The sequence below is a fragment of the Agromyces cucurbitae genome (assembly GCF_058349945.1).
In genome coordinates, this window is record NZ_JBYRES010000004.1 from 56,782 (window position 1) to 515,932 (window position 459,151).

Sequence of the window (459,151 nt, forward strand, 5' to 3'; positions counted from 1 at the left end):
GCTTGGGTCGCCCCGGCGTCGTCGCCGCGCAGCCCGATGCCTGCGGACTGCGGGTCGCCCGCGAAGTTCGCGACCGCGGACTCCGCCCGCTCGAGGTCGCCGAGCAACTCCGTGCCGTACGCGTCGGCGCCGCCGGCGCCCTCGATGGGGCTGTCGAAGCTGCCCGCCGCGGAGCCCGCGCCGAACACCTCGGTGAGGCCGTCGACACCCGAGGCCTCGAAGTCGGGGTCCTCTTCACGCCCGTTCGCGTTGCGACGCCACCACGGCACGAGGCCGGGCGACGCGTCGTCGTCGGACTCGCCGTCGAGGCCGTCGAGCTCGGTCGGGACGCTCTTCTCCTTCTTGCGGCGCGACGGTTTCGCCGCGGCATCGGGCTCGGGCTCGGGCTCGACCTCGTCGGGGGCGCCGAACAGCCAGGCGTACAGTTCGCGGAATCGCGCCGGAATGCGGTTCGGCGGGGTCTTCGTGATGATGAGCACCGAGAGCACGACGAGCAGGATCACGACGATCGCCGCGCCCACCTCGGTGATCAGCAGGATGAGCGGGGCCGCGAGCATCCACCCGAGGATGCCGCCGGCCCGTGCCAGCACGGCCATGCCGTCGCTCGGCTCGGGCTGGCCGCCGAAGATGTGGCACAGGGCCGAGACGCTCACGAGCAGCAGGCCGAGACCGATGCCGATGCGCGTGTTGTCGTGCACCGAGCTCGGGTGCCGGAAGAGCCAGATCGCGAACAGCAGCATGATGATCGGCAGGGCGAACGCGACGCGCCCGAACAGCATGCCGAACGTCCACGAGTCGAGCGTCTGCGCCACGGGCTCGTTGATGAAGAACCACTCGACGACGGCGCCCGCGACCGCGAGCAGCACGAGGAAGAACGGCAGCCCGTCGCGGCGCTCGTCTTTCTGCAGGGTCTCGGGCCCGAGCGCGCGGGCTGCGCCGCCGGTCAGGTGGGCGAGCCCCATCCAGGCCTTGACGACGACGTTGGGACCGGTCGACGCCGGTGCCGGCTTCTTCGCCGACGTGGCGCGCGTCGACGCCGCCGGCAGTTTCTTCGTCGGTGCCGTCTTCGACGCCGAGGTGCGCGAGCTGCCGCCGCGGGACGAGGTGCCCGAGGCGCGCCCGTTCGACTTGGTGCCCGTAGCCATGCTCACAAGGCTACGGCCGCAGGCCGACACGGCCCGGTAGGTCGCCGGGGGTGTTCGCGATCGGGGCGGGAGCGAGCATCAGAACCGGATCGCATCGATCACCCGGACCCGCACGGCGGCGAGGGCGGGCACGAGCCCCGCGAGCGCGCCGACGGCGACCGCCGCCGCGATGCCGATGACCGCGGCCTCGACCGGGAAGCCCGGCATGTCCTCGATCTGCGCACCACCGAGCGCCATGCCCATGAGGGGGCTGCGCACGAGCGCGATCGAGATGCCGACGCCGACGACGCCCGCGACGAAGGTGCCGACGACCGATTCCATGAGCACCGCGAAGAACACGCGCCCCGCAGACGCCCCGAACGACCGGCGGATGCCGATCTCCCGGATCCGGGTGCGGACCGTGACGAGCGACACCGTGACGAGTCCGAGCGCACCGAGCAGCAGGATCACGACCGCGACCCCGGCGACGGTGAGCTTGAGCGGCAGGTAGGGATCGTCGCCCATCGCGGCGTAGTCGCTTCGCCAGCCGTCGACGTTCGCCCCGTCGCCGAGGCCCTCGCGGAACGCCGCCCGCATCGACTCGGTCAGCTCATCGGAGACGCCGTCGGGCACCCACATCTCGTACGAGGGCATGAACGCGCCCATCACGGGGTCGGGGGTGTCGGGCTGCAGCGCGAGGTACGCGTCGGTCAGCACGAACATCGTCGGCTGCGTGTCCCACTCGCTCTGGGCCGGGGTCACCCCGACGACGACCGCGTCGACGCGATCCGAGCCGACGAGTTCGACGACCGGGTGCGTCGCGAGCGGCGGCCGACCGATCTTCGACCAGAACGCCTCGTTGACGACGAGCGCCGGCGCGAGCCGGTCGGCGTCGCGATCGGTGAACCAGCGGCCCTCCGACACCGCGACGCGGTGGATCACCCCGTAGTCGGGATCGACGACCTGCGCCTGCACCTGCAGCGCGCCGTCGGCGAAGGGCACGGAGAGCCCGCCCCAGCCGACGCGGCTCGCGAAGTCGATGCCGTGGCGGTCGAGGGCGTCCTGCCAGGCGACGTCGGCCTGCGCGGGGTCGATGGTGCCCGTCATGCTGTACGCGTTGAGGCTGACCGTCGCCGGCCGGCCGCCGCTGCGCTCCTGCAGCTCGCGTCCGGCCTGCTCGGCTATCGCCCCGGCGCCGACGACCGTCGCGAGCGCGCAGACGGCCGCGGCGACGCCGATCAGGGAGAGGAGCACGCGCCCCTTGTGCACGCGGAGCTCCTCGAAGGCCTCGACCACGGTCGCGACCACCGACGTCGCGAACCCGACGATCGCGCGCCTCACGCCGCGGCCTCGTCGGACGTGCCCGGCGCGATCGCCGATGCGGCCAGGGCCGTCTCGTGCGCCTCGAGGTGCCCGCTCACGAGCCGGAAGTGCCGGTTCGCACGAGCCGCGATCGACGGATCATGGGTGATCGTGACGAGTGCGGCGCCCGTCTCGTCGGCCACCGACTCGATGAGCGACATGACCTCGGCGCCGGTCTCGAGATCGAGCGCACCCGTCGGTTCGTCGGCGAGGATGAGTCGGGGTCGTCGCACGAGCGCCCGCGCGATCGCGACGCGCTGCTGCTCGCCGCCCGAGAGCCGTTCGGGCTTGGCATCGAGCCGGGCGCCGAGCCCCACGCGCTCGAGCATCTCCGTCGCGAGCCGTTCGCGGCGCCAGAACGAGCGACCGCCCGCGTAGAGCAGCGGCGTCTGCACGTTCTCGAGGGCCGTGCGCCCGGGCAGCAGGTTGAACTGCTGGAACACGAAGCCGATGCCGTCACCGCGGAGCCGGTCGCGCGTGCCGCTGCGGGTGCGGCGCACGTCGACGCCGAGGCAGTGCAGCTCCCCCGCCGTGGGCAGGTCGAGGAGGCCCAGCAGGTTGAGCAGCGTCGACTTGCCCGACCCGCTGCGCCCGACGATCGAGACCCGGTCGCCCTCGGCGATCTCGAGGTCGACATCGGTGAGGATCTCGAGCGGCGAGCCGTCGGCCAGCTCCACCGTCCGTCCGACGCCCTGCGCGACGACGAGGCTCACTTGACCGGTGTCCCGCACATCATGGCGCCGTCGGACGTCGCCACGCACGCCTCGCCCTCGCCGGCCTCGGCGCCCGGCACGAACTGCAGCACCAGGTCGCCCTCGCCGAGGCCCTCGATGACCTCGACCTTCGAGCCGTCCGAGAGACCGAGCTTGACCTCTTGCTCCACGGGTTCGCCGTCGTCGCCGACGAGCCAGACGACGCCCGTCTCGGCGCCGCCCTCGACGGCCGTCGTGGGCACGGTGAGCACGTCCTCGGCGCTGCCCGCCGAGATCTTCACCTGCGCCGTCAGTCCCGCGAACACCTGCACGTCGGCGGGCACGGCGCACCGCACGGTCGTCGTCGACCCGCCCTCGGGCGCCGACCCGCCGCTGTCACCTGCCTGCTGGCCGCTCCCGGCGAGCGGGGTGGAGATCTTCAGGCCCGTGCACGTGAACGGGGCGGGCCCGCCGGCGATCGTCACGACCGCCTCCGTCGGAGCGCTCGTCAGCCGGTACTGCTGCTCGGGACTCAACGTCGCGGTCACGCTGAAGCTCGGCGGCGCCACCTGGCCGGCGACCTCCCCGGTCGAGACCGGCTGCCCCGGGATGACATCGAGCGACGAGAGCACGCCCGCGACCGGGGCGAGCACCTTCTCGTAGTGGAACGTCGGCTGCGGCGGGGACGCGACCGGGGCGGCGCCACCCGCGGGCGGCGTCTCGGGCTCGGCGACCGCGACGGCGTCGAGCTCGTCCTCCACCTTGATGTCGAACAGCTTCTGCCCGGCGTCGACTCGCTGGCCGACCTTCGCGAACACCTCGTCGACCGGCCCCGTGGCCGCGGCCTTCACCGGCACCGAGGCATCCGCATCGACCGTGCCGGTGAGCAGCACGTCGTTCGCGATCACGCCGCGCTCGACCGGGACCTGCGGCTCGGTCACCGAGCCCGTCGGCGTGAGCGCCTCGGCCTCGGGCTCCGAGCGATCGGGGAAGAACGCCAGCTTCGTGAGGGCCACCGCGATGACCGCGATGACCACGATGCGAACGATCGGGAAGATCCACTTGCGCCAGACGCCCACGGCACTCCTTCGTCGGGTCGCCCGGGATGAAGGGCCGCGGGCATCTCCCCCACCCTATGGAGTCGGCGAGCGAGAAGGAATCCTTCTCAGGGAGGAATCGGGGCGAACCCCGACCGGCGGCTACGCCTCGATGACGAGCGGCACGAGCATGGGGCGACGGCGCAGGCGCCGGTTCACCCACGTACCGAGCGTGCGGCGCACGAGCTGCTGCAGTGCGTGCGAATCGCGCACGCCGTTCTGCGCGGCGTCGGCGAGGGCGGCCACGATCTTCGGCTTGACGTCCTCGAACACGGCGTCGTCCTCGGCGAAGCCGCGGGCGTGGATCTCGGGGCCCGAGATGACGCGCCCGGTCGTGGCGTCGACCACGACGATCACCGAGATGAAGCCCTCCTCACCCAGGATGCGGCGGTCCTTCAGGTCGGCGTCGGTGATCTCGCCGACCGTCGACCCGTCGACGTAGACGAAGCCGAGGTCGAGCTGGCCGACCTCGCGCACGACGCCGTCGGTCATGTCGTAGACCGTGCCGTTCTCACCGATGAAGGTGTTCTCGGCGGGGATGCCGGTGTCGCGGGCGAGCTTCGCGTTCGCCTGCAGGTGACGGTACTCGCCGTGGATCGGGAGCACGTTCGCCGGCTTGAGGATGTTGTAGCAGTAGAGCAGCTCGCCCGCGGCCGCGTGGCCCGAGACGTGCACCTTCGCATTCGCCTTGTGCACGACGTTCGCGCCGAGCTTCGTCAGGCCGTCGATCACCCGGTAGACCGCGTTCTCGTTGCCCGGGATGAGGCTCGAGGCGAGGATCACCGTGTCGCCCTCGCCGATCTCGATCTGATGGTCGCGGTTCGCCATGCGGCTCAGCACCGCCATCGGCTCGCCCTGCGAGCCCGTCGACATGTAGACGATCTTGTCGTCGGGGATGTCGCCGGCCTTCTTGTAGTCGACGAGCACGCCCTCGGGCACGTTGAGGTAGCCGAGGTCGGCGGCGATCGTCATGTTGCGCACCATGCTGCGACCGAGGAGCGCGACACGGCGACCGTTCGCGTGCGCCGCGTCGAGCACCTGCTGCACGCGGTGCACGTGGCTCGAGAAGCTCGCGACGACGACCTTCTTCGGCGCGCGCGAGATCACCTGGTCGAGCACGGGGCCGATCTCGCGTTCGAGCGGCGTGAACCCCGGGACATCCGCGTTCGTGGAATCGACCATGAACAGGTCGACGCCCTCTTCGCCGAGGCGGGCGAACTCGCGCAGGTCGGTGAGCCGGCCGTCGAGCGGCAGCTGGTCCATCTTGAAGTCGCCCGTCGCGAGCACCGTGCCCGCGTCGGTGATGATCGCGACGGCGAGCGCGTCGGGGATCGAGTGGTTGACCGCGATGAACTCGAGGTCGAACGGGCCGATCTCCTCGTGCTGCCCCTCCTTCACCGTGAGTGTGTAGGGCGCGATGCGGTGCTCCTTGAGCTTCGCCTCGACGAGCGCGAGGGTGAGCTGCGAGCCGATGAGCGGGATGTCGCCGCGGAGCTTCAGCAGGTACGGCACCGCGCCGATGTGGTCCTCGTGACCGTGCGTGAGCACGACGCCCACGATGTCGTCGAGGCGCTCGCGGAGGAAGCCGAAGTCGGGCAGGATCAGGTCGACGCCCGGCTGGTGCTCCTCGGGGAAGAGCACGCCGCAGTCGACGATGAGGATCTTGCCGTCGATCTCGTAGCTCGTCATGTTGCGGCCGACCTCTCCCAGGCCGCCGATCGGGATGATGCGGAGCGTCCCTGCCTCGAGCGGAGCGGGATCGATGACGGTGTCGGGCACAGTGCCCTCCTTACGTTCGCGGTGTTCAGTTCGGTGCGACGCGCTCGGGCGCCGCGGATGTCTCGTGGTGGGCGCGGCCGCTCAGCGGGTCGTGCCCGCGACCTTCGGCAGGGCGCCGCCGGCGGCGGCGTTGCGGTCGGGTCGGAAGTTGTGGAAGTCGACGCCCTCGACGCCGCGCACGAGGTCGATCTCGTCTTCGATGAGCGCGGCCTCCCACTCTTCGGGGCCGACGAGCGGCAGTCGCACCCGAGGACTCGAGATGCGGCCGAGGCCGTGCAGGATGTACTTCGCCGCGACGGTGCCCGGCACGTGGGTCATCGTCGCGCGCACGAGCGGCTCGAGCTGCTTGTGCGCGTCGGTCGCGGCCTTCAGGTCGCCGCGGTTCACGGCGTCGACGATCGTGCGGTACGGCGCGGGCGCGATGTTCGCGGTGACCCCGATGAGGCCCGTCGCACCGATCGAGAGGTGCGGCAGCACGTTGGCGTCGTCGCCCGAGAAGTACATGAGGTCGGTCTGGTTGAGCACCCGGCTCACCTCGGAGAAGTCGCCCTTGGCGTCTTTCACCGCGAGGATGTTCGGGTGCTTCGCGAGCCGCAGGATCGTCTCGTACTTGATCGGCACGCCCGTGCGACCGGGGATGTCGTAGAGGATGACCGGCAGGTCGGTCGCGTCGGCGACCATCCGGAAGTGGGTGAGGATGCCCGCCTGGGTCGGCTTGTTGTAGTACGGCGTGACGATCATGATGCCGTCGGCGCCGGCCTGCTCGGAATGCTTGTACAGCTCGATCGCGTGCGCGGTCTCGTTGGAGCCGCCGCCCGTGATGATCTTGGCCCGGCCGGCCGCCACGTCTTTGCCGACCTCGACGAGCCGCAGCTTCTCGGGGTCGGTGAGGGTGGAGGTCTCGCCGGTGGTGCCCGTGACGACGATGCCGTCGGCCCCGCCGCGGATGACGTCGTCGATGTGCTTCTCGACCCCGGGCCAATCGACCTCGCCGTCCGCCGTCATCGGCGTGACGAGCGCGACGAGCACTTGTCCGAAGGGGTTCTCTTGAGTCACGCCCACCAGCGTATCGGGTCGGGGGGATGCCGCGTGGCCGCCGTGACTCGATCGGTCATGCCCCGCCGGGCCGGTGGGATCACACCGCTTCGCGAGTCGCAGGAGCAGAAGCACCGATCGCCCTTGCCGCTGCCCTGCGAGCCGGTTCGGTCCTGCGACTCGTCAATGCACGCGGCCTGTCCGCGCCGAGCGCGCGCGAGCCCGGTCGAGTGCTGCGAGGATCGCTGCCTCGACGAGCGGCCAGTCATGCACCACGAGCGCGTAGTCGAACCGCAACGCCTCGTATCCTCTCGTCGACGCGACGGCGTCGCGCACGAGATCTTTGTGACGCGACTGCTTCGTGTCGGCATGGCCGGGAACGCCGTCGACCTCGAGCACGATGCACCCGTCGATCGTGAAGTCGACCCACCCGACTCCCGGAATCGGCACCTGCGCCTCGAGGTCGATGCCGAGGCGCTTCAGTCGTAGACGCAGCAGGGATTCGAGGCCGCTGTCGGCGTTCCAGTGGGCGAGGTCGATGAGGTGCAGATGCATCTTCGGGATGAGCGAGCGCAGGCGCTGCACCGCCGATCGGGTGAGGAGGCGCTTGCGCATGGCCGACTCGAGTGCGACGAAGAAGTCCTCCGGCCCGAAGCACGTGAGCACTTGCGCGAGCGCCTCGACGATCGGCGCGAGTCCGCCCGACGCCGGCCCGCCGTTCCAGTGGAGCACGCATTCGCAGTTCTCATGAGTGCGACGACGGCCGGTGCGCGGCATCGAGACATGCACCCGCCGATCGTCACGATCGAGCAGCCACAAGCCCGCTTCCACCAACCGGTTCCGACAGCCGAGCGTGCCACCATGGGCGACCGCGGCGATGAGGTCGGCCGCAGCGTCAGGCGTCGCATAGACGCCCTCGCGCACCCGCCGGACTTCGCCCGACCGTACGGCCGCACGCAGGGAGTGGGCATCGACGCCGACCTGCGCGAGCTCGGCCGTGCGCGCGACACCGCCGATAGTCTCGCACCGGCGGCGGACGTCGAAGGGCTGCACGCGCATCTTCCGAGACTGCGCCCGCGTACGCCCCCTCGACCGGCCGTGTCGCGGTCCGGGAAGAGCTGACCGGGCGAGTCACCTGTCGAGGACGAGTCGCGAGCGCACGATGTCGGGCGTGCGGTCGAGTCGCAGGAGGATTTGTCCGATCCGGACGCCTTGGCCGCCGAAACGCCTGACTGATCCTTCGACTGGTCGGCGCTCGCCGCTGCGACGCCACGAGCGGTCGTGAGTCGCAGGATCAGATCAGCCGTTGAAGCCCGTGAGGCGACGAATGGCGCGGATCCTCCTGCGAACCGATGAACTGCGAAGCGCGCCGGGTCAGGCGCGGCGGTAGGTGAGGAACCGGTAGCGGATGCCGCTGCGCGACACGTGCGCGCCGTCGACGGGGTCCGCGGCGACGAGCTCGAAGCCGGCCGGCAGGGCCGGGGCGAGCACGTCGCCCGGTTCGGGGGCGAATCCATCGGGATGCACGAGCTCGGTGACCTCGACGAGGTCGACGACACCGGCGAGGTCGGATCGCTCGAGCGCCTCGGCGAAGAGCTGCCCGCCGCCGATCAGCCACGCGCGTTCGACGGCGGCGGCGAGCGCGAGCGCCTCGTCGAGCGAGCCCGCGCGCTCGGCGCCGTCGGCCGCCCAGCCGGCCTGCCGGGTCACGACGATGTTGCGCCGGCCGGGCAGGGGCCGGTACCGCGGGTCGAGCGAGTCCCAGGTCTTGCGGCCCATCACGACCGGCTCGCCCATGGTCACGGCCTTGAAGTGCGCCAGGTCCTCGGGCACGTGCCACGGCATTCCGCCGTCGCGGCCGATGACGCCGCCGTCGGCCTGCGCCCAGACGAGACCGATGCGCGGCGAAGCCGCCGAGTCCGACGTCGGCGCCGCGGCATCCTCGCTCATACGGCGACGGCGGCGCGGATCGCCGGGTGGTGCCGGTACCCCTCGACCACGAAGTCGTCGTACTCGTAGTCGAAGATCGACTCGGGCACCCGGGCGAGCCGGAGCGTCGGGTACGGGTAGGGCTCGCGGGTGAGCTGCTCGGTCACCTGCTCGACGTGGTTGTCGTAGATGTGGCAGTCGCCGCCCGTCCACACGAAGTCGCCGACCTCGAGGCCGGTCTGCGCGGCGACCATGTGCGTGAGCAGCGCGTACGACGCGATGTTGAAGGGCACGCCGAGGAAGAGGTCGGCGCTGCGCTGGTAGAGCTGGCACGACAGCCGGCCGTCGGCGACGTAGAACTGGAACAGCGCGTGGCACGGCGCCAACGCCATCGAGGGGATGTCGGCCGGGTTCCACGCCGAGACGATGAGCCGGCGCGAGTCGGGGTTCTCGCGGATCTGCGCGACGACGTCGGCGATCTGGTCGATGACCTCGCCCGAGGGCGTCGGCCACGAGCGCCACTGCACGCCGTATACGGGGCCGAGCTCGCCGTCGGCGTCGGCCCACTCGTCCCAGATGGTGACGCCGTGCTCCTGCAGCCAGCCGACGTTCGACGAGCCCTGCAGGAACCACAGCAACTCGTACGCGATCGACTTGAAGTGCACGCGCTTCGTCGTGATGAGCGGGAACCCCTTCGAGAGGTCGAACCGCAACTGACGGCCGAACACGCTGCGCGTGCCCGTTCCGGTGCGGTCGGTCTTCGCCTCGCCGTGCTCGAGCACGTCGCGGAGGAGGTCTTCGTACGGGGTGGCGATCGTCTCGGACATCCCGTCAAGGCTAACCCCCGGATGCCCCGGGGCGGGCGTCATTCGTCGTCACAGTCGCCGTGGCGTTCACGAGCCGCCGTACGGTCGGACCATGGATCTCGTGCTCGCCCTCGCCGTCGGCGCCGCGCTCGTCGCCGCGGCCACGGTCGTCGGGCTCGTGTGGCGCTCCGGCCAGGGCCGCGCGGCGACCGGTTCGGGTGCCCGGGTGGTCCCGGCCGACCTCGGCGTCGACCCCGAGGAGTTCGGCGACCGTGCGACGCTCGTGCAGTTCTCGACCGAGTTCTGCAGCCGCTGCCCCGGGGCCGCACGTCTGCTCGCCGGCATCGCCGGCGAGACGACGGGCGTCGGGCACGTCGAGGTCGACCTGACGCATCGTGCCGGCCTGGCCGACCGCTTCCACGTGACCCAGACCCCGACGACGCTCGTCGTCGATGCCGACGGCATCGTGCGCGTGCGCATCGGCGGGGCGCCGCGCGCCGACGTGGTGCGCGCAGAACTCGACCAGGTGCTCGGGAGGCAGCATGTCGACGTCCGCTGACCGACCGGCGGCGACCACCGCCCCGCGCGGCATCGATCCGCGCGGGCCCCGCTTCGGCGCGGGCATCACGGCGGTGCTGCTGCTCGTGACCGTCGTGCTCGCCGTGGCGGGCGCCGAGGCGGCCGCGTTCTGGCTGCTCGTCGCGATCGCCGCGCTCTTCGCGTGGGGCGCGTTCGCCGGAATCGCCAGGCATCCCTACGGGCTGCTCTTCAAGCGGCTCGTCCGGCCCCGGCTCGCGCCGCCGCCCGAGCTCGAGGACCCGCGGCCGCCGACCTTCGCCCAGGGCGTCGGCTTCGCCGTGACGCTCGCGGGCATCGTGCTCGCCCTGGTCGGCGTCCCGCTCGCGGTGCCGATCGCGGCAGCGATCGCGTTCTTCGCCGCCTTCCTCAACGCCGTGTTCGGGTTCTGCCTGGGCTGCTGGCTGTACCTGTGGCTCGTGCGCGCCCGGGTGATCCGCACGGCGTGAGGCGGCGGCATCCGACCGGTCACGAGCCCTGCCTGCGACGCACGCTCCCCCGCTAGGCTGAGAGCCCGGCTCGAAGTGGAGGAACCCGATGGCACTCACCAGTGAAGCGACCACCGTCTGGAAGGGCACCCTGTTCGAGGGATCGGGCGACGTCGCCCTCGACTCGTCGGGGCTCGCGAACTTCCCCGTGAACTGGAAGGCGCGCGCCGAGGGCGTCGCGAACACGACCAACCCCGAAGAGCTCCTCGCGGCGGCGCACTCGTCGTGCTTCTCGATGGCGCTCTCGCTCGCGCTCGCCGAGGCCGGCAACCCCGCCGAGAGCATCCAGACGACCGCGGCCGTGACCTTCGAGCCGGGCAAGGGCGTGCTCGGCAGCCACCTGCTCGTGAGCGCACGCGTGCCGGGCCTCAGCGAGGCCGAGTTCGAGGCGTTCGCGAACGACGCGAAGGCGGGCTGCCCGATCTCGCAGGCGCTCGCCGGCATCCCGATCACGATCGAAGCCGAACTCGCCTGATCGATGCGGGTCCTGATCGCCGGTGCCTCGGGCTACATCGGCACCTCGCTCGGGGCCCGGCTCCGCGCCGACGGCCACGAGGTCGTGCGACTCGTGCGCCGTCGTGCGCACGAGTCCGACGAGGTCTCGTGGTCGCCGGCCGCGGGCATCATCGACTTCACCGTGATGGATCGCGTCGACGCGGTCGTGAACCTCGCCGGTGCCTCGCTCGCACGGCTGCCGTGGACGAAGCGGTACCGCGACGAGATACTCGAGTCGCGGATCACCGCGACCCGCACCCTCGCCGACGCGATGCGCAAGGCGCGCACGCCGCCGACGGTGTTCCTCAGCGCGTCGGCCGTCGGCTACTACGGCGACCGGCCGGGCGAGCTGTTGACCGAGTACTCGAGCGCCGGCGGCGGATTCCTCTCTGAGGTCGTCGGACGGTGGGAGGCGGCCGCGTCGCTCGCCCCTGAGGAGACCCGCACCGTGCTCGTGCGCACGGGGCTCGTGGTGGGTGCGGGCGGCGGCGCGATCCAGCGCGTCGCGACCCTGACGAAGTTCGGCCTGTCGAGCAGGCTGGGCACGGGCGGCCAGCACTGGCCGTGGATCGCCCTCGACGACGAGGTCGGGGCGCTCGTGCACCTGCTCGACTCGAAGGTGGCGGGCCCGGTCAACTTCGTCGGGCCCACCCCGGCCACGGCCGATCGGGTGATGCGGGCGATGGCGGAGCGGATGCGGCGCCCGCACGTGTTCGGTGTTCCCGAGAAGATGCTCGAGCTCGCGCTCGGCAGCGCCGCCGACGAGCTGCTGCTCGCGAGCCAGAAGGTGCGGCCGCAGCGCCTCATCGACGACGGCTACCGGTTCACGCACTCGACCGTCGAGTCGGCGATCGACGCGATGGTCAGAGCTGCCGCCGATCGAGCTCGATAGCCCGGCGCACGGCCTGACGCGCGCGACGGCGGTCGCCCGCCGCGTCGTAGGCGAGGCCGAGTCGCAGCCAGGCGCGCCACGAGTCCTCGTCGGCCTCGACCTCGGCCTTGAACCGGCCGAACTCGGCGTCGGCCGCCGCCCGATCGCCGCGTCCGCTCGGGCGCAGCGGCAGTCCGAGGTCGGTGCCGCCCTCGTCGTTCAGGCGCCTGATGAGCTCCTGCGAGCGGATGCCGAACGCGAGTTCGCGCCAGAGCGCCCACACGGCGATGACGGGCAGCACGATGAGCGCGACGCCCATCACGACGGCGACGGGCTCGCCCGTGCCGATGAACTGCACGGCGCGCCATCCGATGAGCACGAGGTACAGCGCGAGCAGCGCCGCCATGATGAGCGCGCCCGTCTTGGCCGTGAGCCCGCGGCGACGGCCGGCAGCGGTCATCGTGCGGCGCCCGGCAGGCCGAGGTCGAGCAGGGCGTCGAGGCCCACGCTGACCCCGGATGCCTCGGGCGCGCGCCGGAGCGCGAGCAGGATGCCGGCCTCGTACGAGCTCGGCGAGAGCGTCGAGTGCGTGAACGTCAGGGTCTCGCCGTCACCGCCCATGATGACGCGCTGCTCGGCGAGCGTCCCCGCCATGCGCAGGCTGTGCACGGGGACCCCTGAGACGAGCTGGCCGCGGGCGCGCTGGTCGGCGTGGGGCGCCGAGACCGGACCGGCCGCGCCGCGGGCCTCGCCGATGAGCTCGGCGGTGCGCACGGCCGTGCCCGACGGCGAGTCGACCTTGCCGGCGTGGTGCGCCTCGATGATCTCGATCGAGTCGAAGTAGGGGGCGGCGAGCGACGCGAACGCCGTGGCGAGCACGCTGCCGATCGAGAAGTTCGGCACGAACAGCACCGCACCGGCGTCGTCGTGACCGCGCACGAACTTCGTGATCTCGGCGATGCGGTCGCGCGACCAGCCCGAGGTGCCGACCACGATCGGGATGCCGGCGCCCGCCGCGAACTCGACGATGGCGGGGCTCGCCGCGGGGTGCGTGACGTCGAGCGCGACGTCGGCGCCGAGCATGTCGTCGAGGCTCGAGCCCGAGCCGAGCGCCGAGTGCAGCTCGAGATCGTCGGCCGCCTCGATGAGTCGGATCGCCAGCTGCCCCATCTTGCCCGTGGCTCCGGCCACGGCGACCTTGATCGTCACCCGTCGAGTCTACCGAGGCGCACCGGCGGACCTCCGCCGCGGCATCCTGCGCACCGCGCCCGCGCCGCCGGCCACGGCGGGCGGCCGCCGTCGCCGCCTGCCGGCCGAATATGCTCGACGCATGCTGCGATACCGCGAGGCCGCCGTGACCGATGCCGATGCCCACGCACTGCTCGAGGCGTACTTCGCCGAGCGCGCGGCGGGCTTCCCCGTCGAGCAGGGCGCGTACCGCCCGACCTGGCCCGATGCCGCGCAGTTCACGCCGCCTGCGGGCGTGTTCCTCGTCGTCGTCGATGACGACCGCGGCGGCGAGCTCGTCGGATGCGGCGGCGTGCGGCGCATCCAGCGCCGCCCCGAGACGTACGAGATCAGGTTCGAGGTCAAGCACCTCTGGCTCGCCCCCGCCGGTCGCGGCCGCGGCGAGGGCAAGCGCCTCCTCGCGGAGCTCGAGCGCCGGGCGGTCGAGTTCGGCGCCCAGGAGCTCGTGCTCGACACGAACGCGTCGCTCGAGGCGGCCGGCGGGCTCTACCGCTCGGCGGGCTACGTCGACATCGAGCCCTACAACGCCAACCCGAACGCGACGAACTGGTACGGCAAGCGGGTCTGAGCGATCAGATCGAGAACGGCTCGGGCAGGCCCGTCCGCAGCTCGGGCGGCAGGTGCGAGAGGTCGTTGTGCACGACGAGGCTCCACGGTCGCCCCGGCTTCTGCGTGAGCACGGTGAGCCCGGCGTTGGCCTGGTTGATCGACACCCAGCGCCAGTCGGGGGCGCCGAGCACCTCGCGCACGAACCAGCCGATCACGAAGTTGTGGGTGATGAGCAGCTCGTGGCGGTCGTCGCGGTGCGAACGCAGGAACTCGGCGACGGCGTCGGCCATCTGCGCGCTGCCGGCCTCGATCTCCTCCTCGGTGACCGAGCCGAAGAACGGGTCGTAGAACTTCGGGGTCTCGGGCGCCGGTCCCGACGGGATGCAGTCGAACAGGAGCGCCGACGGCTCGGGGTTCAGCGCCGGCATCTTCGCGGCGATGATCTCGGCGGTCTCGGTGGCTCGCTGGAGCGGCGAGTGCCACGCGTGGTCGAACGGGATGCCGCCGAGCCGCTCGGCCAGGAGCTCGGCCTGGCGGCGACCTCTCGGTGAGAGCGGGCCGTCGGGCAGCCCGTGTTCGGCGTCGAGCTGCTCGCCATGCCGCACGAGATAGAGGTGGTGTGCCACGGATATCGTTCCTGTACTGCTCGTAGGGTCGCGATCAGGCGACGTCGGTGCTCGGCGCGAGCTGGTCGACCGCGCCGGTGAAGGCCGCCTCGTCGATCGCACCCACGGCGACCACCGAGAACGGCCGGGAGACGAGTTCGTCTGCGAGCGCGCGCACGTCGTCGACGGTGACGCGTGCGATGCGCCGCAGCGCCTCGTCGAGGTCTGCGAACTCCCCGAGCGTGAGCTCGGCGCGGCCGAGCCTCGACATGCGGGTGTCGGAGTCTTCGAGCGCGAGCGCCGAGGCGCCCGCGAGCTGGCCGGCGGCCCGCTGCAGCTCGTCGGCGGTGACCCCGTCGCGTGCGAGGCGCTCGAGCTCGTCGCGCATGAGCTCGGCGACGGTTCCGGCCTTCGCCGGAGCGCACCCCGCGTACATGCCGAAGAGCCCCGCGTCGGAGTAGGCGGGCGCGAACGAGTAGACGGCGTAGGCGAGGCCCCGGCGCTCGCGCACCTGCTGGAAGAGGCGCGACGACATGCCGGAGCCGAAGATCGCGTTGAGCATGCTCATGGTCGACCGGCGCTCGTCGGTCGCGACGAGGCCGGGCACGCCGACGAGCAGGTTCACCTGCTCGGTCGGCCGCTCGACGACCGTGAGCGGATGCCCCGTGGCGAGCACCGCCTGGTCGGTCGAGCGGCGCGCGACGGGGTCGCCGGCCTCGTCGAGGCGCCAGCCCGCATCGCCGAGGGCGCGCACGAGATCGGTGACGAGCGCGTCGTGGTCGACCGCGCCCGCAACCGTGACGACCAGGTCTTGCGGGCGGTAGTTGGCGCGGTAGTGCTCGTGCACGGCCGAGCGGGTCGCCGCTCGGATCGTCGCCGGGTCGCCGCCGATCGGGCGCCCGAGCGGGTGGTCGCCGAGCACGGTGCGGAAGAAGCGCTCGTTCGCGACATCGGCCGGGTCGTCGCCCGCCATCGACAGCTCTTCGAGGATGACGCCGCGCTCGGTCTCGAACTCGTCGGCGTCGAGGAGCGACGAGGTGAACATGTCGGCGAGCACCTCGACGGCCATCGGCAGGTCCCGGTCCTGCACCTTCGCGTAGTAGCAGGTGTACTCCTTGGCGGTGAGCGCGTTGTGCTCGCCGCCGACGGAGTCGAACGAGATCGCGATGTCGAGTGCCGTGCGCTTCGCCGTGCCCTTGAACAGCAGGTGCTCGAGGAAGTGGGTCGACCCGAGGCTCGCCGGCCCCGCGGCATCCGCCGCCTGCTCGTCGCGCGAGCCGACCGCGACCCAGAAGCCGATCGTCACGCTCCGGCTGCCCGGAACCTGCTCGCTCAGCACCCGGACGCCCGAGGGGAGCACCGAACGCCGCACGCGCGAGCCGCCCGTCGCCTCGAACGAGAGCTCGGCCTGGCCGAGTGGGAGGTCGACGGCGCCGTTCATCCCGAACAGCCTATGCCACCCGGGCGCGGAAAGCAGGTCGGCGGCGAAGCCGCCGCCCTCACGCCGACGCGCGGTCGAGTTCGACGAGTTCGGAGCGCGTGAGCTCCACCGCCGTGGCGGCGAGGAGCGCATCGACCTGCTCGGGTCGCGTCGCGCTCGCGACGGGAGCGGCGACCGTCGGCTTCGCCAGCAGCCACGCGAGCGCGATCGTCGCGGGCTGCACGCCGTGCGCGAAGGCGACCTCGTCGACGGCGGCGAGCACGCGGTGACCGCGGCGCCCGAGGTGCTTCGCCTGGCGTGCACCGCGCGCATCATGCCGCACATCGGCGCGACGGCGCACCTGCCCGCCGAGGAATCCGTTCGCGAGCGCGAAGTACGGCAGCACCGCGAGTCCCTGGGCGTGCGCGACGAGTTCGGGTGCGCCCTCGAAGGGGCGTCGCTCCATGAGGTTGTACCGGGTGGTGAACGTGTGGAACCGCGGCAGTCCGTTGGCTGCGAGCACGCGGGCCTCGATGAGCCGGTCGGTGCCGAAGTCGCTGGCACCGATCGCGCCGACCTTGCCGGCCGCGATGAGCGCGTCGATCGCGCCGAGGCTCTCCTCGAGCGGCACGTCGGGATCTTCGCCGTGGAAGTGCACGAGGTCGAGGCGCTCGACGCCGAGTCGGGCGAGCGACGCCTCCACCGAGGCGTTGATCTGCTTCGGCGAGAGGCCCGGGTGGTCGGGGTGTCGGCCGATCTTCGTCATGACCGCGACCCGTCCGCGGGTGCGACGGGACTCGAGCCACATGCCGACGATCGATTCGCTGCGGCCCGCGGCGTAGCTGTCCGCCGTGTCGATGAGCGAACCGCCGATGCCCGCGAACCGGTCGAGCACGGCGAAGGCCTGGTCGGCGCCGAGGGTCCACCCGAAGGTCGACGCCCCGAGCGCGAAGGGCTGCGCCGTGATGCCGGTGTCGCCGATCGCGACCCGCGCGGGTACCGTGATCGGGCCGGAGAGCGGGTTGGACGCGACCGTCTCGACGCGCAGCCGGCCCGTCGCGGGCTCGGTGCGCCCGAATTCGCCGGCCGCCGCGGGCGCGTCGTCGAACTCGGCGACCGCCGCCCCCGCAGCGCTCGCCGCGTCACCGCGGTAGACGTGTCGAGCCACTCGTCTCCTCCTCCCCAGGATTGGCTCCGAGAATAGGCAGATCGAGCGCGTATTCGGCGCCGATTCGATGGAGATCGGGTGAACCGTTATCGAATCGTTTGCTGGGAGGCCCCCGTTGTCCCCCGTTCGCGGGAGAGTGAGGGTCGCTCAGCGAATGCCGACGCCGCGTCAGTCGCGGACGCGTCGCAGCAGGGCCTCGGCCTGCGCGAGCACGGGTGCGTCGACCATCGTCCCCCGGAACGAGAACACCCCGTGCTCCCCCTCGGCCGCTGCCAGCACCGCGCGCGCCCACTCGAGCCGCTCCGCGTCGGGCCGGTACGCCGACCGCACGACCTCGGCCTGCGAAGGGTGGATGCACGCGGTCGCCGCGAACCCGACCGCCGCCGCGTCCTCGGCCTCGAGGCGCAGCCCGTCGAGGTCGGCGATGTCGAGGTGCACGGCGTCGATCGCGGCGACGCCGTGCGCGCCGGCGGCGAGCAGCACCTGGGACCTGGCGTGCCGCGCCACCGCTCGATAGCCGCCGTCGGGGGCCCGGCTCGAGGAGCCGCCGAGCGAGGCGACGAGGTCTTCGGCCCCCCACATGAGCGCCGACACGTTCGGGATGGCCGCGATCTCGGCGGCGGCCATGACCCCGCGCGCCGTCTCGCAGAGCGCGAGGACCTCGAGCTCGGCGAGGTCGACGAGGTCGGCGGTGCCCTCGCACTTGGCGAGCATCACCGTGCGGTAGCCGGTCTCGGCGAGCGCGGCGAGGTCGGCCGCGAACGCCTCGGTGCCGGCCGGGTTGACGCGCACGATCACCCGCTCGGGGTCGAGCGGGGTCTCGACCAGGGCCGCCCGTGCGTCGGGCTTCGCATCGGGCGAGACGGCGTCCTCCAGGTCGAGGATCACGGCGTCGGCGCGGTCGAGCGCCTTCGCGTAGCGCTCCGGCCGGTCGGCCGGGCAGAAGAGGATCGCGGGGCCGAATCGGAAGACGGGGCGCTCGGTCATCATTCCTCCTCGTCGGCGACGCGACGCAAACGGTCACCGGCGACCGCGGGACCGCCCGCATCACGGGCCTCGGCCGCCTGCCGCTCGCCCGCCTCGCGCATCCACATGAGCACCGAGCGGGTCGCGCGCGCGACCTCCACCCCGTGCTGGTTGCGCCCGACGTGGTGCAGCGTCACGATGCCCTGGCCCGGCCGCGAGGCCGACTCGCGCGTCGCCACGACGAGCGTCTCGCTGTAGAGCGTATCGCCGTGGTACATCGGCGCCGGGAAGGCGACCTCGGTGAATCCGAGGTTCGCGACGATCGTGCCCTGCGTGAGCTGCGCGACCGAGGCCCCGACGATCGTCGCGAGCGTGAACATCGAGTTCACGAGCCGCTCGCCGAACGGCTGCCCTTCGGCCCACGCGGCATCGAGGTGCAACGACTGGGTGTTCATCGTGAGCGTCGTGAACAGCACGTTGTCGGCCTCGGTCACGGTGCGACCCGGCCGGTGCAGGTAGCGGGTGCCCGGCTCGAACTCCTCGAACCAGAGCCCGCGCTGCAGCACCTCGCGGCGCACCTCGGGCAACTCGGTCGACTCGCCGGGCATCGCCCGCTCCCTTCCGCCGCGGGTCGGCCCGCGGCATCCCTCTCGATTCGAACGCTACCCCGCGAGACCCAGCTCGCGCGCGATGACCATGAGCTGCACCTCGTTCGTGCCCTCGCCGATCTCGAGGATCTTCGAGTCGCGGTAGTGCCGCGCGACGAGCGTCTCGTTCATGAAGCCCATGCCGCCGAAGATCTGCGTCGCGTCGCGCGAGTTCGCCATCGCGGCGTCGCTCGCGACGAGCTTCGCGATCGCGGCCTCCTTCTTGAACGGGACCCCGGCGTCGGCGCGGCGCGCGGCGTCGTGCCAGGCGAGACGCGCCGTGTGCGCGCGCGCCTGCATCTGCGCGATCGTGAACGCGATGTACTGGTGCGACGCGATCGGCACGCCGAAGACGTTGCGGGTCTTCGCGTAGGCGATCGCCTCGTCGAGGCAGCCCTGCGCCGCGCCGGTCGCGAGCGCGGCGATCGCGATGCGGCCCTCGTCGAGCGTCTGCAGGAAGTTCGCGAAGCCGCGGCCGCGCTCGCCGAGCAGGTTCGCTGCGGGCACGCGCACGTCGTCGAACATGAGCGCGTGCGTGTCGCTCGCGCGCCAGCCCACCTTGTCGTAGCCGGGGGCGACCGTGAAGCCGGGTGTGCCGTTCGGCACGATGATCGTCGAGAGCTCCTTCGAGACCGAGCCGTCGGGGCGGGTTCGCTCGCCGGTCACCGCCGTGATGGTGACGAAGCTCGTGATCGGCGTGCCCGAGTTGGTGATGAACTGCTTCGAGCCGTTGATGACCCACTCGTCGCCGTCGAGCACGGCGGTCGTGCGGGTGGCGCCGGCATCGGACCCGGCCTCGGGCTCGGTCAGGCCGAAGCCGGCGAGCGCTCGCCCGGCCACGAGGTCGGGCAGCAGCTCGGCCTTCTGCTCGTCGGTGCCGTGGCGGAAGATCGGCATCGCGCCGAGGCCGACCGCGGCCTCGAGGGTGATCGCGATCGACTGGTCGACCCGTGCGAGGGCCTCGATCGCGAGGCACAGCGCGAGGTAGTCGCCGCCTTGGCCGCCGACCTCCTCGGGGAAGGGCAGGCCGAAGAGCCCGAGCTCGCCCATCTGCGCGACGACGTCCATCGAGAGCGTGTGGGTGCGGTCGGCCTCGTACGACTGCGGGGCGACGACGGTGTCGGCGAACTCGCAGACCATGTCGTACAGCTGCTGTTCTTCGCTGGTCAGCTCGGTGCTCACGGTCGTGCTCCTCATTCCTGGTGGGGTGCTCACGGGCGGGCACCCTCGTGGGGTGCGCCCGTCGGTTCGGTGGTGGCGGTGGCGGCTGCGGCGACCGGCTGACGGTCGGCCTCGCCGTCGGGATCGTCGGATGCCTCGGCGTCGACATGCACGCGCGCGACCGCCTGGTCTCGCGACACCTGCTCGCCCATGGCGACCGACAGGCGCACGAGGCCGCCGACCGTGGCCGTCACCCGGTGCTCCATCTTCATCGCCTCGATGGCGACGACGGCGTCGCCGGGCTCGACACGGTCGCCGTCGGCGACGAGCACCGCGGTCACGGTGCCCGGCATGGGCGCGCGGAGCTCGGGGTCGGTGAGACCGCCGCGCTCGATCAGCGCGAGCCGCTCGTCGAGCGCGGCACGACGGTCGATCGCGGGCACTCGCCAGGTGCCGAGCGGCGTGTGCAGCCAGATCGCGCCGTCGTCGGCGGTCGCGACGGCGGTGACCGAGGCGACGCCGGGCGCGGCGGCGCCCGCCTCGGCATGCGCTCGGCCGGGCCGCCAGTCGCGGGCGAGCTGCCACGTGCGACCGCCGGCCACGCGCGCGGCGTCGACGGCCGCGGCGGCGCGCACCGCCTGGGCGGCGGCGAGCACGTCGGCGGGCACGCCGTCGGATTCGGGCTCGGGCATGCGGTCGATGAGGCCCGTGTCGAGGTCGCCGCGCTGCACGGCGGGTTCGGCGATCAGCCGGCGGAGGAACCCGACGTTGGTGTCGACGCCGAGCACGACCGTGTCGGCGAGGGCGGCGTCGAGCCGCTCGAGCGCCTCGGCCCGGTCGGCGCCGGACGCGATGACCTTCGCGAGCATGGGGTCGTAGTCGGCCGTGATCACCTGACCCGACCGGATGCCGGCGTCGACGCGCACCCCGGCGCCGGCCGGCGCGCGCCACTCGAGCAGGTCGCCCGTCGACGGCAGGAATCCGCGCTCGGGGCTCTCGGCGTAGACGCGCGCCTCGACGGCGTGACCGGTCAGCCGCACCTCGGCCTGGGTGACGCCGAGCGGCTGGCCCGCGGCGATGCGCAGCTGCTGCTCGACGAGGTCGATGCCCGTGACGAGTTCGGTGACCGGGTGCTCGACCTGGAGTCGGGTGTTCATCTCGATGAAGAAGAACTCGTCGGGCGAGACGTCGGACACGAGGAACTCGACGGTGCCGGCGCCGCGGTAGTCGACGCTGCGGGCGGCGTCGCACGCGGCCGCGCCGATTCGCGCCCGCGTCGCCTCGTCGAGCAGGGGCGACGGCGCCTCCTCGATGACCTTCTGGTGACGGCGCTGCAGCGAGCACTCGCGCTCACCGAGGTGGATGACGTCGCCGTGGTCGTCGGCGAGGACCTGCACCTCGATGTGGCGGGGACGCTCGATGAGTCGCTCGAGCAGGAGCGTGTCGTCGCCGAACGCGGCTCGCGCGATGCGTCGGGCCGCGGGCAGGGCCGCCGCGAGTTCCCCGGCGTCGCGCGCGATCTGCATGCCCTTGCCGCCGCCGCCGGCGCTCGGCTTCACGAGCAGCGGGTAGCCGACGGATGCCGCCGCCGCCAGGAGCGCGGCATCGTCGAGCTCGGGGTCGGCGACCCCGGGCACGGTCGGCACGCCCGAGGCCGCGACGTGCAGTTTCGCCCGGATCTTGTCGCCCATGATCTCGAGGGCCGAGGCGCCCGGGCCGACGAAGACGATGCCCGCCTCGGCGCAGGCGGCGGCGAACCCGGCGTCCTCCGAGAGGAATCCGTAGCCCGGGTGCACCGCCTGGGCGCCCGTCGCGAGCGCGGCCGACACGAGGCGAGCGGGGTCGAGGTAGCTCTCGGCGGCCGCCGCCGGTCCGATGCGCACGGCGTCGTCGGCGAGCCGGACGTGCGGCGCGTCGGCGTCGGCGTCGGAGTACACGGCGATCGAGTGGATGCCGAGCCGCCGCAGCGTGCGGATCACCCGCACCGCGATCTCGCCGCGGTTGGCCACGAGCACGCGCTCGAACGGACGGGGGTCGGAGGCGGCGGGAAGTCGGGACCCGGTGTCACCGGTCCAGCCCTCGAACGTGACCATTCGCGCCTCTCTGCAACAGTGCAGCGCGCCGTCCAGTTAGCGCGCACTAACTGGATTCGATGTTAGTGGTCGCTAACTGAAATGGCAAGCGCCTCGGCGAGACGCTCGACGCCGTACTCGAAGGCCGCATCGACGTCGCCGCCGAGGCGGAAGGCGCCGGCGAGCTCCATCGTGACGAACCCGTTCGCCCAGGCGGTCACGGTGCGCGCGGCCGCGAGCGCGTCGCCCTCGCCCACGAGTGCTCGCGCGACGCGCAGCACGGGCGCGCTCGCCTCGGCGAGCACCGCCTGCGACACTCCCCCGCCGCCGGGTGAGAACACCAGCCCGAACGCCACGGGCCGCTCGTGCGCGAACGCGCGCAGCCCGCGGGCGAGCTCCACGAGGCCGAGGCGCGCGTCCCCGGCCGACGCGACGGCCGCCTCGAGTCGCGCGGCGAGGTCGCGCACGGTCGCCTCGCCGACGAGCCCGACCAGGGCGCCGCGGTTGCGCACGCGCTTGTAGAGCGACGGCGCGCGTACGCCGACGCGCTCGGCGACCGCCTGCATCGTCAGGCCGTCGAGACCGGCGGACTCGATGACGGAACGGCCGGCGGCGATGATCTCCTCGAGCGACGTGCGATCGGGTGCGGGCATCTCTGGCTCCCTTCGTGCGGGTGTCGGACTCGAGCTTAGGCTATTGCGCATAGCCATGATGGCTATGTAGCATAGCCATCATCACCCAGCCCCATGACCCAGAGGATCGCCGACCATGCAGCTCGCACCGTCCCTCCACCGCATCGGCAACGACATCGTCGCCGTCTACCTCGTCGACGCCCCCGAGGGTGTGACGGTCATCGATGCCGGGCTCTCCGGGCAGTGGGCCGAGCTCGTCGCCGAGCTCACGGCGATGGGCCGCACCGTCGACGACGTCCGCGGCGTCGTGCTGACCCACGGCGACACCGACCACATCGGGTTCGCCGAGCGCCTGCGCCGCGACCACGGCGTCCCGGTCCACGTGCACGAGGCCGACGCGGCACGTGCCCGCGGCGAGGAGTCGACGAAGCCCGAATGGGGCCGCATGAAGCTCGCGGCGACCGCCGGGTTCCTCTGGTACGCGGCCCGCAAGGGCGGCTTGAAGACCGAGCACCTCACCGAGGTCGTGCCGATGCGCGACGGCGACGTGCTCGACCTGCCGGGCTCGCCGCGGATCATCGGCCTGCCGGGCCACTCCGCGGGCAGTGTCGCGATCCACGTTCCCGCCGTCGACGCGGTGTTCGTCGGCGACGCCCTCACCACGCGCCACGTGCTGACCGGCGAGAACGGCCCGCAGCCGGCCCCGTTCACCGACGATCCCGCCGAGGCGCTCGCGTCACTGCACCGGCTCGACGGCATCGAGGCGAGCTGGGTGCTCCCCGGCCACGGCACCCCCTGGCACGAGGGGGTCCCGGCCATCGTCTCCGCGATCGAGCACGCCGCCGAGGCATCCGGTCGCTGAGGGGCGCTACATGCGGAACAGCCCGAACGCCGGCTCGGGCAGCGGGGTGCGGCTCGCGAGCTCGAGCGCGAGGGCGAGCACCGTGCGCGTGTCCTCGGGCGCGATGATGCCGTCGTCCCAGAGCCGCGCGGTCGAGTGGTACGGGCTGCCCTGGTCTTCGTACTGGGCGCGGATCGGCGCGCGGAACGCCTCCTCCGCATCATCCGGCCAGGTCTCGCCCCGCACCGCGAGCTGGTCGCGCTTGACCGTCGCGAGCACCGAGGCGGCCTGCTCGCCGCCCATGACCGAGATGCGCGCGTTCGGCCACATCCAGAGGAACCGGGGCGAGTACGCGCGGCCGCACATCGAGTAGTTGCCGGCGCCGAACGAGCCGCCGATCACGACCGTGAACTTCGGCACGCGCGTCGTCGCGACCGCGGTCACCATCTTCGCGCCGTGCTTCGCGATGCCGCCCGACTCGGCGTCGCGGCCGACCATGAAGCCCGAGATGTTCTGCAGGAACACGAGCGGGATGCCGCGCTGGTCGCACAGCTCGATGAAGTGCGCGCCCTTCATGGCCGATTCGCTGAACAGCACGCCGTTGTTGGCGACGATGCCGACCGGGTGCCCGTCGAGGTGGGCGAATCCCGTCACGAGCGTGTCGCCGTACTCGGGCTTGAACTCGCTGAACTCGCTGCCGTCGACGAGCCGGGCGATGACCTCGCGCACGTCGTACGGCTGCTGCACGTCGACCGGCACCGCGGCGGTGAGGCCGGCGGGGTCGACGGCCGGGGGCCGCGGGTCGCGCACGGCCCACGCGCGCGCCGACGGCTCGGGCAGCGTCGCGACCATGTCGCGCACGAGCTCGAGCGCGTGCTCGTCGTCCTCGGCGAGGTGGTCGGTGACCCCCGAGATGCGCGAGTGCAGGTCTCCCCCGCCGAGCTCCTCGGGCGTCACGACCTCGCCGATCGCCGCCTTCACGAGCGGTGGGCCGCCGAGGAAGATCGTGCCCTGATTGCGCACGATCACCGTCTCGTCGCTCATGGCCGGCACGTACGCGCCGCCGGCCGTGCACGAGCCGAGCACGGCCGCGAGCTGCGGGATGCGCATGGACGAGAGCTGCGCCTGGTTGTAGAAGATGCGGCCGAAGTGCTCGCGGTCGGGGAACACCTCGTCCTGCAGGGGCAGGAATGCGCCGCCCGAGTCGACGAGGTAGACGCACGGCAGGCGCTGCTCCTTCGCGATCTCCTGCGCGCGCAGGTGCTTCTTGACCGTCATCGGGTAATAGGTGCCGCCCTTGACGGTGGCGTCGTTGCAGACGACCATCACCGGGCGGCCGTGCACGAGGCCGATGCCCGTGATGATGCCGGCACCCGGCGAGTCGCCGTCGTAGAGGCCGTCGGCCGCGAGCGGCGCGACCTCGAGGAACGGGCTGCCCTCGTCGAGCAGCCGGTCGACCCGGTCGCGGGGCAGCAGCTTGCCGCGCGCCACGTGGCGTTCGCGGGATGCCTCGGGGCCGCCCAGCGCGGCGGCGGCGAGTCGTTCGCGCAGCTCGCCCACGAGCTCGGCGTGCGCGGCGGCGTTCGCGCGGCCGGCTTCGCCCTCGACGTCGATGTGCGTGTGCAGCGTGACCATGTCGCCCCGTCTCACTCGGTCCGTCGTCGCCCTGTCGTCGTCGACGGCGCGCCCCCTTGTGGACGGCACGTGATTTCGGTTAGTGTGCACTAACTCGATTCCCGATGTTAGCGAGCGTTAACCGAGATGGCAAGCAGCCCCGCCCCCGTGCCCGATGCACCGAACGAGCCGGTCACCCTGACCGAGCGCGGCCGGCAGAAGGCCGACCGGCGCGCCGCCATCCTGGCCGCCGCGGCGACCCTCTTCGCCGAGCGGGGCTACGCGGGCGTCACGATCGAAGACCTGGGCACGGCGGTCGGCGTCTCCGGCCCCGCCGTGTACCGGCACTTCCCCGGCAAGGCCGCCGTGCTCGCGGCCATCCTCGAGGGCGCGAGCCGGGCACTGCTCGACGGGGCCGAACGGGTGCTCGACGAGGCATCCGACCCCGACGAGGCGCTGCACGCGCTCATCGCGCACCACGTCGACTTCGCGCTGGGCGACGCCGACGTCATCCTCGTGCAGGACCGCGAGCTCGAGCAGCTCGACCTCGGCGCCCGCCACGAGGTTCGCCTCCTCCAACGCCGGTACGTCGAGCTCTGGGTCGACGTACTCTCCCGACTCCGGCCCGATCGGGCCGAGGCGGAGCTCAGGGTCCGGGCACACGCCGCCTTCGGACTCCTGAACTCCACTCCGCACAGCGCCCGCATCCCCGGGCGCCGACCTGCCGAGGGCACCGTCCGCGGCATCCTGGAGGAGATGGCATGGGCGAGCCTCATGTCGTGACGCTGCGCGCGACCCGCGTCGGCGATCTCGATGCACTGTTCCTGATCGAGCAAGACCCCGTCGCGGTCGAGATGGCCGCGTTCACACCGCCCGACCCGGGCGATCGGGCCATGTTCGACGCCCATTGGCGCCGCCTCTTCGACGACCCCGGGGTCGACGCCCGTACCGTGCGCGCCGACGGCGACATCGTGGGCAGCGTCGCCCGCTGGTTCGACGAGGGCACCGCCGAGGTCACCTACTGGATCGACCGCGCCTACTGGGGGCGGGGCATCGCCACGCGCGCGATGCGCCTCTTCCTCGGCACGCTCGGCGACCGCCCGGTGCGCGCCCGCGTCGCCGCCGACAACGCCGGCTCCATCGCGGTGCTCGAGAAGCTCGGCTTCGAGCAGGTGGGCACCGAGACCGGGTACGCGAACGCGCGCGGCACCGAGATCGAAGAGCGCGTCTACCTGCTCGGCTGATCCGGCCGCCGGGCCGGCCGCACGGCCGGTTCGACCCGTCAGTTGCCGGGTCGCGCACCGAGCCCGTCGGCGAGCGCATCGATGCGCCGCGCGAGCTCGACGTCGCGCGACGTCACGCCGCCGACGTCGTGCGAGCTCAGCTCGAACGCGATGCGCCCCCAGCCGAGCTGCACGTCGGGGTGGTGATTCAGGTCGTCGGCGACCGCGGCGACCTCGTCGAGCAGCTCGACCGCGCTCGCGAAGTCGTCGGTGCGATACGCGCCGTCGAGATGCTCGCCGGTGTGCACGAACGCCGTGCCCCCGAGGTCGTCGGCGGTCTCGGCCGGGGTGAGGATGCGCCGTGGGTCGTTCATACCGCCATCATCCTCCGGGCGCGGGCGCGCCGATAGGGGCGCGGGCGCGGCCCGGGGTGCCGAACTCAGGAGACCGCCGGCCACGCCGCGCCTCGCACGGCGCGAACGGCGGTTCGCCGGCGGTCTCCTGGGTTCGGCCCCGCCGTCACATCATCGTCAGCGCACGCCCCGGCTCGCGGAGGATCGCCCCGATGTCGGCGAGGAACCGCGAACCCTGCTCGCCGTCGACGAGCCGGTGGTCGAACGACAGGCTGAGCGTCATCACCTCTCGCAGCGCGATCTCGCCGCGGTGCTCCCACGGCTGGCGTCGCACCGCGCCCATCGCGAGGATCGCCGCCTCGCCGGGGTTGAGGATGGGCGTGCCCGCGTCGATGCCGAACACGCCGATGTTCGTGATCGAGATCGTGCCGCCCGCGAGGTCGGCCGGGCTCGTGCGCCCCGCGCGAGCGGTCTCGGCGAGCGCCGTGATGGCGTCGGCGAGCGCCAGCAGCGTCATGCCGTCGGCGCCCTTGATGTTCGGCACGACGAGCCCGCGCTCGGTCGCGGCCGCGATACCGAGGTTGACACTGCCGAACTGCACGATCTCCTGCGCCTCGTCGTCCCAGCGGGCGTTGACGTCGGGCGTGCGGCGCGCCGCGATGCAGAGCGCCTTCGCGACGACGGCCAGCGGGGTGACCCGGTGCGCGGCGAGCGCGCGGTCGTCCTTGAGGCTCCGCACGAGATCCATCGTCTCGGTCACGTCGACCGTGAGGAACTCGGTCACGTGCGGCGCCGTGAACGCGCTGCGCACCATCGCCGCCGCCGTGTGCTTGCGCACGCCGCGGATCGGGATGCGCGTCTCGGCGGCCCGGTCGGCGGTCACTGGCGCCGCGGTGCCGTCGGCCGGAGCGGCGGCCAGTGGCGCCGCGTCCGTCGGTGCACCGATCGAGGATGCCGCGAGCTCGACGTCCTCGCGCGTGATGAGCCCTCGCGGGCCGGTGCCGGCGAGCTGCTCGAGGTCGATGCCGAGGTCGCGCGCGAGCTTGCGCACGGGCGGCGTCGAGCGTGGCCGCTCGCCGCGCTGCCCCGGCTGCGCACCCGCCACGGCGGAAGCCGCCATCGCGACCGGTCGGGCCGCCGCGGGCGGCTCCCCGACCGGCGCCGGTGCAGCGGCGCCGGGCGCTCGCCGCGCGCGACGCTTCGGTCCGCCCTCGTCTCGGGCGCCGTAGCCCACGAGCGTCGGCTCGGGGGCGTCGCCTGCCGGGGCGGCCTCCGCCGCCGCATCCCCGCCGACGACTGGGGCGCCGCCCTCGACCGGCTCCCCCGTGTCGCACGAGAAGAGCGGCGCACCCACGTTCACCGTCTCGCCCTCGGCGGCGTGCAGCGCCGTGATGACGCCCGCGTACGGGGTCGGCAGTTCGACGACGGCCTTCGCGGTCTCGACGTCGGCGACGATCTGGTTGAGCTCGACCCGGTCGCCGACGGCGACGCGCCAGGCGACGATCTCGCTCTCGGTGAGACCCTCACCGAGGTCGGGCAGGGGGAAGTCGCGGATCATCGTCGTCATGCCTCCACTCCGCTCAGCGAGTTCGGCCGGCCGAGCACCCGGTCGACGCCGTCGAGGATGCGGTCGAGGTCGGGCAGGTGGTGCCTCTCGAGCTTCGCCGGCGGATACGGGATGTCGTGGCCCGTGACCCGAACGGGCGCGGCCTCGAGGAAGTCGAAGCAGCGCTCGGTGATCGACGCCGCGATCTCGGCGCCCATGCCGCCCTGCTGGCCGGCCTCGTGGGCGATCACGAGCCGGCCGGTGCGGCGAACCGACGCCTCGACGGGGGCGTAGTCGACCGGCGCGAGCGAGCGCAGGTCGATGACCTCGATCGAGATGCCGTCTTCGGCGGCCGCGGTCGCCGCGTCCCGGGCGGTCTGCACGAGCGCGCCGTAGGTGACGAGGGTGACGTCGTCGCCCCGGGTGAGCGTCGAGGCGACGCCCATGGGCGGCGCGTCCGCGAGGCTCGCCTCGAGGTCGACCTCGCCCTTCACGTGGTAGCGGCGCTTCGGCTCGAAGAAGAGCACGGGGTCGTCGCTCGCGATCGCCTGCCGGATCATGAGGTGCGCATCGGCGGGGTTCGAGCACGCGACGACGCGGAGGCCGGCCGTGTGCGCGAAGTACGCCTCGGGCGACTCGGAGTGGTGCTCGGCCGCCCCGATGCCGCCGCCGAAGGGCACGCGGATCGTGATCGGCAGTTTCACCGTGCCGCGCGAGCGGTAGTGGAGCTTCGCGACCTGGGCGACGATCTGGTCGAAGCCCGGGTAGATGAACCCGTCGAACTGGATCTCGACGACGGGGCGGAACCCGCGGTACGCGAGGCCCACGGCGGTGCCGACGATGCCGGCCTCCGAGAGCGGCGAGTCGACGACGCGGTGCGCGCCGAACTCGGCCTTCAGCCCGTCGGTGACGCGGAACACGCCGCCGAGCGTGCCGATGTCCTCGCCCATCAGCACGACCTTCTCGTCGTCGGCGAGGGCGCGGCGGAGTCCGGCGTTGAGGGCCTTCGCAAGGGTCAGCTGGGTCATCGCGCGCTCCCCTCCGCAGCGTCGTCGAACATGGCGAGGTAGCGCGCGTAGTGGTCGCGCTGGCGGTCGAGGTGGCTGTTCGGCTCGGCGTAGACGTGGTCGAACACCGTCATCGGCTCGGGGTCGGCGAGCGTCGTGATCGCCGCACGCAGGTCGGCGGCGACGCGGTCGGCCTCGGCCTGCGTCTCGCGCTGCAGGCCCTCGATGTCGACGCCCGACGCCTCGAGGTACGACAGCACGCGCGCGATCGGGTCGCGCTCGCGCCACTCGGCGACCTCGGGCTCGGTGCGGTACCGGGTCGGGTCGTCGGCGGTCGTGTGCGGACCGAGCCGGTAGGTCACGGCCTCGATGAAGGTCGGGCCCTCGCCGCGGCGCGCACGGTCGAGCGCGATGCGGGTCGCCGCGAGCACCGCGAGCACGTCGTTGCCGTCGACGCGGATGCCGGGCATGCCGAAGCCGTCGGCGCGGCGGGCGATCGGCTGCTTCGACTGCAGGCCCACGGGCTCGGAGATCGCCCACTGGTTGTTCTGGCAGAAGAACACGACGGGGGCGTCGAAGCTCGCGGCGAACACGAGCGCCTCGTTGACGTCGCCCTCGCTCGTCGCACCGTCGCCGAAGTAGGCGATCGCGGCGGTGTCGGTGCCCTCCCAACGGGCGCCCATGGCGTAGCCCGTGGCGTGCAGCGCCTGCGCGCCGATGATGATCTGCGGCACGGCCATGTTGTGCTCGTAGGGGTTCCACCCGCTCGCCGCGGTGCCGCGCCAGACGCTCAGGAGCTCGGCCGGCTGCACGTCGCGCACCCAGGCGACGGCGTGCTCGCGGTAGCTCGAGAACACGAAGTCGTCGTCGCGCAGCGCGCGCGCCGAGCCGATCTGCGCGGCCTCCTGGCCCGCGAGCGGCGGCCACAGGCCCAGCTCGCCCTGCCGCTGCAGCGCGGTCGCCTCGGTGTCGAGCCGGCGCACCACGACCATGTCGCGATAGAGCTTCGCGAGCACGTCGAGGTCGATGTCGCGCACCCACGGGTCGTAGGCATCGTCGCGCACGCGCTCGCCCGTCGGGGTGATCAGCTGGACGAACGGATCGGGGCGCGTCAAGAGCCCCGTGGCGTCTCGGTCGGATGGGGTCATCGTCGATCCTCGCTTTCGGCGGGCCCGCTTCGTGGGCAGCCCGCACCGGCCGCTCTGCCGGATACCGTGAGCATACGTCGATCGATCACACCGCTCAAGCATGCACGGGACGGTTGAGCATGTTGCCAAGCCGGCGACGGTGAAGCAGTGCTATCGTCTGGCGTTATGACCGGTTATGATGCCGTCGACCGAGCCCTGCTCGCGGCCCTCGCTCCCGACCCGCGAGCGACCGTGGTCGCCCTGGCCGACCGCCTCGGCCTCTCGCGCAACACCGTGCAGGCGAGGATGGCCCGGCTCGAGGCATCCGGCGCCTTCCTCTCGTTCGAGCGGAGCATGGATCCCACCCCCCTCGGCTATCCGCTCGAGGCGTTCATCGCAGTGCACGTGCGGCAGAAACTGCTCGGCGAGGTGGTCGACCGCATCGCGGAGATCCCCGAGGTGATCCAGGCGCACGGACTCTCGGGCTCGATCGACCTGCTCGTGCGGGTCGTGTGCCGCGACGCGCACGACCTGTTCCGCATCGACGGCGAGATTCTGGCCGTCGACGGCGTCGAGCGCACCGAGACCTCCCTCGCGATGGGCGAGCTCATCCCCTACCGACTGGGCCCGCTGCTCGGCCGCTGAGGCCCTCGGCAGCCGTGCAAAGCATTGGTTGCAAAGAAACCCTTGCAAAGATGCTTTTGCAGCGATATCTTTGCAACATGACCGAGACGCCTGAGAACTTCGAAGACCAGCCGAGCAGCACCCGCCACCCCGGCATCGACCACGTGCTGTCGACGACCGCGCTGAAATCGCTCGCCCATCCGCTGCGCGTGCGCATCTACGACGAGCTGTCGGCGTTCGGCCCGCTCACCTCGAGCGGCCTCGCCGAACGGCTCGGCGAGTCGAGCGGCTCGATGAGCTATCACCTCCGCCAGCTCGAGGGCGCAGGCCTCATCCGCGAGAACACCACGCGCGGAAAGGGTCGTGAGCGCTGGTGGGAGCGGGTGCCCGGTTCGGTCGCCATCCCCGACGCCCGATCGCTGCCGGCCGGCAGCGCCGAGCGCCTCGCCGCGAAGCTCGTGGAGGACGAGTGGATGCACGCCCGCGAGCAGAACTACCGCCACTTCGTCGCCGACGGCGACCAGGTGTTCGGGTCCGAGTGGCTCGACGTCGCGACCGCCGACACGATCAACCTGCGGCTCACGCCCGAGCAGTTGGCGGCGCTCGTCGCCGAGATCGACGCCGTCTTCCTGAAGTACGGCGACCTCTACAAGTTCACCCCGTCGCCGGGCTCGCGCCCGGTGCAGATCCACCTCAACGCCTTCCCGCTCGTGCGCGGGGAGGTCACCGACGACACGAAGAAGGAGCGATCATGACGAACGCCACCCTCTCGCCCCTCGCCCCCGGCGCCGGCCCCCTCGCCGCGCTCGCCGTTCGCGGCGGCCTCGGCCTCGCGGGTTGGGGCCTCCGCCTCGCGAGCCGGCGCAACGACCGCGAGCGCCAGCTCGACCGGCTCGAGGCCCGCGCCGCCGCCCGGCAGGCGCTCGCCGAGCGCGACGCGCTCACGGGCCGGGCGACGACCAGGCTGCTCTGAACCGGGGACTCGCGGTGGAACGACGGATGCCCCGCCCGATCGGATCGGGCGGGGCATCCGCATGCGTGCCGAACGCGATTACGCGTCGGCGCCCTCGGCGGGAGCCTCGGCGTGCTCGCCGGTCGCACCGCGACCCTCGGAGTCCGCATCCTCCTGCAGCACCGGAGCGAGCGAGAGCTTGCCGCGGTCGTCGATCTTCGTGATCTCGACGAGGATCTTCTGGCCGACGCCCAGAACGTCTTCGACGTTCTCGACGCGCTTGCCGCCGGCGAGCTTGCGCACCTCCGAGATGTGGAGGAGGCCGTCCTTGCCGGGCAGCAGCGAGACGAACGCGCCGAAGGCGGCGATCTTCACGACCGTGCCGAGGAACTGCTCGCCGACCTCGGGGTTGGTCGGGTTGGCGATCGCGTTGACCTGGGCGCGGGCGGCCTCGGCCGAGGGGCCGTCGGTCGCGCCGATGTAGACGGTGCCGTCCTCCTCGATGGAGATCTCGGCGCCGGTCTCGTCCTGGATCGCGTTGATCGTCTTGCCCTTCGGGCCGATCAGCTCGCCGATCTTGTCGACGGGGATCTGCACGCTGATGACGCGGGGCGCGGTCGGCGCCATCTCGTCGGGCGCGTCGATCGCGGCGTTGAGCACGGCGAGGATCGTCGTGCGGGCGTCCTTCGCCTGCGTCAGCGCGCCGGCGAGCACCGAGGCGGGGATGCCGTCGAGCTTCGTGTCGAGCTGGATCGCGGTGACGAACTCGCTGGTGCCGGCGACCTTGAAGTCCATGTCGCCGAGCGCGTCTTCCGCGCCGAGGATGTCGGTGAGCGCCGCGTAGCGGGTCTCACCGTCGACGGTGTCGGAGATGAGGCCCATCGCGATGCCCGCGACGGGGGCCTTCAGCGGCACACCGGCGTTGAGGAGCGACAGGGTCGACGCGCAGACCGAGCCCATCGAGGTCGAGCCGTTCGAGCCGAGCGCCTCCGAGACCTGGCGGATCGCGTAGGGGAACTCGTCGCGCGAGGGCAGCACCGGCACGAGGGCGCGCTCGGCGAGGGCGCCGTGGCCGATCTCGCGACGCTTCGGCGAACCCACACGACCCGTCTCACCCGTCGAGTACGGCGGGAAGTTGTAGTTGTGCATGTAGCGCTTCTTCGTCACCGGCGAGAGCGAGTCGATCTGCTGCTCCATCTTGAGCATGTTCAGCGTGGTGACGCCCAGGATCTGGGTCTCGCCGCGCTGGAAGATCGCCGAGCCGTGCACGCGGGGCACGACCTGGACCTCGGCGTCGAGCGGCCGGATGTCGGCGAGCCCGCGGCCGTCGATGCGGACGCCCTCTTCGAGGACGCGCGTGCGCATGACCTTCTTCGTGACCGACTTGTACGCGGCCGACACCTCGGCGATGGCCGACTCGGGCAGCTCGCCCGCCTCGACCTTGGCCGCGATGTGCTCCTTGGTGCGCGCCTTGAGCGCGTCGTCGGCGTCCTGGCGCTCGACCTTGCCGGCGATCTGGTAGACGTCCTTGAGCTCGGCGCCGGCGAAGGCCGCGACGGCCTCCTTGACCTCGGGCTGGTAGGGCGGGAACGTCGGGTAGTCGGCGACCGGCTTCGCCGCCGTCTTCGCGACCTGGAGCTGCGCCTCGACGAGCTGCTTGATGAAGGGCTTCGACGACTCGATGCCCTGCGCGATGACCTCTTCGTTCGGCTTGACGGCGCCGCCCTGGATGAGGTTCCACGCGTTGTCGGTCGCCTCGGCCTCGATCATCATGATCGCGACGTCCTGCGAGCCGTCGGCCTCGGTCACGACACGGCCGGCGACGACCATGCTGAACACGGCCTCGTCGAGCTGCGAGTGCTTCGGGAACGCGACCCACTGGCCGTCGATGAGCGCGACGCGCACGCCCGCGACGGGGCCCGAGAAGGGCAGGCCCGAGAGCTGGGTCGAGAGCGAGGCGGCGTTGATGGCGAGCACGTCGTAGAGCTCGTCGGGCTCGATCGCGAGCACCGTGACGACGACCTGCACCTCGTTGCGGAGGCCCTCGACGAACGAGGGGCGCAGGGGGCGGTCGATGAGGCGGCAGGTGAGGATCGCCTCGGTCGAGGGGCGGCCCTCGCGACGGAAGAACGAGCCCGGGATGCGGCCCGCGGCGTACATGCGCTCTTCGACGTCGATCGTCAGCGGGAAGAAGTCGAAGTGCTCCTTCGGCTGCTTCGAGACGGAGGTCGCCGAGAGCAGCATGGTCTCTTCGTCGATGTAGGCGACCGCCGAGCCCTGCGCCTGCTGGGCGAGGCGGCCGGTCTCGAAGCGGATGGTACGCGTGCCGAAACGGCCGTTGTCGATGACGGTCTCGGCGAACGTGATTTCAGGACCTTCCAAGAGGCCTCTCCTTTGTTTAACGTCGCACCCCGTGTGGGCGCGACTCGTACGAAGGAGCAGGAACAGGCATTACGAATCGCAAGAGCTTGCGTTCACGCTGGCCACCAGTAGAAGTCCACCGATGCGTGCTCGGTGATCCACCACAGGGGACCAGCTTCCTGCCGGCCTGCTCCAGACGGCCACCCGTGCGAAGTGCACGGGTCACCGCCTGCCATGCTAGCAGAGCGCCGGTTTTCGGGCCGTGAACTGCGGATGGCGCGTGGTCGACGCGCGCCGTGGCCGGCGAGCTCAACGGGGCAGCGAACCGCCCGAGCACCGCTCGAGTCGCTCGACCCCGGCGCCGAGCACGCCGGACCCGCCGAGCAGGACGAACTTCCGCGACCCGAGGTCGCGCGCGTAGTCGATGTCGATCGGGAGGCAGTCCCGCGGTGAGAGGTACAGCGGCGCGTCGGAGATCGCGGCGAGCGCACCGCCCGCGATGGCGTCGGCGAAGCCGGTCCCGCTCGCGACGAGGAGGTCGTCGCTGTTCCAGAACACTGCGCGATTCACCGCCGCGGAGACCTCGTAGCGGTCCATACCGCCGTACCGGGTGACCGCGCCTGCGCCGCCCATGACGTTCGCGAGGGCCGCCGCGACCTTGCCGTTCACCGCGCCCGGCCCGCCGACGACGCGGACGTCCCTCACGCCGAGCGTTGACAGCAAGCGGCGGGTGCCGGCATCGACACCCCCGCCGAGCCCGTCGAGGAGGATGACCGGGGCACCGAGCTCGGCGGCGGCCGGGGTCGCCGTGAGCGCGTCGGGGAAGTTGCGCCCGGATGCGATGAAGGCGGTACGGCTGCCCGTCGACCCGAACGCCGACGCGATGAGCTTGCGCGCGGTCTCGTAGCGGTCGGCACCGCCCGCCCTGCTCACGTGCGACGGGTCGTCGACGTAGCCGCGCAGCGCTCGCGCGACCGACTCGCCGACGACGCCCGTTCCGCCCGCGATGACGATCCGCTTCGGATCCAGCCGGACGAGTTCGTTGCGGACGACCGTCGGGATCGAGTCCTTCGCCACCGGCAGCACGACGCCCCCGGCCGCGCTCGCTGCCGAACTCGCGGCCAACGCATCCGCGAAGCCGAAGGCGTTCGCGACGTACACGACCGGCGCCCGACCGGTCGGAATCGCCGCCTGCGAGATCTTCACCGCCGTGCCGAACCGGTCGAGACCCGCGAGCCGGCTCGTACTGAACCGCAGCGGGCCCAGCACGATGTCGCCCAAGTTCGTCACCCCGGGTGAGAGCGTCAGCTCGGTCGCCCCCGCGAGGGTGGCGGAGTCGCGCCAGAACTCGGTTCCGACGTCGCTGGTGACGTAGCTCCACCCGATCCGCAAGCGATACCGGCCGGGCTCGAGCCGTGCGACCTGGAAGCTGCCATCGGGCCTCACCACCGGGTCGAGATCCACGTGCACGTACCGCGATGTCCGAGGATCCCACTTGACGAGATCGATCTGCGCGCCCTGCAGCGGCAGCGGCTGAGCGGCCGATGTTCGGTACACGACGCGGCCCCGCAGGATCGTGTCGAGCTCGAGGTCGGCGTCGATCCCGCCGACCACTCCCGTCTGGTCGGCGATCTCGATGAGCGCCGCGCCACCGCGCGTCGGACTGTCCTTCCAGTACTCCGGCACGGTCGGAACCGCAGCCGATGCGGGGAACCCGATTCGGTAGCGCCCCGCTGTGAGGCCGACGAACGAGTAGTTCCCGGAGGCATCCGGCACGACCACATCACCCCAGCCGTCGACCCCGTCGCCACTCACGCGCGTGATCGAAACCGGGTTCTTCGACGGGAGGAGCGTGCGACCGTCGTCCACGCGAACGGTGCCCTCGATCGCGTTCGATCGCACGAGGTGGCCGTCGCGAACGACCGTTCCGCCACTCTCGACGACGGTCTCGTCGAAGCCGAAGTAGTTCCACCTCGGCGCGCCCATCACCTCGACCCGGTACTTTCCGGGCGGCAGCGCGATCGCCGTCTCGTAGCGCCCGTCGGTCGTGGTGGTCGCGATGGTCTGGAAGCGCGATTCCACATCATTCGACGGACGAGTGACGTGCACCTTCGCGCCGGCGGCGGGGCCGTCGTCGTCGACGAGCAGCCCGGTGATCCGACCGCCGGCGGCCAGTTCGACGTCGAACCTGGGTTCGACGCCCTCGGCGAAGCGCACGACCTCCGCGTCGGCCTGCGAGTACGCGTCGCCCCACCACTCGCTCACGAGGCCGCCGGGCCCCGAGTACCGGAACCGCAGGTACGCGTCGCCGACCGGGATGCCGGTCAGCCGATACGCGCCGGTTCCCGGCGCGGCCGTCGTCGTCGCGAGGGTTCGGCCCGAGGCATCCATGGCGAGCACCTCGACCGTCGCCGCTGCCGCGAGCGCAGCGCCGCCGGGCCCGGACACCGCTCCGACGGCGGTCACGGCGGGTGCGGCCCAGCTCGGCGCGGCGGGCACGAGGGCGACGATCATCGAGACGGCGGTCGCGGCGAGCAGTGCCCGCCGCCGACGGGATCCCGGCACAGCGCCTCCATCGGAGCAACCGGCGCAGACAGTCCGGGCTGTGCTGCAGCGTACTGGCTGGACGGGCCGATTGTGAAGATCCCTCTCACGCGTGCGAACAGCATCCATGCCAGACTCGAACGCATGGCAGCCGACGAGACGAACCCCACCGGCCCCTCCGACGAGACGAAGCGCAAGTTCCGCGAGGCGCTCGAACGCAAGAACCAGGCCTCGAAGAAGCGCGAGGGCGAGGCGCACCTCGACGGCGGCGGCCAGGCGCACGACGCGCACGGACCCGCGTCGCACAAGCGCGAGTTCCGCCGCAAGAGCGGCTGAGCGGCAGCGGCGGTCAACCCCTCGCGGTCTCGGCCGCGAAGGCGGAAGATGGGGGCCGTACGCCGATCGTTTCGAGGAGGAACGCCATGGCTACCGTCGCACGAGTCACCACCATCACCGTCCGCTCCGAGGTGAGCTTCGAGGACGCCGTCGCCGCCGGGGTCGCCCGCGCGGCCGAGACGCTGCGCAACGTCAGCGGCGCCTGGGTCAAGGAGCAGAAGGTCGAGGCGACCGACGGGCGCATCACGGCCTGGTCGGTGACCCTCGAGGTCACCTTCGTGCTCGACGACTGAGCGTCGGGCACCGAGCACCCACGGCACGACCCGGCGGAGGCGCGATCGCTCCCCCGCCGGGTTCGTGCGCGCCGATCAGACCGGGGAGCCCGAGCTGAACGTGCCCTTCAGCATGATCGAGGCCCCGCTCGTGAGGTCGTCGACCCTGACGTTCGACCACGTGACCGCGGTCAGCGTCGAGACCTGGCCGTTCGGGCAGTCGAGCACGTCGGCGGCCGCGGGCGGCGAGAGCGTCAACGTGCCGACGAGGTTGCCGTTCTTGCCTGCCGTGAAGACCCCGCTCTCCGAGACGTCCTGCGAGATGGTCGTCTTCTTCGGGTCGCTCGGGTTGTTTCCGCCGCCGTTGATGCACTGGTACGTGGCGTCGAGGTGCGCCGTCGCCTGGACGGTCTCGACGGAGCCCGACGAGAGGCCGGCCTCCTTGAACTGGACGACGAGGCTCGTGCCATCGGCCGAGGCGCTCGTCGCGCTCTTGATGAAGTGGGGGCTGCCGCCCGCCATGGCCGGGCCCGCGCCGACGAGCACGAGCGCCGCGGCCGCGGCGAGCGCGACCAAGGCCTTGCGAATGGACATGGTGGATCCTTCCGATCGGGTTTCGACATCGGCGACTCGGCCGCCCCCGGCCCGCGAGACCTCGTGACCCGCCCCGATCGGAATGCGCGCGGTGATCGCGGCCCTGCGGCCGCGCCTCGATTGCGAGCGTACGCCGGTCGCCCCACCCCCTCCAGCATTTACTGACGATTCCTCAGCAATACCCCCAGAACTGGGGAACGGGCGCACCGCTCCCGTCATCGTGGCGAACGACGACGGCCGGCCGACGCCACTGGCGCCGGCCGGCCGGAGGGCTGCTCGGTCACTCCCCCGCGAGGCCTCCGATGAGGTGGCCGAACGGCCGATCGAGCTGGAACGGGTCGTTCACGAGCTGCGAGCGGTCGGTGCGCTCGACGAGGTCGGCGAACTCCTTCGCTCCGCGGAAGATGCGGTCGGGCAGCGAACGCACGCCGTCGCCCTCCGAGCCGCCCCAGTCGCTCGTCGCCGCGAAGACGCCCGTCGTCACCGGCACCGCGTGCAGGTACGTGAACAGCGGGCGGATCGCGTAGTCGATCGCGAGCGAGTGCCGCGGCGTTCCGCCCGTCGCTCCGATGAGCACGGGGAGGTCGGTGAGCGCCTGCGGGTCGATCACGTCGATGAACGACTTGAACAGGCCCGCGTAGCTCGTCGTGAAGATCGGCGTCACGGCGATGAGGCCGTCGGCCGAGGCGACGGCCTCGAGCGCCTCCTCGAGCTTCGGCGGGGCGAAGCCGAGCAGCAGGTGGTTCGTGATGTCGTGGGCGAGCTCGCGGAGCTCGAACGTGCGCACCTCGGCTTCGACGCCGCGCTCGGCGAGCGCCGAGACCGCGTCGGCGGCGAGCCGGTCGGCGAGCTGGCGGGTCGAGCTCGGGGTCGAGAGACCCGCCGAGACGACGACGATCTGCTTGGCGGTCATCGGGTCGCCCCCTGTCGGGTCGCGGCGGGGCCGAACGCCGAGCCCGCCTGCTGCTTCGCCTCGGCCTCGACCGCAGCAGTGTCCTGGTAGGGCGAGCCGACGGTCAGATTGTCGCCGCGGTTGGCGTTCGGGGTCGCCTGCCGGGGCGCCTCGTCGCCGTACTTGGCCGACACGAGCGAGGCATGGGTCGGGGCATCCGGCACGTCGGCCGGGCGGTTCTTCGCGAACTCCTCCCGCAGCACCGGCACCACCTCGCCGCCCAGCAGGTCGAGCTGTTCGAGCACCGTCTTGAGGGGCAGGCCGGCGTGATCCATGAGCCAGAGCTGGCGCTGGTAGTCGCCGACGTAGTCGCGGAACGAGAGCGTCCGGTCGATGACCTCCTGCGGGCTGCCCACGGTCAGGGGCGTCTGCTGCGAGAACTCCTCGAGGCTCGGCCCGTGCCCGTAGACGGGCGCGTTGTCGAAGTAGGGGCGGAAGTCGCGCACCGCGTCCTGCGAGTTCTTGCGCATGAACACCTGGCCGCCGAGGCCGACGATCGCCTGCGCGGCCGTGCCGTGACCGTGGTGCTCGAAGCGCTGGCGGTACAGGGCGACCATGCGCTGGGTGTGCGAGGCCGGCCAGAAGATGTGGTTCGAGAAGAAGCCGTCGCCGTAGAACGCGGCCTGCTCGGCGACCTCGGGCGTGCGGATCGAGCCGTGCCAGACGAACGGCGGCACGCCGTCGAGCGGGCGCGGGGTCGAGGTGAAGCCCTGCAACGGCGTGCGGAACTTGCCCGACCAGTCGACGACGTCCTCGCGCCACAGCCGGTGCAGCAGCTCGTAGTTCTCGACGGCGAGCGGCAGGCCCTGGCGGATGTCCTTGCCGAACCACGGGTAGACCGGGCCGGTGTTGCCGCGGCCGAGCATGAGGTCGGCGCGTCCGCCCGAGACGTGCTGCAGCATCGCGTAGTCCTCGGCGATCTTGACCGGGTCGTTCGTCGTGATGAGCGTGGTCGCGGTCGACAGCTGGAGCGTCGAGGTCTGCCCGGCGATGTACGCGAGGGTCGTGGTCGGCGACGACGACCAGAACGGCGGGTTGTGGTGCTCGCCGAGGGCGAAGACGTCGAGGCCGACCTCTTCGGCGTGCTTGGCGATCGTCAGGGTCGCCTGGATGCGCTCGGCCTCGGTCGGCGTACGACCGGTCGTCGGGTCCTGCGTGATGTCGCTGACGGTGAAGATACCGAACTGCATGATGCTGCTCCTGAGCTCATCTGGTGATGCGTCGATTCTATGCGTTTGCATACATCGGGTGCAACGGAGGCCGTAGCCACGGTATTCCCGATCCGCCCCGAAGCGTGAACGCGGCGTTACACTCGGCCTGATGAGCACGATCTCGGTCGTCATTCCGTGCCTCGACGATGCGGAGTTCCTCACCGCATGCCTGCGCGCCCTCGCCGCCCAAACCCGCCCCGCCGACGAGGTGATCGTCGTCGACAACGGCTCCGCCGACGACAGCGCGGCGGTCGGACGAGCCGCGGGCGCACGAGTGATCGTCGAGCCGGTGCAGGGCATCTGGCCCGCGACCGCGACGGGGTTCGACGCCGCCGGCGGCGAGATCATCGCCCGGCTCGACGCCGATTCCGTGCCCGCGCCCGACTGGCTCGCCGAAGTCGAACGACGCATGTCGGCGCGCGACCGGCCCGCCGTCGTCACGAACGGCGGCACGTTCTACGGGCGCAGCGCCCTCGTGCGCTGGATCGCGCGCAACATCTACATCGGCGGCTACTTCACGGTGATCGGCGCCCTGCTCGGGCACCCGCCGATCTTCGGCTCGAACTACGCGATCCGCGCCGACGCCTGGCTGCGCCTGCGCGATGTCGTGCATCGCGACCGGGCCGACGTGCACGACGACCTCGACCTCGCCTGGTGGATGCAGCCCGGCATGACGGTCGTCCGCGACCGCCGCCTCAAGGTCGAGGTCTCGGCGCGACCGTTCGACACGCCGTCCGGGCTCTGGCGCCGCGTGCGCATGGCGTTCCACACGATGTCGGTCGAGTCGCGCGAGTGGCCGCCGTTGCGCCGGCGTCGCGAACGACGCCTGGCCTCCGCCTGGGTGTGGGAGGCACCGGGAGTCGACGAAGCCGCACCCGAGCGCGACGCCGACGGCGACGAGGCTCTGCCCGCCTGAGTCCGGTTCAGCCGCCGCGGGCCGAGTCGGTCGCCTCGAACAGGGCGAGCATGTCGCGGACGAGCTGGTGCGGCGCGGTCTCGCAGGGACTGTGACCGGTCGGGTACGCCGCGAACCGCGCCCCGAGCTCGCGCGCCGAGCGCTCGTGCAGCTCGCGCGGCCAGAGGTCGTGCTCGCCGACGGCGACGAGCTTCGGCACGGTGGTCGCCGCGAGCTCGGCGCGCACGTCGGGGGTCGCCATCATGAGCGCGATGATGTCGTCGACGCTGTCGCGTCGCGTGAGCGCGAACCGCTCGCGCACGAACGCCAGCCGGCCGGGCGGCACCTTGTTGAGGTTGTTGCGGATGCCCCAGAGCATCAGCGAAGCGCCCTGCCGAGGCGTCGTGAACCCGCTCAGCGCCCCGATGCGCTTCACGCCGCGGAACGCCTGCCCGGGCTCGGGCGGCGAGCTCAGCAGCGTGAGGCTCGCGAACCGGTCTGGCCGTTCGAGCAGCGCGAGGCCCGCAAGCGTGCCCGCGAAGCTGTAGCCGAGCACGTGGGCCGCACCCGCCCCGTCGTCGAGCACGGCGAGCAGGTCGTCGAGGAACAGCCGCTCGTCGTAGTGCGCACGAGGCGGATCGAGGTTCCACGGGCCCGCCTCGAACGACTCGTACTGCCCGGCGAGGTCGAACGACTCGACCCGGTAGCCCGCGTCTGCGAACAGCGGCAGCATGATGACGAAGTCCTCTTTCGAGCCCGTCGCGCCGGGCACGAGCACGACGCGCGGCCCATCGGCAGGGCCGAGCGCGATGCGCGCGAGCGGGCCGCTCGGCGCGGCGAATCGGCTGCGCTCGGTGCCGGGCGGCAGCGCGTGCCAGTCGAGGTCGGGCAGCGCCTCGTCGAGCCTCCGAGCCTCGTCGATAGCCGCCACGACCATCACGATAGCGGCTGGGCGGTCGAGGCTGGGCGATCGCCCAGACTCGTCGCCTACGCTGGAACGATGGCTACCGTCGCGCTCACCCTGGACACCTTCGAGAAGACCATCCTCGAGGGCGGCACCGTCTTCGTCGACTTCTGGGCGGCGTGGTGCGGTCCGTGCCGCCAGTTCGCGCCCAACTACGAGGCGGCGTCCGAGGCGAACCCCGACCTCGTGTTCGCGAAGGTCGACACGGAGGACCAGCAGCAGCTCGCGGCCGCGATGAACATCACGTCGATCCCGACGATCATGGCCTTCAAGGACGGCATCGGCGTGTTCGCCCAGGCCGGCGCGCTGCCGCGTCCGATGCTCGACGAGCTCGTGTCGCAGGTGCGCGCGCTCGACATGGACCAGGTGCGCGCCCAGCTGGCGTCGCAGGAGGCCGGCGAGGCGACGGGCACCGACGGCGCCTGAGGCTCCGCCGCGGTCAGGCCTCGCCGCGAGGCTCGCGCCCCGGCTCGGCCGAACCGGCACCCGACCCGAGCGCGTGCTCGAGCCCCGACAGGTCGAGCTCGACGCCGAACGGTCGCGCCGCACCCGTGATGCGCGCGGGAACGCGCGCGTAGCGCCCCGACTGCGCGAGCAGGTCGAGCCGGTCGCGCCAGTGCTCGTCGGCGGCCGCGCCCAGGAAGCCGGCGTGGCGCGGGCGGTCACCGCCGACGAGCTGCACGCCGACGCGGTAACGGCGCGACAGCCAGCGGTTCGCGCGGGGCACGAGCACGGCGGGCTGGTCGGCACCGCCGTGCAGGCGGGCGAGCTCGATCGCAGCCTGGTGCCGGTGCACCTCGCCCACGGGGGCGATCGCCCGCACGTCGCGCTCGACGTGCGGCGCCTCGACGACCTCGAGGCCGTCGAGCGTCGTCAGGTCGCCCCACTGGTCGGGGTTCGCACGACGGCGTCGCACGAGCCCGGCCACGACCCAGGCGATGGCCGCGAGGAGCAGCACCGTGAACGGCCAGAACAGCCAGGCCGGCGATTCGGGGCGGATGGCGCTCGTCGCGACGAGCAGCACGACGACGACGAGGTACGGCAGCGGCTCCCAGGCGAGCAGGGGCTTCCGGCGGGGCGCAGACACGCACATCAGGCTATCGTGCGGATGCCCCGTGGCCGGCGTCAGCGGAGGGCGTCGAGCCGACCGGCGACCTCGTCGAGCACGCGCTCGGCGCCGGCGTAGATGCCTGCGGGGCGCGGCCAGTGCGAGACGACGTCGGTGAACCCGAGCTCGCGGGCGCGGTCGACCGCGTCGTCGAAGGCGCCGACGCTCGCCAGGCTGAACCGCGCCTCGGAGTCGAGCGAGAGCGTGCGCGCGACCGTGCCGGGATCGCGGCCGGCGGCCGCGCACGCCGCGTCGAGCCGCTCGACGAGCCGGGCGACGCCGCGCCACCAGGCATCCGTGCCGTCGTCGTCGCCGCCCGTCGTGATCCAGCCGTCGGCGACCGACGCCACGAGCCCGAGCCCGCGCGGGCCGTTCGCGGCGAGATGCAGCGGCATCCTGGGGCGCTGGGCGGGTTCGCCGACCATCCGCGCGCCGTCGGCGGTGAACCACTCGCCCGCGAACGAGATCCCGTCACCGCCCGGCTCCTCGAACCGGAGCAGTGCGTCGAGGCCGTGCACGAACTCCTCGAAGCGGTCGGCGCGCTGCCGCGGCGTCAGCTCGGGCTGGCCGAGCACGTGGGCGTCGAAGCCGGTGCCGCCGGAGCCGACCCCGAGCAGCACGCGCCCGCCGGCGATCTGGTCGACGGTCGCGATGTCCTTCGCGAACGTGACCGGGTGCCGGTAGTTCGGGTGCGAGACGAACGTGCCGAGGCCGATGCGCTCGGTGACCGTCGCCGCCGCGGTGAGCGTCGGGATCGTCGCGTGCCAGCGCTCGCCCGCGAGGCTGCGCCACGCGAGGTGGTCGTACGTCCAGGCGTGGTCGAAGCCGTAGGCCTCGGCCGCACGCCAGTACCGCGCGGCGTCGGGCCAGTCGGACTGGGGCAGGATGACGATGCCGAAGCGCATGGCGCCAGCCTAGGCCGCCGCGTGCGGATGCGGTGACGGCTCGGCGGCCTCCCCCGGAGCGCGGTGCCGGTCGCCCCCCGTCCGCGCGTCCGACGACGCCGGTGCGCCCGTCGGCACGGAGTCCGTCGCGGGAACCGGTTCTGCGCCGAGCTCGACCGCGGGCGAGCCGGGCGCGTCGGGCCGCTCGAGCTTCACGCAGACGATGCCCGCGAGGATGAGCACGCCGCCGAGGATCTGCAGCGGGCCGAGCGCCTCGCCGAGCAGCATCCAGCCCGCGATCGCCGCGAAGACGACCTCGGAGAGCCCGAGGAACGCGGCCAGGCGGGAGCCCAGCATGCCGATCGAGGCGATGCCGGCCGTGTAGGCGAACGCGGTCGAGACGAGCCCGACGGCGATGAGGGGCACGAACCACGGCACCGGAGTGCCGAGGAACGGCACGTCGGCGGTCGACGCCTGCATCGGCAGGAGGCCCGTGAGCCCGGCGACACCGAGCGCGACCGCCGCGACGACGAAGCCCGCGGCGATGAGCCCGAGGGGCGGCAGCTGCTCGGCGGCCGACTCGCCGACCGCGTAGTAGACGCACACGCCGATCATGGCGAGCGCCGCGAACGCGATGCCGAGCGGGTCGAGTCCGCCGCCGCCCGGGCCGATGACGAGCACGAGACCGGCGAGGGCGAGCACGGAACCCGCGAGCACGACGCGCTGGGGCGTGCGCCGCGAGCGCAGCCAGGCGAACAGCACGAGCGCGATCGGGGCGAGGTACTCGATGAGCAGCGTCATCGACACGGGGATGCGCTCGAGCGAGGCGTAGAAGAAGAACTGCACGCCCGCGACCGCGACGAGCCCGTAGAGGAGCACCGTCCACTTCGCGCGCCACAGGGGGCGCAGGTCGCCGCGGAGGGCGATGAGGCCGGGCACGGCGAGCAGGATCGCCGCGATCGTGATGCGGGCGAGCACCGCGGCGCCGGGCGACCAGCCGCCCTCGATGAGCGGCTTCACGAAGACGCCGCCGACGCCGAATCCGAGACTCGCGCCGAGCCCGAGCACGATGCCGAGCACTCCGCGCCGCCGTGACGTCATGTCGCCTCCCCGCCGAACCGAACCGCTGCCGGCGCTCGCCCGACGCGCTGGCCGATTCCGGCCGCGTCAGGAGTGAACACCGTTATGCTCGTGACAGTACCCCTCGACGAGGTCAGGAGTCAAATGCTTTTCACCGATGACACGGTCGCGGCCCTCGAGTTCATGGCCGCGCTCGCCGACACGGTGCCCGGCGCGTCCGAGTCGGGCGACGACGAGCTCGCGTCGCCCGCCCAGCTCACCGCGCTCATCGCGTCCTGGCAGTACTCCGGACGCCACGACGGCGACGAGCGCGAGCTCGCCGAGGTGCGCGAGGCGCGCGAGCGGCTGCGCGGCATCTGGGGCCGCCCTCGCGACGAGGTCGTCGACGAGGTGAACGCCATCCTCGCCGAAGCGCGGGCGCTCCCCCGGCTCGTGCGCCACGACGGGTCCGACTGGCACATCCACGCGACCTCGCCCGACGCGCCGCTCGCCGAGCGCATGCTCGTCGAGGCGGCGATGGCACTCGTCGACGTCGTGCGCGCCGATGAGACCGCGCGCCTCCGCGAGTGCGCGGCCGACGACTGCACGGGACTGTTCGCCGACCTCTCGAAGAACGCGTCGCGCCGCTACTGCAGCACGCGGTGCGGCAACCGCATGGCGGCCCGGGCGCACCGCGCGCGCAGCGCCGACTGAGGGGCGACGCCGCCCACGCGGCATCCGGGAATGACGAAGGCCCCCGCCGGATCGGCGGGGGCCTTCGCAAGAAGTTCGCGGTGTCTTCGAGAGCCGCGCGGACTGCCGTGCTTAGCGGCGCAGCCCGAGACGCTCGATGAGCGAGCGGTAGCGGTTGATGTCGACATCGGCGAGGTAGCCGAGGAGACGACGGCGCTGACCGACGAGGAGCAGCAGGCCACGACGCGAGTGGTGGTCGTGCTTGTGCTCCTTCAGGTGCTCGGTGAGGTCCTTGATGCGCTTCGTGAGCAGCGCGATCTGGACCTCGGGGGATCCAGTGTCACCGGGGTGCGTCGCGTACTCTTCGATGATCGCCTTCTTGACGTCTGCTTCGAGTGCCATAGATGGGATCCCCTTTCTTCTCGTTGCGCGCTGCCCGGGGCCGAATGCCTGGGCTCTCTTGATGCGCGGCCGATTTCACGGCAACCTCAATACTCTAGCAGAACGGATGCCTCGGGGCGGACCGCTCCCCGGCCCGAGCCGCGGGCACCTCAGTCGAGCGGCCCCTCGAGCAGGGTGAGGGCGGCGTCGACCGCCTCGGCCGGGGTGCCGGTTCCGCTGCGCGCCCACCAGCGCATCGCGCTGAACCCCGTCGTGACGTAGAGGTCGGCGAGCAGGTGCGCCCGCAGGGACGCCGGCTCCCCGAGATGCGGCTCGAGCAGCTCGTGCACGGCACCGAACTTCGCGAGGCCGTGCGCGAGCACCGACGGATGCGCGTCGATGATCCGGAGGCGCTGCCGGGTGACTTCGAGCAGGTCGGCGGGGAACTCGGCCATCGCCACGTAGGCGCGGTGGAGGCCCGCGACCGGCGGGGCGGCCGCGTCGCCGGGCTGCGAGCCGCCGTTCGCGAGCGCCGCCTCGAAGCGTGCGATCGCCTCGTCGAAGCCGCCCCACACGAGGTCGGGCTTCGACGGGAAGTAGCGGAACAGCGTGCGACGGCTCACGCCGGCGGCCTCGGCGACGTCGGCCATCGTGACCTCGTCGAAGCCCCGCTCGGTGAACAGGGCGAGCGCCCGCGCCGCGAGCCCCTCGGGGTCGACCTCGACGGGGCGACCCCTGGCCGCTCGCGGTGCGGCGCCGTCGCCGGTCGCAGGGCCCACGCCCGAGGCATCCATCGTCACACCGCCATTCTCTCGGGAACATTTTATGACACTCAGTGTTATAACTGGTGGACCGGCCGTGAACCCGACCGGCGAACCCCGCGACGCCGCGCATCCCACGACGCCGCACTCACCGCTGAGGAGCAGCAATGAATACCGCCATCACCCCCGGACGCTTCGACGGCAAGGTCGCGATCGTGACCGGCGCCGGATCGGGCATCGGCCTCGCGACGACCGTGCGGCTCGCCTCCGAGGGCGCCCGCGTGATCGCCGCCGACGTCTCGAAGGAGCGCCTCGACGCGCTCGTCGCCGAGCACCCCTCGCTCGACATCGTCGCCGCCCCCGGCGACATCACGGTCGAGGAGAACGTGCAGGCGCTCGTCGCCGCCGCGGGCGACAAGGTCGACGTGCTCGCGAACGTCGCCGGCATCATGGACGCCTTCCTGCCGGCCGCCGAGGTCGACGACGCGACCTGGGAGCGCGTCATGAACGTCAACGTCACCGCGGTCATGCGCCTCACGCGCGCCGTGCTGCCCAAGATGCTCGAGCAGGGCTCGGGGTCGATCGTCAACGTCACGAGCGAGGCCGGCCTCCGCGGTGCCTCGGCCGGCGCCGCCTACACGACGTCGAAGCACGCCGTCGTCGGCTTCACCAAGAACACCTCGGTGATGTACTCGGGCTCGGGCATCCGCGTCAACGCGGTTGCACCGGGCGGGGTCAAGACGAACATCGAGGCGCCGTTCCACTCGGAGCACGCGGGCAAGGTGCTCGGCCCGGTGCTCGGCGCCCTCGCCCTCGTGCCGGCCGAGCCCGAGCAGCTCGCCGCCGCGATCACCTGGCTGCTCTCCGACGACTCGGCGAACGTGTCGGGCGTCGTGCTCGCCTCGGACGGCGGCTGGTCGGCGATCTGACCGCCCCGCCTCGATGCACCGGATGCCCCGTGCCGCCCGTCGGCGCGGGGCATCCGTTGCTTCTCCGCACCGCCCGGGCGAGACTGGGGCCATGGCCTTCGTGATCAAGCGCGTGTACGAGCCCGCCGCGGCGGGCGACGGCTTCCGGGTGCTCGTCGACCGGCTGTGGCCCCGCGGCGTGAGCAAGGAGCGCGCCGAGCTCGACCTCTGGGACAAGGAGGTCGCCCCCTCCCCCGAGTTGCGCACGGAGTGGCATCACGCCGCCGACCGCGCCCGGGACTTCGAGCACTTCGCGACGCGCTACCGCACCGAGCTCGACGAGAACCCCGCGGCCGAGGCGCTCGTGCGGCTCGGCCGCGACCACGATCGCGTGACCCTGCTCTACGGCGCGCGCGACACGCAGGCCAACCACGCCGAGGTGCTGCTCGAGTGGCTCGCCGGCCACGGTGCCGCCGTCGAGCGGGGCTGAGGCCGACGGCCGGTCGCGCCGGACCACCGGCGGCCCTTGAGGCGTCGCGCGCCCTGGCGTAGCGTGCGACGTGACCCGAAGAAAGCGAGCATTCATCATGATTGCGAAGCATCGGACCCGCACCGCCGCCATCGCACTCGCCGCCATCGCCGGACTCTCGTTCGCCGGTGCCGGCGCCGCACAGGCGAAGCCGCCGGGCATGCCCGCCATTCCGCTGAACAACGAGCAGGAGACGACCGGGGCGACCGGCGGCGGGCACGGCTTCATCGCCTACGAGATCGTGGACGGGCAGTTCTGCTACACCCTCGAGGTCGAAGGACTCACGGCCGCCGCGGTCGCCGCGCACATCCACTTCGCGCCGCGGAACGTCGCCGGCGGCATCGTCGTGCCGCTCTCCGTGCCGGGCACGACGTCGTTCACCGTCGAGGACTGCGCCGACGCGAGTTCGACGGTGCTCGACGCCATCGCCGCGAACCCCGGCGCGTACTACGTCAACGTGCACACGCCGACGTATCCGGGCGGCGAAGTGCGGGGGCAGCTGAAGTAGCCGCCGCGGCACGGTGCGAACGCGATCAGGGAGTGAACGGGAAGATCGCGGGGGTCCCCGTGTGCGCGTACACGATCACGAGGAACACGACGAGGTCGAACAGGAGGTGCACGACGAGCACGTACGTGAGCGACTTCGTGAGCTTGAACGTGTAGCCCTGCACGAGGGCGAACGGGATCGTGAGCAGCGGCCCCCAGCTCTGGTAGCCGAGCTCCCAGAGGAAGGAGACGAACACGGTCGCCTGCAGCAGGTTCGCCTGCCAGCCCGGGAAGTGCCGGAGGAGCAGCGCGAACACCGTGCAGATGAAGAACAGCTCGTCCCACGTGCCGACCGCCGTCACGCCGACCGCGAGCCGCCCGATCTCGTTCGCATCGTCGACCGACGGCCAGTTCTCGTAGACCCCCGACCCGATGAAGTAGGCGGGCAGGATGAGCCAGCCGGCGAACGTGACGCCCGCGAGGTACGCCCACTGCGTGCGCGTCCAGCGCCGTCCGGTGCGCCACGGGAAGCGGATCGTGCGCTCGCGGTAGACGAGCCGCGACACGAGGAACGGCACGGCCACCGCGAGCCCGAGCACGACTGCGAACCGGAGCATGCCGGCGTCGCTGAGGTCGGCATGGAGCGACATCGTGGAGATGATCGCCTGCCCGATCGCGATGAGTGCGAGGTCGGGCGCCAGGCGCTCGGTGCGGCCGGCACGGTCGCAGGCCCACGCGATGAGCACGCCCACGACGAGCGCGGCCCAGCCCGCCCACTGCCAGCGGAGGCCGAACAGCAGCACGGCGGCGCCGCAGACGAGGATCGCCGGCACGAGCGCGACCGGATGCGTGCGAACCACCGCAGACGGGCGGGCTGGCGGGTCGGCGGTGTCGGCGGGCACGACCCCAGCATGGCATGCGCGGGCACCCGGAGCGGCGCCCCCGATTGTCGCCGGGCGGTGCGACGATCGACTCATGCAGCAGACGATCGTCCCGCCCTACCTGCTCGACCGCATCGCCGACGCGGGCCACCGATTCCCGCTCGCTGCCGAGGCGGCCCGGCGTTCGCTGTTGCGCGACGCGCCCCGCCGCGAGCTCCGCGGCGCTCCGCCGCTGCTGCCGCCCGAGCATGCCGAGCCGCGGCTGCCCGCCGCCCTGCCCGACGCCCCGTCGCACCCCGACCGGCGCATCTCCGACGCCGAGCACACCGAGAAGCTGCCGGGCCGGCTCGTGCGCCGCGAGGGCGAGCACGCGACGGGCGACGAGTCGGTCGACGACGCCTACAACGGCCTCGGCGACACGCACCGCCTCTTCGATCGCGTGTTCGGCCGGGACTCCATCGACGGGGCCGGCATGCCGCTCGAGGCGACCGTGCACTTCGGCGACCGCTACGACAACGCCTTCTGGGACGGCGAGCGCATGGTCTTCGGCGACGGCGACGGCGAGGTCTTCCGCGGGTTCACCGACTCGCTGAGCGTGATCGGCCACGAGCTCGCGCACGGGGTCACCGAGCACACCGCGGGACTGCGCTACCAGGGCCAGCCGGGGGCGCTCAACGAGCACGTCTCCGATGCGTTCGGGGCCCTCGTCGAGCAGTACGCCCTCGGCCAGGACGCCGAGGCAGCGACGTGGCTCATCGGCGAGGGCATCTTCACCGACGAGGTGCAGGGGCGCGCGCTGCGGTCGATGCTCGAGCCGGGCACGGCGTACGACGACGACGTGCTCGGCCGCGACCCGCAGCCCGCGCACATGCGCGACTACGTCGAGACGAGCGACGACAACGGCGGCGTGCACCTCAACTCGGGTATCCCGAACCGGGCGTTCGCACTCGCCGCGCGCGAGCTCGGCGGCTTCGCGTGGGAGCACGTCGGGCGCGTCTGGTACGACACCCTCACGTCGGGGCGGCTCGGCCGCGACGCCACCTTCGCCGAGTTCGCCGCCGAGACCGTGCATCAGGCCGAGCAGCGATTCGGAGCCGACTCGCGCGAGGCGAAGGCCGTTCGCTCGGGCTGGCAGACGGTCGGCGTGCTGCCGGCCGCCGACGCGGCGCCGAGCTCCGGCGGCGCGGCCGAGGCAGACGCCGGCCGGCGGGGCGGCGAACCCGCGCACGACGGCTGATCGAGGAGTAGCATCCAGCACGATGGAGGTCATCGTGCAGCGCACCGGAGGTCTGGCCGGCCTCCGCATCACGTGGCGCGTCGACGTCGACGAGCAGCCCGACGCCGACGCGTGGGTCGTGCTCCTCGACGAGCTTCCGTGGCGCGAGGTTCCACCCGCGCCGCCCGAGCCCGATCGCTACGTCTACCGCATCGAGTGCGAGCCGCACGAGGCGCTGCTCGCCGAGCGGCAGGTCACCGGTCCGTGGCGAGAACTGGTCGACCGGGTTCGCGAGACGGCGCCCCCGCGGCGCGAGCCGCCAGCAGCACCCCGAACGCGATGAGCCCCTGCGCCGCGAGGTAGGTCGACATCACGGCGAAGTCGTGCGCGGCGAACTCGTACCCGGGCAGGAACCGGCCCATCGCGAGCACCGAGTCGGAGACGACGAAGAGCGCGCCGCCGAGCGCGATCCAGCGGCCGTGCAGCGACGCCGTGACCGCCATGGTGCCGATCACGAGCGCGTAGGCGACCACCGGCACGGCGAGCCCACCGGCTCCGGGCAGGAGCACCGCCAGCATGCCGACCACCCACAGCGGATAGACGAGCGCCCACAGGGGCGGACGGCGACGAGCACGGGGCATCCGGAGGAAGAGCACGATGTACGCGACGTGCGCCGCCAGGAACGACGCGAGCCCCGCGACGAACCAGAGGTCGCCCGGGAAGCTCAGCAGCACGTCGCCGCCCCACGACAGCCCGATGCCGGCCAGCAGCAGCGCGGGCAGCGGCAGCGAGGAGCGCCGCGCGACGATGACGACGGCGAGCGCGAGCAGCGGCATCAGGAGCGCCTTGGTCGCCGTCACGCTCCACGCGGGGCCGACGTACTGCAGCACGAGGTGCGCGATCGAGACGACGAGGTAGGGGGCGAAGGCGGGGAGCACGCTCGAATCGTAGCCGAACCGACGACGAAGGCCGGCGGGCGTTCGCCCACCGGCCTTCGCGCTGGTCTCGGAGCTCAGCTGACGCCGAGCAGGTCGATCACGAAGATCAGGGTCTTGCCCGACAGCGGGTGACCGCCGCCGGCCGGGCCGTAGGCCTTGTGCGGGGGCACGATGAGCTGGCGACGGCCGCCCACCTTCATGCCGGGGATGCCCTCCTTCCAGCCCGTGATGAGGGCGGAGAGGGGGAAGTTGATCGACTGGCCGCGACCCCACGAGGAGTCGAACTCCTCACCGGAGTCGAACTCGACGCCGAGGTAGTGCACGTCGACCGTCGAGCCGGGCTGGGCCTCGGGGCCGTCGCCCACGACGATGTCCTCGATCACGAGCTCGACGGGCGCGGGCCCCTCGGGAGCGTCGATTTCGGGCTTGCTGTTCGTATCGGTCATGCCTCAATCAAAACGGATTCGACGTGCCCGTGTCCATCGCGGACGGATGTCCACCGGGGTCTTGCGCTACTGGCGAACACCATGCACGCTGGAACCCTAAGAGATCCGTCGCCCCGTAGAGATGTCGGCAGTGCCACACCACAGGGCGGCGGATTTCTCCGTCTCGGCGGCACGTGCGCCGGGCCGCCGAGCGGAGACGGAGCAGGCGGTTCCGCCGCCCTGCGATGGCCTCATTCCTGCATCAGCCGGGACCTGATGAGGAAGCGAACCCCCTCGGGCGCCTCGATCGAGAAGCCGCTCCCGCGCCCCGCGACGACGTCGACGGTGAGGTGGGTGTGCCGCCAGTACGCGAACTGCTCGGCCGACATCCAGAAGCCGACGACGCGCGCCGACCCCGAGGCATCCGCGCCGATCTCGAGCTCGCCGAGCAGCACGTCGGCGTCACCCGTGAGGAACTCCCCCGCCGGATAGCACATCGGTGAGCTGCCGTCGCAGCAGCCGCCCGACTGGTGGAACATGAGCGGCCCGTGGGCCGCCCAGAGTCGGTCGACGAGCGCCGCCGCCGCGGGTGAGAGCTCCACCCGAGGCGACGACTCCCCGGCGATCACGACCCGGCCGACGACGCCTGCGGCGAAGCGATCGAGCGACATCGCGGACCGCCGCTCAGAAGAACCCGAGCGGGTTCTCGCTGTAGCTGACGAGCAGGTTCTTCGTCTGCTGGTAGTGGTCGAGCGCGAGCTTGTTGTTCTCGCGTCCGATGCCCGACGACTTGTATCCGCCGAACGCGGCGCCCGCAGGGTACGCGTGGTAGTTGTTCACCCAGACGCGACCGGCCTGGATGTCGCGACCGGCGCGGTACGCCTCGTTGCCGTTGCGGCTCCAGACGCCCGCGCCGAGTCCGTAGAGGGTGTCGTTCGCGATCGCGATCGCGTCGTCGTAGTCGGTGAAGCTCGTGACGGCCACCACCGGGCCGAAGATCTCCTCCTGGAACAGGCGCATGCGGTTCTGCCCCTCGAAGATGGTCGGCTGCACGTAGTAGCCCTCGCTGAGGTCGCCCCCGAGGTCGGCCCGCTCGCCGCCGAGCAGCAGCTTCGCCCCCTCCTGCTTGCCGATGTCGATGTAGCTCAGGATCTTCTCGAGCTGGTCGTTAGACGCCTGCGCGCCGACCTGGGTGTCGGTGTCGAGCGGGTTGCCCTGCTTCGCCTGCTTCGTGCGCTCGATCGCGTCGTCGAGGAAGGTGTCGTAGATCGACTTCTGGATGAGCGAACGGCTCGGGCACGTGCACACCTCGCCCTGGTTGAACGCGAAGAGGCTGAAGCCCTCGAGCGCCTTGTCGTAGAACGAGTCGCGCCGGTCGGCGACCGACTCGAAGACGATGTTCGGGCTCTTGCCGCCGAGCTCGACCGTCGAGGGGATGATGTTGTTCGACGCGTACTGCAGGATGAGCCGGCCCGTCGTCGTCTCGCCCGTGAACGCGATCTTGCGGATGCGGTTCGACGAGGCGAGCGGCTTGCCGGCCTCGACGCCGAAGCCGTTCACGACGTTGAGCACGCCCGCGGGCAGCAGGTCGGCGATGAGCTCGACGAGCACGAGGATCGAGGTCGGGGTCTGCTCGGCGGGCTTCAGCACGACCGCGTTGCCCGCGGCGAGCGCGGGTGCGAGCTTCCACACGGCCATGAGCAGCGGGAAGTTCCAGGGGATGATCTGCCCGACGACGCCGAGCGGTTCCTGGAAGTGGTACGCGACGGTGTCGTCGTCGAGCTGGGTGAAGCTGCCCTCCTGGGCACGGATGAGGCTCGCGAAGTAGCGGAAGTGGTCGCTCGCGAGCGGGAGGTCGGCGTTGAGCGGCTCGCGGATGGACTTGCCGTTGTCCCACGTCTCGGCGACCGCGAGCAGCTCGCGGTGCTCGTCGATGCGATCGGCGATCGCATTCAGGATGCCGGCGCGATGGGCGGCGCTCGTGCGGCCCCACGCGGGTGCCGCCTTGTGCGCGGCGTCGAGGGCGGCGTCGATGTCGGCGGCGGTGCCGCGTGCGACCTCGGTGAAGGGCCTGCCGTTCACAGGCGAGATGTTCTCGAAGTAGGCGCCACCGGCGGGCCTCACCCACTCGCCGCCGATGAAGTGCTCGTAGCGCGGCTTGAACTCGATGAGCGCGCCGGGGGTGCCGGGCGCGGCGTACACGGTCATCGTGTCTCCTTGACGTCGTTGTCGGATGCCCCGGTCGGGACGACGTCACGGTACGACGGCGAGGGTTGCAGCCCCGTTGCCCGCACGTTGCACCTGCGTTGCATCGGCTCGCGGGCGATCCGCGGGCGATGCGCGATGATCCGCGGGCGATGCGCGGAGGGCGGAGGTCGGCTGCTTCAGCCGAGGGCGTCGTCGAGACGCTCGAGGTGCGCCACGACCGATGCTCGCCGCGGTGATCGCGGCGGGAGGAGACGGAGCGCGGCCCGCCAGAGGTCGACGTCGTCACGCCCCTCCTCGCGTTCCGCGTAGTCGAGGAGCAGGTCGGGAGACGCATCGGCGATGAGCGACTCGCGAAGGCGGCTCGCCACCTCCGCGCGGATCTCGATGATGCCGGGGGCGGACGAGTCGGGCAGCAGCGGGCCCCGGTAGGCGTCGAGCGCGGCGCGGCGCGCGCCGCGGTGCAGGCGCGCGAGCACCTCGTACGCATCGAGCACGAGCGGTCGGGCGAGGCGGTAGGGTCGCGCTTCGATCGCCGGTTCGCCGGCGACGTCGAGGACGCGCCGGAGTCGCACGAGCTCGGCGCGAAGCGTCGCAGTGGCGGTCGATTCGCCGTAGACGAGCGCGGCGAGCCGCTCGGCCGTGAGTCCGCGCGGGTTCCAGGCGAGCAGCACGAGGATCTCGGCGTGTCGCAGCCCGAGCTCGCGCCCGCCGAGACGGGGGCGCTGCAGCCCGAGGACGTCGAGCGCGCCGCGCGGCGGGTCGACCGGTCGCATCCGGGTTCGCCGCAGCGTCGACCGGACGGTCGACTCGAGTTGCGCGAGCTTGAGCTCGGCCTCGACCGCGGCGACCGTCGCCGTGACGAGCGCGAGCGTGTGCGGGGCGACCGCGTGGTCGGTGCCCGTGATGTCGAGGACGCCGAGCACGGTGCCCGTCTGCGGGTCATGCACCGGAGCGGCGGTGCAGCTCCACGGATGCACGATCCGATTGAAGTGCTCCGCACCTCGGATCTGCACGCCGCGGTCGAGCTCGATGGCGGTGCCGGGCGCATTCGTCCCGACTCGGGACTCCGACCAGTCGGCGCCCGCGACGAACAGCATGTCCTCTGCGCGGTGCCGCAGCGCGGGATCGCCCTCGACCCACAGCAGCCGGCCGTGCTCGTCGCCGACGGCGACCACGAGCCCGGCCTCGTTCGCGTCGTCGACCAGCAGCCGCCGGATCACCGGCATCACCGGGGCGAGCGCGTGGGCCTCGCGGTACGCGAGGAAGTCGTCCTCGTCGAGTTCGATGCCGGGCAGCGCGTGCACCGGGTCGATCGCCTCGCGAAGCGCTCGTTCCCAGGAGGCCCGGACGACCGGGCGGAGCGTGGGCGGCACCGTTCCGGAGGCGAGTGCCTCCTCCTGCGCGCGCACGAGTCGATCGCGCAGGTCGTGGGTGTCGAGCTCCTGCGAGGGTCGCTGCGGCACGGGCATGCCGTCTCCGATCGCGTCGTTGCGGATGCCGACATCATATCCGGCGCGGGCCGGCACGCCCGGGGTTACCGCATGAGCGCCGCGCGCTCCGAGACGATGGACGAGAGCAGCGCCTGCTCGTCGGCGACGCTCTTCGCCCCGCCCACGCCGGAGACGATGCGCTGGCGTGCGAACGCCAGGTGCGTCGCATCCGTGATGAGCCGGCGCATGGCGCCGGTGCGCGGCGGATGCTGCGACCGTGCCCACGCCTTCGCCTGGCGCCGGCCGGCGGGCGTCGCGAGCAGGTCGACCTCGCCCGCGCTGAACCATCCGGCGGCGGCGTACTCGGCGAGGCGCCGTCTCGTCGTGCGCACCTCCTCGCGTCGCAGGAGCACGACGAGCACGATCGCGGCGACGAAGATCGGCACCTGCACCGTGATGTAGAGGCCGATCCAGTCGTCGGCGAAGCCGAGCGAGCCGTTCCAGAGGGCGTGCAGGGCGACCGCGCCCGCGAGGCCGAGGAGGAACCAGCCGATCACTCCCCCGCCGCCCGCGCCGCGCCGCGCCGCGATGCCGATCGCGAGCCCGGTGCACGCGGTGAAGAGCACGTGCGCGAACGGCGAGAAGATGCCGCGCACGACGAACGTCGCCCCGAGCGAGGCCGCTCCGCCCTCGATGAGCGCCGAGCCGAAGTAGATGATGTTCTCGGTGAACGCGAAGCCCGCCGCGACCGTCGCGGCGTAGACGAGCCCGTCGACGGGACCGTCGAACTGCCATCGCGCGAAGGCGAAGACGAGCAGCACACCGAGGCCCTTCGCGACCTCTTCGACGAGGGGTGCCTGCACGACGGCGGCGACCGCCTCGTCCGCGGTGCCTCCCGGTGCCACGTACGCCATCGCGAGCTGCACGCCGAGGTCGACGACGAGCGCGATCGCGACCGATACCGCCGCGCCCCAGAGGAAGGCGAACCACAGCGCACCCCTCGGCTCGGGTTCCCAGCGGTCGACCCAGCGGATCGCGAGCAGCACGCCGGCGAGGGGCACGAGTGCGAGCAGCGACCCGATCACGAGCGTCGAGGCGCCCAGCGCGATCGCCAGGTAGGCGATCACGAGGAGCGCGGCGAATCCGCCGACGACGATGCCGATGACGGCGAAGACGGTGCCGCCGCTCCGGGCACGCACTGGCGCGACCCAAGCGGGCGTGCCGGCGGGCTGCGGCGCAGGACCGGGGGCGAGGTGGCTCACCGGGGCAGCCTACCGAACGGCCTCGAACATGACGCCGGGATTCAGGATGCCGGTGGGGTCGAACACGGCCTTGACGGCGCGCTGCAGCTCGAAGACGTCGTCGCCGAGCTCCTCGGCGAGCCAGCGGCGCTTCAGTACTCCGACGCCGTGCTCGCCGGTCAGCGTGCCGCCGAGCGCGACCGCCGCACGGAACATCTCGTCGGCCGCCTCCCAGATGTGCTCGGGCACGTCGTCGCCCGTGAAGACGAAGTTCGGGTGCAGGTTGCCGTCTCCCGCGTGCGCGATCGTCGGGATCTCGACGCCCCGGCGGTCGGCGATCTCCTCGATGGCGCGGAACATCGCGGGCAGAGCGCTGCGCGGCACCGCGACATCCTCGATGAGCACCTGGCCGCTCGCCGCGAGCGCCGGGTGCATGGCCCGACGGATGTCGAGCAGCCGCTCGCCCGTCTCGGCGTCGTGCGAGAGCGTGACGCGGCCGCCGGCGGCCGCGAAGAGCTCGGCGATGCGCGCGGCCTCCACGCCCGCCGAGCCGTCGTCGGCCTGCGCGATGAGGAAGGTCTCGCCCGGTGCCGTCGTCTCGAGCGGAGTGCCGGCGAGCGCGTCGGCGCCGAGGTACGCGGCGACCCGGGCGACCACCCCCGCGTCCATGAGCTCGAGCACGGCGGGGCGGATGCGGGCGGCCGTGACCGCGGCGCATGCGCCGGCGGCGGCCTCGACGTCGGCGAACGCCGCCGCGACCGTGACGGGCGTGCCCGGCGTCTGGGGCCGCACGCGCACGGTCGCCTCGACGATGACGCCGAGCGTGCCCTCGGAGCCGGTGAACAGCGCCGTGAGGTCGTAGCCCGTGACGCCCTTGACGGTGCGGTGGCCGAGGCGCACGAGCCGGCCGTCGGCGAGCACGACGGCGAGGCCCAGCACGGCCTCGCGCGTGACCCCGTACTTCGCGCACAGCAGGCCGCCCGCGTTCGTCGCGATGTTGCCGCCGATCGACGAGATCGCGCGGCTCGCCGGGTCGGGCGCGAACCAGAGGCCGAGGGGCGCGAGCGCGTCGTTGAGGTCGCCGTTGAGCACGCCCGGTTCGACGACCGCGAGCTCGTCGGCCTCCGAGATCTCGAGGATCCGGTCCATGCGCGAGAGGTCGAGCACGATCGCGCCCGGGCTCGCGATGGCTCCGCCCGCGAGCCCCGTGCCCGCTCCGCGGACGACGACCGGCGTCGACGAGGCGTGGGCGACGCGCATGACCCGCTGCACGTCGTCGATCGAGCCGGCGTGCACGACCGCGAGCGGACGGCTCTCGCTCCGCCAGCCCGATCGGTCTTCGCGCGTCGCCTCGAGCACGGCGGGGTCGACGGAGACGGCGGCGCCGAGGGCACCGGTGAGCTGGGCGAGGACGTGCGGCATCCCTCCACCCTAGCCACGCGGCAAGCGGCCTCGTGGCCCGCCGTGCCCGCGTCTGATTTCCGCTAGTCGATGTCGGCCGTGCGTGCGAGGCTTGAGGGCATGACGATCACCGCTCTCCGCCGCGCACGCGTCGCCGACCCGCTCGACGACCCCGTCTTCGCCGAACGCTACCGGGCGATGCAGGCGCGCGACGCGCGGTTCGACGGGCAGTTCATCACCGGGGTCCACTCGACGGGCATCTACTGCCGGCCGAGCTGCCCGGCGGTCGCACCGAAGCCCGGCAACGTGAGCTTCTACCTGACGGCCGCGGCCGCGCACGACGCCGGACTGCGCGCGTGCAAGCGCTGCCTGCCCGATGCCGTGCCGGGCTCGCCCGAGTGGGACCTGCGCGACGACCTCGCGGCACGCGCGATGCGGCTCATCGCCGACGGCGTCGTCGAGCGCGAGGGCGTTCCCGGCCTCGCCGCCCACCTCGGCTACACGCCGCGGCACCTCACCCGGGTCGTCACGGCCGAGCTCGGCGTCGGCCCCCTCGCACTCGCCCGGGCCCACCGCGCCCAGACCGCGCGCGCCCTGCTGACCTCGACCGACCTGCCGGCCGCCGACGTCGCGTTCGCCGCCGGCTTCGGCAGCGTGCGCCAGTTCAACGACACGATCCGCGAGGTCTACGAGCGCACGCCGAGCGAACTCCGGCTCACGGCGCGCGCGTCCGACCGTCGCGAGCCGAGCGGCGACGGGATCGTGCGTCTCCGCCTGCCCGCGCGGCCGCCGTTCGATGCGGCGGGGGTCTTCGCGTGGCTCGCCGCGCGCGCGCTCGACGGGGTCGAGTCGGCCTCCGACGAGCGGTACGTGCGGACGCTGCGCCTGCCGGGCGGGCCGGCGGTCATCGCGCTCGAGCCGCTGGGCGACGAACGCGCACCCGCGATCGAGGTCGAGGCGCGGCTCGCTTCGCTCACCGACCTGGCGCCGCTCGTCGCCCGCGTCCGGCGGCTGTTCGACCTCGACGCCGACGCGATCGCCATCGACGCCGTCCTCGGCGCCGACCCCGCCCTGGCGGCCTCGGTCGCGGCGCACCCCGGCATGCGCGTGCCGGGATGCCTCGACCCGCACGAGCTCGTCTTCCGCGCGCTCGTCGGGCAGCAGATCTCCGTCAAGGCCGCCCGCACGACGCTCGCCCGGCTCGCCGCCGAGCTCGGCGAGCCGCTCGCGCCCGGCGACCGGCCGGGCCCCGCGGGCGCCGAGGGCCTCCTGCGCCTCTTCCCCACCGCGAGCGCGATCGCCGAGCGCGGCGCCGACGTGCTGCGCGGCCCGGCCGCGCGCATCCGCACGATCGTCGACGTCGCGACCCGTCTCACGACCGGCGAGCTCGCGGTCTCCGCCGACCGCGACCGCGACGAGCTCGTGCGCGACCTGCTGGCCGTTCCCGGCATCGGGCGCTGGACCGCCGGGTACGTGGCGATGCGGGTGACGAGGGCTCCCGATGTGCTGCTCACGAGCGACCTGGCCCTGCGCGCGGGCGCCGAGCGACTGGGACTGCCCGGCACCGTGGGCGGGCTCGACGCGCTCGGGGCGGCGTGGGCGCCGTGGCGCAGCTACGCCTCGATGCACCTGTGGCGCGCCGCGGCCGCAGAGATCTGATGTCTCGTGCCCGACGCGCTACGATTCGGGCATGGCCGTCACCGACGAAGCGATCCTGCGCATCAAAGAGATGATCATCACGGGCGAGCTCGCCCCCGGTGATCGTCTCCCGCCCGAGAAGGAGCTGAGCGAGCGGCTCGGCCTCTCCCGCTCATCGCTGCGCGAGGCGGTGAAGGCGCTCGAGGTGATCCGCGTGCTCGACGTGCGCCGCGGTGACGGCACGTACGTCACGAGCCTCGAGCCGCGCCTCCTCCTCGAGGCGATGTCGTTCGTCGTCGACCTGCACGACGACCACTCGGTGCTCGAGATCTTCGCCGTGCGCCGCATCCTCGAGCCGGCCGCGGCCTCGCTCGCGGCGCGCAACGCGACCGAGCCCGACCTCGAGCGGCTGCGCGAGACGGTCGAGGGGGTCGACCACGCCGCCGACGTCGAGGGGCTCGTCGCCCACGACCTCGAGTTCCACCGCGGCATCGCCGACGCCGGGGGCAACGGCTACCTCGCGAGCCTCATCGACTCGCTCTCGAGCCACACGGTGCGCGCCCGTATCTGGCGCGGCATCACGCAGGAGAGCGCGGTCGAGCGCACGCTGCAGGAGCACCACGCGATCCTCGACGCGATCGCCGCGGGTGACGCCGAGCTCGCCTCGGCGCTCACCGTCGTGCACGTGTCGGGCGTCGAGCAGTGGCTGCGCTCCGCGCTCTGAGCCCCTGAGGGCCGGGCACGACGAAGGGCGCCGGCCGAAGCCGGCGCCCGGATGGGTTGCTCAGCCGGTCACTCGTAGAGGACGGCCTGGATCTCCTCGTCGTCGATGTTCGACGCGTCGTACCAGTAGAACCCGGTGTCGATCGTCTTCGGCAGCTCCTCGCCGTCGATCGCCTCGACCGCGGCCTTCACCGTCTCGTAGCCGATGCCGATCGGGTTCTGCGTGATCGCACCGAGCATGAGCCCGTCGCGGATGGCGTCCATCTGCGCCTTGCCCGAGTCGAAGCCGACGACCGCGAGGGTCGCGGGGTCGATGCCGAGCTCCTTCACGGCCTGCACGACGCCGATCGCCGAGCCCTCGTTCGAGCCGTAGATGCCCTTGAGATCGGGGTGCGCCGCGATGATCGCCTTCGCGAGGTCGGCCGACTTGGCCTGGTCGCCGCCGCCGTACTGGATGTCGACGATCTCGATGTCGGGCTCGTTCTCCTCCATGTACGAGACGAAGCCGTCGCGGCGCTGCTGGCCGGTGACCGACGTCTGGTCGTGCACGACGAGCGCGACCTTGCCCGTGTGGTCGATCGCGTCGGCCATGTGCTTCGCGGCCTCGGCGGCGGCGGCGAGGTTGTCGGTCGCGGCCGTCGTGAGCGGGATGTCGCTCTCGACGCCCGAGTCGAACGCGATGACCGGGATGTTCGAGTCCTTCGCCTGCTGCAGCAGCGGGCCTGCGGCCTGGCTGTCGAGGGCGGCGAAGCCGATCGCGGCGGGGTTCTTGTCGAGGGCGGTCTGCAGCATCTGGATCTGCTGGTCGACGTCGGCCTCGGTGTCGGGGCCCTCGAACGTGATCTCGACGTCGTACTCGTCGGCCGCCTGCTCGGCGCCCTGCTTCACGGCCTGCCAGAACTGGTGCTGGAAGCCCTTCGAGACGAGGGCGACGTACGGCTTCTCGCCGCTGCCGCCGTCGCCGGAGCCCGAGTCGCCTCCGTCGCTCGCGCAGCCGGCGAGGATCAGGGCCGCGGCGACGGCGCCGACGACGGCGCCCATGGCGCGCTTCTTGAACATGCTCACTCCTTGGTGTCGGTGGTGCAGGTGGTACTGGTTGGGGGTTGGGATGCGGGTGGGGCGCCGCGGGGCTCCGGTGTCGGGCGGATGCCTCGGCGGCGTGCTGCTCAGGCGCGCCTGCGCCGGAGCATGTCGAGGTAGACGGCGACGAGGATGACGATGCCGACCGCGACCGACTGCCACTCCTGCGGCACCGAGATGATGCGCAGGCCGTTCGTCAGCACGGCCATGATGAGGGCGCCGATCACGGTGCCGACGATCGAGCCCTTGCCGCCCTGGAGGGACGTGCCGCCGATCACGACCGCGGCGATGGCCTCGAGCTCGAGCCCCATTCCGCCCGTCGGCTGCGCCGACGAGAGGCGCGAGGCGCTGAGCACGCCGGCGAGTCCGACGAAGAGGCCGGCGAGCGTGTAGATGATGATCTTCCACCGCCGCACGTTCACGCCCGAGAGCGCGGTCGCCGCCTCGTTCGAGCCGATCGAGAAGGTGTAGCGGCCGAGGATCGTCTTCGACAGCAGCACCGCCGCGATGATGATCATGACGATGAAGATCGCGACGCCGAGCGGGAACCGCATGCCCGGGATGATCGACAGGTTCATGATCGACTGGAACTCGGGGGTCTCCGAGAAGTAGATCGGCTTCGTGCCCGAGATCACGAGCGACAGTCCCGCGGCGATGAGCATCATGCCGAGCGTCGCGATGAACGGCGGGATGCCGAGCACGGAGACGTTCACACCGTTCACGAGCCCGATGAGCGCGCCGAACAGGATCGTCGCGGTCACGCCGGCCCAGAGCGGCCAGCCCAGGTAGGTGAGGAAGACGCCGGCCATGACGCCGCACAAGACCATGCCCGTGCCGATCGAGAGGTCGATGCCGCCCGTGATGATGACGAACGTCGTACCGAGGGCCAGGATGCCCGTGACGGTGGCGGCCGTGAGGATCGAGACGAGGTTGTTGGCGGTGAAGAAGTGCGGGCTCGCGAACGAGAACACCGCGACGATGACGATGAGGCTCGCGAAGGCGAGCAGCTGCTGCAGCGACCCCCGCAGCCACGCCATGCGGGGCTTGCCGGCGTCGATCGCGGCGTAGGCGCTCGTCGACGGCGTGGCCGCGTCGGCGCGGCCGGATTCCGGTTTCGTCGTGGTCGGGCTCATCGTGCGATCGTTCCTTCGCTTGAGAATCGGGTTGCGTAGTCCATGAGGTTCTCCTGGGTGGCCTCGGCGTTGTCGAGCACGGCGGTGAGCCGGCCTTCGGCCATGACGGCGATGCGGTCGGAGAGCCGCAGCACCTCGGGCAGCTCGGACGAGATCATGACGATGGCCTTGCCCTCGTCGGCGAGCCGCCGGAGCAGCGCGTAGATCTCCTCCTTCGCCCCGACGTCGATGCCGCGCGTCGGCTCGTCGAAGATGAGCACGTCGCAGTCCTTCACGAGCCACTTCGCGATGACGACCTTCTGCTGGTTGCCGCCCGAGAGGTTCTGCACGAGCTGCGCGGTCGAGGGGGTCTTGATGCGGAGCTTCTCGACGTACTCGCGCCCCGTCGCCTCGATGCGCCGGTCGCGGACGAACCCGAGCCCGGAGGCGTACTCGCGCAGCGACGAGAGCACGATGTTCTCGCGCACGCTGCGCTCGAGGAGCACGCCGAGCTGCTTGCGGTCCTCCGAGAGGTACCCGATGCCGAGACGCGCCGCCTCGGCGGGGTTGGCGATGTCGACCGGCCTGCCGTGGAGGCGGATCTCCCCGGACTCCCGACGATCGGCCCCGACGACCGCGCGGGCGACCTCGGTGCGCCCGGCGCCCATGAGCCCGGCGAAGCCGAGGATCTCGCCCGGGTACACGTCGAACCCGACGTCGCGCAGCAGGTGCTTGGTCGAGAGCCCGCGGACCGAGAGGACGGGCTCGCCCGAGGGCTGCCGCGGGGCCGGCCGTTGCTCGCCCTTGATCTCGCGCCCGACCATGAGCGAGATGACCTCGCGCGGTTCGGTCTCGGCCGTGACGCGGGTGCCGACGTAGCGGCCGTCGCGCAGCACGCTGATGCGGTCGGAGATGCGGGCGAGCTCCTCCATGCGGTGGGAGATGTAGATGACGCCCGTCTCGGGCGTGCGAAACCGCTCGATGAGCCCGAACAGCACGTCGACCTCGGCGTCGTTGAGCGCCGCCGTCGGCTCGTCCATGATGAGCACCTTGGCGTCGAACGAGAGCGCCTTGGCGATCTCGACCATCTGCTGGCGGGCGACGGTCAGGCGTTCGACGCGCTCGGCCGGGTCGAGCGCGAGGCCGAGCCGGTCGAACAGCTGCTGCGCGCGGCGGTTGAGGGCCCGGTCGTCGAGGAACAGCCCCGCCTGGCGCTCTTCGCGGCCGATGAAGATGTTCTGCGCGACCGTGAGGTCGGGCATGAGGTTGAACTCCTGGTGGATGATCGAGATGCCGAGCTCCTGCGCGTGACGCGGCCCCTCGATCGCGAGCTCCTCGCCGTTGAGCCGGAACGTGCCCGAGTCGGGGGTGTAGATGCCGGCGAGCAGCTTCATGAGCGTCGACTTGCCGGCGCCGTTCTCGCCGACCAGGGCGAGCACCTCGCCGTGGCGCAGCTCGAGCTGCACGTCGGCGAGCGCCTGCACGCCGGGGAAGCCCTTGCTGACGCCCTCGACCTCGAGGAGCGCGCCGGTGGCCGCGGTCATCGCGCCGCCCCCTTCGGCTCGTACGCGTTCACGACGCCCTTGCGCAGGATGACGTTGCCGTACGGGCGCAGCTCGCCCGTGCGGACGATGAGGCGTGCGCCGGCCGCCCGCTCGTAGAAGGCGAACCGCTCGAGCTCGCCGACGCGGTCGGCCGGGGCGGCCGCGGCGGTCACGAGCTCGTGCTGCACGTCGAGCCGCTCGCCGCCGGCCGCCGTCATGAGCAGCACCGATGCGCCCTCGTGGCCGTCGAGCGGCACGACCGTGCGGATCGCCTCGACGACCCGCGGCGCCGCGGAGCCGGGCGCCTCGACGACGGTCGTACCCACCCGGTGCGCCGGGAAGTTCGCATCGGCGACGACGAGCTCGTCGCCGTGGCCGAGCCGATCGAGCTCGGCGAGCAGGTCGCCGGCGAGGATCGGGTCAATACCACTCAGCACGTGAGCCTCTCTTCCTTGAGATGTGGGATGAGTGTATCCACTCATCCGATGTTTCAGAACCGTTCAGCGCGGATCGTTGTGATTCCGTGGTGAAAACCGCACAGAGATCTGATTATTCATCGGCGATACACCCGCTCTGCGGTGCCGCCCAGCACCGCCGCCGCCTCGGCGGGCGCCAGTTCGTCGATGCATCCGCGCATCACGCGCCACGTCGGCTGGTAGCCGCCGTGCGGGACCGACATCGGCCAGTCGCCACCGTACATGAGCCGGTCGGCGCCGAACTCGTCGAGCGCGAGCTCCAGCAGCGGTCGCACCGAGGCCTCGCCGAACGCGACGCCCGGCAGGTGCAGGCCCGAGAACTTCGCGACCGTGTTGGGCAGCTCGGCGACCGCGGCGAGCGCGCGCCGCCACGCGTCGTAGTCGTCACGCCCGAGCGGCGGCTTCGCGAGGTGGTCGATCACGACGGTGAGCTCGGGCAGGGCGGCGGCGACGCGGCGAGCGCCGCCGAGGTGCCGCGGCCACGCATCGGGCACGTCGAAGGCCAGGCCGCGGGCCGCGACCTCGGCGAGCGATGCGCGCACGGCCGGCAGGTCGAGGAAGTCGTCGCGCGGGTCGTCGTGCACGAGGTGCCGGATGCCTCGGAGCCGGGGTTCCGCCGCGAGCGCGTCGAGCGCGGCGACCGCTGCGCGCGTGTCGTCGAGCGGCACCCAGCCGACCACGCCCGCCACCCAGTCGTTCGCGGCCGCCACGTCGAGCATGAAGCGCGTGTCGACCGCCGAGTCCTCGGCCTGGACGAGGATCGCACGGTCGATGCCCGCCGCGTCGAGCTCCGCGCGCGCCCGATCGGGGCCGAAGTCGTCGTCGAGCGGACCGAGCTCGGGTGTGATCCACGAGTAGTCGCTCACCGCGCGGTTCCAGAGGTGCAGATGGGCGTCGATCGTGCCCGGCCGGCCGGTCATGGGATGAGCCCCTGTTCGGCGAGCCGCGCCCAGAAGCCGTCGGGCACCGGCGACGCGAACCGCGCCACGTTCTCCTCGACGCTCGCGGCACGGGCGGACCCGACCACGACGGTGCGCACCGCCGGATGGCGGAGCGGGTACCGGATGGCCGCGACGGGAAGCTCGACGCCCTCGGCCGCGCACGCCTCGGCGAGGCGCCGCGCGCGGGCGAGCACGTCGTCGGGCACGGCCCCGTAGTCGTAGCGGGCGCCGGCGTCGGGCGAGGCGGTCGCGAGCAGGCCCGAGTTGAACACGGCCGCGGCGACCACGCCGACGCCGCGCTCCACGCAGAGCGGCAGCAGGTCGGCGAGCGCGGGCTGCTCGAGCAGCGTGTAGCGCCCCGCGATCATGACGAGGTCGAGGTCGCCCTCGCGGACGGCGCGCGCCGCGGCATCCGCGCTGTTCGTGCCGATGCCGATCGCGCCGACCAGCCCCTCGTCGCGCAGGCGGGCGAGCGCGGGCAGGCCCTCGGCGAGTCCGCGGTCGAGGTCGTAGACATCGGGGTCGTGGAGGTAGGCGATGTCGATGCGATCGAGGCCGAGCCGTTCGAGCGACTCCTCGAGGCTGCGGCGCACGCCCGCCTCGCTCGGATCGAAGCGGCGCACGAGTCGATCGGGCACCGCGAACTCGTGGGCGAGGTCGTCGCCGCCCGCGTAGTCGGGGTTCGGCTCGAGCACGCGGCCGACCTTCGTCGACACGACGAACTCGTCGCGCGGCCGGTCGCGCAGGAACGCGCCGAGCCGGCGCTCGGAGAGCCCGAGCCCGTAATGCGGCGCCGTGTCGTAGTACCGGATGCCGCCCGCCCAGGCCGCGTCGAGCGCCGCCTCGGCGTCGGCGTCGGCCACCGCGCGGTACAGGTTGCCGATCGGGGCCGCCCCGTAGCCGAGCGGGCCGAGTCGGTCGAGGACGGGCGCGGGGCTCATACCGGCACCCCGCTGGCGTCGTCGACGACGTGCGATCCGCGCCACGTGTACCGGTCGATCGACGCGGCGCGCATCTCGGTGCCGGCACCGGGTGCGGTGGGCGTGCGGTACCTGCCGCGTTCGACGACGGCGGGCACCACGAAGTGCTCGTGGAGGTGGTCGACGAATTCGATCATGCGCCCCTCCATGCTGCCCGAGAGGGCGACGTAGTCGAACATCGAGAGGTGCTGCACGGCCTCGCAGAGTCCGACGCCGCCGGCGTGGGGGCAGACCGGCACGCCGAACTTGGCGGCGAGCACGAGGTTCGCGAGGTTCTCGTTGACCCCGCCGACCCGTGCCGCGTCGATCTGCATGACGTGCATGCCCTCGGCCTGCAGCAGCTGCTTGAACACGATGCGGTTCTGCACGTGCTCGCCCGTCGCGACGCGCACGGGCGCGACGCCGCGGGCGATGGCGGCGTGGCCGAGGATGTCGTCGGGGCTCGTGGGCTCCTCGATCCAGGCGAGGTCGAACGGGGCGAGCGCGCGGACCCATTCGATCGCCTCGTCGACGCCCCAGCGCTGGTTCGCGTCGATCGCGATCGGGAAGTGCTCGCCGACCGCCGCGCGGGCGATGCCGAGCCGACGCACGTCGTCGTCGAGCGAGGCGCCGACCTTGAGCTTGATCTGCGGGTAGCCGTCGGCGACCGCCTCGCGGCAGAGCCGCTCGAGCTTCTCGTCGGAGTAGCCGAGCCAGCCGGGCGTCGTGGTGTAGGCCGGGTACCCCGCCTCGAGCAGCTTCGCGGTGCGCTCGGCCCGGCCGGGCTCGGCTGCGCGGAACAGCTCGAGCGCCTCGGCCGGGGTGACGGCGTCGGAGATGTAGCGGAAGTCGATGAGCGCGACGAGCTCTTCGGGGCTGAGCCCGGCGAGCAGCTGCCAGAGCGGCAGGCCGGCGCGCTTGGCCTTGAGGTCCCACAGGGCGTTGAGGGCGGCGCCGATCGCCATGTGCATGACGCCCTTCTCGGGGCCGAGCCAGCGCAGCTGCGAGTCGTGCGCGAGGAGGCGCCACGCACCGCCCATGTCGTCGAGGAGCGCCTCGACGTCGCGGCCGACGAGGTGGCCGCGCAGCGCATCGAGCGCAGCGACCTGCACGTCGTTGCCGCGGCCGATCGTGAAGACGAAGGCGTGACCGGCGAGCCCGTCGGCCGCATCGGTGCGGATGACGAGGTAGGCGGCCGAGTAGTCGGGGTCGGGGTTCATCGCATCCGACCCGTCGAGTTCGAGTGAGGTCGGGAACCGGATATCCCGGGTGTCGACACTGACGATCCTGCTCATGGCGTCCTTTCGTGGGCGGTCTGAGCATAAACATCGGATGTCTCGGATGTCAACTGTCCCGGAGTGTGCGAGAATCGCCATGATTCACCACAGGCTTTCGCGAATACTTCAGATGTTCGCGCACCGTGACCGGAAGGACCACCCGCATGAGATTCGCCCGCCTCGGCCCCGCCGGCTCCGAGATCCCCGCGCTGCTCGACGGCGACCGCGTGCTCGACCTGCGCCCCGTCACCGATGACGTCGACGGTGCGTTCTTCGAGGGGTCGGGTCCCGAACGCGCCACGGCGGCCCTCGCGGCGGGCGAGCTGCGCGAGCTGCCGGGTGCCGAGGCGCTGCGCATCGGTTCGCCGATCGCCCGGCCGAGCGCCGTGTACTGCATCGGCATGAACTACGCGGCGCACGCCGCGGAGTCGGGCTCCGAGCCGCCGAAGCAGCTCGTGATGTTCATGAAGTCGCCGAACACCGTCATCGGACCGCACGACGACGTGACGATCCCCCCGGGGAGCGAGAAGACCGACTGGGAGGTCGAGCTCGGCATCGTCATCGGGCGGCGCGCGAGCCGACTGGCGTCGCCCGCCGAGGCCCGCGGGCACATCGCGGGGTTCGTGACCGTCAACGACCTCTCGGAGCGCGACTGGCAGCTCGCGGTCTCGGGCGGGCAGTGGTCGAAGGGCAAGAGCGCGCCGGGGTTCTGCCCGACCGGCCCGTGGCTCGCGACCCCCGACGAGCTCGACGCCGACGACGTGCGCCTGCGCAGCTTCGTGAACGGCGAGCCGCGCCAGGACTCGCGCACGGCCGACCTCATCTTCGGCATCGACACGATCGTGCACGAGCTCAGCCAGTACCTCGCGCTCGAGCCCGGCGACCTCGTGCTCACGGGCACCCCCGAGGGCGTCGCGCTCTCGGGGCGGTTCCCCTACCTCCGCGCGGGCGACGTCGTCGAGCTCGAGATCGACGGGCTCGGCCGGCAGCGCCAACGGTACGTCGCCGCCTGATCGCGAACCACTCCTCCACCACTGAAACGACCTCCAAGGAGCGAACATGAGCCAGCAGCCGATCGGGCCCGATGAGTTCGACGGCCTCGTCGCCGTCGTGACGGGCGGTGCGTCGGGCATCGGCGCCGCGATCACCGACCGCCTCCGCCGCGGCGGCGCTCGCGTCGCGGTGTTCGACCTGCGCCCCGAGGGCGCCGACGCCGACCTCGCCGTCGCCGTCGACATCGCCGACGACGCGAGCGTGCGCGCCGGGGTCGACCGCGTCGTCGCCGAGCTCGGCCGGCTCGACATCGTCGTGAACAACGCCGGCATCGGTGCGCAGGGAACGATCGAGTCGAACGCCGACGACGAGTGGCACCGCGTGCTCGACGTCAACGTGCTCGGCATGATGCGCGTCGCCAGGGCCGCGCTCCCGCACCTGCGCCGGTCACCCGCGGCCGCGATCGTGAACACCTCGTCGATCGCGGCGACCGCCGGCCTTCCCGAGCGCGCACTCTACAGCGCGAGCAAGGGGGCCGTCTCCGCCCTCACACGCGCGATGGCCGCCGACCACCTCCGCGAGGGCATCCGCGTGAACGCCGTCAACCCGGGCACGGCCGACACGCCCTGGGTGGGCCGACTGCTCGCGCAGGCACCCGACCCCGCCGCCGAGCGCGCCGCCCTCGAGGCGCGCCAGCCGCACGGCCGACTCGTCGCCGCCGACGAGGTCGCCGCTGCGGTCGCCTACCTCGCGAGCCCCGCCTCGGGTTCGACGACCGGGGTCGAGCTCGCCGTCGACGGCGGCATGCAGCAGCTGCGGCTGCGGCCGGCCTGATCCGCGCCGCCGCGCTCGTCACCCGGGCGCGCCCTCGGTGCACGCCGCACCCGGTCTCACCGTCGGCCCCGGTCCGGAGGTGTGCTTCTCGTCATCGGGATGCCCCGGAGCATCCCGATCGGGTCGGAAACGCACCCCGGGAAGGGTCGAAGCGGCCGCTCGCAGGCGCGATCCTTTCGCCAGGCGGAATTCGACTGTCGCCTTCGTGGAAGGTCGACACCGTCGACTTGTACATCTCGACAAACGATCCCGCCGACCAGCGCGATAGCGTGGACGGGTGAAGTTCGCGCACCTGAGAGCTGAAGGCCAATCGACCCCTCGGCTCGCGGTGGTGGTCGCCGAAGCGGCACTCTTCCTCGACGAGGTGCTCGAGCGCTCCCCCCGCGACCTGCAAGACCTCATCGAGCGCGGGCCCGAGGGCCTCGCCGAGGTGCGCGTCGCCGTCGACGCGGCACTCGAGGCGGGCGCTGCGCTGACCCCCGTGAGCGAGCTCCGCCACTCCTCCGCGGTGCTGCGACCGCCGCACATCCTCGCGATCGGCGCCAACTACGCGGCGCACTCGCAGGAGCTGAAGCTCCGGCACGAGACGGCGCCGACCATCTTCGCCCTCTGGCCGAACTCGCTCACCGCCCACGGCGCGACGACGACCTGGCCCGAGGACCTCACGCACCAGGTCGACTACGAGGCCGAGCTCGGCGTCATCATCGGCCGCCCCGCACGGGGCGTGCACGAGCGCGACGCCCTCGACTACGTGTGGGGCTACACCGTGGTCAACGACATCACGGCCCGCGACATCCAGTTCTCCGAGGCGCAGTGGTCGCGCTGCAAGTCGTTCGACGGCTTCACGCCCACCGGGCCCGTCGTCGTCACCGCCGACGAGGTCGCCGACCCGCAGGACCTGTGGCTCACCACGAACCTCGACGGACGCATCCTGCAGGACGCGTCGACGGGCGACATGGTCCGCAGCGTCGCCGAGATCATCGCGTACCTCTCGCGCTCGGCGACCATTCCGGCCGGCACGCTCATCTCGACCGGCAGCCCGGGCGGCGCGGGCTACTCGCGCAACCCGCAGGTCTTCCTGCAGGACGGCTCGACCGTCACCGTGTCGATCGGCGGCATCGGGTCGCTCACGACGCACTGCCGCGTGATCTGACCCCGTCGCCGCGGCCGGCCTCAGGCCGCGGCCGCGCCCGACCGATGCGCACGGAGCCGGCGCCCGAGGAACTCCCCCGCGCGGTCGAGCGCGGCAGCGGCGGCCTCGAGCGCATCGAGCGACGTCTGGTAGTTGTGCGGCGCCCTGGCCGCCGCCTCGAAGACGACCTCGACGTCGTCGCGCGCCGCGTTCGCGGCGAGCCGCACGGCGTCGTCGAGCAGGAGCTCCCGGGTGCCCGCCTGCACGAGCATGGGCGGCAGACCGCGCAGGCTCGCGAAGACCGGGCTCGCGAGCGGCGAGACGGCGGCCTCGGCCGCACCCGACTCGGGCAGGTACCGGCGCGCGTAGCCGCGCACGTCGTCCTGGCTGAACAGCGGGTCGTCGCCCGCCCGATCGGCGAACGAGTCGCCGCTCAGGCTGAGGTCGGCCCACGGCGAGAACACCGCCACCGCCGCCGGCAGCTCGAGCCCCTCGTCACGAGCGGCGACGAGCATCGCGATCGCGAGGCCGCCGCCCGCCGAGTCGCCCGCGACGACGAGTCCTCGGGCGTCGACCCGGTCGAGCAGCTGCCGGTAGGCGGCGACGGCGTCGTCGACGGGCGTCGGAAAGCGATGCTCGGGCGCGAGCCGGTAGTCGAGGGAGTAGGCGGTCGTGCCCGTACGCGCGGCGAGCGCCGCAGCCATGCCGACGCCGGTCGTGGCCGACCCGATCACATAACCCCCGCCGTGGAGGTAGAGCAGCGCGCCGGCTCCCCCGCCGCCGGGCACGAGCTCGATCGCGGGGCGTCCGCCGAGCACGATGTCGCGGGTGGCGAACCCCGACGGCGGCGGCACGGCGCCCGCGGCGAACGCGGCGCGCATCTCGGCGACGCTCGCGTCGGGCGCGAAGCGCGACGCCGCATAGGACTCGCTCAGTCGGTCGAACTCGATGCGTGACATCCCCGGCCTCCTGCCGTAGATTGATTACTTGGAATCAATAGTACGTGTAATTTAATTCCTGTCAATCTATTTCTTGGGAATGCATCATGTCTGACGGTCTCGCCCTGTTCTTCGACCTCGTACGCGCCGAGACGCGCTGGTTCGAGCAGCTCGACGGCGACCTCTTCGCCGAGCACGGCGTGCACATGGCGAGCTACGACGTGCTGCAGGTGATCGACTCGGTCGACGGCTGCCGAGTGCAGGACATCGTGCGCGAGATCGGCATCACGGTCGGCGCGGTCAGCAAGTCGGTCGATCGACTCGAGCGCGACGGCTGGGCTCGCCGGGTGGCCAACCCCGCTGACCGACGATCGTCGATCATCACCCTGACGGATGCGGGCGACGAACTGCTCGCCCGGGCGACGCCGTTCGTCCGCGCCGCGGTCGACGGCCGGCTCGGCTCGATCGACGCGGGCGGGCGACGCGCGCTCGCGACCGGGCTCACCGCGCTGCGCGGCACGTTCGACTGACCGGGCCCGCCGCGCCGCGCGGCCCGTTCGACCGACCGGGGATGCCTCGGGGCCGACGTCCGCTCGACGCCGGCCCCGAGGCATCCGCATCACTCGTGCGGTTCGCCCTGCAGGTGCTGCACGGGGATGACCGTCGTGATCGGCCGGATGCCCGACAGCTTCGACGGCTGCAGCTGCGCGACGACCTCGTCGCGGCTCATGAGCCCCGCCTCGACGACGAGGTCGGCGACGGGCCGGCCCGTCGCGAGCGCGAGCTTCGCGAGCTTCGCCGCCTCGCTGTAGCCGATGAACGGGATGAGCGCGGTGATGACGCCGACGCTCGACGCGACCATCTGCTCGAGACGGTCGGTGTTGGCGGTGATGCCGTCGACGCAGTTGACCCGGAGCGTCCAGCAGGCCTGGCGCATCCACGTGATCGACTGCAGCAGCGAGTGCGCGATGACCGGCTCGAAGGCGTTGAGCTGCAGCTGTCCGCTCTCGGCCGCCATCATGACGGTCACGTCGGCGCCGGCGACCGAGTAGGCGACCTGGCTGACGGCCTCGGGGATGACCGGGTTGACTTTGCCCGGCATGATCGACGATCCGGCCTGCATCGGCGGCAGGTTGATCTCGCCGAGGCCGGCCTGCGGGCCCGACGACAGGAGGCGCAGGTCGTTGCAGATCTTCGAGAGCTTGATGGCACTGCGCTTGAGGGCGCTCGAGAACGTCATGAACACGCCCGTGTCGCTCGTCGCCTCGATGAGGTCGGGCGCGGTCTCGAGACGCAGCTCGGTGATCGCGCTCAGGTGCTCGACGACGGATGCCGCGTAGCCGGGATCGGCCGTGATGCCGGTGCCGATCGCGGTGGCGCCGAGGTTGACCTCGCCGAGCAGCTTGATCGTCTCGCGGAGGCGGTCGATGTCTTCGCCGAGGGTCGTCGCGAATCCGTGGAACTCCTGGCCGAGGGTCATCGGCACGGCGTCCTGCAGCTGGGTGCGTCCGACCTTCAGGACCTCGTGGAACTCGCGGCCCTTCTTGCTGAAGGCGATGCGCAGCAGGTCGAGCTCGACGAGCATCGTGCGCAGCGAGAACGCCATGGCGATCTTGACCGCCGTCGGGTACGTGTCGTTCGTCGACTGGCTGCGGTTGACGTCGTCGATCGGGTGGATCACGTCGTAGCGACCCTTGGCGTAGCCGGCGATCTCGAGCGCGAGGTTCGCGATGACCTCGTTCGCGTTCATGTTCGTCGAGGTGCCCGCGCCGCCCTGGATGACGCCGACGATGAACTGGTCGTGCAGCTCGCCGTCGATGATGCGCTGGCACGCCTCGTCGATCCACGCCGCCTTCTGCGGCGTGAGCACGCCCACCTGCCGGTTCGCGCGGGCAGCCGCCTGCTTCACCGAGGCGAGCGCCACGACGAGTTCGGGATAGACCGAGATGGGGCGCTTGGAGATCGGGAAGTTCTCGAGCGCGCGCTTCGTGTGCACCCCCCAGTAGGCGTCGGCCGGAACCTCGACCGAGCCGAGCGAATCGGTCTCGGTGCGGGTCGCCTCGGTCGGAGCGGGCTCGTGCATCTCGTTTCCTCCACGGAGCCGTGCCGCACGCCGGGGATCGACGCGCCGGGCCGGCTCCCTTGCCTCTGGTGAGCGCGGGATCGCCGCGCAATCGTCCCCTCGAGCCTACCGTTCGGGCCATGCCGCTTCCGGCATCGAGGCGTCCGGACCGCGGCCGCCGTCGGGACGCTCTGCCCGGACCGCGGGGTGGCGCCCGACGCACGGACGCACGGAGCGGCGGCGGGCGCCCCCACGCCCGCCGCCGCTCCGTCGGCGCCGCTAGGCGCGATCGGGCTCGTCGACCGCGTCGGTCGCGAGCCGCCCCGGCTCGTCGACGCCGTCGGTCGCCAGCAGCTCCTCCTCGACGGCGCCGCCGTAGCCCTCGGCCTGCGGGTCGCCGTGCAGCCCGCCGGAGACGGCGTACTCCTCCTCGGGCGAGAGGATCAGCCGGTGCCGGCCCCACACCCCGAAGCCGATGAGCATGACGACGTAGACGACCGCGATCGCGATGATCGCGGGCACGAACGTCGGGTTGAGCAGGAACCCGAGGAAGATGAGCGCGGCGATGCCCGCGGCCACGACGGCGCCGGTGACGCCCCAGGGGCTGACGTACGGGCGCTTCGCGTTCGGGAACTTGCGGCGCAGGATCACGAACGCGACCATCTGCAGGAGGTACGCGAGCACCGCGCCCCACACCGCGATGTTGAGCACGATCGCACCGGCGACCGCGCCCGCGCCCTTCTCGTCGATCCGCGCGAGGACGTCGAGCACGACGAGGGCCGCGAAGCCGATCACCGCACCGGCCACGAGCGCGACCCACGGGGTCTGCCGCTTGCCGGTGAGCGAGAGGAACTTCGGGTAGTAGCCCGCCCGCGAGAGCGAGTACATGTTGCGCCCGTAGGCGAACATGATGCCCTGGAGCGAGGCGAGCAGGCCGATGAGCGCGAAGAGCGCGAGCACGGCTGCGGCGCCGTCGCCGACGATCGCCCGGAACCCGTCGAGCAGCGGCTCCCCGGCCGTGCCGGTCGCCTCGGCACCGATGACGCCCGTGTTGAGGAACAGCACGAGCAGGCCCGTGATGATGAGCGTCGCCCGGGCGATGAGCCCGGCGCGCGGGATGTCGCGGACGGGGTCGTGCGACTCCTCCGCCGCGAGCGGCAGCTCCTCGATGCCGAGGAAGAACCACATCGCGAACGGCAGCGCGAACAGGATCGGCAGCACCCCGTGCGGCAGGAACGCGGTCTGCCCGGGGTCGGGCGCGATGTCCCACAGCGCGTCCCACGAGAAGGCGCCCGAGAAGATCGCCATGGCGCTGAACACGAGGATGATCGCGATCGAGATGATCGACACGACGATCGCGAACTTGAACGAGATGTTCGCGCCGGCCGCGTTGAGCGCGATGAACGCGACGTAGAGGATCACCCACCAGATCCACGCGGGCATCGAGAAGCCGAGCAGCTCGCTCGTGATGCCGTCGGCGTAGGCGGCCGAGAAGTACACGATCACCGCCGTCGTCGCGACGTACTCGATCGTCTCGGCGAGGCCCGTGATGAATCCGCCCCACGGGCCCATCGCCGCCCGCGCGAACGAATAGGCGCCGCCCGTGTGCGGCATCGCCGAGCTCATCTCCCCGATCGAGAAGATGAGGCCGTAGTACATGACGATGAGGATCGCGAAGGCGATGAGCATGCCGCCGAATCCGGCGAAGTCGATGCCGAAGTTCCAGCCCGAGAAGTCGCCCGATATGACGGCGGCGACGGCGAGGCCCCAGAGCCCCCAGACGCCCGCCGAGCGCTTCAACCGCCGCTTCTCGAAATAGCCCTCGTCGGCGGTCGCGTACGTGACGCCCGAGACCTTGAGCGTGTCCTTGGCCATGCTGCTCCCTTGCAGGTCATCGCGCGGGCCGGTCGGCGGCGCGCGGGGGTGCGATGTGGTGGGCACGATGATAGGGCGCCCAATGGTCGCTTGTACAGACCATTTTTCGGGGGCCAGCCGGACGATCCTTCGCGATGTAGGCTGAACGGCGTTCACTCGTGGCGACATCCTGTGATGTAATGGTCGCCAGAACCGACCATTCCAAACTCAAGGAGGAGCCCGGATGTCGGCACCCACCGGTCACCTGACGCTCGAACAGCTGCGCAGCGCGGTCGCCGACGATCACGTCGACACCGTGATCGTCGCGTTCACCGACATGCAGGGACGCCTCGTCGGCAAACGCGTCTCGGCCCGGCTGTTCCTCGAGGACGTCGGCGCCCACGGGGCCGAGGCGTGCAACTACCTCCTCGCGGTCGACGTCGAGATGAACACGGTCGACGGCTACGCGATGTCGAGCTGGGAGCGGGGCTACGGCGACATGGCGCTCATCCCCGACTTCGCGACGCTCCGCATGACGCCGTGGCTCGAGCGCACGGCCCTCGTGACCGCCGACCTGCGGTGGCTCGACGGCGCCCCGGTCGAACCCTCGCCCCGGCGCATCCTGCAGCGGCAGCTCGAGCGCCTCGCCGAGCGCGGCCTCACCGCCTTCGTCGGCACCGAGCTCGAGTTCATCGTCTTCGACGACTCGTACCGCGAGGCCTGGCGCAAGGGCTACCGCGACCTCACCCCCGCGAGCGACTACAACATCGACTACGCGTTGCTCGCATCGACCCGCATGGAGCCGCTGCTGCAGGACATCCGCCGGTCGATGGACGCCGCCGGCATGTACTGCGAGGGCGTGAAGGGCGAGTGCAACCTCGGCCAGCAGGAGATCGCGTTCCGCTACGCCGATGCGCTCACGACGTGCGACAACCACTCGCTCTACAAGAACGGCGCCAAGGAGATCGCCGACCGCCACGGCAAGGCGATCACGTTCATGGCGAAGTTCAACGAGCGCGAGGGCAACAGCTGCCACATCCACATCTCGCTGCGCGGGGCCGGCGGCGAGGCCGTCTTCAGCGACCCCGATGCACCGCACGGCATGTCGAAGCTGTTCCGGCACTTCCTCGCCGGCCAGCTCGCCGCGATGCGCGAGCTCACCCTCTTCTCCGCGCCCAACATCAACTCGTACAAGCGCTACGTCGCCGGCAGCTTCGCGCCGACCGCGATCGCCTGGGGCCTCGACAACCGCACGTGCGCGCTGCGGGTGGTCGGCCACGGCCACGGCATGCGGGTCGAGAACCGGGTGCCGGGCGGCGACGTCAACCAGTACCTCGCGGTGGCCGCGCTCATCGCGGCGGGGCTCCATGGCATCGAGCACGAGCTCGAGCCCGACGAGCTCTTCGCCGGCAACGCCTACGAGTCCGACGTGGCCCGGGTGCCCGCGACACTCCGCGACGCCGCCGAGCTCTTCGCGTCGTCGGCCGTCGCGCGCGAGGCGTTCGGCGACGAGGTGGTCGAGCACTACCTCAACAACGCGCGCATCGAGCTCGCCGCGTACGACGCGGCCGTCACGGACTGGGAGCGGGTGCGTGGCTTCGAACGGCTCTGACTTCGACGACTCAGTGGTCGGGCCGGGGGGCGACGGCGTGACCACCTACCTCGAGCAGGCGCAGACGGGCGTCTGGGACGTGCCCGCCTCGTTCCTGCCGAAGGTGTACCTCGACGCGGTGACGGACGCGGGCGGCATCGCCGTGCTGCTGCCGCCGCAGCCCGTCTCGGCCGCGATCGCACGAAGGGTGCTCGCCACGCTCGACGGCCTCATCGTCGCGGGCGGCGCCGACGTCGATCCCGCCCGCTACGGGCAGGCGCCGCACGACCGTACGGGCGCGCCCCGGGTCGACCGCGACGACTGGGAGGACGCCCTGCTCACGGCGGCCATCGACGCCGACCTGCCGTTCCTCGGCATCTGCCGCGGCGCCCAGATGCTCAACGTCGCCCTCGGCGGCACCCTGCACCAGCACCTGCCCGACGTCGTCGGCAGCGAGGCGTACCAGCCCGGCCCCGCCGTCTTCGGCGAGACGACCGTCGAGGTGGAGCCGGGCTCCCGGCTGGCCGGCCTCGTCGGAGCGTCCGACGACCTGCCGGTGCACGTGTACCACCACCAGGCGCTCGACGAGGTCGCCGACGGGCTCGTCGTCACGGCACGCACGGCCGAGGGCGTCATCGAGGCCGTCGAGCTGCCCGGCGCGGCGTTCGGCGTCGGCGTGCAGTGGCACCCCGAGGAGAACGCCGCCGACCGTCGCCTGTTCGCGGGACTCGTCGAGGCCGCCCGCGAGCACCGTGCCGCCCGGACCCACCGCGAGAGGACCCGACCATGACCCACACGATCGTCAATCCCGCCGACGAGCAGGTCGTCGCGACCGTCGAGCCCGCCACCGTCGAGCAGGCCGACGACGCGATCGCACGGGCCGCCCGTGCACAGCGCGACTGGGCCGCGGTCGCACCCGTCGACCGGGCGCGCGCCCTGCGCCGGTTCGCCACGGCCGTCGACGGCGCGATCGAGGAGCTCGCCGCGCTCGAGGTGCGGAACTCGGGGCATCCGATCGGCCAGGCGCGCTGGGAGGCGGGCCACGTGCGCGACGTGCTCGAGTACTACTCGGCCGCTCCCGAGCGGCTCTTCGGCCGCCAGATCCCCGTGGCCGGCGGTCTCGACGTGACCTTCCAGGAGCCGCTCGGCGTCGTCGGCGTCATCACGCCGTGGAACTTCCCGATGACGATCGCCTCCTGGGGATTCGCACCGGCCCTCGCCGCCGGCAACGCCGTCGTGCTGAAGCCCGCCGAATGGACCCCCCTCACGAGCCTGCGGCTCGCCGAGCTCGCCGTCGAGTCGGGCCTGCCCGAAGGGCTGTTCCAGGTCGTCCCCGGCAAGGGCTCGGTCGTCGGCGAGCGGTTCGTCACGAACGAGACGGTGCGCAAGGTCGTCTTCACGGGCTCGACCGAGGTGGGCACGCGCATCATGGCCGGCTGCGCCGAGCAGGTGAAGCGCGTCACCCTCGAGCTCGGCGGCAAGAGCGCGAACATCGTGTTCGCCGACGCCGACCTCGAGCGCGCCGCGGCGACGGCGCCGTACGGCGTCTTCGAGAACGCCGGCCAGGACTGCTGCGCCCGCAGCCGCATCCTCGTCGAGCGCAGCGTGTACGAGCGGTTCATGGAACTGCTCGAGCCCGCCGTCGCGGGCGTCGTCGTCGGCGACCCGGCCGACGAGGCGACCGAGATGGGCCCCCTCGTCGCCGCCGCCCACCGCGACCGGGTGCGCTCGTTCGTGCCCGACGACACCGACGTCGCCTTCCGCGGCACGGCACCCGACGGCCCCGGCTACTGGTTCCCGCCCACCGTGCTCACGCCCTCGCGCACGGCGCCGGCTGCGACCGAGGAGATCTTCGGGCCCGTCGTGAGCGTGTTCCCCTTCGACGACGAGGCCGACGCCGTCGGATTCGCGAACGCCTCGCGCTACGGGCTGTCGGGCTCGATCTGGACGCGCGACATCGGTCGCGGCATCCGAGCCGCCAGAGGGGTCGAATCGGGCAACCTCTCCGTCAACTCGCACTCCTCGGTGCGCTACGCGACGCCGTTCGGCGGGTTCAAGCAGTCGGGCCTCGGCCGCGAGCTCGGGCCCGACGCTCCGCTCGCCTTCACCGAGACCAAGAACGTCTTCATCGCCGTCGACTGACGACGCCACCGAGAACCGCAAGGAGCACCATGACCGTCACCCAGATCGATCTCACCCAGCGCCTCGCCGGCCGGGTCGCCGTCATCACCGGCGGTGCCTCCGGCATCGGCCTCGCGACCGCGAAGCGCCTCGCGGGCGAGGGCGCGAAGGTCGTCATCGGCGACCTCGACCCCGTGACCGGCGCCGCCGCGGCGGCCGAGGTCGACGGCCTGTTCGTGCAGGTCGACGTCACCGACGAGGAGCAGGTGAACCACCTCTTCGACGAGGCGGCCCGCGTGTACGGCTCGGTCGACGTCGCGTTCAACAACGCCGGCATCTCCCCGCCCGACGACGACTCCATCGAGACGACCGAACTGCCCGCCTGGCAGAAGGTGCAGGACGTCAACCTCAAGAGCGTCTACCTGTGCTCGCGCGCCGCGCTGCGTCACATGGTCGCGCAGGGTCGCGGCTCGATCATCAACACCGCCTCGTTCGTCGCGGTGCTCGGCTCGGCGACCTCGCAGATCTCGTACACGGCCTCGAAGGGCGGCGTGCTCGCGATGAGCCGCGAGCTCGGCGTGCAGTTCGCGCGCCAGGGCATCCGCGTGAACGCCCTCTGCCCCGGGCCGGTGAACACGCCGCTCCTCCAGGAGCTGTTCGCGAAGGACCCCGAGCGCGCCCAGCGACGCCTCGTGCACGTGCCAGTCGGCCGCTTCGCCAAGCCCGAGGAGCTCGCCGCCGCCGTCGCGTTCCTCGCGAGCGACGACGCGTCGTTCATCACCGGGTCGACCTTCCTCGTCGACGGCGGCATCAGCGCCGCCTACGTGACCCCGCTCTAAGCTCGAAGCCATGGAGCACGCACCGCAGGAGAGCCCCGACGTCCTCGACGCCGGGCTCCTCCTGCGGCCCGCACGGCCCGCGAACGCCTTCGAGGAGACGGTGCAGCGGCTGCTGCAGACGATCCGGCTGGGGCTCATCCCGCCGGGCGAGCGACTGCCCGCCGAGCGCGAGCTCGCGGTCACGCTCGAGGTCAGTCGCGACACCCTGCGCGAGGCGATCGGCTCGCTCGCCGACGCCGGCTGGGTCGTCTCCCGTCGAGGCCGGTACGGCGGCACCTTCGTGTCCGACCCGCTGCCCGAGCGCACGACCCCCAGCACCCGCATCGTCGACCGCGTGCAGCTCGAGGACACGCTCGCCCTGCGCGCCGTCGTCGAGGTCGGGGTGGCGCGCCGGGCCGCCGAGAGCGAGCTCACCGCGGGCGACCGCGATCGGCTCTGGCAGGCGTGCGAGGAATGCGCCACGGCCGAACCGGTGCAGTACCGCGTCGCCGACTCGCGACTGCACCTCGTGATCGCCGAGGTCATCGGCGCCGAGTCGGTGACACCGCTCGTCGCCGAGGTGCGCATGCGCATCAACGAGCTGCTCGACGGCATCCCGCTGCTCGCACCGAACATCGTGCACTCCGACGAGCAGCACCGCGCGATCGTCGCCGCCATCCTGCGCGGCTCCGCCGACGAGGCCGGCGCGGCGATGGCCGAGCACCTCACCGGCACCGAGGCGCTGCTGCGCGGGTTCTACGGCTGACCCGGGCGCCGTCCGAGCGCCCGCTGCGGCGGCACGGCCGCGCCCCACGCCCTCCCGGCGGGCGGCCGGGGCGCCGCCCGCTCCTGCGAACGACGAGCGGGGCCCGAGCTCGGCTCGGACCCCGCTGACCGCCTCGGCGTGCGGCTCAGAGGAACGCGAACGGCAGCATCACGAGTCCGAAGATCGCGGCACCGAGCCCGACGAGCAGGGCGCCCGCGAGCATCACCGAGTTGAGCACGATGCCCCAGACGGCCATGGTCCGGGTCGCGGGCTCGCGCTTGAGCGCCATGATGCCGAGCACGAGGCCGACGGCCGGCACGACGAACGTGTAGCTCGCGACGATGGAGACGATGCCGAGCACGAGGCTCGCGATGCTGAAGCCCCGCGACTCCACGACGGACGCGGCGGGCTGCCCCTGGTACGGCGCCTGGGCTGCGGTGTCGGTGACGGTGGTCATGGTGTCTGCTCCTGTTCTCGACCGGGTGTTCCGGTATCTGCTTCAACGCTACGAACGCGATGGGGCTGGCGGTATGGGGGTATCCCCCCGATACGATCTGAGGACTTCCGCCCCAAGACCTGATCGGAGCCCCATGAACCTTCCCTGGACGCTGCACGGCGACGGCAAGCACGTCGCGCCCGGCGACGTCGTCGCGCCCGGCGAACGACTCAGCTGGCCGCGCACGATCGGCATCGGCGCGCAGCACGTCGTCGCCATGTTCGGCGCGACGTTCCTCGTTCCGCTGCTCACCGGGTTCCCGCCGGCGACGACGGTGTTCTTCTCGGGCATCGGCACGCTGCTCTTCCTCGTGATCACGCAGAACAAGCTGCCGAGCTACCTCGGGTCGTCGTTCGCATTCCTGGCCCCGATGGCCGCGGCGCTCGGGTCGAAGCTCGTCGCCGACCCGATGGGCGCGGCCCTGTTCGGCATCGTCTCGGTCGGCATCATGCTCGCCCTCGTCGGCGCGCTCGTGCTGTGGACCGGCACCGGATGGATCGACGCGCTCATGCCGCCCGTCGTCGCCGGTGCGATCGTCGCACTGATCGGTCTCAACCTCGCGCCCGCGGCGAAGTCGAACTTCGACCAGGCGCCGCTCACGGCGCTCATCACGCTCACCGCGATCCTGCTCACGACGGTGCTCTTCAGGGGCATCCTCGGCCGCATCTCGATCCTCGTCGGCGTCGTCGTCGGCTACGTCGCGGCGGTGCTCCAGGGCCAGGTGAACTGGGCGCCGGTCGAGGCGGCCGCGTGGGTCGGCCTGCCGACGTTCCACCTCGCGACGAACCCCTTCGCCGATCCCGCCGTCTGGGGTCTCCTGCCGGCGTTCCTGCCGGTCGTGCTCGTGCTCATCGCCGAGAACGTCGGGCACGTGCGCGGCGTCGCGCAGATGACCGACCCCTCGGTCAACAAGCAGACCGGGCGGGCGCTCTTCGCCGACGGCATCGCGACGACGATCGCGGGCATGTTCGGCGGCTCGGGCACCACGACGTACGGCGAGAACATCGGCGTCATGGCCGCGACTCGTGTCTACTCGACGGCCGCGTACTGGATCGCCGGCATCGTCGCGGTGCTGCTCGGCCTCTCCCCCAAGTTCGGCGCGCTCGTCGCGACGATCCCCCCGGGCGTGCTCGGCGGTGCGACCGTCGCGCTCTACGGCCTCATCGGCATCATCGGCGTCAAGATCTGGGTCGACAACAAGGTCGACTTCTCGCGTCCGGTGAACCAGTTCACCGCCGCGGTCGCCCTCATCATCGGCATCGCGAACTTCACGATCGAGTTCGGCTCGGTGGTGTTCGGCGGCATCGCGCTCGGCACGGTCGCCGCGCTCGTCGTCTACCACGGCATGAACGCGATCGCGAAGGTGCGCGGCACGAACTGACGCCGCCACGACGCACGGGATGCCTCGGGCCGCACGTGCGGCCCGAGGCATCCGTCGTTCAGGGAGTCGCCGGCCCGTCGCTCGGCCGGCACGTCGCTCAGCCGGCGAAGAGCGCCTCGATCGGTCCGCGGGCGAAGTACAGCACGAAGCCGCCGGCGACGACCCACAGCAGCGGGTGGACGGACTTCGCCCTGCCCGAGAGCGCGTTCACGACGACCCAGCTCACGAAACCGGCGCCGATGCCGTTGGCGATCGAGTAGGTCATCGGCATCACCGTGATGGTGAGGAACACGGGCAGCAGCACGCGGTAGTCGCTGAAGTCGATGTTCTTGATCTGCGCGAGCATCATCGCGCCGACGAGCACCAGGGCCGCCCCGGCGATCGCGCCGGGCACGAGCGAGGTGAGCGGCGTGAAGAACATCGCCAGCAGGAACAGGCCGCCGGTGATGAGCGTCGCGAAGCCCGTGCGGGCGCCCTCGCCGATGCCGGCGCCCGACTCCACGAACACCGTCGCCGACGACGACGACGTACTGCCGCCGACGATCGCGCCGACGCCCTCGACGACGAGCGCCGACTTGATGCGCGGGAAGTCGCCCTTCGCGTCGGCGAGGCCGGACTCCTCGGCGAGACCCGTCATGGTGCCCATGGCGTCGAAGAAGTTCGAGAACACGAGGGTGAAGACGATCATCACGAGCGCGAGCACGCCGACCTTGGCGAGGTCGAACGAGAAGTCGACGGCGCCGATGAGGCTGAGGTCGGGCAGGCTCACGATGCCGCCCGCGAACCCGAAGTCGAGGCCGAACGGCCAGATGGCGTTGGCGATGGCGGCGAGCACCGTGCCGCCCACGAGGGCGATGAGGATCGCACCCTTCACGCGCAGCGAGATCAGCACGCCGCCCGCGAGCACCGTGATGACGAAGAGCACGGTGGGCAGGGTCCCGACCGAGCCGTCGACCCCGAGCCCGACCGGCGGGGACGGGTTGCCCGTCGCCGTGACGAAGCCGGCGTTCACGAGTCCGATGAACGCGATGAACACGCCGATTCCGACGGTGATCGCGAGCTTCAGCTGCACCGGGACGGCGTCGAAGATCATCTTGCGCAGTCCGGTGGCCGCGAGCAGCACGATGACGACGCCGTTGATCACGACGAGCGCCATCGCCTCGGGCCAGGTGACCTGGCCGACGACCGAGAACGCGATGTAGGCGTTGATGCCGAGTCCGGCCGCGAAGGCGAACGGCAGGCGGGTGACGAGGCCGAACAGGATCGTCATGACCCCGGCGGTCAGCGCGGTCGCCGCGGCGACCGCTGCGCCGTTCAGGGTGTTGCCGTCGACGTCGGGCGTCGACAGGATGATCGGGTTGAGGATCACGATGTAGGCCATCGTCACGAAGGTGACGATGCCGCCGCGCACCTCGGTGAGGAGGTTCGAGCCGCGGGCGGAGATCTCGAAGAAGCGGTCGAGCGCGCCGACGGGCTTCTCGTCGGTCGGCTCGGTCGTGGGCGGGGTTGCAGTGGTCATCCGGGAACCTTCGATGAGGGACGTGCGCGCAGGGTCGCACGACGGGTGGACTGTCGTGTCGCCGGGACGGATCGTGCGTGTGGACGCGCGGTGCAGCCCGGATTCAGCCGGTGAACGCGATTCAGCCGGTGAACAGCTTGATGATGTGGTCGCCGACGATCAGGTAGATGCCGTAGACCACCGCAAGTGCGCTCACCGCGAAGCATACCCATGCACCGACGAATGCGGCGCGCTTCTGCCCCTCGGTGAGCGGGCTCTTCTTCGCCGCCTTCTTCGCGCGCTTCTCTGCGGCCTTGATCTCGGCCGGCGTGACGATCGTGATGGCGTCGGTGAACTCGGCCGGGGTGACGATGGGCGTTCGGCCCGAGATCGTGAGCAGGCGGATGCCGAGCGAGTACGCCGAGACGACGACGACCGTGGCGACCATCGCGGTCACGAGGACGAGGACGAACGCGAGCCAGTCGATCACTTCTTGACCTTCTTCTTCGGCTTCGGGTTGCGCTTGATCTTGACGGCACGGCCCGAGTCGGCGACCTCGCTGACGACGTTGCCCGCGGTGACCTCGCTGCGACGCGACCAGAGGAAGATACCCGCGATGACGCCGACGCCGACCACCGTGTCGACGATGATGCCGACGACGCCGAACTGGAGGGCGACGAACGCGGCGAGGGCACCCACTGCGCCCGCGGCCGGCAGCGTCATGAGCCAGCCGACGCCGATGCGCCCTGCGGTGCGCCAGCGCACCTTGGAGCCGCGGCGACCGAGCCCGGACCCGATCACCGAGCCCGACGCGACCTGGGTGGTCGAGAGCGCGAAGCCGACGTGGCTCGAGGCGAGGATCGTCGCGGCGGTCGCGGTCTCCGCGGCGAAGCCCTGGGCGGGCTTGACGTCGGTGAGGCCGGTGCCGAGGGTCTTGATGATGCGCCAGCCGCCCATGTAGGTGCCGAGCGCGATCGCGACGGCGCAGGTCACGATGACCCACGGCTGCACCTCGCTGCCGACCGACTGCATGCCCGCGGCGACGAGGGTGAGCGTGATGATGCCCATCGTCTTCTGGGCGTCGTTGGTGCCGTGGGCGAGTGCGACGAGCGAGGAGGAGAAGATCTGTCCGTGGCGGAAGCGGTCGCGGCCGTCGGGCTTGCCGTCGTGCCTGCGGGTGATCGCGTAGGCGAGCTTCGTGGCGAGGTACGCGATGAGGCCGGCCGTGAGCGGGGCGAGGACGGCGGGGAGGATCACCTTCGACAGCACGACCGAGAAGTCGATCGCGCCGACGCCGAAGCCGACGAGCGCGGCGCCGATGAGGCCGCCAAACAGCGCGTGGCTCGACGACGACGGGAGCCCGAGCAGCCACGTGATCATGTTCCACACGATCGCGCCGATGAGGCCGGCGAAGATGAGCTCGGGCGTGATGAGCACGCCGCCCGGCCCCTCCTTGATGATGCCGCCCGAGATCGTCATGGCGACCTCGGTCGACAGGAACGCGCCCACGAGGTTCAGGACGGCCGCGAGGCCGACGGCGACCTTCGGGCGGAGCGCGCCCGTCGCGATCGGCGTGGCCATGGCGTTCGCCGTGTCGTGGAAGCCGTTCGTGAAGTCGAAGAACAGCGCCAGTGCGATGACCAGCACGACGATGAGGGTCGAATCCACCGGCGTCTTTCTTCCGAGAGTGTGCGGTTCACCTGGAGTTCAGGCGCCCCGACGATACTACGCGACCGTCGGTCGCTCTGACACCACCGTCGCGAGATCCTCGCCGAACACGAAGGTGCGATGGGCGCGTCCGCCCGCGAGGACGCCGGGCAGCCAGCGCCGGGCGTCGTCCCACATGCGCTCGTACGGCACGGCGTCGAGCGCGAACCATTCGGGGTCGAGCTCGTCGGATGCCTCGGGCTCGCCGGTCCACGTATGCGCGACGAACACGTGCGATCGCTGGCTCCACCGCTCGCGGTGCGGGAAGTGGTAGGTCATCACGCCGCGCGGCTCGAGGTCGGCGGCGGCCACCACGAGGCCGACCTCCTCGAGGACCTCGCGCACGGAGGCGTCCACGGCCGTCTCACCGGGCTCGAGCTTGCCGCCGGGCGCCACGATGCGCCCCTCGCCGAGGCCCTCCCGCTTGCGACCGAGGAGCACCTCGGTGCGGCCCCCGCGCTCGCGCAGGAGGTAGCAGACGCAGACGTCGTACACGGTCAGCCGAAGAGGATGCGCGCCTCGTCGTACCGCGACTGCGGCACGCGGTTGAGCGTGCCGACGGCCTCGGCGATGGAGACGGTCTCGATGTCGGTGCCGCGCAGCGTCACCATCGACCCCCACGCGTGCGCGTAGACGGCGTCGATGGCGGCCATGCCGAGGCGGGTGGCGAGCACCCGGTCGTAGGCCGAGGGCGCGCCGCCGCGCTGGATGTGGCCGAGCACGGTCGCGCGCGACTCGATGCCCGTGCGCTCCTCGATCATGGGGGCGATCACGTCGGCGATGCCGCCGAGGCGGGGCCGGTTGAACGCGTCGAGGCCCTTGTGCGAGTGCGCCTCGTCCATGCCCTCGAGCGTGAAGCCCTCGGCGACGACGACGAGCGGCGAGCGGCCGCGGTCGCGCACCGACTCGACCCATTCGCAGATCTGCTCGATCGACTGCGGCTGCTCGGGGATGAGGATGGCGTGCGCTCCCCCGGCCATGCCGGAGTGCAGCGCGATCCAGCCGACGTGGCGGCCCATCACCTCGAGCACCATGCACCGGCCGTGCGAGTCGGCCGTCGTGCGCAGGCGATCGATCGCCTCGGTCGCGATCTCGACGGCGGTGTCGAAGCCGAACGAGTAGTCGGTCGCGGCGAGGTCGTTGTCGATCGTCTTCGGCACGCCGACGACCTTGATGCCGCCCTCGTCGTGGAGGCGCCGCGCCGCCGTGAGCGTGCCCTCGCCGCCGATGGCGATGATCGCGTCGATGCCGTGCTCGTCGAGCATGCGCTGGATGTTCTCGGGCCCGCCGCCCTCACCCTCGAACGGGTTGGTGCGGCTCGAGCCCAGGATCGTGCCGCCCTGCTTCGAGAGGCCGCGGACGTCGTGGCGGGTGATCGGCACGATGTCGGCCTCGACGACGCCCCTCCAGCCCCACTTGAAGCCGACGAACTCGGTGTCGTGCGAGATCACGCCGTTGAGCACCGCGCCGCGGATGACCGCGTTGAGGCCGGGGCAGTCGCCGCCCGAGGTGAGGATGCCGATCTTCATGCTCGTTGGACTCCTTGAGCTGGGGGGAATCGTCGCTGGAGCCGCTTCATCGGGGCACGACGCTCGGAAGTCTAGCGAACCTCGACTCTCGAACCGCGGTTCCACGGGCCCTGCGTGGCAGATTCGCCACGACGCGAAAGCATCGCGCCAAATGCGGTGCCGCGGCCGACCGCGATGCCGTCGAGCGTCGGCCGCTGCCCCGCTACAGCGCCCCGTCGAGTGCCTGCCGCAGCAGGTGCTGCAGGGCGTCGAGCTGCACCGAGTCGGCCGAGCCGGGCTCGACGTCCTGACCGTCGAGCGCACGCGCCGCGAGGCCCTGCTTCGAGTCGATGAGCTCGGCGATGCGCGCGTCGACCGTGTGCGCGGCGATGATGCGCCACGCGGTCACGGGCTCCTCCTGGCCGATGCGGTGCACGCGGTCGATCGCCTGCGTCTGCTCGGCCGCCGTCCAGCTGAGCTCGGCGAGCACGACGTTCGACGCGGCCTGCAGGTTGACGCCGACGCCGGCCGCGGTGAGCGAGCAGACGGCGACGTGCACCTCGGGATCCTTGTTGAACGCGTCGATCGCGGCCTGCCGCTGCAGGGCGGTCTGGTCGCCGCGCAGCGACACGGTGCGCAGCTCACGCGAGGCGAACGCGGCCTCGGCCTGGTCCATGACGTCGATGTGCTTCGCGAAGAAGACCACCTTGCCGACCGAGCGGGCGAGCTGGGCGGCGTAGTCGGCGGCGAGGCCGGCCTTCGCCTGGCCGATGCGGCGCACCATCGTGAAGACGTTCTCGCCCGACTTCGCCGACTTGGACTCCTCGAACTCGGCGCTCGCGACCGCGCGGATGAACTGGTCGCGGGTGTCCTCGTCGAGGTCGCCGACGCGCAGGTGGCGCGCCTCGACGAGCGCCCGGAATCGCGAGGCGAGGCGGTTGCCCAGCTCGCGCTCGGCGGCGCGCACGGAGCGGCCGAGCTCGTCGTCGAGTTCGACGGGGAGGTCGGCGATGCGCTTGGCCGGCAGGTCGGCCGCGACGTCGACCTTGCGCCGGCGCACGATGCCGAGGTCGATGACCGTGCGACGCGCTTCGGCGTAGAAGCCGGGCTCGGCGGGGGTGAGCCCCGTCTCCTCGAGCTTGCCGAGCAGCTCGGGCGAGGGCTTGTCGCCCTCGATCCAGCCGAGGAACTGCCAGATCGCGCGGAAGTCGTCGACGTCGTTGATGAGCGGCGTGCCCGTGAGGGCGAGCAGCAGCGGGTCGCCGCCCGGCGTGGCCTTGCGGATGCGGTCGGCCAGGGCGAGCACGTTGCGCGAGCGCTGCGACTGCAGGTTCTTGATGAAGTGCGCCTCGTCGACGACCATGCCGCGGAACCCGAGCGTCGACAGCCACGCCATGTGACGGTCGAGCACGTCGTAGTTCACGACGACGACGTCGGCGAACGCGTCGAGGGTGTCGCCGTCGCCGTGGATGACGGTCGCGCGCCGGTGCGGGGTCCACCGCTCGACCTCGCGCGCCCAGTTCATCTTCACGACGTTGGGCACGACCGCGAGCAGCGGGTAGGCGTCGGACACCGAGGCCGCGAGCACCGACTGGGCGGTCTTGCCGAGGCCCGGCTCGTCGGCGAGCAGGAAGGTGCGGTGGCCGTTGCGGGCGCTCTCGATGAAACGCGCCTGGTGCTTCATGAGCTCGAGGCCGCGCGGGGCGAGCCGGTCGATCTTCGGCGCCTCGGGCAGCTCCATCGTGGCGGCCTGGCCGCCCGAGCCCTGCTCGAACGCCTTGAACAGCGGCCCGAGGAGCTCCCAGTTCGCGAGGCGCCGCACGGGCACCACGGGGGCGGCGGGCTTCGAGAAGTCGGGCGCGAGGAACGGGTTCGCGAGCTGGCGCGACTTCACCGAGCGCGGCACGACCTGGTTCTCGGAGAGCACGACGGGTGCCGGTTCGGGCTCGCGCGTGATGATGAGCTCGTCGGGGCTCAGCTCGGCGCCCGACTCGAGCAGCCAGTCGCGGCGGAAGCGCTGCGCGACCGTCGAGATCGAGGCGTCGGGCTCGAGCAACTGGATGAGGCTCGTGTCGCGGGCGGCGGTCTTCGCGAGGATCTGCGCGATGCCGTCGAGGCGCTTCAGCAGCTCGGCGCGGGCGGCGTCGGCGATGTCGGCGTCGCCCTTGACCCGGGCGCGCTCCTCGCGCATGAGGAGTGCGATCACCTGGAACTTCTGCCGGTTCGTCGGGCCGAGCTTGCCCTTCTGCGCCTTCTGCTCGACCTCTCGCACCTTGCGGGCGAGGATCGGGATGATGGGCGCGTCGTCGTCACGCGAACGCGTGCGCTGCCGCTGCCTCTGCTGGGCCATTGTTCTCCCGTTCATTCGTGCCGTGCCGGCACGCCGTCCCCTGCACGCCCCCTCGGCACCGACGGGTGATCGGGCCGGCTGCGACGGCGCGGAGGCCGTGCGGCGCGGTACGCCGGATCCCGAACCGAGCAGCGGCGAGCGGGGCTCGCACGGTCGGCCGAAGAACGGATTCGACGGGCGCGGTGCCCATTCTAGCGGGCTGCGGCGCCTGAGCGGGAAACCATGACGGCCCGGCGCTCGGCGCGCGTGGTTCACGGGGCCCGGGATGCCGCGGCCTGCGTCGCGCTCGATGCGGGCGCAGGTCTCTCGGGGGCTACCCCCGTCGCCACGACGCGCCTACCCTTGGAGTATGGACGAGCTCGCGGGGGCGGGCGCGGAGTTCGCGCCCGAGGACGACGATTTCACGGTGTCGCAGGACACGGAGTTCGATGAGGACGACGAGGTCCACGACGACGACGAGCGCTCGCTCGACGACGCACTCGACGACGAGGTGCCCGGGGTCGACGCCGAACGGCGGGTCGACCTGCGCGACGAGCGGGCTCCCGCCGACGACGACTGAGCCGGCGGGCCGGGCTCACACGCCGCCGCCTCCGCCGCCACCTCCTCCTCCGCCCGACGAGCCGCCGCCGCCCGAGCCGCTCGACGACGAACTCGAGCTCGAGCCCGACCACGAGCTCGACGAGGCCTGGGAGAACGACGAGACGCCGGCGGCGAACCAGGCCGCGTTGAATCCGTCGCGGCCCGCGTACCAGTCGGGCGACGTGCCGTCCTGCTCGTACAGCGCGGCGAGCTCGCGGCTCCAGTCTCGTTCGAGCCCGAAGAGCACCGCGTAGGGCAGCAGACGCTCGTTGAGCTTCAGCACCGCCCGCCGGTCGGTCGTGTCGACGCGGAGCGCACCGGTCGGGCTCTGCAGCACCCGGAGGCGGTCGGCTTCGGCGAGCCGGATGTAGAGGCGCAGCCCTTCGAGATGGTCGCGCAGCTCGCGCCCGCGCTCGGTGAGCGGGCGCACATCAGCGACGAGGCCGAGCGCGGCGAGCGACGCGAGGAGCGCGACGACGAAGGCGATCATCGGCCAGGCGCCGCCCATCACGCCCTCGAGCGCGAAGATGCCGAGCACGACGCTCGCGGTGGAGGCGACGACCGCGACAAGGCCGATTCCGACGCGGAGGCCGCGGTCGGGGCGGCGCCGGAGGCCGGCGGCGACGACGCCCTTCGTGACCCGCTGGCGGATCGCGAGCAGCCGCTTGCCGAGTGCGGTGTCGCGCGACCTGAGATCGCGGGCGGCGCCGCGCGCGGGCGGCGAGCCGAAGAGCGCCGCGGTGACGGCGCGGGCATGCTCATCGGCCGTCGCGCCGGCGCCGACGTACTCGACGGCGTACGTGCGGTGTCCGGTCTCGACGATCCGCAGGTCGCCCGCGACGGCGCGCTCGAGGATCGTCGCGGTCACGCCCTTGCCCGGCTTGCCCACGAGATCGGCCGCGACGAAGGCCGAGACCCCTTCGGGCGGCTCGTACTGGGCGATGATCGTGCCGCGGCCGGGATGGTCGCGCCAGCGTGCGAGCCGTGCGACGAGGGCGGCGATCGCCGCACCCACGGCGACGAGGGCGGCGACCCCGCCGCCGACGGCCGCCGGTGACGACCAGAACGCGTCGTCGCGCGGCGTCACCGTGCCCGCGCGGAAGCCCGCGGCGATCGTGAGGTTCTCGTACGGGCCGATGGCCGACGCCTGCGCGACGACGACGGTCTCTCCGTCGGCGCCCTCGTCGGTCGTGATGCCGTCGCAGGGCGTGCTCGACCCGCTCCAGCCCCGGTAGCAGGCGACCGCCCCCGTGAAGCCCTCGGCGAGCGCGCCGCCGAACCGGAGCTCCGCGCGGACCACGCCGAACGGCTGCGCCCATCCGGTGCCGTTGACGTCCCAGTAGAACTCGTCGATCGCGGCGTCGTCGGGCACGTGCATGACGTTGCGCTGGCGGTAGGTGATGACGTACGTCTGCTCGCCGTGCACGTAGTCGTCGGCGCGGATCGTGACGAGCAGGAACTCGTCGTCCTCGTCGGTCTCGGTCTCGAAGGGGCGCGGCGCCCCCGTCTCGTCGGTCACCGACTCGATCACGAGGTCGGTCGGGTGGCCGTCGTAGTCGAGCGGGATGGCACGGCGGATGCCGCGGTTCTGGTCGAACTCGGGGAACTCGGCGACGAGGGTCTCGGTCGTCTCGAGCACCGACCGGCCGTCGGCGTCGAGCGAGAGCTCGTACACCGCGTCGAACGAGTCGAAGGCGAAGTCGTCGACGCCGGCGGCCACCCCGATCGCCGAGACGCGGGCAGTCGGGGCCGCTCCCCCGTCGGCGAGGGCGGCGTCACCGACGAGCACGGGCACCGCGAGTGCGGCGACCGCGAGCACGGCGGACGCGGCGCGACGGAGGAGTCGGGCGAGCGGCATCCCCCCACGGTAGCGGCCCGTGCCGCCGTGGCTCACCAGCCGCCACCGCCCCCGCCGCCGCCTCCGCCCGAGGAGCCGCCGCCGCTCGACCCGGAGAAGGACGAGGAGCTCGACGAACTCGACCACGACGTCGAGCTCGACCACGCGGGCGACGCGCTCGCCCACGACGACGCGCTCGTCGCCTGCCCGAAGCCGCCCATCGACGACGACACGTCGCCGCCGGCGTACCAGGCGGCGGCCGAACCGGCTGCGGCGTACTCGGTCGCGAGCACGGCGACCCACTCCCGTTCGAGCCCGAAGAGCGCCGCGTACGGCAGCATGCGCTCGTCGAGTCGCAGGATCTCACCGGGGCCGCGCAGGGCCCCCGTCGGGCTCTGCAGCATCGCGAGCCGGTCGGCCTCGGCCAGCCGGATGTAGAGCCGCAGCCCCTCCAGGTGGTCGCGCAGGCGGCGGCCCTCGAGGGTCGGCCGTACGGCGCCGCGTCCGATGGACGGGATGGTGACGACCCCGAGCACGCCGACGACCGCGGCGGCGATGAGCCACGGCACGACGGGCGAACCCGGCACGGTGAAGATCGCGAAGAACGCCGTGATCGTGCCCAGCAGGCAGACCGCGAAGAGCACACGGCCGACCCGTGTCGTCGAGGCCGTGAGGCCCGAGGCGAGCGCCCGCGAGCGCGCCTGCCGGAACGTCTCGCCGAACGCGACGGCCATCGTCGAGTCCCGGCTCGGCAGGTCTCGCCCTGCGCCGGCCTCCCGATGCGGGAACAGCGCCCCGAGCACCGCCTTCGCCTCGGTGCCGTCGACCTCGCCGCCCCGGTACTCGAGCCGGTACCTCTTCGCCCCGCGCTCGTGCACGCGCACGACCCCGTCGACCGCGAACTGCAGGATCGACGCCGTGATCGCCCGTCGTTCGGTGCGCAGCAGGTGGGCCGCGGTGATGAGCCCGACCCCCTCGGGCGGCTCGTACTGGGCGATGACCGTGCCGGCACGTCGGTACCGCCACACGCCGAAGCGCAGCACGAGCGTCGTGACGAACGAGCCGACGGCGCCCACCGCCCCGGCGAGGCCGAGCCACGCCTCAGGCGGCATCGGTGCCGCCGCGAACGTGCCGGCCTCGAAGCCGACCGCGATCGTGAGCGTCTCGTGCGGACCCAGCTGCGACGCGGTCGCGACGATCGAGCCGTCGGGGCGCTGCTCGACCCCGTCGCACGGCGTCGTCGCGCCCTCGGGGCCGCGGTAGCAGGCGCGGTTCCCGTCGGCGGCGGCCTCGACGTCGGGGGTCGCGGTGAGCGTGGCCGTGACACGGCCGAACGGCTGGGCGAATCCGGTGCCGTTGACGTCCCAGTAGAACTCGTCGATCGCGGCGTCGTCGGGCCGGTGGGTCACGTCGTGCAGCCGGTACGTGACCACGTACGTCTGGCGCCCGTGCACGAACGCGTCGGCGTCGCCGATCCGCAGCACCTCGAAGCCGTCCTCGTTCGCGAGGTCGTAGCGGCGGGCCGCGCCCGTCTCGTCGGTCACGGCGAGCACGGTCACGTCGAGCGAGTGGCCGTCGTAGTGATCGGGCACGGCGCGGAGGATGCCGTGGTTCTGGTCGACGTCGGGGAACTCGGCGACGAGCGTCTCGGTGACGTCGAGCACCGACCGTCCGGCCTCGTCGCGCGACAGGGCGTACTGCGCGTCGAGCGAGTCGAAGGCGAAGTCGTCGACGCCGGCCGGCACGATCGCGCCGGGCGCAGCGGCGCCGACCGCGGCGGGCCGGTCGGGGGGCGCGATGCGCTCGGCACGGGCGGATGCCGCGGGGCCGAGCGCATCCGCTCCGAGCACGGCGCCGACGCCCGCGAGCACCGCCACCGCGAACAGGAGCGCCGCGGCACCGGGTCGCCGCGCAAGTCGGGTCATGGTGCCACGGTAGCCGCCCGCCGCGCCCGGGGTGACCCCCAGAACGCGGCGGGCGCAGCGGGCGCGCGACCGGTCAGGCGCGGCGCAGCCGAAGGCTGTTGAGCACGACGAACACGCTCGAGAACGCCATCGCGGCGCCCGCGATCATCGGGTTGAGGAAGCCCGCGGCGGCGAGCGGGATCGCCGCGACGTTGTACGCGAACGCCCAGAACAGGTTGCCGCGGATCGTGCCGAGGGTGGCACGTGCGAGCGAGATCGCGTCGGGGATGGCGCCGGGCTCGTCGCGTGTGAGCGCGAGGTCGCTCGCGCTCGCCGCCGCGTCGGTGCCGCCGCCCATCGCGATGCCGAGGTCGGCCGCGGCGAGCGCGGCCGCGTCGTTCACGCCGTCGCCGACCATCGCGGTCTTGTGCCCGGCCGACTGCAGCCCGGTGACGACCGCGAGCTTGCCCTCGGGGCTCGTGCCCGCGTGCACCTCGTCGATGCCGAGCTCCGCGGCGACGCGGCGGGCGGGGCGTTCGGCGTCGCCCGTGACGAGCACCGGCGTGAGCCCCTGGCCGCGCAGGCGCTCGATCGCCTCGCGGGCGCCCGGGCGGGTCGTGTCGCCCACCTCGAGCACGGCTCGCACCTCGCCGTCCCAGCCGACGGCCACGGCGGTCGCGTCGGAGTCGGCGATGCGGCGGGCGAGGTCGTCGGGCAGTCGCAGGCCGAGCTCCTGCAGGAACGCGGGGCGGCCGACCGCGGCGTCCACACCGTCGACGACGCCCGTCACGCCGAGCCCGGCGTGCGCGCGGAACTCGCGCACCTCGGGCACGGCCGCTCCGCGCTCGGCGGCCCCGGCGACGACGGCGCGAGCGATCGGATGCTCCGACCGCCCCTCGAGCGCGGCGGCGACCCCGAGCGCGGCGTCGGCTGCGGCATCCGCGGCCCGGCTCGCGCCGGCACCGGTCGTGATGACCTCGCCGAGTCGCATGCGGCCGGTCGTGAGCGTGCCGGTCTTGTCGAGCAGGACGGTGTCGATGCCGGCGATGCGATCGAGCGTCTCGGGTCCGGTGATGAGGATGCCGCGCTCGGCGCCGCGTCCCGTGCCGACGAGGATCGCCATGGGCGTCGCGAGACCGAGGGCGCAGGGGCAGGCGATCACGAGCACGGCGACGGCGGCCGTGATGGCCAGCTCGACGGGGCTGCCCGTCGCGATCCAGACGATCGCGGTGCCGAGCGCGATCGCGATGACGATGGGCACGAACCCGGCCGAGATGCGATCGGCGAGCCGCTGCGCACGGGACTTGCCGAGCTGCGCGTCTTCGACGAGCCGCGCGATCTGGGCGAGCCGGGTGTCGGCGCCGACCCGCGAAGCCGTGATCACGAGGCTGCCGCCGTGCACGATCGTCGCCGCGGTCACCTCGCTGCCGGGGGCGGCGTCGACCGGTGCCGGCTCGCCCGTGAGCATCGACTCGTCGACGCTCGCCTCGCCGTCGACGACCGTGCCGTCGGCGGCGATGCGCTCGCCGGGACGCACCACGAACCGGTCGCCGGGCCGCAGTTCGGCGATGGGCACGCGAGTCTCGACGGTCGCTCCCGGGGTGCCGCGCACCACGGTCACCTCGCGCGGTGCGAGCTCGAGGAGGGTGCGCAGCGCCTTGCCGGCCCGGCGCTTCGAGCGGGCCTCGATGTACCGCCCGAGCAGGATGATCGTGATGACGCCGGCGGCGACCTCGAGGTACACGTCGCCGCCCGGCGTGCCGCGAACCCCGAACGTCCATTCGTGGGTCATGCCCGGCATGCCGGCGTGCCCGAGGAAGAGGGCCCACAACGACCACGCGAACGCCGTCAGCGTGCCGAGCGAGACGAGCGTGTCCATCGTGAGCGAGCCGTGCCGCAGGTTCACCCAGGCCGCGCGGTGGAACGGCCAGCCGCCCCAGACGACGACGGGTGCGGCGAGGGCGAGCGAGAGCCACTGCCAGTACGTGAACTGCAGCGCGGGGATCATCGCGATCGCGACGACCGGCACCGTGAGCACGGCGGAGACGATGAGGCGGGTGCGCAGCGGGTCGTCGGTGCGGGATGCCTCGGGGCGGGCGCCCGCACGTGACGCCCCCTCGATGCCCGTGGCCGGCGCGGGCCCGGCGTTCGTGGCCGGCGCGCCGTCGGCGGCGACCGCCGGTGCGACGGGTCGCACGGGGGTGCCGACGACCGGGAGGCCCAGGTCGACGCGCTGCACGCCGCCGGCCTCGCCGCGCCGCTCCCCCGCGAGCAACGACTCGGCCGCGGTGGGCACTGACGCCGCGGCATCCCGCCCCGCCTCGCGCTCGACCGGGGTCGCGGTGTAACCGGCCTGCCGGACCGCCTCGACGAGCGCGTCGATCGACGTCGACGACGGGAACCGCACCCGTGCCCGCTCGGTCGCGAGGTTGACGGCGGCCTCGACGCCGTCGAGCCGGCCGAGCCGTTTCTCGACGCGGCCGACGCAGCTCGCACAGGTCATGCCCTCGATGTCGAGGTCGATCGTGCGCAGCCGGGAGTCGTCGAGCGTGGTCATGGCGTCGAATATACCCCCTAGGGGTATCGGGTGCAAACGCGGTATCCTGTACTCGTGATCGAGGACATCAAGAAGCGCGCCCTGCACCGCACGAAGATCATCGAGGGCCAGCTGCGCGGCATCGAGAAGATGATCGAGAACGACGACTACTGCGTCGACATCATCACGCTGTCGCTCGCCGTGCAGAAGTCGCTCGGCTCGCTCAACAAGCTGCTCGTCGAGAACCACCTGCGCACGCACGTCACCCACCAGTACGAGGCGGGCGGCGACGAGCGCGAGGCGGCCGTCGCCGAGCTCGTGCGCATCTTCGAGCTCTCCAACCGCGGCTGAGCCGACCCGCCACGAACCGCGGAGCCGGCGGCCGCCGCGCGCCCGCGGCGACCCCGATCACGTGCCGGGCGCGGTCTCCGCGAGCCAGGCGTCGAGCTCGCTCGGCTCATCGGTGATGATGCCGTCGACGCCGAGCGCGTTGACCGTCTCCCAGTGCTCGAGCGTGTTGAGCGTGTAGCAGAGCACCGCGATGCCCGCCTCGTGCGCGCGTTCGAGGGCGCCGGGCACGGCGGTCACGGAGTCGACCGTGGTGCCGAATCCGATGAGGCCGAGCTGCTCGGCCAGCGGCACCGGGTCGGCCGGAAGCTCGCGGATGAGCATGATGCGCGGCAGCGTCGGGGCGACCGCCTGGAGCGAGCTCAGCGTCTCGATGCTGAAGCTCTGCAGCACGATCCGCCCCCGGAGCCCGTGCCGCTCGATGAGATCGGTCACGACCCGCACCTCGGCGGGCGTCCAGTCGGCCTTGAGCTCCACGAGGGCGCGGGCGTCGTCGCGATCGGCGAGCTCCGTGAGGAAGCGTTCGAGGGTCGGGATCTTCACGCCCTCGTACTCGGGCCCGTACCACGCGCCCGCGTCGAGGCGCGCGAGCTCGGCGAGGTCGAGCTCACCGACCGTGCGATCGTCGCCCGTGATCCGTTCGAGCGACGTGTCGTGGAAGAGCACCGGCACTCCGTCGCGGCTGAGCTGCACGTCGGTCTCGACGAACTCGAGCTCGTCCATCGCGAGCTCGAGCGACGGCATGGTGTTCTCGGGCGCCGTCGCCCGGTCGCCGCGGTGCCCGACCGTGAACGCCGGCTCCCCCGGCGCGCGGAGTGCTCCGAACACGTCGATGGCGTAGACGGTCGGCGGCGACTGGGCGATGAAGAGCACGGTCGCGACGATCGCGACGGCGAGGGCTGCGAGGGTCGCCCGCACGGCTCGTCGGGGCGGGCGCGTGAACGGGGCGAACGATCGGGATCGGGCGGGGGTCGTCGGTGCGGCGGCACTCGGCCGCCGACGTGCGGTCGTCGGGGCGACCGCACGCGAGGCGTGCGTCACGGGTTCGGGCCTTTCCACCGATCACGCTCCGTCGCGCGACCGGTGCAGGAAACCTTAGCACCAGCGTTACCGTTTCGTTACCATTCTCGGCCGATCCGCCGACGCGCCGTCACCGCCGCTCGTTCCCCCGGCGGTAGTTGCCCGTGACCCGGGCCAGCAGGTGCTGGGCCGCGAGCTCGTCGCCGGACTCCTCGGCACGTTCGAGCCCGGCGACGAGCCGCGCGGCGGCCGCGCCGCCGACGGTCGTCACGACGCGGCCGCCGCGCGAGACGAGCACCACCCCGTCTTTCGCGACGCGGTAGTCGAACGGGTCGGAGACGAGGCGACCGCGTTCATCCGATGCGCCGTTGCGGCCCGCCACCGTGCGCCCGCCTACCGCAGGCTCTTCGTGTGCCAGACCGTCTTCGTCTCGGTGAACGCCGTGATGCGGCCGAGCGCGGGCGCCGCGGTATCGGGCCCGTTCTCGGGGCGCAGCACGCGCTTCAGCGTGTCGGCGGCATCGATCTCGAGCGAGACCCAGTCGAGCCCGCCCGCGCCGACGAGGTCGATGGCGTTGACGTCGGCGTGGCTCGCGAGCCACGGCGCGATCTCGGCGGGCGACCCCGTGAGCACGTTCACGACGCCCTTCGGCACGTCGCTCGTCGCGAGCACCTCGGCGAGCGAGATCGCCGACCGCGGGAATCGCTCGCTCGCGACGATCACGACCGAGTTGCCGGCCACGAGGGCGGGGGCGAGCGCCGACACGAAGCCGAGGAGCGACGAGTCCTGGGGCGCGACGATCGCGACGACGCCCGTCGGCTCGGGCACCGAGATGTTGAAGTACGGACCTGCGACCGGGTTCGCGTTGCCCGCGACCTGGGCGAACTTGTCGGCCCAGCCGGCGTACCAGACCCACCGGTCGATGGCCTCGTCGACCTGGGCGGTCGCGACGGCGCGCGAGACGCCCTCGGCCTCCTCGATCTCGGCGACGAACTGGGCTCGACGACCCTCGAGCACCTCGGCGATGCGGTACAGCACCTGGCCGCGGTTGTACGCGGTCGCACCGGCCCAGCCGGCGACGCCGCCGCGTGCCGCGACGACCGCGTCGCGCGCGTCCTTCCGCGAGGCCTTCGCGGCGTTGGCGAGGAAGCTCCCGTCGGCCGCGAGCACCTCGTAGGTGCGCCCCGACTCGCTGCGCGGGAACGCGCCGCCGATGTAGAGCTTGTACGTCTTCGGCACGGCGAGGCGGCTCACTTCGCGGCTCCCTTCTTCGCGGCGCCCGCTCGTCGGGCGCGGGGCTTCTTCGATGCGGATGCCTCGGCCGAGGCATCCGCGCGCTCGATGCGGCGCTGCGCACCCTGGCGGCCCGTCGTGACCTGCCCGGCCGAGCGGCCGATGGGCGCCGGCGACAGGTAGGCGGCGAGGCCGTGGCGGCCGCCCTCGCGACCGTAGCCCGACTCCTTGTAGCCGCCGAAGGGCGAGCTCGGGTCGAAGCGGTTGAACGTGTTCGCCCAGATCACGCCGGCGCGCAGCTGGTCGGCGACGGCGAGGATGCGGCTGCCCTTGTCGGTCCAGATGCCGGCCGAGAGGCCGTAGGGGGTGTTGTTCGCCTTCGCGATCGCCTCCTGCGGCGTGCGGAACGTGAGCACCGAAAGCACCGGGCCGAAGATCTCCTCACGGGCGATGCGGCTCGAGGTCTGCACGTTCGTGAAGATCGTCGGCGCGTACCAGAACCCGTTCTCGGGGATCTCGCACGGGGCGCTCCAGCGCTCGGCACCCTCGGCGACTCCCGCGTCGCTCAGCGTGCGGATGCGCTCGAGCTGCTCGCGGGAGTTGATCGCGCCGATGTCGGTGTTCTTGTCGAGGGGGTCGCCGAGGCGCAGCGTCGAGAGGCGCGTCTTCAGGCGCTCGACGACCTCGTCGTGGATGTTCTCCTGCACGAGCAGGCGGCTGCCGGCGCAGCAGACGTGGCCCTGGTTGAAGAAGATGCCGTTGACGATGCCCTCGATCGCCTGGTCGATCGGCGCGTCGTCGAAGACGATGTTCGCGGCCTTGCCGCCGAGCTCGAGGGTCGCCTTCTTGTCGGTGCCCGCGATCTGCTTCGCGATCGCGCGGCCGACCGCGGTCGAGCCCGTGAACGCGACCTTGTCGACGCCCTCGTGCGCGACGAGTGCAGCGCCCGTGTCGCCGGCACCCGTGACGATGTTGACGACGCCCGGGGGCAGGTCGGCCTGCTGCAGGATCTCGGCGAAGATGAGCGCCGTGAGCGGCGTGGTCTCGGCGGGCTTCAGCACGACCGTGTTGCCGGCGGCGAGCGCGGGCGCGATCTTCCACGCGAGCATGAGCAGCGGGAAGTTCCACGGGATCACCTGGGCGGCGACGCCGAGCGAGCGCGGGTCGGCGCCGAGGCCGGCGTGGTCGAGCTTGTCGGCCCAGCCCGCGTAGTAGAAGAACCACGCGGCCACGAGCGGCACGTCGACGTCGCGCGACTCCTTGATGGGCTTGCCGTTGTCGAGGGACTCGGCGACGGCGAGCTCGCGGGCGCGCTCCTGCACGAGGCGGGCGATGCGGAAGAGGTACTTGCCGCGGTCGCGGCCGCTCATCTTCGACCAGACGCGGTCGTACGCGCGCCGGGCGGCGGCGACCGCGTCGTCGATGTCGGCCTCGTTCGCGTTCGCGATCATCGCGATGCGCTCTTCGCTCGCGGGCGAGATGGTCTGGAAGGGGGTGCCGCGACCGTCGACGAACTCGCCGTCGATGAAGAGCCCGTAGGCGTCGCGGAGGTCGAGGATGGCACGCGACTCGGGGGCCGGCGCGTAATCGAGGAAGCTCATGTTCAATCCAGTCAGTCGATCGTCACGTAGTCGGCGCCCGAGTAGTGCCCGGTCGTCATCTTCTGCCGCTGCAGCAGCACGTCGTTGAGGAGGCTCGACGCGCCGAAGCGGAACAGGTGGGGCACGAGCCACTCCTCGCCGACGGTCTCGGCGACCGTGACGAGGTACTTGATCGCGTCCTTCGAGGAGCGGATGCCGCCGGCCGGCTTGACGCCCACGCGGTGGCCGGTGAGGCGATACCAGTCGCGCACGACCTCGAGCATGAGCAGCGTGACGGGCAGGGTCGCCGCCGGCTGCACCTTGCCGGTGGAGGTCTTGATGAAGTCGCCGCCCGCGAGGATCGCGAGCCACGAGGCGCGGCGCACGTTGTCGTAGGTGACGAGCTCGCCCGTCTCGAGGATCACCTTGAGGCTCGCGCTCGTGCCGTCGGCACGGCGGCACGCCTCTTTCACGGCCGCGATCTGGTCGAACACCTCGCCGTAGCGCCCGGCGAGGAACGCGCCGCGGTCGATCACCATGTCGATCTCGTCGGCACCCGCCGCGACGGCCTCGGCCGTGTCGGCGAGCTTGATCTCGAGCGACGAGCGACCCGACGGGAAGGCGGTCGCGACCGCGGCCACCGAGATGAGCCCGTCGTCGGGGTCGCCGTGCGCGGCACCGAGGGCATCGATCGCGGACGGCACCATGTCGCCGTAGACGCAGACCGCGGCGACGCGCGGCACCGTCGGGTCGGCCGGGTCGGGGTTCATGGCCTTCGCGACGAGCGAGCGCACCTTGCCGGGGGTGTCGGCGCCCTCGAGGGTCGTGAGGTCGATGAGCGAGATGATCTTGTCGAGCGCCCAGCGCTTCGAGGTGGTCTTGATCGAACGCGTGCCGAGGGCCGCGGCGCGCTGCTCGAGACCGACGGCGTCGACGCCCGGGATGCCGTGGAGGTAGCGACCGAGGGTCTGATCGTCGGGTTCGCCGCCGAGCACGGCGAGCGCGCGCTCGCGCGCGGTGACGAGCGCGGTGCCGGTGTTGACCGGTGCTGACATGGGGTGACCTGGCTTTCGTTGCGAGATGCGGGACGGCGTCAGCCGTCGAGGAGATGGAGGGCGGTCGCCTCGTCGGTGACGAGCACCGAGCAGAGGCCGCTGCGCACGACCGCGTCGGCCACGGCGTGCTTCGCGGGGCCGGCGACGACCGCGACGGCGAGGCGCGCCGCACGCAGCTCGTCGAGCGTGAGCCCGACCGTGCGCGCGTCGAGCGCGGGGTCGACGATGTTGCCGTCGGAGTCGATGTAGCGGCCCACGACGTCGCCGACGGCGCCCTTCGCGACGAGCAGGTCGACGTCGGTCGGCGACAGGTAGCCGCTCTCGACGTGCACCGAGTTGTGGTCGGCGGCGCCCGCGCTGAAGAGGTAGGCGTCGGCGGACCGGGCGAGCTCGATCACGCCCGCGACGACGCGATCGGACTCGATCGCCTCTTTCGTCTCGAGCCGCTCGAGGATGGCGGGGCTCGGCAGCAGGGTCGCCTGGCCGCCGCCCTTCTGCGCGATCGACACGGCGGTCGCGGCTGCCGTGCCCGCGCGACGGTTGAGGCTCACGCCGCCGTTGATCTGCACGACGTTGACGCCGGTCGCCCAGCCGTTGCGCAGGTGCTGCGAGATCTCGAACAGGGTGCGCCCCCAGCTCACGCCGAGGGTGCGCGGCACGGGACGCAGGGCCGTGAGGTAGTCGGCGGCCGCCTGCGCGGTGCGCGCCTGCAGCTCTTCGAACGATGCGACGCCGGCCGACGACACGACGATGGCGTCGTCGAGGCCGCGCTCCTCGCGGAGCCGACGCTCGATCGGGAGCCTGCGTGCACGCGGATGCACGATCTCGATGCGGATGAACCCGCGATGCTTCGCCTGCGCGAGGAGGCGACCGACCTTCCACCGGGTGAGGTTCAGCGCCTGCCCGATCTCGTCCTGGGTCTTGTTCTCCTCGTAGTAGAGCTCAGCCGCCCTGATCGAGAGGAGTTCGTCGATCTCGTCCATGCGCCTCCGTCCGCCTCGCCTTCCAGCGTAGGCAGCCCGATGCGCAGCGGCAACACTCGCGGGCATTCCTGCTCATATGAGCATTCCGGCGACGGATGCTGCGCGCCTATGCTGGTGCAATGCCCACGCCCCTCGCGCTCGCCGTGGACTTCGGCGGCACCAAGGTCGAAGCCGCCCTCGTCGACGAACTCGGCCGCCTCGTCCCCGACTCCCGCCACCGCCGCCCGACCGGCCCGACCGCGTCCGCGACCGAGCTCGACGACGCCGTCCGCGGCGTCGTCGCCGAGGCCGTCGCCGCGCTGCCCGCCGACGCCGAACTCATCGGGGTCGGCGCCGGTTCCGCCGGCCCCATCGACGTCGCGACGGGGCGCGTCTCACCGCTCAACGTGCCCGCCTGGCGCATGCACCCGCTGCGCGACGTCCTCGTCGAGGCCGCGCCCGGGGTGCCCGTGACGCTCCGCATCGACGGGCTGTGCATCGCCCTCGCCGAGCACTGGGTCGGTGCAGGGCGCGAGGCCGAGAACCTGCTCGGCATGGTCGTGTCGACCGGCGTCGGCGGCGGCATCGTCATCGGCGGCCGCGCCGTCGCCAGCCCGACCGGCAACGGCGGGCACATCGGCCATATCGAGGTCGGCGGTTTCGACGACCGCTGCGCGTGCGGCGGTCGCGGGTGCCTCGAAGCGGTCGCCTCCGGGCCGCGCACCGTCGCCTGGGCACGGTCGCAGGGCTTCGCGGGCACGACCGGAGAAGACCTCGCCCGTGCGCACGCGGCGGGCGACGAGATCGCGATCGCCGCCGTCGAACGCGCCGGTCGCGCGATCGGTCAGGCGATCGCGTCGGCCACGAACCTGCTCGACCTCGACCTCGTGGCGATCGGCGGAGGCTTCTCGCGCGTCTCCCCCGTGCTCTTCGACCATGCTCGGGCCGCGGTCGCCGAGCGCACCGCGTTCGCGTTCGCCACCCGGGTCGAGATCGTGCCGTCGGGCCTCTCCGACGAGGGCCCCCTCATCGGCGCCGCCACCCTCGTGCATCGCCCCGACCTCGTCGTCTGACCCACCGGCGCCGACCCGGTGCGCGGGGCCGGAACGGCGCTGCGGGACGCACGCGTGGTACGGGGGGCCCCGCGCGATTCAGGCCCCGTCGAGTCCGGCCGCAGGGGCTCCCGTGCCGACGGCGGCGAACTCCGGTGCGAGCGAGCGCACGTGCGCTCGCTGCCGCACGAGCACGATCGCACCGAGGCCGACGAGCACGACGAACGCGATCGTCAGCGTGGTGAACGCGAACCAGTTCGCGTCGAGCGCGAGCACGATGCCCGCCGACACGACGGTGATGCCCGCGGCGGCCACCTTCGAGCCCGCCTTCAGCCGGACCGCGGGACTCGGACGGCCGGCGACGTCGCCGCGGCCGATCAGCAGGTCGGCGAAGGCGTCGACGGTCGCGAACAACGCCCCCGAGTACGCGAGCGCGCAGCCGAGCGCTCCCCACAGGTTCGGCGACTTCGCCGCGGCGACCGTCTCGGCGGCGAGTGACAGGAACTCCATGGCACCCGGATGCTAGCCGCACCCCGTCGAGGTCGCGAGTCGCCCGTCTGCGGGGTACGTCAGCGGCCGGCGTCCTCCACGTACCGGGGGCGCGCGGCGACGACGCCCGCGACCGCACCGGGCACGACCGAGGCGAGCAGCAGCATGATCGGCACCGTCCACCCCCCGGTCGCCGCGTGCACGAACCCGACCAGCAGCGGCCCCGCGGCGGCGACGAGGTACCCGATCGACTGCACGAACCCCGACAACGCGACGGCGCCGGCGTGCGTGCGCGAGCGGAGGTTGATGAGCACGAGCGCGAGCGGGAACATCAGCGGCCCGGTGCCCGCGAGCGCCACCCAGAGCCAGGTCGCCGTCGCCGGCATGAGCAGCAGTCCGGCGTAGCCGAGCACGAAGGCCGCCATCGACACCGCGACGAGCGCACGCACGTGCCCGTACCGGGCCGCGACGATCGGCACGACGATGCCCGCGGGCAGGCCCATCGCGGCGTAGAGCGACAGCAGCGCCCCGGCCTGCGCCGGACCGACCCCGGCGATGTCGACGAGGATGCGCGGCAGCCACGCGAACGCCGAGTACGCGTTGAACGAGCTGACGATGAAGATGACGACGAGCGCCCAGGCGACGGGCGATCGCACGACCCGGCCGAAGGCGCCGGCACCCGGCTCCTCGGGCAGCGACTCGACGGCGTCGCGCTTCGGGTGCAGGAGCAGCGCGACCCACGGGATCACCGAGACGACGGCCATCACGGCCCAGGCCCCGATCGAGACGCGCCAGCCCGCGGCATCCGCGACCGGAACCGCGACGAGCGGCGGGATGAACGTGCTGACCGACATCGCCGTGACGTAGATCGTCGTCACGAGCCCGATGCGATCGGGGAAGTATCGCTTGACGAGCGGCGGCAGCAGCACGTTGCCGATGCCCGTGGTCGCGAAGATCACCGCGCCGGCCGCGACGAGGGCGAGCGCCGAGTCGGCGAGGCCGCGCCAGGCGAGTCCGGCCGTGAGCGCGACGAGTGCGCCGACGAGCAGCGGCTCGAGGCCGAATCGCTTCGCGAGCGGCGGCGTCGCGATGCCGAACACGGCGAAGCAGAGCGGGGGCAGCATGCCGAGCAGGCCGACGACCGCCGGGTCGAGCGCGATCTCGTGCTCGACGCGCGCGATGATCGGCGACAGCGAGGCCACGCCCGTGCGCAGGTTGAACGCGACGAGCGCGATGCCGACGAGCGCGAGGGTGCGGCCGGCCCACAGGGGCCGCGCGGCGCCCGTCACAGGCCGAGGATGACGCGCGTGCGCTCGACGTCGTCGCGAATGGTGTCGATGAGCGCCGGGATGGTCGTGAACGCGATCATCCCGCGGATGCGGTCGACGAACTCCACGTCGACGACGTGGTCGTAGAGGTCGAGCTCGCGGTCGAGCACGTACGCCTCGACCTGCTTCTTCGGCACGCCCTCGAAGGTGGGGTTGTCGCCGACCGAGATCGCCGCGGGGTACCGGGTTCCGGCGTCGGTGAGCCAGCCCGCGTACACGCCGTCGGCGGGGATGAGGCCCTCGGACTCGGGCGTGAGGTTCGCGGTCGGATAGCCGAGTTCGCGGCCACGGGCGGCACCGTGCACGACGATGCCCGAGACGGTGGGCGTGTGCCCGAGCAGCTCGGTGGCGTGCCGCACGTCGCCCTCGGCGAGGAGCTCGCGCACCCAGCTCGACGACACGCGCCGCTCGCCCTCGGGGGCGACGTCGTCGACGACCTCGACCGTGAACCCGAAGGTCGCGCCGAGGTCGGCGAGCAGTGCGACGTCGCCGGCGCCGCGTGCGCCGTAGCGGAAGTCGCGCCCGACGAGCACGGCCTTCGCGTGCAGCGTGTCGACGAGCACGCGCTCGACGAACTCGGTCGCCGGCACCGACGCGAGAGCGCGGTCGAACGGCAGCAGCACGGTGGCGTCGATGCCGGTCGTCGCGAGCAGCTCGAGCTTCTGCCGGTTGCTCACGAGCGACTCGGGGCACTTGTCGGGCGCGAGCAGCGCGAGCGGATTGCGGTCGAAGGTGACGACCGTCGTCGTGAGGCCGTCGGCCTCGGCGATGCCGCGCAGGCGCGAGATGATCTCGCGATGCCCGCGGTGCACGCCGTCGAACTTGCCGATCGTCACGGCGGTCGGCCCGAAGCCGTGCGGCACCGCCTCGAGCCCCTTGTAGGTCTTCACTCGGCGCCCGCCTCGCCCTGCGCCGCGGCCGACCGGGGGCCGGGCCGATCGCCGGCGTCGGGGGCCGGCCGGTGCTTCGCGAGCCACCACATGCCGAGCACGGGCAGCACGAGCGGGATGAAGAGGTACCCGCGACCGAACCACGACCACACGGTGTCGTGCGGGAACAGCGCCGGGTCGACGACGCTCAGCGCGCCGACCACGAGCACGCCCGTGAGCTCGAAGACCAGCGTCACCCAGGCGACGCGATACCACGCCCGCCCCGGCCGCACGAGGGCGATCGTCGCGACGACGTAGACGACCGCGGCGAGCGCCGACAGCGCGTACGCCAACGGCGCCTCGTCGAACTTCGAGACGATCTGCACGAACGACCGGCCGAGCGCGGCGAGCGCGAGCACGCCGTAGACCGCGACCAGCACGCGACCGACGCCGCTCATGCGGGTGGCGCGGGGGCCGGTCGCGCTGGTCGGGGCGGGGGCGCTCTGCAGTCGTTCCATGACGTTCGATTCTCTCAGACGCTGGCAGCCTCAGATGCCCTGCACGGTCCAGATCTGGAACATGCGGTACACCATCACTCCGACCGCGAGCGCGGCGACGCCGAGCACGACCGTCGACCAGCGGTTGGGCTCGAGCAGCGCCCAGAACGCCGCGGCGGGCGGCACGAGCGCGGCCGCGACGAGGTACACCCAGAACTCGAGCAGGCTGCCCGTCGGCGCGTTGCCGACGGCGGGGGCGACGATCGCGACGACGATCTGCGCGAGCAGCAGCACCTCGACGACCGCGAGCGAGCCGAGGGTGAGGTCGCTCGGCGTACGACCGGCGAGGCCGAGCACGAGGCACAGCAGCCCGGCCACGACGGCGACGGCCAGCTGCACCCAGGTGAACCACTCGATCATGCGCGCTGCTCCTGCGGGAATCCGGTGACGACCTTCCACTGGCCGCCGCGGCGCTCGACGATCGCGACCAGGCGGTCTCGGGGCGCGATCGCGGCGACGGCACCCGTCGCGGCGGCAGTACCCGGGGATGCCTCGACGCCGGCGTCGCCCGCGACGATGCGCTTGCCGTGGCCGAGATCGACCGCCTCGGCCTCGGACACCTCGATGACGGGCAGTGTGCGCCGGGCGGCGTCGGCGGGTGCGATGAGGCGCGCGGCGACGTCGAAGCCCTCGAGCTCGCCGGCCTCGTCGACGGCGAAGCGCCCGATGCGGCTGCGCCGCAGCGCGGTCAGGTGCGCGGCGGTGCCGAGGGAGGCGCCGAGGTCGCGGGCGAGCGCGCGCACGTAGGTGCCCGACGAGCACTCGACGCGCACGTCGAGGTCGAGGCATCCGTCGTCGCCCGGACGGACGCCGAGCAGCTCGTAGGCCGACACGGTCACCCGGCGCGGCGTGATCTCGACGGTCTCGCCGTCGCGCACGCGCTGGTAGGCGCGCTTGCCGTCGATCTTGACCGCACTCACCGAGCTCGGCACCTGGTCGATCTCGCCCGTGAACGCGCGCATGGCCTCCCGGAGGACCGCGTCGTCGGCCGACGCGGCGAGCGCCGCGACGGCGGCGTCGCCCTCGGGAGTACGGGGCAGGGCGTCGCCCTCGGCGTCGTCGGTGGTCGTGCCGACGCCCAGCCGCACCGTCGCGAAGTACTCCTTGTCGAGGCCGACGAGGTAGTGCAGCAGGCGGGTCGCACTCTCGACGCCCAGCACGAGCAGGCCCGTCGCCATGGGGTCGAGGGTGCCGGCGTGCCCGATCTTGCGGGTGCCGGCGAGACGACGCATGCGCGCGACGACGTCGTGGCTCGTGATTCCCTGCGGCTTGTCGACGAGGAGGATGCCGCTGTTCACGCCGTACAGGCTAACAGTCGGGCGGGCCGCACCGGCGCCGCCCGGCCCGCGACCGCGCCCCGCGAGCGGCCGCCCCGTCGTGCGGCCCTACGCTGGATGCCGTGAGGATCGGCATCATCGGCGCAGGCGCGCTCGGCGGGACGTTCGCGGCACTGCTCGCACGGGCGGGGCACGAGGTCGAGGTCACCGCGCGAGGCGCGGGGCTCGCGGCGATCCGCGAGCACGGCATCCGGCTGAGCGGCGGCTACGGCGACGCGCACGCACGCGTCGCGGCCGGCGAGACCCTGTCGGTGCGACCCGAGCTCGTGCTCGTGTGCACGAAGGCGCAGGATGCGGCCGCCGCGATCGAGGCGAACGCCGCCCTCGTCGACGGCGTTCCCGTGGTCGTCGTGCAGAACGGCCTCGACGGCGTCGCCACGGCCGAGCGTCTGCTGCCCGCCTCGACGTGCGTCGGCCTGCTGTCGATCATCGCCGCGAACTACACCCAGCCCGGCGCGGTGCGGGTGACGACCCCGGCGACGAGCTACCTCGGCCGCGGCGACGGCGAGCCCGACGCCGAGTCGGTGCGCCTCGCCCGGGTCCTCTCCGACGCCGTGCCGGTCGTCGCGATCCCGGGCTTCCGCGGCGCGCAGTGGACGAAGCTCGTCGTCAACATGGTCAACGCGGTGCCGGCGATCGTCGGGCGCAGCGTGCAGGAGGTGATCGACGACCGCCGCCTCCGACGCGTCGTCGCCGCCTCGATGCGCGAGACGGTTCGGGTCGGCATCGCCCGCGGGGTGCGGTTCGGTTCGCTCCAGGGGCTCGGCGACCGACGCCTGCGTCTCTTCGCCAGGATGCCGCTCGTCATCGGCCAGGTGCTCCCCTGGCTCATGCGCGTTCGCATGGGCCGGGTGCCGAACCTCGGGTCGACCCAGCAGAGCGTTCGACGCGGCCAGCCGACCGAGATCGACTTCCTCAACGGCGCCGTCGTGCGCGAGGCTGCGGCCGCGGGCCTCGACGCGCCCGTCAGCCGCGCGCTCACGGCGCTCGTGCACGAGGTCGAGGCCGCCGGCGAGCCGCTGCCCGACGAGCGGGTGCTCACCGCCGTTCCGCTCTGACCCCTGGCGCGGCGGGCGGACGCCGCGCGTACCGTGCCGGCCGGGTCGGCTCCGATCGACGACGAAGGGGGCCCGGCGAACCGGACCCCCTTCATTCAGCGTGCTGCCTCAGCGCCGCCTCGGCCTCAGGCCTTCTTGCGACGCAGGCGTGCGACGACCACGAAGGCGGCGCCCGCGAGCACGATCACGCCGGCGACGATCGCGATCGAGGTGCCGGCGAAGCCGGTCTCGGCGAGGTCCTGGCTGCCCGAGGCGGCCGGCGTGGCGGGGCTGTCGCCGTCGCCGTCACCGGGCTCGGTCGGCTCGCCCGGAGTCTCGGTCACGGGCGGTGCCGCGATGCAGTCGGGCGTGGCCGGCGGGTAGGCCAGCGCGACCTTGAGCTCGGGGTTGACGACGAGCTCGGCGCTCGTGAGGTCGCGGGTCCAGGCGAAGTTGCCGTCGGTCTCGACCCACGTGCCGTCCTCGAGCTGCTCCCAGCCCGGCCAGCCGTTCGCGTTGCCCTCGTCGTCGACCGAGGCACCGGGCCAGAGCACCTTGCCCTCGAGCTTGCCCGAGTCGTCGAGCGTGCCGAGCGCGAGGGTCTCGGTGTTCACGCCGTCGCTCAGCACGAGCGAGACGTCGTGGCTCGTGGCCTCGCCGTCGGGGTCGGTGAGGGTGACGTCGAAGAAGATCCACGGCGAGTCGGCGAGGCACACGCCGGTCGCGACCGAGCCCTCGAGCGTGGGGTCGGTGGGCTGCTCGGGCTCCTCGCCGCACGGCTGGTTCGTGAAGGTGAACGGCCACGCCGTCTGGGCGCCCTCGGCGAACTCGTAGCCCTCGTTGGCGGTCGCCGTGATGACGACCTGGCCCGCCTCGACCGAGCCGGCGTGGGCCCACGTGATCGCGTCGGTGTTCTCGGGCTGGGTGAACGCGTCGTTCTCGGTGCCGCACAGGTCGACCGCCGTCGGGACGTCGGTGATGGTGACGGGCTCGGGGCCCTCCTCGCACGGCACGTTCGTGAAGACGTGCTTGAACGTGTAGGACTTCGATCCGTCGGGGAACGTCTTGTCGGTCTTGATCGTCACCGTGACGGTCTGGTTGCCGTTCTCGTCGATCTCGCTCAGCGTCCACGCGAGGTCGTCGGTGTCCTTCGGGAGGGTGAAGCCGTCGCGGTCGACGCCGCAGACGTCGAGGAGGTCGGGCGTCGCGGGAATCGTGAGCTTGCCCGGCTCGGGCTGCTCGGGCTTCGTGCAGTCGTCGGTCAGGAGCAGGTCCTGATCGCCGTTGCCCTCGACGGTGTAGGTCTTGCCCTTCTTGACGTAGCTGAACGTCGGGTAGATGTCCTCGAGGTCCTGGTGCTTGTCGTGGCCCGAGCGGAAGAAGGCGTTGACCGACGTCGTGATCCGCACGAACGGGTTCGTCTCGCTGTGCGTCGCGTGGCAGAAGGTGATCTTCTTGACCGTCTCCACGTTGTCGCACTGGTCGTCGGTGATGGTGATCGAACCGGTGTTCTCCTGCGAGACGTCCGCCGTGTCCTTCGCGGTCCACGTGCCGGTGAGCGTGAGCGTGTACGTGCCGGGCTCGACATCGGCCTGCACGAAGGACTCGCTCTTGCCCTTCTTGATCTCCGCACCGACCGGAACGATGTCGGGGTTGCTCGAGGCGGTGATCGTCTCGGCCTTGTTCGACTCCGAGTTCTTCACCGTCCAGGTGATCGACGGCGTACCGTCGGTGTCGCAGACGGTCGAGGCCGTGATCGTGTTGTGGTGCGCCGACGCAGGGGCCGCCACGCCGACGAGGGCGAGGCCCGCGCCGAGCGCGAGCGCGGCCACGGCCGCGGCGAGGCGCCGCACCGGGTTGTGAGTGGGGCGATTCCGCATGCGGATGTCGCCGTGGGCATCGTGCGTCGGACCGACGCCGAGCTTGCTCATTCGGGATATCTCCTGGGTTCGGCCCAGCGGGGGCGGCGAAAACCGGGTGGAGTGAACGAGCGGAGAGCGCGTCGAAGCGCGGTCGCTGGGCGATCGACCCGACCGCCACCACGTGCGGCGCACGCGTGGCTCGGGTCGATCGCGCAGCGACGATCGGCGCGGACGGGTGGTCGCGCCGATCTCTGCGGGATGTTCGGGTGATTCGGGTGTTGCTCGGGTGGTGCGTCGGGTTTCGCTGCCTGCCGGGGGCTTGGGCAATCAGTTCATTATGTCCTCAAAGTGGGGGACGCGCTACCGTTTCGAGCGGGTGCGTGCGCAGATGTCCCCCGAAGACGGGGTACTCCGATCGGGGTACAGCCCCGATCACGTCCGGGGCGTCGGGATCAGCGCCTGACCGGCCGTTCCTGGTCGGTCAGGTCGACGACCGCGTCGGCGACGCTGCGCGGGTCGCGGTCGGCGTACGCGAGCCGATCGGCCGGATCGACCGGGTCGCCGTCGACCGCGATCCGGTAGTCCCAGAGCTCGTCGAGCCGATCGCGCAGCACGAACCGGCCGTCGAGCACGAGGATCGCGTCGGCCGGGCCGGTGATCCACTTCGGCTCGACCCAGGCGTCGCGCGCCGGGTCGAGCACGCGCGTCACGAACGCGGTCGAGCCCGCCATGCGGAAGGGTTCGACGAGCACCCGGCGAAGCGCCGACTCGTCGAAGCCGTATCGGTAGTAGCGCTCGGCCGTGTCGTCGCCGTACGCGTCCTGCGCCGCCCGCGAGCGGTGGAACCCCTCCATGCGGGCACGGAAGACGGCGTGCCCGGCCTCGTCGAGCACGGCGCCGAGGTCGTCGGCCAGTGCGGTCTTGCCGCTCTGCACCGGCCCGTCGACGGCGACGATCATGCGGCCGCGACCGTACCTGCCCGAGATCTCGGTCGCGAGCTCTCGCAGGAACGCGATCCTGGGCGTCGTGGCGATCCGCATACGAGCGAGCATAGCTCCGCGGCATCCCGGGCCGGGCGCCCGCCGTCGTACGCTGGTCGGATGCCACGACCCCCAGCCGCCCCGATCGCCGACGTGCTCGTGGACTGGTTCGCCGGCGCCGCACGCCCGCTGCCGTGGCGGGCTGCCGACGTGTCGCCGTGGGCGGTGCTCGTGAGCGAGTTCATGCTGCAGCAGACCCAGGTCGACCGCGTCGCCCCGCGCTGGGAGGCCTGGATCGCCCGATGGCCCACCCCGGCGGCCCTCGCCGCCGAGCCCGCCGCCGAGGCGGTGCGCGCGTGGGACCGGCTGGGGTACCCGCGCCGGGCGCTGTGGCTGCACCGCGCAGCGGTCGAGATCGTCGAACGGCACGGTGGTGAGGTGCCCCGCGACCTCGACGCCCTGCTCGCGCTGCAGGGCGTCGGCCCGTACACGGCACGGGCGGTCGCGGCGTTCGCGTTCGGCGTCCGCGTTCCCGTCGTCGACACGAACACGCGGCGGGTGATCGCGCGGGCGATCGACGGCCAGGCCGAGCCCGCTCCCCCGTCGGCCGCGCGCGACCTGCCCGCCATGTCGGCCCTGCTGCCCGAATCGGATGCCGCGGCGCGCGCGTTCAACGCGGCCGCCATGGAGCTCGGGGCGACGGTGTGCGTGGCACGCGCGCCCCGGTGCGAGGCGTGCCCGATCCGCGACCTCTGCGCGTGGCGCTCTGCCGGGTACCCGGCCTACGACGGCCCCCGCAAGGCGAAGCAGGCACGGTTCGAGGGCTCCGACCGGCAAGTGCGCGGCCTCGTCATGCGCGAGCTGCGGGCCGCCCATCGTCCGGTCGCGCGTGCCGAGCTCGCCGCGGTGTGGGGCGACGCGGTCCAGCTCGACCGGGCGATCGCGGGCCTCGTGGCCGACGGGCTCGCGGTGGCGGCCGACGAGGGCCTCGTGCTCCCCGACGCCTGAGACCGGCTGCGGTCCGGCTTCGCCGACGCCCGGCCGGTGGTCCGGCCCGCGGCCGCCACGGGCGCCGACGGACTGTGCGAGCATGCTGGGATGACGCTCGCCTCCGACCCGCGACCCGCACCGAGCCCCGACGACCTGCTCGTGCTGCTCGCGGTCGCGCGGGCCGGCCGCTACACCATCGCCGCGGCCGAGCTCGGCCTCAACCACACGACCGTGGCCCGGCGCATCGACGCGCTCGAGAACGCGCTCGGCGGCCGGGTGCTCGCGCGCAGCGCATCGGGCTGGGTGCTCACGCCGCTCGGCGAGCACGCCGTCGCCTCGGCCGAGGCCGTCGAGCGGGCGATGCACGGCCTGCAGCCGGGCGGCACGACGCTCACGGGAGTGGTGCGGCTCTCGGCGACCGACGGCTTCAGCGGGTTCATCGCCGCACCCGCCATCGTGGCCGTGCGCCGCGAGCATCCGGACGTCACGCTCGAGATCGTCGCCGCGCAGCGTCGCGCCGCCCAGCAACGCGTCGGCATCGACCTCGAAGTCGTCGTCGGAAGGCCGCACGTGCACAAGGCGGAGGCGATCCACCTCGCCGACTACGTGCTCGGGCTCTATGCGAGCCGCGACTTCCTGGCCGCGAACGGCTCCCCCGCCTCGCCGCACGACCTCGCCGGCGAGCCGCTCGTCTACTTCATCGAGTCGATGCTGCAGGTCGACGCGCTCGACGAGGCCCGCCGCCCGACTCGCGGCATGGTCGACACCGTGTCGAGCACGAACGTGTACGTGCAGGTCGACGCGACCCGCGCCGGCGCGGGCTACGGGCTGCTGCCGGCCTTCCTCGCCGACCGCCACGACGACCTCGTGCGGCTGTTCCCCGACGAGATCGAGGAGCGGCTGCCGTACTGGCTCGTCTGCCGGCCCGAGGCGCTGCGCCAGCCCACCGTGCTCGCGTTCATCGCCGCGCTCCGGGCGCGGGTCGCCGAGGTGCAGGGGGCGCTGCTCGGCGTCGACGGCCGCGAACGCTGAACCGCCCGTCGGGGTCGACGGGCGGTTCGGGCAGTGCGGCGGCGGAGGCGCCGGGACTCAGCGCGCGTCGGCCTCGTCGAACTCGTCGTCCGCCTCGTCGTCGAGCTCGCGGGGCTTGACGTACGGGTCGGCCTCGCCCGCGTACTCGGCAGTCGCCGCGAGCGCGGTCGTCGCCTCGTCGCGGGTGCGCGCCTCGCGCAGCAGCTCCTCGATGTGCTCGGCGTTCTCGGGGATCGCGTCGGCGATGAACTCGAGCGACGGCGTGAGCCGCGCCGTGATGTTGCGACCGACCTCGCTGCGCAGCATCCCGGTGGCCGCCTTCAGCGCGAGCGCCGAGTCGCGGCGCTCCTCGTCGGTGCCGTACACCGTGTAGAAGATGCTCGCGTGCTGGAGGTCGCCCGTGACGCGGACGTCGGTGATCGTGACGAATCCCAGGCGGGGGTCGCGCAGGCCCTTGTCGAGACGACGGGCGACGATCTCCTTGATGCGGTCGGCCATCTTCCTGGCGCGTGCCGGATCAGCCATGATGGTGTCTCCTTCCGAAAGAAGCCCGGGGCGGCGAGCCGCCCCGGGCCGATCGGTCTAGACGCGAGGCTTCTCGCGCATCTCGATGGTCTCGATCTCGTCGCCGACCTGGATGTCGTTGTACTTGCCGAGGCCGATGCCCGCCTCGAAGTCCGTGCGGACCTCGGTGACGTCGTCCTTGAACCGACGCAGCGACTCGATGGCGAGGTTGTCGCCGACCACGACGCCGTCGCGGATGACGCGGGCCTTCGCGTTGCGCGTGATGGTGCCGCTGCGAACGATGACACCGGCGATGTTGCCGAACTTCGAGGAGCGGAACACCTCGCGGATCTCGGCGACACCCGACTGGACCTCTTCGTACTCGGGCTTGAGCATGCCCTTGAGCGAGTTCTCGATGTCGTCGATCGCGTTGTAGATGACCGAGTAGAAGCGCACGTCGACGCCCTCACGGGCGGCGCGCTCGCGCGCCTTCACGTCGGGACGCACGTTGAACCCGATCACGATCGCGTTGTCGATCGTGGCGAGGTCGATGTCGCTCTCGGTGATGGCACCCACACCGCGGTGGAGGATGCGCAGCTGCACCGAGTCGTCGACCTCGATCTTCATGAGCGACTCCTCGAGCGCCTCGACGGCACCCGACACGTCGCCCTTGATGATGAGGTTGAGCGCCTCGACCTTGCCCTCTTCGAGCGCACGCGTGAAGTCCTCCAGCGAGATGCGCTTGCGGGCCTTCGCGAGCTGCGCGTTGCGCTCGGCGGCCTCGCGCTTCTCGGCGATCTGGCGGGCGGTGCGGTCCTCGTCGGTGACGAGGAACGTGTCGCCGGCGCGCGGAACGCTCGAGAGGCCCTGCACCTGCACCGGACGCGACGGGGTCGCCGCGGTCACCGGGTCGCCGTTCTCGTCGGCCATGGCGCGGACGCGACCGTAGGCCGTGCCCGCGACGATCGCGTCGCCGACCTTGAGCGTGCCCGACTGGATGAGCACGGTCGCCACGGCGCCGCGGCCCTTGTCGAGCTTCGCCTCGATCGCGACACCGCGTGCCGCCTTGTCGGGGTTCGCACGCAGGTCGAGCCCGGCGTCGGCCGTCAGCAGGACCGCGTCGAGCAGTTCCTGGATGCCGGTGCCCTCGCGAGCCGACACGTCGACGAACATGACGTCGCCGCCGTACTCCTCGGCCACGAGGCCGAACTCGGTGAGCTGCTGGCGCACCTTCGCCGGGTTGGCGTCGGGCTTGTCGATCTTGTTGACCGCGACCACGATCGGCACGTTCGCCGACTGCGCGTGGTTCAGCGCCTCGATCGTCTGCGGCATGATGCCGTCGTCGGCCGCGACCACGAGGATCGCGATGTCGGTGACCTGCGCACCACGGGCACGCATGGCGGTGAACGCCTCGTGACCCGGGGTGTCGATGAAGGTGATCGCGCGGTCGCTGCCCTCGTGCTCGGTGTGCACCTGGTACGCACCGATGTGCTGGGTGATGCCGCCGGCCTCGCCCGCGACGACGTTCGCGTTGCGGATCGCGTCGAGGAGTCGGGTCTTACCGTGGTCGACGTGGCCCATGACCGTGACCACCGGCGGGCGGGGCTGCAGGTCTTCGTCGGTCTCCTCGGCCTCTTCGGCGTCGAGGTCGATGTCGAAGCCCTCGAGGAGCTCCTTGTCCTCGTCCTCGGGAGAGACGACCTGGATCTTGTAGCCGAGCTCGGCGCCGAGTACCTCGAAGGTGGCCTCGTCGAGCGACTCGGTCGCGGTCGCCATCTCACCGAGGTGGAACAGCACCGTGACGAGCGAACCGGGGTTCGCGTCGATCTTGTCGGCGAAGTCGGAGATCGAGGCGCCGCGGCGCAGGCGGATGACGGTGTTGCCGTCACCGCGGGGAACGCTCACGCCGCCGAGCGACGGAGCCTCCCGCATCTCGAATTCCTGCCGCTTCGTGCGCTTCGACTTGCGAGCCTTCGACTTGCCGCCGCCACGACCGAACGCGCCGGCCGTGCCGCCGCCGGGACCACGACCACGACCGCCGCCGCCCGCGGGGCGCGGGCCGCCGAAGCCGCCGCCGGGACGCTGGAAGCCGCCGCCGCCTGCACCGGCGCCGGCGCCGCCCGGGCGTGCGCCCGCGCCGCCGGGACGCTGGAAGCCGCCCGGACGACCGGCACCCGCCGGACGCGGCGCGCCGATGCGGGGCGAGCCGGGACGAGGGGCCTGCGGCCGCGGGATGTTGCCCGGAGTCGGGCGCTGGCCCATGCCCTGCGAGCTCGAGAACGGGTTGTTGCCCGGGCGCGGCTGGGCGGGACGCTGGCCCATGCCCTGCGAGCTCGAGAACGGGTTGTTGCCGGGGCGCGGCGCACCGGGCTTGGGCGCCGGGCGCGGGACCGCGCCGGGCTTCGGGGCGGCAGCGCCGGGCTTCACCGCGTCACCGGACTTCGCCGGGGCGGGTGCGTTCTCCGCGGCGGCCTGCTCGGCCGCGGCCTTCTCGGCGGCGGCCTGCGCCGCCTTCTCCTCGGCCTGGGCCTGACGCTCGGCGACCGTGAGGGGCGCGTCGCCCTGGGCGGGCGCCGGCGCCGGCGCAGCGGCCGGCTTGGGGCCGGGCTTCGGGCCCGGCTTCGCCGCGGCCTTGGCGGGCGCGGCCGGGGTCGCCGCGGGCGCAGCGGCCTTCGCGGCGCCGTCGGCCTCGAGCGCCGCCTTCAGGCGACGTGCGACGGGGGGTTCGATCGACGAGGACGGTCCCTTGACGTACTCGCCCATCTCCTTGAGCTTCTCAAGGGCGATCTTGCTGTCGACACCGAGTTCGGATGCGATCTCGTGTACGCGTGGTTTGGCAGCCACTTCTCTCCTGTTCCGGGCCTGCACCCGGACAGGGGCAGACCATCAATGGCGGACGGGACTCATTTCGAGCCGCTCATTACTTGTCACTCATTGGTGATCACTAGCCGTTCAGCCTGTTCTCTACGTTGGCGGTGCTCACCTCGCCGCGGGCGCGGAGCGCTCGTGCGAAGGCACGGCGCCGGACCGCGAGGCGGTAGCACTCGAGCGTCGGATGCAACCACGCACCCCTCCCCGGAAGCACGGCCGCATCATCTGCGGTCACCTGGGAATCTTGGAGAACGACCCTCATGAGTGAGGATCGCGGGGCGCGCGAACGGCATCCGATGCACGTTCTGACGGGTTCCATCTTACACTCTGCGCTCATGCCCCGCCGACGCGACGCCGGCCGGGCTCCGAACCGGTTCGCGGCGGGTCAGCCCTGCTCGAGGATCGAGTCGGGCTGGATGTCGATCTTCGCGCCCGTGAGCTTCGCGGCGAGGCGGGCGTTCTGCCCCTCCTTGCCGATCGCGAGCGAGAGCTGGTAGTCGGGCACGAGCGCACGCACGGCGCGCGTCTGCTCGTCGATCACATAGGCGCTCGTCACCTTCGCGGGCGAGAGCGCCGACGCGACGAACGTCGCGAGGTCGTCGGACCAGTCGACGATGTCGATCTTCTCGGCGCCGAGCTCGGCGGTCACGGCGCGCACGCGCTGGCCGAGCTCGCCGATCGCGGCGCCCTTCGCGTTGACGCCCGGCTGGTTCGCGCGGACGGCGATCTTCGTGCGGTGCCCCGCCTCACGGGCGAGCGAGACGATCTCGACGACGCCCGACGCGATCTCGGGCACCTCGAGCGCGAAGAGCTTGCGCACGAGCGCGGGGTGGGTGCGCGACACGGTGATCGACGGGCCCTTGGCCCCCTTCGCGACGCTCGTCACGTAGACGCGGATGCGCTGGCCGTGGGGGTACTCCTCGCCCGGCACCTGCTCTTCGGGCGGCAGGATCGCCTCGACCGTGCCGAGGTCGATGTGCACCATCTTCGGGTTCGGGCCCTGCTGGATGACGCCCGCGACGATGTCGCCCTCGCGCCCGCGGAACTCGCCGAGCACGGCGTCGTCGGCGATGTCGCGCAGCCGCTGCATGATGACCTGCTTCGCCGCGAAGGCGGCGATGCGTCCGAAGTCGTTCGGGGTGTCGTCGGCCTCGCCGATGACGTTGCCCTCGTCGTCGACCTCGGGCACGTAGATCGTGACGTGCCCGGTCTTGCGGTCGAGCTCGGCGCGGGCGCCGTTCGGGTTCGAATGCCCGTGCTGGTTCGGGTTCTGGTGCTTGAGGTAGGCCATCAGGATCGCCTGCTCGATGATCTGCACCAGTTCGTCGAACGGGATCTCTTTCTCGCGCTCCACCATGCGAAGCATGCTGAGGTCGATATCCATCGCCGGCCTCCTCTATTCAGCTCTCAGGCCGCTTCCCCTCGGAGCGGACATTCAAGCGTATCGGATGCCGCGAGCGGACGTCACGCGCGGGCGCCCGACATTTTCGCGTGAATGCCTATTGACATCGAATACCGATTCGGCGTTAATGAGGGGTGAGATGAAAGAGAAGCGCAGCTACACCATGCGGGCGCGCGCCGACCAGGCGGCGCAGACCCGGCTCCGCATCCTCGAGGCCACGATCGCCCTCGCCGACGAGGTGCCGATCGCCGCATGCACGCTGCCCGCGGTCGCCGATCGGGCCGGCGTGTCGGTGCAGACCGTGCTGCGCTGCTTCGGCTCGCGCGACGGCCTGTTCGACGCCGCGATCGAGCACGGCAGGGCGATCGTGCTCGCCGAGCGCCCCGCCGACCCCGACGACCTCGAGGGCACAGTCGACCTGCTGCTCGACCACTACGAACGACGCGGCGACGGCACCCTGCTGCTGCTCGGCCAGGAGGGCTGGGAGCCGGTGGCGCTCCAGGTCACGGCGACGGGTCGCACCCTGCACCGCGACTGGGTCGAGCGCGCCTTCGCCCCCGCGCTCGACCGCCTCGACGCCGACGCACGCACGGAGGTCGTCGACCTCCTCGTCGCCGCGACCGACGTCTACACCTGGAAGCTCTGGCGCCGGGACCGCGGCCTCGACCGCGCACACGTGCGCGACCGCATGCTGCGGCTCGTCGGCGCCGTGCTCGAGCAGGCCACCCCCGCTCGACGCTGACCCCGCCTCGAATCGAGAAGACACCATGGGCACCTTCGCCGTCATCACCGTCGACGCCGGCGGCAACCTGCCGCCCACGCTCGCCATCGCCGACGAGCTCGCCGGGCGCGGTCACGCCGTGCACGTGCTCGGCCCCGAGTCGGTCCGCGACCGCGCCGACGCCCGCGGCTTCGCGTTCACCCGGCTCGACTCGCTCGGCGGCTGGGACTCGGGCCGACGACGCAGCGTTCCGCGCGTGATCGACGACGTCGTGCGGCTCGCCGCCGATCCCGCGGTCGAGCGCGAGGTCGGTGAGCGGCTCGCCGGTCTCGACGCCGACGCCTCGCTCGTCGACTGCATGATGGCGGGGTCGGGCCGCGCCTCGCGCACGGCCGGCGTGGCGGAGACCGTGCTCTTCCACAGCTTCCACCGGTTCTTCCGCCGCAGCTACGTCCGTGGGCCGGTGGGCACGATCGCGCGGCTTCGCGGCACCGACCCCGCCCGCGAGTGGCGGGCGGCGGCGGCGCGACTCGTCATCAGCGACGCCCGGCTCGACCCCGACGGCGACGAGCAGCACGCGGCATCCGCACAGGTCGAGTGGGCGGGTTCGCTCGAGCGCGGCGTGCCCGCCGGGCGCGGCACCGACCGCCCGCTCGTCGTGCTGAGCCTCAGCACGACGTGGTTCCCCGGCCAGAGCGACGTGTACCAGCGCGCCGTCGCCGCGCTCGGCGGGCTGCCCGTGCGCGGACTCGTCACGCTCGGCGGCCTCGCGCCCGACCGGCCGCTCGAGGTGCCGCCGAACGTCGAGGTCGTCGATCGCGCCGACCATGCGGCCGTGCTCCCGGCGGCGTCGCTCGTCATCGGGCACGGCGGGCACTCGACGACGTTCCGGGCCCTCGCGCACGACGTGCCCGTGATCGCGCTGCCGATGCACCCGCTCATGGACCAGCCGATGGTGGCCGGGGCCGTCGAGGCCGCCGGGGCCGGGCTGCGGCTGCCGAAGCGCTCGAGCGCCGACCGCATCGCGGAGGCCGTCGTCGCGGCCCTCGCCGACGATCGCATGCGGGCGGCCGCGGCCGCGATCGGGCGACGCCTCCGCGCGACCGACGCGGCCGCGGCCTCGGCCGACGTGCTCGAGCGCGTCGGCGGAGTCCGGCAGCGAGCACCTCGGCCGAGCGGCGAGGCGTGAACGGCATCCCGGCCGTGCGCATCGCGCGCCCGTCGCGGCGTTGATCGCACCGCGGCGTCCCGCGAACCGCTCCGACGGGCGCCCGGTGCGAGCGGCGCTGCGCCCCCGCACCGATCAGGACGGACAGCAGGATGCCGCGCGGCCCCCACCACGCGGCATCCGCCCCTGCCGCCGCGCCCCCACGCGGCGGAACCGGCGCGCCCTACGCGCGCCAGACCTGCACGACCGACGGCCGCGGCGCGGCGACCGCGCCCGGCGCCGTCGAGCCGTAGTCGGGGAACAGCGAGCTCGGCGAGGCGAACGAACCCTCCTCGCCCGGGTGCTGCACGGCGACGAACACGACGCCCTCCGCTGCGCGGATCACCGGACCACAGGTCTCCGCCTCGCGCGGCACCGACAGGAACTGCTGCACGCGGCCCCGCTCGGGCCCCTCGAGCGGCACCTTGAAGAGCCCGTCGTTCCTGCGGATCGTCGAGGGCGCGCCGTCGGTCGAGATCCAGAGGTTGCCCTCGCTGTCGAACGCGACATTGTCGGGGCACGAGATCGGCGACACCTGGTCCTTCGGATAGCCCGCGAAGTAGGTCTGCGTGATCGACGCGGGGTCGCCGCAGAGCAGCAGGATGCTCCAGGCGAACCGCTCGCCCGACTGGCCCGCGAGCTCGGTCAGCTCGATGACGTGGCCGTCGCGGTTCGTCGCGCGCGGGTTCGGCTCGTCGACCGGCGGCTTGCCCGCCGTGCCGCGCTGCGTGTTGTTCGTGCACGCGATGTAGACCCGGCCGCTCGTGGGGTGCGGCTCGACGTCCTCGCAGCGATCCATCTTCGTCGCGCCGACGAGGTCGGCCGCGAGGCGCGTGTTGACGAGCACCTCCTCGACCGACATGCCCGGCACGACGCTCTCGCCCTTGCGGGTGAGCGCGATCCACTGCCCCGAACCGTCGAAGGCGCCGTCGCTCGGCAGCTTGCCGGTGCCGTCGATCTCGGCCGCCGGCGAGTTGCCGCTGAAGCGGGCGACGTAGAGGTCGCCCTCGCTCAGCAGGCGGCGGTTCTGCTTGCGGGCGCCCGGGTTGTCCTTCGGGTTGAACGTGTGCTTCGAGACGAACTTGTAGAGGTAATCGCCGCGCTCGTCGTCGCCCATGTAGGCGACGGCGCGGCCGTCCTCGGCGATGCGCACGTTCGCCCCCTCGTGCTTGAAGCGGCCCATCGCGGTGTGCTTGACGGGCGTCGAGGTCGGGTCCTGCGGGTCGATCTCCACGATGTATCCGAACCGGTTCGACTCGTTCTCGTAGCCCGGCGCCGCCCCGTCGAAGCGGGGGTCCCAGGTCTCCCAGCCGGTCGAGGTCGCGGCATCGGCGAACCCGTAGCGCTTGCGGGCCGCGGTGTCGGGCGCCGCCCGGAAGTAGCCGTTGAAGTTCTCCTCGCCGCTCAGCACCGTGCCCCACGGGGTCGTACCTCCGGCGCAGTTGCCGAGCGTGCCGTGCACGACGGTGCCGGTCGGGTCGCCCGCCGTCTTCACGAGCTCCGAGCCCGCGGCCGGGCCGGTGAGGGCGAACTCCGTCTCGACCGTGACGCGGCGGTTGCGCGCGCCGCCCGTGACGATGCGCCACGGCCCGCCCACCCGGTCGCGCTCGACTTCGACGACCGACATGCCCTGCGCGGCCTTGTAGAGCTCGCTGCGCCGACGCAGCTCGGCGGGGTCGCTCGACGGCGGGAACATGATGCCCGGGTTCACGTACTCGTGGTTCGCGACGAGCAGGCCCGTGAGCCCGCCGCGGTCGGCGATCACGTCGAGGTAGTCGTTGTTGTAGCCGAACTGTCGCGCCTGCGCGGCCGCGGTCTGGCCGTGGAGGTCGAAGCCGGGAGCATCCGGGAAGATCGGGTCGCCCCAGCGCACGAGCGCCCGCCAGCGGTAGCCGGCCGGCACGGTGAACTCGTCGACGAGGTGCGAGACCGGCTCGATGGGCTCGAAGGGCAGACCGGATGCCGCGGCGGCAGGCCCGCTCGCGAGCGCCGCTGCCTGCGCCGAGTCGGGACGGAAGGCGCTGCCCGCGGCGAGCGCGAGGGCTCCGGCCGCGCCGAGGCCGAGGAGCGCCCGGCGGCTGAGGGCGGCCGAGGCGAGCGAGCGGAACTCGGGGTTGCCCGAGGTGTTGCACTCGGGACCGAGGCACGCGTCGGCGCACTTCAGCCGGCAGGTCACGGGCGAGCGCTTGCCGCGCGCGTGGTCGGCCATGGGCAGGTCGACGATCGGCAGCGATCGGCGGGTCGGGTCGGCCAGGGTCACGGTGGGTCCTCACTCTCGGCGGTCGCGTCGAGCGTCCCGCCGCAGGGCGACCGTGAGCGGTCCGCTCGGTGAACGCGCGGTGACGAGCCGGGCAACGCTCGGTTCGGGCGGCCGCCGCCGGGGCGCGGCTACTCCCCCGCGACCGTGGGCGGCGTCGCGGTGTCGGGTGCCGAGTCGAAGGCGTTGATCGCCCGGATCACGCGGTGCAGCTCGCCCACCTTGCGGGGGTCGAGCGTCAGCACGAGCCGCGGGTGGTCGAGCTCGTCGTCGTCGGAGCGCTCGGGGCCGAGCGGGGCGGTGCGCTCGATGCGACCCGATGCGCACAGCGACCCGAACCGCTCGTTGAGCTCGTCGATCTCGGCGTCGGTCGGCTCGGCGTTCAGGCGAAGCACGAGCCGGTCGCCGACCCAGCGCAGCGAGTCGTAGTTGCGCCAGAACCGCGTGATCTCCGCGACGGCGGCGTCGACCGTGTCGGTGATGAGCACGCGGTCGAGGTCATCGGGGGCGATCATGCCGAGCGGCACCAGCTGCTCCTCGACGTACCGGCGGAGGCCCTGCCAGTAGCCGCCGCCGGGCGCGTCGAGCAGCACGATCGGCACCGGCTCGGCCTTGCCGGTCTGCTGGAGGGTGAGCAGCTCGAAGGTCTCGTCGAGGGTGCCGAAGCCGCCCGGCAGGCACACGAAGCCGCGCGACTCCTTCATGAGCATGAGCTTGCGGGTGAAGAAGTACTTCATCGACACGAGGTTCGGGTCGACGTCGAACACGGCGTTCGGGCGCTCCTCGAAGGGCAGCCGGATCGAGATGCCGATCGCGCGCTCCGGTCCGGCGCCGTGCGCGGCCGCCTGCATGATGCCGGGCCCCGCGCCCGTCACGACCATCCAACCGTCCCCAGCGAGCGAGGCGGCGACCGCCTCGGCCCGCCGGTACAGCGGGTCGCGCGGCTGGGTGCGCGCCGAACCGAACACGGTGACCTTCGGCACGCCGTCGAACGGCGCGAACAGCCGGAACGCGCTCCGCATCTCCTCGAGCGCGGCGGCCGAGATCTTGAGGTCGAGCCGGTCGGTGCCGTCGAGCCCGAGACCGAGTCCGCTCGCCACGATCCGCCGCACGAGGCTGCGGTTGCCGCGCACGCCCGCCTCGTCGAGCAGCGCCTCGATCTTCGCGGCGAGGTCGTCGGACTGCGGCGTCTCCCCCGTGGCGGGCGTTCGATCGGCGATGCTCATGTGCCAAGCCTCGCATGCCGCGCCACGACCGAGCCCGAGGCATCCTGCAGAATCATGAGCAGACGGCCGATCGGGCCGCACGAGCCGAAGGAACCGAGATGGCCAGGACACGCAATCGGGTGCGATCAGAGCTCAAGAACACCGCGTACGAGATCTTCATCGGCATCCTGTCGGTCCTCTCGATCCTGAACCTCGTGCTCGTGTACGTCATGCGCGACGATCGGGCTCTGCAGGTCGTGCTCTCGGCGATGAACGCCCTGTTCAGCCTCATCTTCCTGTGCGACTTCATCTACCGCATCACGACGGCGCCGTCCGCGTCGAAGTACTTCTTCCGCGGCTTCGGCTGGGCGGACCTGCTCGCGAGCCTGCCCTTCCCGCAGCTGAAGATCCTGCGCATCTTCCGGCTGCTCCGCGTCTTCCGGCTCCTGCGTGAGGTCGGGCCCCGCAAGATCTGGAACACGCTCATCCACGATCGTGCGAACAGCACGCTGATGACGCTGCTGCTCCTCGGCGTGCTCGTGCTGCAGTTCGGCAGCATCACGATCCTCGCCGTCGAGGAGGACGCCGAGGGCGCGAACATCACGACCGCCTCCGACGCGCTCTGGTACACGATCGTGACGATCTCGACGGTCGGGTACGGCGACCAATACCCCGTCACGAACCTCGGGCGCCTGATCGGCGCGATGATCATCGTGGTCGGGGTCGGCATCTTCGGCACGTTCACGGGCTACCTCGCGAACCTGTTCCTCGGACCGCAGAAGGAAGAGGAGGCCGCTGCCCCGTCGCCGGAGGGTGCGGCGTCGGCGACGGGCGCGGACACCGTCGCGTCCGCGGACACCGCCGCGAGCGCGGATGCGGCAGCCGGCTCGGCCGAGGGCGCCCCGGTGACGTCAGCGGCGACGGGCTCGTCGAACGCTCGCAACGGCGTCGCGGATGCCGCTGCGGCCGGCGTCGCAGCCGGGGCGGTGTCGGGCGCGGTCCAGGCCGGCGCGAACGGCGAGCGCGATGCCGGGCCGGTCGACGGCGGCATGTCCGCGGGCCTCGACGCGACGACGGGCACGGGCGCCGCTTCGCCGGCCGAACTCAGCGCGAGGCTGGAGGCCCTGATCGCCCAGTCCGAGGCGACCGCGGCAGAGCTTCGCAGCCTCCTCGCGGACGCGTCGCCCGGACGCTGATCACGCTCGCCTTCGCATCCGGGGTCCGGCATTCGGGGGCTCGACCCCTTGCGTCCCCCTCTCCGCCGCCGTTCTCCTCGAGTGGGCGGATATCGCCCTCTCCGACACGTCTCAAGGGCGATACGCGCCCACTCACACCCTGTCGTCCCCGTCTCCGACACGTCTGAAGGGCGACCCGCGCCCACCACTTCAGCGACGCGCTGACGAGCGCGCGGGAGGCAATCGGTCGTTGCGCCGCCCCTATGCCTCCTCGGCGCGCGCCCTGAGTACGGCGGCGAGATCCGCGAGAAACGCTCGCGGATCGCGGAGGTCGTCGATGGTGACCCTCATGACCACCCAGCCGGCAGCTTCGAGCGCGCGACGACGGGCGATGTCATCGCGCCATCGACGGACATCGCGGCGGTGTTCCTCGCCCTCGTACTCGATCGCGACCCTCCGAGCCGGATATCCGAGGTCGGGGTGAAGCGCTTTCCCGCCCGCGACGATCACCGTCGGTGCGATCGTGGGCTCGGCGAAGCCGGCGGCGACGATCAACAGCCGCGTATGGGTCTCCCGGCGCGAATCGACACCGGTACGCACGAACGCGAGCGCCTCGAGCAGTCGGTTCGTGCCTCGGGCCGGGCGGTGCCGCTCGATCGCGGCGCGCAGTTCTTCGATCGAGCACAGCGGCGCCCTGCGCACTCCACGAGCGAGTCGTTCGCCTGAGACGAGCGCATCACCGACGGCGACGAGATCGGGGAGGTCGAGCATTCCCTCCAGCATTCGCCACGTTTCCGCTGGCGAGCTCACGGGCAGACCCTCGAACCACGCGGAATGCATCCTGCGAATACGATGGCCCTGAACGTTGGGGCGGCGCGGGCGCGTCCCATCACCCGACGCGATGTGCAGCATCGATTCCCCCTCGAAGCGGCGCGGCAGGGGCAGTCGATAGATCAGGGCGGCAGTGGTGTGGCTGAACACCTCGCCCTCGCGGAGCCGCGGGACGTACGCCCGGCAACGTCCGAGAAGCGTCTCGAGATCGATGCCGATGCTGCGGACTCCGTGAAATGGTCGATCGATGTCGCTCCCGCGCAGCCGCTTCGGGCTCAGCCCGGCACCCCCATCGGCGGTCGCCCGGAACGCGCGTCGATGCAGATGCGAGGGTATCGGGGTGCGCCGGGCCATTCCGAGAGCATGCCCTGCTCGCCGCCATCACCGGCGGAGTCATCCACAGGCCGATCGCGCGCAGACGCGCGACTCGTCCGAGTGGGCAGCTATCGCCCTCTCAAGCCGCTCCGAAGGGCCATATGCGCCCACTCGATCCCGGCGAACACGCGCGACGCCAACGAGCGGGCAGAAATCGCGCTCTCAACCCCCTCCGAAGGGCCATATGCGCCCACTCGATCCCGGCGAACACGCGCGACGCCAACGAGCGGGCAGAAATCGCCCTCTCAACCCCCTCCGAAGGGCCAAATGCGCCCACTCGATCCCGGCGAACACGCGCGACGCCAACGAGCGGGCAGAAATCGCCCTCTCAGCCCCATCCGAAGGGCAATATGCGCCCACTCGCGAAACGCAGATGCGAACGCGAGCGCGAACCGACTCGGCGCGAACGCGAACGCGAACCGACTCGGCGCGAACGCGAACGCGAACCGACTCGGCGAGAACGCGCGACGCCCGAGCGCGGGCGCCGCGCGGACTTCGTCAGGCGCCGAGCGCGGGGCGCCGCGCGGACTTCGTCAGGCGCCGAGCGCGGGGCGCCGCGCGGACTTCGTCAGGCGCCGAGCGCCGCGACGACTCCGTCGATCGGCACCTGGGTGCGCTCGCCCGACTCGCGGTCCCAGACCTCGACGACACCGTCGGCCACGCCGCGGCCGGCGATCACGATCGTCGGCACGCCGATGAGCTCGGCGTCGGCGAACTTCACGCCGGGCGAGAGCTTGGGACGGTCGTCGTAGAGCACGTCGCGTCCCGAGGCCTCGAGGTCGGCCACGATGCGCTCGGCGGCGTCGAACGCGGCCTGGTCCTTGCCGGTCGCGAGCACGTGCACGTCGAACGGGGCGACCGAGGCCGGCCAGACGAGGCCCTTGTCGTCGTTGTGCAGCTCGGCGATGATCGCGAGGATGCGGGTGATGCCGATGCCGTACGAGCCCATCGTCACGGTCGCGAGCTTGCCGTTCTCGTCGAGCACCTTGAGCCCGAGCGCCTCGGCGTACTTGCGGCCGAGCTGGAAGACGTGGCCGATCTCCATGCCGCGGGCGAGCTCGACGGGGCCCGAGCCGTCGGGCGCGGGGTCGCCGGCGCGCACGTCGGCGATGTCGACCACGCCGTCGGCGGTGAAGTCGCGCCCGGCGACGAGCGAGAGCACGTGCTGCTCGTGCTGGTTCGCACCGGTCACCCAGGCGGTGCCGTCGACGACGCGCGGGTCGACGAGGAACCGGATGCCGGTCGCCGACTCCTCGCCGAGCACGGGACCCTCGGGCGACCACGGGCCGATGTAGCCCTTCACGAGCGCGGGATGCTTCGCGAAGTCCGACTCGGTGGCGGCCTCGACCTCGGCCGGGGCGAAGGCGACCTCGGCGCGCTTCATCTCGACCTCGCGGTCGCCGGGCATGCCGACGACGACGAGCTCGCGGGTGCCGTCGAGGTGGGTCAGCGCGAGCACGACGCACTTGAGCGTGTCGGCCGCGTGCCACGAGCGGTCGGTGCGCGACTCGTGGTCGTTGACGTGGTCGACGAGGCTCAGAATCGTCGGCGTGTTCGGCGAGTCGAAGATGCGCGCCTCGGGCTGTCCGTCGATCGGCAGCGGCTCGGGTGCGAGCGTCTGGAACGCCTCGACGTTCGCGGCGTAGCCGCCGGCCGAGCGCACGAACGTGTCCTCGCCGACGGGCGTCGGGTGCAGGAACTCCTCGCTCTTCGAGCCGCCCATCGCGCCGGCGTCGGCCTGCACGATGACGTACTCGAGGCCCAGGCGCGTGAAGATGCGCTCGTAGGCGTCGCGCTGCGCCTGGTATGAGGCATCCAACCCCTCGTCGGCGACGTCGAACGAGTAGGCGTCCTTCATGGTGAACTCGCGGCCGCGCAGGAGCCCCGCGCGCGGACGCGCCTCGTCGCGGTACTTGTCCTGGATCTGGTAGATCGTGAGCGGCAGGTCCTTGTACGAGGTGTACAGGTCTTTCACGAGCAGCGTGAAGACCTCTTCGTGGGTGGGGGCCAGCAGCATGTCGGCCTCCTTGCGGTCCTGCAACCGGAAGAGCGCGTCGCCGTACTCGGTCCACCGGCCGGTGACCTCGTAGGGCTCGCGCGGCAGCAGCGCCGGGAAGTGCACCTCGTGCGCACCCGCCGCCTCCATCTCCTCGCGGACGATGCGCTCGATCTTCGCCTTCACGCGCAGGCCCAGCGGCAACCACGCGAAGATGCCCGGCGCCTGGCGCCGGATGTAGCCGGCGCGCACGAGCAGCTTGTGGCTCACGACCTCGGCGTCGGCCGGGTCTTCGCGAAGGGTGCGGAGGAAGAAGTTCGAAAGGCGTGTGGGCACCCGACGATTGTACTGACGACACCGGGATGCCTCGTGCCCTAGGGTGCACGTCATGGATGAGTCGAGCACGCCCTTCTCCGTCGAGGTCTCCTCCGCGGGGTGGCGCACCGAGGCCGAGCGGTGGATCGGCGACGCCCTCGCGGCCCGCGGGGCCGCCGTCGTCCGCACCCGGCAGCCGCGGGTGCGGCCGTGGTCCACGCAGCTCGTCGTCGAGGCGGAGGGGCCGGCCGGCCCCGAACGGTTCTGGTTCAAGGCGAACTGCCGGGCGCAGTCGTTCGAGCCGGCGCTCCAGTCGGCGCTCGCGGCCCTCCTGCCCGACGACGTCGACGCCCCCGTCGCGGCGGACCGCGCCCGTGGCTGGATGCTCACCGCCGACCGCGGGCCGACGCTCGCGGATCGGCACGACCCCGACGCGCGCGACTGGTCGCGCGTCGTCGCCGAATGGGCGCGACTGCAGCGGGCCGTCGCGGGCCGCTCGACCGAGCTGCTCGCCGCCGGGGTGCCCGACTGCTCCCCCGCGACCGTGCCGGCGCGGTACGCCGAGATGCTCGAACTGGTGCTCGCGCTGCCGCCGGGCCACCCCTCGTCGCCCGATGCCGCGACGGCCGACGCCCTCACGGGCGCAGCCGACCGAGTCGAGCGGGCCGCCGAGACGCTCCACGCGAGCGGGCTGCCGGCCACGCTGCAGCACGGCGACCTGCACCCCGGCAACGTGTTCGACCCGGGCGATGCGGCGGGCGGGCTCCGGCTCTTCGACTTCGGCGACGCGCAGTGGGCGCACCCGATCGAAGCCGTGCTCGTGCCGTATGCGGTGATGGAGCACGGCGGCATCGACCCGGCTCCCGTCGTCGCGGGCTTCCGCGACTCGTGGGCCGCGGTCGCGCGGTTCGACGACGAGGAGTGGGCCGCGCTCGTCGCCGCGGCCGAGACGACGCAGGCGGTCAACCGCGCGCAGACCTGGTCGGGCTGCCTCGCCCAGGCCACCGACGACGAGACGGCCGACTGGGGCGAGGCCGTGCTGCGGCACCTCTCGCGAGTGCTCGGGCCGGCCGGCGACTCGTAGGCTGGGCGCATGCCCGCCCGCCGACCGCATCTCGCCCCGTCCGTCGCGCAGAGCGAGCTCGCCGCCTCGCTCGCCGAGCTCCGGGCGTCGATGGGGCTGCCCGACGGGTTCCCGCCCGACGTCGTCGCCGAGGCCGAGGCCGCTCGCCCCGACGCACCCGGCCGGGACCTGCGCGACCTGCCGTTCGCGACGATCGACCCGGCGGACTCGACCGACCTCGACCAGGCGATGCACCTCGAGCGCCACGGCGACGGCTATCTCGTGCACTACGCGATCGCCGACGTGCCGGCGTTCGTGCGACCCGACGGCGCGGTCGACCGCGCCGCGCGCGAGCGCGGGCAGACGCTCTACGCCCCCGACGGGCGCGTGCCGCTGCATCCGCCCGTCATCGGCGACGATCGCGCGTCGCTGCTGCCGGGGGTCGACCGGAGCGCGTTCGTCTGGCGGTTCGAGCTCGCCGCCGACGGCGCGCTCGAGGCCACCGGGCTCGAGCGCGCGCTCGTCCGCTCACGGGCGCGCCTCGACTACCCGGCGGCGCAGGCCCTCATCGACGGCGGCGACCGCGAGTCGCCCGCAGCGCTGCTCGGCGAGATCGGGCGCGCGCGCATCGACCAGGAGCGCCGTCGCGGCGGGGCGAGCCTCAACACCCCCGACGAGGAGATCGTGCGCAGCGACGGCGGCTACGGCCTCGAGCGCCGCACGCCGCTGCCGGTCGAGGACTGGAACGCCCAGCTCTCGCTGCTCGCCGGAATGGCCGCCGCCGCCATCATGCTCGAGGCACGGGTCGGCATCCTCCGCACGATGCCGAGCCCCGACGAGGAGCGGCTCGCCGCGTTCCGGCGGCAGACGGAGGCGCTCGGGCGCCCCTGGCCCGCGGGCGAGTCGTACGGCGAGTACCTCCGCAGCCTCGACCGTGCCGACCCCGTCGTGCTCGCGGTGCTGCAGGCCGCGAGCGGACTGTTCCGCGGTGCCGGCTACGCGGCCTTCGACGGCGAGCCGCCCGCCGACACGATGCAGGCCGCGCTCGCGTCGCCGTACGCGCACGTGACCGCGCCGATCCGCCGGCTCGTCGACCGATGGGGCCTCGTCGTGTGCGAGGCGATCGTCGCCGGACGCGAGGTCCCGGCATGGGCGCGCTCCTCGCTCGTCGAGCTGCCCGCGATCATGGCGGCGTCCGAGCAGCGCGCGGGGCGGCTCGGCGCCGAGGCGATCGCCAGGGTCGAGGCGGCGCTCCTGCGCGACCGCGTCGGCGAGCGTTTCACCGCGACGGTGCTCGAGCTGCGCGGCGAACGAGCGGTCTTCCAGCTCGAGACGCCCGCGGTCACCGCGAGCTGCCCCGCGCCGGCGACCGCCGCTCCCGGCGGCGCGATCGAGGTCGTGCTCGAAGCCGCCGACATCGGCACGGGAGCGGTGCGGTTCGACGCGGTCTGAGGCGCGCGCACCGCGGTGCGCCCTGCGGGCCCCGGGCGCTCAGACGCCCTCGGCGTCCGCTTCGTCGTCGAGGGCGAAGCGTTCGAGGTCGCCCTCGGCCGCCGTCGCCGCGTCGTCGTCGGTCTCGTCGTCGTCGGTCTCGTCGTCGTCGTCGGTCTCGTCGTCGTCGTCGGTCTCGTCGTCGTCATCGACACCCTCGTGGAGGGTGCCCATGCCGTCGGGGTAGCCCGCCGTATCGGGATACTCGAACCGGCCGTCGTCGCCACGCATCGCGGGTCTCCTCTCGCCGACGGATGCCGGCGGGGCATCCGTGTGCGCACACCCTACTCGTGCGCGGCGGGCGCGGCTACGGCGTGACGACGGTCGGGGCGCCGACCGGCGCGTCCGTGCCCATCTCGTCGGCGATGCGCTGCGCCTCGGCGATGAGGGTCTCGACGATCTCGGCTTCGGGCACGGTCTTGATGACCTCGCCCTTGACGAAGATCTGGCCCTTGCCGTTGCCGCTCGCGACGCCGAGATCGGCCTCGCGGGCCTCGCCCGGGCCGTTCACGACGCAGCCCATGACCGCGACGCGCAGCGGCACCGTGACGTGCTTGAGGCCCTCGGTCACGTCGTTCGCGAGCGTGTAGACGTCGACCTGCGCCCGTCCGCACGACGGGCACGAGACGATCTCGAGCTTGCGCTCGCGGAGGTTCAGCGACTGCAGGATCTGCAGGCCGACCTTGACCTCCTCGACGGGCGGGGCCGACAGCGAGACGCGGATCGTGTCGCCGATGCCCTCGCCCAGCAGGATGCCGAACGCCGTCGCCGACTTGATCGTGCCCTGGAACGCCGGCCCGGCCTCGGTCACGCCCAGGTGCAGGGGCCAGTCGCCGCGCTCGGCGAGCATGCGGTACGCCTTCACCATGACGATGGGGTCGTTGTGCTTGACCGAGATCTTGAAGTCGTGGAAGTCGTGCTCCTCGAAGAGCGACGCCTCCCACACGGCCGACTCGACGAGCGCCTCGGGCGTCGCCTTGCCGTACTTCTCGAGCAGTCGCGGGTCGAGGGACCCCGCGTTCACGCCGATTCGGAGCGAGACTCCCGCGGCCTTCGCCCGGGCGGCGATCTCGCCGACGCGGTCGTCGAACTTGCGGATGTTGCCCGGATTCACGCGCACCGCCGCGCAGCCGGCGTCGATCGCGGCGAACACGTAGTTCGGCTGGAAGTGGATGTCGGCGATGACCGGGATCTGGCTCTTCTTCGCGATGATCGGCAGCGCCTCGGCGTCGTCGCGGCTCGGCACGGCGACGCGCACGATGTCGCAGCCCGAGGCGGTGAGCTCGGCGATCTGCTGCAGCGTCGCGTTGATGTTCGTCGTCGGGGTCGTGGTCATCGACTGGACGCTCACCGGGGCGTTGCCGCCGACGAGCACCTTGCCCACCTTGATCTGGCGCGACTTGCGTCGAGGGGCCAGGACTTCGGGGACCTTCGGCATTCCGAGATTCACAGCAGGCACGTCCCCAAGTCTAGTTGCGCCCGGGCGGGTGCCGGCTGCGAGCGGGATGCCCGGGCGGATGCCGCGGATCGAGACGGCCTGCGGCATCCGCCGACGTCAGACGTCGACGAGCGCGACGAGCGCCGCGAGGAACTCCGCCGGCCGCTCGAGGTGCGGCGAGTGGCCGCACCCCGCGAGCTCGACCTCGGTGACCGCGCCCCCGCGCTCCGCGTAGCGGGCGAGCACCGCCCGCGTCTGGGCCACCATCGGCTGCGGCGGCGCGAGCTCGTCGCCGGGCCAGCCCGGGATGACGCCGGCCTTGCCGAGCTGGTTGAGGTCGAAGAACGACGCGTCGCCGACGATCGCGTCGTCGGCGCCGTGGATCCAGAGCACGGGCGGCTTCGAGGCGACGTCGACGATGCCCGACGTGTCGAAATGCACCGGCGCCATCGTGTTGAGCACCCCGCGCCCGCCGGGCGCGAAGCCGGGCCAGTTCGTCGACCCCGAGGCATCCCCCGGATAGTTGTCGACGCCGGCGGAGGTCGTGAGCATCGAGGCGACCCAGATCGCCTCGTGCTCCGAGGCGAAGCCGGGTGCGACGTAGCTCGACCGGTACACCGCGAGGGGCGAGGTCGGCGCCTCTTCGCTGCGGTCGCCCGCGGCGAGGCGGGCGACGAAGTCGGGGTTCGCTCCCCCGCCGCCGGTGCCGGCGCCGTCGGCGGCGAGCAGCGAGCCGTCGAGCCGGGTGCCGCCGAAGCCGTACGGCGACACGGTCGACTGCAGCGTGAGGCTCGCGACGAGCTCGGGCCGGTCGATGAGCAGCTGCATCGCGACGCCGCCGCCCATGCTCCAGCCGACGAGGTGCACGGCGCCGAGGCCGAGCTCGTCGATGACCGAGGCGACGTCGTCGGAGAAGTCGCGCACCCCGCGCGTGGCATCGACGGGCAGCGTCTCGCTGTCGCCGAATCCGCGCAGGTCGATCGCGATCGCACGGACCGAGGCCGGCAGCGCGAGCATGACCGGCTGCCAGAAGAGCGACGACGAGACGTTGCCGTGCACGAGGACGACCGTCGCCGTCGGCTCGCCCGGCGCCGCAGGACGCTCGAGCACCCCCGCCCGAAGGCGCGACGTGGCCACCTGCCGGGACCGGATGCCCGGCAGGATCGTGTCGACCACGGCCTACCCGACCGCGGCGGTGTCGAGGGGCGGCTCCGTCGCGGCGACGACCTCGTCGACCGTGACCCCGGGTGCGCACTCGACGAGCACGAGCCCGTCGGCCGTGACGTCGATGACGGCGAGGTCGGTGATGATGCGGTCGACGACGCCCTTGCCGGTGAGCGGCAGCGAGCACTCGTTCACGATCTTCGGCGAGCCGTCCTTCGCGACGTGCTCCATGAGCACGATGCGGCGGCGGGCGCCGTGCACGAGGTCCATCGCGCCGCCCGGTCCCTTCACCATCTTGCCGGGGATCATCCAGTTCGCGAGGTCGCCGCGAGCCGAGACCTGCATGGCGCCGAGGATGGCTGCGTCGATCTTGCCGCCGCGGATCATGCCGAAGCTGAGCGCCGAGTCGAAGTACGCGGCGCCGGGCAGCACCGTCACGGTCTCCTTGCCGGCGTTGATGAGGTCGGGGTCGACCGCGTCCTCGGTCGGGTACGGCCCGACGCCGAGGATGCCGTTCTCCGACTGCAGCAGGATGGTCGTGCCCTCGGGCACGTAGTTCGGCACGAGCGTGGGCAGGCCGATGCCGAGGTTGACGTACGATCCGTCGCTGAGTTCACGGGCGGCGCGGGCCGCCATCTCGAGGCGGGTGAGTGCCATGGCTCAGGCTCCTTCCGGCATCTCGCGCGACGCCGCCTTCTCGACCGAGACCGTCCGGCGCTCGATCCGCTTCTCGATGTCGGGGCCGACGACGACCACGCGGTCGACGTACACGCCGGGCAGGTGCACGGCGTCGGGGTCGAGGTCGCCGGGCTCGACGAGCTCCTCGACCTGGGCGATGCAGACGCGGCCCGCCATCGCCGCGAGCGGCGAGAAGTTGCGGGCCGACTTGTCGAACACGAGGTTGCCGAAGCGGTCGGCCCTGAGCGCGTGCACGAGCGAGAAGTCGGTCGTGATCGCCTCCTCCAGCACGAACTCGCGCGGCTCGCCCGCGACCTCGAAGGTCTGCACGGGCTTCGGCGGGCTCGCCACGGCGATCGTGCCGTCGGCGTGGTAGCGGCGCGGCAGTCCCCCCTCGGCGACCTGCGTGCCGACGCCCGTCTGCGTGAAGAACGCGGCGATGCCGCTGCCGCCGGCCCGCAGCTTCTCGGCGAGCGTGCCCTGCGGGGTGAGCTCGAGCTCGAGCTCGCCCGAGAGGTACTGCCGCTCGAACTCCTTGTTCTCGCCGACGTACGAGGAGGTCATCTTGGCGATGCGCTGCTTCGCGAGCAGCACGCCGAGCCCCCAATCGTCGACGCCGCAGTTGTTCGAGACGACGGAGAGCCCGTCGACCCCTGCATCGAGCAGGGCCTGGATCAGCACCATCGGGATGCCGCAGAGCCCGAACCCGCCGACGGCGAGACTGGCTCCTGAGGGGATGTCGGCGACCGCTTCTTGGGCGGACCCGACGACTTTGTCGAGTGTCACGATGCACCTTCCTGTGTCTCCGCGGCCTGGATGCGGGTGCGGATCACATCGATCACGCTACCGGTGCCGGAGGCCGACATGAGGATCGTGTAGTGGTTGACGTCGTCGACCTCGTGGACGACGAGCTGCGGAAGCCTCGCCGCCGAGGCGGCGACGAGCGGTTCCGAGTAGAGCGGCGCGCCGTCCTGCAGCCCCCGCGGCGCCCGGAAGAAGTCGACCGGGCCGGGCAGCGCGGCGAGCGCCTCGGCGTAGCCCGCCGAACCGTCGAGCTCGAGCGCGTTCACCGCGACCGCGTCGGCGTTCGCCGAGCTGCGCAGCTCGGGCGCCTCACCCTCGAGGTCGTAGTCGACGTACGCCTCGATCGCGTCGCTCCAGTACGGCCCGAGCGCCGGATGCCTCCGCCAGAAGGCGGTGTACGCCGCCCGGTCGGGGAACGTCATGGCGAGCCGCTCGAGCGCCGGGCCGAGCAGCAGCGCCGGCAGGTCCTCCGGCGCCACGCCCTCGGGCGCCGGGATCGGCAGGCCGCCGTCGACGAGGGCGACGCCCGCGACGCGATCGGAATGCCGCTCGGCCAGCCGAACGGTGACGAAGGCGCCCATCGAATGCCCGACGACGTACGCCCGCTCGACGCCGTGCGCGTCGAGCACGCGGGCGAGGTCGTCGGCGTGCTGCTCGAGCCCGTACGGCGCCGGCAGCCGGTTGCTGCGTCCCCGTCCGCGCAGGTCGGGCGCGATCACCCGCCGCTCGGGCAGCCCGTCGGCGAGCTGGTCCCACGCGCGATGGCTCGCCGTGATGCCGTGCACCGCGAGGATCGGCGGCCCCGCGGCATCCGCATGCCAGACGCCGCCCGCGATGGCGCCGCCCACGACCGGGGCGGTGAAGGCCGTGCCGGTCATCGCGCGCTCCATCCGCCGTCCATCGTGCAGCTCGCGCCCGTCACCATGCCCGCGTCGGGTCCCGCGAGCCACAGTGCGAGGCTCGCGACCTCGGCGGGCTCGACGAGGCGCTTGATCGCCGACTCGGTGAGCATGATCCGCGGCAGCACCTCTTCCTCGGTGATGCCGTGCAGGCGCGCCTGGTCGGCGATCTGCTTCTCGACGAGCGGGGTGCGCACGTAGCCCGGATCGATGCAGTTCGAGGTCACGCCGTGCGGGCCGCCCTCGAGCGCGGTCACCTTCGAGAGCCCCTCGAGGCCGTGCTTCGCGGCGACGTACGCCGCCTTGTACGGCGAGGCGCGCAGGCCGTGCACGCTCGACAGGTTGATGATGCGCCCGAAGCCGCGCTCGTACATGCCGGGCAGCGCCGCCCGGATCAGCAGGAACGGCGACTCGAGCATGAGCCGGAGGATGAACGAGAACCGCTCGGGCTCGAACTCCTCGATCGGGCGCACGTGCTGGATGCCGGCGTTGTTCACGAGGATGTCGGCGTCGAGCGAGAGGCCCGCCAGCGCCGACGTGTCGGCGAGGTCGACGGCCCACGACTCGCCGCCGAGCTCGTCGGCGAGCGCGGCCGCGGCGGCGCCGTCGAGGTCGGCGATGACGACGTGCGCGCCGGCGTTCGCGAACGCCCGGGCGCACGCCGCGCCGATGCCGCTCGCTCCCCCGGTGACGACGGCGCGCCGTCCGGTCAGATCGGTCACGTTTCCTCCTTGCTGGCCGCGCCCCCGCGCGGCGTGGTGGGTGGGGCGGGATGTCCCGGGCTCATGCATCGGTCGTCGCCTCCGGCTCCATGGGGTGGCTCCTGCGCCCCGATCGGATGCGCTGCGGGAGGCCGGCGATGCCGCCCGGCAGGAAGAGCACGACGAGGATGAAGAGCGTGCCGAGGATGAACAGCGGCTCGCTGAGCGGCACCCGGAGCAGGGCCGGGAGCCCGGCGATGAAATCGGAGCCGGCGAGCGCGGTGAGCCGCTGGTCGAGCAGCGTGTAGACGAGCCCGCCGACGATCGCGCCCCAGCGGTAGCCAACCCCGCCGAGCACCACGATGACGAGCAGCGTGAGCGTGAAGTCGGCGGTCGCGATGCGCGGCGACGCACCCGACTGCAGCAGCAGGTAGGCCATGCCCGTGACGACGGCGAGCACCGAGGCCACGACGAAGACGAGGAGCTTCACGGTGTACGGGCGCAGGCCGAGCACCCGCACGCGCAGCTCGTTCTCACGGGTCGCAGCGGCGACGTGCCCGGCGCGGCTCTGCTCGACCCACAGCACGACGAGGTACACCACCACGAGCACGCCGAGCGCGAGCCAGTAGAGGTTGCGGGTGTCGACGACCCCCACGAGGGCGTCGGGCACGTGCTCGATGTCGAGCGAGAGCCCCTCGTCGCCGCCCGTCGCACCGCCGGGGTTGCGGCGGATGAGCACCGAGCCGGCCTGGGCGAAGGCGAGCGTCACCATCGCGAACGAGATGCCCGTCACCCGCAGGGCGAGGGCGCCGACCGTCATCGCGAGCACGAGTCCGCCGATGAGCGTCACGAGGATGGCGACGACGAAGACGAGGTCGCTCGGCCACTCGGGCGGCGCGAAGGCGTCGAGCGTCATGCCGAGCCCGTACGCGCCGGCGGCGAAGAAGAGCGCGTGCCCGAACGAGAGCAGTCCGGCCAGGCCGAACATCATGCGGTAGCCGAGGGCGAGCGCGGCGATGAGCATCGCGTAGGCGAGCAGCTGCAGCGTGCCCGGCGTGTACGTCGGCCCCGGCAGGACGCCGGGGAGGTCGATCGCGAGGAGCGGCAGCACGGCGAGCACCGCGACGGCGGCCACGCCGCCGATCACCGGACGGAGGGCCCTGGCCTGCGAACGGTTCAGCCTCGACATCATGCGACCTTCCCCATGAGCCCCGTGGGGCGGACGAGCAGCACGGCGGCGAGCGCGACGACGACCACGAGGTCGCCGGTGCCGCCGAGGTAGAAGTTGGCGAACTGCTGCAGCACCGCGACGAGCACCGAGGCGACGGCCGCGCCCGTGAGCGAGCCGAGCCCGCCGATCACGGTGACGATGAAGGCGAAGATGAGCAGCACGCTGCCGAGGTGCGCCGAGACGTAGCCGTAGTAGACCGAGGCGAGCACGCCCCCGAGCCCCGCGGCGGCACCGCCGATCGCGAAGACGATCGTGAACGAACGACGCACGTCGATGCCGAGGGCCGACACCATCTGCCGGTTCTCGACCCCGGCGCGGATGATGAGCCCGTACCGCGTGCGGTGCAGGAAGAGCACGATGCCGCCGAGTACCACGAGCGCGCACGCGATGAGCAGGAACCGGTCGTTCGGGATCTTCGCCCCGAGGATCTCGGTCGTCTGCGTGAGCCATTCGGGCTTCGCCGTGTAGATCGGGTCGGTGCCCCAGATGCCCTCGAACAGGGCGACGGCGGCGAGCGAGAGCCCGACGGTCACGAGTGCCTGCTCGATGTGCCGTTCGTAGAGCCGCCGGATCAGGAGGTACTCGGTGAGGGCCGCGACGATCGCGCCGACGGCCATGCCGACGAGCGCCGAGACCGCGAGCCCGAGCCATGTGCCGTCGGACACCCGGCGGCCGACCTCCCAGCCGAGGAACGCCGAGACGGTGAGGAACGCGCCGTGGGCGAAGTTCAGCACGCCCATCAGTCCGTAGATGAGCGAGAGCCCGCTCGCGACGAGGAAGTAGAGGGCCCCGAGGCCGAGGCCCGTGATGAGCAGCAGGACGACGGTGCTCATCAGGCGGCCTCGCTCGCGTCGTGCACGCCGAGGTGGCGCTGCACGAGCGCCTCGTCGTCGAGGAACGCGGATGCGGTGCCGGTGAACACGACGCGCCCGCCCGAGAGCACGACGACCCGTTCGGCGAGCCGTCGGATGACGTGCAGGTTCTGCTCGACGAGGAGGATCGGCACGGTCGCGGCCGCGGCGGCGAGGGCCGTCGCGACCTCGTCGACGATGCGCGGCGCGAGCCCCTTCGTCGGCTCGTCGACGAGCAGCAGGCGGTTGTCGTTCACGAGTGCCCTGGCGAGCGACACCATCTGCTGCTGTCCGCCCGAGAGGGTGCCCGCGCGCTGCGCCCGACGCTCCACGAGGTCGGGGAAGAGCCGTTCGACGAGCTCGCGCCGCGGTGCGGCGTCGCGCTCGGCGAGCCGGAGGTTCTCGGCGACCGTCAGGCCGCCGAACACCTCGCGGTCCTCGGGCACGTAGCCGACGCCGCGTTGCACGATGCGGTGCGTCGGCAGGGCGTCGATCCGCTCACCGGCGAGGCGCACGTCGCCCGTGCGCTCGATGAGCCCGAGGATCGACTTCACGGTCGACGTCTTCCCGACGCCGTTGCGGCCGAGGAGGGCGGTGACCCCCGTGGCCGGCACCTCGAACGCCACGTCCTCGACGACCTGCTGTCCGGCGATGCGCCCGGTGAGGCCGCGAACGGCCAGGATGGGCTCGCTCACATCGCCTCCCCGAGGTACGCGGACTGCACGGTGGGGTTCGCCATGACGGCCTCCGGGGTGTCGACGGCGAGCAGTTCGCCGTGGTGCATGACCGCGACGCGGTCGACGAGGCCGAGCACGACCTCCATGTGGTGCTCGACCATGAGCACGGTGCGCCCGCCGCGATGCAGCCGGCGGATGACCTCGGTGAGAGCGGGCACGTCGCCGGAGGCGACGCCCGCCATCGGCTCGTCGAGCAGGATGACCTTCGGGTCCTGGGCGATGAGCATCGCGATCTCGACCTTGCGCTTCTCGCCGTGCGCGAGACCGGATGCCTCGGCGTCGACGCGGTGCCCGAGCCCGACCTCCTCGAGGCTCTCGAGGGCCCGGCTCGTGGCCGCGTCGCCCGCCCGCGGAATGCGCACGAGGCTCGTGGCGCCGCCCAGGCGCGCCTGCGCGGCGAGCCGCACGTTCTCGAGCACGGTGAGTGCCGGGAACAGGCTCGAGGTCTGGAAGGTCCGGCCGAGCCCGGCGGTCGCGCGGCGGTGGACGGGCTCCCGCGTGACCTCGACGCCGTCGAGCAGCACTCGGCCGGCGGTGGGGCGCACGACCCCCGAGACGACGTTGAAGAGCGTCGTCTTGCCGGCGCCGTTCGGACCGATCACGCCGAGCATCTCCCCGGCGCGGACCTCGAGCGAGACGCCCTCGAGGATGCGGGCCCCGCCGATGCGGAGCCCGATCCCCTCGAGAGCGAGCATCGCGTGATCGCTCGTCATGCGGTCACTCGCCCGCGACGGGCGGGGCGACCGTCTCGGCGTCGACGGTGTCGACGAGCTCGGGCACCCAGGCGTCGCCGTCCTGCACGAGCTTCGCCTGGTACATCGGCTGGATCATCGCGTGGTCCTCCTCGCGGACCGTGATCTCGCCCTTGACCGAGTCGAACGTCCAGCCCTCGAGCGCGTCGACCATGCCGTCGACGGTGTCGCCGCCCTCGCGTACCGCCTGCACGAGCATCTGCGCAGCGACGAAGCCGTCGGGCGAGAACAGGTCGGGCGTCGCCCCGGCCTCGTCGAGGTGCTCGATCATGGCGGCCTCGACGTCGGTGCCCGCGGCGCCCGCGAAGTAGTGGTTGAGGAAGGAGATGTCGCTCGAGGCGTCGCCGTAGGCGCCGTACGTCGCGACGTCGCCGAGGCCGGTCACGACGGGCGCGGCGTCGAACACGCCCTGCTGGGCGAGCGCCGTCCACATGGCTCCCGACGAGGCGCCGGCCCAGGCGACGAACACGAGGTCGGGCGAGGCGGCGACGAGCTGCTGCGCGAAGGGCGTGAACTCCGTCGCGTCCTCCGCGACGAGCACGCCCTCGACCGTCGCGCCCTGGCCGCCGAGGACGGCCTGCACGCCCGCGAGGTTGCCCTGGCCGAAGGCGTTGTCCTGCGCGAACACGACGACCTTCTTGCCGGCCGGGTCGCCGATGAACGTGCCGGCGGTCGCGACGTCCTGGTAGGTCTGGCGGCCCGAGCGGAACGTGTAGTCGTTCGCGCCGGTGATCGCGTCGGCCGCGGCCGGGCCCGAGATGTAGAGGATCTCGTTCTGCTCGGCCTGCTCGGCGAGCGCGGTCGCGATGCCCGAGACCACCGTGCCGGCGATGATCTGCGTGCCCTGGCCGATGACGTCCTTCGCGAGCGAGACGGCCGTGTCGGGGTTGCCCTGGTCGTCGAGCCATTCGATGTCGAGCTCGCGCCCGTCGACGGCACCCGTGCCGTCGGTCGCGTAGTCGAGGCCGGCCTCGAAGCCCGCGGTGTAGGCCTCGCCGTAGGCGGCGAGCGGGCCCGTCTGGCTCGTGATCATCGCGACCTTCACGGGGGCGGCCGCGTCGCCCGACGCATCGCCCCCGCCTCCGGTCGTGGTCGGTGCGCAACCGACCAGGGCGATGGACGCGGCGGCGATGACGGCCGTCGCGAGATACGTCTTCGTAACCCGCATGGTGTGTGTGCCTCTCAACGGTGAACGGCTGTGTGACGGGCGCCGCGATCTGCGACGCCCGGTGTGCGCTCACCAGTATTCGATGCGCATGCCTGCAGCGTCGATGTCGAGAATCGCAGTCTCGATGTGCAGTTCTGCACATCGCGTGCGCGGCGATCGTCGCCCCGGGGGAACCTAGACTGGAAGCACACCCCACCTGCTGACGAAGGAGTCACCCCACCATGAGCACGCCCGACGTCGTCATCATCGCCGGCGCCCGCACCCCGTTCGCCCGCATCAACGGCAACCTCGCCTCGCAGTCGGCGGTCGAGCTCGGCACCGCCGCCATCCGCGGCGCGCTCGAGCGGGCCGGCGTCTCACCCGACGACGTCGACGCCGTCATCATGGGCCAGGTGCTGCAGGCCGGAGCCGGCCAGAACCCCGCGAAGCAGTCGGCCGTCGCCGCGGGCATCCCGTGGCGCGTTCCCGCGACGACCGTCAACAAGGTGTGCCTCTCGGGCCTCGTGGCGATCACCGACGCCGCGCGCCTCATCCGCCTGGGCGAGGCCGACGTCGTCGTCGCCGGCGGCCAGGAGTCGATGACGAACGCACCGCACCTGCTGCCGGGCTCCCGCACCGGCAAGACCTACGGCGACTGGACGATGGTCGACCACGCCGCGCACGACGGCCTCACCGACGCATTCGACCACGAGTCGATGGGCGCCTCGACCGAGCGCGTCAACACCCGCTACGGCATCGGCCGCCCCGAGCAGGACGAGATCGCGGCAGCGTCGCACGTGCGCGCCGGCGCGGCGCAGGCCGCCGGCCTCTTCGACGACGAGATCGTCGCGGTCGAGATCCCGCAGCGCAAGGGCGACCCGGTCGTCGTCGCCGAAGACCAGGGCGTGCGCCCCGACTCGACGGTCGAGGTGCTCGCGAAGCTCCGCCCGGCGTTCGCCGCCGAGGGTACGATCACGGCGGGCAACTCGTCGCCGCTCTCCGACGGTGCGGCGGCCGTCGTCGTCGCGAGCCGCGAGTGGGCCGAGTCGAAGGGGCTCCCGTGGCTCGCGCTCGTCGGTTCGGCCGGACAGGTCGCGGGCCCCGACAACTCGCTGCACTCGCAGCCGTCGAACGCCATCGCAGCCGCGCTCGAGAAGGGCGGCGTCGCCGCGTCCGACCTCGATCTCGTCGAGATCAACGAGGCGTTCGCCGCGGTCTCGCTGCAGTCGGCCCGAGACCTCGACCTCGACCTCGAGCGCGTCAACGTCCATGGCGGCGCGATCGCGCTCGGCCACCCGATCGGCGCGTCCGGCGCCCGTCTCGCACTGCACGCCGCGCTCGAGCTCTCGCGCCGCGGCGGCGGGAACGCGGCGGTCGCCCTCTGCGGCGGCGGCGGCCAGGGCGAGGCGCTCCTGCTCAGCCGCTGACGGATCGGCTCTCGTTGGTCGGGTAGCGAGCGACGAGGAGCACGCGTATCGAGACCCGGTGATCAGGTCTCGATACGATGCTGCGTCGCTACTCGACCATCGGAGGCCGTGCGACGATAAGCGCATGACGACGCCAGCGCACCCCCCGCTCGACCACCGGCTGCGCCGCATGGTCGGGCGCGACCCGTCCGAATCGCACCGCGCAGCGACTCCCCTCGAGCTGCTCTTCGACCTCACGTTCGTCGTCGCATTCAGCCAGGCCGGCACGCAGGCGGCGCACCTGCTCGAGATCGGGCACTTCTCCTCCGCGATCATCGCGTTCTCGCTCGCCGTCTTCGCGATCTGCTGGGCGTGGATCAACTACACGTGGCTCGCGAGCGCCTACGACAACGACGACGTGTATATGCGCGTCGCGACCATGGTGCAGATGGTCGGGGTGCTCGTGATGGCGCTCGGCATGCCCGCGTTCTTCCACTCGGTCGACGGCGGCGAGCACGTCGACAACGCCGTCATCATCGCGGGCTACGTGATCATGCGCCTCTCGACGATCGCGCTCTGGCTGCGCATCGCCCGGCACGATCCGTCGTCGCGACGCACGGCGCTGCGCTATGCGGGCTACCTCGCCGTCGTGCAGGTCGCCTGGATCGTGCTCATCGTCGTCAACCTCCCGTTCGCGCTCACGCTGTGGATCTGGCTGCTGCTCGGCATCTGCGAGATGGCGATCCCACCGCTCGCCGAGCGCGGCGGCGGCTCGACGCCGTGGCATCCCCACCACATCGCCGAGCGGTACGGCCTGCTCGTCATCATCACGCTCGGCGAGGTCGTGCTCGGCACGATCCTCGCGATCTCGGCCTCCGTCGAGGCGGAGGGATGGTCGGTCGATGCCGGCCTCGTGGCGTTCGGCGGCACGATGCTCGCGTTCGGGTTGTGGTGGACCTACTTCACCATGCCCTCGGGCAAGCTGCTCGCGCGGTTCCGCCGCCGCTCGTACATCTGGGGTTACGGCCACATGGTCGTGTTCGGCTCGCTCGCGGCGACCGGTGCCGGACTGCACGTGGCGGCGAACGCGATCGCGGGCCACGTCCCCATCGACGACGTCCAGGTGCTCGGCACGGTCGTCGTGCCCGTCGCGATCTTCCTCACCGCGCTGTTCACGCTCTACAGCTTCCTGATGGGCCGGTTCGACCCGTTCCACATCGGGCTCTTCGTCGGCAGCATCGCGGTGCTCGCGGTCGCGGTGGTCGCGGTCGCGGCCGGCGCGAGCCTGCCGGTCGGCATCGTCGTCGCCGCCTGTTCGCCGATCGTCGTCGTGGTCGGGTACGAGACGGTCGGCCACCGGCACCAGCGCGCGGCCCTCGAGGACATCCTGCGCTGAGCCGGGCACGACGACGCGGATGCCCCGGCGCTCGGCCGGCGCATCCGCGTCGTTCGCCGGGTCAGGCGTTCGGCCGGTTCGCGCGCAGCACCTCGAGGCGTGCGCGGTACTCGGTCTCGTCGATGTCGCCCTGGGCGAAGCGCTCGGCGAGCGTCTGCTCGGCCGTGCGGCCGCCGCGCGCCCACGGCGGGCCGTAGCCCGAGGCCTGCGCCTCGGCCCAGTAGCGCCGGCGGTTGCGGCTGACGAGGAAGATGATGAGCCCGATGACGAGGATCCAGAAGATCGGGATGAGGAAGAACATCCACCCGAAGCCGGCGCCCCAAGGGCCGACGTGGGTGGCCGCCGTGGCGGCGAGGGTCGTGAACATGAGGTGCTCCCGGTTGATTCGTGCGGTCGCGTCTCGACCGTCGATTCGAGTCTCGCGACGCTGGACTCCGCGCGAATCCGCCGTGCGGAGTCACTTCGCGTGCTCCCCGGGGAGCATGCGCGGCCGAGCCGGCTACCGCGGACGGACGGCCTACTCCTGCCAGCCGGGCGCGACGAGGCCCGACTCGTAGGCGACGACGACGAGCTGCACCCGGTCGCGCGCGTGCAGCTTCTGCATGATGCGCGAGACGTGCGTCTTCGCCGTGAGCGGGCTCAGCACGAGCCGCTCGGCGATCTCGTCGTTCGTGAGGCCCTGGCCGACGAGGCGCAGCACCTCGCGCTCGCGGTCGGTGAGCACCGAGAGGGATGCCTCGTCGGCATCCCGCAGCCCGGTCGCGAATCGCTCGAGGAGCCGTTTGGTGACGCCCGGCGACAGCAGCGCCTCACCACCCGCGACGACGCGCACGGCCCGGATGAGGTCGGCGGGCTCGGTGTCCTTCACGAGGAAGCCGCTCGCACCCGCGCGCACGGCCCGGGCGACGTACTCGTCGAGCTCGAACGTCGTCACGATCACGACGTGCACGCCGGCCAGGGCCGGGTCGGCCGCGATCTGCTCCGTCGCCCACAGCCCGTCGCCGCCCGGCATGCGGATGTCCATGAGCACCACGTCGGCGGGCGTACGGCGCACGAGCGCGAGCAGCTCCTCGCCCGTCGAGGCCTCGCCGACGACCTCGAGGTCGGGCTCGGAGTCGAGCAGGGCGCGGAACCCGGCGCGCACGAGCACCTGGTCGTCGGCCAGCGCGACGCGGATCATGCGGTGCCTCCCCACGGCAGGACGGCGCGCACCCGAGTGCCGCCCAACGGGGCGCGGCCGAGCTCGACGGTGCCGCCGAGGAGGGCCGCCCGCTCGCGCATGCCGAGGATGCCGCGACCCGCGGTCGTCGGATCGTCGGCATCGCCCGGCCCGACGCCGTCGTCGTCGACCGTCGCGACGAGCCCGTCGGCGGTGCGCTCGAGCACGACGACGGCACGGCGGGCGCCGGCGTGGCGGACGACGTTCGTGAGCGCCTCCTGCACGATGCGGTAGGCCGCGAACTGCACGGCTCGCCCGGGCGGTTCGGCGAGCCGGTCGACGAGCTCGACCGAGAACTCGGGCGTTGCGAGGCCGTGGACGAGCCGAGGGAGCTCGGCGAGCTCGGCCTGCGGGACGAGCGGAGCATCCCCGTCGCGGATGACGCCGAGCACGCTGCGCACCTCGTCGAGCGCCGTCTTCGACGTCTCCTTGATGTTCGCGAGCGCCGCGCGGGCCTGCTCGGCGTCGCGATCCATGAGATGGAGCCCGACGCTCGCCTGCACGTTGATCTGCGAGAGCGCGTGCCCGATGACGTCGTGCAGCTCGCGGGCGATGCGCACTCGCTCGCGCTCTTCGGCGGTCTGCCGCCGCCGGGCCGCCTCGGCCCGATAGGCCGCCGCCCGCGTGCGGCGCGAGCGCACGAACCAGCCGATGCCGAAGCAGGCGGCGAGCGCGAGCGTCGTCGCGGCGATGCGGAAGGGATGCCACGAGAGCCCGAGCAGCGATCCCAGTGCGAGGGCGGCCGCCCAGCCGGTCACGACCGAGGCGACGGCCCAGACGACCGCACCGCGCACGACGGCGAGCACGATCGCGAATGCGAGCGCGAGGTACGGCGGGCCCGCGTCGGGGGTGAAGAGCAGGTCGGCGATCGCGACGAGCGTCACGAACGCGACGGTCGGCCCGGGCATCCGTCGCGAGGCGAGCAGCGCGAGCGGGCCGACGACGGCGAGCGCGACCTGCACGATCGCCGCCCACGGCTCGAGCCGCAGCCAGAACGCGATGCCGATCGCGGCGGGCAGCTGCACGACGAGGCTCACGACGACGGGCGCCCACAGCACGACGGCGGCGGGCGGGCGCCGCTCGGGTCCCGCCCACGGCGGTCCGCCGCCGGCCCACGGCGGTCGGCCGCTCCAGGTCTCGGCGCTGCGTACTTCGGGCACGGCCCGATCGTATCGCCGTGTCCGTTCGCGGGCGTCGGCCCCGCGGCGGCTCATCGGCTACTCCCCCGGGAGTACGCGGCTCCGCGCACGGCGCTCGGGTCGACGGTCGGGGTCGGCGCGCCGTCGCTCAGAACAGCGAGACGGGCTTCACGATGTCGGCGTAGATGAGCAGCGCGCTCATCGCGCCGAACACGACGACGACCGCGAGGGTCACGGGCATGAGCTTCGCGAGGTCGACGGGGCCGGGGTCGGGACGCTTGAAGAGCTTCGCGAAGCCGCGGCGGATCCCCTCCCAGAGGGCGCCCGCGATGTGGCCGCCGTCGAGCGGCAGCAACGGGATCATGTTGAACACGAAGAGCATGACGTTGAGGGCCGCGAGGATGCCGACCATCCAGGCCGCCTTGTCGACGACGGCCACGTCGTCGAGGGCGGCGACCTCGCCCGCGACGCGACCGACGCCGACGACCGACATCGGCCCGTTCGGGTCGCGCTCCTCGGGGCCGAACGCCGCCTGCGCGACGTCGACCATGCGCTGCGGCAGGTTGAAGATCACGCCGGCGACCGCGTTCATCTGGTCGCCCACGGCCGGCAGCACCGCTGTGATCGGCTGCTGCACGGTCTCGGATGCCGCGCCGATGCCGACGAACCCGACGTCGACCGTGACCGGCTCGCCCGAGGCATCCTTCACGATCTGGCCGTTGTCGCCGATCGCGTACTGGGTGCTGAGCATGGGCGTGACCGTCAGCGCGACCTCGTCGCCGTCGCGCACGACGACGACTGGGATGGCGTCGCCGGGGTGCTCCCGGATGATCGCCGTCGACTGCGCCCACGAGTCGATGGGCTCCCCCGCGACCTCGACGATGCGGTCGCCGGGCTCGATGCCCGCGGCGGCGCCGGGCGCCGTCGGGTCGCCCGGCTCGCAGGTCTGGCGTTCGCTCGTCGCAGGCAGCGCGCAGGCCGAGACGGTGCCGACCGTCGTGGAGGCCTGCGTGACGCCGAACCCCATGAGCAGCACGCCGAACAGCACGGTCGCGAGCACGAGGTTCATGAACGGGCCGCCGAACATGATGACGATGCGCTTCCACACGGGAAGCCGGTAGAAGGCGCGGTCCTCGTCACCCGGGGTGATCGACTCGGCGCTCGAGTCGCGCGCGTCCTGCACGAGCCCGCGGAAGAAGCCCGTCGAGTCGGACCCGACCGCGCCCTTCTTGCCGGGCGGGAACATGCCGATCATCGAGATGTACCCGCCGAGCGGGATGGCCTTCACGCCGTACTCGGTCTCGCCCTTGCGGCGCGACCAGATCGTCGGGCCGAACCCGATCATGTACTGCGTGACCTTGACGCCGAAGAGCTTCGCAGGCACGAGGTGCCCGATCTCGTGCAGGCCGATCGACAGGGCGAGGCCGACGACGATGATGGCGACGCCGATGACGAACGCGAGCACGGAATCCACGGTCGACAGCGTACTGCCGACGGCTCGGAGCGTGCTGGGCGCCGGCTATCGATCCGCTGAGCGCGCGATGCGTGCGTCGGCCGCGCGTCGGGCGGCCGACTCGGCGGCCGCGAGCGACTCGAGGGTGACCTGGCCGGATGCCTCGTGGTGCTCGACGACCTCGCGCACGGTGTCGACGATCTCGAGGAAGCCGATGCGCCCGGCGTGGAACGCGGCGACGGCCTGTTCGTTGGCGGCGTTGAAGACGGCCGGGTACTCGCCGCCCGCTCGGCCGACCTGCTTCGCGAGCCGGATCGCGGGGAACGCCTCGTCGTCGAGCGGCTCGAACGTCCAGGTCTGCGCCTGCGTCCAGTCGATCGGCCGCCCCGCGGCGGCGACCCGGTTCGGCCAGTCGAGGCCGAGCGAGATCGGCAGTCGCATGTCGGGCGGCGACGCCTGCGCGATCGTGGAGCCGTCGACGAACTCGACCATGGAGTGGATCATCGACTGCGGGTGCACGACGACGTCGATGCGGTCGTAGTCGACGTCGAAGAGCAGGTGCGCCTCGATGACCTCGAGTCCCTTGTTGACGAGCGTCGCCGAGTTCGTCGTGATCACGAGCCCCATGTCCCAGGTCGGGTGGGCGAGCGCCTCAGCCGGGGTCACGTCGACGAGCGACTCGCGGCTGCGCCCCCGGAACGGGCCGCCCGACGCCGTGAGGACGAGGCGTCGGACCTCGTCGTCGGTGCCGGAGCGCAGCGCCTGCGCGATCGCCGAGTGCTCGGAGTCGACGGGCACGATCTGCCCGGGCTTCGCGAGCCGCGTGACGAGGTCGCCGCCGACGATGAGCGACTCCTTGTTCGCGAGCGCGAGGGTGGCCCCGCGTTCGAGCGTCGCGACCGTCGGGCCGAGCCCGACCGACCCCGTGATGCCGTTGAGCACGACATCGGCGTCGACGTCGCGAACGAGCTGCACCGCCTCGTCGATGCCCACGGCGGTGTGTTCGACCCCGAACTCCGCCGCCTGCTGCGCGAGCAGGGACCGATTCGAGCCGACCCCGAGTCCGACGAGCTCGAACCGCTGCGGGTTCGCCCTGATGACGTCGAGGGCCTGCACGCCGATGGAGCCGGAGGAACCGAGGATGATGACGCTGCGCACGTGTCCACCCTAGGGCGCCGGGCCGTCGACCCGCAGGGACGATGCCGAGCCGACCGCCCGGTCAGACGAGCACGGCGACCGAGGCGACGACCGGATCGGGGACGCTCAGGTCGTGGAACCTGACGCCACGCCAGCCCGGCCCGAACTCGGGCACGGTGTGCTCGATGCGGCCGAGTCCGCCGTCGTCGCCCGGCATCGTCAGCGCGAGCGTCGACGGCTCGACGAATCCCGTGTGACCCATCGCGCGCAGCAGCGCCGATTTGCGCGCCCAGAGCACGGCTCGCGCGCGGGCGCGCGCATCGGGCTCGAGGAGCGCGAGCGCGGCGCGTTCGCTCGCGTGCAGCGCCGCCTCGTCGACGGACTCGCGCAGGCGATCGCCCGCGGGTTCGATCCCGACGCCCACGCGCCGGCTCGTCGCGGCCGCCGCGACCACCACGTCGTCGGCGGCGCCGACGTCGACGAACCACGGCGCGCCCATCGGTGTCGTCGGGTACCCGACCGAGGGCCTGCCGTGGCGGCTGCCGCAGACCTCGCATGTGTGGACGAGCTCGACGTCGTCGGCGGGAACCCCCGAACCGCGCGCGACGAGCCGGCGCAGCACGGCGTCGGGCCCGGGCCCGCGACGGCCCCGGGCCGCGACGAGCACCCGGGTGTCGCCGCCCGCGAGCTCGATGAGCTCGCCGTCGCCGATCGGTTCCATGCCCCGATTCTCGCGCATGAGCCGCCGGGGACGCGCAGCCGCAATATGCCGCTCGTCGCATATCGCCGCTCGTATGGTCGGATGGTGAGTGCGCCGTCGGTCAAGCAGGTCAGACAAGGTCCCGTGTACCGGATCTTCCGCGGCATCCTGAAGCCCCTCGTCCGGCTCGTCTACCGCCCGACGATCACCGGAGCCGAGCACGTTCCGGCGTCCGGACCGGTGATCCTGGCCTCGAACCACCTCTCCTTCGTCGACAGCATCGTGATCCCGCTCGCGTCGCCGCGGCCCGTGCAGTTCCTCGCGAAGTCGAGCTACTTCACCGGCACCGGGTTCTCGGGCTGGCTCTCGCGAACCTTCTTCGGTGCCATCGGCGCCGTGCCCGTCGAACGCGGTGCGGGGTCGCAGGCGCAGGAGGCGCTCGACGCCGGTCGCGGCATCCTCGAGGGCGGCAACGCCTTCGCGCTCTACCCCGAGGGCACGCGCTCCCTCGACGGGCGCCTCTACCGCGGTCGCACGGGCGTCGCGTGGCTCGCGCTCATGACCGGGGCGACGGTCGTGCCCGTCGGGCTCGTCGGCACCCAGGAGATCCAGCCCGTCGGTGCGAAGTTCCCCCGGGTGCGACCCGTCACGGTCCGCTTCGGCGAGCCGATCGACGTCTCGCGCCACGGCGCCGCGACGAGCGGCCGCGCGCGCCGCCAGGCGACCGACGAGATCATGGCCGCCATCCACGCCCTCAGCGGCCAGGAGCTCGCCGGCGTCTACAACGAGGCGCCGCCGCAGGGCACTCTCGCCAAGCTCGCCGACAAGGTCGTTCCGCGCGAGCGCATCTGACGCCGGCAGGGCGACGCGTCCACCGGCCACCCCGCACCGGGCGATCTCACAGCCAGTGCGGGCACTCTTCCAGCCTCGCGCCGCCCGCACCCGGTATCGTCGCTCCGGTGACCCCACCGAAGCCCGTCGCCCGCATCGCGCGAACCGCGCGACTCGTCGCCGTGGCCGCGGTCGCCGTGCTCGCACTCGCCGCATGTGCGCCGGCCGGCCCCGCGGGGCCGGCATGGGACGGCGGTGCGGCGAACCGTGCGGCCCCGACCCCCGAGTACGAGATCCCCGAGGCGACGACCGCGTTCGACCCCGGCTTCATCGTGAGCGACGACGCGTTCTACGACAGCGGGGCGATGTCGGTCGGCGAGATCCAGACGTTCCTCGACGGCATCGACTGCCGCCCCGAGGACGACTCGCCGTGCCTCGCCGACTACCGCCAGTCGACGACGTCGCAGCCGGCGGTCGGCGGTGCGCACTGCGCGGCCTACGACGGCGAGTACCGCGAACGGGCCTCGGCGATCATCGCCAAGGTCGCGACGGCGTGCGGCATCAGCCCGCGCACGCTGCTCGTGCTCCTGCAGAAGGAGCAGTCGCTGCTCACCCGTCCGAGCGCCGACGGCTACCTGCGCGCGACGGGATACGGCTGCCCCGACACGGCCGACTGCGAGCAGAAGTACTTCGGGTTCTTCAACCAGGTGTACAACGCCGCATGGCAGTTCCGGCAGTACACCGAGCAGCCGAAGCGGCAGTACCGCATCGGCGAGGTGCGGGTCGCCTTCAACCCCGATTCGGCGTGCGGCGGCACCAAGGTCGCGATCCGCAACCAGGCGACCGCGAACCTCTACAACTACACGCCGTACCAGCCGAGCGACGCGACCCTCGCGGACCCCGAGACGGGCGACGACTGCTCGGCGTTCGGCAACCTCAACTTCTGGCGGCTGTGGCACCGCTGGTTCGGCGACCCCGAGGCCGAGCGCTACCCCGGGTTCCTGCCCGAGTGCTCGCGCCTCGTCGGCGGACACCCCTGCCCGCCCGGGCCGGCGCTGCCGACCCGCCCGGCACCGCCCGTCGAGTAGTCCACCGGGCCCGACCCGCGGGCCCCCGGCGCTCGCGGCTCAGCCGGCGACGACGACGGTCGGCTCGTGGCGCACCGGGAAGGCGACCGAGGCCGCGATGAAGCACTTCTCGGAGGCCTCCGCGTGCAGCCGTTCCGCGAGACCCAGCATCGAGGCATCCGCGACGGTCACCCGCGGGCGCAGGACGACCTCGGTGAACGCGCCGCCCCCGCGGCCGTCCTCCTGCATCGTGCCGACCGCGTTGTCGGCGTAGGCGCACACGACGACGCCGTGGTTCGTCGCGACATGCAGGTACGAGAGCATGTGGCACTGGCTGAGCGACGCGATGAGCAGGTCCTCGGGGTTCCAGCGCTCGGCGTCGCCGTGGAAGACGCGGTCGCTCGACCCGGCGATCTCGTGCGCCTTGCCCGCGGCCCGCACCACGTGCCGCCTGCTGTAGTCGCGGTACCCGCTCGTGCCGGTACCGCGATCGCCCAGCCACTCGACCTCGACCTCGTACTCGTGCCGCCCAAGCATGCCGACTCCTCTCCGTCGTCGATTCTCCCGCGTCCGCTCCGGTGTCGCGGCGATATGGTGGAGGCACCATGACCGACTCGCCAATCGAAGCCCAGCACGCTCCCGCACAGACCGCCGCCGCACCGGTGTACACCGTGCCGCAGGAGCGAAAGATCGTCACCGCCGTTCCCGGCCCCAAGTCGCAGGAGCTCCAGGCCCGTCGCGCGAGCGTCGTCTCGGCCGGCGTCTCGAGCGCCCTGCCCGTCTTCATCGAGCGTGCGAACGGCGCGATCCTCGTCGACGTCGACGGCAACCAGTTCGTCGACTTCGGCGCCGGCATCGGCGTCACGACGGTCGGGCACACCGAGACCTCCGTCGTCGCGGCGGCCGCCTCGCAGCTGCAGGACGTCATCCACACCCTCTTCACGGTCACGCCGTACGAGGAGTACGTGCGAGTCGCCGAGCTGCTCGCCGAGCACACGCCCGGCAACTGGGCCAAGAAGACCGTGCTCGTCAACTCGGGCGCCGAGGCCGTCGAGAACGGCGTCAAGATCGCGCGCAAGCACACCGGCCGCCGCGCCGTCGCCGTGCTCGACCACGCGTACCACGGACGCACGAACCTCACGATGGCCATGAACTACAAGGCGATGCCCTACGGCACCGGCTTCGGCCCGTTCGCGGGCGACGTCTACCACGCCCCGAGCTCGTACCCGTACCGCGACGGCCTCTCGGGCGCCGACGCGGCCGCGCGCACGATCGCGTACCTCGAGAAGGTCGTCGGCGCGTCCGACCTCGCCTGCCTCGTCGTCGAGCCCATCCAGGGCGAGGGCGGGTTCATGGTGCCGGCCGACGGCTTCCTGCCGATGCTGCAGGCCTGGTGCACCGAGCACGGCGTCGTCATGATCGCCGACGAGATCCAGTCGGGCATGGCCCGCACCGGCCGCTACTACGCGAGCGAGCACTTCGGGTGGGAGCCCGACCTCGTGCTGAGCGCGAAGGGCATCGCCGGCGGCCTCCCCCTCGCCGCGGTCACCGGCCGCGCCGAGATCATGGACGCCTCGCACCCCGGCGGCCTCGGCGGCACGTTCGGCGGCAACCCCGTGGCGTGCGCCGCCGCGATCGCCGTGTTCGAGGCGATCGAGCAGAACGACCTCCTCGCGGAGGGCCGCCGCATCGAGGCGACCCTCACCGCCGGCCTCGAACGGCTGCGTCAGCGCTACGACGTGATCGGCGACATCCGCGGCAAGGGTGCGATGATCGCGATCGAGCTCGTGCAGCCCGGCACGCGCGAGACGACGAAGGCTCCGAACGCCGAGGCGGTCGGCTCGCTCGTCGCGTACGCCGCGCAGCAGGGCGTGCTCTTCCTCAGCGCGGGCACGTACGGCAACGTGCTGCGGTTCCTCCCGAGCCTCGCCATGAGCGACGCCCTCATCGAGGACGCCCTCCGAGTGCTCGACGACGGCCTCGCGGCCCTCGGCTGAGCCCGTGTCCGGCACGTTCTCCGTCTCCGATTCCGTCCAGCTCGCCGTGGTCGAACGCAGTGGTTTCATCGAGTCCAGGCACGCCGGCTCAGCCGTCGTGCTCTCCCCCGAGGGCGAGGTCGTGCGTTCGCTCGGCGACGTCGCGACCCCGGTCTTCCCCCGCTCGGCGCTGAAGCCGTTCCAGGCCGTCGCCGTGATGACCTCGGGCGTGACCCTCCGCGGCGAGGACGCGGCGATCGCGATGGCGAGCCACTCCGGCACCGCCGCGCACGTCGCCCTCGTCGAGGGACTGCTCGCCCGCGCGGGCATTCCCGAGTCGTCGCTCGGGTGCCCGCCCGCGCTGCCGGGCGACCGGGTCGCCCGCGACGAGCTCATCCGGCGCGACGCCCCGAAGCGCCGCGCCTACATGACGTGCTCGGGCAAGCACGCCGCCATGCTGCTCGCGTGCGCGGCCAACGAGTGGCCGCTCGACGGCTACCTCGACCCCGAGCATCCGCTGCAGAAGCGCATCCTCGACGTGCTCGAACGCCTCACCGGCGAACGGCCCGCGGCGACCGCGATCGACGGCTGCGGCGCGCCCGTGCACGCCGTGAGCCTCACCGCGCTCGCCCGCGGCGTGCACAAGATCACGACCGCGCAAGCCGGATCGCCCTTCGCCCTCTACCGCGAGTCGGCGGCGCTCACCGCCGGCGCGCGCGAGCACGGCTGGGCCGTCGCCGGCCCGGGCCAGCCCGACACCGTCGCGATCGAGCGGCTCGGGGTCTTCGCGAAGTTTGGTGCCGAGGGCGTCATGATCATGTCGGCACCCGACGGCGCGACCACCGCCGTCAAGGTGCTCGACGGCTCGAACCGGGCGTCGACGATCATCGGCCTGCGACTGCTCGCGGCCGCCGGCGCCGTCGACGACGCGGCGATCGACGAGGCGCAGACCGAGCTCGACCTCTGGGTCATGGGCGGCGACCGCCGCGTCGGCGAGATCCGCGCGACCGTCTGACCCGCTGCTCGGCGCCGACGAGGGATGCCTCGGTGGGAGGCTCTCCGCCGAGGCATCCCTCGTGCATCGGCGCCGGCGGGCGACGCCCGCGGCTGGGCGCCTCGCCCGACCATGCGGCGAGCCGGCACGAGAACGAGGATGCCCCGGCGAGAGCGATCTCGCCGGGGCATCCTGGTTCGTGCGGGATGAACCGGGGTCAGCCCAGCTTCGCGAGCCGCTTCTGGCGCGCCGCCCGCGAGACCTGCGCGCCGACGACGAGCACGAGCGCGATGATGAACACCGCGGACGCGATCACGTTCGCCTCGGCGGGGATGCCGCGCGCGGCCGAGATGTAGATGTACTTCGGGAACGTCGACACCGAACCGGAGTTGAAGTTCGTGATGATGAAGTCATCGAAGCTCAGCGCGAACGACAGCAGCGCCGCCGCGGCGATGCCCGGCATGAGCAGCGGGAAGGTGACCCGCCAGAACACCTGCGCGGGCGACCCGTACAGGTCGCGCCCCGCCTCCTCGAGCGCCGGGTCGAGGCTCGCGACGCGGGCCTTCACCGTCACCACGACGAAGCTGATGCAGAACATCGTGTGCGCCAGGATGATCGTCGTCATGTCCTTCGCGACGCCGGCCGCGAGGAACTGCGCCGCGAGGCCGGCACCGAGCACGACCTCGGGGGTCGCCATCGGCAGGAACAGCAGCAGGCTGATCGCCGAGCGCGCCCGGAACCGGTACCGCACGATCGCGATCGCGATCATCGTGCCGAGCACCGTCGCGGCGACCGTGGCGACGAGGCCGATGATGATGCTGTTCGCGAACGCCTCGCACACGGCGCCGCCTTCGACGTTGCAGACGTTGATCCACTTGTCGAAGGTGAAGCCGCGCCACGAGATGTTCGACTTGATCGAGTCGTTGAAGCTGAACACGAACGTGTACGCGATCGGGATCAGCAGGAACACGAAGGCGATGACGGTGTAGACCGGCAGCAGCCAGTCGCCGAGCCCGAGGCGGCGCGGGCGCACCCGCCCGCCGGCCGGCTTCTGCGCGTCGAGCTGCTCGTTCTCGCTGAGACCGCCGAGGACGGCGGCCGCCTGGACTTCTCCGCTCACAGCAGGTCCTCCGTTCCCGAGCGCTTCACGTAGATGCCGACGAGCACGAGGATCGCCGCCATGAGGATGATCGACAGCGCCGCCGCGGCCGGGTAGTTGAGCAGCACGAGGAAGTTCGCCTCGATCACGTTGCCCATCATCTGGGTGTCGGGCCCGCCGAGGAAGTCGCGGCTCGCGTTCACGTAGTCGCCCGCAGCGGGGATGAACGTGAGCAGCGTGCCGGCGACGATGCCGGGCATCGACAGCGGGATGGTGACCTTGCGGAACACGTGGAACGGGCTGGCGTAGAGGTCGCTGCCCGCTTCGAGGTACCGCACGTCGAGCCGCTCGAGCGTCGTGTAGAGCGGGAGCGTCATGAACGGGATGAAGTTGTACGTCAGACCGAAGATGACCGCGAACGGGGTGCCCGTGAAGTGCGCATCGGGTGCCATCAGCGACAGCGCCTTGAGCGACGTGATGATGAACGACTCGTCCGACAGGATCTGCTTCCACGCGAGCGTGCGCAGCAGGAAGCTGATGAAGAACGGGGCGATCACGAGCACGAGCATGAGGCTCTGCAGGAGCGGCCAGCGGCGTGCCTTGACGCCGATGAAGTACGCCAGCGGGTAGCTGATCACGAGCGCCGCGATCGTGGCGACGAGCGCGTAGCCGAACGAACGCAGGATGTGCGGCCAGTACTGGTTGACGACGTCGACGTAGTTCTGCCAGTTGAACGCGTAGTCGTACACGCCGATGTCGCCGAACTCGCTCGGTGCCTGCAGCGACGTGAGGATGAGCGAGACCAGCGGTGTCAGGAAGAACAGGACCAGGTAGGCGATACCGGGCAGCAGCAGGAACAGCGCGATGGGGCTGCGCTTTCGCTGTGCCTGCGGCTGCGCCTCGGCGGTCGAGAACGCTGCGAAGGCCATGTCAGTGCTCCTCGAGCTCCGAGACGAGTGCCTCGCGGTGCAGCGCGGCGAGCGACGTGGTCGACGCGTCGTCCTGGAAGCGGGCCTCGTCGGGGTTGTCCTCGAGCCCGAAGCCGTGCTCGACGGCCCAGCTCACCCACACCTCGGTGCCGAGGCCGGCGACCGGACCGAAGCCGATGTTCTGCGCGAACACCATGACCGTGCCGTGCCCGGGGATCTCGATGAGGTACTGCGTGCTCACGCCGGAGAACGACACGTCGACGACGCGGCCGGCACCGAGCACGTTGCGGCGCGCGTCGGCGACGGGTGCATCGGTGTGCAGCGACACCTTCTCGGGGCGGACGCCGACGGTGACCTCGCCCTGGTGCCGTTGGGCGCGGGCCGTGGGCACGATGATGCGGGCCCCGGCCGACTCCACGGTGATCGCGTCGGCGGTCGTCGACACGACCTGGCCGGTGAACAGGTTCGACTGGCCGAGGAAGTTCGCGACGAACGCCGTGCGGGGCAGCTCGTAGAGGTCTTCGGGCGCACCCATCTGCTCGATCGCGCCCTTGTTCATGACCGCGACGGTGTCGGCCATGGTCATGGCCTCCTCCTGGTCGTGGGTCACGTGGAGGAACGTGAGGCCGACCTCCTCCTGGATCGACTTGAGCTCGAGCTGCATCTGGCGGCGCAGCTTCAGGTCGAGCGCGCCGAGCGGCTCGTCGAGGAGCAGCAGTGCCGGACGGTTGACGATCGCGCGGGCGAGGGCGACGCGCTGCTGCTGGCCGCCCGAGAGCTGCTGCGGCTTGCGCTGGGCGACGTGGTCGAGCTCGACGAGCTTGAGCGCCTCGTGCGCCTTCGCCATCGCGTCGCCGATCTTGCGGCGCTTGAGGCCGAACGCGACGTTCTCGATGATCGTCATGTGCGGGAAGAGGGCGTAGCTCTGGAACACCGTGTTCACGGGTCGTTCGTGCGCCCGGGTGCTCGTGACGTCGTTGCCGCCGATGAGGATGCGGCCCTGCGTGGGCTCCTCGAGCCCGGCGACGAGCCGCAGCGTCGTCGTCTTGCCGCAGCCCGACGGGCCGAGCAGCGCGAAGAACGACCCCGCGGGGATCTTCAGGTCGAGGTCCTCGATGGCGGTGAAGCCGGGGAACCGCTTCTGGATGCCGACGAGTTCGAGGTCGGCGCCGCGCTCGGCGAATTCTCGGATCGCCATCGTCACGAGCCCAGCAGGATGCTCTGGAACTGCGCCTGGTACTTCTGCTCCTCGGCACCCGAGAGCGAGCGGAAGATGTGCGCCTGCTGCAGGGTCTCCTCGTTGGGGAAGATGAGCTGGTTCTCGGCGAGCTCGGGGTCGATCTCGATGGCGGCCTCCTTCGCGCCGACGACGGGGGTGATGTAGTTCACCCACGCGGCGACCTCGGCGGCGACCTCGGGCTCGTAGTAGTAGTTGATGAGCGTCTCGGCGTTGGTCTTGCGCGGCGAGCCGATCGGCACGAGGAAGTTGTCGTTCCACAGCGTGCCGCCCGCCGAGGGCAGGGCGAACTCCCACTTGTCGCCGGCCTCGGCGTTGATGACGGTGATGTCGCCCGACCACACGATCGCGGCGAGCGTGTCTTCGCTCTTGAGGTCTTCGAGGTACGAGTTGCCCTTGATGTTGCGGACCTGGCCGTTCTCGACCTGCTCGCGCAGGATGTCGATGGCGGCGGTGTACTCTTCGTCGCCCCAGTCGCCGGCGATGTCGGTGCCGTTCTCGAGCATGATGCAGCCCATGGTGTCGCGCATCTCGCTGAGCACGCCGACGCGGCCCTTGAGGGACGAGTCCCACAGGTCGGAGACGCTCGTCAGGCCGCCGGGGATGGCCTCCTTGTTCCAGGCGATGCCGGCGAAGCCGCCCTGCCACGGCACCGAGTACTCGCGGCCCTTGTCGAAGTCGGGGTCGCGGAGCGCGGGGTTGAGGTTGGCGAGGTTCGGCAGGTTGTCGTGGTTGAGCTTCTGCGCGTAGCCGAGGCGGATCCAGCGGGCGATCATCCAGTCGGTGAGCACCGCGGTGTCGGCGCCGATGTCCTGGCCGAGGGCGAGCTGGTCCTTCACCTTGCCGTAGTAGGTGTTGTTGTCGTCGACCGCGACGTCGTAGTTGACCTCGATGCCGGTCTGCTCGGTGAAGGCCTGGAGCGTGGGGTAGTTGCCCGCGTCGTCTTCGTCGATGTACGCGGCCCAGTTCGCCCAGTTGAGCGTCTTGTCGGTCGCCGACTGGTCGGCGGCCGCGGTCGGCTTGGGCTTGCCGCCGCCGGTCGAACAGGCTGCGAGTGCGAGGGCGGTCGCGCCGGCACCGGCGCCGGCGAGGAGGGTGCGACGATTCAGCTGCGAGTTGCGCGCCTGGGCGATCAGCGAACGGATCATCGGGTCTTGAGGCAGGGGCCGAGGGCTCACGGGGGACTCCATTTCGGTTGCAAGCGCATACGGGGTGGGATGATCCTGACACAGCAGAACCCCGATCGGCAGTACATGGTGTCCGAATCGTTAATATCTGAGAACGATCTGCACGGAATCAGTGCCGGTTCACGATTTCGGCAGCGGATTCGGTTGCACCGACTCCTCGAACCAGGTGATCCGGTAGGCCGCGCGGCCCGGTTCCTTCGCCCAGCCCTGCCGACAGCCCTCGTCGAGGAGCGGCGGCAGCGACCGATCGCCCACGAGCGCGCGGTACTCGGGGGGCCCGCCGCGCACGAGCACGGTCGCGCCGTCCCGGACGGCGGCCGCGAGCGACCAGTTCGCGGTCCACCCGTCGACTCCGCCGACGAAGGCGCGGGCCGGAGCCGGTGTCGGCGACGGCGACGCATCGACGGCCGCGGGCGCCGTCGCCGGTGCACCCGGCATCGCGGGCACGACCGGCACGACCTCGACGCCGAGCCCGGCGAGCACCTCGGCGTCCCCGGCCGGATCGACGGTCACGACCGCGTAGCTGCGGCCCTGGGCGAGCTGGAACCGCGGGGCCCCGTGGAGAGGTCGGGGCCCGAACCGCTCGACGTCGTCAGTCGGCGCCGGTGGCGGGGCGAACTCCTCCACGTGCGCACCCCGTGCGGCCGGTGCCGCGGACGAGCCGGGCGAGTCGGGTACGGCGGGTGCGGCGCACTGCACCCGGTGGCCGCGCCACTGCCCCGAGCCCGGCGGGTCCTCGGCGCGCCAGAGCTCACCGACTCCCCCGGCCTGCAGCAGGTCGGGCCGGGTCGGATGCCGCAGCAGGAGTCGCGCACCGAACGCGTCGCGCAACTCATGCGGAACCCCGAGCCACTGCACCGCCGAGGCGGCGACCGCCACCCCCTGCGCCCGCCCCTCGCGCAGCAGCCGGCCGAGCCGTTCGATCGCGGCCGCCCGGTGGTCGTCGGGCCAGTCGCGGAACCTTCGGTCGAGGTCGTCGATCAGCACGAGGCGCGGGAGCCGCGAACGTTCGGCGCGCGCCGCGAGCCCGTCGGTGAGCGTTTCGAGCACGTCCCAGACGCGGCTGCGTGCTCCGCCCAGTTGCACGACGGCGCCGGCACCGTGCCGCCGCGCAGCCGCCCGGCCGATCGCGGCGAGCGCTCCGGACCGACCGCTGCCCGGCATGCCGGCGACGAGGAGGTGCCCGTCGGCACTCGCCCGCCAGGCGGCGACTCCACGACGCTGCCGCTCGGGTTCGTCGACGAGCCCGAAGGCGAGTGCCGCGCCGGCCGGGCCGTCGGCGGACTCGCCGTTCGCCGAGGTCGCGATGAACAGGTCGAGCTCCTCGGCCGTGAGCGTCGTCGGCAGCGGGTCGAGCCACGGGCGACGGGCGCGCCCGCGTCCGGCGGCGGCGACCTTCGCGCCGAGCACGGCGGCCTGGTCGGCGACCGCCGACTGGAAGAGCAACGGTTCGCCGTCGCCGCGGTCGATCACACCGCGACCCGGCGCATCGGGCGGGATCGCGGCGGCGGCCTCGGTGCCGACGACGGCGAGGCTGTCGGAGCGCTGCATCACCCTGAGCGACACGCGGATCGCGCAGTTGGCCGCGACCTGTTCGCGCACGACGCCGTTGGGACGCTGCGAGGCCAGCACGAGGTGCACTCCGAGCGAACGCCCGCGCGCGGCGATGTCGGCGATCACCGCGCCGAGCTCGGCGAACTGCTCGATCATCGCCTGGAACTCGTCGACGACGATCACGAGCCGGGAGAGCTCGACGCCGTCCGCGAGTTCGCGCACGTCGCGCGCCCCGGCCGCCGCGAGCGCCGATTCCCGGTGGCGCAGTTCGGCGCGAAGGCTCTCGACGGCCCGGCGCGACTCGGCGCCGTCGAGGTCGGTGACGATGCCGGTCACGTGCGGAAGCTCCCGGATGGGCTCGAACGCGGCACCGCCCTTGAAGTCGACGAGCAGGAACGACACCTCCGCCGGCGCATACGCACGCGCCATCGCGGTGAGCCAGGCGAGCAGGAACTCGCTCTTGCCGCTGCCGGTCGTTCCGCCGACGAGCGCGTGGGGGCCGTGACGCACGAGGTCGAGCTCGAGCGGACCCGCGGCGGTGCGGCCGACCGGTACGACGAGGCTGCCCCGTTCGACGCCGCGGCGATCGGCGGCCGGGGCGGGCAGCTCGGCGAGCGCGACCCGCGCTGGCAGCTGCGAGGCCCCCGGCGCCGAGAGTCGCTCGGCGACCTCCGCGGCCGACTCGCACCACGCGCGTGCGGCCGCACGCGACACGAGCACGGGTTCGACCGTCGCGGGCGATGCTCCCGCGCCCTCGACGAGCGCACGCCCCGGCCCGAGCAGTCGCACCACGGCGCCGACACCCGGCGGGACCACCCGGGCCTCCGTCGCGACGAGGATGCGCGCCGCTGCGGGTGCCGCGGCCTCGCGCGCCTGGTCGGGGTCGGCCTCCGCGTCGATCACCCGGATCGGTGGCGCGAACGGACGCCCGCCTCGGGCATCCTGGCGTCGTCGCGACCCCGGGTCGTCTCGGCCGCCCGGCGCCGCGGCGTGCGGCAGTCGCGCGGCCCACGCCCACTCGGGTGATCGCGGGAGTTCGAGCCCGACCGCCAGCGGATCGGCCCGGTGCGTGCACGCCACGAGCGCGGCCCTCGCCGCGGCCCGCGCGAGCTCGATCGGCCCCACGAACGCGACGCCGTGCGAGGCGTCGACGACGACGGGCGCGCCCGTGAGACGGGCGGCGGCTTCGAGCAGGCCGCGGTCGCGGGCATCGGCGACCACGCCGTCGACCCGTACCCGGCTGCGGACGCTGCCGGTGCCGACGACCACCCGTCCCGGCCCGTCGCCCGTCCACGCGGGTCGCACCGCACCGGCGACGAGACCTGCCGGCGACGGGTCGGCGCGCCATGCCGCGCGCCGCTCCTCATCGTGACGGGCGTCGACCTCGGCCTCGAGCTCGGCGAACCGGGCGGCGCGCTCGCCCTCGGCGCGACGTCGACGTCGTCGGGACTGCCGTCGTGCGTCGAGCACCGAGGCGACGGCCACGAGGGGCCCGAGCGCGGCGAAGGCGAGCGAGTACATCGACCCCGTGATCGCCCACAGCGCGAGCGCCCCGGCAACCGGAGCCGCCACGGCGAGCATCGGGAAGCCCGGCCGCTCGGGTTCGGGGGGCGCTGCCGGCAGGCGCAGCGGCAGGTGCGCGGCGGGCGCGTCGGGCAGGGCGGGAAGATCGGTCGGGTCCACCCGGCCATCCGACCACCGGCCCGGGTACCGGACTTCGCGTTCGCCGCACGCTGTGCACGCGCGCGCGTGCTGCGCGCCTGTGGAGGACGGGTCGGCCGATCAGTCGACGGAGAAGTACTGCTCCGCCATCTCGACCCGGCTCCCGCGGGGCACGAGATACCGTCGGCCCGGCTCGCAGCGAACCGCCCCGTCATCTGGGCGCCGCACGACCGTGCCGTTGCTCGAGAACCGGTCGGCGACCCAGAGCGCGCCGTCGTGCTCGCCGAACTCGAGATGGGTCTTCGACACCGAGAGGGTGTGGTCGGCGATCTGCACGAGGTGGTCGAACCGTTCGCCCGGCTGCGGCATGGGCTTGCGCCCGATGAGGCCCGACCCGAACACCGTGCGCGTCTCACCCGTGCTGAACCGCAGCGAGAAGTGCGGGCGACCGGGCTCGCCGGTCGCGGGGACGGCCTCGGACTCCGCGTCGCCCGCCGTGCCGTCGGCGGGCCGGCCCGCATCGCCCTCGGGCGCCCCGTCGGACCGGTCGGCGACCGGCGGCTCGGCGATCGGCTCGGCCGCGCGGAAGCCCTCGACCGGAACGCTGATCACCCCGCTGTTGCGCTGGGACTGCCGCGGCAGTCGCTCGACCCGCGTGGTGTCGCCGGGACGGGGGTCGGGGCGGCGGCGCGACTCGGGGGTCGCGCTCGTCGAGCTGCCGCACTCGCCGCAGAACATCGCGTCGGCAGGCAGCTCGGCACCGCAGATCCGGCAGTTCACGTACGGGCTCCTCTCCGGCTCACAGCGTACCCGCCGAGGGAGTTGAGCGAGATCGCCGCCCGCAACCGGTCGCGGGCGCTGCGGGAGACCCCGAGGCGCCGGCGGAGCTCGTCGACCGTCTCCCACACGCGATGGTCGTCGCCGTCGCCCGGGCCGCCGGGCGCGTAGACGGCCCGGTCGACGACCGAGGCCAGCACGAGCGGCGCGAGGCCGCCGACGGTCGCCGCCTGCTCGGCACGGGTCGCGGTCGGCACGATCGCGTATCCGTAGTCGGCCGCCGAGTCGGCGAACTCGAGCCACCCGCCCTCGATGCGCTCGACCGCCGTCGGCGCACGGCGGCGAACACGACGCCGACGCTGCTTCGCGACGACGATCGCGACGAACGGGCTGCACACGGCGGCGACGCCGACGAGCGCGATCCCGGCGACCTCGAGGCCGGCGAGGAGCGCCTGCAGCCAGTCGTCGCCGTCGTCGCCCTCGTCGGGCGTCGACCCCTGCGCGGACTCGTCGTCGAGGAGCGGCGTGCGGTCAGCAGGCGGGGGCAGCACCGACTCGGGACGGGCGACGACCTTCGGCCGCTCGGGCTCGCGCGGCGGAATCGGTCGCGGTTCGGGGTTCGGGTCGACCGGCAGCCACGACCCGTCGGAGGCCTGAACCTCGATCCATGCCTGCCGATCGGCGCTCGTGAAGCGCACGGCCCCCGTCGCGGCATCCCGTTCGGTGCCCGGGCCGGGGAGGTAGCCGACGACGACCCGCGCCGGGAAGCCGATCTGCCGGGCCATGAGCGCGGCGGCCACGGCGTACTGCTCGCCGTCGCCGATCATGGGCTGCTCGGTCATGAGCTCGTCGATCCGGTCGAGGGCGTGCCCCGACCGGCTCGGCGCCTCGCCGTCGAGCCCGTGGCTCACGTAGCCGTCGTGCCGGAATCCGGCGATGACGCCCGCGAGCCGCTCACCGGGCGTTCCGCCGGTCGGCGCCCACGCGTCGAGCACGTCGCCGAGGCGCGCCGGGAGCTCGGGCAGCGGGGGCAGCACGCTCGTGCCCGGCTCGATCGACGAGAGGTCCTCCGGCGACGTCGGCACGACCGAGACCGCGACGTAGCGATCGCCCTCGCGGAGCCCGCCGACGACCGCGCCCGTGCCGGTCACGTCGTTGTAGAAGTACGACTCGCCGAGCCGGTCGGCGCGGGGCCCCCCGAACTCGATCCGCTCGAGCCGGCCGATGCCCGGCACCCAGACGTCGCGATACCCCTCGACGACGACGTCGATGCGCTCCGTCGTCCCGCCGTCGGCGGGCTGGTCGAGCCGGTACGGCACACGGCTGAACCGGCCCGACGGACCGTCGCCGTCCGATCCGCCGACCGAGTAGACGATGCCGTCGTAGGTGTCGAGCACCGCCACGGAGAGCCCCGCCCCGTCGGGGAGTCCGCGCACCTCGAGCATCGGGTCGTCGTCGACCTCGGGGGCGAACGCCGTACGGAATCCCGCGAGCGGGCTGTCGTGGTCGTTCGGCTCGAAGGGCGGCTGCAGTTCGGCCCGAACGACGTTGCGCGGCGGGGTCGGCAGCGCGACGGCCGCCGCCGTCGCACCGACGAGGGCGACGGCGACGATGGCGGATGCCCCGAGCACGCGCCGCGCGTCGGCGAGCGTCACCTCGAGCGGGCGGCCGCCCGCGATCGCGCGCCGCTCGGCGATCGCGATGCGCACGAACCAGGCGACGGCGGTCGCGAAGAACGCGAGCCCGGCCTCGAGGGCGAAGTCGTCGTGCACGACGCCGAGCCCGATGCCGGCGAGCAGGAGGGCCGCCGGCGGCAGCACGGCCGCGGCGGGGCGCACCGTGCGCAGCGCGATCGTCGTCGCGAGCGTCGCCGCGACGAGGCCGCTGAGGAACGGCGGCACGAGGAGCGCCTGGTACGAACCGACGGGAACCGCGATCGTGACGAGCTGCTTCCACGACAACGCGGCGCCCGTGACGAGCTCGGCGAGTCCGTCGGGGGTCGGCAGCACGCCGAAGAGCGCTCGGTCGGGCACCGCGGCGGGCACGCCGAGCACGAGGTAGGCGGCGACGACGCTCGAGGCGACGAGCCAGCTCGGCCACGACCAGCGCGCCCCGGCCAGACCGATGCCGCAGCCGGCGAGGATCGCGGTCCCGGCGGCGACGAAGAACGCCGGGCTCTCGTAGACGGGCCACCACGGGATCATCGCGGCGACGAGCATGGCCGCGACGAGCGCGACGCTGAGGGCCACCGACCAGCCTCGGCCCGGCCCGAACCCCAGACGCCCGCTCATGCGATCGAAGCCGATCTCGCGAGCATGGCGCGCAGGTCCTCGAGGTAGCCGATGCCGAAGACCGTGAGGCCGCTGACGGTGCGCGCGGTCGGCTGGGACTCGGGCGAGCACTGCACCGCGACGACCTCGACGCCGAACGGCACGCGGCTCGCGGCCGAGCGGAGGGGCGCGACGCCGCGCGCCGACCCGGTCACGAGGAAGACGAGCGACAGCCCGTGGAGGGTCTCGGCGGCGCTCCGCGCGACGTCGGGCAGGAGCGCGGCACGTTCGTCGCGCTCGACGAGGCAGAGCGCGTCGACGAGCCGATCGCGCGACACCGTCGGCAGCTCGCGCATCGCGCCCGTCCGGCCGGCGCCGTTCCCCGAGACGACGAACGCGACGCTGCGCGCGTCGCGGATGGCGCGCGCCCCGACGGACGCGGCCGCGCCGACCGCGAGCTCGAACTCGGCGTCGTCGGCGTAGGCGCCCGGATCGAGGTCGAGCAGCACCATGAGCCGGCTGCGCCGCGACTCCTCGAACTGGCGCACCATGAACGTCCCGGTCTTCGCGCTCGACCGCCAGTGGATGTAGCGACGGTCGTCGCCGGGCACGTACTCGCGGAGCGCGTGGAACGCGATGTCGCTCGTCGTGAGATCGCGCGTCGGCGACCCCTCGAGATCGCGGATGAAGCCCGTGCTGAGGGCCGACACGGCGACCGTGCGCGGATGCACCCGCAGCTCGACGGTCTCCGACCAGACGATCTCCCGGCGCATGAGGCCGATCGGATCGGCACGCACCGTGCGCGCGGGCCCGATCGGCACGACGCCGCGACGGTCGGTCGGGATGCGGAGCTCGGCATCGACCGTGCCGCCGCGGGGCAGTCCGGGCAGGACGCGCTCGATCACGCGCGACCCGACGGGCACCTCGAGCTGCACGCCGCCGAACCGACGCGCGCCGCGGTTGCTCGCGACGAGTCGCGCCTCCGCGTGATCGCCGACGACGACGCGCGGCGTCGGGAGCGACAGGTGCACCTCGCCGGCTCCGCGCCCGACGAGCCACAGCGCCGCCGCCGCGATGAGGACGACGAACGCCCAGCCGAGCACGATGACCTCGACGAGGCCCCAGCCGTAGCCGACGGCGAGCGAGACCGCCGCCGCCGCGGCGACCGACCAGCCGAGCGGTGTGACCACGCCCCGCACGGTGCCCGTCCACCGCGTCGCCGCGAGCGCGACCGCTCCGGCGGCGCGCACCGCGCGCGCGATGACGACCGCGAGCAGGCCCTGCTGCCTGGCCTCCTCGGGGATCGTCGTGCGCGTTGCGGAAAGGCTCACACGGCCTGCTTCGTCGATGGCGGGGGCGTCTCGATGAGCACCTGCGCGACGAGGTTCGAGGCGGTCACGCCGTCGAACTCCGCCTCGGGGTCGAGGATGAGCCGGTGCGCGAGCACCGGCTCGGCGAGCGCCTTGACGTCGTCGGGCACGACGTAGTGGCGCCCGCGGCCGGCAGCATGCGTCTTCGCCGTGCGGATGAGCGCGAGCGCGCCCCGCACGCTCACGCCGAGCCTGACCTCGCGGGCCGTGCGACTCGCGTCGACGAGGCGCGAGACGTAGTCGTGGATGGTCGGATCGACGTAGACGGTGCGGGCCAGGGCGGCCAGCTGCACGACCTCGTCGGCGTCGACGACCGACTCGACCCGGTGGGCGTGCGCACGCTGGTCGGCGCCCTCGAGGATGCGGATCGTCGACGCGTGGTCGGGATACCCGATCGACGTGCGCATGAGGAACCGGTCGAGCTGCGCCTCGGGCAGGCGATACGTGCCGGCCTGCTCGACGGGGTTCTGGGTCGCGATGACCATGAACGGGTGGCCGACGGGGTGGGTCTGGCCGTCGACCGTGACCTGTCCCTCCTCCATGACCTCGAGGAGCGCGGACTGCGTCTTCGGGCTCGCGCGGTTGATCTCGTCGGCGAGCACGATGCTGGCGAAGACGGGTCCCGGGTGGAACTCGAAGGTCCCCTCGCGCTGGTCGTAGACCGTGACGCCGGTGATGTCGCCGGGCAGCAGGTCGGGCGTGAACTGCACCCGGTTGCTCGTGCCCGAGACCGACTGGGCCATCGCACGGGCGAGCGAGGTCTTGCCCGTGCCGGGGACGTCGTCGAGCAGCAGGTGCCCCTCGCTGAGCAGGGCGGTGAACGCGAGCCGCACGACGCGGTTCTTGCCGAGCAGCACCTCCTCGACGGCGCCGACGAGTCGGTCGAGCGTGGCCGCGAATCCGGCGGCCTCATCGGGGGTCATCGTCATCGCTACTCCTCAGTTCTTCGCCTCGTACCGGGCGCTCACGCCGGCGATCCTGACATCCAACCAGACCTGGTCGCCCCGCTCGGCGCCCGTGACCTCGCAGCTCGTGGGGGTCTGCGCGGGGCGCCCCGTCGGGTCGCCGTCGACGCCGCAGCTGAACTCGACCGGCAGGCCCGAGTTGTCGGGCGCATCGGTCCACGACCACACCGAGCGCCGGGCGTCCCACTGGCGGCTCGGCAGGGCGAACGTGAGCGTCGGCGACTCCCCGCCCGGCAGCACGTCGGACCAGCGTCCGCAACTGCCCCACACGGTGCAGCCGCGCACCTGGAAGCGACCCGTCTCGCCGTAGTCGAAGCGCTCGCTGAGGAGCTCTCTGAGCCAGCCCGAGCCGCGGAACTCGCGCTTCGTGCCGGGGATCTGGGTGCCCTGCTCGTCGACGCCGACGATCTCGACCCGCGACGCGGAGACGTCGACGTCGGAGATGTAGCGGTCCCAGATCTCGGGGCCGTTCCACGCCATCTCGCTGTCGACGCCGTCGACGGCGCCGGGCCCGGGTCGCACCACGGTTCCCGCCACCTCGGTGTGGGCGCATCCGGCGCGGTTGTACCCCCACACCACGAACGAGTACCGGGTCGAATCGGCCCCCGTACCCGTGAATCGCAGGCTGGATGTCTCGGGGCCGACGCGGATCGTCTCGGCGACGGTGCCCCCGGCCGACGGCGCGACGACGGTGCCCGGGGCGGGCGAGGTCACCTGGCACGCCTGCGCACCGGTCGGCACCCCCGTGGCCCCGTCCACGAGCCGCTGCACGAAGTAGCCGGCGATGGGGTCGCCGTTCGGCGAGAACGGCGCCCAGGTGACGGTGGCCGCGCCGGCCGCCGCGTCGCCCGCCACGTCGATGGCTCCCGCGACCGGCGGCCCGAAGGGGGTGCCGGCGGTCGTGGCCTCGGTCCACACGGCGAGCGCCGGGTACGCCTCGTTGCGGGCGCTCACGCTCACCGGCACGCGGCTGCCGTTCGCGAGCGCCTGCGAGTCGACGCGGCACTCGCCGGGCGTGCACGCGGCCGCGGCCGTCACCTCGGTCGCGACCCCGCCGACGGTGACGACGTACGAGTGCACGGCGCTGCCCGACCCCGTGCCCACGGGCTTCCAGACGATGCCGAGCCGGCCGTCGAGCGGCAGCGCGACGAGACCGGCGGGCGGCGGCGGGATGACGTCGGACCAGACGGGGCCGGGCGCGACCTGCGGGTCGGAGAAGCCGATGCCGTTGCGTGCGCGGATGCGCACGTCGACCGCGTTGCCCTGGCCGTTGCCCGGCGTCGCGACGGTGCACGTCGTCGCCGCGCACATCGTCGTCGAGAGCGCGTCGCCCGTGGCGGGGTCGACGAGTGCGATCTCGTAGCCGGTGATCGGCGAGTTGTTGAACGCGCCGGCGCCGAACGCGAGGTCGAGGGTGCCGTCGCCGAAGCCCGTCACGCTGGGCCCGATGACCGGTTCGGGGCGATCCTGCACCGAGATCGTCACGGCGCCCCATGCCCGTCGGGACACCTCCCCCGTGGCGTCCTCGACCTGGTATCTCACCGTCGTGTTGATCGGCGGCGCGTCGGCGGCGGCCGTCACCGTGAGGGTCGAACGGTCGTCGCTCGGGGTGACCCGGATGCCCTCGCCGAGGCCGTCGAGGTCGACGGCCACGACCCGGAGGGGGGTCTCGGGGAACGGATTCGTCGCCTCGTCGTTGGCGAGCACGTCGATCCGCGACGTCTGCCCCCGCTTCGCGATCGCGCGGTCGTCGATCGGCCGTGCGAGGGGCTTGGTCGACGGCACGACCTGCAGCTCGATACGACCGCCCGACCCCTCGCCCGACGCGTCCGCGACGCCGACGACGACCGCCGACCGCGATCCGATGGGCGTGTCGGCGCGGGCCGTGATCGTGAGCTCGTCGTCGTCGAGCCGGACGTCGAATCCCTCGGCCTCGGGCGGGAGCACCCGGTACTCGAAGTCCGACCTGCCCGACGCGGTCGTCGGGATCGTGAGCCGGCGCAGGTCGATGGCCTTGGTCTGGCCGGGTTCGAAGGCGATCACCGTGCCGGTGAACGCGGGCGGCTCGTCCTCGTTGGCACGCACCTCGATCGGGATGACGATCGTGCCGGTCCGAGCGTCGGGATCGTCGGGCCCGCCGTCGGTCGCGGTGAACGAGATCGACGCCGGGCCGTCATAGCCGGGCTCGCTGCGGAACCGCAGCGTGTCGCGGTCGACGACGAGCGAGCTGCCGTCGCTGTGCGAGGCGAGCACGCTCGCCTCGTCGGTGATGTGCACGGGCCGGCCGGAGGCGGCGATCACGAAGTCGTCGAGCTCGAGCTCGACCGCCTCGCCGCTCGCGACCTCGACGTCGGGGGCGTCGGCGCGCAGCTGCGGCAGGGCGTCGTCGCGGCCGGGCACCCAGATGAAGGCGTACGCGGTCAGGTCGGGATCTTCGGGGTGGCTCACGACGAACGGCACGACGCGCCGGCGGTCCTCGACGTCGACCCTGATCGAGCCGTCGCGCAGCACCTCGGCTCCGTCGCGGTACCGGCTGACGAGGTCGACGCCCACGTCGTCGACGTCGCCGTCGGCGAGGAAGACGTTGTCGAGCACGGGCACGACGACGGACGTCTCGCCGACGATGTCGGTGAGGCCGAGCACCGTGTCGGATGCCTCGGGGCGAGCGAGCGGCGCGTCCGTCTTCGTGTCGACGTACACCCAGGCCGTGTCCCGGCCGTACGCCTCGTTCTCGATCGAGTAGAACACGCCGAACCTGCCCTCGCCGTCGGGCACCTCGATCTCGATCAGGTCGTCGACGACCCGCGCCTCGACGCCGTCGGGCGGCGTCACCGAGGTGATCGTCAGGTCGCCGCCCGTCGGATCGGAGTCGTTCGCGAGCGCCCGGACCGTGATCGTCCGGCCCGGACGCACGGTCACGAGGTCGTCGACCGCGAGGGGCGGCTCCGGGCGCACCACGCGCGGGGCGATGCCGATGCGGACCGTGCCCTCGGCCCGTTCGCCGAGGGCGTCGATGACCGAGTACGCGAACTCGTCGGTGCCCGCGGCGTAGTCGGTCGCGTGGTAGTCGAGCCAGTCGGGTCCGGTCGCCTCCACGGTGCCGCGCTCGGGGTTCGACTGCTGGCCGAGGAGCTGCACCGAGTCGCCGTCGGGATCGACGCCCGTCAGCGGGATGGGGATGCGGACGGTCTCGCCGGCGATCACGCGCGCGGTCACGGTCTCGGGCACGGGCGGCGTGTTCGTGTCGGGGTCGGCCTCGGCGACCGAGATCGTGACGTCGCCTTCGGCGCGCTGGCCGCCCTCGGTGCTCACTCCGTACCGGGCCCGGTACTCCCCCGCCTGCTCGGGGGCGAAGAAGCGCAGGCGGTCGCCCGAGGCGAAGAGCAGTCCGTCGCCGGGCTTCTCGACGAGGTCGGGTTCGAGCTCGATCGGCAGTCCGTCGGGCTGCTCGTCGTTCGCAAGCACGGGGATGTCGATGACGTCGCCCGTACGCATCGTGATCGCATCGGGCACCGCGACCGGCGCCTGCACCCGCTCGGGATCGGGCACCTCGACGACCGTGACCTCGCCGAGGGCGTCGGCGAGTCCGTTGCTCACGCGATACGCGAGCGTCGTGGATCCGGACTCGAGCGGCGCCGTGAGCGTCACGCGCAGCAGCCGGTGATCGACGACCTCGACCTCGAGCCGCCCGCGGTCCTCGTCGCTCACCTCGGCATCGGTCACGACGAGCACGCCGCCCGTCGGGTCGATGTCGGTCGCGAGCACGTCGACGTCGGCGGGCTGCCCGACGCGCAGAAACGCGGTGTGCGGCACCGTGATCGGCGTGGTGTCCCGATCGGGCGGTGCCTGCACGTCGACGCGGACGAAGCTCGTCACCGGTGTCGATCCGTCGGTGACGGTGTACTCCAGGTAGTGGGTGCCGATCGTCTCGCTCGTGAATCGGAACGTGCCGCCGTCGTAGTCGGCGGTGATGTCCACGTCGGCCTTGGCCGGCACCGCGCTCAACCGCACCCGCCCGCTCCCGCCGCGGACATGGCGCAGCGGGTCGACGACGATCTCGCGGCCGGCGGTCGCGAGCGCGATGAAGGGCTCCGCCTCGAGCGGGACGGCGTCGGCGGGATGCACGTCGACCTCGAGCGAGCCCTCGGTGTCCTGGCGCCCGTCGGAGACGGCGAGACGGACCGTGCGTTCGTCGTCGGCGCTGCCGTCCTCGACGAACACGACTGTGCCGTCGGCCGTCGACGAGACCCGGTCGGGTTCCGCGACGTCGGCGCGGCGCAGGAAGATCGGGTCGCCGTCGGGGTCGACCCAGTCGCCGAGCACGGGGGTCGACACCCGGCCGCGTTCGGCGACGTCGGCGCTGATCGACCGCCGCTGCTCGGGCGGCGCGTTCTCGTCGGGTGCGCGCACCCCGACCTCCACGACGGCCCGGCTCGAGCCCCCGTGACCGTCGTCGACGGCATAGGCGAACCGAACGTCGCCCGCCGCATCGTCGTCGAGCGTGAGCTGGAGCTGCTGCGCGTCGGAGATGACGTCGAGTCGCGCCCAGTCGGGCAGTTCGCCGTCGACGCCGGCGATCGCGAGCACGTCGCCGTTCGGGTCGTAATCGTTGAGCAGCACCGGCAGCACCGTCGTGCGCCCCGGACGGGCGCCGAACGAGTCGTCCTTCGCGACGGGCGGTGTGCGGCGCTTCTCGATCTCGGGGTCGCGGTCGGGATCGTTGCGCTCGACCTCCTCGTCGTCGCGCTCGGTCTTCATGAGACGCTGCCAGTCGTCGATGCGCCGGAACCCGTCGTCGGCGGCCCAGGTGCGCCCGGTCGCGGGATCGTTGAGCACGATCGCCCGGCCGTTCTCGGCGAATCGGAGCTCGTCGCCCGCCGCCCCGAGCTCGACCGTCGCCGCCGATCCGCCGCACGAGCGCCACCCCGATCCGCCCGACCACGCGGCGTACACGCAGCCGCCATGCGTGACCGGCGCGGCCGGACGGCCGTCCGTGCCGGGCACGACGCTGCGCACCGCCCCGCTGTCGAGGTCGACGGCGAGCAGGCCGCCGCGGTGGGCGATCCAGACCTCGTGCCCGTCGTCGGCGGGCGATTGCAGCCGCGGTGCACCCGTCGCATCGATCTCGCCCGACAGGTCGACGGACCGGCCGTCGAGCTCGAGGCGGCGTTCGTCCGCGTCGAACACCGCCCAGCGTCCGCCGACCGAGGTGACCTGCACCTCGTCGCCCGCGGGGAACGGCTCGAGCGACCAGCTCGCGACGACCTGGTCGCCCTCCGTGGCCGCGACCTCTGTGAGATCGCCCGTCAACGGGGCGTAGGCGAACACGAGCCCCGACGGGGCCGCCGAGATGACCGCCCCCGCACCGAAGCTGAGCGCCGGGTCCTCCGCGGCCTCGAAGTCGGCGAACTCGGCGATCGGGCTCGTCCAGAGCTCGCCGCCGGCCGCGACGACGACCCGGTCGCCGGCGAGCGCGAGCAACGAGGCGTTCGGCGGCATGGGCACCGTGTCGGTGAGCGTCGAATCGGCCGCGTCGACGATGCCGACGCTCGACCGGTCGGGGTCGAACACGAGCACGGTCGCCCCGCGCTGCACGATCGACGAACCTCCGCCGGTCTCCACGATCGAGTTGAGCTCGAGCGCCGCGGTCGACGCACGGCCGACCGACTGCAGCCGCTCGTTCGCGACCCAGACGGCGGCGTCGCCGAGTTCGACCCGCTGCGCCGCATACCCGCCGCTCGTCACGGCGATCGTGGCGACGACGCCGACGACGGCCGTGATCGCGCCCGCGGTGATCAGCGCGGACCGATGTCGGCGAGGGATCGCGAAGCGCATCACCCGACCCCTTCGACGTCGACGCACCGCTCGGTGCTCGGCGTGCCCGACCGGCCGTCACGGGTGACGGTCACGCTCGCGCACACGCGATCCCGGCCGCCGGCGTCGACCGACAGGCTCGTCCCGCGCTGGATCGGGGACGCCTCGCCGTCGACCCGCACGAGGTAGGCGTCGCCCGGCCGCAGCCCCGGATCGCTCCAGTCGAAGGTGACCTCGGTGCCGGCGGCAGCACCGCGCAGGTCGGTGACGACGGGAATCGTGCGGGTGTTCTGGAGCACCGTGACGATGCCCGCTCCGACGAGCGCGACGAGCAGCACCGCTGCTATCGAGATGCCCCATGCGAGGCGGCGAGCGGTCGGCGGGGCCGACCGGGCGCGCGAGGCCGTCGTCTCGGCCGATGACGGGTCGGCGGGAAGCCGGGACTGCGACCGTCGCCGCCGGCGCCCGGGATCGATGCCCGAGCGCGCCGGGCTCACCCGGGTGCGCTCGTCGAGGTCGACGGCCGTCGCGAGCGCCCAGTCGTCCATCGCCACCTCGATCGGGGTCTGCGGCAGGCCCAGCTCCTCTTCGACCGATTGCAGGTCGCGGATGAACTCGAGCGCCCCCGACTGGCGCGCCTTCGGCTGCTTGGACATCGACCGCGCGAGCACCGCCTCGAGGCTCGCGGGGACGTCGATGCGCCCGGTGGGGGCGAGCTTCGCCTTGCCGATCCGAGCCGTGATCGCCTGCGGGGAGTTGTCGCCGCCGGGCACTTCGAAGGGACTCCGGCCGGCGAGGAGCGAGTACACCGTCGCACCCAGCGCCCACACCTCGCTCGCGACGGTGCCGCTCGTCTCGTCGCGCAGCACCTCGGGCGCCGACCACGGCACGGAGAGCCCGACCGCCTCGGTGCGCTCCGCCTGCCCGAGGGTCGCCGCGATGCCGAAGTCGCTGAGCACCGGGTGCCCGTACGCGGTCGTGAGGATGTTGGACGGCTTGATGTCGCGGTGGAGCACGCCGGAGCGATGCGCCGTCTCGACCGCGCTCGCGATGCGCACGCCGATCGAGAGCACCTCGCCGAGCGGGAGCTGCACGGCGCGGTAGCGCTGGCCGATCGAGGCCGAGCAGTACTCCATCACGAGATAGGGCCGTCCGTCCGCGGCCACGCTCGCCTGGTACACCGTGAGGATCGACGGGTGCGAGCTGAGCTGGGCCATGAGGTTCGCCTCGGCCTGGAACATCTGCCGGAGGTCGTCGTTGACGACCCCCGCGAGCAGCACCTTCACGGCGACGAGCCGGCGCGGCATGTTCTGCTCGTAGAGGAACACGTCGGCGAACCCGCCCGAACCGAGCACGCGGATGAACTCGAACCCGGGGAGGGTCGGCGGGGTGGACGGCAGTCGTCGCGACACGTTCCTCCCAGGGCTCATCGGCCAGTGCTCTTCGGGACGGCTCGGCAGGGTCTCGGTGCCGACGTGGGCCCGCTGACCCCCATTGTAGGTCGCGCCGGCGGCGCCGACGCGGGGCCTCAGGCCCGCGCGATCTCGCCGTTCTCGTCGTCGTGGTCGTCGGGCTCCGGCTCGGCCGGCACGACCTTCACGACGTCGATCACGACGACCGTCACGTTGTCGCGGCCGCCGTTGCCGAGCGCGGCGTCGACGAGCTGGTTCGCCGCCCGGTCGGCCTTCGGGTTCGCGACGAGGAAGTGGCGGATGCCGTACGACGTCAGCTCCTTCGTGAGGCCGTCGGAGCAGACGAGCAGCCGCATGCCCTCTTCGACGGCGATCGCACGGTAGTCGGGGATCGGCGCCTCGTGGAAGCCGACCGCACGCGTGATGACGTTCGAGTGCGGGTGGGTGTCGGCCTCTTCGCGCGTGATCTGGCCGGCGTCGACGAGCTCCTGCACGATCGAGTGGTCGACCGTGAGCTGCTCGAGCACGCCGCCGACGAGCCGGTAGACCCGCGAGTCGCCGATGTTGAACACGATCCAGGCGGGCTCGCCCGAGATCATGCCGAGCGCGGCGCCCGTCACGGTCGTTCCGCTGCCCTCGTCGGTGACCCCGGCACCCCGCCCCATGTCCTGCACGGCGCGGTGCAGCGACGCGTCGATCTCGGCCGTGCCGATGACGGGCTTGCCGCCGTGCTCGGCGAGCCGGGTCACGACGGCGGCGCTCGCGAAGTCGCCCGCTGCGTGCCCGCCCATGCCGTCGGCGACCGCGAAGACGGGAGCCTGGGCGACGAAGCTGTCTTCGTTGACCTCGCGCCGCAGGCCGGTGTCGGTGATGGCGGCCCACGCGAGCGTGATCTCGGTGCCGTCGGGCAGCGAGACCCGATGGCGCGCGTTGCCGTTGCCTATCTGCGTCACGTGTCCGGCCTGTCTCGCGTCGGGTGATCGGCTCCTGGGGGTGGGAGGATCTCGATGATCGTATCGTCTCCGAGATCGAGGCTCATGCCCGGCACGACGACGATCGACTCCCCCGCACGCAGGCGCCGCGGCGCCCGGGCCCCGATGACGGTCGTGCCGTTCGTCGAGCGCAGGTCGCTCGCGACGAGCCGTGCCCCCTCGACCCGGAGCTCGAGGTGGGTCGAGGAGACGATCCGGCCGGGCGAGTCGACGGCGATGAGGCGCGGGGCGCCGTTCGCACCTGGGATGCGCGGCGCCCCCGGCCTCCGGCCGATGAGCACCGACCCCTCGGGCACGAACGGCTCGCCTCCGGCGATGCGGACGAGCGGCAGCGGCGAGGTCGTGGCGGGGCTCTCGAGGTCGGGTTCGTCCGTCGCACCGCCCGGAGCCGCGAGCACCGTGTCGTCGTCGAGCGCCGGGCCGACGTCCCCCGGTTCCGTGCCGCCCTCGCCGGCGGCCACGGGCAGCCATTCGACGGCCGATGCGCGCAGGCTCGCCCTCGCATGCACGATGCGCGTACCGCCCGTCACGGGCGCGAGGGGGGATGCCTCGCCCGTGAGCCGCACGCCCGACACGTCGTGGAACTCCGCCAGGTGCCACGGCCTGATGCCGCGCGCGTCGAAACGCCGGCTGCCCCCCGGCGACTCGAGGTCGACGACCGCGCGTCCGCGCGCGACCGCGGTCACCTCGCCGGGCTCGTCGTCGGGCCACCAGACGAGCGCGAAATCGCGATCGTCGGCGTCGAGGCGGGCGGGGATCTTCGCGACGAGCTGCTCGAGCCCGAGCGCGCGATCGCCCGCGACGGACGCGAGCCCCGCGAGCACCTCGTCGGGTGCGGGCGCCGCGAGGATCACGATGAAGCGCTCGCCGACGATCGCGTCCCAGGCATCGGCGCCCGGGATCGCGTGGCTCGACACCGTCCCTCGTGGCATGTCGTCCAGTCTTCCACGAGCAGCCCGAACCCGAAATGCTCAGCGAAGACGCAACTTGACCATGGAATCAGTTGTGAATGGCACCACATCCTACGGAATCACTTGCCAGCGGCATTCTTCACTGTCACAATCGAGCCATGACGAACGCAGGTCGTTCCAACGGGCATCGACCCGTGCAGCTCGACGAGGTGTCGAAGGCGATCATCGAGCAGCTGCAGGCCGATGGCCGCCGGTCGTACGCCGACATCGGCAAGGCGGTGGGCCTCTCCGAGGCCGCCGTGCGCCAGCGCGTGCAGCGACTGACCGAGTCCGGCGTGATGCAGATCGTCGCGGTCACCGACCCGATGCAGCTCGGTTTCACCCGGCAGGCGATGATCGGCATCCGCGCCTCCGGCGACACGCGGGTGCTGGCCGAGCAGTTGGCCGACATCCCCGAGATCGACTACGTCGTGCTCACCGCGGGCAGCTTCGACCTGCTCGCCGAGGTGGTCTGCGAGAACGACGAGGAGCTCATCTCCCTGTTGAACGCGCGCATCCGCAGCCTCGACGGCGTGCACGCGACCGAGACGTTCGTCTACCTCAAGCTCCAGAAGCAGTTCTACAACTGGGGCACTCGCTAAGAAGGGAAGATCATGACCGACACGGTCTACGACAACGCTGCACTGCAGCAACAGGCGAAGGACCATCTCTGGATGCACTTCGCCCGGCAGTCCACGATGGAGACCTCGGGCGTGCCGATCATCACCCGTGGCGAGGGCCACCGCGTCTTCGACATCAACGGCAAGAGCTACATCGACGGGCTCGCCGGCCTCTTCGTCGTGAACGCCGGCCACGGCCGCAAGCGGCTCGCCCAGGCCGGTGCCAAGCAGGCCGAGGAGCTCGCGTTCTTCCCGATCTGGTCGTACGCCCACCCGAAGGCGATCGAGCTCGCCGACCGCCTCGCCGACTACGCGCCCGGCGACCTCAACCACGTGTTCTTCTCCACCGGCGGCGGCGAGGCGGTCGAGACCGCCTACAAGCTCGCGAAGAACTACTGGAAGCTCATGGGCAAGCCGACCAAGTACAAGGTCATCTCGCGCGCCCTCGCCTACCACGGCACCCCCCAGGGCGCGCTCGCCGTGACCGGCCTGCCGATCAAGGCGCCGTTCGAGCCGATCACGCCCGGCGGCCTCCGCGTACCGAACACGAACTTCTACCGCGCCGCCGACATGGGCGCACCGACCGAGAGCGAAGAGGCGTTCGGCATCTGGGCGGCGAACCGCATCGAGGAGCAGATCCTCATGGAGGACCCCGACACCGTCGCGGCCGTCTTCCTCGAGCCGGTGCAGAACTCGGGCGGCTGCTTCCCGCCGCCCCCCGGCTACTTCCAGCGCGTCCGCGAGATCTGCGACAAGTACGACGTGCTGCTCGTCTCCGACGAGGTCATCTGCGCGTTCGGCCGCATCGGCCACATGTTCGCGTGCGACGAGTACGGCTACGTGCCCGACATGATCACCTGTGCGAAGGCCATGACCTCGGGCTACGCCCCGATGGGCGCGACGATCATCAACGAGCGCGTCTACGAGCCGTTCTCGAAGGGCGACACGACCTTCTACCACGGCTACACCTGGGCGGGCCACCCCGTCTCGGCAGCCGTCGCGCTCGAGAACCTCGACATCTTCGAGGAGGAGCACCTGCTCGAGCACGTGCGCGAGAACTCGCCGCTCTTCCGCGCCGAGCTCGAGAAGCTCAGCGACCTGCCGATCGTCGGCGACGTGCGCGGTGCGGGCTACTTCTTCGCCGTGGAACTCGTGAAGGACAAGGCGACGCGCGAGACGTTCAACGAGGACGAGTCGGAGCGCCTGCTCCGCGGCTTCCTCTCGACGGCGCTGTTCGATGCGGGGCTGTACTGCCGCGCCGACGACCGCGGCGACCCCGTGATCCAGCTCTCGCCGCCGCTCACGATCGGCGTGCCCGAGTTCCAGGAGATCGAGCAGATCCTGCGGAGCGTGCTCACCGAGGCATCCAACCGCCTCTGATCGCACCGCGGTTCCCCGAACCCGGTGCCGGCTCGTCACGAGCCGGCACCGGGTTCGTCGTCTCCGGCACTCACCGCTCGCCCACGCCGTCGGGGCGGTGGAACGCCCAGTCGGGAAGCGCGCCGCTGCCGAGGTACTGCTCGAGCAGGCTCGCCATCGTGCAGCCCGCGTCGTCGGCGAGCGCCAGGTCGAGCAGGGCCCCCGCCGCCGAGCCTCGACCGAGGGCCCAGCAGAGCCAGGCGCTGATGCAGAGCGGTCCCGAGCGACGGCCGGGCGGCGCATCGGCGACCGCCGCGCGCACCACGTCGAGGCCTCGCTCGAGGCGGTCTCGATCGGGGCGCAGGCTCGTGCGGCCGAGCATGAGCCGCGAGAGGAACTCGCTCACGCCGAGGCCCGCAGCGTCGGCCGCGAGCTCGCGTCGTACGAGCGCGTCGACCGACTCGCCCTGCGACTCGGCGCGCTCGGCCAGGTCGACGGCGTCGTCGTGGGCGGCTGCGCCGACGACCGGGCCGAAGCCGAACTGCAGCATCATGCCGTCGCGGAACACCGGGCGCGAGGCGAGGTGCAGGAACCAGGCCCGCCGGAGCGCCGACGGCTCCTCCGCCGAGAGCAGTCGTTCGACGAGCTCGACCGGGTCGACGTCGTCGCCCAGCGCCCGGAAGACGGCGTCGCCCGCGTCGGCCCGCTCGATCCGCCGCAGCTCCCGCCGGATCGCCCGGGCACGCCGCTCGTCGGACTCGGGGATCCGGGCCGAGGCCGTCGGCGAATCGGCCGGTTCGTCGAGACCCGGGCCGGGCAGCCGGGGCCCGACCAGGTCGTCGAGCGGCCGGCCGCCGGGCGGGAGCTCGGCGTCGAGGTACGACCCCCAGCCGTCGCGCGCGACGCACAGGGCGTCGCGGAGGTCGAAGCCCGCCTCGCCCGCGCGGCGACGGAGCAGGTCGACGAGTCGACGTTCGGGCGCATCGCCCCGCTCGGCGAACGTCGCGTCGCAGTACACGACCGGCGCGATCGCGTCGACGCCGGGCATCCGGCAGAGCGTCGAGACGATCGCGGCGACGAGCGCGCTCCGGTCTCGAGCGCGCCGCGGCAGGTCGTGCCGGAGCACGCCGACCGTTCGCCGGCCGTCGAACGCGACGCAGACGATCGAGCGCGTGGGGTGGAATCCCGCGATGGACGGCACGAGGGCGAGGAACTCTTGCGCCGAACCGGCGCGGATGATCGTGGTCATGACCCGACCCTGGCCGCCCGGGAGGGCCGAATCCGCCCGTGCGACGTTCGGTGCGATGCGGTTCGCCTGTGGAGAGCGGCCGGCCCACTCCTCCTCGACAGGCGACGTCATCGGAGGATGCTCCCACGTGTCCGAATCCCGCGAGCCGATGACGGAGGCCGCGGCTACGCTCGACGCATGACCAACGACCATCTCATCCGCCTCGACAGCCCGATCGGCCGACTCGAGGTCGTCGCCGACGATGACGCCGTCACCGCGCTCTCGATCGAGCACGACGGCGCACTCCCCCACGACGGCGAGCCCGAGCGCAGCAACGCCGTGCTCGAACAGGCGCGGGTCGAGCTCGGCGAGTACTTCGCCGGTACCCGCACGGGCTTCGACGTGCCCGTCCGCTGGCACGGCACGCCGTTCCAGGAGTCGGTGTGGCGAGAGCTCTCCCGACTCGGCTGGGGCGAGGCGACCTCGTACGCGTCGCTCGCCGCCGCCGTCGGCCGCCCGAAGGCCTCCCGTGCGATCGGTGGCGCGGTCGGCGCGAACCCCGTCCCGATCCTCGTGGGCTGCCACCGCGTGCTCGCCTCCGACGGCCGCATCACAGGATATTCAGCCGGCCAGGGCATCCCCACCAAGCTCTGGCTGCTCGGCCACGAGCAGATCGGCTTCGCCGCGTGAGCGTGGTCCCCCGGCCCGACGTCGTCATCGGCGACGACGGCCGCGCACGTTGCGCCTGGGGTGCGAGCGACCCCGAGTACCGGCGCTACCACGACGAGGAGTGGGGTACGCCCCAGCACGACCCAGTGCGCCTCTACGAGAAGGTCTGCCTCGAGGGCTTCCAGGCCGGACTCTCGTGGATCACGATCCTGCGCCGCCGCGAGGCGTTCCGCGAGGTCTTCCACGGGTTCGACCCGGTACGCGTGGCCGAGATGACCGACGACGACGTGGAGCGCCTCCTCGGGGACGCCCGCATCATCCGTCACCGCGGCAAGATCCGCGCGACGATCACGAACGCGCGCGCCGCTCTCGCGCTCGAGCGCCCGCTCGACGAGTTGCTCTGGGGGTTCGCACCGCCTCCCCGAGCGACGCCGCCGGCCTCGTTCGCCGAGGTCCCGGCGACGACGTCCGAGTCGGTCGCGATGAGCCGCGAACTCCGTCGCCGCGGCTTCGCCTTCGTCGGACCGACGACGATGTACGCACTCATGCAGGCCGCCGGAATGGTCGACGACCACGTCGCCGGTTGCCACCGCGCGAGGCATCATAGCGACACCTGAATCAGGTGTACAGAGCGCAGAATGCGCCTCCGGATCTGCTTGACACCGCCAATTCGCACAGGCTACGTTGAGCCCACTTCGGGGGACGACGGGACGGGCAACGACGCCCGTCCCGCGGATCCGAGTCCGCTCGCCGATCCGGTGGGCGGTGATCGCTCATTCAGAAGGAGCACTGCATGCGATTCACGAGAACACTCGCGCTCGCCGCCACCGCGGCAGCCGCGCTCACCGTCGGCACGGTCATCCCGGCTGCCGGCGCGACCCCGGTCGATGACTCCGCCGTTCCCTCCTACCAGGAGTTCGCGGCTTCGACCTATCGCGACGTGGACGGCGGCTACGTCGTCAACGGCGACGAGCTGATCTCGAACCAGGGCGGCCTCCAGTCGTTCTACGACGTGCTCGTCGGTCCCGAGACGCCGACCGACGGACTCATCGTCAACACCGTCAACGGCGCCGACGACAAGTGGTCGGCCTCGCAGGTCGGCAACCTCACGTACTGCGTCAGCACGAAGTTCGGCACGCGTCACGACGACGTCGTCGCGGCGATGGCCGGCGGGGCCGGCCTCTGGGAGGCCGCGTCGTCGAAGGTGAACTTCGTGTACGTGCCCAGCGCCGACGGCCAGTGCACGACGCGCAACAAGGCGGTCCTCTTCTCGGTCGAGCCGGTGCAGACCTCGCAGTACATCGCGCGCGCGTTCTTCCCGAGTTCACCCGACCGCCAGCAGAACGTGCTCATCGACGACTCGATCTGGAGCTCGGGCTCGTGGACGCCGACCAACATCCTGGGCCACGAGCTCGGTCACACCCTCGGCTTCCGGCACGAGCACACGCGCCCCGAGTCGGGCACGTGCTTCGAGGACAACAACTGGCGCCCGCTGACGCCGTACGACTCGGCCTCGATCATGCACTACCCGCAGTGCAACGGCTCGTCCGACGACCTGTCGATGACGAGCAGCGACCGTGCGGGCGTCGTCGCCCTCTACGGCAACTGAGACGCCGTCGGTCTGAGCTCTCCCTCAGAACCCGCTGGGCCCGGTCGGCTTCGACCGGGCCCAGCGGTCCGTCCACGAGACGACGCTGGCGTCGCGTCTCCCGGCCGGCGACTCAGGCGACGAGCTCGACCTCCCGCGGCGACGCCCCGCTGCGCTGCTCGCCGAGTCGCATCGAGAAGCCGGCGGTGCCGGCCCAGTCGACGAGGTCGTCGACCGTCTCGAGTTCGGGTCGCCGCTCGAGCACCGCCCGCGTGAAGCGGCCCTTGGCCTGCTTGTTGAAGTGGTTGAGGGCGCGCTTGCGGCCATCGCCGTCGATCGAGACGACGCGCACGTACACGCTGTCAGCGCGGCCCGGCGCCGGACCGAGCTCTGCGTAGCCCTCCGACCGGAGATCGACGATCAGGCCGGGCTCGCGGTCGAGCACGTCCGCGAGGTGATCGCGCCAGAACGCCTTGAGTCGTACGCCGGGCACCCGCGAGTCGTGCGAGAGCCGGTAGGCGGGGATCGGGTCGAGCGCACCGACGAGCCCGAAGAGCGCGGAGTGCACGAGCACCGTCCGGCCGGCGAACTCCCGGGCCGCGTCGTCGAGCGAGGGCGCGTCGAGGGCGTCGAAGAGCACGCCCGTGTAGCGGTCGATCGCCGCCATCGTGGGTGCCGTGGTGAGTTCGCGATTGCGCGCGACCTCGGCGGCCTGGCGCGGACCGAGCTTGAGGGCCCGCATCATCGCGTCGTGATCGCCCGCGAGGTCGACGACCGCACCGGTCAGCTGCTCGCGCGGTGCGCGAAGACCGTCGAACGAGAGCGCGTCGATCGACAACGGCCCGCCTGAGCCGCCGTCGCGCTTGGTCTCGGACGGCGGGAGGAGCAGCAGCACTACGAGCCGATGAAGGCGAGCGCGGCGTCGACGTTCGTGCCGAGCGACTCGACGCTGTCGATCGTGACGCGGGGCAGCGCCGACGAGGGTCCGGTCCACGCCGCGTAGCCCTCGAGGCTCTGCTCGACGGCACGCCAAGTCGTCTCCTCGAGGTGCGGCAGGCCGCGCTCGCGCTTCTCGAGTCGGGCCCGATGCAGCGCCTCGTCGGAGCAGACGACCTCGATCACCCGGAGCCGGGCATCGGTGCGCGCGGCGAGATCGCGCCACTGCAGGCGCGCGGCCTCGGCGGCGTTCACCGCGTCGACGATGACCGTGCGGCCGGAGTCGAGCTCCTTCTCGGCGATCTCCTCGGCGACGAGATACGCGGCCAGGCCGGTCGGCTGGTCGGCGTCGATGCCCGCCTTGAGGATGGCCGACTCGATCGGGTCGACCGACACGACCGTGGCGCCGAGGCGGGCGCCGACGATCTGCGCGATCGTCGACTTGCCCGCGCCCGGCAGCCCGGCCATGACGATGAGCTGGGTGACGCTCAGGTCACCGAACTGGCGGTCGAACGGCTGCTCCCCCGGCATCCGTTCCCCCTCAGGCGAGGTCGGCGCGGGACGCGACGACCTGCACCTGATCGGACTGGACCGAGAGGAAGCCGTCCTCGGCGGAGGCGGTGATCTTCTCACCGCCCGGCAGGGTGACGCGCACCTCGCCGCTCGCGAGGATCGCGAGCATCGGCTCGTGCCCCGGGAGGATGCCGATCTCGCCTTCGACGGTCTTCGCGACCACCATGGCGGCCTCGCCCGACCACACTTCGCGGTCGGCCGAGACGACGCTCACATTGAGGGCGGCCATGCTCAGCCGTTCTCCTTCTGGATCTGCGCCCACTTCTCCTCCACGTCGGAGATCGGGCCGACGTTGAAGAACGCCTGCTCCGCGACGTGGTCGAAGTCACCGCGGGCGATCGCGTCGAACGACTCGATCGTGTCCTTGAGCGGCACGGTCGAACCCTCGACACCCGTGAACTTCTTCGCCATGTAGGTGTTCTGCGAGAGGAACTGCTGGATGCGGCGCGCGCGGGCCACGGTGATCTTGTCCTCTTCGGAGAGCTCGTCGACACCGAGGATCGCGATGATCTCCTGCAGCTCCTTGTTCTTCTGGAGGATCTGCTTGACCGTGGTCGCGACGCGGTAGTGGTCGGCGCCCAGGTACCGCGGGTCCATGATGCGCGACGTCGAGGTCAGCGGGTCGATCGCGGGGTACAGACCCTTCGAGGCGATCTCACGCGAGAGCTCGGTCGTCGCGTCGAGGTGGGCGAACGTGGTGGCCGGCGCCGGGTCGGTGTAGTCGTCGGCGGGCACGTAGATCGCCTGCAGCGAGGTGATCGAGTGACCACGGGTCGAGGTGATGCGCTCCTGCAGGATGCCCATCTCGTCCGCGAGGTTCGGCTGGTAGCCCACGGCGGACGGCATGCGGCCGAGCAGGGTCGACACCTCGGAGCCCGCCTGCGTGAAGCGGAAGATGTTGTCGATGAAGAGGAGCACGTCCTGCTTCTGGACGTCGCGGAAGTACTCGGCCATGGTGAGGGCCGAGAGGGCGACGCGCAGACGCGTCCCCGGCGGCTCGTCCATCTGGCCGAAGACGAGGGCGGTCTTGTCGAAGACGCCCGCCTCCTCCATCTCGTGGATGAGGTCGTTGCCCTCACGCGTGCGCTCGCCGACGCCGGCGAACACCGACACACCGCCGTGGTCCTGCGCGACGCGCTGGATCATCTCCTGAATGAGGACGGTCTTGCCGACGCCCGCGCCACCGAAGAGGCCGATCTTTCCACCCTGCACGTACGGGGTGAGGAGGTCGATCGACTTGATGCCGGTCTCGAAGAGCTGCGTCTTCGACTCGAGCTGGTCGAAGGCCGGGGGCTTGCGGTGGATCGGCCAGCGCTCGGTGACCTCGATGGTCTCGCCGGGCTCGAGGTTCAGCACCTCGCCGATCACGTTGAAGACCTTGCCCTTGGTGACGTCGCCGACGGGCACCGAGATCGGGGCTCCGGTGTCGCGCACCTCCTGGCCGCGGACGAGGCCGTCGGTCGGCTTGAGGGCGATGGCGCGCACGACGTCGTCGCCGAGGTGCTGGGCGACCTCGAGCGTCAGCGTCGAAGTCTCACCGCCGATGGTGACCTCGGTCTGGAGGGCGTTGTAGATGTCGGGGATCGAGTCGTGCGGGAACTCGATGTCGACGACGGGGCCGGTCACTCGGGCGATGCGGCCGACGGCGACGGCCTGGTCAGCGACCATGTCGATGGTGTCAGTCATTCTGCTCACTCTTTCTGGATTGCTACTTGGCGGCGACGAGCGCGTCCGCGCCGCCCACGATCTCGGAGATCTGCTGCGTGATCTCGGCCTGGCGCGCGTTGTTCGCCAGGCGGGTGTAGTCGGTGATGAGCTTGTCGGCGTTGTCGGAGGCCGACTTCATCGCCTTCTGCGTCGCCGCGTGCTTGGCGGCGGCCGACTGCAGGAGTGCGTTGAAGATGCGGCTCTCGATGTACACCGGAAGCAGGCCGTCGAGCACGGTCTCGACGTCGGGCTCGAACTCGTACAGCGGCTGCACGGTCGAGTCGGGCTCTTCGACGCCTTCGACGACCTCGAGCGGCAGGAGGCGCACGACCGTGGGGGTCTGCGTCATCATGCTGACGAAGGTGTTGTAGACGACGTGGATCTCGTCGACGCCGCCGTCCGCCGCGTCACGCAGGAACGACTCGAGCACCGCGTCGGCGATCTCCTTCGCGAGCTCGAACTCGGGGTTCTCGCTCTGGCCGACCCAGTCCTGCTCGAACTCGCGGTGGCGGAACTGGAAGTACCCGACCGCCTTGCGTCCGACGAGGAAGTACACGACCTCCTTGCCCTGCGAGCGGAGGAGCTCGGCGAGCTCCTCCGCCTCGCGCAGGACCTGCGAGTTGAACGCACCGGCGAGGCCGCGGTCGCTCGTGAGGATCACGATCGCCGCGCGCTCGATCTTCTCGGGCTCGGTCGTCAGCACGTGGTCGACGTTCGAGTACGTCGCCACGGCCGAGACGGCACGCGTGATCGCCCGCGAGTACGGCGTCGAAGCCGCCACCCTCGCCTGCGCCTTCTGGATGCGCGAGGCGGCGATGAGCTCCATCGCCTTGGTGATCTTCTTCGTCGTCTGGGCAGACTTGATCTTCTGCCGGTAGACCCGAAGTTGCGCTCCCATGTCTCTCCTGTATCCCTACGTCAGTGGTTCAGTTCGCCCGGATCGCCTCAGCGACGACCCTTGACGATCTTCTCCTGGTTGACGTCTTCGGCGGCGATGGCCTCGAACTGCTCGGACCCGACCGAGGCGAGCGGCTTGCCCTCGCCGGTCTGGAACTCGCTCTTGAAGGTCCCGACCGACGACTCGAGCTTCGAGATGGTCTCGTCCTCGAGCTTGTTGGTCTCGCGCAGCACGTCGAGCACGTCGGTGTTGCGGCGCAGGTAGTCGAGGAACTCCGCCTCGAAGCGCAGGATGTCCTCGACCGGGACCTCGTCGAGGTGTCCCTTCGTGCCGGCCCAGATCGAGACGACCTGGTCCTCGACGGGGTACGGCGAGTACTGCGGCTGCTTGAGCAGCTCGGTCAGGCGCGCGCCGCGGGCGAGCTGGCGACGGCTCGCGGCGTCGAGGTCGGACGCGAACATCGCGAACGCCTCGAGCGACCGGTACTGGGCCAGCTCGAGCTTCAGCGTGCCCGACACCGACTTGATCGACTTGACCTGCGCGTCACCGCCGACTCGCGAGACCGAGATGCCGACGTCGACGGCCGGGCGCTGGTTCGCGTTGAAGAGGTCGGACTGGAGGAAGATCTGGCCGTCGGTGATCGAGATCACGTTGGTCGGGATGTACGCCGAGACGTCGTTCGCCTTCGTCTCGATGATCGGGAGACCCGTCATCGAGCCCGCGCCGAGCTCGTCGGAGAGCTTCGCGCAACGCTCGAGGAGGCGCGAGTGCAGGTAGAAGACGTCGCCGGGGTACGCCTCGCGGCCCGGCGGGCGGCGGAGGAGGAGCGAAACGGCACGGTAGGCCTCGGCCTGCTTCGACAGGTCGTCGAAGATGATGAGGACGTGCTTGGAGTCGTACATCCAGTGCTGGCCGATGGCCGAGCCGGTGTACGGCGCGAGGTACTTGAAGCCGGCCGGGTCGGAGGCCGGAGCGGCGACGATGGTGGTGTACTCCATCGCGCCGGCGTCTTCGAGGGCGCCCTTCACCGAGGCGATGGTCGAACCCTTCTGGCCGATCGCGACGTAGATGCAGCGGACCTGCTTGTTCGGGTCGCCCGAGTCCCAGTTCGCCTTCTGGTTGATGATCGTGTCGATCGCGATCGCGGTCTTGCCGGTCTGGCGGTCGCCGATGATGAGCTGGCGCTGGCCGCGGCCGACGGGGATCATGGCGTCGATCGCCTTGATGCCGGTCTGGAGCGGCTCGTGCACGCTCTTGCGCTGCATGACGCCGGGCGCCTGGAGCTCGAGCGCACGACGACCCTCGATGCCGGTGATCTCGCCGAGGCCGTCGATCGGGTTGCCGAGCGGGTCGACGACGCGGCCGAGGTAGCCCTCGCCGACGGGCACCGAGAGGACCTCGCCCGTGCGGGTCACCTCCATGCCCTCTTCGATGCCGGTGAACTCGCCGAGCACGACGACGCCGATCTCGTCTTCCTCGAGGTTCAGCGCGAGGCCGAGCGTGCCGTCCGCGAAGCGGACGAGCTCGTTCGCCATGACCGACGGGAGCCCGCCGACGTGGGCGATGCCGTCGGCGGCGTCGGTGACGTATCCGACCTCGGTCTTCTGCGCCTGGCCCGGCTCGTACGACGAGACGAACTCCGAGAGAGCCGAACGGATCTCGTCGGGGCTGATGGAGAGTTCTGCCATTGCCATTTCCTTTTCTGGGCCGGGCGTCAGGTGCCCCGGTTGCAGCTTCTATGTGTGGCGGCGCTGAACGCCGGTCGTGGTGTCAACCGGCGTCAGCCGGCAAGCTTCTGCCTCAGCGAGCCGAGGCGGCTGGCGACGCTGCCGTCGATGACGTCGTCGCCGATCTGGATGCGGACTCCGCCGATGAGGGCGGGGTCGACGATCGTGTCGAAGCGGATGGGCCGCCCGGCCTGCGCCGCGAGGCCCTGCTCGAGCCGGCCGAGCTGGTCGGCCGAGAGCGGGATCGCGCTCGTCACGGTCGCGACGTCGAAGCCGCGCTGGTCGGCCACGACGGATGCCGCGTGCCGCAGCGCCTCGCCGATGCGACGGCCGCGGGGCTGTTCGACGATGTGGCGCACGATCGCGACGGTCTGCGGCGCAGCCTTGCCGCCGAGCAGGCGGTCGACGAGCTTCACCTTCGCCTCGGTCGCGCTGAGCTTCGAGCCGAGCGCGAGCTCGAGCTCGGAGTCGCTCGCGACCGTGCGGTCGAATGCGAAGAGCTCGGCGTCGATGTCGACGCCCTTCGCGGCGGAGTCGGCCGCGACGCGGTAACCGAGGTCTTCGATGCCGGCGAGGAAGTCCTCGCCCGACGACCAGCGACGCGTCGCGGCGGTGACGAGCAGCGCGACCGACTCGGCCGGCAGCTGCTGCCCGAAGACGCGCTCGACGAGCGTGCGCTTCTGCGCGACGTCGGCCTCGGCGTCGGTGAGCGCCGTTCGCAGCTGCGCAGACGCACCGATCACCCGGCCGGCGGCGAGGAGGCCCTCGGCGACGGGAAGTTCGGCCCGGCCGAGCTCGGCGAGCGCAGCCCGCGACCCGGCCAGGGCCTCTCTCGTAGCGCTACCCATGGGTTACTTCTTCCCTCCGGCGGCGGCCTCGGAGGCCTCCAGGTCGGCGAGGAAGCGATCGACGACGGCCGTCGCCTTCGCGTCGTCGGAGAGCGACTCGCCGATGACGCCCGATGCCAGGTCGATCGCCAGCGTGCCGACCTCGGAGCGGAGCGAGACGAGCGCGCTCTGGCGCTCGGCCTCGATCTGCGCCTGGGCGCTCGCGGTGACCCGCGCGGCCTCGGCCACGGCGGTGTCCTTCGCCTCGGCGACGATCTTCTTGCCGTCCTCGCGGGCGGTCTCGCGGATGCGACCCGCCTCGGTGCGCGCGTCGGCGAGCTGGGCGGTGTACTCCTCGAGGGCCGCCTCGGCCTTGCGCTGGGCCTCGTCGGCCTTCGCGATGTTGCCTTCGATCGCCTCAGCACGCTCGTCGAGCAGCTTCTGGACGCGCGGCAGCACGTACTTCCAGAAGAAGAAGAGGATGATGACGAAGCAGACCGTCGACCAGAGGATGTCGTACAGCTCCGGGATGACCGGGCTGTGCGTCTCGCCACCCTCGGTTGCAGCGCTCAGTACTGCATGAAGCACATTGGCCTCCTCAGTTGCGGCGGTTGGATCAGACGAAGATGAAGTAGGTCGCGATACCGATGAAGGCGAGCGCCTCGGTGAAGGCGATACCGATCCACATCAGAACCTGCAGGCGGCCGGCGAGCTCGGGCTGGCGGGCCACGCCCTCGATCGTCTTGCCGACGACGATGCCGACGCCGATGGCCGGGCCGATCGCCGCGAGGCCGTAGCCGACCGTCGCGATGTTGCCGTTGATCTCGGCGAGAACGGTGGTTGCGTCCACGTTGGGTTTCCTTTCCTAGGGATGTTTCGGGCGGGCGCCCGGCTCAGTGCTCTTCTGCGACCGCGAGCTGGATGTAGACCGCGGTGAGAAGTGCGAAGACGTAGGCCTGCAGGACGGCGACGAGGACTTCGAACAGCGTGAACGCGAGTCCGAAGGCCAGGGTGCCGGCGCCGAGGAGGGTCCACCAGCCGCTGAGCTGGAAGACGAAGAACTGCGTGGCCGCGAAGAAGAGCACGAGCAGCAGGTGGCCGACGATCATGTTCATCATGAGTCGGAGCGTCAGCGTGATCGGGCGGATGATGAAGGTCGAGATGAACTCGATCGGCGTGACGATGATGTACACCGGCCACGGCACGCCCGCGGGGAAGAGCGAGTTCTTGAAGAAGTTCTTGGGGCTCTTCTTGACGCCTGCGTAGATGAACGTGATGTACGCGACGATCGCGAGCACGAGCGGAACGCCGATGACCGAGGTGCCCGCGATGTTGAGGCCCGGGATGACGCCTGTCAGGTTCATGAACAGGATCATGAAGAACATGGTCGTGAGGATCGGCAGGAACCGCTTGCCGTCCTTCTTGCCGAGCAGGTCGTCCGCGATGTTCACGCGCACCATGTCGAGGCCCATCTCGACGAGGCTCTGGAAGCGACCCGGGACGATCTTCATGCGGCGGGTGCCGAGCCAGAAGACGAGGAAGAGGGCGATGACCGCGACCCAGCGAACCAGGATGATGCGGTTGATCTCGAAGGCCGTGTCCTCGAACAGGAGCGGACCGGGGAAGAACTCCTCGATCGACGGACCGTGGAACTCACCGTCTTCGGTGGCAGTCGGAACCAGCAGGTTCAGAGCGTGTGCTAGCAGCGCTATCTCCTGTTTCGGGGCGTGGAGCAGGGCTCTCGCGACGACGAACATCGGAAACGGATTTCACACAGGCCTGAACCCGGCGAAAACCGTGGGGGATCGGGAATACTCTAGCAAGACTTCTACGAGCAGACGAATTCGCGATCGAAGGTTATTCGTCGTCGGGCGCCTTGGGCAGTTCGACGTCGCTCGCGTAGGGCAGGCGGGACTTCGCGACGACGAGCACGTCGACCACGAGCGAGGCCAGCACACCGGCCACGAGGCTGAGGAACAGCACGGTCGTATCGAGCCATTCGGCGTCGCGCAGCACGACGACGAGCACGATGAAGACGATGAACTTCAGGAGCCAGCCGCCGAGCACGATCCCGAAGAACGCGCCCACGAAGAGGTCGCTGCCGGCGAAGCGGTTCGCGAGCAGGATGCTCGCCGCGGTGATGCCCATGAACACCACGGCCATGACCGTTCCGATGAGCGCGCCCCAGAGCCCGGGCAAGCCCGCGAAGACGAGGCCGAGTACGGCGCTCACGACGAGGATGACGGCCGCGAGCACCCCTCCCCACGCGAGAGCGCGCTTCAGGACGGGGTTCGAGGTGGGGGTGCGGTCGGCCGATTCGCGGCGTTCGTCGGTCATCATGCTCCAGTGCCCGGGTCGGGGCTGCGGTCGGCCGATTCGCGGCGTGCGCCGGTCATCATGCTCCAGTCGAGGGGTCGCCCGATTCTACCGAGGGCGAAGCTGCGAGTTCGTCGGCGCCGGCGGCCTCGGCCGGCGCGCCGACGGGCGCCGCGGCCGACGGGCGCTCCTCCGCTGCGACGGTGAGGCGCTTGCGCCGGCCGAGCGGGGCGAGCGTGATGATCGTGCACGCCAGGAATCCGACGCCGAGGAACACGAAGGCCCACCACGTGCTGAGGTGGAAGTACACCGGCAGCACGTAGGTGAGGAGGCATCCGACCGACGCGACCGCCGTCCAGCCGTACAGGATGAGCACGGCGTTGAGGTGCGAGTGGCCCATGTCGAGCAGTCGGTGGTGCAGGTGCTTGCGGTCGGCGGCGAAGGGCGACTTGCCCGCGCGCAGGCGCCGGATCACCGCCATGCCGAAGTCGAGCAGCGGGATGATGAGCACGACGAACGGCAGGATGATCGGCATGAACGCGGCGAACAGCTCGCTGAAGCCGACGCCGACCGGGTTGATCTGGCCGGTCACGGCGATCGCCGAGGTCGCCATGAGCAGGCCGATGAGCAGCGCGCCGGCGTCGCCCATGAAGAGCTTCGCGGGGTGCCAGTTGAGCGGCAGGAAGCCGGCGCACGCACCCACGATCACGACGGCGAGCAACGAAGCGAGGTTGAAGTAGTTGAGGGGCGAGGTCTGCTGCACGAGCAGGTACGTGTAGAGGAAGAACACGCCGTTGGCGATGAGCGAGACGCCGGCGACGAGGCCGTCGAGGCCGTCGATGAAGTTGACGGCGTTCATCACGAGCACGATCGTGAAGACCGTGAGCGTCGCGCTCACCCACGACGGGATGAGCGTGATGCCTGCGATCGGCAGCGACACGATCGACACGCCCTGCCAGGCGATGAGGCCGGCGGCGATGAACTGGCCGGCGAGCTTCGTGGTCCAGTCGAGGTCCCAGATGTCGTCGGCGACGCCGATCAGCACGATGAGCAGCGCCGCGCCGAGGATCGCGAGCATCTGCGCCGGGCTCTGGAAGATGATCGCGACGTTCGCGAAGCGCTGGATGCCGAGGGTCGACACGAACGCCGCTGCGCCGATCGCCACGAGGATGCCGATGAACATCGCGATGCCGCCGAGCCGGGGCGTCGGCCGGGTGTGCACGTCGCGCTCGCGGATCTTCGGGTAGAGCCGGTACTTGTGGCTCAGCTTCCAGACGAGGATCGACCCGCCGAACGTGACGAGCGCGGCGAGCAGCGCGAGCGACAGGAAGAGGGTCATGAGGCGGCGGGACCCGCTTCGTCGGCCGCCGTCGCGGTCGTCTCCGCACTGTCGGTCGACTCGTCGCCGGTGGGCTCGCCTGCGGCGGTCGCCTCGCCTGCGGCGGTCGCCTCGCCTGCGGCGGTCGCCTCCTCGACGGCCGGGTCGGATGCCTCGCCCGGGTCGGATGCCTCGGGTGCGAGCAGCTCCTCCCCCACGACCGCGGCGATGCGCTCGCGCGAGATGACGCCGGCGCGCACGATGCGCAGCACGCCCCCCGACTCCGTGAGGCCCGTCGCGTCGACGATCGTCGACGAGGTGTCGCCGGGCCGTTCGCCGATGGCCTCGTAGCCGGTGCCCGCCTCGCCGCCGTCGAGGTACACCGCCACCGACTCGCCGAGCATCTCGAGCGCGCTCGCGGCCGTCTTCGCCGAGGGCATGCCCGAGAGGTTCGCCGACGAGACCGCGAGGGGGCCCGTCTCGGCGAGGAGCTCGAGCGCGATCGGGTTCGCGGGCATGCGCAGGGCGACCGTGCCGCGGGTCTCGCCGAGATCCCACTGCAGCGACGGCTGCGCGCGCAGGATCACGGTGAGCCCGCCGGGCCAGAACTCGGCGACGAGGTCGCGCACGGCCGAGGGTACGTCGGTCGCGAGGGCGTCGAGCGTCGGCAGGCCCGGGATGAGCACGGGCGGCGGCGACGTGCGCTCGCGGCCCTTCGCCTCGAGCAGCCGGCCGACGGCGTTCGCGTTGAACGCGTCGGCGGCGACGCCGTAGACCGTGTCGGTCGGCAGCACGACGAGTTCGCCGCGACCGACGGCCGCCCGCGCGAGTCGCATGCCGGTGAGCAGCTGGGAGTCGACCGAGCAGTCGTAGGTGGCAGTCATGACCTGCCGATTCTAGACCAGCGGCCGTGTGCGCTCGGATGCCGCGGGCGGCGTTCGCCCGCGGCATCCGAGCGTCGTGCCGAACCCTTCGGCCGGCCGACGACCGCCGGGATCAGCGTCGCCCCGCCTTGCGGCGGAACAGCCAGGCGCCCCACACGAGCGCGACGACCACGATCGCCGCGCACCAGGCGACGGCGAGCCAGGCCGAGTCGCCCATCGGCGTGCCGACGAGGAGCGACCGGAGCGATTCGATCACGGGCGTGATCGGCTGGTTCTCGGCGAACCACTGGAGCCACTCGGGCATGGTGTCGACGGGCACGAAGGCGCTCGAGACGTACGGCAGGAACAGCAGGATGAACCCGTACCCGCTCGCGGCCTCGGGCGTGCGGGCGGCGAGCCCGATCACCGCGAACAGCGACGTGATCGCGAGGATGTACAGCCCCACGATCGCGACGGCGCCGAGCCAGTCGAGCGCCGTCGCATCGGGGCTGAACCCGACGAGGAACGCGACGGCGATGACGACCCCCGTCGCGATGAGGTTGCGCGCGAGGCTCGCGACGATGTGGCCGCTGAGCACGGCGCCGCTGCGGAGCGGCATGGTGCGGAACCGGTCGATGATGCCGGTCGTCATGTCGCGCGAGACCGAGATGGCGGTCGACGACGCGCCGAACCCCGCGCACAGCAGGATGATGCCGGGCACGACGTAGTCGACGTAGCCGCCCGACGGGTCGATCGCGTTGCCGAAGATGAAGGTGAACATCAGCATGAGCATCACCGGCAGCATGATCGCCATGCTGAGCGCCTCGACGTCGCGGGTCGAGTGGATGATGCTGCGGCCGATGAAGACGCGGTCGGCCGCGAATCCGCGCAGGCGCGGACGGAGGCGGGGCGCGGTGCCGGCCGCGGCGGAGGCACGGCCCGAAGGGGTCGCGGTGAGCGTGGTCATGGTGCGGGCTCCGTTTCGTTCGATGGGTTCGGTGCGGTCAGTCGGCGGCGACGAGGTCGAGATCGGATGCCCCGGCCACGACGGCACCGTGATCGCCGTCGGTGATGGCGAGGAACACGTCGTCGAGGCTCGGCCGGCGGATCGTGACGTGCGCACCCGTCGGGGCGGCCTCGCGGTCGAGTTCGTCGATCGCCGCGCGCAGTCCGTGCACGCTGCCGTCGGTCGGCAGCTCGCGCAGGACCAGGCCGTCGGCGTCGCGCAGTTCGACGACCTCGCCGCCGACGCGCGCCTTGAGCTCGTCGGCCGTGCCGACCGCCGCGATGCGGCCCCGGTCGAGCACCGCGATGCAGTCGGCGAGCCGATCGGCCTCCTCGAGGTACTGCGTGGTGAGGAAGACGGTCGTGCCGGCATCGGCGAGCGACGTGATGACGTTCCAGAGCTCCTGGCGACTCCGCGTGTCGAGCCCGGTCGTCGGCTCGTCGAGGAAGAGCACCGGCACCTCGACCACGAGGCTCAGCGCGAGGTCGAGACGGCGGCGCATGCCGCCGGAGTACGTGGAGACCCTGCGCCCCGCCGCCTGCGCGAGGCCGAAGCGCTCGATGAGCTCGGCCGCACGCGCGGCGGCGGCACGCCGGCCGAGGCCCGAGAGCCGGCCCATCATGACGAGGTTCTCGGTCGCGGTGAGCACTTCGTCGACCGCAGCGGACTGACCCGTCACGGCGATGCGCTGCTGCACGTCGACGGGGTGCCCGACGACGTCGTACCCGGCGACGGTCGCCGAGCCGGCGTCGGGACGCACGAGCGTCGTCAGGATGTTGATGGTCGTCGTCTTGCCTGCGCCGTTCGGGCCGAGCAGCGCGAAGACGCTGCACGAGGGGACGGCGAGATCGAGGCCCGCGAGGACCTCGGTGCGACCGAACGCCTTGCGGAGGCCGCGTGCGTCGATGGCGAGCTGCATGTCGTGCTCCTGTCGATCGGGGTTCGCGCCAACCGTTGCGTATGGCGCAAACTGTTTATGTCATGCACTGTTGTTTAAGTAATACACAGTTCTAGACTGAGGTCAACCCGCCGAACGGAACGGAGCCGAATGAGCGACGAGCGAGCCGACCCCGAACTCCCCCGCGCCGTCGCGCTCGCGTGGGGCGTCGCCGCCCACCCCCAGCGCGGCCCGAAGCGCGAGCTCTCGATCGAGCGCATCGTCGACGCGGCGATCGAGATCGCCGATGCGGAGGGCCTCGCGGCGGTGTCGATGAGCCGGGTGGCGAGCTCGCTCGGGTTCACGACGATGTCGCTCTACCGCTACGTGACGAGCAAGGACGACCTGATCCTGCTCATGCAGGAAGGCGCCGTCGAGCCGCCCGTTCCCGACGAGACGCTCGACCGCGGCTGGCGCGAGGGCGTCACCGCGTGGGTGCTCTCGATGCGCGCCGTCTACCGCGAGCACCCGTGGCTCGTCGACATCCCGATCTCGGGCGCGCCGATCACGCCGAACAGCCTGCTCCTCGTCGACTGGTTCCTGCGCGAGGTGCGCGACCTGCCCCTGAGCGACGGCGAGAAGATGTCGGCGCTGCTGCTGCTCACGAGCTACGCGCGGGCCACGAGCGCCCAGGAGCGCGACCTCCGCGTCGCCGCCGAGATGGCCGCGGACCCGGGCGAGGTCACGGGCGAGAGCGCGTTCGCCGCCCTGAACGAGCTCGTGACGCCCGAGCGGTTCCCGTACCTCAGTCCCCTGCTCGCCGCGGGCGGCTACGTCGCCGAGCCCGGCACCCACCCCGGCGAGACCGACGACGACTTCTCGTTCGGGCTCCTCCGCATCCTCGACGGCATCGAGCACCACGTCGACCGCCAGGCCGGTGGTTCGCCGGCCGCCGAGCCCGACGCCGAGCCCGACGCCGTGCCCGAGCTGCCGCCCCAGCTCGAGCTTCCCCGCGACCAGCGGGTGCGCGACGCGGCCAAGGCCCGGCGAGAGGCCGAGAAGGCCGTGCGCGAGGCGCAGAAGGCGCTGCGCGAGGCGCAGAAGCGCGAGCGCGAGGCGATCAAGCACGCGCTCGAGCGCGAGCGGAACGCCCGCGAGAGGGCCGAGCGCGCGAAGTAGGTCAGCGCAGGGCCGTCGTCGCCCGGTCGCGCCCAGTGAGGTCGCGGTGGTGCGCGATCGCCCGCCAGCCGTCGGCCGTGAGCAGTGCCCCGATCTCGGCGGACTGCGCCTCGCCGTGCTCGATCACGAGCACGCCGCCGTCTCGCAGCAGCGCGAGCGCCCGCTGCGAGAGCACCCGCACGACGTCGAGCCCGTCGGCGCCGCCGTAGAGCGCCGCCTCGGGGTCGTGCAGCCGCACCTCGGGGTCGCGCGGAATCGCGCCGAGCGGAATGTACGGCGGGTTCGAGACGACGACCGAGACCCGTCCGTCGAGCTCGGGCAGCGCGGTCGCGAGGTCGCCGAAGACGAGCTCGAGGTTCGGGGCGGCGACCTCCTCGACGTTGCGCCGGGTCCACACGAACGCCTCGGGCGACTTCTCGACGGCCCACACGCGCGCATGCGGCACCTCGGTCGCGAGCGCGAGCGCGATCGCCCCCGAGCCCGAACCGAGGTCGATGCCGATGGGCTCGGGGTCGGCCGCAGCGCGCAGCGCGTCGATCGCGAGCTGCGCGACGCCCTCGGTCTCGGGTCGCGGCACGAACACGCCGGGCCCGACCGAGAGCTCGAGCGAGCGGAACGCCGCACGACCCGTCAGGTGCTGCAGTGGCTCGCGGCGGGCGCGTCGCGCGACGAGCGACGCCAGCTCCGCGGCATCCGCCCCATCGATCGTGCCGCCGACCACGAGGCGCGCCTGCACGCCGCCTCGACTCAGCCCGAGCACGTGCCCGATGAGCAGCTCGGCGTCGACGTCGGGGTCGGGAACGCCCGCCGCCGCCAGCGTCGCCGCGATCTCGTCGCGCATCTCGCGCAGGGGTCGGGCAGGCTGTTCGACGGGTGCATCCACGCAATGGAATGTAACGCACACCCACGGCGCGGGCGGCACCCATAGGCTGGGCACGCCCGCAACGCCCCTCGAGAAAGGCCCGACTATGGCTCAGATCTACGACAACATCACGCAGGCGTTCGGCCGCACCCCGCTCGTCCGGCTCAACCGCCTCACCGACGGCGCCGGCGCGACGGTGCTCGCGAAGCTCGAGTTCTACAACCCGTCCGCGAGCGTCAAGGACCGCCTCGGCGTCGGCATCGTCGACGCGGCCGAGGCCTCGGGCGAGCTGCAGCCCGGCGGCACGATCGTCGAGGGCACGAGCGGCAACACGGGCATCGCCCTCGCCGCGATCGGCGCCGCGCGCGGCTACAAGGTCATCCTCGCGATGCCCGAGACGATGTCGAAGGAGCGCAAGTCGCTGCTCAAGGCCTACGGGGCCGAGCTCGTGCTCACGCCGGGCTCCGAGGGCATGAAGGGCGCTGTCGCGAAGGCCGAGGAGATCGCCGCGTCGACCCCCGGCGCGATCCTCGCCCGGCAGTTCGAGAACCAGGCCAACGTTGAGATCCACCGCCGCACCACGGCCGAGGAGGTCTGGGAAGACACCGACGGCGGCGTCGACATCTTCGTCGCGGGCATCGGCACGGGCGGCACCATCTCGGGCGTCGGCCAGGTGCTCAAGGAGCGCAAGCCCGAGGTGCAGGTCGTCGCCGTCGAGCCCGCCGAGTCGCCGATCCTCAACGGCGGCCAGCCCGGCCCGCACAAGATCCAGGGCATCGGCGCGAACTTCGTGCCCGACGTGCTCGACCGCACCGTCTACGACGAGGTGCTCGACGTCAACATCGACCAGGCCGTCGAGACCGCCCGCCGGCTCGGCCAGGAGGAGGGCATCCTCGGCGGCATCTCGTCGGGCGCCACGGTCTACGCCGCCCTCGAGCTCGCGAAGCGCCCCGAGAACGCCGGCAAGACGATCGTCGTGATCGTCGCGAGCTACGGCGAGCGGTATCTCTCGACCGTCCTGTACGAGGGTCTGCTTGACTGATCGCGTGACGATCCGCTCGCGCCTGAAGGAAGACCTCGCGACCGCCCGTGCCCACGACCCTGCGGCACGGAGCGGGCTCGAGGTCTTCCTCGTGTACTCCGGCCTGCACGCCATCTGGACCTATCGGCTCACGCACCGCATGTGGGTCGCCGGCTGGCGGTTCCCGGCCCGGCTCATCTCGCAGTTCGCGCGGTTCCTCACGGGCATCGAGATCCACCCCGGTGCGACCATCGGCCGCCGCTTCTTCATCGACCACGGCATGGGCGTCGTGATCGGCGAGACCGCGATCGTCGGCGACGACGTCATGCTCTACCACGGGGTCACCCTGGGCGGAAAGGCTCCGCGCCACACCCCGCCCGGCACGAAACGCCACCCCACGCTCGACGACGGCGTCACGGTCGGCGCGGGTGCGAAGATCCTCGGCGACATCACGATCGGGGCCTGGAGCGCGGTCGGCGCGAACGCCGTCGTGACCCGGGGCGCTCCCCCGCACTCACTCGTCGTCGGCGTGCCCGCGACCGTGCGGCCGCTCTCGCACGCGACGGCCGACGCGGCCCGCGGCGTGCACGACTGGCACATCTAGCCCCGAACACGACGGATGCCCCGTGGCCGGCCGGCCACGGGGCATCCGCGTTCGAGCGCGCCGTCGGCGCTGCGCGCGCAGCGAACGGTGCTGCGGCTACTCCCCGCCGAGGTCGGCGAGACGAGCCTCCTCGTCGGCGTGGATCGCCGACTCGATGAGCGGCTCGAGTGCGCCGTTCATGACCTGGTCGAGGTTGTAGGCCTTGTAGCCCGTGCGGTGGTCGGCGATGCGGTTCTCGGGGAAGTTGTACGTGCGGATGCGCTCGGAGCGGTCCATCGACCGGATCTGCGACTTGCGCGCGTCGGACGCCGCGGCCGCGAGCTCCTCCTGCTGGCGGGCGAGCAGGCGCGCGCGCAGCACGCGCATGGCCGCCTCGCGGTTCTGCAGCTGCGACTTCTCGTTCTGCATCGACACGACGATGCCGGTCGGCAGGTGGGTGATGCGCACCGCCGAGTCGGTCGTGTTGACCGACTGGCCGCCGGGGCCGCTCGAGCGGTACACGTCGATCTTGAGGTCGTTCTGGTTGATGTCGACCTCTTCGGGCTCGTCGACCTCGGGGAAGACGAGCACGCCCGTCGTCGAGGTGTGGATGCGCCCCTGGGTCTCGGTGACGGGCACCCGCTGCACGCGGTGCACGCCGCCCTCGTACTTGAGGTGCGCCCAGACGCCCTGGGAGGGGTCGGTCGCGTTCGACTTGATCGCGACCTGCACGTCCTTGTAGCCGCCGAGGTCGGACTCGTTGCGCTCGAGGAGCTCGGTCTTCCAGCCCTTCGACTGCGCGTACTGGATGTACATGCGCAGGAGGTCGGCCGCGAAGAGGGCGCTCTCCGCGCCCCCTTCGCCGCCCTTGATCTCCATGATGACGTCGCGACCGTCGTCGGGGTCGCGCGGGATCAGCAGGCGCCGGAGCTTCTCCTGCGCCTGCGCGAGGCCCTCCTCGAGCGCCGGCACCTCCTCGGCGAAGGCGTCATCCTCTTTCGCCAGCTCGCGCGCCGCGTCGAGGTCCTCCTGCGCCTGGTGCCAGGCCTGGTTCGCCGCGACGATCCGGCTCAGCTCGGCGTAGCGCCGATTGACCTTCTTCGCCCGCGCAGCGTCGGCGTGCAGCGCCGGGTCGGCGAGCTCCTCCTGCAGCTGCGCGTGCTCGTCGAGCAGCGGCTGAACCGATTCGAACACGGATGCCTCAGCGGTGGTCGGTCTCGTGCCCGTGCGAGTTGCCGTGGCCGGCGACCGGCATCGACTTCTGCATGAGCAGCAGGAACTCGGCGTTCGACTGGGTCTCCTTCAGGCGGCCCAGCACGGCCTCGAGCGCGGGCTGCTGGTCGAGGCCCGCGAGGGCGCGACGCAGCTTCCACGTGATCTTGACCTCGTCGGGGCTCAGCAGCATCTCCTCGCGACGGGTCGACGACGCGTTGACGTCGACGGCCGGGAAGATGCGCTTGTCGGCGAGCTGGCGCGAGAGGCGCAGCTCGCTGTTGCCGGTGCCCTTGAACTCCTCGAAGATGACCTCGTCCATCTTCGAGCCGGTCTCGACGAGCGCGGTCGCGAGGATGGTGAGCGAGCCGCCGTTCTCGATGTTGCGCGCGGCGCCGAAGAAGCGCTTCGGCGGGTACAGCGCCGACGCGTCGACGCCGCCCGAGAGGATGCGGCCCGAGGCGGGCGCCGCCAGGTTGTAGGCGCGGCCGAGGCGGGTGATCGAGTCGAGCAGCACGACGACGTCGTGGCCGAGCTCGACGAGGCGCTTCGCACGCTCGATGGCGAGCTCGGCGACCGTCGTGTGGTCTTCGGCCGGACGGTCGAACGTCGAGGCGATGACCTCGCCCTTGACCGTGCGCTGCATGTCGGTGACCTCTTCGGGGCGCTCGTCGACGAGCACGACCATGAGGTGCACCTCGGGGTTGTTCTGCGAGATCGCGTTCGCGATCTGCTGCAGCACGATCGTCTTGCCGGCCTTCGGCGGCGCGACGATGAGGCCGCGCTGGCCCTTGCCGATCGGCGCGACGAGGTCGATGATGCGCTGGGTCAGCTTCGTCGGCTCGGTCTCGAGGCGCAGGCGCTCCTGCGGGTAGAGCGGGGTCAGCTTCTGGAAGTCGACGCGAGCGGCGGCCTCGTCGACCGACTGGCCGTTGACCGAGTCGACCTTGACGAGCGCGTTGTACTTCTGGCGGCTCGACTGCTCGCCGTCGCGCGGCTGCTTGATCGCGCCGACGACGGCGTCGCCCTTGCGCAGGTGGTACTTCTTGACCTGGCCGAGCGAGACGTAGACGTCGCTCGGGCCGGGCAGGTAGCCGGTCGTGCGCACGAAGGCGTAGTTGTCGAGGACGTCGAGGATGCCCGCGATCGGGATCAGCACGTCGTCGTCGAGGATCTCGGGCTCGAGCTCGTCGCCGGCACCGCCCTGGCCGCGGCGCTTGCGGTCGCGGTAGCGGCTGCGACGGCCGCCCTCGCCCTCCTGCTTGTCGCCCTGGCCCTTGTCGGCCTGGTTCTGGCCCTGGCCGCCCTGCCCCTTCTCGCCCTGCTTGGCCTTCTCGGCGTCGCCCTGGCGGTCGGCCTGCTTCTGGTCGTCGCCCTTGCGCGACTCGCCGTTCTGGCCCTGGTTCTGGCCGTTGCCGTTCTGGCGGCCGCCCTTCTGGGCGTCGTCGCCGCGCTCGCCGCGCTCGGCGCGCTCGCTGCGGTCGCCGCCGCCGCGACGACCGCGGTTGCGACGGCCGCCCTGGCGCGGCTCCTCCGCGGGCTGCTCGCCCTCGGCGCCCTCGGTGCGGGCACCCTCGCGGGCGCTCTCGCCGGTCGCCGCCGCGAGCTCCTCGCGCACGGCGGCGCGGGCGGCCTCGCGGGCCTCGTCGTCGTTCGTCGCGGGCACGAGGCCCACGCCGGCGCCGCCGCCGTTGACGTGCTGTGCGGCCGCGGTGGTCGCGCTCGTCGCACGACGCGGCTGGCGACCACGACGCGGGGCGGATGCCTCGGCCGGGGCTTCGGCCCCGGGGGCCTCGACGGCCGGTGCCTGGGCGGGCTCGTCGGCCGGAGCCGCATCGGCGACGGGGGCCGCGTCGGCGGCGGGAGCCGCGTCTGCGGGGGCCTCGGCGGCCGGTGCGGGGGCCTCGGCGGCCGGTGCGGCGGCCTCGACGCCGTCGACGTCGAGCGTGGGGGCGACGTCGCCCTCGGCCCGACGGGCGGTGATCGCCTCGACGAGTTCGCCCTTGCGGAGCTTGGAGGCGCCCACGATGCCGAGCGAGGCCGCGAGCTCCTGGAGCTCGGCGACCTTGAGGCCGGTGAGAGGGGCGCCGTTCGCCACGCCTGCAGCGTGGTCGGATGCGTTGGTCACTGGGTGTTTTCCTTTCCCCTGGCGCAGAGTGCTGCGCGGCAGGAGAGTTGATCGCAGCCTCGAGCGAGGTCGGCGCGCGCGGCGCAGACTGCGCAAGTGCGAAAGCAAGAGATTGCCGGGAAGTGCACGATGCGGCTCGTGAGCGGTGTCGGGTCTGACGTATCAGCCGCTTCACCCGCCGGGTGCGGTGTCAGTCTAGCACCGTGCGGCCCTGCAGCCCGCCACGCGACGCTCCGTTGTGGAGAACCCCCGGCCGCGACATCCCGTTCGCAGTTCAGGAGCGGCGCGGCGCGTCGCGGCGAGTCGGGCGCCGACACGCCGGGCGACACGCCTCCGCTCCTGAATCGGGCACCGCACGAATGCGGCGTCGTGGGCGAAGGTCAGCCCGCGGCGACCGTCGCGCCCTTGAAATCGACCGCGAGCGGCAGCGACTGCCACGCCGTCTCGGCCTCGCGCTCGACGAGCGCGATCGCCTCGGCCCGCGCGCTCGGGTCGTTCGCGAGCACGAGGATCGACGGGCCGGCGCCCGACACGACGGCGGGATGCCCCGCCTCGCGCAGCGCCCGGATGAGCCGGTCGGTCTCGGGCATGGCCGCTGCGCGGTAGTGCTGGTGCAGCTTGTCCTCGGTCGCCTGGAAGAGCAGCTCGGGGCTCTGGATGAGCGCCGCGACGAGCAGGGCCGAGCGCGACACGTTGAACACCGCGTCCTCGTGCGGCACCTGCTCGGGCTGCAGCGACCGCGCGAGCGCCGTCGACATCTCGTGCTCGGGCACGAGCACGAGCGGCGACACGCCGCGGTGCACGATGAGCTTCTTGTGCCGCGGGCCCTCGGGCGTGACCCACGCGATCGTGAGCCCGCCGAACAGCGCGGGCGCGACGTTGTCGGGGTGGCCTTCGAGCTCGGTCGCGAGCTCGAGCAGGTCGTCGGCCGAGAAGTCGACGACGCCCTCGAGCAGGCCCTTCGCGGCCATGACGCCCGCGACGATGGCCGCCCCCGACGAGCCCAGCCCGCGGCCATGCGGGATCGCGTTGTGCGCGACGAGCCGGACGCCGGGCAGCGGCACACCGGCGCGCTCGAACGTGTGCGCGATCGAGCGCACGACGAGGTGCGACGCGTCGAGCGGCACCTCGCCCTCGCCGACGCCGTGCACCTCGACCTCGACGCCCGCGGGCGTCGCCTGCACCTCGAGCTCGTCGTAGACGGCGAGCGCGAGCCCGAGCGTGTCGAAACCGGGGCCGAGGTTCGCCGAGGTGGCGGGCACCTTGACGTGGACGGTGCGGCCGGCGAGCGGGGTGGTCGCCTCGGCGACGAGCGTGCCGGTCATGACGCGAGTCCCAGCGCCGCGGCGACCTGGGTGGTGTCGACGGGCACGACCGTGGGCTCGACGTCGGAGCCGTCTGCCGTGCGGAGCGCCCACTGCGGGTCCTTCAGGCCGTGGCCGGTCACCGTGAGCACGACTCGCGCACCCTGCGGGACGGCGCCCGCTGCCGAGCGCTCGAGGAGGCCCGCGACCGAGATCGCCGATGCCGGCTCGACGAAGATGCCGACCTCGGCCGAGAGGATGCGCTGCGCCTCGAGGATCGCCGCGTCCTCGATCGCGCCGAAGTAGCCGTCGGTCTCGTCGCGCGCCTGGAGCGCGAGCTCCCACGACGCGGGGTTGCCGATGCGGATGGCGCTCGCGATCGTGTCGGGGTCGCGCACGGGCTCACCGCGCACGATGGGCGCGGAGCCCGCCGCCTGGAAGCCGAACATGCGCGGCATCCGGGTCGCGTTGCCGGCCGCGATGTCCTCGCGATAACCGCGCGTGTAGGCCGTGTAGTTGCCGGCGTTGCCGACGGGCACGATGTGGAGGTCGGGGGCGTCGCCGAGCACCTCGACGACCTCGAACGCCGCCGTCTTCTGGCCCTCGATGCGGTCGTTGTTGACCGAGTTCACGAGGTGCACCGGATAGTTCGCCGAGAGCTCCCGGGCGATGTCGAGGCAGTCGTCGAAGGTGCCCTGCACCTGGATGAGCTTCGCGTCGTGCGCGATCGCCTGGCTCAGCTTGCCCATCGCCACCTTGCCCTCGGGCAGCAGCACGGCCGCGCCGATGCCGGCGTGCGTCGCGTAGGCGGCGGCCGAAGCGCTCGTGTTGCCGGTCGAGGCGCAGATGACGACCTTCGCGCCGTGCTCGACCGCCTTCGTGACGGCCATGGTCATGCCCCGGTCCTTGAAGGAGCCAGTCGGGTTCATGCCCTCGAACTTCACCCACACGTCGGCACCCGTGCGGCGCGAGAGCGCGGGCGCCGGGAGGAGCGGCGTGCCGCCCTCGCCGAGGGTCACGACCGGGGTCGCGTCGGTCACGTCGAGGCGATCGGCGTACTCTCGGATGACGCCGCGCCACTGGCGCGATCCGGGCTTCGGCGTGGGCGTCGGGTTGGGGGTGTTCACTGGGCTCCTTCGACTCGGAGGACGGATGCGACGGAGGCGACGACCGGGCTCGCGGCGAGCGCCGCGACCGTGTCGGCGAGCGACGACTCGGTCGCCTCGTGGGTGCCGATGACGAGGGTCGCGCTGCGCGAGCCCTCGCTCACCGTCTGCTGCAGCTGCTCGACCGAGACTCCGTGCTCGGCGAAGATGTGCGCGACCCGCTCGAGCACGCCCGGCTCGTCGGTCACCTCGAGCGTGATCGCGTAGCGCGTCGTGATGCGGCCGATGGGCAGGATCGGCAGCTCGGCCTGGGTCGACTCGGCCGTGCCCGGCCCGCCCGAGACCCGGCGGCGGGCGATCGCGACGAGGTCGCCGAGCACGGCGGAGGCGGTCTGCACTCCCCCGGCTCCGGCGCCGTAGAACATGAGCGGCCCCGCGGCCGAGGCCTCGACGAAGACCGCGTTGTTCGCGCCGTGCACCGCGGCGAGCGGGTGGCTGCGCGGAACGAGCGCCGGGTAGACGCGCGCGGAGACGCCCTCGTCGCCGGTCTCGGCGTCGATGAGTCGCTCGCAGATCGCGAGGAGCTTCACGACGTAGCCGGCACGGCGCGCCGACTCGACCTGGGCCGCCGAGACGCCCGTGATGCCCTCGCGGTGCACGGCCTCGACGGGCACGCTCGTGTGGAACGCGAGGCTCGCGAGGATCGTCGCCTTCTGCGCCGCGTCGTAGCCGCCGATGTCGGCCGTCGGGTCGGCCTCGGCGTAGCCGAGCTCGGTCGCCGTCGCGAGCGCGTCCTCCAGGGAGGCGCCGGTCTGGTCCATGCGGTCGAGGATGAAGTTCGTCGTGCCGTTCACGATGCCGAGGATGCGCTCGACGCGGTCGCCGGCGAGCGACTCGCGCAGCGGGCGGATGATCGGGATCGCCCCCGCGACGGCGGCCTCGTACGAGAGCTGCGCGCCGACCTGCTCGGCGGCGGCGAAGAGCTCGGGTCCGTGCGAGGCGAGCAGCGCCTTGTTGCCCGTGACGACGTCGGCACCCGACGCGATCGCCTGGTGCACGAGCGTGCGCGCCGGCTCGATGCCGCCCATGAGCTCGATGACGACGTCGGAGCCCAGGATGAGCGCCTCGGCGTCGGTCGTCAGCAGCTCGGCGGGCAGGTCGGTGTCGCGTCGCGCGTCGAGGTTGCGCACCGCGATGCCGACGAGCTCGAGGCGCGCACCGACCCGCTGCGCGAGCTCGTCGGCGTGGTCGAGCAGCAGCCGGGCGACCTGCGAGCCGACCGAGCCGGCTCCGAGCAGTCCGACTCGGATGGACCGGTACTCGATCATGCGGGGTTCCCTTCGGTGGCGGTGTCGGCGACGGATGCCGCGTCGGCGGTGGTCTCGGCGCGGGTGGTCCCGGCGCCGGCGGCACCGGTGCCGGCGGCCGGCAGCCCGAGGTCGCGGGCGAGCAGGTCGTCGATGGACTCGCCGCGGACGATGACGCGGGCCTCGCCGTCGCGAACGGCGACGACGGGCGGGCGCGGCACGTGGTTGTAGTTCGAGGCGAGCGACCAGCAGTAGGCGCCGGTCGCGGCGACGGCGACGAGGTCGCCGGGCGTCGTGTCGGCCGGGAGGAACTCGGCGTCGACGACGATGTCGCCGGACTCGCAGTGCTTGCCGACGACTCTGCTGAGCGCGGGCGCCGCCCCGGACGCGCGATTCGCGACCCTCGCCGTGTAGGCCGCGCCGTAGAGGGCCGTGCGCGCGTTGTCGCTCATGCCGCCGTCGACGCTCACGTAGCGCCGGGAGCCGCCCTCGATCGGCACGGGCTTCACGGTGCCGACGGTGTACAGCGTGATGCCGGCCGGCCCGATGATCGAGCGGCCGGGCTCGAACGCGAGCCTCGGCACCGGGATGCCCCGGTCGCGGCATCCCCCGACGACCGCGGCGAGGATGCCGTCGGCGATCTCCTCGATCGGCTGCGGGGTGTCGGCCGCCGTGTAGGCGATGCCGAACCCGCCGCCGAGGTTGAGCTCGGGCAGCGGCTCGGCGGTGCTCAGCTCGGCGTGCGCGGCGAGCAGCCGAGCGGCCGACTCGGCGAAGCCCTCGGCGTCGAAGATCTGCGAACCGATGTGGCAGTGCAGGCCGAGGAACTCGAGCGACGCGTGCGCCCGGATGCGCGTGCCGAGCTCGACGGCGCGCTCGAGCGGCACGCCGAACTTCTGGTCCTCGTGGGAGGTGGCGAGGAACTCGTGCGTCGAGGCGTGCACGCCGCTGTTCACCCGCAGTCGCACCCGCTGCCGCCGGCCGGCGCGCGCGGCGGCCTCGGCGACGCGGTCGATCTCGACCTCGCTGTCGATGATGAGTGCACCGACGCCGACCTCGACCGCGCGGTCGATCTCGGCGGGCGACTTGTTGTTGCCGTGGAAGCCGAGGCGGGCGGGCTCGGCGCCGGCCGCGAGGGCCACCGCGAGCTCGCCGCCCGTGCAGACGTCGACCGCGAGCCCCTCCTCCGTGACCCAGCGCACGACCTCGCCCGACAGGAACGCCTTGCCCGCGTAATAGACGGTCACATCGGTGCCGGCCCGGTGCGCCGCGGTCTCGAACGCGAGGCGCGTGCGACGGGCCCGTGCGCGGGCGTCGGCCTCGTCGACGACGTAGAGCGGGGTGCCGAAGCGTGCGGCGAGCGACACCGCGTCGAGTCCGCCGACCTCGATGCGCCCGGCTGCGTCGCGGCGGGCGCCGGCGGGCCAGACCTGCGGAGCGAGCGCGTCGGCGTCGGCCGGCGCGGCCTGCGCGCCCGGGTCTGCGGAGACGGATGCCACGGGAACCTCACTGAGGGAACGAATCGACGGTCGCTCTCGGCGAGCGAACCCGGATCGGTCCCTGAAGCCTGATGCGTGCCGACCTTGTGGGTCGGACTACCCGCGAGTCTACCGAGGCGCGTCGGCGCAGCCGAATCGACCGATCAGCCGCAGCTGCCCGTGCGGTTCATCGCGTCACCGCCGAGCACGACGTCGTCGCCCGCGAGCTCGGCCCGCACGGTGCCCGGTGCGACCGCGACCGCGGTCACCTCGATGCCCTCGGGCAGGTGCTCGGCGACGCACACCGGCACGGGGTCGTCGCCGAGCAGGCGGTCGACGATCCCCGAGACGTCGATCGAGCCGCCGCCGGCGCCGACCTCGACGCCGACCGGTTCGAGCAGGATGCGGTCGCCCGCAGCCGTGGGCTTCGCGGTCACCTGGTAGCCGACCGGGAATCCGAACACCTCGACGCTGCCCTCGTAGCCGACGGTGCCGTCGCCGAGGGTCACCGTCCCGGTCGCGCCGGGCACGTCGATGAGCTGGTTGAGGGATGCCTCGTCGGCCGACACCGTCGCAGCGAGGTGCCCGATCGGCTGCTCGAGATCGACGGGCACCTGCCGGAGCGCGACGTGCACGTCGATCGGGGCGCCGTCGACCTCGAGGTCGGGCGCGCTGAGCACGACCTCGTCCATCGTCCCGGAGAGGTACTGCGTGATCACCGAGAAGCCGCCGATCGTCACGTCGACGTCGCCCTGCACCTGCTCGGGCAGGTTCGCGGCGATCTCCTCGGCGACGCGCTGTTCGGCCACCCCGCGTGCGACGACGTCGGCCGTGATCGCGATCGCGGCGAGCCCGACGACGACGGCCCCGACGATGATGCCGGCCTTCGCGCCCCGGCCGAGGCGCTTGCGCGGCGCCGGAGCACCGGTCGCGGCATCCGTGCCGGCAGCGGGCCGCCCGTCGACGTCCAGCGGGACGGTCGGCTGCCCATCGGCGTTCAGCGGGACGGTCGGTTGCTCGTCGCTCATCGGTGCCCCCTCGATTCGGTGCGGAGTGCTACATGCGCTCGGGCGCCGAGACGCCGAGCAGGTCGAGCCCGTTGCGGATGACCTGGCCGGTCGCGTCGTTCAGCCAGAGGCGCGTGCGGTGCAGGTCGCCGACCGGCTCGTCGCCGAGCGGCAGTACGCGGCAGTTGTCGTACCAGCGGTGGAAGAGCCCCGCGAGCTCCTCGAGGTACCGCGCGACGCGGTGCGGCTCGCGCAGCTCGGCCGACTGCGCGACGATCCGCGGGAACTCCTGCAGCGCGCCGAGCAGCGCCGACTCGGTCTCGTGCTCGAGCAGCTCGGGCGCGAAGGTCGAGCGGTCGACGCCGGAGTCGGCGGCGTTGCGTGCGACGGCCGACGTGCGGGCGTGCGCGTACTGCACGTAGAACACGGGATTGTCGTTGCCGCGGCGCTGCAGGATCTCGGGGTCGATCGTGAGCGGCGAGTCGGCCGGGTAGCGGGCGAGCGTGTACCGCAGCGCGTCGGTGCCGAGCCAGGCCTGCAGGTCGTCGAGCTCGATGATGTTGCCCGCGCGCTTGGAGAGGCGGGCGCCGTTGACGCTCACGAGCTGGCCGATGAGCACCTCGACGTCGCGCTCGGGGTCGTCGCCCGCTGCGCCGGCGAGCGCCCGCAGCCGGTGCACGTAGCCGTGGTGGTCGGCGCCGAGCAGGTAGATCTTGTGCTTGAAGCCGCGGTCGCCCTTGTCGAGGTACAGCGCGGAGTCGGCCGCGAAGTAGGTCGGCACGCCGTTGCCGCGCACGAAGACCCGGTCCTTGTCGTCGCCGAAATCGGTCGTCTTGACCCAGACCGCGTCGTCGGCGTCGTAGACGTGACCCTGCGCACGGAGCCGCGCGAGCGCCGTGTCGATGTCGCTGAGCCCGTCGTCGCCCTTCGCGTGCAGGCGGCGCTCGCTCGTCCAGATGTCGAAGTGCACGTTGAAGCGCTCGAGGGAGGCCTTGATCTCGGCGAGCTGCAGCTCGTACGCGATCTCGGTCGCGGTGTGCAGCGCGACCTCGTCGTCGAGTTCGGCGAGCTTCGGCTCCCGCTCGAGCACGCGGCCGGCGAGGTCGGCGATGTAACTGCCGGGGTAGCCGCCCTCGGGGGTCGGCTCGCCCTTGGCCGCTGCGAGCACCGAGGCGCCGAAGATCTGCATCTGGTTGCCGGCGTCGTTGATGTAGTACTCGTTCGCCACCTCGGCGCCGGCGGCGCGCAGCACGCGGCTGATCGAGTCACCGAGCGCGGCCCAGCGGGTGTGCCCGATGTGCAGCGGCCCGGTCGGGTTGGCGGAGACGAACTCGAGGTTGATGACGGCCCCGGCGAGCGCGTCGCTGCGGCCGTAGTCGGCCCCCCGCTCGACGATCGTCTTCGCGAGCGCGCCGGCGGCGGCGGCGTCGAGCCGGATGTTGATGAAGCCGGGACCGGCGATCTCGGCGCTCGCGACGCCGTCGATGCCGGCGAGCGCGGGAGCGAGTTCGGACGCGACCTCGCGGGGGTTCATGCCGAGGGGCTTCGCGATGCGCAGGGCGATCGACGAGGCCCAGTCGCCGTGCTCCCGGAGCTTCGGGCGCTCGAGCACGACATCGCCCGGTTCGAGCCGCAGGTCGACCTCGACGCCGGCCGCACGACGTCGCTCGACGAGTGCGAGGACGAGGTCGTACAGGGCGTTGGCGAGATCGGCTGGAGTCACCCGCAAATCCTATCCGCCTCATTGATAAGGTTCGTCACATGCCGCGCTCCCCCCACCTGCTCCGCCACCGCCCGACGGGCCTCGCAGTCGCCATCGCGGCGGTCGCGCTCGCGCTGACCGGCTGCGCCTCCGAGACGCCGGAGCCGACGGGCCCGGCGACCGCCCCGTCCACGACGGACGGCGCCGGGCCGGGCTCGAGCGAGTCGCCGGCACCGACGCCGACCGAGGAGCCCTCGACCCCCTTCGAGATCGCGTGCGACGTGCTGGTCACGCCCGACCAGGTGTACGCCTTCAACCCGAACTACAGCGCAGCGCCCGGCTACGAGCCGCAGGCCGACGGCATCGTCGCGGTGGCCGACGAGGCGGGCACCGCGTGCGGCCTCGTCAACCAGACCAACGGCGCGATCATCGAGTACGGCGTCGCCACGCCGTCCGAGGCGGCGCTCGAGGCGCACAAGAACGACGCCGCGCTCGCCTCCAATCCGGTTCCGACCTACGGAACGCCGCCCGACGTCGAGGGTTACTTCGAGCGGTCGGGCGAGATCGGCGAGGCCCAGGTCTTCACGGGCGAGTACTGGATCGTGCTCGCCTCGACCGAGCTCGTCGAACCGGGCGACGCCCAGGCGCTCGTGAGCGCGATCGTCGCGAACCTCGAGGCCGCCTGATGGCCGGGCCGACGCGGCAGACGCAGGGCACGCCCTCCTGGCTCGGAGCGGTGAACGACCGGGTCGGCCTGTCGGCCCTGCTCGACCACGGCCCGCTGACGCGCAACCGCATCTGCGAGCTCGTCGGCGTCTCGAAGCCGACCGCGTCGATGATGATGACGCGCCTCATCGCGGCCGGTGTCGTCGAGGAGCGCGGCCAGGTCGCCGGCAGCCCGGGCCGCAACGCCGTGCTCTACGCGGCCCGCATCGACCGGCCCCTCGGCCTCGCGATCGCGATCGACGCGTTCGAACTGCACGCCCGCGTCGTCGACGCCGCCGGCAGCGATCGACCGCTCATCACGATCCAGCTGCCGCGCGACGTCGCCGAGCGGTCGGCCGTCGACGAGGTGCGCCGCGCCATCACCGAGGCGAGCGCCGCCGCGGGCACCGACCCCTCCGCGGTGCGCACCGTGGGCATCGGCACCGCCGGATACGTCGACCCGGGCGGCGAGGGGGCGCTCTTCAGCGAGACCCTGCCGGGCTGGCCCACGACCGGCCTGCGGGCGACGCTCGAAGCAGCGCTCGGCGTCACCGTCTACATCGAGAACGACGTGAACCTCGCCGCCGTCGCGGAGCGCGAGACGGGGGCCGGCGAGGGCCGCGACGTGTTCGTGCTGCTCTGGCTCGGCAACGGCGTCGGCGCCTCGTTCGACATCGCGGGCGACCTGTACCGGGGCACGTTCGGCGGCGCGGGCGAGATCGGGTTCCTGCCCCTCTCGTCCGAGGCGCGTGAGCTCGACGAGCGGGCGACCACGAGCGGCGACCTCGTCGGCGCGATCGGCCTGCGACGGGTGGCGGCGGCGCACGGCGTCGAGGACGACGACTTCCACGGCCTGCTCGCGGCGATCGCCGAGAGCGACGCGCTCGACGCGATCGTCGACGAGCTCGGCGAGCGCATCGCGCACATCGCCCTGCCCGTGCTCGCGATGCTCGACCCCGGGCTCGTCGTGCTCGCCGGCCCGACGGCGGCCGTCGGCGGCGCCCGCCTCGCCCAGGTGGTGGAGCGCGACATCCGCCGCCTGAGCCGTTGGTACCCCGAGGTCGTGGCGACCCACGTCGAGGGCGACGCGGTGCTCGAGGGCACGACCGCGTTCGTCACGGCGAAGGTGCGCGAAGAGCTGCTCGGAACGGTCGCACGGCTCGCCCTCCCCTGAGACACCCGACCGGTGTCGCGGGGCCCCGGCGCGGAGCACCGGAACCGGCCGCGCCGCCCGCTCCCGGTATGCGCGATGCGACATCCGGAGCCCCGGGAGATGATAGGGTTTTCAACTGTGCGCCTCCGTAGCTCAGGGGATAGAGCGCCGGTTTCCGGTACCGTAGGTCGGGGGTTCGAATCCCTCCGGGGGCACGTGTGATCGAGCGGGTCGAGCCGAGTACGGCTCCCCGCTCGACGGCGTTCGGGGCCCCGTGACGGGGATGGCTCCCCGTGCCCCGTCCGTGTCCCCGCGCAGGTCCCATCCGCGTGGACGCCCCGCCTCCGCCCGCCATAGACTCGGACTCGTCCGGTTTCGGAGTGGGGAAGGCGCTGGTGCATGCGTTCGGAGCGCACATGGTCCGTGATCGTCGCGATGATCGCGGGAGCGCTGGTCGCCCTCTCGGGCGCCGGCCCCGCCTGGGCTGACGACCCGGTCGCGTTCGGCTCGTCCCCGGTGGTCGACGCGGCCGGGGTGCTCGGCGGCCGGCAGGACGAGGTCGCGAGCGCGCTCGACGACATCGCCGATCGGAGCGGCCGCCAGCTGTTCGTCGCCTACGTGGGCCAGTTCACGAACCCCGACTCCGCCGAGGCGTGGGCCGAGCAGACGGCGATCGACAACGGGCTCGGCGCCGAGGACTACCTGCTCGCGGTCGCCGTCGACGGCCGGCAGTACTACCTCTCCGCCTCGAGCGACGCCGCCCTGAGCGATGCCGAGCTGCAGCGCATCTCGACGCAGGTGATCGAGCCCGAGCTCCGCGACGAGGACTGGGCCGGCGCGGCGATCGCAGGGGCCTCCGCGATCGCCGATGCCGACGTCGGCGGCGCGGTTCCCGGAACCGACGACGGCGTCGTCGACGAGTCGGGCGGCCGCGGCACGGGTGCGATCTGGCTCCTCGTGATCGCCGGCGCCGCGGTGCTCGTCGTCTGGTTCATCCTCTCGCGCCGCAAGCGGCGCGCGACCGGCGCCCAGGCGCCCGCGACACCGCCCGCGCCGCCGGCGCCGTCGATCGAGGAGCTGCGCCGCCAGGCCGGAAGCGCGCTCGTGCAGGCCGACGACGCCGTCAAGTCGAGCGAGGAGGAGCTCGGCTTCGCCACGGCGTCGTTCGGCGACGAAGCCACCGCCGACTTCCGCACCGCGCTCGACGCGGCCAAGGCGAAGCTCGGCGAGGCCTTCGCCGTGCAGCAGCGGCTCGATGACGTCGACCCCGACAGCGACGACGAGCGCCGCGCCTGGTACGCGGACATCGCCCGCCTCGCGAGCGAGGCCGACGCCCTGCTCGACGCCCAGGTCGAGCGGTTCGACGCGCTGCGCGACCTCGAGCGCAACGCACCCGAAGCCGTCGCCCGCGTCGAGGCGGACGCGACGACCGCCCAGGCCGCGATCGATCCCTCGGCCCAACGGCTCGGCGAGCTCGCAGGGGTCTACGCCCGTTCGGCCGTCGCGGCCGTCGCCGACAACCCGGAGCAGGCGCGAGCGCGCCTGGTCTTCGCCGCAGAGAGCATCGCCGCCGCGAAGGGCGCGCTCGAACGCGGCGAATCGGGCCCCGCCGCGCTCGACATCCGCGCCGCCGAGGTCGCGATCGACCAGGCGAAGCTGCTCGCCGCCTCCGTCGACCGGCTGGCGGCCGAGCTCGCCGCGGCCGACCGGGTGGTCGCCGAGGGCGTCGCGGAGCTCGACACCGACGTCGCGGCCGCCAGGTCGCTCGGACCCGAGGCGTCCGCGGTCGCCGATCGCGTCGCCGCGGCGGCGATCGCGCTCCGTGCGGAGGCCGCGGCAGCCGGGCGCGACCCGCTCGCGCTCCAAGAGCGGTTCACGAAGGCCGACGCCGAGATCGACGCCGCCATCCGGGGAGCTCGCGACGCCGCGGCCGCCGCCGCGAAGCTCGAGGCGGCGCTCCAGCGGACACTGCACTCGGCCAAGGCCCAGGCCCAGTCGGCCGAGGACTACATGATCGCCCGGCGCGGGGTCATCGGTGCCGACGCCCGTACCCGCCTCGCCGAGGCGCGCCGACTCATCGTCGTGGCCGAGCAGACCGCACCGACCGACCCGGCCGCGGCACTCACGTCCGCCGAGCAGGCGGCTCGACTGGCCGCGGCCGCGATGACCCTCGCCCAGCAGGACGTCGGCGACTCGAACGCGGGCGTCGGCGACTTCGGCGTCGACGGCGGCGAACTGCTCGCCGCCGTCATCGGCGGCATCATCGGCGGTTCGATGCGAGGCGGCTCGCACCGTTCGGGCTCCGGCTGGTCCGGCGGCTCCGGCTCATCCGGCGGGTTCGGCGGCTTCGGCGGGTTCGGCGGCGGGTCCGGACGCTCGCGCGGCTTCGGCGGCGGCTTCGGCGGCTCCGGCTCGAGCGGTCGCCGAGGAAGCGGGGGTCGCTTCTGAGCCGATGCACCTCGCCGATCCCGGCGCACCATCCCGGCGGCCGACGCCGCCCATCGACCGATTCCAGCCCATCAACGAGGGAGTAACCATGGCAAAGCAGTCCATCTTCGGGCGCATCTCGCAGCTCGTGCGAGCCAACATCAACGCGCTCATCGACCAGGCGGAAGACCCGCAGCTCATGCTCGACCAGATGGTGCGCGACTACACCAACTCGATCGCCGACGCCGAGGCCGCCATCGCCGAGACGATCGGCAACCTGCGCCTCCTCGAGGACGACCACCGCGAGGACGTCGAGGCGGCCCGCGAGTGGGGCGAGAAGGCGCTCGCCGCGAGCCGCAAGGGCGACGAGCTCCGCGCGGCGGGCGACGCCGCCGACGCCGACAAGTTCGACAACCTCGCGAAGGTGGCCCTCAGCCGGCAGATCTCCGCCGAGAACGAGGCGAAGGCCGCCGAGCCGCAGATCGCGGCGCAGACCGAGGTCGTCGACAAGCTCAAGGCCGGCCTCAACGGCATGAAGGAGAAGCTCGTCCAGCTGCAGAACAAGCGCTCCGAACTCGTCGCGCGTGCCAAGACGGCGCAGGCCCAGAAGCAGGTGCAGGACGCGGTCAAGTCGATCGACATCCTCGACCCGACGAGCGAGATCGGCCGCTTCGAAGACAAGATCCGCCGCGAGGAGGCGGTCGTGCGCGGCCAGGCCGAGCTCGCCGCGTCGAGCCTCGACGCGCAGTTCAACGAGCTCGACGACCTCGGCGAGCTCACCGAGGTCGACGCGCGACTCGCCGCGCTGAAGGCCGGCGGTTCGCAGGGCGCCATCGGCGGCTGACGCCGATCCACGTCGAAGCGGATGCCTCGGGGCCGACCCCGGGGCATCCGCTTCGCCGTTCTCGTCCGCCCACCGCGACGATCGCGGCGGCGCTCCCCCGCGGTTCGCCGACGGCGAGCACGAGTTGCCGCCCCGCCGTGCCGCCGTCCGCCGGGGCGCGCGATACTGGGAAGCATGCCAGCCACCTTCGTCGTCGTCCCGCTGTGGCAGGGCTCGGTGTCCGCACGCGCGATGAGCCTCGCCGACGGCGCCGCCGCCATCCTCGGCGACCTGCCCAGTTCAGCCACCCTCACCGTCGACGTGCCCGTCGAGGCGGGCGAGTCGCTCGGCACCGGCGTGCGGCGCTACAGCACGATCGTCCGGGTGCGCGAGGCGGCCGCCGAGGCGCTCGAGCGGGTACCCGACTGGGCACTCACGATCGGCGGCGACTGCGGTGCCTCGGTGGCGGCCGTCGCCCACGCCGCACGCCGGGCCGACGGCGACCTCGCCGTGCTCTGGCTCGACGCGCATCCCGATCTCAACACCCCCGAGACCTCGCCGTCGGGCGGATTCGGCGGCATGACGCTGCGGGCGATCACCGGCGAGGGCGCACCGGGGCTCGTGCTCGACGACGAGACCCGAATCGCCCCCGGACGCCTCGTGCTCGGCGGCATCCGTGCCATCGACGACGAGGAGCGCCGCTTCATCGACGAGCACGATGTCTCGGTGCTGACCGTCGAGGACCTCTCCGACCCGACCGCCGTCATCGCCGAGCTCGAGGCGACGGGCGCGTCGCGGGTGTTCGTGCACATCGACCTCGACGTGCTCGACCCCGCCGCCCTCTCGGGTCTCTCCTACCCGATGCCGTTCGGCATCGGGGCCGCCGAGCTCGTGAGCCTGCTGCGTGCGGTCGCCGCGCGGTTCCCCCTCGCGGGCGCGGCGATCGCCGGGTTCACGCCGGCCAGCCCCGAGGCGGCGGTCGACGACCTGCCGACCATCCTGCGACTCGTCGGTGCGCTGACGTCGGGCGATCGCTCGTGAGCGCGGCGAACGGCACGGGCGCCGGGCGACGCCCGCCGGACATCGATCGCGCCGCCGCGAGCACGGGGCCGACGGTGCGCATCCGGCTGACCGATTCGCCGATCAGCCGCGTCGGCTACGCCTGGGCGACGCTCGTGGGCTTCGTCTGGGGCTTCCTCTGGAGCACGGGGCCCGTGACCTACCGCCGGGGGCTCATCGTGTTCACGGGCATGCCCGAGTGGACGTACGGCCGGGGCGGCTCGTGCGTCGGCGGGTGCTACCTCACGGGCTCGAACGACGGCGATCGGGTGCTCGGGCACGAGGCCGTGCACAAGCAGCAGTGGCTGAAGTACGGCATGCTGCTGCCCGTGCTCTACCTCATCGCCGGACGCGACCCGCTGCGCAACCGCTTCGAGATCGAGGCCGGGCTCGAGGCCGGCGGGTACGCGCCGCCGGCCGGCGGGCGGGTCAGTTCTCGGCGCGGCCGAGCTTCCAGTACCCCATGAACGCGACCCGCCGCCGGTCGACGCCGAGGCCCTTCACGAGGTGCCGGCGGAGCGTCGTGATCGCCGTCGCCTCGCCGGCGAGCCAGGCGTAGACGCCGTCGTCGGCGGTCGTGTCGGGCACCTCCCACAGGATCTCGTCGTCGTCGAGCGCCGGCAGCTCCGCGTCGGCCGCCCCCGGGGCGCCCGTGGCGGCGCGGCCGCCGATCTCGACGTCGGCCCAGTCGCGCACCGCCTCGACGAGTCGCGCACCGTACGCCTCGGCGCCGGGTTCGTCGTCGCCGCGGTGCAGCCAGTGCACGGCCACGCCGGCCGGCGCCCGGATCTCGAGCACGTCGCCCGCTGCGGGCACCTCGAGGAAGGCGGCGCCCCGCGCGGTCGCCGGAAGCTGCGCGAGGATGGCGCTCACCGCCGGAACCGCCGTCTCGTCGCCCGCGACGAGCAGCGTGCCGGCCGCGCCCGGGTGCCACTCCCAGCCGCCCGCCGGCTCGTCGCTCGTCGCGTCGGGGGCGATGAGCAGCATCCGCTCCCCCGGTTCTGCGCGCGCGATCCAGCGCGACGCCGGACCGGAGTCGCCGTGCGCCACGAAGTCGACATCGAGCTCGCCGGCCTCGGGACGGGCCTCGCGGATCGTGTACGTGCGGATCGGGTTGCGCCGGTCGTCGGGCAGGGCGCGCCAGTCGCCGAACCAGTCGTCGCCCGTCGGGAAGTGCGTCAGCCCGTCGGCGGCCGCCGGGGTGCCCTCGAGCGGCAGGACGATCTTGATCCGCTGGTCCGGTCCGTCCCAGCCGACGTGCGCGAGGTCATCGCCGCTGAACGTCACCCGCACGAAATGGGGCGACAGCCGGCGGACCTCGCCGACGACGGTCTCGAAGACGCGGTATCCGGGCTTGGCCATGCGGTGACTCCTGTCGTGGTTCGGGTCGTGTGCGGTGCGGGTCGGGGGGATGCCGCGGGCGGACGTGACGTCAGGCCGATCGGCGCGAGCGCCAGAGCAGCCACACGAAGTACGGTGCGCCGACGACGGCGGTCACGAGCCCGGCGGGCAGCTGGCCTGGCGCGATGACCGTGCGGCCGATCGTGTCGGCGACGGTCACGAGCAGGGCGCCGAGGAGCGCCGCGAGCGGCAGCACGAGCGCGTGGCGGGCACCGACGAGCGCGCGGGCCGCGTGCGGTGCGACGAGCCCGACGAAGCCGATCACGCCGACCGCCGAGACAGCGGTCGCGGTGAGGGCGACCGCGATCGCGAGGAGGCCGAGCCGCGCGGAGCCGAGGCGCACGCCGAGCACGCGGGGCGTGTCGTCGTCGAAGGCGAGCAGGTCGAGCTCGCGACGCGTCGCGGCCAGGAGCGGCAGCGAGATCGCGAGCACCGCGACGAGCGGGATCAGCTGCGGGAACGTCCGGCCGTAGGTCGAGCCCGAGAGCCAGGTGAGCGCCTTCGCCGCGTTGTACGGGTCGGTCGCGATGATGAGCATCGCGACCATGGCCGACGCCGCGGCCGACACGCCGAGCCCGACGAGGATGAGCCGGCTCGTCGCGAGGCCGCCCCGCAGCGAGAGGCCGAACACGACGAGTGCCGCCGCGGCGGCGCCGACGAATCCGCCGGTCGTGACCGCGACGAAGCCCGCGAGCGGCCAGAACGTGATCACGAGCACCGCACCGACGCCGGCACCGCCCGTCACGCCCAGGATGGCCGGCTCGGCGAGCGGGTTGCGCGTCACCGCCTGGACGACGGTGCCCGCGACGGCGAGCGCGGCGCCCGCGAGGATCGCCGCGGCGACGCGCGGGGCCCGGGTGTTCATGACGAACTCGACGAGCGGGCCCGCCCGGCCCGTCATCCAGTTGAGCACGTCGCCGCCGAGCAGCTTCGCGTCGCCGAGCAGCAACGACACGAACGCGAGCACGACGAGCAGCGCGGCGGCTCCGGCGATCACGATCGCGCGCCCGCGGCGCGAGAGGCCGGTGCCGATCACGAACCCGCTCGCGGCCTCGCTCGTGGCGCGGGACCGCAGTGCCAGCGCGACGAGGAAGACGGCGCCGAAGATCGTCGTCACGACGCCGGTCGGCACCTCGACGGACTTCTCGCCGCCGAAGGCGAGCCGCAACAGCACGTCGGCGCCGAGCACGACGATGACGCCCATGAGCGCGGCCGCCGGGATGAGCAGCACGTGCCGCTGCATGCCGGGCACGCGGACCGCGATCAGCCGGACGATCGCGGGCGCCGCGAGCCCGACGAAGCCGATCGGCCCGACGAGGGCGACGGCCGCGGCCGAGAGCAGCACGGCGATGACGACGCCGACGAGCCTGGTGCGCCGCACGTCGACGCCGAGCACTGTCGCGGTATCGTCGCCGAGGGCCACGAGGTCGAGCTGGCGCGCGAAGACGAAGAGCACCGCCACGGCGATCGCGACCACGGGCGCGAGCTGCGCGGCCGGGCCGATGCCGGTCTGGGCGAGGGTGCCCTGGCTCCACGCGTACAGTCCCGTCGTGCGCTCGGGGAAGAGCAGGAGCAGCATCGTCGTGAGGGCGGTGAGCGCGAGCGCGATGGCGGAGCCGGCGAGCACGAGTCGTACGGTGCCGCCCGAGCCGCCCGCAGCGCCCGAGCCCCGGGAACCGCTCGCCGAGAGCGCGAGCACGAGCCCCGCGGCGGCGAGGCCGCCGATGAAGGCGACCGCACCGCCGCCGATCACGGGGAGCGTGATGCCGAAGGCGGCGACGACGACGACCGCGAGGTAGGAGCCCGCGTTGACGGCGAGCGTGTCGGGCGACGCGAGCACGTTGCGCGAGACCGACTGCAGGATGAGGCCGGCCACGCCGAGCGCGATGCCGACGACCACGCCCGCCGCGAGCCGCGGCATGCGGGACGCGAGGAAGATCGCCGCGGACTGGTCGTCGGCGCCTGCGCCGGTCAGGAGGCCCACGAGCTCGGGCAGTCCGACGTCGGCCGACCCCTGGGTGACGTGCACCGCGGCGAGGAGCGTCGCGACGACGACCCCGACGGCGATGAGCAGCACCGGGCCGAGCCGGGGGCGGTCACGGCCCCCGGCCGGCACCGGCGACGACACCGTCGTCTCAGGCCGTGAGGGTGTCGACGACCGCATCGATGTAGTCGTTCATCGACGACGGGCCGCCGAACATCCAGATGCCGTCGGGCAGTCGGTGCACGTTGCCCGACTGCACGAAGGGCAGCGACTTCCAGACCGCGTTGTCGGCGAGGTCGACCGCGTAGGCGTCGGCTTCGCCGTTGGTGATGTAGAGGAACTCGAGGTCGCCGAGCCCGGTCAGGCCCTCGACGTCGGTCGATCCGAGGCCGTAGTCGGCGTCGCCCTCGCCCGTCCAGGCGTTCTCGAGGCCGAGCTCCTCGGTGACGGCGGTGAGCAGTGCGCCCTCGGCGAACGGACGGATCGACACCTGCCCGCCCGAGGCCCACGAGTCGCTCATCATGAAGGGCGTGCCGGCGAGGCCCGCCTCCTCGAGCGCGGCCGCCCCCTCGTCGACCTTGGCGTGGAACCCGTCGAGGAGCGCCTCGCCCTCGTCCTCGGTGCCGGTCGCCGTGGCGATGCGCTCGAGGTTCGACTCCATCTGGCCGATCGGGTTCGAGGCGTCGGCACCGCGCACGACGAGCACCGGTGCGAACTCCTCGATCTGCGACACCACGGTCTCGGGCAGGTCGCTCGTGGTCACCACGAGGTCGGGCGCCAGGCCCGCGATCGCGTCGACCGAGGGCTCGCCGCGCATGCCCACGTCGGTGACGCCCTCGTCGAGCGGCTCCGACTGCACCCATGCCGTGTACCCGGCGACGTCGGCCACGCCCACGGGCATGACGCCGAGCGCGACGAGGTTCTCGGCCGTGTTCCACTCGAGTGCGACGACGTCCTCGGCGGGCGCGTCGAGCGCGATCTCCTCGCCGCGGTCGTCGGTCACGGTGATCGCCGCGTCACCGTCGGCGGCCGCTTCGGGGGCCTCGGTGGTGCCGCAGCCGGTGAGCAGCAGCAGGGAGGCCGCCGCGGCGGCGCTGAGGGCGATGGCACGAGTTCTCATCTGAGAGGTTTCCTCACGGATCGGCGCGCGGGCATGGTGCACCCGCGCAAGGGTGGTGGGGGGACGCCGCCGCTAGGCGACGACGAGTCGTTCGGCGCGCTGCCGGGTGTTGTATCGCCCGATGGGGCAGGTCGTGATGCAGCCGCGTTCGTCGACGTCGACGTCGACGCGGATGCCGTAGGCCGAGCTCAGCACGTCGCTCACGAGCACCTCGGCCGGGGTGCCGACGGCGCGCACGCGGCCGGACTCGAGCAGCACGATGCGGTCGGCGATCGCGGCGGCCTGGTCGAGGTCGTGCAGCACGACCCCGATCGTCACGCCGTGCTCGTCGGCGAGCTCGCGGATGAGGTCGAGCAGCTCGACCTGGTAGCGCAGGTCGAGGTAGGTGGTGGGCTCGTCGAGGAGCAGCACGCCCGTGTCCTGCGCGAGGCACGCGGCGAGCCAGACGCGCTGCAGCTGCCCGCCGGAGAGCTCGTCGACGGCGTTGGCGGCGAGGCCCTGCACGCCCGTGAGCGACATCGCCCGGTCGACGATGGCGGCGCCGCCCGCATCGCCCGCGATGAATCGGCCGCGGTGCGGATGCCGGCCGAACTCGACGAGCTCGCGCACGGTGAGGCCGCCGGGCGTCGGACGGCTCTGGGCCAGCAGCGTGACGCGGCGGGCGAACTCCCGGGCGCTCAACGACGCCGCGTCGACACCGCGTTCGCGGAGGTCGTCGGCGGCGGGCACGGCGCCGTCGGAGACGGTGTGCGCGTCGCCGCCGGCCAGCAGCACGCGGCCCGAGTCGGGCTGGTGCAGCCGGGCGAGCGCGCGCAGCAGGGTCGACTTGCCGCTGCCGTTGGGGCCGACGAGAGCGGTGACCTTGCCCGGTTCGAGGTGGAGCTCCGCGCCGTGCACGACGGGCGTGCCGTTGTAGGAGATCGTGAGGTCGAGACCGAGCATGCCTCCACTATAGGTGAGGCTTACCTAACCTCGTCAAATCCACCCGCTCGCCCGGGTCACCAGACCTCGGGATGCCGCGAGCCGCGACCGCTCCGCCGCTCGAGCTGCGCGGCGATCGCGAAGAGCACGGCCTCCCCGCCGGGCCGCCCGATGAGCTGCACGCCGAGCGGCACCCCGTCGTCGGTCTCGGCGACCGGCACGGTGATCGCCGGCAGGCCGGAGACGTTGACGAACGAGGTGAACGGCGTGAACTGCACCTGCTGGGCGAAGTTGCGCTCGCCGTCGTCGGCGTCGTACCAGCCGACCGGTCGCGGGGTGAGCGCGAGTGCCGGGCTGATGATCGCGTCGTACGACGCGAAGCGACGGATCACGCGCTCCTCGAATCCCGCGAGCCACGCGAGCGCCTCGGCGAGCTGCCGCGCGGGAACCGTGCGGCCCCGCTCGACCAGCCAGCGCGTGAGCGGCTCGAGCAGCGCCTCCCGATCGCCGTCGACGGGAACCGTCGCGGCACCCGCCTGCCAGACCGTGCGGAACGCCTCCGCGTAGCCGGGCTCGGGCGCCCGCGGCACGGCCTCGATGCCGTGGCCCATGCCGTCGAGCAGCGCGACGGCCCCGTCGAGCGCGGCGAGCGCCGACGGCTCGATCGAGATCTCGTACGCGTCGTCCCACGGCGAATCGGTGAGGACCCCGAGTTGGTAGCGGCCCTCGCCACGGATCGCCGCCCCGAGGAAGGGCCCGTCGTCGCCGGGCGCGCGGAGCGCGTACCGATGGGCCGCCGGGTAGCCGACGGGCGCGATCAGTCCGTCGAGCAGGAGCGCCGCGTCGGCGACGTTCCTCGCGATCGGGCCGGCCACGCCGAGCCCGGCGAGGCTCGCGATGCCCGGCCCCGCCGGCACGCGGCCGCGCGAGGGCTTCACACCCACGAGCCCGCACGACGCGGCCGGGATGCGGATCGACCCGCCGCCGTCGGACCCGGGCGCGAACGGCACGAGCCCGGCGGCCACCGCGGCCGCCGCTCCCCCGCTCGATCCGCCGGCCCCGAGGTCGAGGTCCCAGGGGTTGCGCGCCGGCGGGAACGCGAGCCCCTCGGTGTAGGACGGCAGGCCGAACTCGGGCGTCGCCGTCTTGCCGAGGCTCACGGCGCCGGCCGCGTCGACGGCGCGCACGAGTTCGTCGGACTCGTCGGGCACGAACCCGGCGAAGGCCCGGGACCCGAACGCCGCCGGCACGCCCGCGCGCAGCTGCAGGTCCTTGTCGGCGAGCGGCAGCCCCCAGAGCGGCCGAGCCCGCGGCACATCGCGCTCGACGAGGCGGGCCCGCTCGACGGCGAGCTCGGGCGTCACCGTCGCGAACGCGCCGACCAGCGGGTTCAGCCGCTCGATGCGGTCGAGGTAGTGCTCGGCCAGCTCCGTCGGCGACACCTCCCCCGCCTGCAGCAGCCGGTACTGGTCGAGTGCGGTGTGCTCGTGGAGCTCGGTCATCCCCCGAGCCTACGGCTCCGACGCGGTCGGCACCGTCCGGGGCATCCGGCCTATTTCAGCGATCGCTGCATGAGGATCGTGCCGAGCCACCGGTCGAACTTGAAGCCGACCCGCCCCATCCGCCCGATCTCGGTGAAGCCGTACCGCTCGTGCAGCACGAGCGACCCCTCGGCGCCCTGGTCGGCGATGACCGCGATGATCTCCTTGATGCCCGCGGCCTTCGACCGCTCGATGAGCTCGCCGAGCAGCACCCGGCCGAGACCCTTGCCGGTCGCCGCCGGGCCGAGATAGATCGAGTCCTCGACCGTGAAGCGGTAGGCGCGCTTGGGCTTCCACGGCGCGACGAGCGCGTAGCCGAGCAGCTGCCCCGACGGCGACTCGGCGACGAGGAACGGCATGCCCAGCTCGGTGAGCTGCGCGAACTTGGCACGCCATTCCGCGAGCGTCATCGGGTCCTCGTCGAAGGTCACGGTCGAGTTGGCGACGTAGTGGTTGTAGATCTCGCGCACGCTCGGCAGGTCGGCCGGCACGGCGTCGCGCAGCTCGTAGTCGAACGGCGCCTCGGCGGGCGCGGGCTTGCGCAGGTGCCGCGGCAGCACGCGGCGCTCCTGGTATTCCTCCTCGAGCATGCGGCCAGCCTACGTCGGCGAGATTGCGGGCAGGTTTCGGGATGCCTCGTGCCGGGGGGGGCGACGACGGGCGAGCCCCTCGACGCGGCGGGTCAGGCGGGCAGGCTCCAGTCGACCGGCGCGGCGCCCTGCGCCTCGAGCAGCGCGTTCGCCCGGCTGAACGGGCGCGACCCGAAGAACCCTCGCGACGCCGACAGCGGGCTCGGATGCACCGACTCGATCACGGGGGTGTCGCCGAGCATGGGCTTCAGGCTCTGCGCGTCGCGCCCCCACAGGATCGCGACGAGGGGCGTGCCGCGCTCGACGAGCGAGCGGATGGCGTGGTCCGTGACCTCCTCCCAGCCCTTTCCGCGGTGCGACGCCGCCTCACCCGGCCGCACCGTCAGCACGCGGTTGAGCAGCATGACGCCGTTGCGGCTCCAGTGCGTGAGGTCGCCGTGGGCCGGCGGCGCGACGCCGAGGTCGTCGTGGAGCTCGCGGTAGATGTTCTGCAGGCTCCGCGGCACGGGGCGCACGTGCGGGTCGACCGCGAACGACAGCCCGATCGGATGCCCCGGCGTCGGGTACGGGTCCTGTCCGACGATGAGCACGCGCACGTCGTCGAGTGGGGCGCCGAACGCGCGCAGCACGCGGTCGCCCGCGGGCAGGTAGCCGCGGCCGGCCGCCGTCTCGGCGCGCAGGAACTCCCCCATGGCTGCGATGCGCGGGCCGACGGGCGCAAGGGCACCTGCCCACGTCGGGTCGATGAGTCCGGCCGCAGCGAGTTCGTCGAGGCTCTTCGCGGGCATCATGCGCCGATCGTCGAGACGACGGCCCCGCGGTCGGCGGGCAGCACCCGCCAGACGCTGCCGCGGCCGTGCACCTCGAGGCCGCCCGCGCCCACGATGAGCACCGTGCGCTCGTCGATGCCGAGCGCACCCCCGATGAGCCCCGACTCCACGGCCGCGACGAGACGGGAGAGCGTGCCGCGCTGCGCCACGTGCGCCTCGACGGCGACGTCGACGAGCCCGATGCCCGCCCCGATCGCGAGCTCCCGGCCCGGCTCGTCGGGGTCCTCGGGCGACACGACGACGCCGTCGATGCTCGATCCGCCGCCGAGCGAGCCCTCGGCGGCGACCATCGCCCCGGCCGAGACGCCGAGATACGGCACGCCGTCGGCGACCTGGCGTCGCAGTTCGTCGAACAACGGCTCGAGCCCCGCGCGCACCTCTTCGACGATGCCGCCGCCGACGGCGATGCCGTCGACCTCGGCGAGCGCGGCGAGCCCGATCTCGTCGCCGCCGCGCACGGCGGTCACGTGCGGATCGAACTCGCCGGCGGCGGCGATGACGTCGACGAGCACGCTCGCCCGCGGCGGACCGTCGGGGTGCACGGAGATCACGGCGATGCGCGGCCGGGCGCGACCCGCCGACCGGCCCCGGGCGGCGGCCTCGGCGACGAACGGCGCGTACAACGGGGCATCCCCGGCGGTGAGCGCACCGCCGCCCACCAGGTGGACGCTCGCGGCTCCGCCGGGGCGGGACTCGGGATCGATGGGTCCGCGGTCGGCGGGGTCGTGGTCGGGCGTCGCCGGCATCACGCGCCGATCGTCGAGACGACGACGCCGTGCTCGGCGGGCAGCACCCGCCAGACGCTGCCGCGCCCCTGCACCTCGAGGCCGCCTTCGCCGACGATGAGCACGGTCTCCTCGTCGATGCCGAGACCGCCCTCGGCGATGCCGGCCTCGACCGCCGCGACGAGCCGCGAGAGGGCTCCCCACTGCGCGACGTGCACGTCGATCGCGACGTCGACGAGCCCGATGCCGGGCGCGATCGTGACCTCGTCGAGGCCCTGGTCGCCCGATTCGGGCGACACGGTCACGCCCCCGATCGCGCGGCCGCCGATCACGGCGCGTTCGGCGGCGATCATCGCGCCGGCCGAGAAGCCGAGGTAGGGGGTGCCCGCGGCGACGAGTCGTCGCAGCTCGCCGAACCGCGGCTCGAGCGCCTCGCGGTAGGCGGGCGTGTTGCCGCCGCCCACGATCACGCCGTCGACGTCCGCGAACGCGGACTGCGGCACGGCGGCGCCGTGCTCGACCGCGGTGACGACCGCCTCGATCGCGCCCGCGGCCGAGGCGACCTCGACGAGCTTCGCGGCGTGGGCCGCCGCGTCGGCGTCGCGCATGGCGACGACCGCGATGCGGGGCTCGGGGCGCCCGGCCGCCGCGGCCCGGCGCGCGGCCTCGTCGACGAAGCGCCCGAACACGGCGGTGTCGCCGGCGGCCGGCCAGCCGCCGCCCACGAGGTGCACGCTCACGCGGTGCCCTCGGCGTCGTCTCGGGCGGGCACGGCGACGGGCGGCAGCGCCGACCAGGGGAAGACGATCCAATCGTCGGTGTCGCGATAGCTGTAGTCGGGCACGAGGATGGTGCGGGACTTCGTGTAGAGGGTGGCCGTGCGCACCTCGGCGCCGACCTCGGTGAGGAGCTCCAGCACCTTCGCGAGGGTGCGCCCCGAGTCGGAGACGTCGTCGACGAGCAGCACCGTGAGCCCCGCGAGCGCGGGCGCGTCGAGCATCGGCGGGTGCACGATCGGCTCGGGCAGCACCTGCTCGATGTCGGTGTAGAACTCGACGTTGATCGACCCGCACTGCTTGGTGCCGAGCGCGTACGAGATCGCCCCGGCGAGCAGCAGTCCGCCGCGCGCGATCGCGATCACGACATCGGGCTTGAAGCCCGACTCGAGGACCTCCGCGGCGAGTCCGCGGGCCGCCTCTCCGAACTGGTCCCAGCTGAGGATCTCGCGGCGGATCTCGGGCTTGCCGAGACCGGCGTCATTCGCATCGAACGTCATCTGGAAAGCGTAACGGGCCGGGCCCGTCAGCGGGTCGGCGCGTCGCCGCCGTCGGATGGCAGATCGCCGGGCTGGGGCCGGTTCAGCCCCTCCTCGATCTCGTCGTCGATCTCGGAGTCGACGTCGAGCGGGTCGAGGTCGAGCGCGGGCTGCCGGGCCATCGTGCTCATCTCCCCCGTCGTCTCGGCCTCGTGCCGCATGCGGCCGAGCCGGTCGTTGAAGAGGGAGACGACGGTCGCCGACGCCGTGCCGATGATCGCGATGCCGCCGATCATGAGCAGCACGCCGTAGCAACGGCCGAGCCCGGTCACGGGGTAGGTATCGCCGTACCCGACGGTCGCCACCGTGACGCAGGCCCACCAGATCGCGTCACCGAAGCTCGTGATGTTCGCGCCGGGGGCGTCGCGTTCGACGTGCAGCGTCGCGAGCGCGATGAAGAAGACGAACACGACCGCGTATGCGAGCGCCGAGATGACGACCCTCGCCCGGAACGCCTCGCCACTGTGCCCGCGGAAGAACGCGACGTTGTGCAGCAGGTTGACGACGCGCAGCGCGCGGAAGACCGGCAGGAACACCGACAGCAGGTCGAGCGGCCGCGTGAACACGAACCGCACCCGCCGCCCCTTCGGGGTCAGCAGGACGCGGACGACGAAGTCGAGGACGAACGCGGCCCAGGTCGCGATCATGAGGCACGCGAGCACGACGTTCAGCCAGTGCGGCGTGCGCTCGTCGAGCACGAGCACGGCGTAGACGAACAGGAACACGACGCCGAGCACCATGAGCGGTGTCGACGTGCGCGCCTCCCAGCGGTCGCGTCGTCCGGTCGAGGCATCCGCCCCGGTCTTCGGCTTCGTCGCCGACGTGCTCACGGCCCGTCCGTCCCGCGAACGGCGAGCGGCCCCTTCGTCAGCCGGTACGGCGCGGCCTGGGCGACGGGTTTCACGACGATGAGGTCGAGGTCGACGTGCCGGGGCTTCTGCACGGCGTCGACGACGACGCCGGCGATGTCCTCGGCGACGAGCGGCTCGGGCACGTTCTCGTACACCGCGTCGGCACGGGCGCGATCGCCGCCGAAGCGCACGAGCGCGAACTCGTCGGTCTTGACGAGACCGGGCGCGACCTCGATGACGCGCAGCGGCTCGCCGTTGAGCTCGAGCCGCAGCACCTCGGTGAGTGCGTGCGCGGCGAACTTCGCGGCGTTGTACCCGCCGCCGCCGACGTACGCGGTGTGCCCCGCGATCGACGTCACGTTGACGATGTCGGCGACGCCGCGCTCGACGGCCCCCGTGCGCAGCAGCGGCAGCAACGCGCTCGTCACGCGCTTGAGCGCGAGCACGTTGACCTCGAACATCCACGCCCAGTCGTCGATCTCGGAGTCCTCGACCGTGTCGAGGCCCTTCGCGCCTCCCGCGTTGTTGACGAGCGCATGCACCGGACCCGTCGCCGCGAGGTGGTCGCGCAGGGCGTCGACGTCGGCCTGCTGCGTGAGGTCGGCGACGAAGACCGACGCCCCGGTCTCGGCCTCCAGCGCGCGCAGCCGCTCCTCGCGGCGGGCGACGCCCACGACGTCCCATCCGGCCGCCCGGAGGGCGCGCACGGTGGCCGCGCCGATGCCCGAGCTCGCACCCGTCACGACCGCACGAAGTCTCACCATGCGCCCATTCTGCCCGCTCCGGCCCGTCGTGCACGCGCACCGTGCGGTTGAATGGAGTGATGCACACGAGGATCGACCACCCCCGGCCGACCCGCAAGCGGGTGCCGCTGTGGGACAACGCCCGCTGGATCGCGATCACGCTCGTCGTCGTCGGGCACGGCATCCTGCCGCTGATCGCTGAGTCCGACACCGCGTACAGCGTCTACCTGTTCATCTACTCGTTCCACGTCGCCGTCTTCGTCGTCGTGAGCGGCTACTTCGCGAAGTCGGGGCCGCCGAACGCGCGGGCCCTGCGCCAGATCCTCACCGACATCGTCTTCCCGTACTTCATCTTCGAGACCATCTGGACCGTCGTCCGCTGGGTGCTCGGCGGCGAGTTCAACCTCGACTTCACGACGGCGTCGTGGACGCTCTGGTTCCTTATCGCCCTCGCGGTGTGGCGCATCGTGCTGCCGTATCTCGTGCTGCTGCGCTACCCGCTGCTGATCGCGATCGTCATCTCGATCGGCGCGGGCTACTCCGAGGCGATCGACTCGACGTTCGCACTCACCCGCACCTTCGGCATGCTGCCGTTCTTCGTGTTCGGCTGGAAGCTCCGGCAGTGGCAGGTCACCGGGCGGTGGCTCGAGCTCCGCACCGCGGTCGCCTGGCGCTGGCGCGCCGGCGCGATCGCCCTGTTCGCGGCGGTGCTCGCGGTCATGCCGATGACGATCGAGACGCTGCGCGACCTGAAGCTCCGCCGCTTCATGCTCTACGACGAGTCGTACGAGGCGATCGGGTACGACGAGCCCTGGTCGGGCGCGATCCGGCTCGTGCTGCTCCTCTCGGCGATGGTGCTCGCCGTCGCCTTCCTCGTGCTCATGCCGCGCGGCACCCACTGGTTCACGCCGTTCGGCCGGGCGACGATGTACATCTACCTGCTGCACCCGTTCGTGCTGTTCCCCTTCCGGGAGTCGGGCGTCCTCGCGGGCGACCAGCCCTTCTGGGTGCTGCCCGCGATGATCGTCTTCTGCGTCGGCATCTCGGTCGTGCTCTCGCTGAGACCGGTTCGCCGCGTCTTCCGGCCGCTCGTCGAGCCGCGCGCGCGGTGGCTCTTCCGACCCGAGCCCTCGACGGCGACGGGCACGATCGTGCTGCCTCCCGACCCCGATCACCGCTGACCGGTTCCGCGAGGCGCCGCCTCCCCTCCCCGCGCGGCGCCGTCGGCCCGTGACGCCGTGTTGCGGCATCCGTTGCCCGTGCCCGCACGCCCGCCTAACGTGACTCGACAACGCCATCGCGGCTGGCGCGACGCAGGCCGCGCACCCGACTTTCCGAGGAGACACCCATGAGCAGCAACGCCGACTGGCGCTTCGAGACCAAGCAGGTCCACTCGGGCGCCGCACCCGACCCCGTCACGAAGGCCCGCGCGACGCCGATCTACCAGACGACGTCGTACGTGTTCGACAACGCCGAGCACGCGCAGAACCTCTTCGCGCTCGCCGAGTTCGGCAACATCTACACGCGCATCCAGAACCCGACGCAGGACGTGCTCGAGCAGCGCCTCGCGGCGCTCGAGGGCGGCACGGCGGCGCTCGTGCTGTCGAGCGGCCAGGCCGCGTCGACGTTCGCGGTGCTCAACATCGCCGAGGCCGGCGACCACATCGTCTCGTCGTCGTCGATCTACGGCGGCACGTACAACCTCTTCAAGTACACGCTCGCGAAGCTCGGCATCGAGGTCACCTTCGTCGAGAACCAGGACGACGCCGACGAGTGGCGCCGCGCGGTGCGCCCGAACACGAAGCTCTTCTTCGCCGAGACGATCGGCAACCCGAAGATCAACATCCTCGACATCGAGCTCGTCTCGGGCGTCGCGCACGAGGCGGGCCTCCCCCTCATCGTCGACAACACGATCGCGACGCCGTACCTCATCCGTCCGTTCGAGCACGGCGCCGACATCGTGATCCACTCGGTCACGAAGTTCCTCGGCGGCCACGGCACGACGATCGGCGGCGTGATCGTCGACGGCGGCCGGTTCGAGTGGTCGAAGAACGTCGAGAAGTTCCCGGGCCTCACCGAGCCCGACCCCTCGTACCACGGCGCGAGCTACACGACCGCGGTCGGCGACGGCCTCGCCTACATCATCAAGGCGCGCGTGCAGCTGCTGCGCGACCTCGGCTCGGCCATCGCGCCGCAGAGCGCGTGGAACCTGCTGCAGGGCGTCGAGACCCTGTCGCTGCGCATCGAGCGCCACGTGCAGAACGCGCAGGAGATCGCGGAGTGGCTCGACAACCACCCCGAGGTCGCGAACGTGAACTACTCGGGGCTGCCCTCGAGCCCCTGGTACGCGGCGGCGAACCGGTACGCCCCCAAGGGCGTCGGCGCCGTGCTCTCGTTCGAGCTCAAGGGCGGCGTCGACGCCGGCCGCGCGCTCGTCGACAGCCTCTCGCTGTTCAGCCACCTCGCGAACATCGGCGACGTGCGCTCGCTCGTCATCCACCCCGCGTCGACCACGCACTCGCAGCTCACGCCCGAGCAGCAGCTCACGAGCGGCGTGACGCCGGGCCTCGTGCGACTCTCGGTCGGCATCGAGAACATCGACGACCTCAAGGCCGATCTCGAGGCCGGCCTCCAGGCCGCCCGCGCGGCGACCGACGCGCTGCGCGTCTGAGGTTCGCCCCGACGACGGCGGATGCCTCGGGCCCACGTGGGCCCGAGGCATCCGCCGTCGTCGTAACAAAGGACGGCGCACGCGGCGGGCACGGGAGAATCGAAGGCATGGACTGGCAGACGACGGCCGACGCGGTTCCCGCGGGATTCGTGCCCGAGGCGGGCGCGCTGGCGCTGCTCGGGCGGGCTCCCGCGACGGGTGCCTGGCGCGAGGGCGACCCGGTCGGCGACCGCAGGTTCGCCGCCATCGGCGACCTCCCGCTCGAGTCGGGCCGTGTGCTGCCCGGGGTGCGCGTCGCCTACGAGCAGTGGGGCACCCTGTCGCCCGACCGCGACAACGCCGTGCTCGTGCTGCACGCGCTGACCGGCGACAGCCACGTCATCGGCGACGCCGGCCCGGGTCACGCGAGCGCCGGCTGGTGGCACGGCGTGGTGGGGCCCGGACTCGCCGTCGACACCGACCGCTGGTTCGTCGTCGCCCCGAACGTCGTCGGCGGCTGCCAGGGATCGACCGGGCCCGCGTCGCTGGCGCCCGACCGCGTCGAGTGGGGCGCGCGATTCCCCTTCCTCACCATCCGCGACCAGGTGCATGCGCAGGTCGCCTTCGCCCGCGCCATCGGCATCGAGCGCTTCGCGGCCGTCATCGGCGGGTCGATGGGCGCCATGCACGTGCTCGAATGGGCGATCGAGGCGCCCCGAGCGGTCGAGCGCATCGCCGTGCTCGCGGCGCCCGCTGCGACCACGGCCGACCAGATCGCGCTCAACTCGGTGCAGATCGAGGCGATCCGCACCGACCCGGCCTTCCGCTCCGGCGCGTTCTACGACGCACCCGACGGCGAGGGCCCGACGCGCGGCCTCGCCCTCGCCCGGCGCATGGCGATGCTCAACTACCGCACGGCCGCGGAGCTCAACGACCGCTTCGAACGCAGCTGGCAGTCGGAGCTCGACCCGCTCGGCGGCGACGGACGCTTCGCGGTCGAGTCCTACCTCGACTTCCACGGCAACAAGTTCACGCGGCGGTTCGACGCGAACAGCTACATCGTGCTCACCGAGTCGATGAACTCGCACGACATCGGGCGGGGTCGCGGCGGCGTCGCCGCCGCGCTCGCCCGGGTGCGGGCGAAGAGCCTCGTGCTCGGCATCGACAGCGACCGCTACTTCCCGCTCGCCGGGCAGGTCGAGGTCGCCGCCGGACTCCCCCGCAGCGTGCACGGGTCCGCCCCGGTCGTGGTCGAGAGCGACTACGGCCACGACGCGTTCCTCATCGAACGCGACGTCGTCGGCGCGGAGCTCGCCCGGCTGCTCGCCGCGTGAGATCGCGCCCGCCCCGCGGCCCCGCGAGTCCGTGCCCGCCGTGACGAGGCGCGTCGGCGCCGGTGGCGCGCACCGATGCCGACGGGCGCCGATGTGGCGATGAACGGCCCGATCCGGCCGCCACTGGGCTAATGTTCGAACTGACGGGTGCCCGCTCCGGCCCGTCCGCCATGCCGAGGGGGTGACATGAAGCGCATCCACAAGGAGCGCGACCGGCTCCTCCGCCGCATCGCGAGGATCGCCGGGCTCTCCGGCGCCATCGGCGCCCTCGCGTGCATGCTCATCCCCGGCAGCGCCGGCGCCCTCGAACTCGCCGTCGTGGTGATCCTCGGGCTCGCGACCGCCGTCCTCGTCGTCGTCCACACGACGCACGGCAGCATCCCCGCCGCCCTCGGCGTGGTCGCGACGGCACTCGCCACGATGCTCGTGCTCGGATCGGCCGAGGTGATCGACCCCGTCGCCCTCGCCGCGATGTCGCTCACGACCGCGTCGGCGGCCCCGTCGGTCGCGGTGACCCTCATCGTGCGGCCGAACGGCGTGCCGCTCGTCGGCTCGCTCGCGGCGATCTCGCTCTTCGTCGCCGTGTTCATCGTGGCCAGCGGCCACCCGACGCCGACCGTCATCGTCGCGACGATCGCCGGCTGGTCGGTGGCGGCCTCCATCGGACTCGCCCTCGACCACGGCATCGCCGGCGCGGCGGCGCGCATCGACGAGGTCGGGCGGGCGCACCAGGCCGAACGCATCGCGAGCGAGACCGAGGCCCGGCAGCGGCAGGACGCTCGGGTGCTGCACGACACGGTGCTCGCGACGCTGAGCCTGCTCGCGCACTCGGGCGTCGGCGTCGGGGCCGCGGCGCTCCGCCAGCAGGCGGGCGACGACGCGCGGCTGCTCAAGCAGCTGCGACTCGGGGCCCCCCTCGACAACGCCTCGAATGCGATCTTCTCGCCCGACTCCGACGAGGACCTGCTGTCGACCACGTTCGAGTCGGTCAGGCAGCGCTTCGCGCGCATGGGGCTCGACGTCAACTGGCACGGCGTCGGGCAGCTCGCACTGCCGCGCGAGACCCTCGACGCCCTGCTCGGCGCACTCGGCGAGTGTCTCGAGAACGTGCGCCGGCACTCCGGGGTCAACGAGGCCGACGTCACGGTCAGCGACGACGACCGCACGGTGCGTGCGATGGTCACCGACGCCGGCCACGGCTTCGAGCCCGAGGGCGTCGACCCGGCGCGGCTCGGCTACGCCGAGTCGGTGGTCGGCCGCCTGCAGACCGTCGGCGGTCGGGCCCGCGTCTTCTCGTCGCCCGGATCGGGCACGACCGTGATGCTCGAGGTGCCGAAGCCATGAGCACCGGGACCATCGAGCAGACCGGCGCGAACGGCTTCCGCCGCCCCTCCCGCACGGCGCGGACCGTACGGGCCGCCGCCGACGTGCGCGACCGCCACGGCGGTCGACGCCTCGCGACCGGCATCACGGTCGCCGGGGGCGTCGTCATCCTGTGGTTCCTCGCGCGCGCGGTCATCATCGCTCCCCTCTTCCCGCCCGGCCCCGGCCCGTGGCCCGCATGGGTGGCGATCGCCGTGATCATCGGCATCGGGGTCGTCTCCCGCATCTTCTCCAGCGCCCAGCCGCTGCCCGACGTGCTCTACGCGGTGCTGCTCGTCGCACTCGCCGTTCCCGTCTGGCTCGACGTCTCGGCGACGTGGGGGCTCCTGCACCTCGGCGTCACCCCGACCGCCGCGGCGGCGATCGGGGCCGTGCTGATGCCGGTCGCCGCGATCCGCGGCACGCGGATCCCGCTCGCCGTCGCGATCCTGACGGGCACCGTGCTCGCGGTGACGACGCTGCTGCAGGCCGCCTCGGCGGGCCCCTACACGGCCACCGGCCTCGCCGTCGCGGCGGCCGCCGTGCTCCCGCTCGTGCTCGCGGTCGTCACGATCCGCGGCTTCCGCCGGCTCGTCGTCCGCGAGCTCGACCTCTCGCTCGTGCAGAGCACGGTCGCGACCCAGCCGTCGCCGGTGGGCATGCGCGCCTCCGAGGAGCTCGCCCAGCTCGACTTCGACGCCGAGACGCTCCTCGACGACGTGGGCTCGGGGCGCATCGCGATCCCGCTGCCGGCAGAGGCCGCCGAGCGCGCCGGCCGGCTCGCGGCGGCCCTGCGCGCGAGGCTCATCGAGGGCCGCACCGACACGTGGCTGCGACACGCCGTGACCGAGTCGGCGTACCTCAGCGAACGGGTCGTCGTCGTCGACCCCGAGGGTGCGGCCGGCAACCTCGGCAAGTCGCAGCGCGACAACCTGCTGCTCGCGCTCTGGCTGCTCGGCGGCGAACGCCGCAAGGGCCAGACCACGCCGATATCGGTCACCGTCGCGTCGGGCGAGCCCGATGACGACGACGCCGATGCCGGCACCGACGGTGCGGCGCCCGAGGGCGCCGAGTCGTCACGACCGGCACCGGTGGTGCACATCGGCATCGAGGTCGACGGCGTCGCACGCCGACGTCTCGACGCCGCAACGTGGGACGCTATCGGTAAGGTCGGAACACACGATGTCATCGGGGGGCCCGATGCCTTCCGCATCGACATCGAATGCCGGACGGACCCGACCGTCCCGGCGAGTGCGTCGGCCGCGACCGCGGCCCGTCCGAGGGGAAGCTGAATGCCCGACACTGCTCCGCCGATCCGACTCGCGATCGTCGACGATCATCGAATGCTCCTCGGTGCGCTCACCGAGTGGCTGCGCGGCGCCTCGGCCGAGATCGAGCTCGTCGCGGCCGTCCCCTCGTGGTCCGAGCTGCTCGCCCATCCCGACTTCCCCGTCGACGTGGTGCTGCTCGACCTCGACCTGCGCGACAACATCCCGATCTCGCTCAAGCTCTCGATGCTGAAGTCCGCCGAGGTGCAGACGATGCTCATGAGCAACTACTCCGAACCGTCCGTCGTGCGCGAGGCGCTGAGCGCCGGGGCGATGGGCTACCTCGTGAAGTCCGAGCCGGTCGAATCGATCATCGAGGCGATCCGTTCGGCCATGCTCGGCCAGTCGTACCTCACGCCCGAGCTCGAGGCGGCACTGCTCGACGACGGCACCGTGCCGAAGCTCTCCGCGCAGGAGCGGCGGGTCATGGCGCTCTACGGCGCCGGCCAGCCCGTGAAGGCCGTCGCCTTCCAGCTCGGCATCTCCGAAGAGACGGCGAAGAGCTACCTCAAGCGCATCCGCGAGAAGTACCGCGCCGCGGGCTACGACGTGGGCACGAAGGTCGCACTGCGCAAGCGGGCGATCGCCGACGGCATCCTGCTGCAGTCCGACTGACGACACCCGTCCTGCGACGACCTCCGGCTGCACCGCGGCGCGCCCGACGACGGCGGCGCCGCTCGGCTCAGCCGTCGACGGCCGGCACGGCGCCCGTCGCGTACGGAACGTGCGCGCCGCGGTTGCGCGCCACCCGGTCGAGCGCGAAGCTGCACAGCGCGAGCGCGATGCCGGCGATCGTGAGCGTGAGCCCGACCCAGATCGGTGCGACGTAGCCGAGCCCGGCGGCGATGACGGTGCCGCCGAGCAGCGCCCCCAGGCTGTTGCCGATGTTGAGCGCCGAGTGGTTCAGCGCCGCCGCGATCGACTGGCTGTCGCGCGCGACGTCCATGAGCCGGGTCTGGATGGTCGGGGCGAGCGCCGACGACGTCGCCCCGATGAGGAACGCGCCGACGAAGAGCCCGACCGCGAACTGCGCGGTGAGCGCGAGCAGCGCGAGCGACGCCGCGAGCGCGGCGAACGCCAGGTACATGGTGCGTCGCACGCTCCAGTCGGCGAGCCGCCCGCCGACGAGGTTGCCGACGGTCATCCCGAGGCCCGTCGCGACGAGTACGAGCGGCACGGCCGCGGCGGCGAGACCGGTGACCTCGGTCGCGAGGGGGGCGATGTAGCTGTACATGGCGAAGAACCCGCCGAAGCCGATCGCGCCGATCGCGATCGCGAACCAGACCTGCGGCCGGCTGAACGCGCCGAGCTCTCGACGCACGCTCGCCGCGGGGTCGCCGGGCTGCCACGGCACGGCGACCGCGACGGCGACGAAGGTGAGGGCGAAGATGACGGCGACCGCGAGGTAGGCGACGCGCCAGCTCGTCGCCTGTCCGAGCCACGTGATCGCGGGAACGCCGACGACGTTCGCAATCGTGAGCCCCGACAGCACGAGCGCGACGCCCCGCGCCCGCTTGCCCGGACCCATGAGGCTCGCGGCGACGAGCGAGGCGATGCCGAAGTAGGCGCCGTGCGGCAGCGCCGAGAGGAAGCGGGCGACGAGCACGAGCCCGAACGACGGCAGCACCGCCGAGGCGATCGTGCCGATCGTGAAGGCGGCGACGAGGGCGAGCAGCAGTCGCTTGCGCGGCCAGCGCGCGGCGACCGCCGCGATGGTCGGCGCCCCCACGACGACCCCGAGCGCGTAGGCCGAGATGATCCAGCCCGCGGTCGCGTTCGCCGCGTCGGCCGATTCGGCGTGCACGCCGGGCAGCAGGTCGAGGGCGAGGTCGGGCAGCAGGCCCATCGCGACGAACTCGGTCGTGCCGATGCCGAATCCGCCGAGGGCGAGCGCCAGGAGCGCGAAACGAGTGCGGGCCGGCGACAGCGTCGTCGGCCCGGGGAGATCAGGGGTCACCGACCGATTCTCGCACGTATCGAATCGATTCGACAACCGGTCGTCGCCGAGCGCGCCGCCGGCCGTCGTCCGATGAGGATCGCCGGCGCGTCGTCGGGACGACGGCCCGCCCCCGGCCGCCTACTCGGTCGCGTCGATCGCGTTCTCGAGCCGCTCGATCTTCGCGTCGAGCTCGCCGGCGTAACCCGGCCGGATGTCGGCCTTGAGCACGAGGGACACGCGCGATCCGTACGCGCCGACGGCCTCGGTGGCGCGGCGCACGACGTCGAAGACCTCGTCCCACTCACCCTCGATCTCGGTGAACATCGAGGTCGTGCGGTTCGGCAGGCCCGACTCGCGGACGATCGTGACCGCGGCCGCGACGGCGTCGTGCACCGACCCGTCGGCGCGGCCGGTGCCGCTCGGCGCGACCGAGAATGCGACCAGCATCTTCACCCATCCCTCCGGCGGCGACGGCCGGCGCTCACCCGGTCGGCAACGCCTCGTCCCGCCGCGAACCAGCCTGCCACACGGCGCGGAGCGCCCAGGCGAGCAGCGCGACGAGCAGCACGACCTTCACGGTCAGGAGGAACACGAACGCGGGATTCGCGATGAGCAGCCACCCGTACCAGTACGGGTAGATGATCTGCGTGAACAGCGCGACGGCCGCGGCGAGCGCCGCGGGGACGAGGAATCGCGCCGGCCGCAGCACGAGGCCGAGCACGACCGGCGCGGCGAGCCACGTCACGAACTGCGGGGATCCGACCTTGTTCGCGAGCATGAGCACGACGACGAACGCGAGCGAGAGCGGCGCGAGGAGCCGGCCGAGGGGGGCTCCCCGCCGCGCCGCGCGCACGCCGAGCACGACGACGACGAGCACCCCGACCACCATGAGCGGGGTCGTGACCGCGGCCGCGGCATCCGCACCGGGCCCCGAGATCTGGAAGGTCAGGATGTCGCGGTCGTAGACGATCCTGACCGCCTTCGAGCCCGCGACGATCTGCCAGAGCCAGAACACCGCCGCGGGCGCCTCGATCTGCAGCCCGCGACCCGCCTGCTCGGCGATGAAGCCGATCGCGTTCATGCCCGCCCCCGCGAGCAGGCTGACGCCGAGGATGCCGACGCTGAGCACGACCGCGACCGTCACGACCTCGAACCGGCGCCGGGCCGCGATCACGAGTGCGGCGATGAGCGCGGCCGGCCAGACCTTGACCCAGGCGCCGATCGTGAGCAGCGTCGCTGCGACGCGCGGCCGGCCGGCCGCCCAGAGCAGTCCGGTGATCGCGAACGGCACGGTGATCGCGTCGATGCGGCCGAGCGCGATCGGCCCGAGCAGGGCGATGAACGCGAGCCACCACCACGCGGCCAGTCGTCGCCGCCGCGACAGCGCCGCCCGGCCGATCAGGATCGAGAACGCGACGGCGTCGAGGAGCACGACGATCGCGAGCCAGGTCTGCGCGACGTACGCCTCGCCGAACGCGAGGGCCGCGGCCATCGGCGCGAACGCGAGGATCGGGTACACCCACGGCGCGTCGATGCCCATGCGCAGCCAGCCGTGCGCGGCGTTCTCGGCCCAGATGCGGTAGACGCCGGTGACGTCGCCCATCGGCAGCCCGGGCGCCTGGAGGTTCAGCCAGACCACGAGGCCGTGCACGACGACGAAGCCGGCCCAGAGCGCACCACGGCCGCCGAGCCGGCGGCGGACGGACGCCCAGCGCGGGCGGGCGGCGGGGGCGGTCGCCTCGCGCTCGTCTCCCCCGGTCACGTCGACGAGCCTAGCCGAGCGTCACAATGCGCCACGCCCGTATACGACGTCGTCGGTTTGGAGGATGCTTGGACGAGCGACCACCCGGAGGTTCATCCCATGACTCGACGCACGCACGCACCGCGTACGCAGGCCCGCCGCACCCCCGACCGCACGATCACGCGTTCGTTCGCGGCGATCGCCCTCGCCGGGGCGGCCGCCCTCGTGCTCGCAGGCTGCGCCTCGACGGGCTCGGGCGATGACGCCGCCGACGACGGCCACGTCACGCCCGGCAAGCTCACGATCGGCACGGGAGAGCCGGCCTACTACCCGTGGGTGCTCGACGACGCGCCCGAGAGCGGCAAGGGCTTCGAGGCGGCGGTCGCCTACGCCGTCGCCGATGAGCTCGGCTACGCGAAAGACGACGTGGTCTGGGTGCGCACGACGTTCGACCAGGCGATCGCGCCGGGCCCGAAGGACTTCGACCTCAACCTGCAGCAGTTCTCGATCACCGAGGAGCGCGCCCAGAACGTCGACTTCTCGTCGCCCTACTACGCGACGACGCAGGTCGTCATCACGGTCGAGGGGTCACCCGCCTCGGGCGCGTCGTCGATCGCCGACCTCAAGCCGCTGCGCATCGGCGCCCAGACGGGCACGACGAGCTTCGACGCCGTCGAGCAGATCATCGACCCGAGTCTCGGCGCCCAGGTCTTCAACACGAACGACGACGCCAAGCTCGCGCTCCAGAGCGGCACGGTCGACGCGATCGTCGTCGACCTGCCGACCGCCTTCTACCTGACGGGCGCCGAGCTCGACGGCGGCGAGATCATCGGCCAGCTGCCCGAGACCTCGTCGGGCGGCGACGAGTTCGGCATCGTGCTCGCGAAGGACTCGCCGCTCACGGCCGACGTGACCGCCGCGGTCGACGCGCTCCGCGCCGACGGTACGCTCGACGACCTTGCCGCAGAATGGCTCGGCGGCGACGACACCGCGCCCGTGCTCGAGTGACGTCGATCGGGAGTCCGAATCGATGACGCGCGTCGCCGCGCGCACGTGCCGATAGCGTTGCTGACGTGATCACCCCCAGCCCCGCCCGCGGCGGCGCTCCGGCCCCCGCGCCGGCAGCCGCCGCCTGGCAGCCGAGCGAGCTCGAGCTCGGCCGACGACGCTTCCGTCGACGTCAGACCCGGCGGTCGGTGCTCATCAGCGCGCTGTCGACGGTCGTGTTCGCGATCCTCGTCGCGTGGGCGCTCATCGGCTCTCCCGGCTGGGAGGCGGTGCGCAGCTCGTTCTTCGACCTGGATGTCGCGGTCGCGTCGTTCCCCCGCATCCTCGAGGGGCTCTGGCTCAACATCCAGGTGCTCGTCGCCGCGTCGATCGGCGTCGTCCTGTTCGCCCTGCTGCTCGCGACGATGCGCACGCTCCGCGGCCCGGTGTTCTTCCCGCTTCGGGCGCTCGCGGCCGGCTACACCGACCTGTTCCGCGGCGTGCCGCTGCTCATCGTGCTCTACCTCGTGGGCTTCGGCGTGCCGGGCCTCGACTTCTTCCCGCGGGTGCCGGTCGCGGTCTGGGGCACGATCGCGCTCATCCTCACCTACTCGGCGTACGTGGCCGAGGTCTTCCGCGCGGGCATCGAGGCGGTGCATCCCTCGCAGCGGCTCGCCGCACGCGCGCTCGGCCTCAGCCACGGCCAGACCATGCGCCGCGTCGTGCTGCCGCAGGCGCTGCGCAAGGTGACGCCGGCGCTCATGAACGACTTCGTCGCCATGCAGAAGGACGTGGGGCTCATCTCGGTGCTCGGCGCGATCGACGCGGTGCGCGCCGCGCAGATCGAGACGGCGCACTACTTCAACTACACGCCCTACGTCGTCGCGGGCCTGCTGTTCGTGCTGCTGGCGTGGCCGACGATCCGGCTCACCGACTGGGTGACGGCGCGCATGCGCTCGCGAGAGCAGATCGGCAGCATCGTATGAGCGGGTCGACGATCGACGCCGGCACGACCGGCCCGGCGGCCCGGAGCGCCGGGCCCGAGACCGTGCTGAGCCTGCGCGGCGTACGCCGCGCGTACGACGACAAGGTCGTGCTCGACGGCATCGACCTCGACGTCGCCCCGCACGAGGTGGTCGCACTCCTCGGCGCGAGCGGCTCGGGCAAGTCGACCCTGCTGCGCACGGTGAACCTGCTCGAACCGATCGACGACGGCGTGATCCGCCTCCGCGGCGACGACGTGAGCGATCCGCGGGTCGACGCCGACGCGGTGCGGGCCCGCATCGGCGTGGTGTTCCAGCACTACAACCTGTTCCCGCACCTCAGCGTGCTCGACAACGTGGCGCTCGCCTCGCGGCTCGTGCACCGGATGCCGCGGCGCGAGGCCGAACGCCGTGCACTCGAGCTGCTCGCCTCGATCGGCCTGGCCGAGCACGCCCGGTCGTTCCCCGACCGGCTGTCGGGCGGCCAGCAGCAGCGGGCGGCGATCGTGCGGGCGATCGCGACCGGGCCCGAGCTGCTCCTGCTCGACGAGGTGACGAGCGCGCTCGACCCCGAGCTCGTCGGCGAGGTGCTCTCGCTCGTGCGCTCGCTCGCCGAGGGAGGTACGACGATCGTGATGGCGACGCACGAGATGGCGTTCGCGCGCGAGGTCGCCGACCGCGTCGTGTTCCTCGACGGCGGGCGCATCATCGAGTCCGCACCGCCGGCCGAGTTCTTCGGCGCCCCGCGCGAGGCGCGCACCCGCGAGTTCCTCGCGCGGTTCCTCGCCTGAGGGCGCCGCCGGCGGGTTACCCCGCCCCGAGCAGGCTGCCGACGACGGCGGGGATCGCGGCCGCCACGTCGAGCGCGGCCACCGGTCCCCCGCCGGCCGCCCCGCTCGCGCGCCGGGCCGCCTCGCCGTGGATCCACGCGGCCGTCGCCGCGAGCTTGGTGATGGCGCCCGCATCGACCGCGAGCTCGGCGTGATGGGTCGCGGCGAGCGCGCCGAGTATGCCGCCGAGCACGTCTCCCGTGCCGGCCGACGCGAGCCAGTGGCTGGGTGCCGTCACGGTGAACCGCGCCCCGGCGGGGTCGGCGATGCGGGTCACGGCGCCCTTCAGCAGCACGGCGACGCCGAGCTCGTGCGCGGCGCGCTCGGCCCACGCGGCGGGGTCGGACCGCACCTCCTCGAGCGTCGTGTCGATCTCGCGCGACGTCAGCAGGTTCGCGAGCTCTCGCGCATGCGGCGTGATCACGGTCGGCGCGGTGTGCGTGCCGACGAGGTCGAGTGCCCCGGCGTCGAGCACGACCGGCACCCGCGACGCGAGCGCGTGCTGCAGGTCGCCCTGCAGCACGAACGAACGACGGCCGGGGTCGATGCCCGAACCGACGAGCCATGCCTGCACCCGACCGGAGACGGTGACCGTCTCGGGGCGGCGCAGCAGCACGGCGGCCCGCACGCCGCGCGGCCCCGTGTAGCGCACCATGCCGACGCCCGCGCGCGTCGCCGCCTCGACGCCGAGCACCGCGGCCCCGGGATAGTCGGTCGAGCCCGTGTACACGCCCAGCACGCCGCGCGTGTACTTGTCGTCGTCGACGCCGGGCGCGCGCACCCAGCGGGCCGCGTCGGCGGCCGTCCATTCCTGCCAGTCGGTGCCCATGCTCCAACGATAGGTTGGACGATCATGCCTCCGACAGCCCTCGCCCCGATCAGCCTGTCCCCCCGCGTCGTCGTGTTCGACTACGGCGAGGTCATCTCGCGCGAGCCGGGCGAGGACGATCGGGCCGCACTGCTCGCCCGGGCGGGCATCGGCGGCGACCGCGGAGGCGCGACCGCCGACGGCGGTCGCGCCACCGCGTTCTGGGCCGCGTACTGGGCGCACCGCGAGGGCCTCGACCGGGGCACGACGTCGATCGCCGAGTACTGGCAGGCCGTGGCGCGCGACCTCGACGTCGAGTGGTCGCCCATCGACGTGCACGAGCTGTGGGCGATCGACCACCGCGGCTGGCTGTCGGTCGACCCGGGCACGCTCGCCGTGGTGCACGCCCTCGCGGCCGGCGGTACGCGGCTCGCCCTGCTGTCGAACGCGGGCGCCGACTACGCCGGCTGGCTCCGGCACGGCTCGTTCGCCCCGTTGTTCGAGCGGGTGTTCGTGAGCGGCGAGCTGCGGCTCGTGAAGCCCGATCCGGCGATCTACGAGCACGTCATCGGAGAACTCGGCATCGAGGCATCCGAGCTGCTGTTCGTCGACAACCGGGCCGAGAACGTCGACGGCGCCCGCGCCGTCGGCGGCGAGGGCCATGTCTTCACGGATGCCTCGGGGCTCGAGCGCTGGCTCCGGAGCCTCGCGTGACGCGCCACGAGGCACCGGCGCTGTTCCGCCCGATCACCATCCGCGGGCTCGAGATCCGCAACCGGGTGTGGGTGCCCCCGCTCTGCCAGTACTCGGTCACGGCGCGCGACGGCGTGCCGGGCGACTGGCACCTCGTGCATCTCGGCGCGATGGCCGCCGGCGGCGCGGGGCTCGTCATGGCCGAGGCGACCGCCGTGAGTCCCGAAGGACGCATCTCCGACCACGACACCGGCATCTGGGGCGACGAGCACGTCGAGGCATGGGCCCGTATCACCCGGTTCATCCGCTCGCAGGGCGCCGCGGCGGGACTGCAGCTCGCGCACGCCGGACGCAAGGCGTCGGTCTGGCCCGAGCCCCTGCGCCGGCCGGGTTCGCAGCCGCTCGACGAGGGGGGCTGGACGACCGTGTCGGCGTCGCCGCTCGCCTTCGACGGGCTGCGCGAGCCGGTGGCGCTCGACGAGGCGGGCATCGCCCGGGTGGTGGAGGACTTCCGCCGAGGCGCCGCGCGAGCGGTGCGGGCGGGATTCGACCTGGTCGAGGTGCACGCCGCGCACGGCTACCTCGTGCACCAGTTCCTCTCGCCGCTCTCGAACCTCCGCGACGACCGCTGGGGCGGCAGCCTCGAGAACCGGGCGCGGCTCCTCCTCGAGATCGTGCGTGCGGTGCGGGCCGAGGTCGGCGAGCAGATGCCGGTGTTCGTGCGGTTCTCGGCGACGGACTGGTCGCCCGGCGGGTGGGACGAGGAGCAGACCGCGACCGTCACGGCGTGGGCCGTCGACGCGGGCGCCGACTTCTTCGACATCTCGACGGGCGGGCTCGTCGCCGCCGCCGACATCCCGGTCGCTCCGGGATACCAGGCGCACTTCGCCGAATACGTCGGCGAGCGGGCGGATGCTCCGGTGTCGGCGGTCGGCCGCATCACCGACGCCCGTCACGCCGAGGCGCTGGTGGCCGAGGGGCGCGCCGACGCGGTGATGTTCGGCAAGGCGATGATGCGCGACCCGCATTTCGCAATGCGGGCCGCGCACGAACTCGGCGCGGGCACGGCGATGTGGCCGCCGCAGTACCTGCGGGCGAGGCCCGAGCACAACGACGGCGAGTGGTGACGGTCGGGCGGGCGGCTAGCCCATCGAGCCCGACCGCATGCGCGCCATCCGCTCCGTCGACTCGGCCGACATCTGCCCGATCGCCCAGATGTTGCCCTCGCTGTCACTGAACCAGGCGCTGCGCTCGTCGCCGAGCTCGGCCACGCCGTCGACCGTCGTGAGCCCGGGCAGGTCGTAGTCGTGGAACACGACCCCGTGCGTGCGGAGCGCCGTCATGTCGCGGTCCAGGTCGTCGGTGAACAGGTTGAACGCCGTGTTCTGCGCGGTGCCGGCGTAGTCGGTGCGGTACACCATGACGCCCGTCCCGCCGACGTCGTAGAACAGCATGCCGCCCTCGGTCTCCTCGTACACCGGGTCGCGGCCGAGCACGTCGTGCCACCAGCCGCGCGCGCGATCGATGTCGGCGGCGGGGAGGACGGCGCACGCCATGAGCTTCTCGAACATGATGATCCCTCGAGTTCCTCGGGTCGACAGAATTCTACGCCGCCGCCCCCCGGACCGCCGTCCCCCGATCGCGGCTACCCGCGCCGGGTCGCGTCCTGCACCTCGCCGACGAGCTCCTCGATGATGTCCTCGAGGAAGATCACGCCGCTCGTCGCGCCGTCCTCCTCGAAGGTGCGGGCCACGTGCGTCCCGAGCCGGCGCATCGTGGCGAGCGCGTCCTCGAGGTCGGTGCCGTCGAAGATCGACACGAGCCGGCGCACGCGCTTCGCGGGGATCGGATCGTCGAACTCGTCGTCGTCGAGGTCGATCACGTCTTTCAGGTGCACGTAGCCGTCGGGCTCACCCGCCTCGTCGAGGATCGGGTACCGCGAGAAGCCCCGTCGGGCGACCGCCCGCTCGACGTCGCCCGGCGTCGCCCCGGGCGGCAGGCTCACGAGCCCCGAGACCGGCACCGCGACGTCCTTCACGCGCTTCGCGGTGAACTCGAACGCCGCCGTCAGCGTGCCGCTCGCGTCGTCGAGCACGCCCTCGCGGCGCGACTGGTCGACGATCGTCTGCACCTCCTCGAGCGTGAAGGTCGAGTTGGCCTCGTTCTTCGGCTCGACGCGGAACAGCCGCAGCACGCCGTTCGCCGTCGCGTTCAGGGCGACGATGATCGGCTTGAAGATGCGTGCGAGGAACACGAGCGGGGGTGCGAGCAGCAGCACCGCCTTGTCGGGCACCGAGAACGAGAGGTTCTTCGGCACCATCTCCCCGAACACGACGTGCAGGTACGAGACGAGCACGAGCGTGACGACGAACGCGACCGTCGCGACGACCTCCTCGGACCAGCCGGTGAGGTGCAGCGGCACCTCGAGGAGGTGGTGGATCGCGGGCTCGGGGACGTTGAGGATGAGCAGCGAGCACACGGTGATGCCGAGCTGGCTCATCGCGAGCATGAGCGTCGCGTGCTCCATGGCCCAGAGCGCGGTCTTCGCGCTGCGCCGGCCCGCCTCGGCGAGCGGCTCGATCTGCGAGCGGCGCGCCGAGATGACGGCGAACTCGGCGCCCACGAAGAAGGCGTTCGCGATGAGCAGCACCACGAGCCACGCGATTCCGGCCCAGTCGTTCATCGGCCGACCTCCTCGTCGTGGGCGGGCGCGGGCGTCGGCACGAACCGCAGCCGGTCGATGCGGCGGCCGTCGAGCCTCTGCACGAACAGCGAGCCCTCGTCGATCGACACCTCGTCGCCGACGACCGGCAGGCGCCCGAGCTCGGACATGACGAACCCGGCGACGGTCTCGTAGTCGCCGTTCTCGGGTACGCGGATGCCGGTGCGCTCCTCGAGCTCGTCGGGCCGCAGGATGCCGGGGAAGCTCACGACGTCGCCTCGCCGGACGATGCCGGCGCGGGTGCGGTCGTGCTCGTCGGCGACCTCGCCCACGAGCTCCTCGACCAGGTCTTCGAGCGTCGCGACGCCCGCGGTCCCGCCGTACTCGTCGACGACGACCGCCATCTGGAAGCCGCGACCGCGCAGCTCGCCGAGCAGCGCGTCGAGCTTGATCGTCTCGGGCACGCGCAGCGCGTCGGACTGGAGTGCCGAGGCGGGCACCTCGCTGCGTCGCTCGCGGGGCACGGCGACCGCCTGCTTGACGTGCACGACCCCGACGACGTCGTCGAGGTTCTCGTCGTACACGGGGAACCGCGAGAATCCGGTCTGCCGGGCGAGCTCGAGCACCGCCTCGGCCGGCTCGAGCCGCTGCACCGCGGCCACGCGCGGGCGGGGGGTCATGACATCGGAGGCGTCGTGGTCGGCGAACCGCAGCGTGCGGCCGAGCAGCGTCGCGGTGTCGGCCTCGAGGAGGCCCGCGCTCGCCGACCGGCGCACGAGCGACGAGAGCTCCTCGGCAGAACGTGCACCCGAGAGCTCCTCCTTCGGCTCGATGCCGACCGCCCGCAGCAGGGCGTTCGCGCTGCCGTTGAGGAGCGCGATCGCCGGCCGGAACACCCACGTGAACGCCGTCTGGAACGGCATCACGAGCTTCGCCGTCGCGAGCGGGAGGGCGAGCGCGAAGTTCTTCGGCACGAGCTCGCCGAGCACCATCGACAGCAGGGTCGCGACGACGACCGCGGTGGTCGCCCCGACGGGGCGGACGAGCGCCTCGGGCAGGCCGGCGGCGGTCAGCGGTCCGGCGAGCAGCGACGAGATCGCGGGCTCCATCGTGTAGCCCGTGAGCAGCGTCGTGAGCGTGATGCCGAGCTGCGCGCTCGACAGGTGCGTCGACGTGATCTTGAGCGCGGCGATCGTCATGCCGAGCCGGGTCTCACCCCGCTCGCGACGCGCCTCGAGATCGGCGCGATCGAGATTGACGAGCGCGAACTCGCTCGCGACGAACAAGCCCGTGCCGATCGTGAGGAGGAGTCCGAATCCGAGCAGGATCCACTCAGACATCACTGCCTCCCCGAGCGGTCACGGGCGAGGGTCTATGGCCGGGCGTAGTCGCAGAGGGAGGATCGTCCATGGTCGATCCAGTATATCGGCGGCGACTACCAGCTGACCGGGAGCGCCTTGCCCTCTTCGTAACCGGCCGCCGACTGGATGCCGACGAGCGCGCGCTCGCGGAACTCGTCGAGCGAGCGCGCACCGGCGTACGTGAACGAGCTGCGCACGCCCGAGGTGATCATGTCGAGCAGGTCCTCGAGCGACGGACGCAGCGGGTCGAGGTAGATCGACGACGACGAGATGCCCTCCGCGAAGAGCTCCTTGCGGGCGCGCTCGTACGGCGACAGCCGGTCGAACCGCTCGCGCACGGCCTTCGTCGACGCCATCCCCCAGCTCTCCTTGAAGAGTCGGCCGGACGTGTCTCGCCGGAGCGTGCCGGGTGCCTCGATCGTGCCGGCGAACCACGAGCCGATCATCACCGACGACGCACCCGCGGCGAGCGCGAGCGCGACGTCGCGCGGGTAGCGCACGCCGCCGTCGGCCCACACCCGGGCGCCGAGCTCGCGCGCGGCCTCTGCCGTCTCGAGCACGGCCGAGAACTGGGGGCGACCGACGGCCGTCATCATGCGGGTCGTGCACATGGCGCCGGGGCCGACGCCCACCTTGAGCACGTCGGCGCCCGCGTCGACGAGGTCGGCGACGGCGGCCGCGGTGACGATGTTGCCCGCGACGATCGGCAGCCCGAGGTCGAGGTCGCGCACGATCGAGACGGCGCGCACCATGCCCTCCTGGTGGCCGTGCGCGGTGTCGACGACGAGCATGTCGACGCCGGCCGCAGCGAGTGCGGTCGCCTTGGCGGCGACGTCGCCGTTGATGCCCACGGCGGCGGCGACCCGCAGCCGACCGTCGGCGTCGACGTTCGGTGCGTAGACCGTGCCGCGCAGCGCGCTGCGGCGGCTGAGGGTGCCGACCACCCGGCCGTGCTGCATGACGGGCGCGAACTCGAGGTCGGCGTCGACCATGAGGTCGAACGCGCGGCGCGGCGAGTCGACGTCCTCGGCGTCGAGCGACGGGATGCCCCCGTGCACGAGGTCGCCGAGCCGGGCGTCGGGCAGCGCGCTCGCGAGGCGGGTCGCAACGAGGCATCCGGCATACCCGCCCTTCGCGTCGTGCAGGACGATGCCATGCCCCTCGACGGGCGGGAGCTGCTCGAGCGCCTCGGCCACGGTCGTCTCGGGCGCGAACGAGTGCGGCGTGTCGAAGGCCGGCGACTGCGCCTTCACCCAGCGGATCGACTCGGCGAGGTCCTGCAGGTGGAGGTCCTGCGGCAGCACGCCGATGCCGCCGCGCCGGGCGAGGGTCGCGGCCAGCCGCGGCCCCGTGATCGAGTTCATGTTCGCCGAGACGATCGGCACGGATGCCCCCGAGCCGTCGTCGGGCGCGAGCGACACGTCGAGCCGGCTCGTGACCCCCGAGCGGCTCGGAACGAGGAACACGTCGGAGTAGGTGAGGTCGTGCGTCGGCGCCGTGCGGTAGAACTCCATGCTCACAGCGTAGGCGGCGTGCGCAAGGGTGCGCCGGGCGCCGCGCGCGGGGTTTAGGCTTGTGTGGGTGATCGGCCACGTCCGCGTGCGCGGCCGGGTCGATCTCCGCTAACCAGGCATCAACGGAGAGAGTGGGCGAGAGGCTGTGTCGAGCCAATTGACCGGGGCGGGAGCCGACGAGACGGCGTCGGGCGAATTCGGAGCCAACGAATGGCTCGTCGACGAGATGTACGAGAAGTACCTCGCCGACCCCGATTCGGTCGACCAGACCTGGCGGGCGGTGCTCGAGCAGTACCACCGCGTGCAGACCGACGGCGGCGCCGCGGCGAACGGGGCGGCGGCGGGTGCGACCGCACCGGCAGCACCGGCCCAGCAGGCCGCTCCCACGCAGGAGGCGGCCGCACAGCAGGCCGCTCCCGCGCAGCCGGCCGCTCCCGCGCAGCAGCCCGCCGACGCGCCGGCCCAGCCCGCGCCCGCGACGGCGCCGATCCCCGTGATCGGCCAGACGCCCGCCGCCCGCACGACCTCGGTCGCGCCGCGCACCCAGCCGGTGCCGGCCGACGTGCCCGTGACGAGCCCGCAGCCGGTCGTCGCCGAGGCCCCGCAGGAAGACGAGGTCGTCACCCTCAAGGGCATGCCGAAGACCCTCGCCGCGAACATGGACGCGTCGCTCACCGTGCCGACCGCGACGAGCGTGCGCACCGTGCCGGCGAAGCTCATGATCGACAACCGCATCGTGATCAACAACCACCTGCGGCGCACCCGCGGCGGCAAGATCAGCTTCACCCACCTCATCGGCTGGGCGCTCATCCAGGCGCTCAAGGAGTTCCCGAGCCAGAACGTCTTCTACTCCGAGGTCGACGGCAAGCCGAGCCTCGTGAAGCCCGCGCACATCGGCCTCGGCATCGCGATCGACCTCCCGAAGCCCGACGGCACCCGGGCCCTGCTCGTGCCCGCGATCAAGCGGGCCGAGACGATGACGTTCAACGAGTACCTGAGCGCCTATGAAGACCTCGTCTCGCGAGCCCGCGGCAACAAGCTCAAGGCCGACGACTTCTCTGGTGCGACGATCTCGCTCACGAACCCGGGCGGCATCGGCACGGTGCACTCCGTGCCGCGCCTGATGAAGGGCCAGGGCTGCATCATCGGCGCCGGCGCGCTCGAGTACCCGGCCGAGTTCCAGGGCGCGAGCGAGAAGACGCTCGCGAACCTCGCGATCGGCAAGACGATCACGCTCACCTCGACCTACGACCACCGCGTCATCCAGGGCGCCGGGTCGGGCGAGTTCCTGAAGAAGGTCCACGAGCTGCTCATCGGCCAGCGCAACTTCTACGAGGACATCTTCGCCGCCCTCCGCCTGCCCTACGAGCCGATCCGCTGGGCGCCCGACATCGCCGTCGACGTCGCGAGCGCGATCGACAAGACCGCCCGCGTGCAGGAGCTGATCAACTCGTTCCGCGTGCGCGGCCACATGATGGCCGACACCGACCCGCTCGAGTACGTGCAGCGCTCGCACCCCGACCTCGACATCGCGACCCACGGGCTCACCTTCTGGGACCTCGACCGCGAGTTCGTGACGGGCGGCTTCGGCGACAAGCGCAAGGCGCTGCTGCGCGACATCCTCGGGGTGCTGCGCGACTCGTACTGCCGCACCATCGGCATCGAGTACATGCACATCCAGGACCCGGTGCAGCGGCAGTGGATCCAGAACGAGGTCGAGCGCCCCTACGAGAAGCCGACCCACGACGAGCAGATGCGCATCCTGCGCAAGCTCAACGAGGCCGAGGCGTTCGAGACCTTCCTGCAGACGAAGTACGTCGGGCAGAAGCGCTTCAGCCTCGAGGGCGGCGAGTCCGTCATCGCCCTCCTCGACGAGATCCTGCAGGGCGCCGCGAAGGAGGGTCTCGACGAGGTCGCCATCGGCATGGCGCACCGCGGCCGCCTCAACGTGCTCACGAACATCGCCGGCAAGACGTACGGCCAGGTGTTCCGCGAGTTCGAGGGCACCGCGTCGGGACACGGCTCCGGCGACGTGAAGTACCACCTCGGCACCGAGGGCACGTTCACCGCCGACGACGGTCACCAGGTGCCCGTCTCGCTCGCGGCGAACCCGTCGCACCTCGAGGCCGTCGACGGCGTGCTCGAGGGCATCGTCCGCGCCAAGCAAGACAGAAAGCCGATCGGCACGTTCTCGACCCTCCCGATCCTCGTCCACGGCGACGCGGCGATGTCGGGCCAGGGCGTCGTCGTCGAGACGATGCAGATGTCCCAGCTGCGCGGCTACCGCACGGGCGGCACGATCCACATCAACATCAACAACCAGGTCGGCTTCACGACCGTGCCGGGCGACGCCCGGTCGTCGATCTACTCGACCGACGTCGCGAAGACGATCCAGGCGCCGATCTTCCACGTGAACGGCGACGACCCCGAGGCCGTCGTGCGGGTGGCCGAGCTCGCGTTCCGCTACCGCCAGGAGTTCAAGCGCGACGTCGTCATCGACCTCGTCTGCTATCGACGCCGCGGCCACAACGAGGGCGACGACCCGTCGATGACGCAGCCGCTCATGTACAACCTCATCGAGGCCAAGCGCAGCGTCCGCAAGCTCTACACGGAGGCGCTCGTCGGCCGCGGCGACATCACCGAGGCGGAGTACGAAGAGGCGCACCGCGACTTCCAGGACCGCCTCGAGCGGGCCTTCGCCGAGACGCACGCGGTGCAGACCGGCGCGATCGACGTCGTCGGCGCGACGGCGCAGGTGCACGCCCCCGAGCCCGCCACGGGCGAGCTCGAGACCACGGGCGTCTCGCTCGAGGTCGTGCACGCGATCGGCGACGCGTTCAACAACAAGCCCGCCGGCTTCACGGTGCACCCGAAGATCCAGCAGCTGCTGCAGAAGCGCTACGACATGAGCCGCAACGGCGGCATCGACTGGGGCTTCGGCGAGCTGCTCGCCCTCGGTTCGCTGCTCGTCGAGGGCACCCCGGTGCGCTTCGCCGGACAGGACGCCCGCCGCGGCACGTTCGTGCAGCGCCACGCGGTGCTGCACGACCGGGTCAACGGCCAGGAGTGGCTGCCGCTGCAGAACCTCGCCGAGAACCAGGCCCGCTTCTGGATCTACGACTCGCTGCTCAGCGAGTACGCGGCGATGGGCTTCGAGTACGGCTACTCGGTCGAGCGCGCCGACGCGCTCGTGCTGTGGGAGGCGCAGTTCGGCGACTTCGCGAACGGCGCCCAGACGATCATCGACGAGTTCATCTCGTCGGCCGAGCAGAAGTGGGGCCAGCGCTCGAGCGTCGTGCTGCTGCTCCCCCACGGCTACGAGGGCCAGGGCCCCGACCACTCGAGCGCCCGCATCGAGCGGTACCTGCAGCTCTGCGCCGAGAACAACATGACCGTCGCACGCCCGTCGACGCCGGCCTCGTACTTCCACCTGCTGCGTCGCCAGGCGTACGCCCGCCCGCGGAAGCCCCTCGTGGTCTTCACCCCGAAGGCGATGCTGCGACTGCGCGGCGCGACGAGCTCGGTCGAGGACTTCACGCAGGGCAGGTTCGAGCCCGTGATCGACGACGCGCGCATCACCGACCGCGGTGCGGTCAAGCGGGTCGTGTTCGTGTCGGGCAAGATCTACTACGACCTGATCGCCGAGCTCGACAAGCAGCAGAACACCGAGGTCGCGGTCGTGCGCGTCGAGCAGCTCTACCCGCTGCCCGCCGTCGAGCTGAAGGCCGTCGTCGACGCCTACCCCGACGCCGAGCTCATGTGGGCGCAGGACGAGCCCGAGAACCAGGGCGCGTGGCCGTACTTCATCATCGAGACGAACAAGCTCGGGCCGCGCCCGGTGGCGGTCGTCGCCCGTCAGGCCGCCGCGTCGCCCGCGACCGGCTCGGCGAAGCGGCACGCGACCGAGCAGGCCGAGCTCGTGCGCCGGGCCACGACGCTCTAGCCGCACGTCACCGACGACGAAGCGGGATGCCTCCTCTGGGGCATCCCGCTTCGTCGTTCCCGTCCGCCTACTCGGGCTGCGCCGCCCGCGCGAGCCGGCTCGGCCACCAGATCGCGCGCCCGAGGTCGTACGCGAGCGCCGGCACGAGCAGCGTCCGCACGAGGAACGTGTCGAGCAGCACCCCGAACGCGACGATGAACGAGATCTGCACGAGGAACAGGATCGGCAGCACCCCGAGCGCCGCGAACGTCGCGGCGAGCACGAGCCCGGCCGACGTGATGACCCCGCCCGTGAGCCTGAGCCCGCGGATGATGCCGGGCCGTGTGCCGAATCGCAGCGACTCCTCGCGCACGCGCGTCATCAGGAAGATGTTGTAGTCGACCCCGAGGGCGACGAGGAACACGAACCCGAACAGCGGCACCGACGGGTCGGCACCCGGGAAGTGGAAGACGTGCTCGAACACGAGCGCCGAGACGCCGAGCGCGGCCGCGAACGACAGCACGACGCTGCCGATCAGGATGAGCGGCGCCACGATCGAGCGCAGCAGCAGCATGAGGATCACGAGGATCGCCGCGAGCACGAGCGGGATGACGAGGGTGCGGTCGGCGATCGCCGCATCGTTCGTGTCGAGCGCGACCGCCGTCTGGCCGCCGACGAGCACGTCGGTGCCGACCTCGTCGAGCGCGGTGCGGAGCTCGGCGACGGTCGCCTCGGCCTCGAGCGAGTCCGACGCATCCGACAGGGTGGCCTGCAGCAGCACCTCGCCGTCGACGACCGTCGGCTCCGGCGCCGGCGTTCCGGGCGGGCCGAACGCCTGCACGCCGTCCTCGGTGACCGGCGCCGAGCCCGACGGCGAATCGGCCGAGACGACCGACACCGAGTCGACGCCCGGCGTGGCGAGCGCGACGTCGGCCATCGCCTGCAGCTCGTCCTCGGGCCCGACGATGACCGCGGGGGTGCCCGAGCCTGCCGCGAAGTGCTCGCCGATCATCGCCTGCCCGTCGCGCGCCTGCGATTCGCCGAGCACGAACTCGCTCGAGGGCACGCCGTCGGCGTCGAGCTGCGCGAGTCCGAGCGACATGCCCGCGAGGGCGAGCACCGACACGATCCAGACCGTGCGGGGTCGGCGCGAGACGAGACGGCCGACACCCGCCCACAGGCCGCGGTCGGGCAGGTCGCGCTCGTCTGGGGCGGATGCCTCGTGCACGACGCCGGCCGCGTGCCTCGCGTGCGCGAGCTCGGCGTCGGAGTCGCCGACGTGCGCGACCTTGCGGGGCCAGAACGCCGCGCGGCCGGCCCAGAGGAGGAGGGCGGGCAGCAGCGTGAGCGCCGACAGGAGGGCGAACACGATGCCGATCGCGGCGATGGGGCCGAGCGTCTTGTTCGAGTTCAGCTCGCTCACGAGCAGGATGAGCAGTCCGACGATGACCGTGCCGCCGCTCGCCACGATCGGCTCCCACGAGCCGCGCAGCGCCGCCCACGTGGCATCCCACTTGCGCTCGTACCGGGCGAGCGTCTCGCGGTACCGGGCGATGTACAGCAGGGCGTAGTCGGTGGCCGCGCCGATCACGAGGATGAACAGGATGCCCTGCGTCTGCCCCGAGAGCACGATGACGTCGGCCTTCGCCAGGGTGACGACGGTGAGCACGGCCGCGCAGAGCGCCGACATGCTCGTGAACAGCACGATGAACGGCAGGAGCGGCGAGCGGTACACGACGACGAGGATGACGAACACCGCGGCGAGCGCGACCGCGAGCAGCAGGCCGTCGATGCCGCTGAAGGCGCCCGCGATATCGGCGCTGAAGCCGGCAGGCCCGGCGACGGCGACGGTCGCCCCCTCGATCGGCGCCTCGTCGACGGCGGCGCGGAGCTCGCCGACGACGACCGACGCCCGCTCGGCACCGTCGCCCGACTCGATCGGCACGACGATCTCGACGGCCTCGCCGTCGTCGGAGGCGATCGTGGGCGACACCTCGTCGTCGACGACGCCCGGCACCTCGGCGAACGCCGTGCGCAGGTCGTCGACGGCGGCGAGCTGCGCGTCGTCGAGGTCGGTGCCGTCGTCGGTCGCGACGACCACGATCGCCGGGATCGTCTCGGTGTCGCGGAACTCCTCCTGCAGGGCGTTCACCTCGGTCGCCTCGGCCGAGGACGGGAGGAACTGGCTCTGGTCGTTGACCGACAGCTTGCTCAGCGAGCCGAACGACGAGCCGCCCGCCCCGAACGCGGCGAACCAGACGAGGATGAGGACGACGGGGATGAGGACGCGCAGCCACGTGGGCACGCGACGGCGGGCACGAGTTTCGATCACACCCCGACGCTACGAGCGGCGGGGCCGGTCGCACATCGAACGAACGGTTGAACCGGGACTACTCGGCGACGGTCACCGTGTGGGTCGACTGGTACAGCCGGATCTTCGTGAGCACCTGCACGCGCAGCTCGTCAGGCGCGCTCTCGCGGCACGCACGCTGCACGACCTCGGTGATCGCGACGCCGACCCGCAGCTCGGCCTGGCAGTCGGCGCAGTTCTCGACGTGCTCGCGGATGTCGACCGCATCGGCGGCCTGCAGTTCGTTGTGCAGGAACTCCTCGAGTTCGGCGCGGGCCTTCTCGCAGCCGCAGTCGGTCATTTCTTGCTCCTCGCGGGTTTCGGTGCCTTCTCGGCCGCGGCGAATCCCTGTTCGCGGGCGTAGTCGGCGAGGGACTCGCGCAGCAGTCGCCGGCCACGGTGCAGGCGGCTCATCACGGTCCCGATGGGGGTGTTCATCATGTCGGCGATCTCTTGATACGAGAATCCCTCGACGTCGGCGAAGTAGACGGCCAGCCGGAAGTCCTCGGGCAGGGCCTGCAGCGCGTCCTTCACGGCGCTGTCGGGCAGGTGGTCGATCGCCTCGGCCTCGGCCGACCGGCTCGACCGGGCGGTCGTCGACTCGGCGCCGCCGAGCTGCCAGTCCTCCAGCTCGTCGATCGTGCCCTGGTAGGGCTCGCGCTGCTTCTTGCGGTAGCTGTTGATGAAGGTGTTCGTGAGGATGCGGTAGAGCCACGCCTTGAGGTTCGTGCCCTGCTTGAACTGGGCGAAGGCGGCGTAGGCCTTCACGAACGTCTCCTGCACGAGGTCCTGCGCGTCGGCGGGGTTCTTCGTCATGCGCAGCGCGGCCGCGTACAGCTGGTCGAGGAACGGCAGCGCCTGCTCTTCGAAGAGTTCGCCGAGCGGGCGGTGCTCTTCAGCGGTCTCGTCGGTCGGCGCCTGGTCGATCTCGTCGGCAGTCATCACCAGCAATCCTAGATCGTCGGCGACTGCCGCAGCCGTGATGCCCTCCACGGCCGGGCGCTCGAGTACCGCAAGCGACACGCGCACCATCTCCTTCCGCGTCGCACTCGCTCGGTCGGGCGACGCTACTGTTGATAACCGATGCAGATTTCGAGGTATTCCGAACCCGAGTTCGACCCGTACGGCGACATGAAACAGACCGAGACGGATGCCTCGTGGCGCGCGCCGCGCGCGACCGCCCCGCTGGCGGCCTCGCTCTCGCTGCCCGGGTCGAAATCGCTCACGAATCGCGAGCTCGTGCTCGCCGCCCTCGCCGACGGCCCCTCGACCCTCCGCGCACCACTCTGGTCGCGCGACAGCGAGCTCATGATCGAGGGCCTGCGGGCGCTCGGCACGGGCTTCGAGCGGGTGCCGGGCCACGGCGGCTTCGGCGACGACCTGCGTGTGACGCCCGCCGACGAGCTCGTCGGCTCGACCACGATCGACTGCGGCCTCGCCGGCACGGTCATGCGGTTCCTGCCCGCGGTCGCCGCGCTCGCGCTCGGCCCCACGACGTTCGACGGCGACGAGTACGCCCGCAAGCGCCCGATGTCCGGCGTGATCGCTGGCCTCACGGGCCTCGGCGTCGACCTCGACGACGACCGGCGCGGCACGCTGCCGTTCACGGTGCACGGCACGGGCCGGGTCGCCGGGGGCGCGCTCGAGATCGACGCGTCGGCATCGAGCCAGTTCGTGTCGGGACTGCTGCTCTCGGCCGCCCGCTTCGACGACGGGCTCGACCTCCGGCATGTCGGCGAACGCCTGCCGAGCATTCCGCACATCGAGATGACGATCGCGACCCTCGCGGCCCGCGGCGTCGTCGTCGAGAGCCCCGAGACCGGCCGCTGGACCGTCGCCCCCGGCCCGATCCGCGCGATCGACGTCGACATCGAACCCGACCTCTCGAACGCCGCCCCGTTCCTCGTCGCGGCGCTCGTCGCCGGCGGCTCGGTCACGATCACGGGCTGGCCCGCCGAGACGACCCAGGTCGGCGCCCAGCTCGCCGAGCTGCTCCCCCGCTTCGGCGCGCGCGTCGAGCGCGACGGCGATCGTCTCACGGTGCACGCACCCGCCACGGCCGGCGGCGGTCGCGGCATCCGCGGCGCCGACCTCGACCTCTCGGAGGCCGGCGAGCTCGTGCCCAACCTCGTCGCCCTGGCCGCCTTCGCCGACGGACCGTCGACCTTCACCGGCATCGGGCACATCCGCCACCACGAGACCGACCGACTCGCGGCGCTCGCGAACGAGCTCAACGCGCTCGGCGGGCGGGTGACCGAGCTCGACGACGGCCTGCGCATCGAACCGGCCGAGCTGCACGGCGGCGTGTGGCACGCCTACGCCGACCACCGCATGGCCACGACGGGCGCCATCGTCGGCCTCGCGGTCGCCGACGTCGTCGTCGACGACATCGGCTCGACCTCGAAGACCCTGCCCCAGTTCACCGAGCTCTGGGGGCGGCTGCTGGCATGACCTGGTGGAGCACCGACGACGAGGACGACGACGAGCCCGAGTTCGACGAGTCCGACGTCCGCGTGCGCCCCAACCGTCGCGGCTCGCGCCCCCGCACGAAGGTACGGCCCGAGCACGCCGACGCCGTGACCGGCACCGTGCTCGGCGTCGACCGCGGCCGCTACACCGTGCTCGTCGACGACGGCGGCCCCGGCGAACGCGCGCTCACCTCCGCCAGGGCGTCGGAGCTCCGTCGCAAGTCGGTCGTCACGGGCGACCGGGTCGACCTCGTCGGCGACGTGTCGGGCGACGAGGGCACGCTCGCACGCATCGTCCGGGTGCAGGAGCGCACCACCCTGCTGCGACGCAGCGCCGACGACACCGACGAGGTCGAGCGGGTGATCGTCGCGAACGCCGACCAGATGCTCATCGTGGTCGCCGCGGCGAACCCCGAGCCGCGCATCCGGCTCATCGACCGCTACCTCGTCGCGGCGTTCGACGCCGGCATCCGGCCGCTGCTCTGCATGACGAAGACCGACCTCGCCGACCCGGCCGAGTTCCTCGCGAACTTCGCAGGACTCGACCTGCCGGTGTTCCGCTCGCGCACCGATGCGATGCCGCTCGACGAGATCTCCGACGCCCTCGTCGGGCACCGCACGGTGTTCGTCGGCCACTCGGGCGTCGGCAAGTCGACGCTCGTCAACGCACTCGTGCCCGGCGCCGACCGCGCGACCGGGCACGTCAACGTCGTGACCGGCCGCGGCCGCCACACCTCGTCGTCGACCGTCTCGCTGCGGATCGAGCACGACGGCCGGCACGGGTGGGTCATCGACACGCCCGGTGTGCGGTCGTTCGGGCTCGGTCACGTGGACCCCGCGAACATCCTCGGGGCGTTCACCGACCTCGCCCGCATCGCGGAGGACTGCCCGCGCGGCTGTACCCACCTGCCCGACGCACCCGACTGCGCGATCGTCGAGGCCGTCGACGCCGGCGAGCTCGGCGACACAGGCCGTGCCCGCCTAGACTCGCTGCAACGCCTGCTCGAGACCTTCGCCTGACACGCCCGGCCGTCGCCGAATCCGGGACGAGCGGCGCCCGCACCGCGGCATCCCGCCGACGAAGCCTGCCTACGATGGAATGCATGACCGATGCACGACTCAGCCCCGGCGACCTCGCCCCCGACTTCACGCTCGACGACCAGAACGGCTCCCCTGTCACGCTCTCGTCGCTGCGCGGATCGAAGGTCGTCCTCTACTTCTACCCCGAGGCAATGACCCCGGGCTGCACCACCGAGGCGTGCGACTTCCGCGACAGCCTCAACTCGTTCAAGAGCGCCGGCATCCGCGTGCTGGGCGTCTCGAAGGACGAGGCCCCGAAGCTCGCCCGCTTCGCCGAGCGCGACCGCCTGAACTTCACGCTGCTCGCCGACCCCGACCTCGCCGTGCAGCAGCGGTACGGCGTCTGGGGCGAGAAGTCGCTCTACGGCAAGATCGTGGTCGGCTCGATCCGCTCGACCTTCATCATCGACGAGGCGGGCCGCATCGAGCGTGCGATGTACAACGTGAAGGCGACGGGCCACGTCGCACGCGTGCGCCGCGAGCTCGGCCTCGACGCCTGAGCACCGAACCATCCGCCTGAGCCCGGTCGCGCACGCGGCCGGGCTCTCGCGCGCTCAGGCGCCCGGCGGGGCCTCTTCGAGCGGGCGGTCCTCGGGCCGCGAGTAGGCGATGCGGACGGGCGTCCACAGCAGCAGCCCGATGACCGTGACCGCGGGCACGAGCAGCAGCCAGCCGACGTCGGGGCGCGCGAAGAGCCCCTGGAACGCTCCCACGGCGACCGAGAGCTGCAGGATCTGCCAGACGATCGCGGCCGCGCGCGACCACGGTGCACGCCGCAGCGAGGCGAGCGCGACGGCCCACACCCAGATCGCACCGACCGCGACGAGCACCGTGAGTGCGATCGCCGTCGCCATCGACGACGGCTCGAGCGAGAACAGGTCGATCACGAGCCAGCCGAGCAGGATCGTGACGAGCACCGCCTCAGCGAAGAGCACCGCGCTGACGACGATGAGGGCGCCGCGCGCGCCGCCCGCCTGCGCGACCCCGGAGGCCTCGGACCGCCGCTCGTCGGGGGCTTCGGGTCGGTCGTCGCGTCGATTCACAGGGTTATCCCATACATGGCTATTGATTCGGACTCGGGGCTATGCGACCATTTACAAGGTCGAATTGATGCTCACAGGGTGGTGAGCCGATCAGTCATGATCCTACTTCCCGAGATTCGGCTTTCCCCCTGCAGCAGCCCGAATGGGCACGCGCAATCACGCGCGTCTGCGAACGAACACCCGCAAGGAGCATCTCCATGGATTGGCGCGACAAGGCCGCCTGCCTCACCGCAGACCCGGAACTCTTCTTCCCGGTCGGCAACACCGGTCCCGCCGTCGATCAGATCGAGAAGGCCAAGGCGGTCTGCGCCCGTTGCACCGTCACCGAGATCTGCCTGCAGTATGCCCTCGAGACCGGCCAGGACTCGGGCGTCTGGGGCGGCCTGAGCGAAGACGAGCGCCGCGCCCTCAAGCGCCGCGCCGCTCGCGCCCGCCGCGCGGGCTGACCCCGCGCCGCCGCCGCGCGGTGCCGCTCGGGCACGCGCGCGGCGCAACCGCCGCTACGCCTGCGTGATCCAGCGCAGCGGCACGTCGATCGTCACCTCGGTGCCGCGACCCACGACCGTGTGCCAGTCGATCGTGCCGCCGAGTTCGCCCTGGATGAGCGTGCGCACGATCTGCGTGCCGAGACCCTCGCCGACCTTGCCCTCGGGCAGTCCGGCGCCGGTGTCGCGCACCTGCACGGTGAGCATCGTCTCGGAGCGGTTCGCGATGATCTCGACGTCGCCCTCCTGCCCGGCGAGTCCGTGCTCGACCGCGTTCGTGACGAGCTCGGTGAGCGCGAGCGCGAGCGGCGTCGCATATTCACTCGGCAGCACGCCGAACGAGCCCTGGCGCTTGGGGTGCGCCGTCGTGTTGTGCGCCGAGGCGACCTCGGCGACGAGCAGCAGCGCTCGGTCGAACACCTCGTCGAAGTCGACGTTCTGGCTGAGCCCCGTCGACAGCGTGTCGTGCACGACCGCGATGGCGCCGACGCGGCGCATCGCCTGCGTGAGCGCGTCGCGCGCCTCGTCGGAGTGCGTGCGGCGCGCCTGGATGCGCAGCAGCGAGGCGACGGTCTGCAGGTTGTTCTTGACGCGGTGGTGGATCTCCCGGATCGTCGCGTCCTTCGTGATGAGCTCCTGCTCCTGGTGGCGCAGCTCGGTCACGTCGCGGGTCAGCACGATCGCGCCGATGCGTTCCCCGCGGCGGCGGATCGGGATCGCCCGCAGCGACACCGTCACGCCGCGCGACTCGACGTCGGTGCGCCACGGCGCACGGCCCGTCACGACGAGCGGCAGCGACTCGTCGACGACGAGTTTGCCGCCGAGGAGGCCCGTGGTCACCTCGGCGAGCGACTCGCCCTCGAGCTCGTCGTCGAAGCCCATGCGGTTGAAGGCCGAGAGCGCGTTCGGGCTCGCGAAGGTCGTCACGCCGTCGACGTCGAGCCGGATGAGCCCGTCGGAGGCGCGGGGAGCCCCCCGACGCGGGCCCGTGGGCGCGCCGAGGTCGGGGAAGTCGCCCGACGCGATCATCTGGAAGAGCTCTTCGGCGCACTCGTTGAAGGTCAGCTCCTGCCGGCTCGGCGTGCGGGTGGCACCGAGGTTGGTGTGCCTCGTGATCACGGCGACGGGCTCGGGCGCGAGGGCGGTGCCGCTCTCGGTGAGGCGCCGCATGACGGGCACGGCCCGCACCCGGGTCGGCATCTCCTCGTACCAGTCGGGAGCCGACGAGTCGGCGATCGTCGCCGTCGAGAACGCCGCGGTCACCAGGTCGCGCCACTGCGGCTTGATCTCCTGGCCGACGAAGTCGCGGTAGAACAGGGTCGCCGCGCTCGACGGGCGCGAGTGCGCGACGGCGACGAAGCCGTCGTCGCCCGAGGGCACCCAGAGCACGATGTCGGCGAAGGCGAGATCGGCGAGCAGCTGCAGGTCGCCGACGAGCATGTGCAGCCAGTCGACGTCGGCCTGACTGCTGCGGCCCTGGGCGAGGACGAGATCACTGAGGGTCGACACAGACCCAGCGTAGTGCGCCGACGCCGCGCCGCCACGCAGCCCGCGGGTACGACGAATCGGTCGCCGTGCGGTCGAACGCGTGCCCGACCGAGCTGTCGACCGGCCGGGCGGGCCGCCCGAGCATGGCGCGGGGCGGTTCTGCGCCGTCGCCGCCTCAGGCCTCCGCGCGGCGGAGCACCGGCAGCGCGAACCCTCGGCGGCGGGGCACGGATTCGGGAAGGATCGCGCGCAGGACGTAGTCGCGGAGCGCTGCGCGGAGCGGTGCACGGCCTGCGGCATCCCGGAGGGTGCGCGCGCCGAGGATGGCGGCGTCGGCGGCGCGGCCGTCGTGCGGCAGCAGGGCGGCGGCCTCGATGCCCGCGAAGCGCTGCAGCGTCTGGCGCACCTGCGCGTGGGCGTCGATGCCGAGCGCGCTCTGGCGGACCCGATTCACGATCACGTCGATGCGCTCGGGGTCGACGAGCGTCGCGAGGTCGGCGTGCCCGCGCAGCAGCCGCGAGAGGCCGACCGGGTCGGCGAGCCCCACCGCGACGACGCGATCGGCCGACTCGAGCGCGGCGAACGTCGCCGCGTTGCGCCTCGGGGCGAACTGGTCGCTCGTGAGTTCCTCGTCGCGCTCGAGGTTGAACCCCGTGTCGATCACGAGGTACTCGAACCGGGCGCGCATCGACTCCAGCGCCGACGTGACCCGGTCGTGCGCGAGCTCGGGCCACCGGTTCGGCCCGACGAGGCCCGAGAAGACGTCGAACGACGCTCGCGGCGAGCTGTAGCGCTGGGCGATCCGCTCGAGCTCGGCGCGATCGAGCGAACCGGCGCCCGCGAGCCTGCACGCCGCGGCGAAGCCCGGCGTCTCGTCGAGCAGGCCGAGCGCCGGGGCGACCGCGCCGCCGTACGGGTCGGCATCGATGAGCGCGACGCGGTGCCCGGCCGCGGCGAGCTCGGCCGCGACGTTGACGGCGAGGGTCGTGCGGCCCGGCGCACCGGCCGGCCCCCACACGGCGATCACGGCCGCCTCCGGCCGGATCGGCGGTTCAGTGTCGAGCCGCGACGGCAGCACCGCGACGCCCGCGACGAGCGCCTCGATCTCGGCCCAGCCGGCGCCGCGGCCGGCGATCTCGTGCACGCCCAGGGCGGCCGCGGTGGCGCGTTCGGCGTCGTCGCCCGCGACGGCGACGAGGCGGATGCCGCGCTGGTCGCACGCGCTCAGGAGCTCGGCGCTCAGCGTGCCGCGCCCGGCGCCGACCACGACGACCTCGGGCGCGAGCACGTCGAGACTGTCGACGAGGTCGCGCCAGCCGACGAGCCGGGCGACGACCGTGTGGCCGTGCTCGACGAGGTCGGCGAGGAGACGGTCTTCGGTCGCAGCGTCGAGTGCGAGCGCGATCCGCGCCATCTCAGTCGCCCGCCCCGGCCGAGACGAGGTCGATCGCGTCGCCGGTCGCGAGCGCTTCGAGGACGGCGGCGACGCGGTCGCTCGGCACGAGCACCTCGACCGAGGCCCCGCTCGACGACACCATGCCCTCGTCCTCGACGACGGCGGCGATCTCGGCATCGGCGACGAGCACCTTGGGCGCTTCGAAGCCGCCCCGCTCGGTCGCTCGCGCAGCCCAGAGGTCGACCCGCGAGCCGGCCGCGAGCCCGCTTGCGAGCGCGCCCCGGCTCGGCACCACGACGACCGAGAGGCCGGTGTCGTCGGACTCGCCGACGGCGGACGCCGGCACGAGCTCGCCCTCGTGAACGGTGCCGGTGACGACGAGACCGTCGGCGGTCGCGTCGACGCGGAGGTAGCCCGCCTCGGCCGCACCCAGCCGTACCGACGCGACGTCGAGTCGATCGAGCTCGAGCGGGGTGCCCGGCGTGAGGGTCTCGCGCGCCACGTACACGTCGACGGAGTCGTCGAGCCCGTCGACGAGCGCCCACACGCCGATCGTCGACCCGGCGACGAGCACGATGCCGATGAGCAGCCTCGGATCGAGTCGGACGGCGCCGCGTTCGCGTCGGTTTCGACCGGTCATGGGTCTCGTCTCCTCTCGTGGGCGCGTGCACGCCGGACTCCATCGTCGCCCGATCCGCGACGGACGTCCCGAAGTTATCCACAGCGGCCCCGGTGCTGCCCGGCGCCGTCGCGACGGGTCGATAATCGAGACATGACCCCTCCAGGTTCGGGCGGCGAGATCGGCCGCTTCCTCACCATCGCCGACGCGGCCGAGATCCTCGCCGTCGACGTGGCGGCGGTCGACGCGCTCATCCGCAGCGGCGAGCTCCCCGCGATCCGCGTGGGCAGCTCGGGCCCGTGGCGCATCGAGCGCTCGCAGCTCGAGGTGTGGATCGAACTGCAGTACGAAGAGACGCGCGTCGACGTCGCGTGGAACGAGGGCGAGTACGCGAACATCACCGAGCTCTCGGGGGTGCGCACGGGCCCCATCCGACCGGTCGACTGACGCTTCCGACCGACGATCGCCTCCGCGCTCGTCCCTCCGCGCCCCGCCGGGCCGCGCACCCCGGGGCCGGCGGTTCGGCGGCGTCGGGTCGTGCGACCGCGCGAGTGCGCTCGCCCCGCCCTCGACCTCAGCCGAAGCGAACGAGCAGCAGGCGCGCCAGCGGCACGATCCGATAGCCGTGCACCTCGTGCTCACGACGGGGCGTGCCCGCGTCGTGCAGGGCGAGGTCGAGGTGATCGCGGGCCACGCGGTCGATCGTGCCGTGGGCGATGCCGTCGACCGTCGTCAGCTGCACGGGCGTCCGGCGGCGCGAGAGGTCGCGCAGCACGAACGGCAGCCCGATCCGTTCGGCCAGGCGCACGGAGGCCTCGGGAACGGCGGCGAGGCTCGGCTCGAGCTGCTCGCGGCCCGGCAGGATCGCCGCGATCGCCGCGAACGGCACCACGACCTGCTCGGGCCGGCGTCCGTGGTGCCGGGTCTCGGCGCTCAGCCAGTCGCGGCCGAAGGCGAGCGGGCGCACGCCGATGAGTCCCCCGCCCTGCAGCTCGATGCGCACGACCGACTCGGTCGCCGAATCCCCCGACCGGGCGAGTGCCGCGAGGCGGTCGCGCAGGGTGAGCCGGCCCAGGCGCAGCCGCTCCTCTTCGAGCTCGAGGGCGCGCTGCTCGTCGAGCTGCTCGCGATCGAGCTGCCCTTCGAGGTCGGCGAACAGCTGATCCCAGCGCATACCGGCGACGGTACCCCAACCGATCCGGGACGGCCGGAGTTGTCCACAACCGGAGAATTCCCTTGACACCTTCGGCAGGCGTGCTTACATTCGCTTCAGGAATCTCCGATACCCCCCGTGCGGGGGTGATTCCCGTCGCGATGCTGCGAGGCTCGCGACCGCCAGCCCTACTGGAGCGAAGATGACCGTACGCGATGCCGCCGCCCGAACGACGGCAGTGCAGGGCGCTGCCGCCCGCCACCTCGACGACGAAGACGAGTATTTCGCGCGACAGCCCGCGCGGCGCGACGAACTCCCCGATCCCGAGCAGCTGTTGCGCAATCTCACGCATTGCGTGATCGAGTCGCTCGCCGGGGCGCGCGACCTCGAGCAGCTGGCGCGGTGGGTCACCGACGACGTCTACCGCAACCTGTCGAAGCGGGTCGTGCTGGCCGCCCGGGCGCGCCGCGTGAAGGGCCAGTCGGCGCAGCGCCCCGCCTTCTCGGTCGGCCGCGTGCACCTCTGCGAGCCCGCCGACGGAGTCGTCGAGGCGGTCGTGATGGTGCACCAGCGCGCACGATCGCGTGCGGTGGCGATCCGCCTCGAGGGGCTCGACCAGCGCTGGCGCGCGAGCGCCATCGGCGTGCTCTAGCCCGCCGTCAGTCCCACGACGCGCGTTCGTCCTCGCGCGGCGCGAACACGGTGCGGGTGTCCGCGTCGAACGTACGCACCGGCCGTTCGCGACTCCACGGCTCCCAGCCGGGGTCGCCGGCGCGGCAGAACTCGACCCATGCTCCGTGCATCTCCGCCGCGAGCGACGTCGGGGCCTCTCCCCCGGTCAGGGCGAGCGCATCGCGGGCGTCGAGCCGATCGAACACCGCGGGCAGCTCCATGCAGTGCGCCGCGCCGAGGCCCAGCCTCGGGCTCCGCCAGGCGAACTCGTACACCCACGTCGCGGCGCCCCGGCCGAGTCGTGCGTCGGCCAGCCGGTTGATCGGCAGGCGCAGCAGCAGGTCGGTGGCGAGCACGCCGAAGAGCTCGCCCCGACCGATGCCGGGCCGGTTGTCACGATAGCGGCGCATCGTGCGAGAACGGATCCGGAACGCCATCCGCGCGGCCAGGAGATGGCTGCGACCGATCCGATCGACGAGCCCGGTGGGCTCGAGCCACAATCGCGCCTCTTCCGCCGTGCAGCCGATGAGCATCGGTACGGCGTCGGCCGCACCGTCGTCGAGCGCGCGTTCGGGGTCGGGCAGCCCCTCGCCGATCGCGAGCGCGAAGCCCGGCCCGCCCGTCACCGGCGTGGTGCCCGCGGTCACGCGCTGCTGGGCCGCGATGAGGTCGTCGGGTGCGACGGCCGAGAACGCATCGCGAGTCGGCGCGATGCCGAGGTCCTTCGCGATCAGGCGTGTGATGCGCGCGGCTTTCTCGCGCGGCCGGGCGGCGAGCGGCCCGCTCTGCAGGACTGCGCGATCGACGAGGCCGGATGCCTCGGGGTGGGCGAGTGCCGCGGCGATGAGCGACGCGCCCGCCGACTGCCCGGCGACGGTCACGCGGGCGGGGTCGCCGCCGAACGCGGCGATCTCGCGCCGCACCCAGCGGAGCGCGGCGATGACGTCGAGGAGGCCGAGGTTCTGCGGTGCACCATCGAGCACCGAGAATCCCTCCGACCCGAGTCGGTAGTTCACCGCGACGAAGACCACTCCGTCTCGGGCGAACGGCGTGCCGTCGTAGCTGTCGAGGGCGTTCGCCCCGCGCGAGAGCGCGCCGCCGTGCACCCACACCATCACGGGCAGCAGCGGGCGGTACCCGGAGCCGGGGTCGTCGTCGGGGGCCCAGACGTTGAGGTTGAGGATCTCGTCGCCGGGCACCTCGACCGTCGGCAGCACCTGCTCGAGGCCGCCGCCGTAGGGCGCCTGAGGTGCCGTCGGACCCGGCGCCGAGGCATCCCGCTCACCCGCCCAGCCCTCGTGCGGAGCCGGAGCGGCGAACCGACGCGCGCCGAACGGGGCGGCGGCGTAGGGCACGCCGAGGAAGCGCGCGACCCCGCCCGAGCGGGTGCCGCGCAGCCTCCCCGTCGAGACGACCGCGACCGGATCGGTCATGCCGTGCTCAGCGGCCCTTGCGCTCCTGCGCGCGGCGCTCGGCGCGGTTCTGCGGCGCTTCGCCGTCCGCACGCTGGCCGAACGCACCGCGCTCGCCGCCCTCGACGGCCTGCTGCGGCGCCTGGCTCTCGGCCACCGCACGACGGGCGCGCTGGGTCGCCGCCTGCTGGACCTGGCCGCGCTGGTTGCGCACCTCGACGCCGCCCGAGTCGCTCGGGGCCGTGTAGCTGAGCTTGTCGTCGGGCGTCGACGACCGCGTGAGACCCTTCGCCTCGATCGTCGTCGCCTCGCCGGCGCCGGCCTGCGGAGCGACCTCGACCTCGAGGTTGAACAGGAAGCCGACCGTCTCTTCGCGAATGGACCCCATCATCTGCTGGAACATCGCGTAGCCCTCGCGCTGGTACTCGACCAGCGGGTCGCGCTGCGCCATGGCGCGCAGGCCGATGCCGTCCTTCAGGTAGTCCATCTCGTAGAGGTGGTCGCGCCAGCGGCGGTCGATCACCGACAGCACGACGCGGCGCTCGAGCTCGCGCATCGCGGGGCTGCCGAGCTGCTGCTCGCGGCGCTGGTAGGCGAGCTTGGCGTCGGAGACGATCTCGCGGCGCACGAACTCGCGGTTCACGCGGCCCTTCTCGCCGGCCTCGGCCACCACCTCGTCGATCGTGATGCCGATCGGGTACAGGGTCTTGAGCTCGGCCCAGAGCGCGTCGAAGTCCCACTCGTCGGGGTTGCCCTCGGCGGTGTGCTGGTCGAGCACCTCGTCGATCACGTCGTCGAGGAACTTCTGGGTGCGCTCGTGCAGGTCGTCGCCCTCGAGGATGTGACGGCGGTCGGAGTAGATCGCCTCGCGCTGGCGGTTCAGCACGTCGTCGTACTTGAGCACGTTCTTGCGGATCTCGGCATTGCGGGCCTCGACCTGCGACTGCGCCGACCGGATCGCCCGGGTGACGACCTTCGACTCGATCGCGACGTCGTCGGGCACGCCGCGCGACATGAGGCTCTCGGCGGCACCCGCGTTGAACAGGCGCATGAGGTCGTCGGTGAGCGACAGGTAGAAGCGGCTCTCACCCGGGTCGCCCTGACGGCCGGAGCGACCGCGCAGCTGGTTGTCGATGCGGCGCGACTCGTGGCGCTCGGTGCCGAGCACGTAGAGGCCGCCGGCGGCGAGCACCTTCTCGCCCTCGACCGAGACCTCGGACTTGACGGCCTCGAACACCTCGTCCCATGCGGCCTCGTACTCGTCGGGCGTCTCGGCCGGCGAGAGCCCGCGCTCGTGGAGCTGCTGCACCGCGATGAACTCGGCGTTGCCGCCGAGCATGATGTCGGTACCGCGGCCGGCCATGTTCGTCGCGACGGTCACGGCGCCGTAGCGGCCGGCCTGGGCGACGATCGCCGCCTCGCGAGCGTGGTTCTTCGCGTTCAGCACCTCGTGGCGCACGCCCTTCTTCGCGAGCAGGCGCGACAGGTATTCGCTCTTCTCGACGCTCGTCGTGCCGACGAGGACGGGCTGGCCCTTCTTGTGGCGCTCGACGATGTCTTCGACGACCTGGGCGAACTTCGCCTCCTCGTTCTTGTACACGAGGTCGGGCTGGTCGATGCGCTGCATCGGCTTGTTCGTCGGGATCGGAACGACGCCGAGCTTGTAGGTCGACATGAACTCGGCCGCCTCGGTCTCGGCGGTACCGGTCATGCCCGACAGCTTGTCGTAGAGGCGGAAGTAGTTCTGCAGCGTGACGGTCGCGAGGGTCTGATTCTCGGCCTTGACCTGCACGCCCTCCTTCGCCTCGATCGCCTGGTGGATGCCCTCGTTGTAGCGGCGGCCCACGAGGATGCGGCCGGTGTGCTCGTCGACGATGAGCACCTCGCCGTTCATCACGACGTAGTCCTTGTCACGCTTGAACAGGGCGTTGGCCTTGATCGAGTTGTTGAGGAACGAGATGAGCGGGGTGTTCGCCGACTCGTAGAGGTTGTCGATGCCCAGATAGTCTTCGACCTTCTCGATGCCGGGCTCGAGCACGCCGACCGTGCGCTTCTTCTCGTCGACCTCGTAGTCCTCGCCGGCGACCAGGCGGTTCGCCAGGCGCGCGAACTCGGCGAACCAGCGGTTCGCCTCGCCCGAGGCGGGGCCCGAGATGATGAGCGGCGTGCGCGCCTCGTCGATGAGGATCGAGTCGACCTCGTCGACGATCGCGAAGTGATGGCCGCGCTGCACCATGTCGGACGCCTGCCACGCCATGTTGTCGCGCAGGTAGTCGAAGCCGAACTCGTTGTTCGTGCCGTAGGTGACGTCGGCCGCGTACTGCTCGCGGCGCACCTGCGGGGTCTGGCCGGCCACGATGCATCCGGTCGTCATGCCGAGGGCGCGGAAGACGCGGCCCATGAGCTCGGACTGGTACGAGGCGAGGAAGTCGTTGACCGTGACGATGTGCACGCCGCGGCTCGTGAGCGCGTTGAGGTACGCGGCCGTCGTCGCGACGAGGGTCTTGCCCTCACCGGTCTTCATCTCGGCGATGTTGCCGAGGTGAAGGGCTGCGCCGCCCATGAGCTGCACGTCGAAGTGACGGAGGCCGAGCGTGCGGCGGCTCGCCTCGCGCACGGCGGCGAACGCCTCGGGCAGCAGGTCGTCGAGCGACTCGCCGTTCGCGTAGCGCTCGCGCAGCTCGACCGTCTCGTGCTTCAGCTCGTCGTCGCTGAGGGCCTTGAAGCCGTCTTCGAGGGCGTTGACCGCCGACGCGTAGTTCTCGAGCCGCTTGAGGGTTCGGCCCTCGCCGACACGGAGGACCTTTTCAAGAATCGAAGCCACGAATGTTCTCTCTCCCGTACTTCATGGGCGCTGCCTGCATGGGGCTGCGTCACCGGGCGTGGCCTCGGGTGGCCTCGGCGCCCACGACCGCCTCTGCAGCGGCCATCATAGCCATGCTAGTGGGCTGCAACCTGAGCGACCCCGCCGTCGCATCATCGGATGCGGCGGCGGGGTCGCCGGTCGGGACGGATCGGATCAGGATGCCACGGGCTCCCGTCCGTTGGTCACGGGGGTGTCGATCGCACCCTCGCCGTTCTCGTCGAGGCCGATGACGCCGTAGTCCCAGCCCTTGCGGCGGTACACCACGCTCGGCCGGTTCGTCTCCGAGTCCATGAAGAGGTAGAAGTCGTGGCCCACGAGCTCCATGAAGTAGAGCGCCTCGTCGACCGTCATGGGCGTCGACGCGAACACCTTGCGCCGGATCACGACCGGCGTGTAGACCTCGTCGTCGCCCATCTCGTCGGTCGTCTCGACGACCGGGATGCTGCCCGTGCGCACCTGCTCGAGCACGTCGACGCCCGCGGCCTGCACGCCGACCCCGGAGAAGCCGTCTTCGGCCGCCTCGCGGAGCGAGGTATGCCGGTGGTTGCCGCCTCGATGCACCTTGCGGCGATCCTTCGCGCGGCGGATGCGTTCGAGCAGTCGGCCCAGTGCGACGTCGAACGCCGCGTACTTGTCGGTGCCGTCGGCCTCGGCCCGCACGACGGGGCCCTTGCCGAAGAGGGTGAGCTCGACCCGATCGAGTCCGGGGTTGCCGTTCTTCTCGTTGTGGCGGCTGAGCTTCACGTCGAGGGAGATGGCCCGGTCGGTCAGGTGCGTGACCTTCTCGGACTTCTCCGTCGCATAGGCGCGGAAACGGTCCGTGATCCCCAGGTTTCGTCCGACGATGTTCAGTTCCATGACGACCTCCGTTCACCGGCGTGTCACCCGGTTCTGAAGGGTGGATCGACCACGCCTGTCCTGCCACCGTAGCCCGCTCGACCGGCAATGTCACGGAGTGTTTCCGTCGAGTTCGCCGAGAGCCGAAGCGCGGCGCAGCGGCGTCTCGGCGAGGACCGCCGCGCCCGCCGTGGAGGCGCCTGCCGCGCGCAGCGCACGTGCGGCCTCGGCGAGGGTCGATCCCGTCGTCACGACGTCGTCGACGAGCAGGAAGCGCCGCCCGGCGAGTGGTCGGACGGCCGCGAGTCCGCCCGCGGCGTTCGCCCGCCGGGCGTCGGCGCCGAGGGCGGCCTGGTCGGCGCGCTCCCGCGCGAGTCGCAGTACACGCGCGGAGCGCAGTCCGCAGTGGGCGAGCAGCAGCTCGACCGGCGCGTAGCCCCGCTCGCGCATCGCCCGTGCCGTCGACGGCACGACGGCGAGCTCGACGGGCGCGATCGGGACGGCGCCGGCGGATCGACCGGTCGCGCACGCCGCGAGGGCCGCGGCGATGGAGCGCGCGAGCGCCGCCGCGAGGACGGGAGCCGCGTCGGTGCGGCCGCCGTCCTTGAGGGCGCCGATGGCCGCGGCCGCGACGCCCGCGTACTCGAGTGCCGCGAGCACCGCGAACCGCCCGTCGGGTCCGTCGCGGTGCACCGTACGCGGAGCCCCGGCGAGCGCGGCGCGGCAGTCGTCGCACACCGCTCGATCCGGTCGGCCGCAGCCCGCGCACGCGACCGGCACGAGCACGGCGAGCGCGTCGAGCACTGCGGCGCGGGCGAGCGCTGCGAGCGCGCCACGTCGATCGGCCATGCGTCCAGACTGTCCCGGCCGTCGGCCGCCGCCATCGGCGCCCGCCCGATCGGCCGATCGGGCCGCGCGGACCGGGGCTGGGGAGGACGAGTCGGTCAGTCGGGCATCTGCACCGACACGAACCGGATGCCGGTCGCCCGGTTCTGCCAGGCCACACCGCTGGGCACCTTGAGCTCTCCGGCTTCGGTGAGCACCCGGAGGCTGCGCTCGCCGTTGCCGGCGTCGAGCATCTTCCCGTCCGCGGGTCCGGCCGTGTCGTCGAGCACGCCGCCGATCTCCTGCGTGAGCACCCGGGAGTCGCCGCCGGGCAGCTCGACGAGCGCCGCCACTCGGTTGGCGTCGAGCCAGGCCACGTCCTTCGGCGCCCCGGTCACGCTCGCGAGCGTGAGCGCGACGGGCCCGAGCCGCTCGGGCACGCCGTCGGCGTCGCGCACGATCGAGGCGGCGACGAAGCGGGCCCGGGTGCCCTCGCCGAGCAGCGCGATGACGCGCGTGCCGTCGCGAGACACCTCGAGCGCCGCGATCGTCGAGCCCGACCACGGCACGGCGATCGGAATGGGGTCGCCCGACGGCGGGTAGGCGTAGAGCTCACCGGGCGCGGCCGTCGGCACCGACCACACGACGCCCTGGGGGTCGATCGCGGGCACCACGAGCCCGTCTCGCGGATCGAGTTCGATCGGGCCTTCGCCGGTCCGCACGATCGAGACGCCGGCATCGTTGCGGACCGCGACCGCGGTGCCGTCGGCGCCGACGGCGGCGCCCGTCGGCGCGAGGTCCCCGACCTGCGTCGAGACGCCGTCGATCGGCTCGATCTCGTCGTTGGAGGAGGCCAGGTGACCGAACGTCTCGCCGTCGGAGACGACGGGCCTCGGATCGACCGCCGGATTCTGGAGCGGCGGGTCGGCGAGCGGCGGCGGGTCCTGGGCGGCGCCGTCGATCGAGAGCGCGACCGAGTCGACGTCGCGGACCTGCCCGACGAGGGTCTCGTCGAGCTGCTCCTGCATGCGCTGCACCGTCCGCGTGTCGTCGAACTGCGCGCCCGCGAGGTCGACGCTCGCGGTGCCGTTCGTGATCGGCACCGAGCTCTGCTCGAGCGCGGTGCCCTCGGGGAAGGAGGTGGCGACGCCGGGCGCCAGCCACTCGGCCGGGCCGCCGAGCAGGGCCCGTACGACGTTCGTCTGCACGGCGTCACTGCGCGCGAACCAGCGCAGGTCGGGTACGAGGTAGGTGTAGTCCGAGGAGTAGAAGAACAGCTCGTACGATCGGTAGACCTCTCCGAAGGTGAGCTCGTCGACGAGGAGACCCTGCGGCGCCTCGGCGATCCGCCATTCGCCGTCGACGGTCACGAGCCGGTACGGCAGCGTCGCCGGGGAGGTCGACTCGGGCTGCTCGTACTGGCCGGTCGCGGTGAGCGCGGCCGACGGCGTCGAATCGACCGAGACGTCGGCCTCGGTCGCGTCCTCGGGAACGTCGGGAGCGTCGAACGAACGATCGGCGGCGACGTCGATCGTCGCCCCCGCCTCGGGGTGCCACTCGGCCTTGAACTCGTCGGTGAGGTACTGCCGTGCGGCCTGGTAGTTGTTGCGCGGGCTCGCCGCGGCCTCGATGAATCCCCGCACGATCAGCTCGGGCGAGGCCCCCGGCTGCGGCGGGCGCACGAACGTGTCGAGCTCGAGCGACTCCTCGACCGGCTCGGGGTTGCCGATGCCGACGGGGCCCGAGCTGGGCAGCGCGACGCACCCTGTGAGCAGGGTCGCGACGACGAGCGCGAGGGATGCCGCGAGCGGACGTCTACGCATCGGTCGGGCCTCCTTCCGAGGCATCCAGGTCGATCGCGGTGACGACGCCCGTGGGGGGCGGCCCCTCCGCGTCGACGTCGTCGGGCTCGAGCGGCAGCGGTGACGTGACGGCCTCCGCGCCGTGCGTGCGCGGGAGCGTGAGCCGGAAGACGCTGCCGACGCCGGGCTTCGACCAGACGTCGAGCATGCCGCCGTGGGCGACCGCGTCCTCGAGCGAGATCGCGAGGCCGAGGCCCGTGCCGCCGATCGTGCGAGTGCGGCTCGGGTCGGCACGCCAGAACCGGTCGAACACGCGCGCGCGGTCCTCGTCGCTCATGCCGAGCCCGTAGTCGCGCACCGAGAGCGCGACGGCCGACTCGTCGCTGTCGACCGCGACGACGATCGGACGGCCCTCGCCGTGCTCGATCGCGTTGCCGAGCAGGTTGCGCACGATGCGGCGGATGCGACGCGGATCGACCTCGGCGTCGAGGTGGCCGCCGGGCGCCACGAGGCGGAGCTCCGAGCCGTGCTCGCGGGCGAGCTCGTGCATCGACTCGATCGCGTCGCCTGCGAGATGCACGAGGTTGGTCGGCTCGGTCGTGAGCTCGACCGATCCGGCGTCGTAGCGACTGATCTCGAGCAGGTCGGCGAGCAGGGTCTCGAAGCGGTCGGTCTGGGTGTGCAGCAACTCGACCGTGCGCGAGGTCGGCCCGGCGAAGTCGTCGCGCTGCCCGTACAGCACGTCGCCCGCGAGGCGGATCGTGGTGAGCGGCGTGCGCAGCTCGTGCGAGACGTCGGAGACGAAGCGCTGCTGCATGACCGAGAGCTCGGCGAGCTCGCGGATGCGCGCCTGCAGGCTGTCGGCCATGCCGTTGAACGAGGCCGCGAGCGTGGCGAGCTCGTCTTCGCCCTTCGACGGCATGCGCACGCCGAGGTCGCCCGCGGCGAGCCGGCGACTCGTCGCCGCCGCCGTGCGGATCGGCTCGATCACCCAGCGCACGACGAGGAGGGTGATCGCGCTCAGCAGGGCGAGCAGCGCGATCGCGCCGATGACGCCGACCGTCTGCATGAACGCGAGCGTCTCCTGGGCGTCGGCGAAGTCGTAGCCGATGTAGAGGCCGTAGCGGCCGGCCTGCGGCACGGTGATGGTCGACCCGACGACGACGCCGGGGTCGTTGCCGCCCGACTCGTTCTCGAACGCGACCGACTGCCAGAACTGCCCCTCGGGGTTGTCGGAGACGCGCTGCTGCAGCTCTTCGGTGATCACGCTCGTGAGTGCGCGGTCGCCGCGATCGGGCGGGGCCACCAGGCTCTGCTCGTCGTCGATCCGGAAGTACGCGATCGAGTTCGACCCCGAGACGGACGACACGGTGCGCACGGTCGAGGTCATGAGCGCCTGCAGTGACGCGCGATCGCTCGCGTCGGAGGCGTTGAGGATCTGCTGGGCGGCGGTCGTCGCGCTGTTCGAGGCGCTGAGCGCCCCGTCGAGCTGGTTCTGGAACAGGTTCGACGCGACGCTGAACGAGATGTAGAGCCCGATCACGAAGATCGCGAGCGACGAGAGGGCGAGGGTGATTGCGACCGTGCGGAACTGCAGCGACCGCCGCCAGAGCGCCGCGAGCCGCCTCGGCTGCTCGCGCCATGATCCGGCGAACGCCACCGCCGGGGCCGGGGCCTGCGTCATCCGCCCGTCGCCGGCCTCAGGTGGTGGCGCCGGCGCGGTAGCCGACCCCGCGCACGGTCATCACGATGCGCGGGTTGTCGGGGTCGTGCTCGACCTTGGCGCGCAGCCGCTGCACGTGCACGTTCACGAGCCGGGTGTCGGCCTTGTAGTGGTAGCCCCAGACCTGCTCGAGCAGCATCTCGCGGGTGAACACCTGCTGCGGCTTCGAGGCGAGCGTGAGCAGGAGGTCGAACTCGAGCGGCGTGAGGTTGATGCGGGTGTCTCCGCGACGCACCTCGTGGCCCGCGGCGTCGATGAGGAGGTCGCCGATCGGCAGCGTCGCCGAAGCCGGCTCGGGCGTGGGGCGCAGCCGCGTGCGGATGCGGGCGACGAGCTCCTTCGGGTTGAAGGGCTTCACCATGTAGTCGTCGGCCCCGGTCTCGAGGCCCTTGACCACGTCGGCGGTGTCGCTCTTCGCGGTGAGCATGATGATGGGCGTGCCGGACTCGGCGCGGATGCGCCCGCACACCTCGATCCCGTCCATTCCGGGAAGCATGAGGTCGAGGAGCACGAGGTCGGGCTTGTGCTCCCGGAAGGCGGCGAGCGCGGCGGACCCGTCGGCGCAGAAGACGGGCTCGAAGCCCTCGGTGCGCAGCACGATGCCGATCATCTCGGCGAGGGCCGTGTCGTCGTCGACGACGAGTACGCGTGGAGTCATCCCGTTCGTTCCTGTCAGCAGCCGATCGCTCGGCGGAATCCGGTTTCCCCAGCGTAGCCGGTCGGGGGTGCGGGGCGGCCGAATGTGCGAGCATGGGGGCAGCACGCCGGAAGGAGCGCGTACACGTGTCGGATCACGACTGGCAGGCGCCCGGCGGCGCGAACGGCACCGCTCCGGCGAGCCCCCCGAACGGCACCCCTCCCACGGAGGCCTCTCCGCCGACCGCCTACCCGGGCACCGGGCAGTACCCGCCGCCCGGGCAGTACCCCCCGCCCGCGTACCCCGGAGCCGGGCAGTACCTCCCGCCCGGGCAGTACGCGCCGCCCGGCCACTACCCCCCGCCCGGCCAGTACCCCCCGCCCGCCGTCGGCCTTCAGCCGGCGCCCGTGTGGGCGCCCCCGCCGAAGCCCGGGCTCCTGCCGCTGCGGCCTCTCGGCTTCGGCACCCTCCTCTGGGCGCCGTTCCAGACCCTCAGGCGCAACCCGGCCGCGACCTTCGGCTCCGGTCTCATCGTGCAGCTCGTCACGACCGTCGCGACGCTCGCGGTCTTCGTGCCGTTCATGATCATGATCTTCGGCCGCGTCGAGAGCGCGACGACCGACGACGTCGACGCGGTCGCCGCGGGCGGGATCGGCGCCCTCCTCCTGCTCATGCTCGTGCCGCTCGCCATCTCGCTCGTCGCGAGCGCGTTCCTCCAGGGCGTCATGGTCGTCGAGGTCGCGACCGGCACCCTCGGCGAACGCCTCTCGTTCGGCGCCCTGTGGCGTCGCGCCGCCCGACGGGTGGGTCCGCTCCTCGGCTGGACCGCGATCATCACGGGTGCGCTGCTCGTCGGCGTGATCGGATTCGTCGCCGTCATCGCACTCGCCGCGGTCGCCGGCACGGCGGTCGCGGGCGGTCCGGCGGGTGCCGTCGCCGCCATCGTCATCGGGCTCGTCGGCTCGCTCGGCTTCGTCGCCGTCGCCGCCTGGCTCACGACCAAGCTCGCGGTGGTGCCGAGCGCCATCGTGCTCGAACGCGCCGGCATCGGCGTAGCGGTGCGCCGCTCCTGGCAGCTCACGACCGGCTTCTTCTGGCGCACCTTCGGCACGCTGCTGCTCGTGGCGGTGATCCTCTCGTTCGCCGGACAGGTGATCACCCAGCCGGTGTCGCTCGTCGGAACGATGCTCGCGGCCGTCATCGACCCGACCGGCGCCGGAGCCGCGATCGGCATCACGATCGCCACGCTCGTCGTCACGGTCGTGCTGACGATCGTCATCGGCGCCATCACCTCCGTCGTGCAGTCGGCGCTCGTCGCCGTCATCTACATCGACCTGCGCATGCGCCGGGAGGGCCTCGACCTCGAGCTCGCGCGTCATGTCGAGGAGCGCGACGCGGGCCGCCCCGTCGGAGACCCGTACGCCCCGCCCGCGTCGCACGGCGCCCACCCGGGGCCGGAGGGGCCGGTTCCCGACACGACCGCGGGCGAGATCTGGGCGCCCCGCTGATCGTGCTCGTCCTGACTCCGCTCGATCCCGACGCGCCCGAGGCACGCCGGTGGCTCGAGGACGAACTGCAGAAGCCCGAGTACCAGAACGCGAAGCCGACGGCGTTCGACCTCGCGATGCAGGCCATCGGCGACTGGATCGCCGACCTCCTGAGCGGCGCCGGCGGTATCCCCGGCCCGATCGTCTCGCTCATCGTGGTGCTCGTGGTCGTCGTGCTCGTCGTCGTCGCGTTCTTCGTCTTCGGGCTGCCGCGCCTGCGGCGCGCCCGGCGCGCCGCCGTGCCGCTCTTCGACGACCACGACGTGCGCGACCTCGGCGCGATCCGCGCCGCCGCCGAGACCGCAGCCCGGGCCGGCGACTGGCCGCTCGCGATCGAGGAGCGCTTCCGCGCCCTCGTGCGCGGCGTCGTCGACCGCGAGCTCGTGCAGGTGCATCCCGGCACGACGGCCGGCGCTTTCGCGGATGCCGCGGCACGACCGTTCCCCGACGAGCGGAGTGCGCTCGCGGCGGCGGCGGCCGCGTTCGACGACGTGCGCTACTCGGACGGCACGGGTGACGTCGTCGCCTACGACGAGGTCACCCGACTCGAGCTCCGCGTCGCCGAAGCGCGACCGGCCGGTGCGTCGTCGGCCCTGGCGGAGGCCGTTCGATGAGCGCTCCCCCGGCGCCCGCGGCCGGCGTGGCAACGGCGTCCGCGCCGATGGCCGAGCAGGCGTCAGCCGAGACGAGCGGCCCGGCAACGGCCGTCACGCCGACGATCCGGGCGACGCTCCGGCGCCGCCGCATCTGGATCGTCTTCGCCGCGCTCGTCGTGCTCGGCGTGCTCGCGATCAACCTGATCGGGGGCACGGCGCGCGGCGGCGGCGCGAGGCTCGGCGCCGACAACCCGGCACCGGAGGGAGCGAAGGCGCTCGTCGAGGTGCTCCGCGCCCACGGTGTGGAGACGACGGCGGTCACGACGTACGATCGGGCGCTCTCCGCCGCGAAGTCGGGAGCGACCGTGCTCGTGTTCGACGAGCTGGGGGTCCTCACGGCCGACCGCTACTCGAGGCTCGGCCTGTACGCCGACCGGCTCGTCGTCGTCGCCCCCGACTTCACCGCGCTCGAGTCGCTCGCACCCGGAGTCCGGCTCGCGGGCGCGGCGAGCGGAGCCGTCGACGACGTCGCGTGCGACGCGCCCGTCGCCGTGCGCGCCGCCGCCCTCTCGGCCGACCAGCGGTTGCTCACCGTCGACGACGAGGCCGCCGGCGACGGGTGGCGGGGATGCTTCCGCGACGGGGAGCACGGCTACGCGGTCGTGCTCGGTGAGGGGCGCGGCGGCGAGATCGCGCTCGTCGCGGCGACGACGGCGTTCGAGAACGGCCGCATCACCGAACGCGGAAACGCCGCCCTCGCGATCGGGCTGACCGGCGCCGCCGACCGGCTCGTCTGGTACCTGCCCGGCCCCACCGATGCCGAGGCCGACGCGGCGCCGACGATCGCCGAGCTCACGCCGGGCTGGGTCTCGCCGGTGCTCGCCCTCGCCGTCGTCGTGACGGTCGTCGCGGGGATCTGGCAGGGACGGCGATTCGGGCCGCTCGTCGTCGAGAACCTTCCCGTGCACGTGCCGGCGGGCGAGACGAGCGAGGGCCGCGCCCGGCTCTACGCCCGCAACGCCGCGCGGACCCATGCGCTCGACCAGTTGCGCATCGGTGCCGTCGGACGGCTCTCGGGGTCGCTGCGGCTGCCGCGCAGCCTCGACGTCCACGGGCTCGCCGACGCCGTCGCGACGGCGACCGGGCGCGACCCGGTCGATGTGCGGCGGCTGCTCATCGATGCCACCCCCCACGACGACGCGGAGCTCGTGCGACTCGCGGGCGAGCTCGGCGACCTCGAAGACGACGTGCGTGCGACACTCGCACCGGAGACCCGACCAGGAAGGCGACCATGACCGACCCGATCGCGAACGACCCGACACCGAGCGGCGCGCCGGCGCCCGGGGCGCCCCCCGCGCCGCCCGCACCGGCGGCAGCCGCGGACCTCGCCGCCACCGCGACCGCGACCGCGACGCCGCCGGCGACCGCCTCGCCGGACACGGAACTGCGTGCCGCGCTGAACCGCGTGCGCACCGAGGTCGGCAAGGCCGTCGTCGGCCAGGACGGCGCAGTGACGGGCCTGATCATCGCCCTCCTCACGCGCGGGCACGTGCTGCTCGAGGGCGTGCCGGGCGTCGCGAAGACCCTGCTCGTGCGCACGCTCAGCCGCACCCTCCGGCTCGACACGCGCCGACTGCAGTTCACGCCCGACCTCATGCCCGGCGACGTGACCGGCTCGCTCGCCTACGACCCGCGCACGGGCGAGTTCGCGTTCCGCGAAGGTCCCGTGTTCACGAACATCCTGCTCGCCGACGAGATCAACCGCACTCCGCCGAAGACGCAGTCGGCCCTCCTCGAGGCGATGGAGGAGCGGCAGGTGTCGGCCGACGGGGTCACCCGACCGCTGCCCGACCCGTTCATGGTCGCCGCGACGCAGAACCCGATCGAGTACGAGGGCACGTACGCGCTCCCCGAGGCGCAGCTCGACCGCTTCCTGCTGAAGCTCGTGCTCGACGTGCCCGAGCGGGACGCCGAGATCTCGCTGCTGCGCCGACACGCCGACGGCTTCGACCCGCACGACCTCGCTGCGGCGGGCGTCGAGCCGGTGCTCGGCGCGGCCGAACTCGCGCGGGCGCGCGCCGCGGCGGCCTCGGTGCGCGTGTCCGACGACGTGCTCGCCTACCTCGTCGACCTCGCGCGCGCGACGCGGCGCAGCCCCTCGATGCGGCTCGGGGTGAGCCCGCGCGGCACGACCGGCCTGCTCGCCGCAGCGAAGGCGTGGGCGTGGCTGACCGGCCACGACTCGCTCACCCCCGACCACCTCCAGGCCATGCTGCTGCCGGTCTGGCGGCATCGCGTCCAGCTGCGACCCGAGGCGGAGCTCGAGGGCGTGTCGGTCGACCAGGTGCTGCGCGGGATCGTGCAGCAGGTGCAGGTGCCGCTCTGAGCCGCGCACGAGCCGCAGTGACGCCGATCCGCGGGAGACGATTCCGATGGCGCTGACCGGCCGTTTCGCCGTGCTCGTCGCGCTCGGCGCGATCCCCGTGGTCGCCGCCGGGCTCACGGGCGCCCTCGAAGCCTGGCTCGCACTCGTCGGCTGGCTGCTCATCGCGCTGGGCGCGGGCGCGGTCGACCTCTCGATCGCGGCGTCGCCGCGACGGGTCGCCTTCGGGCGCGAGCTGCCCGAGCGGGTCCGACTCGGCGAGCCGGTCGCATCGGTGCTCACGGTGCAGAACCTCGGCCCCCGACGCCTGCGGGCGGTCGTGCGCGACGGATGGGAGCCGTCCGCCGGCGTCGCCGGCCCCAACCGAACTCGCCTCGAGGTGCCGGCCGGCGAGCGACGGCGGATGACCGTGCACCTCGTGCCCGTCCGCCGAGGCGACCGGCGCACCGAGCAGGTCACGATCCGCTCCTTCGGTCCCCTCGGGCTCTGGGCGCGGCAGGCGACGCTCGCGGCTCCGGGCCGGGTGCGGGTCCTGCCGCCGTTCCACTCGCGCGTGCACCTCCCGGCGCGACTCACGCGCCTGCGTGAGCTCGACGGCCGCACGCCGCTCCTGATCCGCGGCCAGGGCACCGAGTTCGACTCGATCCGCGAGTACGTGCGCGGCGACGACGTGCGCTCGATCGACTGGCGGGCCACCGCGCGCCACATCGACCCCGAGGTGCCCGGCAACGCCCGGCTCATGGTGCGCACCTGGCGTCCCGAGCGCGATCGCCGCATCGTCATCGTGGCCGACACCTCTCGCACGGCCGCCGCGAGGATCGCCGACGAACCCCGACTCGACACCGCCTACGAGGCATCCCTGCTGCTGGCGGCGCTCGCGACGCACGCAGGCGACCGCGTCGACTTCCTCGCGACCGACCGGCGGTTGCGCGGACGGGTGCACGGCGCGAGCGGCGCCGACCTGCTCGCGCGCATGGTCGACACCATGGCGGGCATCGATGCCGAGCTGCTCGAGGCCGACTGGTCGCTCGTGCCCGGGCTGGTGCGCCAGGTCACGAGCCGGCGCGCGCTCGTCGTGCTGCTCACCGCCGCCGACTCCCCCGGCAGCGCCCGCGGCCTGCTCTCGATGCTGCCGCAGCTCACCGCGCGGCACACGGTCGTGGTCGCCTCGGTGGCCGACCCGGCGCTGCTCGATGCGAGCCGCGAGCTGCACGACCTCGACTCGGTGTACCGCGCGGCGGCCGCGCAGCGCGGCCTCGACGACGGCGCGCGCGTCGCCGCCGCGATCCACCGGCTCGGGGGGCAAACCGTCACGGCGTCACCGCAGGGGCTGCCGCCCGCCCTCGCCGACCGCTACCTCGACCTGAAGGCGTCCGGGCAGCTCTGAGCCCTCGACGCGGTTCGTCGCACACCGACTCGATTCGAGACATTCGCACGAGGTTCACGCCCCGGGCACCCTCGGGTCGCTACGCTCTCGAAGGCGCCGTCGAGGCCGTGCGCCATGTCCACGACCGTTCGAACGCACGATTTCGCCGGTCCCTACGAAAGGCAGTCATATGTCCGACACAGCACCCGCCGTCGCCGCACCGTCGACGGGCCAGAAGCTCACCGCCGAGCTGCTCGGCACCTTCATCCTCGTCTTCGGCGTGATCGGCGCTGCGATCTTCTCGTCGGCGGGCACCGGCCTGCTCGGCGTCGCCTTCGCGCTCGGCCTCGCCGTGCTCGTCGGCATCTACGCCTTCGGTCCGATCTCGGGCGGCCACTTCAACCCGGCGGTCACGCTCGGTCTCGCGGTCGCGGGCCGCTTCGCGTGGAAGGACACGCTCGGCTACATCGTCGCGCAGATCGTCGGCGGCATCCTCGGTTCGGTCGTGCTGCTCGGCATCCTCTCGACGGGCCCGAAGTTCGACATGGCGATCTTCCAGAGCGTCTCGACCGGCTACGACGAGCTCTCGCCCGGCGGGTTCGGCCTCGTGTCGTTCCTCATCGCCGAGATCGTCTCGACCGCGGTGTTCCTGTTCGTGATCCTCGGCGTCACCTCGGCCGGCCGCGCCGCGTCGAACCTCGCGCCGCTCGCGATCGGCCTGACGCTCACGGTGCTCGTGCTCGTCGCCGGCAACGTGTCGAACGGCTCGTTCAACCCGGCCCGCTCGATCGCGACCGCGATCTTCGGCGGCCAGCTCGCGCTCAGCCAGCTCTGGGCCTCGATCGTCGCCCCGATCGTCGGCGGCATGCTCGCCGCGGTCATCTACAAGGCGGTCTTCGACCGGCCCGCGCGCCTCACGGCGTAACGGCCTCGCGGCCGCACGGCCGTGATCGCACGAAGGCGGATGCCGAGCGGCATCCGCCTTCGTCGTACCCGGGTTCGCACGACGCGTGCGCCTCGGGAACGGCGATGCCTGCCGTCGCGCCGGTCGGGCGTCAGCCGGCGACGATACGGGTCGCTCCGGCGTCGAACTCCCCGAGGTCACCCGTGGCGCCCGCCCTCGACGCCCGGCGACCGACCACGAGCATGTAGACGAGCAGGCCGGCGAACGCAGCGACGCCGATGCCGATCTTGACCGGCCACGGCCACGGCGCCGGCGTCACGAAGCCCTCGATGAGTCCCGCGACGAAGAGGAAGAACACGAGCCCGATCGCCACCGTGAACAGGGCCCGCGCGTCTTCGGCGAGCGCTACCCCGCGCGGGCGCGGCCCCGGGGCGACCCACGCCCAGAAGATGCGAAGCCCCGCGGCCGCCGCGATGAACACGCACGTGAGCTCGAGCAGCCCGTGCGGTGCGATGTAGAGGAAGAACGTGTCGCCCTCGCCGTAGGTGAACATGACGGCCGCATTGACGCCGAGGTTCTGGGCGTTCTGCATGATCACCCACGGCACCCAGACGCCGAGGATGCCGAAGGCGACGCACTGCGCGGCGATCCAGGCGTTGTTCGTCCACACCGACCCGGCGAACGACCCGGCGGGATGCTCGGAGTAGTAGGCGGCGAACCCCTCCTCCGCGAGCTGGCGCAGTTCGCGTTCGGTGCCGATCGATGCGAGCACGCGCGGGTCGCCCATGATCCACCACGCGTAGAGCGCGGCGACGACGAACGTCGCGAGCGCGACGCCGAGCGTGAGCCAGCGCAGGCGGTAGAGAGCGGCGGGCAGGTCGACCGCGACGAAGCGGGTGAGCCGGCGCAGCGGGTTCTCGGGCGCAGCCGTGAACTTCAGGCGAGACCGCGACAGGGTGAGCGACAGCCGGTCGCCGAGCGCGGTCGATCCCGCGGTCGACTTCACGAGCGAGAGGTCGGATGCCGCGGCCTGATAGCGCTCGATGAGCTCATCGGTCTCGGGGCCGGACAGCCGCGAGCCGCGCGCGAGCGCGTCGAGCCGCTGCCAGTCGTCATGGCGCGCTGCGGCGAGGGCTTCGAGGTCCATCTGCTTGAATACTACCCATGGCCTCCCCGTCCGCCCCGACTGCATCGGGCACGGCCGTCAGGTCCGGCCGCTTCGAGCACGAGGGCGTGCTCACGGGCGAGGCGGTCTCGCTCGACGTGCGGCCGGCGAGCGTGCTCATGCGAGCCGGCGGCGCGGCGATCGACGTGCTCGTGAGCATCGCGCTCATCCTCGGACTGCTCTGGCTCGTGGCGAGCCTCGGCGTCGACGAGGCGGCGCTTCGCGCGGCGATGATCGCCGGCATCGTGGTCGTCATCGTCGTCGTGCCGACGGCGGTCGAGACGGCGTCGCACGGCAAGTCGCTCGGCAAGCTCGCACTCGGCCTCCGAGTGGTGCGCGACGACGGCGGCGCGAGCGGCTTCCGGCATGCGTTCATCCGCGCGCTCGTCGGCGTCGTCGAGATCTACATGACGTTCGGCGGGCTCGCGCTGCTCGTGGGGTTCCTCAACCCCTCGTCGAAGCGCCTCGGCGACATCCTCGCGGGCACGCACTCGCAGGTCGAGCGGGTGCCTGCGCCCCCGTCGACCGCGTTCGGCGTACCCGTGCAGCTCGCGGCATGGGCGACGACCGCCGACGTCGCGCGCCTTCCCGACCCGCTCGCCCGTCGGGTCGCCTCGTTCTTCGCCAACGTGGAGCACCTCGTGCCCGAGAGCCGGGCCCGCGTGGCGGCCTCGCTCGCCGCCGAGGTCGCACCCTACGTGTCGCCGGTGCCGGCGGCGCCGCCCGAGCTCTTCCTCGCCGGGGTGACCGCGTTGCGCCGCGAACGCGACGCCGCGTCGCTCGAGCTCGAGCAGGCACGCATGGACGCCCTCGCCCCGGTGCTCACCGCTCGGCCGACGGGATTCCCCGAGCGCTGACGCCGGCCACGAGGCATCCGTCGCCTTCACGCACACCGCGCGCCTGCGCGTCCCACTCTGCGGCTGCGCAGCGCCCCGGCTTCCACGCGCCGCACTCCGGGGGTGCCTTCCCGACACTTTCACCCCCGAGTGGCGAGAAATCCGTCGGGAAAGCACCCCCGGAACGAACTGGAGGAAGCCGCGCGCCGGCCGGGCCCTCAGTACCGGTAGTGGTCGACCTTGTACGGCCCCTCGACCGGCACGCCGATGTAGGCGGCCTGCTCGGGGCTCAGCGTCGTGAGCTGCACGCCGAGCGAGTCGAGGTGCAGGCGCGCGACCTTCTCGTCGAGGTGCTTCGGCAGCACGTAGACGCCGGTCGGGTAGGCGTCGGGTCGGGTCCACAGCTCGATCTGCGCGAGCACCTGGTTCGCGAACGAGTTCGACATGACGAACGAGGGGTGGCCGGTCGCGTTGCCGAGGTTCATCAGGCGCCCCTCGCTCAGCACGAGGATCGACCGGCCGGTCGGCAGGCGCCACTCGTGCACCTGCGGCTTGATCTCGACCTTCTCGGCGCCCGCGAGCGACTCGAGCGCGGCCATGTCGATCTCGTTGTCGAAGTGGCCGACGTTCGCGACGATCGCGAGGTGCTTCATCGCGAGCATGTGCTCGAGGCGGATGACGTCCTTGTTGCCGGTGCAGGTGACGAAGATGTCGACCTCGCCGACCACATCGTCGACGCGGGCGACCTGGTAGCCGTCCATCGCGGCCTGCAGCGCGCAGATCGGGTCGACCTCGCTCACGATGACCCGGGCGCCCTGCCCGCGCAGCGCCTCGGCCGCGCCCTTGCCGACGTCGCCGTAGCCGACGACGAACGCGACCTTGCCGCCCATGAGCACGTCGGTGGCGCGGTTGAGCCCGTCGGGCAGCGAGTGGCGGATGCCGTACTTGTTGTCGAACTTCGACTTCGTGACCGAGTCGTTGACGTTGATCGCCGGGAACAGGAGCTCGCCCGCCGCGTGCAGCTCGTACAGGCGGTGCACGCCAGTCGTCGTCTCTTCGGTGACGCCCTTGAGCTCGGCGGCGATGCGGGTCCAGCGGTCGGAGCTGAGCTCGAGCGAGCGGCGCAGGGTGTCGAGGACGACGCGGTACTCGGCGCTGTCGCCTGCGGCGGCCTCGGGCACGGCGCCCGCAGCCTCGAAGTCGCGACCGCGGTGCACGAGGAGCGTGGCGTCGCCTCCGTCGTCGAGGATCATGTTCGGGCCGATGAAATCGGCGCCGGCGGCCGTCGCCTCGGCGCTCCAGTCGAAGATGCGGTCGGTGCACCACCAGTACTCGTCGAGCGACTCGCCCTTCCACGCGTAGACCGGCACGCCCTTGGGCTCGTCGACGGTGCCCTCGGGGCCGACCACGACCGCGGCGGCCGCCTCGTCCTGCGTGGAGAAGATGTTGCAGCTGGCCCAGCGCACCTGCGCGCCGAGCGCGACGAGGGTCTCGATGAGCACGGCCGTCTGCACGGTCATGTGCAGGCTGCCCGCGATGCGCGCGCCGGCGAGCGGCTTCGAATCGCCGAACTCCGCGCGCAGCGCCATGAGTCCCGGCATCTCGTTCTCGGCGAGCCGCAGCTGGTGCCGCCCCGCCTCGGCGAGCGAGAGGTCGGCGACCTTGAACGGGAGGGCGATGGTGGCGGGCTCGATGCTCATGCCGACCATTCTCGCAGGCCGTTCGCGGCAGTATCATCACACGGCCGTCGGGCGGCTCTACTCGGCGCGAATGAGCGCGAGCACCTCGTCGCGGATGGCGGCCATCGTGGGCTCGTCGGCCCCTTCGACGTTGAGCCGCAGCAGCGGCTCGGTGTTCGAGGGCCGCACGTTGAACCACCAGAACGGCTCATCGCCCGCCGTGACCCCGGTGACGGTCAGCCCATCGAGCTCGTCGAACTCGCCGCGGCCGGTGAACGCCTCGACGACGCGCGTGTAGGCGGAGGGAACGTCGTCGACGACCGAGTTGATCTCGCCCGAGAGCGAGTACGGCGTGAACCGCGCCGCGACCTCCGACAGCGGCGCCTGCTGCGCACCGAACTCGGCGAGCACGTGCATCGCCGCGAGCATGCCGTTGTCGGCGCCCCAGAAGTCGCGGAAGTAGTAGTGCGCCGAGTGCTCGCCGCCGAAGACCGCGCGCGTCGCCTTCATCTCGTCCTTGATGAGCGAGTGCCCGACGCGAGTGCGTACGGGGGTCGCACCGGCGGCCTCGATCGTCTCGGCCACGAATCGCGAGGTGATGAGGTTGTGGATGACGTTGACGTCGGTCTCGCCCGCCGCCGTGGCCCGCGCGATCTCGCGCAGCGCGACGATCGCCGCGACGGCCGACGGGCTGACCGCACCGCCCTGCTCATCGACGACGAAGCAGCGGTCGGCGTCGCCGTCGAACGCGAGGCCGAGGTCGGCGCCGTGCTCGACGACGGCGCGCTGCAGGTCGACGAGGTTCGCGGGCTCGAGCGGGTTCGCCTCGTGGTTCGGGAAGGTGCCGTCGAGCTCGAAGTAGAGCGGCACGATCTCGAGCGGCAGGGCGGGAAGGCCCGCGGTCTCGCCGAGCACGGCGGGCACGGTGAGCCCGCCCATGCCGTTGCCGGCGTCGACGACGATCTTGAGCGGGCGGACGCGGGACAGGTCGACGAGGGTACGCAGGTACGCCGCATAGTCGGCGAGCACGTCGGCCTCGGTCACGGCGCCCTCGACCGAGGCGACGGGGATGCCGCCCTCGAGGTAGTCCGCTGCGCGATCGCGGATCGCCGCGAGCCCGGTGTCGAGCGAGATGCCCTGGGCGCCCGCGCGCGAGAACTTGATGCCGTTGTACGCGGCCGGGTTGTGGCTCGCGGTGAACATCGCCGCCGGGGCGTCGAGCGAGCCCGACGCGAAGTAGCTCTCGTCGGTCGAGCACAGCCCGATCGACACGACGTCGGCGCCGCGAACCGCGGCACCCCGCGCGAACGCCGCGGCGAACGACGGCGACGAGTCGCGCATGTCGTGCCCGACGACCACCCGGCCGCCCGCGGCGCCGACCTCGTCGACGAAGGCGGCGGCGAGCGCCCCGACCGTCTCCTCGGTGAGCGCCTCGCCCACGATCCCGCGGACGTCGTAGGCCTTCACGATCGATTCGAGGCGCGCTCGAGCGCCAGAGGTCTCGGCGGGATTCATGCCTTGAAACCTACCTCACCGAGCGAGACGTGGCGCACGACCTGCCAGCCGACGGGCGCCGACGTGCGTTCGGCGTGCCGCGCGCACAGGTCGTAGCCGTGCGGCTCGGGCACGACCGAGAGCGGGCCGAGGACGGCCATCGAATCGGCGTAGTCGAAGGTCAGGGTCGCGACCGCCTCGGCGGCGCATGCGGTGCGCGAACAACGTCTCATGGCAGATCCCAGAGTAGCGATCACCCCCGCCATTACGATGGAGGGTATGCCCCGCTCTCGTCGTGTCGCCGTACCGCGCTCTCCGAGGCGGCTGGCCCGCGATCGCCACGGTCGCGGCATGCGCTCGCCCGTGACGGGTCCGCACCTGCCGATGCTCACGAACCGGCTCGACGAGTTCGAGCTCACGATCGCGACGACGGTCTCGTACCTGCGCGGGCTCTGGCCCGAGCTCGAGGGGGTCGTCTTCGAGGTCGCGCAGGCGCCCGCCGAGGCGATCCACGACGACCACATCGATCGCTGGAAGGTCTACCACGACGAGCGACGCATCGTTTTCTTCCGCCTGCCGATCGTGCGGTTCCTGCGGCTGCAGGAGGGCGAGGACAAAGACGAGAAGCTGCTCGTCGAGAGCTGCGTGTTCCGCGCGATCGCCGACTTCCTCGGGCGCGATCCGTGGGAGCTCGCCCCGGGTCGCTACCGCCACTTCTGAAGGGTCTCCCCCGTCGGTCGCGTCGGCGCAGAGCGCCGTATCGAGGCCACGGATGCCTCGTGGCGATGGCCTCGACCCGCGCTTCGCGCGACTCGACCGACCGGGTACCGCTAGTGCGGGTACACCCGCAGCGGCGAGTCGAGCGGCCCGGGCGGACGCACCGGGAACGACGAGAGCGCGCGGTCGCCCGAATAGGCCACGGTGGCGTGCACGCCGGCGACGCCCTCGAGCTCGGCGACACCGCGCGCGTCCAGTTCGACGGCCTCGGCCGCGCCCGGGGCGATGCGCACCGTCCGGTCGTCGCCGTCGACCACGACGGTCGCCTCGACCTCGTCGTCACCGGGATTCGCGAGGTGCAGCACCGGGTTCGGGCCCTGCGGGACCGCGATCACGGCGGTGTCGAGCAGCGGAAACGTCGCGGCGGTCCATGCGAGGTCGACCGAGGCATCGCGATCGTCGCCCTCGGGCCCGGTCTGGGCCTGCGGGGCACCGGTCGTCGCGCGGGCGCCGGCGACGATCGGCCCGTCGGCGTCGAGGGTGATCGTGTACTCCCCCGCGTCGAGGTCGCCGAGCGGCACATCGCTCACGATGCCCGGCTCGAGCGTCGCGTCGATGCTCGAACCGCGTCCGCTCGACTCCGATGCGACGTCGATCGAGACGTCGACGGGATCGTCGCCGGTCGCGAGCAGGCGCACGGCCGGGAACGCGTCGCCCTCCGCGTGGTCGTCGGTGGCGTCGACGCCGCCGTCGACGGGCACCGTGAACCCCGGGATGACCTGGGTCGGCGCGGGCGTCGCGGTCGGCCCCACGAGCTCGACGCCGGCCGGGGTCAGCCCCTCGACGACCGTGTGCTCGAGGCTGGCGGCGATGCCGCCGCCCGTGCTCGTGACGTGCACGACCGGTGAGGCGAGGTTCGGCGCGAGACCGGCCAGCGAGATGACGCGCTGCTCGCCCGCGGGCACGGTGATGCCGAGGCCCGACGGGGCGTCGATGGGCCCGCTCTCGCCGATCACGCGCACGTCGACGGTCGCGGCGACCGCCGTCGGGTTCGAGAGCAGCACGAGGCCCGACCGGCCGACGTCGGTCGCGCCGCCCACGAGCCAGGCCTCGGCGACGGCCTCGTCGCAGGCCGCCGCCGCGAAGCCTGCGATGGTGTCGCGCGACACCGATTGGCCCTGCCCACCGGCGAGCATGCCGGCCTCGACGGCACCGGGCTCGGTCGTCAGGGCGAGCGGGGTGCCGTCGAGGTCGGCGCGCGGGTTCTCCGGGGCGGCGAGCGGGGTCTCGGTCACCTCGGCGTCGGCCGGCACAGCACCGTGCGTCACGGACGTCGATCCGACCGAGCTCGCCGTCGTCGCGGCGTCGGGGTCGTCGCCGAGCGTGAGCAGCGGCCCCGGGCACACCCGCAGCTGGCCGGTCTCAGCGGGCTTCACGACCACCGACGGTGGTGTGATCCGATGCTCGGGCCACGGTACGAGCGCCGCCGCGGCGAGCGCGCCCGCGGCGATGCCGGCGGCGACGACGACCGCGATTCCGCGTGCTCCTGTGCGGGCGAGGCGGCGAACGAGGGTGCGATCAGCGGCCATCGTCGGCTCCTTCGGTCGCGTCGGTCTCGGGTTCGCTCGATGACGGCGCGGATGCCTCCGGGTCGTCATCGGTCGCGCCCCGGTCATGTCCGTTCACGCTCGATGCGGATGTCTCGGCGTCGTCGTCGCCCGGCGGCGAGGCATCCGCATCGGATGCCTCGACCCCGTCCTCGACGTCGGCGCCCGGCTCAGCATCCGTCGCGGCGGCCGCCCCGGCGCCCGGTTCGGTCGCGGCCGACACGTCGGATGCGGGTTCGATCGCGGCATCCGCCTCGGGTGCAGGTTCGGGCGCGGCATCCACCTCGGACGTGGTCGCCGTCACCGCCGCACCGGGGCCGCCGGCTCGGGCCGATGCGGCCGACGGGGGCGCCTCGCCGGCCTTCGGCTTGCGGCCGCGACCGAACGGTCGCGGTGCCGGCCGACGCTGCGGGCTGCGGTCGGCCTCGCGTCCGGCACCCGTCGGGATCGAGAGCAGCAGCGTCGCGCCGAGCACGATGAGCTGCAGGGCGGCGACGGCGCCGACGAGCCAGCTGCTCGCCTCGGCGGGGATCTGCGCGGCGGGGGCATCGGGCTCCGCCGACGTGAACCGCCAGAGGGTGCCGAAGTCGGTCTGCCCGACCGCCACGAGCGCCGCGTTGCCGTCGAGCGCCGTGCGGGCGCGTTCAGCGGTCGCGACGGCGGCGCGGTCGTCGACGTCGGGGTCGTCGAGCAGCACGAACGAGGCGCCGAACTCGGTCACGGCCGCTTCGGGGTCGTATCCGCTGCGCGAGGCCAGGTTGCCCGCGATCTCGGCGAGCTGCCGCTCGTCGGCCGACAGCGAGAGCGCGGTCGCGTCGAGCGTGGACTGCTCGTCGAGCGTGGTGCCCGCGCCCCGTTCGAGCGTCGCGCGGAGGCTGCCGTCCTCGTCGGGGGTCATGCGGAGGGTCGTGACGCGCGGGTCGGTCTCGGCCTCGGCACCGACGAACGCGGGCAGGGTGCGCTCGGCAGCCGGCCGCACCGCGACTCCGCCGGTCGAGAGGTCGAGCGCGGTCGGCGCGACCGCCGCGACCAGCGAGGCGAGCACGACCCATGCGACCAGCGCGCGACCGCGTCGCAGGGCGTCGAGCGCCACGACCGCGGCGAGCACGAGGCCGAGCCAGGCGAGGCTGAGACCGGCACCCGACCAGAGCGGCACCGAGCTCGCGCCCGAGCTCGACAGCGCGAGGTGCGTGGCCACGACGGCGGTGGCGAAACCGAGCAGCGCGACGCCGAGCGCGAGCACCGCCGAACGGAACGCGGGCGCGAGCACGGCCGTCAGCGCGACGATGACGAGGGGCAGGACGAGCGCACTGACCGCGATGCGGAAGTCGACGCTCGATGTCGCGAAGAAGCCGTTCCAGCCGCCCCACGTGCCGTCGGGCAGGCCGAGCGCGAGCTGCCAGACCGAGGGCACGGTGCTCTCGGTCGGCAGGCCGGGGTCGGCGAGCAGGCCGAGCGGATTGCCCCGGTTCACCTGCCCGAGCGCGAGCGGGGCCGCGAGCACGATCGCCGGGATCGGCAGGCCCGCGAGCCTGACCGCGGCGCGGCCGCTCACGGCGAGGGCCACGATCCAGGCGACGAGCAGGGCGGGGGTGAGGCTCGGCGCGGCCGCGATCACGGCTGCGAAGAGCAGCGAGGCGGTCGCCGCGGCCGCCCACGAGGTCGCCGCGCCGAATGCGGCGAACGCGAGCCATGCGAGCAGTACGTGCGCGAGCACGGCACCGGGACGGCCGTCACCGAGCGCGATCAGGAACGGCGGCGCGAATGCCCAGGCGAAGGCCGCGACCGCGCGCAGCGACCCGCGTTCGGTGAGGCGAGAGGCCGCGAACCACGCCCCGAGCGCGGCGGCGGGGATCGCGATCAGCCAGAGCAGGAGCAGCGCCAGCGATGGCGCCCAGAACGTGACCGACCCGAGCACGGCGAGCGCACCGGCGAACGGGTCGGCCCCGCCCATGAAGCCGGGGCCGATGTCGCGCCACCCGTACGCGGCGTTGCGCCAGAGCACGTCGAGGCTGCTCGAGAGCGGTTCGAGACCGCCGCCGCTCACCCCGCCCGCGCCGAGGAGCCACGAGAAGAGCCCGACCGAGGCGACGACGGCGACGAGCAGCACCCAGCCCCCGCCCGTGCCGAGGAACTGCAACTCGTGCTTGCGTCCGCGGGCCCGCTCGCGCCGCGCTTCTGCGGCGTGCTGGCGACGGCGTCGCATCTCGTCGGGCTGCATGCGGAGCGGCGCGATGGCCGACCAGCCGACGGTGCGCGCAGCCTTGAGCGTTCGCCGCGCGCGTGGCACTCGGGCGCCGGAGAACATGGTCGTCACCGCCGCGACGAACTCGCCGGGGATGGCTCCGGGCGCCTTGACGAGCAGCAGCCGGATCGAGCGGAGCACCGCGAGCGGGAGGAAGGCGAGCCAGTGCAGGGGCACGGCGACGACCGGTGCGTACACGAGGCGACGGTGCAGCTGGGCCGCGCGGGTTGCGCGCACCCGGCGCCGCGTGGTGCTCGACTTCGGGCCGGCGTCGGGTCCGGCGACGCCGACGCCCGCGAATCGCACCTTCGCCTCGGGGACGACCTCGACTCGGTGACCGGCGAGCCGGGCCCGGATCGACAGGTCGAGCGCGTCGTCGACGGTGGGCAGCCCGGGGTCGAAGCCGCCGAGCGCGCGGAAGACGGAATGGCGCACGAGGATCGCAGCGGGATCGAGACCCAGCACATCGCTCATGCCGTCGTGCTGGCCCTGGTCGAGCTCGTCGGCGACGAGGGTCACGCTGCGTCCGAGGCGCGTGATCGAGCGGCCGAACCGGGCGATGCGGTCGGGCTCGTCCCACTCGACGAGCTTGGGCCCTGCGATCGCGACCGACTTGGCCGTCTCCAGCGTCGCCACGAGACGTGCGAGTGCATCGGGCGCGGGGGCGCTGTCTTCGGCGAGCAGCCACAGGGCGTCGCCGTCGGAGGACGGTTCGTCGATCACCCGGTCGGCGGCGCGCACCGCCTCGCCGAACGAGTACCGCTGCGAGAGGTCGACGAGGTGCGTGGGCGAGATCTTCGCGATCTGCTCGCGCGCGACCGCGTCGGCCTCGGTGAGCACGACGACGAGCGCGTCGGGCGTGCGCTCCTGCGCGCGGATCGCCTCGAGGGTCTGACGGAGGTGGTCGCCGCCGTGGTGCACGACGAGGACGGCGGTGACTCTGGGGAACATCGCAGTCAGCCTAAGCGGCGCAGGCCGCCCACCGGCAGACCGCCCCGGGCGCGTTTCGAATCCGCGTGGGAGGACGAGTGCGGGGTCTGCCGAAGCAGACCCCGCGACTCACACCGCTCGCTTGCGCAGCTTGCGCCGCTCGCGCTCGGAGAGCCCGCCCCAGATGCCGAAGCGCTCGTCGTTGCCGAGCGCGTATTCGAGGCATTCGGCGCGAACCTCGCACCCGGTGCAGATCTTCTTCGCATCCCTCGTCGATCCGCCCTTCTCGGGGAAGAACGCCTCAGGATCGGTCTGCGCGCACAATGCGTCGCTCTGCCACGCCAACTGATTGTCGTCGTCGACGACCGGGCGCACACCGGGAACACCCAGCCTGACCGGATCGACGAACCAATCGTCAGGTACTCCAGAACGATATTCAGGACTAGCCATATCGTCTCCCACCCAGTTGTACCGACCACCCGAAGGGTGTGTCATGAACAATTACACCCATGTAATTCGCGCGAGTCAAGTCGCAGATCGTAAACCCTCAATCACCTGTCGAGGCTTCACGCCGCTCGCGACACGCCGGGGTGTTGGGCAGAAGTTATCTCCGACGGGTCAGCCGGCCGCCCGACGCGCCTCCCACGCGGTGCGCACCATCTCATCGAGCGTGTACCGCATCCGCCAGTCGAGGTCGCGACCGGCGAGCTCGCCCGAGGCAACGATGCGCGCGGGATCGCCGGCGCGCCGCGGCGCGATCTCGGGGGTGAACTCGATGCCGGTCACCCCGGCGACCGCTCGCATGATCTCGCCGACGGAGACGCCGTCGCCCGAACCGAGGTTGTAGACCGGCTCGACGGCCTCGCCCGCGTCGAGGCGCTGGGCCGCGACCACGTGGGCGTCGGCGAGGTCGGCGACGTGGATGTAGTCGCGCACGCACGTGCCGTCGGGTGTCGCGTAGTCGTCGCCGAACACCTTCGGCGTGCGCCCGTCGAGCAGCGCGTCGAACACGAGCGGGAAGAGGTTGTGCGGGCTGGGGTCGAAGATCTCGGGCGTACCCGATCCGACGACGTTGAAGTAGCGCAGGCTCGTGTGGGCGAGGCCGGTCGCCCGGGCCTGGTCGGCGAGCAGCCACTCACCGATGAGCTTCGACTCGCCGTAGGGCGATTCGGGATGCTTCGGGGTCGACTCCGTCACGAGGTCGACGTCGGGCGTGCCGTAGACGGCCGCGCTCGACGAGAACACGATGCGCGAGACGCCCGTCGACTCCATGGCGGCGAGGAGGGTCGAGGTGCCGGTCACGTTCTGCTGGTAGGTGTGCAGCGGCCGCTGCACCGAGACGCCCGCGTACTTGAAGCCCGCGAGGTGCACGACGCCCTGTACGCCGTAGCGCTCGAACGTCGACTCGAGCAGGCGCCCGTCAAGGATCGAGCCCTGCACGAACGGCGTGCCGTCGGCGACGAAGCCGCGCCGGCCCGACGAGAGGTCGTCGACGACGACGGTGTCGATGCCCTTCGCCTGGAATGCACGTACGACGTGCGCACCGATGTAGCCCGCTCCCCCGGTGACCAGCCAGCTCATGTTCCGCCTCTCCGGCGGCGGTGTCTCCGGCGCCCCCACGATGGTACCGGTGGGTTGGGGAGCGAGCGCAGCGGGCGTCTCGAAAGCGAGACCCCGCTGCGCGGTCAGAACTCGCCGAGATGCTCGACGTGGCGGGTGCGGTCGCGGATCTCGGGGCGGCCATAGCCGTCGAAGTCGAGTCGCACGAGGGTGGCGATGACGCCCCACAGGGCGAGCGCGGCGAGGAGGAAGAGGATGACCAATGACATGGCAGTAAATCTATGTATTGCAAGATCCTGCCGACAGTGGCAGTGTTGACACAGATCCACTCATTCCTGCCATCGCTGCCACCGCTCCGGAGGTTCCCGTGCTCCGCTCCATCGCCTGCCTCGCCGTCCCGCAGATGGCGCCGTTCGAGTTCGGCGTGATCTGCGAGGTCTTCGGCATCGACCGCTCCGAGCACGGCGGCCCCGTGTTCGACTTCCACGTGGTCGCCGCCGACCCCGGCACCGTCTCGACGAAGCTCGGCTTCGACCTCGTCGTGCACGAGGGCCTCGACTTCGCACGCACCGCCGATCTCGTCGCCGTTCCCGCCGCACTCATCGACCAGCCGGTCGACGACCGCATCGCCGAGGTCCTCCGCGACGCGGTCGCACGTGGCGCCTGGGTGCTCAGCGTCTGCTCGGGCGCGTTCATGCTCGGCAAGGCCGGACTGCTCGAGGGCCGGCGCGCGACCACCCACTGGATGTACACCGACCGGCTCGCCGCCGACTTCCCGGGCACCGAGGTCGACCCCGACGTGCTCTTCGTGCAAGACGGACGAGTGGTCACCGGCGCCGGCACGGCCGCCGGCATCGACGCCGCCCTGCACATCGTGCGCACCGAGCTCGGCGCGAGCGCCGCGAACGTGATCGCACGGCGCATGGTCGTCCCGCCCCAGCGCGACGGCGGCCAGTCGCAGTTCATCCAGACGCCCGTCGTCGAGTGCCGCAGCGAGTCGTTCGCGACGATCACGGCGTGGATGCTCGAGCATCTCGACGAGGACCTCACGGTCGACCTGCTGGCCCGCAAGGCGCTCATGTCGGCGCGCACGTTCGCCCGCCGGTTCCGCGCCGAGACGGGCACGACCCCGAACGCCTGGCTCAACCGCCAGCGGCTGCTGCGCGCGCAGCAGCTCCTCGAGGCGAGCGACCTCAACCTCGAGGAGATCGCACGCGAGACCGGGTTCGGCACCGCCGCGGTCATGCGGCACCACTTCGTGAAGGTGCTGCAGACGACGCCGACCGCCTATCGCCGCCTGTTCGGCATGCGGGCGGCGAGCTGACGCGGCATCCCCGAACCGGATGCCGCGGGCCGAGGTGCGGGCGGGTCAGCCGGCGCTGTGCGCGAAGGCGCGCAGTTCGCGGGGCGCTGCGCGGAAGCAGTCGAGCGGCACCCCGGCCGATGCGTCGCCCCAGTGCGGGAGCGCCACATACGTCTCGCCGTCGATGGCGACCTTGCTGTGGCGCAGCAGATCGAGACCTCCGACCTCGATATATGCGCGAGCGTCGCGCTCCCTGCCCGCGAGAATGAGCGCGTACAGCACCTTCGACTCGGCAGGGACCGCGCTCCAGACGTCGGCGCGGTCGAACGGCGGCGCGAGTCGTTCGAGGCCCGTGCGCAGTACCTCGTAGGCCTCGGCGCCCATGCCGGGCAATTGCGCGGCGGCGATCGCGATGTCGTTCGAGAGGTACTGCACCAGGCGCGTGCGGCTGAGGTCGGCCCCCGCCTCGCGCTCGAGCACGGCCAGTGCCGCGAACGTCGTCGAGAACCGATCGGCGATCTGGCGCGGAAGCGCCGTCTGCTGGGTCATCGACGAACCGTCGTGCCGAATGCGCCACGAGACCGCCTTGCGATGCAGCACGTCGAAGGCCGTCGCCCGGGAGTAGGCCTCGGCGCTCACGATCTGATCCTGGAAGTGCCCGCCCTCGGGAAACCTCATCGCCGCGGCGTCCCAGAAACTGCGCCGGTAGACCTTGCTCCATTGCACGGCGTTGACCATGATCGCCGGGTGTTCGGCGAGCGTGGTCCGCTCGATCGTCGACTCGTGGGCCTCATCGATCCAGAACGCCGCCGGCCGGCGACGCCGCCCGACGAGTCGATCGTACGATCCGACCGCGAAGTCCGATCCGGTGCGCTCGAGACTGCCGACGAGGTCGCGGTATGCGCCCGCGAGCAGGATGTCATCGCCATCGACGAAGGCGAGGTATTCACCGCGCGCGTGCGGGATGGCGAAGTTGCGCGCCGCGTTCGGGTCGGAGAAGCCGACGTCGAACACCCGCACCCGCGAATCGCGTCGCCGCCATCGTTCGAGCTTGGCACGCGTGCCGTCGGTGGATGCATCGTCGACGACGAGCACCTCGACCCGCCAGTACCCCTGGCCGAGCACGGATCGCAGGCTCGCGTCGATGTACGTCGCGACGTCCTTCGCCGGCATGACGACCGAGATCCATCCGCGACCGCCGTCGTCGAGCGGAGCGCTGCGTGCCTTGCGTCTGCCGCGACGGTTGCGCACGCTGATCGACACGTCGGAGAGGAGCAGGCGAGAGTACTGGGCCACGCGTTCGCGCACCCTGTCGAAGTCGGTGATCATGGCAGCTCCGACGCTATGAAGCCGAGGTGTGCCCGAAGATGAACGCTGCACGAACGTTCGGCGTCGAGCCGCGAAAGGTTGAGCAGGTATGGTCGCTCATCGATCGGCCCGCGGCTGCGTCGTCACTTCGACGACGCCGGGTTTCCGCGGGTCGGCGCTGCGATGTTCCGTTCAGAATTTCCGTTCAACCGAGGAGATCACGTGAGCCCGACGCCCAGCGTCTCCATCGTCATACCGCTGCACAACGACGAGGAGTGGGTCGCGAACGCGCTCGAGAGTTGTATCGGCCAGAGCCTGCGCAACATCGAAGTCGTCTGCGTCGACGACGCCTCCACGGACGGCACGTGTGCGGTGGTCGAGTCGTTCCGGCGACGCGATGCTCGGATCGTGCTACTGAAGCAGGACCGCAACCGCTCCGCGTTCCAGGCGCGACGGCGCGGGGTGGAGGCGGCGACTGCGCCGTACGTGCTCTTCCTGGACGGTGACGATGAACTGCACCGGGATGCGGCTCGCGTCGCCCTTGATCGGGCTCGCGCCGACTCGGCGGACGTCGTCGGCTTCGGGGTCGATGTCGTGATGCCCGACGGATCGACCGGAGGGGGCTTCGAAGCCTCGCTCCAGCCACGCCGCCGCCGACTCGAAGGCGGCGAGATCGTTCGGGCGATCTTCCCGCCCGGTAAGACGGCACAGGGTCACCTGTGGTGCAACCTGTATTCGCGCGACCTCTTGACCGCTGCGTATGCCGGCCTCCCCGAGGATCTCGTGCTCTCCCGCGCCAACGACATTCCGATCACGTTCCTCGCGATCGCGATGGCGAAGCGGTACGTCTCGACGGCGAAGCACCTGTACCGCTACTTCTTCCGCCGCGGTCGGAGCGGTCATCGCGTCGAGCACATCGACACGTTCAGGTTCTATCTCGGAGCGGTCGAGTCGATCGAGGTGATCGACGAGAGCGTTCGTCGGGTCGCGAACGGACTCGCGGACGCACCGGGTGTTCTCGCCAGTTATCACTCCGCGCGACTCTCGATCATCGGCAACGTGCTCAAGTACTGCGTGCGGGACGTGGCGCCCGCTGTCCAGGACGATTGCCTCGACCTGCTCGTCGAGCGCGTCGGCCTCATCGACGCCGTTCGGTCGGCGGCGGACTTCTGCCACGAAGCCCTCCCCTTGCTCGCACATCGTGCTGAGATGCCGGCGATGCCCGATCGAGTCCGTGGTGTGCTGATCACCACGAACGACCTGACGACCGGCGGCCTGCAAGGCGTCGTCGCAGCTCAGGCTCGCTCATTCGCCGAGCAGGGACTCGCGGTGACGATCGCCGTGCACCGGCTCGAGGGCGCCGTGCACGATCTGCCCGCGAGCGTGCGCGTCGTCGAGATCGTGGGGGCGACCCGCGCCGACAAGCTCGCACGGTGGCGAGAGGTCTGCCGCTCCGATGACATCGACGTCGTCATCGACCACCACATCCTCTACAACGACAGCTGGCCCTACTTCGCGGTCGTCGCGGGAGCGGTCGGAGTTCCGACGATCGGCTGGCTGCACAATTTCGCACTGCGCACGGTCTACGACTTCAGCACGCGCGGCGCCGTCCTGCGCAGCTACCTCCCGCTCCTCAGCACGGTGGTCGTACTGTCGGCCGAAGATGTGTCGTACTGGAAGCTGCAGGGTGTCGAGCGTGTCGTCTGGCTCCCCAACCCGCCGTCTCCGTTGCTGGCGAGCCTCGGCCGGCAGGTGCTTCCGAAGTCTCCGCCCGAAGGCCGCATCGATCTCGTCTGGTGGGGGCGGCTGCAACAGCACACGAAGCAGGTGCGGGACCTGATCGCGATCGCCGAGGAGCTGCGCCGCATCGATGTCGACTTCCACCTCACGATCATCGGCCCCGATACGCACGACCTCACCGCCGCCGACCTCATGGCCGATGCGAGGAGTCGGGGCGTGGCAGACGCCGTCAGTCTGCCGGGCGCCCTCCACGGCGACGACCTGCTCGCCGCGTTGGCCGAGGCGCACCTCTTCATCTCGACGAGTGTCATCGAGGGCAATCCACTCACGATCGTCGAAGCGCAGGCGATGGCGCTGCCCGTCGTCATGTACGAACTCCCGTGGGTCGAGAGCGTCAAGGACAACGCCGGCGTCATGGCGGTCCCCCAGGGCGCGATCGTGGAACTCGCTGAGGTCGTCGACGGGATCCAGAAGGATCCGGGTTCCTACGTCCGGCTGTCTGCGGCTTCGATCGCGGCCGCCGAGCGCGTCCGCTCCGCGGACCTGAAGGCGTTGTACGCGCAACTGCTCGCCGGCTCGGTGCCCGCGGACTACTCCCCCGAGCCGTCGCTCGCAGATGCCGCACTCCTGCTCGAATGGATGACGTTCTACTCCGAGCGGAATGTGCGTGCCCAGGCACGAAGCACACGACGTCTCCACGCTCGCCTGCATGCTGAGCTGGAGGCGACGAGGCGGTCGTTCACCTTCCGTGTCGGCCGAGTCGTGGCGTATCTGCCGCGTCAGCTCGCGAGGATGGCTCGCCGTTGGGCAGCCCCGGGCACGGGCGCGCCGAAGCGCACCTCCGACGCCCCGGTCGGAGCGACGGTCGCCGTCGAGACGATTGCGGCGCAACTGCCTGCGGCCGCTGACCACCGCAGCGAGGCGAGTGAACGGGGCAGTGTCGTGCGTTGATCGAGGATCAGCGCCTGCCGAGACCGCGGTACTCGAATCCGGCCGCGATCCAGTCGTCGACGTCGAGCACGTTGCGCGCGTCGATGATGCGCGGCACCGCCATGAGCGACGCGACGTGCTCGGTGTCGAGCGACCGGTACTCGCTCCACTCGGTCACGAGCACCGCGAGCTCGGCGCCGCGAAGCGCCTCGTCGACCTCGGCGACGTAATCGAGCTGCGGATGCCTGAGGCGCGAGTTCTCGATGCCGTGCGGATCGGTGGCGACCACCACGGCACCCAGCCCGTGCAATCGTGCGGCGACATCGAGCGCAGGCGAGTCGCGGACGTCGTCGGAGTCGGGCTTGAAAGTGAGCCCGAGCACTGCGATCCGCTTCTCGAAGACCGAGCCGCCGAGCATCTCGACGGCGAGGTCGATGACGCGCTGGCGCCGGCGGAGGTTGATGAGGTCGACCTGGCGGAGGAATGCGACCGACTCGGCCCGCCCGAGCTCTTCGGCCCGCGCGGTGAATGCGCGGATGTCCTTCGGCAGGCACCCGCCGCCGAACCCGATGCCGGCGTTCAAGAACCGGCGGCCGATGCGGGCATCGTGGCCGATCGCGTCGGCGAGGGTCGTGACATCCGCGCCCGTCACCTCGGCGATCTCGGCCATGGCGTTGATGAAGCTGATCTTGGTGGCGAGGAACGCGTTCGCTGCCGTCTTCACGAGTTCGGCCGTCGCGAGGTCGGTGACGATGCGCGGCGTGCCGCCGTCGATCGCGGCGCGGTAGACCTCGTCGAGCACCCCGGCGTGCGCCTCGTCGGTGACGCCGTACACGATGCGATCGGGTGTGAGCGTGTCGGCGACCGCGAAGCCCTCGCGCAGGAACTCGGGGTTCCACGCGAGCCCCGCGCCGGTCGTGGCGACACGCTCGGCGAGGGCGGCCGCGGTGCCGACCGGTACGGTGCTCTTGCCCGCCACGAGCGATCCCGGTGCCAGCACCGGCAGCAGTGCGTCGATCGCCCCGTCGACGAACCGCAGGTCTGCGGCGTTCGCGTCGGCGAGTTGAGGGGTGCCGACCGCGAGGAAGTGCACGTGCGCGTCGGCGGCTTCGGTGATGTCGGTCGTGAACCGCAGGCGGCCGCTCTCGACGCCCTCGAGGAGGAGTTCGGGCAGGCCCGGCTCGTGGAACGGAGCCTCGCCGACGACGAGCTTCGCGATCTTGGCCGGGTCGGTGTCGACGCCGATCACCTCATGCCCGAGCTTCGCCATCGCGGCGGCGTGCACCGCACCGAGGTATCCGCAGCCGATCACCGAGAGCTTCACGTGCCTCCTTCAGGTCGCGCCGGTAGGTCGCTCGACCCATTGTGGCGCCACCCGCATGAGCACACCTTGCGCCAGACGTGGACGTCACCGTACGTTCACCTGCCCGCCATGCGCGCGGCGTCACGCGACGCTCGGGCCGGCTGACCTCAGCGAGCGGTACCGTTCGTCGCGACCCAGGCGACTCCGGGCCCGCTCACCGCGATGCGGTGCTCGTCGGGTGTGACGTACACGACGTCGCCGCGCTCGAGGCGGTGCTCGCCGAGCTCACCCCGCAGCACGATCGACCCGCCGTCGGCGATGACGATCGCGGGCCCGTCGAGGTCGACGGCGCCACCGGCGACCCGGTGCAGCACGAAGTCGGGCACGTCGGGCCGGAAGGTCTCGACCCCGGGCGCGCTCTGCTCGGGAGCGAGCCGCGGCGGCGGACCCGGCGTGAAGTCGAGCACGTCGACCAACTCACCGACATCGATGTGCTTCGGCGTGAGCCCGCCGCGCAGCACGTTGTCACTCGCGGCCATGAGCTCGATGCCGAGCCCGTCGAGGTAGGCGTGGATGTTGCCGGCCGCGAGGTAGAGCGACTCCCCCGCGCGCAGCCGCACCCGATTCAGCAGCAGCGAGAGCACGATGCCGGGGTCGCCGGGGTAGGCCTCGGCGAGCGCGACGACCGTCTCGAACGACAGCGCGTAGGGCGACGCCGCGGCCTCGGGCGACGCCGAGAGGACGACGACCCGCTCGATGACCCAGCTCGCCTCGCCGGTGTCGCCGCCGCGGCCGTCGCGCAGGAGCCACTCGACCGTCGTGCGCAGCGGATCGACTCCGGTGAGGTGCGCCTCGAGCAGGTCGAGTGCTCCGGGCTGCGGATCCTCCGAGGCCGCATCGGCTGCGCGGAGGACGGCGAGCACGCCCTGCACCTCTTCGAGCGGGCGGAACCCCGACAGCGCGTCGAAGGTCTCGCTCACCGCGACGATGAGCTCGGGCTTGTGGAACTCGTCCTTGTAGTTGCGGTCGTACGCGTCGATCGCGACCCCCTCCGCCTCCTCACGGGCGAAGCCGGCCCGCGCCTGCGCCGGCGTCGGGTGGGCCTGCAGCGAGAGCGGGCCGCCTGCGGCGAGCACCTTGAGCAGGAACGGCAGGCGGGCGCCGGCCGCCGCGAGTTCGGGCCCCAGCGTGGTCACGGGGTCGGCCGCGATCCATCCCGCGAGATCGGCATGGCCGATGGATGCCTCGTCGACGACCTTCGCCGGAGAGCCCGCGTGCGCCCCGAGCCAGAGTTCGGCCTCGGGCCCGCCCGATGCGTCGCGGCCGCGATAATCGGCGATGGCCCTGCGCGATCCCCAGGCGTAGTCGCGGGGGGTGTTGTCGATCGCCACGAACATCGATGAAGTTCCTCTCGTCGGCCTGCTCCCAAACTAGCGGGCGCCGACGGCACGGAGACGAGACACAGGTTCGCTCGACTACCATCGTCAGGTGCTTTCGGCGACCCTCTCCCCCCGCGTCTCGACGCGCGACGGGCTCGTCGCCTCGTCTCGGCCACGACTCGCGCTACTGGACGGGCTGCGATTCTTCGCCGCCTTCGCGGTGCTGATGTTCCACTACACCGCCCGCGAGAACCTCGCCTGGGGCATGCCGGTCGCCGAGGCGTTCCCGACGCTTCACGAGTTCACCGCGGTCGGCTTCTTCGGCGTCGACCTCTTCTTCGTGATCTCGGGGTTCGTCATCGTGATGTCGGTCTGGGGTCGCGACCTCCCGAAGTTCGTCGGCTCCAGGTTCGGCCGCCTCATGCCCGCGTACTGGGCCGGCGTCGCCCTGACCTCGGTGCTGCTGCTGTTCGTCTGGCCCGAGGGCAAGGACGTCTCGGTGACGCAGTCGGCCGCGAACCTCACGATGCTGCAGTCCGCGCTCGGCGTGGGGCACATCGACGGCGTCTACTGGACGCTCTGGGTCGAGTTGCGCTTCTACCTGCTGATCGGTGTCTTCGTGCTCATCGGCATGAATCGACAGCGCTTGCTCGCGTTCGCGGCCGTCTGGCCCGCGGTCGCCGCGATCGCGGACCGCAGTGGCGCCGACTTCGTCGCAACGCTGCTCATCTCCGACTACGCGCCCATGTTCGCCGCCGGCATCGCGATCTTCATGCTCACCCGGGATCGCCGCAATCCGCTCATCTGGCTCGTGCTGCTCGGCAACACGGCGATCGCGGCGGCCTGGGTCGGGCCGCACGACGTGCGGCAGGTGCTCGACACCACCGGCGTCGCGCTCCAGCCGTTCACGGTCTCGGTCATCCTCACGGTCTGCGTCGCGGTCGTCGCGCTCATCGCGCTCACGCCGCTCAGCCGCGTCTCGGCCGCCTGGCTCGTCCCGATCGGAGCCCTCACCTATCCCCTGTACCTCATCCACGAGTACTGGGGCTGGTGGATCATCACCGAACTGCACGACCTGGCTCCGACGCCGGTCGTGCTCGGCGCGACGTTCGTCATCATGATGGCCGCGGCGTGGGCGATCAACCGCTGGATCGAGCGCCCGTTCGGACCGAAGCTGGCCAAGGCCGTCGAGCACGCCGCACGCAGCCTGAAGCCCGAACGCACCACGGTCACTGCCACCGGTGCGGAACCGCACCACCCCGACGCTGTGCGTCGACACGTGTCAGGCGCGGACCACTCGCAGCACTCCGGACCGGGTGCGGGTTCGCCGCCGAGGCGGCGGTCGCACTAGCTCGCGTCAGTCCGCGGGCGATAGGGCACGTCACGCGCCTCGCCGCGCACGATCGCGCCGGCGATGCTGTCGACCCCGGCCCGCGCGACGTCGTTCTTGTAGGTGAGCTTGTGCACCCACGAATCCGCCAGCAGCCGGTCGAACAGGCCGTCCCGGTCCGGCCGGTGCAGCGCCGCTTGCAGGGCGAGCGCCTGTCGGGGATGCCGGTGCGCCGAGGCATCCCATTCGGCCGCGAACCGCTCGTCGAACCAGTAGAGCATCTCGAGGGTGTAGTGCAGCTGGAAGTAGTCGAGCAGGCGACGCTCGCGCTCCCACCAGAGCAGCATCGCCTCGCGCAGCATCACGGTGCTGTACGCGCCCGGTCGCGACGCCATGAACCAGGTGCCGACGCGCGGGCCCGAGTAGTTGAAGACGAAGAAGTCCTGGCGGGTGAGCGACGGTTCGGCGTCGACGGGGTCGCCCGTGAGCAGACAGGTCGCGTCGAGCCAGACGCCGCCGAACCGGCTCAGCACGTCGAGCCGGACCAGGTCGGAGAGGTGCGTGTAGTTCGTGCCGACGTCGCGAAGCACCTGCGACGGTAGCCCCGAGTAGAACCCGAGGTTCGAGGCGTCGAGCTCGTGCAGTCGCCCCGGTGCCGTGTGCTGCTGCATCGATTCGTGGCAGCGGCGCACGATCGCAGGCGCACCGGTGAATCCCTGGTGCCAGTACGTGAAGACCGGAGGATGCTCGTCCGTCGCGAGCGACGACTCGGTCGTGACGGGGTCGGCGGCTCGCGCGCGGATCTCATCGAGATGATCGCGGACGAAGACACCGAGCTCGCGTCGCGCCCACATCGACTTCGGGTCGGCCGCGAGCGCCCGCTCGAGGTCGAACGGAAGCCCATCGTCGGAGGCCGCCGCCTCGGTCGAGAGGCGCTTCGAGGCGGCGAGGTCGCCCCGCTTGTCGGCGATGGCGGCGCGACGGTACAGCGCCTCGGGGCGCTGCGCGCCATCGGCGACCGCCTCGAACTCGGCGAGCGCACGAGCGGCGTCGCCGGATCGGACCGCGAGTCGTCCGAGTTCGAGATGAACGGCGTCGGGCTGCGCCGTGGTCGCGAGCGCCGCGGTGAGCTCGCGCCGTGCGAGCTCGACGTCGCCGCGCGCCGCCGCGAGCAGTCCGCGGAAGTGGGCCGACTCCCGGTCGCCGTTGCGATTGGCGCGGACCCACCCCTCGATCGCCGCCCGTTCGGCTTCGTCGTCGAGACCGGCCGACATCGCTCGCGCGAGCGACGGCAGATCGGCTGCCGCGTCGACGATCTGCTGGATCGGGCGGAGCGCCCTCCTCGAGCGCGACGCATCCGTCGCCCCCGACCATGCGAAGTCGTGGAAGTCGGTCCGCGGCATCCCGCCGTCGAAGTACGAGAACGTGCTCGTGCCCTCGACGACCGAGAGCCGATCCCAGTAGACGACGCCGCCGCCTTCGGCCATGCCCGACACGTACCGGATCCAGGCCCCCGTCGCGGTGGACGGGATCGTGAACTCGTGCGTGATGAGGTGCTCCCCCGGCGCGTCGTCGGCCGAAGCCGAGGGTGCGGGGTTCCAGTGCTTGACGCCGGCGATCTCCCAGCCCGGCGAGATCGAGAGGCGGGTCTTGGCGAGCGGTCCCGTGAGCCGCTTCGGGAGGAACACGACCGCGCTCGCGCGGTAGGTCTTTCCGGGCTCGAGCCCGATGCGGAAAGCGCCGTCGCGCCCCTCCGGCGCGAAGTGCGTGTCAAAGCTCCCGGTGGTTCCTTCGACCCGCAGCGAGCGTCCACCGGGCTCCGCGGCCCAGTCCGTCGAGACGACGGCGGTGTTGTTGACGTGCACGTAGAAGCCGTCGGGCGACGCACCGTCACCGCTCGCCCCGGTGAATCGGGGATTCGTGATCAGGTTGACCCGCGGAGGGGGCGGCGCCGCCGGAAGGTAGCGCCGAACCCGCCGGGCGACCGCTCGCCGAACGTCCATGTCAGTGCTCCGCCGTCTCGTGGTCGATCTCCGGCCGAGGCGAGACGGGCGGCGGAACGATGACGGGTGGATTCGACGGCCGTGCGCCGGGCTCGTCGAGGTCGACGGGGCCCGAGCCGAACACGCGACCCGCGGTCTCCTGGAGCCGAGCGACGTTCCGCTTCCAGACGCGGCGGAATCCCACGTCCTGCTGGAGCCGGAGCAGACCGGGTCCCGGGCCCCGGGTGCGCGCGAGCGACAGCGGGAGCGAACGCGTGATCTCGGGTATCGGCTTGCCGCGCAGGTATGCGATGAAGTCGGAGACCTGGAACTTCGGAGCGAACTCCCGCTCGACTCCACCGAGCTCGACGGCATCGCGCAGCGTCGCGAGGTTCTTGCGGTAGACGTCGGCGGTGGGGTCGACGCGGAAATGGTCGAATCCGAACCGGAACGCGTCCCTCCAGAGACGGTCCTCGTCGAAGAACGGCAGCGCCATCGAACGCTTCACGAACTCGACGAGCCTGGGCGTCGTGGCCTCGAAGAGATCGACGTCGTAGTCTCGTCGACGGTAGACGGGAACGACGCGGTCGCCGTTCCGTCGATACCCCTCGGTGGTGCCGTAGGGCAGATTCGCGAAGATCGCCTCGATGAGCAGCAACGACTCGGACGCGGCCGTGTAGTTGTGCCGGATGCTCACGCCCTCGGTCGGGTAGATGCTCCGGGCGTAGTAGAACGGCGTGTCGACCGGCCGACCGGCCGCGTGCTCGAGCAGTCGCGCGAGGCAGTCCTGCGTGTATCCGCGCCCCCAATACTCGACGAACGCGAACGACTCGTCGAGATCGATCTCCTGGCGGAGGTAGGCGACCGCGACCTCGCGATCGGCCTCGGCGATGTCGCTGAGGCGCCGACGATAGGCAGCCGACGACTTGAGCGCGGCGACGATGTTGCCCGCCGTGTAGCCGTCGAACGTGCCCGCCTTCTCGTACTGCTCGAACTCTGGGAACAGCTCGAGCAGCTCGTCTCGGCTGAGCCGGCTCGCTTCGACGAGCGACGAGAACGATCGGATGCCTCCGAAGCTGCCGTGGCCCGCGAACGTGTCGTCGTCGATGCCTTCGATCTGCGACGCCAATCGCCAGGCGCGTCGAGACCCGTAGATGTAGGCCGTGCTGATCGGCAGTCCTCGCGCCTCGATGATCGCGTCGGCGATCGCCTTCATGTGATGGCCGTCGCGCGAGATGAAGTAGAGCTTCGAGTACCCGCGGGCGACCGCGTCATCGAGCGCCCACTTCACGTAGGGCACGAGGAACAGCGACACGTTGCGGAAGACGAACTCCTCGGGCTCGCTGAGCTCCTCGAGTCGGGCGTCGCGCAGCACGCCGGCGAGCAGGAACGCGTCGTAGGTGTCGGCCGATTCGATCATCGCCGTCTCGAACTCGTCGAACACGGGTGTCTCGAGCGGCACCGGGGTGATGCCCATCCGCTCGGCCATGCGCACGTCGGCGTGCGGATTGTCGCCCGTGTGGACCCACTCGCCGAAGTCGTACTGGAGGTCGAGGTACGCCCGGACGTACAGCCGACCAGTCGACTTCTGCACGCCGTGCTCGTTGGAGAGGAACACCGGCAGTCCGACGAGGTCGGGTGACGCCTTCGCGAGCATGGCATCGATGACGGTGCGCGGCAGGTACATGTCGCTGATGAGGATGACCGTCTCGCCGGCGGCTCGAAGCTCGCGCACACGTTCGACCATCGCCGCGTCGGCGTAGGTGTCGGCGATCTCGGCCTCGATCTCCCACGCCTTCAACTGCTCGGCCTGTTCGACCGTCAGCGAGTACAACTCGGCGATGCGCTCGTAGATCTCGTCGAGGGTGATCTCGAAGTGCAGGTCGACCGCCCGTCGCGGGTCCTTCCGCTTCGCCTCGCGCACGGCGGCTTCGGCCTGCTGCCGGAGTTCGATGAACCGCTGCACGAGTCGCTCGGGGAAGCCGAGGTTCGAGGCCTCGGCGCGCTCGCGCACGAGGTAGAAGATCGAGATCGGCAGCACCGAGGTCCGGTGGATCACCGTGTCGAAGATGTCGAAGCTGTAGAGCGTCGGCAGTGACACGTCGGTCAGTTCGTAGGCCAGGGCCCGATCGACGAGGGTCTCGAAGGTCTCGGGAGTCGAGTACGCCCAGAACACCTCGGAGAGGCGGAGCAGCTCGTCGGGTTCGACGGAGTTCTCGTCGCCGAGCGAGGCCAGCAGCCCCTCGAAGTCGGTCACGACCGTCCCGCAGGACAGTGAGAAGTAGTCGAGCTCGGGTTCGAGCGCGGCCGGGTCTTCGTGATCGAACGCGTAGCGGATGAATCGGTTCGCGCCTGCCGCGATGAGGTCGTAATGGATCGACGAGTAGTCGATGATCGAGAGGTCGATGTCCTCGAAGATCTCGTAGACGTCGTCGGCGTTGTCCCAGAAGAGCAGCCGCGGCTCGTCGGCGTACTTCTCCTTCAGGCTCTGGTAGGTGCGGTCGGCCTCGAGCTGCGGATGCATCTTGAGGATGAGCAACTGGCCGTTGCGCTCGAGCGTCGACACCAGCCGGTCGATGTCGGGCAGGGCCCGATGCACGAAGTCGTCGTTTCCGGAGAGACGGTAGGTCGGTGCGTACATCACGACCTCGGTCGACGCCGGAAGGCCCTGCCGAGCACGCACGTCGTGGTCGAACGTCTCCACCCGGCCGAATCGACGGACGAACTCGTTCTGCGGGTACCCCGCACGGATGACCTGCGCCTCGGTGAAGTCGATCTGCGTCTTGAAGTGCTCCTCCATCGTGGGCGAGGTCACGAGCAGCATCTGACTGTCACGGTAGGTCTTGTTGTTGCGGATGTACTTCGCCGCGATGCGGGGCAGCAGAAAGCCGTCGGTCATCGCGCGTTCGATTCGCTTGACTCCGACGCCGTGCCAGAGGTTGAGCAGCACGATGCCCGCCATGAGGTCAGGAATCTGCTCCTTCACCTGGTTGACGACGAAGACACCGGCCCGCTCCTGCAGGCTGCGCCCGGCACGGGACTGGAACGTGACGGCCTTGTAGCCGAGCTTGCGCACGCGCCGCGCCGTCTCGACGGAGTCGGTGATCCACCAGCTGTCGAGGTCGGGGCGCATTCGGCTCGTGTAGAGGAACAGCCATTTCGGATTGCCGCTGAACTCGGCCGCGTTGAAGAGCCAGGTGCGGCGGTCTCGTTCGGGGGTGGGGGAAGGCAAATATGTCTCCAGAATCCTCAGAGAGCGATTGCAAAAGTCTACGCGTTCGTCGTTCTGTTCTGTCGAGCCAGGTTCTGTGAGGCTGTGATTCACGCCTTTCCCGACTGAGGCCTTCGATCTCACTTCATGAACGAGCGCAGTTTCTGACGAACAGCAGCCGGAAGGACCCTCCTCATGACGCCTCTAATCGGGTGGTCCCGAGGAGCCGCAACGATCACCGAGCCCGTGGGGTCGATTGATTCGGGGATGTTCCGGTCCGTCTGCAGGTGTCGATTCTCCCATCGGATGTTTCGCCTGACAATCCGCACGGGGTTGCCGACGGCGACGACGTTCTCGGGAACCGTCTTGCCCGGGACCACCGCTGCCGCCCCGAGGATCGTTCCCGAGCCGATCTTTGATCCGGGCAACACCATCACATTGCGTCCTGTCCACACATGAGCCTCGAGCGTTGTGTCGCGCGCGCGATTGAGTCGTGCACCAGTCATTGAATCGTAGAACGGATGCGAGTCGTCAGTCCGAATACTGTTCATCGCGCCGATCAACGAGTCGGAGCCGATGTGGAGGGTGGTTCCTTCGGCCGTCGAGAGCTCAGTGCCGGGCCCGATGTAGACATGACGGCCGATATCGATTCGGCACCCCTCGCCCAACGACATCGCAGCATTGACGTTACTGTCGGGGCCGATCGTGACTGTGGATCCGGAGCCCCGGAAACTGACACTCCCCCACGCTCTGCCCGCCCCAATCTGCAAGACGCAATCACTGACTGTCGGCAAGAATTCGACGCGAAGGCTTTCGGGGCGCGCACCAAGGATACGGTTGTTGCGATCATCTGAGAACGTGACCTCGAGAACCACCTGCGCCCCTTCCTCCGCGCTATTCGACCGCGACCCCACGCGCTCCGGCGCGCGCCATGATCAGCCATGCCGCGCGCTCCGACGCGTGACCGTCATCCAACCCAGCGAATTGCTCCCTGAACCGCGCATAGTCATCGGCGAAATCCCGAACCGACCGGTCAATGGATCTGATCGTCGATGCAAGATCGTCGACTGAGCCGACTTGCGGACCTGGTGCGGTGTCGTCGAACGGGATCAGCGAAGGAGCTGAAGCAAAGAACTCCTCCTTATCCGGCACGAAGAAGACCATCGGCTTGCCGGTCACGCCGAAATCGAATCGAATGGAGGAGTAATCGAAGAGCCCGATGTCCGCGCCGATGATCAGGTCGTTGACATCCGGGTGATATGTGACGTCGATGACGCGATCATCAGCCGCCATCGTATAGCTGGCGTCTCGGCCGTGCGCCGGGTGTCCTCGCAGCAGAACGACGTACTCGTCGCCGAGTTCCTCGGCGAGTTCGCGGGGGTCCACGAACGTGACCATCTTCGACGCCCACGGTGACGTGGCGAGATAGTCGCGCCATGTAGGCGCGTAGAGAATGGCCGTCTTCCCGTCGCGGATGCCGAGCCGCTGACGAACATCGGCCCGTTCGCCCACGGACGTCGCAACGAGACGGTCATTCCGCGGATGTCCGACTTCTGCGATTTCCGCAGACACCGGGAAATTCTCCCGGTACAGGCGCGTCGCAAGAGGGGTCGGAGAAAGCAGCATCGTCCACTTCTCTCGCCAGTCCAAGCTGCGCTGGACCTGCCGATCCGTGAAGCCGAGAGCTTCCCATCTGCCGACGCCCATCATCTTGAACGGATGCCCATGATACGTCTGGACGACCTGTTGACCTTCACGAGGCGCCAGGAACTCGGGGACCTCATGGTTGTAGCAGAGAACCCGTGCCGTGTTCAGCACCGAAAAGTACTCGGCGGAATCGATAATCACCGATGAGTCGTCAAACGGCACTCGGACAGAAGCATCCTTGATGCCCCAAATCACTCGGATGCCCGGGAAGTCTCGGCGAATGACCGAGGCGATCGCGAGCTGCGAGTCGTTGACCTGATCTCCTTGGAGACACTGCATGTAGACGATGTCTTGCAGTGGACCCGAAGCAGATTCGTACTCGCTGATCGCCGTGCGGATTTCACGCGGCGTCCGCAACGCGAGAGGCGCCGCATCCACACTGATGCCGATCTGCCTGTTCTTCGCGCGGGTGACCGTCACCGTCTGCCGCTCAGCCCGCAGCCGTCTCAACGGTAGCCGGGCATCCAGATCGATCGAGGTACGGACAGCGATCGGCTGCTCGCTCGAGCGGTCGTTCGCAATTGCGCGAAGCGTATACGCCCCCGAGGGTACCGACTGAAGATGCCATCCATCTACCGGATTCTGCTCGAGCGGGAACCGGACGATGTTCAGGTCGCGATCGTGCTCGCCCTCGATCACACCGCGACGGCTGATGAGTTGGAGTGTCAGACGTTGAGAAAGATCCCGGACCCGGGCGATGATCCACCGCCCTTCGACGGTGAGATCGTCGATGATCGCGACGCTCCCAGGAGCGAAGAAGTACGGCTGGCTGTACCCCCCGACCATGAACTCGCTCTGACCCTTTACCGCTGCAGCACCGCTGTAGAGGCGCAACGAATACAAACCGTCAGTGGTCGACACTTTCACGCGCGCGTTGGACTTGAGCATCGGTGGGAGCGAAGGAACTGCTGCGACGATGGTGTCTCCGTCAACTCTGCTCGGGAGTTGAAGCGCGGGTTGCTCGGGCTTGGTGAAGACCACGCCCTTGGGATGGACGCCGACCGGCGAACTCACGGTGAGCGCCAAGTTGCCGTCGGCGTACTCAATTGACTGCACCTCGAGGATGCGTGCCTTGGAGGCAACCTTGACAGTCAGGCCCAGGCCCCCGCGATAACGGACGATGACTTCGTGGCTGGGATCCGCCTGCACCGCAACGGGCATGCCATCATCCGGCGCGAACCCGGTCGAATTGAATGGAACGACGACGCGCATTCCGGCAGACCGAACCACCAGCACGAATTGAAGGTCGAGGTCGCGATCGGCGGACGACCTGAGACGGGTGAGAGCTTCAGCCTCGACTCGCGCCACAAACCCGCTATCGCCATAAGTGAGATAGAGATGCTGCGTGAGCTCGCCGGCCAACGTCCGAGTCACGCGTTCGACGTCGACCGGGATCTGCACTCCTGCACTCGCATCACGAAGTTCACCCTCGATCGATTCGATCGGCGCGTCGAGACCCGGGAAGTAGACATGTCCGTGAATCAGAAGCTTCTGCCCACCTTCGACCCATTGCCAGCGGTTGAGCCAGGCCTGCGTGTCGAACTGCCACTCCGCAGCGATGAATGCCCAATCTGGGATCACCCCCCGCGGGGGGACCCAACTTGGCATTCGACCTCGGATCAATCCGTCCGTGCCTTCGGAGAACACCCACGCGTGCGGACTCCGACCTCGCTGGCCCAAGAACGCCATCGCAGATTCACGCTGACCGGCGAGGACGAGGTGGTAGAGCACCCGGTCTTGGACCGAGATCCGCCGGACGAGTTGCTCGCGCGGAATCAGCGGCCACAGTGCCCGGGTGGCGTCGACGATGGAAGCCCAGTACTCATCGTCTCCGTCGTACACCCTCGAGATCGTGAATGCGTCCGACTCGAACACCTGAATTGCGCGCTCGAGCTGCGCTGCGTCGTGGCCCGCACTGTGCAGGATTTCGAGCGAACGGCGGATCACTTCGACGCGGTCAAGGAGGTTCTGAACTTTTCCCGCCTGCTGGGTAATCGACGTCTGCTCGTCGCGAGTTCGCCATCGGACCAGCGGCCGCGCGAGCACATCGAACCTGCGAGCACGCACGTAGCCGCGACTCGCCGGCTCTTGATCTTCATAGGCCACACCCAGCGGATACGTTCCGATCTCGCGCACGAAGAATTCGTGCCGATAGACCTTCGACCAGGCGACGACGTTCGCTTGGATCTGCGGGAATGCGACAAGCGTCGTGCCACGTCTTTCCACCGCATGTGCTGCCCGGATCCACCGACCCGGCGACTGCAAGTGGCCGTTCTTCAAGAACCGGTACGGCGAGACGGCAAAGTCTGATCCGCTCGATCGAAGGGAGGAGATTGCGTATGCATACCCGTCGGGCTCGAGCACATCGTCCGAATCGAAGAAGGCGAGGAATTCGCCGGAGCAGTACCGAAGACCGGTGTTCCGGGCCGCCGCAAGGCCGGCATTCTCTTGTCGCACAACATGCACCCGGCGATCGGAACGTGCAATCCGCTCGATGATTGCCGGCGAACCATCCGTAGATCCATCGTCGACGACGATTACCTCGAGGTACTTGTAGGTCTGCGAGAGGACGCTCTCAAGGGCTGCCTCCACATAGCGCTCAACGTTGAAGACGGGTACGACCACACTGAGCAGGCCGCGCTCCACGGGCCCCCGCCCTCCTGGGAACTTACGACGCCAGCGTCGTACCTCGAGAAGAGTTGCCCGTTTTGCGTGCCCCAATGTCGCCCGAAGTCGGCGCTTCATCCCTTGATCACACTCCAACGTTGCCATCGACCTGATGGCCTGGGTACCAGCGATTACCCACTACTTCGTGAGCTTCTTCGACTCGGGATACATCCCTCCAAGGAAGATGTTCTCGTAGCTGTCGCTGATATGGCCGACGTCTACGACACGCTTGCCAACTGCAGCCAACCGGGACGTCAGCACCGTACCCGCAGGCCCGAGTGCGACGAGTACGAGATCAGAGGTATCCGCGGCCAGCACGTCAACCAAGCGATCGACGTCGTCGAATGCCTCGGTCGGAGTCGAATACTCGTACCGCACCGATGACAGATTGTCGAACAATTCAGGAATCAGCGAGAAACGCGAGTCCTTCCCCGTCACCACTGTCACACGCGCCCCCTCCCAGACTCGCCGCCAAGCTGCCACACCCTTCTGCCCAGTGACCTGGAAGTAGATCGGGCGAGTGACGTGCGCGACCCCACAACGCTGCCAGCCCATTGCGAGCGGCTTAAGGTCGCCCCAGATATCCGGCCACACGCCGCTCCAGTGCATGTCATGGAATACGAACGGAAAGCCCATCAAGACGTTCGGGGCGTCGTAGTCGGTGAACACCTGGCGCAGGGCGGCGGCAAGCTCCTCAGAGTTACGCTGAAAGCCTTGGTTGTGCTCGAGGCGCAACATGAAGCGGAACTCGCCATCTCCGAACCGCACGAAACTGAGGTGTTCGTCTGCGAGGGTCTCAACTGTCTCGACGAAACCCAGCTGACGCTCGTCGGTGAAGCGACGAACATCGTCGATGAACGGTGCCGCCGCAGCATGCACGAGGTCGCGGTATTGGGTTTTCCGAGCAGTCTGCGCTTCCCAGAGCTGCTTCTTCAGGACATCCAGTTCATCGGCGAGCAACTCGTTCTGCGCCTGCAGGGCCCCAACCAGCTCGCGCTGCGAGGCGAGAATTGCTCGCGATGTTTCCAGGATTTCCGAAGCAGCCGATCGCACCCGTCGAAGCATTGAGAACTCCCGACCTTCCCCACCCGCCGATCGGGCACCACAAGCCAGTAAGTATACTTGACTGCCGATGCCGTCGATCAGGCATCCCGCCCGGTATGCACCTTTGAGAATGGGTCCAGTGTGGTGGTTCAAGGCTAGGTACATCGGGGACGACAAGGGTGCGTAACTTCTTCATCGATCTCCTCGGACACGATGAACTGCTTCCGCTCCGGGAACGCGCACGGTCGACCGCGAACTGGGCGCGTGGAGTGGTCGGACGAGTCAGCCCCGCGACCGCCGGTCTCCTCAGCGTCGTCGTTCCCGCCTACGGCGTCGAGTCGTACATCGGAGAGTGTCTCGCCTCGATCAGCCGGCAGAACTATCGCAACATCGAAATCATCGTCATCGATGACGGTTCACCGGACCGCAGTGGCGAGATCGCGACCCGCCTCTCGCGTCGTGATCCGCGAATCTCAGTAATCCGCCAGGAGAACGGTGGGTTGAGCGCCGCCCGGAACGCGGGCGCCTCGGTCGCAAGGGGCGAGTTCATCACGTTCATCGACAGCGACGACGTGGTCGATCGCCACGTCTTCACGCAGGCGATCGAGTCGCTTCGCGCAACGGGGTCTGATTTCGCGGTCTCACCGTATCGGCGCAAGTATCGCAACGGCTTTCCGCCTGCCGCTCCTTGGATCCACGTGGCCCATGCCGTCGATCGGTTCGCGTGCACCTTGGAGGAATTCCCCGAAATCCAGGTGAACGCCGTCGCCTGGAGCAAGGTCTACCGGCGAAGCTTCTGGATCGAGTCTGAACTTTCGTTTCCCGTGGGTGTGCTCTACGAAGACCAGGCGGTCTCCGCCCGTGCATATGCCATGGCCCGAACCTTCGACGTCCTGTCGACGGTCTCGATCAACTGGCGCATGCGCGATGATCAGAGCTCGATCTCGCAGCAGGTCACGAGCGTGCGGAACATCACCGACCACTGGCGTGCCGTCCGCGAGTCCCTCGACGTGCTGACCGCCTACGGCCACGTCGCGTCCAGGCAGGCGAGGATCGCGCAGGTCATCTCGAACAACCTGACCGAGTTCTTCATGCTGATCCGCGACATGTCCGACGAGGCCTGGGCCCTCTTCATCGAGTCGGTTCGCTATCTCGCCGACCAGATCGAGGGCGCCGCGGTCTGGAATCAAATCGACGCCCGCAGCAAGGTACTGACCCATCTCACCGTGGCTGGCGATCGAGCGAACGCGCTCCGATACCTCGAGTCGGGGGGTTGGAAGCGTGAGCTCTACCAAGCCGAGTTGGTCGGCGACGGTCTCTACGCTCGTCAGGATGTCACTGCCGATCTCACGGGACTGCCTGAGTATGCATTCAGACTGTCCCCTCGGGAGACGCCGCTCGTGGCAGAGCTCGCGCGCTCGGAACGCATCGACAAGGCGCTCGTGCTGTCGGTGATCGCCTATATCGGTGGACTCGACAATCGGAGCCAACCCCGCGTTCACGTGGAACTCGTGCCGAAGCGCGGCCAAACCACACGGGCACTGGCGAGCAAGTGGATTGAGGACCCGGCGTCGTTGGCGACGCGTTCGACGCCGCACATCGATCGCTCGGGCGCGATGCTTCGCATCGAAGTTCCGTTCGATGCGTTTGCGGGACACCCCGAGGACTATCGGATCCGCCTCACGCTGAACGAGGGAGCCCTCGAGCGAACCTCGTTCGTCACTCGACCTCAATCGCACCCCGGTAGTGCGGCGGTGGGCCTTGCGGATCACCTCACCCTCGACGTCGTCACCGCCGGCGACCGATCGGCGGTCCTCCGCACGCGCCGTGCCGGCGCCCGCGCCGCGACGTGGTCGGTGGAGGGCGACCTCGCCACGGTGGTGCTCGTGGGCGGCGAGTTCAAGCGCGCGGCCCTCGTGGGGGCGACCGACCGATTCGGCCGTCGCCGCAATGAGGCCCGCGTGCATCGTCTCGATGGACGCCAGCAGGCCACCATGAGAATCTCACCGTCGCTCAACGGGTCGCCGGTCGCGCCGGGCGACTGGTACGTCACCGCGCAGGACAAGCACGGCGACTGGCACTGGGTCGAGTGCCCGGTCGACGGAACGGCGATCCATTCGTCGCTCTCGCCGCTGCTCACGCAGGCGACCACCGCCGCGAAGCTCGTCGTTCCGGCAGGAACGGCGACCATCCGCACGGGCGTTTCGACGCGGATCACCGATGTCCACGTCGGTGACGGCAGGTTGATCCTGTCGGTCGACCACCCGCCTGCGCACGAAGCGCACGCGGCGTCTGGATCCCGCCGCATCCCGCTCCGCCAGGAATCCGAGCAGCTGACGCTGCCGCTCTCCATCCAGGAGTTCGGGCGGCCCGAAGCTCCGCTTCCGCGCGGCGCCTACCGCATCGCATCGCAGGGTCGATTCTCGATCGACGAAGAGCTCGCGCTCCGCCTGCCCTTCGAGTTGCACACCGACACGCAGCGCATCACCGTCCGGGCTGACGACTGGGCCACTCTCATCGTCGATGTCGATGTCGCCCGCCCCGACTCCGAGCGCGGCGGTGGCAATCATGAACGCCTGCGACTGCAGGCGAGCAACACGACCCGGACGCCGCGCCGCCGCACAGTGCTGTTCCGCTGTCTCTACAGCGAGTCGGCGAACGACTCCGCCCTCGCCCTCCACCGTCGATTGCAGCAGCGAGGGGCAGCACTCGACCTCGTCTGGGCGGCCCGCGACTACTCGACGGCGATCCCCGACGGCGGTCGCCGCGTGATCGAGAACTCTCGCGAGTACTTCGAGGCCTTCGCCGATGCCGACTACGTCGTCGTCAACGTGCACCAGCCCGACTGGTTCGAGAAGCGCGACGGGCAGGTCGTCATCGAGACCTTCCACGGCTATCCGTTCAAGGCGAACGGCACGTCCTGGTGGCGCCGCCTCGGGTTTCCGCCCGAACGCATCGAATCGTTCTATCGTCGTGCCGCCGACTGGGACTACCTCGTGTCCCCCGCACCGTACGCCACTCCGCACCTGCTCGAGTTCTTCCGCGACCGTGACCCCGGCTCGACCGAGATCCTCGAGCTCGGATATCCCCGCAACGATGCGCTGCTCGACGAATATGCGTCAGAACGGCGGCGTCTGGCGCGGAGCGCCCTCGGGCTCGCAGACGACGAGCGCGTCGTGCTGTACGCCCCCACGTTCCGCGATTACCTGTCGGCAGACGACATGTCGGCCGCGGCCGCGGAGTTCCTCGACACGGAAGAACTCATGCGCAGGCTCGGGCCCGGCTATCGGCTGCTCATGCGCGGACACGCGTTCAACGCGCGAGGCAACACCGCGGCCGCCGCTTCCGCGATCGATGTCACCAACCATCCCGACATCAACGACCTGATCCTCGCCTCCGACGCCGCGATCCTCGATTACTCCTCGCTGCGGTTCGACTATGCATTGACGGACAAGCCGATCGTCTTCTTCATCCCCGATCGCGAACGCTACTTCGCCGAGCGCCCGGGCTTCATCGACTACGAGCCGACGGCCCCCGGGGCACGGGCGACGACCACTCGCGAGGTCGTCGACCTGCTTCGCGACCTCGATCGCACCGGAAGCGACTGGGCCGCGGCGCGAGCGGAGTTCCGGGCGTCGTTCACCCCCCTCGACGACGGTGCTGCAACCGATCGCCTGATCGACCGGGTCTTCGTCCCGCGCGGTGACGTGGCCGATCTTTCGGTCTGAGCATCGGGTGCGCGCGATAACCTTGTCGGCATGACCCCCCTACGTCGTGACGCGCTCACGGGCGCGTATGCGACGTTCGCGCTCTTCACACTGCTCGCGGGCCAGTTCTGGCGCAACCTGCTCGGCTGGTGGGGCTTCGGCATCGTCGCCGCGCTCGTGATCATCGGCGGGGTCTGGCTCGTCGCCGCGGCGAAGCCCGCCTGGAATTGGCGCCGGGTGCCGAAGTCGACCCTCGTCTTCGTCGTCATTGCGACGCTCTCGATCGCATGGTCGTACTACCCGGGTGCTTCCGCGCTCGGCGTCGTGCTCACGCTCGTCACGACCTTCGTGGCGATCGCGCTCGTGCTCTGCCTGAGCTGGCCGCAGTTCGTGCGCGCCCTGAGCGCGGCACTCAAGTGGGTGCTCGCCCTCTCGCTGCTGTTCGAGCTCTGGGTGGCCGTGTTCGTGCGCGAGCCGCTGCTGCCGAACTTCCCCGACTTCGACGCGAGCGCCGAGAAGCTGCCCATGGCCTTCTACTGGTCGCGGGCACTGCTCTTCCACGGCGGTCCGGTCGAGGGCATCGTCGCGAGCCGCAACCTGCTCGCGATGGCGGCGCTCCTCGCGCTCATCGTGTTCGGCACCCTGCTCGCGGCGGGCACCATGCGCCGCGCGAGCGGTGTCTTCTGGCTCGTCGTCGCGGGTGCGACGTTCGCGCTGACGCGCTCGGCGACGGTGATCCTGGTCGCGGTCGTCGTCGCCGTCGCCCTCGCGTTCGCGCTCTGGGCGCGCCGCGTCGGACCCGATCGCCGGCGCGGCGTCTACTGGACGGCCGGCGGCGTGCTCGTGGCATCCGTCACCGTGCTCGTCGTGTTCTGGGGGCGCCTGCTCGAGCTGTTCGGCAAGGGCGACGACCTCACCGGTCGCATCGACATCTGGAACTCGGTGATCGGCATGATCGGCGAGCGCCCCTGGTTCGGCTGGGGCTGGGTCGGCTACTGGAACCCCTTCGTCGAGCCGTTCGACGACCTCGCCGTGCGCAAGGGAGTCACCTACCTGCAGGCGCACAACGCCTGGCTCGACGTCTGGATGCAACTCGGCATCGTCGGGCTGCTGGCGTTCGCCGCCATCGTCATCGGCGCGCTCTGGCGATCGTGGTTCCTCGCCGTCGACCGGCCCATGGATGCCTCGGGCCGGGCACTTCCCTATTCGGCCGCGGCCCTGCTTCCGGTGCTCATCATGGTCGCCCTCATCGGGCAGAGCCTGGCCGAGAGCCGGCTGCTCGTCGAGAGCGGCTGGGCGCTGCTCGTCGCGGTCGCCTGGGCGACGAAGCGCCGGCAGTGGGAGCCCGAGCCGCTCGAGGCCGGGTACGACCGGCGGCGGCTTCCGCGGGGTCGGGGCTTCGAGATTTCGCTGCGCTCCTCCTCGACCCGCTCGAACGAGAAGGACGACGCTTGAACTGGGCCGCGGTGCGCGAGTTCACGGGCTCGGCGCGGTTCGCCCAGGCGCTCGCACTCATCGCGATCGGGCTCGCGTTCTCGACGCACGCGGTGCGATCGCTCATCGGCTGGCCGGGCCTGCTCGCCGCCCTCGGCGGTCTGCTCGTGCTGTGCGCCGCGTCGCTCGTGACGCGGTGGCGGGCGATCGAGTGGTACGGCATCCTTCCGCTCACCATCCTCGTGTTCGTCGGCTGGAGTGCGGCGTCGATTCTCTGGAGCAACGCACCGCTCGCCTCCGCCGTGCGGGTCGCCTACCTCGTCGCGTATGCGGTGCTCGGCATCTACATCGCGCTCATGCGCGACACGATCCAGATCGTGCGCGCGTTCGGCGACACCTTCCGCCTGCTGCTCGGCGCTTCGCTCGTGCTCGAGGTGTTCGCCGGCATCCTCGTCGACCAGCCCATCGCGTTCCTCGGCATCGACGGGAACATCGCCGCGCTCGGACCGATCCAGGGCATCTTCGGATCGCGCAACCTGCTCGGGTTCGTGGCGCTCATCGCGCTCATCACCTTCATCGTCGAATGGCGCACGCACATCGTGTCGCGCAACCGCACGGTCTTCTCGATCGTGCTCGCGGCATTGTGCATCGTGTTCGCCGGCTCGCCGACGACCTGGATCGCGCTCGGTGCGGCGCTCGTCGCCCTCGCCGCGCTGTACGGCCTCCGCCGCGTGCCCGAGCAGAACCGGTGGCGGTGGCAGCTCGGACTGCTCGTGCTCGTCGCCGCGGCGCTCGTCACGGGCTGGATCCTGCGGATCCGCATCATCGAGCTGCTCGACGCGCGCGCCGAGTTCGACGTTCGCCTCGACCTCTGGCGCGAGCTGTCGCGGTATCTCAGCCTCAACCCTCTCCAGGGCTGGGGCTGGGTCGGCAAGTGGCCCGACGCGCCGCCGTACACGTGGCTCGAGGCGGGCGTCGGCCGGCCCCACGAGTCGGCGCTCAACGCGTACCTCGACGCGTACTTCCAGATCGGCGTGATCGGCGTGCTCGCGTTCGCCGCGCTCATCGGCGTCGCCCTCGTGCGCTCGTGGCTGCTCGCCTCGAACCGCCGCAGCGTCGTCTACCTCTGGCCCGCCCTCGTGCTGGTCGCGATCACGGTGACGAGTGCGGCCGAGAGCTTCGCCCTCTACGAGGGCGGCTGGATGCTCGTCGTCATCTGCGCGGTCAAGGCGGCACGCGACATGAGCTGGCGCGACGCGCTCAAGCGAAGCTGAATGTCTGCTTCACGCGAACGACGTTCTCACAGTCTTCGGCCGCATAGAATCATCGGGATGTCCAAGACCGATTCCGTCGACCTCTCGGCGTTCTCCGTACCCGGCACCAGCCGCGGCATCCTCGACGTCTTCGGCTACCGCTATCTGCTGCGGCTGCTCGTGCGCAAGGGAATCCTCACCCGCTATCACGGCTCGGTGCTCGGCTGGGCCTGGTCGTACGTCAAGCCGACCGCCCAGTTCTTCATCTACTGGATGGTCATGGGCGTGTTCCTCGGCCTCAACCGCGGCATCGAGGGATTCCCGATCTACCTGTTCTCGGGAATCGTCGTCGTCAACCTCTTCAACGAGGCGTTCGGCAACGCGACGAAGTCGATCGTGAACAACAAGGCGCTCGTCAAGAAGATCTACCTGCCGCGCGAGCTGTTCCCGATCGCCGACGTGTTCATCGCGTTCGTGCACTTCCTGCCGCAGCTGACGATCCTCGTCGTCGTCTGCCTCTTCGCCGGCTGGATACCCACGGTCGTGCAGCTCGCAGGTGCCCTGCTCGCGATGTTCATCGTGTTGCTCATCGCGACGGGCCTCGGCCTCTTCTTCGGCTCGATCAACGTGTCGTACCGCGACTCGCAGAACTTCGTCGAGCTCATCCTCATGTTCGCGACCTACACGTCGCCCGTGCTCTACTCGTCGTCGATGGTGCAGGACAAGCTGCCGCCGTGGGCCTACGACCTCTACATGCTGAATCCGCTGACTTCCGCGGTCGAGCTGTTCCACTCGGCGTTCTGGTACCCGACGACGTCGGAGACCCTCGCCCGCCCCGAGCACCTCTGGCTGCTCGCCGGCATCTCGGTCGTCGTCGCCATCGTCATGCTCGTCGTCGGGCAGCTCGTCTTCCGCCGCCTGGAGGGTCGTTTTGCCCAAGATCTCTGAGCTCGAGCCGCCCCGCATCATCATCGAGGGCGTGCAGAAGACCTACACGCTGCACCACACCCACTCCTTCAAAGAGACCTTGATCGCGTGGATCAAGCGCAAGAAGACCTCGACGTCGTTCGAGGCGCTCAAGGGCATCGACTTCACGGTCGGCGAGTCCGAGGCGGTCGCCCTGCTCGGCTACAACGGCTCGGGCAAGTCGACCCTGCTGAAACTCGTCTCGGGGGTGCTCCGTCCCGACAAGGGGCGCATCCTGACGCGCGGACGGGTCGCCGGGCTGATCGAGGTCGGCGCCGGGTTCCACCCCGACCTCTCGGGCCGAGAGAACGTCTTCCTCAACGCCGCCATCCTCGGCATGTCGAAGGAGGAGATCGAGGCGCGATTCGACGACATCGTCGAGTTCAGCGAGATCGGCGAGTTCATCGACACCGAGGTCAAGCACTACTCCTCGGGCATGTTCGTACGCCTCGCGTTCTCGGTCGCGATCCACACCGAGCTCGACATCCTGCTCGTCGACGAGGTGCTCGCGGTCGGCGACGCCCCGTTCCGCGAGAAGTGCAAGGCGAAGATCCGCGAACTCGTCGCGGCCGGCAAGACGCTGTTCATCGTGAGCCACGATCTCGGCATGGTGTCCGACATCTGCTCGCGCGGGGTCGTCATCCGGCGCGGCGAGATGATGTTCGACGGCCCCATCGACGAGGCCATCACGACCCTGAAAGGCATGACCCGATGACCGACCAGAACCGCACCTATGCCGTCGTGCTCGCCGGCGGAATCGGCGTCCGCGTCGGGCTCGGCATGCCGAAGCAGCTCATCCGCATCGCGGGCAAGGCGATCGTCGAGCACACGCTCGAGGCACTCGAGGCGAGCCCGCTCATCGACGAGGTGCTCGTGATGATGAACGCGGGTTCGATCCACGAGCTCGACCACCTGAAGACCGACCCGCGGTTCACGAAGCTGAGCGCGGTGCTGCCGGGCGGCGAGACCCGCAACGACACCACGAAGCTCGCCCTGGCGGCCCTGCCCGCCGACGCCGACCCCAAGGTGCTCTTCCACGACGCGGTGCGGCCGTTCCTCGACGACCGCATCATCGAGGACTGCGTCGCCGCGCTCGACGAGTACGACGCTGTCGACACCGCGATCCCGTCGGCCGACACGATCATCGAGGTCGACGACCGGTCGATCATCACCGGGATCCCGGCGCGGTCGCGCCTGCGACGCGGTCAGACGCCGCAGGCCTTCCGGCTGTCGGTCATCCGCAAGGCCTACGAGATCGCAGCCGGCGACGCCGACTTCGCCGCGACCGACGACTGCGGCGTCATCTTCAAGTACCTGCCCGACGTGCCGATCAAGGTCGTCGCGGGCACGCCCGAGAACATGAAGATCACCGAGCCGCTCGACATCCACATCGCCGACAAGATCTTCCAGCTGCAGACCACGTCGCTCACGGCCCACACCGCCGACGGCGTCGCCCCGCTCGACCTCTCGGGCAAGGCGGTCGTCGTCTTCGGCGGCAGCTACGGCATCGGCGCGAGCATCGCCGAGCAGGCCACCGCCGCCGGTGCGCGCGTGTACTCGTTCAGCCGCTCGACCACGCGCACCGACGTCACCTCGCGCAAGCAGGTGCGACGCGCCCTCAAGAAGGCCGCCGCCGACGGCCCGATCGACTACGTCGTCATCACCGCGGGCGTGCTCTCGATCGCGAACCTCACCGACACGTCGAAGAAGCGCCTGCGCAACACGCTCGAGACGAACCTCATGGCGCCCGCCAAAATCGCACAGGAGGCGTACCCGTACCTGGAGTCGTCGAAGGGCCAGCTGCTGCTGTTCACGTCGAGCTCGTACACGCGCGGCCGTGCCGGCTACAGCATGTACTCGGCGACGAAGGCCGGTGTCGTCAACCTGACGCAGGCACTCGCCGACGAATGGGCCGAATCAGGCGTCCGCGTCAACTGCCTCAACCCGCAGCGCACCCGCACCCCGATGCGCACCAAGGCGTTCGGCGACGAGCCGACCCACACCCTGCTCGACCCCGACCACGTCGCCGCGGTGTCGCTGCGGCTGCTCGACTCCGACCTCACCGGTCAGATCGTCGACGTGCAGGTCGCCTCGGCGAAGCGCTGAACCGGGCGGCGTCGCGAGACGCGTCGGCGGTGCACGTCGACGCTGCGCGACCCGCAGCCGGGGCGCGACGTCGCGGCCCGACCGCCGATCGGCGTCAACCGTTCGCCGGCGGCCGCTCCTCGGCCGTGCTGCCGGCCGGCTGCGCGCGCAGCCGCTCGAACACGAGGTCGTAGAGCTCCGCGATCCGACGCGAATCGACCCGCAGTTCGTCGATCTCGGCACGCAGTTCGTCGATCTCCGCCTGGAGGCGGGCGGCGTCGGCCGATCCGGCCGCGGCCGGACCGCGGCGCCTCAACTTGCGCAGTGCCGCCTTGATCCGGTTCACCGTGCCTCCTCCCGGGCCGCAGACGCGGCCCCGCTCATCTTGTGCAGTCCCACCGTCACGACGGTCCTCCGCCCGGCGGTCGTCTTCCGCACCTGCCGCCCGAGGACCGTGTAGCCGATGCCCAGCCCGGATGCCTCGTCGCGAAGCCATTCGAGCGGCAGGTGCCACGTATCGGGCCGCTGGTGGTCGAAGACCGCGGAGGCGTTCACCGCGAACGAGGCGAGGGCGACGGAGTCGGGGTCGAGGAGCGCGCGCAGCAGCAGGAAGGTGTTCGCACGTGCCTCTCTCGTCAACGTGTGCAGCACGTTCGAGAGCAGGAAATGGCGGGTGCCGTCGATCGCCGTCTCGTCGGCGATGAACCCGAGCACGGCCCGTCGATCGGCCAGGTTCAGCCGTCGCGCCTCGACGCCTTCGCGCATCGCCGTGGCCTCGACCGCGGTGCGCGCGTAGTCGACGGCGACGACTCGGCGGCCGGCCGCGGCGAGCGAGGCTGCGAGCGAGCCGTCGCCGCAGCCGAGATCGATCACCCGATCTCCGCGACGCGTCGCCGCCAGCATCCGATCCGTGTCCGCCCGCCAGTGGGTCGGCCGGCCGAATCGGACATGGCGCTCCCAGAAGTCCCGGTTGAAGTCGTACACGCCGAACCAGTTCTCGAACCGGCGCCTCGTCGACATCGGCGTCTCGAACCGGAACGACGGATCCGGGGTGCGCCAGTCGGCGCCGTAGCAGAGCGCGAGCCACGCGTCGGCGTCGGCCACCGACGGCACCGGTACCCCGTTCAGCTCGACCTCGTGCAGCGGCAGCAGCGAGGCATGCGCGAACTCGCCGCGCACCGCGATCGGCTGGTTGTAGACGCCGTGGTCGTGGAAGCCGAGGAAGAGGTCGACGTGCACCTCCGACCTCGTGACCTCGAGCGTACCCGCCTCGGCGAAGATCAGCTGCAGGTGCGCGTCGCTGTGCCGGATGACCTCGTGACCGCGCGCACGGATGCGTCGCTCGAGCTCGTAGGAGGCGATGGAGACGTCGCTCGGCGCGGCCTCGCCGAGGTAGACCAGCAGGTCGATGTCGTCGTCATGCGCGAGGATGGCACCCTCGCGGATCGCTCCGAGCAGTGTTCCACCGGTGATGGCGGCGGTGTAGCCGAGCTCGGCGAGGTCGGCGAGCACGGACTGCACCGATCGGACGAGCCGGCCGTGGAGGTCTTCGGACGGGGCATCCGTGAGCTTGCCCCACTTGTCGATGACCTGGCCGGCGGCCGCGAGATCGGCGAGCCCGTACCCGCCGGCACGATCGGGCAGCGAGTACCTGCCCTGTGCCAGCAGGCCCCCGTCGACCCGATCGCGCAGCGCGATCGAGCCCGTTCCGATCAGGTGGTCGTGCAGTGCCGACGGCCAGGGAATGCGCACCGCGCGTCGACCGCTGTCGGGCACGCGGATGCTCCACATCCGACGGCCGTCGATCTCGACGTCGACCGTCCGGCCGATCGCCGGTGAATCGAATCGGACCCGGATGCCGCGTCGCGTCGCCGAGACCGGCGCTCGCCGGTCGTCACGTCGGAGGAGGGTCACGAACACGCTTCCTTCGGGTGGACGGCGGCCAAGGATCATCCGATCCTATTCCCACTCGCCGCCCCGTGTCGTGGTCGAACTCCGGGTGAACGGCCGGTGCCCGGCAGTGCCCGCTCCCAGACTTCGCCGAACCGACCCAGTAGGCTCGTAGTCGCGCCGGGGGCCGCGGCGCGATCCCACGAGAACCACACGGAGCACCGCAGCGTGAGCGCAACCTGGAACGAGATCCAACGCGTCGTCTTCCCGCAGGACGCCGACCCCGACGTCATCTCCCTGTACGTCGACGCCGACGTCTGGGCGAAGGTCGGCGACCGCGAGGTGCGGGTGAGCGATCGCGCCCACCTCGACGACGTGCTGGGGCGCGACCGCTACCGCGTCTCGGCCGGCGACCGCGTCTCGTTCGCGAGCTACTTCAACGCCTTCCCCGCTTCGTACTGGCAGCAGTGGACGAACGTCGAGCGCGTCCGCCTGTCGGTCGAGACGAGCGGTGAGGGCAACCTGCTGGTCTACCGCTCCACGGCGCAGGGCGTGCCGCAGCGGGTCGCGTCGGAGCCGTTCTCGGGCTCCGTGCGCCACGAGATCGAACTGCCCGTCGTCACGTTCGGCGACGGCGGCTGGTACTGGTTCGACGTCGTCGCGGGCGACGCGGAGGTCGTCGTCTCCGACGGCCGGTGGGAGACCGATGCCCCCGAGATCCGTTCGGGCGGCGCCTCGATCGGCACGACGACCTTCAACAAGCCCGACTACTGCGTGCGCACCCTCGAAGCCCTCGCCGGCGACGTGACGGTCCGCGAGGTGCTCGACCGCATCTACATCGTCGACCAGGGCGATCAGCGGGTGGTCGACGAGCCCGGCTTCGATGCCGTCGCCGAGCGGCTGGGCGATCTGCTCACGATGATCGAGCAGCCGAACCTCGGCGGCTCCGGCGGGTTCGCCCGGTCGATGGCCGAGACCGTCGAGGCGGGCGCGAGCGACTTCCTCATCCTGCTCGACGACGACGTCACGATCGAGCCCGAGAGCATCGCGCGCGCGGTGCGCTTCGCGCGGCACACGACCCGACCCGTCGTCGTGGGCGGCCACATGTTCGACCTGCTCAACCGCCCGGTGCTGCACGCCTACGCCGAGACGGTCGACCTCAAGCCGTTCGTCTGGCACGCGCAGCCGCGCGACGAGACGCCGCACGACTTCCGCTTCTCCAACCTGCGCCAGACCCGGTGGATGCACGCGCGCATGGACGCCGACTACAACGGTTGGTGGTTCTGCCTCATCCCGACCGAGGTGATCCGGTCGATCGGCCTCTCGCTCCCGGCGTTCATCAAGTGGGACGACGCCGAGTACTGCCTGCGCGCCCGCGACGCCGGCTACCCGACCGTCACCCTGCCGGGCATGGCGCTCTGGCACGTGTCGTGGCTCGACAAGGACGACTCGATCGACTGGCAGGCCTACTTCCACGCCCGCAACCGCATCGTCGCGGGGCTGCTGCACTCGCCGTTCGCGAACGGCGGGCTGCTGCCGCGCGACAGCGAGCGGTGGGACCTCAAGCACCTGCTCTCGATGCAGTACTACCCCGTGACCCTCCGCCACCGGGCGCTCCGAGACATCCTGTCGGGCCCCGCGCACATGCAGCGCGGCATGTCGACCATCCTCGGCGAGCTGCGCGCCACCGCGGCCGAGTTCCCCGAGAAGACCGTGCTGCGCAGCGAGTCCGAGATCCCGATGACCGTCGAGGGCAAGCGCGTCTACCCCGTGCCGCCAACGTCGACCGGGCCGCAGGGGCCTCGCGGCATCCCGCTCGTGGTGTTCACGGCGCAGATGACCCTGCGCCAGTGGTTCACGCAGCCGTCGCCGAAGAACGTGGCGGAGCCGCAGGTCGAGCTGTCCAAGCGCGACGGCACGTGGTTCCGGCTCCCCCACTTCGACAGCGCGCTCGTGTCGACGGCCGACGGCTCGGGCAAGGTGCGCTACACGCGCGACCCGAAGACGTTCCGCCGGCTGCTGCGCGAGAGCCGCCGCCTGCACCGCGAGCTGCGCAAGCGCTGGCCCGAGCTCGCCCGCGAGTATCGCGCCGCCCTGCCCGAGATCACCTCGCCCGATGAGTGGGCGCCGCACTTCACGACGAAGAAGTAGGCCCGCTCTCCCTCGGCGTCCGGCGGTCGGCGACGGCCTCGGCGGCGCCGATTTCGGTGTCGCCGGAGTCGTCGTCTGCGCTCAGCAGAGCACGAGTCGCGCGACGCGGTCGCTGAGCGCACCCGGGCCGCCGAGCAGCGTGAGCTGGGTCACCTGCTGCTTGAGCAGGGCTGCGCGCACCGCGCTCGGCACGCAGGTGCTGCGGGTCAGGTAGAGCGGCTGCTTCACGTGACCGGCCGCCGCGGCCCCGCTCAGCGCATCGGGGTAGGCGAGGCCGGTCGCCACGAACGCGTTGGGGCTCGTGGTGAACACCGAGTTGACCGCGACGCCCGTCGCGTAGCGATCCGCGCCCGCGTAGCGCTTGACCGTGCGCTGGTCGTCGAGCTTCGACTGCACGCCCGACGACACCGCACCGGTGCCGCCGGCGATGCGCACCTCGCGCACGCCCAGGGTGCCGAGCAGCGAGAGCGTTGCGGCGTCGACCGTGCTCGCACGCCCGTCGAGGAGCACGACCGGGGCGCCGATCGAGCCGGCCGCGGCGCCCGCCGTCAGGCCGTCGGGATAATCGCGTCCGGTGGCGACGTAGGCGACCGTCGAGGCGTCGAAGGCGAAGTCGGCGAGCCGCCTCGAGGTGTCGTACCGGTCGGAGCCGCCGATGCGCGTGACGGGTGCGATCGACCCAAGCGTCGAAGCGACCCCGGAGGAGATCACGCCGGTGCCGCCGACGACGACGATCTGCTTCGGCTTCAGGCGCTTGAGCTCGGCGACCGTGGGACTCGGCACCGATGACTTCAGGGTGAGGAGGAGCGGGCCGCCCTGCTTCGCCGCGGCGGGAGCCGCCGTGAGGGCGTCGGCGAAGTCGAGGCCCGAGGCGACGTAGGCGACCGGTACGCCCGCGGTCGGGTAGCTCGCCTTCGAGATCGAGGCGGCGGTCTGGTAGCGGTCCTCGCCCTCGAGCCGCTTCACGGGAATGGCGGTGTCGACGCGGGGGTCGCCGAACCAGTCGCGGTACATGCGCCAGAAGTTGCGGTTGCCGTACGCCGAGCAGCTGTCGCCCGTGCCGTACAGGTTCGCGAGCGCCGCCACGTTCGGCTGGTACGGCGTGTAGTAGTAGAGTGCCGCGGTCGCGACGTTCTTGATCCTGACGAGCGACGAACCGCAGCTCGAGTCGGGGTTGTACTGGATGCGGTTGTCCTGGCCGACCTTGATCCAGGTGAACGACCCCTCGGGGTTGCCGTACCAGGTGAGCTGGCGGGCGGCGGCGAACACCTGGTTGAAGAAGCCGTAGTAGGTGGAGTCGCACGACGACGTGTCGGGGCAGCCGTAGCCCATCGCCTTGCGCAGCACGCCCGAGGTGGGCGCCGGGTCGGTCAGCAGCGACTGCTCCTTCTGCAGGGTGACGAGGATGACCTTCGCGCTCAGTCCGCAGGCCCGCTGCACCTTGTAGATCACGCGCGCCGCCGACTCGCCGCGTGCCCCCTGGTAGGTCGAGCAGGTGCCGAAGCTCCACGTCCTCGTCGGCGTGTCCATCTTGAGCTTCGCGAGGCACGTGGAGCTCGTGCAGGTGCCGACCATGCGCTGCAGGAACGCCTGGATCTCGGACTCGGTCATCGCCGCGCCGTTGCGGAAGTTCGCGTCCGAGATCAGGTTGCCCGCGGTGAACGGCGACGTCGCGGTCGCCGAGAACTGCGTGGAGGTCGCCGAGAACTGCGTGGCGGATGCCTCGCTCGCGGCCTCGTCGAGGGCGGCCTGCCGATCGGCGGCGGCCCGGGCGTCGCCCGGCACGTCGGTCGCAGCCTTCGCCGCCTGCTCGGCGAGATGCGCTTCGTACAACGAGCGTTCGTCGACCGTGTCGTCACCGGTCTCGGGTACCGATGCGGGAAGGGTGTCGACGACGGCCGCTCCGGGCGGTGCCTCCTCAGCGGCCGCGGGCAGCGCCAGCGACGCCGCGATCACCGCCCCCGTGATGATTCCGATGATCGTCGTCTTCAACATGATGCACTCCCCCGAGTCGCGGCCCGAACCCGCGACTCAACACGACACTAGCTTGGCTACGCGATCGCCGAGCGCTCCCGTGCCGCCGAGCAGGGTGATCGACGTGGTGCCCTTCGCGAAGACCGCGGTGCGGATCACGGGCGGCACGCACGACTGCTGCGACAGCAGCAACGGGTCACCCGCCGCCCCCGCCGCTGCGGCGCCCGAGAGCGCGTCGGGGAACGCCGCACCCGTCGCGAGGTACGTGTTCGCCGTGGTGCGGAACACCGAGTTCACGGCGGCGCTCGTCGCGTACCGGTCGTTGCCGGCGTACCGCTTCACCGTGAACGAGGCCGCGAGGTTCGACTGCACGCCCGACGAGACCGCGCCCGTGCCGCCCGCGATGCGCACCTCGGCCACGCCGAGCTTCTTCAGCAGCGACACCGTCGCGGTACCCGCCGTGCGCGCCTTGCCGTCGACGAGCACGACCGGGACGTCGATCGCACCGGCGGCGGCGCCGGCGCTGAGCCCGTCGGGGAAGTCGCGCCCCGTCGCGACGTACGCCGTCTTCGCCGAGCCGAACGCATCGGCCGCGATGCGACGCGACGTGTCGTAGCGGTCGACGCCGCCGATGCGCTTCGCGGGGGCGATCTTGCCGAGCGCGGTGGCGACCGAGGCGTTGATGGCCCCCGTGCCGCCCACGATCACGATGCGCTGCGGTGCGAGCCGCTTGAGTTCGGTCAGCGTCGACGACGGGAGCGACGTGGTGGCCGACAACAGCAGCGGCCCGCCGGCATGGGCGGCTGCCGGCGCCGCGGCGAGCGCGTCGGCGAACTGCAGGCCGGCGGCCACGTACGCGACCGGCACGCCCGCGGTCGGGTACGAGGCCTTCGAGATGGCCGCCGCGGTCGCGTAGCGGTCGGCGCCCTGGAGCCGCTTGACGGTCATCGCGGAGCCGGCGCGCGGGTCGCCGAACCAGTCGGTGTACATGCGCCAGAAGTTGCGGTTGCCGTACGACGAGCATGAGTCGCCGGACCCGTACAGGTTCTTGAGGGAGGCCGCGTTCGGCTGGAACGGCGTGTAGTAGTAGAGCGCCGCCGTGGCCCGGTTGGCGATCATGACGTTCGATCGTCCGCATGCGTCGTTCGGGTTGTAGTCGATCGGGTTCCACTGCCCGACCTTCAGGTAGGTGAACGAGCTTCCCGCGGTGCCGTAGTAGGTGAGCTGTCGCGAGGCGAACGCGACCTGCTTGAAGAAGCCCGCGTAGTCGGGGTCGCACGAGCTCGTGTCGGGGCACTCGTACCCCATGGCCCGCGAGAGCGTGCCCGCCGACGGGGCGCGGTTCGTGAGCAGCGACTGCTCCTTCTGCAGGGTCACGAGGATGACCCGCGCACTGAGCTTGCACGCCTTCTGCACCTTGTAGATGATGCGCGCCGCGGTCTCGTCGGCCGCGCCGACGTAGTCGGTGCAGGCGCCGTAGCTCCAGTCGATGTTCTGCGTCGTCTGCCGGTAGTTCGCGAGGCACGAGCTGCTCGTGCACCCGGCGCCCATCTTCACGAGGAAGGCCTGGATCGCGGCTTCGCTCATGGCGTTGCCGTTGGAGAAGTTCGCATCGGCGATGAGGTTGCCCGCGGTGAATCCCGTCGCCGCGGTCGCGGCCACCGTCACCGAACCGGATGCCTCGGCGAGCGCCCGATCGGCGTCGGCGCGCGCCTCGGCGTCGGCCTCTGCCGCGGGGTCGCCCGGAATCGGGTCGCCGGCGGTCGCCGCCTGGCCGGCGAGGTGCTCGCCGTACGCGGCTTGCTCGGTCGACGTGGACGCGGGATCGGGAGTCGTCGAGTCGGCGGCCTGCGCCGGCGAGAGGCCGACGAGGCCGGCGAACACGCCGACGAACACTGCGATCGCGAGCTGCTTCACTGCGGCACCACCTTCGGGGAACCCCGCGGCGGCTCCGGGTTCGGGCCGGTGGAACAGTGCGGACGCAGGGATCCGTGTCCGAGCCTAGCGCGCCCCGCTCAGCGCGCGAAGCGCTCGACGAGCTTGTTCTGGAACATGCTCAGGGCGGAGCCGATCGCCATGTGCATGTCGAGGTACTGGTACGTGCCCAGCCGGCCGCCGAAGTAGACGTCGGGCTCGCCGTCCTGCAGTTCGCGGTACGCGAGCAGCGCCGCGCGGTCTTCAGGGGTGTTCACCGGGTAGTACGGCTCGTCGCCGCGCTCGGCGAAGCGCGAGAACTCGCGCATGATGATCGTCTTGTCGGCGGGGTACTCGCGCTCGGGGTGGAAGTGGCGGAACTCGTGGATGCGGGTGTACGGCACCGAGGCATCCGCGTAGTTCATGACCGACGTGCCCTGGTAGTCGCCCACCGGCACGACCTCGCGCTCGAAGTCGAGCGTGCGCCAGCTGAGATGCCCTGCCGACGAGTCGAAGTACCGGTCGACCGGCCCCGTGTAGACGACGGGCACGTTGCCGACGACGGCCGCCTTGTTGAACGGCTGCGACTCGTCGAAGAAGTCGGTCGAGAGCGCGACGTCGATCTTCGGGTGGTCGGCCATCCGCTCGATCCACGCGGTGTACCCGTCGACGGGAAGGCCCTCGTGGGTGTCGTTGAAGTAGCGGTTGTCGTAGTTGTAGCGCACCGGGAGGCGGCTGATGACCTCGGCCGGCAGCTCGGTCGGGTCGGTCTGCCACTGCTTCGCGGTGTAGTCGCGGATGAACGCCTCGTAGAGCGGGCGCCCGATGAGCGAGATCGCCTTCTCCTCGAGGTTCGCCGCCGACTTGGTGTCGAACTCGTCGGCCTGCGACGCGATGAGCGCCCGCGCCTCGTCGGGCGAGTACGCGGCACCGAAGAACTGGTTGATGGTGCCGAGGTTCACCGGCAGCGGGTACACGACGCCGTTGTGGTTCGTGTAGACCTTGTGCACGTAGCTCGTGATGCTCGTGAACCGGTTGACGTACTCCCACACCTTCTCGTTCGAGGTGTGGAAGAGGTGGGCCCCGTAGACGTGCACCTCGATGCCCGTGGTGGGGTCGAGCTCGCTGTAGGCGTTGCCGCCGATGTGGTCGCGTCGGTCGATGACCTGCACGCGGAGGCCGAGTTCGTTCGCGGCGCGCTCCGCGATGGTGAGTCCGAAGAACCCGGATCCGACCACGACGAGATCGACGTCTGCCATGCTGGTCCACTCCTGTCTGTCGCCCGGATCGGAGAAGCGCCGGCGGGATGCGGCAGAGCGGGCCAGTGGACGATTGTACCGGGCGTACCTGACTCACCCGTTCGCGCGGTGCTCGCAGTCGTTTCTCACGATCGGGCCGAATACGATTCGTTCATGCCCCGTAGAACGCGAACCCGAATCCTCCGCGTCGCTGCGACGGCCTCGGTGTGCGGGCTCCTCGCGCTGGGCCTCGCCGCCTGCGCCGGAGACGCGTCCGCCGGCGAGCTGCCCTGGTTCGCGCAGCCGACGACGACCCCGGCGACGGACACCCCCGCAGAGCCGGCGGCAGCGAGCACCGAGCCCGAGACGGCCCCCCGAGTGCTCGTCATCGGCGACTCGTACACCGCCGGGTACGGCGTGCCGGCCGGGACCTCCTGGGCACGGACCGCCTGCCGCGAGCTCGGCTGGGACTGCGTGATCGACGGCGTCGGCGGCTCCGGCTATCTCCGGGCGTCGGTGCAGGACCCGACGGGTGCCCCGTTCGCCGACCGCCTCGAACTGTGGTCGGGCCGGCTGGCCTTCCGCATCGACGCCGTCGTGCTCGAAGGCGGCCTGAACGACGTCGACTCAACGACCGTCGAGGTGCGCGAGGCGGTCGCGAACACCGTGGCCACCGCGCAGAGCCGGTTCCCCGGGGCCGACGTGATCGTCATGGGGCTGACGGCGCCGGTCGCGCAGCAGGACACGAGGCTCGCCAACGCCGCCGCCGTGGCCGCCGGCGCCCGCGAGGCGGGTGCGACCTTCATCGACACCATGGGGACCGACCGCTGGCTCGACGCGACGAACTCCGACGGGTTCGACCTCGGCGACGGCCTGCACGTCAACGCGGCCGGCCACCGGTACCTCGCCGACCGGTTCGCCGCCGCGGTGCGGGAGCTCGAGAAGGACGGCTCGGCGATCGGCGCGGACGACGCGACCGAGACCGACGCGACCGCGGAGGCCGTCGCGGGCTGAGCGCGCCGGCCGCGGCGCCATCGCGGCTGAACCGCACCCGCCGCGCGGTCCGCCCGGCCGCGACGTGCGGCGCCGGCGGATGGCTAGACGCGCGCGCCGCTGCCGATCACGAGACGCGGCGTGCCCGCCCACGCGTCGGGCGAGGTGACGTTGCGGCCGTCGAGCACGAGGCGCACGCCCGGCAGGTCGCCCGCGCCGATGGCCCGGTAGTCGGCGTGATCGGCCTGCACGATCGCGAGGTCTGCCGGCTCGCCGAGGTGGTAGGGGGTCCAGCCGTAACGCGCGAGCTCGTCGTCCGTGTAGAGCGGGTCGTGCACGAGCACCTCGGCACCGCGTGCCTCGAGTGCCTCGACGGTGGCGAACACGCCCGAGAACGCGGTCTCCTTCACGCCGCCGCGGTACGCCGCGCCGAGCACGACCGCCCTGAGCCCGGTCAGGTCGCCGAGCACGCCGGCGGCCTGCGCCACGAGACGGTCGGGCATCGAGGCGTTCAAGAGGCGCGCGGTGCGCACGATCTCGGCGTCGTGGTCGGTCGAGAGGTACAGCCGCGGGTAGACCGGGATGCAGTGGCCGCCGACCGCGATGCCGGGCCGGTGGATGTGGCTGAAGGGCTGCGAGTTGCACGCCTCGATGACCGCGTACACGTCGACGCCGACCTCGTCGGCGTACAGCGCGAACTGGTTCGCGAGCCCGATGTTCACGTCGCGGTACGTGGTCTCGGCGAGCTTGGCCATCTCGGATGCCTCGGGCGAACCCATGTCCCACACGCCGTTGCCGCGCGCGAGGTCGGGACGCTCGTCGAACTCGAGCACCGCCTCGTAGAACTCGACCGCCCGGCGCGCACCCTCGGGGCTCATCGCGCCGACGAGCTTGGGGTACTTGCGGAGGTCGGCGAAGACTCGGCCCGTGAGCACTCGCTCGGGCGAGAACACGAGATGGAAGTCGGTGCCCTCGGCCAGCCCCGAAACGTCTTCGATCATCGGCTTCCAGCGGCCGCGGGTCGTGCCGACGGGCAGCGTCGTCTCGTAGGAGACGAGCGTGCCGGGCGTGAGGTGCTCGGCGAGCGAGCGCGTCGCCGCGTCCATCCAGCCGAAGTCGGGCTCCCAGGTCGCATCGTTCACGAAGAGCGGCACGACGATGACGACCGCGTCGGCGCCGGGCACGGCCTCGGCGTAGTCGGTCGTCGCACGCAGGCGCCCCGCGGGCACGAGCTCCGCGAGCTTCTCCTGCAGGTGCGCCTCGCCGGGGAACGGCTCGGTGCCCGCATTCACGAGATCGACGACGTTCTGGTTGACGTCGACGCCGATGACCTCGTGGCCCTGATCGGCGAACTGCACAGCAAGAGGGAGGCCGATCTTTCCGAGGGCCACGACGGCGATACGCATGAACTCCAGTCTATGGGCGCGAGCGCATGCTGCTGCACCGGCGCCGGCGCCGAGGCATCCCCGCCATCGCCGTCAGCGCGCGGCGCGCGCCGTCAGCACGTCGATGACGCGAGCGGCGGCCCTGCCGTCGCCGTAGGGCGCGGCATCCGTCGCCGGCGGAGCGGGGCGCGAGACGCCCGCGGCGATCTCCTCGGCCGTGTCGACGAGCACGTTCCAGCCGAGGTCGACGGTCTCGACCCACTCGGTCTCGGGCCGCACGGTCGTGCACGGCACGCGCAGCAGGAACGCCTCCTTCTGCAGGCCGCCCGAGTCGGTGACGACCCCTGCGCTCGCCATGACCGAGGCGATCAGGTCGGGGTACGCGAGCGGGGCGTGCTGCACCAGGGAGCCCTGCGTGAGCGGGATGCCCGCGGCGGCCGCCTTCGCCACGACGCGCGGGTGGGCGAGCAGCACGACGGGCTTGTCGAGTGCCGCGAGCCCGCCGACCACCTGCGCGAGGCGGTCGGGGTCGTCGGTGTTGTCGGCGCGGTGGATCGTCGACACGTAGTGCCCGCCCGGCTCGAGCCCGAGCTCGGCGACGAGCGGCGACGGCGCCGAACCGACGGCGTCGCGCACCTCGAACAGCACGTCGGTCATGACGTCGCCGACGAGCACGGTCCGGTCGGCGAGCCCCTCGTTCGCGAGGTGCCCGACCGCGACCTCGGTGGGCGCGAGCAGGAGGTCGGCGGCGTGGTCGGTGAGCACGCGGTTGTGCTCCTCGGGCATGCGGCGGTTGAACGACCGGAGGCCGGCCTCGAGGTGCGCGACCGGGATGTGCATCTTCACGGCGCTGAGGGCGGCCGCGATCGTGGAGTTCGTGTCGCCGTACACGAGCACCCAGTCGGGGCGGTGCTCGTCGAACACGGCGTCGAGCGCGCCGAGCATCGCCCCTGTCTGCACGCCGTGCGACCCCGAGCCCACGCCGAGGTGCACATCGGGTGCGCCGATGCCGAGGTCCTCGAAGAAGACGTCCGACAGCATCGGGTCGTAGTGCTGGCCGGTGTGCACGATGACGTGATCGACCGACGCGGCGACCGTGGCCTTGTGGATCGGGGCGAGCTTCACGAACTGCGGCCGGGCGCCGACCACGCTGAGGATCTTCACGGGGTGCCATCCTACCGGCGCACCGGCTCAGCGTTCGGCGGCGCGTCCTCGGCGGCTCACGGCGATCGACGCGAATCCCCACCGCAGCGGGGCCTCCCGCGCGAACAGCCACAGCGGGTTGCGAGGCACGAGGGCGCCGAGGCTGCGCTGGTCGCCCCTCGCGGCGGCCGCGGCGACGAGCGCCTCCGCGGGCGACGAGGGGTCGGCCGCGAGTTCGACGAGGCGCCGATCGATGCGGGAGAGCCGGCGGAGCGATCCCGGCGATACCGCCGTGACGGTCGTGACCGCGGCGGCGAGGTCGCGGCGGTCCGCATCGGTCCAGGTCGCACCCGTCCGGTTGAGCACGAGGCCGATGACGTGCAGCCGGAAGAGCTTGCAGCCGACGGCGTCGCGCGCCCGCCGCGGGAGCCGCGCGAAGTCCGCACCGTCGAGGAGGGGCGCGAGGAACGCGAGGTCCTCGCTCACCGGACGTGCCGTCGAGGTGACGCGCACGTCGGCGTCGTCGTGCACGAGGTAGGCGGGTCCCGTCGCGTCGTAGGCGATCCCGGCACCGGACGCCCAGAGCGCCAGGCTGAAGGCGATGTCCTCGCCCGAGCGCAGGCCCGTCGTGAACCGCAGGTGGCCGAACCGTGCCCGCGAGATGAGCCCGAGGGGGGCGTTGCGGTACGCCAGGCGGTCTTCGACGAGCGCGAGACGGGTCGTTCGGCCGAGCCGCACGGGGGGCGACGGCACCGTGACCGGCGGTACCGCGTCGTCGGCGATGCGTGCGATGACGACGTCGGCGCCGCTGCGCGACTGCAGCGCGAGCCACGACGCGACCGCTCCGGGGGCGAGCTCGTCGTCGGACCCCATCACCGCGTAGAAGTCGGCCGTCGACGCCGCGATGCCGTGGTTGAACGGCCCGGCGGGACTCGGCACGCCGTCGTGCAGTTCGAGGAGGCGGACCCGCGGGTCGCCCTCCCAGCGCCGGAGCCGCTCGCGAATGGGGCCGGCATCGGTGTTGTGCACGACCACGAGCGCTCGGACCGTGTCGGGTTGGGCGTCGACGACGGAGGCGACCGCCCGGTCGACGGCGCGGTCGGGCGAGTGCACGGCGATGACGACATCGACGGTGGCGGAGGGCATGACGACGACCCTATCCGGCTGCCCGGTCGATCCAGCTCGCCCGGAGGACCTCCGCGCTCATCCGCCCGTCGTGCACGCGCCGCACGAACTCCCGACCGGCCTCGACGAGCCGCGCGCGCCGCCCGTGGTCGGCCGCGAGCCCGCGCAGCACCTCTTCGAGGGAGTCGGGGGTCGCCTCGATGAGCGGCGCGGGCACGCCCGTCGCCGTCTCGATGTGCTCCCGCACGTGCGGCAGCAGGTGCGCGACGGTCACGCATCCGGCGGCCATCGCCTCGCACGCCGCGACGCCGTACGAGCCGAGCCGGAACTGATCGAGCACGACATCGGCCTCGCTGAAGAATCCCGGCATCTCCGCGTGCGGCACGCCTTCGATGCGCCGGTAGGCGATGACGCCCTCGTCGTGCAGGCGCTGCAGCACCGGCTCGATGAGCTGGGTGCCCTTGATCTTCGTCTTCGACGGCGCGTGCACCACCCGAAGCGGGCCGTCATGGGCGACCCGCGGACGGGCCCAGCGTTCGACGTCGACGACGACGGGGCACCAGTCGGCCCACGGCACGTCGTCGAGCAGGTCGGGCGTCGAGACGAACACGGGCACGCCGAGCTCGCGCAGGAGCGCGATGTTCGCGACGGCGTCGCGCTCGAGCTTGTCGGTGTAGAGGTCGTCGTCGAGGAACGGCGACCACGGGGTGGCGGCGGCGTGCCGCGAGGGCACGCGCACGTCGGTGCCGTGGCCGATCATCGCGATCGAGAGCCCGCGAGCCCGCAGGTCGTCGGCCTCGCGTCGCACGTCGCGACCGAACAGCCGGCCGAAGAGCGGCCGCTCGGCTTCGAAGAGCACGTGCGTGAATCCGGCGACGGCGGCGAGCTCGTCGCGCTGCCATTGCTCGGAGCGCGCGTAGACACCGGTCGGCACGATCGTGTCGGCCGCGAAGCTGAACCCGCCGGGCACGTCGACCGCCATGTTGACCGCCCCGATCCGGTCGCTCGAGCGAGTGAGCGCCTGGGCCCATTCGTGCCCCTGGCCGGCGTAGTTCGTCGGACCGATGTAGACGCGGACGGGCGTCGCGGGCGCCGCGGTCGGCGTCGGGATCGCCGCAGGGTCGACGGGACCGGTCGCGCGCACCGCGAGACGACCCCAGAACCCGTCGGGGTGGTCGGCGACGTGGTCGATCGCCCGGTTGACGAAGCGGGGAAGGCGGTGGCGATCGCGGAGCACCGCCGCCATCATCGACTGCAGACCCACCGCGGTTCCCTCCTCATCGCTCGCCGTCCGCCTCGACCCTGCACGCCGGGCCGGCTCATCGGCGGCCCGCCCGGGCCTCGCGCCCGTCGACGATGCGCCGCACCGCCTCCTCCCAGACGTGCTGCTGGCGCTCGGCGGACAGCCGCCCGGCCGCGTCGTCGGCATGGCGTTTCCAGTCGGCGACCTCGGCGACCGTGAGCGCGTCGAGCACCGACACGAGATCGTCGGTCTCCGTGCCGGGGGCGACCACGCCGATGCCTTCGGCGCGCACGACCGCCGACATCTCGGGCGCCGGGCCGACGATGACGCCGAGGCGGGCCTGCGCGAAGTCGAAGAGCTTGTTCGGCAGTGCATTCACCGAGTTGAAGCCGCGCATGACGGGCATGTAGACCCCGAGGTCGTAGCCGTTGAGGGCCCGCACGAGCTCGTCGTACGGGAGCGGGTCGCGGATCGTGACACGGTCGCCACCGGGCTCGGCGAGCGCGCGGAGCTCGGCCATGTAGGCGTCGGCTCCGGGCACGAGATAGAGGTCGAGCGTCACGTCGGACGTCGTGCGGAGGGCCGCCTCGATGATGGTCTCGAGTCCGCGGGTGCGGTCGGCGACGCCGCTGAACACGAGCCGCACGGGCGACGACACCGGTCCGGGCACAAGGTCCTTGCCGGGGCTCGCGTTGAGCACGAGCTCCGGGTGGAAGCCGAACTGCCGCGCGTACTCGTCGGCGATGCCGCGTCCGACCGTCGTCGTCGAGGCCGCGCGCGCGGCGAACCGCCGGCAGAGCCAGGCGTAGTACGGCCCCCGCAGCAGCATCCACTTGCGGTCTTCATCGCGAAGGCGGGGCCAGTACTCGTGCAGGTCGAGGTGCACCCGCGACGCCGGGAAGTGCTTCATCGCGAGCGGCGCGGTGTCGAGGTCGTTCGCGAGCACGACGTCGAACTCCCGGCCCGCCAGCAGCGCATCGGCCTCGCGCACGTCGCTGTTCGACCAGTAGAGCGCGGTGTACTGCCGCAGGACCGTGCGCACCTCGCCGAGCAGGCGCCGCGCCCGATTCGGGCGCGGCGCGCCCGCGCGGGTGATCTCGAGGTGGGTGACCTCGGGATGCGGCGACGGACCGAATCCGCACGTCGTGACGTCGTACTCGGCGGCGAAGCCGCGGATCTGCTTCAGCACGCGCGCGTCGCTCGCGAGCGGCGAGAGCGACAGGATGAGCATGCGGGCCCGCTCAGCCATCGGTCACCTCCAGGCCGGCCAGGCGCGCCTGCTGGCGGAACTCGGGCACGCGCCGCTGCAGCTCGTCGAACGCGCCCGTGTCGACGATGCGCCCCTCGGCGAGGTAGGCGATGCGGTCGAAGGTGCGGATCGTCGAGAGCCGGTGCGCGACCGAGATGACGGTCACGTCGCCGCGAAGCCCGCGGATGGCGGCGGCCACCGACTCCTCGGTACGGCCGTCGAGCGAGCTCGTCGCCTCGTCGAGCACGAGCACGCGCGGAGCGGCGTAGAGCGCGCGGGCGATGCCGAGGCGCTGCCGCTGCCCGCCGGACAGGTCGAGTCCGCGCTCCCCCACGCTCGTGTGGATGCCGCCGCGCGCGGCGATGAACTCGGCGAGCTGCGCGCGTTCGAGCGCCGCCTCGACCTGCTCGTCGTCGAGGTCGTCGCCCCACGTGAGCGCGACGTTCTGGGCGACGGTGCCCGCGAAGAGGGCGACGTGCTGGGGCACATAGGCGACGGAGGCGCGCCAGGCCCGGGTCGCCGACGACAGGTCGACGCCGTCGACCCTGACCGACCCCGACGACGGCGCCGCGAGTCCGAGCAGGATGTCGATGAGCGTCGACTTGCCGGCTCCCGACGGACCGGCGATGCCGAAGGTCGACCCGAACGGGATCTCGAGCGAGACGCCGTCGAGTGCGGGCCGCTCGGCGCCCGGGTAGGCGAAGCGCACGTCGTCGAGCACGAGCTTCGACGGCGACGCGGGCAGCTCGGCGGTGTCGGCGGGCTCCTGCGCGTGCACGGCGTGCTCGGCCGCGCCGATGTCGTCGATCACGTTCTCGGCGTGGACGACATTGGCGGCGGCCTGGGTCAGCGCGCCCTGCACACCCGTGATCGCGGGGATCAGGCGGAAGCCGGTCACGGCGAACAGCGCGACCGCGGCGACCGCCGCGTCGAGGCCGCCCGTGACGTACGACACGGCGCCGATGAGCAGCAGCCCGCCGATGAGCGCGGCCTCGATGACGTACTTCGGCACGATCGCGAGGAACGAGATGTTCGCGCGTGCGCGGGTCGCATGCGAACGGAGCCCGCGCACCATGTCGCGCACCTCGCCGAGCCGCCCGCGCAGGGTGACCTCCTTGAGCGCCTCGACGAGCTCGGTGATGACGGCCGCAGCCCGGTAGGCGTACTCGCGGTTGACCCGGCCGGCGACGAGCGCCTTGCGCGAGATCACCGCGAAGAGCAGGTAGGCGATGATGCCGAGGTAGACGGTGACGACGATCGCGCCGAGCGGCTCCGAGACGACGAGCACGAGGCTCACGGCCGCGAACGTGAGGATGTTCGCCGGGATGCCCGAGAGCGGGAGCAGGAATCCCATGATCGTGTTCGCGATGCCGGAGTCGGAGATCCGGGTGATGTCGGACGTCGTCTTCGACGCACGATCGGTCCAGGCGAGCTCGGTGTAACCGGCGAGCAGGCGATCGCCGACCTCGAGTTCGTACTTCGCGAACCGGCGCGTCGCGCGCCAGTGCAGGAACACCGCGATGACGCCCTTGACGACGATGAGCCCGCACGCGATCAGGATGAACCACACGGCCGATTCGGGCGGGAACTCGCCGAGCAGCGGCAGCACGACGGGCGAGCCCGTCAGCGTCGGAGTGAGCACGAGCGACAGCAGGCCCATCGAGACGATGTCGAGTGCGCTCAGCGAACTCGTCGCGACGATGTACGCGAAGTAGAAGCCGTACGCCCCGTGGGGCATGAGCCGCAGGACCCGTCTCGCGACGGCGAACATCGACAGCAAGCGGGTTCCTCCGGATTCGAGCCGACCCGATCGGGTGGCGAAGACAGCCTAGTACCGAGCGCCTGCGGAGCCGCCGACGAGGAACGCGCGCAGCACCCGCGCGGCCGCCTCGTCGCCGTGCGCCCTGCGCACGAACCCGGGCCCCCGCGCGGCGACGGCGGCGTAGTGCGATCGCCGGTCGGCGACGTCGCGGAGCACCGCCTCGAGCGTGTCGGGATCGGCCTGCACGATCGGCGGCTCCTCCCCCACGACGGATGCCACGTGCGCGCGCACCTCATCGCTGAGCCGTGCGACGACGAGCCGGCCGGCGGCCATCGCCTCGATGGACGTCGTCGAGTAGATGCCGAGCCGGAACTGGTCGAGCACCACGTCGGCGGCGGCGTAGCGGTCGCGCATCTCGCCCGGCGGCACGCCCTCGATCCGCGAGTACTCGACGAGCCCGTCGGCTTCGAGCGCCGCGAGCGCCGGCTCGACCAGGGCGCTGCCCTTGATGATCGCGTTCGTCGGTGCGTGCAGCACCCGCACGCGATCGCCGTCGAGGACGGGGGTCTCCGTCGCCCAGTCGCCGGCGTCGACGAGGTTCGGCAGCCAGATCGCGCCGGGCGCATCGGCGATCAGCTCGGGCGTCGCCACGAAGACGGGCAGGCCGAACTCCTCGATGATGCGGGCGTTCTCGGCGGCGACCTCCTCGAGGACGGGTCGCAGCTCCCAGCCGTCGTCGAGGAACGGCGACCACCGGCTGTCGCCGGCGTGCCGGCTCGGCAGCCGGAGATCGCTGCCGTGCGAGACGAAGCCGACGGTGAGCCCGGCCTCGAGCATCCAGCGGACCTCGCGTCGCACGTCGCCGCCGAACCGTCGGCCGAGGATCGGACGCTCGGCCTCGATGAGCACGTGCGTGAACCCGCGCACCGCGCGCGACTGCCCGTCGCTCCAGCGCCGGGAGCGCGCGACGATGCCGGCCGGCACCGACGCGTCGGCCGGAAATCCGCCGGTCGGCCCCGAGAACTGCAGGTTCATCGCCGATACGCCGTCGATGGCGCCGGCCGCACGGGCCCACCGCTGCCCCTGGGCCGCATAGTTGGCCGGTGCGACGAGCAGGCGCACCTCGCCGTCGGGCGCCTCGATCGGAGCGGGCACGTCGCCCGGGCCGTACCCGATGACGCCGGGGAACACGCGCTCGGCGACCGCGTCGGGCAGGGCGAGCACCGCTCGCCCGGCGACGCGGCGCAACCGCTCGATGGGGCTAGGCATGCGCGACTCGCCGTGCTGCGCCGTGCACGACCTCGGCGGCCGAGGCCGCGCGCGCCTCGGCGGAGGCGCGGTCCTGCGCCCAGGTTCCGAGCCGACGCCGTTCGGCCTCGCCGGGCTCGTCGGCGAACGCGGCGATCATCGCCGTCGCGACGGCGTCGGGGTCGAAGGCGACGGCCGAGCCGATGTGCTCCGCCGAGACGTACGCCGCACCCGTGCCGACCCCGGCGAAGATCACCGGCGTGCCCGAAGCCGCGGCTGCGAGCACCTTCGTGGGCAGCGCGAAGTCGTAGCCCTGGCCGGGCTTCAGGCTCACGAGCCCGGCGCGAGCCGAGCGGAGCCAGCTCGCGGCCTCGGGCGGCGGCACCGAGTCGACGAACCGCACGGCGCCGGGGGCGACCTCGGCCGCGAGCGACGCGAGGGCGGCCCACGCGCTGCCCTGCCCGACGAAGGCGATCGTCGCCTCGGGCAGCACCTCGAGCACGCGGGGCATCGCGCGGATGAAGACGTCCGCGCCCTGCCATTCGCTCGTGGTGCCCGCGTAGACGCCCCATGCGGCGTCGTCGCGACGCGGGCCGTCGGGCGTGAAGACGCGCGTGTCGATGCCGTTCGGCACCACCGCGACCTCGGCCTTCGGAGCGAGCTGCCGCACCTTGTCGGCGACACCGTCGGTGACCGCGATGACGGCCGCGGCGCCCCGCAGCGCGCGGCGCTCGAGCCAGCGCACGGCGGCGACGACCGGTGCGGGCGCGTTCGTCGACTCGGTCGCGTCCGACCAGACGTCGGCCGCGTAGTAGACGTACGGGGTTCGGCGCAGGGCGCACGCGAAGCGCACGAAGAACCCCGTGGTGGGCGGCGGCTCGACGACGACGACATCGGCGCGCCGCGCGAACAGCACGCGGAAGAACGCGGGCACGTCGAAGCTCAGGTACTGGAGGTAGCCCCGCACGTAGCCCGAGCGGTCGCGCAGCACGGGCGCGCGCCGCAGCCGGACTCCGGGAGCCGCGGGTTGCGCGGCCTCGCGGAGGCCTGCCGGCGGCGTGACCGTGAACACGTCGACCTCGTCGCCGCGGCGTGCCAGCGCGTCGACGAGGGCACCGAGGCGGAACGACGCCGCAGCGGGCTCGGGGCCGTAGATGCGGGTGACGACCGAGACGCGCATCGTCAGACGGTGACGGTCTCCGCCGTGCGGGCGGACTCGAGCGCCGCCTCGACGACCATGAGGGTGCGCAGGCCCTGCTCCATCGTGACGACGTCGCTCGGCCGGCCGAGCACGGCGTCGCGGAACGCCTCGTGCTCGACGCGGAGCGGCTCGCGCTTGGCGAACGCGAAGCGGGTGACGTCACCCTCGGAGACTCCGCGGAACGCGGAGATCGACTCCCACTCGAGCGGGATCGTGCCGTTCGCGTGGAAGGTCAGGTCGCCCGTCGCCGTGTCGGCCACGAAGGCTCCCTTCTCGCCCGTGACGATCGTGAGGCGCTCCTTCATGGGGCTGAGCCAGTTGACCAGGTGGTTCGTGATTACGCCGTTCGCGAGCCGGCCCGTCGCGGCGATCATGTCCTCGTGCTCGCGCCCGCTGCGATACGTCGTCTGCGCCGAGACCGACACGTAGTCGCTCTGCGTCACCCACGCGGTCAGGTCGATGTCGTGCGATGCCAGGTCTTTCGCGACGCCGACGTCGGCGATCCGGGCGGGGAACGGGCCCTGCCGGCGCGTGGCGATCTGGTAGACCTCGCCGGCGTCGCCCTGCGCGATCCGGCGGCGCAGCTCCTGGAGCGCGGGGTTGAACCGCTCGATGTGGCCGACCGCGCCGACGAGCCCGGCATCGGCGAACGCCGTCATCATGCGGTGCCCGGCCTCGACCGAGTGCGCGATGGGCTTCTCGACGAGCGTGTGCACGCCCGCGGCGGCGAGCTTCAGCGCGGCATCCTCGTGGAACTGCGTCGGCACCGCGACGACGGCGATGTCGATGCCGGCGTCGATGAGCGACTCGATGTCGGGCAGGATCGGCAGTTCGCCGGCCACGCCGTGCGGGTCGCCGCCCGGGTCGGCGATCGCGACGAGCTCGACGCCGTCGACCTCGCGCAGCACGCGGGCGTGGTGGCGCCCCATCATGCCGACGCCGAGGAGGCCGGCCCGCAGCGCGGCCATCAGGCGCCCGCCCCGGCGACCGCGTTCACGGCGGCGACGATGCGATCGAGGTCGGCCTGCTCGAGCGAGGGATGCACGGGCAGCGAGACGACCTCTGCGGCCGCACGCTCGGTCTCGGGGAGGTCGAGCCCGGGCGCGAAGTGCTCGAGCGACGCGAGGCGGTGGTTCGGGATCGGGTAGTACACGCCCGATCCGACGTTGTGCTCCTCGCGCAGCGCCGTGACGAATCCATCTCGGTCGTCGGTGACGCGCACCGTGTACTGGTGGTACACGTGCTTCGCGCCGGGCGCGACGGGCGGCACGGTCACGCCGCGGAGCTCGCGGTCGAGGAACGCGGCGTTCGCACGCCGGCGCTCGGTCCAGCCGTCGATCTTCGTCAGCTGCACGCGGCCGATCGCCGCGTGGATGTCGGTCATGCGTGCGTTGAAGCCGATCACCTCGTTCGCGTACTGGCGCTCCATGCCCTGGTTGCGCAGCAGTCGCACCATGCGCTCGATCTCGGGCGTCGCGCACGACACCATGCCGCCCTCGCCGCTCGTCATGTTCTTCGTCGGGTAGAGGCTGAACATCGCGAAGCTGCCGAAGGTGCCGACCCGGCGCCCGTCGAGCTCTGCGGCGTGCGCCTGCGCGGCGTCCTCGAAGACGGCGATGCCGTGCTTCTCGGCGACCGCACCGATCGCCTGCATGGCGGCGGGGTGCCCGTAGAGGTGCACGGGCATGACCGCGGCCGTGCGCGGGGTGATGGCCGCCTCGACGGCCGCTGCGCTCAGCGTGAACTGGTCGGGCTCGATGTCGGCGAAGACCGGCGTGGCACCCGTGAGGGCGACCGAGTTCGCGGTCGCGGCGAACGTGAACGAGGGCACGATCACCTCGTCGCCGGGGCCGATGCCGGCGGCGAGCAGGCCGAGGTGGAGACCGGAGGTGCCCGAGTTGACGGCCACGCTCACGCGGCCGCCGGCGATGACCTCGGCGAACTCCGTCTCGAAGGCGCTGACCTCGGGGCCCTGGGCGACCATGCCCGAGCGGAGCACCCGATCGACCGCCTCCCGCTCCTCGTCGCCGATGATGGGCTTCGCCGGGGGGATGAAAGCGTCGGTCATGCGTCTGATTCTCCTCTGAGCTCGCCGTCGATGAGTCGATACCGTTCCCCGGTGGCGGGGCACGTGAATCCGTCTGCGGTCGCCTCGAGCCGGCGGCCCGACCGGCCGACCCACCCGATCTGCTTGGCGGGGACGCCCGCCATGAGCGCGTGCGCGGGGACGTCCTTGGTCACCACCGCGCCGGCGGCGACGGTCGCCCACGCGCCGATCGTCACCGGCGCCACGCACACCGCGCGGGCGCCGATCGCGGCGCCCCGCCCGATCGTGACCCCCACGGCCTCCCAGTCGTGCGCGCTCTTCTGCGTGCCGTCGGGGTTGATCGCCCGCGGGTAGGTGTCGTTGGTCAGCACGACGGCCGGCCCGATGAAGACCCCGTCGGCCAGTTCGGCCGGCTCGTACACGAGTGCGTAGTTCTGCACCTTGCAGTTGTCGCCGAGGCGCACGCCCGTGCCGATGTAGGCACCGCGGCCGATCACGCAGTTCTCGCCGAGCACGGCGTCCTCGCGAACCTGCGCGAGGTGCCAGATCGAGCTGCCCGAGCCGATGACCGCGTTCTCGGCGACATCGGCCGAATCGACCACCCGCACGTCGGGGGTTCTCTCCACGGGCTCCTCATTCCGTTCGACTGCCGGGACCGAAGATCAAGCGTAACGCCTTCTGACACAATGGCCTGATGGACTCTTCCTCGGCCCAGCCCACCGAGAGCCCCCGACGCCACGCCCCCGATACGACGATCGTCATCCCCCTCTACAACGAGGCACCGGTCATCGGTGGCGTCATCGCCGGGCTCCGCGAGCACTTCGACCACATCGTCTGCATCGACGACGGCTCGAGCGACGGCTCCGCCGAGGCGGCTCGCGCAGCGGGGGCCCGCGTGCTGCACCACCCGTTCAACCTCGGCCAGGGCGCCGCGCTGCAGACGGGCATCTCGTACGCCCTGACGCTGCCCGAGACCCGCTACATCGTCACGTTCGACGCCGACGGGCAGCACCGCGTCGACGACGTGCTCGAGATGCTCGACCTCGCCGAGCGCGACGACGTCGCGATCGTGTTCGGCTCGCGCTTCCTCGACAACCGCACGAACCCCGGCATCATCAAGCGCGTGATCCTCAAGACGGCTGTGTGGGTCACCAACATGACCACGGGGCTGCGCCTCACCGACGCCCACAACGGCCTCCGCGTCATCCGAGCCGATGCCGCCTCGCAGATCACGCTCGAGCAGGACCGCATGGCGCACGCCACCGAGATCGTGCTGAAGCTCGGCCGAACCGGCCTGCCGTGGCGCGAGTACCCGGTCGAGCTCCTCTACACCGACTACTCGAAGGCGAAGGGCCAGTCCGTGCTCAACTCCGTCAACATCCTCGTCGACCTCCTGGTGCGCTGACCCATGATCATCCAGATCCTGCTCGTGATCGGCGTCATCGCCGTCGGCCTGTTCCTCGCCCGCCCCACCGGCGGCGACCGCCACCTCGCGCTTCGGCGACTCTTCATGGGACTGTTCGTGCTCGTCGCGGTCGTCTCGATCCTGTTCCCGCAGTGGCTCAGCTGGCTCGCGAACACGATCGGCGTCGGGCGCGGCGCCGACCTGCTCCTCTACGCGCTCGTGCTCGCGTTCCTCATCACCGTGGCGACGAGCTACCGGCGCAACGTGGCCACCAACCGCCGCATCACGCAGCTCGCGCGCGAGATCACGCTGTCGCGGGCGGCGGCCGAAGACCAGACGGCCGCCGAACTCCCGGCCGCCGAACTCCCGGTCGCGGAGCAGCCCGCCGCGGAGCGGCCTGCGCCCGGCCCGGAGGGCGCGACGCGCACCGAGTGACCACCGGGCGCGGCATCCGCACCCGGTGACCGCCGGGCTCGCACGCCGCGATCATCCGGCACGCGCTGATCCGCAGGCGCGCGCGACCGCACCCGGAGCCCGACGCGCGCGTCGGGGCTCTCAGTCGCAGGCCGTGATGCGGTAGAGCACGAGGTCGCCTTCGCGGTCGACCTCCTCGAAGCCCGCCGCCTCGTCGAGGTCCAGCAGTCCCTCCATGCCGACGCGGCTGTCGACGGTGAGCTTCTTCTCGTCGTTGCGGATGAAGTCGCCGAAGTCGAGGGCCCAGCGCACGTCGAGGTCGCGGACCGCGGCGCACACCTCGGGGTCGCTCGCCGCGTTGCGGAGCTCGGTGTTGATGAGGATCTGCTCGGGCGACTTCGGCGAGTTGAAGTGCGGGTTGAGCACCCGCTGGTCGGCGAGCGCGTAGGCGAGGTTCGTCCCGGTCCACGGATTGCCGACGAGCACGCCCTCCAGCCCGGTCTCCTCGGGCAGTCTTTCGATGAGGCGCCGCTCGGAGTTCGTGATGATGGGCGCGTCCTCGGTCATGCGGAAGGCGCTCGCCGCCGAGTTCCGGGCCGTGTGCATCGCCGGCACCTGGGCCGCGACGAGCACCGCGAGCGCCGCCACGGCGATGAGTGCCCGCGCCTGCGGTGCGCGCACCCGGCGCGCGACGAGTCGCCAGAGCGTTACCGCGCCGTAGGTCGCGAGCGGGATGCAGGTGACCGCGAACAGCGCGGCGAGCCGGGGCGGGTCCTTGTAGAACAGCCCGAGGAGCATCGTACGCACCGCCGGCTGCGCGATCGCGTCGGCCACGTAGTAGAGCACGGCGCCCACCGCCCACATGCCCACGAGCGGCAGACGGCGCCGGCGGACGAGCGCGAACACGAGGCCGACCGCCGCGAGCAGTGCGACGCCGATCGACGGCGGCGCCGCGTACCGGAACAGCAGTGCGACCTGCATCGCGCCCGCCCGCGGGCCGACGATGGGCTCCCACGGCGCGTACTGGCCCATCCGGCCGACGACGATCCAGCCCGCGACGAACGCGGCGAGCGCGACCAGGGCGACGATGCCGAGGATCGCGCGACGGCGCAGCGGCGTCCCGGGCGAGCGGAACACCCGGCGCACGACGACGCCGATCGCGGCGGGAAGCGTGACGGCGACGGCCGCGAACACGATGGCCGGCTGCGCGAGGGCGATCGCAAGCCAGACGACGAGCAGCAGCACGATGCGACGCGGGCGGCTGAGCCCGAGCGCGCTGCCGGTGCCCAGCAGCGAGAGCTGCAGGGCGATCGCGACGGGCATGAGCGCGAGCGCGAGGAAGAACGGATACAGCACGCCGAACGTCAGCATGAGCATCGGGAACCACGGCAGCAGCGAGCCGATGATCGCGGCGCTGTAGGTCGCCGCCGTGCTTCCGCCGAACACGGTGCGCGAGAGCAGCAGCACCGCCCCCGGCCAGACGAGCGCGAGCACCACGAGGTTGGTCGCGTTGAGGCCCACGGGGATGGAGGTGCCGGTCGTGGCCACCACGAGCGAGACCACGTCGTGCCATGCCGCCGGGTAGACCCCGGTGCTGTCGACGACGCTCGCCAGCGTCAGCGTCGAGGCGTCGGCCGTATCGAGGATGTGCCGCACGGCGTTCATGTGGAAGCCGTTGTCGAAGGTCTGCGAGATCGCCGCCGGGTGGCCGAGGGACCAGGCGAACACCCCGGCGCAGGCGACGCCTGCGATCGCCCACGCGATCACTACGTGCCGCGCGCCGTGGTCACGGGTGGGCGCGCTCGGGGCACGCCGGAACAGGCGCGTGAGCACACCCACCACGACGGCGATGAGGGCGAGCCCGATCGCCACGACCCAGGGGTTCCACGGCAGCCCGACGCGCTGCAGCACGACGGCGAGGCTCGCGATCGCGGCGATCGACGCCGCCGGGCCGACGCCCCAGGCGACGAGTCCGCGAGCGCCGATCGCGTAGGCCATCGCGACGCCCGGCAGCACGATCCAGGCGGCGGCTGCGACGAGGGCGGGGACGAGGTCGATCCAGCCGGCGTTCACGCGGCACCGACCCGAGCGCCGATCGCCGACGAGACGATCTCGTCGAGCCCCAGGCCGGCGCGCCAGCCGAGCTCGTCGGCGATGCGCGTGACGTCGGCGACGACGTGCGCGGGGTCGCCCGGCCGAGCGGCGACGACGTCGGCGGGCACGGGCCTGCCGAGCGCGCTCGAGACGGCGTCGAGCATCTCGATCACCGAGGTGCCGACGCCCCGTCCGACGTTGTAGACCGAGTGCGGCGCGGAGGCCTCGTGCAGGTGGTCGAGCGCTGCGAGGTGCGCCTGCGCGAGATCGAGCACGTGCACGTAGTCGCGTACGCCCGACCCGTCGGGCGTGTCGAAGCCGGTGCCGTAGATCTGGGGCGGCAGCCCCCGGTCGATGCGGTCGAGCACGATCGTGAGCAGGTTGGCGACGGCGCCGTCGCCGAGGTCGCGCCATCCGGCACCCGCGACGTTGAAGTAGCGCAGGCTCACGGCGCGCAGGGGCGTCGCACGGGCGACGTCGCCGATGAGCCACTCGGCGACGAGCTTCGACTCGCCGTATGGGTTGATCGGGCGGGGCTCGGCCTGCTCGGTGACGAGCGCCGCCGACTGCTCTCCGTACACGGCGGCGGTCGATGAGAAGACGAGTCGGTGCACGCCGGCCTCGCCCATCGCCTCGAGCAGGTTGGCGGTCCCGCCGAGGTTCTCGCGGTAGTACCGCACGGGCTGCTCGACGGACTCGGGCACCTTCTTCTTGGCGGCGAGGTGGATCACGGCGTCGACGTCGTTGCGCCGCGCCGCGGCGACGAGGGTGCCGACCGCGTCGGGCGCCGACAGGTCGATCGGCTCGAGCACGGCGTCGCCGATGCGGTCGGCGCGCCCCGACGAGAGGTCGTCGACCACGACGACCCGTTCGCCGCGCTCCTGCAGCAGCCGAACGATGTGGGCGCCGATGTAGCCGGCGCCCCCGGTGACCATGACACTCACAGCGACTCCTCCGGACCTCGTCCGTCGGGTCCCCGGATATCCTAGACGCGGCTCGGCCGGGCGTTCTCGACCGACGCTCAGGCTGCCGTGCCGCCGCCCGCGATGAGCCGCCGGTACGCGACCTTGCGAACCCGCTCGGGCACGAACCGGTACACGCCCCGCACGGTCACGTTGCGCACGTACTCCCAGCGGCTCGTGAACCGGATTCGGCGGAGCGCCCGCTGCAGCTCGAGCTCGCTGCGCCACTGCGCGCGCCCGCCGCGGCGGGCGTACGCGCCGGCGCCGACGCGGTACATGACGAGCGGGTCGGCGAGGTTCTCGACCGACGCGCCGGCGTGGATCATCCTCGCGAACAGCCAGTAGTCCTCCATGAGGCCGAGCGGCTGGTAGCCGCCCGCGCGCTCGACGGCGCTGCGGCGGTACATGACGGTCGGGTGGCTGAACGGGTCGTGGAACCTGGCGTAGCGCGAGATCTCGTCGTGGCCCGTTCGCGGGGTGCGCCGGGCGACGATCGCCCCGCCGTCGTCGAGGAACTCGAACATGCCGGTGCCGACGAGGTCGGCGCCGCCCTCGACGACGGGCAGCTGCCTCGCGAACCGCTCGGGCAGCGAGATGTCGTCGGCGTCCATGCGTGCGACGATCTCGTGCTCGCAGAGGCCCAGCCCGAGATCGAGCGCACGGGCGAGCCCGACGTTCTCGTCGATGACGTGGCGCGTGACCGGCACCGGGCTCTCGTCGACGACGCGGTCGATCGCCGCGGCGAGCTCGTCGCCGACGGGGCCGTCCTGCACGAGCACGACCTGCGCCGGCCGGGTGGTCTGCTCGCCGACGGTCGAGGTGAAGGCCTTCGCGAAGTGCGCGGCGTCGTCGCCGCGGTAGACGGGCATGAGCAGGGAGAACGGCGCGCTCACGTCGGTTCCACCAGGCGCACGGCGTCGCTCGCGCGGCCGAGCCCGTCGAGCGCCATCGCGTTCGGCCGGGGTCGCGTGCGGGTGCCGTCGCGGTAGCCGCGCCTCCAGCCGTCGCGGAGCACGGCGCGATCGGCGGAGCGCGCGAACGTTCGGATCCACCGGCGCACGCTCGAGGCGCCGTACACGAGCTTCTCGCCCGCCGACAGGCTCGCCGATCGGCGGAACATCCAGAGCTTGTTGCGCACCTCGTAGTAGAACCGCGGACCGGGGTCGGCGTCGGTCGAACCGAGCACCTTCGTCTTGTGCACGACGACCGAGGCGGGCACGTGCACGCCGCGCCGGCCGCGCAGCGCCCGGGTGGAGTACTCGAAGTCGTCGTTCCAGATGAAGTAGTCGGCGATCGGCAGCCCGATCTCGCGGACGACGTCGGCGCGCACGAGCATCGAGACGAACGAGGTGCTGCGAATCGGGATGCCGCCGCGGCGCGCCGCGGCGATGCGCTCGTCGCGGTCGACGAACGGCTTCTCCCGCGGCGTGTTCATCGGATGCTCGGTGCCGTCGTGCCAGACGACGCGCGAACCCGCGACGACGAGGTCGGTGCCGTCGACCGCGCCGACGAGCTCGGCGAGGGACGACCCGGTCGGCACGGTGTCGTCGTCCATGAGCCACAGCCAGTCGGGCTCGTGGTCGGCGAGCGCGACGGCCATGCCCGCGGCGAAGCCGCCCGCGCCGCCCGTGTTGCGCGGCAGCGAGACGAGGTCGACCAGGTCGCCGGCCGCGCGTGCGACGTCGGCCGAGCCGTCGGTCGAGGCGTTGTCGACCACGACCACCTTCGCGAGGGGCAGCTCCTGGGCCGCGAGCGCGGCGAGCACCTCCGCGAGGAGCTCCGCCCGGTTGTAGGCGACGACGACGGCGACGACGCGCGGTGGCACAGGTGACGGGCTCATCGACTCTCGCTGATCTGGGGGGGGATCGCTCCCCACGGTTCGGGTTCGCTCCCCCTATCTTGCCCTGTCCCCGGGCGACGACTTTCCACAGGGCGCGGCTCTCGCCGGATTCTCGGGAAGGCTCGCGCTAGATTGGATGGTCGCCCGTGACGCTCGAAGGAGGGGCATGCCCACGACGCTTCGGATGATCGTCGACCAAGTGGTCGCGCCGGTGCCCGGTGCACTCGGCCGCTACACCGAGGCGCTCACCGAGTCGCTCATCGCGTCGGCGCCGCCCGGCTGCGAGGTCGAGGGCATCGTCTCGTCGTCCCTCCCCACCGACTACGACCGGCTCACCGACCGGTTCCCCGGTCTCGCGGGCCTCTACAAGACGAGCCTCGCACGTCGAGAGCTCGCGGCCGCCTGGCAGTTCGGCCTCACGACCTCGCCCGGCGGCGGCATGGTGCACGCGCCCGGGCTCTTCGCGCCGCTGCGTCGACACGACCGCAGCACGGGCGACCAGACGGTCGTGACGGTGCACGACCTTCTCGCGTGGACGCACCCCGAGTCGCTCACGTCGACGAGCGTCGCGTGGCACAAGGGCATGCTGAAGCGAGCCCGCAAGCACGCCGACGCCGTCGTCGTGCCGACGCACGCGTTGGCCGAACGGCTCACGATGGTCGCCGACTTCGGCGATCGGGTGCGGGTCATCGGCACGGCGCCCCGGCTCGGGCTCAAGATGCCGCGCGATGCGGCCGACCGCGCCGCCCGGTTCGCGCTCCCCGGCGACTACCTCGTCACCACCGGTTCGCTCGATCCGCGCAGCGGCGTCGTCGACGTGCTCCAGGCGCTCGGCACGAAGGGTGCCCCCGACCTCCCCCTCGTGGTGCTCGGCCCCGAGAACTGGGGCGAGCTGCATCTCGCGACGGTCGCCGAGGAGGCGGGCGTCGCTCCCGGCCGCGTGCGCGCGCTCGAGCTCGCCGATCCCGCCGACCTCGCGACCGTGCTCTCGGGTGCGACCGCCTACGTCGCGCCGAGCCACGACGAGGGCTCCGCCACGTCGCTCATCGAGGCATTCCACCTCGGGGTCCCCGTCATCCATTCCGACACCCCGGCCTACGTCGAGGTGTCCGCCGAGGCGGGTCGCCAGGTCGAGGTGGGCGACGGCAGAGTCGGGTACGCCGAGCGGCTCGCCGTCGCGATCGCCGACGTGGTCGGCGATGCCGAGCTCGCCGAACGACTCTCGATCGCGGGCACCGACCGTGCGCACGCCTTCAGCTGGCGCGACTCGGCTGAGCGCGTCTGGGCGCTGCACGCCGAGATCTGAGCCGCCGAGCCCCGCGGCATCCGCCCCGCACCCGCACCGGCTACTCGGCCGGCTCGTCCGTCGCGGGCGGCACGACCGCGTCGTGCACGAGCTGGCGGATGTACTCGTAGTCGGGGTCGGTCGGGTCGATGCCGTTCTCGGGCGTCAGCTCGACGTGCCCCATGGGCAGCTCCTTGGTCTTCATGCCGAGGTTCACGAAGTAGCCGAGGCTCGACTGCGGCACGTCGGTCTTGACGGTGTCGGCGCCGGCCGCCGCGACCTCCTGGAACTTCGCGAGCACGTTCGTCGGCGTGAACTGGCGCAGGATCGCCTCCTGCAGCACGCGCTGACGCGCCATCCGCTCGTAGTCGCCGCCGGCGACGCCGTAGCGCGCGCGGCCGTACCAGAGCGCGTGGTAGCCGTTGAGGTGCTGCTGTCCGGGCTCGATCCAGCCGTCGACGCCGTTGTTGTCCTCGTCGCCGCCGATCGGGATGCGGGTCTCGACGTTGATGTCGACCCCGCCGAGCGCGTTGATGAGCGCCTCGAAGCCCTGCATGTCGATGAGCGCGTAGTACTGGATGTCGAGGCCCGTGATGCCCTCGGCCGCGTCGCGCATGCCCTCGATGCCGGGCTCCGACCCCTGGGCGACCGCGTTCGGGTACATCTCGGGACTCTTCAGTTCGACCTCGGTGTAGATCGAGTTGAGCTGGCAGACGTCGACCTCGCAGCCGTCGATGGCGCCGTAGCCCTCTGGGTAGACCTCGGCGAGCGGCGAGCCCTCGGGGAAGGGGAAGTACTCGAGATCGCGCGGCAGGCCGATCGTCACGGCCTCGCCGGTCTCGGCGTCGATCGAGACGATCGACATGCTGTCGGGGCGCATGCCCTCGCGGTCGGGGCCCGAGTCGCCGCCGAGCAGCAGGATGTTGTAGCGCCCGTTCTCGTCGGGGGGCAGGCTCGGGCCGGCCACGAACATCGACGAGATCAGTCCGCTCGTCGTCACCGAGAGGTACGCGCCGTACGCCGCGCCGCCCGAGAGCACGATCATGACGATCGTCGTGAGCCCGGCGATCCAGCCGCGCGCCGACGGCGCCGTCTTCACGATGCGGACGAGCCGCAGGGTGTCGAGCGTGAGCACGACCCACAGCACGGCGTAGAAGGCGAGCACGAGGGCGATGAGCCACAGGGTCCACGTCGTGGTGAACATCGTGAACAGCGCGGGCCGCCAGAGGAACCAGCCGAGCAGCGCGAGGATCGCGAGCGCCCAGAACACCATCGTCGCGCCGAGCCCGAAGCGCCCGAGGCGCCGGTTGCCCGCGAGCACCTGCGGCGCGCCGGGGATGAGGAAGTTGAGCACGACGAGCCACCACCCGCGGCGGGTCATCACGGTGCGCGAGGCGACATCCGGGTACCGGATGGGGCTTGCTGCGACGCTCATCGAGACTGCTTCAGCCGTTCGTTCTTCTCCTCGACGAGGGCCGCGAGATCGCGCGCGTAGGTGTCGAGGGCGGCCTGCAGGGCGGGGTCGGATGCCCCGAGCACGCGCACCGCGTAGAGGCCGGCGTTCTTCGCGCCGCCGATGGCCATGGTCGCGACGGGGATGCCGCCGGGCATCTGCACGATCGAGAGCAGCGAGTCGAGCCCGTCGAGCTTCGCGAGGGGCACCGGAACGCCGATGACGGGCAGCGTCGTCACCGAGGCGAGCATGCCGGGCAGGTGCGCGGCGCCGCCCGCGCCGGCGATGATGACCCGGAGGCCGCGCGAGGCGGCCTGCTTGCCGTAGGCGATCATCTTCTCGGGCGTACGGTGCGCCGAGACGACCTCGACCTCGTGGGCGATGCCGAATTCGTCGAGGACCGCCGAGGCGTCGCGCATGACGCTCCAGTCGGAGTCCGACCCCATCACGACGCCGACGAGCGGGCTGCTGTTCGTCTCAGTCACTTGATCGAGTGTACGGCCGGGCGCTGGGAGATCACCGCAACGCCCCGCCGCGGGTCACCCGTCAGCCCTGGAAGAACGCCGCCGCCGCCCGCGCCTCGTAGACGACGGCGTCGAGGTCGTCGCCGGTCGCCGTGACGTGGCCGATCTTGCGACCCGGCCGCGGCGCCTTGCCGTAGTTGTGCACCTTCACCGTGGGGTGTCCCGCGAGGGCCTCGGCGTAGCGGTCGGTCAGGGCACCCTCGGCGGGGCCGCCGAGCACGTTGACCATGACCGACCAGTCGTCGCGGCTGCCGGTGGCGCCGAGCGGCAGGTCGAGCACGGCGCGGAGGTGCTGCTCGAACTGCCCGGTCGTCGCCCCGTCCATCGACCAGTGCCCGCTGTTGTGGGGCCGCATCGCGAGTTCGTTCACCAGGATCCGGTCGTCGGTGGTCTCGAAGAGTTCGACCGCGAGCACGCCCGTGACGCCGAGGCCCTCGGCGATCGTGACGGCGACGTCGGCCGCGACGTCGGCGAGCCGGCCCGCCGAGCGCGGCGCGGGGGCGATGACCTCGCTGCAGACCCCGCCGACCTGCACGGTCTCGACGACGGGCCACGCGGCGATCTCACCGCTCGGGCGCCGGGCGACGAGCTGCGCGAGCTCGCGGCGGAAGTCGACGAGCTCCTCGACGAGGAGCGCGCCCTGCCGCCCGTCCTCGACGATGGTCGAGAACCACTCGGCGACCTCGCCCGCGCTGCGCACGACCTTCACGCCCTTGCCGTCGTAGCCGCCGCGCGGCGTCTTCACGACGGCGGCGCCGCCGTGCGCGGCGATGAACGCGTCGAGTTCGTCGACCGTCTCGATGCGCGCCCAGTCGGGCACGGGCAGGCCGAGCTCCGAGAGGCGCTCGCGCATGAGCAGCTTGTCCTGCGCGAATCGCAGCGCGTCGGGGCCGGGGTGCACCGGGATGCCGGCGTCGACCATCGCACGCAGCACGTCCTGCGGCACGTGCTCGTGGTCGAACGTGACGACGTCGACCTCGCGGGCGAACTCGAGCACGGTCGCCGTGTCGGTGTAGTCGCCGACCCGGTCGGCGGCGATCTCGGCCGACATGCCCTCCTGCTCGGCGAGCACGCGCAGCTCGACGCCGAGCTCGATCGCCGCGGGAATCATCATCCGGGCCAGCTGTCCGCCGCCGATCACTCCGACCCGCACTCCGTGCACCCCTGTTCTCATCGTCTCGAGCGCCCGGTCGACGCCCAGTTCAGTCTAGGGCTCGGGGAATAGGATGTGCCGGTGACCACCGTCGCTCCCGATCGCCCGAAGGGCCTCGCCGCCCGCGCCTGGCACGGGCTCATCGCCTACGCGCTGAAGTTCGGCGTCGTCGGCCTCATCGGCCTGGTCATCGACGTCGCGCTCTTCAACGCGCTGCGCCTCGGCATGTTCGGCGCCGACGGCTGGGCGCAGTCGGCGATCGGCGCGAAGACGATCTCGACGAGCGTCGCGATCGTGTTCAACTGGCTCGGCAACCGGTACTGGACCTTCCGCAGGCACCGGCGCCGCAACTACCTGCGCGAGTTCGCGGAGTACGTGGTGGTCTCGCTCGGCGGCATGGCCATCTCGCTCGCGTGCCTCTGGATCAGCCACCACGCGCTCGGGCTCACGAACCTCGTCGCCGACAACATCTCGTCGAACGTCGTCGGCCTGGGGCTCGGCACCGCGTTCCGCTTCGTGCTCTACCGCTACTGGGTGTACGGGCACCACCGGTCCGACGGGCTCTCGCAGGTCGACCGGGTCGAGGAGGCGCAGCGCGCCCTCTTCGAAGAGCCCGATGCCTCGGGGCCGGCGCCGCGCGACGCGGTGCCGCCCGGCCCCGAGGAGGAGTCGGCGCGCCCGGCCGCGGCCGCTCAGCCCTCGTCGACGGCCGTCGGCAGGAACCAGGGCGGGTAGACCGCGACGCGGGCGCGCACGCCCACCGCGGCGAGCGCCGCCCGCACGCGGTCGCGCACCTTCTCGTTGGCGACGGCGATGAGCGCGATGCGCTCGAGCGGCACCTCGCCACGCACGAGCAGCTCGGCGGTCGCGAGACGTGCGGTCTCGTCGTCGTGGGCGAGGCGGCGCAGCAGCCGCTCGACGTCGCCCCACTCGACCACGACGTCCGCGCCCGGCAGCGAGGCATCCGTCGCGCTCGCCGCGATCGTGCCGGGTGCCGTCAGCGCCCCGCGGGCGGCGGCGACGGATCCGACGAGCATGACGTGGTCGGCGGCCGACCGCTCGACCGCCTCCGCGTTCAGCCGGGGATCGGGCGTGCCCGTGCGCACGGCGTCCCACACGAGGGCGTCGGGCGTGAGCAGGAACGGCACGTAGTCGGCGAGCACCGCGTCGGTGCCGGCCACGGGTGCACTCCGACGGAACTCGCGGACCGCGGGCGCCGCGAGGTCGACCACGGGGTTCGCGCCGGCCGCGTCGGGCACGATGGCACCCGAGCCGAGGATCCGCGCGAGGTTGTCGATGTGGGTGACGTGGTAGATGCGCATCGTGCCGACGTCGACCGGCGGCGTGGTGAGCGAGCGTGCCGGCGATGCCGGCCGGGCGGGTCGCGCCGCGTCCGCCGTGGCGGTGCGCGTCGAGTGCGTCGCGGTGCGCGCGTGCTCACGCGTCGAGCCGCGCACGGGCGCCGTGACCACGGGTTCTGCCTGCTTCGGCGGGAAGCAGATGGCGCAGAGCCCGTCGTCGAAACCGTGGATGCATTCGTCGGCCAATGGGAACCCTTCATCGATCGTCTCGCGCTCGGGGGCGCGCGAGAACCGACCGACAACTTTACGCGCTCAGCGGCCGCCCCACGCCACGGTGTCGCCGTCGAGCGGCACGGGCGACGCCGGCGCCGCGCCGAGCGGCCCCCGGTGCGCGGCCTCCATGAGCTCGTGGAGCGCCGACTGCACGAGTTGCGGCTTCGGCAGGTCGCCGAGCACGACCGGTTCGTCCTGCCCGACGTCGATGCGCACGTCGCCCGACCCGAACATGCTCTGGCCCGGCGTCTTGCGCACCGTGACCTCGCGCACCCGGGCGTGCGCGACCTCGTGGCGCACCCGCACGAAGACGCCGCGGCGCATGATGATGCGCCGGGTGGTGATCGTCGTGCGGCCGGTGAGCCACGCGAGGTACGGCAGCACGCAGCCGAGCACGACGAGGAGCAGCGCGCCCGCGCCGACCGCGATCAGCTGCCACGACTCGTCGACGAGTCCGACGGCGTAGCCCGTCCCTGCGGCGACCACGAGGAGGACGAGCACCGGCAGGATGAGGACCCGTGCATGACGACGCAGCCGCGCGACGACCTGCTCGGTCGGAGCGGTCGGCGCAGCCGTCACCGGCGCGGCGGCTCTCGTCATACGCCCATTAATAGCGCAGGTGGGTCACGTCGCCGGCGGCGACAGACCACGGCTCGCCGTTCTCGCGGTCGATCACCACGAGGCGGCCGTCGGCGTCGAGCCGCTCGGCCCGCCCGAGCAGCTCGCGGTCGCCCGGGAGCTCGACGCGCACCTCGGCGCCGATCGTGCCGCAGAGGTCGGCGACCCGCCGGTCGACACCGGCCGCCGCGGCGTCGGCGCCCGCCCGGCAGAAGTCGTCGAACATCGCGAGGAACCGCCCCAGGTAGTCGGCGAGCACGGCGTCGCCGTCGGGGCGAACGCCGGTGGCGAGCAGGAGGGACGTCGACGTGAGGGTCGGCAGGTCGTGCTCGTCGAGCGTCAGGTTGAGGCCGGCGCCGACGATGACGGCGGGCGGCCGGTCGTCGGTCGCGGGCACGAGCTCCGAGAGGATGCCGCAGATCTTGTAGTCCGACACGAGCACGTCGTTGGGCCACTTGAGCTCGACCGACACCCCGCCCGAGCGGTCGTCGGCGTCGTGCTCGGGGTCGCGCGATGCGGCGACCGCCGCCGCGGCGTCGACCGCGCCCCGCACCGCCTCGGTCATCGCGGCGCCGGCGATGAGCGGGATCCACCCGTAGGCGTCGGGCGGGAACGCCGCACCCCCCGGCAGCTCGGGACGCAGCAGCAGCGAGATCGCGAGCGTCTTGCCGGTCGGCGCGAGCCAGGTGCGGCCGAGCCGGCCGCGGCCCTTCGTCTGGTCGTCGGTCACGATGACCGAGCCGTGCGGCCAGCCCGCGGCATCCTCGCCCGTGGCCGCCGTGCGCAGCTCGTCGTTCGTCGACCCCGCCGAGGCGAGGAACTCGAAGCGCGGCACGGCCGCGCGCGATCGCTCCCAGTCCATGACACTCACCCTAGCCACGCGCGGGCGGGCCGCTCCCGGCGCGTCGGGCCGCCCGGCACCGGCCACGATCGATCGACCGCCGGGCTTTGTACGAAGTCGGGCAACTCGCGCACGGATTTGTAGGAAACCGTCAACGAAGTCGGCCGGATGCTCGCCGGTAGAGTGAACGACGTGACCGAATCGACTGACGGCCCCGACCTCTCCACGACCGCCGGCAAGCTCGCCGACCTCAAGCTGCGCTATCACGAAGCGGTGACCGCGTCGGGCGAGGCCGCGATCGAGAAGCAGCACGCCAAGGGCAAGATGACCGCGCGCGAGCGCATCGCCGAGCTCCTCGACCCGGGCTCGTTCGTCGAGTTCGACGAGTTCGTGCGCCACCGCACCCACGCCTTCGGCATGGACGCCAAGCGCCCCTACGGCGACTCGGTCGTCATCGGCACGGGCACGATCCACGGCCGCCAGGTCGCCGTGTACTCGCAGGACTTCACGATCTTCGGCGGCTCGCTCGGCGAGGTCGCGGGCGAGAAGATCATCAAGATCATGGAGCACGCCATCAAGGTCGGCGTGCCGATCATCGGCATCCTCGACTCGGGCGGCGCGCGCATCCAGGAGGGCGTCGTCGCGCTCGGCAAGTACGGCGAGATCTTCCGCCGCAACACGCAGGCCTCCGGCGTCATCCCGCAGATCTCGATCATCTGCGGCCCCGCCGCGGGCGGCGCGGTCTACTCCCCCGCCCTCACCGACTTCGTGATCATGGTCGACAAGACGAGCCAGATGTTCGTCACCGGCCCCGACGTCATCAAGACCGTGACCGGCGAGGACGTCGGCATGGAGGAGCTCGGCGGCGCGCTGACCCACAACACCGTCTCGGGCGTCGCGCACTACCTCGCGAGCGACGAGTCCGACGCGCTCGACTACGCCCGCACGCTCGTCTCGTTCCTGCCCGACAACAACATGACCGACGCGCCGGTGTACGACTCCGAGGTCGAGCTCGAGATCACCGACGACGACAAGCGGCTCAACACGATCATCCCCGACTCGCCGAACCAGCCGTACGACATGCACACCGTCATCGAGGGCATCGTCGACCACGGCGACTTCCTCGAGGTGCAGCCGCTGTACGCGCCCAACATCGTGGTCGGCTTCGCCCGCGTGGAGGGCCGCACGGTCGGCATCATCGCGAACCAGCCCTCGCAGATGGCGGGCACCCTGAACATCGCCGCGGGCGAGAAGGCGTCGCGCTTCGTGCGCTTCTGCGACGCGTTCTCGATCCCGATCCTCACGCTCGTCGACGTGCCCGGCTACCTGCCCGGCACCGACCAGGAGTGGACGGGCGTCATCCGCCGCGGCGCGAAGCTGCTCTACGCGTACGCCGAGGCGACCGTGCCGCTCGTCACGGTCATCACGCGCAAGGCCTACGGCGGCGCCTACATCGTCATGGGCTCGAAGCAGCTCGGCGCCGACATCAACCTCGCCTGGCCCACCGCCGAGATCGCGGTCATGGGCGGCCAGGGCGCCGTCAACATCCTCTACCGGGGTGAGATCAAGCGGGCGGAAGAGGCGGGCGAAGACGTCGCGGCCGTCCGCACGAAGCTCGCGAACGAGTACACCTACAACGTCGCCTCGCCGTTCCTCGCCGCCGAGCGCGGCGAGCTCGACGGCGTCATCGAGCCGGCCGCGACGCGCGTCGCGGTCGTGAAGGCGCTGCGCGCGCTCCGCACGAAGCGGGCCAGCCTTCCCTCGAAGAAGCACGGCAACATCCCGCTGTAAGGGCTGCGACGATGAACGACATGGATGCCTCGGGCGGGACGACCGCCGACCAGGGTGCCGACCCCCGCGCCGCGGACCTCCGGATCCTCACCCCCGTGACCGACGAGGAGGCCGCCGCCGTCACCGCGGTGCTCCTCGCCGCCGTCGACGCCGAGGCGGCCGGCGACGCGCAGGCCGCCGAGGCCGACCCCGGCCGCAACCCGTGGGTTCGATCGAGCCGGGCGTTCCGCACGCCCGTCGAGGTCGGCCCCGGCCGCTGGGTGCGGTCGCTCCGCTGACCCTCGTGTACCCCGATGCGGCCGCCGCTCATCGATGCGGTGCCGCACGGCCGCGCGACCGCGCGGTCCGGGGCGCACCGCACAGGGGGGACAGGGGTGTCCCCCGAAATGCTGACTGGTGTCGGGGTTGCACATCGTGGAGTATTGATGTGCAGGCTCCACTGGAGCCGCCACAGTCATCGGTCGGGTAACCGATGACCTGTTGGGGGCGAGCCAGGGCGATATTCGGGTTGTCGCCGTGGCTCGGGCTTGAGGGGGACCGATCGAGGATCGGTCCCCCTCCTTCATGCCCGGGGTCATCGCCCGCCGATCAGGTCCGGGGTCGTCGCATCCGGCCGACGGCGCGGCACGACTCCGCCGCCGCTCCGACGCGGTGGGCTCAGGTGCGCGGAATCTCGAGCCAGAGCTCGACGTCGAGGTCGTCGGTGTCCCCCGGAACCGCGCCCGCATCGCCGCCCTCGACGAGGCCGACGACGGTCACGGCCGTGGGCGAGCCCTCTGCCGCCGTACGGGCGATGATGCGGTCGGCGTTCGACGCGGCGATCGCCTCGGCCAGCTGCGAGAGCACCCGATCCCGGGCGGCCTCGTCGAGGTCGTCGATGCCGCCCTCGTCGAGCAGGGTGACGTCGATGCCGCGCTGCCGGGCCCGGTGCACCTCGACGCGGACGGCGTCGGTGAGCAGCATCCGCCCCCGGATCTCGTCGCGGACCGTGGCCTCGAGCAGTCGGCACTCCGCGCGCTGCTGCTCGCTCAGCCGGCCGTCGAGGTCGGCGATGCGGCGCAGCATGGGCGCCGCCACTCGGTTCGTGTGCGCGAGGCGCATGCGGCCCTCGAAGAGATGCGCGTCCTGGGCTGCCTGCCAGGCCGCCGCCTCCCGCTCGGCCTGCGCGTAGCGGCGGGTCTCGCGACCGGCGCTCGCGAGCGCGCTCGTCAGCATGTGCGCGATCGCGACCCAGACGATGCTGCCGATGACGCCGAGCGATCCGAGCGCGAGCGGACCCGCCCAGATGACCGTCTGCACGGCGAGCGCGATGACGCCCAGCCAGGCCGTGACGAGCCTGCGACGGGCCGCGGCGATCGTCATGAGCGTTCCGACCGCCGCCACGTACCAGGTCGCGTAGCCGTTGTCGACCGCGGGGTTCAGCTGACCGGTGACGAGCACCGGGACGACGAGGCTGACGGCGAGGTCGAAGGCCGCGAGCCAGTCGGGCATCCGGATCCGGCGGGCCGGCCAGAGGCTCATGATCGTCGCGGCCGCGTACAGCACGAGCGCCGCCGCGGCGGGCCACGGCGACGCGGGCACCCCGATCGAGTAGATGCCGAGCACCACGTGGTAGGCGGAGAAGAGGGCGCCGAGCACGAGGAGCAGCCAGCGCGGAATGGTGATCACGTGTCGACCTCCTCGCCGTCGACGGGCGTGCCGCCGAGCCGGCCGGCCTCGGCGCGCGGCACCTGCCCGGCACCAGCCGGCCACGCCAGCGTCACCGTCGTGCCATGGCCCGGCTGGGAGGCGATGTCGGCGCTCCCGCCGACGTTCGACATCCGTTCCTCGATCGAGACCCGGAGTCCGAGGCGCACCGCGGGCACCGAGGCGAGGTCGAACCCGACCCCGTTGTCGGAGACCTCGATGACGCAGCCGCCCGCCCGCACCCCGCGGATCCGGATGTCGCGGCGCACGCGGCGCCCCGGTTCGCCGGCATGCTGCAGGCTGTTGACCATCGCCTGCACCGAGGCCGTGTAGAGGGCGTCGATCGCCTCGACCGGCAGCTCGACGCCCGCCGCGTTCACGACCCGCACCGTGAACGGCGTCGTGAACGTCGTGAGCGCGGCACGGAGCCGGCGCACGAGGACGGCGAGTCCGACCCGGTCGAGCGCACGCGGACCCGTCGCGCCGGCCTCGTCGAGTCGGTGCAGCGCGTCGCGCGCCATCCTGGCCGCGAGCTGCTGCTCACCGGGCGTCGTCGCCGCGGCGGCCGACAGCAGCGTGGTGAGCACGGAGTCGTGCACGAGCGCGTCGACCTTGACGCGCTCGGCCTCGGTCGCGTGCTGCCGCGCCGCGAGATCGTACCGTTCGAGCGCCGCCTCCTGCGCGTTGTCGACGGCCTCGGCGGCCTCGCGCAGCATCGTGACGATCGCGAGCACGACGACGCCCAGCACCATCGCGTACACGGCGTCGAGCACCGCGAGCAGGGGCGGCGCCTCACCACCCGACGGGGTGATCCTGATGACGCCGTAGATCGCCGGGACGACGAAGGTGTACGCGGCCGCCCAGACGGGCGGCAGGGCCACGACCGCCGCCGTCGTCGCGACCGTGCACAGGTAGTACAGCCACGGGGCCGCGCCGTCGAGTGCCGCCGGGTCGGTGACGAGCAGGGGCCACACGACGAGCGCGACGGCGTAGAGCCCCGCGAAGACGAGGCACGCCGCGCGAACAGCCTGCTTCGCGACGGTCGCCACGGCGAGCGCGGCGATCGCGCCGTACAGCCCCGCCATGAGCGCCGCCCCCGACCCGCGGCCGAGCGCATCGGCCTGCGAGAGCGCGAGCGGCACCGTCTGCGCACCGAACACGAGCCCGAAGAGCCCGAGGGCCCGCGCGACGATCGTCTCGACCTGGGCCCTCGTCACGGTGGCGCGGCGCCGCGCGAGGCGGGGCACCCGCCATTCAGGCGCGGGCATCTCCGCCGTCGGAATCGAGCCCGGGCAGGATGCCGTCCTCGACCGCCCGACGCAGCAGGTCGACCTTCGTGGGCGCGGGGCGACCGACCTCGACGTACTTGGCGCGGATGCGGTCGAGGTACTCGCGCGCCGTCGAATGCGCGATGCCGAGCTGTATGGCGACGGCCTTGAGCGGGAGACCCGACGCGTAGAGGTGCAGCACATCGCGCTCGCGGCGGCCGAGCTGCGCCTTCGCGAAGTCGCGATCGGCTTCGATGGCGCTCGCCCACTCGACGTTGTTGAGCACGCCGCCGCCGGCGACGGTCGCGATCGCGGCGATGACCGCCGACATCGGCGAGGCCTTCGGGATGACGCCCGCGGCACCCGCGGCGAGCGACTCGCGCACCGCGGCGACCCGGTCGGCGATCGAGTGCACGAGCACCGCGCTGCCGGTGCGCAGCACCGCTCGCACGTTCTCGGTCACGGTCGTGCCGTCGCCGAGCGAGAGGTCGAGCACGACGACGTCGCACGGGCGCCCGTCGATGACGGGGATGAGGCTCGCGACGTCGGCGGTGTCGGCCACGACGACGTACCCCGCCGCCTCGCACGCAGCGCGGAGGCCGAGCCGCACGGCCTCGTGGTCGTCGACGATCGCCACGGTCGCCTGATGCGCGCCGTCTGCCACGAGGTCCCCCTTCTCGTCGGTTACGGGCTCGGAGTCCACGATAGCGCTCGGCGGCGCCCCCGCCTCGACGTGCGGCGACGCGGCGGGCTACTCGCCGGCCCTCAGCCGCGCGACGGCCTCCACGTGGTGGGTGTTCGGGAAGAGGTCGAACGCGCGCACCTCGTCGAGCACGTAGCCGTGCTCGCGCAGCAGGCCGATGTCTCGGGCGAGCGCGACCGGGTCGCAGGCGACGTAGACGAGCTGGCGCGGGCGCAGTTCGGCGAGGCGGTCGACGACCTGCCGCCCGGCGCCCGAGCGGGGCGGGTCGAGCACGATCGTCGCGGCGCGCAGCCGGTCGCGCTCGGCGCGGCCCGCGGTGGCGACGAGCTCGTCGAGGTAGCGGTCGACCCGGGCGGTGAGCGCGCGGGCGCCGACCCAGTCGGCGAGGTTCGCGCCGGCGTGCTCGGTGGCGCGGGCGTCGGACTCGACGGAGGTGATGCGCACGGTCTCGCCGAAGCGATCGCCGACCGCCGCCGCGAGCAGGCCGACCCCGCCGTAGAGATCGTGATTGGCCGCGCGCGGGTCGAAGAGCTCGGCGTCGACGGCCTGCTGCACCGCGGCCGTCAGGGTCGCGGCCGAGCCGCGATGGACCTGCCAGAAGCCGTCGCGGTCGAGCTGGAAGACCCGGTCGCCGACCTGCTCCTCGATGCGCTGGCGCCGGCCGCCGCGCGGCGACTCGCCCGCGTCGACGACGACCCAGGGGTTGCCGAGCGAGGGCGCGAGGAGGTCGACGGCCCGAGCGCCCGCGAACCGCTCGCCGAGCGGGGCGAGCGGCGCGAGCTCGGGCACCGCGAGCGGCACGCTGGTGACGGGGACGACCCGGTGGCTGCGGGCCGCATAGGGACCGACCCGCCCGTCGGCGTCGACCTGCAGCCGCAGCCGCGTTCGCCACCCGGTGCCGAGCTCCGTATCGGCGCCGGGCGCGAGCTCGGGGTCGACGGCTTCGACCTCGACCGCCCGCTCGACGCCGCCGAAGCGTGCGAGCGCGTCCACGAGGACCTCGGACTTCAGGGCCCGCTGGCGCGTCATCGCGATGTGGCCGAACTCGGCGCCGCCGGCTCGGTGCTCGGGGGCGCGGTCGACGCCGGCCTCGGCCCACGGGTGGTCGCGCCGGTCGGGCGAGGCGTCGAGCACCTCGATCGTCTCGGCCCGCCAGAACTTGGCCTTGCCGCTGTCGCTGACCCGCGCGCGCACCCGCTCGCCGGGGATGGCGTCGGCCACGAAGACGACCCGTCCCTCGTGCCGCGCGACGGCGACGCCGCCGTGGGCGATGCGCTCGACGTCGAGCTCGAGCACGGGTCCGTCGAGCCGGGGCTCCGCAGGAGCGGGGCGCGGCGCGCGGGGCGCGGCGGTCGCGGACTTCGACGTGCGACGGCGCGTGCGGTCGTTGCGTCGACGATCGGGGTTCACCATGGTTCGAGCATTCCACAGCCGCCTGACCGCGGGCAGGATGGAGGGATGCGCCTCTACCTCGCCTCGACCTCGCCCGCCCGCCTGCAGACCCTGCGTTCGGCGGGTATCGAGCCGATCGCGGTGCCGCCGGGCGTCGACGAGGAGGCCGCCGTCGCAGCCCGCGAGGCCGTCGACGGACCGCTCGCGGCGCCCGACATGGTGCAGCTGCTCGCCCGGGCGAAGGCCGAGGCGCTCGTCGGCGCCGAACCCGACGGCGAGCCGATCGACGGGCTCATCCTCGGCGGCGACTCGGCCTTCCTCACGGGCGGCGCGATCCACGGCAAGCCGCACACGCCCGAGGTGGCGAAGGCGCGCTGGCTCGCCCAGAACGGCGGCCACGGCGACCTGTGGAGCGGCCACTGGCTCATCGACCACCGGGGCGGTCGCGTGCACGGCGCCGTCGGGCGGGCGGACGTCGCGACGGTGCGCTTCGCGGCGCTCGACGAGGCGGAGATCGACGCCTACGTCGCCTCGGGCGAGCCGCTCCTCGTCGCCGGCGCGTTCACGGTCGACTCGCTCGGCGGGCCGTTCATCCGCCGCGTCGAGGGCGATCCGTCGACGGTCGTCGGCCTCTCGCTGTCGACCCTGCGCGATCTCGTGCGCGAACTCGGTGTCGACTGGACGTCGCTCTGGAATCGCCGAGCCTGACGCGTCGATTGTCGGCTGCCGCAAGAGACTTCCGTTCATTTTGTGGAGGTCGCCCAAAGTCGTGGCGGCCTCGCGCAATAGGCTGGGGTTCATGCCGCGCATCACCAAGGTCCTCATCGCCAACCGTGGAGAGATCGCCGTCCGCGTCATCCGCGCCGCCCGCGACGCCGGCATCGGCTCGGTCGCCGTGTACGCCGACCAGGACCGCGACGCCCGTCACGTCAAGCTCGCCGACGAGGCGTACGCCCTCGACGGCACGACGAGCGCCGACACCTACCTCGTCATCGACAAGATCCTCTCCGTCGCACGCCGCTCGGGCGCCGACGCCGTGCACCCCGGCTACGGCTTCCTCGCCGAGAACCCCGACTTCGCCCGCGCGGTCATCGCGGCCGGCCTCATCTGGATCGGCCCGTCGCCCGAGGCGATCGAACGCCTCGGCGACAAGGTCTCGGCCCGGCACGTGGCCGAGAAGGTGGGCGCGCCGCTCGCGCCGGGCACGCTCAACCCCGTGGCGGATGCCTCGGAGGTGCTCGACTTCGTCGACGTGCACGGCCTCCCCGTCGCCATCAAGGCGGCGTTCGGCGGCGGCGGCCGCGGCCTCAAGGTCGCCCGCACCCGCGAGGAGGTGCCCGAGCTCTTCGACTCGGCCACCCGTGAGGCGGTCGCGGCGTTCGGGCGCGGCGAGTGCTTCGTCGAGAAGTACCTCGACAAGCCGCGCCACGTCGAGACCCAGTGCCTGGCCGACCAGCACGGCAACGTCGTCGTGGTGTCGACCCGCGACTGCTCGCTGCAGCGCCGGCACCAGAAGCTCGTCGAGGAGGCGCCCGCACCGTTCCTCACCGACGCCCAGGTCGAGGCGCTGTACAGCTCCTCGAAGGCGATCCTCAAGGAGGTCGGCTACGTCGGCGCCGGCACGTGCGAGTTCCTCATCGGACAGGACGGCACGGTCTCCTTCCTCGAGGTCAACACCCGCCTGCAGGTCGAGCACCCGGTCTCCGAGGAGGTCACGGGCCTCGACCTCGTGCGCGAGCAGTTCCGGCTGGCCGAGGGCGGCGTGCTCGATTACCCCGACCCGACGACGACCGGCCACTCGATCGAGTTCCGCATCAACGGCGAAGACCCGGGCCGCAACTTCCTCCCCGCGCCGGGCCCGATCCACCAGCTCCGCTTCCCGGGCGGCCCCGGCGTGCGCGTCGACTCGGGCGTCACGAGCGGCGACGAGATCTCGGGCGCCTTCGACTCGCTCCTCGCGAAGCTCATCGTCACCGGCCGTGACCGCAAGGACGCGCTCGAACGCGCCCGCCGCGCCCTCGACGAGTTCGAGGTCGCCGGCCTCCCGACCGTGCTGCCGTTCCACCGCGACATCGTCGACAACCCGGCCTTCGCCCCCGCCGACGACCAGCCGTTCTCGGTGTACACGCGCTGGATCGAGACCGAGTACGACAACACGCTCGAGCCGTGGTCGGGCGAGCTCGAGGAGACGAGCGGACCCGCAGCGCGCACGAGCGTCGTCGTCGAGGTCGCCGGCCGTCGCATCGACGTCAGCCTGCCGAAGCGACTCGCCGGCGGGGCATCCTTCTCGCACACCGCAGGCCCGGCGCCGCGCCGCCGCAGCGGCTCGCACGCCGTCGACACGGGCACCGGCGACGCCGTGAAGGCGCCCATGCAGGCGACGGTCGTCAAGGTCGCCGTCGCCGAGGGCGACAAGGTCGTCAAGGGCGATCTCGTGCTCGTGCTCGAGGCGATGAAGATGGAGCAGCCCATCGTCGCCCACAAGGACGGCGTCATCGGCGGCATCAACGCCGAGCCCGGCGCGACCGTCTCGAGCGGGCACCTGCTGCTCTCGATCGCCGACGCGTAGACTGCCCCGAACGGCCGGCGGCCGTTCGCGAGAGGAGCCCGCACGATGCGTCCGTACCTCGACAAGGCCGGTCCGGCCTCGTGGCGGGCGGCGTCCGCCTACTCGGACGTCGTCGCGCGCGAGGCCGCCGAACTCGGCCTCTCGGCCGAGGAGATCGAGTTCATCAAGGTCCGCGCCTCCCAGCTGAACGGCTGCGCGTTCTGCCTCGACCTGCACTCGAGGCAGGCCAGGGCCGCCGGGATTCCGCAGCAGCTGCTCGACCTGCTGCCGGCATGGCGGGAGAGCGACCGCTACTCCGCGAGGCAGGAGGCGGTGCTCGCCGTCGCGGAGGCCGCGACCCGGATGCCGCTGACGGACGACTCCCAGGCCGACCTCGCCGCCGCCCGGCACGTGCTCGGCGAGTCGGCCTTCGTCGCCGCCGAGTGGGTGGCCGCGACGATCAACCTCTTCAACCGGATCTCGATCCTCAGCGAGCACCCCGTCCGCCCCCGCGACGCCGAGGGGAAGGTGCGCGCATGAGGCAGGAGCGGTTCACCGTCGAGGACCGTCCGGACGAGTCGCGCTACGTGCTGCTCGACCACGGCGACGCCGCCGAGCCGGGCACCGGCGACGATGCGCGCGAGGCCGCCGTCGTCGGCGAGGAGCAGTACGTCGACGTCGACCGTGCCGGCGTCGTCGAACGGGTCCTCATCCATACCGGGATCTCGGAGGAGTACGCCGGCCAGGGGCTCGCCTCGCGGCTCGTTCGCGCCGTCGTCGACGACGTGATCGCGAACGGCCGCAAGATCGTGCCCGTCTGCCCGTACGTGCGGGCGTGGCTGCCGAAGCATCCCGAGTACGACGCCCACGTCGTACCGCGCCGCCCCGAGCACCTCGAGGCGATCCGCACCCGCGGCTGATCCGCGCGTGAAGGGCCGTCGGTGCTCGGCCGCTCTCAGGTGCCCTGCGCGGTCGGCAGTTCGACCTCGCTCACGCGCTCGCCCGCGAGGCGCGAGCGGCGACGACCGTACAGCAGGTAGATGACGACGCCGAGCGCGAGCCAGACGAGGAACCGCACCCACGTGAGCGTCGTGAGGTTGAGCATGAGCCATACGCAGAGGGCCGCCGAGAGGATCGGCAGCACCGGCGACCACGGCACGGTGAACCCGCGCGGCAGGTCGGGCCGCGTCCGGCGCAGCACGACGATGCCCACCGACACGAGCACGAACGCCGAGAGCGTGCCGATGTTGATCATCTCCTCGAGGAGCCCGACATCGGTGAACGCCGCGACGAGCGCGACGACCGTGCCGCCGATGATCTGGATGCGTGCGGGCGTCTTCGTGTGCTCGGTGGTCTTCGACAGCCAGCGCGGCAGCAGTCCGTCGCGGCTCATCGCGAAGACGATGCGCGAGAGCCCCAGCAGCAGCACCATGATGACGGTCGTGAGGCCCGCGAGCGCGCCGAGCGAGATGACGGCCGACGCCCAGTCCTGCCCGACGAGCCGGAACGCCGTCGCGAGCGACGGATTCTCCTCGGCCGCGAGCTCGGTGTACGGCACCATGCCGGTCATCACGATCGAGACGAGCACGTAGAGCAGCGTGACGATGCCGAGCCCGAGGAAGATGCCGCGCGGCAGTCGCTTCTGCGGCTCCCGCACCTCCTCGGCGCTCGTGGCGACCACGTCGAACCCGATGAAGGCGAAGAAGACGAGGGATGCCGCGGCCAGCATGCCGAACACGCCGTACTGCGCCGGCGCCGCACCCGTCATCCAGGCGAACAGCGACTGCGTCCAGGCATCCCCCGCACCGCCCTCGGTGGGCACCGGCTCGGGGATGAAGGGCGTGAAGTTGGCCGCCTGCACGAAGAAGAACCCGACCACGATGACGAACAGCACGATCGCGACCTTGATGAGGGTGAAGACCGCGCCGACCCGGGCGGTGAGCTTCGTGCCCGCGACGAGCAGCACGGTGAACACCGCGACGATCAGGAACGCGGGCCAGCTCACCTCGAGGCCGCCGATCGTGAACGTCGCCGGGAACGGCACGCCGAACGCGAGCAGCGCCTCCGAGAGGTAGACGCCCCAGTACTTCGCGAGCACGGCCGCCGCCGTGAACATCTCGAGGATGAGGTCCCAGCCGATGATCCAGGCGAGCAGCTCGCCCATCGTCGCGTAGGTGAAGGTATAGGCGCTGCCGGCGACCGGCACCGTCGAGGCGAACTCGGCGTAGCACATGATCGCGAGGCCGCACGTGATGGCCGCGAGCACGAACGAGAGGATGACGCTCGGGCCGGCGAAGTTCGCCGCCGCCTGCGCCCCGACCGAGAAGATGCCCGCGCCGACGGCGACTGCGATGCCCATGAGGGCGAGGTCCCACGTGCCGAGCGAGCGTCGCAGGCTCCGGGACTCGTCGACCGAGTCGGCGATCGAGGCCTCGACCGATTTCACGCGCAGATTCATCGCTCCCCCAAGCCGTCGGTGCGCCGCGGCCGCGACGCTGCGTGTGACCCAGCGTACGCCCGCGGCCCGTCGCGGCGCCGGTGCGGATGCGCGCGGCGGCCGTACGCGGACGCGTCAGCGCACGTCAGCGCACGTCAGCGCACGACGTGCATGGCGCGTGCGGCGTCGGTGAGCGAGCCCGACAGCGACGGGTACACCGGGAACGCCTCGGCGAACTGGTCGACCGTGAGCCGGTGCTCGACGGCGAGGGCGAGCGGGAAGATGAGCTCCGACGCCTTCGGGGCGACGATCACACCGCCGATGATCGAGCCCGAGCCGCTCGACGCGAAGAGCTTCACGAAGCCCTCGCGGATGCCCATCATCTTCGCCCGCGGGTTCGACGAGAGCGGCAGCTTGTAGACGACGCCGGGCACGACGCCCTCCTCGATCTCCTTCTCGGTCCAGCCGACCGTCGCGATCTCGGGCTGGGTGAAGATGTTCGAGGTGATGTTGCGGTTCTCGGGCGGGTTCACGACGTCGCCCATCGCGTGGAACACGGCCGTGCGCCCCTGCATCGAGGCGACCGAGGCGAGCGGCATGAACGTCGTGCAGTCGCCGGCGGCGTAGATGTTCGGCATCGACGTGCGCGCGACGCGGTTGACCCGGATGTGGCCCGACTCGGCGAGCTGCACGCCCGCCTGCTCGAGGCCGAGGTCGCGCGTGTTCGGCACCGAGCCGACGGCCATGAGGCAGTGCGAGCCGTGCACCTGGCGGCCGTCGGAGAGGGTCGCGACGACCCCGTCGCCCTCGCGCACGACCGACTCGGCCCGCGACTTGTTGAGCACCTTCATGCCGTTGCGCTTGAACACCTTCTCGATGACGGACGCCGCATCGGCGTCTTCGCCGGGCAGCACCTGGTCGCGGCTCGAGATCAGGGTGACCTTCGCCCCCAGCGCCCGGTACGCCGACGCGAACTCGGCACCCGTGACGCCCGACCCGACGACGATGAGGTGCTCGGGCACCTGCTCGAGCTGGTAGAGCTGGGTCCACGTGAGGATGCGCTCGCCGTCGGGCACCGCGCTGGGCAGCACACGCGGGGTCGCCCCGACCGAGAGCACGAGCGTGTCGGCCTCGATGCGGTCGAAGTCGGTGCCGCCCTTCGCGGTCGCGACGATCACGGCGTTGGGTCCGTCGAGCCGGCCTTCGCCCTGCACGAGATGCACGCCCGCCTCGAGCAGGTTCGAGCGCATGTCCTCCGACTGCTGGGCGGCGAGCCCGAGCAGCCGCTTGTTCACGGCGGCGAGGTTGATCGCGACCTGCGGCTTGACGGCCTTCTCGGCCTCGCCCTTGGCGTAGAACTGCACGCCGAGGTCGGCGGCCTCCTTCACGGCGTTGGATGCCTCCGCCGTGGCGATGAGGGACTTCGACGGCACGACGTCGGTGAGCACGGCCGAGCCGCCCACGCCCGCGCGCTCGATCAGGGTGACCTCGGCGCCCAGCTGTGCTGCGGCGAGTGCCGCCTCGTAGCCGCCGGGCCCCCCTCCGAGGACGGCGATCCGTTGCGTGCGCTCGAACTCGTAGGCCATGCTCATATTCTGTCAGTTCCCCGTGCCCGCCCAGCACATGAGCAGGCCCGTGCCCGATGCATCCCCCGCGCTCTAGAGTGGTGGGATGCACGATGCCAACCCGCTCGACGCGCCCTCAGCAGACCCGTTCGCCATCGCCCGCGAGGCCGCGGACCAGATCGCCGCCCTGACCGGCGTCGAGCGGCACGACATCGCCCTCACCCTCGGTTCGGGCTGGGGCAAGGCCGCCGAGCTCATCGGCGAGACGACCCACACGATCGCCGCGACCGACGTTCCCGGCTTCTCGAAGCCCGCCGTCGAGGGCCACGTCGGCACGCTCCGGTCGGTGTTGCTGCCGACGGGCAAGCGCGCGCTCGTCATCGGCGCCCGCACGCACTACTACGAGCGCCACGGCGTGCGCCGCGTCGTGCACTCCGTGCGCACCGCCGCCGCGACCGGCGCGACGACGATGATCCTCACGAACGGTGCCGGCGGCATCAAGGAGACGTGGAAGCCCGGCACGCCCGTGCTCATCAGCGACCACATCAACCTCACGGCCGACTCGCCGCTCGAGGGGGCGACGTTCGTCGACCTCACCGACCTCTACTCGCAGCGGCTGCGCGACCTCGCGCACTCGATCGACCCGACCCTCGACGAGGGCGTCTACTGCCAGTTCACCGGGCCGCACTACGAGACCCCCGCCGAGGTGCAGATGGCGAAGGCCATCGGCGGCCACATCGTCGGCATGTCGACGGCGCTCGAGGCGATCGCCGCCCGCCAGGCGGGCATGGAGGTGCTCGGCATGTCGCTCATCACGAACCTCGCCGCCGGCATCCAGCAGACGCCGCTCAGCCACCAGGAGGTCATCGAGGCCGGCCAGGCCGCCGAGCCCGTGATCAGCGCCCTGCTCGCGAAGATCGTCGCCTCGCTGTAGGCCGGCGGAGAACCGGAAGGACGACGACGGATGTCGCACGAACTCGATTCCCGCGACGCCGAGCGCGTCGCCCTCGCCGAGGCCTGGATCGCGCAGGACCCCGACCCCGAGACCCGGGCCGAGCTCGCCGCGATCGTCGAGGCCGTGCGTGGCGGCGATGCGTCGGCCGCGGCCGACCTCGCCGACCGCTTCGACTCCCGGCTCGCCTTCGGCACGGCGGGCCTCCGCGGCGAGATCGCGGCCGGCCCGAACCGCATGAACCGCGTGCTCGTCGCGCAGGCCGCCGCGGGCCTCGCCGCGTACCTCGTCGAGCGGGCCGAGCCCGGCACGGCCCCGTCGGTCGTGATCGGCTACGACGGGCGCAAGAACTCCGACGTCTTCGCGCGCGACTCGGCCGAGATCTTCGCCGGCGCCGGTGTGCGCGCCGTGCTGCTGCCGCGCCTCCTGCCGACGCCCGTGCTCGCGTTCGCGGTGCGCCACCTGGGCACCTCGGCCGGCGTCATGGTGACCGCCTCGCACAATCCGCCGAACGACAACGGCTACAAGGTCTACCTCGGCGGCACGAACCATGGCTCCCAGATCGTCGCCCCCGCCGACGCCGAGATCGCAGCGCACATCCTGCAGGTCGCCTCGTCGACGGGCGTCGGCGACCTGCCGCGCGGCGAGTTCGAGACGGCGCCCGAGTCGGTCGTCGACGAGTACGTCCGGCAGACGGCCGCGAGCGCCGCCCCCGGCACGCCCGCCGCCCAGCCCCGCGTCGTCTACACGGCGATGCACGGCGTCGGCTGGGAGACCGCCGCCCGCGTGCTCGAGACCGCCGGCTTCGACGCCCCCACCCTCGTCGAGGCGCAGATCGCGCCCGACGCGGCGTTCCCGACCGTGTCGTTCCCGAACCCCGAGGAGCCGGGCGCGATGGACCTGTCGTTCGAGCGCGCCCGCGCCGTCGACGCCGAACTCGTCGTCGCGAACGACCCCGATGCCGACCGGCTGGCGATCGCGATCCCCGATGCGTCGGCGCCCGACGGCGCCGGCTACCGTCGGCTGACGGGCAACGAGGTGGGGCTCACCCTGGGCTGGCTCGCCGCGCGCCGCGCCGCCGACGCGGCGACCGGGGAGGGTGGGCCGAACGGCTCGCTCGCGTGCTCGATCGTCTCCTCCCCCGGACTCGAGGCCGTCGCCCGAGCCTACGGGCTCGACTTCGAGGCGACGCTGACGGGCTTCAAGTGGATCTCACGTGCACCGGGCCTCGTCTTCGGCTTCGAGGAGGCGCTCGGCTACCTCGTGAACCCCGGGGTCGTTCGCGACAAGGACGGCATCTCGGCCGCGCTCGCGTTCCTCTCGCTCGCCGCGGAGCTGAAGGCGGCGGGCAGGACGATCGCCGACCACCTCGACGAGTTCGTCGAGAAGTTCGGCTGCCACGCGTCGGGTCAGGTGTCGATCCGCGTCACCGATCTCTCGCGCATCGGCGCCGTCATGGCGCGGCTGCGCGCCGAGCCGCCCGCATCGGTCGGCGGCATCCGGGTCGAGCGCATCGAAGACCTGGCCGACGGATTCGGCGACCTGCCCCCGTCCGACGTGCTGCGCATCGTGCTCGAGGGCGGCGCGCGGGTGATGGTGCGCCCGAGCGGCACGGAGCCGAAGCTCAAGGTCTACCTCGACGCGGTGTCGGAGCTGGGATCCGTCGCCGAGCGCCGCGCCGCCGCGACGGCGACGATCGCCGCCCTCGAGGCCGGCATGCGCGAGCTCGTGGCCTGAGCTCGGGGCACGTGGCGCACGAACCTCGGCGTTCGTGCGCTTCGATGATCTTCGGCGAGACAGCAGTCGTCGCCCGAGAGTGGGCGACGACTGCACCCTCGGTGCGTCTCGCACGCGAGTACGCCGCCCCGCTGCGTCGAACGTGCAGTCGTCGCCCGGCGCACGGGCGACGACTGCACTCTCGGCGGGGGGGGTGGCGCTGCGGACACCAGGCGCCGCGACGCCACGCGCGCGGCACCTGCCGGCGAGCGGGAACGACGTGCGCGGCCGGGATGCCTCAGCCGAGCGAACGCTCGAGCAGGCGCGTGATCTCGTCGACGTCGAAGTAGTTCACGACCTCGACGACCTCGGTGAAGCTGCGGCCGATCGCGTCGCGCACGGCGTCGGCGAGCTCGGTCGACGTCAGGATGACCTGCGCGTCGGCCGCCGCCACGGCGACGCCCGCGAGGTCGCTCGCATCGACGTCGGCCGAGAGTTCGAGCCGTTCGAGCGCACGCTCGGCGTTCACCTTGAGGATCGCCGAGGTGCCGATGCCGGCGCCGCAGACGGCGATGATCTTCACGCCGCCGCCTCGAGCCCGAGCAGGTCGCGCACCGCTGCGGCGTCGCCCGCGCGAGCGATGCGGCCGACCGCGCCGGGGTCGTTGAACACGTTCGCGAGCGTCGCGACCGAGGCCACGTGATCTTCGGCATTCGAGACCGCGAGCCCGACCACGACCCGCACGGGGTCGTTGTGCGGGTGGCCGAACGGCACGGGCTCGGCGAGGGTCACCACGGCGATGCCCTCGCGCCGCACGTCGGGCCCGGGCCGGGCGTGCGCGAGCGCGAGGCCGGGGGCGATCACGACGTACGCGCCGAACTCCTCGATCACGGCGACCATGCGGTCGGCGTACTCGGCGCGCGTCGAACCCGATCGGGTGAGCGCGCGGCCGGCCTCGCGGACGGCGGCTCGCCAATCGGGCGCGTGCGCGCCGATGACGACGGCGTCGTCGGGGAGCGGGGGGAGGTTCATCTCGGGTCCGTTCGGGGCGGCGGGCGGAACGGCGGTGGCTCGTGGCGACCGGCCGTGGGGCGCGTCGTCAGGCTTCGTCGAAGCCGTCTTGGATGAGCTCGGCGAGCTCGTCGCGGTCGTCGAGCGGCAGGAACGCGGCGGCCGCCGCGTTGAGCTGGAAGGTCTCGAGGTCGTCGAGGTCGTAGCCGAACGCGTCGCTGAGCAGCGAGAGCTCGCGGGTGAGGCTCGTGCCCGACTGCAGCCGGTTGTCGGTGTTCACCGTCACCCGGAAGCCCAGCTGGTACAGCAGGTCGAACGGGTGGTCGATGAGCTCGTCGCCCCACGCGGCGATGGCGCCGGTCTGCAGGTTCGACGACGGGCTCGTCTCGAGCGCGATCTCGCGGTCGCGCACCCACTGGGCGACCGGGCCGAGCGACACGTAGGTGTTCTCGTCGTCCTGGCGCTCGATCACGAGGTCTTCGGCGAGACGCACGCCGTGCCCGAGACGGAGGGCGCGCCCGTCGAACAGGGCGCTGCGGATCGACTCGAGGCCGTCGGCCTCGCCGGCGTGCACCGTGACGGGCATGAACCGGCTCGCAAGGTAGTCGAAGGCGGTGCGGTGCCGGCTCGCCGGGAAACCGGCCTCGGCACCCGCGATGTCGAAGCCGACCACGCCGCGGTCGCGGTGGCGCACGGCGAGCTCGGCGATCTCGAGACCCCGGTCGGCGTGCCGCATCGCGGTGACGAGCTGACCGGTGCGGATCGTGCTGCCCTGGTGCCGCACGTCGTCGGCGCCCTGCTCGAGGCCCGCCTGCACGGCCTCGACCGCCTCGTCGAGCGTGAGCCCGCGAGTGAGGTGCTGCTCGGGCGCCCAGCGGATCTCGCCGTAGACGACGCCGTCGGCCGCGAGGTCTTGCACGAACTCGCGCGCCACGCGCGCGAGGCCGGCGCGGGTCTGCATGACCGCCGTCGTGAGGTCGAAGGTCTTCAGGTACTCGACCAGCGAGCCCGAGTTCGACTGGTCGGTGAACCACGTCGCGAGCGAATCGGCGTCGGCCGCGGGCACCTCGAGGCCGATCTCGTCGGCGAGCTCGATGAGCGTCTGCGGGCGCAGCCCGCCGTCGAGGTGGTCGTGCAGCGAGATCTTCGGCAGCGCCTGGATGTTCGTGCCGTCGCCTTCGAGGCGGTATTCGGTCGGAATCGTGTTCACGAGACAACGATAGCGGCGCGGCTGCCGCGAAGTCTCGGCAATCTCGAAGCTCTGAGCCGCACGCGCTGCGCTACGCGGTCGCCGACGCGACTCAGCGCCCGATGCGGTCGGCGATGAGCGGCCCGCCGTTCTCGACGGGGTCGCCCTCGTCGCCGATGCGCCAGGCGCCCTCGACGGCCGCGAGCGCCCGCTCGAAGCGGGCAGGCTCGTCGGCGTGCAGGGTGAAGAGCGGCTGGCCGGCCCGCACGGCGTCGCCGGGCTTCGCGTGCAGGTCGATGCCCGCCGCGTGGTGCACCGGGTCCTCCTTGCGCGCACGGCCCGCGCCGAGGCGCCAGGCGGCGATGCCGAACGGCAGCGCCTCCTGCGCGACGAGCACGCCGTCGCGGTCGGCGGTGACGACGTGCTGCTCCTTGGCGACGGGCAGCGGCGCGTCGGGGTCGCCGCCCTGCGCCTCGATCGAGCGGCGCCACGTGTCCATGGCCCGGCCGTCGTCGAGCGCGGCCTCGACGTCGTCGCCGTCTCGGCCCGCGAGCTCGAGCATCTCGCGGGCGAGGGCGATCGTCAGCTCGCGCACGTCGGCGGGGCCGCCGCCGGCGAGCACCTCGACCGACTCGCGCACCTCGTTGGCGTTGCCGATCGTGAGGCCGAGCGGCACGTTCATGTTCGTGAGGAGCGCGCTCGTGGCGACCCCCGCGTCCTCGCCGAGCTCGACCATCGTGCGCGCGAGCTCGCGCGAGCGCTCGATGTCCTGCAGGAACGCACCCGACCCGAACTTCACGTCGAGCACGAGCGCGCCCGTGCCCTCGGCGATCTTCTTCGACATGATCGACGAGGCGATGAGCGGGATCGCCTCGACCGTGCCCGTGATGTCGCGCAGCGCGTAGAGCTTCTTGTCGGCCGGGGCGAGGCCGGCGCCCGCGGCGCAGATCACGCCGCCGACGTCGCGCAGCTGGGCGAACATCTCGTCGTTCGTGAGGTCGGCGCGCCAGCCGGGGATCGATTCGAGCTTGTCGAGCGTGCCGCCCGTGTGCCCGAGGCCGCGACCCGAGAGCTGCGGTACGGCGACGCCGAAGGTCGCCACGAGGGGCATGAGCGGCAGCGTGATCTTGTCGCCGACGCCGCCCGTGGAGTGCTTGTCGCTCGTCGGCTTGCCGAGCCCCGAGAAGTCCATGCGCTCGCCCGACGCGATCATCGCCATCGTCATGTCGCGGATCTCGCGGCGCGTCATGCCGTTGAGGAAGATCGCCATCGTCATCGCCGACATCTGCTCGTCGGCGACGTACCCGCGCGTGTAGGCGTCGACGAGCCAGGCGATCTCGTCGCTCGTGAGCTCGCGGCGGTCGCGCTTGGCACGGATGAGGTCGACGGCGTCGAAGGGCTCGATGGCGGTTGCGGCGCCGGCGGCGTCGGTCATGATTCTCCTCGGAATTCTGCGAGCTGGCGCGGCCCGAACGCGTCGGGCAGCACTTCGTCGATGGTCTTGAAGCCGGAGACGGTGTCGAGCACCATCCCCTCGGCGGAGTGCTCGTAGAGCAGTTGGCGGCACCGGCCGCAGGGCATGAGCGTCGCGCCGTGGCCGTCGACGCACGTGAAGGCGACGAGCTTGCCGCCGCCCGACATCACGAGCGCCGACACGAGCGAGCACTCGGCGCACAGCGTCACCCCGTAGGAGGCGTTCTCGACGTTGCATCCGCTCACGATGCGGCCGTCGTCGACGACCGCCGCCGCGCCCACCGGGAACTCGGAGTACGGCACGTAGGCCTTCGCCATGGCCTCGCGTGCGCGTTCGCGCAGGTCGGCCCAGTCGATCACGTCGGTGGCGGTCATGCGCTCCCCCGTTCGAGATGGTGACGGATGCCTCGGGGCCGACGTCGGCCCCGAGGCATCCGGTCAGGACTTGATGTACGGTTTGCCCGCCGCAGCCGGCCCGCGGACCTTGCCGACGAGCCCGGCGACGGCGATGATCGTGACGACGTACGGCAGCATGAGCATGAACTCGCTCGGCACGGGCGAGCCGATCACCGAGAGCGTGTTCTGCAGGTTCGATGCGAAGCCGAACAGCAGCGCCGCGAGGGTCGCGCGGATCGGGTCCCAGCCGCCGAAGATGACGGCGGCCAGGGCGATGAAGCCCATGCCCGCGGTCATCTCCTTGTTGAAGGCGATGCCGTTGCCGAGCGTGAAGAAGATGCCGCCGAAGCCGGCGATGGCGCCCGCGAAGGCGACGTTCCAGAACCGGGTGCGGTTGACGTTGATGCCGACCGTGTCGGCCGCCTGCGGGTGCTCACCGACGGCGCGGAGGCGCAGGCCCCAGCGGGTGTGGAAGAGCCCGACGTAGACCGCCGCGACCGCGATGTACATGATGTACACGACGAGCGTCTGGCGGAAGAAGACCGGCCCGATGACGGGGATGTCGCTGAGCAGCGGGATCGGCAGTCGCGGGAAGCGCGGCGGCGAGTTGAGCACGCCGGCGTTGTTCGAGAGCACCTGCGAGAAGAAGAAGCTCGTGAGGCCCGTGACGAGCACGTTCAGCACGACGCCGACGATCACCTGGTCGACGAAGTACTTGATCGAGAACGCGGCGAGCACCATGCCCACGAGCATGCCCGCGATCATCGCGCCGACCGCGCCCGAGAGCAGGCCGATCCAGACGACGCCCGTCGACGAGGTCACGACCGATGCCGTCACCGCCGAGGTGAACGCGCCGGCGAGCAGCTGGCCCTCGATCGCGATGTTGATGATGCCGACGCGCTCGCCGAGCACACCGGTGAGCGCACCGAAGATGAGCGGCACCGAGAGGCTCAGCGCGCCGTACAGCAGGCCGATCATCGGCAGCGTCGCCCCCGCGCCGGCCCAGGTCAGGAAGCCGAACAGGAACAGCACCGCGAACACCACGGTGAGCCAGAGCGGCACTCGGCGCTTGGAGGCGACGAGCCAGATCGACACCGCCGTGATGGCGGCGAGCAGGACGATCACGGTCCACAGCGCCGGCATCGCGGGCACGGAGATGTCGGCGACCTTGATCGCGTCCTTGTCGGAGGCGACGAGCCGGTAGTTGGTGTTGCCCTCGCGCGGGGCGAACACCGCGAGTGCCAGGGCGACGAGCACGAAGACGGCGTAGGCGATCGGCGCCTTCCAGCTGACGACGACGGTCTTCGCGAGGGCGTCGGGCTGGGGCGAGACCGTGTGGTGCTCGGTGACGGTGCTCACTTCGCCGCCACCTCCTTCGTGACGATCGGGCGGGGTCGTTTCGGTGCCCGGGACGGGTCGGGCAGTCGGAAGATGGTGCGGACGAGCGGCGGCGCCGCGATGAAGAGCACGATGAGCGACTGCACCACGAGCACGATGTCGATCGGCACGCCCTCGGCGGCCTGCATCGAGTACCCGCCCGCCTTGAATGCGCCGAACAGGATGCCGGCGAGGAAGATGCCCCACGGCGACGAGCGGCCGAGCAGGGCCACGGTGATGGCGTCGAAGCCGACGCCCGCGTCGATGCCGGCGGTGAAGCCGGTCGTGACGGTGCCGAGCACCTGGCTGACGCCCGCGAGGCCGAGCAGTGCGCCCGAGATGAGCATCGCGTAGACGTACATCGACGGCACGTTGATGCCGGCGACGCGCGCCGCGTTCGGGTTCTCGCCGACGGCGCGGAAGCGGAAGCCGAGGCTCGACCGGCTGAGGATCCACCAGACCAGCACGGTCGCCGCGATCGCGAGGATGAAGCCGAAGTGCAGGTTGTACTTCGGGCCGAGCAGGTCGAAGAAGACCGCCGTCTCCTTCATGGCCGGCGTCTTCGGGTTCGACGAGCCCGGCGCCTGGAGCAGGCCCGGGGTGCGCAGCATCCACGAGACGAGGTAGAACGCGACGAAGTTGAGCATGATCGTGACGATCACCTCGTGCGCGCCGGTGCGCGCCTTCAGGAGGCCCGCGATGCCGCCCCAGAGGGCACCGCCGAGCAGGCCCGCGATGAGCGCGACGAGCATGTGCACGCCCCACGGCAGGTCGAAGCCGAACGCGACCCAGCCGGCGACCGAGGCCGCGATGAGCATCTGGCCGCGACCGCCGATGTTGAACATGCCGACGCGGAAGGCGAGGCCGACGCCCAGACCGCCCGCGATGAGCGGCGTCGCGAAGGTGAGCGTGTCGGTCAGCGGCTTGATGCCGTCGACGAACGTGTCGCGGCGGAAGTTGTAGATCGAGCCCTGGAAGAGCGCCGCGTAGGCGCCGGCCACCGAGTCCCAGATCGCGACGAACGTGTCGCCCGGGCGGGCGAAGAAGTAGACGCTCGCCTTCTGCACGTCTTCATTGGTGAAGGCGATCATGATCGCGCCGACGATGAGCGCGAGCACGACCGAGAGCACCGAGATGAGGGCGTTGCCGGTCGCGATCTGCTGCCACATGGTGTGCCAGCGCGAGGGCTCGGGCGCCCCGGCGGGAACCGTCGTCGTGTCCCTCGGGACGGCGCTGGTTTGAGGCTGGGGCTCGCTCATGCGACCGCTCCTTCTGCCGGCTGCTCGCCGGCCATCATCAGGCCGAGCACGTCGCGCGGGGTGTCGCCCGGCACGATGCCCACGACCTTGCCGCGATACATGACCATGATCCGGTCGGCGAGCGCCGCGACCTCGTCGAGCTCGGTCGACACGACGACGACGGGCACGCCGCGGTCGCGGGTCTCGACGATGCGCTTGTGGATGAACTCGATCGAGCCGACGTCGACGCCGCGGGTCGGCTGCGCCGCCACGAGCAGGCTCAGGTCGCGGCTGAGCTCGCGCGCGAGCACGACCTTCTGCGCGTTGCCGCCCGAGAGCTGGCGCACCTTCTCGTCGATGCCCTGGGTGCGGACGTCGAACTCCTTCACCTTGTCGCGGGCGAACTCGGCGAGCAGCCCGCGCTGGATGTTGCCGGCCTTCACGAACGGCGCACCGTCGGAACGGTCGAGCATGAGGTTCTCGGCGATCGTGAACTCGCCGACGAGGCCGTCTTCGTTGCGGTCTTCGGGGACGAACCCGACGCCGGAGTCGAGGATCTTGCGCACGCTCTCGGTCGTCAGCTCGACGCCCTCGAGCGCGATCGACCCGCGGACGCGCGGCTGGAGGCCGACGAGCGCCTCGGTGAGCTCGGTCTGGCCGTTGCCCTGCACGCCCGCGACGGCGAGGATCTCGCCCTTGCGGACCTCGAAGCTCACGTCGTTGACGACGAGCTGGCCGATGTGGTCGATGACGGTGAGCCCCGTGACGACGAGGGCCGCCTCACCGAGCTTCGGCGCGTCCTTCTGCACGGTGAGCTCGACGGCGCGGCCGACCATGAGGGAGGCGAGCTCGGTGTTCGACGCGGTCGGGGACGCCTCGCCGACGACCTTGCCGAGGCGGACGACCGTGATGCGGTCGGCGACCTCGCGCACCTCGCGGAGCTTGTGCGTGATGAACACGATCGACGTGCCCGAGGCCTTGAGCTGGCGCATGATCTCCATGAGCTCGTCGGTCTCCTGCGGCGTGAGCACCGCGGTCGGCTCGTCGAAGACGAGCACCCTCGCGTCGCGCGAGAGCGCCTTGATGATCTCGACGCGCTGCTGCACCCCGACCGGGAGGTCGTCGACGAGCGCGTCGGGATCGACGTCGAACCCGAACCGCTCGCTGATCTCGCGAACCCGTCGACGGGCCGCATCGAGGTCGAGGAACCCGCCGCCCTTGGTCGCCTCGTTGCCGAGCATGACGTTCTCGGCGACCGTGAATACGGGGATGAGCATGAAGTGCTGGTGCACCATGCCGATGCCGGCCGCCATCGCGTCGCCGGGCCCGGAGAAGTGCTGCACCTCGTCATCGAGGAGGATCTCGCCCTCGTCGGCCTGGTAGAGACCGTAGAGCACGTTCATCAGCGTCGACTTGCCCGCACCGTTCTCGCCGAGCAGGCAGTGGATCTCTCCGGCCTCCACGGTGAGGTCGATATGGTCGTTCGCGACCAGGCTGCCGAACCGCTTCGTGATACCGCGAAGTTCGAGCTTCATGTTCTGAATCCTAGTGAGCGCGCAGCATCTGCAGCAGATGCTGCGCGGATGTCGGCGACCCGTCTGCCGGCTCGCTCAGATGTTGGGGTCGGCGCGAATCGGCGCGACCGGGTGGAACGCAGATCGGGGAGGCCGGCGAACCGACCTCCCCGATCCGGTGTCTCGACTTACTCCTGGCCGGAGAGGTACGACTCGACCGGCACGTCACCCGAGATGATGGCGGCCTTCAGGTCGTCGAGCTCGCCCTGGAGCTCGGGCGAGACCTTCGACTCGAAGTCGTGGAACGGCGCGATGCCGACACCCTCGTTCTCGAGCGTGCCCACGTACGGAGCCGGGTCGAAGTCGCCCTGGCCGGCGGCGAGCACCGAGTCGTAGGTCGCCACGTCGATGCCCTTGAGGATCGAGGTGAGGATGAGGTCGGCGACCGAGGGGTCGGTCTGCGTGAGGTCGGCGTCGACGCCGACCATCGCGATGTCACGGCCCGAGTCGCGCACCGCGGCGGCACCCGACTGGTAGATCGGGCCGCCGACGGGCAGCAGCACGTCGATGTTCTGGTCGATGAGCGCCTGCGCGGTCTGGCGGGCCTGGTCGTTGGCCTCGAAGCCGCCGGTGAACGAGCCGTCCTGCTTGGCGCGGTCCCAGCCGACGACCTTGACGTCGGTGCCCTTCTCGCCGTTGTAGTAGTCGACGCCCTGGGCGAAGCCGTCCATGAAGATCGACACGGTCGGGAAGTTCATGCCGCCGTAGGTGCCGACGACGCCGGTCTCCGAGAAGTCGGCGCCCGCGTAGCCCGCGAGGAACGCGGCCTGGGCGGTGTCGAAGAGGATCGGCTTGATGTTCGGGGCGTCGACCTTGCCGTCGAAGTCGTTGTCGGCGGCGTCGTCGATGATGATGTACTCGATGTCGGGGTTCGCGAGGGCCGACTCGACGGTCGCGGCCGACAGCGCGAAGCCGACGGTCGTGATGACCGAGCAGCCCTGGTCGACGAGGCTCGAGAGGTTCGGCGCGTACTCGGTCTCGTCCTTCGACTCGACCGTGATCGCCTCGACGCCGAGCTCGTCGGCGGCCTTCGTGATGCCCTCGTAGCCGAGCTGGTTGAAGGACTTGTCGTCGAAGCCGCCCGCGTCGGAGACCATGCACGGCTGGAAGCCCTCGATGGCCTCGGCCGTCGGGGTGGCGGCCTCTTCGGGCGCGGATGCGCAGCCCGCGAGCAGCAGGGCGCTGCTGCCGAGCAGCGCGAGGCCGCCGAGCGCGGCCTTCTTGGTCGTGACCTTCACTGTGTCCTCCAAAAGACGCAAGACCCCGACCTTCGCGGGGGCTGATCGATGTCACGTTACCCAATGTTTCGTCGCGCGCCATGGGCTCGGCGGCATCGATCGGCCAATGGTTATGAATACGCGACATTCTGCTCATATGAGCAGAGGATCTGTGCCACGAACGGGGGTGAAGCGGTACCGGGGCCTCAGTCGTGCGACGGCGCGCTCGGCGAGTCGACGACGAGGTCGCCCGCGATGATCGCCTGGCGGAGGTCGTCGATCTCGCCGTCGAGCTCGTCGGAGACGAGCGGCGCGAGGTCGTGGTAGGGGGCGATCTCGACGCCGCCGTTCTCGAGCGTGCCGATGTACGGGTCGTTCGTGAACTCGTCGTCGACGACGTCGCCGACGATCTCGACCATCGCGTCCTGCGTGTTCTTGAGCACGCTCGTGAGGATGACCGGCCGGAAGTCGGCGTTCAGGGTCTCGTAGCCGTCGCTGTCGACCCAGATCACGGAGACGCCGTCGTGCTCGAGCGCCGCGGCGGCCGCACCCTCGCCGACCTGGCCGGCGACCGGCAGGATGACGTCGGCGCCCTGGTCGATGAAGCCCTGCGTGAGGGTCTTGCCCTTGTTCACGTCCTCGAAGTCGCCCGTGAACGCGCCGTCCTGCTTCGCCTTGTCCCAGCCGAGCGCGCGAACGTTCGTGCCGTGCTCCTCGTTGTACTTCGCGACGCCGTCGACGAAGCCGTCCATGAAGAGCGTCACGGGCGGCTGGTTGCCGCCGCCGAAGGTCGCGACGACACCGGTCGTCGAGACGCCGGCGGCGAGGTAGCCGGCCAGGAACGACGCCTGCGCGGTGTCGAACACGACGGGCTTGATGTTGTCGCCCTCGACGGTCTCGTCGACGATCGCGAAGTGCAGGTCGGGGTTCTTGCCCGCCTGGTCGGTCGTGGCCTCGGCGAGCTCCCACCCGACGGTCACGATGAGCTCGCAGCCCGAGTCGACGGCCTGCGCGACGTTCGGGGCGAGGTCGGTCTCGCCGGTCGAGACGATCGCCTCGGCCTCGATGCCGTACTCGTCCTCCGCGGCCTGGAGGCCCTCCCAGCTCGACTGGTTGAACGACCGGTCCTCGAGGCCGCCCGAGTTCGTGACCATGCGCGCGCACACGTCGCTCGCGGCGCCGGTCGGCTCGGCCTCGGGCGCGGTCGCGCACGAGGCGAGGGCGAGGGAGGCCGCGGCCGACGCCGCGACGAGGAGGAGACGCTGTGCCCGAGGCATCCTGATACCCGTTCTTCCGTGAGGTGGTGCGTGGTCAGAGCACGTCGCTCGAGCCGCCGAGCCGCAGTGCGTCGACGACCGCCTTCACGCGCTGGGCGTGCTCGCTCGTCGTGACCAGCAGCGCGTCGGGGGTGTCCACGACGACGATATCGCGGACCCCGATGAGGCTGATGACGCGCTTGGAGCGGCTCACGACGATGCCGCTCGACGCGTCGGCGAGCACTCGCGCGTGCTCGCCGAGGATGGCGAGCTCGCCCGAGCGGCCCGCGGTGTTGAGCTTCGCGAGCGACGCGAAGTCGCCGACGTCGTCCCACTGGAAGTGGCCGCGGATGACGGCGAGCCGGCCCGCCGCCGCGGCGGGCTCGGCGACCGAGTAGTCGATCGCGATCTTCTCGAGCCTCGGCCAGATGCGGTCGACCGCGGGGCCGCGGGTCGCGGGGTCGTCCCACGCCTCGGCGAGCTCGATGAGGCCCGCGTGCAGCTCGGGCTTGTTGCGCTCGATCTCGGCGAGCAGCTGGTCGGCCCTGGCGATGAACATGCCCGCGTTCCAGAGGTGCTTGCCGCCCGCGAGGTAGCGCTTCGCGGTCGCGAGGTCGGGCTTCTCGACGAAGCTCGAGACGACCTCGGCGTGCTCGGTGCCGGGGATGTCGAGGGGGCTGCCGCACTCGATGTAGCCGAAGCCGACGGCGGGCTCGGTCGGGGTGATGCCGATCGTCGCGATGTAGCCGGCCTTCGCCGCGGTCACCGCCTCGGTCACCGCGGCCTGGAAGAGCGCGTCGCCCGAGATGACGTGGTCGGCGGCGAACGAGCCGATCACGACGCCCGGCTCGCGCCGCTCGAGGACGGCGGCCGCGAGACCGATCGCCGCCGTGGAGTCGCGCGGCTCGGACTCGAGCACGATGTTCGCGTCGGCGAGGTCGGGCAGCTGCTCCTCGACGGCGCCGCGGTGGGCGCGACCCGTCACGATCATGATGCGCTGCTCGCCCGACAGCGGGGCGAGGCGGTCCCACGTGTCCTTGAGGAGCGTCTGCCCCGATCCCGTGAGGTCGTGCAGGAACTTGGGCGCGTCGGCACGCGAGAGCGGCCACAGCCGGGAGCCCACTCCCCCGGCGGGGATGATCGTGTAGAAGCCCTCGAGCGGTTCGTTCGGCATCCGAACAGGATAGCGGCGAGGCATCCGGGCCACCTGTTCGCCGCCGTGGCGAGCGGCTAAGGGTCGCCTCACCTGCACGGCGAGCGAGCCGGGTCTAGACTCGGAGCGGGCCGTCGTGCCCCTGCGCCCGCATGTCAAGGGCGCGTTTCACACAGCCAGGGAGGGTTGTTCATGCCAGAGACCTCGGCAGGAACCCTGACCGCACCCGAGAAGCCGGCGAAGCAGAAGCCGGGCGGCACGCTCTATCGCGGCCACGAGGGTATGTGGTCATGGGTGCTGCACCGCATCACGGGTGTCGCCATCTTCTTCTTCCTCCTCGTGCACATCCTCGACACGGCACTCGTGCGGGTGAGCCCCGAGGCGTACAACACCGTCATCGGCGCGTACCAGACGCCGATCATGGGCCTCGGCGAGGTCGCCCTCGTCGGCGCGATCGTGTTCCACGCCTACAACGGCCTGCGCATCATCCTCGTCGACTTCTGGTCGTGGGCCACGCGCCACCAGAAGGTGCTGTTCTGGGTCGTCGTCGCCCTCTGGGCGGTCACGATGCTGGCCTTCACCCCCCGCCACCTGATGAACGTCTTCGGCCACTGAGGGGGAGCGACATGACTGCGACCATCGAAGCACCCCGCACTCCGGCGCGCCCGGCCCGCAAGGGCGGCGCGAACCTCGAGAAGTGGGGCTGGATCTACATGCGCGCCTCCGGCGTGCTGCTGCTCGTGCTCATCTTCGGGCACCTCTTCACGAACCTCATGCTCGGCGACGGCATCCACGCCATCGACTTCGGCTTCGTCGGCGGCAAGTGGGCCGACCCGTTCTGGCAGTGGTGGGACGTGCTGATGCTCTGGCTCGCGCTCATCCACGGCGCGAACGGCATGCGCACGCTCGTGAACGACTACACGAACCCCGGCGCCGTGCAGAAGGTCCTCAAGGGGGCGCTCTTCGCCGCTGCCGCCGTGCTGATCGTGCTCGGAACCCTCGTCGTCTTCACGTTCGACCCGTGCCCCGCCGGCGCCCCGGCGGAGCTCCTCCCCAGCTTCTGCGCCGCGCTCTAGGAGACATGTGACCAGCGAGACCCACGCCGAGACCAAGGTCGTCGACGGCGTCCACTACCACCAGTACGACATCGTGATCGTCGGCGCCGGCGGCGCCGGGATGCGCGCGGCGATCGAGGCCGGCCCCGGCGCGAAGACCGCGGTGATCTCGAAGCTCTACCCCACCCGCTCCCACACGGGCGCGGCGCAGGGCGGCATGGCCGCGGCGCTCGCGAACGTCGAAGAGGACTCGTGGGAGTGGCACACGTTCGACACCGTCAAGGGCGGCGACTACCTCGTCGACCAGGACGCCGCCGAGATCCTCGCCAAAGAGGCGATCGACGCGGTCATCGACCTCGAGAACATGGGCCTGCCGTTCAACCGCACGCCCGACGGCAAGATCGACCAGCGGCGCTTCGGCGGCCACACCCGCGACCACGGCAAGGCGCCCGTTCGCCGCGCCTGCTACGCGGCCGACCGCACGGGCCACATGATCCTGCAGACGCTGTTCCAGAACTGCGTCAAGCTCGGCATCGAGTTCTACAACGAGTACTACGCGCTCGACGTCGTCATGACCGAGGTCGACGGCGTGCAGCAGCCCTCGGGCGTCGTCGCGTACGAGCTCGCGACCGGCGAGCTGCACGTCTTCCAGGCGAAGGCGATCATCTTCGCGACCGGCGGCTTCGGCAAGATCTTCAAGACGACGTCGAACGCGCACACCCTCACGGGCGACGGCGTCGGCATCATCTGGCGCAAGGGCCTGCCGCTCGAGGACATGGAGTTCTTCCAGTTCCACCCGACCGGCCTCGCGGGCCTCGGCATCCTCCTCACCGAGGGCGCGCGCGGCGAGGGCGCGATCCTCCGCAACGCGAGCGGCGAGCGCTTCATGGAGCGCTACGCCCCCACCATCAAAGACCTCGCGCCGCGCGACATCGTCGCCCGGTGCATGGTGCAGGAGGTGGCCGAGGGCCGCGGCGCGGGCCCCCACAAGGACTACGTGCTGCTCGACTGCACGCACCTGGGCGCCGAGGTGCTCGAGACGAAGCTGCCCGACATCACCGAGTTCGCGCGCACCTACCTGGGCGTCGACCCCGTCTACGAGCCGGTGCCGGTCATGCCGACCGCGCACTACGCGATGGGCGGCATCCCCACCAACAACAACGCCGAGGTGCTGCGCGACAACACCACGGTCGTGCCGGGCCTCTACGCCGCCGGCGAGTGCGCGTGCGTCTCGGTGCACGGCTCGAACCGCCTCGGCACCAACTCGCTGCTCGACATCAACGTCTTCGGCAAGCGCGCCGGCCGCAACGCGGTCGAGTACGTGAACTCGGGCGTCGACTTCCTGCCGCTGCCCGACGACCCGGCCGCCGGCGTGCGCGACCTGCTCGTGGGCCTGCGCGACTCGACGGGCACCGAGCGGATCGCCGCGATCCGCAAGGAGCTGCAGGACGAGATGGACCGCAACGCCCAGGTGTTCCGCACCGACGAGTCGCTCGCCCACGCGGCCGGCGTCATCGCCGGGCTGCGCGAGCGCTACAAGAACGTGGCCGTGCAGGACAAGGGCAAGCGGTTCAACACCGACCTGCTCGAGGCCGTCGAGCTCGGCTTCCTGCTCGACCTCGCCGAGGTCGTCGTCACGAGCGCCCGCAACCGCGAAGAGAGCCGCGGCGGCCACATGCGCGACGACTTCCCGAACCGCGACGACGAGAAGTTCATGCAGCACACGATGGCGTACCTGTCGGGTGACGCGCACTCGTCCGACGCGAGCGACCACATCCGGCTCGACTGGAAGCCGGTCGTCGTCACGCGCTACCAGCCGATGGAGAGGAAGTACTGACCGTGAGCACCGCCACGCTCGAAGCACAGCAGCCCGGCGCCTCGGCGTCCGACGCGATCCAGTCGTTCACGGTCACCTTCCTGATCCGTCGCTTCGACCCCGACGTCGACACCGAGCCGCGCTGGCAGGACTTCGACGTCGAGATGTACGCGACCGACCGCGTGCTCGACGCGCTGCACAAGATCAAGTGGGAGCAGGACGGCTCGCTCACGTTCCGCCGCTCGTGCGCCCACGGCATCTGCGGGTCCGACGCGATGCGCATCAACGGCCGCAACCGGCTCGCGTGCAAGACGCTGATCAAGGACCTCGACATCTCGAAGCCGATCTACGTCGAGGCGATCAAGGGCCTGCCGCTCGAGAAGGACCTCATCGTCGACATGGAGCCGTTCTTCGCGAGCTACCGCGAGGTGCAGCCGTTCCTCGTCGCGAACACGACGCCCGAGGCCGGAAAAGAGCGCGTGCAGTCGGTCGCGCAGCGCGCGATCTTCGACGACACCACGAAGTGCATCCTCTGCGCCGCGTGCACCTCGTCGTGCCCCGTGTTCTGGACTGACGGCCAGTACTTCGGCCCGGCCGCGATCGTCAACGCGCACCGCTTCATCTTCGACTCGCGCGACGACAACGCGCAGACCCGCCTCGACATCCTCAACGACAAGGAGGGCGTGTGGCGCTGCCGCACGACCTTCAACTGCACCGAGGCGTGCCCCCGCGGCATCGAGGTCACGAAGGCCATCGCCGAGGTGAAGCAGGCCGTCATGCGCGGCAAGCCGTAACCACGCTGCATCCCTGAACGGGGCCGGTCGCCTGAGGCGACCGGCCCCGTTCGCGTCTGCCCGTTCAGAGGGCGCATTTCCGCAGCCCGAGGGACGGATGCCGCCGCCGGATCGCGGAAATGCACCCCGGACTGCGGCCGGACCGGGTCCGGGCCAGACCGATGCGGGACGGGGGCGGCGAATGCGGAACGAGGGGGCCGGCGCACCCGCTGCGCCGACCCCCTCGCCGTGGACTGGCCCTACTCGATGCCCCGCTCCCCCGGCCGGCGGCGACGGACGATCGTCACCGCGACCAGCAGCGCACCGATGAGCAGCAGCCCGGCAGCCCCCCACAGGAAGGGGCCTCCGGCGAATCCGGTCGACGCGATCCCGGGCTTGGGGGTCGGGCTCGGCGCCGGGTTCGTCAGGACGGTGACCGTGACGGTCGAGTCGTCGCACAGGACGGGCAGTGCGGGATCGATCGCCGACGCGGCGCCGACCGCTCCCCCCGCGGCTGCGGGCGCCTCGGGCGCGGGCTCGGGCTCCGGCTCGGCGGGCACGTCGTCGGGGTCGTTCCAGCAGACCTCGCCGGTGTTGTCGACGCGGTCGACGGTCGTGGTCGGGTCGAGCACGACCGAGAGCACCACGTCGGGCGCTTCCGGCTGCGTGCCGCCGATCATGCCGTTCAGCACGCAGTGCAGCGTGCCGCCGTACCCGTCGGCGTCGGCGTCGGTCACCGCGCAGTCGTCCCAGCGGGGGAACGCGGGCGCCTCGGCGGTCGTGATCTGCACGACCTTGAGATCGGCGGGGATCTCGTCGAAGAGTTCCATGTTCGCGATCGCCCCGAGCCCGGAGTTCGTGACCGACAGGGTGTAGTCGAACGCGTCGCCGGGCTTCGCCTGCAGGGCGCTCGACGTCTTCACGATGTCGACCGACGGGTCGCGTACGACCTCGCACGCCGGGGTGGCCTGCGGGTACACCGCGAGGATCGACTCGCTCGGATTCACCGAGAACGTGATCGTCATCGGGTTCACCTGGTCGGCGAACGCGTAGCTCTCGAGCTTCGAGTCCTTGACCATGTTCTCCCACCTGTCCACGATGCCGTTCTCGCCGACGACGTCGCCCTCCTCGATGAGCCGCCAACCCGGCCACCCGATCGAGATGCCGTCGTCGTTCACGACGCCGTACGGCCAGAGCAGCCGGCCGGAGCGTTCACTCCACGGGATCTCGGTGACGATCGGCTCCGCGTCGGGGTAGACCGTCGCGTCGGGCGCCCACGTCACGGTGATCGGCCCCGGCTCGACGTCGTCGGAGACCGCGACGTCGTAGTAGAGGTACGGCACGTCGTTGACGCAGCGGGTGTAGGCGGCCGGGTCGATCGCCTTGGTCGGCACGTCGACGTCGTCGCAGTCGTTCTCGGGCACCAGGTCGGGCACGACCCCGTCATCGGCCGCCGCCACGGCTTTCGCGAGCTCGGGCACCTCACCCGCGACGATCGCGACGCACGCCTCGTTGCGGATGTCGCCCAGGTCGACGGTCGGCACCTCGGGCGCCGGGTCGTCGGGCCCGACGGGCGGCACGGGCGGCAGCGGCGCGGGCACGGCCACCCGCACCGGGATGGTGATCGTGGTCACCGCCCCGGCGGGGTACGCGCCGGTGTAGGTCGCCGCGAACGCGTTGTCGGCGTTGCCCGACGTCTGCGTCCACGTGCCCGGCTGCGCCGGCGAGTCGGCGGGTTCGAACGTCGCCGGCCCGGTGACGACGAGGTCGTCGGGCAGCGCGTCGGTCACCTCGAGCCCCGGCACGTCGAGCGTGCCGTGGTTCGTCACCGTGAGCCGGTACTCGAACTCGTCGCCCGCCTGCACGGCCGTCACGTCGTCGGCGAGGACGTAGTCCTTCTCGATGCCGACGTCGAGCGACTCGGCGACGTTCTTCAGCGAGCAGGTGGTCGTGCCGCCCGTCGCGACCTGGGCGTGCGTGACCGCCCCGTCGCCGCAGAGCCAGGCCTCGGCGTGGTAGTGCGCGGCGAACGGGTTGCTCGCGTGCGCGGCGGCCAGCTGCTCGCCGAGCAGGTACGAGCCGACCGGCACCACGAGCTCGATGCCGCCGCCGTTCAGGAACTGCGCGACGAGCGTGCCCGAGTCGCCGCTGAGGTTCCAGGCCGCCGCCGTGAGCAGCTTCGACGGGTCGATGCCCAGGTCGGTGAGCGCCGAGTTGTCGACCGTCTTCGTCAGCCGCAGCTTGCCGACCGGGATCTCGGTGCAGCCCTCGAGCTCGGTGACCACGGTGCCGTTCGTCATCTGCGCGGTGTTGAGGAACCCGCCGCCCGTCTCGGTCGCCTCGCACTTCGCGAGGTCGATCGAGGTGATGGACGCGACGTTCGCGCGCACCGTGATGGTCCACACGTGGGTGTCGCCGGCGGTGATCGGGTGGGCCGTCGCGAGGGTCGTGGCATCCGCGCCGTCCCAGCCGGCGACGGGGGCGCCGTCGGGGTCTTCGGCCATGGCCTCCTCGATCGAGACGCCGTCGGGGAAGGCGAGCGCGTCGGACAGGTCGTAGACGAGGTCGTGGTCGCCGACGGTGTCGACGGTGATCTCGTACGTCACCTCCCAGTCGCCGAGGCCGAGCGGGGTGGCCGGCCCGGTCGCCGCCTTGACCGCGCTCGTGCGGCCGGGTTCGTCGCAGGCCCATGCCTCGGTCGGCACGCCCGCGACGGTGAGCGTCGCGGAGTTCGCGAAGCCGCCCTGCTCGCCGGGCACGCAGCTCGTCGAGCCCTCGACCTCCTCGGTCTCGGGGTCGTCCCAGACCACGTCGCCCGTGACCGTCGCGTGCACCGTCACGTCGTAGACGTGGGTGCCGACGTCCGCCGGGAGCACGATGCCGTTCGCGAGCTCCTCCTCCGGCTCGCTGGTCGGGTCCTCCCACTCGCCAGCGGCGCCGTCGGGCCCCGTCCAGGTCGCCGAATCGATGCGGATGCCGTCACCGAAGTCGGCGAGCGAGTCGGCGAGGTCGTACGTCACGGCCGACACGACGCTCTCGTCGGTGACCGTCACGCGATACCCGATCGTCCACGTGCCGTCGTCGTTCTGCACGAGGCCCGTGACCGTCTTGTCGATCGTGTACGTGGCGGCCCGCGCCGTGTTCACGATCGTGCAGGTGACGTCGTCGCCCGGCTCGAGATTCACGGTGTCGCCGGTGAGCGCGCCGGCGACGTCGCAGGTCCAGTCGCCCGGCTCGAACTCGTCGGCGCCTTCGAAGTCGCTCGCGGCCTCGCTCAGCACGTAGTCGACGTTCGCGTCGACCGCGCCGGTCGCCGTGCCGGCGCCGGTGACGATCGCCGCTTCGCCCTCCTCCGTCGCGGAGACCGTCCACAGCGTCGGCGGGAAGTCCGCCTCGACCGCGTCGGGCTTCACGTCCTTGACGAGCGTGAGCGTCGGTGCGATGTCGGTGTTCACGATCTCGCACTCGACCGTCGCGCCGAGCTCGTGCACCACCAGGCTCGCCGTCGTCGACCCGTCGGCCGCGGTCAGCGTGAACGCGTCGTCGCCCTTGTCGGAGGTGCACGACCAGGTCGCGGACACCTCGTACTCGTCGCCGTTCGTCCAGCTCGCCGAGGTCTCGGCGAGCGTGTACGCGAGGCCGAGTGCGACCGGGCCGCTCGCGGTGCCGGGGCCGCCGAAGCCGTCACCCGGGCTCGTCGCGCTGACGGTCCAGTCGGTCGCGACGGCGTCGCCGCCGTGCGCGCTCACGACGGTCTTCTGCAGCTCGACCGTCTGCGTGCACTCGACCTCGTTCGTGATGAGGAACGTCGACACCGCGGCATCCAGCGTCTGATCGCCCGTGCCGTTGCCGGCGACGTTCACGATCTCGCAGCCCGTCGGAACGACCACGTCGGTCTCGCCGACGTTCACCTCGTCGCCGAGGGCGTACGGGCCGGTCTCGGCCCCCCACTCGACGTCGGAACCATCGAGCTGCCCCTGGGCGCCGAACCCGTCGGGCAGGTCGTCGCCGTCCCACGCGATCGGCTCGCCGCCGTCGATGACCCAGGCCTTGTCGACGATGACGACCACGGGCACGTCGACGCACGCGTCGTCGTTCCACTCGCCGCCCGAGGTGACGACCGCCCCGTTGAGGAGGCCCTGGCCGTCGTCGCCGTCGCAGCGGAGCACGGGGCCCTCGGCGTCGGCGTCGACCGTGAACGACACGGTCACCGTGAAGGTGTGCGTCGCTCCCCCGGCGAGCGCCTGGTCCATCGCGATGACGTCGGTGGCCGGGTCGGCGCCGTTCCAGTCGGGGTCGACCGTGACATCGGCGCTCTCGACGGAGCGATCGGTGATCGTCACGCCGTCGGCGAAGTCGGGCGTGTCGCTGAGGTCGTAGACGAGCCCCTGGGTCGCGCTCGAGTTCGTCACGGTCAGCTCGTACGAGACCTCCCAGTGGTCGTCGACCTTCACGGCCTCGGTGCCGACCGCGGACTTCGCGATCACCGGGCGCGCGGGCACGCCGCAGCCGTCGTCCGACTGGGGTGCACCGGCGGAGGTGAGCGTCGCCCGGTTGAGGAAGCCGACGTTCGCCGACTCCTCGGTCGGGGTGCAGCTCGTGGTGGTCGGGTCGGCGAACGCGGTCTCGTCGGCCTTCGCCGCGACCGTCACCGTGTAGGTGTGCGTGTCGCCCTTGGCGATCGGCTTCGGTGTCGGACCGACGATCGTCGCGGTGTCGCCCGTCTGCGGGTCGGCGCCCCAGGTGCCGTCGTCGCCCTCGCCCGACCACGTGGCCGACTCGATATCGATCGCGCCGCCGAAGTGCAGCGCGTCATCGAGGGTGTAGGTCGACACGTAGTCGGGGTTGCCCGTGACGGTGATCTCGTAGACCGCGGTCCACGTGCCGTCGGCCGACTGCGTCACCGTCGGGTCGGACTTCGCGACCGTCGGACGGCCGCCCTCCCGCACGGGGGTGCAGTCCCAGTCGGAGTCGCTGATCGCCCCGCTCGTGACGGTCGCGGTATTGAGGAATCCCTTGCCGGGAGTGCCGTTCTCGGTGCACTGCCGGTCGTCAGTGGTCACCGACCCCGCGGGCGCGTCGACGTTGAACACGAGGGTGTGGATCTTCGTCTGGCCGGCGGCGATCGGGGCGTTCGTCGCCAGCGCGACCGCGCCGCCCGCGTACGGCGCGGCCGCCGCGCCGTCGATGCTCACCGTGTTGAACGTGATGCCGCTCGCGAAGGCCGGGGTGTCGCTCAGCGAGTAGTACGCGGGCTTCGCCCCCGGCGCCGTGTTGGCGACGGTGACGGTGTAGCTCACGTTCCACGAGGCGTCCGGCTGCTGCGTCGCGGTCGCGCCCGTCTTCTCGACGGTCGGTGCGCTCGGGCTGTCGCAGGCCGTGTCGCCGAGCGGCACGCCTCCGACGGTGAGCGTCGCGAGGTTGTTGAAGGCACCGTTCGCGTCGTCCTGCGGGCACAGTGTCTGCGCATCGGTCAGGGTCGGTCCGTCGAGGGCGATGCCCGTCACGGTGATCCGGTAGGTGTGCGTCGGATCGGGGTCTCCCGCGGCGAGGTACACGTTGCTCGCGATCGTGCCGGAACCGGCCCAGGCGCCGGCAACGGGAGAGCCGTCCTTCGTGACCGCGTAGCTCGCGCCCGAGAGGTCGACTCCGGCGCCGAACTTCAGCGAGTCGGCGAGCGAGTAGGTGCCGCCGACCGCGCCGGTGTTCGCGACGACGAGGTCGTAGGCGATGCTCCAGAGCCCGTCGGCGCCCTGCGCGACCGAACCGGCGACGACCTGCTTGTCGATCGTGATCGTCGGCGGGGTGACCGTCACGCACCCGGTCGCGTCCTCGCGCTGGTTGCCCGACTCGATCGCGGCGGTGTTGTTCAGTCCGTCGGCGCTCGGGCAACGGAGGCCGGCCTGGTCGGCGCCGATCTCGACGACGACCTGCACCTCGTACACGTGCTGGTCGAGTGCGGCCGTGCCCGGCAGGGGCACGTCATCGGCGAGCAGCGTGTTCGGCGCGAAGCCCGTCCACGACGCCTCGGTGGGCACGGGCTGCGTGACGACCGTCGCAGGACCCGTCGGCGTCACGCCGGCCGGCAGGTCGAGCTCGTCGACGAGGTCGTAGACGATGCCCGTCGTGGCCGACGGGTTCGTCACCGTGATCGTGTACGGCAGCGTCCAGGTTCCGTCGCCGTTGTCGACGGCCGTGCCGCCCGCCTTGGTGATCGTCGGCGTGACCGGCAGTTCGCAGTCGGATGCCTCGTACGAGGTCTGCCCGACGTACATGGTCGCCGTGTTGAGGAACCCGACGGTGCCCGGCTCGAGGTCGTCGCACGCGGCGGCCGTCGTGCCGTCGAAGTCGGCGCCGTCGTCGACGGTCGCGTTCACGGTCACCCGCCACGTGTGCGAGGTGCCCGCTGCGAGAACCGGCTCGTCGTCGAACGGCTGGACCTCGTCGAAGCCGACCGTCCACGGTTCGCTCGCGCCGGCCGGCTCGGGCAGCACGCGCCGGTAGCCCGCGCTGTTCACCGTGACCTCGCTGCCGAAGTCGAGCCGGTCGGAGAGGACGTAGGTGAGCGACTGGAACGCGCTCGGGTTCGTGACGACGACGTCGTAGGCGATCGTCCATGAGCCGTCGGCGTTCGGGGTCGGCACCGCGGCCGTCTTCGTGATCGACGGGGTGATCGGCTTCAGCGTGTTCGTCACGGTGCAGTCGACCTGGTCGCCCGCGCCGAGCGCGGCGACGGTCGCACCGGCGACCGGGTCGGCGCCGTTCAGCGAGCACTCCCAGACCCCCGGGGCGAACTGGTCGGCGTTCGCGAGATCGGTCGTCTCGACGAGGTCGAGCGCGATGCCGGCGGGGACGTCGACGTAGCCCGCCGTGCCGCCTGCGCCGCTCGCGACGACGGTGTCGTCGTCGGTGCGCGAGGCGCTCAGCGTCCACGCGGCCGGCGTCGCGACCGAACCGGTGACGATCTTCGTGAGCCGCAGTCGCGGGGCGATCGGGTCGTTGTACACGACGCAGGTGCCCTGGCCGAGTGCGGCCACCGTGATCTCGTTCGTCTCGACGAACTGGCCGTTGGGCGTCGTGCGGCACATGATCGACGTCTGCACCCAGCCGTCGGGGCCGCCCGTCTCGGAGATCGTGTACGCCTGTCCGGGGCGCACGGCGATCGTGTCGCCCGAGGTCGCCGCTTCGGCGGCGAGGCCCGCAGGCACCGGGGCCTTCGGCGTGGCGACGAGCGTCCAGTCGGCGGGGTCGGCGTCGAGGTCGAGGTCGTTGGCGACGTTCTTGATGAGCGTGAGCGACGCCGTCTGGTTCACGGCCGTGCAGACGACCCTGAAGCCCAGCGGCACGGTCACGCCGCCGTTGATGCCGTCGGCGAAGCCGGGGATGGTCTCGCCCTCGTCGTCGACCTGCACGCAGTTCCAGCTGCCGGTCGCCGGCGGGGTGGGGATGCCGCCGGGTAGGATGCTCTGCACGTAGCGCGGGTCGCCGTCCTCGGTGAGCGGGTAGCGCACCCCCGGGGTGACGGGCGCCGTCACCCCGCTCGTGCCGTTCGGCCCGGCGAGCGCACCGCCGGGCGCGACGGCGTCGAGCGTCCAGTCGGAAGGCTGCGCGTCGCCGTTCTGGACGCTCTTCACGAGCGTGAGCTCGGCGGTGCAGGTGACGACGTTCGTGAGCGTGAATGTGTTGCCGCCCGGTTCGACCGTCGGCGCGTACGGCAGCGATTCGTCGACGACGGCGCCGTTCGCGAGGGTCACCGAGCTCTTCGTGACCCGGCACAGGTCGCGGTCGCCGACGCCGGTGGTCTCCGAGATCACGACGTCGTCGCCCGACGTGTACCCGGTCTGCACGATGCCGAAGGGCTTGTTCGCCCCGTCGAGCTTCAGCTGGGCGGTGAGCCCGGCCGGCTGGTTGCCGTTCGTGTACGTCACGCCGTTCACGATCCACGTCTTGTCGACGCGCACGTCGGCCTGCGGCTCGGGCGGCCGGTTCCAGACGGTGCAGGTGACGGCGACCTTCGGGTCGACATCGATCGTGAAGCCGTCGGCTCCGTCGTTGGCGACCGCGACCGCATCACCCGACTCGACCTCGGTGCAGACGGCGTTCTTGCCGCCCGTCGTGACGATCGAGTAGCCGGGCTGCTGGGACTCGGTGACCGTCACCGATCCGGTCGTCGACGCGTTGTCGAACTCGAGCGGGAAGTTGACCGCGCCCGTGCCGTCCTGCGTGGTGCCGCTCTGCGTCGACGGCGTGATCTCGGCGTCGTTCGAGTCGACCGTGAACTCCCACCCGGCCGTCGGGGTCGCGCCCGTCTTCTGCTCACCGGGGGTGCCCTCGTCGACGACCTGCTTGACGACCGAGACCGAGCCCTCGCAGTCGCCGAGCGCGAGCTGGCGCAGGGTCTCGCCCGCGGCCTCGTAGTCCTCGGTCTGGAAGTAGTCGGAGCCCGCGGCCGGGCCGGAGATCGCCACGAGGTTGTCGGGCGAGCCGTCGATGCCGTCGCCGACGCCGACCGCCACCATCCGGATGCCGAGCGCCTTCACCGCGTTCGCCGAGAACACGCCGTTCTCGACCTCGCGGAAGCGGGTGCGGCTGCCGGGGCCCTCGTCGTTCGAGTAGACCGTCGGGTTGCCGTCGGTGAGGATGACGGCGAGGTCGTAGTCGATGCCGCTCGCCGCGACCTGGCTGATGCCGCGATCCCAGTTCGTGGCCTCGACGGGCGTGTCGAAGTCGTCGATGTGGTCTTTCACGATCGCGGCGCCCGCGGGCGTCGAGACCGGGGTGATCGTGAGGTTCGAGCCGGCGGATGCCGGCGCGACGTTGTTGAACGTGTAGACGCCGACCTGCGAGGGCGTGCCCGTGAGCGCGTCGACGAAGTCCTTCGCGGCGTTCTTCAGCTGGGTCTCGTAGGGCGCGACCGACCCCGACAGGTCGATGATGAGGGCCACGTCGATGCCGCACTGCTGGGGCGCCTCGGGGTTGACGCGCGAGTTCTGCCAGATGCCGCCCGATGCCTGGTTGTTGTCGTTGCCCGACGCGATCATGAAGTCGGCCGTCGACGAGACGCCGTCGCCGCTGCCGATCGCCGGGGTGCGGAAGCGGTAGGCCTGCGAGGTCGGCGTCGACCCGATCGCGAGCGTGTCGTTCGAGGACCAGCCCGCCGGCACGTCGTTCGGAGCGGTTCGCTGCACGACCCAGTAGCGGCTGCCGTCGGGCGAGGGCACCGTGAAGGTGCAGGCGCCCGCCGCGTTCGAGGTGCACGTCGACCAGGGCTGACCGACGAGGGCACCCGGGTTGCCGCCGTCGTCGGCACGCAGCTCGAGCTGCACGCCCGCGACCCCCGAGACGCTCGACGGGCCGGTGCGGTCGCCGCCGACCTGCACGGTGATCGTGGCGGGTTCGACGAGCGTGAACGTGAACGTGCAGTCGGCCCAGCGGCCGTTGCCGTTGGGGAAGGTCACCGTGCGGTCGTCGGCGTCGAAGGTCGGGTCGGCGCCCTGCTGGCTGCTCACGTCGCAGTCGAAGTCGGTGAGCGCGTACCCGGCGGCACCGCCGTCGGCGTACAGGGTGTACGTCGAGTTGCGGGGAACCGGGCGCTCCTCGCCGTCGTCGAATGCGTAGTCGTCCTGCGCGGCGTTCGACCGGATCGCGTGCAGCGTCCAGCTGCTCGCCGTCGCCGAGCCGCCGACGATGTCGAGGTTCATCGTGAGGTCGGCGCAGTTGTTCGTGCAGTCGGCCGTGTCGGCCGGCGCGGCGGCGAGCGGTGCGATCGTCGCGGTCTGCTTCTGCACCTTCGCGGGCGGGTCGGCACCCGACTCCGCCTCCGGCTCGGCGCCCGGCGGTTCGCTCGCGACCGGGGCCTCGACGTCGGGCGCGTCGCTCGGGGCGGGCGCCTCGGGCTCGGGGTTCGCCTCGGCCGGCGGCTGCTCGGTCGTCGGCTCGTCGCCGTTCGACCGGTCGTCGGCCGTCGGGCCGTCGGCCGGTGTCCCGCTCGACGTCTCGGCCGCCTGCTGCGCGGGCGGCTCCTCGGCCGATGAACCGGCTGCCTCCGTCGCGGCCTGCTCGCTCGTCTGCGACGACCCGGTCGCCGAGGCGTGCGCCCCCGTCTCGCCGTTCGCCGCGGCGAACGCGATCGTCGGCAGACCGACCGCGAGCATCGCGCCCGCGGTGATGGCGGCGATCGTCGCGCGCACGGATCGGGATCGAGCCTCGGTGCGGCGGCGTCGGGCGCGCCGGCCTTCGGGCTTCGATGCTGAACGGAACGGGTCGAACAAGCTGTCCATGGTCGTCGAACCTTCTGATCGGGTACTGCTGCGGCAGGTCGGGTCGCGCAGTTGCGCCGAGTCAAGCAGAAGGTTCGGGGTACAGAACAGGGTACAACTGGCACCAAAACGGGGGACACCAGCGAATCCGATTCAGCGCTGATCAGGCTGTTTGCAATCGATGTCCCCCGAAGACGGGGTATGCGATGAATCCTCGTCTCGTCCGTTCGGGGGACGACGACAACCGGGGGCCGGGCCTTCAGGCCCGACCCCCGGAAGGTTGACGCAGCGGTTACGCCTGCGGCGCTCCGTGCTGCTTGCGCCGACGGATCACGACACCCGCGGCGACCAGCAGGCCGCCCAGGATCACGAGCCCGGCCGCGCCCCAGATGAAGGGCTGCCCGGCGAAGCCGGTCGCCGGCATCGGCTGCGGGATCGTCACCGTCACCGAGTCGTCGTCGCACAGGACCGCCGGGTCCTCGGACGTGTCATCGGCGTTCTGCCAGCAGACCTCGCCGATGTTCTCGACCTCGGTCGAGGTCGTGTCGGGGTCGACGTGGACGTCGAGCACGATGTCGGGCGCCTCCGGGTAGTCGGGGCCGAGCACTCCGAGCAGGTCGCAGTGCAGCGTGCCGCCGTAGCCGCTCGAGTCCTGACCGGTGACCTCGCAGTCCTGCCAACGCGGGAAGGTCGGCGAGCCGGCCGTCGTGATGTCGGTCACCTTGAGCTCCGACGGGATCTCGTCGAAGATCTCGACGGGCTCCGCCGCCCCGGTGCCGGTCGTCGAGACCGAGAGCGTGTACTCGAAGTCGGTGCCCGGCTTCGCCTGGGTGACGCTCGCCTCCTTCACGATGCTCACGTCCGGTTCGCGTTCGATCGCGCAGGCCGGCAGCGCCTGCGGGTACACCGCGAGCACCGACTGCGACGGGTTGATCGAGAACGTGATCGTCGCCGGGTTCTCCATGTCGCGCCACGGGTACGTCGGCACCGTCTCATCGAGGATCAGGTCGCCGAACCGGGTGCCCGGGGTGGGCGGGTTCGTGAGGTCCTCCTCGGTGATCGGACGCCAGCCCGGGAACTCGTACGGGATCCCGTTCTCGTCGACCGCGGCACCCGGCCAGAGCAGCTTGCCCTCGCGCTCGTCCCACGAAATCGTCTGCGTCTTCGTGAGCGTGCCGTCGGCGCTCGTCCACGTCACCGTGATCTCGTCGGGCTCGACGCCGTCGGAGACCTGGATGTCGTAGTAGAGCCACGGCACGTCGGCCACGCAGCGCACGTAGGCGCCGGCGTCGATCGCCTTCTTCGGCACCGTCACGTCGTCGCAGTTGTTGCGCTCGATCAGGTCGGGCAGCACGCCCTCGCCGTCGGTGATGGCGACGCAGGCCTCGTTCGGCACGTCGTCGAGGTCGACCGGGTCGACCGTCGGCGCCGGGTCGTCGGGCCCGACGACGTCGGGCGCCTCGACCGGGGCGGCGGGCAGCGTCACCGGGATGGTGATCGTGATCACGTCACCCGGTGCGAACGGCCCGTCGCCGTGCGCCTCGAAGTCGTTGTCGCCCACCGTGCCGGTCTCGGTCCAGGTTCCCGGGCCCTCGAACGTCGGCGTGCCGGCGACCACGAGCTCGGAGTCGATCACGTCGGTGACGTCGAGCGCCGCGACCGGCACCGTCGAGTGGTTCGTCACCTTCAGCACGAAGTCGAAGGTGTCGCCCTGCTCGATGTAGCCGTCGGGGTCGTCGGCGAGGTCGTACGCCTTGTCGATGCCGACGTCGACGAGTTCGGCCTTGTTGGTGATGTCGCAGCTCGTGAGCTTGCCGAGCTCGACCGTGGCGAGCGCTCCGTCGACGGGGTCGCCGTCGCCGACCGCGCAGCTCCACAGCTTCGCGAAGAAGTACTTCAGCAGCGGGTGGGCGGACGCCTCGTCGGTCACCATCTCCGAGAGGCCGTAGTCGCCCGTGGGAACCGTGAACACGGTGCCCACGTGCCCGAGCACCTGCAGCGTGTCGGTGCTGCCGGCGGCCTTCAGCCACCAGTCCTTCGCCGCCAGGAGCAGTTGCCCGTCGCCGAGCCCGAGGTCGCCGAGGTCGATGCCCTCGAACGCGCTCAGGTCGACGTGCTTCGCCATCGTGAGCTGCCCGACGGGGATGTTCGCGCAGTCGTCGACGTCGGTGATGATCGTGCCGTTGTCGAGCGTGGCGGCGTTGAAGAAGCCCTTGCCGCTCGTCGTCGCGACGCAGGTCACGTCGTCGATGTTCGTGATCTCGTCGACATCGGCGACCACCGTGATCTCGTAGGTGTGCACGCCCGACTTCTTGATGAGCTGGTCGTCTGCGAGCACCTGGTTCGTGTCGCCGTCCCAGCCGCTCGGGTCGAGCACCGCGCCGTCGGTCGCCGAGGCGGTCGCCGCGGCCGAGACGATCTCGACGCCGGCCGGGAACCCGAGGTCGTCCTCGAGGTCGTAGTACTGGTCGCGGAGGTCGCTCTCGTTCGTGACGACCACGTCGTACTTCACCGTCCAGTTGCCGTCGTCACCGAGCACCGGTGCACCGTCGAGCGTCTTGGTGACGGTCGTGCGGCCCGGCACGTCGCAGTCGGTCGCCTCCTGCGGCTCGCCGTGTCCGACGGTCAGCCACGCGGTGTTGCGGAAGCCGCCGTTGTCGCCCTCCTGGCACTGGTCCTGACCGGTCTCGTAGACACTCGCCGGCACGGTCGCGTTGATCGTGATGACGTAGGTGTCGGTGTCGGATGCCGGCACCGAGGTGTCGTCGGCGAGCACGAAGTTCGCCGGGTCGCCGATCGGGTTCCAGGTCGCAGCCGAGCTGTCGGCCGGTCCGGTCGCCTGTGCGTCGTTGATCACGACGCCCGCACCGAACTGCGGCTCGTCCTTCAGGTCGTAGACGAGCGGCACGACGGGGCTCTGGTTGGTCACGGTGACCTCGTACTCGAGGTCCCAGGTGCCGTCGGTCTGCTGCGCGATCGACGTGAGCTCCTTGGTGATGACGCCGGTCGGCGGGATCACCTTGTTCGTGAGCTCGCACTCGACCTCGAGACCGGGAGTCGCCGTGAAGGCGAAGCCCGCGGCGTCGCCGTTCTCGTCGGTGAGCGGATCGCCGTCGACCGTGCAGGTGATCTCACCGCCGGTCCAGCCGGCGGGCACCGGCAGCTCGGTGATCACGTACTGCTCGCCGATCTCGAGGTTCGACCACTCGGCCGTGTCGCTCGCGTCACCCGTGCCGCTGACGGTCTGCGGGCTCTCACCCGTGACGCCCTCGGTCGGCGTGATCGCGAGCTGGAACGACCACTCGGTGTCGTCGGTCACGCCCGAGACGTTCTTCTCGACCACGACCTTGCCCGGCACCGCCGTGTTCTCGATCGTGCAGCTGATCGACAGTCCGGGCGTCACGACGAACTGGAAGCCGTCGGTCTCGTCGTCGGCGTCCTCGAGCTGGCCGCTGTTGCAGATGAAGTCGCCCTCGTTCCAGCCGAACTCGTCGCCCTCGGTGAGGGTGTAGGTCTGGCCGACCACGAGGTCGCTCCAGCTGACGCTCGGGTCGCCGTCGGTGACGTGCTGCGAAGCAGGGTCACCGGGCGTCAGGAAGATCTCGAAGTCGAACGGGTAGCCCTGGTCGACACCCGTGACGATCTTGCGGACCGTGAGGTCGCCCGTGTCGGGGGCGTTCGTGTACGTGCAGTACACGGTGTCGCCGGCGGCGAGCTGGATCGTGGCGAGCGCGCCGTCGGCGACGTACGTCGACTTGTCGCCCTCGCCGATCGTGCAGGCGAGGCCCGTCAGGTGCCAGTCGTCGGTCGCGAGCTCCTCGACCGTGTACTCGCCGGGCAGGATGGGCGTCGTCATGAACGGCTTCGAGCCGTCGGCGAGCTTGAAGTGAATACTGCCGTTGAGCTCGAACTCGAACAGCTGGTCGGCGCCGCCGGGAATGTTCGCGACACCCGGAACCACCTTGTCGACGATGATCGTGCCGAGCTGGGTGTTCGAGTAGGTGCAGACGACCGTCTCACCCGCGTCGAGGTCGATCGTGCCCGTCAGCAGCGCGACGCTCGAACCCTGATCGGGGTCGACGCACTTGAGCGTGCCCACGTGCGCGCTCGTGAGGAGCTCGGTCACCTGGTAGCTGCCGGGGGGCACGTTGTCGTACGTGTTCGACCCGGTGCCGTCGACCGTCGTGATGGTGAACGCCTGCGGGTCGAGCCACGTTCCGGTGAAGTTGAACGTGCCGTCGTCGCCGTCGATGTTCTTGACGATGACGATCTTCGCCTTGGCCGTGTTCGTGATGGTGCACTCGAACGTGTCGCCCGGCTGCACCGTGAACCCGGTCTCGTCGATGCCGGTCTTCGTGTCGGCACCGACGTGCGTGACCGTGCAGACGAGCTCGCCCGCCGTCCAGCCCGCACCCGGGCTCTTCTCGGCGATCGAGTACGTCGTGCCGGGCACGAGGTTCGTGAAGGTCGTCGATTCCGATCCGCCGGCCGCGACGCTCACCGACTGCTCGACCGGGTCGCCGTCGGGCGCGATCGGGTCGAGCACGAACGTGAAGGTGCCGGCCGCGCCGATCGCGGTCTTGGTGACCTTCGCCGTCGCGGGCACGGCACGGTTCGTCGCCTCGCACGTGAGCGTGAAGCCCGGGGTCACCGTGAACTGGTCGCCGGCCTGCTCCTGGTCGACGTCGACGCCGCAGTCGACCGGGCTCGACTCCCAGCCGGGCGTCGCCTTCTCGGTGATCGTGTAGGTCTCACCGACGGTGAGGTTCTTCCATGTGATGCTCTCGGTCGAGTTGCCCGTGCCCGACACCGTCTGCGTCGCCGACGGCGTCACGCCGTCGGACGGGTCGATCGTGAAGTCGAACGACCACGCAAGACCCGGGGCGACGCCCGAGACGGTCTTCTTCAGCGTGACCTCGCCGGGCGTCGCGACGTTCGTGATGTCGCACTCCACGACGAGACCCGGCGTGACGGTGAAGGTCACCGACGCGTTCGTCGTGTCGCCGTCCTGGTCGGTCACGTTGCAGGTGAAGCTCTTCAGCGTCCACCCGGCCGGCACGGTCTCGGTGATCGTGTAGGTCTTGCCCACGACGAGGTTGTCCCACTCCGCCGTCGGGTCGCTGCTCGAGACGTCCTGCGGGTTCTGCTCGCTCGCGGGTGCGTCGCTGAGGCTCAGCGAGAACGGCCCCCACGCGACGCCGTCGGGCACGTTCTCGACGTGCTTCTCGACGACGAGCTTGCCCTTGGTCGCCTCGTTGGTCACGGTGCAGACGACGCTCTGGCCGATGTCGACCACGACGTCGAGCTTCGAGACGCCCGCGTGCACCGAGGGCGCACCGCCGTCGACCGCACAGGCGATGTTGTCGACCTTCCAGCCGTCGGGGAGGTCCACCTCTTCGATCGTGTAGGTGTCGGGCTTGACGTTCTCGAACTTCTTCTCGCCGTCGTCCGTCAGCGTGAAGTCGTCCTGGCCTTCGACCGTGAAGTCGAACTCCTGGGTCGCGCCGTCGGGGATCGTCTGCTTGATGACCGTGAGGTCGCCGCGCTGCGTGTTCGTGTAGGTGCAGGTGACGAGCTCACCGGGGTCGAGGTCGATCGTTCCGATTCCGGTCGCCGCCACGCCCGACGAGGTGTCGCCCTCGACGTCACCGGCGCAGGTGAGGCCGGTCACGTCGTACTCGGGCGCGGGGGTCAGTTCCTTCACGCTGTAGCTGCCGGGCGTGACGCTCGTGAACAGCTCCTCGTCGGTGCCGTTCTCGCCCGGGTTCAGCGAGAACGACGATCCCCCGGTCCAGTCGCCCTCGAAGTCGAAGGTGCCGCCGTCGCCCTGGACCTTCTTGATGATCTTGATCTGGCCGTCCTGCACGTTCGTGAAGGTGCAGTCCACGACCATGCCGCCGACCGTCAGCACCGAAGCCTTCCCGGTCGCGACATCCGTCTGCGCATTCCCGGGCGGCGCGCAGTCGATCTTCGTGAGGTTCCACTTCGGGTCGCCGGGCTCGGCGATCTCGGTGATGTCGACGACCGAGCCGGGCGTGTACCAGAAGACCTGCGAGCTCGAGTTGCCGGGAACCTGCACGTTGCCCTGCTGCCCCGTGACCGTGAAGTCGAACGTCGCGGCGTCGCCCTGGGCGACCTTCGTGATCTTGACGCCCGAGGTGACGTTCTCGATGGTGCAGGTCGTGGTGGCGCCGACGTACATCTTGAAGCCGCCGTCGGTCGTCGTCTCGACCTGGCTCGTCGTCGGGTTCGTCACCGAACACGTGGTCTGCTTGAACGCCCACGGCGACGGCGGCGCCGCCTCGGTGAGCTTGTAGTCGTTGCCCGCGAAGACGTTGCCCCAGTTGTGGGTGTCGCCGATCTTGATCGCGGCGCCGAGGCCGTTGTTGCCGGCGACCGTGTCGGTCGGGCCGGTGAGCGTCGTGCCGTGCACGAGCCCTCCGCCGGTGCGGGTGACCGAGTAGTTGAACGTCGCGTCCGGGCCGCCCGCGGTGCCGATCTTCTTCACGACGAGGTTGCCGCAGTTGCTGATGTTGAGCTTCCGAGTGTTCGCGAGTTCGTCCTTCAACGACGACGTGTCACTGCCACCCGTCGTCGACACCGCGCCACTGTCGACCAGCGTCGTGCACTCGCCGGACGGCAGCAGGTTCGAAGCGGTCAGGTCGACCGCGATTTCGGCGAAGGTGTTCGGCTCGTTCGGGCCGGACTTCGTGTCGGTGTCGGGGTTGACACCGACGGCTGCTTTGAACACGGCCGGCGAACCGGCGACCCAGCTGCTCCCGTTCCACGAGCTCGTCGTGACGTTGATGGAGTTCGTGTTCGACACGTAGCTGAACCGGATGATGACCGGCTGGCCCGTCGCCGGGTTGGTGAGCACCTCGCTCGCGTACATCGTTCCGTCGCTCGCCTCACGGCTCCAGTAGGCGTAGTAGATGACGTGCGGAACGCCACCGTGCGTCACGACCTCGTACGCGGACCCACCGGTACAGAAATTCGTCTTGTCGTTCGGCGCAGGCGGTGCGGAGTCCGCAGCCCACGGGTAGGTGTTCAGCGCTTGGCCGTTGGAGAAGATGTTCTTGTCGGTACCGACGCCGCAGTCGCCGTAACTGGTGATGTTGCCACCCGCGTAGGTGCCGAGCGTCGCGTCGTGGTCGGCGCTGCGCTGTGCGTCCACGATTCCGCTCGACGGATCGCCATTCGAGGTTGTGTACCCGGGCCGGGGTGTCGCTCCGACGACGTTGTACCAGTCCTCGCCGCCTCCGGTCGCCGCGTTCCCGTCGATCTCGAACGACGTCACGATCCCGTTGCCGAGGTCGACCGCACTCGCCGACTGCGCGGGCGCGAGCGCGACGGTGTAGACGGCACCGCCGGTCGCGACGAGGCCCGCGATCGCGAGTGCGCTGATGAAGCGCTTCCTCGCGCGTTCGAGGCGCAGGCGCGTCGACCGGGGAGCGGTCGCCGGGTCGGTGGAACGGTTGCGGAAAGATCGCGTGACGTTCATCATCAGCCTTCGGGTTTCGGAAGTGGGCGCTTCCGGCTGTAATCCGGCCCGGGCGACCGAGCCATCCGGAGCCCGCAGGACACGAACCCCGAAGTCCGCCGAAGCGGACATGCGAGCCCGTGGGTGCGGACTCGCGCTCATACTCGCATCGCGCTCGGGCCGCCGATAGGGGGCGGGTGGCACCAAAACGGGGGGATCCTCACTTTCGGGGGACAAGATTCGCGCCGATTTCCGCGAAACGGGGTACACGCCCGATGCGCCCGGATGCCTCGCCGGCACGCGCGAGGCGCGCGTCGGCCTGTCCCCCGGTTCCGGGCGTTTCGGCGAACGACGGATGCCTCGCCGGGATCGCTCCCGGCGAGGCATCCGTCTCGGTGTCTCAGCCCTCGCGGCGGCGACGCATGCCGCGCGCGATCGCCGCTGCGCCGATCGCCGTCAGCAGCACCGCGAACGGCAGCACGAGCCCGGTCTCGACGCCCGTCTCGGCGAGACCCGGCGACGACGACGGCGTCGACGGGGTCGTCGGCGGGGTCGGCTGGTCGGGCGCCGCGTTGCAGTCGGGCGTCGGCGGCGGGTAGACGACGTCGGCGTCGCTCGACGGGTTGATCCGGATCTCGGCGACCGCCTGCGACCGCAGGTCGTAGAACGGTGCGCTCGGGTCGAGCACCCAGGTGCCGTCGGACAGCTGGGTCCATCCGGGCCAGGCGATCGGGTCGCCGTTCTCGTCGATCGCCGCCCCCGGCCAGAGCTGCAGGCCGGAGATCGTCTCACCGCTCACCCATCCGTCGGGATAGGCGATCGGATCGACCTGCGACGCCCCGTCGGCGAGCAGCGCTGCCACATCGTCGGCCGGGATCGAGGGATCGCGGTTCGCGAACGCCTCGGGCGTCCACCAGATCAGCGAGATCGGGTTGGCCGCCGGGTCGTCGATGTTGAACGGCGTCACCTCGTACGTGAACCACGGGGTGTCGTTCACGCACTGCGCGAGCCCCACGAGACCGATCGACTTGACCGGCGTCGCGGCGTCGTCGCAGTTGTTGTCGGGGTTCGAATCGAGCTCGGGCGGATCGCTCTCGACGCACGCCCCGTTCACGAGATCGGGGATCGGCTGGTCGGGCGCGGGCTGCGAGAGCTCGCCGACGGTCGCCTCGAACGTGATCGTGATGACGTCGCCGGGTTCGATCGTGCCGTCGTGCTGCACGGTGAGCACACCGCCCGTGACGTCGACCGGACCCCACTCGCCCGGGTTCGGCGAGATGACCGCCGAGCCGTCGACGTAGGTCACGCCCGCGGGAAGGGTGTCCGTGACGAGGCTGTCCTCGGCCGGGTCGGTGCCCTCGTTCGTGATCGTCAGGGTGTAGGTGATGACGTCGTCCTCGCCCGAGTCGACGGGTTCGTCGTTCTCGGTCGCCTCGTCCTTCACGAGCACGAGGTCGATGTCGACCACGGGGTGGTCGACGACGCACGGGTCGTCGTCCTCCGCCGGCTCGGCGGCGATCGCCGCCTTCTCGAGCACCGGCCCCGAGTCGGTCGGGCACTCGCCGCCGGGCCCGGGCTCGACGACGTTGTGCAGCAGTTCGCCGAACACGCCGTCGCCGACCTTCACGGTGTACGACACCATCACGAGGTCACCGGGCTCGAGGTCGGGGATGTCCCACGTGAGCACGTCGCCGACCGGCCCCGAGAGCCCGTCGCCGAGTTCGACGATCGTGCCGTTGTCGAGCACGTCGCTCACGTCGTCGAAGGCCTGCGCCCCCGTCACCGTGGCCTGCGAGTCGTTGAAGGCGCTCAGGGTGTAGACGATGAGATCGCCCGGCTCGACCGTCGCCCCGTCAGCAGGATCGGACGACTTCTCCAGCAGCCAGTGCGGCACCGGTGCCGGCGGGCACGGATTCACCGTGACCGTCTTCTGCAGGTCGTTGTCGGGATCGTCGCCGTCGCGATGCAGCACCACGTCGTACGTTCCGGGCAACAGCTGGAACTCGTGGTCGAGTGCGCCGTCGGGGTCGGTGAAGTCGAACGTCGCGACCACGTCATCGGTGCCCGAGACGTAGACGGTGATCGTGTACTCGAAGTTGAGCAGCAGCCCCAGCAGCGCGACCTTCAACGCCGGCGGCGTGCCGCCGACCTCGGTGCACACCTCGGCGAAGAGCTCGATCTTCGGCGGCGCGGGGTTGCAGTCCTCCTCGGTCAGCTCCGTCTTCGTGGTGTTGAGACCGGGGAAGTGGTGCTCGACGCCGTCCTTGTCCTTGTAGTCGAAGACCGGGATGATGTCGCGGTGGTCCTGGTGCTCGGAGTGGGCGTGCGAGGGATCGGTCGGATCGTCGGGGTCGCCGTTCGGATCGATGATCGACCGGACGCTCGGGCTGATGAACACGTACGGGTTCGATTCGCTGCTCGTCGCGTGGCAGATGTCGACGTGGTCGTTCCACTCGGGGATGGTCACCACCGGTGGGCCGTCGTTGTCGTTGTCGTTGTCGGCGGTCGGCGCGACCGCGGCCGTCGCCTTCGCGGCGGGCGCATCGGCGACCGGCGCCTCCGCCTCGGGCGCGACCACGGCTTCGGGCGCCGGTGCCTCCGCCGGCGGCGCAGCCTCGGGCTCGGGCGCGGGCTCCGGTTCGACGACCGGCTCGGGCTCGACGACCGGCTCGGGCTCGACGACCGGCTCGGGCTCGACCACGGGCTCCGGCGCCGGTGCGGGCTCCGCGGCCGGCTCGGCGGCGGGCTGCGCGGCGTCGGTCGACGCGACCGCGGCCTGGTCGGCGGTGGCTGGCGGCGCCTCCTCGGCGGCGGCCATCATCGGCGCACCGAAGATGACGAGCGCGCCCACGGTGACGGCGGCGAGCGCGGCGCGAACGCCCCCGCCTCGGGTTCGTGCTGCGCGGTGCGCGGGCAGAGATCGATGCATGACAGCTCCTGACGTCGGGTATGGAGCCGGCTCGGGTTACGGGTCAGCAGTGCCAGTCTGCGCCGCGCCGCACGCGGCCGACAAGGATTCCTCACCTTTTGTGCCCCGAAGAGGGGGACATCGGGGATGCCGCGGCCGACGTCGCACCGAGGCATCCGTCAGCAGTGCAGGCGGCGGTTCCCCGTTCTCGGGCGGCGCCGCACGGAGCGCATCGCGCTTCTCGCTATCGTTGGCATCGTGAGTGATCGAGCGTCCCGGCGGCGCGGCCACGCGGCGCCGAAGGGCGACGCCGCACCCGCTGCCGACGGTGCCGTGCCGGCCGGCGGCGCGGCGACCGAGTCGGCGGCACCGTCGACCGCGAAGGAGCGGTTCGACGCGCTCAGCCAGCCGCTGCGCGAACGCCTCGACGAGCCGATCAGCACCGTCACGACCATCACGAAGAAGACGATGGCGCTGTTCCCCGTGCGCGTGTGGCGGCACTTCCTCGCACGCAACGGGTTCCTGCTCTCGGCGGGACTCAGCTACCAGGCGCTCTTCGCGGTCTTCGCCGCGATCTACGTGCTCTTCGCCGTCGCCGGGCTCTGGCTCACGAGCAACCCCGACACGCTGCAAGTGCTCATCCAGCTCGTCAACACCTACGCCCCCGGCCTCATCGGATCGACCGACGACCCCGGCGTCATCTCGGCCGACGACCTCGCGTCGATCGCGCGCACGTCGAGCACGACGCTGACCTGGACGGGTGCCATCGCCGTCATCGGCCTCATCTGGACCGCCATCGGCTGGATCACGTACGCGCGCACGGCCGTGCGCAGCATCTTCGGGCTGCCGAAGGACACGAGGGCGTACGTGCTGCTGAAGGCGCGCGACCTGCTCGCCGGGCTCGCGTTCGGCGCGGTGCTCCTCGTGGCCTCGGCGCTGTCGGTCGCGACCACGTCGTTCGTCGCGTGGCTCTTCGACCTGCTGAACCTGCCGAACGCCGACGGCTGGGAGGCATTCACGGTGCGCTACGGCACCCTGGTCGTCGTCTTCGTCATCGACACCCTCGCCCTCGCCGTGATGTTCCGCTTCCTCTCCGGCGCGGCGATGCCGTGGCGGCGCATGTGGGTCGGCTCGCTCCTCGGGTCGGCCGCTCTCTCGGTCATGCAGCTGCTGAGCGGCCTGCTCGTCTCGAGCGTCACGAGCAACCCGCTGCTGGCGACCTTCGCCGTGTTCGTCGGACTCCTGTTGTGGTTCCACCTCACGAGCATCGTCATCCTCGTCGCGGCCAGCTGGATCGCGGTGGAGGCGGCCGACGCCAACGAGAGCCTGCGGCTCGTCACCGCCGAGCAGCTCGCGGCCGAGGCCCGGCAGCGCGAGCACGAGGCCCTGCTGACGGCCGCCCGGGTGCGGGTGCGGCTCGCGCGCACCGCGGTCGCCGACGCGGGCTGGTTCGAGCAGTTCAGCGCGAAGCGACGGCTCGCCCGCGCCGAGCAGGAACTGGCCGACCTCGAGGCGATGCCCGACGGCACCCCGTCGGCGAACGGCGTCGGAGGGCTCCCGTAAGGTCTCCCGGCCCTGCAGCCATGCCCGCGGCCGGCGGCCGACACCGTCGGAGGGCTCCCGTAGGATCGAGGACATGCCCTCTGCGAAGCCCCTCCGTCTCGCCAGCGTCAACGTCAACGGGGTTCGCGCCTCCTTCCGCAAGGGCATGGGCGAGTGGCTCGCCGGCCGCGACGTCGACATCCTCGCGCTGCAAGAGGTCCGCGCCTCGACCGAAGACCTCCAGGGCCTCCTCGGCGACGAATGGGACATCCTGCACGACCCCGCGACGGCCAAGGGCCGGGCCGGCGTCGCGATCGCGAGCCGCCGTCGGGCGCACATCCACCGCGTCGAGCTCGGCGCGGCCGAGTTCGACAGCGCCGGCCGCTGGCTCGAAGCCGACTACGAGGTCGGCGACCGCGTGCTGACCGTCGTGAGCGCCTACGTGCACTCGGGCGAAGACGGCACGCCCAAGCAGGTCGAGAAGTACAAGTTCCTCGACGCGATGGAGGCGCGGCTGCCCGAGCTCGCCGCCCACTCCGAGCTCGCCGTCGTCGTGGGCGACCTCAACGTCGGCCACCGCACCCTCGACATCAAGAACTGGAAGGGCAACGTGAAGAAGGCCGGCTTCCTGCCGACCGAGCGCGCCTACTTCGACCGGTTCGTCGGCGCCGAAGACGACCCCGCCTACAACGCGGGCGCCGGTCTCGGCTGGGTCGACGTCGGCCGCCGCGACGCGGGCGAGGTGCCCGGTCCGTACACGTGGTGGTCGCAGCGGGGCAAGGCCTTCGACACCGACACCGGGTGGCGCATCGACTACCACCTCGCGACCCCGGCGCTCGCCGAGACGGTCACGTCGTACGTCGTCGATCGCGCGGCGGCCTACGACGAGCGATGGTCCGACCACGCTCCCGTCGTCGTCGACTACGCCATCTGATCTGCTTTTCTTTCTCCTGAGGACTTCCATGAACACCAACCGCCCCGTCGTCTTCTCCGGCATGCAGCCGTCGAGCGACTCGCTGCATCTCGGCAACTACCTCGGCGCCCTCGTCAACTGGGTCGCGCTCCAAGACGACTACGACCCGATCTACTGCGTCGTCGACCTGCACGCGATCACCGTCCAGCAGGACCCGAAGGCGCTGCACGACAACGTGCGCCGAACGGCTGCCCAGTACCTCGCCGCCGGTGTCGACGTCGAGCGGTCGACGCTGTTCGTGCAGTCGCACGTGCCCGCGCACACCGAGCTCGCGTGGGTGCTGGGCACCATGACGGGCTTCGGCGAGGCGAGCCGCATGACGCAGTTCAAAGACAAGTCGAGCCGTTACGGCGCCGACGCGACCACGGTCGGACTCTTCACCTACCCCGTGCTCATGGCCGCCGACATCCTGCTGTACGGCACCGAGCTCGTTCCGGTCGGCGACGACCAGCGACAGCACCTCGAGCTCACCCGCGACCTGGCGGGTCGGTTCAACTCCCGCTACGGCGACACGTTCGTCGTGCCCGATGCGCTCATCCCGAAGGAGTCGGCGCGCATCTACGACCTGCAGGAGCCGACCGCCAAGATGTCGAAGTCGGCCGCCTCCGAGGCCGGCCTCGTGAAGCTCATGGACGACCCCGCCGTCACGGCCAAGAAGTTCAAGAGCGCGGTCACCGACACCGAGCGCGAGATCAGGTACGACCCGGCCGCGAAGCCCGGCATCTCGAACCTGCTCGACATCTACGCGTCGATCTCGGGCGACTCGATCGCCGACCTCGAGGCACGCTACGCGGGCCGCGGGTACGGCGACCTCAAGAAAGACCTGGCCGAGGTCGTCGTCGACCGGCTCACGCCGATCCGCGCGCGCACGCTCGAACTGCTCGAAGACCCCGCCGAGCTCGACCGCCTGCTCGCGATCGGCGCCGACCGCGCCGCCGAGCGCGCCGAGAAGGTGCTGCGCGACGTGTACGACCGCGTCGGTTTCGTGCGAAAGCGCTGACATGCGACCGGTCACCCTGCGCACGGCACGGCTCGTGCTCGACCTGCCCGTGAGGGGCGATGCCGAGCGCGTCACCCGGTACTGCCAGGACCCGCTCTTCGAGCAGTTCCTGACGACGCCGTGGCCCTACACCGCGGCGCACGCCGAGGGATTCCTCGAGGAGTACGTGCCCGGCGCCTGGCAGGCGGGCACCGAGCTGACGTGGGCCATCCGCACCGAGCCGGGCGGACCGCTGATCGGCGTCATCGGGTTGCGCACGAGTGCGCGCGAGGTCGGCTTCTGGCTCGGCGCCGACCAGCGCGGGTCGGCGTACATGGCCGAGGCCCTGCTCGCGGTCTGCGACTGGGCGTTCGCCGAGCTGCCCGGCACCGACCGCGTCACGTGGCGCGCGAACCGCGGCAACGTCGCATCGGCGATGGTCGCGCGTGCCGCCGGATTCAGCAACACCACGACCGAGTCGACGACCGTGCCCGGACGCGACGGGGCCGACCTGCCCGGCTGGTCGGGCGAACGCGGTCGCCTGCCCGAGGCCGATGCCCGCGCGAGCTGGCAGCCGCTGCTCGATGGGGTGACCGCGCCGGGCGGTGCCGCGTGACGATCGACGCGAGCAGCCGCGACCCCGAGGTCGGCGCCCCCGCCGAGCCCGCCGACGCGGTCGCATCCCCGCTCGTGCTGTTCGATCTCGACGACACGCTCATGGCGCACCGCGAGGCGGTGGCCACCGCGATCGTGCTGCACATGCGCGAACGGGCATACTCCGGCGATGTCGAGGCCGCGGAGCGGCTCTGGCACGAGCTCGAAGAGCAGCACTACCACGAGTACCTCGCCGGCCGAGCGACGTACGAGGGTCAGCGCCGGGCCCGCGCGCGCGACTTCGCCCTCGCCCACGGCGACGAGCTCGACGACCTCGCCGCGAGCGCCTGGTTCGCCCGGTACTTCGAGCGCTACCGCGACTCGTGGTCGTTGCACCGCGACGCGCTGCCCGCGCTCGACGCCGTCGAAGCCGCCCTGCCCGGGATGCGGTACGGCGTGATCACGAACGGCGAGCTCGAGCTGCAGACGACGAAGCTCGAACGGCTCGGCCTGCTCGAGCGGTTCGAGCTCGTGATCGCCTCGGGCGAGACGGGGGTCGCGAAGCCCGACCCCGCGATCTTCGAGCTGGCCGTCGCGCGTTTCGCCGAGACGGCGCCGGTCGGCCGCGCCGCCTACGTGGGCGATCGGCTCGTCACCGATGCGGTCGGCGCGGCACGGGCGGGGCTCGTCGGCGTCTGGCTGAACCGTTCGGGCGCTCGCCCGCAGCCGGGTGACGCCGAGGCGGCCGAGGCCGCCGGAGTCGTCGAGATCGCGTCGCTCGACGAGCTCGCACCGCGTCTGGCCGCGCTGCTCCGCTAGGTCGCAGGCCCGATGGGCCCCGCCGCCGACGCACGGCTCGACCGCGGGCGGCATCATCGGGCGAGGGAGCAACGCACCCCCGAACGAGAGAGGGCCGGGCGCACCCCCATGCGCCCGGCCCGAGAACCCACCGTAACCCCCGGTGGGAGCATTCGACGTCAGATGACGTCGTCGTCGACCCAATCGAGGGTCTTCGACACGGCCTTCTTCCAGTTGCGGTCGAGCCGCTCGCGCTCGGCCTCGTCCATCGAGGGCGTCCAGCGCTTGTCCTCCTGCCAGTTCTGCGCGAGCTCGTCGAGGCTCGACCAGAACCCGACCGCGAGCCCGGCCGCATACGCGGCACCGAGGGCCGTCGTCTCGGCGACGACGGGACGAACGACCGGCACCCCGAGGAGGTCGGCCTGGAACTGCAGCAGCGTGTCGTTCGCCGTGGCGCCGCCGTCGACGCGGAGCTCGGTGAGGTCGACGCCGGCGTCGGCGTTGACGGCCTCGATCACGTCGCGGGTCTGGAACGCGATCGCCTCGAGCGCCGCGCGGGCGATGTGCCCCTTGTTCACGAACCGGGTGAGGCCGACGAGCGCGCCCCGCGCATCGGGTCGCCAGTACGGCGCGAAGAGCCCCGAGAACGCCGGCACGAAGTACGCGCCGCCGTTGTCCTCGACGGAGTTCGCGAGCTCCTCGACCTCGGCGGCCGACGAGATCAGGCCGAGGTTGTCGCGCAGCCACTGGATGAGCGAACCCGTGACGGCGATCGACCCTTCGAGCGCGTAGTGCACGGGCTGGTCGCCGAGCTTGTAGCCCACCGTCGTGAGCAGCCCGTTCTTCGAGTGGACGATCTCCTCGCCGGTGTTGAAGATGAGGAAGTTGCCCGTGCCGTAGGTGTTCTTCGCCTCGCCGGTCGCGAAGGCGGCCTGGCCGAAGGTCGCCGCCTGCTGGTCGCCGAGGATGCCCGCGATCGGGGTCTCGCGCAGCAGCGAGTGCTCGTTCGCGACGCCGTAGACCTCCGAGGACGACTTGATCTCGGGCAGCATCGAGCGCGGCACGCCGAAGGCGGCGAGGATCTCGTCGTCCCACTGCAGGGTCTCGAGGTCCATGAACATCGTGCGGCTCGCGTTGGTGACATCCGTCGCGTGCACGCCGCCGTCCACGCCGCCCGTCAGGTTCCAGAGCACCCAGGTGTCGGTCGTGCCGAAGAGCAGGTCGCCCGCCTCGGCCTTTTCACGCGCACCGGGCACGTTCTCGAGGATCCAGACGACCTTCGTGCCCGAGAAGTAGGTCGCGAGCGGGAGTCCCACCTTGGCCTTGAACCGCTCGACGCCGCCGTCGGCCGCGAGCCGGTCGACGATCGGCTGTGTCCGCGTGTCCTGCCAGACGATCGCGTTGTAGACCGGCTCGCCGGTCGTCTTGTCCCACACGACCGTGGTCTCGCGCTGGTTGGTGATGCCGACCGCGGCGATGTCGTGCCGGGTGAGGTTGACCTTGCCGAGGGCCTGGCCGATCACCTCCCCCGTGTTGCGCCAGATCTCGGCGGGGTCGTGCTCGACCCAGCCCGCCTTGGGGAAGATCTGCTCGTGCTCGAGCTGTCCGGTCGAGACGATCGATCCGGCCTTGTCGAAGATGATCGCGCGCGACGAGGTGGTGCCCTGGTCGATCGCGAGGACGTAGTCAGCCATCTGAGAACTCCGTTGCTGTCAGTGAATGGTGGTGATGGGGGTCGAGGTGCGGATGCCTCGGGGTCAGCCGAGCACCGGGAGCAGGACGAGCGCCGCCCAGCCGGCGAGCACGCCGCCGATGATCGGGCCGACGACCGGCACCCACGAGTACGCCCAGTCGGAGCCGCCCTTGCCCGCGATCGGCAGGATGGCGTGTGCGATGCGCGGACCGAGGTCACGGGCCGGGTTGATGGCGTAGCCGGTCGGCCCACCGAGCGAGGCGCCGATGCCGATCACGAGCAGGGCGACGGGCAGGGCGCCGAGTGCGGCGAGACCGCCGGCGTCACCGTTGCGGCCGAAGCCGATGACGACGAAGACGAGCACGAACGTGCCGATGATCTCGGTGACGAGGTTCCAGCCGTACGAGCGGATCGCGGGGCCGGTCGAGAAGACGCCGAGCTTGTTGCCCGCGTCGGGCTCGGCGTCGAAGTGCTGCTTGTAGGCGAGCCAGCAGAACACCGCACCGATGAATGCACCGAGCATCTGGGCACCGATGTAGGTGAGCACCGAGACGAGGTTCACGGGCACTCCCGAGCCGAACTCCTGGGCGCCGTTCGCCACGAGGCCGAGCGTGACGGCGGGGTTCAGCTGGGCGCCCGAGGCGTACGAGACGATGACGCCGGCGAAGACGGCGAAGCCCCAGCCGATGTTGACCATCAGGAAGCCGCCGTTGTGCCCCTTGTTCTTCGCGAGCGCGACGTTGGCGACGACGCCGCAGCCGAGCAGCACGAGCAGTGCGGTTCCGACGACTTCCGAGAGGAAGACGAGACCGAGATTGTCCACGTTGACCTTCTTTCACGAGGCGAGGGCGGATGCGGCATCCGCCCGTTCGAACGACCGGGCCGCGTTCGGCCCGGATGAAACGTACCCGCCGGAAATGCCGCTGCGAGGCGTTTCGGGGTGCACATCCGTGCAGATTCCGGGCCCTGTCGGTCGAGTAGCGCTCGACGGAGGAGAGCGGGTGTCGAGACCACCCCACCGTGGTCTCGACACGGCGCTGCGCGCCTACTCGACCGACGCAGGGACCTCCAGCCGCACCCCGTGCCGCTCGGCGAGCAGTGCCGTCGTCGCGGCGATCTCCGCGGCGACGCGCTCGGCCGGCCAGCCGAGTTCGGCGCCGACGATGACGGCGAGCTCGTCGAGCAGCGGAGCCGTGACCGTGCCGGTGAACGCGAGGCTCGTGCGGCGCAGCACGACGTCCTGCAGGTGCACGACGTGCTCGTCGCGCGCGAGCCAGGCGATCTCGAGGCGGCTGTAGCCGGTGTGGTGCACGAGCGGCTCGTCGACCTCCCCCTCGATGCCGGCGAGGAACGCCGCCGCCCGGGTTCCGTAGCGCTCGAGCAGTTCGTCGGCGCGGGCGCGCCCGACCTCGTCGCCGTGCGAGACGAGCCACACCCGACGGGCGTCGTCGGTAGCCGGGTAGCCGGCACCGCCGCCGATCGCGAGTCCCTTCGTCGAGACGACCCGCTCGCGGCCGAGGAGTGCGAGCACCTCGTCGGAGAGGTGCTCGGCGAGTGCGCGGAACGTCGTCCACTTGCCGCCCACGAGACTCAGCACGGTCGTGCCCGGCCGGCCGGAGGCATCCGCCCGCTCGATGCGGTAGTCGCGCGACACGAAACCGGGCTGGGTGTCGTCGTGCCGGGGCAGCGGCCGCACCCCCGAGAACCGGTAGACGATCTGGGAGCGGTCGACGCGGATGGCTGGGAAAACGTGCGCGATGAGGTCGAAGAAGTAGTCGACCTCCTCCTCGGTGCAGATCGCGGGCTCGCGCATGTCGTGCTCGAGGTCGGTCGTGCCGACCATGACCCGCCCCTTGAGCGGGTAGATGAGCACGATGCGGCCGTCCTCGTGCTCGAAGAAGATCTCGCGGCCGGCGGTCGCGGCGAGGAGCTCGGGGTGGTCGAGCACGATGTGCGAGCCCTTCGTGCCGCCCATGAACCGGGTCTCGCGGCCGAGCTCCGCGTTCGTGAGGTCGGTCCACGGCCCCGACGTGTTGACGACGACGTCGACGGCGACCGAGAACTCCTCGCCCGTCGTCGTGTCGCGGAGGCGCACGCCGGCCGCGTCGTGGCCGACGGCCTCGACGTAGTTCACCGCGCGGGCGTGCGCGCCGGTGGCGAGCCCGTCGAAGAGCACGTCGAGCGCGAGCCGCTCGGGGTCGTGCATGCTCGCGTCGTAGTACGTCGCCGTGTACTTGACGCCGGGGTTCAGCGCGGGGAGCTCTGCGAGCGAGCGCTTCGCGCCGTGGAACCGGTGCCGCGGCACCGCGCCGCCGTCGCGCGAGAACGAGTCGTAGATCGTGAGCCCCGTCTTGATGAGCGCGGCCCCGCGCTCGGTCGGCTTGCCCGACTTGTGCGTCAGGAAGCGCAACGGCGCCGAGAGGATGCCCGAGAAGGTCGAGAAGATCGGCACCGTGGTCTCGAGCGGCTTGACGTAGTGCGGCGCGATGCGGATGAGCCCGTTGCGCTCCTCGACCGACTCCTTGACCAGGCGGAACTCGCCGTTCTCGAGGTAGCGGATGCCGCCGTGGATCATGTGCGACGAGGCCGAGGACGCCCCCGAGACGAAGTCGCCGCGTTCGACGAGCACGACGTCGACGCCCTGCAGGGCGAGGTCGCGGAAGGTCGCGATGCCGTTGATGCCGCCGCCGATCACGAGCACCGCGGCCTGCGGGCGCTCACGCAGGGATGCGACCGCTTCGCGGGTCGAGACCGCACCGGCGGGTGCGGGCTGCCGGCGGTTCCGGTTCGTCGATTGCGCTGACATCACTGTCCTCTCGGGGAGCGAACGGCGGGCTTGCACGAGCCTGCCGGGTGTGGATGAATACATCGTGAACACGGCAGCACGAACTTGCAAGCCGCGTGAACATATGTGCAAGGTGGACGGATGATCGACAAGGAACTCCTCGCGACGGTGGACGCCGACGAGGCCGTGCCCGGCAAGACCCGGGATGCGCTGCGTGCGGCGCACCTGTACTACATGCAGGACCTCACGATGGATGCGATCGCGCACGAGCTGCACACCTCGCGATCCTCGGTCTCGCGCCTGCTCAGCCACGCCAGGGCGAGCGGGCTCGTCGAGATCTCGATCCACTCGCCGCTCGACCTGCCGAGCCGCATCGAGCAGGAGATCCTCGAGCGATTCGAGGTCGCCGCCCACGTGATCCCCGTACCCGACCATGCGAGCGACGTCGACCGGCTCGACCGCGTCGCGCTCTCGGCTGCACGGATTCTCGGTCGGTTCGTCGACTCGAACCAGCTCGTGGGCGTCGCGTGGGGCTCGACGATGGGCGCGATGAGCCGGCACCTCGTGCCGAAGGCCACGCACAACACCGAGATCGTGCAGCTCAACGGCGCCGGCAACGTGCGCACGACCGGCATCGTCTACGCGAGCGAGCTGCTGCGCCGGTTCGGCGACGCGTTCGGAGCGCGCGTGCAGCAGTTCCCCGTGCCGGCGTTCTTCGACGACCCCGCGACGAAGGAGGCGTTCTGGCGCGAGCGCTCGACCCGGCGCCTGCTCGAACTGCAGGGGCGTCTCGACCTCGCCCTCTTCGGCATCGGTTCGCCGTTCGCCGAGGTGCCGAGCCACGTCTACCAGGGCGGTTACCTCGAGCGGGCCGACTACGAGGGGTTGAGCGCCGACGGGGCGGTCGGCGACGTGGCCACGGTGTTCTACCGTGCCGACGGCTCGACCGAGGGCATCGCGCTGAACGAACGTGCGACCGGTCCCGACTTCGCCGTGCTGCGCCGAGCGCCCCGCCGGATCTGCGTCGTCTCCGGGCGCGCGAAGCTCGCGGGCCTGCGCGGTGCGCTCGCCGCCGGGCTCATCACCGACCTCATCGTCGACGAGGGCACCGCGCGGGCGCTCGTCGAGACGGCGCCCTCCGTGTGACGCGGGAATAGGCCGGCCCGTGCTGCGTTGACCTATGATCGAACACGAGAAACGTGCTCCGGGGTCGGTGTAATTCCGAGCCGGCGGTGACAGTCCGCGAGCCGGGCGCGTCGACCGAGAGGTCGGCAGCGCACGGTTGAACCGGTGGAATTCCGGTACCGACGGTGAAAGTCCGGATGGGAGGCGGCACGTGTCGGCAGCGCCGTGCGCGCCGTCGACGCCGCGGTGAACGCACCGCGGCCGACCGAGCATTCCCCGGAGCCTCGGATGAGGACGAGGGAATGACGACGGTCGACGAACGGCTCGGGGCGGACGCCTCGGCGATGCGCCGCGCGCTCGAGCTGGCCGAGCTCGGCCCGGCTCGCGGGGTGAACCCGCGCGTGGGCTGCGTCATCCTCTCCCCCGCCGGCGAGATCATCGCCGAGGGCTGGCATCGCGGGGCCGGCACGGCGCACGCCGAGGTCGACGCGCTCGCGAAGCTCGAGCCCGGCGCCGCTCGCGGCGCCACCGCGGTCGTGACCCTCGAGCCGTGCAACCACACCGGCCGCACGGGCCCCTGCGCGGTCGCCCTCGTGGAGGCGGGCGTCGCTCGCGTCGTCTACGCGGTCGCCGATCCGGGCGACCACTCGTCGGGCGGCGCCGAACGGCTCCGCGGGGCGGGCGTGGCGGTGACGGCCGGCGTGCTCGCCGACGAGGTCGAGGCGATGCTCGAGGACTGGCTCTTCGCCGCGAGGCGCCGTCGTCCGCGCGTGATCGTCAAGTGGGCCGCGAGCCTCGACGCCCGCGCCGCCGCGGCCGACGGCACGAGCCGGTGGATCACCGGCCCGGAGGCCCGCGCCGACGTGCACCGCCGGCGCGCGGCCGCCGACGCGATCGCCGTCGGCACCGGCACCGTGCTCGCCGACGACCCCGCGCTCACGGCACGCGACGACGCGGGGCGACTGCTCGACGAGCAGCCCGTGCCGGTCGTGTTCGGACACCGCGCGATCGCCGACGACGCCGCCGTGCATCGTCACCCGCACGAGCCCGTGCTCCGCTCCGGCGACGATCTGGCCGCCGACCTCGAGGAACTGCAGCGCCGCGGCATCCGCTCGCTCTTCGTCGAGGGCGGGCCCACGCTCGCGAGCGCGTTCCTCGCCGCGGGCCTCGCCGACGAGCTGCTCGTGTACGTCGCACCGATGCTGCTCGGCGGCGATCGCCTCGCCGTCGGCGACCTCGGCATCCCGACGATCGCCGACGCCCACCGCTTCCGCTTCGCCGCCGTCGAGCGGCTCGGCGACGACGTGCTGCTCGTCGCCCATCCGACCACCCACCCTGGAGGGAACTGACATGTTCACCGGAATCATCGAGGAGCTCGGCCGCATCACGCGCGTCGAACGCTCGGGCGACGCCGCCCGGCTGACCGTGCACGGGCCGCTCGCGGTCGAGGGCGTCGCGCACGGCGACTCGATCTCGGTGTCGGGCGTCTGCCTCACGGTCGTCGATTTCGACGAGGAGGGCTTCACGGCCGACGTGATGGCCCAGACGCTCGCGATGTCGACCCTCGACGGCGCGCGCGAGGGCCTCGCCGTCAACCTCGAGCGCGCAGCACGGGTCGGCGACCGCCTCGGCGGCCACATCGTGCAGGGGCACATCGACGGCACCGCCCGGGTGCTCGAGATCCGCCCGGGCGAGGCGTGGCGCTACCTGCGCTTCTCGCTCGACCCCGAGCACGCGCCGCTCGTCGTCGACAAGGGATCGATCGCGGTCGACGGCGTCTCGCTGACCGTCTCGAGCGTCGGCGCCGACGACGACGGCGACTGGTTCGAGGTGTCGCTCATCCCCGAGACCCTCACCGCCACCACCCTCGGCGAGCGCGAGGTCGGCGACCTCGTCAACATCGAGACCGACATCGTCGCGCGCCAGGTGGCCCGGATGCTGCGATTCGGCGACCACCGCACGCTGCCGTCGTCCGTGGGCTTCGAGACACGTCCTCCCGCATGGGGCGCTCCGGCGCCCGCTGAACCCGCCACGACGACCGAAGGAGGCGCGGCATGAGCCTCGCCACGATCCCCGAAGTGCTCGACGCCCTGCGAGCGGGCAAGCCCGTCATCGTCGCCGACGACGAGGCCCGCGAGAACGAGGGCGACGCCATCATGGCCGCCGAGTTCGCGACCCAGGAGTGGATCGCGTGGATGGTGCGCCACACGAGCGGCTACCTGTGCGCCCCGATGCCGAACGCGGTCGCCGACCGGCTGTCGCTGCCGCTCATGGTCGAGCGCAATGAAGACGTGCGGGGCACGGCCTACACGATCTCGGTCGACGCGGCCGACCGCAACTCGACCGGCATCTCCGCGGCCGAGCGCGCCCACACGCTGCGCGTGCTCGCCGACCCGGGCTCGACCCCCTCGGCGCTCGTCCGCCCCGGGCACATCCTGCCGCTGCGCGCCGTCGACGGCGGCGTGCGCGAGCGCGCGGGCCACACCGAGGCGGCGGTCGACCTCATGCGCCTCGCCGGGCTCAACCCGGTCGGCGTCATCGGCGAGCTCGTCGAGGACGACGGCGAGATGATGCGGCTGCCCGGCCTCATCGCCCTCGGCGAGCGCGAGGGGCTGCCCGTCACGACGGTCGCGGCGCTCATCGACTGGCTGCGCGAGTGGCACGACGGCCAGAGCCTCGAGGCGGGCGCCGCCGCCGTCGTGCCCGAGAGCTCGCCCGTCGACTTCGAGGTCGAGACGATGCTGCCGACGGTGCACGGCGAGTTCCGCGTGCGGGCCTACCGCGACCGCGGCACGGGCGCCGACCACGTCGCGATCATCGCGGGCGACCCGGCGGCCGACCCGGCCGGTGCGATCGTGCGCGTGCACTCCGAGTGCCTCACGGGCGAGGCGTTCGGCTCGCTGAAGTGCGAGTGCGGACCCCAGCTCGACTCGGCGCTGCGCACCATCCAGCGCGACGGCGGCGTCGTGATCTACCTGCGCGGGCACGAGGGGCGCGGCATCGGGCTCATCAACAAGCTGCGCGCCTACCGGCTGCAGGAGCAGGGACTCGACACGCTCGACGCGAACCTCGCGCTCGGCCTGCCGATCGACGCACGCGACTACTCGTCGGCGACGGCGATCCTCACCGACCTGGGCGTCGAGCGCGTGCGCCTGCTCACCAACAACCCCGAGAAGGTGCGCCAGCTCACCGCGCACGGCATCGACGTCGTCGAGCGGGTACCGCTCGTCGTCGGCGTCGGCGAGGTGAACCAGGGGTACCTCGAGACAAAGGCGTCCCGCATGGGCCACGCCATCGACGACCAGCAGCTCGCGGATGCCGCGGCTGAAGCCCTCCTGGAAGGACACGCATCATGAGCGGACAGGGATCCCCCGTACTCGACATCGACGGCTCGGGCCTGAAGGTCGTCATCGTCGCCGGCAGTTGGCACGACGAGATCACCGATGGCCTCATCGCCGGCGCGACCCGCACCCTCGAGGGTGCCGGCGCCGACTACGAGCTCGTGCGCGTGCCGGGCAGCTTCGAGCTGCCGGTCGTCTCGAAGGCGGCGCTCGAGGCGGGTGCCGATGCGGTCGTCGCGCTCGGCGTGATCATCCGGGGCGGCACGCCGCACTTCGAGTACGTGTCGTCGGCCGCGACCGACGGGCTCACCCGGGTCGCCCTCGACACGGGCAAGCCGGTCGGCTTCGGCGTGCTCACCCTCGACGACGAGCAGCAGGGCCTCGACCGCGCAGGGCTGCCCGGCTCGAAGGAGGACAAGGGACGCGAGGCGGCCGAGGCCGCCATCGCGACGGCGCGGGCGCTCGGCGCGCTGAAGTCGGTCGAGTAGGCGCGAAGCGCCGTATCGAGACCACTCGGCGGGTGGTCTCGATACGCTCCTTCGTCGCTACTCGACCGACCCGGGGTGCTACGGCTTCCAGACCATGAGCACGACGACCGCGACGAGCAGCAGCGAGACGATGCCGCTGCCTGCGGCGATCGCCGGGTAGCCCTGGCGCTCCGAGGCCGCGGCACCCGAGGCCTCCGCCCCGGTCGCCTGCAGCGCCTCGGCGGCACGGTTCATCGCCGGCACGACCACGAAGAGGCTCAGCGCGAACGCCACGACGTAGAGGATGATCGACCAGAGGATCCACGGCGTCGTCACCGAGAGGTCGTACTCGTCGGGCGCCATGCTCATCGCGCCGAAGCCGAACACGAAGACGGCGAGCGACAGCCAGCTGAAGATCATCGTCGACTTCGCGAGCGTCGCGACCTGCGCGCCGTTGCCGGCACGCACCGCGCGCATCGCGGTCATCGGCAGGATGGCCATCGGGCCCACGATGAAGACGGCCGCGGTGACGTGCAGAACGCTGAAGAGGGTATCCATGGGCTCAGCCTAACGAGGCGGGCGCCTCGGCCGCGTCGAACCTTCGGTTGAACGGGGATGCCGCGGGCGCGGGTGGTCTCGATACGGCGCTGCGCGCCTCCTCGACCGACCGGGGTGCGCCGTTCGTCGCACGATCACCACCGCTCGTCGCAGCGACGGGCGCCGATCACCCCCGATCGCGGGGTGGCGCGGCATCCGTGCCGTATCGTATGCGGGTTGCCACAAGCGACGATTCCATGACTGCCCCCAGGCTGAGCGCCAGACCGACGTGCCCGAGTGCAGCGTCACCCGCATCACCCTCTGGAGTCTTCGCAGCGATGTCGTCATCGACCGCGGCCACGGCCGCTCCCGCAGCACCCGCCAATCCACGCAGTCGCGTGATCCTCGCGAGCCTCATCGGCACGACGATCGAGTTCTACGACTTCTACGTCTACGCGACCGCGGCCGTGCTCGTCTTCCCGCACCTCTTCTTCCCGGCCGGCGACCCGACCACGGCGCTGCTCGCGTCGTTCGCCGTGTTCGGCGCCGCCATGGTCGCCCGCCCGCTCGGTGCGGTGTTCTTCGGCCACCTCGGCGACCGGGTCGGCCGCAAGGCGACGCTCGTCGGCGCCCTGCTCACGATGGGCATCGCGACCTTCCTCATCGGCGTGCTGCCGACGTACGCCGCGGTGGGTTGGCTCGCTCCGCTGCTGCTCGTGATCCTGCGCATCGCGCAGGGCTTCGCGCTCGGCGGCGAGTGGTCGGGCGCCGCGCTCGTCGCGACCGAGAACGCTCCGAAGGGCAAGCGCGCCTGGTACGGCACGTTCCCCCAGCTCGGTGCGCCGATCGGCTTCATCATCGCGAACGGGCTGTTCCTCATCATCGCCGCCGCACTGCCGTCGGACGACCCGACGATGCCGTCGCAGGCGTTCCTCGACTGGGGCTGGCGCATCCCGTTCCTGTTCTCGGTCGTGATGGTCGCCGTCGGACTCTGGGTGCGACTGCGCCTCGTCGAGTCGACCGCCTTCGCCACGGCCTCGAAGCAGGGCCGCATCAAGCGCCTGCCGCTCGCGAGCGTCTTCAAGAGCTACTGGAAGCAGCTCATCCTCGGCACCTTCTTCATGCTCGCCACCTATGTGCTCTTCTACCTGATGACCACGTTCTCGCTGAGCTACGGCCGTGCGCCGATCGAGGCGCCCGAGGGTGCGCTGCCCGGCCTCGGCTACTCGTACAACACGTTCGTGCTCATGCTCATCGGCGGGGTCGTGTTCTTCGGCGTCTTCACGCTGCTCTCGGGACCGTGGGCCGACCGCTGGGGCCGTCGCAAGACGCTCATCTGGGTCACCGCGGCGATCATCGTGTTCGGCCTGCTCTGGGTGCCGCTGCTGTCGGCCGGCTTCGCGGGCGTCATGGGCTGGCTCGTGATCGGCTTCTCGCTCATGGGCATGACCTTCGGCCCGATGGGCGCCCTCCTGCCCGAGCTCTTCCCGACGAACGTGCGGTACACGGGATCGGGCATCTCGTACAACGTCTCGTCGATCCTCGGGGCGGCGGTCGCACCGTTCATCGCGGTCGCGCTGTGGCAGGCCGGCGGCGGCAGCCCGTTCTGGGTCGGCATCTACCTGTCGGCGATGGCGGTGCTGACGCTCATCGCGCTGCTGGTCTCGAAGGAGACCCGCGACGTCGACTTCGACGAGGCCGGGCTCGAGTCGTCGGCGGTGCTCTGACCGACCTGCTCGATGGGCGGATGCCTCGCCTCGCGCCGCGCGCGGGGCGAGGCATCCGCCCTTCGCCGTACCCGGCCGCCCGCCGTCACGCAGCTGTCACGAGAACGTCATCGGCGCCCCTTCAGGCGCCGCCGACCGCGGCGTAGCATGGCCCGCATCAGGGTCGCCGAGTCCTCCGCCGGCACCGTCGACGCTCGGCCGCCCGGGGTGGAACGGGTGCGCCGATGAACATGACGATGGACATGATGAAGGACGCGATGTCGTCGTCGGAGATGCCGATGCCGGGCATGGACGCCGCGATGATGCAGGAGTGTATGGAGGCCCTCTCCGCGTGCATGCAGGCGTGCCTGATGTGCGCCGATGCCGACGCGGGCGAGGGCATGGGCCGATGCGCCGCGATGTGCGCGAACTGCGCCGACGTGTGCGACACCATGATGCGGATGATGCTGCGCATGCGCGGCATGGACCTGCAGGTGATGACGTCGATGATGCAGACGACGGTCGCGATGTGCCGCGCCTGCTCGGCCGAGTGCATGGCGCACGCCGACATGAGCGAGCACTGCCGCATGTGCGCGATGGCGTGCGATCAGTGCGCTGCCGCGATGGAGAAGATGATGGGCTCGATGAGCGGGGCGATGCCGATGGGGTAGGTCGCCGTCGCACCGCCGCCGATCCGCGACTCGTGCCGCAGCAGGAGGCGGTTCGCATCGCTCCGGCACTGCTCCGCTCAGCGGAGCAGTGTCGGAGGAGCGACGGGGCATCGCGGGCCGCGGGCTCGCCGGCCGTGAGGCCCGTGGGGCTCAGGCGTCGGCGACGCTGAAGCGCAGCGCACCGGCGGCGAGCACGCCGTAGATCGCGTGCAGGGCGACCGGGTGCCCGGGAGCGATCGCGCCCGAGAACGCATCGTGGTGCCAGACGCGGCGAACGCCGTCACCGTCGCCGGCGCTGCCGCCGTCGAGCGCCGCGATCGTCGCGAACCCGTCGGCGTCGACCTCGGTGACGATCGCGTCGACCCACTTCGACGGCGTCGCGGTCGCGAGCCGAAGCTGCATCGCATGCAGGCCGTGACCGGGGCGGTCGCTCGAGCAGTCGCTCGCGTGCACGCAGCCGCGCATGCCCATGACCGCGCCCGTGCGGGGCTCGGTGACGGCGTGCGGCTCGTGGTGCGACATGAGGGCTCCTCGTGGTCGGTTCGTGCAGGCGACGATACGCGCGCGTCGACGGGATGTCGCGGGCCCGTGTCACACGCGGCAACAGTGACTCCGCCGTCAGGCGAGGAAGAGCGCCTTCAGCCGCCGCGTCGTGAACGTGACGCCGATCGCGATCATGACGACGTAGTAGAGCACGTGCCAGAGCATCGCCCAGTCGACCTCGCCGGTGGTGAGCCCGCGCACGAGTTCGACGCCGTGCCAGAGCGGCAGCGCCTCGACGACGCGTTGCAGCCACTCGGGGTAGACCGTGATCGGGTAGAACGTCGCCGAGAACAGGAACATCGGCAGCAGCACGAAGTTGATCCAGTCCATCTGCTGGAACGTCTTCATGTAGCTCGTGACCGCCATGCCGAGGCTCGCGAACCCGAACGCGATGAGCAGCACGGCGGGCACCGCGAGCAGTGCCCACCACGAGAGGTTGAGGCCCAGCACCTGCATGACGAGCTGGAATCCGACCGCGTAGAGCCCGCCGCGGGCGAGCGCGAGCAGGATCTCGCCGAGCGCGACATCGAGCGGGCCGAGCGAGGTCGCGAGCATGCCTTCGTAGAGCTTCGCGAACTGCATCTTGAAGAAGACGTTCCAGGTCGAGTCGTAGATCGCGCCGTTCATCGCCGCGACGGCGAGCAGCGCGGGCGCGATGAACGCCGCGTAGGGCACCTCGGTGCCGTTCGCGGTCGTGACGGTGCCGACGAGGGCGCCGAGTCCGAGCCCCATCGACAGCAGGTAGAAGATGGGCTCGAACAGGCCCGACAGCATCACGAGCCAGTTCGTGCTCCGCGTCGCGCGCCAGCCGCGGAACATCACCGAACGGGCATTGCCCGCGTAGAGCGAACGGGCCGGCCGCGCACCGGGCACCGGGCCGCCGCCCGGGCGGTCGAGTCGGGTCGACGTCATCGGTTCAGCCTCCTCGCGGCGATGCGGCGGGAGCACGCCCAGCCGACGACGAGCCAGGCCGAGAGGTAGAGCACGTGCACGACGGTGAGCCAGATCGGCTCGTCGTACCCGTAGGTGAACACCCGGCCGAGCTCGGTGCCGTGCCAGAGCGGCGAGATCCAGCCGATCCACTGCAGCCAGACGGGGAACTCGTCGAGCGGGAAGAACGTGCCCGAGAACAGCGTCATCGGCAGCACGACGAACCGCATGAGCATCGCGAGCTGGCCCGTGTCCTCCTCGAGCGTCGAGGCGTAGGCCATGACGACCGTGCCGAACGCGAGCCCGCACAGCAGCGACGCGAAGATCGCGAGGAACCCGAGCGGCGACGGCACCGCCCCGAACAGCAGCATGAATCCGAAGTAGATGACGCACGTGACGAGCATGCGCACGGCGACGGAGATGACGACCCCGTCGACGATCTGCGCGGGCCGCAGCGGCGACGCGTTCATGCCGAAGTAGACGGGGTTCCACTTGTAGCCGAGCATGACCGGGTACGTGAACTCCTCGGTCGCCACCGTGACCGCCGCGCTCGCGAGCAGTGCGGGCGCGACGAACGCGAGGTAGCCGACGCCGTCGACACCGGCGGCACCGACGTTCTGGTCGACGATCGTCGCGAGGCCGACGCCCATCGCGTAGAGGTAGATGACGGGGTTGCCGATGCCCGTCGCGATGACCGTCTGCAGGTACGACCGCATGACGAGGAACCGGTGCTCGGCGACGTACCAGGCACCGAAACGGCGGGGCCGGATGCCGCCGGCGATCGCCGCGCGCGCCTCGGCGCCGACCGCATCGGCGTCGACGGCCGCACGGGCCGCGCCGGCGGGGCCGGAGGCATCCCAGCCCCCGGCACCGGGGTTGCGGTCGGTCTCGCTCATTCGATGAGGCTCCGCCCCGTGAGCCGGAGGAAGACGTCTTCGAGGCTCGAGCGCCGCACGAGGCTCGTGAGCGGGTGCAGCCCCGCGTCGGTGATGCGCTCGAGCTCGGACTCGCCGTTCTCGCTGTAGACGAGGATGCGGTCGGGCAGCACCTCGAGTCGATCGCCGATGCCGGCGAGCCGGCCGGCGACCTCGGCGTTGCGGTCGGAGCCGAAGCGCACCTCGAGCACCTCGCGCGACGAGTACCGGCGGATGAGCTCGGCCGGAGTGCCCTCGGCCATGATCGTGCCCTTGTCGACGACGACGAGCCGGTCGCACAGCTGCTCGGCCTCGTCCATGTAGTGCGTCGTGAGCACGAGGGTCGTGCCCTGCTCCTTAAGCCGGAACAGGCGATCCCAGAGGATGTGCCGCGCCTGCGGGTCGAGCCCGGTCGTCGGCTCGTCGAGCAGCAGGATGCGCGGGTCGTTGATGAGCGCGCGGGCGATCGTGAGGCGGCGCTTCATGCCGCCGGAGAGGGCCTCGACGCGGGCCTTGCCCTTCTCCTCGAGCTGCGCGAAGGCGAGCAGCTCGTCGGCGCGCCCGGCGACGAGCCGGCGCGGCAGGCCGAAGTACCGGCCGTAGACGAGCAGGTTCTCGCGCACGCGCAGCTCGGTGTCGAGGTTGTCGGCCTGCGGCACGACGCCGAGCTGCGACCGGATCTCGGGGCCGTGCCGGTCGGGGTCGAGCCCGAGGATCGAGAGTTCGCCGTCGGTGCGGGTCGAGACCGCCCCGACCATGCGCATCGTGGTCGACTTGCCCGCGCCGTTGGGGCCGAGCAGGCCGAACGACTCGCCCGGCGCCACCTCGAACGAGATGCCGTCGACGGCGGCGAAGTCGCCGTAGCGTTTGACGAGGTCGCGGGCGACGATGACGGGTGCTGGCACGGTACTCCACGCTAGCGGGCGGCACCGACGGCGGCGAGGGGATGCCGCTGGCGGGGCATCCGCCGGGTTGTCGCACCGCGCCCCTAGCATGGCCCCATGCCCGCCGACGTGCCGCCCTCCCCTCCCGTCGCTCCGACGGGGCCCGCCATCCGCGTCTCCGACGACGTGCGCGCCGCGCTCGCGGCGGGCCGCCCGGTGCTCGCGCTCGAGTCGACGATCCTCACGCACGGGCTGCCACGGCCCCGCAACCTCGAGGTGGGGCTGCGCAGCGAGGCCGAGGTGCGGGCGGCCGGCGTCGTGCCGGCGACCATCGGCGTGATCGGCGGCGTCGCGGTCGTCGGCCTCACCGCCGACGAGATCGAGCACCTCTGCGCGACCGACGGCGTCGTCAAGGCGAGCGTGCGCGACCTGCCGATCGCCCGGGCGAAGCGGCTCGACGCCGGCACCACGGTCGCCGCGACCGCCTGGCTCGCGCACCGCGCGGGCATCCGGGTCATGTCGACGGGCGGGCTCGGCGGCGTGCACCGCGGGGCGGGCGAGAGCTTCGACGAGTCGGCCGACCTGCCCGTGCTCGCCGAGACGCCGATCACGCTCGTGAGTGCGGGGGTCAAGTCGATCCTCGACATCGGCGCGACGCTCGAACGGCTCGAGACCCTGGGCGTCCCGCTCGTGGGCTACCGCACCCACCGGTTTCCGGGGTTCACGATCGCCGACTCGGGCTTCGCGCTCGACTACCGGGTCGACTCCCCCGCCGAGGCCGCCGGGCTCGCGCGGGCGCGCGACGAGTTCGGCCAGCGGGCCGCGGTGCTCGTCGCGAACCCGGTCGCCGCCGATCGGCAGCTCGACCCCGCGCTGCACGACCGGGTGCTCGAAGCGGCGCTCGCGGCGGCCGAGGCCGAGGGGGTGACCGGCCATGACACGACGCCGTTCCTGCTCGACCGGTTCCAGCGGGAGACGGGCGGCCGCAGCCTCGAGGTCAACCTCGAGCTCTACCGGGCGAACGTCGCGCTCGGAGCGGAGATCGCGCGTGAGCTCGCCGGCTGACCGGGCCGAGGCTTCGGGCTCGCCGCGCCTCGCGGTCGTCGGCGATCTCGTCGAGGACATCGTCGTCTGGGCGTCCGAGCCGGTGCGGCACGGCACCGACACGGCCGCGAGCGTGTTCCGCACCCGGGGCGGCAGCGCGGCGAACGTCGCCGCCCTCGCGGCGCCGCTCGTCGCGACGCGCTTCATCGGCTGCGTCGGTGTCGACGCGGCGGGCGATGCCCTCGTCGGCGCACTCGAGGGGAGCGGTGCCGAGGTCCTCGTGCAGCGTCGTGGCACGACGGGCGCGGTCGTCGTGATCGTCGACCCCGACGGCGAGCGCACGATGTTCCCCGACCGGGGGGCGTCGGCCGGGCTCGCGCAGGTCGACCCCGCCTGGCTCGACGGCGTCGACTGGCTGCACGTGCCGAGCTACGGGTTCGAGCGCGAACCCGCGCGGTCGGCCGTGCTCGCGCTGATCGCCGACGCGCGACGACGAGGTGCGGGCGTCTCGATCGACGCGTCGTCGACGGGGCTGCTCACCGGACTCGGGGTGCCGCAGGTGCTCGATCTCTACGCCTCGCTCGCGCCCGACGTACTCTTCGCGAACGAGACCGAGGCGGCCCTGCTCGGAATCGGATCAGGGGCGTCGGCGAGCGCGGCGTCGATCGCCGCGACGACCGTGGTGAAGCACGGCCCCGAGCCGACGCAGGTGTTCGACCACGGCGGCCTCGTCGCCGAGATCCCCGTCGCCCCCGTGCCCGGCGCCCGCGACCTCACCGGCGCCGGCGACGCGTTCGCCGCGGGATTCCTCGCCGCGATGCTCGCCGGTGCGACGAGCGTCGAGGCCGCGCTCGCGGGCCACGCGGCCGCCGCCCGGGTCATCGCCGCCCCGGGCGCCTCCGCGCATCAGGTCAACCGTGGTTGACGTCTCCCATTTCGTCAACTACGGTTGACGGCATGGATGACCGCACCCTCCGCACCGCGATCGCCGCCGCCGACGGCGATGATCCCTATCGCGCGCTCCGCGAGATCCGCCGCGTGCGCATCGAGCTCGACCGCGAGCTCGACCGCGCCGAGGCCGTCGCGGTCCGCCGTGCCCGCGCCGCCGGATCGAGCTGGCAGCTCATCGCCCTCGCCCTCGAAGTGTCGAAGCAGGCTGTGCACAAGAAGTACGGGCGCAGCTGAGCCGGTTAGGCTGCAAGGCGGCGATGGCGCGAGCGACGGGGGCGCGAGGCATCCCGGTCGCCCCCGTCGTCAGGAAGTGAGCATGAGCACCAGCGAGACCCCCACCCGCCGATCCGAACGCGAATCGCGCCGAACCGGCGCACGGCCCGCCCGACCGGACGCCCGCGCCGCCCGCACCTCCCCATTCGGCCGCCGAGGCGAGCAGCCGGCCGGTCCGCGAGCGACGTTCCGCCAGCTGCTGCCGTTCATCTTCGAGCACCGACCGGTGCTCATCTGGGTCGCGGTGCTGTCGGTCGTCGGCGCCCTCGCGAGCCTCGCCCAGCCGCTGCTCGTCGGCCGCGTCATCAACACGGTCGAGGCCGGCGACCCGCTGAACGGCATCGTCTGGGCGCTCATCGCCCTCGTCGTCGTCTCGGGCGTCATCTCGGGCTACCAGCACTACCTGCTGCAGCGCACGGGCGAGGGCGTCGTGCTCTCGAGTCGCAAGAAGCTCATCTCGAAGCTGCTCAACCTGCCCATCGCCGAGTTCGACACCCGCCGCACGGGCGACCTCGTCTCGCGCGTCGGCAGCGACACCACGATGCTGCGCGCCGTGCTCACGCAGGGCCTCGTCGAGGCCATCGGCGGCACCGTGACCTTCGTCGGCGCGCTCATCGCAATGCTCATCCTCGACCCCGTGCTGCTCGGGCTGACCGTGCTCGTCGTCGCCATCGCGATCACGACCGTCACGCTCCTCTCGCAGCGGGTGCGCGAGGCCTCGCACGCGGCGCAGGCGAAGGTCGGCGATGTCGCGGCCAGCGTCGAGCGGGCCATCGGCGCCGTGCGCACCATCCGCGCCGCGGGCGCGACCGATCGCGAGGTCGCGGCCGTCGAGGGCGAGGCCGAGGGCGCGTGGCGCATGGGCGTGCAGGTGGCGAAGATCTCGGCGCTCATCGTGCCGATCGCGGGCATCGCGATGCAGGTGTCGTTCCTCGTCGTGCTCGGCGTCGGCGGCTACCGCGTCGCGTCGGGCGCGATCACGGTCGCGAACCTCGTCGCGTTCATCCTGTTCCTGTTCATGATGATCCTGCCGCTCGGCCAGGCGTTCGGCGCGATCACGTCGGTCAACGCGGCGCTCGGCGCGCTCGGCCGCATCCAGGAGATCCTCGACCTGCCCGATGAAGACGAGCACGACCGCGAGCTCGCGCCCCGCGCGCTCATCGTCGGCGACGCCAACGAGGGCCTGCTGCCCGACGCTCCCGCCGTCGCCTTCGACGACGTGCACTTCGCGTACGCGTCGACCCGGCAGGACCCGGCCGACCCGGCGAACGACTCCCCCGACGAGCACCTGCCCGAGCCGAACGTCACCGAACGCCAGCCCGTGCTGCGCGGCGTCTCGTTCGACGTGCCGCGCGGACAGCGCATCGCGCTCGTCGGCCCGTCGGGCGCGGGCAAGTCGACGATCCTCGCCCTCATCGAGCGGTTCTACGACCCGTCGGTCGGCGCCGTGCGCATGGGCGGGCTCGACCTGCGCTCGATCGATCGCCGTGAGCTCCGCGCGCAGATCGGCTACGTCGAGCAGGACGCGCCCGTGCTCGCCGGCACGCTGCGCGACAACCTGCTGCTCGGTTCGCCCGATGCGACCGACGCCGAGTGCGAGCACGTGCTGCGCGCGGTCAACCTCGGGGCCGTGCTCGACCGCGACCCCGCGGGCCTCGGCGCGGCGGTGGGCGACGACGGCATCATGCTCTCGGGCGGCGAGCGGCAGCGGCTCGCCATCGCACGGGCGCTCCTCGCCGCTCCCCCGATCCTGCTGCTCGACGAGTCGACCTCGTCGCTCGACGGCGTCAACGAGCGCATGATGCGCGAGGCGATCGACGCGGTGGCCGCGGGTCGCACGCTCATCGTGATCGCGCACCGGCTCTCGACGGTGATCGACTCCGACCGCATCGTCGTGCTCGACGACGGCCGCGTCATCGGCGAAGGCACGCACGGCGAGCTCGTCGCATCGGTGCCGCTCTACCGCGAGCTCGCCGAGCACCAGCTGCTCGTCTGAGCCGGCGACGCGGACTCGTGGCCGGCGCCCGCGAGGCGTCCGCCACGGGGCATCCGGTCCCTGCGGGCTCAGGGCCTGCCCGAGCGAACCTCAGTGCTCACTCGGATGGCCCGGCGCGACGATCTTCCTAGCGTGGAGGCATCGCATCCGATCGCGGATGCCCCGAGCCCACGCCCCCTGGAGGACCCGCCATGACCATCGCGACCGTGCCCACCGCACGCGACCTCGACCCCTTCGACGGTATCCCCGTCGGCCTCATCGACGACCTGCCCGAAGCCGGCGCCGACTCGACGGCGACTCGCCGCACCGGCCTCGGCAACTCGTTCGACCGGGTGCAGTCGGCCATCCAGGGCTGGCTGCGCCACTGGGAACCCGTCGAGCTTCCCGCCTTCACCCCCGTGCGCGACGTCATGCCCGACGACGACCGCGGCCGCAGCTCGCTCAAGTCGGCGCCGACCCGCGCCGACGGCTCGGTGCGGCTCACCGCGAGCCTCTACGACCCGCCCAAGCACGACGCCGACCGCGGCCCGCTCGCGTGGTCGCGCAACTGGGCGAGCGCGGCGGTGCTGCCGCCCGCCCGCGAGTCGGGCCGGCTGTACTACCGGTTCAGCGTCTCGAGCCGTCTCGTGCTCGACGGGCAGGCGTCGCTCAGCCTCGTCTCGACGAGCGTCAACTTCGGCATCGTCGCCGACGCCGCCAAGCAGAGCCCCTTCCAGGCGCCCGGATTCGCGACGCCGATCGCCCGCCCGCTCGTCGGCGTGCAGGCCCGCGCCGAGGTCGACGCCCAGGCGTCGCAGGTGTTCGAGGGCTCGATCGCCGTGCGCCAGGGCGAGACGCCCGCGATGGCCTTCGTCATCGGCACCGACGTGCTCTTCGAAGACGGATGGGTGCGCCTGCACGAGGGATCGAGCACGTGGGTCGGCCCGGCCGAGCCCGGTGCGAGCGGCACGGTCGAGTTCCGCTACGCGCCCGCCGCGGTGCTGCGCGTCATCGGCCACCTCGACGACCCGCACACGGTCGACTGAGCCGGCGCCCCGACCTCAGTCTCCGCCCGCCGCGGCCCCGTCCAACGGCCACACCCCGATGATCCGGCCGTGGTGCGAGGTCTCCGGCGGGCGGAGCCGCACGAGCGCGACCGCCGCGAGGTCGAGGCGGTCGCCGCGGTGCACCCGCCCGTGCCGCTTCGCGGTGACGTGCGGGCGGAAGTCGGGACGCATGCGCACGAGATCGATGCCGAGCCCGCGCAGCGCCGCGATCGCCGCGGCGCGCAGGGCTGCGATCTCGCCGCCGTCGCGCACGAGCGAGACGAGGATGTCGCGACGCGGGCCGAACATCGCGTCGTCGCCGACCGCGACCGAGATCGGCCGTCGCTCGCCGGTGCCGGCGACCGCCGCGAGCACGGCGCCGAGCGCCTCGGCGTCGAGCTCGGTCTCGAACGGCTCCACGAGGGTCACGTGCAACGGCCACTGCGCGACCGTGAACTCGTCGCCGACGGTGAGCGGCGAGAGCGGCAGCACGACCACGAAGCGCGCCATCCGGTGAGTCTAGCCGGGCCAGTCGCGACGAGCGCGAGACGTCGCCGCCTCACCGCGTGGGCGCGGCCGCCCGCTCGACGTCGCCGGCCTCGCCCTCCGTACCGCCGTCCCCGGCACGCGGGCGCTGCCACGGCCAGCGCCCGGTGATCTCGACCGCGAGCGACCAGCTCAGGAACGTCCGGATGAGCACGATGATGCCGAGCACGCCCACCGACTCGAGCGTCGGCGTCACGGCCACCGTGCGGATGATGTCGGCCGCGACGAGCAGTTCGAGGCCGATCAGGATGCCGCGGCCGAGCACCCGCCGGAACCGTTCGTAGGCCGGCCCCGTGTTGCGGATGCGCCGGATCGCGGCATCCACCATGGCGTAGAGCACGCCGACGACGATCGCGATGACGCCGATCGCGTCGATGATCTCGCCCGCCCGCGTGATGATCTGGCCGAACTCCATGCCGCCCTCCTGCGGCACACGCTAGACCCGAGGGCGCCGGGCGGGCCGGATGCGCGACGCGTGGCGCGGAGCCGGAGACGGCGAAGGGGCGGATGCCTGGGCCCACACGCCGGAGGCTCCGCGCATCGCGAAGCGATGTGTGGAGTGGCGTGGGGAAGCATCCGCCCCTTCGAGGCACCGGGTCTCGAGCGACTACTCGGCGACGGGCGCCGAGGCGTGCTCGAGGTGGTAGCGCAGGCTCGAGAGCTCGGCCTTGAGCGCCGCGGGCACGCGGTCGCCGAACTGCGCGAAGTACTCCTCGGTGAGGTCGCACTCGGCGAGCCACGAGTCGCGGTCGACGTCGAAGAGCTGCGCGAGCGTCTCGTCGCTGATCTCGAGGCCGTCGAGGTCGAGCGAATCGGTCGCGGGCAGCAGGCCGATCGGCGTCTCGACGGTGTCGGCGGTGCCCTCGACACGGCCGACGATCCACTCGAGCACGCGCGAGTTCTCGCCGAACCCGGGCCACAGGAACGAGCCGTCGGCACCCTTGCGGAACCAGTTCACCTGGAAGATCTTCGGCGCGCCCTGGCCGAGCACGCGGCCCATCTTCACCCAGTGGCCCCAGTAGTCGGCCATGTTGTACCCGCAGAACGGCAGCATCGCGAAGGGGTCGCGGCGCAGCTCGCCCACGGTGCCCTCGGCGGCGGCGGTCTTCTCGGACGAGATCGTCGCGCCCATGAACACGCCGTGCTTCCACGAGCGCGCCTCGGCGACGAGCGGCACGTTCGTCGCGCGGCGCCCGCCGAACAGGATCGCATCGATCGGCACGCCGTCGTGGGCGTCCCAGTCGTCGGAGATCTGCGGGCACTGCGCGGCGGCGACCGTGAAGCGCGAGTTCGGGTGCGCGGCGGGGCGGCCCGAGGCGGGCGTCCAGTGGTTGCCCTCCCAGTCGGTGAGCTCCTCGGGCACCTCGTCGGTCAGGCCCTCCCACCAGACGTCGCCGTCGGGGCGGAGCGCCACGTTCGTGAAGATCGTGTTGCCCCAGAGGGTCTGCACGGCCGTCGGGTTCGTCGACTCGCCCGTGCCGGGCGCGACGCCGAAGAAGCCGGCCTCGGGGTTGATCGCGTAGAGGCGGCCGTCGTCGCCGGGACGCATCCAGGCGATGTCGTCGCCGATCGTCTCGACCTTCCAGCCGGGGATCGTGGGCTGCAGCATCGCGAGGTTCGTCTTGCCGCAGGCCGACGGGAACGCGGCGGCCACGTGGTACGCCTTGCCCTCGGGCGAGGTGATCTTGATGAGCAGCATGTGCTCGGCCAGCCAGCCCTCGTCGCGCGCCATCACGCTCGCGATGCGCAGGGCGAAGCACTTCTTGGCGAGCAGGGCGTTGCCGCCGTAGCCCGAGCCGTACGACCAGATCTCGCGCGAGTCGGGGAACTGCACGATGTACTTCGTGTCGTTGCAGGGCCACTCGATCTCGGCGCGTCGGTGGCCGACGCCGTCGACGAGCGGGTAGCCGACCGAGTGCACGGTGCGCACCCACGGCTCGCCGGCCTCGATGAGGCGGTACACCTGCTCGCCCATGCGGGTCATGATGCCCATCGAGAGCACGACGTAGGGCGAGTCGGTGATCTCGACGCCGAGCTGCGAGATCGGGCCGCCGAGCGGACCCATCGAGAACGGCACGACGTACATCGTGCGGCCCTTCATCGAGCCGTCGAACACCTCGGTGAGCTCGTCGCGCATCTCGCGCGGGTCGCGCCAGTTGTTCGTGGGGCCCGCGTCCTCCTCGTAGGTCGAGCAGATGAACGTGCGGTCCTCGACGCGCGCGACGTCGGAGGGGTCGGTGCGGGCGAGGTAGCTGTTGGGACGCCACTCGGGGTTGAGCTTGATGAGCTTGCCCTCGGCCACGAGCTGGCGCTCGAGCAGGTCGGCCTCGTGCTGCGAGCCGTCGCACCAGACGACGGCGTCGGGCTTGGTGAGCCCGGCGATCTCGTCGACCCAGGCGCGAAGGGCCGGGTCGGTGGTGCCGCGCTGCGCGTGGCCTTCGCCGTACGACTGGGTGCCGTCCGTGTCGGTCGAGAGCCCGGAGATGGTCATCGTCGTCCCTTCCAAAAGGTGCCCGGCACGGCGCCGGATCGGTTCGTGTTTCCAGAATGCGCCGTTTCGAGGCATCCCGGTGACCATTTCGGGTGTTAAGAAATTGGGATCTTTAGATATTCTTAACGGATGAAGGCAGGCTCACCCGATCTCGCGACCCTCGGCCACCGCATCCGCCACTTCCGCGGCGAACGCGGGCTCACGCTCGACCAGCTCGGCGACGCCGTCGGCATGGCCGGCAGCCAGCTCTCCCTCATCGAGAACGGCAAGCGCGAGCCGAAGCTGTCGACGCTCGACGCACTCGCGGCGGCCCTCGGCGTCGAGCTCTCCGACCTGCTCTCGCGCGAGGCGCCGAGCCGTCGCGCCGCCCTCGAGCTCGAGCTCGGCCGCGCGCAGACCGGCCAGCTCTACGCGAGCCTCGGCCTGCCGCCGATCAAGGCCTCGCGCGGCATCACCGACGAGACCCTCGAGGCGATCGTCGGCCTGCACCGCGAATTGCAGCGGCGCGCGTCAGAGGCGATCGCGACGCCCGAAGAGGCACGGCGTGCCAACACCGACCTGCGCGAACGCATGCGCGCCCGGCACAACTACCTGCCCGACATCGAGGCCCTCGCCGAGGAGCAGGTGCGCTCGTCGGGCCACCGCTCGGGCGCGCTGACGCACCGCGAGGTGGGGGTGATGGCCGAACGGCTCGGGTTCCAGCTCATCTACGTCGACGACCTGCCCGACTCGACCCGCTCGATCACCGACCTCGCGAACGGACGCATCTACCTGCCGCCGGCCTCGATCCCCGGCGGGCACGGCCTGCGCTCGATGGCCCTGCAGGCGATGGCCCACCGCCTGCTCGGACACACGCCGCCCGCGAGCTACGACGAGTTCCTGTGGCAGCGGCTCGAGATCAACTACTTCGCCGCGGCGTGCCTCATGCCGCAGGACGCGTCGGTCGCGTTCCTGCAGGAGGCGAAGAAGGAGAAGCGGCTCGCGATCGAGGACTTCCGCGACGCGTTCGGGGTGACGCACGAGGCCGCCGCCCTGCGGTTCACGAACCTCGCGACCGAGCACCTCGACATGACCCTGCACTTCCTGCGGGTGAACGGCGACGGCGCACTGCTCAAGGGCTACGAGAACGACGGCCTCCCACTGCCGACCGACGTCACGGGCTCGATCGAGGGCCAGTGGGTCTGCAAGAAGTGGAGCGCGCGCACGGCGTTCGAGCACACCAACCGCACCACCGAGAACTACCAGTACACCGACACCCCCGCGGGCACGTTCTGGTGCGCGACGCAGACCGGCCGGACGGATGCCACGGAGTTCTCGATCACGGTCGGCGTGCCGTTCGCGCAGGCGAAGTGGTTCCGCGGGCGCGAGACCACGGTGCGCGCGGTGTCGACGTGCCCCGACGAGGCGTGCTGCCGCCGCGCACCGTCTGGGCTCGCGGAGCGCTGGGCCGGCCAGGCCTGGCCGAGCGCGCGACTGCACGCGCACGTGCTCTCGCCGTTGCCCTCGGGCACCTTCCCGGGCGTCGACGACGCGTCGGTGTACGAGTTCCTCGAGGCGCACGCCGGGCAGTAGGCCCGGCACCGTCGCCGACACTCGCACTCGCACTCGCACTCGCGCGCACACGACTCCCCGAGAGTGCACTCGTCGCCCACCAGACGGGCGACGACTGCACTCTCGACGTTCCCCCCTACGCGCACCCCACCGAAGGTGCACTTGTCGCCCACTGGACGGGCGGCGACTGCACTCTCGACGTTCGCCCGTGTACGCCCCCACGAAAGTGCACTCGTCGCCCGCTCGACGGGCGACGACTGCACTCTCGACGCGGCGGGCGTGCGTGCGCGTGAGGCACAGAGGGTGGGCAGGCGGGACCCGGCGTGACGCCGGGCTGCGACCCCGGGGCATCCGCACGCAATGAAGTTTCTCTTGCATTAGTGTGTGTCACACAGTATCGTGTGAGACATGAACCTCGATGAGACGACCGCCGGGCACCTGCAAGAACTGCGCCGCGGCACCGTCGTGCTCGCCTGCCTCGTGCGGCTGCGCACGCCCGACTACGGCTACGCCCTGCTCGAGTCGCTCAACTCGCTCGGCATCCTCGTCGACGCCAACACGCTCTACCCGCTGCTGCGCCGGCTCGAGAAGCAGGGCCTGCTCACGAGCGAGTGGAACACCGACGAGGCGAGACCCCGCAAGTTCTACCGCACGAGCACGATCGGCGAGCACCTCGCCGACACCCTCATGACCGACTGGCGACGCATCGACGACGCGCTCGCCGGCCTCACCGACGGAGACGAATCATGACCGCCAACACTCTCACCGACCGCTACGTCTGGGCCGCCGGCCGCAGCGTGCCCGAGGCGCAGCGCGCCGAGCTCGAGCGCGAGCTGCGCGAGCGCATCGGCGACGCGAGCGACGCACTCGTCGACGATGGCCGCTCGCCGGCCGACGCCGAGCACGAGGCCCTGACCGCGCTCGGCGATCCCGCCGCCCTCGCCGCCGAGTACATCGGCCGCCCGCTGCAGCTCATCGGGCCGCGCTACTTCCTCGTGTGGTGGCGGTTGCTGAAGTTCCTCCTCGCGGTCGTGCTGCCGATCGCGGTGGCAGCCGTCACGCTCGGCCAGCTGCTCTCGGGCGCCCCGGTCGACGAGGTGGTCGGCAGCGCCGTCGCGAGCGCGCTCTCGATCGCCGTGCACCTCGGATTCTGGACGACGCTCGTCTTCGCCATCCTCGAACGCACGCCCGCCGCTGCCGGCCAGCGCGGCATCGACCTCGAGTGGAAGCCCGAGATGCTGCCGCAGATCGCCGACGACGGCCGCGCGAACCGGCTCACCGACCTCGTCGCCTCGCTCGTGCTGCTCGCGATCTTCGGGGTGCTCCTCGTCGCGCAGCAGTTCGGCCTGCCGTGGGTCGACGCGCTCTCGTCGATCCCCCTGCTCGACCCGGCGCTCTGGAGCTTCTGGCTGCCGTACTTCCTCGTGCTCATCGTGCTCGAGGCCGTCTTCGCGGTCGTCGTCTACGCCCGAGGCTGGACCTGGTGGCTCGCGAGCCTCAACCTCGTGCTCGGCGTCGCGTGGGTGGTGCCCGGGCTCTGGCTGTGGACGACCGGGCAGCTCTTCAACCCCGCCGCGCTCGAGGCGATCGGCTGGCCGTGGGGCGAGGCGGGCGCCGTCATCGCACCGATCGCCGTGGTGGCCGTCATCGCCGGCGCCGCATGGGACGTCGTCGACGGCTTCATCAAGGCGGCCCGAGCGCAGCAGCGCATCACCGCCGCCTGACCCGAGGCGCCCGGCCGCCTCATCACGAACGGGGATGCCTCGAGCCGATCGATCGGCTCGAGGCATCCCCGTTCGCTGCGAGTGCCCGGGGGCCGGGCGGCGCCGGCCTACTTCGGCTGCATGCGGATCGCGCCGTCGAGGCGGATCACCTCGCCGTTCAGCATCGGGTTCGCGATGATCGAGCGCACGAGCGCGGCGTACTCGGTCGGGTGGCCGAGTCGCGAGGGGTGCGGCACCTGCGCCTCGAGCGAGGCGCGCACCTCGTCGGGCATGCCGGCCATCATCGGCGTCTCGAAGATGCCGGGAGCGATCGTCATCACGCGGATGAGGAGCTTCGACAGGTCGCGCGCGATCGGCAGGGTCATGCCCGCCACACCCGCCTTCGACGCCGAGTAGGCGGCCTGCCCGATCTGGCCGTCGAACGCGGCGACGGAGGCGGTGCTGATGATCACTCCGCGTTCGGCGGTCGCGGGCCCGCCGGGCACCGCGGCCGTGACCGGCTCGGTCTCGGCCATCGCGGCGGCGGCGAGCCGGGTCACGTTGAAGGTGCCGATGAGGTTGACGCGGATCGTGCGCTCGAACGCGTCGAGCGGGCCCGCGCCGTCGCGGCCGACCGTGCGGTTCGCCGTCACGATGCCGGCGCAGTTGACCGCGACCCGCAGGGGCGCGAGTGCCGACGCCGCGTCGACCGCCGCCTGCACCTCGGCCTCGTTCGCGACGTCGGCCGCGACGAACCGCGCGCGATCGCCGAGCTCGGCCGCCGCCTCCTCGCCGCGCGGACCGGGCAGGTCGACGAGCACGACCGACGCGCCCCCCTCGATGAGTGCACGGGCCGTCGCCCGGCCGAGGCCCGAGGCCCCGCCCGTGACGACCGCGGATGCGCCGCTGAGTTCCATGTGTGGTCCTTTCAGGTGTTCATCGAGTCGCCCGACTCCGTGCGGAGCTGGGTGACTCGCTGCGATGGGTGCGTGGTGGGACTGAACGGAGTTCCGGTCGAGTCGCCCGAGTCGGTGCGAGGTCGGGCGACTCGAAGCGGTCGAGGGATCGAGGCGTGCGGAGTCAGAGGCGCTCGATGATCGTGGCGTTGGCCATGCCGCCGCCCTCGCACATCGTCTGCAGGCCGTAGCGGCCGCCCGTCGCCTCGAGCTGGTTGACGAGCGTGGTCAGCAGGCGGGTGCCCGACGATCCGAGCGCATGCCCGAGGGCGATCGCGCCGCCACGGGGGTTGAGCTTGGCGGGGTCGGCCCCGGTGTCGGCGAGCCACGCGAGCGGCACCGACGCGAAGGCCTCGTTGACCTCGTACGCGTCGATGTCGTCGTGGCTGAGCCCCGCCCGCTCGAGTACCTTCGCCGTGGCCGGGATGACACCCGTGAGCATGTAGAGCGGATCGCTGCCGACCACCGAGAACGCACGGAACCGCGCCCGCGGGGCGAGACCGAGCTGCGAGGCGCGCTCGGCGCTCATGATGAGGGCGGCGGATGCCCCGTCGGTGAGCGGCGACGAGTTGCCCGGGGTGACCCGCCACTCGAGGTCGGGGAATCGCTCGGCGAGCGCGTCGGTGCGGAAGGCGGGGTTGAGACCCGCGAGCGATTCGACGCTCGTGCCGGGGCGCACGGTCTCGTCGCTCAGCGCGTCGACGCCCGGCACGGGCACGACCTCGGTCGCGAAGGCGCCCGACTCGGTGGCGGCCGCGGCGAGCTCGTGCGAGCGCGCCGAGAACTCGTCGAGCTCGTCGCGCGAGAACCGCCACTTCGCGGCGATCAGCTCGGCCGAGACGCCCTGGTTCACGAGCCCCTCGGGGTAGCGATGGCGCAGTCGCGAGCCGAACGGGTCGGCTCCCGCCGCGCTCGAACCGAGCGGCACGCGGCTCATCGACTCGACGCCGCACGCGATCACGATGTCGGCGCTGCCCGAGATGACCGCCTGCGCCGCGAACGTCGCCGCCTGCTGGCTCGACCCGCACTGGCGGTCGATCGTCGTTCCGGGCACGTGCTCGGGGAACCCCGCGGCGAGCACCGCGTTGCGGGTCACGTTGTAGCTCTGCTCGCCGATCTGGCTGACGCAGCCGCCGATGACGTCGTCGACGAGCCCCGGATCGAGGTCGCTGCGCGACACGAGCGCGTCGAGCACGCCCGCGAGCAGGTCGACGGGGTGCACGCCCGAGAGGAGTCCGCCGGGCTTTCCGCGCCCGACCGGGGTGCGTACGACGTCGACGATGACGGCTTCGTTGCTCATGGCTCCAGCCTACGTCCGCCGCGAACGCGCTTGCGCCGGGGCCCGACCCCTCGGCCCGAGACAGCGGCCCCGCCCGGCCCCGGACGACGGATGCCCCGTGCGCGAGCGTGCGCACGGGGCATCCTGAATCGGAAGCGAGGTCAGCCGACGGGCGCGACCTCGAGCTCGAGCGATTCGAGCACGACCGGCTGGCGCTCGGGGAAGACGATCGGGTGCGAGCCCGCCATCGCCTCGATGACCCGCACGACCTGGCACGAGTAGCCGTACTCGTTGTCGTACCAGACGTAGAGCACCGCGTCGGTGCCGTCGGCGATCGTCGCGAGGCCGTCGACGATGCCCGCGCGGTTGTTGCCGACGAAGTCGGTCGAGACGACCTCGGGCGATTCGATGTAGTCGATCTGCTGGCGCAGCGGCGACGTGAGCGAGACCTGGCGGAGGTACTTGTTGATCTCGTCCTTCGAGGCGGGGCGCTCGAGCTGCAGGTTGAGGATCGCGAGCGACACGTCGGGCGTGGGCACGCGGATCGCCGAGCCCGTGAGCTTGCCCTCGAGCTCGGGCAGCGCCTTCGAGACGGCCTTGGCCGCACCCGTCTCGGTGATGACCATGTTGAGCGCCGCCGAGCGGCCGCGGCGGTCGCCCTTGTGGAAGTTGTCGATGAGGTTCTGGTCGTTCGTGAAGGAGTGCACCGTCTCGACGTGGCCGCGCACGACGCCGTAGGCGTCGTTGACGGCCTTGAGCACCGGGGTGATCGCGTTCGTCGTGCACGAGGCGGCCGAGAGGATGCGGTCGGCGCCCGTGATGTCGTCGGTGTTGATGCCGTGCACGATGTTCTTGATCGCGCCCTTGCCCGGCGCCGTGAGCAGCACGCGCGCGACGCCCGTCGACTGCAGGTGCTGGCTGAGGCCGGCCTCGTCGCGCCAGCGGCCCGTGTTGTCGACGACGATCGCGTCGTGGATGCCGTACTCGGTGTAGTCGATCGTCGCCGGGTCGTTCGAGTAGATGACCTGGATCAGCGTGCCGTTCGCGAGGATCGTGTTGTTCGCCTCGTCGACCTCGATCGTGCCCTGGAAGGGGCCGTGCACCGAGTCGCGGCGCAGCAGGCTCGCGCGCTTCATGAGGTCGTTGTCGCTGCCCTTGCGCACGACGATCGCGCGCAGGTTGAGGCCCTGGCCTCCGCCCGAGTGGGCGATGAGGATGCGGGCGAGGAGGCGCCCGATGCGGCCGAACCCGTAGAGCACGACGTCGGTGCCGGATGCCTCGGGGGCGGCGCCGCCCGCGACGGGAGCGATCTCGGCGCGCACGAAGTCGACGAAGTCGGGCGCCTCGCCCGTCGCCTGCTCGGCGGCGTACCGGTTGACGATGCGGGCGACGTCGATCGAGGCGGGACCGGGTGCGATCTCGCGCAGAGCCTCGAGCACGCGCATGGTGTCGGCGAGGTCGAGCTCGTCGTCGCCGGCCTGGCGCGCGAAGCGGTGGGCCTTCACGAGCTCGATCGCGGAGCGGTTGATGAGGCGGCGGCCGTGGATCGAGGTCACGACCCCGTGGTCTCGGTAGAGGCCGCCGATGAGCGGAATCATCCGCTCGGCGAGCTCCTCCTTGGCGATCCATTCGGCACGGCGGGCGTCGAACTCGTGGCTCACGGTCTTCCTTCTCGGCCGAGCGCGCGCGGGCGTCGTCGACCAGGGTCGTGCGTCCGCGTCTGCCGGTGGGCAGCGCTGGCCGCATTCTTTCCGGGGATGTCTCGATCATACGTGGACATTCATGCGCGATTGCTGTACGTGACGTCGAACGGATGCGGCGCGGCGCGACGGCGCGGCTACCGCGAACACCCTCCGTAGACTGCTGTGACGTGGATCGCATCATGCCGGGGGTCATCGCGATCGTCGTCGGCTCACTCGCCCTCGTCGTCGTGTTCGTGCCGCTCGTCGCGCTGAGCTATCGGCGTCGCGGCGGCTTCTCGGGCGCACGCCTGCTCGGCTGGATCGCCCTGCTCTTCTACGTCATGGGACTCTGGGCGTACACGCTGCTGCCGCTGCCCGACGGTGCCTACGACTGCGTCGGCGTCGAGCTGAACCCGTTCGCGGTGGTCACCGACATCGCCCGGCTGCAGGCCGAGGAGGGCGGATCGCTGCTGCGCAACGCGGCGTTCCAGCAGCTCGTGCTCAATCTCGTGCTGTTCCTGCCGCTCGGCTTCTTCGTGCGGGCGCTCTTCGATCGCGGCATCCTCGTCGCCGCGGTGTCGGGTGCGCTCGTGTCGCTCGCGATCGAGCTCACCCAGCTCACGGGCGTCTGGGGGCTGTTCCCGTGCGCGTACCGCCTGTTCGACCTCGGCGATCTCGCGACGAACACGGCCGGAGCCGTGGCGGGCTCGGTCATCGCCGCCGCGGTGCTGCACCGGTGGCGCGTCCGCGGTCGCGCGGCCGCAGCATCCGACGGGGATGCCGCCGACGACACCATGCCCGTCACGGCGGGGCGCCGCCTCCTCGCGATGGTCGTCGATCTCCTCGTGGTGTGGCTCACCGGCTACGGGCTCACCGTCGCGATCTCGGCGGCGATGTACGTGCTCGCGGGCGGCGACGGGTTGCCCGGCTGGTTCGACCCCGACCTCGTCGCCCTCGCCACGAGCGCCGTCGCGATCGCCGCGCAGGCCGTCTCGGTGCTGGCGGGCGGCGTCACGCTCGGCGAGCGGGCCGTGCTCATCGAGGCCGTCGAGACCCGGCGCCCCGCGGAGGCGTGGCGGCTCGTGCGCTTCGCCGCGGGCATCGGCGGGTACTCGATCGCGGCCCTGCTGCCCGGACTTCTCGCCCTCCTCGGCCCGGCGCTCGCGATCGCGAACCTCGTCGGCGCGTTCACGACGCGCGGCCACCGCGGCTTCGCCCAGGCGATGGCCGGCATGGACGCGGTCGGGCGGGCGCGCCCGGCCGTGCGGGACGACGCGGATGCCTCGTCGCGCGCGACCGGCCGCTAGCCGTCGACGTCTCGTCGGGGCGCCGGATCGGGCTCGGGTTCGGGCTCGGGTTCGAGCTCGGGTTCGGGTTCGGGTTCGGGTTCGGGCTCAGGCGATGCGGACGTCGTCGACGTAGCCGATGTCCTTGCTCGCGATGCGCTCGGGGATGCCCGCGAACGCGGCGGCCCGCTCGGGCGAGACGACGTAGGCCGCCTCGACCCGCTCGAACTCGGCCCGGTCGCCGGGCACACTGACCGCCCAGACGAACTCGTTCGCCTCGGGCACCCCGTACGCGAACTCGACCTCGAAGCCGGTCGCCCGCCGCACCGGGGGCATCTTCTCCTCGAACCACGCGACGAACGCGTCGTACTCCCCCGGGACGATCTGGTAGCGGCGCAGCTGCACGGTCTTCATGCCTCCATCATGCCGTGGCGCGCGAACCCGTGACGTCGCGCGTCAGCCGAGGTGCTCGGCCGACGCGCCCTCAGCACCGTGGCCGATGCGGCGGTAGACCTCGGGCCGGCGGCCGCGCAGCACGAGGCCCCAGACGACGCCCACCACGCCGGCGAGCACGATGAGCGCCGGCAGCAGGAACGTCGTGAGGTCGGACTCGGCCTGACCGAGCAGCACGTTGAAGTTCAGGACGATGAGCACGAGCACGGTCGCGAGCGCGAGGAACGAGAGCACGGGCGACACGATGCGCGAGCCCACCCCGACGTCGCGCGGGTCGCGGCGGAAGTAGCCGATGACGGCGAGCGACACGACGGCCATCAGCAGCACGAGGCCGAGCGCGCCGGTGTTCGTGAGCCAGTTGAAGAGCGTGACGACCGGGAACAGCGGTCCGAGCTCGCTGCCCGCGCCAGCCACCGCGAACACCGCGACGACGACGAGCGCGACGACCGACTGGGCGACCGAGCCGGCCCACGGCGATCCGCTGCGCTCCCGCACCTTCGCGAACCAGGCCGGCAGCACGCCCTCCCGGCCGAGGGCGAAGCCGTACCGGGCGACCGCGTTGTGGAAGCTGACGAGCGCGGCGAACAGGCTCGTGATGAACAGCAGCGACATGAAGTCGACCATGATCGGTCCGAGGCGCTCGGCGACGAAGGCGAAGAAGAGCGGCGGCCCGGCCTCCTCGGCGCTGATGCCGCCCGACGAGATCTTGTCGGTGCCGACGGCGAGCGCGAGCGCCCACGACGAGATCGCGTAGAACACGCCGATGATGATGACCGCGGCGAACGTCGCGCGGGCGACGGTGCGCTTCGGGTCCTTCGCCTCCTCGCCGTAGATCGCCGCCGACTCGAATCCCATGAACGCGGCGATGCCGAAGACGAGCACGGCGCCGAGGCCGGGCAGCAGCAGCGAGGCGGGCGAGACGGGCGCCGCGGTGAAGCCCTCGGCGGGGTTCGCGAACGCGACGATGTCGAACACCGTGACGACGACGAACTCGAGCACGACGATGACGCCGAGCACCTTCGCCGAGAGGTCGACGCGGTTCACCCCGAGGAGGCCCACGATGAGGATGAACACGACCACCCCGACCCACCACGGCACGTCGAGGCCGAGCTTCTCGCTCACGAGCACCGACACCTGGAAGCCGAACATGCCCCAGATGCCGATCTGCATGCAGTTGTAGGCGACGAGCGCGATGAGCGCGACGCCGACGCCGACCGGGCGGCCGAGCCCCTGCGCCGCGTAGGCGTAGAAGGCGCCGGCGTTGGTGATGAATCGGCTCATCGCCGCGTAGCCGAGCGAGAACACGGCGAGCACGGCGGCGAGCACGAGGTATCCGACGGGCACCGCGATCGAGCCGGTGACCGAGTAGGCGGTGGTGGCACCGCCCGCGATCACGGTCAACGGGGCGGAGGCGGCGATGATCAGCACGACGATCGCCGGGACGCCGAGCCGGCCGCGGGTCCGGCGCTCGGGCTCGAGGGTGTCGGGGAGCGTGCTCGCACTCATGTGAACTCCAGTGTTCGAGGGGGACGGGGCTGACGCAATACTTCCCCTCCGCCTCGATCGCGTCTTGACCGGCGGCGCACGGTGCTTGACCGCCGCGGCACGTCCGCCCCGCGGTCGCGTCGGCCCGCTATCGTGCTCGCTGTGAGCAGTGAACGCCCCTCCTCCCCCGTGCACGTCGCCGAGACGACCGACGCGGTGACGGCGGCGACGACCCCGGGCGGCCGCCAGGCGCTGCTGGCCGCGACGATCACCGTCGTCGCCGAGTCGGGCCTGCGCGCGCTGACGTACCGGGCGGTGGCGGCCGAGGCGGGCGTCTCGCACGGACTCGTCCGCCACCACTTCGGAACCCGCGACCAGCTCATCGCCGAGGCGCTGTCGTACGCCGTCGACGAGAGCCTGCGCGAGACGAACATGGCGGCGCGAGACGTGCCGGGCGACGCGGCGCATTTCGCCGAGGGGCTCTCCTCGCTCGCGTCGCGCAGCACTGCGGTGCAGGCGTTCCAGTACGAGCTCCTGCTCGAGTCGCGCCGGCGGCCCGAGCTGCGCCCCGCGGTCGAGCAGTATTACGAGACCTACCGGCGTGCCACGCACGACCGCCTCCTCGAGCTCGGCATCGACGACGACGAGCTCATCGAAGTCATCTGGTTCGCGCTCGACGGGCTCGTGTTCAAGACCCTCGTGCTCGGCGGCGACGCCGACGCCGATCGGGTGCTCGCCCGCATCCGCCGGCTCGTGGAGGAGCACGCCACCCCGCGCTGACCGGCGTCGACCGACGTCTCCGGCCCGCAGAAGCCCCCTTGACTATCCAAATGGATAGTCCTAGGGTGTTCGCAACCATCGAGGCGGTTCGAGGAGGAATGTGGCGATGGGTCGCGCGACGATGATGACGACGGTGGGAAGCCTGGACTTCCCGCGATTCCGGACGGCGGTGAGCGAGTCCTTCGTGCCGCTCCGGGTGACCACCGACCGGCCCGACCCGTTCGGCGGCGGCATCCGTCACGTCGCGGCCGGCGACATCCACTGCTCGATCGTGTCGGCCGACGAGCACCTCGTCGAGCGCACGCCGAAGCTCGTCGCTGACTCGCCGCGACGCTGCTACAAGGTCGGCCTCCAGCTCGAGGGCACCGGCCTCCTCGTGCAGCACGGTCGCGAGACGGTGCTGCGGCCCGGCTCGCTCGTGATCTACGACACCGACCACCCGTACTCGCTCGCCTTCGCCGAGCGGTCGAGCACGTTCGTGCTCATGTTCCCCGCGCACGCGCTCGACCTGCCGCACGACGCCGTCGGCGAGCTCACGGCGACCTCGCTCGGCGACGCGGGCGGGCTCGGCGACGTCGTGGTGCCCCACCTCGCGAACCTCGCCGGCAACCTCGGGCTCGTGACTGGCCCCGGCGGCGACCGGCTCGCGCGCACGAGCGTCGACCTCGTCGCCGCGATGCTGTCGAACGAGCTCGCCGTCGCGCGGGTGTCGACGAGCCCGCGCCAGCGCCTGTTCGCCGAGATCACGCGCTACATCGACGAGCACCTCCGTTCGACCGCGCTCGATCCGGCCGGCCTCGCCGCGGCGCACTTCATCTCGCCACGCCACCTGCACGCGCTCTTCCACGAGCACGGCGCGACCGTCTCGGGCTGGGTGCGGCGCCGACGCCTCGAGGAGTGCCGCCGCCGCCTCGCCGACCCCGCGTTCGACGCGCGCTCGATCTCGAGCATCGCGAGCGAATGGGGCTTCGCCGACGCCGCGCACTTCAGCCGGGTGTTCCGCGCGGAGTTCGACCGCTCGCCGAGCACCGTCCGCGCCGAACGCTAGCCGCCCCGCCCCGCCCGGCCGCCGCCCCGACCCGCTCGCCCACGACCCGCACTTGCGTGCACGTCGCGAACCCGTGCGGGCACGCGCCCCACCCCACCCCCACCGTGCGCGCACGGAACACCACCGCGCCCGGAACGACAAGACTCCCCCGCGCCCGGCGCGAAGACTGATCACGACCCTGGAGGATCCATGCACCACCACGAACTGCTCACCGTCGCCCCCACCGAGGTGCGCCACCCGCTCGACCTCACGACCGCCGAGGAGTTCGAGCGCGGTCGCGAGATCCTCGTCGAGGCCGGCCGGGTCGGCGAGCAGACCCGTTTCCCCAACGTCATGCCCGAGGAGCCCGACAAGGCGCTCGTCGCGGGCTTCACCGCGGGCGACCCCGTCGAGCGCAGGTTGCGCTACACGCTGCTCGAGCTCGACAGCGGCCGGGCGGCCGAGGCCGTCGTCAACCTCACCACGGGCGGGATCGACGACTGGCGCGACCTCGACCCGCAGCATCCGCCCTATGGGCAGCCGCAGTACCTGTTCGAGGAGTACGAGCTCGCGGCCGAGATCGTGAAGACCTCGCCCGAGTGGCGCGCCGCGATGGAGCGCCGCGGCCTCGGCGACAAGATCGAGCTCGCATTCTGCGGCCCGCTCGCACCGGGCTTCTTCAACCGGTCCGACGAGGTCGGGCGCCGCGTCATCCGCTCGCTCACGTTCGTCAAGGACTCCCCCGGCGACAACCACTGGTCGCACCCGGTCGAGGGGCTCGTCGTGCACATCGACCTCACCGAGCGCCGGGTCATCCGCGTCGAGGACCACGACGGCGCGCCGGTGCCCGAGCTCGACGGCCGCTACGACGCCGAGTCGGTCGGACCCGCGCGCACGAGCCTGAAGCCCCTCGAGATCACCCAGCCCGAGGGGCCGAGCTACCGCGTCGACGGCAACGAGGTCGAGTGGGAGAACTGGCGGTTCCGAGTCGGCTTCAACGCGCGCGAGGGGCTCGTGCTGCACCAGCTGTCGTTCCGCGACGGCGACGAGCACCGCCCCGTGCTCGCCCGGGCGAGCGTGCCCGAGATGGTGGTGCCCTACGGCGACACCTCGCCGACCCGCTTCTGGATCAGCTACTTCGACGCCGGCGAGTACCTGCTCGGCAAGAACGCGAACGCCCTGCAGCTGGGGTGCGACTGCCTCGGCGTCATCCACTACTTCGACGCCCACGTCGCCGACGACCACGGCAACCCCGTGCGCATGCCGAACGTCGTCTGCATGCACGAGGAGGACTACGGCATCCTCTGGAAGCACAACGAGATGGGCGAGCGGCCCGAGGTGCGGCGCAGCCGCCGCCTCGTGATCAGCTACTTCGCGACGATCGGCAACTACGACTACGGCTTCTTCTGGTACCTCTACCTCGACGGCACGATCCAGATGGAGGCCAAGGCCACGGGCATCGTGTTCGCGGGCGCCGGCGAGCCCGGCCACGACGACCCGCACGCGAACGAGATCGCGCCCGGGCTCTTCGCGCCCGTGCACCAGCACCTGTTCTGCGCCCGCCTCGACGTCGCGATCGACGGCGACGACAACACGCTCGCCGAGATCGACGCGGTCGGCGTGCCCACCGGCCCCGAGAACCCGTACGGCAACGCCTTCACCTGGCGGGTCACCCCGATCACGCGCGAGTCCGAGGCGGGTCGCCTCGCGAACGGCGCGACGTCGCGGGTGTGGCAGGTCGCGAGCGCGTCGCGGCGCAACGCGGTCGGCCGCCCCACCGCCTACTGGCTGGTGCCCGAGGGCAAGTCGACGCTGCTCGCGCAACCCGACTCGACGGTCTGGGGCCGGGCGAACTTCGCCACGAAGCACCTCTGGGCGACCGCCTACTCGCCCGACGAACGGTTCCCCGCGGGCGACTACCCGAACGCGCACGCGGGCGGCGCCGGAATCCCGGCGTGGCAGCAGGCCGACCGCGACCTCGACGGCGCCGACCTCGTGCTGTGGCACGTGTTCGGGCCGACCCACCTCCCCCGCCCCGAGGACTGGCCGATCATGCCCGTCGACTACTCGGGCTTCCTGTTCAAGCCGCACGGCTTCCTCGACCGCAACCCCGCGCTCGACCTTCCCGATGCCGGCCGGGCGGATGCCTCGGGCTGCTGCGGCACGGGCGACGCCTGCGCCTGCGCGCACTGACCTCGCGACCACCGATCGAACCGACCACATCGAACCCGAGAAGGAGACCCCATGGACACCGAAGCAGGCCTGCTCGCCGCGATCGCCCCGACCGACGGCCCGGGCCGTGAGGTGCACGACCCCGCGACCGGCGAACGCATCGGCACGGTGCCCGTGCACGGCACCGCCGACCTCGATCGCGCGATCGCCCGTGCGAGCGCCGCGCAGCGCGGCTGGGCGGCGCTCGGCGACGACGAACGCCGTGCGACCCTGCACCGCGTCGCCGACGCGATCGAGGCCGCGGCCGAGCCCCTCGCGCGAGTCCTCTCGCGCGAGCAGGGCAAGCCGCTCAACGGCCCCAACGCACGCTTCGAGGTCGGCGCGTGCGTCGGCTGGCTGCGTGCGACGGCCGAGACGCCGCTGCCTGGCGAGGTCGTCGTCGACGACGGCGAGACCTACGCCGAGCTGCACTACCGCCCCGTCGGCACGGTCGCGGCGATCACCCCGTGGAACTGGCCGATGATGATCGCCGTCTGGCAGATCGCGCCGGCCCTGCGCATGGGCAACACGGTCGTCGCCAAGCCGAGCGAGTACACGACGATCTCGGGCCTCGCCCTCGCGGCGGTCATGAACGAGGCGCTCCCCGCGGGCGTGCTCGAGGTCGTCGCCGGCGACGGCACGGTCGGCGCCGAGATGGTCGCCCGCCCCGAGTTCGGCAAGATCATGTTCACGGGCTCCACCGCGACCGGCAAGCGCATCATCGAGGCGACGGCCGGCAACCTCACCCGGCTCACGCTCGAGCTCGGCGGCAACGACGCGGGCATCGTGCTGCCCGACGTCGACCCGGCGGCGATCGCCGAGGGCCTGTTCTGGGGCGCGTTCATCAACACGGGGCAGACGTGCGCGGCCATGAAGCGCCTGTACGTGCACGACGACGTCTACGACGCGGTCTGCGAGGCCCTCACCGCGTTCGCCGCGCAGATGCCCATGGGCGTCGGCCTCGACGAGCAGAACGTGCTCGGCCCGCTGCAGAACGGCATGCAGTTCGGCGTCGTCGACCGCCTCGTCGAAGCGGCCAAGGCCTCGGGCGCCCGAGTGCTCGTCGGCGGCGAGCCCGACCGCGAGCAGCCGGGTCACTTCTACCCGACGACGCTCGTGGCCGACATCGATCCGCAGAACCCGCTCGTGCTCGAGGAGCAGTTCGGCCCCGCCCTGCCGATCATCCGCTACTCCGACGTCGACGAGGCCGTGCGGCTCGCGAACGACGTCGAGGTCGGCCTCGGCGCCTCGGTGTGGTCGGCCGACCGCGACCGGGCCCGCGAGATCGCCGCGCGCCTCGAGGCGGGCACGGTCTGGATCAACTCGCACGGCGGCGTGCACCCGATGATCCCTTTCGGCGGCGTCAAGCAGTCGGGCTACGGGCTCGAGTTCGGCGTCGAGGGCCTGAAGGCGGTGTCGGTGCCGCAGGTCGTCAACGGCTGAGGTCGGATGCCGCGGAGCGCCGTCGTCGCCACGGCGTCGGCGCTCGTCCGCATCGGCGCGGCAGCCGCAGTGCAGACTGGTGGCATGACCATCGGCGGCCAGGCTCGACGCACGGTCGCCGCCGCGCGCCTCGCCGCGGTCGCCGGTGCCGCCCTGCTCGCGGCACT

The 459,151-nt window shown here is 71.7% G+C and carries 399 protein-coding genes, 1 tRNA gene, 2 pseudogenes and 1 riboswitch (2 of these 403 running past the window's edge); of the genes and pseudogenes, 145 read left to right on the top strand and 257 right to left on the bottom strand.

Annotated features, from left to right (window positions below; translation table 11 throughout):
• From AC3RJ6_RS14835 to AC3RJ6_RS14880, 10 genes and pseudogenes are all read right to left on the bottom strand, one after another.
• Positions 1-1,145 carry the beginning of an FtsK/SpoIIIE family DNA translocase gene (locus AC3RJ6_RS14835; RefSeq protein ID WP_491427863.1) on the bottom strand. The gene continues 1,768 nt to the left of window position 1, outside the view, so 1,145 of the gene's 2,913 nt are visible here — the first part of the coding sequence; it begins with the start codon at positions 1,143-1,145; its stop codon lies off the left edge, out of view.
• Between the two features lie 78 nt (positions 1,146-1,223).
• A complete protein-coding gene (locus AC3RJ6_RS14840; RefSeq protein WP_491427864.1) occupies positions 1,224-2,465 on the bottom strand; it encodes an ABC transporter permease in 1,242 nt (413 codons plus the stop codon).
• On the bottom strand, positions 2,462-3,199 hold the full coding sequence (locus AC3RJ6_RS14845) for an ABC transporter ATP-binding protein (protein ID WP_491427865.1): 738 nt from the start codon (positions 3,197-3,199) through the stop codon (positions 2,462-2,464). Before AC3RJ6_RS14845 ends, AC3RJ6_RS14840 begins: the two co-directional genes overlap by 4 nt.
• Positions 3,196-4,257 carry an efflux RND transporter periplasmic adaptor subunit gene (locus AC3RJ6_RS14850; protein WP_491427866.1) on the bottom strand — a complete coding sequence of 354 codons (1,062 nt, stop codon included), beginning with the start codon at positions 4,255-4,257 and terminating at the stop codon, positions 3,196-3,198. The genes AC3RJ6_RS14845 and AC3RJ6_RS14850 overlap by 4 nt, the downstream gene beginning before the upstream one ends.
• A gap of 120 nt (positions 4,258-4,377) precedes the next feature.
• Positions 4,378-6,054 (bottom strand): ribonuclease J, encoded by a 1,677-nt coding sequence (locus AC3RJ6_RS14855; RefSeq protein WP_491427867.1) that lies wholly within the window; start codon positions 6,052-6,054, stop codon positions 4,378-4,380.
• Positions 6,055-6,135: 81 nt separating this feature from the next.
• Positions 6,136-7,110: a 4-hydroxy-tetrahydrodipicolinate synthase gene (gene dapA / locus AC3RJ6_RS14860; RefSeq protein ID WP_491427868.1), complete on the bottom strand. Its 975-nt coding sequence runs from the start codon at positions 7,108-7,110 to the stop codon at positions 6,136-6,138.
• A gap of 162 nt (positions 7,111-7,272) precedes the next feature.
• Positions 7,273-7,821, bottom strand: coding sequence for a DUF559 domain-containing protein (locus tag AC3RJ6_RS14865; RefSeq protein WP_491428355.1), 549 nt, complete (start codon positions 7,819-7,821; stop codon positions 7,273-7,275).
• 222 nt (positions 7,822-8,043) lie between these two features.
• Positions 8,044-8,148, bottom strand: a pseudogene (locus AC3RJ6_RS14870) (hypothetical protein); the annotation flags it as partial.
• Between the two features lie 315 nt (positions 8,149-8,463).
• Positions 8,464-9,039, bottom strand: coding sequence for a dihydrofolate reductase (locus AC3RJ6_RS14875; protein ID WP_491427869.1), 576 nt, complete (start codon positions 9,037-9,039; stop codon positions 8,464-8,466).
• A complete protein-coding gene (locus AC3RJ6_RS14880) occupies positions 9,036-9,845 on the bottom strand; it encodes a thymidylate synthase (protein ID WP_491427870.1) in 810 nt (269 codons plus the stop codon). The genes AC3RJ6_RS14875 and AC3RJ6_RS14880 overlap by 4 nt, the downstream gene beginning before the upstream one ends.
• A gap of 91 nt (positions 9,846-9,936) precedes the next feature.
• Here AC3RJ6_RS14880 and AC3RJ6_RS14885 point away from each other — a divergent pair, with 91 nt between their 5' ends.
• The 4 genes from AC3RJ6_RS14885 (at position 9,937) to AC3RJ6_RS14900 (ending at position 12,275) form a co-directional block, all read left to right on the top strand.
• Entirely contained in the window at positions 9,937-10,383 is a 447-nt protein-coding gene (locus tag AC3RJ6_RS14885) for a TlpA family protein disulfide reductase (protein WP_491427871.1), read from the top strand.
• Positions 10,367-10,849 (top strand): DUF4395 domain-containing protein, encoded by a 483-nt coding sequence (locus AC3RJ6_RS14890; protein WP_491427872.1) that lies wholly within the window; start codon positions 10,367-10,369, stop codon positions 10,847-10,849. Before AC3RJ6_RS14885 ends, AC3RJ6_RS14890 begins: the two co-directional genes overlap by 17 nt.
• An 88-nt stretch (positions 10,850-10,937) precedes the next feature.
• Positions 10,938-11,363, top strand: coding sequence for an OsmC family peroxiredoxin (locus AC3RJ6_RS14895; RefSeq protein WP_231431320.1), 426 nt, complete (start codon positions 10,938-10,940; stop codon positions 11,361-11,363).
• A gap of 3 nt (positions 11,364-11,366) precedes the next feature.
• Entirely contained in the window at positions 11,367-12,275 is a 909-nt protein-coding gene (locus tag AC3RJ6_RS14900) for a TIGR01777 family oxidoreductase (RefSeq protein WP_491427873.1), read from the top strand.
• Here AC3RJ6_RS14900 and AC3RJ6_RS14905 read toward each other — a convergent pair.
• Together AC3RJ6_RS14905 and dapB are read right to left on the bottom strand one after the other, a co-directional pair.
• Positions 12,247-12,714, bottom strand: coding sequence for a hypothetical protein (locus AC3RJ6_RS14905; protein ID WP_491427874.1), 468 nt, complete (start codon positions 12,712-12,714; stop codon positions 12,247-12,249). The genes AC3RJ6_RS14900 and AC3RJ6_RS14905 overlap by 29 nt on opposite strands.
• Entirely contained in the window at positions 12,711-13,463 is a 753-nt protein-coding gene (dapB, locus tag AC3RJ6_RS14910; protein WP_491427875.1) for a 4-hydroxy-tetrahydrodipicolinate reductase, read from the bottom strand. The genes AC3RJ6_RS14905 and dapB overlap by 4 nt, the downstream gene beginning before the upstream one ends.
• A 121-nt stretch (positions 13,464-13,584) precedes the next feature.
• Between dapB and AC3RJ6_RS14915 the strand changes: the two genes are divergently transcribed.
• Positions 13,585-14,070, top strand: coding sequence for a GNAT family N-acetyltransferase (locus AC3RJ6_RS14915; protein ID WP_491427876.1), 486 nt, complete (start codon positions 13,585-13,587; stop codon positions 14,068-14,070).
• 4 nt (positions 14,071-14,074) lie between these two features.
• Here AC3RJ6_RS14915 and AC3RJ6_RS14920 read toward each other — a convergent pair whose 3' ends face one another.
• The 8 genes from AC3RJ6_RS14920 to AC3RJ6_RS14955 all read right to left on the bottom strand — a co-directional run bounded on the left by AC3RJ6_RS14920 (position 14,075) and on the right by AC3RJ6_RS14955 (position 22,743).
• Positions 14,075-14,677, bottom strand: coding sequence for a histidine phosphatase family protein (locus AC3RJ6_RS14920; RefSeq protein WP_491427877.1), 603 nt, complete (start codon positions 14,675-14,677; stop codon positions 14,075-14,077).
• Positions 14,678-14,711: 34 nt separating this feature from the next.
• The gene (locus tag AC3RJ6_RS14925; protein ID WP_491427878.1) at positions 14,712-16,097 is read right to left on the bottom strand and encodes a M16 family metallopeptidase; all 1,386 of its coding nucleotides are present in this window, start codon (positions 16,095-16,097) and stop codon (positions 14,712-14,714) included.
• Positions 16,098-16,155: 58 nt separating this feature from the next.
• A complete protein-coding gene (locus tag AC3RJ6_RS14930) occupies positions 16,156-17,244 on the bottom strand; it encodes an aldo/keto reductase (protein ID WP_491427879.1) in 1,089 nt (362 codons plus the stop codon).
• 168 nt (positions 17,245-17,412) lie between these two features.
• On the bottom strand, positions 17,413-18,231 hold the full coding sequence (locus tag AC3RJ6_RS14935; RefSeq protein WP_491427880.1) for an HpcH/HpaI aldolase/citrate lyase family protein: 819 nt from the start codon (positions 18,229-18,231) through the stop codon (positions 17,413-17,415).
• Positions 18,231-18,818 carry a MaoC family dehydratase gene (locus AC3RJ6_RS14940; RefSeq protein ID WP_491427881.1) on the bottom strand — a complete coding sequence of 196 codons (588 nt, stop codon included), beginning with the start codon at positions 18,816-18,818 and terminating at the stop codon, positions 18,231-18,233. The genes AC3RJ6_RS14935 and AC3RJ6_RS14940 overlap by 1 nt, the downstream gene beginning before the upstream one ends.
• 54 nt (positions 18,819-18,872) lie before the next feature.
• Positions 18,873-20,054 (bottom strand): acyl-CoA dehydrogenase family protein, encoded by a 1,182-nt coding sequence (locus tag AC3RJ6_RS14945; protein ID WP_491427882.1) that lies wholly within the window; start codon positions 20,052-20,054, stop codon positions 18,873-18,875.
• A gap of 14 nt (positions 20,055-20,068) precedes the next feature.
• Positions 20,069-22,111 (bottom strand): acetyl/propionyl/methylcrotonyl-CoA carboxylase subunit alpha, encoded by a 2,043-nt coding sequence (locus AC3RJ6_RS14950; protein ID WP_491427883.1) that lies wholly within the window; start codon positions 22,109-22,111, stop codon positions 20,069-20,071.
• 62 nt (positions 22,112-22,173) lie between these two features.
• A complete protein-coding gene (locus AC3RJ6_RS14955; RefSeq protein ID WP_491427884.1) occupies positions 22,174-22,743 on the bottom strand; it encodes a TetR/AcrR family transcriptional regulator in 570 nt (189 codons plus the stop codon).
• A gap of 115 nt (positions 22,744-22,858) precedes the next feature.
• On the opposite strand from AC3RJ6_RS14955, the gene AC3RJ6_RS14960 reads away from it, so the two are divergent.
• Positions 22,859-23,584: an MBL fold metallo-hydrolase gene (locus tag AC3RJ6_RS14960; protein ID WP_491427885.1), complete on the top strand. Its 726-nt coding sequence runs from the start codon at positions 22,859-22,861 to the stop codon at positions 23,582-23,584.
• A 6-nt stretch (positions 23,585-23,590) separates the two neighbouring features.
• On the opposite strand, the gene AC3RJ6_RS14965 is transcribed toward AC3RJ6_RS14960, so the two are convergent.
• Positions 23,591-25,198: a carboxyl transferase domain-containing protein gene (locus AC3RJ6_RS14965; RefSeq protein WP_491427886.1), complete on the bottom strand. Its 1,608-nt coding sequence runs from the start codon at positions 25,196-25,198 to the stop codon at positions 23,591-23,593.
• 126 nt (positions 25,199-25,324) lie between these two features.
• Here AC3RJ6_RS14965 and AC3RJ6_RS14970 point away from each other — a divergent pair, with 126 nt between their 5' ends.
• Together AC3RJ6_RS14970 and AC3RJ6_RS14975 are read left to right on the top strand one after the other, a co-directional pair.
• On the top strand, positions 25,325-25,960 hold the full coding sequence (locus AC3RJ6_RS14970; protein WP_491427887.1) for a TetR/AcrR family transcriptional regulator: 636 nt from the start codon (positions 25,325-25,327) through the stop codon (positions 25,958-25,960).
• Positions 25,939-26,421, top strand: coding sequence for a GNAT family N-acetyltransferase (locus AC3RJ6_RS14975; RefSeq protein WP_491427888.1), 483 nt, complete (start codon positions 25,939-25,941; stop codon positions 26,419-26,421). The genes AC3RJ6_RS14970 and AC3RJ6_RS14975 overlap by 22 nt, the downstream gene beginning before the upstream one ends.
• 38 nt (positions 26,422-26,459) lie before the next feature.
• Here the strand turns inward: AC3RJ6_RS14975 and AC3RJ6_RS14980 are convergent, their stop codons facing one another.
• The 4 genes from AC3RJ6_RS14980 to pdhA form a co-directional block, all read right to left on the bottom strand.
• On the bottom strand, positions 26,460-26,774 hold the full coding sequence (locus AC3RJ6_RS14980) for a 4a-hydroxytetrahydrobiopterin dehydratase (protein WP_491427889.1): 315 nt from the start codon (positions 26,772-26,774) through the stop codon (positions 26,460-26,462).
• A 145-nt stretch (positions 26,775-26,919) separates the two neighbouring features.
• Positions 26,920-28,311, bottom strand: a complete 1,392-nt coding sequence (locus AC3RJ6_RS14985; protein ID WP_491428336.1) for a dihydrolipoamide acetyltransferase family protein — start codon at positions 28,309-28,311, stop codon at positions 26,920-26,922.
• Between the two features lie 5 nt (positions 28,312-28,316).
• Complete coding sequence (locus tag AC3RJ6_RS14990; protein WP_491427891.1) at positions 28,317-29,327, bottom strand: alpha-ketoacid dehydrogenase subunit beta; 1,011 nt, start codon at positions 29,325-29,327, stop codon at positions 28,317-28,319.
• A complete protein-coding gene (gene pdhA, locus AC3RJ6_RS14995; RefSeq protein ID WP_491427892.1) occupies positions 29,324-30,454 on the bottom strand; it encodes a pyruvate dehydrogenase (acetyl-transferring) E1 component subunit alpha in 1,131 nt (376 codons plus the stop codon). Before pdhA ends, AC3RJ6_RS14990 begins: the two co-directional genes overlap by 4 nt.
• A 165-nt stretch (positions 30,455-30,619) precedes the next feature.
• Here pdhA and AC3RJ6_RS15000 point away from each other — a divergent pair, with 165 nt between their 5' ends.
• From AC3RJ6_RS15000 to AC3RJ6_RS15010, 3 genes are all read left to right on the top strand, one after another.
• Positions 30,620-31,078: an Lrp/AsnC family transcriptional regulator gene (locus AC3RJ6_RS15000; RefSeq protein ID WP_491427893.1), complete on the top strand. Its 459-nt coding sequence runs from the start codon at positions 30,620-30,622 to the stop codon at positions 31,076-31,078.
• 77 nt (positions 31,079-31,155) lie between these two features.
• Positions 31,156-31,812 (top strand): ArsR/SmtB family transcription factor, encoded by a 657-nt coding sequence (locus AC3RJ6_RS15005; protein WP_491427894.1) that lies wholly within the window; start codon positions 31,156-31,158, stop codon positions 31,810-31,812.
• Positions 31,809-32,030, top strand: a complete 222-nt coding sequence (locus AC3RJ6_RS15010) for a hypothetical protein (protein WP_491427895.1) — start codon at positions 31,809-31,811, stop codon at positions 32,028-32,030. Before AC3RJ6_RS15005 ends, AC3RJ6_RS15010 begins: the two co-directional genes overlap by 4 nt.
• 78 nt (positions 32,031-32,108) lie before the next feature.
• Here the strand turns inward: AC3RJ6_RS15010 and AC3RJ6_RS15015 are convergent, their stop codons facing one another.
• On the bottom strand, positions 32,109-34,391 hold the full coding sequence (locus AC3RJ6_RS15015; RefSeq protein WP_491427896.1) for a polyribonucleotide nucleotidyltransferase: 2,283 nt from the start codon (positions 34,389-34,391) through the stop codon (positions 32,109-32,111).
• A gap of 288 nt (positions 34,392-34,679) precedes the next feature.
• Positions 34,680-36,935: a cell wall-binding repeat-containing protein gene (locus AC3RJ6_RS15020; RefSeq protein ID WP_491427897.1), complete on the bottom strand. Its 2,256-nt coding sequence runs from the start codon at positions 36,933-36,935 to the stop codon at positions 34,680-34,682.
• Positions 36,936-37,058: 123 nt separating this feature from the next.
• Here AC3RJ6_RS15020 and AC3RJ6_RS15025 point away from each other — a divergent pair, with 123 nt between their 5' ends.
• Together AC3RJ6_RS15025 and AC3RJ6_RS15030 are read left to right on the top strand one after the other, a co-directional pair.
• Entirely contained in the window at positions 37,059-37,250 is a 192-nt protein-coding gene (locus AC3RJ6_RS15025) for a DUF5302 domain-containing protein (RefSeq protein ID WP_491427898.1), read from the top strand.
• An 86-nt stretch (positions 37,251-37,336) separates the two neighbouring features.
• Positions 37,337-37,543, top strand: coding sequence for a dodecin family protein (locus AC3RJ6_RS15030; RefSeq protein WP_491427899.1), 207 nt, complete (start codon positions 37,337-37,339; stop codon positions 37,541-37,543).
• Positions 37,544-37,618: 75 nt separating this feature from the next.
• Here the strand turns inward: AC3RJ6_RS15030 and AC3RJ6_RS15035 are convergent, their stop codons facing one another.
• The 3 genes from AC3RJ6_RS15035 to AC3RJ6_RS15045 form a co-directional block, all read right to left on the bottom strand.
• Positions 37,619-38,116 (bottom strand): hypothetical protein, encoded by a 498-nt coding sequence (locus AC3RJ6_RS15035; protein ID WP_491427900.1) that lies wholly within the window; start codon positions 38,114-38,116, stop codon positions 37,619-37,621.
• A 280-nt stretch (positions 38,117-38,396) separates the two neighbouring features.
• Positions 38,397-39,029 carry an FMN reductase gene (locus tag AC3RJ6_RS15040; RefSeq protein WP_491427901.1) on the bottom strand — a complete coding sequence of 211 codons (633 nt, stop codon included), beginning with the start codon at positions 39,027-39,029 and terminating at the stop codon, positions 38,397-38,399.
• Positions 39,026-40,258 (bottom strand): LLM class flavin-dependent oxidoreductase, encoded by a 1,233-nt coding sequence (locus AC3RJ6_RS15045; protein WP_491427902.1) that lies wholly within the window; start codon positions 40,256-40,258, stop codon positions 39,026-39,028. Before AC3RJ6_RS15045 ends, AC3RJ6_RS15040 begins: the two co-directional genes overlap by 4 nt.
• Positions 40,259-40,388: 130 nt before the next feature.
• Here AC3RJ6_RS15045 and AC3RJ6_RS15050 point away from each other — a divergent pair, with 130 nt between their 5' ends.
• Entirely contained in the window at positions 40,389-41,195 is an 807-nt protein-coding gene (locus tag AC3RJ6_RS15050; RefSeq protein ID WP_491427903.1) for a glycosyltransferase family 2 protein, read from the top strand.
• Between the two features lie 7 nt (positions 41,196-41,202).
• Here the strand turns inward: AC3RJ6_RS15050 and AC3RJ6_RS15055 are convergent, their stop codons facing one another.
• Positions 41,203-42,111 carry an alpha/beta fold hydrolase gene (locus AC3RJ6_RS15055; RefSeq protein ID WP_491427904.1) on the bottom strand — a complete coding sequence of 303 codons (909 nt, stop codon included), beginning with the start codon at positions 42,109-42,111 and terminating at the stop codon, positions 41,203-41,205.
• 63 nt (positions 42,112-42,174) lie between these two features.
• Between AC3RJ6_RS15055 and AC3RJ6_RS15060 the strand changes: the two genes are divergently transcribed.
• Positions 42,175-42,564, top strand: a complete 390-nt coding sequence (locus AC3RJ6_RS15060) for a thioredoxin family protein (protein ID WP_491427905.1) — start codon at positions 42,175-42,177, stop codon at positions 42,562-42,564.
• A 13-nt stretch (positions 42,565-42,577) separates the two neighbouring features.
• Here AC3RJ6_RS15060 and AC3RJ6_RS15065 read toward each other — a convergent pair whose 3' ends face one another.
• The 3 genes from AC3RJ6_RS15065 to AC3RJ6_RS15075 are packed head-to-tail and all read right to left on the bottom strand — an operon-like array spanning position 42,578 to position 45,231.
• Positions 42,578-43,225, bottom strand: coding sequence for a hypothetical protein (locus AC3RJ6_RS15065; RefSeq protein WP_491427906.1), 648 nt, complete (start codon positions 43,223-43,225; stop codon positions 42,578-42,580).
• Positions 43,226-43,263: 38 nt separating this feature from the next.
• Entirely contained in the window at positions 43,264-44,151 is an 888-nt protein-coding gene (locus AC3RJ6_RS15070; RefSeq protein WP_491427907.1) for an LLM class flavin-dependent oxidoreductase, read from the bottom strand.
• 9 nt (positions 44,152-44,160) lie between these two features.
• Positions 44,161-45,231 carry an EamA family transporter gene (locus AC3RJ6_RS15075; protein ID WP_491427908.1) on the bottom strand — a complete coding sequence of 357 codons (1,071 nt, stop codon included), beginning with the start codon at positions 45,229-45,231 and terminating at the stop codon, positions 44,161-44,163.
• A 123-nt stretch (positions 45,232-45,354) separates the two neighbouring features.
• Between AC3RJ6_RS15075 and AC3RJ6_RS15080 the strand changes: the two genes are divergently transcribed.
• Positions 45,355-45,903, top strand: a complete 549-nt coding sequence (locus tag AC3RJ6_RS15080) for a CGNR zinc finger domain-containing protein (RefSeq protein ID WP_491427909.1) — start codon at positions 45,355-45,357, stop codon at positions 45,901-45,903.
• Between the two features lie 111 nt (positions 45,904-46,014).
• Here the strand turns inward: AC3RJ6_RS15080 and rpsO are convergent, their stop codons facing one another.
• Both rpsO and AC3RJ6_RS15090 read right to left on the bottom strand, forming a co-directional pair.
• Positions 46,015-46,284 (bottom strand): 30S ribosomal protein S15, encoded by a 270-nt coding sequence (gene rpsO / locus AC3RJ6_RS15085; protein WP_130351110.1) that lies wholly within the window; start codon positions 46,282-46,284, stop codon positions 46,015-46,017.
• A gap of 149 nt (positions 46,285-46,433) precedes the next feature.
• Entirely contained in the window at positions 46,434-47,057 is a 624-nt protein-coding gene (locus AC3RJ6_RS15090; RefSeq protein WP_491428337.1) for a TetR family transcriptional regulator, read from the bottom strand.
• Between the two features lie 134 nt (positions 47,058-47,191).
• Between AC3RJ6_RS15090 and AC3RJ6_RS15095 the strand changes: the two genes are divergently transcribed.
• From AC3RJ6_RS15095 to AC3RJ6_RS15105, 3 genes are all read left to right on the top strand, one after another.
• Complete coding sequence (locus AC3RJ6_RS15095; protein ID WP_491427911.1) at positions 47,192-47,953, top strand: SDR family NAD(P)-dependent oxidoreductase; 762 nt, start codon at positions 47,192-47,194, stop codon at positions 47,951-47,953.
• A gap of 91 nt (positions 47,954-48,044) precedes the next feature.
• Positions 48,045-48,422 (top strand): DUF488 domain-containing protein, encoded by a 378-nt coding sequence (locus tag AC3RJ6_RS15100; protein ID WP_491427912.1) that lies wholly within the window; start codon positions 48,045-48,047, stop codon positions 48,420-48,422.
• Positions 48,423-48,519: 97 nt separating this feature from the next.
• Positions 48,520-48,969, top strand: coding sequence for a CHRD domain-containing protein (locus AC3RJ6_RS15105; protein WP_491427913.1), 450 nt, complete (start codon positions 48,520-48,522; stop codon positions 48,967-48,969).
• Positions 48,970-48,994: 25 nt separating this feature from the next.
• Here AC3RJ6_RS15105 and AC3RJ6_RS15110 read toward each other — a convergent pair whose 3' ends face one another.
• Complete coding sequence (locus tag AC3RJ6_RS15110; RefSeq protein WP_491427914.1) at positions 48,995-49,849, bottom strand: CPBP family glutamic-type intramembrane protease; 855 nt, start codon at positions 49,847-49,849, stop codon at positions 48,995-48,997.
• A 73-nt stretch (positions 49,850-49,922) separates the two neighbouring features.
• On the opposite strand from AC3RJ6_RS15110, the gene AC3RJ6_RS15115 reads away from it, so the two are divergent.
• Together AC3RJ6_RS15115 and AC3RJ6_RS15120 are read left to right on the top strand one after the other, a co-directional pair.
• The gene (locus AC3RJ6_RS15115) at positions 49,923-51,065 is read left to right on the top strand and encodes a M4 family metallopeptidase (RefSeq protein ID WP_491427915.1); all 1,143 of its coding nucleotides are present in this window, start codon (positions 49,923-49,925) and stop codon (positions 51,063-51,065) included.
• Between the two features lie 22 nt (positions 51,066-51,087).
• On the top strand, positions 51,088-51,387 hold the full coding sequence (locus AC3RJ6_RS15120) for a protealysin inhibitor emfourin (RefSeq protein WP_491427916.1): 300 nt from the start codon (positions 51,088-51,090) through the stop codon (positions 51,385-51,387).
• Here the strand turns inward: AC3RJ6_RS15120 and AC3RJ6_RS15125 are convergent.
• The 7 genes from AC3RJ6_RS15125 to AC3RJ6_RS15155 form a co-directional block, all read right to left on the bottom strand.
• On the bottom strand, positions 51,299-51,982 hold the full coding sequence (locus AC3RJ6_RS15125) for a lysoplasmalogenase (protein WP_491427917.1): 684 nt from the start codon (positions 51,980-51,982) through the stop codon (positions 51,299-51,301). The genes AC3RJ6_RS15120 and AC3RJ6_RS15125 overlap by 89 nt on opposite strands.
• Positions 51,983-52,056: 74 nt before the next feature.
• Positions 52,057-52,428: an FKBP-type peptidyl-prolyl cis-trans isomerase gene (locus AC3RJ6_RS15130; RefSeq protein ID WP_491427918.1), complete on the bottom strand. Its 372-nt coding sequence runs from the start codon at positions 52,426-52,428 to the stop codon at positions 52,057-52,059.
• 230 nt (positions 52,429-52,658) lie between these two features.
• Positions 52,659-53,078 carry a DUF779 domain-containing protein gene (locus AC3RJ6_RS15135; protein ID WP_491427919.1) on the bottom strand — a complete coding sequence of 140 codons (420 nt, stop codon included), beginning with the start codon at positions 53,076-53,078 and terminating at the stop codon, positions 52,659-52,661.
• A gap of 13 nt (positions 53,079-53,091) precedes the next feature.
• Positions 53,092-54,615, bottom strand: a complete 1,524-nt coding sequence (exaC, locus tag AC3RJ6_RS15140; protein ID WP_491427920.1) for an acetaldehyde dehydrogenase ExaC — start codon at positions 54,613-54,615, stop codon at positions 53,092-53,094.
• A 176-nt stretch (positions 54,616-54,791) separates the two neighbouring features.
• Positions 54,792-56,084, bottom strand: a complete 1,293-nt coding sequence (locus tag AC3RJ6_RS15145; RefSeq protein ID WP_491427921.1) for a GAF domain-containing protein — start codon at positions 56,082-56,084, stop codon at positions 54,792-54,794.
• 65 nt (positions 56,085-56,149) lie between these two features.
• The gene (locus AC3RJ6_RS15150) at positions 56,150-57,307 is read right to left on the bottom strand and encodes a PrsW family intramembrane metalloprotease (RefSeq protein ID WP_491427922.1); all 1,158 of its coding nucleotides are present in this window, start codon (positions 57,305-57,307) and stop codon (positions 56,150-56,152) included.
• Positions 57,308-57,316: 9 nt separating this feature from the next.
• Positions 57,317-58,708, bottom strand: coding sequence for an FAD-binding oxidoreductase (locus AC3RJ6_RS15155; RefSeq protein WP_491427924.1), 1,392 nt, complete (start codon positions 58,706-58,708; stop codon positions 57,317-57,319).
• Between the two features lie 99 nt (positions 58,709-58,807).
• Here AC3RJ6_RS15155 and AC3RJ6_RS15160 point away from each other — a divergent pair, with 99 nt between their 5' ends.
• Positions 58,808-60,346, top strand: a complete 1,539-nt coding sequence (locus AC3RJ6_RS15160; RefSeq protein WP_491427925.1) for an AlkA N-terminal domain-containing protein — start codon at positions 58,808-58,810, stop codon at positions 60,344-60,346.
• Positions 60,347-60,377: 31 nt separating this feature from the next.
• Positions 60,378-61,049 (top strand): FadR/GntR family transcriptional regulator, encoded by a 672-nt coding sequence (locus tag AC3RJ6_RS15165; protein ID WP_491427926.1) that lies wholly within the window; start codon positions 60,378-60,380, stop codon positions 61,047-61,049.
• Between the two features lie 68 nt (positions 61,050-61,117).
• Here AC3RJ6_RS15165 and AC3RJ6_RS15170 read toward each other — a convergent pair whose 3' ends face one another.
• The 7 genes from AC3RJ6_RS15170 to AC3RJ6_RS15200 form a co-directional block, all read right to left on the bottom strand.
• The gene (locus AC3RJ6_RS15170) at positions 61,118-62,107 is read right to left on the bottom strand and encodes an ABC transporter substrate-binding protein (protein WP_491427927.1); all 990 of its coding nucleotides are present in this window, start codon (positions 62,105-62,107) and stop codon (positions 61,118-61,120) included.
• A gap of 107 nt (positions 62,108-62,214) precedes the next feature.
• The gene (locus AC3RJ6_RS15175) at positions 62,215-63,261 is read right to left on the bottom strand and encodes an ABC transporter permease (RefSeq protein WP_491427928.1); all 1,047 of its coding nucleotides are present in this window, start codon (positions 63,259-63,261) and stop codon (positions 62,215-62,217) included.
• Entirely contained in the window at positions 63,258-64,784 is a 1,527-nt protein-coding gene (locus AC3RJ6_RS15180; protein WP_491427930.1) for a sugar ABC transporter ATP-binding protein, read from the bottom strand. Before AC3RJ6_RS15180 ends, AC3RJ6_RS15175 begins: the two co-directional genes overlap by 4 nt.
• Entirely contained in the window at positions 64,781-65,221 is a 441-nt protein-coding gene (locus AC3RJ6_RS15185; protein WP_491427931.1) for an RbsD/FucU family protein, read from the bottom strand. The genes AC3RJ6_RS15180 and AC3RJ6_RS15185 overlap by 4 nt, the downstream gene beginning before the upstream one ends.
• A gap of 116 nt (positions 65,222-65,337) precedes the next feature.
• Entirely contained in the window at positions 65,338-66,180 is an 843-nt protein-coding gene (locus AC3RJ6_RS15190; RefSeq protein ID WP_491427932.1) for an amidohydrolase family protein, read from the bottom strand.
• Entirely contained in the window at positions 66,177-67,142 is a 966-nt protein-coding gene (locus AC3RJ6_RS15195) for an aldo/keto reductase (protein WP_491427933.1), read from the bottom strand. Before AC3RJ6_RS15195 ends, AC3RJ6_RS15190 begins: the two co-directional genes overlap by 4 nt.
• Positions 67,139-68,455: an L-fuconate dehydratase gene (locus tag AC3RJ6_RS15200; RefSeq protein ID WP_491427935.1), complete on the bottom strand. Its 1,317-nt coding sequence runs from the start codon at positions 68,453-68,455 to the stop codon at positions 67,139-67,141. Before AC3RJ6_RS15200 ends, AC3RJ6_RS15195 begins: the two co-directional genes overlap by 4 nt.
• 146 nt (positions 68,456-68,601) lie before the next feature.
• Here AC3RJ6_RS15200 and AC3RJ6_RS15205 point away from each other — a divergent pair, with 146 nt between their 5' ends.
• The 3 genes from AC3RJ6_RS15205 (at position 68,602) to AC3RJ6_RS15215 (ending at position 71,417) form a co-directional block, all read left to right on the top strand.
• Positions 68,602-69,450 carry a fumarylacetoacetate hydrolase family protein gene (locus tag AC3RJ6_RS15205; RefSeq protein ID WP_491427936.1) on the top strand — a complete coding sequence of 283 codons (849 nt, stop codon included), beginning with the start codon at positions 68,602-68,604 and terminating at the stop codon, positions 69,448-69,450.
• A 46-nt stretch (positions 69,451-69,496) separates the two neighbouring features.
• Positions 69,497-70,264, top strand: a complete 768-nt coding sequence (locus AC3RJ6_RS15210; protein ID WP_491427937.1) for an SDR family NAD(P)-dependent oxidoreductase — start codon at positions 69,497-69,499, stop codon at positions 70,262-70,264.
• Between the two features lie 277 nt (positions 70,265-70,541).
• Positions 70,542-71,417, top strand: a complete 876-nt coding sequence (locus AC3RJ6_RS15215) for a fumarylacetoacetate hydrolase family protein (protein WP_491427938.1) — start codon at positions 70,542-70,544, stop codon at positions 71,415-71,417.
• A gap of 20 nt (positions 71,418-71,437) precedes the next feature.
• Here the strand turns inward: AC3RJ6_RS15215 and AC3RJ6_RS15220 are convergent, their stop codons facing one another.
• Positions 71,438-72,355: an alpha/beta hydrolase gene (locus AC3RJ6_RS15220; protein ID WP_491427939.1), complete on the bottom strand. Its 918-nt coding sequence runs from the start codon at positions 72,353-72,355 to the stop codon at positions 71,438-71,440.
• A gap of 86 nt (positions 72,356-72,441) precedes the next feature.
• On the opposite strand from AC3RJ6_RS15220, the gene AC3RJ6_RS15225 reads away from it, so the two are divergent.
• A complete protein-coding gene (locus AC3RJ6_RS15225) occupies positions 72,442-72,864 on the top strand; it encodes a MarR family winged helix-turn-helix transcriptional regulator (RefSeq protein ID WP_491427941.1) in 423 nt (140 codons plus the stop codon).
• An 89-nt stretch (positions 72,865-72,953) separates the two neighbouring features.
• Here the strand turns inward: AC3RJ6_RS15225 and AC3RJ6_RS15230 are convergent, their stop codons facing one another.
• Entirely contained in the window at positions 72,954-74,417 is a 1,464-nt protein-coding gene (locus AC3RJ6_RS15230; RefSeq protein ID WP_491427942.1) for an aspartate ammonia-lyase, read from the bottom strand.
• A 258-nt stretch (positions 74,418-74,675) separates the two neighbouring features.
• Positions 74,676-76,271: an amino acid permease gene (locus AC3RJ6_RS15235; RefSeq protein ID WP_491427944.1), complete on the bottom strand. Its 1,596-nt coding sequence runs from the start codon at positions 76,269-76,271 to the stop codon at positions 74,676-74,678.
• Between the two features lie 223 nt (positions 76,272-76,494).
• On the opposite strand from AC3RJ6_RS15235, the gene AC3RJ6_RS15240 reads away from it, so the two are divergent.
• From AC3RJ6_RS15240 to AC3RJ6_RS15260, 5 genes are read left to right on the top strand one after another with little or no spacing between them, the layout of a single operon-like run.
• Entirely contained in the window at positions 76,495-77,862 is a 1,368-nt protein-coding gene (locus AC3RJ6_RS15240) for a glutamine synthetase family protein (RefSeq protein WP_491427945.1), read from the top strand.
• A 37-nt stretch (positions 77,863-77,899) separates the two neighbouring features.
• Positions 77,900-78,631 carry a gamma-glutamyl-gamma-aminobutyrate hydrolase family protein gene (locus AC3RJ6_RS15245; RefSeq protein WP_491427946.1) on the top strand — a complete coding sequence of 244 codons (732 nt, stop codon included), beginning with the start codon at positions 77,900-77,902 and terminating at the stop codon, positions 78,629-78,631.
• Positions 78,628-79,983, top strand: a complete 1,356-nt coding sequence (locus AC3RJ6_RS15250) for an aldehyde dehydrogenase family protein (RefSeq protein WP_491427947.1) — start codon at positions 78,628-78,630, stop codon at positions 79,981-79,983. The genes AC3RJ6_RS15245 and AC3RJ6_RS15250 overlap by 4 nt, the downstream gene beginning before the upstream one ends.
• A 29-nt stretch (positions 79,984-80,012) precedes the next feature.
• Entirely contained in the window at positions 80,013-80,801 is a 789-nt protein-coding gene (locus AC3RJ6_RS15255; RefSeq protein ID WP_491427948.1) for a 3-oxoacyl-ACP reductase, read from the top strand.
• A 10-nt stretch (positions 80,802-80,811) separates the two neighbouring features.
• Positions 80,812-81,546, top strand: coding sequence for a FadR/GntR family transcriptional regulator (locus tag AC3RJ6_RS15260; RefSeq protein ID WP_491427949.1), 735 nt, complete (start codon positions 80,812-80,814; stop codon positions 81,544-81,546).
• Between the two features lie 145 nt (positions 81,547-81,691).
• On the opposite strand, the gene AC3RJ6_RS15265 is transcribed toward AC3RJ6_RS15260, so the two are convergent.
• A complete protein-coding gene (locus AC3RJ6_RS15265) occupies positions 81,692-82,003 on the bottom strand; it encodes a DUF4190 domain-containing protein (RefSeq protein ID WP_491427950.1) in 312 nt (103 codons plus the stop codon).
• A gap of 133 nt (positions 82,004-82,136) precedes the next feature.
• Between AC3RJ6_RS15265 and AC3RJ6_RS15270 the strand changes: the two genes are divergently transcribed.
• On the top strand, positions 82,137-83,423 hold the full coding sequence (locus AC3RJ6_RS15270; protein ID WP_491427951.1) for a uracil-xanthine permease family protein: 1,287 nt from the start codon (positions 82,137-82,139) through the stop codon (positions 83,421-83,423).
• Positions 83,424-83,520: 97 nt separating this feature from the next.
• Here AC3RJ6_RS15270 and AC3RJ6_RS15275 read toward each other — a convergent pair whose 3' ends face one another.
• The 6 genes from AC3RJ6_RS15275 to AC3RJ6_RS15300 form a co-directional block, all read right to left on the bottom strand.
• A complete protein-coding gene (locus AC3RJ6_RS15275; protein WP_491427952.1) occupies positions 83,521-84,942 on the bottom strand; it encodes an NCS2 family permease in 1,422 nt (473 codons plus the stop codon).
• Between the two features lie 121 nt (positions 84,943-85,063).
• Positions 85,064-85,411, bottom strand: a complete 348-nt coding sequence (locus AC3RJ6_RS15280) for a peptidase (protein WP_491427953.1) — start codon at positions 85,409-85,411, stop codon at positions 85,064-85,066.
• Positions 85,408-86,589 carry an inorganic phosphate transporter gene (locus tag AC3RJ6_RS15285; protein WP_491427954.1) on the bottom strand — a complete coding sequence of 394 codons (1,182 nt, stop codon included), beginning with the start codon at positions 86,587-86,589 and terminating at the stop codon, positions 85,408-85,410. The genes AC3RJ6_RS15280 and AC3RJ6_RS15285 overlap by 4 nt, the downstream gene beginning before the upstream one ends.
• Before the next feature lie 57 nt (positions 86,590-86,646).
• A complete protein-coding gene (locus tag AC3RJ6_RS15290) occupies positions 86,647-87,123 on the bottom strand; it encodes an 8-oxo-dGTP diphosphatase (protein WP_491427955.1) in 477 nt (158 codons plus the stop codon).
• A gap of 2 nt (positions 87,124-87,125) precedes the next feature.
• Positions 87,126-88,157, bottom strand: a complete 1,032-nt coding sequence (locus tag AC3RJ6_RS15295; protein WP_491427956.1) for a 6-phosphofructokinase — start codon at positions 88,155-88,157, stop codon at positions 87,126-87,128.
• 202 nt (positions 88,158-88,359) lie between these two features.
• The gene (locus tag AC3RJ6_RS15300) at positions 88,360-90,486 is read right to left on the bottom strand and encodes a DEAD/DEAH box helicase (protein ID WP_491427957.1); all 2,127 of its coding nucleotides are present in this window, start codon (positions 90,484-90,486) and stop codon (positions 88,360-88,362) included.
• Positions 90,487-90,835: 349 nt separating this feature from the next.
• Here AC3RJ6_RS15300 and AC3RJ6_RS15305 point away from each other — a divergent pair, with 349 nt between their 5' ends.
• A complete protein-coding gene (locus AC3RJ6_RS15305) occupies positions 90,836-91,045 on the top strand; it encodes a hypothetical protein (RefSeq protein ID WP_491427958.1) in 210 nt (69 codons plus the stop codon).
• Between the two features lie 15 nt (positions 91,046-91,060).
• On the opposite strand, the gene AC3RJ6_RS15310 is transcribed toward AC3RJ6_RS15305, so the two are convergent.
• The 3 genes from AC3RJ6_RS15310 to AC3RJ6_RS15320 form a co-directional block, all read right to left on the bottom strand.
• Entirely contained in the window at positions 91,061-92,923 is a 1,863-nt protein-coding gene (locus AC3RJ6_RS15310) for a DUF2207 family protein (protein ID WP_491427959.1), read from the bottom strand.
• Positions 92,924-92,955: 32 nt separating this feature from the next.
• A complete protein-coding gene (locus tag AC3RJ6_RS15315) occupies positions 92,956-94,827 on the bottom strand; it encodes a DUF2207 domain-containing protein (protein ID WP_491427960.1) in 1,872 nt (623 codons plus the stop codon).
• Positions 94,828-94,900: 73 nt separating this feature from the next.
• Complete coding sequence (locus tag AC3RJ6_RS15320) at positions 94,901-97,363, bottom strand: heavy metal translocating P-type ATPase (protein WP_491427961.1); 2,463 nt, start codon at positions 97,361-97,363, stop codon at positions 94,901-94,903.
• A 54-nt stretch (positions 97,364-97,417) separates the two neighbouring features.
• Between AC3RJ6_RS15320 and AC3RJ6_RS15325 the strand changes: the two genes are divergently transcribed.
• A complete protein-coding gene (locus tag AC3RJ6_RS15325; RefSeq protein WP_275506703.1) occupies positions 97,418-97,693 on the top strand; it encodes a metal-sensitive transcriptional regulator in 276 nt (91 codons plus the stop codon).
• Positions 97,694-97,750: 57 nt separating this feature from the next.
• On the opposite strand, the gene AC3RJ6_RS15330 is transcribed toward AC3RJ6_RS15325, so the two are convergent.
• From AC3RJ6_RS15330 to AC3RJ6_RS15355, 6 genes are all read right to left on the bottom strand, one after another.
• Entirely contained in the window at positions 97,751-98,608 is an 858-nt protein-coding gene (locus AC3RJ6_RS15330) for a glycerophosphodiester phosphodiesterase (protein ID WP_491427962.1), read from the bottom strand.
• 232 nt (positions 98,609-98,840) lie between these two features.
• Positions 98,841-99,092, bottom strand: a complete 252-nt coding sequence (locus AC3RJ6_RS15335; protein ID WP_491427963.1) for a hypothetical protein — start codon at positions 99,090-99,092, stop codon at positions 98,841-98,843.
• An 11-nt stretch (positions 99,093-99,103) separates the two neighbouring features.
• Positions 99,104-99,964: an aldehyde dehydrogenase family protein gene (locus AC3RJ6_RS15340; protein WP_491427965.1), complete on the bottom strand. Its 861-nt coding sequence runs from the start codon at positions 99,962-99,964 to the stop codon at positions 99,104-99,106.
• Positions 99,961-101,544, bottom strand: a complete 1,584-nt coding sequence (locus tag AC3RJ6_RS15345; protein WP_491427966.1) for an aldehyde dehydrogenase family protein — start codon at positions 101,542-101,544, stop codon at positions 99,961-99,963. The genes AC3RJ6_RS15340 and AC3RJ6_RS15345 overlap by 4 nt, the downstream gene beginning before the upstream one ends.
• Before the next feature lie 11 nt (positions 101,545-101,555).
• Positions 101,556-102,578: a deoxyribose-phosphate aldolase gene (deoC, locus tag AC3RJ6_RS15350; protein WP_491427967.1), complete on the bottom strand. Its 1,023-nt coding sequence runs from the start codon at positions 102,576-102,578 to the stop codon at positions 101,556-101,558.
• Positions 102,579-102,616: 38 nt separating this feature from the next.
• Positions 102,617-103,561: a sugar-binding transcriptional regulator gene (locus AC3RJ6_RS15355; RefSeq protein WP_491427968.1), complete on the bottom strand. Its 945-nt coding sequence runs from the start codon at positions 103,559-103,561 to the stop codon at positions 102,617-102,619.
• 119 nt (positions 103,562-103,680) lie between these two features.
• Here AC3RJ6_RS15355 and AC3RJ6_RS15360 point away from each other — a divergent pair, with 119 nt between their 5' ends.
• Positions 103,681-104,613, top strand: a complete 933-nt coding sequence (locus AC3RJ6_RS15360; protein ID WP_491427969.1) for an ROK family protein — start codon at positions 103,681-103,683, stop codon at positions 104,611-104,613.
• A 78-nt stretch (positions 104,614-104,691) separates the two neighbouring features.
• On the opposite strand, the gene AC3RJ6_RS15365 is transcribed toward AC3RJ6_RS15360, so the two are convergent.
• Genes AC3RJ6_RS15365 through truB form a run of 6 tightly spaced genes read right to left on the bottom strand, consistent with a single transcriptional unit; the run spans position 104,692 to position 109,133 of the window.
• Positions 104,692-105,102 carry a hypothetical protein gene (locus tag AC3RJ6_RS15365; protein ID WP_491427970.1) on the bottom strand — a complete coding sequence of 137 codons (411 nt, stop codon included), beginning with the start codon at positions 105,100-105,102 and terminating at the stop codon, positions 104,692-104,694.
• A gap of 59 nt (positions 105,103-105,161) precedes the next feature.
• Positions 105,162-106,370 carry an MFS transporter gene (locus AC3RJ6_RS15370; RefSeq protein WP_491427971.1) on the bottom strand — a complete coding sequence of 403 codons (1,209 nt, stop codon included), beginning with the start codon at positions 106,368-106,370 and terminating at the stop codon, positions 105,162-105,164.
• Positions 106,367-107,299 carry a bifunctional riboflavin kinase/FAD synthetase gene (locus tag AC3RJ6_RS15375; protein ID WP_491427973.1) on the bottom strand — a complete coding sequence of 311 codons (933 nt, stop codon included), beginning with the start codon at positions 107,297-107,299 and terminating at the stop codon, positions 106,367-106,369. The genes AC3RJ6_RS15370 and AC3RJ6_RS15375 overlap by 4 nt, the downstream gene beginning before the upstream one ends.
• Positions 107,296-107,796: a hypothetical protein gene (locus tag AC3RJ6_RS15380; RefSeq protein ID WP_491427974.1), complete on the bottom strand. Its 501-nt coding sequence runs from the start codon at positions 107,794-107,796 to the stop codon at positions 107,296-107,298. The genes AC3RJ6_RS15375 and AC3RJ6_RS15380 overlap by 4 nt, the downstream gene beginning before the upstream one ends.
• Before the next feature lie 30 nt (positions 107,797-107,826).
• Positions 107,827-108,195, bottom strand: a complete 369-nt coding sequence (locus AC3RJ6_RS15385) for a hypothetical protein (protein WP_491427975.1) — start codon at positions 108,193-108,195, stop codon at positions 107,827-107,829.
• On the bottom strand, positions 108,192-109,133 hold the full coding sequence (gene truB / locus AC3RJ6_RS15390; RefSeq protein WP_491427977.1) for a tRNA pseudouridine(55) synthase TruB: 942 nt from the start codon (positions 109,131-109,133) through the stop codon (positions 108,192-108,194). Before truB ends, AC3RJ6_RS15385 begins: the two co-directional genes overlap by 4 nt.
• 101 nt (positions 109,134-109,234) lie before the next feature.
• On the opposite strand from truB, the gene AC3RJ6_RS15395 reads away from it, so the two are divergent.
• On the top strand, positions 109,235-110,230 hold the full coding sequence (locus AC3RJ6_RS15395; protein WP_491427978.1) for a ketopantoate reductase family protein: 996 nt from the start codon (positions 109,235-109,237) through the stop codon (positions 110,228-110,230).
• Positions 110,231-110,355: 125 nt separating this feature from the next.
• On the opposite strand, the gene AC3RJ6_RS15400 is transcribed toward AC3RJ6_RS15395, so the two are convergent.
• Both AC3RJ6_RS15400 and AC3RJ6_RS15405 read right to left on the bottom strand, forming a co-directional pair.
• Positions 110,356-112,140: a hypothetical protein gene (locus AC3RJ6_RS15400; RefSeq protein WP_491427979.1), complete on the bottom strand. Its 1,785-nt coding sequence runs from the start codon at positions 112,138-112,140 to the stop codon at positions 110,356-110,358.
• A 383-nt stretch (positions 112,141-112,523) separates the two neighbouring features.
• Positions 112,524-113,111 (bottom strand): nucleoside/nucleotide kinase family protein, encoded by a 588-nt coding sequence (locus AC3RJ6_RS15405; protein WP_491427980.1) that lies wholly within the window; start codon positions 113,109-113,111, stop codon positions 112,524-112,526.
• A gap of 60 nt (positions 113,112-113,171) precedes the next feature.
• Between AC3RJ6_RS15405 and AC3RJ6_RS15410 the strand changes: the two genes are divergently transcribed.
• Positions 113,172-114,059, top strand: coding sequence for an HhH-GPD family protein (locus AC3RJ6_RS15410; protein ID WP_491427981.1), 888 nt, complete (start codon positions 113,172-113,174; stop codon positions 114,057-114,059).
• A 90-nt stretch (positions 114,060-114,149) separates the two neighbouring features.
• Complete coding sequence (locus AC3RJ6_RS15415; RefSeq protein ID WP_491427982.1) at positions 114,150-115,073, top strand: LysR family transcriptional regulator; 924 nt, start codon at positions 114,150-114,152, stop codon at positions 115,071-115,073.
• 57 nt (positions 115,074-115,130) lie between these two features.
• Here AC3RJ6_RS15415 and rbfA read toward each other — a convergent pair whose 3' ends face one another.
• From rbfA to nusA, 4 genes are all read right to left on the bottom strand, one after another.
• Entirely contained in the window at positions 115,131-115,598 is a 468-nt protein-coding gene (gene rbfA / locus AC3RJ6_RS15420) for a 30S ribosome-binding factor RbfA (protein ID WP_491427983.1), read from the bottom strand.
• 57 nt (positions 115,599-115,655) lie between these two features.
• Positions 115,656-118,421 carry a translation initiation factor IF-2 gene (gene infB, locus AC3RJ6_RS15425; RefSeq protein ID WP_491427984.1) on the bottom strand — a complete coding sequence of 922 codons (2,766 nt, stop codon included), beginning with the start codon at positions 118,419-118,421 and terminating at the stop codon, positions 115,656-115,658.
• A gap of 100 nt (positions 118,422-118,521) precedes the next feature.
• Positions 118,522-118,785, bottom strand: a complete 264-nt coding sequence (locus AC3RJ6_RS15430) for a YlxR family protein (protein ID WP_491427985.1) — start codon at positions 118,783-118,785, stop codon at positions 118,522-118,524.
• Between the two features lie 48 nt (positions 118,786-118,833).
• Positions 118,834-119,832: a transcription termination factor NusA gene (nusA, locus tag AC3RJ6_RS15435; RefSeq protein WP_491427986.1), complete on the bottom strand. Its 999-nt coding sequence runs from the start codon at positions 119,830-119,832 to the stop codon at positions 118,834-118,836.
• Between the two features lie 157 nt (positions 119,833-119,989).
• Here nusA and AC3RJ6_RS15440 point away from each other — a divergent pair, with 157 nt between their 5' ends.
• Together AC3RJ6_RS15440 and AC3RJ6_RS15445 are read left to right on the top strand one after the other, a co-directional pair.
• Positions 119,990-120,592 carry a TetR/AcrR family transcriptional regulator gene (locus AC3RJ6_RS15440; RefSeq protein WP_491427987.1) on the top strand — a complete coding sequence of 201 codons (603 nt, stop codon included), beginning with the start codon at positions 119,990-119,992 and terminating at the stop codon, positions 120,590-120,592.
• 25 nt (positions 120,593-120,617) lie between these two features.
• Positions 120,618-121,760, top strand: a complete 1,143-nt coding sequence (locus AC3RJ6_RS15445; RefSeq protein ID WP_491427988.1) for a glycosyltransferase — start codon at positions 120,618-120,620, stop codon at positions 121,758-121,760.
• A 202-nt stretch (positions 121,761-121,962) separates the two neighbouring features.
• Here AC3RJ6_RS15445 and AC3RJ6_RS15450 read toward each other — a convergent pair whose 3' ends face one another.
• A complete protein-coding gene (locus AC3RJ6_RS15450; RefSeq protein ID WP_491428338.1) occupies positions 121,963-123,987 on the bottom strand; it encodes a PhoX family protein in 2,025 nt (674 codons plus the stop codon).
• 179 nt (positions 123,988-124,166) lie between these two features.
• Positions 124,167-125,261 (bottom strand): LOG family protein, encoded by a 1,095-nt coding sequence (locus tag AC3RJ6_RS15455; RefSeq protein ID WP_491427989.1) that lies wholly within the window; start codon positions 125,259-125,261, stop codon positions 124,167-124,169.
• Between the two features lie 98 nt (positions 125,262-125,359).
• On the opposite strand from AC3RJ6_RS15455, the gene AC3RJ6_RS15460 reads away from it, so the two are divergent.
• Positions 125,360-126,436 carry a potassium channel family protein gene (locus AC3RJ6_RS15460; RefSeq protein WP_491427990.1) on the top strand — a complete coding sequence of 359 codons (1,077 nt, stop codon included), beginning with the start codon at positions 125,360-125,362 and terminating at the stop codon, positions 126,434-126,436.
• Positions 126,437-126,676: 240 nt separating this feature from the next.
• Here AC3RJ6_RS15460 and AC3RJ6_RS15465 read toward each other — a convergent pair whose 3' ends face one another.
• Positions 126,677-127,600, bottom strand: coding sequence for an endonuclease domain-containing protein (locus AC3RJ6_RS15465; protein WP_491427991.1), 924 nt, complete (start codon positions 127,598-127,600; stop codon positions 126,677-126,679).
• A gap of 589 nt (positions 127,601-128,189) precedes the next feature.
• Complete coding sequence (locus AC3RJ6_RS15470; protein WP_491427992.1) at positions 128,190-129,953, bottom strand: proline--tRNA ligase; 1,764 nt, start codon at positions 129,951-129,953, stop codon at positions 128,190-128,192.
• 52 nt (positions 129,954-130,005) lie between these two features.
• Between AC3RJ6_RS15470 and AC3RJ6_RS15475 the strand changes: the two genes are divergently transcribed.
• Positions 130,006-131,016, top strand: a complete 1,011-nt coding sequence (locus tag AC3RJ6_RS15475) for a hypothetical protein (protein WP_491427993.1) — start codon at positions 130,006-130,008, stop codon at positions 131,014-131,016.
• Positions 131,017-131,025: 9 nt separating this feature from the next.
• Positions 131,026-132,447 (top strand): RNB domain-containing ribonuclease, encoded by a 1,422-nt coding sequence (locus tag AC3RJ6_RS15480; protein WP_491427994.1) that lies wholly within the window; start codon positions 131,026-131,028, stop codon positions 132,445-132,447.
• 39 nt (positions 132,448-132,486) lie between these two features.
• On the opposite strand, the gene AC3RJ6_RS15485 is transcribed toward AC3RJ6_RS15480, so the two are convergent.
• From AC3RJ6_RS15485 to AC3RJ6_RS15540, 12 genes are all read right to left on the bottom strand, one after another.
• Positions 132,487-132,717, bottom strand: a complete 231-nt coding sequence (locus AC3RJ6_RS15485; RefSeq protein WP_491427995.1) for a hypothetical protein — start codon at positions 132,715-132,717, stop codon at positions 132,487-132,489.
• 76 nt (positions 132,718-132,793) lie between these two features.
• Positions 132,794-133,924 carry a flavodoxin-dependent (E)-4-hydroxy-3-methylbut-2-enyl-diphosphate synthase gene (ispG, locus tag AC3RJ6_RS15490; protein WP_491428339.1) on the bottom strand — a complete coding sequence of 377 codons (1,131 nt, stop codon included), beginning with the start codon at positions 133,922-133,924 and terminating at the stop codon, positions 132,794-132,796.
• Between the two features lie 117 nt (positions 133,925-134,041).
• Positions 134,042-135,100 carry an alpha/beta fold hydrolase gene (locus AC3RJ6_RS15495; RefSeq protein WP_491427996.1) on the bottom strand — a complete coding sequence of 353 codons (1,059 nt, stop codon included), beginning with the start codon at positions 135,098-135,100 and terminating at the stop codon, positions 134,042-134,044.
• Between the two features lie 3 nt (positions 135,101-135,103).
• Entirely contained in the window at positions 135,104-135,745 is a 642-nt protein-coding gene (locus AC3RJ6_RS15500; protein WP_491427997.1) for a CoA transferase subunit B, read from the bottom strand.
• Positions 135,746-135,748: 3 nt separating this feature from the next.
• Positions 135,749-136,552 carry a CoA transferase subunit A gene (locus AC3RJ6_RS15505; protein WP_491427998.1) on the bottom strand — a complete coding sequence of 268 codons (804 nt, stop codon included), beginning with the start codon at positions 136,550-136,552 and terminating at the stop codon, positions 135,749-135,751.
• The gene (locus AC3RJ6_RS15510; protein ID WP_491428000.1) at positions 136,549-137,448 is read right to left on the bottom strand and encodes an alpha/beta hydrolase; all 900 of its coding nucleotides are present in this window, start codon (positions 137,446-137,448) and stop codon (positions 136,549-136,551) included. Before AC3RJ6_RS15510 ends, AC3RJ6_RS15505 begins: the two co-directional genes overlap by 4 nt.
• Complete coding sequence (locus AC3RJ6_RS15515; protein ID WP_491428001.1) at positions 137,445-138,191, bottom strand: 3-hydroxybutyrate dehydrogenase; 747 nt, start codon at positions 138,189-138,191, stop codon at positions 137,445-137,447. Before AC3RJ6_RS15515 ends, AC3RJ6_RS15510 begins: the two co-directional genes overlap by 4 nt.
• Positions 138,192-138,252: 61 nt before the next feature.
• Positions 138,253-139,362, bottom strand: a complete 1,110-nt coding sequence (locus AC3RJ6_RS15520; protein WP_491428002.1) for a branched-chain amino acid ABC transporter permease — start codon at positions 139,360-139,362, stop codon at positions 138,253-138,255.
• Positions 139,359-140,234, bottom strand: coding sequence for a branched-chain amino acid ABC transporter permease (locus tag AC3RJ6_RS15525; RefSeq protein ID WP_491428003.1), 876 nt, complete (start codon positions 140,232-140,234; stop codon positions 139,359-139,361). Before AC3RJ6_RS15525 ends, AC3RJ6_RS15520 begins: the two co-directional genes overlap by 4 nt.
• Positions 140,234-140,947 (bottom strand): ABC transporter ATP-binding protein, encoded by a 714-nt coding sequence (locus AC3RJ6_RS15530; protein WP_491428004.1) that lies wholly within the window; start codon positions 140,945-140,947, stop codon positions 140,234-140,236. Before AC3RJ6_RS15530 ends, AC3RJ6_RS15525 begins: the two co-directional genes overlap by 1 nt.
• Positions 140,944-141,702: an ABC transporter ATP-binding protein gene (locus AC3RJ6_RS15535; protein WP_491428005.1), complete on the bottom strand. Its 759-nt coding sequence runs from the start codon at positions 141,700-141,702 to the stop codon at positions 140,944-140,946. Before AC3RJ6_RS15535 ends, AC3RJ6_RS15530 begins: the two co-directional genes overlap by 4 nt.
• 4 nt (positions 141,703-141,706) lie before the next feature.
• Positions 141,707-142,909 (bottom strand): substrate-binding domain-containing protein, encoded by a 1,203-nt coding sequence (locus AC3RJ6_RS15540; RefSeq protein ID WP_491428006.1) that lies wholly within the window; start codon positions 142,907-142,909, stop codon positions 141,707-141,709.
• 221 nt (positions 142,910-143,130) lie between these two features.
• Here AC3RJ6_RS15540 and AC3RJ6_RS15545 point away from each other — a divergent pair, with 221 nt between their 5' ends.
• Positions 143,131-144,315: an acetyl-CoA C-acetyltransferase gene (locus AC3RJ6_RS15545; RefSeq protein ID WP_491428007.1), complete on the top strand. Its 1,185-nt coding sequence runs from the start codon at positions 143,131-143,133 to the stop codon at positions 144,313-144,315.
• A 124-nt stretch (positions 144,316-144,439) separates the two neighbouring features.
• Positions 144,440-145,690 (top strand): low temperature requirement protein A, encoded by a 1,251-nt coding sequence (locus tag AC3RJ6_RS15550; RefSeq protein WP_491428008.1) that lies wholly within the window; start codon positions 144,440-144,442, stop codon positions 145,688-145,690.
• Positions 145,691-145,751: 61 nt separating this feature from the next.
• On the opposite strand, the gene AC3RJ6_RS15555 is transcribed toward AC3RJ6_RS15550, so the two are convergent.
• The 6 genes from AC3RJ6_RS15555 to AC3RJ6_RS15580 form a co-directional block, all read right to left on the bottom strand.
• Entirely contained in the window at positions 145,752-146,057 is a 306-nt protein-coding gene (locus AC3RJ6_RS15555; protein WP_491428009.1) for an SHOCT domain-containing protein, read from the bottom strand.
• Between the two features lie 150 nt (positions 146,058-146,207).
• The gene (locus tag AC3RJ6_RS15560) at positions 146,208-146,870 is read right to left on the bottom strand and encodes a response regulator (protein WP_491428010.1); all 663 of its coding nucleotides are present in this window, start codon (positions 146,868-146,870) and stop codon (positions 146,208-146,210) included.
• Positions 146,867-148,069 carry a sensor histidine kinase gene (locus AC3RJ6_RS15565; protein ID WP_491428012.1) on the bottom strand — a complete coding sequence of 401 codons (1,203 nt, stop codon included), beginning with the start codon at positions 148,067-148,069 and terminating at the stop codon, positions 146,867-146,869. The genes AC3RJ6_RS15560 and AC3RJ6_RS15565 overlap by 4 nt, the downstream gene beginning before the upstream one ends.
• A gap of 127 nt (positions 148,070-148,196) precedes the next feature.
• A complete protein-coding gene (locus tag AC3RJ6_RS15570; RefSeq protein ID WP_491428013.1) occupies positions 148,197-149,522 on the bottom strand; it encodes a M50 family metallopeptidase in 1,326 nt (441 codons plus the stop codon).
• A gap of 45 nt (positions 149,523-149,567) precedes the next feature.
• Positions 149,568-150,659: a 1-deoxy-D-xylulose-5-phosphate reductoisomerase gene (gene dxr, locus AC3RJ6_RS15575; RefSeq protein ID WP_491428014.1), complete on the bottom strand. Its 1,092-nt coding sequence runs from the start codon at positions 150,657-150,659 to the stop codon at positions 149,568-149,570.
• Positions 150,660-150,720: 61 nt separating this feature from the next.
• A complete protein-coding gene (locus AC3RJ6_RS15580; RefSeq protein WP_491428015.1) occupies positions 150,721-151,359 on the bottom strand; it encodes a 4'-phosphopantetheinyl transferase family protein in 639 nt (212 codons plus the stop codon).
• 81 nt (positions 151,360-151,440) lie between these two features.
• On the opposite strand from AC3RJ6_RS15580, the gene AC3RJ6_RS15585 reads away from it, so the two are divergent.
• Positions 151,441-152,190: a lysophospholipid acyltransferase family protein gene (locus AC3RJ6_RS15585; RefSeq protein ID WP_491428016.1), complete on the top strand. Its 750-nt coding sequence runs from the start codon at positions 151,441-151,443 to the stop codon at positions 152,188-152,190.
• 107 nt (positions 152,191-152,297) lie between these two features.
• Complete coding sequence (locus tag AC3RJ6_RS15590; protein ID WP_491428017.1) at positions 152,298-153,257, top strand: hypothetical protein; 960 nt, start codon at positions 152,298-152,300, stop codon at positions 153,255-153,257.
• Positions 153,258-153,296: 39 nt separating this feature from the next.
• Here the strand turns inward: AC3RJ6_RS15590 and AC3RJ6_RS15595 are convergent, their stop codons facing one another.
• Positions 153,297-153,773 (bottom strand): OsmC family protein, encoded by a 477-nt coding sequence (locus AC3RJ6_RS15595; RefSeq protein WP_491428018.1) that lies wholly within the window; start codon positions 153,771-153,773, stop codon positions 153,297-153,299.
• 68 nt (positions 153,774-153,841) lie between these two features.
• On the opposite strand from AC3RJ6_RS15595, the gene gabT reads away from it, so the two are divergent.
• Positions 153,842-155,233 carry a 4-aminobutyrate--2-oxoglutarate transaminase gene (gabT, locus tag AC3RJ6_RS15600; protein ID WP_491428019.1) on the top strand — a complete coding sequence of 464 codons (1,392 nt, stop codon included), beginning with the start codon at positions 153,842-153,844 and terminating at the stop codon, positions 155,231-155,233.
• Between the two features lie 4 nt (positions 155,234-155,237).
• A complete protein-coding gene (locus AC3RJ6_RS15605; RefSeq protein WP_491428020.1) occupies positions 155,238-156,227 on the top strand; it encodes an asparaginase in 990 nt (329 codons plus the stop codon).
• Between the two features lie 196 nt (positions 156,228-156,423).
• On the opposite strand, the gene AC3RJ6_RS15610 is transcribed toward AC3RJ6_RS15605, so the two are convergent.
• From AC3RJ6_RS15610 to AC3RJ6_RS15670, 13 genes are all read right to left on the bottom strand, one after another.
• Positions 156,424-157,206, bottom strand: coding sequence for an ABC transporter permease (locus tag AC3RJ6_RS15610; RefSeq protein ID WP_491428340.1), 783 nt, complete (start codon positions 157,204-157,206; stop codon positions 156,424-156,426).
• A gap of 116 nt (positions 157,207-157,322) precedes the next feature.
• Entirely contained in the window at positions 157,323-158,234 is a 912-nt protein-coding gene (locus AC3RJ6_RS15615; RefSeq protein ID WP_491428021.1) for an ABC transporter permease, read from the bottom strand.
• A 1-nt stretch (position 158,235) separates the two neighbouring features.
• Positions 158,236-159,432, bottom strand: coding sequence for an ABC transporter ATP-binding protein (locus AC3RJ6_RS15620; protein ID WP_491428022.1), 1,197 nt, complete (start codon positions 159,430-159,432; stop codon positions 158,236-158,238).
• Between the two features lie 2 nt (positions 159,433-159,434).
• A complete protein-coding gene (locus AC3RJ6_RS15625) occupies positions 159,435-160,649 on the bottom strand; it encodes an ABC transporter substrate-binding protein (protein WP_491428023.1) in 1,215 nt (404 codons plus the stop codon).
• Between the two features lie 129 nt (positions 160,650-160,778).
• Entirely contained in the window at positions 160,779-163,895 is a 3,117-nt protein-coding gene (locus tag AC3RJ6_RS15630) for an FtsK/SpoIIIE domain-containing protein (protein WP_491428024.1), read from the bottom strand.
• 99 nt (positions 163,896-163,994) lie between these two features.
• On the bottom strand, positions 163,995-164,654 hold the full coding sequence (locus tag AC3RJ6_RS15635) for a hypothetical protein (protein ID WP_491428025.1): 660 nt from the start codon (positions 164,652-164,654) through the stop codon (positions 163,995-163,997).
• Positions 164,651-166,900 carry a transglutaminase TgpA family protein gene (locus AC3RJ6_RS15640; protein WP_491428026.1) on the bottom strand — a complete coding sequence of 750 codons (2,250 nt, stop codon included), beginning with the start codon at positions 166,898-166,900 and terminating at the stop codon, positions 164,651-164,653. The genes AC3RJ6_RS15635 and AC3RJ6_RS15640 overlap by 4 nt, the downstream gene beginning before the upstream one ends.
• A 38-nt stretch (positions 166,901-166,938) precedes the next feature.
• Positions 166,939-168,252, bottom strand: coding sequence for a DUF58 domain-containing protein (locus AC3RJ6_RS15645; protein WP_491428027.1), 1,314 nt, complete (start codon positions 168,250-168,252; stop codon positions 166,939-166,941).
• On the bottom strand, positions 168,249-169,220 hold the full coding sequence (locus AC3RJ6_RS15650; RefSeq protein ID WP_491428028.1) for an AAA family ATPase: 972 nt from the start codon (positions 169,218-169,220) through the stop codon (positions 168,249-168,251). Before AC3RJ6_RS15650 ends, AC3RJ6_RS15645 begins: the two co-directional genes overlap by 4 nt.
• Before the next feature lie 9 nt (positions 169,221-169,229).
• A complete protein-coding gene (locus AC3RJ6_RS15655; RefSeq protein WP_491428029.1) occupies positions 169,230-175,091 on the bottom strand; it encodes an Ig-like domain-containing protein in 5,862 nt (1,953 codons plus the stop codon).
• Positions 175,091-176,500: a serine/threonine-protein kinase gene (locus AC3RJ6_RS15660; RefSeq protein WP_491428030.1), complete on the bottom strand. Its 1,410-nt coding sequence runs from the start codon at positions 176,498-176,500 to the stop codon at positions 175,091-175,093. The genes AC3RJ6_RS15655 and AC3RJ6_RS15660 overlap by 1 nt, the downstream gene beginning before the upstream one ends.
• A gap of 98 nt (positions 176,501-176,598) precedes the next feature.
• Positions 176,599-177,435 (bottom strand): PP2C family protein-serine/threonine phosphatase, encoded by an 837-nt coding sequence (locus AC3RJ6_RS15665; protein ID WP_491428031.1) that lies wholly within the window; start codon positions 177,433-177,435, stop codon positions 176,599-176,601.
• Positions 177,432-178,406, bottom strand: coding sequence for an FHA domain-containing protein (locus AC3RJ6_RS15670; protein ID WP_491428032.1), 975 nt, complete (start codon positions 178,404-178,406; stop codon positions 177,432-177,434). Before AC3RJ6_RS15670 ends, AC3RJ6_RS15665 begins: the two co-directional genes overlap by 4 nt.
• A gap of 137 nt (positions 178,407-178,543) precedes the next feature.
• Here AC3RJ6_RS15670 and AC3RJ6_RS15675 point away from each other — a divergent pair, with 137 nt between their 5' ends.
• The gene (locus tag AC3RJ6_RS15675) at positions 178,544-179,026 is read left to right on the top strand and encodes an Lrp/AsnC family transcriptional regulator (RefSeq protein ID WP_491428033.1); all 483 of its coding nucleotides are present in this window, start codon (positions 178,544-178,546) and stop codon (positions 179,024-179,026) included.
• A 12-nt stretch (positions 179,027-179,038) separates the two neighbouring features.
• Positions 179,039-180,424: an aspartate aminotransferase family protein gene (locus AC3RJ6_RS15680; protein ID WP_491428034.1), complete on the top strand. Its 1,386-nt coding sequence runs from the start codon at positions 179,039-179,041 to the stop codon at positions 180,422-180,424.
• A gap of 70 nt (positions 180,425-180,494) precedes the next feature.
• Here AC3RJ6_RS15680 and AC3RJ6_RS15685 read toward each other — a convergent pair whose 3' ends face one another.
• Complete coding sequence (locus tag AC3RJ6_RS15685; protein WP_491428035.1) at positions 180,495-181,652, bottom strand: DUF4192 family protein; 1,158 nt, start codon at positions 181,650-181,652, stop codon at positions 180,495-180,497.
• Positions 181,653-181,829: 177 nt separating this feature from the next.
• Between AC3RJ6_RS15685 and AC3RJ6_RS15690 the strand changes: the two genes are divergently transcribed.
• The 3 genes from AC3RJ6_RS15690 (at position 181,830) to AC3RJ6_RS15700 (ending at position 183,909) form a co-directional block, all read left to right on the top strand.
• On the top strand, positions 181,830-182,321 hold the full coding sequence (locus AC3RJ6_RS15690; RefSeq protein WP_491428036.1) for a methylated-DNA--[protein]-cysteine S-methyltransferase: 492 nt from the start codon (positions 181,830-181,832) through the stop codon (positions 182,319-182,321).
• Positions 182,318-182,917 carry a DNA-3-methyladenine glycosylase I gene (locus AC3RJ6_RS15695; protein ID WP_491428038.1) on the top strand — a complete coding sequence of 200 codons (600 nt, stop codon included), beginning with the start codon at positions 182,318-182,320 and terminating at the stop codon, positions 182,915-182,917. The genes AC3RJ6_RS15690 and AC3RJ6_RS15695 overlap by 4 nt, the downstream gene beginning before the upstream one ends.
• Before the next feature lie 176 nt (positions 182,918-183,093).
• Positions 183,094-183,909, top strand: a complete 816-nt coding sequence (locus AC3RJ6_RS15700; protein WP_491428039.1) for a M57 family metalloprotease — start codon at positions 183,094-183,096, stop codon at positions 183,907-183,909.
• Between the two features lie 112 nt (positions 183,910-184,021).
• Here the strand turns inward: AC3RJ6_RS15700 and AC3RJ6_RS15705 are convergent, their stop codons facing one another.
• From AC3RJ6_RS15705 to AC3RJ6_RS15775, 15 genes are all read right to left on the bottom strand, one after another.
• Entirely contained in the window at positions 184,022-184,783 is a 762-nt protein-coding gene (locus AC3RJ6_RS15705; protein WP_491428040.1) for a YaaA family protein, read from the bottom strand.
• Positions 184,783-185,355 carry a P-loop nucleotide/nucleoside kinase family protein gene (locus tag AC3RJ6_RS15710; protein WP_491428041.1) on the bottom strand — a complete coding sequence of 191 codons (573 nt, stop codon included), beginning with the start codon at positions 185,353-185,355 and terminating at the stop codon, positions 184,783-184,785. Before AC3RJ6_RS15710 ends, AC3RJ6_RS15705 begins: the two co-directional genes overlap by 1 nt.
• Before the next feature lie 10 nt (positions 185,356-185,365).
• A complete protein-coding gene (locus AC3RJ6_RS15715; protein ID WP_491428042.1) occupies positions 185,366-185,626 on the bottom strand; it encodes a F0F1 ATP synthase subunit epsilon in 261 nt (86 codons plus the stop codon).
• Positions 185,627-185,628: 2 nt separating this feature from the next.
• A complete protein-coding gene (gene atpD, locus AC3RJ6_RS15720) occupies positions 185,629-187,083 on the bottom strand; it encodes a F0F1 ATP synthase subunit beta (protein WP_491428043.1) in 1,455 nt (484 codons plus the stop codon).
• Positions 187,084-187,105: 22 nt separating this feature from the next.
• Positions 187,106-188,002, bottom strand: coding sequence for a F0F1 ATP synthase subunit gamma (locus AC3RJ6_RS15725; protein ID WP_491428044.1), 897 nt, complete (start codon positions 188,000-188,002; stop codon positions 187,106-187,108).
• A 47-nt stretch (positions 188,003-188,049) separates the two neighbouring features.
• Positions 188,050-189,690 carry a F0F1 ATP synthase subunit alpha gene (gene atpA, locus AC3RJ6_RS15730; RefSeq protein WP_491428045.1) on the bottom strand — a complete coding sequence of 547 codons (1,641 nt, stop codon included), beginning with the start codon at positions 189,688-189,690 and terminating at the stop codon, positions 188,050-188,052.
• A gap of 92 nt (positions 189,691-189,782) precedes the next feature.
• Positions 189,783-190,577: a F0F1 ATP synthase subunit delta gene (locus tag AC3RJ6_RS15735; protein WP_491428047.1), complete on the bottom strand. Its 795-nt coding sequence runs from the start codon at positions 190,575-190,577 to the stop codon at positions 189,783-189,785.
• A 3-nt stretch (positions 190,578-190,580) separates the two neighbouring features.
• Positions 190,581-191,144, bottom strand: coding sequence for a F0F1 ATP synthase subunit B (locus tag AC3RJ6_RS15740; protein WP_491428048.1), 564 nt, complete (start codon positions 191,142-191,144; stop codon positions 190,581-190,583).
• A gap of 28 nt (positions 191,145-191,172) precedes the next feature.
• Positions 191,173-191,406: an ATP synthase F0 subunit C gene (gene atpE, locus AC3RJ6_RS15745; RefSeq protein WP_022888426.1), complete on the bottom strand. Its 234-nt coding sequence runs from the start codon at positions 191,404-191,406 to the stop codon at positions 191,173-191,175.
• Positions 191,407-191,449: 43 nt separating this feature from the next.
• A complete protein-coding gene (atpB, locus tag AC3RJ6_RS15750) occupies positions 191,450-192,247 on the bottom strand; it encodes a F0F1 ATP synthase subunit A (protein WP_491428341.1) in 798 nt (265 codons plus the stop codon).
• A gap of 166 nt (positions 192,248-192,413) precedes the next feature.
• On the bottom strand, positions 192,414-192,893 hold the full coding sequence (locus AC3RJ6_RS15755; RefSeq protein ID WP_491428050.1) for a Cg1360 family ATP-synthase-associated protein: 480 nt from the start codon (positions 192,891-192,893) through the stop codon (positions 192,414-192,416).
• A gap of 58 nt (positions 192,894-192,951) precedes the next feature.
• A complete protein-coding gene (locus AC3RJ6_RS15760) occupies positions 192,952-194,211 on the bottom strand; it encodes an MraY family glycosyltransferase (protein WP_491428051.1) in 1,260 nt (419 codons plus the stop codon).
• On the bottom strand, positions 194,208-195,074 hold the full coding sequence (locus tag AC3RJ6_RS15765) for an L-threonylcarbamoyladenylate synthase (RefSeq protein WP_491428052.1): 867 nt from the start codon (positions 195,072-195,074) through the stop codon (positions 194,208-194,210). Before AC3RJ6_RS15765 ends, AC3RJ6_RS15760 begins: the two co-directional genes overlap by 4 nt.
• 112 nt (positions 195,075-195,186) lie before the next feature.
• Positions 195,187-196,020 (bottom strand): ABC transporter permease, encoded by an 834-nt coding sequence (locus tag AC3RJ6_RS15770; protein WP_491428053.1) that lies wholly within the window; start codon positions 196,018-196,020, stop codon positions 195,187-195,189.
• 37 nt (positions 196,021-196,057) lie between these two features.
• Entirely contained in the window at positions 196,058-196,978 is a 921-nt protein-coding gene (locus tag AC3RJ6_RS15775; RefSeq protein WP_491428054.1) for an ATP-binding cassette domain-containing protein, read from the bottom strand.
• Positions 196,979-197,107: 129 nt separating this feature from the next.
• On the opposite strand from AC3RJ6_RS15775, the gene AC3RJ6_RS15780 reads away from it, so the two are divergent.
• Positions 197,108-198,115, top strand: a complete 1,008-nt coding sequence (locus AC3RJ6_RS15780) for a TetR/AcrR family transcriptional regulator (RefSeq protein ID WP_491428055.1) — start codon at positions 197,108-197,110, stop codon at positions 198,113-198,115.
• 1 nt (position 198,116) lies between these two features.
• On the opposite strand, the gene prmC is transcribed toward AC3RJ6_RS15780, so the two are convergent.
• The gene (gene prmC / locus AC3RJ6_RS15785; RefSeq protein WP_491428342.1) at positions 198,117-198,956 is read right to left on the bottom strand and encodes a peptide chain release factor N(5)-glutamine methyltransferase; all 840 of its coding nucleotides are present in this window, start codon (positions 198,954-198,956) and stop codon (positions 198,117-198,119) included.
• Positions 198,957-199,083: 127 nt separating this feature from the next.
• Between prmC and cysK the strand changes: the two genes are divergently transcribed.
• Positions 199,084-200,019 (top strand): cysteine synthase A, encoded by a 936-nt coding sequence (gene cysK, locus AC3RJ6_RS15790; RefSeq protein ID WP_491428056.1) that lies wholly within the window; start codon positions 199,084-199,086, stop codon positions 200,017-200,019.
• Positions 200,020-200,023: 4 nt separating this feature from the next.
• Positions 200,024-200,602 carry a serine O-acetyltransferase EpsC gene (epsC, locus tag AC3RJ6_RS15795; RefSeq protein ID WP_491428057.1) on the top strand — a complete coding sequence of 193 codons (579 nt, stop codon included), beginning with the start codon at positions 200,024-200,026 and terminating at the stop codon, positions 200,600-200,602.
• 96 nt (positions 200,603-200,698) lie between these two features.
• Here epsC and prfA read toward each other — a convergent pair whose 3' ends face one another.
• The 8 genes from prfA to argS form a co-directional block, all read right to left on the bottom strand.
• Entirely contained in the window at positions 200,699-201,775 is a 1,077-nt protein-coding gene (gene prfA / locus AC3RJ6_RS15800; RefSeq protein ID WP_491428058.1) for a peptide chain release factor 1, read from the bottom strand.
• A 7-nt stretch (positions 201,776-201,782) separates the two neighbouring features.
• On the bottom strand, positions 201,783-203,921 hold the full coding sequence (gene rho / locus AC3RJ6_RS15805; protein ID WP_491428059.1) for a transcription termination factor Rho: 2,139 nt from the start codon (positions 203,919-203,921) through the stop codon (positions 201,783-201,785).
• A 380-nt stretch (positions 203,922-204,301) separates the two neighbouring features.
• Entirely contained in the window at positions 204,302-205,246 is a 945-nt protein-coding gene (gene thrB, locus AC3RJ6_RS15810; protein WP_491428060.1) for a homoserine kinase, read from the bottom strand.
• Positions 205,243-206,352, bottom strand: a complete 1,110-nt coding sequence (gene thrC / locus AC3RJ6_RS15815) for a threonine synthase (RefSeq protein WP_491428061.1) — start codon at positions 206,350-206,352, stop codon at positions 205,243-205,245. The genes thrB and thrC overlap by 4 nt, the downstream gene beginning before the upstream one ends.
• Positions 206,349-207,659 (bottom strand): homoserine dehydrogenase, encoded by a 1,311-nt coding sequence (locus tag AC3RJ6_RS15820; RefSeq protein ID WP_491428062.1) that lies wholly within the window; start codon positions 207,657-207,659, stop codon positions 206,349-206,351. The genes thrC and AC3RJ6_RS15820 overlap by 4 nt, the downstream gene beginning before the upstream one ends.
• The gene (gene lysA, locus AC3RJ6_RS15825; RefSeq protein ID WP_491428063.1) at positions 207,656-209,137 is read right to left on the bottom strand and encodes a diaminopimelate decarboxylase; all 1,482 of its coding nucleotides are present in this window, start codon (positions 209,135-209,137) and stop codon (positions 207,656-207,658) included. Before lysA ends, AC3RJ6_RS15820 begins: the two co-directional genes overlap by 4 nt.
• A 143-nt stretch (positions 209,138-209,280) precedes the next feature.
• Positions 209,281-210,144: an LmeA family phospholipid-binding protein gene (locus tag AC3RJ6_RS15830; RefSeq protein ID WP_491428064.1), complete on the bottom strand. Its 864-nt coding sequence runs from the start codon at positions 210,142-210,144 to the stop codon at positions 209,281-209,283.
• Between the two features lie 28 nt (positions 210,145-210,172).
• Complete coding sequence (gene argS, locus AC3RJ6_RS15835; RefSeq protein WP_491428065.1) at positions 210,173-211,846, bottom strand: arginine--tRNA ligase; 1,674 nt, start codon at positions 211,844-211,846, stop codon at positions 210,173-210,175.
• 38 nt (positions 211,847-211,884) lie between these two features.
• On the opposite strand from argS, the gene AC3RJ6_RS15840 reads away from it, so the two are divergent.
• From AC3RJ6_RS15840 to AC3RJ6_RS15870, 7 genes are all read left to right on the top strand, one after another.
• The gene (locus tag AC3RJ6_RS15840; protein ID WP_491428066.1) at positions 211,885-212,511 is read left to right on the top strand and encodes an iron ABC transporter ATP-binding protein; all 627 of its coding nucleotides are present in this window, start codon (positions 211,885-211,887) and stop codon (positions 212,509-212,511) included.
• On the top strand, positions 212,511-213,704 hold the full coding sequence (locus tag AC3RJ6_RS15845) for an ROK family protein (protein WP_491428067.1): 1,194 nt from the start codon (positions 212,511-212,513) through the stop codon (positions 213,702-213,704). Before AC3RJ6_RS15840 ends, AC3RJ6_RS15845 begins: the two co-directional genes overlap by 1 nt.
• A gap of 121 nt (positions 213,705-213,825) precedes the next feature.
• Positions 213,826-213,898, top strand: a tRNA-Arg gene (locus AC3RJ6_RS15850).
• A gap of 184 nt (positions 213,899-214,082) precedes the next feature.
• Positions 214,083-216,131 carry a TPM domain-containing protein gene (locus tag AC3RJ6_RS15855; RefSeq protein WP_491428069.1) on the top strand — a complete coding sequence of 683 codons (2,049 nt, stop codon included), beginning with the start codon at positions 214,083-214,085 and terminating at the stop codon, positions 216,129-216,131.
• Positions 216,132-216,219: 88 nt separating this feature from the next.
• Positions 216,220-216,954 (top strand): PspA/IM30 family protein, encoded by a 735-nt coding sequence (locus tag AC3RJ6_RS15860; protein WP_491428070.1) that lies wholly within the window; start codon positions 216,220-216,222, stop codon positions 216,952-216,954.
• Positions 216,955-217,128: 174 nt separating this feature from the next.
• Positions 217,129-217,974, top strand: coding sequence for an arginase family protein (locus tag AC3RJ6_RS15865; protein WP_491428071.1), 846 nt, complete (start codon positions 217,129-217,131; stop codon positions 217,972-217,974).
• A gap of 41 nt (positions 217,975-218,015) precedes the next feature.
• A complete protein-coding gene (locus AC3RJ6_RS15870; RefSeq protein WP_491428343.1) occupies positions 218,016-218,459 on the top strand; it encodes a Fe-S oxidoreductase in 444 nt (147 codons plus the stop codon).
• On the opposite strand, the gene AC3RJ6_RS15875 is transcribed toward AC3RJ6_RS15870, so the two are convergent.
• The 12 genes from AC3RJ6_RS15875 to AC3RJ6_RS15930 form a co-directional block, all read right to left on the bottom strand.
• Positions 218,422-219,354 (bottom strand): siderophore-interacting protein, encoded by a 933-nt coding sequence (locus AC3RJ6_RS15875; RefSeq protein WP_491428072.1) that lies wholly within the window; start codon positions 219,352-219,354, stop codon positions 218,422-218,424. The genes AC3RJ6_RS15870 and AC3RJ6_RS15875 overlap by 38 nt on opposite strands.
• A gap of 70 nt (positions 219,355-219,424) precedes the next feature.
• Positions 219,425-221,557, bottom strand: coding sequence for an iron ABC transporter permease (locus tag AC3RJ6_RS15880; protein ID WP_491428073.1), 2,133 nt, complete (start codon positions 221,555-221,557; stop codon positions 219,425-219,427).
• Positions 221,529-222,497: an iron-siderophore ABC transporter substrate-binding protein gene (locus AC3RJ6_RS15885; RefSeq protein ID WP_491428074.1), complete on the bottom strand. Its 969-nt coding sequence runs from the start codon at positions 222,495-222,497 to the stop codon at positions 221,529-221,531. The genes AC3RJ6_RS15880 and AC3RJ6_RS15885 overlap by 29 nt, the downstream gene beginning before the upstream one ends.
• 72 nt (positions 222,498-222,569) lie before the next feature.
• Positions 222,570-223,439 (bottom strand): ABC transporter ATP-binding protein, encoded by an 870-nt coding sequence (locus tag AC3RJ6_RS15890; protein ID WP_491428075.1) that lies wholly within the window; start codon positions 223,437-223,439, stop codon positions 222,570-222,572.
• A 56-nt stretch (positions 223,440-223,495) separates the two neighbouring features.
• Positions 223,496-224,920, bottom strand: a complete 1,425-nt coding sequence (locus tag AC3RJ6_RS15895) for an amidase (RefSeq protein ID WP_491428076.1) — start codon at positions 224,918-224,920, stop codon at positions 223,496-223,498.
• Positions 224,921-224,970: 50 nt separating this feature from the next.
• Positions 224,971-225,549: a GNAT family N-acetyltransferase gene (locus AC3RJ6_RS15900; RefSeq protein WP_491428077.1), complete on the bottom strand. Its 579-nt coding sequence runs from the start codon at positions 225,547-225,549 to the stop codon at positions 224,971-224,973.
• 92 nt (positions 225,550-225,641) lie between these two features.
• Positions 225,642-226,337 carry a uracil-DNA glycosylase gene (locus AC3RJ6_RS15905; protein WP_491428344.1) on the bottom strand — a complete coding sequence of 232 codons (696 nt, stop codon included), beginning with the start codon at positions 226,335-226,337 and terminating at the stop codon, positions 225,642-225,644.
• Positions 226,337-227,125, bottom strand: a complete 789-nt coding sequence (locus AC3RJ6_RS15910; protein ID WP_491428345.1) for a Type 1 glutamine amidotransferase-like domain-containing protein — start codon at positions 227,123-227,125, stop codon at positions 226,337-226,339. The genes AC3RJ6_RS15905 and AC3RJ6_RS15910 overlap by 1 nt, the downstream gene beginning before the upstream one ends.
• A complete protein-coding gene (locus AC3RJ6_RS15915; RefSeq protein WP_491428078.1) occupies positions 227,125-227,844 on the bottom strand; it encodes a Type 1 glutamine amidotransferase-like domain-containing protein in 720 nt (239 codons plus the stop codon). Before AC3RJ6_RS15915 ends, AC3RJ6_RS15910 begins: the two co-directional genes overlap by 1 nt.
• Positions 227,841-228,380, bottom strand: coding sequence for a phosphoribosyltransferase (locus AC3RJ6_RS15920; RefSeq protein WP_491428079.1), 540 nt, complete (start codon positions 228,378-228,380; stop codon positions 227,841-227,843). The genes AC3RJ6_RS15915 and AC3RJ6_RS15920 overlap by 4 nt, the downstream gene beginning before the upstream one ends.
• A 26-nt stretch (positions 228,381-228,406) precedes the next feature.
• The gene (locus tag AC3RJ6_RS15925) at positions 228,407-229,249 is read right to left on the bottom strand and encodes a potassium channel family protein (RefSeq protein ID WP_491428080.1); all 843 of its coding nucleotides are present in this window, start codon (positions 229,247-229,249) and stop codon (positions 228,407-228,409) included.
• Entirely contained in the window at positions 229,246-230,034 is a 789-nt protein-coding gene (locus AC3RJ6_RS15930) for an SDR family NAD(P)-dependent oxidoreductase (protein WP_491428081.1), read from the bottom strand. The genes AC3RJ6_RS15925 and AC3RJ6_RS15930 overlap by 4 nt, the downstream gene beginning before the upstream one ends.
• Before the next feature lie 59 nt (positions 230,035-230,093).
• Between AC3RJ6_RS15930 and AC3RJ6_RS15935 the strand changes: the two genes are divergently transcribed.
• The 6 genes from AC3RJ6_RS15935 to AC3RJ6_RS15960 all read left to right on the top strand — a co-directional run bounded on the left by AC3RJ6_RS15935 (position 230,094) and on the right by AC3RJ6_RS15960 (position 237,302).
• On the top strand, positions 230,094-231,194 hold the full coding sequence (locus AC3RJ6_RS15935) for an acyltransferase family protein (RefSeq protein ID WP_491428082.1): 1,101 nt from the start codon (positions 230,094-230,096) through the stop codon (positions 231,192-231,194).
• Positions 231,195-231,361: 167 nt separating this feature from the next.
• Complete coding sequence (locus AC3RJ6_RS15940) at positions 231,362-232,684, top strand: bifunctional o-acetylhomoserine/o-acetylserine sulfhydrylase (RefSeq protein ID WP_491428083.1); 1,323 nt, start codon at positions 231,362-231,364, stop codon at positions 232,682-232,684.
• A 107-nt stretch (positions 232,685-232,791) separates the two neighbouring features.
• On the top strand, positions 232,792-233,997 hold the full coding sequence (metX, locus tag AC3RJ6_RS15945) for a homoserine O-acetyltransferase MetX (RefSeq protein ID WP_491428084.1): 1,206 nt from the start codon (positions 232,792-232,794) through the stop codon (positions 233,995-233,997).
• 186 nt (positions 233,998-234,183) lie between these two features.
• Positions 234,184-235,341 (top strand): sensor histidine kinase, encoded by a 1,158-nt coding sequence (locus tag AC3RJ6_RS15950; protein WP_491428085.1) that lies wholly within the window; start codon positions 234,184-234,186, stop codon positions 235,339-235,341.
• The gene (locus tag AC3RJ6_RS15955) at positions 235,338-236,651 is read left to right on the top strand and encodes a hypothetical protein (RefSeq protein ID WP_491428086.1); all 1,314 of its coding nucleotides are present in this window, start codon (positions 235,338-235,340) and stop codon (positions 236,649-236,651) included. The genes AC3RJ6_RS15950 and AC3RJ6_RS15955 overlap by 4 nt, the downstream gene beginning before the upstream one ends.
• On the top strand, positions 236,652-237,302 hold the full coding sequence (locus tag AC3RJ6_RS15960; RefSeq protein ID WP_244854740.1) for a response regulator transcription factor: 651 nt from the start codon (positions 236,652-236,654) through the stop codon (positions 237,300-237,302).
• Between the two features lie 67 nt (positions 237,303-237,369).
• Here the strand turns inward: AC3RJ6_RS15960 and AC3RJ6_RS15965 are convergent, their stop codons facing one another.
• From AC3RJ6_RS15965 to AC3RJ6_RS15975, 3 genes are all read right to left on the bottom strand, one after another.
• Positions 237,370-238,644 (bottom strand): MFS transporter, encoded by a 1,275-nt coding sequence (locus tag AC3RJ6_RS15965; protein ID WP_491428087.1) that lies wholly within the window; start codon positions 238,642-238,644, stop codon positions 237,370-237,372.
• Between the two features lie 120 nt (positions 238,645-238,764).
• Positions 238,765-239,073 carry a thiamine-binding protein gene (locus AC3RJ6_RS15970; RefSeq protein WP_491428088.1) on the bottom strand — a complete coding sequence of 103 codons (309 nt, stop codon included), beginning with the start codon at positions 239,071-239,073 and terminating at the stop codon, positions 238,765-238,767.
• A gap of 34 nt (positions 239,074-239,107) precedes the next feature.
• A complete protein-coding gene (locus AC3RJ6_RS15975; protein WP_491428089.1) occupies positions 239,108-240,388 on the bottom strand; it encodes a glycosyltransferase 87 family protein in 1,281 nt (426 codons plus the stop codon).
• A gap of 99 nt (positions 240,389-240,487) precedes the next feature.
• Between AC3RJ6_RS15975 and AC3RJ6_RS15980 the strand changes: the two genes are divergently transcribed.
• From AC3RJ6_RS15980 to AC3RJ6_RS15990, 3 genes are all read left to right on the top strand, one after another.
• The gene (locus AC3RJ6_RS15980) at positions 240,488-241,375 is read left to right on the top strand and encodes an ABC transporter substrate-binding protein (protein ID WP_491428090.1); all 888 of its coding nucleotides are present in this window, start codon (positions 240,488-240,490) and stop codon (positions 241,373-241,375) included.
• Positions 241,376-241,443: 68 nt separating this feature from the next.
• Positions 241,444-242,340, top strand: a complete 897-nt coding sequence (locus AC3RJ6_RS15985) for an amino acid ABC transporter permease (RefSeq protein ID WP_491428346.1) — start codon at positions 241,444-241,446, stop codon at positions 242,338-242,340.
• Positions 242,337-243,128 carry an amino acid ABC transporter ATP-binding protein gene (locus AC3RJ6_RS15990; RefSeq protein WP_491428091.1) on the top strand — a complete coding sequence of 264 codons (792 nt, stop codon included), beginning with the start codon at positions 242,337-242,339 and terminating at the stop codon, positions 243,126-243,128. Before AC3RJ6_RS15985 ends, AC3RJ6_RS15990 begins: the two co-directional genes overlap by 4 nt.
• A 16-nt stretch (positions 243,129-243,144) precedes the next feature.
• Here AC3RJ6_RS15990 and AC3RJ6_RS15995 read toward each other — a convergent pair whose 3' ends face one another.
• The gene (locus AC3RJ6_RS15995) at positions 243,145-243,996 is read right to left on the bottom strand and encodes an ADP-dependent NAD(P)H-hydrate dehydratase (protein WP_491428093.1); all 852 of its coding nucleotides are present in this window, start codon (positions 243,994-243,996) and stop codon (positions 243,145-243,147) included.
• 24 nt (positions 243,997-244,020) lie between these two features.
• On the opposite strand from AC3RJ6_RS15995, the gene AC3RJ6_RS16000 reads away from it, so the two are divergent.
• Together AC3RJ6_RS16000 and AC3RJ6_RS16005 are read left to right on the top strand one after the other, a co-directional pair.
• Positions 244,021-244,689, top strand: coding sequence for an HAD family hydrolase (locus AC3RJ6_RS16000; protein WP_491428094.1), 669 nt, complete (start codon positions 244,021-244,023; stop codon positions 244,687-244,689).
• A complete protein-coding gene (locus tag AC3RJ6_RS16005; RefSeq protein ID WP_491428095.1) occupies positions 244,686-245,795 on the top strand; it encodes an NADH:flavin oxidoreductase/NADH oxidase in 1,110 nt (369 codons plus the stop codon). Before AC3RJ6_RS16000 ends, AC3RJ6_RS16005 begins: the two co-directional genes overlap by 4 nt.
• A 15-nt stretch (positions 245,796-245,810) precedes the next feature.
• Here AC3RJ6_RS16005 and AC3RJ6_RS16010 read toward each other — a convergent pair whose 3' ends face one another.
• The 4 genes from AC3RJ6_RS16010 to guaB1 form a co-directional block, all read right to left on the bottom strand.
• Positions 245,811-246,239: a VOC family protein gene (locus AC3RJ6_RS16010; RefSeq protein WP_491428096.1), complete on the bottom strand. Its 429-nt coding sequence runs from the start codon at positions 246,237-246,239 to the stop codon at positions 245,811-245,813.
• Positions 246,240-246,313: 74 nt separating this feature from the next.
• Positions 246,314-247,351 (bottom strand): hemolysin family protein, encoded by a 1,038-nt coding sequence (locus AC3RJ6_RS16015; protein WP_491428097.1) that lies wholly within the window; start codon positions 247,349-247,351, stop codon positions 246,314-246,316.
• On the bottom strand, positions 247,348-248,670 hold the full coding sequence (locus AC3RJ6_RS16020; RefSeq protein WP_491428098.1) for a hemolysin family protein: 1,323 nt from the start codon (positions 248,668-248,670) through the stop codon (positions 247,348-247,350). Before AC3RJ6_RS16020 ends, AC3RJ6_RS16015 begins: the two co-directional genes overlap by 4 nt.
• A 95-nt stretch (positions 248,671-248,765) precedes the next feature.
• Positions 248,766-250,205 (bottom strand): GMP reductase, encoded by a 1,440-nt coding sequence (guaB1, locus tag AC3RJ6_RS16025; RefSeq protein WP_491428099.1) that lies wholly within the window; start codon positions 250,203-250,205, stop codon positions 248,766-248,768.
• A gap of 145 nt (positions 250,206-250,350) precedes the next feature.
• Between guaB1 and AC3RJ6_RS16030 the strand changes: the two genes are divergently transcribed.
• Positions 250,351-254,148 carry a multifunctional oxoglutarate decarboxylase/oxoglutarate dehydrogenase thiamine pyrophosphate-binding subunit/dihydrolipoyllysine-residue succinyltransferase subunit gene (locus AC3RJ6_RS16030; RefSeq protein ID WP_491428100.1) on the top strand — a complete coding sequence of 1,266 codons (3,798 nt, stop codon included), beginning with the start codon at positions 250,351-250,353 and terminating at the stop codon, positions 254,146-254,148.
• A gap of 67 nt (positions 254,149-254,215) precedes the next feature.
• Here the strand turns inward: AC3RJ6_RS16030 and AC3RJ6_RS16035 are convergent, their stop codons facing one another.
• Genes AC3RJ6_RS16035 through AC3RJ6_RS16045 form a run of 3 tightly spaced genes read right to left on the bottom strand, consistent with a single transcriptional unit; the run spans position 254,216 to position 257,509 of the window.
• The gene (locus AC3RJ6_RS16035) at positions 254,216-256,459 is read right to left on the bottom strand and encodes an MMPL family transporter (protein ID WP_491428101.1); all 2,244 of its coding nucleotides are present in this window, start codon (positions 256,457-256,459) and stop codon (positions 254,216-254,218) included.
• Between the two features lie 58 nt (positions 256,460-256,517).
• Positions 256,518-256,778, bottom strand: a complete 261-nt coding sequence (locus AC3RJ6_RS16040; protein ID WP_244854756.1) for a zf-HC2 domain-containing protein — start codon at positions 256,776-256,778, stop codon at positions 256,518-256,520.
• Entirely contained in the window at positions 256,775-257,509 is a 735-nt protein-coding gene (locus tag AC3RJ6_RS16045; RefSeq protein WP_491428102.1) for a sigma-70 family RNA polymerase sigma factor, read from the bottom strand. The genes AC3RJ6_RS16040 and AC3RJ6_RS16045 overlap by 4 nt, the downstream gene beginning before the upstream one ends.
• 51 nt (positions 257,510-257,560) lie before the next feature.
• Between AC3RJ6_RS16045 and aroA the strand changes: the two genes are divergently transcribed.
• From aroA to bcp, 3 genes are all read left to right on the top strand, one after another.
• Positions 257,561-258,928 (top strand): 3-phosphoshikimate 1-carboxyvinyltransferase, encoded by a 1,368-nt coding sequence (aroA, locus tag AC3RJ6_RS16050; protein ID WP_491428103.1) that lies wholly within the window; start codon positions 257,561-257,563, stop codon positions 258,926-258,928.
• Entirely contained in the window at positions 258,925-259,965 is a 1,041-nt protein-coding gene (gene rsgA / locus AC3RJ6_RS16055) for a ribosome small subunit-dependent GTPase A (RefSeq protein ID WP_491428105.1), read from the top strand. Before aroA ends, rsgA begins: the two co-directional genes overlap by 4 nt.
• Before the next feature lie 83 nt (positions 259,966-260,048).
• Positions 260,049-260,525 carry a thioredoxin-dependent thiol peroxidase gene (gene bcp, locus AC3RJ6_RS16060; RefSeq protein WP_491428106.1) on the top strand — a complete coding sequence of 159 codons (477 nt, stop codon included), beginning with the start codon at positions 260,049-260,051 and terminating at the stop codon, positions 260,523-260,525.
• 54 nt (positions 260,526-260,579) lie between these two features.
• Here bcp and AC3RJ6_RS16065 read toward each other — a convergent pair whose 3' ends face one another.
• The gene (locus AC3RJ6_RS16065) at positions 260,580-261,068 is read right to left on the bottom strand and encodes a hypothetical protein (protein WP_491428108.1); all 489 of its coding nucleotides are present in this window, start codon (positions 261,066-261,068) and stop codon (positions 260,580-260,582) included.
• 197 nt (positions 261,069-261,265) lie between these two features.
• On the opposite strand from AC3RJ6_RS16065, the gene AC3RJ6_RS16070 reads away from it, so the two are divergent.
• The gene (locus AC3RJ6_RS16070; RefSeq protein ID WP_055859573.1) at positions 261,266-261,514 is read left to right on the top strand and encodes a WhiB family transcriptional regulator; all 249 of its coding nucleotides are present in this window, start codon (positions 261,266-261,268) and stop codon (positions 261,512-261,514) included.
• Positions 261,515-261,568: 54 nt separating this feature from the next.
• Here AC3RJ6_RS16070 and AC3RJ6_RS16075 read toward each other — a convergent pair whose 3' ends face one another.
• The 3 genes from AC3RJ6_RS16075 to AC3RJ6_RS16085 form a co-directional block, all read right to left on the bottom strand.
• Positions 261,569-263,062 carry a sensor histidine kinase gene (locus AC3RJ6_RS16075; protein ID WP_491428109.1) on the bottom strand — a complete coding sequence of 498 codons (1,494 nt, stop codon included), beginning with the start codon at positions 263,060-263,062 and terminating at the stop codon, positions 261,569-261,571.
• Between the two features lie 154 nt (positions 263,063-263,216).
• Entirely contained in the window at positions 263,217-264,455 is a 1,239-nt protein-coding gene (locus AC3RJ6_RS16080) for a CpaE/TadZ family protein (RefSeq protein ID WP_491428110.1), read from the bottom strand.
• A 1-nt stretch (position 264,456) separates the two neighbouring features.
• A complete protein-coding gene (locus AC3RJ6_RS16085; protein ID WP_491428111.1) occupies positions 264,457-265,077 on the bottom strand; it encodes an SAF domain-containing protein in 621 nt (206 codons plus the stop codon).
• Between the two features lie 132 nt (positions 265,078-265,209).
• Between AC3RJ6_RS16085 and AC3RJ6_RS16090 the strand changes: the two genes are divergently transcribed.
• Positions 265,210-265,503 (top strand): helix-turn-helix domain-containing protein, encoded by a 294-nt coding sequence (locus tag AC3RJ6_RS16090; RefSeq protein WP_491428112.1) that lies wholly within the window; start codon positions 265,210-265,212, stop codon positions 265,501-265,503.
• Between the two features lie 127 nt (positions 265,504-265,630).
• Here AC3RJ6_RS16090 and AC3RJ6_RS16095 read toward each other — a convergent pair whose 3' ends face one another.
• Positions 265,631-266,230 (bottom strand): hypothetical protein, encoded by a 600-nt coding sequence (locus tag AC3RJ6_RS16095; RefSeq protein ID WP_491428113.1) that lies wholly within the window; start codon positions 266,228-266,230, stop codon positions 265,631-265,633.
• A 181-nt stretch (positions 266,231-266,411) separates the two neighbouring features.
• Between AC3RJ6_RS16095 and AC3RJ6_RS16100 the strand changes: the two genes are divergently transcribed.
• Complete coding sequence (locus AC3RJ6_RS16100; RefSeq protein WP_491428114.1) at positions 266,412-266,861, top strand: Rv3235 family protein; 450 nt, start codon at positions 266,412-266,414, stop codon at positions 266,859-266,861.
• Between the two features lie 7 nt (positions 266,862-266,868).
• Here AC3RJ6_RS16100 and AC3RJ6_RS16105 read toward each other — a convergent pair whose 3' ends face one another.
• The 7 genes from AC3RJ6_RS16105 to mtrA form a co-directional block, all read right to left on the bottom strand.
• Positions 266,869-268,314 (bottom strand): carboxylesterase/lipase family protein, encoded by a 1,446-nt coding sequence (locus tag AC3RJ6_RS16105; protein ID WP_491428115.1) that lies wholly within the window; start codon positions 268,312-268,314, stop codon positions 266,869-266,871.
• Between the two features lie 7 nt (positions 268,315-268,321).
• Entirely contained in the window at positions 268,322-271,117 is a 2,796-nt protein-coding gene (gene secA, locus AC3RJ6_RS16110) for a preprotein translocase subunit SecA (RefSeq protein WP_491428116.1), read from the bottom strand.
• Positions 271,118-271,312: 195 nt separating this feature from the next.
• Positions 271,313-272,017, bottom strand: coding sequence for a ribosome hibernation-promoting factor, HPF/YfiA family (gene hpf / locus AC3RJ6_RS16115; protein ID WP_491428117.1), 705 nt, complete (start codon positions 272,015-272,017; stop codon positions 271,313-271,315).
• Between the two features lie 90 nt (positions 272,018-272,107).
• On the bottom strand, positions 272,108-272,845 hold the full coding sequence (locus AC3RJ6_RS16120; protein ID WP_491428118.1) for a ComF family protein: 738 nt from the start codon (positions 272,843-272,845) through the stop codon (positions 272,108-272,110).
• A gap of 95 nt (positions 272,846-272,940) precedes the next feature.
• Entirely contained in the window at positions 272,941-274,644 is a 1,704-nt protein-coding gene (locus AC3RJ6_RS16125; protein ID WP_491428119.1) for an LpqB family beta-propeller domain-containing protein, read from the bottom strand.
• The gene (gene mtrB / locus AC3RJ6_RS16130; RefSeq protein WP_491428120.1) at positions 274,637-276,307 is read right to left on the bottom strand and encodes an MtrAB system histidine kinase MtrB; all 1,671 of its coding nucleotides are present in this window, start codon (positions 276,305-276,307) and stop codon (positions 274,637-274,639) included. Before mtrB ends, AC3RJ6_RS16125 begins: the two co-directional genes overlap by 8 nt.
• Positions 276,308-276,323: 16 nt before the next feature.
• Positions 276,324-277,004, bottom strand: coding sequence for an MtrAB system response regulator MtrA (mtrA, locus tag AC3RJ6_RS16135; RefSeq protein ID WP_491428121.1), 681 nt, complete (start codon positions 277,002-277,004; stop codon positions 276,324-276,326).
• Between the two features lie 125 nt (positions 277,005-277,129).
• Between mtrA and AC3RJ6_RS16140 the strand changes: the two genes are divergently transcribed.
• The 6 genes from AC3RJ6_RS16140 to AC3RJ6_RS16165 all read left to right on the top strand — a co-directional run bounded on the left by AC3RJ6_RS16140 (position 277,130) and on the right by AC3RJ6_RS16165 (position 283,800).
• Positions 277,130-278,491: a DUF7847 domain-containing protein gene (locus AC3RJ6_RS16140; RefSeq protein WP_491428122.1), complete on the top strand. Its 1,362-nt coding sequence runs from the start codon at positions 277,130-277,132 to the stop codon at positions 278,489-278,491.
• Positions 278,492-278,493: 2 nt separating this feature from the next.
• Positions 278,494-279,144: a DUF4129 domain-containing protein gene (locus AC3RJ6_RS16145; RefSeq protein WP_491428124.1), complete on the top strand. Its 651-nt coding sequence runs from the start codon at positions 278,494-278,496 to the stop codon at positions 279,142-279,144.
• A complete protein-coding gene (locus AC3RJ6_RS16150) occupies positions 279,141-280,421 on the top strand; it encodes a DUF4350 domain-containing protein (RefSeq protein ID WP_491428125.1) in 1,281 nt (426 codons plus the stop codon). Before AC3RJ6_RS16145 ends, AC3RJ6_RS16150 begins: the two co-directional genes overlap by 4 nt.
• On the top strand, positions 280,418-281,512 hold the full coding sequence (locus AC3RJ6_RS16155) for an AAA family ATPase (RefSeq protein ID WP_491428126.1): 1,095 nt from the start codon (positions 280,418-280,420) through the stop codon (positions 281,510-281,512). Before AC3RJ6_RS16150 ends, AC3RJ6_RS16155 begins: the two co-directional genes overlap by 4 nt.
• 46 nt (positions 281,513-281,558) lie before the next feature.
• Positions 281,559-282,896 carry a DUF58 domain-containing protein gene (locus tag AC3RJ6_RS16160; protein ID WP_491428127.1) on the top strand — a complete coding sequence of 446 codons (1,338 nt, stop codon included), beginning with the start codon at positions 281,559-281,561 and terminating at the stop codon, positions 282,894-282,896.
• Between the two features lie 169 nt (positions 282,897-283,065).
• Positions 283,066-283,800: an aquaporin gene (locus AC3RJ6_RS16165; RefSeq protein ID WP_491428128.1), complete on the top strand. Its 735-nt coding sequence runs from the start codon at positions 283,066-283,068 to the stop codon at positions 283,798-283,800.
• Between the two features lie 130 nt (positions 283,801-283,930).
• Here AC3RJ6_RS16165 and AC3RJ6_RS16170 read toward each other — a convergent pair whose 3' ends face one another.
• Complete coding sequence (locus AC3RJ6_RS16170) at positions 283,931-284,926, bottom strand: stage II sporulation protein M (protein ID WP_491428129.1); 996 nt, start codon at positions 284,924-284,926, stop codon at positions 283,931-283,933.
• Positions 284,927-284,943: 17 nt separating this feature from the next.
• On the opposite strand from AC3RJ6_RS16170, the gene AC3RJ6_RS16175 reads away from it, so the two are divergent.
• Positions 284,944-285,801 carry an RDD family protein gene (locus tag AC3RJ6_RS16175; RefSeq protein ID WP_491428130.1) on the top strand — a complete coding sequence of 286 codons (858 nt, stop codon included), beginning with the start codon at positions 284,944-284,946 and terminating at the stop codon, positions 285,799-285,801.
• A 197-nt stretch (positions 285,802-285,998) separates the two neighbouring features.
• Here AC3RJ6_RS16175 and ahcY read toward each other — a convergent pair whose 3' ends face one another.
• From ahcY to AC3RJ6_RS16190, 3 genes are read right to left on the bottom strand one after another with little or no spacing between them, the layout of a single operon-like run.
• Entirely contained in the window at positions 285,999-287,480 is a 1,482-nt protein-coding gene (ahcY, locus tag AC3RJ6_RS16180) for an adenosylhomocysteinase (protein WP_491428131.1), read from the bottom strand.
• Between the two features lie 57 nt (positions 287,481-287,537).
• Entirely contained in the window at positions 287,538-288,974 is a 1,437-nt protein-coding gene (locus AC3RJ6_RS16185; RefSeq protein ID WP_491428132.1) for a phosphomannomutase/phosphoglucomutase, read from the bottom strand.
• Positions 288,971-289,186 (bottom strand): DUF3499 family protein, encoded by a 216-nt coding sequence (locus tag AC3RJ6_RS16190; protein WP_491428133.1) that lies wholly within the window; start codon positions 289,184-289,186, stop codon positions 288,971-288,973. The genes AC3RJ6_RS16185 and AC3RJ6_RS16190 overlap by 4 nt, the downstream gene beginning before the upstream one ends.
• Before the next feature lie 118 nt (positions 289,187-289,304).
• Between AC3RJ6_RS16190 and AC3RJ6_RS16195 the strand changes: the two genes are divergently transcribed.
• On the top strand, positions 289,305-289,673 hold the full coding sequence (locus AC3RJ6_RS16195) for a hypothetical protein (RefSeq protein ID WP_491428134.1): 369 nt from the start codon (positions 289,305-289,307) through the stop codon (positions 289,671-289,673).
• Positions 289,674-289,783: 110 nt separating this feature from the next.
• Here AC3RJ6_RS16195 and AC3RJ6_RS16200 read toward each other — a convergent pair whose 3' ends face one another.
• The 5 genes from AC3RJ6_RS16200 to AC3RJ6_RS16220 all read right to left on the bottom strand — a co-directional run bounded on the left by AC3RJ6_RS16200 (position 289,784) and on the right by AC3RJ6_RS16220 (position 296,281).
• Entirely contained in the window at positions 289,784-291,259 is a 1,476-nt protein-coding gene (locus AC3RJ6_RS16200; RefSeq protein WP_491428135.1) for a DUF5719 family protein, read from the bottom strand.
• A complete protein-coding gene (locus AC3RJ6_RS16205) occupies positions 291,249-294,473 on the bottom strand; it encodes a glycosyltransferase (protein WP_491428136.1) in 3,225 nt (1,074 codons plus the stop codon). Before AC3RJ6_RS16205 ends, AC3RJ6_RS16200 begins: the two co-directional genes overlap by 11 nt.
• A gap of 108 nt (positions 294,474-294,581) precedes the next feature.
• Positions 294,582-294,902, bottom strand: a complete 321-nt coding sequence (locus AC3RJ6_RS16210) for a WhiB family transcriptional regulator (protein WP_244856317.1) — start codon at positions 294,900-294,902, stop codon at positions 294,582-294,584.
• A 168-nt stretch (positions 294,903-295,070) separates the two neighbouring features.
• A complete protein-coding gene (gene galE, locus AC3RJ6_RS16215; RefSeq protein WP_491428137.1) occupies positions 295,071-296,033 on the bottom strand; it encodes a UDP-glucose 4-epimerase GalE in 963 nt (320 codons plus the stop codon).
• 104 nt (positions 296,034-296,137) lie between these two features.
• Positions 296,138-296,281, bottom strand: coding sequence for a hypothetical protein (locus AC3RJ6_RS16220; protein WP_491428138.1), 144 nt, complete (start codon positions 296,279-296,281; stop codon positions 296,138-296,140).
• Positions 296,282-296,379: 98 nt separating this feature from the next.
• On the opposite strand from AC3RJ6_RS16220, the gene AC3RJ6_RS16225 reads away from it, so the two are divergent.
• The gene (locus AC3RJ6_RS16225; RefSeq protein WP_491428139.1) at positions 296,380-297,336 is read left to right on the top strand and encodes a GlxA family transcriptional regulator; all 957 of its coding nucleotides are present in this window, start codon (positions 296,380-296,382) and stop codon (positions 297,334-297,336) included.
• 45 nt (positions 297,337-297,381) lie between these two features.
• Here AC3RJ6_RS16225 and AC3RJ6_RS16230 read toward each other — a convergent pair whose 3' ends face one another.
• Complete coding sequence (locus AC3RJ6_RS16230; RefSeq protein ID WP_491428141.1) at positions 297,382-298,644, bottom strand: glycosyltransferase family 2 protein; 1,263 nt, start codon at positions 298,642-298,644, stop codon at positions 297,382-297,384.
• Positions 298,645-298,806: 162 nt separating this feature from the next.
• Here AC3RJ6_RS16230 and AC3RJ6_RS16235 point away from each other — a divergent pair.
• Positions 298,807-299,190, top strand: a pseudogene (locus AC3RJ6_RS16235) (glycosyltransferase family 2 protein); the annotation flags it as partial.
• 816 nt (positions 299,191-300,006) lie between these two features.
• Entirely contained in the window at positions 300,007-301,314 is a 1,308-nt protein-coding gene (locus tag AC3RJ6_RS16240) for a glycosyltransferase family 4 protein (protein WP_491428347.1), read from the top strand.
• A 7-nt stretch (positions 301,315-301,321) separates the two neighbouring features.
• Here AC3RJ6_RS16240 and AC3RJ6_RS16245 read toward each other — a convergent pair whose 3' ends face one another.
• Together AC3RJ6_RS16245 and manA are read right to left on the bottom strand one after the other, a co-directional pair.
• A complete protein-coding gene (locus AC3RJ6_RS16245) occupies positions 301,322-302,617 on the bottom strand; it encodes a UDP-glucose dehydrogenase family protein (RefSeq protein ID WP_491428142.1) in 1,296 nt (431 codons plus the stop codon).
• Positions 302,618-302,763: 146 nt separating this feature from the next.
• On the bottom strand, positions 302,764-303,993 hold the full coding sequence (gene manA / locus AC3RJ6_RS16250) for a mannose-6-phosphate isomerase, class I (protein WP_491428143.1): 1,230 nt from the start codon (positions 303,991-303,993) through the stop codon (positions 302,764-302,766).
• A 91-nt stretch (positions 303,994-304,084) separates the two neighbouring features.
• Between manA and AC3RJ6_RS16255 the strand changes: the two genes are divergently transcribed.
• Positions 304,085-305,326, top strand: coding sequence for an acyltransferase family protein (locus AC3RJ6_RS16255; RefSeq protein WP_491428145.1), 1,242 nt, complete (start codon positions 304,085-304,087; stop codon positions 305,324-305,326).
• Here AC3RJ6_RS16255 and AC3RJ6_RS16260 read toward each other — a convergent pair.
• The 5 genes from AC3RJ6_RS16260 to AC3RJ6_RS16280 form a co-directional block, all read right to left on the bottom strand.
• Positions 305,323-307,308, bottom strand: a complete 1,986-nt coding sequence (locus AC3RJ6_RS16260; RefSeq protein ID WP_491428146.1) for a capsular polysaccharide synthesis protein — start codon at positions 307,306-307,308, stop codon at positions 305,323-305,325. The genes AC3RJ6_RS16255 and AC3RJ6_RS16260 overlap by 4 nt on opposite strands.
• A gap of 1 nt (position 307,309) precedes the next feature.
• On the bottom strand, positions 307,310-310,519 hold the full coding sequence (locus tag AC3RJ6_RS16265) for a CDP-glycerol glycerophosphotransferase family protein (protein ID WP_491428147.1): 3,210 nt from the start codon (positions 310,517-310,519) through the stop codon (positions 307,310-307,312).
• Positions 310,520-310,638: 119 nt separating this feature from the next.
• Entirely contained in the window at positions 310,639-311,373 is a 735-nt protein-coding gene (locus AC3RJ6_RS16270) for an acyltransferase (protein ID WP_491428148.1), read from the bottom strand.
• Positions 311,374-311,392: 19 nt separating this feature from the next.
• A complete protein-coding gene (locus AC3RJ6_RS16275) occupies positions 311,393-314,851 on the bottom strand; it encodes a bifunctional glycosyltransferase/CDP-glycerol:glycerophosphate glycerophosphotransferase (RefSeq protein WP_491428149.1) in 3,459 nt (1,152 codons plus the stop codon).
• 159 nt (positions 314,852-315,010) lie between these two features.
• On the bottom strand, positions 315,011-315,925 hold the full coding sequence (locus AC3RJ6_RS16280) for a GT-D fold domain-containing glycosyltransferase (protein WP_491428150.1): 915 nt from the start codon (positions 315,923-315,925) through the stop codon (positions 315,011-315,013).
• Between the two features lie 170 nt (positions 315,926-316,095).
• On the opposite strand from AC3RJ6_RS16280, the gene AC3RJ6_RS16285 reads away from it, so the two are divergent.
• The 6 genes from AC3RJ6_RS16285 to AC3RJ6_RS16310 are packed head-to-tail and all read left to right on the top strand — an operon-like array spanning position 316,096 to position 325,382.
• Complete coding sequence (locus AC3RJ6_RS16285) at positions 316,096-319,644, top strand: bifunctional glycosyltransferase/CDP-glycerol:glycerophosphate glycerophosphotransferase (protein ID WP_491428151.1); 3,549 nt, start codon at positions 316,096-316,098, stop codon at positions 319,642-319,644.
• A gap of 30 nt (positions 319,645-319,674) precedes the next feature.
• Entirely contained in the window at positions 319,675-321,078 is a 1,404-nt protein-coding gene (locus tag AC3RJ6_RS16290) for an O-antigen ligase family protein (RefSeq protein ID WP_491428152.1), read from the top strand.
• Complete coding sequence (locus AC3RJ6_RS16295) at positions 321,075-322,331, top strand: O-antigen ligase family protein (RefSeq protein ID WP_491428153.1); 1,257 nt, start codon at positions 321,075-321,077, stop codon at positions 322,329-322,331. The genes AC3RJ6_RS16290 and AC3RJ6_RS16295 overlap by 4 nt, the downstream gene beginning before the upstream one ends.
• Positions 322,332-322,388: 57 nt before the next feature.
• A complete protein-coding gene (locus AC3RJ6_RS16300; protein ID WP_491428154.1) occupies positions 322,389-323,258 on the top strand; it encodes an ABC transporter permease in 870 nt (289 codons plus the stop codon).
• Positions 323,242-323,991, top strand: coding sequence for an ABC transporter ATP-binding protein (locus tag AC3RJ6_RS16305; RefSeq protein WP_491428155.1), 750 nt, complete (start codon positions 323,242-323,244; stop codon positions 323,989-323,991). The genes AC3RJ6_RS16300 and AC3RJ6_RS16305 overlap by 17 nt, the downstream gene beginning before the upstream one ends.
• On the top strand, positions 323,988-325,382 hold the full coding sequence (locus tag AC3RJ6_RS16310) for an SDR family NAD(P)-dependent oxidoreductase (RefSeq protein ID WP_491428156.1): 1,395 nt from the start codon (positions 323,988-323,990) through the stop codon (positions 325,380-325,382). The genes AC3RJ6_RS16305 and AC3RJ6_RS16310 overlap by 4 nt, the downstream gene beginning before the upstream one ends.
• Positions 325,383-325,476: 94 nt before the next feature.
• On the opposite strand, the gene AC3RJ6_RS16315 is transcribed toward AC3RJ6_RS16310, so the two are convergent.
• Entirely contained in the window at positions 325,477-325,707 is a 231-nt protein-coding gene (locus AC3RJ6_RS16315) for a hypothetical protein (RefSeq protein WP_491428157.1), read from the bottom strand.
• A complete protein-coding gene (locus AC3RJ6_RS16320; RefSeq protein ID WP_491428158.1) occupies positions 325,704-327,275 on the bottom strand; it encodes a LicD family protein in 1,572 nt (523 codons plus the stop codon). The genes AC3RJ6_RS16315 and AC3RJ6_RS16320 overlap by 4 nt, the downstream gene beginning before the upstream one ends.
• A 204-nt stretch (positions 327,276-327,479) precedes the next feature.
• On the opposite strand from AC3RJ6_RS16320, the gene AC3RJ6_RS16325 reads away from it, so the two are divergent.
• Entirely contained in the window at positions 327,480-329,402 is a 1,923-nt protein-coding gene (locus AC3RJ6_RS16325; RefSeq protein ID WP_491428159.1) for a glycosyltransferase, read from the top strand.
• 81 nt (positions 329,403-329,483) lie between these two features.
• Here the strand turns inward: AC3RJ6_RS16325 and AC3RJ6_RS16330 are convergent, their stop codons facing one another.
• From AC3RJ6_RS16330 to glf, 3 genes are all read right to left on the bottom strand, one after another.
• Positions 329,484-331,397, bottom strand: a complete 1,914-nt coding sequence (locus AC3RJ6_RS16330; protein WP_491428160.1) for a cell wall-binding repeat-containing protein — start codon at positions 331,395-331,397, stop codon at positions 329,484-329,486.
• A 36-nt stretch (positions 331,398-331,433) separates the two neighbouring features.
• Entirely contained in the window at positions 331,434-333,293 is a 1,860-nt protein-coding gene (locus tag AC3RJ6_RS16335; protein ID WP_491428161.1) for a cell wall-binding repeat-containing protein, read from the bottom strand.
• A 98-nt stretch (positions 333,294-333,391) separates the two neighbouring features.
• Positions 333,392-334,549 (bottom strand): UDP-galactopyranose mutase, encoded by a 1,158-nt coding sequence (glf, locus tag AC3RJ6_RS16340; protein WP_491428162.1) that lies wholly within the window; start codon positions 334,547-334,549, stop codon positions 333,392-333,394.
• Positions 334,550-334,702: 153 nt separating this feature from the next.
• Here glf and AC3RJ6_RS16345 point away from each other — a divergent pair, with 153 nt between their 5' ends.
• Positions 334,703-335,542, top strand: a complete 840-nt coding sequence (locus AC3RJ6_RS16345; protein ID WP_491428163.1) for an SGNH/GDSL hydrolase family protein — start codon at positions 334,703-334,705, stop codon at positions 335,540-335,542.
• An 83-nt stretch (positions 335,543-335,625) separates the two neighbouring features.
• On the opposite strand, the gene AC3RJ6_RS16350 is transcribed toward AC3RJ6_RS16345, so the two are convergent.
• The 11 genes from AC3RJ6_RS16350 to AC3RJ6_RS16400 form a co-directional block, all read right to left on the bottom strand.
• A complete protein-coding gene (locus AC3RJ6_RS16350) occupies positions 335,626-336,927 on the bottom strand; it encodes a nucleotide sugar dehydrogenase (protein WP_491428165.1) in 1,302 nt (433 codons plus the stop codon).
• 72 nt (positions 336,928-336,999) lie between these two features.
• Positions 337,000-338,070 (bottom strand): non-hydrolyzing UDP-N-acetylglucosamine 2-epimerase, encoded by a 1,071-nt coding sequence (wecB, locus tag AC3RJ6_RS16355; RefSeq protein WP_491428166.1) that lies wholly within the window; start codon positions 338,068-338,070, stop codon positions 337,000-337,002.
• A gap of 27 nt (positions 338,071-338,097) precedes the next feature.
• Entirely contained in the window at positions 338,098-339,195 is a 1,098-nt protein-coding gene (locus tag AC3RJ6_RS16360) for a glycosyltransferase (protein ID WP_491428167.1), read from the bottom strand.
• A gap of 10 nt (positions 339,196-339,205) precedes the next feature.
• Positions 339,206-340,438 carry a glycosyltransferase family protein gene (locus AC3RJ6_RS16365; protein ID WP_491428168.1) on the bottom strand — a complete coding sequence of 411 codons (1,233 nt, stop codon included), beginning with the start codon at positions 340,436-340,438 and terminating at the stop codon, positions 339,206-339,208.
• Between the two features lie 55 nt (positions 340,439-340,493).
• Complete coding sequence (locus tag AC3RJ6_RS16370; RefSeq protein WP_491428169.1) at positions 340,494-341,666, bottom strand: glycosyltransferase family protein; 1,173 nt, start codon at positions 341,664-341,666, stop codon at positions 340,494-340,496.
• Positions 341,659-343,437, bottom strand: coding sequence for an ABC transporter ATP-binding protein (locus AC3RJ6_RS16375; RefSeq protein ID WP_491428348.1), 1,779 nt, complete (start codon positions 343,435-343,437; stop codon positions 341,659-341,661). The genes AC3RJ6_RS16370 and AC3RJ6_RS16375 overlap by 8 nt, the downstream gene beginning before the upstream one ends.
• A 57-nt stretch (positions 343,438-343,494) precedes the next feature.
• Positions 343,495-344,697, bottom strand: coding sequence for a glycosyltransferase (locus tag AC3RJ6_RS16380; RefSeq protein ID WP_491428170.1), 1,203 nt, complete (start codon positions 344,695-344,697; stop codon positions 343,495-343,497).
• Complete coding sequence (locus tag AC3RJ6_RS16385) at positions 344,690-345,856, bottom strand: glycosyltransferase family 4 protein (protein ID WP_491428171.1); 1,167 nt, start codon at positions 345,854-345,856, stop codon at positions 344,690-344,692. Before AC3RJ6_RS16385 ends, AC3RJ6_RS16380 begins: the two co-directional genes overlap by 8 nt.
• A 2-nt stretch (positions 345,857-345,858) precedes the next feature.
• A complete protein-coding gene (locus AC3RJ6_RS16390) occupies positions 345,859-346,845 on the bottom strand; it encodes a Gfo/Idh/MocA family oxidoreductase (RefSeq protein ID WP_491428172.1) in 987 nt (328 codons plus the stop codon).
• Positions 346,845-347,945, bottom strand: a complete 1,101-nt coding sequence (locus AC3RJ6_RS16395; RefSeq protein ID WP_491428173.1) for a DegT/DnrJ/EryC1/StrS family aminotransferase — start codon at positions 347,943-347,945, stop codon at positions 346,845-346,847. Before AC3RJ6_RS16395 ends, AC3RJ6_RS16390 begins: the two co-directional genes overlap by 1 nt.
• A complete protein-coding gene (locus AC3RJ6_RS16400; protein WP_491428174.1) occupies positions 347,942-348,550 on the bottom strand; it encodes an acyltransferase in 609 nt (202 codons plus the stop codon). The genes AC3RJ6_RS16395 and AC3RJ6_RS16400 overlap by 4 nt, the downstream gene beginning before the upstream one ends.
• Positions 348,551-348,618: 68 nt before the next feature.
• Between AC3RJ6_RS16400 and AC3RJ6_RS16405 the strand changes: the two genes are divergently transcribed.
• Both AC3RJ6_RS16405 and AC3RJ6_RS16410 read left to right on the top strand, forming a co-directional pair.
• Positions 348,619-349,329 (top strand): glycosyltransferase family 2 protein, encoded by a 711-nt coding sequence (locus AC3RJ6_RS16405; protein WP_491428175.1) that lies wholly within the window; start codon positions 348,619-348,621, stop codon positions 349,327-349,329.
• A gap of 3 nt (positions 349,330-349,332) precedes the next feature.
• Positions 349,333-349,764, top strand: a complete 432-nt coding sequence (locus tag AC3RJ6_RS16410) for a DUF2304 domain-containing protein (protein ID WP_491428176.1) — start codon at positions 349,333-349,335, stop codon at positions 349,762-349,764.
• 120 nt (positions 349,765-349,884) lie between these two features.
• Here the strand turns inward: AC3RJ6_RS16410 and AC3RJ6_RS16415 are convergent, their stop codons facing one another.
• The 4 genes from AC3RJ6_RS16415 to AC3RJ6_RS16430 form a co-directional block, all read right to left on the bottom strand.
• Positions 349,885-351,816, bottom strand: a complete 1,932-nt coding sequence (locus tag AC3RJ6_RS16415; protein WP_491428177.1) for a DUF6541 family protein — start codon at positions 351,814-351,816, stop codon at positions 349,885-349,887.
• Complete coding sequence (galE, locus tag AC3RJ6_RS16420) at positions 351,813-352,772, bottom strand: UDP-glucose 4-epimerase GalE (RefSeq protein ID WP_491428349.1); 960 nt, start codon at positions 352,770-352,772, stop codon at positions 351,813-351,815. The genes AC3RJ6_RS16415 and galE (AC3RJ6_RS16420) overlap by 4 nt, the downstream gene beginning before the upstream one ends.
• 86 nt (positions 352,773-352,858) lie before the next feature.
• Positions 352,859-353,692 (bottom strand): glycosyltransferase, encoded by an 834-nt coding sequence (locus tag AC3RJ6_RS16425; RefSeq protein WP_491428178.1) that lies wholly within the window; start codon positions 353,690-353,692, stop codon positions 352,859-352,861.
• On the bottom strand, positions 353,689-354,639 hold the full coding sequence (locus tag AC3RJ6_RS16430) for a glycosyltransferase (protein ID WP_491428179.1): 951 nt from the start codon (positions 354,637-354,639) through the stop codon (positions 353,689-353,691). The genes AC3RJ6_RS16425 and AC3RJ6_RS16430 overlap by 4 nt, the downstream gene beginning before the upstream one ends.
• A 166-nt stretch (positions 354,640-354,805) precedes the next feature.
• On the opposite strand from AC3RJ6_RS16430, the gene AC3RJ6_RS16435 reads away from it, so the two are divergent.
• Complete coding sequence (locus AC3RJ6_RS16435; protein WP_491428180.1) at positions 354,806-355,945, top strand: glycosyltransferase; 1,140 nt, start codon at positions 354,806-354,808, stop codon at positions 355,943-355,945.
• Positions 355,946-355,985: 40 nt separating this feature from the next.
• Here the strand turns inward: AC3RJ6_RS16435 and AC3RJ6_RS16440 are convergent, their stop codons facing one another.
• The 3 genes from AC3RJ6_RS16440 to AC3RJ6_RS16450 all read right to left on the bottom strand — a co-directional run bounded on the left by AC3RJ6_RS16440 (position 355,986) and on the right by AC3RJ6_RS16450 (position 359,075).
• Positions 355,986-357,359 carry an LCP family protein gene (locus AC3RJ6_RS16440; RefSeq protein WP_491428181.1) on the bottom strand — a complete coding sequence of 458 codons (1,374 nt, stop codon included), beginning with the start codon at positions 357,357-357,359 and terminating at the stop codon, positions 355,986-355,988.
• Entirely contained in the window at positions 357,356-357,823 is a 468-nt protein-coding gene (gene purE / locus AC3RJ6_RS16445; protein WP_491428350.1) for a 5-(carboxyamino)imidazole ribonucleotide mutase, read from the bottom strand. The genes AC3RJ6_RS16440 and purE overlap by 4 nt, the downstream gene beginning before the upstream one ends.
• A 100-nt stretch (positions 357,824-357,923) precedes the next feature.
• A complete protein-coding gene (locus tag AC3RJ6_RS16450; protein ID WP_491428182.1) occupies positions 357,924-359,075 on the bottom strand; it encodes a 5-(carboxyamino)imidazole ribonucleotide synthase in 1,152 nt (383 codons plus the stop codon).
• A gap of 60 nt (positions 359,076-359,135) precedes the next feature.
• Between AC3RJ6_RS16450 and AC3RJ6_RS16455 the strand changes: the two genes are divergently transcribed.
• Positions 359,136-359,789: a GtrA family protein gene (locus AC3RJ6_RS16455; protein WP_491428183.1), complete on the top strand. Its 654-nt coding sequence runs from the start codon at positions 359,136-359,138 to the stop codon at positions 359,787-359,789.
• Here the strand turns inward: AC3RJ6_RS16455 and AC3RJ6_RS16460 are convergent.
• From AC3RJ6_RS16460 to AC3RJ6_RS16470, 3 genes are all read right to left on the bottom strand, one after another.
• On the bottom strand, positions 359,747-360,601 hold the full coding sequence (locus AC3RJ6_RS16460; RefSeq protein ID WP_491428184.1) for a DarT ssDNA thymidine ADP-ribosyltransferase family protein: 855 nt from the start codon (positions 360,599-360,601) through the stop codon (positions 359,747-359,749). The two genes, AC3RJ6_RS16455 and AC3RJ6_RS16460, sit on opposite strands and share 43 nt — an antisense overlap.
• A 66-nt stretch (positions 360,602-360,667) precedes the next feature.
• Entirely contained in the window at positions 360,668-361,228 is a 561-nt protein-coding gene (locus tag AC3RJ6_RS16465; protein WP_491428185.1) for a PH domain-containing protein, read from the bottom strand.
• Between the two features lie 7 nt (positions 361,229-361,235).
• Positions 361,236-362,108 (bottom strand): biotin--[acetyl-CoA-carboxylase] ligase, encoded by an 873-nt coding sequence (locus tag AC3RJ6_RS16470; RefSeq protein WP_491428186.1) that lies wholly within the window; start codon positions 362,106-362,108, stop codon positions 361,236-361,238.
• Positions 362,109-362,255: 147 nt separating this feature from the next.
• Between AC3RJ6_RS16470 and AC3RJ6_RS16475 the strand changes: the two genes are divergently transcribed.
• Positions 362,256-363,878: an acyl-CoA carboxylase subunit beta gene (locus AC3RJ6_RS16475; protein WP_491428187.1), complete on the top strand. Its 1,623-nt coding sequence runs from the start codon at positions 362,256-362,258 to the stop codon at positions 363,876-363,878.
• 11 nt (positions 363,879-363,889) lie between these two features.
• Positions 363,890-364,156 (top strand): acyl-CoA carboxylase epsilon subunit, encoded by a 267-nt coding sequence (locus AC3RJ6_RS16480; RefSeq protein WP_491428188.1) that lies wholly within the window; start codon positions 363,890-363,892, stop codon positions 364,154-364,156.
• 379 nt (positions 364,157-364,535) lie between these two features.
• Here AC3RJ6_RS16480 and AC3RJ6_RS16485 read toward each other — a convergent pair whose 3' ends face one another.
• The 4 genes from AC3RJ6_RS16485 to AC3RJ6_RS16500 all read right to left on the bottom strand — a co-directional run bounded on the left by AC3RJ6_RS16485 (position 364,536) and on the right by AC3RJ6_RS16500 (position 368,948).
• The gene (locus AC3RJ6_RS16485; protein ID WP_491428189.1) at positions 364,536-365,546 is read right to left on the bottom strand and encodes a DUF8320 family protein; all 1,011 of its coding nucleotides are present in this window, start codon (positions 365,544-365,546) and stop codon (positions 364,536-364,538) included.
• Positions 365,543-366,832, bottom strand: coding sequence for a sensor histidine kinase (locus AC3RJ6_RS16490; protein WP_491428190.1), 1,290 nt, complete (start codon positions 366,830-366,832; stop codon positions 365,543-365,545). The genes AC3RJ6_RS16485 and AC3RJ6_RS16490 overlap by 4 nt, the downstream gene beginning before the upstream one ends.
• Positions 366,819-367,496, bottom strand: coding sequence for a response regulator transcription factor (locus AC3RJ6_RS16495; RefSeq protein ID WP_491428191.1), 678 nt, complete (start codon positions 367,494-367,496; stop codon positions 366,819-366,821). Before AC3RJ6_RS16495 ends, AC3RJ6_RS16490 begins: the two co-directional genes overlap by 14 nt.
• An 87-nt stretch (positions 367,497-367,583) precedes the next feature.
• The gene (locus AC3RJ6_RS16500; RefSeq protein WP_491428192.1) at positions 367,584-368,948 is read right to left on the bottom strand and encodes a class I SAM-dependent RNA methyltransferase; all 1,365 of its coding nucleotides are present in this window, start codon (positions 368,946-368,948) and stop codon (positions 367,584-367,586) included.
• A gap of 45 nt (positions 368,949-368,993) precedes the next feature.
• Here AC3RJ6_RS16500 and AC3RJ6_RS16505 point away from each other — a divergent pair, with 45 nt between their 5' ends.
• The 4 genes from AC3RJ6_RS16505 to AC3RJ6_RS16520 all read left to right on the top strand — a co-directional run bounded on the left by AC3RJ6_RS16505 (position 368,994) and on the right by AC3RJ6_RS16520 (position 372,395).
• Complete coding sequence (locus tag AC3RJ6_RS16505) at positions 368,994-369,635, top strand: Maf family protein (protein WP_491428193.1); 642 nt, start codon at positions 368,994-368,996, stop codon at positions 369,633-369,635.
• 91 nt (positions 369,636-369,726) lie between these two features.
• Entirely contained in the window at positions 369,727-371,496 is a 1,770-nt protein-coding gene (locus AC3RJ6_RS16510) for an acetyl/propionyl/methylcrotonyl-CoA carboxylase subunit alpha (RefSeq protein WP_491428194.1), read from the top strand.
• A gap of 45 nt (positions 371,497-371,541) precedes the next feature.
• Positions 371,542-372,015, top strand: a complete 474-nt coding sequence (locus AC3RJ6_RS16515) for a carboxymuconolactone decarboxylase family protein (RefSeq protein WP_491428195.1) — start codon at positions 371,542-371,544, stop codon at positions 372,013-372,015.
• Entirely contained in the window at positions 372,012-372,395 is a 384-nt protein-coding gene (locus AC3RJ6_RS16520; RefSeq protein WP_491428196.1) for a GNAT family N-acetyltransferase, read from the top strand. The genes AC3RJ6_RS16515 and AC3RJ6_RS16520 overlap by 4 nt, the downstream gene beginning before the upstream one ends.
• Before the next feature lie 35 nt (positions 372,396-372,430).
• On the opposite strand, the gene AC3RJ6_RS16525 is transcribed toward AC3RJ6_RS16520, so the two are convergent.
• Positions 372,431-373,933: an amino acid permease gene (locus AC3RJ6_RS16525; protein WP_491428197.1), complete on the bottom strand. Its 1,503-nt coding sequence runs from the start codon at positions 373,931-373,933 to the stop codon at positions 372,431-372,433.
• A gap of 134 nt (positions 373,934-374,067) precedes the next feature.
• Entirely contained in the window at positions 374,068-375,498 is a 1,431-nt protein-coding gene (locus tag AC3RJ6_RS16530; protein WP_491428198.1) for an NAD(P)H-quinone dehydrogenase, read from the bottom strand.
• A gap of 85 nt (positions 375,499-375,583) precedes the next feature.
• Here AC3RJ6_RS16530 and AC3RJ6_RS16535 point away from each other — a divergent pair, with 85 nt between their 5' ends.
• Complete coding sequence (locus AC3RJ6_RS16535; protein WP_491428199.1) at positions 375,584-376,411, top strand: purine-nucleoside phosphorylase; 828 nt, start codon at positions 375,584-375,586, stop codon at positions 376,409-376,411.
• Positions 376,412-376,441: 30 nt separating this feature from the next.
• Positions 376,442-378,166 carry a phospho-sugar mutase gene (locus tag AC3RJ6_RS16540; protein ID WP_491428200.1) on the top strand — a complete coding sequence of 575 codons (1,725 nt, stop codon included), beginning with the start codon at positions 376,442-376,444 and terminating at the stop codon, positions 378,164-378,166.
• A gap of 277 nt (positions 378,167-378,443) precedes the next feature.
• On the opposite strand, the gene AC3RJ6_RS16545 is transcribed toward AC3RJ6_RS16540, so the two are convergent.
• The 11 genes from AC3RJ6_RS16545 to AC3RJ6_RS16595 form a co-directional block, all read right to left on the bottom strand.
• Positions 378,444-378,728: a PTS sugar transporter subunit IIB gene (locus tag AC3RJ6_RS16545; protein ID WP_491428202.1), complete on the bottom strand. Its 285-nt coding sequence runs from the start codon at positions 378,726-378,728 to the stop codon at positions 378,444-378,446.
• Positions 378,725-379,177, bottom strand: a complete 453-nt coding sequence (locus AC3RJ6_RS16550) for a PTS sugar transporter subunit IIA (protein WP_491428203.1) — start codon at positions 379,175-379,177, stop codon at positions 378,725-378,727. The genes AC3RJ6_RS16545 and AC3RJ6_RS16550 overlap by 4 nt, the downstream gene beginning before the upstream one ends.
• A 67-nt stretch (positions 379,178-379,244) precedes the next feature.
• The gene (locus AC3RJ6_RS16555; RefSeq protein WP_491428351.1) at positions 379,245-380,357 is read right to left on the bottom strand and encodes an adenosine deaminase; all 1,113 of its coding nucleotides are present in this window, start codon (positions 380,355-380,357) and stop codon (positions 379,245-379,247) included.
• Positions 380,358-380,457: 100 nt separating this feature from the next.
• Positions 380,458-381,780, bottom strand: coding sequence for a thymidine phosphorylase (locus AC3RJ6_RS16560; protein ID WP_491428204.1), 1,323 nt, complete (start codon positions 381,778-381,780; stop codon positions 380,458-380,460).
• The gene (locus AC3RJ6_RS16565) at positions 381,777-382,193 is read right to left on the bottom strand and encodes a cytidine deaminase (protein WP_244854905.1); all 417 of its coding nucleotides are present in this window, start codon (positions 382,191-382,193) and stop codon (positions 381,777-381,779) included. The genes AC3RJ6_RS16560 and AC3RJ6_RS16565 overlap by 4 nt, the downstream gene beginning before the upstream one ends.
• A gap of 63 nt (positions 382,194-382,256) precedes the next feature.
• On the bottom strand, positions 382,257-383,573 hold the full coding sequence (locus AC3RJ6_RS16570; RefSeq protein ID WP_491428205.1) for an ABC transporter permease: 1,317 nt from the start codon (positions 383,571-383,573) through the stop codon (positions 382,257-382,259).
• The gene (locus AC3RJ6_RS16575) at positions 383,570-384,850 is read right to left on the bottom strand and encodes an ABC transporter permease (protein ID WP_491428207.1); all 1,281 of its coding nucleotides are present in this window, start codon (positions 384,848-384,850) and stop codon (positions 383,570-383,572) included. The genes AC3RJ6_RS16570 and AC3RJ6_RS16575 overlap by 4 nt, the downstream gene beginning before the upstream one ends.
• Positions 384,847-386,364 carry an ABC transporter ATP-binding protein gene (locus tag AC3RJ6_RS16580; protein WP_491428208.1) on the bottom strand — a complete coding sequence of 506 codons (1,518 nt, stop codon included), beginning with the start codon at positions 386,362-386,364 and terminating at the stop codon, positions 384,847-384,849. Before AC3RJ6_RS16580 ends, AC3RJ6_RS16575 begins: the two co-directional genes overlap by 4 nt.
• A gap of 167 nt (positions 386,365-386,531) precedes the next feature.
• Positions 386,532-387,641, bottom strand: a complete 1,110-nt coding sequence (locus AC3RJ6_RS16585) for a BMP family lipoprotein (protein ID WP_491428209.1) — start codon at positions 387,639-387,641, stop codon at positions 386,532-386,534.
• Between the two features lie 185 nt (positions 387,642-387,826).
• Positions 387,827-388,897, bottom strand: coding sequence for a BMP family lipoprotein (locus AC3RJ6_RS16590; protein ID WP_491428210.1), 1,071 nt, complete (start codon positions 388,895-388,897; stop codon positions 387,827-387,829).
• A gap of 34 nt (positions 388,898-388,931) precedes the next feature.
• The gene (locus tag AC3RJ6_RS16595; RefSeq protein WP_491428211.1) at positions 388,932-390,050 is read right to left on the bottom strand and encodes a mannose-1-phosphate guanylyltransferase; all 1,119 of its coding nucleotides are present in this window, start codon (positions 390,048-390,050) and stop codon (positions 388,932-388,934) included.
• A gap of 171 nt (positions 390,051-390,221) precedes the next feature.
• Between AC3RJ6_RS16595 and sdhC the strand changes: the two genes are divergently transcribed.
• Genes sdhC through AC3RJ6_RS16615 form a run of 4 tightly spaced genes read left to right on the top strand, consistent with a single transcriptional unit; the run spans position 390,222 to position 393,694 of the window.
• Positions 390,222-390,644 (top strand): succinate dehydrogenase, cytochrome b556 subunit, encoded by a 423-nt coding sequence (sdhC, locus tag AC3RJ6_RS16600; RefSeq protein ID WP_491428212.1) that lies wholly within the window; start codon positions 390,222-390,224, stop codon positions 390,642-390,644.
• A gap of 11 nt (positions 390,645-390,655) precedes the next feature.
• Positions 390,656-391,105 (top strand): succinate dehydrogenase hydrophobic membrane anchor subunit, encoded by a 450-nt coding sequence (locus AC3RJ6_RS16605; RefSeq protein ID WP_491428213.1) that lies wholly within the window; start codon positions 390,656-390,658, stop codon positions 391,103-391,105.
• 7 nt (positions 391,106-391,112) lie between these two features.
• On the top strand, positions 391,113-392,921 hold the full coding sequence (gene sdhA, locus AC3RJ6_RS16610) for a succinate dehydrogenase flavoprotein subunit (protein WP_491428214.1): 1,809 nt from the start codon (positions 391,113-391,115) through the stop codon (positions 392,919-392,921).
• A 2-nt stretch (positions 392,922-392,923) separates the two neighbouring features.
• A complete protein-coding gene (locus AC3RJ6_RS16615; RefSeq protein ID WP_491428215.1) occupies positions 392,924-393,694 on the top strand; it encodes a succinate dehydrogenase iron-sulfur subunit in 771 nt (256 codons plus the stop codon).
• 239 nt (positions 393,695-393,933) lie between these two features.
• Here the strand turns inward: AC3RJ6_RS16615 and AC3RJ6_RS16620 are convergent, their stop codons facing one another.
• The 3 genes from AC3RJ6_RS16620 to AC3RJ6_RS16630 all read right to left on the bottom strand — a co-directional run bounded on the left by AC3RJ6_RS16620 (position 393,934) and on the right by AC3RJ6_RS16630 (position 414,341).
• Positions 393,934-403,953, bottom strand: coding sequence for a hypothetical protein (locus AC3RJ6_RS16620; protein WP_491428216.1), 10,020 nt, complete (start codon positions 403,951-403,953; stop codon positions 393,934-393,936).
• A 271-nt stretch (positions 403,954-404,224) separates the two neighbouring features.
• A complete protein-coding gene (locus AC3RJ6_RS16625; protein WP_491428217.1) occupies positions 404,225-411,433 on the bottom strand; it encodes a prealbumin-like fold domain-containing protein in 7,209 nt (2,402 codons plus the stop codon).
• A gap of 379 nt (positions 411,434-411,812) precedes the next feature.
• Positions 411,813-414,341 carry a DUF7927 domain-containing protein gene (locus AC3RJ6_RS16630; RefSeq protein WP_491428218.1) on the bottom strand — a complete coding sequence of 843 codons (2,529 nt, stop codon included), beginning with the start codon at positions 414,339-414,341 and terminating at the stop codon, positions 411,813-411,815.
• A 237-nt stretch (positions 414,342-414,578) separates the two neighbouring features.
• Between AC3RJ6_RS16630 and AC3RJ6_RS16635 the strand changes: the two genes are divergently transcribed.
• The 5 genes from AC3RJ6_RS16635 (at position 414,579) to AC3RJ6_RS16655 (ending at position 419,227) form a co-directional block, all read left to right on the top strand.
• Positions 414,579-415,883: a YihY/virulence factor BrkB family protein gene (locus AC3RJ6_RS16635; protein ID WP_491428219.1), complete on the top strand. Its 1,305-nt coding sequence runs from the start codon at positions 414,579-414,581 to the stop codon at positions 415,881-415,883.
• A 73-nt stretch (positions 415,884-415,956) separates the two neighbouring features.
• Positions 415,957-416,796, top strand: a complete 840-nt coding sequence (locus tag AC3RJ6_RS16640; protein WP_491428220.1) for an exodeoxyribonuclease III — start codon at positions 415,957-415,959, stop codon at positions 416,794-416,796.
• Positions 416,797-416,824: 28 nt separating this feature from the next.
• Complete coding sequence (gene trpS / locus AC3RJ6_RS16645) at positions 416,825-417,835, top strand: tryptophan--tRNA ligase (RefSeq protein ID WP_491428221.1); 1,011 nt, start codon at positions 416,825-416,827, stop codon at positions 417,833-417,835.
• Position 417,836: 1 nt separating this feature from the next.
• Positions 417,837-418,430 carry a GNAT family N-acetyltransferase gene (locus AC3RJ6_RS16650; protein WP_491428222.1) on the top strand — a complete coding sequence of 198 codons (594 nt, stop codon included), beginning with the start codon at positions 417,837-417,839 and terminating at the stop codon, positions 418,428-418,430.
• On the top strand, positions 418,427-419,227 hold the full coding sequence (locus AC3RJ6_RS16655; RefSeq protein WP_491428223.1) for an HAD family hydrolase: 801 nt from the start codon (positions 418,427-418,429) through the stop codon (positions 419,225-419,227). The genes AC3RJ6_RS16650 and AC3RJ6_RS16655 overlap by 4 nt, the downstream gene beginning before the upstream one ends.
• Before the next feature lie 158 nt (positions 419,228-419,385).
• Here AC3RJ6_RS16655 and glpK read toward each other — a convergent pair whose 3' ends face one another.
• From glpK to AC3RJ6_RS16670, 3 genes are all read right to left on the bottom strand, one after another.
• Entirely contained in the window at positions 419,386-420,900 is a 1,515-nt protein-coding gene (gene glpK, locus AC3RJ6_RS16660; RefSeq protein ID WP_491428224.1) for a glycerol kinase GlpK, read from the bottom strand.
• A 63-nt stretch (positions 420,901-420,963) separates the two neighbouring features.
• The gene (locus AC3RJ6_RS16665; RefSeq protein ID WP_491428225.1) at positions 420,964-421,722 is read right to left on the bottom strand and encodes an MIP/aquaporin family protein; all 759 of its coding nucleotides are present in this window, start codon (positions 421,720-421,722) and stop codon (positions 420,964-420,966) included.
• 222 nt (positions 421,723-421,944) lie between these two features.
• Positions 421,945-423,705 (bottom strand): glycerol-3-phosphate dehydrogenase/oxidase, encoded by a 1,761-nt coding sequence (locus AC3RJ6_RS16670; RefSeq protein ID WP_491428226.1) that lies wholly within the window; start codon positions 423,703-423,705, stop codon positions 421,945-421,947.
• A 120-nt stretch (positions 423,706-423,825) separates the two neighbouring features.
• Here AC3RJ6_RS16670 and AC3RJ6_RS16675 point away from each other — a divergent pair, with 120 nt between their 5' ends.
• The 5 genes from AC3RJ6_RS16675 (at position 423,826) to ribH (ending at position 428,638) form a co-directional block, all read left to right on the top strand.
• Positions 423,826-424,830, top strand: a complete 1,005-nt coding sequence (locus AC3RJ6_RS16675) for a sugar-binding transcriptional regulator (protein ID WP_491428227.1) — start codon at positions 423,826-423,828, stop codon at positions 424,828-424,830.
• A 49-nt stretch (positions 424,831-424,879) separates the two neighbouring features.
• A riboswitch (FMN riboswitch) is annotated at positions 424,880-425,024 on the top strand.
• Positions 425,025-425,111: 87 nt separating this feature from the next.
• Entirely contained in the window at positions 425,112-426,158 is a 1,047-nt protein-coding gene (gene ribD / locus AC3RJ6_RS16680) for a bifunctional diaminohydroxyphosphoribosylaminopyrimidine deaminase/5-amino-6-(5-phosphoribosylamino)uracil reductase RibD (protein ID WP_491428228.1), read from the top strand.
• Between the two features lies 1 nt (position 426,159).
• Positions 426,160-426,867, top strand: a complete 708-nt coding sequence (locus AC3RJ6_RS16685) for a riboflavin synthase (RefSeq protein ID WP_491428229.1) — start codon at positions 426,160-426,162, stop codon at positions 426,865-426,867.
• Entirely contained in the window at positions 426,864-428,165 is a 1,302-nt protein-coding gene (ribA, locus tag AC3RJ6_RS16690; protein ID WP_491428230.1) for a GTP cyclohydrolase II, read from the top strand. The genes AC3RJ6_RS16685 and ribA overlap by 4 nt, the downstream gene beginning before the upstream one ends.
• Positions 428,162-428,638, top strand: a complete 477-nt coding sequence (gene ribH / locus AC3RJ6_RS16695) for a 6,7-dimethyl-8-ribityllumazine synthase (protein WP_491428231.1) — start codon at positions 428,162-428,164, stop codon at positions 428,636-428,638. Before ribA ends, ribH begins: the two co-directional genes overlap by 4 nt.
• Positions 428,639-428,716: 78 nt before the next feature.
• On the opposite strand, the gene AC3RJ6_RS16700 is transcribed toward ribH, so the two are convergent.
• The gene (locus AC3RJ6_RS16700) at positions 428,717-429,175 is read right to left on the bottom strand and encodes a DUF2269 family protein (protein ID WP_491428232.1); all 459 of its coding nucleotides are present in this window, start codon (positions 429,173-429,175) and stop codon (positions 428,717-428,719) included.
• Between the two features lie 317 nt (positions 429,176-429,492).
• On the opposite strand from AC3RJ6_RS16700, the gene AC3RJ6_RS16705 reads away from it, so the two are divergent.
• Together AC3RJ6_RS16705 and AC3RJ6_RS16710 are read left to right on the top strand one after the other, a co-directional pair.
• On the top strand, positions 429,493-430,881 hold the full coding sequence (locus tag AC3RJ6_RS16705) for an MFS transporter (protein ID WP_491428233.1): 1,389 nt from the start codon (positions 429,493-429,495) through the stop codon (positions 430,879-430,881).
• Between the two features lie 278 nt (positions 430,882-431,159).
• Positions 431,160-431,531: a four-helix bundle copper-binding protein gene (locus tag AC3RJ6_RS16710; RefSeq protein ID WP_491428234.1), complete on the top strand. Its 372-nt coding sequence runs from the start codon at positions 431,160-431,162 to the stop codon at positions 431,529-431,531.
• 150 nt (positions 431,532-431,681) lie between these two features.
• Here the strand turns inward: AC3RJ6_RS16710 and AC3RJ6_RS16715 are convergent, their stop codons facing one another.
• The 4 genes from AC3RJ6_RS16715 to AC3RJ6_RS16730 all read right to left on the bottom strand — a co-directional run bounded on the left by AC3RJ6_RS16715 (position 431,682) and on the right by AC3RJ6_RS16730 (position 434,823).
• Entirely contained in the window at positions 431,682-432,053 is a 372-nt protein-coding gene (locus AC3RJ6_RS16715) for a hypothetical protein (protein WP_491428235.1), read from the bottom strand.
• A 96-nt stretch (positions 432,054-432,149) separates the two neighbouring features.
• A complete protein-coding gene (locus tag AC3RJ6_RS16720; RefSeq protein WP_491428236.1) occupies positions 432,150-432,986 on the bottom strand; it encodes an ABC transporter permease in 837 nt (278 codons plus the stop codon).
• Positions 432,983-433,900 carry an ABC transporter permease gene (locus tag AC3RJ6_RS16725; RefSeq protein WP_491428237.1) on the bottom strand — a complete coding sequence of 306 codons (918 nt, stop codon included), beginning with the start codon at positions 433,898-433,900 and terminating at the stop codon, positions 432,983-432,985. Before AC3RJ6_RS16725 ends, AC3RJ6_RS16720 begins: the two co-directional genes overlap by 4 nt.
• Positions 433,897-434,823 (bottom strand): ABC transporter ATP-binding protein, encoded by a 927-nt coding sequence (locus AC3RJ6_RS16730; RefSeq protein WP_491428238.1) that lies wholly within the window; start codon positions 434,821-434,823, stop codon positions 433,897-433,899. Before AC3RJ6_RS16730 ends, AC3RJ6_RS16725 begins: the two co-directional genes overlap by 4 nt.
• A gap of 96 nt (positions 434,824-434,919) precedes the next feature.
• On the opposite strand from AC3RJ6_RS16730, the gene AC3RJ6_RS16735 reads away from it, so the two are divergent.
• The 5 genes from AC3RJ6_RS16735 (at position 434,920) to AC3RJ6_RS16755 (ending at position 440,091) form a co-directional block, all read left to right on the top strand.
• Positions 434,920-435,867 (top strand): pseudouridine-5'-phosphate glycosidase, encoded by a 948-nt coding sequence (locus AC3RJ6_RS16735; protein WP_491428239.1) that lies wholly within the window; start codon positions 434,920-434,922, stop codon positions 435,865-435,867.
• The gene (locus AC3RJ6_RS16740; protein ID WP_491428240.1) at positions 435,851-436,771 is read left to right on the top strand and encodes a carbohydrate kinase family protein; all 921 of its coding nucleotides are present in this window, start codon (positions 435,851-435,853) and stop codon (positions 436,769-436,771) included. The genes AC3RJ6_RS16735 and AC3RJ6_RS16740 overlap by 17 nt, the downstream gene beginning before the upstream one ends.
• Positions 436,772-436,803: 32 nt before the next feature.
• A complete protein-coding gene (locus AC3RJ6_RS16745) occupies positions 436,804-437,031 on the top strand; it encodes a hypothetical protein (protein WP_491428241.1) in 228 nt (75 codons plus the stop codon).
• Positions 437,032-437,113: 82 nt separating this feature from the next.
• Positions 437,114-439,066, top strand: coding sequence for an ABC transporter ATP-binding protein (locus tag AC3RJ6_RS16750; RefSeq protein ID WP_491428242.1), 1,953 nt, complete (start codon positions 437,114-437,116; stop codon positions 439,064-439,066).
• Between the two features lie 191 nt (positions 439,067-439,257).
• Positions 439,258-440,091, top strand: a complete 834-nt coding sequence (locus AC3RJ6_RS16755; protein WP_491428243.1) for a hypothetical protein — start codon at positions 439,258-439,260, stop codon at positions 440,089-440,091.
• 15 nt (positions 440,092-440,106) lie between these two features.
• Here AC3RJ6_RS16755 and AC3RJ6_RS16760 read toward each other — a convergent pair whose 3' ends face one another.
• The 3 genes from AC3RJ6_RS16760 to AC3RJ6_RS16770 all read right to left on the bottom strand — a co-directional run bounded on the left by AC3RJ6_RS16760 (position 440,107) and on the right by AC3RJ6_RS16770 (position 443,128).
• The gene (locus AC3RJ6_RS16760; protein ID WP_491428244.1) at positions 440,107-440,601 is read right to left on the bottom strand and encodes a 2'-5' RNA ligase family protein; all 495 of its coding nucleotides are present in this window, start codon (positions 440,599-440,601) and stop codon (positions 440,107-440,109) included.
• A gap of 49 nt (positions 440,602-440,650) precedes the next feature.
• Positions 440,651-441,052, bottom strand: a complete 402-nt coding sequence (locus tag AC3RJ6_RS16765; RefSeq protein ID WP_491428245.1) for a DUF1622 domain-containing protein — start codon at positions 441,050-441,052, stop codon at positions 440,651-440,653.
• Between the two features lie 192 nt (positions 441,053-441,244).
• Entirely contained in the window at positions 441,245-443,128 is a 1,884-nt protein-coding gene (locus tag AC3RJ6_RS16770; RefSeq protein ID WP_491428246.1) for a phosphoenolpyruvate carboxykinase (GTP), read from the bottom strand.
• Between the two features lie 129 nt (positions 443,129-443,257).
• On the opposite strand from AC3RJ6_RS16770, the gene AC3RJ6_RS16775 reads away from it, so the two are divergent.
• The 3 genes from AC3RJ6_RS16775 to AC3RJ6_RS16785 all read left to right on the top strand — a co-directional run bounded on the left by AC3RJ6_RS16775 (position 443,258) and on the right by AC3RJ6_RS16785 (position 446,403).
• On the top strand, positions 443,258-444,700 hold the full coding sequence (locus AC3RJ6_RS16775; protein WP_491428247.1) for a helix-turn-helix domain-containing protein: 1,443 nt from the start codon (positions 443,258-443,260) through the stop codon (positions 444,698-444,700).
• 387 nt (positions 444,701-445,087) lie between these two features.
• Positions 445,088-445,429, top strand: a complete 342-nt coding sequence (locus AC3RJ6_RS16780) for a PadR family transcriptional regulator (RefSeq protein WP_491428248.1) — start codon at positions 445,088-445,090, stop codon at positions 445,427-445,429.
• The gene (locus AC3RJ6_RS16785; protein WP_491428249.1) at positions 445,426-446,403 is read left to right on the top strand and encodes a permease prefix domain 1-containing protein; all 978 of its coding nucleotides are present in this window, start codon (positions 445,426-445,428) and stop codon (positions 446,401-446,403) included. Before AC3RJ6_RS16780 ends, AC3RJ6_RS16785 begins: the two co-directional genes overlap by 4 nt.
• Before the next feature lie 107 nt (positions 446,404-446,510).
• Here the strand turns inward: AC3RJ6_RS16785 and AC3RJ6_RS16790 are convergent, their stop codons facing one another.
• The 3 genes from AC3RJ6_RS16790 to AC3RJ6_RS16800 all read right to left on the bottom strand — a co-directional run bounded on the left by AC3RJ6_RS16790 (position 446,511) and on the right by AC3RJ6_RS16800 (position 450,278).
• Complete coding sequence (locus AC3RJ6_RS16790; protein ID WP_491428250.1) at positions 446,511-447,299, bottom strand: SDR family NAD(P)-dependent oxidoreductase; 789 nt, start codon at positions 447,297-447,299, stop codon at positions 446,511-446,513.
• A 163-nt stretch (positions 447,300-447,462) separates the two neighbouring features.
• The gene (locus tag AC3RJ6_RS16795) at positions 447,463-448,638 is read right to left on the bottom strand and encodes a thiolase family protein (RefSeq protein ID WP_491428251.1); all 1,176 of its coding nucleotides are present in this window, start codon (positions 448,636-448,638) and stop codon (positions 447,463-447,465) included.
• Positions 448,639-448,778: 140 nt separating this feature from the next.
• A complete protein-coding gene (locus AC3RJ6_RS16800) occupies positions 448,779-450,278 on the bottom strand; it encodes a glyceraldehyde-3-phosphate dehydrogenase (RefSeq protein WP_491428252.1) in 1,500 nt (499 codons plus the stop codon).
• Between the two features lie 209 nt (positions 450,279-450,487).
• Between AC3RJ6_RS16800 and AC3RJ6_RS16805 the strand changes: the two genes are divergently transcribed.
• Entirely contained in the window at positions 450,488-451,606 is a 1,119-nt protein-coding gene (locus AC3RJ6_RS16805; RefSeq protein WP_491428253.1) for a VanZ family protein, read from the top strand.
• Between the two features lie 87 nt (positions 451,607-451,693).
• On the opposite strand, the gene AC3RJ6_RS16810 is transcribed toward AC3RJ6_RS16805, so the two are convergent.
• Together AC3RJ6_RS16810 and AC3RJ6_RS16815 are read right to left on the bottom strand one after the other, a co-directional pair.
• Entirely contained in the window at positions 451,694-451,999 is a 306-nt protein-coding gene (locus tag AC3RJ6_RS16810; RefSeq protein ID WP_491428254.1) for a hypothetical protein, read from the bottom strand.
• 42 nt (positions 452,000-452,041) lie between these two features.
• Complete coding sequence (locus AC3RJ6_RS16815) at positions 452,042-453,544, bottom strand: APC family permease (RefSeq protein ID WP_491428255.1); 1,503 nt, start codon at positions 453,542-453,544, stop codon at positions 452,042-452,044.
• Between the two features lie 141 nt (positions 453,545-453,685).
• Here AC3RJ6_RS16815 and AC3RJ6_RS16820 point away from each other — a divergent pair, with 141 nt between their 5' ends.
• The 5 genes from AC3RJ6_RS16820 to AC3RJ6_RS16840 all read left to right on the top strand — a co-directional run.
• A complete protein-coding gene (locus AC3RJ6_RS16820; RefSeq protein WP_491428256.1) occupies positions 453,686-454,303 on the top strand; it encodes a TetR/AcrR family transcriptional regulator in 618 nt (205 codons plus the stop codon).
• Positions 454,304-454,427: 124 nt separating this feature from the next.
• The gene (locus AC3RJ6_RS16825; RefSeq protein ID WP_491428352.1) at positions 454,428-455,351 is read left to right on the top strand and encodes an AraC-like ligand-binding domain-containing protein; all 924 of its coding nucleotides are present in this window, start codon (positions 454,428-454,430) and stop codon (positions 455,349-455,351) included.
• A 189-nt stretch (positions 455,352-455,540) separates the two neighbouring features.
• Positions 455,541-457,523 carry a primary-amine oxidase gene (locus AC3RJ6_RS16830; protein WP_491428257.1) on the top strand — a complete coding sequence of 661 codons (1,983 nt, stop codon included), beginning with the start codon at positions 455,541-455,543 and terminating at the stop codon, positions 457,521-457,523.
• A gap of 51 nt (positions 457,524-457,574) precedes the next feature.
• Positions 457,575-458,984 carry an aldehyde dehydrogenase family protein gene (locus tag AC3RJ6_RS16835; RefSeq protein ID WP_491428258.1) on the top strand — a complete coding sequence of 470 codons (1,410 nt, stop codon included), beginning with the start codon at positions 457,575-457,577 and terminating at the stop codon, positions 458,982-458,984.
• An 84-nt stretch (positions 458,985-459,068) separates the two neighbouring features.
• A protein-coding gene (locus tag AC3RJ6_RS16840; protein WP_491428259.1) for an acyl-CoA thioesterase/BAAT N-terminal domain-containing protein crosses the window boundary here: on the top strand, positions 459,069-459,151 show its beginning. The gene runs 1,171 nt beyond the window's last position; 83 of the gene's 1,254 nt are visible here — the first part of the coding sequence; the start codon lies at positions 459,069-459,071; its stop codon lies beyond the right edge, outside the window.

Coding starts and splice junctions, on each gene's coding strand:
- AC3RJ6_RS14875 (WP_491427869.1), bottom strand. CDS start 9,039: ATGAGCGAGGATGCCGCGGCGCCGACGTCGGACTCGGCGGCTTCGCCG.
- AC3RJ6_RS14880 (WP_491427870.1), bottom strand. CDS start 9,845: ATGTCCGAGACGATCGCCACCCCGTACGAAGACCTCCTCCGCGACGTG.
- AC3RJ6_RS14885 (WP_491427871.1), top strand. CDS start 9,937: ATGGATCTCGTGCTCGCCCTCGCCGTCGGCGCCGCGCTCGTCGCCGCG.
- AC3RJ6_RS14890 (WP_491427872.1), top strand. CDS start 10,367: ATGTCGACGTCCGCTGACCGACCGGCGGCGACCACCGCCCCGCGCGGC.
- AC3RJ6_RS14895 (WP_231431320.1), top strand. CDS start 10,938: ATGGCACTCACCAGTGAAGCGACCACCGTCTGGAAGGGCACCCTGTTC.
- AC3RJ6_RS14900 (WP_491427873.1), top strand. CDS start 11,367: ATGCGGGTCCTGATCGCCGGTGCCTCGGGCTACATCGGCACCTCGCTC.
- AC3RJ6_RS14905 (WP_491427874.1), bottom strand. CDS start 12,714: ATGACCGCTGCCGGCCGTCGCCGCGGGCTCACGGCCAAGACGGGCGCG.
- AC3RJ6_RS14915 (WP_491427876.1), top strand. CDS start 13,585: ATGCTGCGATACCGCGAGGCCGCCGTGACCGATGCCGATGCCCACGCA.
- AC3RJ6_RS14925 (WP_491427878.1), bottom strand. CDS start 16,097: ATGAACGGCGCCGTCGACCTCCCACTCGGCCAGGCCGAGCTCTCGTTC.
- AC3RJ6_RS14935 (WP_491427880.1), bottom strand. CDS start 18,231: ATGACCGAGCGCCCCGTCTTCCGATTCGGCCCCGCGATCCTCTTCTGC.
- AC3RJ6_RS14940 (WP_491427881.1), bottom strand. CDS start 18,818: ATGCCCGGCGAGTCGACCGAGTTGCCCGAGGTGCGCCGCGAGGTGCTG.
- AC3RJ6_RS14945 (WP_491427882.1), bottom strand. CDS start 20,054: ATGAGGAGCACGACCGTGAGCACCGAGCTGACCAGCGAAGAACAGCAG.
- AC3RJ6_RS14950 (WP_491427883.1), bottom strand. CDS start 22,111: ATGGTCACGTTCGAGGGCTGGACCGGTGACACCGGGTCCCGACTTCCC.
- AC3RJ6_RS14955 (WP_491427884.1), bottom strand. CDS start 22,743: ATGCCCGCACCCGATCGCACGTCGCTCGAGGAGATCATCGCCGCCGGC.
- AC3RJ6_RS14960 (WP_491427885.1), top strand. CDS start 22,859: ATGCAGCTCGCACCGTCCCTCCACCGCATCGGCAACGACATCGTCGCC.
- AC3RJ6_RS14965 (WP_491427886.1), bottom strand. CDS start 25,198: ATGGTCACGCTGCACACGCACATCGACGTCGAGGGCGAAGCCGGCCGC.
- AC3RJ6_RS14970 (WP_491427887.1), top strand. CDS start 25,325: ATGGCAAGCAGCCCCGCCCCCGTGCCCGATGCACCGAACGAGCCGGTC.
- AC3RJ6_RS14975 (WP_491427888.1), top strand. CDS start 25,939: ATGGGCGAGCCTCATGTCGTGACGCTGCGCGCGACCCGCGTCGGCGAT.
- AC3RJ6_RS14980 (WP_491427889.1), bottom strand. CDS start 26,774: ATGAACGACCCACGGCGCATCCTCACCCCGGCCGAGACCGCCGACGAC.
- AC3RJ6_RS14985 (WP_491428336.1), bottom strand. CDS start 28,311: ATGATCCGCGACTTCCCCCTGCCCGACCTCGGTGAGGGTCTCACCGAG.
- AC3RJ6_RS14990 (WP_491427891.1), bottom strand. CDS start 29,327: ATGACCCAGCTGACCCTTGCGAAGGCCCTCAACGCCGGACTCCGCCGC.
- pdhA (WP_491427892.1), bottom strand. CDS start 30,454: ATGACCCCATCCGACCGAGACGCCACGGGGCTCTTGACGCGCCCCGAT.
- AC3RJ6_RS15000 (WP_491427893.1), top strand. CDS start 30,620: ATGACCGGTTATGATGCCGTCGACCGAGCCCTGCTCGCGGCCCTCGCT.
- AC3RJ6_RS15005 (WP_491427894.1), top strand. CDS start 31,156: ATGACCGAGACGCCTGAGAACTTCGAAGACCAGCCGAGCAGCACCCGC.
- AC3RJ6_RS15010 (WP_491427895.1), top strand. CDS start 31,809: ATGACGAACGCCACCCTCTCGCCCCTCGCCCCCGGCGCCGGCCCCCTC.
- AC3RJ6_RS15025 (WP_491427898.1), top strand. CDS start 37,059: ATGGCAGCCGACGAGACGAACCCCACCGGCCCCTCCGACGAGACGAAG.
- AC3RJ6_RS15030 (WP_491427899.1), top strand. CDS start 37,337: ATGGCTACCGTCGCACGAGTCACCACCATCACCGTCCGCTCCGAGGTG.
- AC3RJ6_RS15035 (WP_491427900.1), bottom strand. CDS start 38,116: ATGTCCATTCGCAAGGCCTTGGTCGCGCTCGCCGCGGCCGCGGCGCTC.
- AC3RJ6_RS15040 (WP_491427901.1), bottom strand. CDS start 39,029: ATGACCGCCAAGCAGATCGTCGTCGTCTCGGCGGGTCTCTCGACCCCG.
- AC3RJ6_RS15045 (WP_491427902.1), bottom strand. CDS start 40,258: ATGCAGTTCGGTATCTTCACCGTCAGCGACATCACGCAGGACCCGACG.
- AC3RJ6_RS15050 (WP_491427903.1), top strand. CDS start 40,389: ATGAGCACGATCTCGGTCGTCATTCCGTGCCTCGACGATGCGGAGTTC.
- AC3RJ6_RS15055 (WP_491427904.1), bottom strand. CDS start 42,111: ATGGTCGTGGCGGCTATCGACGAGGCTCGGAGGCTCGACGAGGCGCTG.
- AC3RJ6_RS15060 (WP_491427905.1), top strand. CDS start 42,175: ATGGCTACCGTCGCGCTCACCCTGGACACCTTCGAGAAGACCATCCTC.
- AC3RJ6_RS15070 (WP_491427907.1), bottom strand. CDS start 44,151: ATGCGCTTCGGCATCGTCATCCTGCCCCAGTCCGACTGGCCCGACGCC.
- AC3RJ6_RS15075 (WP_491427908.1), bottom strand. CDS start 45,231: ATGACGTCACGGCGGCGCGGAGTGCTCGGCATCGTGCTCGGGCTCGGC.
- AC3RJ6_RS15080 (WP_491427909.1), top strand. CDS start 45,355: ATGCTTTTCACCGATGACACGGTCGCGGCCCTCGAGTTCATGGCCGCG.
- rpsO (WP_130351110.1), bottom strand. CDS start 46,284: ATGGCACTCGAAGCAGACGTCAAGAAGGCGATCATCGAAGAGTACGCG.
- AC3RJ6_RS15090 (WP_491428337.1), bottom strand. CDS start 47,057: ATGGATGCCTCGGGCGTGGGCCCTGCGACCGGCGACGGCGCCGCACCG.
- AC3RJ6_RS15095 (WP_491427911.1), top strand. CDS start 47,192: ATGAATACCGCCATCACCCCCGGACGCTTCGACGGCAAGGTCGCGATC.
- AC3RJ6_RS15100 (WP_491427912.1), top strand. CDS start 48,045: ATGGCCTTCGTGATCAAGCGCGTGTACGAGCCCGCCGCGGCGGGCGAC.
- AC3RJ6_RS15105 (WP_491427913.1), top strand. CDS start 48,520: ATGATTGCGAAGCATCGGACCCGCACCGCCGCCATCGCACTCGCCGCC.
- AC3RJ6_RS15115 (WP_491427915.1), top strand. CDS start 49,923: ATGCAGCAGACGATCGTCCCGCCCTACCTGCTCGACCGCATCGCCGAC.
- AC3RJ6_RS15120 (WP_491427916.1), top strand. CDS start 51,088: ATGGAGGTCATCGTGCAGCGCACCGGAGGTCTGGCCGGCCTCCGCATC.
- AC3RJ6_RS15130 (WP_491427918.1), bottom strand. CDS start 52,428: ATGACCGATACGAACAGCAAGCCCGAAATCGACGCTCCCGAGGGGCCC.
- AC3RJ6_RS15135 (WP_491427919.1), bottom strand. CDS start 53,078: ATGTCGCTCGATCGCTTCGCCGCAGGCGTCGTCGGCCGGGTCGTGATC.
- exaC (WP_491427920.1), bottom strand. CDS start 54,615: ATGACCGTGTACGCCGCGCCCGGCACCCCCGGCGCGCTCATCGAGTTC.
- AC3RJ6_RS15145 (WP_491427921.1), bottom strand. CDS start 56,084: ATGCCCGTGCCGCAGCGACCCTCGCAGGAGCTCGACACCCACGACCTG.
- AC3RJ6_RS15155 (WP_491427924.1), bottom strand. CDS start 58,708: ATGCCGCACGTCCTCGCCCAGCTCACCGGTGCCCTCGGCGCCGCCGTC.
- AC3RJ6_RS15160 (WP_491427925.1), top strand. CDS start 58,808: ATGACGATCACCGCTCTCCGCCGCGCACGCGTCGCCGACCCGCTCGAC.
- AC3RJ6_RS15165 (WP_491427926.1), top strand. CDS start 60,378: ATGGCCGTCACCGACGAAGCGATCCTGCGCATCAAAGAGATGATCATC.
- AC3RJ6_RS15170 (WP_491427927.1), bottom strand. CDS start 62,107: ATGTTCAAGAAGCGCGCCATGGGCGCCGTCGTCGGCGCCGTCGCCGCG.
- AC3RJ6_RS15175 (WP_491427928.1), bottom strand. CDS start 63,261: ATGAGCCCGACCACGACGAAACCGGAATCCGGCCGCGCCGACGCGGCC.
- AC3RJ6_RS15180 (WP_491427930.1), bottom strand. CDS start 64,784: ATGACCGCGGCCACCGGCGCGCTCCTCGAGGTCGAGGGCGTCAGCAAG.
- AC3RJ6_RS15190 (WP_491427932.1), bottom strand. CDS start 66,180: ATGACCGGCCGGCCGGGCACGATCGACGCCCATCTGCACCTCTGGAAC.
- AC3RJ6_RS15195 (WP_491427933.1), bottom strand. CDS start 67,142: ATGAGCCCCGCGCCCGTCCTCGACCGACTCGGCCCGCTCGGCTACGGG.
- AC3RJ6_RS15200 (WP_491427935.1), bottom strand. CDS start 68,455: ATGAGCAGGATCGTCAGTGTCGACACCCGGGATATCCGGTTCCCGACC.
- AC3RJ6_RS15205 (WP_491427936.1), top strand. CDS start 68,602: ATGAGATTCGCCCGCCTCGGCCCCGCCGGCTCCGAGATCCCCGCGCTG.
- AC3RJ6_RS15210 (WP_491427937.1), top strand. CDS start 69,497: ATGAGCCAGCAGCCGATCGGGCCCGATGAGTTCGACGGCCTCGTCGCC.
- AC3RJ6_RS15220 (WP_491427939.1), bottom strand. CDS start 72,355: ATGTCACGCATCGAGTTCGACCGACTGAGCGAGTCCTATGCGGCGTCG.
- AC3RJ6_RS15225 (WP_491427941.1), top strand. CDS start 72,442: ATGTCTGACGGTCTCGCCCTGTTCTTCGACCTCGTACGCGCCGAGACG.
- AC3RJ6_RS15230 (WP_491427942.1), bottom strand. CDS start 74,417: ATGCACGAGCCCGCTCCGACCGAGGCGACCCGCACCGAGACCGATTCG.
- AC3RJ6_RS15235 (WP_491427944.1), bottom strand. CDS start 76,271: ATGGCCAAGGACACGCTCAAGGTCTCGGGCGTCACGTACGCGACCGCC.
- AC3RJ6_RS15240 (WP_491427945.1), top strand. CDS start 76,495: ATGTCGGCACCCACCGGTCACCTGACGCTCGAACAGCTGCGCAGCGCG.
- AC3RJ6_RS15250 (WP_491427947.1), top strand. CDS start 78,628: ATGACCCACACGATCGTCAATCCCGCCGACGAGCAGGTCGTCGCGACC.
- AC3RJ6_RS15255 (WP_491427948.1), top strand. CDS start 80,013: ATGACCGTCACCCAGATCGATCTCACCCAGCGCCTCGCCGGCCGGGTC.
- AC3RJ6_RS15260 (WP_491427949.1), top strand. CDS start 80,812: ATGGAGCACGCACCGCAGGAGAGCCCCGACGTCCTCGACGCCGGGCTC.
- AC3RJ6_RS15265 (WP_491427950.1), bottom strand. CDS start 82,003: ATGACCACCGTCACCGACACCGCAGCCCAGGCGCCGTACCAGGGGCAG.
- AC3RJ6_RS15270 (WP_491427951.1), top strand. CDS start 82,137: ATGAACCTTCCCTGGACGCTGCACGGCGACGGCAAGCACGTCGCGCCC.
- AC3RJ6_RS15275 (WP_491427952.1), bottom strand. CDS start 84,942: ATGACCACTGCAACCCCGCCCACGACCGAGCCGACCGACGAGAAGCCC.
- AC3RJ6_RS15295 (WP_491427956.1), bottom strand. CDS start 88,157: ATGAAGATCGGCATCCTCACCTCGGGCGGCGACTGCCCCGGCCTCAAC.
- AC3RJ6_RS15300 (WP_491427957.1), bottom strand. CDS start 90,486: ATGGCCCAGCAGAGGCAGCGGCAGCGCACGCGTTCGCGTGACGACGAC.
- AC3RJ6_RS15305 (WP_491427958.1), top strand. CDS start 90,836: ATGGACGAGCTCGCGGGGGCGGGCGCGGAGTTCGCGCCCGAGGACGAC.
- AC3RJ6_RS15310 (WP_491427959.1), bottom strand. CDS start 92,923: ATGCCGCTCGCCCGACTCCTCCGTCGCGCCGCGTCCGCCGTGCTCGCG.
- AC3RJ6_RS15315 (WP_491427960.1), bottom strand. CDS start 94,827: ATGACCCGACTTGCGCGGCGACCCGGTGCCGCGGCGCTCCTGTTCGCG.
- AC3RJ6_RS15320 (WP_491427961.1), bottom strand. CDS start 97,363: ATGACCACGCTCGACGACTCCCGGCTGCGCACGATCGACCTCGACATC.
- AC3RJ6_RS15345 (WP_491427966.1), bottom strand. CDS start 101,544: ATGAGCTTCCTCGATTACGCGCCGGCCCCCGAGTCGCGTGCCATCCTC.
- deoC (WP_491427967.1), bottom strand. CDS start 102,578: ATGTCAGCACCGGTCAACACCGGCACCGCGCTCGTCACCGCGCGCGAG.
- AC3RJ6_RS15355 (WP_491427968.1), bottom strand. CDS start 103,561: ATGGACGAGATCGACGAACTCCTCTCGATCAGGGCGGCTGAGCTCTAC.
- AC3RJ6_RS15360 (WP_491427969.1), top strand. CDS start 103,681: ATGCCCACGCCCCTCGCGCTCGCCGTGGACTTCGGCGGCACCAAGGTC.
- AC3RJ6_RS15365 (WP_491427970.1), bottom strand. CDS start 105,102: ATGGAGTTCCTGTCACTCGCCGCCGAGACGGTCGCCGCGGCGAAGTCG.
- AC3RJ6_RS15380 (WP_491427974.1), bottom strand. CDS start 107,796: ATGGAACGACTGCAGAGCGCCCCCGCCCCGACCAGCGCGACCGGCCCC.
- AC3RJ6_RS15385 (WP_491427975.1), bottom strand. CDS start 108,195: ATGATCGAGTGGTTCACCTGGGTGCAGCTGGCCGTCGCCGTCGTGGCC.
- AC3RJ6_RS15400 (WP_491427979.1), bottom strand. CDS start 112,140: ATGAGCAAGCTCGGCGTCGGTCCGACGCACGATGCCCACGGCGACATC.
- AC3RJ6_RS15405 (WP_491427980.1), bottom strand. CDS start 113,111: ATGCGGATCGCCACGACGCCCAGGATCGCGTTCCTGCGAGAGCTCGCG.
- AC3RJ6_RS15410 (WP_491427981.1), top strand. CDS start 113,172: ATGCCACGACCCCCAGCCGCCCCGATCGCCGACGTGCTCGTGGACTGG.
- AC3RJ6_RS15415 (WP_491427982.1), top strand. CDS start 114,150: ATGACGCTCGCCTCCGACCCGCGACCCGCACCGAGCCCCGACGACCTG.
- rbfA (WP_491427983.1), bottom strand. CDS start 115,598: ATGGCTGATCCGGCACGCGCCAGGAAGATGGCCGACCGCATCAAGGAG.
- AC3RJ6_RS15430 (WP_491427985.1), bottom strand. CDS start 118,785: ATGAGCGCAGAGTGTAAGATGGAACCCGTCAGAACGTGCATCGGATGC.
- nusA (WP_491427986.1), bottom strand. CDS start 119,832: ATGGATATCGACCTCAGCATGCTTCGCATGGTGGAGCGCGAGAAAGAG.
- AC3RJ6_RS15440 (WP_491427987.1), top strand. CDS start 119,990: ATGAAAGAGAAGCGCAGCTACACCATGCGGGCGCGCGCCGACCAGGCG.
- AC3RJ6_RS15445 (WP_491427988.1), top strand. CDS start 120,618: ATGGGCACCTTCGCCGTCATCACCGTCGACGCCGGCGGCAACCTGCCG.
- AC3RJ6_RS15450 (WP_491428338.1), bottom strand. CDS start 123,987: ATGGCCGACCACGCGCGCGGCAAGCGCTCGCCCGTGACCTGCCGGCTG.
- AC3RJ6_RS15455 (WP_491427989.1), bottom strand. CDS start 125,261: ATGAGCATCGCCGATCGAACGCCCGCCACGGGGGAGACGCCGCAGTCC.
- AC3RJ6_RS15460 (WP_491427990.1), top strand. CDS start 125,360: ATGGCCAGGACACGCAATCGGGTGCGATCAGAGCTCAAGAACACCGCG.
- AC3RJ6_RS15465 (WP_491427991.1), bottom strand. CDS start 127,600: ATGGCCCGGCGCACCCCGATACCCTCGCATCTGCATCGACGCGCGTTC.
- AC3RJ6_RS15475 (WP_491427993.1), top strand. CDS start 130,006: ATGGATGAGTCGAGCACGCCCTTCTCCGTCGAGGTCTCCTCCGCGGGG.
- AC3RJ6_RS15480 (WP_491427994.1), top strand. CDS start 131,026: ATGCCCGCCCGCCGACCGCATCTCGCCCCGTCCGTCGCGCAGAGCGAG.
- AC3RJ6_RS15485 (WP_491427995.1), bottom strand. CDS start 132,717: ATGCGTGGCGACGACGGCCGGTTCGAGTATCCCGATACGGCGGGCTAC.
- ispG (WP_491428339.1), bottom strand. CDS start 133,924: ATGCCGAAGGTCCCCGAAGTCCTGGCCCCTCGACGCAAGTCGCGCCAG.
- AC3RJ6_RS15500 (WP_491427997.1), bottom strand. CDS start 135,745: ATGGCACTCACCCGCCTCGAGATGGCGGCCCGCGCCGCCCGTGAACTC.
- AC3RJ6_RS15510 (WP_491428000.1), bottom strand. CDS start 137,448: ATGACCGGCACGGCCTTCACCGCCCCGGTCGTGGGCGGCGCCATCGCG.
- AC3RJ6_RS15520 (WP_491428002.1), bottom strand. CDS start 139,362: ATGATGTCGAGGCTGAACCGTTCGCAGGCCAGGGCCCTCCGTCCGGTG.
- AC3RJ6_RS15525 (WP_491428003.1), bottom strand. CDS start 140,234: ATGAGCACCGTCGTCCTGCTGCTCATCACGGGCCTCGGCCTCGGGGCC.
- AC3RJ6_RS15535 (WP_491428005.1), bottom strand. CDS start 141,702: ATGACGAGCGATCACGCGATGCTCGCTCTCGAGGGGATCGGGCTCCGC.
- AC3RJ6_RS15540 (WP_491428006.1), bottom strand. CDS start 142,909: ATGCGGGTTACGAAGACGTATCTCGCGACGGCCGTCATCGCCGCCGCG.
- AC3RJ6_RS15545 (WP_491428007.1), top strand. CDS start 143,131: ATGAGCACGCCCGACGTCGTCATCATCGCCGGCGCCCGCACCCCGTTC.
- AC3RJ6_RS15550 (WP_491428008.1), top strand. CDS start 144,440: ATGACGACGCCAGCGCACCCCCCGCTCGACCACCGGCTGCGCCGCATG.
- AC3RJ6_RS15555 (WP_491428009.1), bottom strand. CDS start 146,057: ATGTTCACGACCCTCGCCGCCACGGCGGCCACCCACGTCGGCCCTTGG.
- AC3RJ6_RS15560 (WP_491428010.1), bottom strand. CDS start 146,870: ATGATCCGCGTCGCGCTGGCCGACGACCAGGTGCTCGTGCGCGCCGGG.
- AC3RJ6_RS15580 (WP_491428015.1), bottom strand. CDS start 151,359: ATGGAACCGATCGGCGACGGCGAGCTCATCGAGCTCGCGGGCGGCGAC.
- AC3RJ6_RS15585 (WP_491428016.1), top strand. CDS start 151,441: ATGGTGAGTGCGCCGTCGGTCAAGCAGGTCAGACAAGGTCCCGTGTAC.
- AC3RJ6_RS15595 (WP_491428018.1), bottom strand. CDS start 153,773: ATGCTTGGGCGGCACGAGTACGAGGTCGAGGTCGAGTGGCTGGGCGAT.
- gabT (WP_491428019.1), top strand. CDS start 153,842: ATGACCGACTCGCCAATCGAAGCCCAGCACGCTCCCGCACAGACCGCC.
- AC3RJ6_RS15615 (WP_491428021.1), bottom strand. CDS start 158,234: ATGGCCTTCGCAGCGTTCTCGACCGCCGAGGCGCAGCCGCAGGCACAG.
- AC3RJ6_RS15620 (WP_491428022.1), bottom strand. CDS start 159,432: ATGGCGATCCGAGAATTCGCCGAGCGCGGCGCCGACCTCGAACTCGTC.
- AC3RJ6_RS15650 (WP_491428028.1), bottom strand. CDS start 169,220: ATGACGATGACCCCCGATGAGGCCGCCGGATTCGCGGCCACGCTCGAC.
- AC3RJ6_RS15655 (WP_491428029.1), bottom strand. CDS start 175,091: ATGCGCTTCGCGATCCCTCGCCGACATCGGTCCGCGCTGATCACCGCG.
- AC3RJ6_RS15660 (WP_491428030.1), bottom strand. CDS start 176,500: ATGAGCCCTGGGAGGAACGTGTCGCGACGACTGCCGTCCACCCCGCCG.
- AC3RJ6_RS15670 (WP_491428032.1), bottom strand. CDS start 178,406: ATGCCACGAGGGACGGTGTCGAGCCACGCGATCCCGGGCGCCGATGCC.
- AC3RJ6_RS15675 (WP_491428033.1), top strand. CDS start 178,544: ATGACGAACGCAGGTCGTTCCAACGGGCATCGACCCGTGCAGCTCGAC.
- AC3RJ6_RS15680 (WP_491428034.1), top strand. CDS start 179,039: ATGACCGACACGGTCTACGACAACGCTGCACTGCAGCAACAGGCGAAG.
- AC3RJ6_RS15685 (WP_491428035.1), bottom strand. CDS start 181,652: ATGACCACGATCATCCGCGCCGGTTCGGCGCAAGAGTTCCTCGCCCTC.
- AC3RJ6_RS15690 (WP_491428036.1), top strand. CDS start 181,830: ATGACCAACGACCATCTCATCCGCCTCGACAGCCCGATCGGCCGACTC.
- AC3RJ6_RS15700 (WP_491428039.1), top strand. CDS start 183,094: ATGCGATTCACGAGAACACTCGCGCTCGCCGCCACCGCGGCAGCCGCG.
- AC3RJ6_RS15710 (WP_491428041.1), bottom strand. CDS start 185,355: ATGCCGGGGGAGCAGCCGTTCGACCGCCAGTTCGGTGACCTGAGCGTC.
- AC3RJ6_RS15715 (WP_491428042.1), bottom strand. CDS start 185,626: ATGGCCGCCCTCAATGTGAGCGTCGTCTCGGCCGACCGCGAAGTGTGG.
- atpD (WP_491428043.1), bottom strand. CDS start 187,083: ATGACTGACACCATCGACATGGTCGCTGACCAGGCCGTCGCCGTCGGC.
- AC3RJ6_RS15725 (WP_491428044.1), bottom strand. CDS start 188,002: ATGGGAGCGCAACTTCGGGTCTACCGGCAGAAGATCAAGTCTGCCCAG.
- atpA (WP_491428045.1), bottom strand. CDS start 189,690: ATGGCAGAACTCTCCATCAGCCCCGACGAGATCCGTTCGGCTCTCTCG.
- AC3RJ6_RS15735 (WP_491428047.1), bottom strand. CDS start 190,577: ATGGGTAGCGCTACGAGAGAGGCCCTGGCCGGGTCGCGGGCTGCGCTC.
- AC3RJ6_RS15755 (WP_491428050.1), bottom strand. CDS start 192,893: ATGACCGACGAACGCCGCGAATCGGCCGACCGCACCCCCACCTCGAAC.
- AC3RJ6_RS15760 (WP_491428051.1), bottom strand. CDS start 194,211: ATGACCCTCTTCCTGTCGCTCGCGCTGCTCGCCGCGCTCGTCACGTTC.
- AC3RJ6_RS15765 (WP_491428052.1), bottom strand. CDS start 195,074: ATGACTGCCACCTACGACTGCTCGGTCGACTCCCAGCTGCTCACCGGC.
- AC3RJ6_RS15770 (WP_491428053.1), bottom strand. CDS start 196,020: ATGACCACGCTCACCGCGACCCCTTCGGGCCGTGCCTCCGCCGCGGCC.
- AC3RJ6_RS15775 (WP_491428054.1), bottom strand. CDS start 196,978: ATGCAGCTCGCCATCGACGCACGCGGCCTCCGCAAGGCGTTCGGTCGC.
- AC3RJ6_RS15780 (WP_491428055.1), top strand. CDS start 197,108: ATGAGCGACGAGCGAGCCGACCCCGAACTCCCCCGCGCCGTCGCGCTC.
- prmC (WP_491428342.1), bottom strand. CDS start 198,956: ATGCGCGACGAGATCGCGGCGACGCTGGCGGCGGCGGGCGTTCCCGAC.
- cysK (WP_491428056.1), top strand. CDS start 199,084: ATGGCTCAGATCTACGACAACATCACGCAGGCGTTCGGCCGCACCCCG.
- thrB (WP_491428060.1), bottom strand. CDS start 205,246: ATGACCGGCACGCTCGTCGCCGAGGCGACCACCCCGCTCGCCGGCCGC.
- AC3RJ6_RS15820 (WP_491428062.1), bottom strand. CDS start 207,659: ATGATCGAGTACCGGTCCATCCGAGTCGGACTGCTCGGAGCCGGCTCG.
- AC3RJ6_RS15830 (WP_491428064.1), bottom strand. CDS start 210,144: ATGAGCGACGAGCAACCGACCGTCCCGCTGAACGCCGATGGGCAGCCG.
- AC3RJ6_RS15840 (WP_491428066.1), top strand. CDS start 211,885: ATGCCGCGCTCCCCCCACCTGCTCCGCCACCGCCCGACGGGCCTCGCA.
- AC3RJ6_RS15845 (WP_491428067.1), top strand. CDS start 212,511: ATGGCCGGGCCGACGCGGCAGACGCAGGGCACGCCCTCCTGGCTCGGA.
- AC3RJ6_RS15855 (WP_491428069.1), top strand. CDS start 214,083: ATGCGTTCGGAGCGCACATGGTCCGTGATCGTCGCGATGATCGCGGGA.
- AC3RJ6_RS15860 (WP_491428070.1), top strand. CDS start 216,220: ATGGCAAAGCAGTCCATCTTCGGGCGCATCTCGCAGCTCGTGCGAGCC.
- AC3RJ6_RS15865 (WP_491428071.1), top strand. CDS start 217,129: ATGCCAGCCACCTTCGTCGTCGTCCCGCTGTGGCAGGGCTCGGTGTCC.
- AC3RJ6_RS15875 (WP_491428072.1), bottom strand. CDS start 219,354: ATGGCCAAGCCCGGATACCGCGTCTTCGAGACCGTCGTCGGCGAGGTC.
- AC3RJ6_RS15880 (WP_491428073.1), bottom strand. CDS start 221,557: ATGCGGTCGTCGACACCCTCACGGCCTGAGACGACGGTGTCGTCGCCG.
- AC3RJ6_RS15885 (WP_491428074.1), bottom strand. CDS start 222,497: ATGAGAACTCGTGCCATCGCCCTCAGCGCCGCCGCGGCGGCCTCCCTG.
- AC3RJ6_RS15890 (WP_491428075.1), bottom strand. CDS start 223,439: ATGCTCGGTCTCGACCTCACGATCTCCTACAACGGCACGCCCGTCGTG.
- AC3RJ6_RS15895 (WP_491428076.1), bottom strand. CDS start 224,920: ATGACCGAGCTCCACGAGCACACCGCACTCGACCAGTACCGGCTGCTG.
- AC3RJ6_RS15900 (WP_491428077.1), bottom strand. CDS start 225,549: ATGCTCGAGGAGGAATACCAGGAGCGCCGCGTGCTGCCGCGGCACCTG.
- AC3RJ6_RS15905 (WP_491428344.1), bottom strand. CDS start 226,337: ATGCCCGCGAAGAGCCTCGACGAACTCGCTGCGGCCGGACTCATCGAC.
- AC3RJ6_RS15910 (WP_491428345.1), bottom strand. CDS start 227,125: ATGCCGGCGACGCCCGACCACGACCCCGCCGACCGCGGACCCATCGAT.
- AC3RJ6_RS15920 (WP_491428079.1), bottom strand. CDS start 228,380: ATGACGTTCGATGCGAATGACGCCGGTCTCGGCAAGCCCGAGATCCGC.
- AC3RJ6_RS15930 (WP_491428081.1), bottom strand. CDS start 230,034: ATGGTGAGACTTCGTGCGGTCGTGACGGGTGCGAGCTCGGGCATCGGC.
- AC3RJ6_RS15935 (WP_491428082.1), top strand. CDS start 230,094: ATGCACACGAGGATCGACCACCCCCGGCCGACCCGCAAGCGGGTGCCG.
- AC3RJ6_RS15940 (WP_491428083.1), top strand. CDS start 231,362: ATGAGCAGCAACGCCGACTGGCGCTTCGAGACCAAGCAGGTCCACTCG.
- metX (WP_491428084.1), top strand. CDS start 232,792: ATGGACTGGCAGACGACGGCCGACGCGGTTCCCGCGGGATTCGTGCCC.
- AC3RJ6_RS15950 (WP_491428085.1), top strand. CDS start 234,184: ATGAAGCGCATCCACAAGGAGCGCGACCGGCTCCTCCGCCGCATCGCG.
- AC3RJ6_RS15955 (WP_491428086.1), top strand. CDS start 235,338: ATGAGCACCGGGACCATCGAGCAGACCGGCGCGAACGGCTTCCGCCGC.
- AC3RJ6_RS15960 (WP_244854740.1), top strand. CDS start 236,652: ATGCCCGACACTGCTCCGCCGATCCGACTCGCGATCGTCGACGATCAT.
- AC3RJ6_RS15970 (WP_491428088.1), bottom strand. CDS start 239,073: ATGCTGGTCGCATTCTCGGTCGCGCCGAGCGGCACCGGCCGCGCCGAC.
- AC3RJ6_RS15980 (WP_491428090.1), top strand. CDS start 240,488: ATGACTCGACGCACGCACGCACCGCGTACGCAGGCCCGCCGCACCCCC.
- AC3RJ6_RS15990 (WP_491428091.1), top strand. CDS start 242,337: ATGAGCGGGTCGACGATCGACGCCGGCACGACCGGCCCGGCGGCCCGG.
- AC3RJ6_RS15995 (WP_491428093.1), bottom strand. CDS start 243,996: ATGGGCACCGACTGGCAGGAATGGACGGCCGCCGACGCGGCCCGCTGG.
- AC3RJ6_RS16000 (WP_491428094.1), top strand. CDS start 244,021: ATGCCTCCGACAGCCCTCGCCCCGATCAGCCTGTCCCCCCGCGTCGTC.
- AC3RJ6_RS16010 (WP_491428096.1), bottom strand. CDS start 246,239: ATGTTCGAGAAGCTCATGGCGTGCGCCGTCCTCCCCGCCGCCGACATC.
- AC3RJ6_RS16015 (WP_491428097.1), bottom strand. CDS start 247,351: ATGAACGACTGGGCCGGAATCGCGTGGCTCGTGGTGCTGCTCATCGCG.
- AC3RJ6_RS16020 (WP_491428098.1), bottom strand. CDS start 248,670: ATGTCTGAGTGGATCCTGCTCGGATTCGGACTCCTCCTCACGATCGGC.
- guaB1 (WP_491428099.1), bottom strand. CDS start 250,205: ATGGAGTTCTACCGCACGGCGCCGACGCACGACCTCACCTACTCCGAC.
- AC3RJ6_RS16040 (WP_244854756.1), bottom strand. CDS start 256,778: ATGACCGACTGCGGCTGCGAGAAGGCCCGCGCCGAACTCGAGGAGTTC.
- AC3RJ6_RS16045 (WP_491428102.1), bottom strand. CDS start 257,509: ATGGTGCGCGTGTCGCTTGCGGTACTCGAGCGCCCGGCCGTGGAGGGC.
- aroA (WP_491428103.1), top strand. CDS start 257,561: ATGCAGATTTCGAGGTATTCCGAACCCGAGTTCGACCCGTACGGCGAC.
- rsgA (WP_491428105.1), top strand. CDS start 258,925: ATGACCTGGTGGAGCACCGACGACGAGGACGACGACGAGCCCGAGTTC.
- bcp (WP_491428106.1), top strand. CDS start 260,049: ATGACCGATGCACGACTCAGCCCCGGCGACCTCGCCCCCGACTTCACG.
- AC3RJ6_RS16070 (WP_055859573.1), top strand. CDS start 261,266: ATGGATTGGCGCGACAAGGCCGCCTGCCTCACCGCAGACCCGGAACTC.
- AC3RJ6_RS16080 (WP_491428110.1), bottom strand. CDS start 264,455: ATGGCGCGGATCGCGCTCGCACTCGACGCTGCGACCGAAGACCGTCTC.
- AC3RJ6_RS16085 (WP_491428111.1), bottom strand. CDS start 265,077: ATGACCGGTCGAAACCGACGCGAACGCGGCGCCGTCCGACTCGATCCG.
- AC3RJ6_RS16090 (WP_491428112.1), top strand. CDS start 265,210: ATGACCCCTCCAGGTTCGGGCGGCGAGATCGGCCGCTTCCTCACCATC.
- AC3RJ6_RS16095 (WP_491428113.1), bottom strand. CDS start 266,230: ATGCGCTGGGATCAGCTGTTCGCCGACCTCGAAGGGCAGCTCGATCGC.
- AC3RJ6_RS16100 (WP_491428114.1), top strand. CDS start 266,412: ATGACCGTACGCGATGCCGCCGCCCGAACGACGGCAGTGCAGGGCGCT.
- AC3RJ6_RS16105 (WP_491428115.1), bottom strand. CDS start 268,314: ATGACCGATCCGGTCGCGGTCGTCTCGACGGGGAGGCTGCGCGGCACC.
- hpf (WP_491428117.1), bottom strand. CDS start 272,017: ATGGAACTGAACATCGTCGGACGAAACCTGGGGATCACGGACCGTTTC.
- AC3RJ6_RS16120 (WP_491428118.1), bottom strand. CDS start 272,845: ATGGCCGATCGACGTGGCGCGCTCGCAGCGCTCGCCCGCGCCGCAGTG.
- AC3RJ6_RS16125 (WP_491428119.1), bottom strand. CDS start 274,644: ATGCGTAGACGTCCGCTCGCGGCATCCCTCGCGCTCGTCGTCGCGACC.
- mtrB (WP_491428120.1), bottom strand. CDS start 276,307: ATGACGCAGGCCCCGGCCCCGGCGGTGGCGTTCGCCGGATCATGGCGC.
- mtrA (WP_491428121.1), bottom strand. CDS start 277,004: ATGACTCCACGCGTACTCGTCGTCGACGACGACACGGCCCTCGCCGAG.
- AC3RJ6_RS16150 (WP_491428125.1), top strand. CDS start 279,141: ATGAGCGCTCCCCCGGCGCCCGCGGCCGGCGTGGCAACGGCGTCCGCG.
- AC3RJ6_RS16155 (WP_491428126.1), top strand. CDS start 280,418: ATGACCGACCCGATCGCGAACGACCCGACACCGAGCGGCGCGCCGGCG.
- AC3RJ6_RS16160 (WP_491428127.1), top strand. CDS start 281,559: ATGGCGCTGACCGGCCGTTTCGCCGTGCTCGTCGCGCTCGGCGCGATC.
- AC3RJ6_RS16165 (WP_491428128.1), top strand. CDS start 283,066: ATGTCCGACACAGCACCCGCCGTCGCCGCACCGTCGACGGGCCAGAAG.
- AC3RJ6_RS16170 (WP_491428129.1), bottom strand. CDS start 284,926: ATGGACCTCGAAGCCCTCGCCGCAGCGCGCCATGACGACTGGCAGCGG.
- AC3RJ6_RS16175 (WP_491428130.1), top strand. CDS start 284,944: ATGGCCTCCCCGTCCGCCCCGACTGCATCGGGCACGGCCGTCAGGTCC.
- ahcY (WP_491428131.1), bottom strand. CDS start 287,480: ATGAGCATCGAGCCCGCCACCATCGCCCTCCCGTTCAAGGTCGCCGAC.
- AC3RJ6_RS16185 (WP_491428132.1), bottom strand. CDS start 288,974: ATGAATCCCGCCGAGACCTCTGGCGCTCGAGCGCGCCTCGAATCGATC.
- AC3RJ6_RS16190 (WP_491428133.1), bottom strand. CDS start 289,186: ATGAGACGTTGTTCGCGCACCGCATGCGCCGCCGAGGCGGTCGCGACC.
- AC3RJ6_RS16195 (WP_491428134.1), top strand. CDS start 289,305: ATGCGCTCGCCCGTGACGGGTCCGCACCTGCCGATGCTCACGAACCGG.
- AC3RJ6_RS16200 (WP_491428135.1), bottom strand. CDS start 291,259: ATGGCCGCTGATCGCACCCTCGTTCGCCGCCTCGCCCGCACAGGAGCA.
- AC3RJ6_RS16205 (WP_491428136.1), bottom strand. CDS start 294,473: ATGTTCCCCAGAGTCACCGCCGTCCTCGTCGTGCACCACGGCGGCGAC.
- AC3RJ6_RS16210 (WP_244856317.1), bottom strand. CDS start 294,902: ATGGCTAGTCCTGAATATCGTTCTGGAGTACCTGACGATTGGTTCGTC.
- galE (WP_491428137.1), bottom strand. CDS start 296,033: ATGAGCTGGCTGGTCACCGGGGGAGCGGGCTACATCGGTGCGCACGTC.
- AC3RJ6_RS16220 (WP_491428138.1), bottom strand. CDS start 296,281: ATGTCATTGGTCATCCTCTTCCTCCTCGCCGCGCTCGCCCTGTGGGGC.
- AC3RJ6_RS16230 (WP_491428141.1), bottom strand. CDS start 298,644: ATGATCACCGACTTCGACAGGGTGCGCGAACGCGTGGCCCAGTACTCT.
- manA (WP_491428143.1), bottom strand. CDS start 303,993: ATGTTCGTGGCGATCGACAACACCCCCCGCGACTACGCCTGGGGATCG.
- AC3RJ6_RS16260 (WP_491428146.1), bottom strand. CDS start 307,308: ATGGACGTTCGGCGAGCGGTCGCCCGGCGGGTTCGGCGCTACCTTCCG.
- AC3RJ6_RS16290 (WP_491428152.1), top strand. CDS start 319,675: ATGACCCCCCTACGTCGTGACGCGCTCACGGGCGCGTATGCGACGTTC.
- AC3RJ6_RS16300 (WP_491428154.1), top strand. CDS start 322,389: ATGTCCAAGACCGATTCCGTCGACCTCTCGGCGTTCTCCGTACCCGGC.
- AC3RJ6_RS16310 (WP_491428156.1), top strand. CDS start 323,988: ATGACCGACCAGAACCGCACCTATGCCGTCGTGCTCGCCGGCGGAATC.
- AC3RJ6_RS16330 (WP_491428160.1), bottom strand. CDS start 331,397: ATGTTGAAGACGACGATCATCGGAATCATCACGGGGGCGGTGATCGCG.
- glf (WP_491428162.1), bottom strand. CDS start 334,549: ATGGCAGACGTCGATCTCGTCGTGGTCGGATCCGGGTTCTTCGGACTC.
- AC3RJ6_RS16345 (WP_491428163.1), top strand. CDS start 334,703: ATGCCCCGTAGAACGCGAACCCGAATCCTCCGCGTCGCTGCGACGGCC.
- AC3RJ6_RS16350 (WP_491428165.1), bottom strand. CDS start 336,927: ATGCGTATCGCCGTCGTGGCCCTCGGAAAGATCGGCCTCCCTCTTGCT.
- AC3RJ6_RS16360 (WP_491428167.1), bottom strand. CDS start 339,195: ATGCCCTCCGCCACCGTCGATGTCGTCATCGCCGTGCACTCGCCCGAC.
- AC3RJ6_RS16370 (WP_491428169.1), bottom strand. CDS start 341,666: ATGGCTGAGCGGGCCCGCATGCTCATCCTGTCGCTCTCGCCGCTCGCG.
- AC3RJ6_RS16375 (WP_491428348.1), bottom strand. CDS start 343,437: ATGTTCGCCGTCGCGAGACGGGTCCTGCGGCTCATGCCCCACGGGGCG.
- AC3RJ6_RS16380 (WP_491428170.1), bottom strand. CDS start 344,697: ATGCCTAGCCCCATCGAGCGGTTGCGCCGCGTCGCCGGGCGAGCGGTG.
- AC3RJ6_RS16385 (WP_491428171.1), bottom strand. CDS start 345,856: ATGCGCGTCTCGGTCGTCACCCGCATCTACGGCCCCGAGCCCGCTGCG.
- AC3RJ6_RS16390 (WP_491428172.1), bottom strand. CDS start 346,845: ATGGCCGCGCTGCGGGCCGGCCTCCTCGGCGTCGGCATGATGGGGCGC.
- AC3RJ6_RS16395 (WP_491428173.1), bottom strand. CDS start 347,945: ATGACCGACGCTTTCATCCCCCCGGCGAAGCCCATCATCGGCGACGAG.
- AC3RJ6_RS16405 (WP_491428175.1), top strand. CDS start 348,619: ATGGACTCTTCCTCGGCCCAGCCCACCGAGAGCCCCCGACGCCACGCC.
- AC3RJ6_RS16410 (WP_491428176.1), top strand. CDS start 349,333: ATGATCATCCAGATCCTGCTCGTGATCGGCGTCATCGCCGTCGGCCTG.
- galE (WP_491428349.1), bottom strand. CDS start 352,772: ATGGTCACCGGGGGCGCCGGCTACATCGGCGCCCACATCGTTCGGCTG.
- AC3RJ6_RS16430 (WP_491428179.1), bottom strand. CDS start 354,639: ATGAGCCCGTCACCTGTGCCACCGCGCGTCGTCGCCGTCGTCGTCGCC.
- AC3RJ6_RS16435 (WP_491428180.1), top strand. CDS start 354,806: ATGCCCACGACGCTTCGGATGATCGTCGACCAAGTGGTCGCGCCGGTG.
- AC3RJ6_RS16440 (WP_491428181.1), bottom strand. CDS start 357,359: ATGAGCGTCGCAGCAAGCCCCATCCGGTACCCGGATGTCGCCTCGCGC.
- purE (WP_491428350.1), bottom strand. CDS start 357,823: ATGGGGTCGGACTCCGACTGGAGCGTCATGCGCGACGCCTCGGCGGTC.
- AC3RJ6_RS16450 (WP_491428182.1), bottom strand. CDS start 359,075: ATGAGAACAGGGGTGCACGGAGTGCGGGTCGGAGTGATCGGCGGCGGA.
- AC3RJ6_RS16465 (WP_491428185.1), bottom strand. CDS start 361,228: ATGACGAGAGCCGCCGCGCCGGTGACGGCTGCGCCGACCGCTCCGACC.
- AC3RJ6_RS16470 (WP_491428186.1), bottom strand. CDS start 362,108: ATGGACTGGGAGCGATCGCGCGCGGCCGTGCCGCGCTTCGAGTTCCTC.
- AC3RJ6_RS16475 (WP_491428187.1), top strand. CDS start 362,256: ATGCTCGCCGGTAGAGTGAACGACGTGACCGAATCGACTGACGGCCCC.
- AC3RJ6_RS16480 (WP_491428188.1), top strand. CDS start 363,890: ATGAACGACATGGATGCCTCGGGCGGGACGACCGCCGACCAGGGTGCC.
- AC3RJ6_RS16490 (WP_491428190.1), bottom strand. CDS start 366,832: ATGCCCGCGCCTGAATGGCGGGTGCCCCGCCTCGCGCGGCGCCGCGCC.
- AC3RJ6_RS16500 (WP_491428192.1), bottom strand. CDS start 368,948: ATGGTGAACCCCGATCGTCGACGCAACGACCGCACGCGCCGTCGCACG.
- AC3RJ6_RS16505 (WP_491428193.1), top strand. CDS start 368,994: ATGCGCCTCTACCTCGCCTCGACCTCGCCCGCCCGCCTGCAGACCCTG.
- AC3RJ6_RS16510 (WP_491428194.1), top strand. CDS start 369,727: ATGCCGCGCATCACCAAGGTCCTCATCGCCAACCGTGGAGAGATCGCC.
- AC3RJ6_RS16515 (WP_491428195.1), top strand. CDS start 371,542: ATGCGTCCGTACCTCGACAAGGCCGGTCCGGCCTCGTGGCGGGCGGCG.
- AC3RJ6_RS16520 (WP_491428196.1), top strand. CDS start 372,012: ATGAGGCAGGAGCGGTTCACCGTCGAGGACCGTCCGGACGAGTCGCGC.
- AC3RJ6_RS16525 (WP_491428197.1), bottom strand. CDS start 373,933: ATGAATCTGCGCGTGAAATCGGTCGAGGCCTCGATCGCCGACTCGGTC.
- AC3RJ6_RS16530 (WP_491428198.1), bottom strand. CDS start 375,498: ATGGCCTACGAGTTCGAGCGCACGCAACGGATCGCCGTCCTCGGAGGG.
- AC3RJ6_RS16535 (WP_491428199.1), top strand. CDS start 375,584: ATGCACGATGCCAACCCGCTCGACGCGCCCTCAGCAGACCCGTTCGCC.
- AC3RJ6_RS16540 (WP_491428200.1), top strand. CDS start 376,442: ATGTCGCACGAACTCGATTCCCGCGACGCCGAGCGCGTCGCCCTCGCC.
- AC3RJ6_RS16550 (WP_491428203.1), bottom strand. CDS start 379,177: ATGAACCTCCCCCCGCTCCCCGACGACGCCGTCGTCATCGGCGCGCAC.
- AC3RJ6_RS16560 (WP_491428204.1), bottom strand. CDS start 381,780: ATGACCGACGCCGCCGGCGCCGCAACCGCCATCGAGCCCTTCGACGCC.
- AC3RJ6_RS16565 (WP_244854905.1), bottom strand. CDS start 382,193: ATGACCGCCACCGACGTGATCGACTGGGCCGACCTGCGCGAACGCGCA.
- AC3RJ6_RS16575 (WP_491428207.1), bottom strand. CDS start 384,850: ATGAGCGAGCCCCAGCCTCAAACCAGCGCCGTCCCGAGGGACACGACG.
- AC3RJ6_RS16580 (WP_491428208.1), bottom strand. CDS start 386,364: ATGAAGCTCGAACTTCGCGGTATCACGAAGCGGTTCGGCAGCCTGGTC.
- AC3RJ6_RS16590 (WP_491428210.1), bottom strand. CDS start 388,897: ATGCCTCGGGCACAGCGTCTCCTCCTCGTCGCGGCGTCGGCCGCGGCC.
- AC3RJ6_RS16595 (WP_491428211.1), bottom strand. CDS start 390,050: ATGCCGAACGAACCGCTCGAGGGCTTCTACACGATCATCCCCGCCGGG.
- sdhC (WP_491428212.1), top strand. CDS start 390,222: ATGCCAGAGACCTCGGCAGGAACCCTGACCGCACCCGAGAAGCCGGCG.
- AC3RJ6_RS16605 (WP_491428213.1), top strand. CDS start 390,656: ATGACTGCGACCATCGAAGCACCCCGCACTCCGGCGCGCCCGGCCCGC.
- AC3RJ6_RS16620 (WP_491428216.1), bottom strand. CDS start 403,953: ATGGACAGCTTGTTCGACCCGTTCCGTTCAGCATCGAAGCCCGAAGGC.
- AC3RJ6_RS16625 (WP_491428217.1), bottom strand. CDS start 411,433: ATGAACGTCACGCGATCTTTCCGCAACCGTTCCACCGACCCGGCGACC.
- AC3RJ6_RS16630 (WP_491428218.1), bottom strand. CDS start 414,341: ATGCATCGATCTCTGCCCGCGCACCGCGCAGCACGAACCCGAGGCGGG.
- AC3RJ6_RS16640 (WP_491428220.1), top strand. CDS start 415,957: ATGCCCTCTGCGAAGCCCCTCCGTCTCGCCAGCGTCAACGTCAACGGG.
- trpS (WP_491428221.1), top strand. CDS start 416,825: ATGAACACCAACCGCCCCGTCGTCTTCTCCGGCATGCAGCCGTCGAGC.
- AC3RJ6_RS16650 (WP_491428222.1), top strand. CDS start 417,837: ATGCGACCGGTCACCCTGCGCACGGCACGGCTCGTGCTCGACCTGCCC.
- glpK (WP_491428224.1), bottom strand. CDS start 420,900: ATGGCTGACTACGTCCTCGCGATCGACCAGGGCACCACCTCGTCGCGC.
- AC3RJ6_RS16670 (WP_491428226.1), bottom strand. CDS start 423,705: ATGTCAGCGCAATCGACGAACCGGAACCGCCGGCAGCCCGCACCCGCC.
- AC3RJ6_RS16675 (WP_491428227.1), top strand. CDS start 423,826: ATGATCGACAAGGAACTCCTCGCGACGGTGGACGCCGACGAGGCCGTG.
- ribD (WP_491428228.1), top strand. CDS start 425,112: ATGACGACGGTCGACGAACGGCTCGGGGCGGACGCCTCGGCGATGCGC.
- AC3RJ6_RS16685 (WP_491428229.1), top strand. CDS start 426,160: ATGTTCACCGGAATCATCGAGGAGCTCGGCCGCATCACGCGCGTCGAA.
- ribA (WP_491428230.1), top strand. CDS start 426,864: ATGAGCCTCGCCACGATCCCCGAAGTGCTCGACGCCCTGCGAGCGGGC.
- ribH (WP_491428231.1), top strand. CDS start 428,162: ATGAGCGGACAGGGATCCCCCGTACTCGACATCGACGGCTCGGGCCTG.
- AC3RJ6_RS16700 (WP_491428232.1), bottom strand. CDS start 429,175: ATGGATACCCTCTTCAGCGTTCTGCACGTCACCGCGGCCGTCTTCATC.
- AC3RJ6_RS16705 (WP_491428233.1), top strand. CDS start 429,493: ATGTCGTCATCGACCGCGGCCACGGCCGCTCCCGCAGCACCCGCCAAT.
- AC3RJ6_RS16710 (WP_491428234.1), top strand. CDS start 431,160: ATGCCGGGCATGGACGCCGCGATGATGCAGGAGTGTATGGAGGCCCTC.
- AC3RJ6_RS16715 (WP_491428235.1), bottom strand. CDS start 432,053: ATGTCGCACCACGAGCCGCACGCCGTCACCGAGCCCCGCACGGGCGCG.
- AC3RJ6_RS16720 (WP_491428236.1), bottom strand. CDS start 432,986: ATGACGTCGACCCGACTCGACCGCCCGGGCGGCGGCCCGGTGCCCGGT.
- AC3RJ6_RS16725 (WP_491428237.1), bottom strand. CDS start 433,900: ATGAGCGAGACCGACCGCAACCCCGGTGCCGGGGGCTGGGATGCCTCC.
- AC3RJ6_RS16735 (WP_491428239.1), top strand. CDS start 434,920: ATGCCCGCCGACGTGCCGCCCTCCCCTCCCGTCGCTCCGACGGGGCCC.
- AC3RJ6_RS16745 (WP_491428241.1), top strand. CDS start 436,804: ATGGATGACCGCACCCTCCGCACCGCGATCGCCGCCGCCGACGGCGAT.
- AC3RJ6_RS16750 (WP_491428242.1), top strand. CDS start 437,114: ATGAGCACCAGCGAGACCCCCACCCGCCGATCCGAACGCGAATCGCGC.
- AC3RJ6_RS16755 (WP_491428243.1), top strand. CDS start 439,258: ATGACCATCGCGACCGTGCCCACCGCACGCGACCTCGACCCCTTCGAC.
- AC3RJ6_RS16760 (WP_491428244.1), bottom strand. CDS start 440,601: ATGGCGCGCTTCGTGGTCGTGCTGCCGCTCTCGCCGCTCACCGTCGGC.
- AC3RJ6_RS16765 (WP_491428245.1), bottom strand. CDS start 441,052: ATGGAGTTCGGCCAGATCATCACGCGGGCGGGCGAGATCATCGACGCG.
- AC3RJ6_RS16770 (WP_491428246.1), bottom strand. CDS start 443,128: ATGACCATCTCCGGGCTCTCGACCGACACGGACGGCACCCAGTCGTAC.
- AC3RJ6_RS16775 (WP_491428247.1), top strand. CDS start 443,258: ATGAAGGCAGGCTCACCCGATCTCGCGACCCTCGGCCACCGCATCCGC.
- AC3RJ6_RS16780 (WP_491428248.1), top strand. CDS start 445,088: ATGAACCTCGATGAGACGACCGCCGGGCACCTGCAAGAACTGCGCCGC.
- AC3RJ6_RS16785 (WP_491428249.1), top strand. CDS start 445,426: ATGACCGCCAACACTCTCACCGACCGCTACGTCTGGGCCGCCGGCCGC.
- AC3RJ6_RS16790 (WP_491428250.1), bottom strand. CDS start 447,299: ATGGAACTCAGCGGCGCATCCGCGGTCGTCACGGGCGGGGCCTCGGGC.
- AC3RJ6_RS16795 (WP_491428251.1), bottom strand. CDS start 448,638: ATGAGCAACGAAGCCGTCATCGTCGACGTCGTACGCACCCCGGTCGGG.
- AC3RJ6_RS16810 (WP_491428254.1), bottom strand. CDS start 451,999: ATGAAGACCGTGCAGCTGCGCCGCTACCAGATCGTCCCGGGGGAGTAC.
- AC3RJ6_RS16815 (WP_491428255.1), bottom strand. CDS start 453,544: ATGAGTGCGAGCACGCTCCCCGACACCCTCGAGCCCGAGCGCCGGACC.
- AC3RJ6_RS16825 (WP_491428352.1), top strand. CDS start 454,428: ATGACGACGGTGGGAAGCCTGGACTTCCCGCGATTCCGGACGGCGGTG.
- AC3RJ6_RS16830 (WP_491428257.1), top strand. CDS start 455,541: ATGCACCACCACGAACTGCTCACCGTCGCCCCCACCGAGGTGCGCCAC.
- AC3RJ6_RS16835 (WP_491428258.1), top strand. CDS start 457,575: ATGGACACCGAAGCAGGCCTGCTCGCCGCGATCGCCCCGACCGACGGC.